At 53.6% G+C, this 461,373-nt stretch carries 407 protein-coding genes, 3 tRNA genes, 1 other RNA gene, 6 pseudogenes and 1 riboswitch (2 of these 418 running past the window's edge); of the genes and pseudogenes, 146 read left to right on the top strand and 271 right to left on the bottom strand.

Going from position 1 to position 461,373, the window contains the following annotated elements; all coding sequences use genetic code 11:
- Positions 1-55 carry the start of a glycoside hydrolase family 9 protein gene (locus BN2684_RS18815; protein ID WP_058303658.1) on the bottom strand. The gene continues 1,565 nt to the left of window position 1, outside the view, so the window shows 55 of its 1,620 coding nt (coding positions 1-55); the start codon lies at positions 53-55; the stop codon falls past the left edge of the window.
- Positions 56-355: 300 nt separating this feature from the next.
- On the opposite strand from BN2684_RS18815, the gene BN2684_RS18810 reads away from it, so the two are divergent.
- Positions 356-1,273, top strand: a complete 918-nt coding sequence (locus BN2684_RS18810; RefSeq protein ID WP_392389036.1) for a glycoside hydrolase family 113 — start codon at positions 356-358, stop codon at positions 1,271-1,273.
- Positions 1,270-2,478, top strand: a complete 1,209-nt coding sequence (locus BN2684_RS18805) for an AGE family epimerase/isomerase (protein ID WP_058303657.1) — start codon at positions 1,270-1,272, stop codon at positions 2,476-2,478. The genes BN2684_RS18810 and BN2684_RS18805 overlap by 4 nt, the downstream gene beginning before the upstream one ends.
- 195 nt (positions 2,479-2,673) lie before the next feature.
- On the opposite strand, the gene BN2684_RS18800 is transcribed toward BN2684_RS18805, so the two are convergent.
- The 6 genes from BN2684_RS18800 to BN2684_RS18775 form a co-directional block, all read right to left on the bottom strand.
- Entirely contained in the window at positions 2,674-3,753 is a 1,080-nt protein-coding gene (locus tag BN2684_RS18800; RefSeq protein WP_058303656.1) for a LacI family DNA-binding transcriptional regulator, read from the bottom strand.
- 63 nt (positions 3,754-3,816) lie between these two features.
- Positions 3,817-5,058: an ABC transporter substrate-binding protein gene (locus BN2684_RS18795; protein ID WP_058303655.1), complete on the bottom strand. Its 1,242-nt coding sequence runs from the start codon at positions 5,056-5,058 to the stop codon at positions 3,817-3,819.
- Positions 5,055-7,664 (bottom strand): EAL domain-containing protein, encoded by a 2,610-nt coding sequence (locus tag BN2684_RS18790; protein WP_159065817.1) that lies wholly within the window; start codon positions 7,662-7,664, stop codon positions 5,055-5,057. The genes BN2684_RS18795 and BN2684_RS18790 overlap by 4 nt, the downstream gene beginning before the upstream one ends.
- Positions 7,665-7,839: 175 nt before the next feature.
- Positions 7,840-8,865, bottom strand: a complete 1,026-nt coding sequence (locus BN2684_RS18785) for a cytochrome d ubiquinol oxidase subunit II (RefSeq protein WP_058303653.1) — start codon at positions 8,863-8,865, stop codon at positions 7,840-7,842.
- Positions 8,862-10,205 (bottom strand): cytochrome ubiquinol oxidase subunit I, encoded by a 1,344-nt coding sequence (locus BN2684_RS18780; RefSeq protein ID WP_058303652.1) that lies wholly within the window; start codon positions 10,203-10,205, stop codon positions 8,862-8,864. The genes BN2684_RS18785 and BN2684_RS18780 overlap by 4 nt, the downstream gene beginning before the upstream one ends.
- Before the next feature lie 254 nt (positions 10,206-10,459).
- The gene (locus tag BN2684_RS18775) at positions 10,460-11,077 is read right to left on the bottom strand and encodes a hypothetical protein (RefSeq protein ID WP_058303651.1); all 618 of its coding nucleotides are present in this window, start codon (positions 11,075-11,077) and stop codon (positions 10,460-10,462) included.
- Between the two features lie 224 nt (positions 11,078-11,301).
- Between BN2684_RS18775 and BN2684_RS18770 the strand changes: the two genes are divergently transcribed.
- Both BN2684_RS18770 and BN2684_RS18765 read left to right on the top strand, forming a co-directional pair.
- Positions 11,302-11,817 (top strand): hypothetical protein, encoded by a 516-nt coding sequence (locus BN2684_RS18770; protein WP_058303650.1) that lies wholly within the window; start codon positions 11,302-11,304, stop codon positions 11,815-11,817.
- 268 nt (positions 11,818-12,085) lie between these two features.
- Positions 12,086-12,505, top strand: a complete 420-nt coding sequence (locus tag BN2684_RS18765; protein ID WP_058303649.1) for a hypothetical protein — start codon at positions 12,086-12,088, stop codon at positions 12,503-12,505.
- 130 nt (positions 12,506-12,635) lie between these two features.
- On the opposite strand, the gene BN2684_RS18760 is transcribed toward BN2684_RS18765, so the two are convergent.
- From BN2684_RS18760 to ybaK, 4 genes are all read right to left on the bottom strand, one after another.
- Positions 12,636-13,220: a class I SAM-dependent methyltransferase gene (locus BN2684_RS18760; RefSeq protein WP_058303648.1), complete on the bottom strand. Its 585-nt coding sequence runs from the start codon at positions 13,218-13,220 to the stop codon at positions 12,636-12,638.
- A gap of 33 nt (positions 13,221-13,253) precedes the next feature.
- Positions 13,254-13,766, bottom strand: a complete 513-nt coding sequence (locus BN2684_RS18755) for a GNAT family N-acetyltransferase (protein ID WP_058303647.1) — start codon at positions 13,764-13,766, stop codon at positions 13,254-13,256.
- A 115-nt stretch (positions 13,767-13,881) separates the two neighbouring features.
- A complete protein-coding gene (locus BN2684_RS18750) occupies positions 13,882-14,352 on the bottom strand; it encodes an 8-oxo-dGTP diphosphatase (protein ID WP_058303646.1) in 471 nt (156 codons plus the stop codon).
- 3 nt (positions 14,353-14,355) lie between these two features.
- Positions 14,356-14,838 carry a Cys-tRNA(Pro) deacylase gene (gene ybaK, locus BN2684_RS18745; RefSeq protein ID WP_058303645.1) on the bottom strand — a complete coding sequence of 161 codons (483 nt, stop codon included), beginning with the start codon at positions 14,836-14,838 and terminating at the stop codon, positions 14,356-14,358.
- A 175-nt stretch (positions 14,839-15,013) separates the two neighbouring features.
- Here ybaK and BN2684_RS18740 point away from each other — a divergent pair, with 175 nt between their 5' ends.
- A complete protein-coding gene (locus tag BN2684_RS18740; protein ID WP_058303644.1) occupies positions 15,014-15,910 on the top strand; it encodes a DUF1848 domain-containing protein in 897 nt (298 codons plus the stop codon).
- On the opposite strand, the gene BN2684_RS18735 is transcribed toward BN2684_RS18740, so the two are convergent.
- Positions 15,894-16,313, bottom strand: a complete 420-nt coding sequence (locus tag BN2684_RS18735; RefSeq protein ID WP_058303643.1) for a hypothetical protein — start codon at positions 16,311-16,313, stop codon at positions 15,894-15,896. The two genes, BN2684_RS18740 and BN2684_RS18735, sit on opposite strands and share 17 nt — an antisense overlap.
- A gap of 101 nt (positions 16,314-16,414) precedes the next feature.
- Here BN2684_RS18735 and BN2684_RS18730 point away from each other — a divergent pair, with 101 nt between their 5' ends.
- Complete coding sequence (locus tag BN2684_RS18730; protein ID WP_058303642.1) at positions 16,415-16,876, top strand: GNAT family N-acetyltransferase; 462 nt, start codon at positions 16,415-16,417, stop codon at positions 16,874-16,876.
- 8 nt (positions 16,877-16,884) lie between these two features.
- Here BN2684_RS18730 and BN2684_RS25080 read toward each other — a convergent pair whose 3' ends face one another.
- The 4 genes and pseudogenes from BN2684_RS25080 to BN2684_RS18710 form a co-directional block, all read right to left on the bottom strand.
- Complete coding sequence (locus tag BN2684_RS25080; RefSeq protein ID WP_058303641.1) at positions 16,885-17,082, bottom strand: hypothetical protein; 198 nt, start codon at positions 17,080-17,082, stop codon at positions 16,885-16,887.
- A 107-nt stretch (positions 17,083-17,189) separates the two neighbouring features.
- Positions 17,190-17,477, bottom strand: a pseudogene (locus BN2684_RS25420) (histidine phosphatase family protein); the annotation flags it as partial.
- Positions 17,474-18,232: a metallophosphoesterase family protein gene (locus tag BN2684_RS18715; protein ID WP_058303639.1), complete on the bottom strand. Its 759-nt coding sequence runs from the start codon at positions 18,230-18,232 to the stop codon at positions 17,474-17,476. The pseudogene BN2684_RS25420 and the gene BN2684_RS18715, both read right to left, overlap by 4 nt.
- A 66-nt stretch (positions 18,233-18,298) precedes the next feature.
- Positions 18,299-18,742, bottom strand: coding sequence for an aminoacyl-tRNA deacylase (locus tag BN2684_RS18710; protein ID WP_058303638.1), 444 nt, complete (start codon positions 18,740-18,742; stop codon positions 18,299-18,301).
- A 230-nt stretch (positions 18,743-18,972) separates the two neighbouring features.
- Between BN2684_RS18710 and BN2684_RS18705 the strand changes: the two genes are divergently transcribed.
- The 6 genes from BN2684_RS18705 to BN2684_RS18680 all read left to right on the top strand — a co-directional run bounded on the left by BN2684_RS18705 (position 18,973) and on the right by BN2684_RS18680 (position 28,183).
- Entirely contained in the window at positions 18,973-20,718 is a 1,746-nt protein-coding gene (locus BN2684_RS18705) for a sensor histidine kinase (RefSeq protein WP_058303637.1), read from the top strand.
- A 50-nt stretch (positions 20,719-20,768) separates the two neighbouring features.
- Positions 20,769-22,346, top strand: coding sequence for a response regulator (locus BN2684_RS18700; RefSeq protein WP_058303636.1), 1,578 nt, complete (start codon positions 20,769-20,771; stop codon positions 22,344-22,346).
- Between the two features lie 175 nt (positions 22,347-22,521).
- Complete coding sequence (locus tag BN2684_RS18695; protein WP_058303635.1) at positions 22,522-23,442, top strand: ABC transporter permease; 921 nt, start codon at positions 22,522-22,524, stop codon at positions 23,440-23,442.
- A 17-nt stretch (positions 23,443-23,459) separates the two neighbouring features.
- A complete protein-coding gene (locus tag BN2684_RS18690; protein ID WP_058303634.1) occupies positions 23,460-24,392 on the top strand; it encodes a carbohydrate ABC transporter permease in 933 nt (310 codons plus the stop codon).
- Positions 24,393-24,453: 61 nt separating this feature from the next.
- Positions 24,454-26,022: an ABC transporter substrate-binding protein gene (locus BN2684_RS18685; protein WP_058303633.1), complete on the top strand. Its 1,569-nt coding sequence runs from the start codon at positions 24,454-24,456 to the stop codon at positions 26,020-26,022.
- Positions 26,023-26,107: 85 nt separating this feature from the next.
- A complete protein-coding gene (locus tag BN2684_RS18680) occupies positions 26,108-28,183 on the top strand; it encodes a beta-galactosidase (RefSeq protein WP_058303632.1) in 2,076 nt (691 codons plus the stop codon).
- A 64-nt stretch (positions 28,184-28,247) separates the two neighbouring features.
- Here the strand turns inward: BN2684_RS18680 and BN2684_RS18675 are convergent, their stop codons facing one another.
- From BN2684_RS18675 to BN2684_RS18660, 4 genes are all read right to left on the bottom strand, one after another.
- Complete coding sequence (locus tag BN2684_RS18675) at positions 28,248-30,236, bottom strand: glycoside hydrolase family 127 protein (RefSeq protein WP_058303631.1); 1,989 nt, start codon at positions 30,234-30,236, stop codon at positions 28,248-28,250.
- A 29-nt stretch (positions 30,237-30,265) separates the two neighbouring features.
- Entirely contained in the window at positions 30,266-31,123 is an 858-nt protein-coding gene (locus tag BN2684_RS18670; RefSeq protein ID WP_058303630.1) for a carbohydrate ABC transporter permease, read from the bottom strand.
- Between the two features lie 3 nt (positions 31,124-31,126).
- Positions 31,127-32,050, bottom strand: coding sequence for a carbohydrate ABC transporter permease (locus tag BN2684_RS18665; protein ID WP_058303629.1), 924 nt, complete (start codon positions 32,048-32,050; stop codon positions 31,127-31,129).
- 120 nt (positions 32,051-32,170) lie between these two features.
- Positions 32,171-33,523 carry an ABC transporter substrate-binding protein gene (locus tag BN2684_RS18660; RefSeq protein WP_058303628.1) on the bottom strand — a complete coding sequence of 451 codons (1,353 nt, stop codon included), beginning with the start codon at positions 33,521-33,523 and terminating at the stop codon, positions 32,171-32,173.
- Positions 33,524-33,750: 227 nt separating this feature from the next.
- On the opposite strand from BN2684_RS18660, the gene BN2684_RS18655 reads away from it, so the two are divergent.
- Positions 33,751-34,641, top strand: a complete 891-nt coding sequence (locus BN2684_RS18655) for a helix-turn-helix transcriptional regulator (RefSeq protein WP_058303627.1) — start codon at positions 33,751-33,753, stop codon at positions 34,639-34,641.
- A gap of 5 nt (positions 34,642-34,646) precedes the next feature.
- On the opposite strand, the gene arfA is transcribed toward BN2684_RS18655, so the two are convergent.
- The 3 genes from arfA to BN2684_RS18640 all read right to left on the bottom strand — a co-directional run bounded on the left by arfA (position 34,647) and on the right by BN2684_RS18640 (position 38,413).
- Positions 34,647-36,167 (bottom strand): arabinosylfuranosidase ArfA, encoded by a 1,521-nt coding sequence (gene arfA / locus BN2684_RS18650; RefSeq protein WP_058304625.1) that lies wholly within the window; start codon positions 36,165-36,167, stop codon positions 34,647-34,649.
- Positions 36,168-36,451: 284 nt separating this feature from the next.
- Positions 36,452-37,471, bottom strand: a complete 1,020-nt coding sequence (gene spoVAD, locus BN2684_RS18645; protein ID WP_058303626.1) for a stage V sporulation protein AD — start codon at positions 37,469-37,471, stop codon at positions 36,452-36,454.
- A gap of 81 nt (positions 37,472-37,552) precedes the next feature.
- Complete coding sequence (locus tag BN2684_RS18640) at positions 37,553-38,413, bottom strand: DUF421 domain-containing protein (protein ID WP_058303625.1); 861 nt, start codon at positions 38,411-38,413, stop codon at positions 37,553-37,555.
- 196 nt (positions 38,414-38,609) lie between these two features.
- On the opposite strand from BN2684_RS18640, the gene BN2684_RS18635 reads away from it, so the two are divergent.
- On the top strand, positions 38,610-38,816 hold the full coding sequence (locus BN2684_RS18635; RefSeq protein WP_058303624.1) for a DUF1657 domain-containing protein: 207 nt from the start codon (positions 38,610-38,612) through the stop codon (positions 38,814-38,816).
- 136 nt (positions 38,817-38,952) lie between these two features.
- On the top strand, positions 38,953-39,630 hold the full coding sequence (locus BN2684_RS18630) for a L,D-transpeptidase family protein (protein WP_234340270.1): 678 nt from the start codon (positions 38,953-38,955) through the stop codon (positions 39,628-39,630).
- 2 nt (positions 39,631-39,632) lie between these two features.
- Here the strand turns inward: BN2684_RS18630 and BN2684_RS18625 are convergent, their stop codons facing one another.
- The 4 genes from BN2684_RS18625 to BN2684_RS18610 form a co-directional block, all read right to left on the bottom strand.
- Positions 39,633-39,995 (bottom strand): VOC family protein, encoded by a 363-nt coding sequence (locus BN2684_RS18625; protein WP_058303623.1) that lies wholly within the window; start codon positions 39,993-39,995, stop codon positions 39,633-39,635.
- 52 nt (positions 39,996-40,047) lie between these two features.
- A complete protein-coding gene (locus BN2684_RS18620; RefSeq protein WP_058303622.1) occupies positions 40,048-40,806 on the bottom strand; it encodes a class I SAM-dependent methyltransferase in 759 nt (252 codons plus the stop codon).
- Positions 40,807-40,936: 130 nt separating this feature from the next.
- A complete protein-coding gene (locus BN2684_RS18615) occupies positions 40,937-43,495 on the bottom strand; it encodes a DsrE/DsrF/DrsH-like family protein (RefSeq protein WP_058303621.1) in 2,559 nt (852 codons plus the stop codon).
- Positions 43,488-43,790: an ArsR/SmtB family transcription factor gene (locus tag BN2684_RS18610; protein WP_058303620.1), complete on the bottom strand. Its 303-nt coding sequence runs from the start codon at positions 43,788-43,790 to the stop codon at positions 43,488-43,490. The genes BN2684_RS18615 and BN2684_RS18610 overlap by 8 nt, the downstream gene beginning before the upstream one ends.
- 311 nt (positions 43,791-44,101) lie before the next feature.
- On the opposite strand from BN2684_RS18610, the gene BN2684_RS18605 reads away from it, so the two are divergent.
- From BN2684_RS18605 to BN2684_RS18580, 6 genes are all read left to right on the top strand, one after another.
- A complete protein-coding gene (locus BN2684_RS18605) occupies positions 44,102-44,926 on the top strand; it encodes a MerR family transcriptional regulator (RefSeq protein WP_058303619.1) in 825 nt (274 codons plus the stop codon).
- 242 nt (positions 44,927-45,168) lie between these two features.
- Positions 45,169-45,663 carry a DUF6803 family protein gene (locus BN2684_RS18600; RefSeq protein ID WP_058303618.1) on the top strand — a complete coding sequence of 165 codons (495 nt, stop codon included), beginning with the start codon at positions 45,169-45,171 and terminating at the stop codon, positions 45,661-45,663.
- A 148-nt stretch (positions 45,664-45,811) separates the two neighbouring features.
- Complete coding sequence (locus BN2684_RS18595; RefSeq protein WP_058303617.1) at positions 45,812-46,903, top strand: LacI family DNA-binding transcriptional regulator; 1,092 nt, start codon at positions 45,812-45,814, stop codon at positions 46,901-46,903.
- Between the two features lie 200 nt (positions 46,904-47,103).
- Complete coding sequence (locus BN2684_RS18590) at positions 47,104-49,413, top strand: GH36-type glycosyl hydrolase domain-containing protein (RefSeq protein WP_058303616.1); 2,310 nt, start codon at positions 47,104-47,106, stop codon at positions 49,411-49,413.
- A gap of 17 nt (positions 49,414-49,430) precedes the next feature.
- Entirely contained in the window at positions 49,431-50,135 is a 705-nt protein-coding gene (locus tag BN2684_RS18585) for a glycoside hydrolase family 16 protein (protein ID WP_058303615.1), read from the top strand.
- A 227-nt stretch (positions 50,136-50,362) separates the two neighbouring features.
- Positions 50,363-50,566 carry a hypothetical protein gene (locus BN2684_RS18580; protein WP_058303614.1) on the top strand — a complete coding sequence of 68 codons (204 nt, stop codon included), beginning with the start codon at positions 50,363-50,365 and terminating at the stop codon, positions 50,564-50,566.
- 102 nt (positions 50,567-50,668) lie between these two features.
- On the opposite strand, the gene BN2684_RS25285 is transcribed toward BN2684_RS18580, so the two are convergent.
- On the bottom strand, positions 50,669-51,490 hold the full coding sequence (locus tag BN2684_RS25285; RefSeq protein WP_058303613.1) for a methyl-accepting chemotaxis protein: 822 nt from the start codon (positions 51,488-51,490) through the stop codon (positions 50,669-50,671).
- Positions 51,491-51,840: 350 nt separating this feature from the next.
- Here BN2684_RS25285 and BN2684_RS24585 point away from each other — a divergent pair, with 350 nt between their 5' ends.
- A complete protein-coding gene (locus BN2684_RS24585; protein WP_148450015.1) occupies positions 51,841-52,023 on the top strand; it encodes a hypothetical protein in 183 nt (60 codons plus the stop codon).
- A gap of 108 nt (positions 52,024-52,131) precedes the next feature.
- Here BN2684_RS24585 and BN2684_RS18565 read toward each other — a convergent pair whose 3' ends face one another.
- Positions 52,132-52,668 carry an NADPH-dependent FMN reductase gene (locus BN2684_RS18565; RefSeq protein ID WP_058304623.1) on the bottom strand — a complete coding sequence of 179 codons (537 nt, stop codon included), beginning with the start codon at positions 52,666-52,668 and terminating at the stop codon, positions 52,132-52,134.
- Positions 52,669-53,249: 581 nt separating this feature from the next.
- On the opposite strand from BN2684_RS18565, the gene BN2684_RS18560 reads away from it, so the two are divergent.
- From BN2684_RS18560 to BN2684_RS18535, 6 genes are all read left to right on the top strand, one after another.
- The gene (locus BN2684_RS18560) at positions 53,250-54,854 is read left to right on the top strand and encodes an ABC transporter substrate-binding protein (RefSeq protein WP_058303611.1); all 1,605 of its coding nucleotides are present in this window, start codon (positions 53,250-53,252) and stop codon (positions 54,852-54,854) included.
- Positions 54,855-54,935: 81 nt separating this feature from the next.
- On the top strand, positions 54,936-55,886 hold the full coding sequence (locus tag BN2684_RS18555) for an ABC transporter permease (protein WP_058303610.1): 951 nt from the start codon (positions 54,936-54,938) through the stop codon (positions 55,884-55,886).
- A 15-nt stretch (positions 55,887-55,901) separates the two neighbouring features.
- Positions 55,902-56,828 (top strand): ABC transporter permease, encoded by a 927-nt coding sequence (locus BN2684_RS18550; protein WP_058303609.1) that lies wholly within the window; start codon positions 55,902-55,904, stop codon positions 56,826-56,828.
- A gap of 55 nt (positions 56,829-56,883) precedes the next feature.
- A complete protein-coding gene (locus BN2684_RS18545; RefSeq protein ID WP_058303608.1) occupies positions 56,884-57,891 on the top strand; it encodes an ABC transporter ATP-binding protein in 1,008 nt (335 codons plus the stop codon).
- On the top strand, positions 57,888-58,904 hold the full coding sequence (locus BN2684_RS18540; RefSeq protein WP_392389018.1) for an ABC transporter ATP-binding protein: 1,017 nt from the start codon (positions 57,888-57,890) through the stop codon (positions 58,902-58,904). Before BN2684_RS18545 ends, BN2684_RS18540 begins: the two co-directional genes overlap by 4 nt.
- A 22-nt stretch (positions 58,905-58,926) precedes the next feature.
- Positions 58,927-59,313 (top strand): OsmC family protein, encoded by a 387-nt coding sequence (locus tag BN2684_RS18535; RefSeq protein WP_058303607.1) that lies wholly within the window; start codon positions 58,927-58,929, stop codon positions 59,311-59,313.
- A 269-nt stretch (positions 59,314-59,582) separates the two neighbouring features.
- Here BN2684_RS18535 and BN2684_RS18530 read toward each other — a convergent pair whose 3' ends face one another.
- Complete coding sequence (locus tag BN2684_RS18530) at positions 59,583-60,488, bottom strand: ArsR/SmtB family transcription factor (protein WP_058303606.1); 906 nt, start codon at positions 60,486-60,488, stop codon at positions 59,583-59,585.
- A gap of 163 nt (positions 60,489-60,651) precedes the next feature.
- Here BN2684_RS18530 and BN2684_RS18525 point away from each other — a divergent pair, with 163 nt between their 5' ends.
- The 6 genes from BN2684_RS18525 to BN2684_RS18500 all read left to right on the top strand — a co-directional run bounded on the left by BN2684_RS18525 (position 60,652) and on the right by BN2684_RS18500 (position 69,515).
- Positions 60,652-62,142, top strand: a complete 1,491-nt coding sequence (locus BN2684_RS18525; protein ID WP_058303605.1) for a glycoside hydrolase family 43 protein — start codon at positions 60,652-60,654, stop codon at positions 62,140-62,142.
- Positions 62,143-62,364: 222 nt separating this feature from the next.
- Positions 62,365-64,149, top strand: coding sequence for a sensor histidine kinase (locus BN2684_RS18520; protein WP_058303604.1), 1,785 nt, complete (start codon positions 62,365-62,367; stop codon positions 64,147-64,149).
- Position 64,150: 1 nt separating this feature from the next.
- Positions 64,151-65,713, top strand: a complete 1,563-nt coding sequence (locus BN2684_RS18515; RefSeq protein ID WP_058303603.1) for a response regulator — start codon at positions 64,151-64,153, stop codon at positions 65,711-65,713.
- 125 nt (positions 65,714-65,838) lie between these two features.
- Positions 65,839-66,795 (top strand): ABC transporter permease, encoded by a 957-nt coding sequence (locus tag BN2684_RS18510; RefSeq protein WP_058303602.1) that lies wholly within the window; start codon positions 65,839-65,841, stop codon positions 66,793-66,795.
- Positions 66,796-66,807: 12 nt separating this feature from the next.
- Entirely contained in the window at positions 66,808-67,710 is a 903-nt protein-coding gene (locus BN2684_RS18505; RefSeq protein WP_058303601.1) for a carbohydrate ABC transporter permease, read from the top strand.
- A 74-nt stretch (positions 67,711-67,784) separates the two neighbouring features.
- Positions 67,785-69,515, top strand: coding sequence for an ABC transporter substrate-binding protein (locus BN2684_RS18500; protein ID WP_058303600.1), 1,731 nt, complete (start codon positions 67,785-67,787; stop codon positions 69,513-69,515).
- A 63-nt stretch (positions 69,516-69,578) separates the two neighbouring features.
- Here BN2684_RS18500 and BN2684_RS18495 read toward each other — a convergent pair whose 3' ends face one another.
- Complete coding sequence (locus tag BN2684_RS18495) at positions 69,579-71,018, bottom strand: helix-turn-helix domain-containing protein (protein ID WP_058303599.1); 1,440 nt, start codon at positions 71,016-71,018, stop codon at positions 69,579-69,581.
- Positions 71,019-71,492: 474 nt separating this feature from the next.
- On the opposite strand from BN2684_RS18495, the gene BN2684_RS18490 reads away from it, so the two are divergent.
- Both BN2684_RS18490 and BN2684_RS18485 read left to right on the top strand, forming a co-directional pair.
- Positions 71,493-72,005, top strand: a complete 513-nt coding sequence (locus BN2684_RS18490) for an RNA polymerase sigma factor (RefSeq protein WP_058303598.1) — start codon at positions 71,493-71,495, stop codon at positions 72,003-72,005.
- On the top strand, positions 71,995-72,831 hold the full coding sequence (locus BN2684_RS18485; RefSeq protein ID WP_058303597.1) for a zf-HC2 domain-containing protein: 837 nt from the start codon (positions 71,995-71,997) through the stop codon (positions 72,829-72,831). Before BN2684_RS18490 ends, BN2684_RS18485 begins: the two co-directional genes overlap by 11 nt.
- A 239-nt stretch (positions 72,832-73,070) precedes the next feature.
- Here the strand turns inward: BN2684_RS18485 and BN2684_RS18480 are convergent, their stop codons facing one another.
- Both BN2684_RS18480 and BN2684_RS18475 read right to left on the bottom strand, forming a co-directional pair.
- Complete coding sequence (locus BN2684_RS18480; RefSeq protein WP_058303596.1) at positions 73,071-73,724, bottom strand: hypothetical protein; 654 nt, start codon at positions 73,722-73,724, stop codon at positions 73,071-73,073.
- A gap of 5 nt (positions 73,725-73,729) precedes the next feature.
- Positions 73,730-74,335, bottom strand: a complete 606-nt coding sequence (locus BN2684_RS18475; RefSeq protein WP_058303595.1) for an MFS transporter — start codon at positions 74,333-74,335, stop codon at positions 73,730-73,732.
- A 34-nt stretch (positions 74,336-74,369) separates the two neighbouring features.
- Between BN2684_RS18475 and BN2684_RS18470 the strand changes: the two genes are divergently transcribed.
- The gene (locus tag BN2684_RS18470) at positions 74,370-74,612 is read left to right on the top strand and encodes a hypothetical protein (protein WP_148450013.1); all 243 of its coding nucleotides are present in this window, start codon (positions 74,370-74,372) and stop codon (positions 74,610-74,612) included.
- A gap of 413 nt (positions 74,613-75,025) precedes the next feature.
- Here BN2684_RS18470 and BN2684_RS18465 read toward each other — a convergent pair whose 3' ends face one another.
- Entirely contained in the window at positions 75,026-77,698 is a 2,673-nt protein-coding gene (locus tag BN2684_RS18465) for an adenosylcobalamin-dependent ribonucleoside-diphosphate reductase (protein WP_058303593.1), read from the bottom strand.
- Between the two features lie 399 nt (positions 77,699-78,097).
- On the opposite strand from BN2684_RS18465, the gene BN2684_RS18460 reads away from it, so the two are divergent.
- The 4 genes from BN2684_RS18460 (at position 78,098) to BN2684_RS18445 (ending at position 82,323) form a co-directional block, all read left to right on the top strand.
- Complete coding sequence (locus tag BN2684_RS18460; RefSeq protein ID WP_058303592.1) at positions 78,098-78,583, top strand: DinB family protein; 486 nt, start codon at positions 78,098-78,100, stop codon at positions 78,581-78,583.
- Complete coding sequence (locus tag BN2684_RS18455; RefSeq protein ID WP_058303591.1) at positions 78,570-80,420, top strand: copper amine oxidase N-terminal domain-containing protein; 1,851 nt, start codon at positions 78,570-78,572, stop codon at positions 80,418-80,420. The genes BN2684_RS18460 and BN2684_RS18455 overlap by 14 nt, the downstream gene beginning before the upstream one ends.
- A 329-nt stretch (positions 80,421-80,749) precedes the next feature.
- A complete protein-coding gene (locus BN2684_RS18450) occupies positions 80,750-81,238 on the top strand; it encodes an RNA polymerase sigma factor (protein ID WP_058303590.1) in 489 nt (162 codons plus the stop codon).
- Entirely contained in the window at positions 81,235-82,323 is a 1,089-nt protein-coding gene (locus tag BN2684_RS18445) for a hypothetical protein (RefSeq protein ID WP_058303589.1), read from the top strand. Before BN2684_RS18450 ends, BN2684_RS18445 begins: the two co-directional genes overlap by 4 nt.
- A 240-nt stretch (positions 82,324-82,563) precedes the next feature.
- Here BN2684_RS18445 and larB read toward each other — a convergent pair whose 3' ends face one another.
- The 8 genes from larB to BN2684_RS18405 all read right to left on the bottom strand — a co-directional run bounded on the left by larB (position 82,564) and on the right by BN2684_RS18405 (position 89,874).
- Positions 82,564-83,310 (bottom strand): nickel pincer cofactor biosynthesis protein LarB, encoded by a 747-nt coding sequence (gene larB, locus BN2684_RS18440; protein ID WP_058303588.1) that lies wholly within the window; start codon positions 83,308-83,310, stop codon positions 82,564-82,566.
- Positions 83,311-83,316: 6 nt separating this feature from the next.
- The gene (gene larE / locus BN2684_RS18435) at positions 83,317-84,132 is read right to left on the bottom strand and encodes an ATP-dependent sacrificial sulfur transferase LarE (RefSeq protein WP_058303587.1); all 816 of its coding nucleotides are present in this window, start codon (positions 84,130-84,132) and stop codon (positions 83,317-83,319) included.
- Positions 84,110-85,486 carry a nickel pincer cofactor biosynthesis protein LarC gene (gene larC, locus BN2684_RS18430; protein ID WP_058303586.1) on the bottom strand — a complete coding sequence of 459 codons (1,377 nt, stop codon included), beginning with the start codon at positions 85,484-85,486 and terminating at the stop codon, positions 84,110-84,112. Before larC ends, larE begins: the two co-directional genes overlap by 23 nt.
- 150 nt (positions 85,487-85,636) lie before the next feature.
- The gene (locus BN2684_RS18425) at positions 85,637-86,362 is read right to left on the bottom strand and encodes an energy-coupling factor ABC transporter ATP-binding protein (RefSeq protein WP_058303585.1); all 726 of its coding nucleotides are present in this window, start codon (positions 86,360-86,362) and stop codon (positions 85,637-85,639) included.
- A gap of 12 nt (positions 86,363-86,374) precedes the next feature.
- Positions 86,375-87,232 carry an energy-coupling factor transporter transmembrane component T family protein gene (locus BN2684_RS18420; protein ID WP_058303584.1) on the bottom strand — a complete coding sequence of 286 codons (858 nt, stop codon included), beginning with the start codon at positions 87,230-87,232 and terminating at the stop codon, positions 86,375-86,377.
- A complete protein-coding gene (cbiM, locus tag BN2684_RS18415) occupies positions 87,225-88,208 on the bottom strand; it encodes a cobalt transporter CbiM (RefSeq protein WP_058303583.1) in 984 nt (327 codons plus the stop codon). Before cbiM ends, BN2684_RS18420 begins: the two co-directional genes overlap by 8 nt.
- A gap of 22 nt (positions 88,209-88,230) precedes the next feature.
- Positions 88,231-89,388 carry an aldo/keto reductase gene (locus BN2684_RS18410; protein ID WP_058303582.1) on the bottom strand — a complete coding sequence of 386 codons (1,158 nt, stop codon included), beginning with the start codon at positions 89,386-89,388 and terminating at the stop codon, positions 88,231-88,233.
- A gap of 93 nt (positions 89,389-89,481) precedes the next feature.
- The gene (locus tag BN2684_RS18405; RefSeq protein ID WP_058303581.1) at positions 89,482-89,874 is read right to left on the bottom strand and encodes a MerR family transcriptional regulator; all 393 of its coding nucleotides are present in this window, start codon (positions 89,872-89,874) and stop codon (positions 89,482-89,484) included.
- 167 nt (positions 89,875-90,041) lie between these two features.
- Between BN2684_RS18405 and BN2684_RS18400 the strand changes: the two genes are divergently transcribed.
- From BN2684_RS18400 to BN2684_RS18390, 3 genes are all read left to right on the top strand, one after another.
- Positions 90,042-91,970 carry a DEAD/DEAH box helicase gene (locus BN2684_RS18400; protein ID WP_082652068.1) on the top strand — a complete coding sequence of 643 codons (1,929 nt, stop codon included), beginning with the start codon at positions 90,042-90,044 and terminating at the stop codon, positions 91,968-91,970.
- Entirely contained in the window at positions 91,967-92,938 is a 972-nt protein-coding gene (locus BN2684_RS18395; protein ID WP_058303580.1) for a YqhG family protein, read from the top strand. Before BN2684_RS18400 ends, BN2684_RS18395 begins: the two co-directional genes overlap by 4 nt.
- A gap of 161 nt (positions 92,939-93,099) precedes the next feature.
- Positions 93,100-94,107 (top strand): hypothetical protein, encoded by a 1,008-nt coding sequence (locus tag BN2684_RS18390; RefSeq protein ID WP_058303579.1) that lies wholly within the window; start codon positions 93,100-93,102, stop codon positions 94,105-94,107.
- 204 nt (positions 94,108-94,311) lie between these two features.
- Here BN2684_RS18390 and BN2684_RS18385 read toward each other — a convergent pair whose 3' ends face one another.
- Positions 94,312-96,012 carry a molecular chaperone HscC gene (locus BN2684_RS18385; protein WP_058303578.1) on the bottom strand — a complete coding sequence of 567 codons (1,701 nt, stop codon included), beginning with the start codon at positions 96,010-96,012 and terminating at the stop codon, positions 94,312-94,314.
- A gap of 224 nt (positions 96,013-96,236) precedes the next feature.
- Between BN2684_RS18385 and BN2684_RS18380 the strand changes: the two genes are divergently transcribed.
- Both BN2684_RS18380 and BN2684_RS18375 read left to right on the top strand, forming a co-directional pair.
- Positions 96,237-98,126 (top strand): J domain-containing protein, encoded by a 1,890-nt coding sequence (locus BN2684_RS18380; RefSeq protein WP_058303577.1) that lies wholly within the window; start codon positions 96,237-96,239, stop codon positions 98,124-98,126.
- A gap of 21 nt (positions 98,127-98,147) precedes the next feature.
- Positions 98,148-98,816, top strand: coding sequence for a DUF1266 domain-containing protein (locus BN2684_RS18375; protein WP_058303576.1), 669 nt, complete (start codon positions 98,148-98,150; stop codon positions 98,814-98,816).
- 134 nt (positions 98,817-98,950) lie between these two features.
- Here the strand turns inward: BN2684_RS18375 and BN2684_RS18370 are convergent, their stop codons facing one another.
- Both BN2684_RS18370 and argS read right to left on the bottom strand, forming a co-directional pair.
- A complete protein-coding gene (locus tag BN2684_RS18370; RefSeq protein ID WP_058303575.1) occupies positions 98,951-99,136 on the bottom strand; it encodes a YqzE family protein in 186 nt (61 codons plus the stop codon).
- 161 nt (positions 99,137-99,297) lie between these two features.
- A complete protein-coding gene (argS, locus tag BN2684_RS18365) occupies positions 99,298-101,010 on the bottom strand; it encodes an arginine--tRNA ligase (RefSeq protein WP_058304621.1) in 1,713 nt (570 codons plus the stop codon).
- 282 nt (positions 101,011-101,292) lie between these two features.
- Between argS and BN2684_RS18360 the strand changes: the two genes are divergently transcribed.
- On the top strand, positions 101,293-101,805 hold the full coding sequence (locus BN2684_RS18360) for a PH domain-containing protein (protein ID WP_058303574.1): 513 nt from the start codon (positions 101,293-101,295) through the stop codon (positions 101,803-101,805).
- A gap of 129 nt (positions 101,806-101,934) precedes the next feature.
- Here BN2684_RS18360 and BN2684_RS18355 read toward each other — a convergent pair whose 3' ends face one another.
- On the bottom strand, positions 101,935-102,831 hold the full coding sequence (locus BN2684_RS18355) for an Rgg family transcriptional regulator (protein WP_058303573.1): 897 nt from the start codon (positions 102,829-102,831) through the stop codon (positions 101,935-101,937).
- A gap of 170 nt (positions 102,832-103,001) precedes the next feature.
- Between BN2684_RS18355 and BN2684_RS18350 the strand changes: the two genes are divergently transcribed.
- The gene (locus BN2684_RS18350) at positions 103,002-104,276 is read left to right on the top strand and encodes an MFS transporter (protein ID WP_058303572.1); all 1,275 of its coding nucleotides are present in this window, start codon (positions 103,002-103,004) and stop codon (positions 104,274-104,276) included.
- 194 nt (positions 104,277-104,470) lie between these two features.
- Here BN2684_RS18350 and BN2684_RS18345 read toward each other — a convergent pair whose 3' ends face one another.
- Genes BN2684_RS18345 through BN2684_RS18325 form a run of 5 tightly spaced genes read right to left on the bottom strand, consistent with a single transcriptional unit; the run spans position 104,471 to position 109,637 of the window.
- A complete protein-coding gene (locus BN2684_RS18345; protein WP_058303571.1) occupies positions 104,471-105,832 on the bottom strand; it encodes an FAD-binding oxidoreductase in 1,362 nt (453 codons plus the stop codon).
- Between the two features lie 11 nt (positions 105,833-105,843).
- Positions 105,844-106,506: a methionine ABC transporter permease gene (locus BN2684_RS18340; protein WP_058303570.1), complete on the bottom strand. Its 663-nt coding sequence runs from the start codon at positions 106,504-106,506 to the stop codon at positions 105,844-105,846.
- Positions 106,499-107,533: a methionine ABC transporter ATP-binding protein gene (locus BN2684_RS18335; protein WP_058303569.1), complete on the bottom strand. Its 1,035-nt coding sequence runs from the start codon at positions 107,531-107,533 to the stop codon at positions 106,499-106,501. The genes BN2684_RS18340 and BN2684_RS18335 overlap by 8 nt, the downstream gene beginning before the upstream one ends.
- Positions 107,534-107,581: 48 nt before the next feature.
- Complete coding sequence (locus BN2684_RS18330; protein WP_108722259.1) at positions 107,582-108,430, bottom strand: MetQ/NlpA family ABC transporter substrate-binding protein; 849 nt, start codon at positions 108,428-108,430, stop codon at positions 107,582-107,584.
- A gap of 10 nt (positions 108,431-108,440) precedes the next feature.
- Complete coding sequence (locus BN2684_RS18325) at positions 108,441-109,637, bottom strand: pyridoxal phosphate-dependent aminotransferase (RefSeq protein ID WP_058303567.1); 1,197 nt, start codon at positions 109,635-109,637, stop codon at positions 108,441-108,443.
- 335 nt (positions 109,638-109,972) lie between these two features.
- On the opposite strand from BN2684_RS18325, the gene gpmA reads away from it, so the two are divergent.
- Complete coding sequence (gpmA, locus tag BN2684_RS18320) at positions 109,973-110,722, top strand: 2,3-diphosphoglycerate-dependent phosphoglycerate mutase (protein ID WP_058303566.1); 750 nt, start codon at positions 109,973-109,975, stop codon at positions 110,720-110,722.
- Positions 110,723-110,851: 129 nt separating this feature from the next.
- Here gpmA and BN2684_RS18315 read toward each other — a convergent pair whose 3' ends face one another.
- The 22 genes from BN2684_RS18315 to BN2684_RS18210 all read right to left on the bottom strand — a co-directional run bounded on the left by BN2684_RS18315 (position 110,852) and on the right by BN2684_RS18210 (position 161,095).
- On the bottom strand, positions 110,852-111,583 hold the full coding sequence (locus tag BN2684_RS18315) for a 4'-phosphopantetheinyl transferase family protein (RefSeq protein WP_058303565.1): 732 nt from the start codon (positions 111,581-111,583) through the stop codon (positions 110,852-110,854).
- A 26-nt stretch (positions 111,584-111,609) separates the two neighbouring features.
- Positions 111,610-112,314 (bottom strand): ATP-binding cassette domain-containing protein, encoded by a 705-nt coding sequence (locus BN2684_RS18310; protein ID WP_058303564.1) that lies wholly within the window; start codon positions 112,312-112,314, stop codon positions 111,610-111,612.
- Between the two features lie 20 nt (positions 112,315-112,334).
- Positions 112,335-113,096 carry a hypothetical protein gene (locus BN2684_RS18305; protein WP_058303563.1) on the bottom strand — a complete coding sequence of 254 codons (762 nt, stop codon included), beginning with the start codon at positions 113,094-113,096 and terminating at the stop codon, positions 112,335-112,337.
- An 85-nt stretch (positions 113,097-113,181) separates the two neighbouring features.
- On the bottom strand, positions 113,182-123,051 hold the full coding sequence (locus tag BN2684_RS18300; protein ID WP_058303562.1) for a non-ribosomal peptide synthetase: 9,870 nt from the start codon (positions 123,049-123,051) through the stop codon (positions 113,182-113,184).
- Between the two features lie 25 nt (positions 123,052-123,076).
- Positions 123,077-130,678 carry a non-ribosomal peptide synthetase gene (locus BN2684_RS18295; protein ID WP_082652066.1) on the bottom strand — a complete coding sequence of 2,534 codons (7,602 nt, stop codon included), beginning with the start codon at positions 130,676-130,678 and terminating at the stop codon, positions 123,077-123,079.
- 21 nt (positions 130,679-130,699) lie between these two features.
- A complete protein-coding gene (locus BN2684_RS18290) occupies positions 130,700-131,716 on the bottom strand; it encodes a cysteine peptidase family C39 domain-containing protein (RefSeq protein WP_108722231.1) in 1,017 nt (338 codons plus the stop codon).
- Between the two features lie 13 nt (positions 131,717-131,729).
- On the bottom strand, positions 131,730-131,999 hold the full coding sequence (locus BN2684_RS18285; protein WP_058303559.1) for a phosphopantetheine-binding protein: 270 nt from the start codon (positions 131,997-131,999) through the stop codon (positions 131,730-131,732).
- Positions 131,980-132,837 (bottom strand): hypothetical protein, encoded by an 858-nt coding sequence (locus BN2684_RS18280; RefSeq protein ID WP_058303558.1) that lies wholly within the window; start codon positions 132,835-132,837, stop codon positions 131,980-131,982. Before BN2684_RS18280 ends, BN2684_RS18285 begins: the two co-directional genes overlap by 20 nt.
- Positions 132,838-132,871: 34 nt before the next feature.
- Positions 132,872-134,161 carry a radical SAM/SPASM domain-containing protein gene (locus BN2684_RS18275; protein ID WP_058303557.1) on the bottom strand — a complete coding sequence of 430 codons (1,290 nt, stop codon included), beginning with the start codon at positions 134,159-134,161 and terminating at the stop codon, positions 132,872-132,874.
- 15 nt (positions 134,162-134,176) lie between these two features.
- The gene (locus tag BN2684_RS18270; RefSeq protein ID WP_148450011.1) at positions 134,177-135,625 is read right to left on the bottom strand and encodes a radical SAM protein; all 1,449 of its coding nucleotides are present in this window, start codon (positions 135,623-135,625) and stop codon (positions 134,177-134,179) included.
- 251 nt (positions 135,626-135,876) lie between these two features.
- Positions 135,877-136,878 (bottom strand): BtrH N-terminal domain-containing protein, encoded by a 1,002-nt coding sequence (locus BN2684_RS18265; protein ID WP_058303555.1) that lies wholly within the window; start codon positions 136,876-136,878, stop codon positions 135,877-135,879.
- Positions 136,869-138,659, bottom strand: coding sequence for an ABC transporter ATP-binding protein (locus BN2684_RS18260; protein WP_058303554.1), 1,791 nt, complete (start codon positions 138,657-138,659; stop codon positions 136,869-136,871). The genes BN2684_RS18265 and BN2684_RS18260 overlap by 10 nt, the downstream gene beginning before the upstream one ends.
- Before the next feature lie 12 nt (positions 138,660-138,671).
- On the bottom strand, positions 138,672-140,432 hold the full coding sequence (locus BN2684_RS18255) for an ABC transporter ATP-binding protein (RefSeq protein WP_058303553.1): 1,761 nt from the start codon (positions 140,430-140,432) through the stop codon (positions 138,672-138,674).
- An 18-nt stretch (positions 140,433-140,450) separates the two neighbouring features.
- Positions 140,451-141,542, bottom strand: a complete 1,092-nt coding sequence (locus BN2684_RS18250) for a glycosyltransferase family 4 protein (RefSeq protein WP_058303552.1) — start codon at positions 141,540-141,542, stop codon at positions 140,451-140,453.
- 12 nt (positions 141,543-141,554) lie between these two features.
- A complete protein-coding gene (locus BN2684_RS18245; protein WP_159065815.1) occupies positions 141,555-142,661 on the bottom strand; it encodes a cysteine peptidase family C39 domain-containing protein in 1,107 nt (368 codons plus the stop codon).
- Complete coding sequence (locus BN2684_RS18240) at positions 142,658-144,826, bottom strand: beta-ketoacyl synthase N-terminal-like domain-containing protein (RefSeq protein WP_058303550.1); 2,169 nt, start codon at positions 144,824-144,826, stop codon at positions 142,658-142,660. The genes BN2684_RS18245 and BN2684_RS18240 overlap by 4 nt, the downstream gene beginning before the upstream one ends.
- Positions 144,827-144,855: 29 nt before the next feature.
- Positions 144,856-149,478, bottom strand: a complete 4,623-nt coding sequence (locus BN2684_RS18235; protein WP_058303549.1) for a type I polyketide synthase — start codon at positions 149,476-149,478, stop codon at positions 144,856-144,858.
- Positions 149,475-156,350 (bottom strand): SDR family NAD(P)-dependent oxidoreductase, encoded by a 6,876-nt coding sequence (locus BN2684_RS18230; RefSeq protein ID WP_058303548.1) that lies wholly within the window; start codon positions 156,348-156,350, stop codon positions 149,475-149,477. The genes BN2684_RS18235 and BN2684_RS18230 overlap by 4 nt, the downstream gene beginning before the upstream one ends.
- A gap of 44 nt (positions 156,351-156,394) precedes the next feature.
- Positions 156,395-157,669, bottom strand: a complete 1,275-nt coding sequence (fabD, locus tag BN2684_RS18225) for an ACP S-malonyltransferase (protein WP_058303547.1) — start codon at positions 157,667-157,669, stop codon at positions 156,395-156,397.
- Positions 157,666-159,957: a non-ribosomal peptide synthetase gene (locus tag BN2684_RS18220; protein WP_159065814.1), complete on the bottom strand. Its 2,292-nt coding sequence runs from the start codon at positions 159,955-159,957 to the stop codon at positions 157,666-157,668. Before BN2684_RS18220 ends, fabD begins: the two co-directional genes overlap by 4 nt.
- 19 nt (positions 159,958-159,976) lie before the next feature.
- Positions 159,977-160,690 (bottom strand): thioesterase II family protein, encoded by a 714-nt coding sequence (locus BN2684_RS18215; RefSeq protein WP_159065813.1) that lies wholly within the window; start codon positions 160,688-160,690, stop codon positions 159,977-159,979.
- Positions 160,691-161,011: 321 nt separating this feature from the next.
- A tRNA-Leu gene (locus tag BN2684_RS18210) sits at positions 161,012-161,095 on the bottom strand.
- 246 nt (positions 161,096-161,341) lie between these two features.
- On the opposite strand from BN2684_RS18210, the gene BN2684_RS18205 reads away from it, so the two are divergent.
- Entirely contained in the window at positions 161,342-161,743 is a 402-nt protein-coding gene (locus BN2684_RS18205) for a YhjD family protein (RefSeq protein WP_058303544.1), read from the top strand.
- Here the strand turns inward: BN2684_RS18205 and BN2684_RS18200 are convergent.
- Complete coding sequence (locus BN2684_RS18200; RefSeq protein ID WP_058303543.1) at positions 161,707-161,916, bottom strand: hypothetical protein; 210 nt, start codon at positions 161,914-161,916, stop codon at positions 161,707-161,709. The genes BN2684_RS18205 and BN2684_RS18200 overlap by 37 nt on opposite strands.
- 653 nt (positions 161,917-162,569) lie before the next feature.
- Here BN2684_RS18200 and BN2684_RS18195 point away from each other — a divergent pair.
- Both BN2684_RS18195 and BN2684_RS18190 read left to right on the top strand, forming a co-directional pair.
- Positions 162,570-164,609 (top strand): endonuclease MutS2, encoded by a 2,040-nt coding sequence (locus BN2684_RS18195; RefSeq protein WP_108722230.1) that lies wholly within the window; start codon positions 162,570-162,572, stop codon positions 164,607-164,609.
- A gap of 14 nt (positions 164,610-164,623) precedes the next feature.
- The gene (locus BN2684_RS18190) at positions 164,624-165,610 is read left to right on the top strand and encodes a GNAT family N-acetyltransferase (RefSeq protein WP_058303541.1); all 987 of its coding nucleotides are present in this window, start codon (positions 164,624-164,626) and stop codon (positions 165,608-165,610) included.
- A 165-nt stretch (positions 165,611-165,775) separates the two neighbouring features.
- Here the strand turns inward: BN2684_RS18190 and BN2684_RS18185 are convergent, their stop codons facing one another.
- Together BN2684_RS18185 and BN2684_RS18180 are read right to left on the bottom strand one after the other, a co-directional pair.
- The gene (locus tag BN2684_RS18185) at positions 165,776-166,102 is read right to left on the bottom strand and encodes a hypothetical protein (RefSeq protein ID WP_058303540.1); all 327 of its coding nucleotides are present in this window, start codon (positions 166,100-166,102) and stop codon (positions 165,776-165,778) included.
- A gap of 83 nt (positions 166,103-166,185) precedes the next feature.
- Positions 166,186-166,758 carry a xanthine phosphoribosyltransferase gene (locus BN2684_RS18180; RefSeq protein ID WP_058303539.1) on the bottom strand — a complete coding sequence of 191 codons (573 nt, stop codon included), beginning with the start codon at positions 166,756-166,758 and terminating at the stop codon, positions 166,186-166,188.
- Between the two features lie 483 nt (positions 166,759-167,241).
- On the opposite strand from BN2684_RS18180, the gene BN2684_RS18175 reads away from it, so the two are divergent.
- Both BN2684_RS18175 and BN2684_RS18170 read left to right on the top strand, forming a co-directional pair.
- Entirely contained in the window at positions 167,242-167,850 is a 609-nt protein-coding gene (locus BN2684_RS18175) for a hypothetical protein (protein ID WP_148450009.1), read from the top strand.
- 170 nt (positions 167,851-168,020) lie between these two features.
- Positions 168,021-169,058 (top strand): YkvI family membrane protein, encoded by a 1,038-nt coding sequence (locus tag BN2684_RS18170; protein ID WP_058303537.1) that lies wholly within the window; start codon positions 168,021-168,023, stop codon positions 169,056-169,058.
- Here BN2684_RS18170 and BN2684_RS18165 read toward each other — a convergent pair.
- On the bottom strand, positions 168,993-169,412 hold the full coding sequence (locus BN2684_RS18165) for a hypothetical protein (RefSeq protein ID WP_058303536.1): 420 nt from the start codon (positions 169,410-169,412) through the stop codon (positions 168,993-168,995). The two genes, BN2684_RS18170 and BN2684_RS18165, sit on opposite strands and share 66 nt — an antisense overlap.
- Positions 169,413-169,433: 21 nt before the next feature.
- The gene (locus tag BN2684_RS18160; protein WP_058303535.1) at positions 169,434-169,730 is read right to left on the bottom strand and encodes a hypothetical protein; all 297 of its coding nucleotides are present in this window, start codon (positions 169,728-169,730) and stop codon (positions 169,434-169,436) included.
- Positions 169,731-169,910: 180 nt separating this feature from the next.
- Between BN2684_RS18160 and BN2684_RS18155 the strand changes: the two genes are divergently transcribed.
- Positions 169,911-170,672, top strand: coding sequence for a glucose 1-dehydrogenase (locus BN2684_RS18155; RefSeq protein WP_058303534.1), 762 nt, complete (start codon positions 169,911-169,913; stop codon positions 170,670-170,672).
- 133 nt (positions 170,673-170,805) lie between these two features.
- Here the strand turns inward: BN2684_RS18155 and BN2684_RS18150 are convergent, their stop codons facing one another.
- Complete coding sequence (locus BN2684_RS18150) at positions 170,806-172,002, bottom strand: glycosyltransferase family 4 protein (protein ID WP_058304620.1); 1,197 nt, start codon at positions 172,000-172,002, stop codon at positions 170,806-170,808.
- A gap of 720 nt (positions 172,003-172,722) precedes the next feature.
- Between BN2684_RS18150 and metG the strand changes: the two genes are divergently transcribed.
- The gene (gene metG / locus BN2684_RS18145; protein ID WP_058303533.1) at positions 172,723-174,414 is read left to right on the top strand and encodes a methionine--tRNA ligase; all 1,692 of its coding nucleotides are present in this window, start codon (positions 172,723-172,725) and stop codon (positions 174,412-174,414) included.
- A 152-nt stretch (positions 174,415-174,566) separates the two neighbouring features.
- Here the strand turns inward: metG and BN2684_RS18140 are convergent, their stop codons facing one another.
- Both BN2684_RS18140 and BN2684_RS18135 read right to left on the bottom strand, forming a co-directional pair.
- Positions 174,567-175,274 carry an AIM24 family protein gene (locus BN2684_RS18140; protein ID WP_058303532.1) on the bottom strand — a complete coding sequence of 236 codons (708 nt, stop codon included), beginning with the start codon at positions 175,272-175,274 and terminating at the stop codon, positions 174,567-174,569.
- Positions 175,275-175,397: 123 nt separating this feature from the next.
- On the bottom strand, positions 175,398-175,880 hold the full coding sequence (locus BN2684_RS18135) for a hypothetical protein (protein WP_058303531.1): 483 nt from the start codon (positions 175,878-175,880) through the stop codon (positions 175,398-175,400).
- Between the two features lie 203 nt (positions 175,881-176,083).
- Here BN2684_RS18135 and BN2684_RS18130 point away from each other — a divergent pair, with 203 nt between their 5' ends.
- Both BN2684_RS18130 and BN2684_RS24015 read left to right on the top strand, forming a co-directional pair.
- Complete coding sequence (locus BN2684_RS18130) at positions 176,084-177,538, top strand: RsmF rRNA methyltransferase first C-terminal domain-containing protein (RefSeq protein WP_058303530.1); 1,455 nt, start codon at positions 176,084-176,086, stop codon at positions 177,536-177,538.
- Between the two features lie 266 nt (positions 177,539-177,804).
- Positions 177,805-177,894, top strand: coding sequence for a YjcZ family sporulation protein (locus BN2684_RS24015; RefSeq protein WP_082652063.1), 90 nt, complete (start codon positions 177,805-177,807; stop codon positions 177,892-177,894).
- A 227-nt stretch (positions 177,895-178,121) separates the two neighbouring features.
- On the opposite strand, the gene BN2684_RS18125 is transcribed toward BN2684_RS24015, so the two are convergent.
- The 5 genes from BN2684_RS18125 to BN2684_RS18105 are packed head-to-tail and all read right to left on the bottom strand — an operon-like array spanning position 178,122 to position 182,040.
- A complete protein-coding gene (locus BN2684_RS18125; protein ID WP_058303529.1) occupies positions 178,122-178,919 on the bottom strand; it encodes a Cof-type HAD-IIB family hydrolase in 798 nt (265 codons plus the stop codon).
- Positions 178,916-179,653 carry a pseudouridine synthase gene (locus tag BN2684_RS18120; RefSeq protein WP_058303528.1) on the bottom strand — a complete coding sequence of 246 codons (738 nt, stop codon included), beginning with the start codon at positions 179,651-179,653 and terminating at the stop codon, positions 178,916-178,918. The genes BN2684_RS18125 and BN2684_RS18120 overlap by 4 nt, the downstream gene beginning before the upstream one ends.
- Positions 179,654-179,673: 20 nt before the next feature.
- The gene (locus tag BN2684_RS18115; RefSeq protein WP_058303527.1) at positions 179,674-180,105 is read right to left on the bottom strand and encodes a DUF309 domain-containing protein; all 432 of its coding nucleotides are present in this window, start codon (positions 180,103-180,105) and stop codon (positions 179,674-179,676) included.
- A 5-nt stretch (positions 180,106-180,110) separates the two neighbouring features.
- Positions 180,111-180,917 carry a GTP diphosphokinase gene (locus tag BN2684_RS18110; RefSeq protein WP_058303526.1) on the bottom strand — a complete coding sequence of 269 codons (807 nt, stop codon included), beginning with the start codon at positions 180,915-180,917 and terminating at the stop codon, positions 180,111-180,113.
- Positions 180,918-180,942: 25 nt separating this feature from the next.
- On the bottom strand, positions 180,943-182,040 hold the full coding sequence (locus tag BN2684_RS18105; protein WP_058303525.1) for a quinone-dependent dihydroorotate dehydrogenase: 1,098 nt from the start codon (positions 182,038-182,040) through the stop codon (positions 180,943-180,945).
- Between the two features lie 253 nt (positions 182,041-182,293).
- Here BN2684_RS18105 and BN2684_RS25195 point away from each other — a divergent pair, with 253 nt between their 5' ends.
- The gene (locus BN2684_RS25195) at positions 182,294-182,422 is read left to right on the top strand and encodes a hypothetical protein (protein ID WP_262360927.1); all 129 of its coding nucleotides are present in this window, start codon (positions 182,294-182,296) and stop codon (positions 182,420-182,422) included.
- An 8-nt stretch (positions 182,423-182,430) separates the two neighbouring features.
- On the opposite strand, the gene BN2684_RS18100 is transcribed toward BN2684_RS25195, so the two are convergent.
- From BN2684_RS18100 to BN2684_RS18085, 4 genes are all read right to left on the bottom strand, one after another.
- The gene (locus BN2684_RS18100) at positions 182,431-183,945 is read right to left on the bottom strand and encodes a L,D-transpeptidase (protein ID WP_234340324.1); all 1,515 of its coding nucleotides are present in this window, start codon (positions 183,943-183,945) and stop codon (positions 182,431-182,433) included.
- A 202-nt stretch (positions 183,946-184,147) separates the two neighbouring features.
- A complete protein-coding gene (locus tag BN2684_RS18095; RefSeq protein ID WP_058303523.1) occupies positions 184,148-184,384 on the bottom strand; it encodes a ferredoxin in 237 nt (78 codons plus the stop codon).
- Between the two features lie 99 nt (positions 184,385-184,483).
- Positions 184,484-185,269, bottom strand: coding sequence for a class I SAM-dependent methyltransferase (locus tag BN2684_RS18090; protein ID WP_058303522.1), 786 nt, complete (start codon positions 185,267-185,269; stop codon positions 184,484-184,486).
- 28 nt (positions 185,270-185,297) lie between these two features.
- Positions 185,298-186,596 carry a DNA polymerase IV gene (locus BN2684_RS18085; protein ID WP_082652060.1) on the bottom strand — a complete coding sequence of 433 codons (1,299 nt, stop codon included), beginning with the start codon at positions 186,594-186,596 and terminating at the stop codon, positions 185,298-185,300.
- A gap of 184 nt (positions 186,597-186,780) precedes the next feature.
- On the opposite strand from BN2684_RS18085, the gene cimA reads away from it, so the two are divergent.
- Positions 186,781-188,394 carry a citramalate synthase gene (gene cimA / locus BN2684_RS18080; protein ID WP_058303520.1) on the top strand — a complete coding sequence of 538 codons (1,614 nt, stop codon included), beginning with the start codon at positions 186,781-186,783 and terminating at the stop codon, positions 188,392-188,394.
- Positions 188,395-188,641: 247 nt separating this feature from the next.
- The gene (locus BN2684_RS18075) at positions 188,642-189,331 is read left to right on the top strand and encodes a DUF2271 domain-containing protein (protein WP_058303519.1); all 690 of its coding nucleotides are present in this window, start codon (positions 188,642-188,644) and stop codon (positions 189,329-189,331) included.
- A gap of 10 nt (positions 189,332-189,341) precedes the next feature.
- Here the strand turns inward: BN2684_RS18075 and BN2684_RS18070 are convergent, their stop codons facing one another.
- Complete coding sequence (locus BN2684_RS18070; protein ID WP_058303518.1) at positions 189,342-189,938, bottom strand: TlpA family protein disulfide reductase; 597 nt, start codon at positions 189,936-189,938, stop codon at positions 189,342-189,344.
- Positions 189,939-190,101: 163 nt separating this feature from the next.
- On the opposite strand from BN2684_RS18070, the gene BN2684_RS18065 reads away from it, so the two are divergent.
- Entirely contained in the window at positions 190,102-191,445 is a 1,344-nt protein-coding gene (locus tag BN2684_RS18065) for an MFS transporter (protein WP_058303517.1), read from the top strand.
- Between the two features lie 181 nt (positions 191,446-191,626).
- Here the strand turns inward: BN2684_RS18065 and BN2684_RS18060 are convergent, their stop codons facing one another.
- The 3 genes from BN2684_RS18060 to BN2684_RS18050 all read right to left on the bottom strand — a co-directional run bounded on the left by BN2684_RS18060 (position 191,627) and on the right by BN2684_RS18050 (position 194,959).
- Positions 191,627-192,367 carry an exonuclease domain-containing protein gene (locus tag BN2684_RS18060; RefSeq protein ID WP_058303516.1) on the bottom strand — a complete coding sequence of 247 codons (741 nt, stop codon included), beginning with the start codon at positions 192,365-192,367 and terminating at the stop codon, positions 191,627-191,629.
- 87 nt (positions 192,368-192,454) lie between these two features.
- Positions 192,455-193,519: a DUF294 nucleotidyltransferase-like domain-containing protein gene (locus tag BN2684_RS18055; RefSeq protein WP_058303515.1), complete on the bottom strand. Its 1,065-nt coding sequence runs from the start codon at positions 193,517-193,519 to the stop codon at positions 192,455-192,457.
- Between the two features lie 78 nt (positions 193,520-193,597).
- Positions 193,598-194,959: an ammonium transporter gene (locus BN2684_RS18050; protein ID WP_058303514.1), complete on the bottom strand. Its 1,362-nt coding sequence runs from the start codon at positions 194,957-194,959 to the stop codon at positions 193,598-193,600.
- A gap of 348 nt (positions 194,960-195,307) precedes the next feature.
- On the opposite strand from BN2684_RS18050, the gene BN2684_RS18045 reads away from it, so the two are divergent.
- Positions 195,308-196,024: a zinc metallopeptidase gene (locus BN2684_RS18045; RefSeq protein WP_234340269.1), complete on the top strand. Its 717-nt coding sequence runs from the start codon at positions 195,308-195,310 to the stop codon at positions 196,022-196,024.
- 126 nt (positions 196,025-196,150) lie between these two features.
- Here BN2684_RS18045 and BN2684_RS18040 read toward each other — a convergent pair whose 3' ends face one another.
- Positions 196,151-197,053, bottom strand: a complete 903-nt coding sequence (locus tag BN2684_RS18040; RefSeq protein ID WP_058303513.1) for a LysR family transcriptional regulator — start codon at positions 197,051-197,053, stop codon at positions 196,151-196,153.
- Positions 197,054-197,175: 122 nt separating this feature from the next.
- On the opposite strand from BN2684_RS18040, the gene tpx reads away from it, so the two are divergent.
- On the top strand, positions 197,176-197,694 hold the full coding sequence (tpx, locus tag BN2684_RS18035; protein ID WP_058303512.1) for a thiol peroxidase: 519 nt from the start codon (positions 197,176-197,178) through the stop codon (positions 197,692-197,694).
- Positions 197,695-197,817: 123 nt separating this feature from the next.
- Here tpx and BN2684_RS18030 read toward each other — a convergent pair whose 3' ends face one another.
- The 5 genes from BN2684_RS18030 to BN2684_RS18010 form a co-directional block, all read right to left on the bottom strand.
- On the bottom strand, positions 197,818-198,201 hold the full coding sequence (locus tag BN2684_RS18030; protein WP_058303511.1) for a DUF1499 domain-containing protein: 384 nt from the start codon (positions 198,199-198,201) through the stop codon (positions 197,818-197,820).
- Between the two features lie 126 nt (positions 198,202-198,327).
- Entirely contained in the window at positions 198,328-199,881 is a 1,554-nt protein-coding gene (locus tag BN2684_RS18025; RefSeq protein ID WP_058303510.1) for a UDP-glucose--hexose-1-phosphate uridylyltransferase, read from the bottom strand.
- Positions 199,882-199,999: 118 nt separating this feature from the next.
- The gene (gene galE, locus BN2684_RS18020) at positions 200,000-200,986 is read right to left on the bottom strand and encodes a UDP-glucose 4-epimerase GalE (protein ID WP_058303509.1); all 987 of its coding nucleotides are present in this window, start codon (positions 200,984-200,986) and stop codon (positions 200,000-200,002) included.
- Positions 200,987-201,090: 104 nt separating this feature from the next.
- The gene (locus BN2684_RS18015; RefSeq protein WP_058303508.1) at positions 201,091-202,257 is read right to left on the bottom strand and encodes a galactokinase; all 1,167 of its coding nucleotides are present in this window, start codon (positions 202,255-202,257) and stop codon (positions 201,091-201,093) included.
- A 217-nt stretch (positions 202,258-202,474) separates the two neighbouring features.
- The gene (locus BN2684_RS18010) at positions 202,475-203,251 is read right to left on the bottom strand and encodes a DeoR/GlpR family DNA-binding transcription regulator (RefSeq protein WP_058303507.1); all 777 of its coding nucleotides are present in this window, start codon (positions 203,249-203,251) and stop codon (positions 202,475-202,477) included.
- 296 nt (positions 203,252-203,547) lie between these two features.
- On the opposite strand from BN2684_RS18010, the gene xylB reads away from it, so the two are divergent.
- Positions 203,548-205,077 carry a xylulokinase gene (gene xylB, locus BN2684_RS18005; protein WP_058303506.1) on the top strand — a complete coding sequence of 510 codons (1,530 nt, stop codon included), beginning with the start codon at positions 203,548-203,550 and terminating at the stop codon, positions 205,075-205,077.
- A 97-nt stretch (positions 205,078-205,174) separates the two neighbouring features.
- Here the strand turns inward: xylB and ssrS are convergent.
- The 3 genes from ssrS to BN2684_RS17995 form a co-directional block, all read right to left on the bottom strand.
- A non-coding RNA gene (ssrS, locus tag BN2684_RS24010) (6S RNA) lies at positions 205,175-205,358 on the bottom strand.
- A 155-nt stretch (positions 205,359-205,513) separates the two neighbouring features.
- Positions 205,514-206,431 carry a YesL family protein gene (locus BN2684_RS18000; protein ID WP_082652059.1) on the bottom strand — a complete coding sequence of 306 codons (918 nt, stop codon included), beginning with the start codon at positions 206,429-206,431 and terminating at the stop codon, positions 205,514-205,516.
- Positions 206,432-206,707: 276 nt separating this feature from the next.
- Positions 206,708-208,321 (bottom strand): degradosome RNA helicase CshA, encoded by a 1,614-nt coding sequence (locus BN2684_RS17995; RefSeq protein WP_058303505.1) that lies wholly within the window; start codon positions 208,319-208,321, stop codon positions 206,708-206,710.
- A gap of 438 nt (positions 208,322-208,759) precedes the next feature.
- On the opposite strand from BN2684_RS17995, the gene BN2684_RS17990 reads away from it, so the two are divergent.
- The 5 genes from BN2684_RS17990 (at position 208,760) to BN2684_RS17970 (ending at position 212,880) form a co-directional block, all read left to right on the top strand.
- Positions 208,760-209,299, top strand: a complete 540-nt coding sequence (locus tag BN2684_RS17990) for a DUF4178 domain-containing protein (protein WP_058303504.1) — start codon at positions 208,760-208,762, stop codon at positions 209,297-209,299.
- A 36-nt stretch (positions 209,300-209,335) separates the two neighbouring features.
- Positions 209,336-210,073 (top strand): DUF4247 domain-containing protein, encoded by a 738-nt coding sequence (locus BN2684_RS17985; RefSeq protein ID WP_058303503.1) that lies wholly within the window; start codon positions 209,336-209,338, stop codon positions 210,071-210,073.
- A gap of 201 nt (positions 210,074-210,274) precedes the next feature.
- A complete protein-coding gene (locus BN2684_RS17980; protein WP_058303502.1) occupies positions 210,275-211,093 on the top strand; it encodes a YitT family protein in 819 nt (272 codons plus the stop codon).
- A gap of 138 nt (positions 211,094-211,231) precedes the next feature.
- Complete coding sequence (locus BN2684_RS17975; protein WP_058304618.1) at positions 211,232-211,426, top strand: hypothetical protein; 195 nt, start codon at positions 211,232-211,234, stop codon at positions 211,424-211,426.
- Between the two features lie 275 nt (positions 211,427-211,701).
- Complete coding sequence (locus tag BN2684_RS17970) at positions 211,702-212,880, top strand: putative glycoside hydrolase (RefSeq protein WP_058303501.1); 1,179 nt, start codon at positions 211,702-211,704, stop codon at positions 212,878-212,880.
- Between the two features lie 99 nt (positions 212,881-212,979).
- Here BN2684_RS17970 and BN2684_RS17965 read toward each other — a convergent pair whose 3' ends face one another.
- A complete protein-coding gene (locus BN2684_RS17965) occupies positions 212,980-213,192 on the bottom strand; it encodes a DUF3906 family protein (protein ID WP_058303500.1) in 213 nt (70 codons plus the stop codon).
- A 91-nt stretch (positions 213,193-213,283) separates the two neighbouring features.
- On the opposite strand from BN2684_RS17965, the gene BN2684_RS17960 reads away from it, so the two are divergent.
- The gene (locus BN2684_RS17960) at positions 213,284-213,742 is read left to right on the top strand and encodes a peroxiredoxin (protein ID WP_058303499.1); all 459 of its coding nucleotides are present in this window, start codon (positions 213,284-213,286) and stop codon (positions 213,740-213,742) included.
- A 97-nt stretch (positions 213,743-213,839) separates the two neighbouring features.
- Here the strand turns inward: BN2684_RS17960 and pfkA are convergent, their stop codons facing one another.
- The 10 genes and pseudogenes from pfkA to BN2684_RS17910 form a co-directional block, all read right to left on the bottom strand.
- Positions 213,840-214,805, bottom strand: coding sequence for a 6-phosphofructokinase (gene pfkA / locus BN2684_RS17955; RefSeq protein WP_058303498.1), 966 nt, complete (start codon positions 214,803-214,805; stop codon positions 213,840-213,842).
- Positions 214,806-214,824: 19 nt separating this feature from the next.
- Positions 214,825-215,868 carry a tetraprenyl-beta-curcumene synthase family protein gene (locus BN2684_RS17950; protein WP_058304617.1) on the bottom strand — a complete coding sequence of 348 codons (1,044 nt, stop codon included), beginning with the start codon at positions 215,866-215,868 and terminating at the stop codon, positions 214,825-214,827.
- 419 nt (positions 215,869-216,287) lie between these two features.
- Positions 216,288-216,638: a hypothetical protein gene (locus BN2684_RS17945; protein ID WP_058303497.1), complete on the bottom strand. Its 351-nt coding sequence runs from the start codon at positions 216,636-216,638 to the stop codon at positions 216,288-216,290.
- A 54-nt stretch (positions 216,639-216,692) separates the two neighbouring features.
- Positions 216,693-217,652, bottom strand: a complete 960-nt coding sequence (locus tag BN2684_RS17940) for an ABC transporter ATP-binding protein (RefSeq protein ID WP_058303496.1) — start codon at positions 217,650-217,652, stop codon at positions 216,693-216,695.
- The gene (locus tag BN2684_RS17935; RefSeq protein WP_058303495.1) at positions 217,645-218,673 is read right to left on the bottom strand and encodes an ABC transporter ATP-binding protein; all 1,029 of its coding nucleotides are present in this window, start codon (positions 218,671-218,673) and stop codon (positions 217,645-217,647) included. Before BN2684_RS17935 ends, BN2684_RS17940 begins: the two co-directional genes overlap by 8 nt.
- A 12-nt stretch (positions 218,674-218,685) precedes the next feature.
- A complete protein-coding gene (locus BN2684_RS17930; RefSeq protein ID WP_058303494.1) occupies positions 218,686-219,600 on the bottom strand; it encodes an ABC transporter permease in 915 nt (304 codons plus the stop codon).
- A 10-nt stretch (positions 219,601-219,610) separates the two neighbouring features.
- Positions 219,611-220,564 (bottom strand): ABC transporter permease, encoded by a 954-nt coding sequence (locus BN2684_RS17925; protein ID WP_058303493.1) that lies wholly within the window; start codon positions 220,562-220,564, stop codon positions 219,611-219,613.
- Positions 220,565-220,709: 145 nt separating this feature from the next.
- A complete protein-coding gene (locus tag BN2684_RS17920) occupies positions 220,710-222,482 on the bottom strand; it encodes a peptide ABC transporter substrate-binding protein (RefSeq protein WP_058303492.1) in 1,773 nt (590 codons plus the stop codon).
- Positions 222,483-222,837: 355 nt separating this feature from the next.
- Positions 222,838-223,170: pseudogene (locus tag BN2684_RS17915) on the bottom strand (PAS domain-containing protein); the annotation flags it as partial.
- A 296-nt stretch (positions 223,171-223,466) separates the two neighbouring features.
- Complete coding sequence (locus BN2684_RS17910) at positions 223,467-223,664, bottom strand: cold shock domain-containing protein (protein ID WP_058303490.1); 198 nt, start codon at positions 223,662-223,664, stop codon at positions 223,467-223,469.
- Between the two features lie 228 nt (positions 223,665-223,892).
- On the opposite strand from BN2684_RS17910, the gene BN2684_RS17905 reads away from it, so the two are divergent.
- The 3 genes from BN2684_RS17905 (at position 223,893) to pepF (ending at position 226,635) form a co-directional block, all read left to right on the top strand.
- Positions 223,893-224,126: a hypothetical protein gene (locus BN2684_RS17905; RefSeq protein WP_058303489.1), complete on the top strand. Its 234-nt coding sequence runs from the start codon at positions 223,893-223,895 to the stop codon at positions 224,124-224,126.
- A 118-nt stretch (positions 224,127-224,244) separates the two neighbouring features.
- Positions 224,245-224,430, top strand: a complete 186-nt coding sequence (locus BN2684_RS17900; RefSeq protein ID WP_058303488.1) for a hypothetical protein — start codon at positions 224,245-224,247, stop codon at positions 224,428-224,430.
- 414 nt (positions 224,431-224,844) lie between these two features.
- Positions 224,845-226,635, top strand: coding sequence for an oligoendopeptidase F (gene pepF, locus BN2684_RS17890; protein WP_058303486.1), 1,791 nt, complete (start codon positions 224,845-224,847; stop codon positions 226,633-226,635).
- Positions 226,636-226,752: 117 nt separating this feature from the next.
- On the opposite strand, the gene BN2684_RS17885 is transcribed toward pepF, so the two are convergent.
- From BN2684_RS17885 to BN2684_RS17870, 4 genes are read right to left on the bottom strand one after another with little or no spacing between them, the layout of a single operon-like run.
- Complete coding sequence (locus tag BN2684_RS17885; protein ID WP_058303485.1) at positions 226,753-227,328, bottom strand: GNAT family N-acetyltransferase; 576 nt, start codon at positions 227,326-227,328, stop codon at positions 226,753-226,755.
- A 40-nt stretch (positions 227,329-227,368) separates the two neighbouring features.
- Positions 227,369-228,280, bottom strand: coding sequence for a DUF92 domain-containing protein (locus BN2684_RS17880; RefSeq protein WP_082652057.1), 912 nt, complete (start codon positions 228,278-228,280; stop codon positions 227,369-227,371).
- Positions 228,277-228,942 (bottom strand): fumarylacetoacetate hydrolase family protein, encoded by a 666-nt coding sequence (locus BN2684_RS17875; protein WP_058303484.1) that lies wholly within the window; start codon positions 228,940-228,942, stop codon positions 228,277-228,279. Before BN2684_RS17875 ends, BN2684_RS17880 begins: the two co-directional genes overlap by 4 nt.
- A 22-nt stretch (positions 228,943-228,964) precedes the next feature.
- Positions 228,965-230,329 carry a CapA family protein gene (locus BN2684_RS17870; protein ID WP_058303483.1) on the bottom strand — a complete coding sequence of 455 codons (1,365 nt, stop codon included), beginning with the start codon at positions 230,327-230,329 and terminating at the stop codon, positions 228,965-228,967.
- 198 nt (positions 230,330-230,527) lie between these two features.
- Here BN2684_RS17870 and BN2684_RS17865 point away from each other — a divergent pair, with 198 nt between their 5' ends.
- Together BN2684_RS17865 and BN2684_RS17860 are read left to right on the top strand one after the other, a co-directional pair.
- A complete protein-coding gene (locus BN2684_RS17865; RefSeq protein ID WP_058303482.1) occupies positions 230,528-231,742 on the top strand; it encodes an MFS transporter in 1,215 nt (404 codons plus the stop codon).
- Positions 231,743-231,867: 125 nt separating this feature from the next.
- Positions 231,868-233,880, top strand: a complete 2,013-nt coding sequence (locus BN2684_RS17860) for a methyl-accepting chemotaxis protein (RefSeq protein WP_058303481.1) — start codon at positions 231,868-231,870, stop codon at positions 233,878-233,880.
- A 139-nt stretch (positions 233,881-234,019) separates the two neighbouring features.
- Here BN2684_RS17860 and BN2684_RS17855 read toward each other — a convergent pair whose 3' ends face one another.
- Positions 234,020-234,655, bottom strand: a complete 636-nt coding sequence (locus BN2684_RS17855; protein ID WP_058303480.1) for an O-methyltransferase — start codon at positions 234,653-234,655, stop codon at positions 234,020-234,022.
- 174 nt (positions 234,656-234,829) lie between these two features.
- Between BN2684_RS17855 and BN2684_RS17850 the strand changes: the two genes are divergently transcribed.
- From BN2684_RS17850 to BN2684_RS17840, 3 genes are all read left to right on the top strand, one after another.
- Complete coding sequence (locus BN2684_RS17850; protein ID WP_058303479.1) at positions 234,830-235,975, top strand: THUMP domain-containing class I SAM-dependent RNA methyltransferase; 1,146 nt, start codon at positions 234,830-234,832, stop codon at positions 235,973-235,975.
- 67 nt (positions 235,976-236,042) lie between these two features.
- Positions 236,043-237,275 (top strand): DUF116 domain-containing protein, encoded by a 1,233-nt coding sequence (locus BN2684_RS17845; RefSeq protein WP_058303478.1) that lies wholly within the window; start codon positions 236,043-236,045, stop codon positions 237,273-237,275.
- 108 nt (positions 237,276-237,383) lie between these two features.
- Complete coding sequence (locus BN2684_RS17840; protein WP_058303477.1) at positions 237,384-239,540, top strand: DNA topoisomerase III; 2,157 nt, start codon at positions 237,384-237,386, stop codon at positions 239,538-239,540.
- A gap of 80 nt (positions 239,541-239,620) precedes the next feature.
- On the opposite strand, the gene BN2684_RS17835 is transcribed toward BN2684_RS17840, so the two are convergent.
- The 5 genes from BN2684_RS17835 to nfsA all read right to left on the bottom strand — a co-directional run bounded on the left by BN2684_RS17835 (position 239,621) and on the right by nfsA (position 243,275).
- A complete protein-coding gene (locus BN2684_RS17835) occupies positions 239,621-240,892 on the bottom strand; it encodes an MDR family MFS transporter (protein WP_392389034.1) in 1,272 nt (423 codons plus the stop codon).
- 56 nt (positions 240,893-240,948) lie between these two features.
- Positions 240,949-241,800 (bottom strand): FTR1 family protein, encoded by an 852-nt coding sequence (locus BN2684_RS17830; RefSeq protein WP_058303476.1) that lies wholly within the window; start codon positions 241,798-241,800, stop codon positions 240,949-240,951.
- Positions 241,801-241,912: 112 nt separating this feature from the next.
- A complete protein-coding gene (locus tag BN2684_RS17825; RefSeq protein ID WP_058303475.1) occupies positions 241,913-242,140 on the bottom strand; it encodes a DUF1450 domain-containing protein in 228 nt (75 codons plus the stop codon).
- Complete coding sequence (locus BN2684_RS17820; protein WP_058303474.1) at positions 242,140-242,442, bottom strand: HesB/IscA family protein; 303 nt, start codon at positions 242,440-242,442, stop codon at positions 242,140-242,142. The genes BN2684_RS17825 and BN2684_RS17820 overlap by 1 nt, the downstream gene beginning before the upstream one ends.
- Positions 242,439-243,275 (bottom strand): oxygen-insensitive NADPH nitroreductase, encoded by an 837-nt coding sequence (gene nfsA / locus BN2684_RS17815; protein ID WP_082652054.1) that lies wholly within the window; start codon positions 243,273-243,275, stop codon positions 242,439-242,441. The genes BN2684_RS17820 and nfsA overlap by 4 nt, the downstream gene beginning before the upstream one ends.
- Positions 243,276-243,510: 235 nt before the next feature.
- Between nfsA and ytvI (BN2684_RS17810) the strand changes: the two genes are divergently transcribed.
- The gene (gene ytvI / locus BN2684_RS17810; protein ID WP_058303473.1) at positions 243,511-244,617 is read left to right on the top strand and encodes a sporulation integral membrane protein YtvI; all 1,107 of its coding nucleotides are present in this window, start codon (positions 243,511-243,513) and stop codon (positions 244,615-244,617) included.
- A 15-nt stretch (positions 244,618-244,632) separates the two neighbouring features.
- Here ytvI (BN2684_RS17810) and BN2684_RS17805 read toward each other — a convergent pair whose 3' ends face one another.
- From BN2684_RS17805 to BN2684_RS17795, 3 genes are all read right to left on the bottom strand, one after another.
- Entirely contained in the window at positions 244,633-245,859 is a 1,227-nt protein-coding gene (locus tag BN2684_RS17805) for a M14 family metallopeptidase (RefSeq protein ID WP_058303472.1), read from the bottom strand.
- Positions 245,860-245,994: 135 nt separating this feature from the next.
- Positions 245,995-246,807 carry a glutamate racemase gene (gene racE / locus BN2684_RS17800; RefSeq protein WP_058303471.1) on the bottom strand — a complete coding sequence of 271 codons (813 nt, stop codon included), beginning with the start codon at positions 246,805-246,807 and terminating at the stop codon, positions 245,995-245,997.
- Between the two features lie 111 nt (positions 246,808-246,918).
- Positions 246,919-247,986, bottom strand: a complete 1,068-nt coding sequence (locus tag BN2684_RS17795; RefSeq protein WP_058303470.1) for a polysaccharide deacetylase family protein — start codon at positions 247,984-247,986, stop codon at positions 246,919-246,921.
- A gap of 204 nt (positions 247,987-248,190) precedes the next feature.
- Between BN2684_RS17795 and BN2684_RS17790 the strand changes: the two genes are divergently transcribed.
- The gene (locus tag BN2684_RS17790; RefSeq protein ID WP_058303469.1) at positions 248,191-249,219 is read left to right on the top strand and encodes a Gfo/Idh/MocA family protein; all 1,029 of its coding nucleotides are present in this window, start codon (positions 248,191-248,193) and stop codon (positions 249,217-249,219) included.
- A 79-nt stretch (positions 249,220-249,298) separates the two neighbouring features.
- Here the strand turns inward: BN2684_RS17790 and BN2684_RS17785 are convergent, their stop codons facing one another.
- From BN2684_RS17785 to BN2684_RS17775, 3 genes are all read right to left on the bottom strand, one after another.
- A complete protein-coding gene (locus BN2684_RS17785; protein ID WP_058303468.1) occupies positions 249,299-249,646 on the bottom strand; it encodes a YtxH domain-containing protein in 348 nt (115 codons plus the stop codon).
- Positions 249,647-249,739: 93 nt separating this feature from the next.
- Positions 249,740-250,405: a tetratricopeptide repeat protein gene (locus tag BN2684_RS17780; RefSeq protein ID WP_082652053.1), complete on the bottom strand. Its 666-nt coding sequence runs from the start codon at positions 250,403-250,405 to the stop codon at positions 249,740-249,742.
- Positions 250,406-250,586: 181 nt separating this feature from the next.
- Complete coding sequence (locus tag BN2684_RS17775; RefSeq protein ID WP_058303466.1) at positions 250,587-250,781, bottom strand: hypothetical protein; 195 nt, start codon at positions 250,779-250,781, stop codon at positions 250,587-250,589.
- A gap of 155 nt (positions 250,782-250,936) precedes the next feature.
- On the opposite strand from BN2684_RS17775, the gene BN2684_RS24580 reads away from it, so the two are divergent.
- Both BN2684_RS24580 and BN2684_RS17770 read left to right on the top strand, forming a co-directional pair.
- Entirely contained in the window at positions 250,937-251,113 is a 177-nt protein-coding gene (locus BN2684_RS24580) for a hypothetical protein (protein WP_159065812.1), read from the top strand.
- Positions 251,114-251,265: 152 nt separating this feature from the next.
- Positions 251,266-253,032: an alpha-glycosidase gene (locus BN2684_RS17770; RefSeq protein ID WP_058303465.1), complete on the top strand. Its 1,767-nt coding sequence runs from the start codon at positions 251,266-251,268 to the stop codon at positions 253,030-253,032.
- A 150-nt stretch (positions 253,033-253,182) separates the two neighbouring features.
- Here BN2684_RS17770 and BN2684_RS17765 read toward each other — a convergent pair whose 3' ends face one another.
- From BN2684_RS17765 to BN2684_RS17750, 4 genes are all read right to left on the bottom strand, one after another.
- Complete coding sequence (locus BN2684_RS17765; protein ID WP_082652052.1) at positions 253,183-254,910, bottom strand: alpha-amylase family glycosyl hydrolase; 1,728 nt, start codon at positions 254,908-254,910, stop codon at positions 253,183-253,185.
- Positions 254,907-255,743: a sugar ABC transporter permease gene (locus tag BN2684_RS17760; RefSeq protein ID WP_058303464.1), complete on the bottom strand. Its 837-nt coding sequence runs from the start codon at positions 255,741-255,743 to the stop codon at positions 254,907-254,909. Before BN2684_RS17760 ends, BN2684_RS17765 begins: the two co-directional genes overlap by 4 nt.
- A complete protein-coding gene (locus tag BN2684_RS17755) occupies positions 255,740-257,053 on the bottom strand; it encodes a carbohydrate ABC transporter permease (protein ID WP_058303463.1) in 1,314 nt (437 codons plus the stop codon). Before BN2684_RS17755 ends, BN2684_RS17760 begins: the two co-directional genes overlap by 4 nt.
- Before the next feature lie 78 nt (positions 257,054-257,131).
- A complete protein-coding gene (locus BN2684_RS17750) occupies positions 257,132-258,454 on the bottom strand; it encodes a sugar ABC transporter substrate-binding protein (protein ID WP_316245524.1) in 1,323 nt (440 codons plus the stop codon).
- Positions 258,455-258,837: 383 nt separating this feature from the next.
- On the opposite strand from BN2684_RS17750, the gene BN2684_RS17745 reads away from it, so the two are divergent.
- Entirely contained in the window at positions 258,838-259,860 is a 1,023-nt protein-coding gene (locus BN2684_RS17745; protein ID WP_058303462.1) for a LacI family DNA-binding transcriptional regulator, read from the top strand.
- A gap of 196 nt (positions 259,861-260,056) precedes the next feature.
- On the opposite strand, the gene BN2684_RS17740 is transcribed toward BN2684_RS17745, so the two are convergent.
- The 22 genes from BN2684_RS17740 to BN2684_RS17640 all read right to left on the bottom strand — a co-directional run bounded on the left by BN2684_RS17740 (position 260,057) and on the right by BN2684_RS17640 (position 278,561).
- Positions 260,057-261,154 carry a GntR family transcriptional regulator gene (locus BN2684_RS17740; protein ID WP_058303461.1) on the bottom strand — a complete coding sequence of 366 codons (1,098 nt, stop codon included), beginning with the start codon at positions 261,152-261,154 and terminating at the stop codon, positions 260,057-260,059.
- Between the two features lie 228 nt (positions 261,155-261,382).
- Positions 261,383-261,676 (bottom strand): DUF6171 family protein, encoded by a 294-nt coding sequence (locus tag BN2684_RS25415; protein ID WP_082652051.1) that lies wholly within the window; start codon positions 261,674-261,676, stop codon positions 261,383-261,385.
- The gene (locus BN2684_RS17730) at positions 261,676-263,178 is read right to left on the bottom strand and encodes an alpha-N-arabinofuranosidase (protein ID WP_082652050.1); all 1,503 of its coding nucleotides are present in this window, start codon (positions 263,176-263,178) and stop codon (positions 261,676-261,678) included. The genes BN2684_RS25415 and BN2684_RS17730 overlap by 1 nt, the downstream gene beginning before the upstream one ends.
- Positions 263,179-263,365: 187 nt before the next feature.
- Positions 263,366-263,722 (bottom strand): phage holin, LLH family, encoded by a 357-nt coding sequence (locus BN2684_RS17725; protein WP_058303459.1) that lies wholly within the window; start codon positions 263,720-263,722, stop codon positions 263,366-263,368.
- Positions 263,723-263,828: 106 nt separating this feature from the next.
- A complete protein-coding gene (locus BN2684_RS17720) occupies positions 263,829-264,791 on the bottom strand; it encodes an N-acetylmuramoyl-L-alanine amidase (RefSeq protein WP_058303458.1) in 963 nt (320 codons plus the stop codon).
- Positions 264,788-265,177: a hypothetical protein gene (locus tag BN2684_RS17715; RefSeq protein ID WP_058303457.1), complete on the bottom strand. Its 390-nt coding sequence runs from the start codon at positions 265,175-265,177 to the stop codon at positions 264,788-264,790. Before BN2684_RS17715 ends, BN2684_RS17720 begins: the two co-directional genes overlap by 4 nt.
- A gap of 90 nt (positions 265,178-265,267) precedes the next feature.
- Positions 265,268-265,396, bottom strand: a complete 129-nt coding sequence (locus BN2684_RS25190; protein ID WP_262360926.1) for a hypothetical protein — start codon at positions 265,394-265,396, stop codon at positions 265,268-265,270.
- Positions 265,397-265,471: 75 nt separating this feature from the next.
- Complete coding sequence (locus BN2684_RS17710) at positions 265,472-265,876, bottom strand: hypothetical protein (protein ID WP_058303456.1); 405 nt, start codon at positions 265,874-265,876, stop codon at positions 265,472-265,474.
- A gap of 22 nt (positions 265,877-265,898) precedes the next feature.
- A complete protein-coding gene (locus BN2684_RS17705; RefSeq protein ID WP_148450007.1) occupies positions 265,899-268,184 on the bottom strand; it encodes a pyocin knob domain-containing protein in 2,286 nt (761 codons plus the stop codon).
- A 5-nt stretch (positions 268,185-268,189) separates the two neighbouring features.
- The gene (locus tag BN2684_RS17700) at positions 268,190-268,798 is read right to left on the bottom strand and encodes a putative phage tail protein (protein WP_082652049.1); all 609 of its coding nucleotides are present in this window, start codon (positions 268,796-268,798) and stop codon (positions 268,190-268,192) included.
- Positions 268,791-269,852, bottom strand: a complete 1,062-nt coding sequence (locus tag BN2684_RS17695; RefSeq protein WP_058303454.1) for a baseplate J/gp47 family protein — start codon at positions 269,850-269,852, stop codon at positions 268,791-268,793. The genes BN2684_RS17700 and BN2684_RS17695 overlap by 8 nt, the downstream gene beginning before the upstream one ends.
- Positions 269,845-270,255, bottom strand: a complete 411-nt coding sequence (locus BN2684_RS17690) for a DUF2634 domain-containing protein (RefSeq protein WP_058303453.1) — start codon at positions 270,253-270,255, stop codon at positions 269,845-269,847. Before BN2684_RS17690 ends, BN2684_RS17695 begins: the two co-directional genes overlap by 8 nt.
- Positions 270,252-270,551, bottom strand: a complete 300-nt coding sequence (locus BN2684_RS17685; RefSeq protein WP_234340268.1) for a DUF2577 domain-containing protein — start codon at positions 270,549-270,551, stop codon at positions 270,252-270,254. Before BN2684_RS17685 ends, BN2684_RS17690 begins: the two co-directional genes overlap by 4 nt.
- Entirely contained in the window at positions 270,551-271,519 is a 969-nt protein-coding gene (locus BN2684_RS17680) for an XkdQ/YqbQ family protein (RefSeq protein ID WP_058303452.1), read from the bottom strand. The genes BN2684_RS17685 and BN2684_RS17680 overlap by 1 nt, the downstream gene beginning before the upstream one ends.
- Before the next feature lie 15 nt (positions 271,520-271,534).
- Positions 271,535-272,287, bottom strand: a complete 753-nt coding sequence (locus BN2684_RS17675) for a LysM peptidoglycan-binding domain-containing protein (RefSeq protein ID WP_058303451.1) — start codon at positions 272,285-272,287, stop codon at positions 271,535-271,537.
- Positions 272,287-274,509 carry a hypothetical protein gene (locus BN2684_RS17670; RefSeq protein WP_058303450.1) on the bottom strand — a complete coding sequence of 741 codons (2,223 nt, stop codon included), beginning with the start codon at positions 274,507-274,509 and terminating at the stop codon, positions 272,287-272,289. Before BN2684_RS17670 ends, BN2684_RS17675 begins: the two co-directional genes overlap by 1 nt.
- 216 nt (positions 274,510-274,725) lie before the next feature.
- Positions 274,726-275,145 (bottom strand): phage tail assembly chaperone, encoded by a 420-nt coding sequence (locus tag BN2684_RS17665; protein ID WP_058303449.1) that lies wholly within the window; start codon positions 275,143-275,145, stop codon positions 274,726-274,728.
- 21 nt (positions 275,146-275,166) lie between these two features.
- The gene (locus tag BN2684_RS17660) at positions 275,167-275,631 is read right to left on the bottom strand and encodes a phage tail tube protein (RefSeq protein ID WP_058303448.1); all 465 of its coding nucleotides are present in this window, start codon (positions 275,629-275,631) and stop codon (positions 275,167-275,169) included.
- Between the two features lies 1 nt (position 275,632).
- Complete coding sequence (locus BN2684_RS17655; protein ID WP_058303447.1) at positions 275,633-276,949, bottom strand: phage tail sheath family protein; 1,317 nt, start codon at positions 276,947-276,949, stop codon at positions 275,633-275,635.
- A 3-nt stretch (positions 276,950-276,952) separates the two neighbouring features.
- Positions 276,953-277,168: a hypothetical protein gene (locus BN2684_RS17650; protein ID WP_058303446.1), complete on the bottom strand. Its 216-nt coding sequence runs from the start codon at positions 277,166-277,168 to the stop codon at positions 276,953-276,955.
- Complete coding sequence (locus tag BN2684_RS17645; protein ID WP_058303445.1) at positions 277,155-277,580, bottom strand: phage tail terminator family protein; 426 nt, start codon at positions 277,578-277,580, stop codon at positions 277,155-277,157. Before BN2684_RS17645 ends, BN2684_RS17650 begins: the two co-directional genes overlap by 14 nt.
- A 369-nt stretch (positions 277,581-277,949) precedes the next feature.
- The gene (locus BN2684_RS17640) at positions 277,950-278,561 is read right to left on the bottom strand and encodes a DUF1492 domain-containing protein (RefSeq protein ID WP_058304609.1); all 612 of its coding nucleotides are present in this window, start codon (positions 278,559-278,561) and stop codon (positions 277,950-277,952) included.
- Positions 278,562-278,778: 217 nt separating this feature from the next.
- On the opposite strand from BN2684_RS17640, the gene BN2684_RS17635 reads away from it, so the two are divergent.
- Entirely contained in the window at positions 278,779-279,216 is a 438-nt protein-coding gene (locus BN2684_RS17635) for a helix-turn-helix domain-containing protein (protein ID WP_058303444.1), read from the top strand.
- A 21-nt stretch (positions 279,217-279,237) separates the two neighbouring features.
- Entirely contained in the window at positions 279,238-279,660 is a 423-nt protein-coding gene (locus BN2684_RS17630) for an ImmA/IrrE family metallo-endopeptidase (RefSeq protein ID WP_058303443.1), read from the top strand.
- On the opposite strand, the gene BN2684_RS17625 is transcribed toward BN2684_RS17630, so the two are convergent.
- Complete coding sequence (locus BN2684_RS17625; RefSeq protein WP_058303442.1) at positions 279,645-280,595, bottom strand: radical SAM protein; 951 nt, start codon at positions 280,593-280,595, stop codon at positions 279,645-279,647. The genes BN2684_RS17630 and BN2684_RS17625 overlap by 16 nt on opposite strands.
- Before the next feature lie 108 nt (positions 280,596-280,703).
- On the opposite strand from BN2684_RS17625, the gene BN2684_RS17620 reads away from it, so the two are divergent.
- Entirely contained in the window at positions 280,704-281,297 is a 594-nt protein-coding gene (locus tag BN2684_RS17620; RefSeq protein ID WP_058303441.1) for a DNA-3-methyladenine glycosylase I, read from the top strand.
- A 137-nt stretch (positions 281,298-281,434) separates the two neighbouring features.
- Here BN2684_RS17620 and BN2684_RS17615 read toward each other — a convergent pair whose 3' ends face one another.
- The 4 genes from BN2684_RS17615 to BN2684_RS17600 form a co-directional block, all read right to left on the bottom strand.
- Entirely contained in the window at positions 281,435-281,896 is a 462-nt protein-coding gene (locus tag BN2684_RS17615) for a 2-thiouracil desulfurase family protein (protein ID WP_058303440.1), read from the bottom strand.
- Between the two features lie 41 nt (positions 281,897-281,937).
- Complete coding sequence (locus tag BN2684_RS17610) at positions 281,938-282,699, bottom strand: SagB/ThcOx family dehydrogenase (RefSeq protein WP_082652048.1); 762 nt, start codon at positions 282,697-282,699, stop codon at positions 281,938-281,940.
- A gap of 275 nt (positions 282,700-282,974) precedes the next feature.
- Positions 282,975-284,291 (bottom strand): APC family permease, encoded by a 1,317-nt coding sequence (locus BN2684_RS17605; RefSeq protein ID WP_058303439.1) that lies wholly within the window; start codon positions 284,289-284,291, stop codon positions 282,975-282,977.
- Positions 284,292-284,490: 199 nt separating this feature from the next.
- Entirely contained in the window at positions 284,491-284,967 is a 477-nt protein-coding gene (locus BN2684_RS17600) for a YbaK/EbsC family protein (RefSeq protein ID WP_058303438.1), read from the bottom strand.
- A gap of 191 nt (positions 284,968-285,158) precedes the next feature.
- Between BN2684_RS17600 and BN2684_RS17595 the strand changes: the two genes are divergently transcribed.
- The 4 genes from BN2684_RS17595 (at position 285,159) to BN2684_RS17580 (ending at position 289,550) form a co-directional block, all read left to right on the top strand.
- Positions 285,159-286,118 carry an iron-hydroxamate ABC transporter substrate-binding protein gene (locus BN2684_RS17595; RefSeq protein WP_058303437.1) on the top strand — a complete coding sequence of 320 codons (960 nt, stop codon included), beginning with the start codon at positions 285,159-285,161 and terminating at the stop codon, positions 286,116-286,118.
- Between the two features lie 81 nt (positions 286,119-286,199).
- On the top strand, positions 286,200-287,207 hold the full coding sequence (locus tag BN2684_RS17590) for a FecCD family ABC transporter permease (RefSeq protein ID WP_058303436.1): 1,008 nt from the start codon (positions 286,200-286,202) through the stop codon (positions 287,205-287,207).
- The gene (locus tag BN2684_RS17585) at positions 287,204-288,217 is read left to right on the top strand and encodes a FecCD family ABC transporter permease (protein ID WP_058303435.1); all 1,014 of its coding nucleotides are present in this window, start codon (positions 287,204-287,206) and stop codon (positions 288,215-288,217) included. Before BN2684_RS17590 ends, BN2684_RS17585 begins: the two co-directional genes overlap by 4 nt.
- A 136-nt stretch (positions 288,218-288,353) precedes the next feature.
- Positions 288,354-289,550, top strand: coding sequence for an oxalate decarboxylase family bicupin (locus BN2684_RS17580; RefSeq protein WP_058303434.1), 1,197 nt, complete (start codon positions 288,354-288,356; stop codon positions 289,548-289,550).
- A 125-nt stretch (positions 289,551-289,675) separates the two neighbouring features.
- On the opposite strand, the gene BN2684_RS17575 is transcribed toward BN2684_RS17580, so the two are convergent.
- From BN2684_RS17575 to BN2684_RS17515, 13 genes are all read right to left on the bottom strand, one after another.
- On the bottom strand, positions 289,676-290,605 hold the full coding sequence (locus BN2684_RS17575; RefSeq protein WP_058303433.1) for a DUF5692 family protein: 930 nt from the start codon (positions 290,603-290,605) through the stop codon (positions 289,676-289,678).
- Between the two features lie 260 nt (positions 290,606-290,865).
- Positions 290,866-292,131, bottom strand: a complete 1,266-nt coding sequence (locus tag BN2684_RS17570) for an FAD-dependent oxidoreductase (RefSeq protein ID WP_058303432.1) — start codon at positions 292,129-292,131, stop codon at positions 290,866-290,868.
- Between the two features lie 5 nt (positions 292,132-292,136).
- The gene (locus tag BN2684_RS17565) at positions 292,137-293,177 is read right to left on the bottom strand and encodes a helix-turn-helix domain-containing protein (RefSeq protein WP_058303431.1); all 1,041 of its coding nucleotides are present in this window, start codon (positions 293,175-293,177) and stop codon (positions 292,137-292,139) included.
- 234 nt (positions 293,178-293,411) lie between these two features.
- Positions 293,412-293,867, bottom strand: coding sequence for a hypothetical protein (locus BN2684_RS17560; protein ID WP_058303430.1), 456 nt, complete (start codon positions 293,865-293,867; stop codon positions 293,412-293,414).
- Positions 293,868-293,882: 15 nt separating this feature from the next.
- On the bottom strand, positions 293,883-294,806 hold the full coding sequence (locus BN2684_RS17555; protein ID WP_058303429.1) for an ABC transporter ATP-binding protein: 924 nt from the start codon (positions 294,804-294,806) through the stop codon (positions 293,883-293,885).
- A complete protein-coding gene (locus BN2684_RS17550) occupies positions 294,799-295,839 on the bottom strand; it encodes an ABC transporter ATP-binding protein (protein WP_058303428.1) in 1,041 nt (346 codons plus the stop codon). The genes BN2684_RS17555 and BN2684_RS17550 overlap by 8 nt, the downstream gene beginning before the upstream one ends.
- A gap of 13 nt (positions 295,840-295,852) precedes the next feature.
- On the bottom strand, positions 295,853-296,698 hold the full coding sequence (locus BN2684_RS17545) for an ABC transporter permease (protein ID WP_058303427.1): 846 nt from the start codon (positions 296,696-296,698) through the stop codon (positions 295,853-295,855).
- 5 nt (positions 296,699-296,703) lie between these two features.
- Positions 296,704-297,654 (bottom strand): ABC transporter permease, encoded by a 951-nt coding sequence (locus tag BN2684_RS17540; RefSeq protein WP_058303426.1) that lies wholly within the window; start codon positions 297,652-297,654, stop codon positions 296,704-296,706.
- Between the two features lie 137 nt (positions 297,655-297,791).
- Entirely contained in the window at positions 297,792-299,414 is a 1,623-nt protein-coding gene (locus tag BN2684_RS17535; protein WP_058303425.1) for an ABC transporter substrate-binding protein, read from the bottom strand.
- Between the two features lie 235 nt (positions 299,415-299,649).
- Positions 299,650-300,504, bottom strand: a complete 855-nt coding sequence (locus BN2684_RS17530) for a MarR family winged helix-turn-helix transcriptional regulator (RefSeq protein ID WP_058303424.1) — start codon at positions 300,502-300,504, stop codon at positions 299,650-299,652.
- 388 nt (positions 300,505-300,892) lie between these two features.
- Positions 300,893-301,933 (bottom strand): epoxyqueuosine reductase, encoded by a 1,041-nt coding sequence (locus BN2684_RS17525; protein ID WP_058303423.1) that lies wholly within the window; start codon positions 301,931-301,933, stop codon positions 300,893-300,895.
- Positions 301,930-302,475: an NAD(P)H-dependent oxidoreductase gene (locus BN2684_RS17520; protein ID WP_058303422.1), complete on the bottom strand. Its 546-nt coding sequence runs from the start codon at positions 302,473-302,475 to the stop codon at positions 301,930-301,932. Before BN2684_RS17520 ends, BN2684_RS17525 begins: the two co-directional genes overlap by 4 nt.
- A gap of 12 nt (positions 302,476-302,487) precedes the next feature.
- Positions 302,488-303,303: an SDR family NAD(P)-dependent oxidoreductase gene (locus BN2684_RS17515; RefSeq protein WP_058303421.1), complete on the bottom strand. Its 816-nt coding sequence runs from the start codon at positions 303,301-303,303 to the stop codon at positions 302,488-302,490.
- A gap of 176 nt (positions 303,304-303,479) precedes the next feature.
- On the opposite strand from BN2684_RS17515, the gene BN2684_RS17510 reads away from it, so the two are divergent.
- Entirely contained in the window at positions 303,480-304,070 is a 591-nt protein-coding gene (locus tag BN2684_RS17510) for a TetR/AcrR family transcriptional regulator (protein WP_058303420.1), read from the top strand.
- A 149-nt stretch (positions 304,071-304,219) separates the two neighbouring features.
- Here BN2684_RS17510 and BN2684_RS17505 read toward each other — a convergent pair whose 3' ends face one another.
- The 3 genes from BN2684_RS17505 to BN2684_RS17495 are packed head-to-tail and all read right to left on the bottom strand — an operon-like array spanning position 304,220 to position 309,119.
- A complete protein-coding gene (locus BN2684_RS17505) occupies positions 304,220-305,275 on the bottom strand; it encodes an alpha/beta fold hydrolase (protein ID WP_058303419.1) in 1,056 nt (351 codons plus the stop codon).
- 36 nt (positions 305,276-305,311) lie between these two features.
- The gene (uvrA, locus tag BN2684_RS17500) at positions 305,312-308,182 is read right to left on the bottom strand and encodes an excinuclease ABC subunit UvrA (protein ID WP_058303418.1); all 2,871 of its coding nucleotides are present in this window, start codon (positions 308,180-308,182) and stop codon (positions 305,312-305,314) included.
- Positions 308,183-308,204: 22 nt separating this feature from the next.
- A complete protein-coding gene (locus BN2684_RS17495; protein WP_058303417.1) occupies positions 308,205-309,119 on the bottom strand; it encodes a hypothetical protein in 915 nt (304 codons plus the stop codon).
- Between the two features lie 124 nt (positions 309,120-309,243).
- Between BN2684_RS17495 and BN2684_RS17490 the strand changes: the two genes are divergently transcribed.
- The 4 genes from BN2684_RS17490 to BN2684_RS25280 all read left to right on the top strand — a co-directional run bounded on the left by BN2684_RS17490 (position 309,244) and on the right by BN2684_RS25280 (position 312,433).
- A complete protein-coding gene (locus BN2684_RS17490; RefSeq protein WP_058303416.1) occupies positions 309,244-310,134 on the top strand; it encodes an AraC family transcriptional regulator in 891 nt (296 codons plus the stop codon).
- A gap of 205 nt (positions 310,135-310,339) precedes the next feature.
- Positions 310,340-311,227 carry a fructose bisphosphate aldolase gene (locus BN2684_RS17485; RefSeq protein WP_058303415.1) on the top strand — a complete coding sequence of 296 codons (888 nt, stop codon included), beginning with the start codon at positions 310,340-310,342 and terminating at the stop codon, positions 311,225-311,227.
- A 193-nt stretch (positions 311,228-311,420) separates the two neighbouring features.
- On the top strand, positions 311,421-311,867 hold the full coding sequence (locus BN2684_RS17480; RefSeq protein ID WP_058303414.1) for a MarR family winged helix-turn-helix transcriptional regulator: 447 nt from the start codon (positions 311,421-311,423) through the stop codon (positions 311,865-311,867).
- A gap of 62 nt (positions 311,868-311,929) precedes the next feature.
- Positions 311,930-312,433, top strand: coding sequence for an NAD(P)H-binding protein (locus BN2684_RS25280; protein WP_316245523.1), 504 nt, complete (start codon positions 311,930-311,932; stop codon positions 312,431-312,433).
- 367 nt (positions 312,434-312,800) lie between these two features.
- Here BN2684_RS25280 and BN2684_RS17470 read toward each other — a convergent pair whose 3' ends face one another.
- From BN2684_RS17470 to nrdR, 4 genes are all read right to left on the bottom strand, one after another.
- Positions 312,801-313,682, bottom strand: coding sequence for a PhzF family phenazine biosynthesis protein (locus tag BN2684_RS17470; RefSeq protein WP_058303413.1), 882 nt, complete (start codon positions 313,680-313,682; stop codon positions 312,801-312,803).
- Positions 313,683-314,023: 341 nt separating this feature from the next.
- Positions 314,024-314,096, bottom strand: a tRNA-Lys gene (locus BN2684_RS17465).
- A 7-nt stretch (positions 314,097-314,103) separates the two neighbouring features.
- Positions 314,104-314,179 (bottom strand) — tRNA-Ala (locus BN2684_RS17460).
- Positions 314,180-314,296: 117 nt separating this feature from the next.
- Complete coding sequence (nrdR, locus tag BN2684_RS17455) at positions 314,297-314,779, bottom strand: transcriptional regulator NrdR (RefSeq protein ID WP_058303412.1); 483 nt, start codon at positions 314,777-314,779, stop codon at positions 314,297-314,299.
- Between the two features lie 162 nt (positions 314,780-314,941).
- Here nrdR and BN2684_RS17450 point away from each other — a divergent pair, with 162 nt between their 5' ends.
- The gene (locus BN2684_RS17450) at positions 314,942-315,160 is read left to right on the top strand and encodes an alpha/beta-type small acid-soluble spore protein (protein WP_058303411.1); all 219 of its coding nucleotides are present in this window, start codon (positions 314,942-314,944) and stop codon (positions 315,158-315,160) included.
- A gap of 71 nt (positions 315,161-315,231) precedes the next feature.
- Here BN2684_RS17450 and BN2684_RS17445 read toward each other — a convergent pair whose 3' ends face one another.
- The 5 genes and pseudogenes from BN2684_RS17445 to polA form a co-directional block, all read right to left on the bottom strand.
- Positions 315,232-315,792 carry a lytic transglycosylase domain-containing protein gene (locus tag BN2684_RS17445; RefSeq protein WP_058303410.1) on the bottom strand — a complete coding sequence of 187 codons (561 nt, stop codon included), beginning with the start codon at positions 315,790-315,792 and terminating at the stop codon, positions 315,232-315,234.
- Positions 315,789-316,385 (bottom strand): dephospho-CoA kinase, encoded by a 597-nt coding sequence (coaE, locus tag BN2684_RS17440; protein ID WP_058303409.1) that lies wholly within the window; start codon positions 316,383-316,385, stop codon positions 315,789-315,791. The genes BN2684_RS17445 and coaE overlap by 4 nt, the downstream gene beginning before the upstream one ends.
- Positions 316,386-316,398: 13 nt before the next feature.
- Positions 316,399-317,103 carry a sporulation membrane protein YtaF gene (gene ytaF / locus BN2684_RS17435; protein ID WP_058303408.1) on the bottom strand — a complete coding sequence of 235 codons (705 nt, stop codon included), beginning with the start codon at positions 317,101-317,103 and terminating at the stop codon, positions 316,399-316,401.
- Between the two features lie 101 nt (positions 317,104-317,204).
- Positions 317,205-318,044: pseudogene (gene mutM / locus BN2684_RS17430) on the bottom strand (DNA-formamidopyrimidine glycosylase).
- A gap of 220 nt (positions 318,045-318,264) precedes the next feature.
- Positions 318,265-320,973 carry a DNA polymerase I gene (polA, locus tag BN2684_RS17425; RefSeq protein WP_058303407.1) on the bottom strand — a complete coding sequence of 903 codons (2,709 nt, stop codon included), beginning with the start codon at positions 320,971-320,973 and terminating at the stop codon, positions 318,265-318,267.
- A 285-nt stretch (positions 320,974-321,258) separates the two neighbouring features.
- Between polA and BN2684_RS17420 the strand changes: the two genes are divergently transcribed.
- Positions 321,259-322,011, top strand: coding sequence for an HAD family hydrolase (locus tag BN2684_RS17420; RefSeq protein WP_058303406.1), 753 nt, complete (start codon positions 321,259-321,261; stop codon positions 322,009-322,011).
- 148 nt (positions 322,012-322,159) lie between these two features.
- Here the strand turns inward: BN2684_RS17420 and phoU are convergent, their stop codons facing one another.
- From phoU to BN2684_RS17395, 5 genes are all read right to left on the bottom strand, one after another.
- Positions 322,160-322,819: a phosphate signaling complex protein PhoU gene (phoU, locus tag BN2684_RS17415; protein ID WP_058303405.1), complete on the bottom strand. Its 660-nt coding sequence runs from the start codon at positions 322,817-322,819 to the stop codon at positions 322,160-322,162.
- 12 nt (positions 322,820-322,831) lie between these two features.
- Positions 322,832-323,593 (bottom strand): phosphate ABC transporter ATP-binding protein PstB, encoded by a 762-nt coding sequence (pstB, locus tag BN2684_RS17410; protein ID WP_058303404.1) that lies wholly within the window; start codon positions 323,591-323,593, stop codon positions 322,832-322,834.
- A 3-nt stretch (positions 323,594-323,596) separates the two neighbouring features.
- Positions 323,597-324,463 carry a phosphate ABC transporter permease PstA gene (pstA, locus tag BN2684_RS17405; RefSeq protein WP_058303403.1) on the bottom strand — a complete coding sequence of 289 codons (867 nt, stop codon included), beginning with the start codon at positions 324,461-324,463 and terminating at the stop codon, positions 323,597-323,599.
- Positions 324,460-325,311 (bottom strand): phosphate ABC transporter permease subunit PstC, encoded by an 852-nt coding sequence (gene pstC, locus BN2684_RS17400; RefSeq protein ID WP_316245532.1) that lies wholly within the window; start codon positions 325,309-325,311, stop codon positions 324,460-324,462. Before pstC ends, pstA begins: the two co-directional genes overlap by 4 nt.
- A gap of 525 nt (positions 325,312-325,836) precedes the next feature.
- Positions 325,837-326,739, bottom strand: coding sequence for a phosphate ABC transporter substrate-binding protein (locus BN2684_RS17395; RefSeq protein ID WP_058303401.1), 903 nt, complete (start codon positions 326,737-326,739; stop codon positions 325,837-325,839).
- Between the two features lie 240 nt (positions 326,740-326,979).
- On the opposite strand from BN2684_RS17395, the gene BN2684_RS17390 reads away from it, so the two are divergent.
- From BN2684_RS17390 to BN2684_RS17375, 4 genes are read left to right on the top strand one after another with little or no spacing between them, the layout of a single operon-like run.
- A complete protein-coding gene (locus tag BN2684_RS17390) occupies positions 326,980-328,743 on the top strand; it encodes a methyl-accepting chemotaxis protein (RefSeq protein ID WP_058303400.1) in 1,764 nt (587 codons plus the stop codon).
- A 31-nt stretch (positions 328,744-328,774) separates the two neighbouring features.
- The gene (locus tag BN2684_RS17385; RefSeq protein ID WP_058303399.1) at positions 328,775-330,268 is read left to right on the top strand and encodes a spore germination protein; all 1,494 of its coding nucleotides are present in this window, start codon (positions 328,775-328,777) and stop codon (positions 330,266-330,268) included.
- Positions 330,269-330,271: 3 nt separating this feature from the next.
- On the top strand, positions 330,272-331,375 hold the full coding sequence (locus tag BN2684_RS17380) for a GerAB/ArcD/ProY family transporter (RefSeq protein ID WP_058303398.1): 1,104 nt from the start codon (positions 330,272-330,274) through the stop codon (positions 331,373-331,375).
- Positions 331,372-332,559 (top strand): Ger(x)C family spore germination protein, encoded by a 1,188-nt coding sequence (locus BN2684_RS17375; RefSeq protein WP_058303397.1) that lies wholly within the window; start codon positions 331,372-331,374, stop codon positions 332,557-332,559. The genes BN2684_RS17380 and BN2684_RS17375 overlap by 4 nt, the downstream gene beginning before the upstream one ends.
- Before the next feature lie 13 nt (positions 332,560-332,572).
- Here the strand turns inward: BN2684_RS17375 and BN2684_RS17370 are convergent, their stop codons facing one another.
- The 4 genes from BN2684_RS17370 to BN2684_RS17355 form a co-directional block, all read right to left on the bottom strand.
- Positions 332,573-334,285, bottom strand: coding sequence for an ABC transporter ATP-binding protein (locus tag BN2684_RS17370; RefSeq protein WP_058303396.1), 1,713 nt, complete (start codon positions 334,283-334,285; stop codon positions 332,573-332,575).
- Between the two features lie 27 nt (positions 334,286-334,312).
- Positions 334,313-334,906, bottom strand: coding sequence for a nitroreductase family protein (locus BN2684_RS17365; protein WP_058303395.1), 594 nt, complete (start codon positions 334,904-334,906; stop codon positions 334,313-334,315).
- A 31-nt stretch (positions 334,907-334,937) separates the two neighbouring features.
- Positions 334,938-336,008 (bottom strand): undecaprenyldiphospho-muramoylpentapeptide beta-N-acetylglucosaminyltransferase, encoded by a 1,071-nt coding sequence (locus BN2684_RS17360; protein ID WP_058303394.1) that lies wholly within the window; start codon positions 336,006-336,008, stop codon positions 334,938-334,940.
- Positions 336,009-336,229: 221 nt separating this feature from the next.
- A complete protein-coding gene (locus BN2684_RS17355) occupies positions 336,230-337,318 on the bottom strand; it encodes a Gfo/Idh/MocA family protein (RefSeq protein ID WP_058303393.1) in 1,089 nt (362 codons plus the stop codon).
- A 141-nt stretch (positions 337,319-337,459) separates the two neighbouring features.
- Between BN2684_RS17355 and BN2684_RS17350 the strand changes: the two genes are divergently transcribed.
- The 3 genes from BN2684_RS17350 (at position 337,460) to BN2684_RS17340 (ending at position 340,502) form a co-directional block, all read left to right on the top strand.
- Positions 337,460-338,326 (top strand): helix-turn-helix domain-containing protein, encoded by an 867-nt coding sequence (locus BN2684_RS17350; protein ID WP_058303392.1) that lies wholly within the window; start codon positions 337,460-337,462, stop codon positions 338,324-338,326.
- A 293-nt stretch (positions 338,327-338,619) separates the two neighbouring features.
- Entirely contained in the window at positions 338,620-339,294 is a 675-nt protein-coding gene (locus tag BN2684_RS17345) for a TetR/AcrR family transcriptional regulator (RefSeq protein ID WP_058303391.1), read from the top strand.
- A 35-nt stretch (positions 339,295-339,329) separates the two neighbouring features.
- Entirely contained in the window at positions 339,330-340,502 is a 1,173-nt protein-coding gene (locus BN2684_RS17340) for an Acg family FMN-binding oxidoreductase (RefSeq protein WP_234340267.1), read from the top strand.
- Positions 340,503-340,588: 86 nt separating this feature from the next.
- Here BN2684_RS17340 and BN2684_RS17335 read toward each other — a convergent pair whose 3' ends face one another.
- Positions 340,589-341,482 (bottom strand): LysR family transcriptional regulator, encoded by an 894-nt coding sequence (locus BN2684_RS17335; protein ID WP_058303389.1) that lies wholly within the window; start codon positions 341,480-341,482, stop codon positions 340,589-340,591.
- 144 nt (positions 341,483-341,626) lie between these two features.
- On the opposite strand from BN2684_RS17335, the gene BN2684_RS17330 reads away from it, so the two are divergent.
- Positions 341,627-342,859, top strand: coding sequence for an MFS transporter (locus tag BN2684_RS17330; protein ID WP_058303388.1), 1,233 nt, complete (start codon positions 341,627-341,629; stop codon positions 342,857-342,859).
- A gap of 117 nt (positions 342,860-342,976) precedes the next feature.
- On the opposite strand, the gene BN2684_RS17325 is transcribed toward BN2684_RS17330, so the two are convergent.
- Together BN2684_RS17325 and pnpS are read right to left on the bottom strand one after the other, a co-directional pair.
- Positions 342,977-343,687: a response regulator transcription factor gene (locus BN2684_RS17325; RefSeq protein ID WP_058303387.1), complete on the bottom strand. Its 711-nt coding sequence runs from the start codon at positions 343,685-343,687 to the stop codon at positions 342,977-342,979.
- A 199-nt stretch (positions 343,688-343,886) separates the two neighbouring features.
- Positions 343,887-345,683 (bottom strand): two-component system histidine kinase PnpS, encoded by a 1,797-nt coding sequence (gene pnpS, locus BN2684_RS17320; RefSeq protein ID WP_058303386.1) that lies wholly within the window; start codon positions 345,681-345,683, stop codon positions 343,887-343,889.
- 192 nt (positions 345,684-345,875) lie between these two features.
- On the opposite strand from pnpS, the gene BN2684_RS17315 reads away from it, so the two are divergent.
- Complete coding sequence (locus BN2684_RS17315; protein WP_058303385.1) at positions 345,876-346,736, top strand: polysaccharide deacetylase family protein; 861 nt, start codon at positions 345,876-345,878, stop codon at positions 346,734-346,736.
- A gap of 162 nt (positions 346,737-346,898) precedes the next feature.
- Here BN2684_RS17315 and BN2684_RS17310 read toward each other — a convergent pair whose 3' ends face one another.
- The 4 genes from BN2684_RS17310 to BN2684_RS17295 form a co-directional block, all read right to left on the bottom strand.
- On the bottom strand, positions 346,899-347,696 hold the full coding sequence (locus BN2684_RS17310; RefSeq protein WP_058303384.1) for an ABC transporter permease: 798 nt from the start codon (positions 347,694-347,696) through the stop codon (positions 346,899-346,901).
- Positions 347,680-348,489: an ABC transporter permease gene (locus BN2684_RS17305; RefSeq protein WP_108722229.1), complete on the bottom strand. Its 810-nt coding sequence runs from the start codon at positions 348,487-348,489 to the stop codon at positions 347,680-347,682. Before BN2684_RS17305 ends, BN2684_RS17310 begins: the two co-directional genes overlap by 17 nt.
- A complete protein-coding gene (locus BN2684_RS17300; RefSeq protein ID WP_058303382.1) occupies positions 348,486-349,511 on the bottom strand; it encodes an ABC transporter ATP-binding protein in 1,026 nt (341 codons plus the stop codon). The genes BN2684_RS17305 and BN2684_RS17300 overlap by 4 nt, the downstream gene beginning before the upstream one ends.
- A 333-nt stretch (positions 349,512-349,844) precedes the next feature.
- Entirely contained in the window at positions 349,845-350,813 is a 969-nt protein-coding gene (locus tag BN2684_RS17295; RefSeq protein WP_082652041.1) for a polysaccharide deacetylase family protein, read from the bottom strand.
- Positions 350,814-350,958: 145 nt separating this feature from the next.
- Here BN2684_RS17295 and BN2684_RS17290 point away from each other — a divergent pair, with 145 nt between their 5' ends.
- Positions 350,959-351,876, top strand: a complete 918-nt coding sequence (locus tag BN2684_RS17290; protein ID WP_058303381.1) for a MerR family transcriptional regulator — start codon at positions 350,959-350,961, stop codon at positions 351,874-351,876.
- 280 nt (positions 351,877-352,156) lie between these two features.
- Here the strand turns inward: BN2684_RS17290 and icd are convergent, their stop codons facing one another.
- From icd to BN2684_RS17245, 9 genes are all read right to left on the bottom strand, one after another.
- Positions 352,157-353,455: an NADP-dependent isocitrate dehydrogenase gene (icd, locus tag BN2684_RS17285; protein WP_058303380.1), complete on the bottom strand. Its 1,299-nt coding sequence runs from the start codon at positions 353,453-353,455 to the stop codon at positions 352,157-352,159.
- Positions 353,456-353,528: 73 nt separating this feature from the next.
- Complete coding sequence (gene citZ, locus BN2684_RS17280; protein ID WP_058303379.1) at positions 353,529-354,641, bottom strand: citrate synthase; 1,113 nt, start codon at positions 354,639-354,641, stop codon at positions 353,529-353,531.
- A 260-nt stretch (positions 354,642-354,901) separates the two neighbouring features.
- Complete coding sequence (locus BN2684_RS17275) at positions 354,902-355,198, bottom strand: hypothetical protein (protein ID WP_058303378.1); 297 nt, start codon at positions 355,196-355,198, stop codon at positions 354,902-354,904.
- Positions 355,199-355,246: 48 nt separating this feature from the next.
- Positions 355,247-355,636, bottom strand: a complete 390-nt coding sequence (locus BN2684_RS17270; RefSeq protein ID WP_058303377.1) for an FxsA family protein — start codon at positions 355,634-355,636, stop codon at positions 355,247-355,249.
- Between the two features lie 101 nt (positions 355,637-355,737).
- Positions 355,738-357,492, bottom strand: coding sequence for a pyruvate kinase (gene pyk / locus BN2684_RS17265; protein WP_058303376.1), 1,755 nt, complete (start codon positions 357,490-357,492; stop codon positions 355,738-355,740).
- Positions 357,493-357,671: 179 nt separating this feature from the next.
- Positions 357,672-358,640, bottom strand: a complete 969-nt coding sequence (locus BN2684_RS17260; RefSeq protein WP_058303375.1) for an acetyl-CoA carboxylase carboxyltransferase subunit alpha — start codon at positions 358,638-358,640, stop codon at positions 357,672-357,674.
- Entirely contained in the window at positions 358,630-359,502 is an 873-nt protein-coding gene (accD, locus tag BN2684_RS17255; RefSeq protein WP_058303374.1) for an acetyl-CoA carboxylase, carboxyltransferase subunit beta, read from the bottom strand. The genes BN2684_RS17260 and accD overlap by 11 nt, the downstream gene beginning before the upstream one ends.
- Before the next feature lie 37 nt (positions 359,503-359,539).
- On the bottom strand, positions 359,540-359,728 hold the full coding sequence (locus BN2684_RS17250; RefSeq protein ID WP_058303373.1) for a hypothetical protein: 189 nt from the start codon (positions 359,726-359,728) through the stop codon (positions 359,540-359,542).
- Positions 359,729-359,910: 182 nt separating this feature from the next.
- A complete protein-coding gene (locus tag BN2684_RS17245) occupies positions 359,911-363,684 on the bottom strand; it encodes a DNA polymerase III subunit alpha (RefSeq protein ID WP_058303372.1) in 3,774 nt (1,257 codons plus the stop codon).
- Between the two features lie 256 nt (positions 363,685-363,940).
- On the opposite strand from BN2684_RS17245, the gene BN2684_RS17240 reads away from it, so the two are divergent.
- Genes BN2684_RS17240 through BN2684_RS17230 form a run of 3 tightly spaced genes read left to right on the top strand, consistent with a single transcriptional unit; the run spans position 363,941 to position 365,830 of the window.
- On the top strand, positions 363,941-364,945 hold the full coding sequence (locus BN2684_RS17240; RefSeq protein ID WP_058303371.1) for an EFR1 family ferrodoxin: 1,005 nt from the start codon (positions 363,941-363,943) through the stop codon (positions 364,943-364,945).
- 55 nt (positions 364,946-365,000) lie between these two features.
- A complete protein-coding gene (locus tag BN2684_RS17235) occupies positions 365,001-365,333 on the top strand; it encodes a YtrH family sporulation protein (protein ID WP_058303370.1) in 333 nt (110 codons plus the stop codon).
- Positions 365,330-365,830: a sporulation membrane protein YtrI gene (locus tag BN2684_RS17230; protein WP_058303369.1), complete on the top strand. Its 501-nt coding sequence runs from the start codon at positions 365,330-365,332 to the stop codon at positions 365,828-365,830. The genes BN2684_RS17235 and BN2684_RS17230 overlap by 4 nt, the downstream gene beginning before the upstream one ends.
- A gap of 192 nt (positions 365,831-366,022) precedes the next feature.
- On the opposite strand, the gene BN2684_RS17225 is transcribed toward BN2684_RS17230, so the two are convergent.
- Entirely contained in the window at positions 366,023-367,354 is a 1,332-nt protein-coding gene (locus BN2684_RS17225; protein WP_058303368.1) for a DRTGG domain-containing protein, read from the bottom strand.
- A 224-nt stretch (positions 367,355-367,578) separates the two neighbouring features.
- A complete protein-coding gene (locus tag BN2684_RS17220) occupies positions 367,579-368,058 on the bottom strand; it encodes a GNAT family N-acetyltransferase (protein ID WP_058303367.1) in 480 nt (159 codons plus the stop codon).
- 188 nt (positions 368,059-368,246) lie between these two features.
- On the opposite strand from BN2684_RS17220, the gene BN2684_RS17215 reads away from it, so the two are divergent.
- Positions 368,247-368,543, top strand: coding sequence for a hypothetical protein (locus BN2684_RS17215; protein ID WP_058303366.1), 297 nt, complete (start codon positions 368,247-368,249; stop codon positions 368,541-368,543).
- Positions 368,544-368,627: 84 nt separating this feature from the next.
- Here BN2684_RS17215 and BN2684_RS25410 read toward each other — a convergent pair whose 3' ends face one another.
- Positions 368,628-368,783, bottom strand: a complete 156-nt coding sequence (locus BN2684_RS25410; RefSeq protein ID WP_222860874.1) for a DUF3953 domain-containing protein — start codon at positions 368,781-368,783, stop codon at positions 368,628-368,630.
- 192 nt (positions 368,784-368,975) lie between these two features.
- Here BN2684_RS25410 and BN2684_RS17210 point away from each other — a divergent pair, with 192 nt between their 5' ends.
- The 3 genes from BN2684_RS17210 to BN2684_RS17200 are packed head-to-tail and all read left to right on the top strand — an operon-like array spanning position 368,976 to position 371,441.
- Positions 368,976-369,791, top strand: coding sequence for an ABC transporter ATP-binding protein (locus tag BN2684_RS17210; protein WP_058303365.1), 816 nt, complete (start codon positions 368,976-368,978; stop codon positions 369,789-369,791).
- A 17-nt stretch (positions 369,792-369,808) separates the two neighbouring features.
- The gene (locus BN2684_RS17205) at positions 369,809-370,639 is read left to right on the top strand and encodes an ABC transporter permease (RefSeq protein WP_058303364.1); all 831 of its coding nucleotides are present in this window, start codon (positions 369,809-369,811) and stop codon (positions 370,637-370,639) included.
- A 1-nt stretch (position 370,640) separates the two neighbouring features.
- Complete coding sequence (locus BN2684_RS17200; protein WP_058303363.1) at positions 370,641-371,441, top strand: ABC transporter permease; 801 nt, start codon at positions 370,641-370,643, stop codon at positions 371,439-371,441.
- Between the two features lie 71 nt (positions 371,442-371,512).
- Here the strand turns inward: BN2684_RS17200 and BN2684_RS17195 are convergent, their stop codons facing one another.
- The 7 genes from BN2684_RS17195 to BN2684_RS17165 are packed head-to-tail and all read right to left on the bottom strand — an operon-like array spanning position 371,513 to position 373,892.
- Complete coding sequence (locus BN2684_RS17195; protein ID WP_187385782.1) at positions 371,513-371,902, bottom strand: hypothetical protein; 390 nt, start codon at positions 371,900-371,902, stop codon at positions 371,513-371,515.
- Between the two features lie 12 nt (positions 371,903-371,914).
- A complete protein-coding gene (locus tag BN2684_RS17190; protein ID WP_058303362.1) occupies positions 371,915-372,328 on the bottom strand; it encodes a hypothetical protein in 414 nt (137 codons plus the stop codon).
- Between the two features lie 12 nt (positions 372,329-372,340).
- Positions 372,341-372,790: an Hsp20/alpha crystallin family protein gene (locus BN2684_RS17185; RefSeq protein WP_058303361.1), complete on the bottom strand. Its 450-nt coding sequence runs from the start codon at positions 372,788-372,790 to the stop codon at positions 372,341-372,343.
- Positions 372,787-373,047, bottom strand: a complete 261-nt coding sequence (locus BN2684_RS17180; protein WP_058303360.1) for a hypothetical protein — start codon at positions 373,045-373,047, stop codon at positions 372,787-372,789. The genes BN2684_RS17185 and BN2684_RS17180 overlap by 4 nt, the downstream gene beginning before the upstream one ends.
- The gene (locus BN2684_RS17175; RefSeq protein WP_058303359.1) at positions 373,040-373,246 is read right to left on the bottom strand and encodes a hypothetical protein; all 207 of its coding nucleotides are present in this window, start codon (positions 373,244-373,246) and stop codon (positions 373,040-373,042) included. Before BN2684_RS17175 ends, BN2684_RS17180 begins: the two co-directional genes overlap by 8 nt.
- Before the next feature lie 52 nt (positions 373,247-373,298).
- The gene (locus tag BN2684_RS17170) at positions 373,299-373,550 is read right to left on the bottom strand and encodes a hypothetical protein (RefSeq protein ID WP_058303358.1); all 252 of its coding nucleotides are present in this window, start codon (positions 373,548-373,550) and stop codon (positions 373,299-373,301) included.
- Positions 373,551-373,601: 51 nt separating this feature from the next.
- Positions 373,602-373,892, bottom strand: a complete 291-nt coding sequence (locus BN2684_RS17165; protein ID WP_058303357.1) for a hypothetical protein — start codon at positions 373,890-373,892, stop codon at positions 373,602-373,604.
- Between the two features lie 161 nt (positions 373,893-374,053).
- On the opposite strand from BN2684_RS17165, the gene BN2684_RS17160 reads away from it, so the two are divergent.
- Both BN2684_RS17160 and BN2684_RS17155 read left to right on the top strand, forming a co-directional pair.
- Entirely contained in the window at positions 374,054-374,629 is a 576-nt protein-coding gene (locus BN2684_RS17160; RefSeq protein WP_058303356.1) for an Hsp20/alpha crystallin family protein, read from the top strand.
- An 81-nt stretch (positions 374,630-374,710) separates the two neighbouring features.
- Positions 374,711-375,145, top strand: coding sequence for a universal stress protein (locus BN2684_RS17155; RefSeq protein ID WP_058303355.1), 435 nt, complete (start codon positions 374,711-374,713; stop codon positions 375,143-375,145).
- A 148-nt stretch (positions 375,146-375,293) separates the two neighbouring features.
- Here the strand turns inward: BN2684_RS17155 and BN2684_RS17150 are convergent, their stop codons facing one another.
- A complete protein-coding gene (locus BN2684_RS17150) occupies positions 375,294-376,091 on the bottom strand; it encodes a hypothetical protein (RefSeq protein ID WP_058303354.1) in 798 nt (265 codons plus the stop codon).
- A 150-nt stretch (positions 376,092-376,241) separates the two neighbouring features.
- Here BN2684_RS17150 and BN2684_RS17145 point away from each other — a divergent pair, with 150 nt between their 5' ends.
- On the top strand, positions 376,242-376,805 hold the full coding sequence (locus tag BN2684_RS17145) for a TetR/AcrR family transcriptional regulator (RefSeq protein WP_058303353.1): 564 nt from the start codon (positions 376,242-376,244) through the stop codon (positions 376,803-376,805).
- A 134-nt stretch (positions 376,806-376,939) separates the two neighbouring features.
- On the opposite strand, the gene BN2684_RS17140 is transcribed toward BN2684_RS17145, so the two are convergent.
- On the bottom strand, positions 376,940-377,218 hold the full coding sequence (locus BN2684_RS17140) for a hypothetical protein (protein ID WP_058304607.1): 279 nt from the start codon (positions 377,216-377,218) through the stop codon (positions 376,940-376,942).
- Positions 377,219-377,424: 206 nt separating this feature from the next.
- Between BN2684_RS17140 and BN2684_RS17135 the strand changes: the two genes are divergently transcribed.
- The 4 genes from BN2684_RS17135 to BN2684_RS17120 all read left to right on the top strand — a co-directional run bounded on the left by BN2684_RS17135 (position 377,425) and on the right by BN2684_RS17120 (position 382,279).
- On the top strand, positions 377,425-378,576 hold the full coding sequence (locus BN2684_RS17135; protein ID WP_058303352.1) for a YheC/YheD family endospore coat-associated protein: 1,152 nt from the start codon (positions 377,425-377,427) through the stop codon (positions 378,574-378,576).
- A gap of 85 nt (positions 378,577-378,661) precedes the next feature.
- On the top strand, positions 378,662-380,029 hold the full coding sequence (locus tag BN2684_RS17130) for a YheC/YheD family endospore coat-associated protein (RefSeq protein WP_058303351.1): 1,368 nt from the start codon (positions 378,662-378,664) through the stop codon (positions 380,027-380,029).
- A gap of 1 nt (position 380,030) precedes the next feature.
- Positions 380,031-381,173 (top strand): YheC/YheD family endospore coat-associated protein, encoded by a 1,143-nt coding sequence (locus BN2684_RS17125; protein ID WP_234340266.1) that lies wholly within the window; start codon positions 380,031-380,033, stop codon positions 381,171-381,173.
- The gene (locus BN2684_RS17120; protein WP_082652039.1) at positions 381,170-382,279 is read left to right on the top strand and encodes a YheC/YheD family endospore coat-associated protein; all 1,110 of its coding nucleotides are present in this window, start codon (positions 381,170-381,172) and stop codon (positions 382,277-382,279) included. Before BN2684_RS17125 ends, BN2684_RS17120 begins: the two co-directional genes overlap by 4 nt.
- Before the next feature lie 106 nt (positions 382,280-382,385).
- Here BN2684_RS17120 and BN2684_RS17115 read toward each other — a convergent pair whose 3' ends face one another.
- From BN2684_RS17115 to BN2684_RS17060, 12 genes and pseudogenes are all read right to left on the bottom strand, one after another.
- Entirely contained in the window at positions 382,386-382,580 is a 195-nt protein-coding gene (locus tag BN2684_RS17115; protein ID WP_058303350.1) for a hypothetical protein, read from the bottom strand.
- A gap of 125 nt (positions 382,581-382,705) precedes the next feature.
- Positions 382,706-383,398, bottom strand: a complete 693-nt coding sequence (locus BN2684_RS17110; RefSeq protein ID WP_058303349.1) for an HAD family hydrolase — start codon at positions 383,396-383,398, stop codon at positions 382,706-382,708.
- Between the two features lie 282 nt (positions 383,399-383,680).
- Positions 383,681-384,250, bottom strand: coding sequence for a manganese catalase family protein (locus tag BN2684_RS17105; RefSeq protein WP_058303348.1), 570 nt, complete (start codon positions 384,248-384,250; stop codon positions 383,681-383,683).
- Positions 384,251-384,287: 37 nt separating this feature from the next.
- A complete protein-coding gene (locus tag BN2684_RS17100; RefSeq protein ID WP_058303347.1) occupies positions 384,288-384,551 on the bottom strand; it encodes a spore coat protein CotJB in 264 nt (87 codons plus the stop codon).
- An 18-nt stretch (positions 384,552-384,569) separates the two neighbouring features.
- On the bottom strand, positions 384,570-384,773 hold the full coding sequence (locus BN2684_RS17095) for a spore coat associated protein CotJA (RefSeq protein ID WP_058303346.1): 204 nt from the start codon (positions 384,771-384,773) through the stop codon (positions 384,570-384,572).
- A gap of 224 nt (positions 384,774-384,997) precedes the next feature.
- On the bottom strand, positions 384,998-386,236 hold the full coding sequence (locus tag BN2684_RS17090) for an MFS transporter (RefSeq protein ID WP_058303345.1): 1,239 nt from the start codon (positions 386,234-386,236) through the stop codon (positions 384,998-385,000).
- Between the two features lie 169 nt (positions 386,237-386,405).
- Entirely contained in the window at positions 386,406-387,425 is a 1,020-nt protein-coding gene (ytvI, locus tag BN2684_RS17085; RefSeq protein ID WP_058303344.1) for a sporulation integral membrane protein YtvI, read from the bottom strand.
- Positions 387,426-387,495: 70 nt separating this feature from the next.
- Entirely contained in the window at positions 387,496-388,842 is a 1,347-nt protein-coding gene (locus BN2684_RS17080) for a hemolysin family protein (protein WP_058303343.1), read from the bottom strand.
- A gap of 43 nt (positions 388,843-388,885) precedes the next feature.
- Positions 388,886-390,022, bottom strand: coding sequence for a radical SAM/CxCxxxxC motif protein YfkAB (gene yfkAB / locus BN2684_RS17075; RefSeq protein WP_058303342.1), 1,137 nt, complete (start codon positions 390,020-390,022; stop codon positions 388,886-388,888).
- A 131-nt stretch (positions 390,023-390,153) separates the two neighbouring features.
- Complete coding sequence (locus tag BN2684_RS17070) at positions 390,154-391,269, bottom strand: HD-GYP domain-containing protein (RefSeq protein ID WP_058303341.1); 1,116 nt, start codon at positions 391,267-391,269, stop codon at positions 390,154-390,156.
- 64 nt (positions 391,270-391,333) lie between these two features.
- Entirely contained in the window at positions 391,334-392,152 is an 819-nt protein-coding gene (locus tag BN2684_RS17065) for an undecaprenyl-diphosphate phosphatase (RefSeq protein ID WP_058303340.1), read from the bottom strand.
- Between the two features lie 234 nt (positions 392,153-392,386).
- Positions 392,387-393,652: pseudogene (locus BN2684_RS17060) on the bottom strand (bifunctional metallophosphatase/5'-nucleotidase); the annotation flags it as partial.
- Positions 393,653-393,834: 182 nt separating this feature from the next.
- Between BN2684_RS17060 and BN2684_RS17055 the strand changes: the two are divergent.
- Complete coding sequence (locus tag BN2684_RS17055) at positions 393,835-394,890, top strand: HD-GYP domain-containing protein (protein ID WP_058303338.1); 1,056 nt, start codon at positions 393,835-393,837, stop codon at positions 394,888-394,890.
- Positions 394,891-395,342: 452 nt separating this feature from the next.
- Here BN2684_RS17055 and sufB read toward each other — a convergent pair whose 3' ends face one another.
- From sufB to BN2684_RS17025, 6 genes are all read right to left on the bottom strand, one after another.
- Complete coding sequence (sufB, locus tag BN2684_RS17050; RefSeq protein ID WP_058303337.1) at positions 395,343-396,740, bottom strand: Fe-S cluster assembly protein SufB; 1,398 nt, start codon at positions 396,738-396,740, stop codon at positions 395,343-395,345.
- Between the two features lie 14 nt (positions 396,741-396,754).
- Positions 396,755-397,183 carry a Fe-S cluster assembly sulfur transfer protein SufU gene (gene sufU / locus BN2684_RS17045; protein ID WP_058303336.1) on the bottom strand — a complete coding sequence of 143 codons (429 nt, stop codon included), beginning with the start codon at positions 397,181-397,183 and terminating at the stop codon, positions 396,755-396,757.
- Positions 397,170-398,396: a cysteine desulfurase gene (locus BN2684_RS17040; protein ID WP_058303335.1), complete on the bottom strand. Its 1,227-nt coding sequence runs from the start codon at positions 398,394-398,396 to the stop codon at positions 397,170-397,172. Before BN2684_RS17040 ends, sufU begins: the two co-directional genes overlap by 14 nt.
- Positions 398,393-399,691 carry a Fe-S cluster assembly protein SufD gene (gene sufD / locus BN2684_RS17035; protein WP_082652036.1) on the bottom strand — a complete coding sequence of 433 codons (1,299 nt, stop codon included), beginning with the start codon at positions 399,689-399,691 and terminating at the stop codon, positions 398,393-398,395. The genes BN2684_RS17040 and sufD overlap by 4 nt, the downstream gene beginning before the upstream one ends.
- A 23-nt stretch (positions 399,692-399,714) precedes the next feature.
- Positions 399,715-400,488, bottom strand: a complete 774-nt coding sequence (gene sufC / locus BN2684_RS17030) for a Fe-S cluster assembly ATPase SufC (RefSeq protein WP_058304604.1) — start codon at positions 400,486-400,488, stop codon at positions 399,715-399,717.
- Between the two features lie 222 nt (positions 400,489-400,710).
- Positions 400,711-401,283: a DUF1802 family protein gene (locus tag BN2684_RS17025; RefSeq protein ID WP_058303333.1), complete on the bottom strand. Its 573-nt coding sequence runs from the start codon at positions 401,281-401,283 to the stop codon at positions 400,711-400,713.
- A gap of 165 nt (positions 401,284-401,448) precedes the next feature.
- Between BN2684_RS17025 and BN2684_RS17020 the strand changes: the two genes are divergently transcribed.
- Both BN2684_RS17020 and BN2684_RS17015 read left to right on the top strand, forming a co-directional pair.
- Complete coding sequence (locus tag BN2684_RS17020; RefSeq protein ID WP_058303332.1) at positions 401,449-401,616, top strand: hypothetical protein; 168 nt, start codon at positions 401,449-401,451, stop codon at positions 401,614-401,616.
- A 179-nt stretch (positions 401,617-401,795) separates the two neighbouring features.
- Positions 401,796-402,842, top strand: a complete 1,047-nt coding sequence (locus BN2684_RS17015; protein WP_058303331.1) for a hypothetical protein — start codon at positions 401,796-401,798, stop codon at positions 402,840-402,842.
- A gap of 123 nt (positions 402,843-402,965) precedes the next feature.
- Here BN2684_RS17015 and BN2684_RS17010 read toward each other — a convergent pair whose 3' ends face one another.
- The 4 genes from BN2684_RS17010 to BN2684_RS16995 all read right to left on the bottom strand — a co-directional run bounded on the left by BN2684_RS17010 (position 402,966) and on the right by BN2684_RS16995 (position 406,624).
- Positions 402,966-403,928: an alpha/beta fold hydrolase gene (locus BN2684_RS17010; RefSeq protein ID WP_058303330.1), complete on the bottom strand. Its 963-nt coding sequence runs from the start codon at positions 403,926-403,928 to the stop codon at positions 402,966-402,968.
- A gap of 157 nt (positions 403,929-404,085) precedes the next feature.
- On the bottom strand, positions 404,086-404,310 hold the full coding sequence (locus BN2684_RS17005; protein ID WP_058303329.1) for a hypothetical protein: 225 nt from the start codon (positions 404,308-404,310) through the stop codon (positions 404,086-404,088).
- Positions 404,311-404,436: 126 nt separating this feature from the next.
- On the bottom strand, positions 404,437-405,627 hold the full coding sequence (locus tag BN2684_RS17000) for an MFS transporter (RefSeq protein WP_234340265.1): 1,191 nt from the start codon (positions 405,625-405,627) through the stop codon (positions 404,437-404,439).
- A gap of 202 nt (positions 405,628-405,829) precedes the next feature.
- Positions 405,830-406,624 carry an SDR family oxidoreductase gene (locus BN2684_RS16995; protein WP_058303327.1) on the bottom strand — a complete coding sequence of 265 codons (795 nt, stop codon included), beginning with the start codon at positions 406,622-406,624 and terminating at the stop codon, positions 405,830-405,832.
- Positions 406,625-406,854: 230 nt separating this feature from the next.
- Between BN2684_RS16995 and BN2684_RS16990 the strand changes: the two genes are divergently transcribed.
- Genes BN2684_RS16990 through BN2684_RS16975 form a run of 4 tightly spaced genes read left to right on the top strand, consistent with a single transcriptional unit; the run spans position 406,855 to position 412,696 of the window.
- On the top strand, positions 406,855-408,606 hold the full coding sequence (locus tag BN2684_RS16990; RefSeq protein WP_058303326.1) for an efflux RND transporter periplasmic adaptor subunit: 1,752 nt from the start codon (positions 406,855-406,857) through the stop codon (positions 408,604-408,606).
- Between the two features lie 36 nt (positions 408,607-408,642).
- Positions 408,643-409,353 (top strand): ABC transporter ATP-binding protein, encoded by a 711-nt coding sequence (locus BN2684_RS16985; protein ID WP_392389033.1) that lies wholly within the window; start codon positions 408,643-408,645, stop codon positions 409,351-409,353.
- On the top strand, positions 409,350-410,528 hold the full coding sequence (locus BN2684_RS16980) for an ABC transporter permease (protein WP_058303324.1): 1,179 nt from the start codon (positions 409,350-409,352) through the stop codon (positions 410,526-410,528). Before BN2684_RS16985 ends, BN2684_RS16980 begins: the two co-directional genes overlap by 4 nt.
- Positions 410,529-410,560: 32 nt before the next feature.
- A complete protein-coding gene (locus BN2684_RS16975; RefSeq protein WP_058303323.1) occupies positions 410,561-412,696 on the top strand; it encodes a hypothetical protein in 2,136 nt (711 codons plus the stop codon).
- A 39-nt stretch (positions 412,697-412,735) separates the two neighbouring features.
- Here BN2684_RS16975 and BN2684_RS16970 read toward each other — a convergent pair whose 3' ends face one another.
- On the bottom strand, positions 412,736-413,530 hold the full coding sequence (locus BN2684_RS16970) for an SDR family NAD(P)-dependent oxidoreductase (protein WP_082652035.1): 795 nt from the start codon (positions 413,528-413,530) through the stop codon (positions 412,736-412,738).
- A gap of 74 nt (positions 413,531-413,604) precedes the next feature.
- The gene (locus BN2684_RS16965; RefSeq protein WP_058303321.1) at positions 413,605-413,916 is read right to left on the bottom strand and encodes a YunC family protein; all 312 of its coding nucleotides are present in this window, start codon (positions 413,914-413,916) and stop codon (positions 413,605-413,607) included.
- Between the two features lie 201 nt (positions 413,917-414,117).
- On the opposite strand from BN2684_RS16965, the gene BN2684_RS16960 reads away from it, so the two are divergent.
- Positions 414,118-414,714 carry a hypothetical protein gene (locus BN2684_RS16960; protein WP_058303320.1) on the top strand — a complete coding sequence of 199 codons (597 nt, stop codon included), beginning with the start codon at positions 414,118-414,120 and terminating at the stop codon, positions 414,712-414,714.
- Positions 414,715-414,796: 82 nt separating this feature from the next.
- On the opposite strand, the gene BN2684_RS25065 is transcribed toward BN2684_RS16960, so the two are convergent.
- The 3 genes and pseudogenes from BN2684_RS25065 to BN2684_RS16940 all read right to left on the bottom strand — a co-directional run bounded on the left by BN2684_RS25065 (position 414,797) and on the right by BN2684_RS16940 (position 419,695).
- Entirely contained in the window at positions 414,797-417,979 is a 3,183-nt protein-coding gene (locus BN2684_RS25065) for an Lhr family ATP-dependent helicase (RefSeq protein WP_449404110.1), read from the bottom strand.
- Between the two features lie 58 nt (positions 417,980-418,037).
- A pseudogene (locus tag BN2684_RS25060) lies at positions 418,038-419,255 on the bottom strand (DEAD/DEAH box helicase); the annotation flags it as partial.
- 50 nt (positions 419,256-419,305) lie between these two features.
- Positions 419,306-419,695, bottom strand: coding sequence for a DUF423 domain-containing protein (locus BN2684_RS16940; protein WP_058303316.1), 390 nt, complete (start codon positions 419,693-419,695; stop codon positions 419,306-419,308).
- A gap of 147 nt (positions 419,696-419,842) precedes the next feature.
- Here BN2684_RS16940 and BN2684_RS16935 point away from each other — a divergent pair, with 147 nt between their 5' ends.
- On the top strand, positions 419,843-420,337 hold the full coding sequence (locus BN2684_RS16935) for a hypothetical protein (protein WP_058303315.1): 495 nt from the start codon (positions 419,843-419,845) through the stop codon (positions 420,335-420,337).
- A gap of 216 nt (positions 420,338-420,553) precedes the next feature.
- Here the strand turns inward: BN2684_RS16935 and BN2684_RS16930 are convergent, their stop codons facing one another.
- From BN2684_RS16930 to BN2684_RS16915, 4 genes are all read right to left on the bottom strand, one after another.
- On the bottom strand, positions 420,554-421,537 hold the full coding sequence (locus tag BN2684_RS16930; RefSeq protein WP_058303314.1) for an SDR family NAD(P)-dependent oxidoreductase: 984 nt from the start codon (positions 421,535-421,537) through the stop codon (positions 420,554-420,556).
- Between the two features lie 64 nt (positions 421,538-421,601).
- The gene (locus BN2684_RS16925; protein WP_058303313.1) at positions 421,602-422,018 is read right to left on the bottom strand and encodes a MerR family transcriptional regulator; all 417 of its coding nucleotides are present in this window, start codon (positions 422,016-422,018) and stop codon (positions 421,602-421,604) included.
- A 278-nt stretch (positions 422,019-422,296) separates the two neighbouring features.
- Entirely contained in the window at positions 422,297-422,884 is a 588-nt protein-coding gene (locus BN2684_RS16920; protein ID WP_058303312.1) for a P-loop nucleotide/nucleoside kinase family protein, read from the bottom strand.
- A gap of 129 nt (positions 422,885-423,013) precedes the next feature.
- Entirely contained in the window at positions 423,014-423,526 is a 513-nt protein-coding gene (locus tag BN2684_RS16915; protein ID WP_058303311.1) for a mismatch-specific DNA-glycosylase, read from the bottom strand.
- Positions 423,527-423,773: 247 nt separating this feature from the next.
- On the opposite strand from BN2684_RS16915, the gene yhbH reads away from it, so the two are divergent.
- Positions 423,774-424,922 carry a sporulation protein YhbH gene (yhbH, locus tag BN2684_RS16910; RefSeq protein ID WP_058303310.1) on the top strand — a complete coding sequence of 383 codons (1,149 nt, stop codon included), beginning with the start codon at positions 423,774-423,776 and terminating at the stop codon, positions 424,920-424,922.
- Positions 424,923-425,012: 90 nt separating this feature from the next.
- On the opposite strand, the gene BN2684_RS16905 is transcribed toward yhbH, so the two are convergent.
- The gene (locus tag BN2684_RS16905; RefSeq protein ID WP_058303309.1) at positions 425,013-426,785 is read right to left on the bottom strand and encodes a methyl-accepting chemotaxis protein; all 1,773 of its coding nucleotides are present in this window, start codon (positions 426,783-426,785) and stop codon (positions 425,013-425,015) included.
- Positions 426,786-427,037: 252 nt separating this feature from the next.
- On the opposite strand from BN2684_RS16905, the gene BN2684_RS16900 reads away from it, so the two are divergent.
- A complete protein-coding gene (locus tag BN2684_RS16900; protein WP_058303308.1) occupies positions 427,038-427,697 on the top strand; it encodes a 3'-5' exonuclease in 660 nt (219 codons plus the stop codon).
- An 89-nt stretch (positions 427,698-427,786) separates the two neighbouring features.
- Here the strand turns inward: BN2684_RS16900 and BN2684_RS16895 are convergent, their stop codons facing one another.
- Together BN2684_RS16895 and BN2684_RS16890 are read right to left on the bottom strand one after the other, a co-directional pair.
- A complete protein-coding gene (locus tag BN2684_RS16895) occupies positions 427,787-428,125 on the bottom strand; it encodes a hypothetical protein (protein ID WP_058303307.1) in 339 nt (112 codons plus the stop codon).
- 152 nt (positions 428,126-428,277) lie between these two features.
- Entirely contained in the window at positions 428,278-428,838 is a 561-nt protein-coding gene (locus BN2684_RS16890; protein WP_058303306.1) for a TetR/AcrR family transcriptional regulator, read from the bottom strand.
- Between the two features lie 169 nt (positions 428,839-429,007).
- On the opposite strand from BN2684_RS16890, the gene BN2684_RS16885 reads away from it, so the two are divergent.
- The 6 genes from BN2684_RS16885 (at position 429,008) to BN2684_RS16860 (ending at position 436,910) form a co-directional block, all read left to right on the top strand.
- On the top strand, positions 429,008-430,327 hold the full coding sequence (locus BN2684_RS16885; protein WP_058303305.1) for a condensation domain-containing protein: 1,320 nt from the start codon (positions 429,008-429,010) through the stop codon (positions 430,325-430,327).
- 105 nt (positions 430,328-430,432) lie between these two features.
- Positions 430,433-431,857 carry a SpoVR family protein gene (locus BN2684_RS16880; protein WP_058303304.1) on the top strand — a complete coding sequence of 475 codons (1,425 nt, stop codon included), beginning with the start codon at positions 430,433-430,435 and terminating at the stop codon, positions 431,855-431,857.
- 363 nt (positions 431,858-432,220) lie between these two features.
- Positions 432,221-433,204 carry a class II fructose-bisphosphatase gene (glpX, locus tag BN2684_RS16875; protein WP_058303303.1) on the top strand — a complete coding sequence of 328 codons (984 nt, stop codon included), beginning with the start codon at positions 432,221-432,223 and terminating at the stop codon, positions 433,202-433,204.
- A 141-nt stretch (positions 433,205-433,345) separates the two neighbouring features.
- Complete coding sequence (locus tag BN2684_RS16870; RefSeq protein ID WP_058303302.1) at positions 433,346-434,137, top strand: DeoR/GlpR family DNA-binding transcription regulator; 792 nt, start codon at positions 433,346-433,348, stop codon at positions 434,135-434,137.
- Positions 434,134-434,583: an RpiB/LacA/LacB family sugar-phosphate isomerase gene (locus tag BN2684_RS16865; protein ID WP_058303301.1), complete on the top strand. Its 450-nt coding sequence runs from the start codon at positions 434,134-434,136 to the stop codon at positions 434,581-434,583. The genes BN2684_RS16870 and BN2684_RS16865 overlap by 4 nt, the downstream gene beginning before the upstream one ends.
- Positions 434,584-434,873: 290 nt before the next feature.
- Positions 434,874-436,910, top strand: a complete 2,037-nt coding sequence (locus tag BN2684_RS16860; protein ID WP_058303300.1) for an S-layer homology domain-containing protein — start codon at positions 434,874-434,876, stop codon at positions 436,908-436,910.
- A gap of 147 nt (positions 436,911-437,057) precedes the next feature.
- On the opposite strand, the gene BN2684_RS16855 is transcribed toward BN2684_RS16860, so the two are convergent.
- Positions 437,058-438,023: a quinone oxidoreductase family protein gene (locus BN2684_RS16855; RefSeq protein WP_058303299.1), complete on the bottom strand. Its 966-nt coding sequence runs from the start codon at positions 438,021-438,023 to the stop codon at positions 437,058-437,060.
- Between the two features lie 134 nt (positions 438,024-438,157).
- On the opposite strand from BN2684_RS16855, the gene BN2684_RS16850 reads away from it, so the two are divergent.
- On the top strand, positions 438,158-438,604 hold the full coding sequence (locus BN2684_RS16850; RefSeq protein ID WP_234340264.1) for a MarR family winged helix-turn-helix transcriptional regulator: 447 nt from the start codon (positions 438,158-438,160) through the stop codon (positions 438,602-438,604).
- Between the two features lie 331 nt (positions 438,605-438,935).
- Here BN2684_RS16850 and BN2684_RS16845 read toward each other — a convergent pair whose 3' ends face one another.
- Positions 438,936-441,233 (bottom strand): S-layer homology domain-containing protein, encoded by a 2,298-nt coding sequence (locus BN2684_RS16845; RefSeq protein WP_058303297.1) that lies wholly within the window; start codon positions 441,231-441,233, stop codon positions 438,936-438,938.
- A 336-nt stretch (positions 441,234-441,569) separates the two neighbouring features.
- Positions 441,570-442,418, bottom strand: a complete 849-nt coding sequence (locus BN2684_RS16840) for a 3D domain-containing protein (RefSeq protein WP_058303296.1) — start codon at positions 442,416-442,418, stop codon at positions 441,570-441,572.
- Positions 442,419-442,422: 4 nt separating this feature from the next.
- Positions 442,423-442,577: riboswitch (cyclic di-AMP (ydaO/yuaA leader) on the bottom strand.
- A gap of 254 nt (positions 442,578-442,831) precedes the next feature.
- Between BN2684_RS16840 and BN2684_RS16835 the strand changes: the two genes are divergently transcribed.
- The gene (locus BN2684_RS16835) at positions 442,832-443,317 is read left to right on the top strand and encodes a DinB family protein (protein WP_058303295.1); all 486 of its coding nucleotides are present in this window, start codon (positions 442,832-442,834) and stop codon (positions 443,315-443,317) included.
- Positions 443,318-443,403: 86 nt separating this feature from the next.
- On the opposite strand, the gene BN2684_RS16830 is transcribed toward BN2684_RS16835, so the two are convergent.
- From BN2684_RS16830 to BN2684_RS25055, 4 genes and pseudogenes are all read right to left on the bottom strand, one after another.
- Positions 443,404-443,919 (bottom strand): GtrA family protein, encoded by a 516-nt coding sequence (locus BN2684_RS16830; protein WP_058303294.1) that lies wholly within the window; start codon positions 443,917-443,919, stop codon positions 443,404-443,406.
- Between the two features lie 350 nt (positions 443,920-444,269).
- Positions 444,270-445,223 (bottom strand): annotated as a pseudogene (locus BN2684_RS16825) (glycosyltransferase family 2 protein); the annotation flags it as partial.
- Between the two features lie 29 nt (positions 445,224-445,252).
- Positions 445,253-449,047: a glycosyltransferase family 39 protein gene (locus BN2684_RS16820; protein WP_058303293.1), complete on the bottom strand. Its 3,795-nt coding sequence runs from the start codon at positions 449,045-449,047 to the stop codon at positions 445,253-445,255.
- A gap of 269 nt (positions 449,048-449,316) precedes the next feature.
- Positions 449,317-449,703 (bottom strand): hypothetical protein, encoded by a 387-nt coding sequence (locus tag BN2684_RS25055; protein WP_234340339.1) that lies wholly within the window; start codon positions 449,701-449,703, stop codon positions 449,317-449,319.
- Here BN2684_RS25055 and BN2684_RS25050 point away from each other — a divergent pair.
- Positions 449,696-450,259, top strand: coding sequence for a M15 family metallopeptidase (locus BN2684_RS25050; RefSeq protein WP_392389017.1), 564 nt, complete (start codon positions 449,696-449,698; stop codon positions 450,257-450,259). The two genes, BN2684_RS25055 and BN2684_RS25050, sit on opposite strands and share 8 nt — an antisense overlap.
- Before the next feature lie 891 nt (positions 450,260-451,150).
- Here BN2684_RS25050 and BN2684_RS16810 read toward each other — a convergent pair.
- Positions 451,151-451,774: a glucosaminidase domain-containing protein gene (locus tag BN2684_RS16810; protein ID WP_058303292.1), complete on the bottom strand. Its 624-nt coding sequence runs from the start codon at positions 451,772-451,774 to the stop codon at positions 451,151-451,153.
- 290 nt (positions 451,775-452,064) lie between these two features.
- Between BN2684_RS16810 and BN2684_RS16805 the strand changes: the two genes are divergently transcribed.
- Positions 452,065-452,724, top strand: a complete 660-nt coding sequence (locus BN2684_RS16805) for a hypothetical protein (RefSeq protein WP_058303291.1) — start codon at positions 452,065-452,067, stop codon at positions 452,722-452,724.
- A gap of 59 nt (positions 452,725-452,783) precedes the next feature.
- Here the strand turns inward: BN2684_RS16805 and BN2684_RS16800 are convergent, their stop codons facing one another.
- Complete coding sequence (locus BN2684_RS16800; protein ID WP_082652031.1) at positions 452,784-453,695, bottom strand: AraC family transcriptional regulator; 912 nt, start codon at positions 453,693-453,695, stop codon at positions 452,784-452,786.
- Positions 453,696-453,830: 135 nt separating this feature from the next.
- Between BN2684_RS16800 and melA the strand changes: the two genes are divergently transcribed.
- Entirely contained in the window at positions 453,831-455,129 is a 1,299-nt protein-coding gene (melA, locus tag BN2684_RS16795; protein WP_058303290.1) for an alpha-glucosidase/alpha-galactosidase, read from the top strand.
- A 129-nt stretch (positions 455,130-455,258) separates the two neighbouring features.
- Here melA and BN2684_RS16790 read toward each other — a convergent pair whose 3' ends face one another.
- The 5 genes from BN2684_RS16790 to BN2684_RS16770 all read right to left on the bottom strand — a co-directional run bounded on the left by BN2684_RS16790 (position 455,259) and on the right by BN2684_RS16770 (position 460,459).
- Complete coding sequence (locus BN2684_RS16790; protein ID WP_058303289.1) at positions 455,259-456,416, bottom strand: acyltransferase; 1,158 nt, start codon at positions 456,414-456,416, stop codon at positions 455,259-455,261.
- A gap of 238 nt (positions 456,417-456,654) precedes the next feature.
- Positions 456,655-457,281, bottom strand: coding sequence for an SGNH/GDSL hydrolase family protein (locus BN2684_RS16785; protein WP_058303288.1), 627 nt, complete (start codon positions 457,279-457,281; stop codon positions 456,655-456,657).
- A 131-nt stretch (positions 457,282-457,412) separates the two neighbouring features.
- Positions 457,413-458,039 (bottom strand): DedA family protein, encoded by a 627-nt coding sequence (locus tag BN2684_RS16780; protein ID WP_058303287.1) that lies wholly within the window; start codon positions 458,037-458,039, stop codon positions 457,413-457,415.
- 22 nt (positions 458,040-458,061) lie between these two features.
- A complete protein-coding gene (locus BN2684_RS16775) occupies positions 458,062-459,291 on the bottom strand; it encodes an MFS transporter (RefSeq protein ID WP_108722226.1) in 1,230 nt (409 codons plus the stop codon).
- Positions 459,275-460,459, bottom strand: a complete 1,185-nt coding sequence (locus BN2684_RS16770) for an MGDG synthase family glycosyltransferase (protein ID WP_058303286.1) — start codon at positions 460,457-460,459, stop codon at positions 459,275-459,277. Before BN2684_RS16770 ends, BN2684_RS16775 begins: the two co-directional genes overlap by 17 nt.
- A gap of 247 nt (positions 460,460-460,706) precedes the next feature.
- Here BN2684_RS16770 and BN2684_RS24575 point away from each other — a divergent pair, with 247 nt between their 5' ends.
- Both BN2684_RS24575 and BN2684_RS16760 read left to right on the top strand, forming a co-directional pair.
- Positions 460,707-460,907: a hypothetical protein gene (locus BN2684_RS24575; protein ID WP_058303285.1), complete on the top strand. Its 201-nt coding sequence runs from the start codon at positions 460,707-460,709 to the stop codon at positions 460,905-460,907.
- Positions 460,888-461,373, top strand: partial view of a phosphatase PAP2 family protein gene (locus BN2684_RS16760; RefSeq protein ID WP_058303284.1) — the 5' portion only. It continues 90 nt past the right edge of the window; only the first 486 of its 576 coding nucleotides appear in the window; the start codon lies at positions 460,888-460,890; its stop codon lies off the right edge, out of view. The genes BN2684_RS24575 and BN2684_RS16760 overlap by 20 nt, the downstream gene beginning before the upstream one ends.

Raw genomic sequence — 461,373 nt, 5'->3', positions numbered from 1 at the left:
GCTTTCGTTCTGTCGGTAAATAACCGACTTGATTCCATTCCGGCCACTTCTTCATGTGTCTGTCCTCTCCCTGTTGGTTGAATGAAAGGGTAACATCCTTGTAAGAATAACCATATTGAATTGCAAAAAACAAGAGGAAATCGTCGAAAGAAGAACCGATGCTGTTATTCTTTCAAGGCTAACAAAAATAAGCAGAAAATGCGCTGTCTTTTCACTATTATCAGGCGCAATCCGTCGTTGTTATATTATTTGTATTCTGTTATGCTAACTTCAATGGCGGCTCAGAGAAGGAAGGGATACCATGAACGAAGCCATGCAGACCTACAAGGCCGGAATGACCTGGGGATAGACCGGCATCCGCGACACCTGGAATACCGAGCAAGCTATGCGCTCCATGGAGATCATGGCCGATAAGCTTGAGGTGAATTGGGTCACCGTCGCTTTTGCAGCACTGCAGGATCATCCTCAGTCGACACGCATCGATTATGAGAGCGCTCCCACCGTAACCGACGAAGAGATCCGGCTTGCCATCAAGAAGGCCAAGCAGCTCGGCCTTAAGGTTTGCCTGAAACCGGTCGTCAACGTGCGGAACGGAACTTGGCGTGCCCATATCCATTTTTTCGAGATGGATGTACCTTGCGAACCGAAATGGTCTGACTGGTTCCACTCGTACTCCCGCTATATTCTCCACCATGCCCGGCTGGCCGAGGAAACCGGCTGCGATCTGTTCTGCATCGGCTGTGAGATGGTCTCCACCGACCATCGGGAACAGGAATGGCGGCAGCTCATTGCGGAGGTTCGCAAGGTATATTCCGGACCGATCACCTACAATTGCGACAAATATCAGGAGAACCATGTCAAGTGGTGGGACGCCGTCGACTACATCTCCTCAAGCGGGTATTATCCCGTCGATGCCTGGGAGGAAAATCTCGACCGGATCGAACCGGTTGTCCGTTCCTTTGGCAAGCCGTTCTTCTTCATGGAAGCGGGCTGCATGAGCCAGGAAGGCTCCGACTATTTGCCCAACGATTGGGCGATGGATGGTGCCCCCTCCGAGGAAGCTCAGGATGCGTTTTACCGTGCGATGTTCACTTCCTGCGAGAAACGTCCTTGGGTGGAGGGCTTCATGCTCTGGGATTGGCCGGTTAAGCTTCCCTCTCTTGAAGTTGCTCCCCGAACAGGCGGCTACTCGGTGTACGGCAAGAAGGCGGAAGCGACGATCCGCTCCTATTATCATGACAAAACGAAGATGTTCAAGGAGGAAACCCGATGACGAATTTAAACGAAACCTTGCTTCCCCAAGTGGAAAAGGAACTGAAGGACAACATTCTGGCATTCTGGATGAACCATGCGCTGGATGAGGAGAACGGCGGCTTTCGCGGCGAAATCCGCAACGATCTGTCCGTCGTGGCTGATGCGCATAAAAGCCTCGTCTTGAATGCTCGCATTCTGTGGACGTTCTCTTCCGCTTACCGCCTGTTCCCGGATCCCGCTTACCGCCAAATGGCGGAACGGGCGCTTGGCTACTTGAAGGAACGTTTCCAGGATCCCGTTCACGGTGGCTTCTATTGGGGCGTCGATGCCAAGGGCAACCCCGCCGAAACGAAGAAGCAAGTGTACGGCCAATCCTTTGTGATCTATGCCCTCTCCGAATGGTACCGGGCTACAAAAGATCAAGCTGCGCTCGATGAGGCGGTCAAGCTGTTCGAACTTCTGGAAAAATACGCTTACGATCCCGTTAACAAAGGGTATGTCGAAGCGCTGAACCGCGATTGGTCTCCGACGGAAGAGCTCAGTCTGAGCGGCAAGGATCTGAATGAACCGAAATCGATGAACACCCACCTCCATGTGCTGGAAGGCTACACCAACCTGTACCGCGTCTGGCCTTCGGCTGCTCTGCAGAAAACGCTGAAAGAGCTCATCGAAGTGACGATCCAGTATATCGTTGATCCGAAGACGGCTCACTTCCTGCTGTTCTTCGATGAAGAATGGGCGATCAAGTCGCATCATATCTCCTACGGCCATGACATCGAAGGAAGCTGGCTGCTCGTGGAAGCCGCCGAGGTGCTTGGCAACGACGAACTGACCGAACGCGTCAAGGAAGTTGCGATCCGAATGGCAGAAGCTACTCTGCAAGAAGGAGTGGACAAAGACGGTGGAATTTGGAACGAAGCGTCGGCGGATGGAACGCTGTTGGACCCCAACAAGGATTGGTGGCCGCAGGCGGAAGCGATGGTCGGCTTCTACAATGCGTACCAGATGACCGAAGACACCCGCTTTGAAGATGCCGCCGTGCGTTCCTGGTCCTTCATCGATCAGTATATCGCGGACCGCACGAATGGAGAGTGGTATTGGGGTGTGACCGCGGATGGGAAGCCGGTCATCGACCAATCCAAGGTCAGCGCATGGAAATGCCCGTATCACAATGGCCGGGCCTGCATGGAAATGATTGAGCGCTTGGAGAAGAAGCATTCGTAACCCTCCAACCTTACCATAACGCAGTAACGAACCTGGCTTCCCTATCGACGTTTTCAGATAGGGAAGCCTTTTTTTCCATAGCTCGCTAACAAAAAGGCGCATCTCATCTCCCCTGTCACGGTGGTGATGGATGCGTCTATTCGATCGATATTCATTTGTCCTGGAATTGAGCAACCTATAAGAATAAGTCCGCCGTTAATTATCGTTATCGGGCATAGGGTTTCCCCACTCGCGAATCGAACCGCGATAGACGATTTCGCCTGCGAGCAGAATTTTCTCGTAGGGATCTTTCCCCGCGTGAATGCGATCCATCAGCTGTCGCACCGCTCTGCGACCCAACGCTTCCTTTGGTACGTGGACGGTCGTAAGCGGAGGAGAAGACCAGACGGAATCCTCAATATTGTCAAACCCGGTGACCGATACATCATCGGGAACGGATAACCCAAGCCTCGTCAGCGCTTCGATCGCACCCAAGGCGATGGAATCATTCGCACAGACGAGCGCGGTTGGCAAGCGACCTTCCTCCTTCTTGCTCGAAAGCCATGGAACCAGCTGATCCTCATAGTGATCGAGGCCATCCAGACTGAGATAGCCGTGAGCTTCGCCGCCAAGAGTCAGACCGGCCTCTTCCATCGCCGCCCGATATCCTGCAAATCGGTCCTGAAAGCTGCGCGAGAACCCGACATTGCCGATAAATTGCAGGTTCCGGTGACCGATCGCAAGGAGGTGACGGGTTAACCGATTCATGCTGTCGATGTTGTTGAGGAATAACGTGTCAGCTGGAATCAGCGAATCCTCATGATCGACGAGCACCATCGGCAGACCCAGCCGGTGAATCTCCAGGAGGATAGCAGAGGAGATGACCCCTACCCCAATCATTCCGAGAATGCCGTCCAAATTGAGGATATTGCGCAGGTTCTCTACTTTTTGCTCCGATAGTATGACCATCCCGCAGCCGTATTCGCTCAAATTGGCCGAAATGCCGTCAATGATCTTGCCCCAATAGGTCGAATCCATCGTCTGGTAGCGGACATTCGGCATTAGAACAAGAATGGAGTGCTTGGGAGTCGGCAGCTTCGGCGCTTTCTCTTCCCGCTTGCCGCGAAGGCGGTTTCCGTTGTGCTGAGTGAAATAGCCGAGCTGAGCGGCTGCTTCAAGAACCCGTTCCTTCGCCGCTGTGCTGACTCCACCCTTTCCCGACAATGCCTTTGACACAACGAACTTCGACACGCCCAAATGGTCGGCGATTTGCTGCATGGTAACTTTCTTTGTCATCGAACCACTCCAACCGTTATCGCTAAAAAAGCTATTGCTCTATTATAGCATGTTATGAAAGGCTTATCTTGACGACCTGGCGACTTCTTCAAATAAGATGCGATAATCAGCCCCAAGGCCGGGGATGGTCCTCGCATAAGCCGTTGCTACCGCTTGGGTCGGTGTCTTGCTGTCGTTGAACAGGTATTCTGTCAAGGTAGCCCGCCATAGCTTATCGGCTCTCTTATCGAGCGGGGTCGGCCATGAATTCGGGAACCGGGAATACCATTTTCGGGCTTGAGTCGCCTCTCCCTTCGCCTTTTCATCTTCGAGCCAGGCTTTTGCGAATGCCCATGCCTTCTCCGGATTGCTCCCTTCGCTCGGAATTGCGAACAGCAGCTCTTCGCTTGGTCCATACGCGTTGAAGGGAAGCCGGGTGAGTCGCCACTCCTCCGCTTTTTCTGGATCGGCCTCTCGCAAAGCGTCGAGCCTCCATTCCGCCCCGTACAGCATGGCGTATTTTCCGGCCTTTAACGTCTCATAGCCTGTCCTCGAATCCAAGTTGATCTGAGCGGCCATGCTGGCTCGGGCTGCCCGCTGAACGGCGTCAAGCTTCTTCACCAGTTCGCCGGTGCTCCTCACGAAGGAGCCGTCCTCGTTAAAGTAGCTCTGTCCTGCAACGGCAATGTCTATCCCGTCCGTTATCTGCTCTTGAATCCACAGCCCTTCGGACTTGAGCTTCATCCCGAGCTGGAGCCACTGCTTGGGGTCTTCCAGCAGCTTGCCCAGCTCATCGGGGTCTGCAGGATAACCAGCAGCGGAGATCAGATCCGCTCGGTAGAAGGTCACTTGCGCGTATAGGCTGAGCGGAAAGGCAACAAGTCGGTGCCCGTCCAGCGATTTGTAAGCATCGAGACGGAGTCCCGGGAACACGGTATTATACGAAAAAGCTCCATAGGCACTGCTGGCCAAATCCTCAAACACATCGTTCCCGCGAAGTTCTCCCAGCAGGGAGGCATCGAACAGGATCAGATCAGGCGGCTGCTTCTTGGATAGCGCATCCAAATAAGCGCCTGAATCGGTCTTGCTCGCGTTGATCCAGGTGATGGGAATGAACGATTCAAGCTTGCGGCATTCCGCCTGCCATGCCGGAGGCATATCGCTCGGAGCGAGGATGACCAGCTTCTGCTCCGAAGAAGGCGTATCGGAATGAACAGGAGCCTCTGCAGGAACCGGTATAGGGTTGGCAACCTGAAGGGTGCGGGAACAACCGGACATCATCATAAGCCCGAACAGCAGTGCGATCCGAACAACCCGACGGTTCATGCTTCTTCCTCCTTCCGGGAGCAGCAAAAGGGAATGACGTACTCCTCTTGAATCTGGTCAGCCGATATTGGATAGCTGAAATAATAGCCTTGCTGCTCCAGGCAGCCGAGAGCGACAAGCGTCTCCGATTCCCGCTCGGTTTCGACTCCTTCCGCAATCACGCTCCACTGCCGGGATTCAGCCAAGGAGACGATCGTTCGGACGATGGATAGATTGTCGCGGTCAACCGGTATTCCCCGGACGAACGATTGGTCGATTTTGAAGCCGTCCACAGGCAAAGTCTTCAGCATCCCGAGAGAGGAATAGCCGGTTCCAAAATCGTCGATCCAGATGCGTACCCCGAGCTTCTTAAGCTTATGAAGCTCCTCCATAACCTTACCGACATGATTCACGACGACGGCCTCGGTGATTTCAAGCTCGAGCAGCTCTGCGGGCAGCCCGGTCTCCTTCAAGACATGTTCAACCAGTTCGAAGACAGAGCCCTGCCGAAACTGGCTTGGCGATAGATTGACGGCAACGCGGAATGGCTTGGAGGACATTTGCGCCCAGACTTGATTTTGCCTACATGCCTCCCGGAGCGTCCACTCTCCGATCGCCTTGATGAGACCGCTGCTCTCGGCGACGGGGATGAATTTTGCCGGCTGAATGGCTCCGAGCTCCGGATGGTTCCAGCGAAGAAGCGCTTCCACCGCATTCACAACTCCGCTGTCTGCATCTACGATCGGTTGATAGAAGAGGGTCAGCTGATGATGAACCAGCGCCTTCCTCAACTCGAATTCGAGCTTCATCTGCTCGGACATCGTTTGGGAATGGCCGCTTGCATAATAACAATAGGCGTTTCCTCCACTTCCCTTAGCGTCGTACATGGCAGAATCGGCTTTCTTCAGCAGATCGTCCAGCTCCCACTCTTCTCGGATCTCGGTGCGGCTGATGCCGATGCTGGCCGAAACGTACAGTTCATTATCCCCGACTTGGAAGGAGCGGTTCAGCTCGCCTAGCAGCCGCTCTGCAATCTCCGCCGGCATCGATTCCTCCTCGTATTCCATGACGATGACGAACTCGTCTCCCCCAAGGCGGGCGATAAACGCTTCGTCACTCAGGAAGGAGGATAACCGTCCGCCTACCTGGCGCAGCAGCTCGTCTCCGATCCCGTGCCCCAAGGTATCATTGATCTGTTTAAACCGGTCCAGGTCGATGAACAGAACGGCGAGCTTCGTCGTTCGGACCTCATCCGATTTCAAGGTCATGCGCAAATGCTCGGTAAAATGACGGCGGTTGGGAAGCCCCGTCAATGTATCGTAATAGGCCATCTGCCATGAATCGTTCAGCATATCGGCCAGCTTGTCGGTTACAGAGCGAATATTCCCGATGAGCGAATGGACCTCTTCTATCCGGGAATGAGGCCAATCGATCTTCGTCCGCGACTTCAGCCTTCGTGGAATGTTCTCGGTGCTGGACGCGAGCTGGCGAATCGTCTTCAAGAAGAAATTCTGGATCAGATACGCGAACAAGGTCAGCATCAAAATGAGGATCAGCAAGTTTTTGAATTGAGCGGCGTAGATTCCAAAGACATCCGATCGGAACTTGGATAAGGGGATTTTGACATATAAGGTATTCGCCCCCATCTCCGATGAATAGATAAAGCCGTTTCGTTTCCAGTCATTCTCGCCCAGTCTCAGCACGGACAGCTCCGGCTTCCACTCGAAGATGATCGGTGACAGCCGACTCCAGCGTCCGGAATGCACCCATTCAGGGTCAACGTCTTTGGAGGGATAGGATAGCAAGCATTCTCCCTTTTGATCGATTACCGCCCACTCATAGTCAGCCGACAAAGAGGAGTTTTGGACCAGCTCCCGCATATGGCCATAGGTGAGTAGGCTCCGCAGCGGAATTCCCCGCTTTTCCTCCGCCGTCCAGGTGTTAAAGTTCTCCTCAATCATCCGGCTCGAACCGGCCGCTTCTCCGTTCACCTGATTCATGATATTGCTTTCGAGTGTGCGGCTGCTATTCAGCAAATAGAAAAAACTGGACGCGAAGATACAAGCGAAGGTAATCTGCTTCAGCAGCCTTGCGAGTCGAATCTTACCGGACGAGCTTCTGCGGACGCGGATGCGCCACCGCGAGATGGTGAGATAGGTGATGAGCAGCTCCGCGATCAGCGCATTCATGAGTCCGCCCAGCACCGGTACGAGAACGTACAAAGTCGATTCCATGGAAAAAATCTGGCCGCTCTTAAGGATCCCGAAGGTCAGAATAGGGCCGCCAAGCACGAGCCAAAAGAGGAGATCACCGAAAAAAAAGTCCTTTCGTCTGGACTTTCCGCAGAGGAGGATGACGAGAAGAATCTCCGTCCCATGCAAAAAAAGGCCGATCGACGGACCGAACAGGAAGAAGCCGGTAATATGGACGACAGCAACTTGCAGCAGTGACCAAGTGAGCCCGTATAACCGTCCCGTTATATAGAGAAACAGAGCAGCAAAGATAAATTCCGAGCCAAACAAAAGCCGGACCGGAAACGCATAGCCAAGCAAAGCAGCCGCTCCGAGAAGAACATAAAGCACCATCCCGCGAAGCTGCAGCGTCGTTCGAAAAGTAGACTGGTTCATGAGCATCCATCAGTTCCCGATCAAGAATAGGTCGAACGATAATCTATTCGACAAATGGGATGTTTTTCCTTCTTGGTACGCTATCAGCCCTAATCGTGTGGATATGAATCGGCGTCAATTGGTATGGGAAGTTGTGCGGAGATCACGGTTTTTAAGCGGACAGCGTACTGAATGCTCACTCCTTGGCCAGGTAAGTCGGATCGCGAAAGAACAACCGCCAAAACCAGACAAAGATGGGAACCAAAAGCAGCGTACTGACGCCATAGCCGATGAGCAGCTGCCGGAACATGATTTCGTTGGTGAACCCTTGCTCTATGGAAAGATAAGGATATACGATATAGGGCATATGGGCTGCGCCATAAGAGAAGACCGCCAATCCGTATTGAACGGCGATGAGGATGACGGCCGCTTTCGGCCGGCCCATTCTCCCCTGCCTTCCCTTCCACCAAAGCGCACTATACCCTATTGCAAAGGCAGCCAGCGACAAGCTGAAGAAAGGAGCCGTTCTGCGCATGTTCGGCACGATCCAGGAGGCTTCCGGCGCAAAAGTCAAAGCCGTGAGCATAGCCATGATCAGGGTGACCGGACCAAGCCAGAGCGACGCCTTCCGATAGAAGCGGTAAGCCCCCTCGCGCCCGCTCTCCTCTGCATAAGAAGCGAGAAAGAGCGCGGACAGAAACAGCTCCGTCGCGAGGCCGAAGGCGAGATGCGCGTACTCGGTACCGCTCAGCAGGAGACGACCGAAATGAAGCTGCGGATAGCCGCTGTCCATGGAGACGAAGCCGCCGAGGGATATCGGCAGGACACTGAGCAGGAGCGCAGGAATCAACAGCCCGGTCACTCCCGATACGACTCTTAAGATGGCGGCGTAGCGACCGGAGACCGAATAGGAGAACACCATAAAGGAGCTGCGGATCGTGAGCAGAATCAACACGAGACCTGCTGGCAGCAGCAGGATGGTTCCCAGCATATAAGCGGCGTGAGGGAAAAATCCGACCAACGCTACCACAAGCAGGACAAGAAAGACGTTCGTCACCTTCCAGGAGGGAGACAGGAAGCGATTGGCGACAAGCGATGCCTCGGAGTCGGGACGGCCGTAGACCATCGCCCAAAATCCTGAGCCGAAATCGATGGAGCCAAGAATGGAATAGGTGAACAGAATCACCCAAATGACGGTGATGGCGAGCTGTGACCCGTTCATGACTGAACCCCCGTTTCTGGGGCGGAGTTCCATTCCCGCGCGACCGGATGGGTTCGAAAGTAGAAGTACATCACAAATCCGGTCGCAACAAACAGGAAGAGATAGAGCCCGGCGAACAAGAGAAACAAGGTTCCGATATTCCCGGTTTTCGTCGCGGCTTCCGTCGTCCTTTGAATATGGTAGATCGTCCAAGGCTGGCGCCCGGAGCAGCTGAAGATCCAACCAAACTCCGTGCCCAGCATCGCAAGCGGTCCCGATACCGCGCATACATAGAGGAGCCAGCGCGGCAGTTCCTTCCGGCGGAAGCGTCTGAACGCCCATACCGCAAGGGGGACGAGGATGAGGAAGAACCCGATCCCCACCATTCCGTTAAAGAGGGTATGGGTATAGAGCGGCGGCCAGTCCTCACGGGGAACCTGATCAAGCCCTTTGACGACGCCGTCGAAGCGGTTGGTGGCAAGGAAGCTGAGTCCACCGGGAATCTCAATCGCATACTTGAGCGTCCGCGTGTCGGGATCTGCGATGCCCAGTAGGGAGAGCGGAGCGTGAGTCCGGGTTTCGAAGAGGGCTTCCGCCGCCGCCAGCTTCTCCGGGTTATGGCGGGCGAGAGCTTGTGCGACGGCATGTCCGTTCACTGCTGTAAGGATGGCAAAAACCCCTCCGACCGTCAGCGCGAGCCGCAGCCCTTTGCCGTGGTAGGCCCTCTCCCGCTCCGTCCGGTTCGGCTTCAGGAGCATCCAGGCCCCAGCGGATACGGCGGCGAACGACCCGGTCAGGAACGCTGATATTCCGACATGCGAAGCCGAGAAGGGAAACGCCGGGTTGAAGAACGCGGCCCACGGATCGACATCCGTCACCTGCCCATTCACCATGCGGAAGCCGGTCGGCGTGTTCATCCAAGCCTGCGCGTCGGTGATCAATACAGCCGACATGAGCGCCCCGAAGGCGACGAGCGCCAAGCTTGTGATTCGGAGAGCCGGACTTAACCGAGCGGCGGCATAGACATAGATGGTCATGAAGAGGGCTTCCAGGAAGAACGCCCAAATCTCGATTTGAAAAGGCAGGGCGATGACTTGGCCGACAATCTGCATAAAGCCCGGAAACAAAAGCGAAATCAACACCCCTACGATGGTGCCGGAAGGGATGCCGACCCCGAGCAGAATTCCGAAGGCTTTGGTCCAGCGCCTCGCCATGAGCTCATAATCCGCATCCTTCGTTTTCTGGAACATGAGCTCAGCGAGCAGAATCATCAGCGGCAACCCGACGCCGAGAGTCGCAAAAATGATATGGAAGGCCATGGAAGTCCCGAACAACGCCCGGGACAGAGTCACCGAATCCATTCGTGAAACACCCTCTCCAAGCAATTTTTGATTGCTGCAGAAGTAGTATGGTCGTTGGGTGCTATTCTGATTCCACGTTCTTCCAAGCCGGGTGGTGACGCCGCCTTTGATTGCATCGATAACAAAGGAAAGGGACCCTCTCCACCACCGTTCGAATCGGCAGCAGGAAGGATCCCGTTTGGTTGTGTGTTGTTTTTAGTGACGCTAAACCATATCCACACGATAAGGATTGGAAGCGTGCTGTGTGGATCGGATCAATGGGCTTCTACCGCTTCTTGCTCCGAGAGAACTCGGTAGAGGGCCTCGATAACAGGCTCCGCAGGATCGCGGTTCAACAGGTACAGGGTGAACAGAAAATGAATCGGAAGCCCTGCCGTATTGGAGCCATCCTTGTATTCCGGGAAGCCCGCTTCCAGGATGGGGCCGTATTCCGGGTGCATCACGACTTCCAGATGGACGGACCGATCGGTAAATTCCTCCCGGATTCCGTTAGCGCAAGCAGGCAGCACCTTTTGCTCTACAAAGGCTTTGCTCTCTTCCTCAGAGCTCGGCTGGCTCGGCAGCGGACGGCTTGTCCCTTCCCGAACCATATCCACAAAGAAGGAGGAGATCCAGACTTCTGGATGAGGATTATTTTGCATCGTGCGCGCCACTTCTCCAACGAGAAAACCGCAAGAGTAGGCTTGCTGATTCAGTTTAAGCGTAAAGATGAACAGCGGCCCGAAAAGCGGATGCTCGCCGACCTGTCCTTCCACATCCGATCCGTCAAAGCTTTGAAGAAGCATGTTTCTGCAATGCGTGAACAAGGCTCCGATGGCCTCCGCCTTTTCCTGCTCGGTGGCCTGTGCCGTTTCGTTTTCCTTTTGCGACATGAATGAATTCCTCCTCGTCCCTATTCTACCACGAATCCGGTTTCAAGAAGAACCTTAATTCCTGAGCGTTCCGCGGATCATTTTTTCTAAAAAAATCGAAAATCGATGAAACATTTTGTCTTCCCGATCCGTTTTATACATAGAATAACGGTTAGAGCGGCTTCCGCCGGGGTAAGAAGAAGCAAGACCCGAATGATGGAGCGGGCTCAAAGGGGAGAAGCAAGATGAAGATTCACGGACAGGCCAAGCGTATTCTGTACGGAAGTCTGACAGCGGTTTTGTTATTATCGATGGTATCCACGGCGAATGCTGTGGGCAAACGATCGTCAGTCGGTGCGACTCCTGAGACCACCGTAACCGTCCTCATCTCCTCCCTGGAGAACAAGAACGGCCAATTGATCTTGACGGCCGATCCGATTGAATGGTATCAAGGAGCAGAAGCCGACAAAGTGTTTGCGGAACGGGATCCTGAAGGGGCTGCCGAAATCGGCCGTGTACCGGACGGTTACTATATCGTCAATGACGAGAAGACATTGGAAACCTTCGACGTGAGCGCCCAAGCGCAAGTGCTGATGCAGCTCTATGATCCCTATACCATCAAGTGGAACGAAGAGATCACCTTGAATCAATTTATCGAGGCCTTGGATGGCAAAGGAACTCCCGACCAAAAGGCGTTTCCTTACCACCTCACCTTAAAAGACGGAAAAGTCGTGAAGATCGTACAGCAATACACCCCTTGAATAAAGTTTGCTCTCAAAAAAAATACACCCTCTACCTGCAAGGGGGTGCATCCAAAGGAAATGTATTTCCTTTTGGGTGCACCTCTTTTTTGATGGTCTGAGCGATGGATGTTGCGAGCGGATTTCTGCAAGGATTGGGTTGGTCACGAGCAAATGTATATTATGCCCTATTAAAACTAATATTTTACAGTTACCGATAAATCTATTATACTAAATAATAGAAACGCTTGTTATACATCCCATATCCCATGAGAAGGAGGAAAAGAAGATGCGTTCTATGAAAGCGCTTTTTTGTGCCATTCTCGCTTTTGGGCTTTTCTTCGTCGCTGCCCGTCCCGCTCATGCTCTATCCGTCGTCCATGCCTACAATTCCCCCATCGAGTTGACCATCCAGCCGAATGAGGTGCGCCCCGTGCTGTTTGTACCACCGGGCGGGCATCCACTTGCCGTCACCGTCACGATCTCGCAGATCGGGACAGTCAGCACCGGCCTTGGCGGGTATGCGGCTCTTCTTCGAGATGGCAAAGAGCTCGCGCAGATGAAGACGGTTACCGGAGTGGCATCCCAATCGATCAATTACGCTTATTGGTATGTCGATCCCGCATTGACCGACCTGCTCATTCTCCGCAATGACGGTACGACTCCGATCAAGGTGCGCGTCACCTTCACCGGTCACTTCTCTTCTTAATGCGTTTGGTAGAAACCAACAGGGCACACAGAAAGCCGTAAGCTCGGCTTTTCGCGCGCCCTGTTATTCGTTAAGAGTCAATCGGATCCGATTATCGCAGGCATCGATAAAGTGGTTTACGGTTTCAGGTTTACGGTTTACGGAACGTCAGCGAATAGTAAGTATCCGCCCACTCCTCCCTGCTCACGTTCTCCGCACCAGCCGCAAGCAAGAGCCGAAGCATCTCCTCTTCATAGATGCGATGCCCCGCTCTTCCGTCCGGTCGAGGCTTCGCCCATTCGATGATCAGCCCGCTTCCTCCGGGCTTGATTACCCGAAGAAGCTCGTTCACTCCCTCGCTCGGATCATCCAAAATATGAAAGATTAATGAGGCCATGCCCTTGTCGACCGATGAATCCGGGAGTGGAATCTGTTCCACTCGCCCTTCTATAACCTTTACGTTTGCAGCACCGTATTCGATAGAACGGTATTCCAGAACCTTGCGTATATTCGGATCGGCATCCATCGCGTACACGGTCCCGGTCGTCCGTCTAGCTGCCGGGAAGGTCAAGTATCCGCCGCCCGCTCCCACATCGAGAACGGAATCGGCGCCTACCGGTTCCAACCGATCAAGCAGCCGCTCCGGCGGAAGCTGTGCCAACCGCTCGGCCGATTCCAATGGGCGGAGCCGTTCCAGGGTCGCCGGATCTCCTTCGAAATCCTTGCCGTCATTCATGATGCCAAGCCTCCTCTGCTTCATCGAGACGGATTAGTTGAGCTCCTTGTAGTAAAAGATCGTATCGTGCAGCATCCCGTTAGCCGATCTTGCATAGTGAGGAATCCGTCCCGCCTCCAAGTATCCAAGAGAACGGTACAAGGCATTTGACGGGTCTCCCGCACGCGTATCGAGCACCAAAAGCGACCTCTCCTCTTCGAGCGCGGCCTTTTCTATAGTCTGCATAAGCTTGCGGCCCGTGCCTTCTCCCCGCCCGATCGGATGGACCATCAGTTTCGCGACCTCCGCCCGATGACGGCCGTTTTCTTTCAAAGCCAGGTGCAGCTGAACGGTGCCAATGACCCGATTGTTCTTCTTAGCGATCCATAGTCGAACGCCTTTCTGGAGCACTCCCTTCCAATACGCAGCAGCTTCCTCCCGAGCAAGAGGAGGGAGAAAACCAATTGAGGCTCCATCTCCGACGACATCGATCAATAGCTCGCTTAAGCTTTTTTCAAGTATCGTATCCAGCTTCTTCACTTCGAGGATTTCGACTTCATGAGTCATGATGACATCTCCTTCGGCTGCATGGTTGTTGTTCCGGGCTTATCATTCCAATCTATGATATTTTCGAGCCATCCCGCTTCGACCAGCCGAAACGAGGGTTCTGCATTCTCGCTGCTTATAGCTGGCGCACCTTCTCGTAGACTCCTTCCGGGTTTAAGCGATTCATATGAGTTTCGAACGTCCCCTCCGCAAAAAACAGCGGCACCCTCCGGCGGAAATTGTCCTGCATGTTCACCTGTCCAAGAGTCGCGAGCGGCACCCATTCCGGTACTCCTTCCCGACTTTCGGTCACGAGTTCCCCCTCATAATCGCGGCTCAAATAATTAAAGATCATGTACCGTTCCCCGCCTGGATTTATGTATTCCGATAGCCCCTTGAAGACGAGATTTCGAACCGTCAGTCCGGTCTCCTCCTTCACCTCGCGGATGGCGCCTTCAAGCGGGCTTTCCGGATAATCTACACGACCGCCTGGAGCAATGTATCCCTTAAAGGAATCGTGCTGCCGGTTCAGCAGCAGAACCCGCTCCCCGTCCGCAATCATGCATACGGTATACAGCTTGATGATCTCCTCCGGCTTCTCCCCCATCCTTCAGCCTTCCTCTCGCGTCAAGTCCACAAATTTCGCTGATACCTGCTCCGCCAGCACCTGCGGAGCAAGCTCAAGCTGGAATCCAATCTTCCCTGCGCTGACGGCGATCTTCTCCTGCTCGTCCGCGCTGCTATCGAGATAGGTGGGATAAAGCTTCTTCATCCCGACCGGAGAGCAGCCGCCTCGAATATAGCCCGTCCACTTTTGCAGGTCCTTTACAGGCAGCATTTCGATATTCTTGACACCGGCGGCTTTGGCTGCCTTCTTCAAATCCAGCTCCAGCGCAACCGGAATGACAAACACAAACAAGCTGTTCCCGTGATGAGCAACTAATGTCTTGAACACTTGCTCTGGAGGAAGTCCAATCTTCTGCGCAACAGCGGTTCCATGGATTTGGCCATCCTCGGGGTCGTACGAATGCAGCTGATAAGCCACCTCTGCTTTATCCAGCATGCGCATGGCATTGGTTTTACCTGCACTCACCCCTATCACTTCCTTCCGTTTTCTTTCCTTGCATTATACCCTCCCGGCAAGAAGATGTTAATATGGAAGGAACGGGAAAGCCACTCGAGGACGGCCGTTTGTTGATTCCGATATATTTCTGAAGAAACAAGTGACAACTCATCTCAAAAAAGCTATGAAGCGAGGAGAAGCGCACATGATCATCAGCGTCAGCCGGAGAACCGACATCCCCGCCCTATACGGGGATTGGTTGCTGAATAGGATACGTGAGGGATACGCACTGGTGCGGAATCCGATGAACCGCCATCAGGTCGGCCGCGTTCGACTCACTCCTGAGGCCGTTGATGCCTTCGTCTTCTGGACCAAAAATCCCCGTCCGTTCCTGCATGCGGTGCCTCAATTGGAAGCCTACCCCTCTTATTACCAAGTCACCTTGACTCCATATGGCCCCGAAGTGGAACAGAATCTTCCCGATAAGGAGATGCTCACGGACACCTTCATTCAATTGTCCAAGCTGGTCGGGGCCCATCGAGTCGTCTGGCGGTACGATCCGATTCTCTTTACAGACCAATATACCGCGGAGTTCCATGTCCAAGCCTTCACCAAGCTGATCCAGCAGCTTCATCCGTACACCGAGAAGGTCGTGATCAGTTTCCTGGACGAATATGCGAAAACCAAGCGAAACACGAAGGACCTCGGCATCCTTTCTCCGAACTTGGAGGAACGGAGGGAACTTGCTTCCCGGCTCGCGGAAATCTCCCGGAGACATGGCTTACGGATCGAAGCCTGCACGGAGCCCGAAGACTACAACAACTGCGGCGTAGCTCCAGGAAGCTGCATCGATCCTCAGATGCTGTTCCGCATCTTGGGCCGTGAGATTTCGGCCCACTCGGATAAAAATCAACGGACGGGCTGTCACTGCCTCCCGTCCATTGATCTCGGCGCGTACAACACCTGTACGCACCAATGCCTGTACTGTTATGCCAATGCAAGCCTTGGAGTCGCACTCGCGAACCGCGCCGCTCATGATCCGACTTCCCCCTTTCTCCTCGGTATTCATGAGGAAGGAGATCGGATCACCGATCGCAAGTAGTATCCCGTTTCGCATCTGTTCCTTCCATCAGATCCGACTGCTGGTTCGCGTAGTCTTCCAGCTCTCTTTCGATCTCTTGATTGATCCGACGGAGCCTTTCCGTTTCAGGGTCTGCAAGCGGAAAATCATCCCCACAATCTTCGGGATGCTCCTCCTCCTCAGCCTCCTGCCAAACCCCTGCCTTCTCCGCCGCATCTACATCCTCCAGCGGATAGTCGGACTCGGGATCGGTAATCCCCAGCTTGCGTTTGATCACCTTCAAATCCTCACGGGTTTGTCCCGCTCTTACGAAGAAACCTACCAGTAAGCCGAACGCGAGGCAAGCGAGCACAATCACTCCAAAATTGCCGAGGAAGAGGATCAGACAAAAGGCAAAAACAACCGCAATCACAACTTCAAGCATCGCCAATTCTCCTATTCGAGTGTTTTCACTTGGCAAACGACCCTTCATCAGGTATCGTTAGGTCAATTATCTACGACGCCCAACCTGGAGGGAAGATCCTTATGACAGAAGCCATTCAATGGAAGCAAGTCTCCGCACGCGACGAAGACCTGCACCGCCTGATTGCTATGCTCGACCACTACCTACAGCAGATCTACCCTCCCGATGAAATCTTCTTACTCGACTTTTCGGATCCGCATATTGAGGATGTGACCTTCCTGGTCGCCTATCTCGAAGAGACGCCTGTTGGCTGCGGTGCTTTCAAACCGCTTGATCACGAATCGGCGGAAATCAAGCGGGTCTTCGTCGATCCGGAATACCGCAATCGCGGCATAGCTTCCGGACTCATCGGAGAGCTGGAGCAATCGGCCCTTCAACAGGGATACAAGCTCATGCGCCTCGAAACCGGAGAGCCACAGCTGGAAGCCGTCCGCCTCTATCAAAAGCTCGGATACGCCTTCATCCCTCGATACGGAGAGTATCAATGCTGTGAGTCCAGCATCTGCATGGAAAAGCAGCTCTGATCCGACAATTAGGCCTGTGCAGGGCTGCCGCCAATCCGGCTGTCCCATTCGATTTCAGCTACATCCAGAAAGGTTGATCCCTCAAACCGCATGCGAAGCACATAGGGCATCCGGTTGACGATGCGGCAGAAGCCTTGCCAGCCGAAGGATGGGTCGTAGTGGTGAATGATTGTACCGAGCGCCGTGCCATGCGTTCCGATCGCCACCGTGCTTCCTTCGTTGTCGTTAAGGATGGCATGAAGTGCACGCAGTTGCGCTCCTGCACCTCTTGAAGACATTCGCCTCCTTCGAGCTTGAAGGTGAAGTCGCTCCACTGCTCCTGTGCATACGCGAGGAAGTCCTCTACCCAACCGCCTACCCGCCGCTCGCGGAGACCCTCGACTTCGCGGATCTCAAGTCCGCATTCATCGGCCAAGCCTTGAACGGTATCCACGGTCCGGCGATAAGGGCTGGAATAGACTCGCCTGATGCCCCTTCCCTTGAAGACTCGAGCAAGTTCAACCGAGTCTTCTTGTCCTCGTTCCGTTAAAGGTCTTATGGCATCCTCCCGAACGGTGGAATCCGATTGCGCATGACGGATAAAGTATATCGTCGTTGTCACGGATGGTAGTCCTCCTGCAGTTTTGGCTTCAAACCCCGGTACTTCGCGGTACGAAGCTCATTTATGTACGCTTCCGCTTCCGGCATTGCCGATCTTACCGCCAGCTGCACCGCTCGCTCAATGTCGTAGGGCACGCGGACGAACTGAAGCCCGAATGGTCCAGGCGTTTTACTGCCGCATACCCCCTCCAGGATGACATAGGAGGCTTGGGTCAGATCGAGCGGATTTCCTACGCTCCCTGTGTTGAACAATGTTTTGCCCTCCGGCAAATGCTGAAGATAAGCTTGATGAATGTCTCCATACCCGACGACATCCGCCGTTACTTGTTCCATCATCCATTCGGAAGCCGCAAAGAGAGACATCCTCTTCTCTTCCTCATCCCAAGGCTGAATCCGCTCATAGAGGCTGCGGGGGGAAGCGTGAAACAACCGGACATAACGACCGCTTATGTACTCTTCAATCACGAACGGCAGCGTGTGCAGGAAAGCAAGCCGTTCTTTGCCAAGCACTTGCTGATGCCAATTTATCGTCTTGCTATCGGTCACATTCGGAACGAAATCATCCCAATTCCCTCGCACAATCCGTTCGCATCGGTCCCGGACGAGATCGACCGTCAAGTCGGATTCAGGCCCTTTCCCCACCAAATCCCCCAAGCAATAAATACGGGTAACGTCCCGCATGCGGATATCCTCAAGCACCGCTTCGAGAGCCGGAACATTTCCATGGATGTCCGAAAGAATAGCTATCCGGTCCATCAAAGCCCTCCCTCCCATTTCCTATGTTACTCCCTTTGTGAATTCCCTTTGTTAGGGATACCCAAGTTAGAGATACCCAACAACCGTATGCAGGCGCTCCACATCCTTGGGCGAAATCTTCAAGGTGGTCCGCGGACTGCCCGTTCCTCCGTAGATCAGGTCATACCGGAATAACCTCCGGTCGATTACAACTGGGAGCTCCGGTTGGATCAAAGCGACATCTCCGACCGAGCTTCCCGTCACTTGCTCGACTTCCTTCGGCTTCGCCAGCTTTACCCCTTCAACCCCCAGCACCAGCTTGAGCTCATCCCAGTTCACCGGCCCGCGGTCGCCCGATAGGATCAAGCAAGCATACCCCTTCTCCGACTTCACCAACAAGGCTGGCGCGGTCTGACCGAGAGATATACCGAAATAATCGGCTCCCTCCTGAGCCGAATGGAGGGTCCGTTCTTGCGTGATGATTTCAAACAGCACTTCCTTGCTATCCAGAAACTGGACCACTTTATTCATAGGGTAGGCCCTCCAGAGATGGTTGCCAAATTTCGATAGCAGTCCCTGATCTGCAACGTCCAAGCATCAAGCGAACTCGGAGGCTGAATCGTTCGGCAATAACTTTCCTCATTTTACCTGAAAATCCTTCGGCTCGGAATGGAAATTTGCGGTAAGGCGATCCGGCTCGTTTTCTGTGCATTTTCTGATATAGTAAAGGAAGTTCATGTCGAATCGAGGGGAAGATGAACATGCGCCCTTTCTGGACCAAAAAGAGATTCATTCCCTTTACGTACAAGATCATGATTCCCTACCTGATTCTCGTTCTGCTAACCGACCTTCTCATCGGATACATCTCCTATACCATGCTCGTGGAATCTCGGACGGAAATGGCGGAGACCAACATCCGCACGCTCGTTAAGCAGACCCGCAACAACATGACGTATCAAATGGACGAGATTCAGCGCATGTCCGACACCCTCTTCAGCAGCTTGTCGCTGCAGACGGCTCTGCAATTTACGGGCAACCAACGCGATGTCATGCTGAACATTAGGGACAACATCGTTCCTCAGATGAAGGGACCTCTGCTCCTCTACGGCAACAACCTGCGGCTCGCCCTCTATACCGTGAATGAGGAGATCCTTGAAGTTCCCGGTGACGATATGGCCGCACCGATTCAACGAAGGGATTATTACGTCTTGAATTTCTCGCGGATCGTGGACACCGATTGGTTCCGCTATTTGCAGGGAGCGTACGCTGACAATCTGTGGATTCAGCTCGGCACCGACAAGGAGCTCGGCAATCTATCGCACTTCCGCAAGCTGGTTACATCGGGGGCAGGACCTACCGTTATCGGCTACGTGCAGATAACTGCCCGTTTGGATGATCTGCTCAGCACAACAAACAATACCTTTCCATTCGAACAGGGGATGCGTCTCCGTTTATTCGACAACCAAGGCCGCATCCTGTATGAGAAGGGCCATTCTCTTGAAGGAACTTCAAAGGATCAATCGGATTATTTGAGCATTGAAGAAGATATGCCGGACACCGGCTTCGTCATGGAAGCTCAAGTGCCTCACACGTACCTGAATAAGGATGCGAGCCGGCTGCAACGCGTCATCGTCGCCATTTGCGGAATCAGCTTCGTCGTGATGGCGGGCATCGGGTTCGTTGTGGCGCGCGTATCGGGCAAGAAGATGAAACGAATTCTGAAGCTCGTTCGCTCCTTCAAGGACGGCAACCTGGAGAAGCGCATCGAATTCACCGGCAACGACGAGTTCGTTCACATCGCGAACTCCTTTAACCAGATGGCGACCAGCATCGAGCTCTTGATCCACGATGTCTACGAACAGGGCCAGCAGAAGAAGCAGGCGGAGCTCGATGCGCTCCAAGCCCAAATCAGTCCTCATTTTCTGTACAATACCTTGTCTGCCATCGGCAGCTTGTCCAATCTCGGTGAGGTACAGAAGGTGACGCAGATGGTACAAGCGTTATCCCGTTTTTACCGGTTGACCTTGAGCGAGGGACAAAGCGTCATTCCACTGGAGAAGGAATTGGAGCAGGTGGAAGCTTATCTGGAAATTCAACGAGTGAAGTACGCTGACGCGTTTACGGTTACGATCGACATCGAACCGGAGATCAGGCCGCTGCCGATCATCAAGCTGATTTTACAGCCCTTCGTTGAAAATGTGTTCAAGCATGCGTGGTTTGGAGAGACGATCGCCATCCGCATCACGGGCAAGCGTCTTGGAGAACTGCTGGAGCTGAAGGTGATCGACAATGGGATCGGCATGCAGCCCGAAGCCTTGCAAAGCTTGCTGAAGAGCACCGTGCAGGCCAGCGGCTACGGCCTCAAAAACGTAGAAGACCGGATCAAGCTGCGGTACGGACCCGAATACGGGATCAAAGTCCGAAGCTTGTATGGGGCGGGAACGACCATTCGCATCCTCCTGCCGGTTCAGGATCAGCAATTGTCCCTCGATGAGAGCGATCCGTGATACCCGGTATTGACCGATCTGCCCGATGACCTACATGGAGCGTGAAGTGTATGCATAACCTAACCGTCTTGCTTGTGGACGATGAATTCGTCGACTTGGAATGGCTGAGACGCCGCGTAACGGGCAACCCGCAATTAACCGATGCTAACGTAGTAACTGCATCAAGCGGCTTTGCCGCCCTCAAGATCATGGAGGAGAAGCAAATCGACTTACTTTTCTCCGATATTCGCATGCCGATCATGTCGGGGATGGAATTTGCCCGCAAAGCCAAGGAGATCAATCCCCGCATTCATCTTGTGTTCATCAGCGGGCATCAGGACTTCGCCTACGCGAAGGAAGCCATCCAAATGAATGCGGATGGGTATCTCTTGAAGCCGGTGGACGATGGCGAGCTGAATGCCAAGATTGCCGAGCTGATCGCCCGAATCGCTCATGAGCGGGCCCAAGACAAGGCACTCTCCGACACTTTATCCTTGGTTAACCAGGAGCTGATCTTCCGTTGGCTTAACGAAGAGACTCCCGCACAGGCCGAAGCTCATGTTCACGGCTTCCTCGAGCCGATGCTGAACGGCGGTCTCACGGTGGCCTTGATCGAAATCGACGATCTCACCTGGCGGATGAAGGAGCTCCCCGAGGATGAACAACGATCGCTGAAGGCCTCGATGGCGGAGTTTATCCGCAGCTTCTCCGCTACGTATCATTTAGGCACCGTCATCAAGGGGTACGATTTTCATTTCGTGCTGCTCGTCGCCGAACACAAGGAGCGGATCTCGATCCCGCTGCAGGAGCTGATCGGAGAATTCGGCAAACGGTTTCCCTATACGATCACCATCGGAACCGGCATGCCCACCATCGAGCTGTCCAAGCTGCGCGATTCGTATCGGCAGGCACAGGCCGCGCTCAGCATCAAATGGATCGTAGGCAAAAATCGGTTGATCGAGGATGCTACCGAATGGATCCCGAAGGAGCGAATCGCTCCAAATCTGGAGGACAAGGTCGACCAGATGCTGAAAGCCATGCTCGAGTATGATCTGGTGGCGATCGACGACTGCCTTCACGAGCTGTTCGGGGGAGACAATCCGTTGACCCGCAAGAACGATATCTACGACCTCATCATCCGCATAACTTCCAAGCTGCACGCCGACTTGCTGCAAATGAACGAGCATTTGTACGACATCCTAAATTGGGATGCCCGGCAATCATCCGTGCTCTTTCAATTCGAAACCGTACAGGACGTTGTCTCCTGGCTGAGGAGAAGATTTTTTGAGCTCTCTGAGCTGCTTTACCTGAAGAAACAGCGACAGAAGCGCAAGCTGATCGACAACATCACCCATTTCGTGGAGGAGCGGCTGGATACCAAGATCACGCTCAACGAAGTAGCGGCCCACTTCAGCTTTACGCCCAACTACCTCGGCCAGCTCTTCAAGCTGGAGACGGGCATCCTCTTCAGCGACTATCTCAATGAGCTGCGCATGAAGAGAGCCTGCGAACTGCTTGCCGACCCTTCCCTCAAGATTTATGAAATCGCTGAGCAAGTCGGCTATAAGAATATCATCTACTTCAATCGGCAATTCAAGCAGACCCTGTCCATGACACCAGGTGAATACCGAAAGAAGCAGCGAATCTAATCTCTCTTCGGAAGCCCGGTCAAATGGACCGAGCTTTTTTTCTTAACCTGAGCTTAATAAAGACCATTGAAAACGTAACCATTTTCGTTGTTCCCCTGAATTTTCTCGGTTTCCTCCGCTCTCTATAATGAAATCAGATAGACAGACTCTGATTCACCGAGAGGAGAGAGTGTTCATGAAACGGCATGGCTTCTTCCGAGACGTCGTGAAATACCGGACGATCCTGCTCATGCTCGCGCCGGCAGTGCTGTTTTACCTCTTGTTCGCCTACTTGCCGATGGCGGGGATTGTCATGGCGTTCAAGCGGTACGATTACGCGGGAGGCGTCTTTGGAAGTCCGTGGAATGGGTGGGACAACTTCCGATTCTTTTTCGAATCGGGAGACGGGTGGCGGGTAACCCGCAACACCGCTCTGTATAACCTGGTTTTCATCGTCATCAACAACGCGCTTCAAATCGTCACGGCGATTTTCCTGTTCGAGGTTGGAGGCAAATGGTTCCGCAAGATTGCCCAATCCGCCATGTTCCTGCCCTACTTCATCTCGTGGGTTGTCGTGGGAGCGATTGCCTATAACTTCTTGAACTTCGATATCGGAACGATTAACTCCATGCTGCGAAGCTTCGGCCTTGCGCCAATCGACATCTACAACAGCCCCCAGTACTGGCCTTACATTCTCGTCATCGTCTCCGCCTGGAAGGGGCTCGGGTACGGCACGATCATGTACCTGGCTGCCATTACCAGCATCGACACCGAGATGTACGAGGCTGCTGAGATCGACGGCGCCAACATTTTTCAACGTGTACGCAAGATCACGATTCCTTGCTTGTACCCGACGATGATTATTCTCATCCTGCTTGCAGTCGGCAACATCTTCCGCGGAGACTTCGGGATGTTTTACAACATGGTCGGCAGCAACGGGGTCCTGTTCTCCGCCACCGACGTCATCGACACCTATGTCTTCCGCTCGCTTCTGACCACGAATGATGTGGGCATGTCCGCCGCAGCCGGCTTTTACCAATCTGTACTTGGCTTTGTCACGATCACCCTGGTGAACTATGCCGTTCGCCGCTATGACAAAGACCGGGCACTCTATTAATAAAGGAGGGCACCATCATGAGTGCACATGCTCCAGCAGCTGCAACGGGTACCGGCCGGCCGAAGAAGATCCGCCATCTCGACCGCACCCTCTTCTCGGCGATCGGTTACGTGTCGTTGATCTTTCTCTCCGTCGCATGCGTCCTGCCGTTCATCCTGATCCTGTCTTCATCGCTCACCAAAGAGAGTGTCATCGTATTGAAGGGGTTCCAGTTCTGGCCTTCCGTCTTCTCCACCGAGGCTTATCGGATTCTGTTCAAATACCCGGATCAGATCATCAACGCTTACCTCGTAACCATCGCGGTTACCGCCATCGGCACCTTATTCGGCCTGTTTCTCAACTCGATGACTGCCTATTGCCTGTCCCGCAAAGACTTTAAATGGCGCAATCAGTTCTCCTTCTTCTTCTTCTTCACAACCCTGTTCAACGGGGGGCTCGTTCCGTGGTATCTGCTCATGACGAATTACCTTCACCTGAAGGATCGAATGATCGTCCTCATTGTGCCGCTGCTCCTGAACGTCTTCTACATCATCGTGCTCAAGTCATTCATGAACGGCATCCCAGAGGCCATCACCGAATCCGCCAAGATCGACGGAGCCGGCGATTTCCTGATCTACCGCAAGCTGATTCTTCCGCTCGCGAAGCCGGCCCTCGCCACCATCGGCCTCTTGCTCGCACTTGCATACTGGAATGATTGGTACAACGCGCTTCTGTTCGTCTCGAACGACAAGCTCATGCCTCTCCAATATTACCTGTACAAGATGCTCGGCAACATGGACGGCATGCGCAAGGCCATGATGGGTTCAGGTGCTGTCGTTACGACAAGCCTGCCGACTGAAGGGCTGAAGATGGCCATGACCATCGTAGCATGCGGACCGATTCTTCTCGCTTATCCGTTCGTCCAAAAGTACTTCGTCACCGGTCTCACGATCGGCGCTGTCAAGGGATGATCCCGGTTCGCCGGATTATCATAGAACCACTTACCATTATTCTCTAGGGGGAAATGGAAACATGTTAAAACGAAAAGGGATGGCAGCGCTCGCGTTCGTACTGTCCACAACCATGGTTCTCGGAGCCTGCAGCAGCTCCAAGTCGTCTGACTCAAGCTCTCCTGAAGCGAGCAAAGCGCCGGCAGCTTCCTCTGCAACGGGTGAAACGGGAGCGATTGATACCTCCAAGCCCGTGTCGCTTAAGATGGTGTTCGTCGGACCGAAGCCGGTTGACTACGATACGGTATTTGCCGAAGTCAACAAAAAGCTCCGGGAGAAGATCAACACGACGATTGATGGCGAATTCCTCGACTGGTCCGACTGGGCGCAGAAGTATCCGCTCAAGCTGGCCGCCAACGAAAATTTCGATATGATTTACGCGGCGAACTGGGCCAGCTACAATGACCAAGCGCTGAAGGGCGGCTTCCTTGAACTGACCGATGATCTGCTGCAGAAGTACATGCCGCAAACCTGGAAGAACATGCCGCAGGTCAACTGGGATCAAGCCAAAGTCAACGGCAAGCTCTACATGGTTCCGCAAAACCGCGGAGAATCGGTCGAGAAGCTGATCGTGTATCGCGAGGACCTGCGCAAAAAGTACAACCTCCCGGAAATCAACAGCCCGGAAGCTTATGCCACTTATTTGAAAACGATTGCAGCGAGTGAAAAGGGAGTCACTCCCTTCACCCCGGAGACCGGCGATTGGAAGCTCCACAACCTGGACCGTATCCTGCTCAAGCAGAAAAACAATTGGAACATGCTTGATTTCGATCTCCCAGTCGGCTTTAAGATTGACGATCCGACAGGCAAGATCTTCAATGTCTATGAAACACCCGAATTCAAGGAGCTCGTTCTCTACTACAAAGACTTGGCCGACAACAACGCTTGGTCGAAGAACGTCCTGAACAACAAAAACGACCATCAGCAGGATTTCAAGGAAGGCAAGACGGCCTCCATCACGCACAACCTCGGTACGCTCGGTTCCATCGTCACGGAAATGAGACGGAACAACTCTCCGTTTGAGGTAGCGCTGGCCGATATCACACCCGACAAGAAAAAATCACAAGCCGTCGCCACCCAAAACGGCGTCGCCATCCACGCGACCTCGAAGAATGGGGAACGCGCTCTGATGGCCCTCGACCTCCTGCAGAACGACAAGGAAATTCATGACCTGATCATGTATGGCATTGCCGGAACCCACTACGAAGCCGTTGGCGACGACAAGTACAAGACCTTGGAGAAGGGCACCAACTATACCGGCTTCTCCAACTGGGGCTTCAACTCCCCGCTGAACCGCGACGATTCGGCATTCCCAGCGGAAGGAACAGCTTTGACGGATAAATGGAACAGTGAAATCTACCATTACCCGCTTGAAACCTTCGTCTTCGACAACAGCAAGGTGAAAACCCAAGTCGCCAACGTCAGCAACGTCATGCTGCGCTATGGCATCCCGCTCGAATACGGAGCCGTTCAGGATGTAGATAAGGGCTTGGCCGACCTGCAAAAGCAAGTGAAGGCCGCAGGAATCGACGCCATCATCGCCGAAATTCAAAAACAGGTTGACGAATTCCTGGCGAAGCAGGCCAAGTAACGCCAACAGGTATCGGGGAGACACCTGTCTCCCCTTTTCTCTTCCACCGCTGCTCCCTATTCCCTACAACAAAGGAGAATGGCTCATGACGACTCTCTATCCCCCGATCAGCTTCAAGCTGCCGGTCTTCATGCACGGCGCCGATTATAACCCGGACCAATGGCTGCACGATCCGGCCGTCCTAGAGGAAGACATTCGACTCATGAAGTTGGCCGGCTGCAATGTGGTTTCCATCGGTATTTTTGCCTGGTCGGCGTTGGAGCCCGAGGAAGGCGTCTTCACCTTCGAATGGATGGACCGCTTGCTGGACCGTTTGGCCGATAACGGCATTTTCGCTTGGCTTGCGACCCCGAGCGGCGCCCGCCCCGCATGGATGTCCGAGAAGTATCCGGAGGTTCTGCGCGTCGAAAGCAATCGCCGGCGCAACCTGCACGGCATGCGGCATAATCATTGCTTCACCTCGCCGGTCTACCGGGAGAAAACCGCCATTCTGAACGCGAAGCTGGCCGAGCGCTACTCTCGGCATCCCGCCGTCGTGGGCTGGCACATCTCCAATGAATTCGGCGGTGAATGCCATTGCGACTACTGCCAAGAAGCGTTCCGAGCCTGGCTGAAGCAAAAGTACGGCAGCCTGGACAACCTCAATGCGGCCTGGTGGGCAGCCTTCTGGAGCCACACTTATACCTCTTGGACCCAGGTGGAATCCCCCGCTCCGCACGGAGAAAGCATGGTCCACGGCCAAAATCTCGATTGGCGGAGATTCGTCACGGATCAGACGATCGACTTTTACAAGCATGAGATCGCGCCTTTGAAGGCCGTCAATCCGGAGCTGCCCTGCACGACCAATTTCATGGACTGGTTCGAGGGCTTGGACTACCGCCGATTCGCGGAAGCGGTCGATGTCATCTCGTGGGATGCCTATCCCACTTGGCACAAACCCGCCTCAGAGGGCGATATCGCCGCCTGGTTCGCCTTCAATCACGATCTGTTCCGCTCGCTCAAGAAGAAGCCCTTCATGCTCATGGAAAGCACGCCCAGCCTGACCAACTGGCAGCCGATCAGCAAGCTGAAGAAGCCGGGCATGCACCGCTTGTCTTCCTTGCAAGCGGTCGCTCACGGCTCGGATACGGTCCAATACTTCCAGTGGCGCAAGAGCCGCGGCTCCAGCGAGAAATTCCACGGAGCTGTCGTCGATCATGCCGGGCATGAACACACCCGCGTCTTCTCCGATGTCGCCCGGCTGGGAGCCACCCTCAAGGGGCTGACGGAGCTGATCGGAACCGTTCCGGTTGTGGAGACCGCCATCCTCTGCGACTGGGACAACCGCTGGGCGGTCAAGGATGCACAAGGCCCGCGCAACAGCGGCCTCCATTATGAAGAGACCGTTCTGCAGCAGTACCGGGCACTCTGGGAAATGGGCGTTCCAACCGATATCGTCGGCTCTCAGGACGACTTCTCCGCCTACAAGCTACTCATTCTGCCGATGGCTTATCTGCTCCGTGAAGAAACCGGAGCCGCCATTGATCGGTTCGTCCAAGGCGGCGGCACGCTAGTGACCACTTATTGGTCGGGCATTGTCGGAGACAGCGACCTGTGCCATCTCGGCGGCTTCCCCGGCCCGCTGCGAAACACACTCGGCATTTGGGCGGAGGAAATCGAGGGGCTGTACGATGACGAAAGCAACCGGCTGATCATGTTCGGAAACGGCAAGGACTCTTCCTGGTTCCCGGGCAGCTACGAAATCCGCGAGCTGTGCGAACGTATCCACTCGGAAGGCGCGGAAGTCATCGCCGTATATGGGGATGACTTCTACCGAGGCGAGCCTGCTCTGACCGAGCACCGGCACGGGAACGGCAAAGCCTATTACTTGGCGGCGCGCGTCAGCGATCCCTCCTTTTATCGTGCCTTTTACGGCAAGTTGATCCGGGATGCCGGTATTTGCCGCACCCTCGAGACCGAGCTTCCCGAGGGCGTAACCGCCCAGCTCCGCAGCGACGGCGAATCCGATTATGTCTTTGTGCTCAACTTCTCCGGACAGGAAGAAGGGATTACGCTCGACGCGGAGCCTTACGTCGATCTGGAGAGCGGCGAAGCCATCACCGGTGCGCTTGCGCTTCCCCGATATGGCGTACGCATCCTTAAGCGGAAAACGAGAGCATAATCCTTCGAGCAAAAAGAACCTTCCAACCCGTGGCTTCAACGGGATGGAAGGTTCTTTTGCAAGATCAAGGCGATAGGATTTTCTCGGTTGGATCAAGCCTTGTATCCTCGAAGATCCACACCGACATTTCTCCAATCCCCCGATTCGCCCAAGCAAAGTACGGGATGAGCTTCAAATCGACAGGCTCGCAGACATAGCCCGTATCGCTCTGGTATAGACGGTTCGTCCACTTTCCTTCCGACGATACCCGATAGCCGGCCGTCTGAAGCGTCTTGACTCCTTTGGGAAACTCTTCTTCTTCTCCGAGGGTATATTCCCCGTCTTCCTTGAGGCGAAGCTGGTAAAGCCGCTTCCCATTATCCGCCTCTTCCAGGCAATACACGAACGGACCGCGCTGAAGCGCCACTTTGGAATAGGTTTGCCTGACGAGCGGGTGGCTCTTCATCCGTCTAACCGGCATGGAGAATGTCAGCTCCACCGTATCTCCCGGGTGCCATTTTCGAGTCAAGCGGATGTACCCGTCCTCTCCTGCGCAGGTCACACTCTCCGTCTCCCCCCCTGCGAGGATATCCACACGGTCGGTCCACTCCGGCATACGCAGCGCCAGCGTGAATTCTCCGTTCCGTTCCGGATTAACCACGAGGCGCACTTTGCCCTCTGACACATAGTCAGAATGAAGCTCTACATCAACCATTTGGCCGCCAAGCTCCACTCGGGTACGAGCGCCGATATAGAGTTCGACATATAAGGCATCATCTTGCAAGGTGAAGATATATTCACCGAGCGACGCCAGGAGTCGGGCGACATTAGGCGGGCAGCAAGCGCAGCTGAACCAGCCTTGACGCTCCGCTTTGATATGATCATAATTCTTGTTCTTGCCGATCACATCGGGATAGACCTCCAACGGATTCACGTAGAAAAACCGGGTTCCATCGAGCGACATTCCGCCGATCACCGTATTATACAGCGCCCGCTCCATCACATCGGCATAGCGGCTGCTACGGTGCAGCTTGAGCATTCTCCTTGCGAAAAACATCAAGCCAACCGATGCGCAGGTCTCCGCATAAGCCAAATCTCCCGGGAGGTCGTAATCCGCGCTGAACGATTCCCCTTGCTCCATGGAGCCGATGCTGCCGGTGATGTACATCCGTTTGCCGGTGATGCTGTCCCACAGCTTCTTGCAGGCGGAGAGCATCTGCGCGTCCCCCGTCTCGGCAGCGATATCAGCCATCGCCGTGCACATGTAGACGAGGCGGACGGCATGCCCTTCCGCATCCATCTGCTCGCGGACAGGCAGATACGACTGGCTGTACGAATGATCGTGAACCATGGATAGCTGTGGAAAATGGACGGTTCTTCCCCGCTTCTCCCACTCTTCTTCGAAATAATGCGGCATCGTTCCCCGCTGGTCCAGGAAAAAGCGGCTTAGGTTCAAATACTTCTCGTTGCCGGTTGTTCGGTACAGCTTGACGAGCGCCAGCTCGATCTCCTGGTGGCCATCGTATCCGTGAAGCTTACCGGGCTCTCGGCCAAATACGGAATCGATATAGTCCGCAAATCGGCTGACCGCGTCCAGCAGCTTCCGCTTGCCGGTCGCCCGGAAGTAGGCTGTGCCTGCCTCGATGAAATGACCGGCGCAGTAAAGCTCATGACATTCCGCGAGGTTGCTCCATTCCTTGCCCGGTTCCTTGAGCGTGAAGTACGTATTGAGATAGCCGTCTTCTCGCTGCGCTCCCACGACAATATCGATGACACCGTCAGCGATCTCTTCTAATGCGGAATCTCGGCGAGTCTCCAGAAGATAAGCTGCCGCTTCCAGCCATTTTGCCACGTCGCTGTCCTGAAACACCATGCCATGAAACTCGCCGGCTTCCAGGCCTGCGGCAATCTTGAAGTTGCGAATGGCATGACTTGGCTCGGCGTCTTGAACCCGATCGTTCAAGGCTTCCCATTGATAAGGAACCATGACCTCCCGCACCAAGCGAATGTAATCGGACCAGAAGGGATCCTCGATCTGAATATTGTGGGTCGGACTCGTCTGTGCTGCTTTCATGGATGAAACTCTCCTCTCTCCTCTGGGTCTTACCCCTTGACTCCCCCGACTGTCAATCCTTCAATAAAATAACGCTGGAAGAACAAGAACAGGAGCAGAATCGGCAAGATGGCCAGTACCGAGCCTGCGATTAGGGCTTCATAATTGCTGCTGAGCGGGGACACAAACGAAGCGAGCCCGATCGGCAGAGTGAATTGGTCGGTGGTCCGAAGCACGATGAGCGGCCAGAGGAAGTTGTTCCAGCTGTTCATCGCTTGCAGGATGGTGATCGCTCCAAACGCCGGTGCCATCAGCGGAACCATGATTCGGAAGAAGATCCCGTATTCCGTGCAGCCGTCGATGCGGCCGGCATCCATGAAATCCTTCGGCAGCCCGAGCGCAAACTGACGGAAGAAAAAGATCGGCAGCGGAGCGACGGCAAAGGGCAAAATAACACCCCAAATCGAATTGATCAACTTCAACGTGATCATCAGCTTGTAGAGCGGCAGCAGGATGATCTCCACCGGAATCATCATCACGACCAGCACCAGGGTAAAGATCAGATCCCGGCCCTTGAATCGATACATCCCGAGTCCGTAGCCGACCATCGAGGACAGCAGCAGGCTGAGTAAGGTAAAGATCATGGTGATGACGACGCTGTTTTTGTACCATTCAAAATAATGGCTCGCCGCGCCTTTGCCCAGGAACACAATTTTGTAATTTTCGAAGCTCATCAAATGAAAATCAAGACGAACGTTCAGCCCGTAGCGGAACAATTCGGTCGCGGGCTTCAAGGAAGCCAGGAACAGCGCGTAGAGCGGAAACAGCATGATGGCGCCAAGAAGAACAAAGAGAACGAGCAGCAGAATGGATGTGGGAGTGAATGAGAATGGCTTTTTTTCCTTCATCGTCTAGTCCTCCCTCTTGAACAAGCCGGTCAATGTGAGCTGCACCAGACTGACCACTAGCGTGATGGCCAAAAGGGTTAGTCCGATTGCGGAGCCAAAGCCGAGGTTAAAGTATTGGAAGCCCTGCTGATAGATGTAACCGACCAAGGTAAGGCCGATATTTTGCGGGGAGGGCTTGCCGGCCCACAGCATGTAGCTCTCGGTGAACATGGAGAAGCCGCCGTATATGGTAATCGTCACGACATAGACCGTGATCGGTTTAAGCATCGGAACGGTGATGGAACAAAATCTTCGCAGCCTGCCCGCTCCATCGATTTCGGCAGCCTCGTACAACTCGACGGGAATGCTCTGCAGGGCGGACAGAAAATAGAGCAGATTGATGCCAATCCACCGCCATCCGGCCAAGATGACGAGGGCGAGCATCGACAGATGGGAGCTGTACAACCAGCGCTGGCTGGGGATGCCAAACGTATGAAGTACGGTGTTCATCAAGGCTCCGTCCAGCTCTCCGAAGATCAGACGGAAGATGACGCCGGCGACCACAACGGATGTCAAGGCGGGTATAAACAAGGTGGAGCGGAAGAAATTGCTGGCGATCATCTTCTTGGAGTTTAAGAAGACAGCGAGCACCATCGGAACCGGAATCAACAAGAGCAAGGTCCAAACGGTATACCGGCTGCTGTTGAGCAACGCCGATCCAAAGTCATCGTTCCACAAGTGTCTGTAATTGTCCCAACCGACAAAGGTGGTCTCCCCTGGAACGATCTGTTGAAAGCTCATCACCCCCGCGCTGATCAACGGATAGGCGAAGAAGATGAGAAACGATAATAGAAAGGGCATAACGAACACGTAAGGCGCTATCTTTTGCGAGCTTACCAAATGCCTTCGCTGCTTGCTCGGACGCATAGGCTCTCTTTCTATCTGCATGTTAATGCCTCCACTCGAGTCATGTAGAAGGGCTCCTCCCGATTAGACAAAGGAACCCGAACGAAGGACGGGGAAGAAAGGCACCTCCCCTCCCCGTTCCGTTCAAGGACAAGCACGACCTCATTTCAGACTTGCTTGGACATCCTTCAGAACCTGGGCCGGGTCCTTCATATTAATGAAGATTTCCGGCATCGCCTTGTTGCGGACAGCGTCGAATACTTCCGGCGACTTCTCGCGAATATTCACCGGAGCGATCTGATCCTTCACGCTGAGCAGCGTATCGAAGATGTCCGTTCCGAAGTACTCGGTATATTTGTTGGATTCCTTCATGGCCGGATCGGTCCAAACGTCCGTACGAATCGGGTCGAAGCCGAGCTGCTTCCAAACCTGGATATTGCCTTCCTTGGACAGCTTCGCATAAGCCAGGAATTCCTTGATTAACTCCGGATTCTTCGCTTGGTTCGTGATGGAAGTCGCCGTTCCTCCCATGCCCGCCGAGCGGTTGCCACCTTCGCTCCAAGCTGGCATCGGGCGGATGATGATCTTCCCCTTGAGATCCGGCATATGGTCCGTGAAACGGTTCATGAACCAGAAGGGCATGAAGACGGATGCGGCGCTCTGCGAATCCATATAGCCGAAGTATTCTTCGGTGTCATGACCGGCTCCGGGAGCAACCGCCGCTACGCCTTCCTTGACGAGCTTCTGGAAGAACTCCATCGTCTTCACATTGACCGGAGTGTCCACGGTTACATGACCGTCCTTGTCTACCTGATCGGAACCCTGTTGGCTGATGGCCGGCCACCAGGACCAGTTGCCGTTCCCCTCGAATGTGATCATCGGCTTGCCGGTCTTCTCCAGCATCTGCTTGCCGGCTGCTTCGAAATCGGCCCAGGTCTTGATGTCGTCCGCTTTTAAACCGGCTTTGTCGAGCATTTCCTTGTTGTAATACATGACCGTCGCGCCGACGTGATAATCGATGCCGTAGTACGTGCTATCTTTGCTGTAAATGTCCACGCGCGACTTGACGATGTTAGTCAGCTCCGGTTCCACGATGTCATTCAAGGAGACGAGCTGTGGAGTTCCCTTCATGAAATTAGGAAATTTGCTCTGCTCGATATCGACCAAATCCGGAGCTCCGACTCCCGATTGCAGGGCAACCAGGAGTTTGGTATGCATGTCATCGTAAGGAATGGTCGTCGCATCGAGCTTGATTGTCTTGTCGGGATGGCTTTGATTCCAGCTCTCCGCCATGCTTTCATAAAACTTCTGATGAGCGTCCACAAACGTCCAGAACACGACCTTCTGCGCTTCGCCGGATGCCTTCGCCGTTTCTTTTGCGGAGTTGTCGGTTGCGCTTTGTGCCGATGGGCTGTTGGAGGTTTTCTCTGTAGATTGCTTTCCTCCGCTGCAGCCGGAGAGCCCCATTGCCATTGCTAATGTAAAGACGGTGGCCTTAAGCAGTGCCTTTTTCATTCAACTTCCTCCTTGAATGATTTATACTTAGCCCGATTAAGGGGATAAGCCAGCCCGGAAACTGATTTTCGAAAGCGTTATCAATTAAAAGAAAAACGGATCGTGAGTTATAGGATTACAACTTGTAAGTAAGCGCTTTATTTATTATATTACATGGAGTATCATGAATGATAAACGGGAGATTCCAACCTGATTTTATAGATTTACAACCTATAGGAGGGAATTCAATGTCCTCGCCCATTCTGCATTTTATTTCGCCACCTATTCCCTATTTCGTGGATTGCGGGCATGCCGCTTACAGCGCCGGAGATACGCATATCAGCCGCAATTGCATCGGGGTATTCGATCTCATCGTTGTCGAGAAAGGAGTGTTGCCGATCGGTGAGGATCATCTGAACTGGGAATTGAAGGAGGGAGAGAGCCTCATCCTCCGGCCGGACGGCCATCATTACGGTTCGGCCCCTTGTACAACAGACACAGAAATCATCTGGATTCATTTTCAGACCTTCGGCTCCTGGAAGGAATGCAGCGATATGAACGAATGCTTGGATAATCAGGCGCAATTGATCGAGAACCACAAGCAGAAAGCGTACCTGAATCACGCCGATGTCTGCTCCATCTTCATCCCCAAGCACATGAGGATATCCGGCCGCGCCAAAGAGGTGTTGGACCTCTTCTTCCAGCAAGAGCACGAGCCTCAGTCGATGCGTAATTGGAAAAGGCAGGCTTCCTTCCAGCTCTTCCTGCAGCACCTGGACCGCGATCTCGCATCCCCCTCCGACGCCACCGCCATCCATATCGCAGAACAGATCGAGCTGTTTATCCGCCAGAATTATGCGGGTGATATAACCAATCCCCTGCTTCAGAAGGAATTGAATTACCATTCGAATTATTTGGCCAAGTGCATGCTCAAAGCATATGGAATGACCCCAATGGCCTACCTGAAGCATTACCGGCTGGAGCAGTCCAAGCGGCTGCTGCTCCAGACCGGTTGGCCGGTTGTCCGCATTGCGGAAGAGGTGGGTTTCCGTCATGTCTCGCACTATTCAGCATGCTTTTCCAAGAAGGAGGGAATCTCTCCTACCGCCTTCCGCAGCAAATTCACCCGCGACAGGTAGGCTTGTTAGAGAGACGAACGCCGCGCAAGACGGATCACATTCCAGGACAGCTTTGGCAGAGAGGCGGTCAGTCGGCCGTCCGCGACCGCGGCATCTCCTCGATTGTGCGGACGAACCTTATCCGGCTCTTCGGCGGTATTCACAGCCGATACGTCTTTGTTTTCCAGGACGATATGCTCCTGCACCCGGTAATCCTGGAACCCGCGGACGTCGCAATCCAGCAGGAGGGCGGAATCCAGGCTCTTGTTTACGGCAAATACGACGAGCTCTTCCGCTTCTTCCCGGAAGACGACAGCCGAATCGAGCATCGGCACGTCCGTATAGTCCTTGCTGTCATAGAGAGGGGAAGAGATAACCGGCAGCAAAACGGTTCCCCTGCCGTATAGCGAAGCATGAAGATAAGGATAGAAGATGGTCTGCTTCCAAGCCCTCCCCCCCGTTTCCGTCATGATTGGCGCAATGACATTAACCAATTGGGCGAGACAGGCGATCTTGACCCGATCGGCATGGTTGAGCAGGGTGATCAGCAAGCTTCCGACAAGCAGAGCGTCCTCGAAGGTGTAGCAATCTTCCAACTGAGAAGGGGCTACCTGCCAAGGCTCTATCGCTTTGTCGGATTCGAGGGTATGGAACCAGATGTTCCATTCGTCGAAGGACAAGTGCAGCGTCTTCTTGCTGCGCTTCTTCGCTTTGATATAATCGCAGACGGCAACGATCTCGCAGATAAAATGGTCCATATCGAGCGATTTGGCCAAGTAATTGGCCGTATTTCCCTCCGGATTGCCGTAATAGGAATGCAGGGACAAGTAATCCACCTGCTCATACGTGTGGTCGAGCACCGTCGCTTCCCACTGGGCATAGGTCGGCATCGAGCGGAACGAGCTGCCGCAGGCGACCAGCTCGATGGTCGGATCGACCAGTCTCATGGCCTTTGCCGTCTCAGCGGCGAGCCTTCCATATTCGTCAGCCGTCTTCTGACCGATCTGCCAAGGGCCGTCCATCTCGTTGCCGAGACACCAGGTTTTGATCTTATGTGGCTCCGTGAACCCGTGCGAGATTCGCAGGTCGCTGTAAGTAGAACCGGAGGGATGGTTGCAATACTCGACCAGATTGCGCGCCGCGTCCACTCCGCGCGTCCCCAGGTTGACCGCCATCATGACATCGGAGGACAGTCCTTTTGCCCAGCGGATGAATTCGTTCGTCCCCACTTCATTCGGTTCGATCGTCCGCCACGCAAGCTCCAGCCTGCGTGGGCGAGATTCAACCGGACCGACTCCGTCCTCCCAATTGTAACCGGATACAAAATTCCCGCCGGGATAACGGATGAGCGGGACGCCAACCTCCTGAATCATAGCAGCAACATCCTTGCGAAAGCCGTATTCATCCGACTCCGGATGATCCGGTTCATAAATGCCTCCATATACGGCACGCCCCAAATGTTCAATGAAGGAGCTGTACAGGCGGGGGTCCGCCTCCGCCAGCTTGTACTCCTTGTCTACGATCATCCTCGCCTTTTGAACGTTCATCATCGGCACTCTCCTTCTGACTGGTTTCAAATTTTCAACCAAGTAAACGTGAAACTAATCTAATCATACTATGGAGAACCTAAAGTGCCAGACGATTTTTAAGTCCGTTTTTATAGATTTTCAACCTAAAGAAACTCCTGATTCCGCTTGTTGAGCCACAAGCAAGAACAGGAGCTGCTTCTAGTACGCCGTCAGCTCTAATCGAGTGGATAAGAATCGGCGTCAATGGGTATGGGAAGTTCTGCGGAGAGGACGGTTTTAAGCTGACTGCGTTTTAGGTTGAGTTACGCTTTCTTCGGTTCACGTTCGATGGATACGGCATGGGCGATGCAAGGGATGCTCTCTCCCTGTTGATAAGAAAGCGGCGAAAGCAGCGCCCCGGTAGCCACGACCAGAATTCGGTTCCACTCCTGATCACGCATGCGCCGGAGCAGGTGGCCGTAGGTCACAACCGCGGAGCAGCCGCAGCCGCTTGCCCCGGCCTGCACCGATTGCTTCTCGTAATCGAAGATCATCATGCCGCAATCGCGGAAATCCGTTTGCCGAATCGGCACCTTATGCTCATCGAAGAGCTCGCAGGCGATTTCATACCCCACCTTGGCAAGGTCACCCGTGACGATCAGGTCGTAGTGGCCGGGCTCGATCTCGAAATCGCGGAAATGGGCTTGCATGGTATCCACTGCGGCGGGAGCCATCGCAGCGCCCATATTGAACGGATCGGTGATGCCCATGTCGATCACCCGACCAATTGTCGCAGAAGTGACATAAGGACCTTGTCCCTCCTGAGCAACAACGCTGGCACCCGCTCCGGTCACCGTATACTGAGCCGTAGGAGGCTTTTGCGATCCGTATTCGGTCGGGTAGCGGAATTGCTTCTCCGCTGTCGCGTTATGACTGCACGCGCTGGACAAGGCGAACTTCGCCGAACGCGAATTGATCAGATTGGCTGCCACCGCCAAGCTTTCCATGGAAGTCGAGCAAGCTCCGAACACACCCAGGTAAGGGATCATCAAGCTCCGCGCGGCAAAGCTCGTGCTGATGATTTGATTCATCAAATCACCGCCGACGAAGAAATTGATCTGCTCCTTCGTGAGTCCGGCATTCTCGATCGCAAGCTTGGCCGCTTCCTCCAGGAACGTTTTTTCAGCCTTCTCCCAGCTGTCCTGTCCGAGCCGGATATCCCCATGCACGATGTCAAAATCTGCGGAAAGCGGTCCATCTCCTTCGAACGGACCGACGACGGTTGCCGTGCCGATGATGGAGGGAAGATGTTCGAATACCCAGCTTTGATGACCCTTCAGCATGATTCAGCCCCCCTTATGTGATTCAAACTGCTCGTCAAATTGTCGGACCCTTGGTCCCCTTCTACATGCATGCATTCATTCTTAATGATGCAGGAGCGGCTTAACCTCGGCGAGAATTTCCCGCATGCCGGCAGCACTTTGCTCATAGAGGGTTTTCGCTTCCGGGTTGTCCGTCGACAAACCGAACATCTCCAGATCCGCTTCGCATTTTTTCAAGGTAGCATACACCTGCGCCTTGATCTGCGGCTCGGGAACCTTGAGCTGGTCATCGAATAAATCTGCGTAAAACTGTCCATATCCATCCACTTGCCCAAGAAAAACATTTTCGAGGATTACGCCCATTTTTTCGAGCTCGGTGTTCAACCATCCCCGGCTCAAACCGAGGGTTGCCAAAGGCTCATTCAGAATTTTGCCGTCCATAATGACCGTTTGCGGCTCTTGCTCCGGCCCGACCTTGATGCCCAGATGCTTAGGCGTTAATGGCTGATTCTCTCGAGTGAGCAGCACATTGATGTCTCCATTCGGTTCCATCACCGCAAATTCGACATCCGCCACCTTAAAAACGTCCTTCGCCCGCAGTTGCTCGAGCAGCTCGTCGGTCGTGAGGCGTTCTTTCTTCAAGTTGTCATCCAGCACCTTCCCGTCCTTGATGAGGACCGTCGGTTTGCTGTCGATGAAGTCCCGTGCATTCTTACTCTTCATCTGCAAAAATTCGATGCCGATCGATACGAGAACCCATACGCCCAGAGAGATCAGCCCGAGGTACCAGTCCATTTGGATGTCGAGCGATACATAGGCGGCCAAGCTGCCGATGGTAATCCCGGTGATGTACTCGAAAAAGGAGAGCTGGGACACTTGTCTCTTGCCGAGCAATTTCGTCATGGTAAAGAGCACCAGGATGGCCGCCAGCGTTCGCAGAGATACCTCTACCCATAACGGCACAATCATAACCTCCTTCGTTAAGCGCGATATACCGCACGATCGATTAGGGTTGTAAGCGTACTAGTCCCATTATTTGATCAAATGGCCGTCATCAATCCCATAATCATTTGCTAGCAATTGAACTTATTTCCATGAATGATTCCGGAGGAAGTGAGGGACATTAACCTTCGTTACTTACTCAAAGGAGGTGTTTGCGATGACGGTCGCATCCCAAGTGAAAACCTGCGTTTCTTCCCTGAAAAGCGCGCAAGCCAGTCTAGAGCAATTCGCTTTGTCCACCCAGAATCAAGAAGCCAAAACGCTGTTCACGAATGCTGCTTCACAAACGCAGCAAATCGTCCAACAGGTGGAAAGCCGCGTACAACAGCTGGAAAACGAGGAACCTCAATATAAAGGGTTTTAAGCTCTCTATACAAAATCAAGCCGGACTCTCCTTCCAAAAGAAAGGGGAGTCCGGCTTGTTGTGACATACCTGATCGGGGATTGAGCGGGTAAGCTACCTTTACCTGCGAATGGCGGATAACGGAGGATTTCTTGGCATGCTTTTCGCGAAACGGGCAATGGCCCTCATCCTATTCCTCGCTTTTCTTCATTCCCCTGCGGAGGCGGCGCCGTCCCATACCCAGGCAGCCGTTCCAGGCTACATCTCCATTCAGATCGATCCACTTAAAAACAAGCTCTTGATTGTAGACGCGCAGGGAAACGCTCTGAAAAGCTATCCCATCGCCCTCGGAACACCCAAAACGCCGACCCCTACAGGGGATTATGTTGTGATCAACAAATACAAAAATTGGGGATCGGGTTTTGGAACGCGCTGGATCGGTCTGAATGTCCCTTGGGGAACCTACGGCATTCATGGAACCAATCGTCCCCATTCCATCGGCCATGATGCGAGCCATGGCTGTATCCGGATGCTCAACAAGCATGTGGAAGCCCTCTATGAGCTGGTGGAGATCGGAACGAAGGTAACGATTCGTGGACATGTCCTCGGCGAACCCCATTTGAACCCGCGCCCTCTAGCCAAAGGCGACTCGGGAGGAGAAGTGCTTTTGCTGCAAAACCGTCTGCGCGGAGGAGCCTATTACAAAGGGGTATGCAACGGCAAATTTGACTCTTCGACGGAATACGCCATGAAGCTGTATGAGAAAGCAAACGACCTGCCCATCGACGGTGTCGTAAGCTTCCAGGATTATGTATCGCTCGGATTAGTGGAATAAGCTTACCTATTGGAAAAGAAGTTCAAGACATTGCCATCCGGATCGCGGAACCAGACCGAACGCCTGCCCCAAGGATAAGTCTGCGGCGGCTTAACGAGGACTGCCTTATCCTTCAGCCGTTCATATACCGCGTCCGTGTCGACGACCTCCAGCTCGATCGAAAACCCGCCTCGGCCGATTCCCTCGGTGCTTCCCGGCGCCAAGCTTTCCATCGCCGAGCGGGAGCAGAGATCAAGGATCGCCCCTTCCACATGGATACGGGCTGTCGTCTCGTCCCCCTCCGCTTCAACCTGAAGCGTGTCCTTGTAAAACGCAGCCATCCCGGGTACATCATCGGTAATCAAGCAAATCCCGTTGAATTTCATGCTATCCTTCCTTTCGATCCTTGGATTTATTTCATCAGCTTGTTCCATCCGATCACCCTCGCTTTCTTGCGATCAAGTGAGTGAATACCGAAACGTCTCTGAACGGGCTGCGTTCCCCAAGCGCAAGCTCCATGGCCGTCGCCTTTTCGTGCCAAGCCTCATCACGCTTGATTTCGTTATCCGCAATATAACCGTACAGATTATGAATTCCATAGTACTCGACAAGCTCATAGCCTTCCCCCTCCAGCCATTCCGTCAAGCGTTCGCGGGGATAGGTGGTGATAGCCGTCCGAATGATCCCACTGTACTCCTGGTCTTGATCCAAGCCAACAAGCGCAGCCTCCGGGTCTTTCAGGATGATCGCTTTCTTCATGACCTTCCCCGCAGGGTTGTGGGCGATGAGGGAGAGATAACCCCCCGGGTTCTGACAGCGGCCGAGTCGGGATAAAAAGGCCTGAGGGCTCTCCACATATTCCAAGACGTTATGGCAAAAAATCCAATCGAACGGACGCTCAAGGTCATCCATCTCCTCAAAGCTCCGGCAGATGAAATGCACCGAGGAATTCCGTTCGGCGGCCTTCGCCAATAAGGCTGCGGATGGCTCAATTCCGGTCACATCGTTTCCTTTGGCCGCATAATGCTCCGTCGTTAATCCGAATCCGCTGCCGACATCCAGTACGGTCTGCCCGTTACGGATAAAATGGTGATCGATCTGATGCCAAGCGGTCTGGTAAAATAACCGTCCCCACGGCATCTCGGTGTATTGCAGATAGGCGTCCGCTGATTGCGCAAACGGGTCCGACTTGTTCATTTCACTTCATCCTTATCTGTCCGATTTCCATGATTATACACCTGATTGCGGATTTGAGCAGTAATCAACCGGGCTCATGGCGTTACCCATAAACCCGGACGTTGATCCTGCATGACCTGCTGACAGCTTACTAGATAAACAAGTTCACGGACGAACGGTCTGCTTTCCCGAGATAATATCCGACGCCGGCAACTTGAACACCGTCGAGCAGTTCTTCCTGTTGAATTCCCATGACGTCCATCGACATTTGACAGGCAACGAGCTCCACGCCTTGCTTGATCGCCGTATCGATGAGTTCCTCTAAGGACGAAACATTCCTGCTCTTCATGACCCCGCGGATCATCTTCGGCCCCATTCCCAGCAGGTTCATCCGAGACAGGCCGAGCTTGCGGCTGCCTCTCGGCATCATTTGGCCGAACATGCGGCCGATGAAGGATTTAGAGACGCGCACCTTGCCCGTCTTGCGGATGATGTTGAGCCCCCAGAAGGTGAAGAACAGGGTCACCTTCTTACCGCTCGCCGCTGCGCCGTTCGCGATGATGAAGGAGGCGATGGCTTTGTCCAGATCGCCGCTGAAGACAACCATCGTGCTTCCTTCCGGAGTGGCTTCGCTTACGGCCGGTACAGCCGAAGCGGGAGCAGCATCCAATCCCCGCTTGCGAAGGTAAGCTTCGATCACGCCATCCGGATTTTTGCTCACGCGAAGAAGCTCCTGCCGGGCCATCCCGGCCCAAGCTTCGATATCCCGATAGAAGCCGGGGTCAGAGGCGGTCACGCGCAGCACCTGCCCCGCCTTCATCTCTTCCATCCGTTGCTTCACCTGCACGAGTGGTCCCGGGCAGCAGAGGCCGCAAGCGTCCAGCTCGAAATCGGCGGCAATCTCGCCGGTCAGTCCTTGCGCAGCGGAGGCATCAGCCAACGAGCAGACCGTTGCGGTCTCTCTGCTCGAGCCCGATTCCACCGCCGCCACGATTTGCCGCTCTGCCCCTGCGGAGAAGACGGAGCTTCCCAACTGCAAGCTGCCCTCATCCCCTTGTCCCGGCTGATAAACGGCCATTTGATAGGTCCGATAGCCACCGGTGAGGTTGCGAACGCGGAAGCCCTTTTGCTGAAGGATACGAGAAGCGGTGTAGCCTCTCAGCCCCACCTGACAGTAGACCCAGATTTCCTTGGTGGAATCGAGCTCGTTCAAGCGACCCCGGAGATCATCTACGGGTATGTTGATGGAATTCGGGATGTGGCCGTTCGCATGCTCCAGCTCGCTGCGCACATCCACAAGCAGGGTCGTCTGCGGGTCCCGCTCCTTCAAATCGACAGGAAGATACACCGATGTCCGTCCATATAAAATATTTTCAGCCGCATAACCAGCCATATTGACCGGATCCTTCGCGGAGGAAAAAGGTGGGGCATAAGCAAGCTCGAGCTCCGTAAGGTCAGAGACCGCGCCTCGAAAGCGAATGACCGTTGCCAAGTCGTCGATCCGTTTGTCGACTCCCTTCACCCCTATCCCTTGAGCGCCGAGCGCCTTCCCGTCATTCCCGAATAGCAGCTTCAAGGTCATGGGAGAAGATCCTGGATAGTAGGACGCATGAGAGCTCGGATGAACGATCGATACCCGATAAGGAATTCCAAGCCTCTGCAGCGTCTTCTCATTGTTCCCCGTTGCTGCCCCAGTCAAGCTGAACACTTTGATGATAGAGGTTCCTTGAGAGCCTTTGTAAGCCGTACGTAGCCCACATACGTTGTCAGCCGCGATTCTCCCCTGCTTGTTCGCAGGGCCTGCCAACGGTATAGCCGCCTTGCTCCCGTTCACGAAGTCGGTGATTTCCACCGCGTCCCCGACCGCATACACGTCCTCCAGATTCGTCATCAAATAGTCATCCACCTGGATATGCCCGCGCGGTCCGAGCAACAGGCCACTGTCCTTGAGGAAAGAAGTATCCGGAGCAACCCCGATGGCCAGGATCGCGATGTCGCTGACCAAAGACAGCCCGCTGCCAAGCTGAACGGTGATCTGTCCGCCCGCGTTCTCTTGAAATGCCGTCACCGTTTGGGCTAGAAGCACCTTCACTCCATTTTCCTCCAGCTCCTTGGTGAGAGCGCCAGCCATATCGGCATCGAACGGCGCGAGAATCTGGGATCCGCCTTCCACGAGGGTAACGTTTATGCCGATCTCTCGCAAATTCTCGGCCATCTCTACTCCGATGAAGCCTCCACCGATCACGACAGCCGATTGGGTCCCCTGCTCCATTACCTTTTGTTTGATGCGGTCTGTATCGGGAATGTTTCGGAGGGAATGGATGAGAGGACTACCGATTCCGGGAAGGTTCGGCCGAACGGGCTTGGCTCCGGGAGACAGGATCAAAGCGTCGTAGCTTTCGGTGTAGTCGCCTCTCTCCCTGCTGCGGACCTTGACGGTTTTGCCAACCGGATCGATCGAGACAACTTCGCTCTCTGTTCTTACATCGAGACGAAACCGGCTGCGCATGGCCTCCGGCGTTTGAACGAGCAGCTTCGAGCGGTCCTTGATGGCATCGCCGATATAGTAGGGAAGCCCGCAGTTGGCAAATGAAATATAAGCGTCCCGCTCGAACAAGACGATCTCCGCATCTTCATCGAGGCGGCGCAGCCGTGCTGCCGCCGAAGCTCCTCCCGCTACTCCTCCCACGATCAGAACCTTTTTACTCATAGATCGCATCCTCCTTCGGCAGCAATAAGACGATCAGCTGCTTCACGCGTTCATCCGCTATGGTGTATTTGATTTCCAGCCCGCTCCGCTCCGTCTCCACGATTCCTGCGCTTCGCAGCTTCTGCAGATGCTGGGACACGGTGGATTGGGGGAGGTTCAGGCATTCCTGCATATAGCTGACGTTGCATTGCTTCTTCTGAAGCAGACCCCGCACGATGCAGAGCCGCACCGGGTGGGCCAAAGCTTTCAGCATTTCGGCTGCAGCTGTGTAGGATTTGAAATCGGGTTCATTCATTTGCCTTGCACCTCTTCTTTATCGTTATATCGTAATATTACGATATAACGTTTTTAAGTGCAACCTTTCTCTCCGCAGCTTCTCTCTACACGTTCCCAAACCCGTTCATCACATCACATTAGTTACCTATTCGTCTCATCCTGAAACTCATCTCTAGTTTCATCCTGCTTCTTGTCCGGGCCAATGGGTAGTTTACAGCAGAATTAGGGTGAATCCATATGTTTTTCTTGACACTTCCCTTACGTAAGATTGTATAGTAGGGCCGAATCCATCGAGAGTATGGTATATTCTAGGAAGGACGGAGGGATTTCTTGAAAATAAAGGAAGTGTGCGCGCGTACCGGTTTAACGGAACGGACGGTCCGCTTTTATGGAGAACAAGGGCTTATTCATCCGCATACAACTATCTCGGGCGGCCGGGAATACCGCGATTATTCAGAGCAGGATGTAGCAGAGCTGGAAACCGTGGCCGAACTCCGTAAGCTGTTCTTCACTATTGAAGAAATCCGAATCATGCGGGAGACGCCAGATCGGATTGAAGAAGTCATAGAAACATACAGAAGGAAATTGGACGCGGATGTGACGGCTAAGGATGCGATTCTCAAGAGGCTGAACACCGTCCAGGTGGACCAGCTTACGGATGCGGCCATGCTGGCCGCCAGCCTCCGCGACTTGTCGGAGACTCTCGCGCTTCCGGCTCGGGATATCGAGCCTGACTTTGGACGACTGGACGGCATCAGCAAGGAAGAACGCGAAGAAGAATACCGACAATATCTCAAACGCCAGGAAAGGCAATTCCTGCGAGGCAAGGTGACGGTGATCGCCATCGCAGCGATCAATGTACTGCTAGCTCTGTTGTCCTCCTTTTATCACTTTCGTCTGTTTTCGCTGCTGATCAGCATCGCCTTGTCTCTCGCTTTGTTTGCGGGCGTCGTTTGGGTTCGCTACCTGTTTGCCGCAGGGCTCGCGCTAAATGCCTTGTCAGGCATCTATGTGTTGGCTTCCAGTCCGGTTCCGCTGCCAGGCTGGTTCATAGCGGTCATGCTAGCGGAAATCGTTTATGCCTGCTTCGCCTGCATCACCCTGCTGCGCAGCCAGGCGGTGAGCGAATTCCTCTATTCTCAGAAGCACGGATAAAGCGGCAGCGAACATCGAACCAGGTAAATGCAAAGAGGCTGTTCCAAGTGGCATCCCACAAAGAACAACCTCTTTTTCTACATCGTATGGCTATCATCTACCCATGCTGATCTCGTGAAAGTGCCTCGGCTACCTTGGTACAAGTCAGTACCCCGGAAGCCGGTTCCATCTTCATCCTTTCCACACATTTTTCCCGTATTCTTATCGATGTCTGTATTTCACTTATTGGGGGAAGCTCGTCTATGAACATGACGCATTACATGTCACTGCTAGCGGACAATCAGCCGTGGAATCTCATTCTGTTCATGGCTATTCCGGTCATCTTCGCCGAAACGATCACGGTCACCGAATTTTTCATCCTGTTCGGCAAAAAGCTAGATGGCAAATTGAGAGCGTTTAATCGGATTTGCAGTATCGCAGCCGGCTTGTACTTCACGGGAATCTTTCTGTACCTCTTCCCAACCGCATTCGTTCCGCTCACCATCAATGGAGAATGGCATACGTGGGTTGATGTCGTTGCCGTAGGCTTTTACCTCAGCGGAGTCCTCTTCCTCTTGCCGCTCGCTTTCCTGGATCTCGGCCTCATCGGGCGAAAGCGTTCCGAAGAGGAGAGAATGAAGCTGCATTTTATTCTTGTCAGCGGTTTTTTGGTGGTGGCGCACATCGCCATGATCTTCGGAATGATCAATCCCGAAATCGTCGGCGATATGGCTGGAATGCCGGGAATGAATCATTGACCCGGTTCGAAGAGAGCTTGCCGGTCCTTACTCGGTAAGCTCTCTTTCTTTGGCCATCAAGAAGCTCTCGCTGTTCAAGTGGCGATTATTCTCTTTGGATCGTTGAATTTCTTTCTTGTGCTTTAGATGGAAATGGGATAGGATCATCTTGGGGAACGTTCCCTATCTAGCCTTACACCTCATATCGGAAGGAGGACCCGCCATCGCAAGCATTCTGGATATTGCCAAAAAAGCCGGCGTCTCCAAGACGACGGTATCCAAGGTGCTGAATCGGCAGTACGGAGTCCATGCCGAAACTCGCAAGCGGGTGCTGGAGGCGGCAGAAGCCCTGCATTACACCCCCAACATCGCGGCACGCAGCCTCGTCATGAGCAAGTCCGGCGTCATCGGAGTCGTCTACGACTCCTTCCGTTCCCCGCTCTACATGGAACTGGCGACGCAGCTGGAGCATCATGCAATGGTGAGCGGTTACCGTTTGGTGTTCTGCAGCTGCAACGAAGACCCGGATGCGAAAAGCGGCTATATCCGCTATTTCATGGGAGGCGCGGCAGACGGCATCATTCTATTCGGAAGTGCCGAGGGCGACGAAGCCATCCTCGACCAGGTAACGGCGGTGGATTATCCTTGTGCCGTCATCGAGAATCACGTGGAGCATCTCTCCATACCCAATGTGCTGATCGACAATCTCTCGGGAGCGGCTCAAGCGGTCGACTACCTCTATGAGCGTGGACACCGCGCCATCGCTCATGTAACGGGCAACCTTCTGCACAAGGTCGCGGTTGACCGCAGAGACGGCTTTGTCAAGGCGATGGAAGAACACGGCCTCTCGGCTCCACCGGAAAGACTCCTGTCAACGGAAGGCACAATTGGCTGCGGGACGAAAGCGGCGGCGCAGCTTCTCGCCATGAAAGAGCGGCCGACGGCCGTCTTTGTCTTCAACGATCTGATTGCTTATGAAATGATGGATGCTCTCCACCAGGCCAGATGCCGTATTCCCGAAGACTTGTCCGTCGTTGGCTTCGACCATCTGGTCGGTCTGCTAAGCTTCAAGCCGGGGCCGCTTGAGCTCACCTCTCTCTCACAGCCTCTGTCCGATGTGGCGGCAGCCGCTATCGACCTGGTGGCTGCGTTGGTTGCGGGTAATGCCCCGCAAGAGAAGGTGCGTCTCTTCTGGCCGGAGCTGAAGGAAGGCAATACCTGCCGGACGTTGCCTCCCGAGCGCGCATCCGATCCGGAATAGGAAGGCATACCGGGACGAATGGCATTGAATTCTCATCTAGTGGCACTGTGGCACCTGTAGCATTCAAACGATCACGACGTGCTGCATGATAGCGCGCAGCTTATCGCATCGATAGACGTCCGGCTTCCGCGTGGAAGCCGAGGCGTTTCCTTTTACCCCAAATAGGGAACGTTCCCTACCAAAAACAGGAGGATGATTACATGAGTAGCTTTGGCCATTTTTCGCAGGACGGCACTGAATTTCACTTCACCACACCCCGCACTCCGCGCCCGATGATGAATTACCTGTGGAACCCGCTGCTGCTGTCGGGTGTCAACCAGCTTGGAGGCGGCACAGGCGCATACGGCGACCGGGCGGCCGCATACATCGACCCGGAGGGAAAAGGCAGAGCCGTTATTCTCAAGAACGGCAACCGGTATTTCTACATCCGCGACGAAGAAACCGGAGAGTTCTGGAACCCGGGCTGGTATCCGGTCAATCGCGAGCTCGATGCCTATCGGTGTACCCATGGGCTCGGCTATACCAAGCTGTCGGGAACGTACGGCGGGATCGAAACCGATGCCCGCGTCTTCATCAATCAGGAGGACCCGGCGGAGATCTGGACGCTCACCCTCGCCAATCTCAGCGACCGGGAGCGCAAGCTCCGCGTCTATTCCTTCGCGGAATTTTCATTGATCGGCTACAAGATCTACAGCAATTATTATTCCAACCTCTTTGGCGAATACCATCCCTCGCACCGGATGATCTTCGCCCACAATACAACTCAGGACCGTACCCACTCCTGGTTCAACGGCTTTATCGCCTCCTCCGCTCCGGTCAGCGGCTTCGAGACGGGAAGGAAGGCATTTATCGGCAGCTACGGCCAGATCAGCGCTCCGGAAACCGTTGTTCGCGGAACTTGTTCCAATAGCTTGGCCTCCAACGAGGACATGGTGGGTGTCCTGGAAAACACCATCTCTCTTAAGCCTGGTGAGACGTACAGTTACTCCGTTCTGATCGGCGCTGCCGACACGCCAGAAACCGCTTGCGGAATCGTCGATAAGCTGTTTACCGCGGGACGTATCGAACGGGATTACACGGAGCTGCTGGAGTCCCGTAGAATCATGCGCGAAACCATCGAGATTGAAACGCCCGATGAGAAAGTCAATCATCTCGTCAATAGCTGGATCAAGCAGCAGGTTCAGCTGTGCGCCGAGGCTGGACGCGATACCGGCAAAGGGTTCCGCGATCAGCTTCAAGACGCATGGGCCATCGCCTCCTTCAATCCGGAGCTTGCCAAAGAGAAAATCGTCGAAACCTTGCGCTATCAGTATCGGGACGGCCGTTGCGTGCGCGGTTGGCTTCCTTTGGACCCGCATATCTACTCAGATGGGCCGACCTGGATCGCTCCTACCATTAATGCGTATCTCAAAGAAACGGGAGACTTCGGCTTCCTCAACCTGTTGGTTCCTTATCTGGACGAAGGCGTAGGTACCGTATGGGAGCATATCGTCACGGCGGTGCGCTATTCCTCAGAGGATATCGGTGAACGGAATCTCGTACTCGCTCATGATGGCGACTGGAACGATTCGCTCAATGGCATCGGCATCGGAGGCAAAGGCGAGAGCGTCTGGACCTCCATCGCTCTCTTCTATGCGCTCAACCAGGCCGCCGAGATCGCCCGAAGCATTCGCAAAGATCAAGAAATGAGCGACGAATTTCAACGACGAGCGGCCAGGATCAAGCAGGCAGTCAACGATACAGGCTGGGATGGAGAGTGGTATCTGGCCGGTTACAATGATGCGGGTGAGAAAGTCGGTACCCATGCTGAGCAGGAAGGAAGCATCTACCTGAACAGCCAAACGTGGGCGCTAATGGCGGGAATCGTCGAGGGCGACCGCATAGATAAATGCTTGAAGGCCGTCGATGAAAGGCTTGATTCTCCTTATGGTCCGCTCACCCTGTATCCGACCTACACAAGCTACAAACCGGAAATCGGACGCTTGACCGGCTTCGTTCCCGGCATTTGGGAGAACGGCACTCCCTACTGTCACGGCGGCACGTTCAAAATTGTTGCGGATTGCTGCTTAAATCGGGGAAATTCGGCTTATGAAACGATGCTCAAGATCATGCCGGACAGCGAATCGAACCCATCTGAGCATTCGGGCTGCGAGCCCTACGCCTTGACCAACATGTATTTTGGACCGGATAATCCGCGCGCCGGACAGACGATGTTCGCCTGGGTGACGGGCACGGCCGGCTGGATGTTCCGCTCCGCCGCCCAATACATGCTCGGCTTCCACCCTGGCTATGACTCCTTCACGCTTCATCCCGTCATTCCCGAACACTGGGAGGAATGCCGCATCAAGCGAAATTTCCGCGGAGATATCTATGATGTGCGCATTCTGAATCCGCATCGCGTTCAATCCGGTGTGAAGAGCATTTTGATCGACGGAGACCTCGTCTCCGGCACCACGATTCCAGTCCGGGGAGACGGTCGGGTTCATCAAATCACCGTCGAGCTCGGCTGAAGAGGAGGAAGTTCGAAATGACGACGAAACAGGGGAAGGTCAGCGAAAAATCGGGTTGGACGCTCACCTTCGAGGATACCTTCGAAGGGCGGGAGCTGGACGGATCGAAATGGTCCCACTGCCCGGAAGAGGTGCGCAAGGATGGCCTTTGGTCGGATCAAGACTCCTTTGTGGACGGAGACGGCCATCTGGTCATTCAGATCAGTGAACGGAATGGTACCTATTATTCCGGTGCAATCCGCTCCAAAGGCAAATTCGAGCAGGCTTACGGCTATTATGAAATCCGCTGCCAGCTTCCATCGGAGGAGGGCTTCTGGACCGCCTTCTGGCTCATGTCCGACACGGTCTTTCAGGTCGGAGACGACGGCCGCGACGGAACGGAAATTGACATTTATGAATCTCCCTATTTGCGCGACAGCCGGATCAACCACGCCCTCCACTGGGACGGCTATGGCGAGCATCACCGCACGGAGGAACTAGCCGTGCATGTGCCCGGAATCTACGAAGGCTTTCACACCTTCGCGCTGGAATGGAACGAGAACGAATACATCTTCTCGATCGATGGCCAAGAGACTTGGCGGACCTCGGCGGGCGGGGTTTCACAAGCCCCTTCCTACCTCAAGGTGACCGCTGAGGTTGGTGAATGGGGCGGGAACATCGCCAATGCGAAGCTCCCCACAAAGATGCTGGTGGATTATGTCCGGGTGTATAAGCGATCGTGATGACATAGAAACGAAAGGAATCCCTCCTGCGGAGCGCCGGTCCGTGGGAGGGATTTCTTTCATTTTCAAGAGAAATGTGCCCAATCCTCATCAAACCGACCCTTTCACTCCTCTTGGAAAAAGATAGTTCTGTACGATTCGCATTCCTGTTATCATAAGCAGTAGATTTATGGAGTACGACAGACTGCTGACGATTCCTCATCCATCCTCAAGGAGAACGATATCCCATGATTCGTGTTGCCATCTGTGACGACGAACCGGCGCAAGTGGAGCTGCTCGCTGCCATGACCGCATTGTGGTCGGATCGTGCCGGCATCTCAGCCGCTGTTTCCTCCTATTCCTCAGCGGAGAGCTTCTTCTTTGCCTGGAGCGAAGACCGCAGCTTCGATGCCCAGGCGCAGTACTATACGGACGAAGCGCGAACAGCCTAAGCCATCGGCATAGGGAATGAAGCATGATTTTTGGGTAATCAGACACAACAAAGCGGCCGTCGCAGGGCGGCCGCTTGTTTATTCGAGTACTTCTAGCCGATTCTAGTGCAGAACAGAGGAAATGAACCGCGCCATCTCGCTGCTCGTCTCGTTCAAGCGCTCGATGACATTGCTGAATTCAGTGACAAGCTCGGCCTGCGCGTAGGATGAGGCGGCTATGGCTTCGATTTCCTGCTCCATCTGCCGAATGGAGCGCTGAACCAAGCTCAGCGATTCATCGATTGTCTTCGTCGCTTCCTTCGTATTGACCGACAGCTTGCGTACTTCGGCCGCCACTACACCGAAGCCGGCGCCCTGCTCTCCAACGCGGGCCGCTTCAATTGCGGCATTGAGGCCAAGCAGGTTCGTCTGGTCCGAGATTTCCCGGATAAAACCGGCCACCTTGTTCACCTGCTTCGATTCTTCCACCGTCTTGCGCGAATTCTCCAGGATTTGGGCTGTCGTAGCCGAAAGCTCTTCGGACTGGGCTGCTACGTTTTGAACCATGTCGACCAGTTGACCGCTGATGTGGTTAATGCTATCCGTTAGCTGCTCCATTTTATCTTCGTTCTCCAGAGTATAGGCGAGCGCAAAAGCGCCGATGACCTCTCCCTCCTCACCGAAAATCGGAACCGCAGAGGAGATCACGGAGGTTCCGTATAGCTCTGGGGATAGACGATTTGTCGTGGCGTTTCCCGCGAGGGCATTCGCCAGTGTGGGATCTTCTGAAGGAATGGGGCTCCCCTTCGTAAGCCCGAAGTTCAAGATTTTGCTAGGCTCATAATAATGAAAGACCTCTTTGTCCGTAATGCCAATCATAATATCCTGGGAATGAATCTGTTTAAACAGGGGTGCAGCCAATATCAACGCGGTCAATTTGTCCATGCGGCATCTCCTAGATGTGAGGGTTATTGTGAATGTTTATAATGATTATCGTCATAATTCCTACTTCTCTAAAGAGGAAATTTCAAGAAGGGCAGCAAAGGAAAAGCGTGCCTCCGGATTCCGGCTGGCACGCTCTCTCGCTTGTTAGGATTTGTCCTATCATTAGGATTGCGGGGTTGCGAGGAGTTCATTCAGAATGGCATGAGCATTCGCGTTTTTGGGAGATGTTTTCTCGTCGGCTGGCTTTCGGATGTCGGAATCATAATCATCCGCGGGGAATCCATATTTCTGAACATGGAAATTGTTTTCAGCGGTATGGCATAAATATGAGCCCCGTTGGAATCCTCGATTTGAACCTTGACCGATGGGTTCGGACCCAGGTCGATCTGATTCTGAAGGACGGCATCATCAAGCGGCTTCAACAGTCCGAATTCGACGTATTTGGTGAACGTTCCGCCATCCATGAGTATGATTTGAGAACTTCCCGCCACAAACTCAAGATCAACCTTTGGTCCCATCAGGGAATCGAATGAGTTCGGCTTCTTTATATGGGAAAATAATGATCAAAATAAAGAAACCGATCCGGCTCAGGTTCGAGACCTGAGCCGGATCGGCGGTTGCCGATCATTGAGGATCGAGGATCATTGGCGAATCGTCTTCAAAGCGCCGCCCCAAGCGAGCACCTGATCCAGCATGCCGTTTACGTTCGTCAGATGCAGATCCGCAGGCTTGAACGTTCCGTTGTCAAAGTCCGTAAAGAGCGACAGTGCCGGATGAACGCGAACGTCTGCAACCGATAGTTCGCCGAGAATGCCGCGCAGATGTTCGGCTGCGCGAGCGCCGCCGACCGAGCCATAGCTGACGATGCCGGCAGACTTGTTATTCCAGGCTTCGCGAGCATAATCGAGAGCATTCTTCAAAGAGGCGGAAATGCTGTGGTTATACTCCTGTACGATGAAGACAAAGCCGTCCAGGCTCGCCAGCTTCTCATTCCAGGCTCCAGCTTGAGGAGCATCAGCTTCTCCTAGCAGCGGAAGCTTGTAGTCCGCGATATCCACGATCTCATAGTTCGCATCCCCGCGCTTATCGGCAATGCTCTTCACCCATGCTCCCACTTGCGGGCTTACCCGACCTTCCCGTGTGCTTCCCAAAATAATACCAATGTTCAATTTCGTCATCGTCGTTTCCTCCTTGGCGGTTTTTCCGCCGAATAATGTGTTCAACCAACCCATGAAAATCACCCTTATTTTTGATTTCTTAATGATGCCTTGTGATAATTATATGTAATTTGATAATTTTAGTCAAGCAACTTACTAAATTAAAGTTATTTCCGAGTTCCTGACTTGAATTGCGGTGAACACTTCGGGGCACAGCATGATGCTTGTGGATGGTTTTGAAGCAATTAGCCCTTCACCTATCGTTAGCGAGATCCCGGGAAGTTATTCAGCGAATATGGATAGCATTCACATGCCATACCACTACAATTCGTAACCCTTTTGATTCGACATATTGAAGCCGCCCATTACATGATTATTGGGGTACGTCATCAACTTAAAAACCCGGCGATCTTATCAGTAATCAAGATCAAGCGGGAAACCAATTGAGAACATTTGGGTCTATCAGCGATAAGAATCACGCAGATAGACTCTTTTTAAATTTTTATGTGGCTTTTTATTGACATATTCCGACTCTATCGACTATCATCGTTAATAATTCATATAAGAAAACTATGAATTAATCGAGATCAGGGGGTTCTGTCATGAAATTCAAGAAAATGGGATTATGGGCTGCCGTGCTGGCACTGGCAACAGCTCTTAGCGCTTGCAGCTCCGGCGGTAAGGACGCCGCCACCAACTCTCCGGCTGGCAACAGCACCGCACCATCAGAAGCTACACAATCGCAAACCTTCAAAAATGAATTGAATATTGCGGTCACCGCTCAGCCTCCCACGCTGGACACGGCCATAACCGTATCGGCGATCACATTCGATATCTCCGGCAACATCTTCGAGCAGCTGTATACGCTGAACGCAAACTATGAGCCGGTACCGCAGCTTGCCGAATCGGTTGAGACGAGTACCGACGGTTTAACCTATACGTTCGCCCTTCGTCATGGAGTGAAGTTCCATAATGGCAAAGAAATGACCGCCGAAGATGTCGTCGCCTCCATGAATCGCTGGTTGACGACCAACTCCCGGGCAAAGCTGCTGCTCCCGAACGCCAAGTTCGAGCAAGTTGATCCATACTCTGTCAAACTGACAGTGGAAAAGGCAACCTCCGATGTGCTGCTCTTGCTCTCATCTCACGCACAGTTCCCGTCGATCATGCCCAAGGAGGCAGTAGAATCCGCCACAGCAGACGGAATTAAGGAATACATCGGAACGGGTCCTTACAAATTCAAGGAATGGAAACAGGACCAGTACATCTCGCTGGAGAAGTTCGACGACTATCAAGGCGTAACAGCCGAAGCAAGCGGCTATTCAGGGGCCAAGGAAGCGCCGACCAAGACCTTAACCTTTCACTTCGTCTCCGATGCGTCAACTCGAATCGCTGGAATCAAGACGGGCAAATACGATGTAGCGGCCAGCATACCGAGCGAAAGCTATGACGAATTGGCCGCGAATACCAAAATTGAGCTGCATACGTATCCTGGCGGTGCGCTAACCGCGTTTCTCAATACCAGCAACGGTCTCCTCGCCTCGAACGACAAATACCGTCAAGCGATTCTGGCGGCTCTGAACGACGAAGAAATATCGCTCGCAAGCTATGTGAAACCGGAGCTGTATTCATTGGCGCCGGGCTTCATGAACCCGAAACAAGCGCAATGGTCGACCGACGCAGGCGGTGAATTGTACAACCAGGCGAACACAGATAAGGCGAAGCAGCTTCTTAAGGAAGCCGGCTACAACGGGCAGGAAATCACCCTGCTCACCACCAAGGACTATGCGGAGATGTACACGGCCACCCTTGTCATTCAAGAGCAATTAACCAAGATCGGCATGAAGGTCAAGGTGGACAATTATGACTTCCCAACCTTCCTGGAGACGAAGGGCGATCGCAGCAAGTGGGACTTGTTCGTCGCCAGCACCGGTTACCAATTGACTCCTCCGCAAATTCTCGCTGTCAATCCGGACTGGGCAGGTCTCAACAATGAAACGGTGAAGAATTCGGTCGTCGCCATTCGTGAGGCAGCTACTCCTGAGGATGCCAAGAAGCAGTGGGAGAACGTTCAGAAAACCCTTTACGAATACGGCGCCGCAACGGTACTGAGCCACTACAACGGCGTAATCGCTACAGTGAAATCGATTGAAGGGTTCCAGATTCAAGACAGCCTGATCGTCTGGAATGCCAAAGTACCTGAATAATCCAGCACATCAGGGTGTTCCTTGCGAATGACAAGGAAACACCCTGATTGTTTCCAGAACTTAGATGAATGAGGGATTCCCATGCTCGCTTATGTGGCAAAACGGCTCCTGTCGTTGATACCTGTCTTGTTTGTTGTGACGCTGGTGATATTTTTGATCATTCACATCACCCCAGGCGATCCGGCCGCGACCATTCTCGGACTCGAAGCTTCACCAGAGGAGATTCGCCAGCTCAGCCATGAATTGGGGCTGGACCGGCCCATTCAGGAGCAGTATGTACACTGGATCTCCAATGTGGTAAGAGGAGACTTAGGTGATTCGATCTTCATGAAGCAGCCTGTCTTGCAAGCGATCCGAGAGCATATAGGTCCTACCTTCTCACTTGCCGTATTGGCTCAGCTGTTCGCGCTGATTCTGTCCATCCCCTTTGGCATCATTGCCGCCTACAAGCGAGGCACTTTCACAGATGTGACTCTGATGGGCCTATCGCTGGTCGGAACGGCCATCCCCAGCTTTTTGCTGGCACTTTTTTTTATGCTGGTGATCGGAGTGAGGCTGGAATGGCTCCCCGTTGCCGGTTATGAGCCCCTATCTGCAGGGTTCTGGATTCATCTGCACTATTTGATCCTGCCGGCATTGTCGCTTGGAATCATTCAAGCTGCGCTTATCACCCGAATGACTCGCTCCTCCATGCTGGAGGTCTTGAACCTAAATTTCATCAAAACAGCTAGAGCCAAAGGGCTTAAGGAGCAAAAGGTACTGCTCAAGCATGCCTTCCGCAATGCCTTCCTCCCCATCCTCACCATCGTTGGTCAGACCTTCGGTTCTCTGGTTACCGGAGCGGTCGTGGTGGAATCGATCTTTACGATTCCCGGGCTAGGCCAGCTCATCCTGAATTCCATCGTTCGCCGGGATTTCGCCGTCATTCAGGGGGTTGTTCTGGTCGTAACGCTGATCGTCATCGGCATCAATCTGATCATCGATCTGTTATATGGGGCGGTTGACCCGCGCGTTCGGCTGGACCGGAAATAGAAAGGAATGCATGCCATGAGCACTCTCCATTCGCATGAGGACATTGCGGAAATGCGCAAAAAATTAGTGAAGGAACAGCGAGGGCTGCGGAATCAGAAGCTTCGAACCAACTATGCTCTGGTGATCGGAGCCGGGTTGCTCATTCTCCTGCTGGCACTCGCGCTTCTCGGACCTTTTCTCACCTCCTATTCACCAAACGAAATGAAGATCGTCGAGCGACTGAAGCCTCCAGGAGCGGAGCATCTGCTCGGGACGGATGAGTTTGGGCGCGATCTGCTGACTCGGCTTGTCTACGGCGCCCAGGTCTCGATGAGCGTCGGCTTGGCGGTTGCGCTGATCTCCTCTACGCTCGGCTTGATTATCGGCTTGTATGCCAGCTACTATCGCGCACTCGATCACATCCTGATGCGCATTTGTGACGGCCTGGTCGCCATTCCGGCCATTCTGCTGGCTATCGCCTTAATGTCTGCGCTGGGAGCATCGGCCCTGAACGTCATCATCGCTCTGACGGTGGTATTCACCCCCAACATTGCCAGGGTCGTTCGCTCTCGAGCGCTCGTCGTCCGGGAGCAAACCTATATCGAAGCGATCAAGTCCCAAGGAGCGGGAGCAAGCCGGATCATCTGGGGGCATATCGCCCCCAACACCTTGTCCATCCTGCTCGTCCAGGCCACCTTCGTCTTTGCGGAAGCGATTATCTCGGAAGCCGCACTCAGCTTTCTCGGAGTCGGCATTCCCGCCCCTGCCGCAAGCTGGGGCAATATCCTCCAGGCTGGCAAGCTGGTCATCTACAAGGCTTGGTGGATGGTCGTCTTTCCCGGCACAGCGCTGATTCTGTCCGTGCTTGCACTCAACCTTCTGGGGGATGGCCTCCGGGATTATTGGGATCCCCACATCAAGCCGCAGCGCCCTAGGAAATGGAGCTTGCGCAAGAAAGGTTGAAGCTCGCCTGCCCCTCGACCAAATCGCTAGTTTGCTAGATACTGGAGGAAGTTCCATGCCGATAGAACCCCTGTTGGAAATCAAGGATTTACGTACTCATTTTTATACGGATCGCGGAAGAGTCACTGCCGTCGACGGAGTCAGCTTCACCGTCCATCCCGGAGAAATTGTCGGGGTAGTGGGTGAATCGGGTTCGGGGAAAAGCGTGATGGCCCAGTCGCTGATGCGGCTCTTGGATCATACCGATGCCATCGAGTATGAGGGCGAGGTTCGCTTTCAAGGACGGAATCTGTTGGAGCTTCCGCTCTCTCGCATGCGAGAAATCCGCGGCAATGAGCTGTCGATGATCTTTCAAGACCCGTTAACCTCACTGAACCCGGTCTACACCATCGGCAATCAGATTGCGGAAGGATTAATCCAGCATCAAGGCTTGTCCCGCAAGGAAGCCCGGAAGAGAAGCATCGAGATTCTACGGTTGACGGGCATTTCATCTCCGGAGACTCGGGTGGACAGCTACCCTCATGAGCTGTCCGGAGGCATGCAGCAGCGGGCGATGATCGCGATAGCCCTTGCCTGTCAGCCCAAGCTGCTGATTGCAGATGAGCCGACCACAGCGCTCGATGTAACCATCCAAGCCCAGATCCTCGACCTCATCCTCAGCTTGAATGAACAGCTGCACATGGGCGTCGTCTTTATCACCCATGACCTCGGTGTCGTTTCGGAGATTTGCACTACCGTGAAGGTCATGTATTTGGGCCAGATCATCGAGGATGCACCCGTCCGTGAACTCTTCCGTTCACCGCTTCACCCGTACACGCAAGGCCTCCTTCAATCGCTTCCGCGCCTGGACACCAACCGAGACGAGCCGCTGAGCGTCATTACCGGTACGGTTCCGTCCCTGCACCATATCCCGAAGGGATGCCGCTTCTCCACACGCTGTCCCTTTGCCGATGACAAATGCCGGCAGGAGGAGCCGCCTCTCGAGAATGCTACAGAGAATCACAAGGTGAAATGCTGGCATTATGCGAATCTTCAGCAGGAGGGAGAAGGTGTTAGCCCATGACGACCGTCCATGATAGGGGAACCGTAAAGGAAGTCATGTCGAAGCCAGCCCCTCTGTTGAATGTGAGCCAATTGAGCAAGCACTATCCGGTCCATAGCCCGTTCGGCAAGCTATTGGGCCCGCGCAAGAGCGTCCAGGCGGTTGCGGATGTGTCCTTCCAGCTCTATGAAGGCGAGACCTATGGTCTCGTAGGAGAATCCGGCTCAGGCAAAAGCACAACCGGGCGCACCTTGCTTGGTCTGACTTCCGCAACCTCGGGCGAGGTTTGGTATGAGGAGCGCGATCTGACCAAGCTGTCGAACCGAGAGCTTCAGCAGATGCGGAAAGAGCTCCAGCTCGTCTTCCAGGACCCCTTCTCTTCTCTCAATCCGCGCAAGCGAATTGGCTCTATCTTAGAAGAACCGCTGATCATTCACGGGATCGGCAGCAAGCGGGAACGTCAAGAGATGGCATTCGAGATCCTCGAAGCGGTTGGCCTTCAACCCGAGCACTATTTCCGTTATCCGCATGAGTTCTCTGGTGGACAGCGGCAGCGCCTCGGGCTCGCGAGGGCGCTGATCCTCAACCCGAAAATTCTGGTGCTGGATGAGCCGGTATCGGCCCTCGATGTGTCGATCCAATCGCAGATGCTTAATAGGCTGAGACAGCTGCAGCGGGAACGAAAGCTGACCATGCTGTTTATCACCCATGACATCAGCGTAGTCCGGTACATCTCGGACCGGATCGGTATTATGTACCTCGGGCGAATCGTGGAAGAAGCCCCCACCGATGCATTATTCCGTGATCAGCTCCATCCGTATACTCGCGCTCTGTTCTCGGCGGTACCGGATGCCGCGCGTGTTGGCCGAAGAGAACGGATCGTCCTGAAGGGCGAAATCCCCTCTCCTCTCTCTCCTCCTTCCGGCTGCGCCTTCCATACGCGTTGCCCGCTCGCTACCGAACGATGCAAGCGAGAGACTCCGGAATTGAGAGAAATCCGACCCGGCCATAAAGCAGCCTGCCTGTTGATTTAAACCTTGGAAAGGAATGATTCGCATGACGACTATTCGCTATAACGACGGCCAAAATGAAATTTACAACGAACAAGGCTTTCAGCTGATCGGAACGACAGCTCCCAACTTGGAAGGACTCAATCCCAAGGAATTGCTGGAGGCGTCTTTAGGGCTGTGCATCTCCATAACCCTGCAAAAGCAGCTGGAGCTGAACGGAATCCAGGCCGACCCGTCGGAGATTGTGGTGAAAGTAGCCGCGTCAAAGAGAAGCGGGGTCAACAGCCGCTTCTCCGATTTCAATCTGGAGGTCTCTCTACCGAAGTCAATCAGCCCGGAAGTTAAGGAAAAGCTGCTCAAAAAGGTGGAGCTGTTGTGCACGATCAGCAACACGCTTCGCATCAGTCCGGAGATTCAATTGACGGAAGTCTGAGCTGCAACACGGCAGACCCCTGTCCACGTCAAAAAGGCCCAAGCGTCATTGCTTGGGCCTCTTTCATTTTATTATGTAACGGCGGGGTTGATTAGTAGCCTTTAAAGGGTGTTAAAAGGTACTCGCTCATTACTGGTCCTATCGCCAATCAGAGGCAAGCGTGACAACATGTTTTTAAGGAAGTAGGCATTACTTCAACGATCAATACACGATAAATCCTAGCTATATGGGCAATGAGAAGCCACCATAAACTTGAAGGATATTGAAGGTCATGACAGGTGCACCCGAATCACAATGTCCTGATCATGATTACCAAACCCTGCTCCATAGAGTGTCAAACCACCTATGTGAACCGCTTGTTCGTCTACTGTGAAACGAAGTGTCCAAAAGGGTTCCTCCAGCTTGATATCTCCCACGGTCACATCCGACATCCATTCCCCATCTATAAAAGTACCTAAGGCGTCGACACGGATCGTCTTCAATAGCCCATATTGATTTACATTTCGATGCCACCACTTCGGCGTATATCTCCCACGAGCCGCTCTTCCAAAATCAGCAGGACTTGTCCACGTTCCAAGAGAAACTCCATTAAATATGAATCTTATATCAGATGGCCAATGATCCCTCAAGCCAGGTGCTTCCGAAGCCAATTCCATTGATATTTCAAGAAAATCGGCAGTTTGATCGGGAAGCAGATAGTTAGGTGTTTTGTATTCCACATAACCCCTGCCAAACCACAGAATGGCTGCATTCACCCTTTCAGGATCCATAAAATAGCGCGGATCATCCCAAACCCCGATTTCCTTTTCGAGCGTGCCTAGACCACACGTCGGATAGATTTCAAATGCGGTATAATGGCCGACGGATATGGTCTGTTCTTTGAACTTCTCCTCCTTTTTGGCTAATGGCAACTCAACTTCAACTGTTTGTAGTTTGAGTGTACACAGCTTGTGCGTTCCTCCATTAAGTCTCACTCTGCGACTTTCGATTAAACCGGCTCGTTCAAGTTTTCGAATGTGCATCGTAACAATGGACGGGCTCAGCTCTAACGCGACAGCTATATCTTTCACGTTCATTTCTTTGTCAGCAATCAATTTCATGATCTTCCATCTCACTTCGCTAGCAAGCGCCTCATACAAGGGCAAATACTTGGCTTCTCCATTCGCCTTTATCATGCTTATGATCTCCTAACCAACAAGACTAAATTCACATTTTTATTATTTTAATAGATTTAACAAGCGCTTTCAATCTAACTACATTGTAAGTTACCGAATGATGTTGTTTAATTTTTTTAGCAGCGTGATTCATATTCATGTGATTTTATGATGAGGTGATGAAATGAGATATTCCAATCCGGTCATCAAGGGGTTTTATCCGGATCCTAGCGTATGCAAAGTAGAAGACACTTATTATCTCGTGTGTAGTTCAATGCAGTATTTCCCGGGTGTTCCTCTTTTTGAAAGCAAAGATTTAATCAATTGGAAGCAAATCGGTCATTGCTTAACAAGAGCTAGTCAGATCCAACTTGATCAGGTGAACAGCTCGGGCGGTGTATTTGCTCCTACAATCCGACATGATAACGGTCGATTTTATATGACCACGACCAATGACACTACTCGTCAAAATTTTTATGTTTGGACCGATGATATATACGGCGAGTGGTCTGAACCTATTTTTGTCGATCAACAAGGCATCGACCCGGATTTGTATTTCGAAAATGGAAAAACCTTCTTTATGAGTAATGGAAAAGATGATTTTAATATTGATGGCATCGTTCAGTGTGAAATTGACATTAGAACGGGACGAAAGATAACGCCAAGTCGCACGATTTGGACTGGAACAGGCGGACGTTTTCTTGAAGCTCCCCATATGTACAAGATTAACAACAAGTATTATCTTGTAGCGGCTGAAGGCGGTACTGAATTTGGCCATATGGTCACCTATGCATGCGGCGATTCTATCCATGGGCCTTTCAAATCTTACCCTCATAATCCGGTATTAACAAACCGGAACATGGGCGGTTATCACATACAGGCTGTTGGCCATGGCGATCTTATTGAAGATAATAATGGTCATTGGTGGATGCTCCATTTGGGGTTCCGACAAAGCGGTCAATGGCTTCCCTACCATCACCTTGGCCGAGAGGTATTCCTTACGCCAGTTACTTTTGGTGATGATGGGTGGTTTACCGCAGGAGATAACGGTGTTACGAGAACGTTTTTTGAAACCGATCGCATTCCAACTGCTGTTGTACAACAAGATAAGCAAAGATATACATTTGAGAATACCAATTGGGACAAAGATTGGTGCTTCCTTCGTCTGCCACATAAGCAAAATTACAGTCTCGAGCAAAACCAAATCACGCTAAAAGGAACCGAAATCAGCCTTGATCAAGCCGACTCCCCAACCTTCATCGGTATCCGCCAAAAGGATTTCAATGTTTCGATATCTTGCAACGTTAATCTAACAATTGGAGAGTCGGGTATCACGATCTATATGGATGAACATCATCATTATGATCTAGCTATCCGCTATGACGGAGGCGTCTATAAGCTCATCGAGCGTATAAATATTGGGGATGTAAAAACCATTATGAATGAAATTGCCCTGGAAGGAAGCAATCATGCAACACTTATTATTCGGTCCAGCAATGAACGCTATACGTTCCTCGCTCACACAAATGACAAAGAAATTCTCTTGGGAACAGCACAGACAAAATACCTTTCTTCTGAAGTCGCAGGAGGTTTTACAGGCGTTATCATTGGGTTATACGCATATGGAAAAGACTCTTTAGCAGAGTTCACAAAATTCAATTTGGAATACCTATAAGATTCTTAACACATTCATATGACTTCATCATTACGTCCTCCGTTCCATCCTTCTCAGATATACCGTGTTGTCTGCCTGTTCCTTAATGCTGCAGTCAGACAACACTTCAACAAGACCCCCCATTGATTCGACCAATCCTATTGAAAAGCTTGAGCTGCGGATTTCGTTTCACATAACCGTGATTTATTAATGTTGTATCCGATGATGGAGGTTGTCATTTCTATGTGGTCTCGTATCATCAACTGGATTAACAATTTAAAGCTTCGAACAAAGCTTTTTGTTTCATTTGCCTGCGCAGCCTTGATCCCTGTTCTACTTGTTGGAATGTTTCTGACAAGGGAACTTCATGAGATGGCTATGGACAACACATTGAAGCAAATTACAGCCAATGTTGACCGTGTTAAGAAGCGAACGGGTGAAATGCTAAACATTCCTCTAGACATTGCATACCGTCTATCCAACGACAGCCGTCTTGAGGAAGCTGCCAATCACCAATATGAATCTGTCTACGATGTTGTGAAGGGATACTGGGATTATCCCGATTTTCGAGAGTTTGTATCTCTTTACAACAAAGAGATCTCAAGTATCCGATTGTATATAAACAATCCAACAATTATAAACAATTGGGAATTTATTCAGATCGATGAGCAGCTCACACAAGAGCCGTGGTATCAAACCGCTATGGCTCAAAAGAATCAGGTTGCCTGGAAATACCTACAGGATAGCCGCAACGATCGCTACTATCTAAGCCTGATCCGCAGAGTAGATTTTGCAAAACAGAGAACAACCGGTGTACTTGTTATCAATTTAAATACGAATAAGCTTAACACGATTCTGAACCAGGAGACCTTTGAGACCATCATTGTGGACGAGAGTGATCATATTGTCGCCTCGAACTTTAGCAATATTCTGGGAAAATCACTGAATGAGATTAATTGGAAGCCAGATACGATCGCTTCCAAACAAGGTCTTTTCAATGTAACCATTGATGGTAAGCCTTTTAAAATGATGATTGACAACTGGTATCCCGGCGGAAGTCTTAACAGTCTTCGCATTATTTCCATCTTTTCAGTTGCTAGTACTGTCCAAGAACCTAACCGGATCATGTTCATGGCCTTCACTGTCATCCTGTCCGCTTTCATTTTGGCTATTCTGCTCATCACCTTTTTTTCGCGGCTGCTTACCGGACGAATTCTCTTATTAAGCAAGCATTTCACCAAAGTCGCCTCCGGTAATTTAGCGGCAACGATCGTGATTGACGGAAAAGATGAAATCGGCCACCTTGCCAGACAATTCAACAACATGGTGCGGAACATTAACAGCCTGATGAGCGAGGTACAGGAAACCAACCGGCAAAAAAATGCGATTGAGGCGAAGCAAAACGAAATCAAATTTAAAATGATGGCGAACCAGATAAACCCCCATTTCTTGTTTAACGCCTTAGAAGCCATCCGAATGAAAGCTCATGTGCGGGGCCAGTCCGATATATCGCAAGTCGTCCGCCTGCTTGGAAAAATGATGCGCAAAAACCTGGAGGTCGGAAACAGTTTGATCAGCCTGCAAAGCGAGCTGGAGACGGTTGAATGCTATCTCATGATTCAAAAATTCCGGTATGACGATAGGCTTGCTTATGAGTTGCAGGTTGACCCGCTGGCTAATCCAATTCTCGTTCCTCCTCTCATCATTCAGCCGCTTATTGAAAACTGCGTCATTCATGGGCTGGAGAACCAGATTGATGGGGGAGTGGTCCGGGTAGACATCCGCATCGAGCATAAGCTGCTTTTTGTGCAGGTATACGATAACGGAGTCGGCATCAAAAAAACGCGAATGGACGAAATCCAACAACTATTGGCGAATAAGGATGATGATGAATCCCCTCATATCGGTCTGAGGAACATTCATATGCGACTCCAGCTAACGTATGGTCCAGAATATGGGCTGACCATTGCAAGTCAATACGGGTACGGAACTCAAGTCAGCTTCGAGATTCCAATAAGGGGAGATTGATATGTACAGTGTATTGATTGTTGATGATGAACTAGGGATCCGCGAAGGGCTGACCACTTTACTTGATTGGGCCTCCCTTGGATTTCGGGTTCCAGAGACGGCAGCCAATGCTATAGAAGCTCACTATAAATATAAACTCTATTCCCCTGACTTGATGATCATTGACATCCGGATGCCTGGACAAAGCGGACTTGAGTTAATTCGGGAACTGCGAGAATTGGACTCACAGCTGTCTATCATTATCCTCAGTGGCTACGCCGACTTTAGCTATGCCAAATCCGCTATGGCATATGGGATTCATAACTACCTGCTTAAACCCGTAGATGAAGGCGAATTGCATCAATGCTTAGTTAATATATGTGCCAGGTTGGACGCAAGAACATTAGATCGCCAAAAGCATGCCGCCGTCAAAGGCTGGAGTCGTGAAATGTTGGTTCAATCGCTGCTGTTGGAGAATGACCGGGCAGCTATGCCCGTTGCGCAAAGGTTATTCGTAGAGGCGGGGATAAGGGGAGATACCTACCAAATCATATTGATTCGACTGCTTCTTCAGGACCAAACGGATAATGGGCCTTCCACAGCCGTGAAGACAGAGCTTGCAACGAGCTTCGAAGAACATGAATGGGGTATCGTTTTCTCAATTGACTCCTATGTAGGAGTTCTGATTCAGTTCTCATTTCAGAAAGAGCTGGAACGAAAAGCGCTGGTGCAATCAATACGTGAAACGGTTACCGCTCACGGCCTGGCCTGTATGATCACTGCAGGTGATATGGTCGAAACCTTGGAGGAAATTCCACTATCGCATCAAACAGCTTTGACACGAATGAGAGATCATTTCTTCTATGACGACACCGGCATGATTGGACCCGATTCCGTTAGACTTAAGCTGGAGAATCAAGTTGGAATAGAAGAATTGGAGAGAAAGCTTGATTCTGTCGTGGAACGATTGTATTTTGCTATGGATACCGGAAGCAAGGGTGTCATCCAACGATTGATCCAAGAAGCCGGCGAACTGATGATCGGCGCTCGTTATTCCGAGATGGCCGTGAAATCACGATTTGTGCGTATCGTTACATTCCTCCTCAACAAGCTTTCCCCTCATTACAGAGAGACTGAGTTCTTTCATACCCGTATGGATGAACAAATCCAGCATATCTACAGACACACCTCTCTATTAAGCCTTCAGCGTTATATGGTATCTCTACTGGAGCAATACAGCAGCGTCATTGTTCGTGACAATATGGATGTTCTAATGAAACGGATGGTGGATCTTATTCATCGTCGTTATAGCGAAAATTTGAAACTCGAAACGCTTGCGGATGTGTTTGCCTACAGCAGCGCCTATCTAGGCAAGCTTTTCAAGAACAACATGGGTCACTCCTTCAACAGCTATTTGGATAGAGTTCGCATTGAAAAAGCTAAGGAGTTGCTTGATCAGGGATACAAGATTCATCAAGCCGCCAATGAAGTCGGTTTCAGTGACGTCGATTATTTCCGTGATAAATTCAAGAAGTTTGAAGGTATTTCTCCCTCCGATTACCGTAGAAAAAATCGAGATGAATAGATATCGTTTTTTCAGAAAGCGCTTACGAAAAATGACAGGTTTTTCCCTGTTTTCCTTCGAAAATGTTCAGGTGTTTCCTGCTCTCTACGGATACTATGATTATTACTATCGAAGGGGGAATCAAAATGAAAGCGATTACCGACATAAAACAAGCGGAGCTTAAGAAACCGCAATCCCACTTTTGGGCCAAATTCCTACAGCAGAAATACCTTTACATGATGTCCATTCCATTTGTTCTCTGGGCTTTTGTGTTCAACTATTTGCCCCTTTGGGGATGGACCATGGCATTTCAAAAATATAAGGCGGGCAAACCCTTTTTTGATCAGACCTGGGTAGGGCTGCAGTATTTCAGAGAGCTATTTCATGATGAGCAATTCTATCAAGCACTACGGAACACGTTGGCTATGAGCTTCATGGGTTTGATCGCCGGATTTACCATTCCCATCATCTTCGCCGTTCTTTTGAATGAGCTGCGGATCCAGGTGTTAAAACGGTTTGTGCAGACGGTTTCTTATCTTCCTCACTTCGTGTCCTGGGTTGTTGCCGCTGGCATTATTACAAAAATGCTTTCTACCGACAACGGAGCAGTTAATGATCTCCTGCTCTCTCTTCATCTCATCCATGAACCCATTCAATTCATGGCGAAAGGCCACTTGTTCTGGGGTATTGTCACAGCTTCCGATGTATGGAAGGAGACAGGCTGGAATGCGATTATTTACCTTGCAGCGATAGCGGGTATCGGTCCAGAGCTGTATGAAGCGGCAAAAGTGGATGGAGCCAGCCGATTGAAGCAAGTGTGGCATATCACTTTACCAGGTATTCGAACGACGATTATTATTCTGCTTATTATGTCCATGGGGCATTTAATCAGCATCGGATTTGAAAAGCAGTTTCTTCTTGGGAACAACCTGGTGCGTGATTACTCCCAAACCCTGGATCTATATGCCCTTAATTACGGTTTGGGTATGGGACGGTTCTCGTTCGGGACAGCTATCAATATCTTCAATTCTGTGGTTAGTGTTATCTTGCTCTTTTTAACCAATGGTATTTTCAAAAAAATCACGAAGGAAAGTATTATTTAGGAGGCCTCTTTTATGAAAATGAAAAGACTGGCCGCCACGAGCTGGTCAGACCGCATCTTCGATTTGGCTGTCTATCTGGTAATTACCGTCGTGACGATTGCCACCCTGTATCCCTTCCTCAACGTACTCGCGATCTCTTTCAACGACTCCACGGACAGCATAAAAGGCGGGATAACCGTATTCCCTCGTATGTTCACGCTGAAAAACTATGAAACCATATTTGCATACTCCGGGCTGCTGACGGGCTTTAAAATATCTGTCCTGCGTACTTTGATCGGCACCCTGCTCGGGTTGATCAGCGCATCCATGCTGGCCTTCACCTTGAGTCGAACTGATTATCAAGCACGCAAGTTCATCTCTACCTTTCTCGCCTTGACGATGTACGTCTCGGGAGGTTTGATTCCCTTCTACATTCTAGTCAAAAATTTAAACATGATCGGAACATTCTCTGTATACGTCCTCCCTTCTCTCGTAAGTGCATTCAATGTATTCGTTATCCGCTCTTTTATCGATGGTCTCCCTTATGCGCTACAAGAATCCGCCAAACTGGATGGGGCCAATGACTTTACGATTTTCTGGAGAGTCATCCTCCCGTTGACAAAACCCGCGCTTGCAACCATCGCCTTGTTCTTGGCTGTCGGTCAGTGGAACTCTTGGATCGATACCTATCTCTATAACGGATCCAAGCAACACTTGACCACCTTGCAGTTTGAGCTAATGAAGGTTATTCAAAGCACAACGACCAACGCGGATAATTTCCGCGGACGCAACATGACGGAGGTTATGGCTCAAATTTCCCCGGAATCAATCAAAATGGCAATCACCATCGTCGTCACGGTTCCTATCTTGGTCGTCTACCCCTTTTTACAGCGCTACTTCGTCAAGGGCATGACACTCGGTTCCGTGAAAAGCTAGTCCACCTTTGGTACGTTCAGGCTCTGCCTGTTTGTACAATATCGCTTTCATCATAAAAGGGAGGAATTTTATCCATGTCGAGAAAGAAAACCAACTCGTATGCGATGGTAATGGCCATGACGCTGCTGATCAGTATGCTGGCAGGCTGCTCAGGAAGCTCCAAGAGCACAGCAGACAACACAGGATCCAACACCGATAGCCCAAAGCCGACCACGGCAGCTACGAAATCCGAAGATCTAAGTCCGCTGAAGCTTACCTTCTTTGCGGAAGATCCGAATCCGAACTGGAACAACATGCAGGATGATATCAGCAAAGTCATTACGGAGAAGACGGGTGTTACGCTTGATGCCGAATTCGCTGTCGGCGATCCACAGCAAAAAATTGCCCTTATCGCTGCTGGCGGGGATTACCCGGACATCATCTCGGCAAAAGGGGATATTGGAAAACTGGTGGATGCCGGAGCGGTAATTGATCTGACTGACTTGATCGACAAGTATGCCCCCAACATAAAACGAGTGCTCGGCGATAATCTTGCTCGTGCTAAATATACCAATGAAGACCAGTCCATCTATGCGATCCCAACATGGTCGGCAGTCGATGAGAAGAAATTTGTCGCTGGCGGTGGATTTGAACTGCAGCATCGTGTAGTCAAAGAAGCGGGCTATCCGGAAATTCGTACGCTGACAGATTATGAAAACGCAATCAAAGCTTACTTGGAAAAGCATCCTACCGATGAGAATGGCAATAAAAACATCGGGCTTTCCCTTAATGCGGATGATTGGCACATGTATATTTCTGTCACCAATCCAGCTGTTGCCACAACGGGCGGATCGGATGACGGGGAATATTACATTGATCAGAAGACGCATGAAGCGATTTATCATTTCCGCCGTCCGGAAGAGAAAGAGTATTTCCGCTGGTTGAACCACATGAATGATATTGGCCTCTTGGATAAAGAGAGCTTCGTGCAAAAGTACGATCAGTATAAAGCGAAAGTCGCCACGGGACGTGTGCTTGGGCTTATCGATCAGGACTGGGATTATAATGATGCTCAGCAAGCTTTGAAAACAGCGGGAAAATTCGATCAAACGTATGGTCACTATCCGGTAACCTTATCGAAGGATTTTAAAGAAACGAGTTTTTGGCCGACTGGCTTTATGGGTGGATATGGTATTTCAATCTCGTCCAAGAATCCCGATCCTATCCGGACGATCAAGTTCCTTGATTTCCTCGCTTCCGACGAAGGACAAATTTTGAACAACTGGGGAGTCGAAGGCAAACACTATGTAGTGGAGAACGGCAAACGCGTTGTTCCCGCGGAAGTGCAGGAACGAATCAATAACGACAACACCGCATTTACCAAAGAATCCGGGATCGGCTTCTATTGGAATGTGATGGTTCACTACGGCGACGGTGCGAAGGATTCTACGGGTAATTACTATACCAAGAATTTCCCGGAGCAACTGGTGCTCGGATACAGCGATGCTGAAAAAGAAACCTTGACGGCATACAAATCCACCACCTGGAAAGACCTGTTCCCGAAGGAAGAGGAATTCTCGGAAAAAGCCTATGGCGCCGCATGGAACATTACCATTCCTGGCGAGGATGAAGTCATGATTTTGGGGAACAAGATGAAGGACATTACTTGGAAACGCATTCCTGAAGCGATTTTGGCAAAACCAGCTGATTTCGATAAGATCTGGGATGCGTACATGGCTGAATTGGATAAAGCCGGAGTAAAGAAAATGGAGCAAGGCTTCACCAAGTATGTCAAGGATCGTGTATCGTTGTGGAGCAGTAAATAGTCAACCAAAGAACGAGAGAAATCAAGGAGTCAAGCGAAGATAGACCGCTTGGCTCCTTGGTTTTTAATGTTCCTTCAAATTGTCATTTAAAATCCGCACAACTTCACCCATGCAATCTGCAAATCTGCGTATTTGTTTGACGATGAGGTCGCGTTTTTCTTTATCTTGTAAGGTTTCATTTTTACAACCAAAAGCACCACCAAGCGCTTCAAGATTATCATCACCATATACTTGTTTCATTTCTTCGCGTTCTTCGGGCGAGTGAACATCCTTTATCCAATGACCGCCATTCCACAAATAGTTCATCATTCGATACTGCTTACGCACGTCCTCCAAGAATGTGAAATCCGGGTTCAGTTCTTGGGCTTTATCAAGAAACTCTTGACTCCCTCCGCTGTTGGTCGCCAAATTCAAAACATAGACTTCATAGGTGAAAAAATCCACGTTTACTTTGTCAAATTTACCATCTTCAATGTCATTTGCCCACATACGAAACGCTTCTGCGCCGAATACATAATCATCCGTTCTCAGGGTTAGCAATTTGGGCAACTGGATGACAGCTTCACGGTAGATTTGTTTTAGCGGCACCTCGCGGTTTTTATTGCCTGTCACTACCCATCCCTTTGTGTCATAATCTTCATTTTCAAAACATTTGTCATCAAGAACCAACTGTTTCGGCTCTGTCATGTTTTCGCGCAAATACAGGAGTGTAGCGCCATCACCTTCATAACCAACAATAACTCCTGGAGGGCCACCGTGATATAAGATAACAGGCACCCCCTTGTCGATGCTTGCCGTAATCCTTTTTATACATTTTTCTTTCTCTGATTGAAGTTCACGAATGGATATGGATTCGGCGGTGTAACCTAACTTATCAAAAACACTTGGGAGTTTACGTAATCCTAAATAATAATCGGATGCGCTGTCACCTTTAAAGCTCTTTAGGGAATAGAATTGAACGAAACTGTCACCCGTTATACCGGCAATCAGCGAATAATCCGCAAATTTCATTTCGCCAATGCAATCCATGACATACCGTGCCGCACTGTTGAAATGGTAGTTCTCCCCGCCCCTATTGAAAAAAACTCGGGGAATGTGCGGAATCATTTTTGTGTTCATATTAAGGCCTCCTCGTACTTCGATTCTTAGAAAGATGGGGGCAAAGCATTTCAGATTGTTCGAACTGCGTTTTGCTTCAGACGGTGTAATGCCGTGGAACCGAGCAAATGCTTTGGAGAAACTTTCCGGTGAATCATACCGGTATTTCAACGCAGCATCTATGACCTTTGAATCAGTTTTCGCTAATTCTTCGCCTGCCAGCGTCAATCTGCGGCAACGGATGTAATCCGCAATCGTCACCCCTGTAACGATGCTGAATGTGCGTTGAAAATTTGCGTTTGACGAGTAGGAATGTTTTGCGACGCTGTTGTTGTCTAATTCTTCGTCTAATAAGTGATTCTCGATATAGTTCAATGCATGTTGAATGCTCTGGATCCAATCCATAGGTTCCACACCCTCCTGAGAGTTAGGGTAGCATGAAGGCTTCTATTTATCCTGTCATAGAATGCTCGTTTGTGTCCAATGTCCAAATAAGAATAAATTTCCCACTTCACAACCATAACCAATTGTGAAGCTCAACTCGGCTTTGCCCAGCTCGATCAAGGCATGTCTGCCGATTTCTTGCTGCGAAAGTTGAATTATCAAGTATTATGGTTTTAGGATACTAATGATTTATGTGGGGTTGTAACTTTAGTAGGATTTTTGTTACTCAGTATATAGAACAATAAAAGTTGTATTTGCTCAAAACAGGTTCCATGAAATGTAAAAAAGAGACCCATTTGATCTCCGCGAAAAAAAAAGTACCACCAACGACCCTATGCAGGAGAGAACAAGACATGTCTCATACATATACGTTAACACGTTAGAACCATCGGAACATCTTTGATTATTGGCAAGTGCAGGAAAAGGAGGAAACGTATGAGCCAATTTGAATGTTTATATGACGAATATAGGCAAGACGTTTTCCGCTTCCTTTTTCGGCTTACGGGATATCAGCGGCAGCTTGCTGAGGAAATGATGCAAGAAACTTTCTATCAAGCTATGATATCTTTTCACAGGTATAGAGGAGAATGTCAGATAAAAACCTGGCTGTGTCAAATAGCTAAAAATATCTATTTCAATACAATTCGTAAAGATAAGAAAGTTAGACTGGTTTCTCATGAAGAATATGTTGATCACGCGGCGCTTGCTTTCGATTCCGTTGCTACTGATTATGAAACAAAAGAATTGATTGACCACGCAATAAAAGTGATTATACAGCTCGATGACACAACGAGGGATGTTTTGATTTACCGCATATTTTCAGAACTCACCTATGCACAAATAAGTGCCCTGCTTAAAATAAACGAAAGCTCAGCAAAAGTTATTTTCATGCGTGGCAAGTGTAAGTTGCAGAATAAGCTTCGGGAGGAGTATGGATATGAAATATGATTGCGATCTGATTAAAGATTTATTGCCGTTATACCATGACAAAGCAACCAGTGATTATAGTTCAAAGATTGTTGACGAACATTTGAATGAATGTGACGAATGCTGCCGCTATTATGACGAAGTGAAGAAAGCTACCGATATCCAATTCAAGTCTCCACCTAAATCAGATAACGCAGGCGGTTATCTCTCTCTTGCCAAAAGGATTCGCAGAGCAAAATGGTATTGGAGGCTTTGTATCGGACTTCTCCTTGGCTGCATGATTTCTGTATCCCTGATGTATGCGGATGGTAACCGTTTTGACCCTATAAGCGCTGCGCATGCCGGCAATGTCATTGATAAGAATGCGCGATTGCTGGCCACAGTACCTATGGGCAAGGAACGCATATTATATATCTATGATGATGATGGGCTGTACCGCGATATTGATGTGATTTATCATTTCCCTTTCTGGACGTATAGTTATAAATGGCCAAACCGAACTATCGCGGACCCAAACTCAGGGGTACAGTTGATTACAAGAGGGGGCTATGCCAATTCAATTAATAAATCGTTATACATCCTATTTGCTGTAGCGGTTAATGACGCGCGTGTAGCTTATATGGAGCTTGGTAAAGAGGGCAAGATGCAGCGGCAGAATGTTGATTCTCCAATATCGGTTTTCTTCTGGGATGAGACAGGAAAATGGGATGGTACCGGCACTTGGAACGGGATGATTAAAGATTCGGAATTACGAGGCACGGCCTACGCTAGTGATGGAACCGTACTGTATAATTTGGCGCATGAGACGAATGGACAGGATACGATTAAATGGATTCCCGTAGACTGACTGCAAACCGTTAACCAATGGTCAAACAAGGGTCGCATCCGACAATTGCTAATAGTTTAGTGGTTACCATGCCGGATTCCTCGTATCCGCCATCGTCCTAGCGGGAATCATCAACCCGAGTCAATTTCTCATAAATAAATGGATTGCATACGAAAGAACCTGCGCTTGAGCATTCGAAGCAGGTTCTTTTCCGCCTTTCTTTATAATGCCACCCTTACCATTCGTCAGTAATCCTCACACTACCGGAGATTCACATACTGCTCGCTTTTATCGACTCGCCTGCTCTTGATTTGATAGGTCATCAAGGCCAGGGAGCTGACGAATAAAATCGCTATGGTCAAATTTGGAGAGACCGCAGCGGATAGCGTCACGAATAAAAAGGTGGTTAGCGGTGCGAGGCCTACCAAAAGTGTATTTATGATACCAATCGTCGTTGCCAGCCTGTTCCCTTCTACAACGGACACGATCCAGCCGGATAGCTTGGGTATGATCGCTCCGACCAGGAAACAAACAGGCACCAGCATCGGCAGAATGATCAGTATCTTTTTTAGAAGTAGCGCAGGGTAAAAGATTGTAGTAAACCCTAAGCAGATCATTACTACTTGCTGCAAATGCATGTGCTTGAGTAGTTTCGTTCCGAGCAGTCCGCCAGCAGCCAGTGAAAGTGAAATTACCGTGCTAAGTACAGCTATTGTGAAGGGATAGAAATAAATCACCATCTCCTTTTTAGCCGACACAATGATCATTTGAATGAGGGGTGTGAGCGACGAAAGCATGGCATTAAGCACGATAATGGCAAGAATTACGCCGAAAAGCTTGGTTTCCTTTGTTAAGACTGTAAAGCTCGCCTTCAGGTTTTTGAAATAGCCGTCTCCTTTATGCCCTTGCTGCACTTCGGTTACAGCCTTTGTTGTGAACTGTGGGCTTCTTCTAAAAAACTCAGCATAATCAAGCAAGAAAATAGAAAGTTGGCAGCATTCGTCCAGGCTAAAAAGGAGTAGGACACAACGAGCAGCAAGGAGGCGGTTACGATTTGGGAAATCATTCCGACGATTTGGGAAATGCCCTGATTGAAGCCGCTGGCTTGAGGATAATCCTCTTGTCCAGTAACTTTCACGATAAGCGGCAGCCACAAGCCACATGCGTACGATCCTGTGAAATCGGAGAGGAAATTCAATAGGACGATGCCTAGTAACACCATCCATTTCTCAAGGGTTGAACAAAATAACAAGCCGACGATGAAATACAAGATGACTCGGATGAGATCAGCCCAAATTAGATTTCTAGCTACCTTGTGCGTTTGGTCTGCGCGATCCCCCGTGTACGAGGAGAATAGCTGCGGAATTAATTCAGATGCTGTCACGAGGCCAATTGCTAACTGCGCGTTAAGAAGTGTACTGACAAAAGTCAGCATGGCCAGATCATACATTTTGTCCCCGATCGTTGAGAAAATGGTTGCCGTCGCGATTTGCCGAAAGGGTCTGTTCGAAAAGTAAACGTGCATGGTCATTCTCCTTTTATCGCTTCTGGAGGGGCAAATGTATCAACTCTTTTATGACAACAAAATTGCTGAGCTCGCACAACTGGAGCATATAGCACGAAATCACAAGGGGCTGTCTGACTCTGAAAAGAAAGTTTTTATTACCTTGCTGGAGGTTTTAAAGGAGATTACCGATCATTCTGGGGAGATTTCCGAAGCGGACCGAACTTTTTTGAAGTCCCGAATTTTAAGTGATTCAGACTGGACCACTCGCTCGCTTATGCTTTTATCGAATGTATAACTGAACTCCGAACCTTTGACCCGAATATGACGCACATCATTCAAAGCTTCTATTTGATGGGTAGAGAGCCTTTTGCCGAGGCTCTAATCGAGTTTGCAGAATTGAATATCCCGAATTTCAAATACACAAGCAGAGTTGAGTGATACCCGCCACCAGATCAATTGCCACCTGACGGCATTCTATTCGTTACTCTTTTTCATCTATTAAAAACAGCTTGAAGCGGCAATGGTTGCCGCTTCAAGCTGTTTTTTGTTTGCATTATTTATGCGCCGAAATGCATTTGTAAATATTTATACATATTCTTGCATGCGATCGTTTTTCTCATTATTGATGACGAATTTTTCACACATTGTGCGCAACAATTCTCACCTTATATCCATGAACACATTCCGTCTGCATTCAACAATGCTGCCTCAACCGCACTTGCTATAACCGCAGTTGACGCAGGATTTGCAGCCCTCGGTGTTGATCAGCGAGATCGAACCGCAGGCGGGGCAGATATCCTTGTTGCCATCGTCGTAGGTGCCTGCGTGTGCATGTCCGGCATGCGCATCCTCCTCCGATGCCGAATCCGCGGGTTCAGCTGCAGGAGCTGGCTCAGCAGGTGCAGCGCTGACGGCGTAGCCGTGCGACAAATGCACTGCAGCAGGAGCCGCCAAATCGGAATCGCTGATGTGGATTTCCAGCGCCTTCGCGACCGCGTCGGCGATGGACTCCACGCGGTTCGCGCCGAAGCCGATCGCGCCGGAGCCGCCGATGCCCTTCAGGTGCTTGATCAAAAGGCTCACTTTGTTGCCATGGTCGCCGTAGCGTAGGAACAGCGAGCACACGCGGCCGAGCGCTTCCGCCATGGCGAAGACGTCAGAGCCGGCCTTGCCGACGTTCAGGAAGATTTCGCTCGGCGCACCGTTCAGGTCGTTGATCGTGATGTAAGCCATGCCGAACGGTGTGTTGATCTTATACGTCGCACCCTTCAGAATTTGCGGGCGGCGCTTGTATTCCTTGTCGATGACCTTGGTCCCGCCGTTTGAATTTGAAGACGCAGCAAGCGCCGTGATCGCGGTATCGGTGATGGCTGCAGCAGCTTCATTCACAGGCGCAGCAGGATGTGCCTCTTCCACTGCTTCGGGTTTCGCAGCTTCTTCCTTCTTGTCCTCCTTCTTCTCGGTGGACAAGACCTGCTCATTGCGGCTGCCGTCGCGGTAGATCGTGACGCCTTTGCAGCCGAGATCGAAGGCCAGCTCGTACAGCTTCTTCGTGTCTTCGACTGTGAAGTCGTTCGGAGCGTTCGCCGTCTTCGATATCGAGCTGTCTACCCAGCGCTGGATCGCCGCTTGAGCGCGGATGTGATCCTCAGCGGACAGCGTCATGGCCGTTACGAAATGCTCTGGTAGCTCTTTGCCGGGATGCTTCTCTAGCCATTCCTGAGCGATCGGAACGTATTGCTTGTCGAAGCCGAGGCGGCTCTGACGATAGTATTCGAAGGCGAAATACGGTTCGATTCCGGTCGAGGTGCCGACCATCGTGCCCGTGCTTCCGGTTGGAGCCTGGGTGATGACCGTCACGTTCCGCATGCCTTGCTCGCGGATCGCTTCCGCCACTTCCGGGTAAACTTCGATCAGGTTCTTCATGAAGCCGCTTTGCAGATAGAGCTCCGTATCGAAATGCTTGAACGAGCCCTTCTCCCCTGCGATTTCAGAAGAGGACAGATAGGCTTCCTTCGCCATGAAGCCGTACAGCTTGTCGAGGAATTCCAGGGATTCCGGGCTGCCATAGCGGATCTCCAGCTTGATCATCAGCTCGGCGAGTCCCATCGTGCCGAGACCGACGCGGCGTTCGCCCTGCTGGTTGATGCGGTTTTCCTCAAAGTGATACGGAGTTGTGTCAATGACGTTATCCAGGAATCGGGTGGACCAGCGAACAACCTTGCCGAGCTCGTCCCAAGCGACATCCTTCGTATCGGCGTCATAGAACTTCGACAGGTTCACCGCCGACAGGTTGCAGACGCCCCAAGCCGGAAGCCCCTGCTCGCCGCATGGATTGGTGCAGATGATCGGATTGAAGTACCAGCTGTTCGACATCTGGTTGTAGTATTCCATGAACACGACGCCGGGCTCGGCGGATTTCCAAGCCGATTCGATGATCGTGTGCCATACCTCACGCGCTTTGACCGTGCGGTAGACTTTGACCGGCTTGCCGGCTTTGCGCCACTTGTCCAGGTCGCCGTCCCAGGTCGCGTTGTAATCCTCGACCGAAGTGTCCGGGAAGACGAGATCCCAATCCAGGTCCTCTTTCACGGCTTTCATGAATCCGTTGCTCACGCATACGGACAGATTGGCGTTCGTCACCTGACCCATCGTCTGCTTGACCGTGATGAAATCGAGCAGATCCGGATGCCAGTCGTTCAGCATCAGCATGAGCGCGCCTCGACGGCTGCCGCCCTGCTCAATGAGTCCGGTCGTATAGCTGAACAGGCCGCCCCAGGATACCGCGCCGGAGGATGAACCGTTCACACCCTTGACGATTGCCCGACGAGGACGAAGCGAGGACAGGTTGATGCCCACGCCGCCGCCGCGAGACATAATCTCCGTCATTTCACTCAAGGTTGCCATGATGCCACCGCGGCTGTCGGCGGGAGACGGAATGACGTAGCAGTTGAACAGGGTAAGCTCGTCGCTGGCGCCTGCGCCCGCAGCGATCCGACCACCGGGTACAAGCTTCCAGTCATCGAGGATGTAGCGAAACTTCTCGGTCCATTCCTTTCGCTTCTCAGGGGTTTCAACGGAAGCCATCGCGGCAGCAAGTCGATCCCACAGCTCCTCGGGGGATTTCTCCAGGGTGAGCGTCAATTTATCGATATCCGAATGAACGACATCTCCATTCCGCAGGCGCACTTTCACCTCGCGGCCTGTCCGTTCGATGACTTCGCCTACTTCTTTTGCCGGAAATTTCGGATCATCCTTGGTGAGTACCAGGACGACATCTCCGGGCTTCGTATGATTCGTGTCCGCATCCTTGCGGGCGTAACGGTCCAGAAAAATCTTCTCGCTGAGTCCTTCCAAACGATTTGGCGTGAGCGTGCTCATTCGACAATCTCCTCCTATACATGCGCTGCTTGTCCATGGACAGAGGCAGCCTTTTTCTTCCACAAAAAAACGCCACTTGCTCCGAAACAGGATATCCTAACTAGCGAACGGTTGGTCCCCTCCAGATGTAGTGACAAAATCCATTATACCTCACAACATTTTGTGTTACGAGTGGGCAAGGAATCATTTTTCCGGCAAAAACCGTCAGAAGCGGCTCCTGTTTGTCCCTTTCTCTTCCACTCTCGCATTTTTTCAATTTTCGTGAAAAAGTCAGTTCTCTTATCTTACCGCAACCGGCAGATCGATTTCCATCCCCTCACAACAAGGAATTTCTGGTTGACGGCGCGAATAGTTCCAAGAAGCAAATCGACATCAACTATGGGAGGATCAGCATAATCAATGAATAAATCCAAACAAGAATTGATTGAAACGATGAACGTATGGCCCCGACGAGCTGAAGAATGGAAGCAGGTTAGCGAGGACAAGTGGAGAAAACCCCTGGAACCCGGCAAATGGTCCGCTGCCGAAGCGGTGGCTCATCTCTTAAAATGGGACGAATATTTCCTGGAACGGGCAGTTCGTCCGGCGGTAGAGCAAGGTCTCATCACGCTGGAAAACACCGACTTTAACGATTTCAACCAGAAAGCCGCTGCATACGGCACGACAACCGAGCCGCGAAAGCTGCTGGAGGAAGCGATCGCTGCCCGCGAGGGTATTCTCACCCTTCTCGACCGCCTGCCGGACGAGCTGTTCCTGCCGGAGCAAGGGTACTTGGACGAAGCTGGACACCGCTTTGATATCGAAGAATACATCGTGGATTTTGCTTCGCATGACCACCACCACATGAGCCAAATAGAGGCGAGTCTGAACCGTGCCGAGGAATAAAAGCAAGAAGAAACCCCTGCTGCTTGCGCTGCTCGCCATCACGCTCCTCGTTCCCGCACCCTATTCGTACGGTGCCGCCGCCTACACAAACACCGAAATTACGGTTACGCAGGGTGGCATTGCGATCCAGATTGACGGGAAGGCTTTGAAGCTGAGCGATTCAGCCCGCCTTCCTTTTGTCTACCAAGGAACCACCTATCTGCCTGTCCGTTCGATAGCGGAAGCATTTGGCAAGAACGTTGCATGGGATGCCAAAACCTCCACCTTGTCGCTCTCGGGGAACAAGACGTTATCGGAGTCAGACGATTGGTATGATTACTATTATCGGGAAACCAAGAAATTGTCGGTCTCCTTCCTCCCTCTGTCGGTCCAAATTGATGGCAAGCTGGCCGCTTCCTCGCTACCTGCCATTCTCACGAACGGTACGACTTATTTGCCAATGCGGGCGATGGCGGGGCTGCTTGGGGTAGAGCTGGAATGGGATGCGGCGAACTCCACGGTCTATCTGTACAATCCGATCGCGCATGTCCAAACCGTTCGGATGGCAGCTCCCGCTTCCCTGTTGAGCACCATTGACAGAGGATCAGACTTTCTCTCCTCCTACAGCAACCTGACGCCATCCGTCGCTTCAGTTGTGGATGCTGCGGGAGCCGTTCATGTCGCATGGGTGGATAGCGACAAGCTGCCTCGGCTTCATCTTGATACCTACGACTCCACTTTGCGGAAACTGTCCTCCTTCAGCCTGGCGATGGAAATGCCGCTCTTCGGCTCCTTCACGCTGGATGAGCAGGGGAATGTCTATGTCCTCTGTGGCAAAAGGATGGAGGAAAACGAATCCGCCCTGCCGAGCGTGAAGATCAGCAAATATTCACCAGAGGGGACCAAGCTTGGGGAGACCGCTTTTGAGGCGGGCAAGCAAAGCGCCAAGGGAACCAAAGAACCGTTCAACTTCGCGAATGCCAAGCTTCGCTGCCAGAACGGACTGGTCGTCGCCTTTTTCGGTCGCGTGATGTTCCAGTCTGGAGATGGATTGAACCATCAATCCTCTACGGCCTTATATGTGAACGCAGCAACGATGCAGGAGGTCACCCTGCCGATTCCCTATTCCAGTCATTCGTTCGATCAGGATATTCTGTTCGACGGAGACAACCTGATTTTTGCAGAACGCGGCGATGTGTACGACCGGGGATTCACCCTGACCAAGGTCAATCGGCTCCTGAACAAGCTGGACAGCGTCACTCCCTTTTCCTTCAAGAATGGAACCGCCGCTTATCAGTTGACCTTCTCCGAGCTCGGAGGAATCGCTTCGGCGAGCAACGGTTACGTGCTCGTAGGCTCTTCGGAAAAGACGATGAGTGCCAGCAAGGCGGGCAGCCATCACAACGAATCGCGGAACCTGTTCCTGCAGCTCGTCTCCAAGCAATTCGAGAACGGCAGCGAGCCGGTTCTATCCAAGGGAGACACTCAGGAGTTCCATGTGTCCGTTCACGGATGGGACTATACGGCTTCGAACAAGGGCGTTGTTTGGCTGACTGATTACAAAGAGAAGGCGTTCGAAAATGCGGCGCATCCGAAAGTGACCGCTCTGGGCGGAGACCGCTTCTTGATCCTCTGGGAGAAGATGGGGGCGACCAAAGCGAACCCCGAACTCTTGACCTATCTCACGACCTTTTACATGATCGTCTCCTCGGACGGATCGGTGATTAGTCCCGCCAAGGAAATTCGCGGAGCGCGGCTCAACATGGGCGATTCGGTTACATACCGGGACGGTAGCGTCTACTGGGCGTCAACCAACGACCGTGGGTTAGTCGTCTATAAGCTTACAGATGTGGATTGAGATAGGAAGCCCGGGTTCATAAGAGTAAAGGGAGCTTGTCTTCCTTCTATAATCCGATTAAGGACTGAATCGGCTGGGGACGAGCTTTGAGTGAAGTTCAAACGAATCAATCCACACATTCCACCATCAACACCAACAGCCAAGACATAACGCTAAGTTGTGGGAAGTTCAAACGAGTCCCTCTAACTGGTGTTTCGCACTAGGTATGTTTGCATGACGGGTCAGCCGGTTTCCGGTTGGCCTTTTTCATGTGATAATTTTTCTTATGGTAAAATGTGACCAAATGAGCCTCCCGTTCGTGTTCAGGTTGTAAAGGAGGGCAACGCGCGATGCATGTTGAGACGTCCCGGCCGGACGAGCGCTTTTCCGAGAAATATGAAGCTTACGGCACCATGCTCTTCAGGATCGCCATGGTCTATCTGGGGAATCGGGCCGATGCGGAGGAAGCGGTGCAGGACACGTTCCTGAAGCTGCTGTACAAAGCTCCCGCCTTTCACGATCCCGGTCACGAGAAGGCCTGGTTGATTCGCGTCATCACGAACCACTGTAAAACCTTGCGGAGCAGCCTGTGGAGCCGCCGCGTAGACAAACGGGAGAACCTTGACCATTACGAAGGCAGCGCTGCCGACCGGCAGGTGCTGGAGCAGGTGATGCAGCTGCCGTTTCGTTATAAAACGGTCGTCTATCTGCATTACTACGAGGATTATCCGGTAAAGGAGATCGCCGATATGCTGAAGATCGGAGTCTCCGCTGTCAAAATGCGGCTTAAGCGCGGAAGAGAGCTGCTCCGGCTCGAACTGGAGGAGGAAGACCTATGAAAAAAGAAGACTTGAAACACTCCATAACCGGCATTCAACCATCTGTAGATTTGAAAGCTCGAATCGAACGCTCCGTGATGAATGTGGCAGACGGCACGCTGCAGGGAGATCGTTCACAAACTAGGGTCAGCCCACCTAAGGGCCGCGCACCGCTTGAGGGCAAAAGCCGTGCTCCCTTCGCCGCAGCGGCTGCCGGCATTGTGCTCGTTGCAGCCGTCGGCATCGGCTTCTCCGCCTGGGATTCGAAGAAGAGTGCCGAAGGGAATCCGCCAGTTGCGGCTGTTTCTCCCTCCGCTGTAGGCACCATAGGGCCGGGAGCATCCACACCTGCAAATAGTCTAGACAGCTCCCAAACGGCTCCGGTATCGGGAGCTGTCACCCTGCCCAAGATCAAGCTTCCCGAAAACAGCGGGGTCTTGATGGACATGATCGGCCTATTCGTCTACAAAGGGCACATTTATACCCAAGCGGGTACGAAAATCGCCCCCGAGCTGGCAGAAACGCTTCGCGGGGAGAAGCTTGGCCGAACCAAAGGCGGCATCGACGAATGGAGCAAGCAGGAGGACTACGCGACCGAGTTCGCAGCGACGATCGGCGAGACGGACATCTACACCGTCAAGGGCTATGATCCCGGCTTCCGGCTGATGGGTTATCAGATGCTGGACGGTCAAGTCTATGCGGAGCTGTATGAGAATCTGAATGACCGGGTGATTTCGTCCGGAGCTGACCTGTTCGATCTGCTGCAAGTGAAAGGCCGGGTGGCTTCCGCGGACTATCTGCCTTTTGACAGCTGGAACAACGGCATCGAGAAGCTGATCCCTTTGACGAACCAATCCGGCGTCGATGCGTTCGTAGATGCCTTGTATTCGGCGAAGCCTCTTGAGAAAATGCCGCTCGTGGAGGCAGGACTCTACGACAACGAAGCCGATCAGGCTTTCCTGCGGCTGCACATGAAGGACGGCTCCGAGGTTGAGCTGCGCTTGTTTAAGCCGGGATATGTCTCCTACGGTATGGCAGACGTTATCTTTCAAGTGGATGCGTCCGTATTCGATAAAGTGTGGAATGAGCTTCAAGCTCTGAATTGATACTTGGGCTGGGAACAAAAAGGAGCGAATGAAGCGCAGCAATTCCGTCTGCATGATTCGTTCCCTTGCTACCGTCCAGCCAATCAAAAGGGGCAGTTAAAAGCAGGCGAAATCTGCTTTTGAACTGCCCCTTTTGTTATCCGGAATAGATCTTTGATCCTTCCTAGCTACGGATGGCATAGGCTCCAATTGACCATCTCGCCGAAACCGAAGCCGAGAAGTTCCTCCCTGCTCGCTTCCTTACAGCTTGTTGATCATGCTTGCGCAGCAGGCGGCGCCGTACCCGTTGTCGATGTTGACCACGCTCACGCCGCTCGCGCAGCTGTTGAGCATGGACAGCAAGGCGGACAAGCCGCCGAAATTCGCGCCATAACCTACGCTGGTCGGAACGGCGATTACGGGTTTCTCGACCAGCCCGCCCATGACGCTGGCGAGAGCGCCTTCCATCCCGGCGACGACCACGACGACCTTGGCGCCACGGATGACGTCGAGACGAGCGAACAGCCGATGGATGCCAGCCACGCCGACATCTGTGATCTTCTCGACGCGGTTGCCGAGTATGCGGGCCGTCTCGACCGCCTCCTCGACGACCGGCAGGTCGGAGGTGCCCGCCGAGACGACGACGATATAGCTTTCCGTCAACTCCTGCGGCTTGCGCCAGATCGTGATCGTCCGACCGAGCGTGTTGTACGCGGCCTCCGGGCAGACCTCTCTCACCGCTTCATACATCTCGATGCTCGCCCGGGTAACGAGGATGTTATTGTCGCGCGTGAGCATGTAACGAACGATCTCCTTCACCTGCTCGACTGTCTTCCCCGCGCCATAGACAACCTCGGGCGCTCCGGTCCGCACCTCCCGATGATTGTCGATGAGCGCCATGCCGAGATCCTTGAACGGCAGGTCCTCCAGATCGCCCAAGGCGTCCTCAATCTCGACCTCGCCTGTGCGGACGGACGTCAACAGCTTGCGGAGCGCTTCCTTATCCATTGTGCGTCACCCTGTTACCCCGACGCCGATCGCAGCGTTCAGGCTGCCCGTCTTGTAGCCCGCCAGATCGAGGGAAACGTAGCGGAAGCCGAACTCCTTCAATTTCTCCGAGATCTGGTCCATAAGCTCCTCGTCGAACAGACGGCTGCGGTCGCTCCGTCCTACTTCGATGCGAGCCAGATCTCCGTGGCAGCGAACGCGGATGGCCCGGAAGCCGAGGTCCATCATGTATGTTTCCGCCCGCTCAATCTTCTCGAAGTCTTCGACCTTCAGCTCGTTACCGTACGGAATGCGAGTCAACAGACAGGCATACGGCGGCTTATCCCAGGTAGGAAGTCCAAGCTCCTTGGACAGGCTGCGAATCTCAGCCTTAGTCAGCTCACAGTCTCGCAGCGGGCTCTTCACGCCTAATTCGCCTAGCGCCTTTAGCCCTGGCCGGTAATCTTGAATGTCGTCGAAGTTGGTTCCATCGATGACATACTTGTAGCCGCCTCTTGCCGCATTTTCCTTGATCATGCTGAACACAGCGGTTTTGCACAGATAGCAGCGATCCTCCGGGTTGAACTTGATCGAATCGATCAAGGGAGCTTCGATGATCTCATAATCTACCCCGAGCTCACCGACAAGCTCCTTCGCCTCTTCGATCTCCCATTTGGGAATGTAGGGGGACAGGATCGTGACTGCCTTCAGGTTGTCTCCGAGCGCTTCCTTCGCTGCCCGCAGCAAGAAGGTGCTGTCCACCCCTCCGGAAAAAGCCAGTACGACCCGGTCAAGCTGCTTCAAATACGTCAACAACGCCTCATACTTCGGGTTCGGATTCATCCAGGTTCACCTCGTAGCTCGTATAGATTTCCCGATAGATCTTGGAGATCGGGACTCCGTTCTCTTGAGCCAGACGCTTGCAATCTTCATACTCCGGCTTGTACTTGACGAGCTTGCCTTCATAATAAGAATTCTTGATCGTCACCTCGCCGTAACGGGTGTTGTGCTTAACGAAGCGACGGTCCAGCATCGCCTTGCCTACCGGGAACTTCCGAACGCCCAGAGAAGTGGTTTCCCGGAAAATCACCTCCAAGACCTCCTTCTCCCGCTTCGAGCTTACGAGCACGCTCAGCTTGACGGCGGGGCGGCCCTTTTTCATGATGATTGGAGTTTTAAATACATCCGATGCCCCGTGGGCAAAAAGCTGTTCCTCCACATACCCGTATAGTTCCGGGTTCATATCGTCGATGTTCGTCTCGAGCAGGATCGGCCCGGGTGCAGACTCCCTCTTCTCTTCTATACGGCCCAAGAATACGCGAAGGACATTGGGGATTTCCAGCTCCCGTGTGCCAAGACCGTAACCCACCGCTTCCATGACAAAATCGGTTTTATCGGTAAATTCGTCTACAACGGCGGCAAGAATGGCTGCGCCTGTCGGCGTCGTCGTCTCGAAGGGAACGAGGCCCGCTTTCACCGGGATGCCCTTAAGAATTTCAACCGTAGCGGGAGCGGGAACCGGAATCAAACCGTGGGCGCAGCGCACGAAACCGCCGCCGACTTGAACGGGAGAAGCCAACACCTTGTCCACTTGGAGATAATCGAGGCAGATCGCCGCGCCGACGATATCGACGATGGAATCGATAGCGCCGACCTCGTGGAAATGAACCTCCTCCAGCGGCTTGCCATGCACCTTCGCCTCCGCGAGCGCCACCTGCATGAAGATCTTCATACTAACTTCCTTGACCGAATCCGAAAGGGAGCTCGCTGCGATAATCCGCTCAATGTCACGCACGTTGCGGTGATGGTGATCGTGGCTGTGATCATGTGTGTGGGAATGGGCATTCAAGTGGTCATGGTCATGCTCATGGGCGTGTGTATGACTGTGCTCATGCTCGTGAGAATGCGCCGATACCATCTTGAAGCGGCTTCCCGCCTGCAGAGGCTTCACGGCTATCGGCTTCACACGTTCATGGGAAGCTTCCGTGTGACCGCCGCCCGTCAGCAGGACATCGACTTTGGTGCCGCTGATTCCCTTTTTCAAGGCCTTGGCAATGCGGACTTCGAACTCTCCCTGCAGATTGAGCTTGGCAATCTCCCGTAGGAAGTAGTCGGGATCGACTCCGGCGTCGATGAGCGCACCCAGGTTCATATCCCCGCTGATGCCTGCGAAGCAATCATAATAGAGAATCTTCATTGGTTATCTCCTATCGTTCAAACTTAGCCCACGCTGCCGATCCGTATCGATCAGAGCGTATCTTCGAACCTATGATTTGATCGAATCATGGATGAGCATGGCCTGAACCGATATCGTAAATCGGCATGAAATCGGGTTCGAAGATACGCTCTACATGATATTGTGCTGCTTCAAGAAAACCGAGTCGCTCATAACCCGTTCCGCTTCATCGTCTCTCACCAGCCGGTGATCCTCGGTTAGGACGACCGCACGCCGGAAGATCCCCTCCACATAAGCAAAATCATGAGTAGCAGCAACAATGGTCTTGCCGCTGGCATGCAAACGCAGCAAAAGCTCTCTCAAGAAGGCTTTCCCCTTCGGATCGATCCCGTTCATCGGTTCGTCCAAGACCAGCACATCTGGGTTCATGGCCAGGACGGCCGCGATCGCTACCCGCTTTTTCTCACCGCCGCTCAAGTTCCAGGGATGTTCACCGCGAAGCTTCTTTATCTGCAAAAGCTCCAGGCAATCCTCGACTCTCCGATTCACGTCCGACTCCGCCAGTCCCATCTGATGTGGTCCGAACGCGATCTCTTCCTGAACGCTGGAGCAGAACAGCTGGGTATCCGGGTTTTGAAAAACAAAGCCGATCCGCTGATGAAATCTCCGAGAGAACGCGACATCCTTGAGCTTGTCTTCCGTGATCTCCTCGGAATCAAATCGGTAACGGCCTCGGCTCGGAAAAAGCAGCCCGTTCATGAGCTTAAAGAGAGTCGATTTCCCGCTGCCGTTCGGACCGATGAAGGCCACGGCCCCGCCTTGCTCAATCCTCAAAGTAATCCCATCGAGCGCGAACTTACCCCGATACTGATAGGAAACGTCTTGCAAATCCAGCATCCTTTTTCTCCTTCACCAAACCCAATAGAGGACGGCGATGCCAAAGAGACTCGCCATGTAGATCCCTTCGACTAAACGGAATTTGCTTCCCCCCGAATCCGCCCGATAAACTCCAACAAAGCCGCGGCATTCCATCGCATCCGCCATCTCCTCGCTCATCCGCGCACTGTTCAGGAACAAGCTCCCCATGATTCCGGTCAGCGACCGATATGTTCCGCGAGGTGTTCCAACCCTTCTCAGCTTCAACGCCTGCAGAAGAGCGAAGCCGAGTTCCCCGAGCAGCAGGATCGAACGGAATGCCATCTCAAGAATCCAGATCAGCATGTCGGGCAAGTACAACCCTTTCAAACCTCGGATCAGCTCGCTCCAGCTGCCATCCATGAGAAGAAGCCTTACCGCGAGGAGGCTTGTCGCCATTTTCAGCACGAGGAGAAGGCTGTTCATCCCGTTTCCGTGGAGGATAGCCGGAACGAGCGCTACGAGCATCGCCAATGGAAAAAGGAGACAGAGCGCCAGCTCCCGACCCCCTTTCCGGAGCCGTTTGCTCATTCGTTCCCCATACCCAGGTGAACCGCTGCTTTCTTCTTCTCCATTCTCGAACCTTCCGCTTTTCCACCAAAGCATCCAGAGTCCAATTCCATCCAGAACCAGCAGGAAGGGAAATTGCCTTGTTAAAGCGATCAGGATCAAAAGAATCAGAGCTCCCAGAATTCGCAACGAAGGCCGAACTTCAAAGAAGGCTCGCCGTTCCCCCCGGCTGCGAATAACGGTGAGCCCCCGAAGAAACGAAAGCAGGCTCTTGTCAAGGAACTTGTCCCGTTCCTTAGGCGGGTTGTAATTCTCGGGGACGTACAGCCAATCCTCACTCACGCGATTCATCCGTCTTCGCGGTGGACAGCTTGCCCGCGAGCCAAATCATCAAGCCGATCAACAGGACGCCGATCACACCGGACATCAGGTACCCCGCAATTTGATGGATCCCCGTCAAGGAATAATCGGTGAAGGGTGCCCTCCAATTCATGCCACTCTTCATCCCTTGAGGGATAAAACCGAGCAGGCTCCGGATTTCATCCGTCCCCCATTCTCCCCAAGCCGTTCCTGCAGCCAGGAGGCCAAGCGGGGTAAGCGCGAGGAGACCGCCGAGGTAGAGATACGCTGTTTTAAGCGACTTACGGCTGCCTTCATAGAGAAAATCGGGAGATGCCTTGCTCACGTACCGGTACACGCCCGCCGTTACCAGCCCCTCCACGATTCCGATGACCAGCAGATGTGGGATCATCATGGCCGGGATGGCGACATCCAAGCCGTAAGGTCCGTACAGCGGCAACCCCGCCTTGTCCGTAAAGAGCAAGGGTTGAATGCCGAACTCCAATGAAGTCAGGAAAGCTGCGGCGTTGAGAGAGACGTAACCGGCAATAAAAGCTGCGATTGACTTGCGTTTTGGCCCAGCATTCCGTCCGCCAATCAGCTTGAACAGCCCGTATGCGATCAGCGGCATCGCGAACGCCATGTTGAAGCAGTTGGCTCCGAAGGCGAGAATTCCGCCGTCTCCGAACACGAGCGCTTGGATGGCCAGCGCGACCGAGGTGGAGATGACCGCGAAGGCGGGTCCCCACAGAATCGCAGCTAGAGCGGCTCCTACTGCATGTCCGCTTGTTCCGCCGGGCAGAGGCAAGTTCACCATCATGATCAGAAAAGAAAAGGCGGCCCCGACTCCGATATAAGGAATCTTCTTACGTGACAGCTCTCGCTTCACTCGTCCGCCTGCCCAGCCCCAGACAGGCAGCATCGCGGCGGCTAGAACCGCGCAAGTGGACGGGCTCAAGTAATGATCGGGAATATGCATGAAGCCCTCCTCTAATTCGCGCTTAAGCGAATACTTCGACTACATGCTTTAGCTCCTCGATAATCGAGAGATTTTGCGGGCAGTGCTCCTCGCAGGTGCCGCATTCCACGCACATCGAAGCGCTGTGTTCTTCCTCCATGCGGGACGTATAGGCACTCTTGAGCCCCTGCTTCTGTCTATCGTTGTCGAGGAAGTAATATTCGTTGATGAGAGAAAAGTTGCCGGGAATGTTGACGCCGGCCGGACAAGGCATGCAGTAGGCGCAAGCGGTGCAGTTGACCTTCATCCGGCGGAAAGCGTCTCTGGCTTCGCCGACGATCTCCAGCTCTTGCTGGTTCAGCGAGTTCGGCTCGGCAACGCTAGCGATCTTCAGGTTTTCGACGACCTGCTCCATCGTGCTCATGCCGCTGAGGGTGACGGCCACATTCGGGTTGTTCCACACCCAGCGAAGTGCCCATTCGGCGGGAGTCCGCTTCGGCTCCGCCTTATCAAAGGCGGCTTGAACGCCGTTAGGGACGTCGCGCACAAGCTTCCCTCCGCGCAGCGGCTCCATGACTGCGATGCCGATGCCTTTGGCTGCCGCGTATTCCAAGCCTTCAATCCCCGCTTGATAGTACTCGTCCAGGTAGTTGTACTGCACCTGACAGAAGCTCCAGTCGTAGGCATCGACGATCTCCTTGAACAGGGGGAGCTCATCATGGAAGGAGAATCCCGCATGACGAATACGGCCGTCCTCCATCGCGCGATCGAGGAATTCGCCGACATTCAGCTCCTTCATCGTTTTCCAAGTGCCTGCGTTGAGAGCATGAACCAGATAGAAATCGATGTGATCCGTTTCCAGACGCTCCAGCTGCTCGTTCAGATAACGATCCATATCCTCTCTCGTCTTGATGAGCCATGAAGGAAGCTTCGTGGCGATCATCACCTTGTCCCGATAGCCGTCCTTTAACGCTCGGGCGACGAACGGCTCGCTTGCTCCGCCCCCTCCCATTCCGTCTCCATGGTAGGGATAAGCCGTATCCACATAGTTGACGCCATTGTCAATGGCATGCCGCAGCATGGCGATCGCTTTCTCGTCGTCGATATTGCGGGCAATGCCGTCCAGCACCGGAAGCCTCATACAGCCGAAGCCGAGAACGGACACCTGTTCGTTGGTTTTACCATACGTACGATATAACATCGATGATTCCCCCTGATAAAATTTGTGACATTTTTCACATTGAAAGGCGTGATCTAGTACGAAGTTGATCTCTCGATCGATCGGCGCTTGGTCTCAACCGAGCTTTTTCACAGCAGCTGCTTCCGTCTCTCGAACGAGTCTCTCGTACCATTCCGTTTTATGCGTGATTTTTTGCAGGAATCCGTCCATTTCCTCCATTTTCTTCTCGGTCAGCTGCTTGTGCTCCTGAAGGATCTGCAGGCGCTCTCTCATGGTGTGGTCTCCGAGAAAGGCAAGCTCGGCAAAATGCTTCACCTGAGCCACCGGCATTCCGGTATCCCGCAAGCAGCAGATAAAATGCAGCCACTCCATATCTCCCGCCTCAAACATCCGGTTTCCCCGCTCATCCCGCGCAACGGCGGGCATTAGCCCTTCCTGCTCATAATAGCGCAGCGTGTGAACAGTAAGCCCGGACTGCTCGGCAGCTTCTTTGATGGTATAAGCCATCCTTGCTTCCTCCTCTTCGCTTCGGGACATCGAACTCGCCTTCATCTTACACCCTCAAGTGCACTCGAAGTCAACAGGGATTTGATCACACTGGCCAGGCTTTTTGGTTATGAAAATCCTTTCCTTCGACCATACTAATCTCACAAAGCGAAAACGGAGGAACCCCGATGCGCCAACCGGAATCAAGCGCCGTCAGCAAAACCTTGGGCCACGGGCTACCGATCCATTTCGAACGCGATTGGCTCGGCGATCTTCAGAACCGTATGGACCACAATGGCCCCTGGGACAACGCCGCGCTGTTTCAGCTCGCTCTGGAATCCGAGGAAGCTCGTCTCGTGAAATCGTTCGATGATCTGCAATGCCTCTCCCATCTTCCCGGCTTCGCTCCCCTTCCCCATCAAGTCGAAACTGCCCGCAAAGTGCTGTTCGGCATGTGCGGACGCGCCATTCTCGCTGACGAGGTCGGACTCGGCAAAACCATCGAAGCCGGGCTCGTTCTCAAGGAGTATATGATTCGAGGCCTAGTCAAAAAAGCTCTCATTCTCGTCCCTGCCTCTCTCGTGCTGCAATGGGTGCGCGAGCTGAATCAGAAGTTCGGAATCACAGCCAGCGCTCAAAAGAAAGAATACATGTGGGCTACGACCGATGTCATCGTTGCCTCTATGGATACCGCCAAGCGTTCTCCGCACCGGGACGTTGTGTTGGGGTTGGATTACGACATGTTGATCATCGACGAAGCGCACAAGCTGAAGAACAAGAAGACGACAAACTATCAATTTGTCAACGGACTTCGCCGCAAATACTGCCTACTGCTCACCGCTACCCCGGTTCAGAACGACATGGATGAGCTGTACAATCTGATCAATGTCTTGAAGCCGGGCCAGCTTGGGGGCCAAGGAAGCTTTCAGGATAAATTCGTCGTCGAGAAACGTACGCCTAAGAACGAAGGGCTTCTGCAAACGGAGCTGTCCAAAGTTATGATCCGCAACCGGCGCTCGGATGGCGGCGTGGACTTCACGAAGCGGTTGGTGCGGAACATCCCGCTGACACTGACTTCGGATGAACAGGCACTGTATGACGGCGTCACCCGGTTCGTCAAAGAACGTTATGACGAGATGGGTCGTCAGACGGCGAGCGCCTTTACATTGGTCACCCTGCAGCGAGAAGTGTGCAGCAGCCGGGATGCTGTGTTCGTCACCCTCGTTAACCTGTTCAAGAAGCTTCCCGAGGATTCGCCTATGCGGCCGAAGGTGTGGGAGCTTGTCGAGCTGATCCGCGGCATTCAATCGAACAGCAAGGCCGAGAAGGTGATGGAGCTCGTGCAAGCCATTCAAGACAAGGTGATCATCTTCACCGAATATCGCGCTTCTCAAGAATATTTGCTCAAATTTCTCAAGGATCACGGACTGTCCGCCGTTCCCTACCGGGGCGGGATGAACCGGGGCAAGAAGGATTGGATGATGGATCTTTTTCGCGGGCGCGCCCAGGTGCTCGTCGCCACGGAGGCGGGAGGCGAAGGAATCAACCTGCAGTTTTGCCATCACATGATCAACTTCGACCTGCCGTGGAATCCGATGCGGCTGGAGCAGAGAATCGGACGCGTCCACCGGCTCGGCCAGGAGCATGACGTCTGCATCTATAACCTGTCTACCCGAGGAACGATCGAAGAGCATATCCTGAACCTCCTACATGAGAAGATCAACATGTTCGAGCTGGTCATCGGCGGGCTGGATCAAATCCTCGAATCGATGGAAAAGAAAACGGCGCTCGAAAGCGATCTGATGAAGCTCGTCATGGAGGCGGACGGAGAGCAGGATTTGAAAAACCGGTTGAGCCGGTTCGGGGACGGTGTGCTCGCCGTGAGCGGGGCTGAACCCGCTGGCGAAGGGGCAGGCGGAACGAGGAGCAAGGACAAGACCTCTGCATCCAGTCGTAATTCTGCGCTTCGTCGGGAGCGAGAAGCAGCTCCCTCCCGTTCCGCTCCGGTCAAGAGCGGGCTTACATCCTACGGGTTCCTGCCTGACAGCGGCACCGTTGCCGCAGCCGCCATTGACGAAGAGACAACCGTGAGTTCAGCCAAGGAGGTGGATTCATGAACAGCAAGCAAGTGGAGCGCTACATGATTCGCTTCCTTGAAGCCATGAACTGCGTGATTCAGGAGAAGACATCCTCCTCGCTTCTGGTCAAGCTCTCTCCGGAGGCAGACAAGGAGCTCACCGGCCGCTCCTATTATTGGAGCTTCGTCGAGAAGACCGGCGTTCCCGCCGAAACGATGACGATGCGCTTCGTCTTTGATCCGGCAGCGGAAGCGCGGATCGGAACCGTAGCCGCACCAGGTACGAGCGGACTGCCACCGATGGCTGCTCCGCCGGGGATGACATCCCCGCCGACAGCAGCTTCGTCAGCATCCGCGCCGGATTCCATCCTGGGCCGGTATTTCGGAGTCAATCTGCCCCCCATCAGCCGGATTCCAACCGACTCTGTTGTCTTCGGCAGCAGGAGACTGAATCAGATTTTCCAAGTGGCTCAGCAGAAGGGAAGCTGCATCCGCCTGTTCGAGGATACGGGCAAGCCTGCCGCAACGCCCGTTTCCGCTCATCCATGGCTATGCGTCCATTACCGCATCGAGCTGATCTCCGATATGAAGCGGGAAGAACTCCATTCCTTGGGACTTCATCTCGGGACGGGCCAAGTGGTCGAACGGTTCTGGGATATCGCCAAAAAGCGCAAGCTGACTACCCGCATTCCAGCCGGTATTCATCTGCTGCCCGCTAAGTTCACCTTGAACCGTGCCTCAACTCTGCTTGAAGCCTACCTTGAAAAGAAACTGAAAGCTTACGATTATCGCTGGGCGGAGGAAGCTCGCGACAGGTTATCCGAAGAACTGGCGCGGATCGACGGCTTTTATGAGGACTCCTTAAAAGGGCTGGAAGAGGATCAATTGGCCGAAGGGCAGCAGCAGCACACGCTTCGCCGGGAGGAGGCTGAATGGCAGTATGCGCCGCGCATTCACGTATCCGCCGTGAACTGCGCGATATTGCATCTCGTAAGCTTTCAACCCTAATCGTGTGGATACGAGTCGGAGGAGGCGACGAAAGCCGCTAAACCCCGGCATAATCCCGGAAAGAAAACGGCTCTTCGCCACCCACGAATAAACAAACTTCTCCCGGCATAGCTTGTACAATGACAGCATATACAGGAACCTTATGAAATGGCGGTGAACGCTTGAACCGAATCGCAACGGCGGTGTCCCGCACCGCACTCCTCTTAACAGCTGCTCTTATGATCGCAGCCGCTTCGGGAACGGTATCCGTTCCAGGGGCCGCAGCTGCGGCTCCGGACCCAACCGGTTCCTCCGGAGCCGAATCTCCCGTTCCGATCCACGGAGCGACGGTTGACGCCAGAGCATCCTCTACTGCTACGCTGGAACCCTTCCCTTCCGAGTCGGAAAGGAAACGAGAGGAGCGGATCTCCGCTTGGATCGAAGAGCTATCGCGGCAGCCTGGATTTGAAAGCTGGAAGAACGCCGATCACCGGACGGAAGTCCTTGGTCCCGGCACCCATTCCTGGCTTGTCACCATTATCCAGGACAACAAAGAGACCGGATATCTGGTCGCAACATACTCACCCGATGGGGAGCTTGGTTTGGCCGAATATGGCAACGGTCCCTATCCTTTGTTCAGTATGACTACGCTGCACCGCATTCTGGCGCAGCGCGGACTTGTTCTTTTATCCGATTCCTCCGACGTTCTGCATAAGAACTATCTCGGACCTCTCGAAAGCTACTGGATCGTCGAAACAGGCGAAGAGCCGCTATACCTGGATGCCAAATCCGGAGAACGGCTGCCGGAACTGACCGCTCCCTTGCTCCCGCTTCTCTCTCAAGCCGATGATGAGGCGAGCTTATCCTTGCTCAGCGGAGCGAAGCTGATCAAGACCGAATGGCATTCCTCAGAAAGCCCCTCCGATCCTCTCGATGATAGCGGCTGGATGAAGCCAGATGCTCATGCCAAGCATTTTGCCAACGCAGAGGCTCTTCTTCCGATTCTGAGCAAGCAGCCGGTCAACCTGTCCTTCGTCCTGTACGGCGGGCAATGCATCTATCCCTTTGCCGTTAGCGGCTTGCACCTTTGGACGGATGGCACCGCTTATGTCTCCGTTGATCAGGATGGAAGCCGGTTTATCCCTTGGACGGCGGCGGCCCAAGGTAGCTTCTCCCTTCCTTCCCTATAACCCACCATCCGGGTTGTTGGAGACGAAAGGCCTATCGAGAAGACCGCCGTTCCCGTGAAGCCCAATTTGAAGGATGTTTACCTCCACCGCTTCGAATAAACCGACACCCCGGTACTTGAGTTCTCGGCTCAAGTATCGGGGTGTTTGGTTTTGGAACTCAATTTATATTCCGCTGAACAAGAGCCGCTGTGAAGTCGCACCTGATCAGAAATCAGACCATCGGTCCAGCGAATCCAGCTTTTGCTTGAATAGCACGGCCTGCTTCTTGATCTCCTGTTCATTCTGGGAGGCGAGCACGCGTTCAAATTCCAGGATCAAGCTTCCGATGTAATCCCTTTTCTCTCTCAGCGATTCTTCATACAATCGCTCACCGCGCGCCAACAGCAGGCGATTTTCGTTGCGGTCACGCGGATGGATCTTCAGATGCTGCAGCTCCTCCAGACGGGCTTTGATCTGCTCAGGCGTTGACTGACCCGGATTTTTCTCGATGATGACCGTCTTCTTCTCTCCGGTTTTGACCGTTGTCACTTCAACCTCCAGCACGCCGTTGATGTCGTAGGTATACCGGACATCAATGCTCTGTTCCCCGGCCGGTGATGCCGCTACATGGATATCCAAATCCCCGAGATGGATATTATTTTCCACTCTGCGGCTTTCGCCCTGATAAATATCAACCACCAACTGGGTCTGGTTGTCCCGGAGTGTGTAAAAGCGTTCCACCTTGCTTACGGGAATCGGTGTATTTCGTTCGATGATGGGGAGATAATGCCCGCCTTCGTAGTGGTCAGGCCGAATTTGCTTGGATACGCTCGTTCCAAGAGAAAAGGGGCACACATCCGTCAGGATCAATTCCTTTAAGCTCTCCTTGCGTTCCTTGAGAGCCACCTGGACGGCGGCCCCCAATGCGACGGCCTCATCGGGATTGATCTGGGTATAGGGAAGCTTGCCGAACATGCGGCTCACGACGGATTTGATGATCGGCATACGGGTAGCCCCGCCGATGAGAATAACGGCGTCCAAATCCTGCGGAGCGTAAGACGCGTCGCGGAGCGCTCGTTCGATAGGCGTTCGCAGACGCAGGAGCAGCTGGGAAGCCAATTGCTCGTATTGCGTCCGGCTGACAGCCAGCTGCAGGGTCTCTCCCTGGTGCGTCAACATCATTTCTCCCGCAGGCTCCTGCCCCAAAACCAGCTTGCACAGCTCCGCCTGCTTCTTGAGCGCGGACTTTTCTTTGCTGGGCAAGTGCACGTAATCTAATCCGTGTGTCTCGACAAAATGAGCCGTCAGCACCTCCGTGAAATCCTCTCCGCCAAGGTAGTTGTCTCCAGCAATGGACTGCACCTGCATGACGCCTTCAAAAAGCTCCAGGACAGACACATCAAAGGTCCCGCCACCGAGATCGAAGACGAGGAAGCGGGTATCGGATTCTTCCTGATGCAAGCCGTAGGCGATCGCCGCAGCAGTAGGCTCACTGATGAGCCGCTCCACATGAAGGCCGGCGATCGCAGCTGCCCGCAAGGTCGCCTTACGCTGCGCGTCGTTAAAATAGGCCGGCACGCTGATGACCGCCTCATCAACAGGCTCATTCAGATAAGCTTCCGCATCTTCCTTCAAGGAGCGCAGAACGAAGGAAGACAGGTCCTCCGGCGAGAAGGTATGCTCTCCGAGCGAATAATGCTTATCGGTGCCCATAAACCGTTTGAAGGCGGAAGCCGTCAGATGAGGGTGAGTGATCATCCGCTCCTTGGCGATCTGTCCGACGAGAATGTCCTGATTGTCATCGATGCTGATCACGGATGGGGTCAACCGCATCCCCAAGGAATTGGGGATGATGACAGGACCTTCATCGGTCCAATAAGCGACCAGGCTGTTCGAGGTTCCTAAATCGATCCCAATTTTGGCCATATGTTCCCTCTCATTTGAATGGTTGTAGGAGCGTGTTTGCATACACGCTCTAGAAAATATCGGCAAGTTCGCACAATTTTTTGACAGCTTTCACAGAATTCTCATAGCCTTCCGATAAAACTTGGAGAGAGTTCTGTCGATCATGATCATCGTACCACGTTTACATAAAGGCATCAGAGGAATGGAAGCGACAAACCTATCGGGAAAAGTGGAGGGAGCACCTGTTGAGAATTTGGGAAATCCTCGAGATCCATCCTACGGAGGATACGACACAAATACGCAAAGCCTACGCTCGCCTGTTAAAAATCCATCATCCTGAGGATGATCCGGAAGGCTATCAGCAGCTTCGGGAAGCCTTTGACATGGCGATGCGCTTGGCCAAGCAACGATTTCTAACCGATGAGGAGGAAGAAACAGAGAAAGCTGAGATGGAATTCGCAGAAACGGAGAGCGAGGCGACAGAATCGGTGCCTTCTTGGACCCAGCCGCCCAAGCTGCCCCTGCATCTGGAGCCGCAACGACTGTCACCGATCCAACAGGTCGATGCGTTTATGGAGCTGGTTGTTCTTTTGTATGCAGATGTCTCATCTCGAATATCGATCAGCTCATGGACTACGCTGTTAAACCATGAAATCATGTGGGTATTGGAGTGTCAGCGCAGCCTGACTAAGCGGATGCTGTCCTTTCTGAACGAGCATTACTTCCTTCCCGACGAAGTCTGGGTTCTCTTGGATCATGCCTTCGGCATCAAGGAGCTCTTCTCCTCCGATTCGGCATCCTTCCGCAGGGATTACCCCAAAGTGATCGAAGGCCTATCGCGGAACTCCTGGGCGGCCCGATTGAGCGACAAGGAGATCCTTACCATCAGGGGGATCGATCCTGAAGCGCATCTCCGAAACTGCGAGAGCTTTGCATTAGCTTTGTCTGTCCGCGATCTGGAAGCAGCCGAGCGAGCTCTCGCCAATCTGCTCCCCGTTCCGGATAAGAATCCTTCCCTTCTCCGCATGATCATCCTCTTTTACCGTGAGAATGTCGAATGGGAAAAGGCTCTTCAGCTGTGCCGGGAATACATCGATCTCTATCCGGATGATGAGGAAATCCCGCTTTGGCAGGCGGGTCTGCTGCTCGATCTGAGCCGTCCGCAGGAGGCTCTGGATTTGCTCCAGTCGCTTCAACGCACACAGACTGATCCCCCCCTGCTGCTGTCCTTGCTCGGACAATGTTATCTCCGGCTGGAGCAAATCGAGTCTGCCCGCGAGGTATACAGCCGAATGCTCGTGCTGCATCCGGGTGACGCCGATGCCTTTGCCGGGCTGGCCAAGACGGATGCGCTCATTCTGAAGGGGAGGAAGCGCCTGACATCCAAGCGAAAGCTAGCCAGGCAAATCCGAAAGGAATGGGGCAGGCAGTCGCTTGCTGTAACGGTTAAGAACAGTGTGACCTTCTTGGTAAAAAGCGGAGTCCTTCTCTCGCTGATCATCCTGCTGCACATCCTGTTCGCCCTGTCGATCCGTAACAACCTCGATCTATCTGTCAGCGAATATCTCAAGAATACCATTACGAAACCGCAGATCCCGCTCGTTCTAACAGGCGAAGAGCTGAAAGCCGCTCCTCCCGGCACTGCCGTTCGCTTAAAGCTGACAAGCGGTGACTATACGGGCATTATTCGATTGAAGGATAAACTCGAGTTCGGGGTCAAACGACCCTCGTTTATTCTGCAGAATGAAGCAGAAGCAAACGGGACTATAAACGACTTGGAGGGTTTCATTGGGCAGACCAAGATGGACATGACCTCCGTGATCCTGCTGACCAATTACACACAAGCCCTAACTCTGTATGAAACGAAATTCCCTTATGAGGTTGTGGGTGTCGTGCAGGACCCTTCGTCTCCGGAATGGAGAGAGTTCAGGACCTATCAGGATGACCATCTCCAGTTCAGCTATGCTCTCCTCAAAAATACGGTGTTCCTCAACATCCGGGACGAGCTGGAGGGCAGCCAATTTGAGTTGGAACTTCCCGCATCTGCGCAGATTTATATGATCCTTCTCCTCTTTATGTACCTGCTTCTGATCGTGTATTTCAAGAAAAACTGGCGGTTTATCCGTTACAGATAACGAGGATGGAGGGATCATCCCATGTCCCAATCGGTTCCTGGACATAAGATGAATGAGAAGACTTCCGCACATGCTTTACTGGCTTTTATCCCGCAGGGGCCCCTCTCCGATTTCGATAGCTATCATCCCAGACAACTGTTCAGAGACAAGCGTCAACTCGAAAAGGAATTGGAGGCTCTGGCAAAAGTAACCTCTTCCCATGAGCTTAGGGAGCACTTGAAATGGAGAGTTTCGAATGGAATCCGCCGCGAATTCAATACGATCCGTCAGGATCTCGAGCTGCTGACGACTACGGAACGAACGCAAAGGATCGCAGCAGAAACCTCTGAGCCGCTTAGAAGCAAACTGGCCGTTGCCGAATCCTATTTGTGGCGGCTGACTGGTGGAGTGGCGGCGTTTGATGCGAGCTTTATCGTCTATTTCAGTAAGGCCGGCGAGAGGCTCGGCTGGCTGGCAAAGGAAGAAGCTTCGGCAATCATCGAGCAAGCGATCAAGCTTGCCCGCCGTCAATACAACAACTGGTTTGATTATTGTGCCGGCTTTATCGCCGGCATGGAATTTCAAGGTTCACCCCACCCGGCTGACAAAAACGAGCGCGAGCACCGCCTGCGAAGATTGCTGAGCATGTCCGGCAGCCCGTTGAAGGAGGCGTTTTTCCTCGGAGCATACCAGAGGAACGGGCGGCCTTGAAATAATCCCATGCATGAATCCGGACAGCTTGCGTTACGGTGAATCCTATGGTGGAATCCTTCTTCCTGCTCAAATAAACGTACAACCCGGCACTTGAGCTTTCGGCTCGAATGTTGGGTTGTTTTGGTTATCGGCTATTTTCGTTTTCCGCCAAACAAGAGTCGGAGCGAATCCGGAATCATCCCGAACCAACGCACCTTCCAAGGTTCTTTCGGCTTCACCGCTTCCCGTGCGGCCCTCCGTTGTTCTTTCGGCGTATCGATATAGATCACAACTCGCTCCGTAATGTACTTCACGAGATCGTCGCGCTTGGATGCCATCCGCCCACCTCCGTATGCTACCAGTTTTCCCGGACCGCGGAGATTTTATGCCGGATTCTCGCCGTCAGTCCTTTTTAGCAGTAACCAAAAAAGCCTGCCCGATCACGCAGAAGACTGCGTATCTCGGACAGGCTTATTCATTGTCAACATAACCGCGAAGGTTAAATCTTCTCCGGTGTTTCCAACCCGATGAGGCCGAGGCCTGTCGAGAGCGTGATCTGCACGCATTTGACGAGGGCGAGGCGCGAAGCGCGCACAGCCGGATCGTCCACGAGGATCGGGCATTCATGATAGAAGCGGTTGAAGCTCTGTGCGACATCGATCAGATAGCGGCTGATCATGGACGGCTCCAGCTTCACCATCGCTTGCTCGACGCGTTCCCCAAAGCGGGACAGCTCGCGGAGAACACCGATCGCCTCAACATTGAGCAGTTTCGACGCATCGAGGGCACCGCCAACCGGCAGTTCGATTGACTCCCCGCCGTTCGCTTTGCGAAGTACGCTGCAGACGCGAGCGTGCGTGTACTGGACGTAAGGGCCGGATTCGCCTTCGAAGTTGAGCGCCTCTTCCCAGGAGAAGACGACGTCTTTGATCCGGTTTGCATACAGATCGTTGAACACAATCGCGCCGACGCCGACTTGACGGGCGACTTCGTCCTTGTTCGGCATGTTCGGATTCTTGCTCTCAATAATCTCGCGGGTCTTGTCAATGGCTTGCAGAAGCAGATCCTCCAGCTTGATGACGTTGCCTTTGCGCGTGGACAGGCTCATGCCTTCCAGGCTCACACGGCCGAACGGCACATGGGCCATATCCTTCGCCCAATCGTAGCCCATCAGCTCGACGATCTTGAACAGCTGCTGAAAATGTAGATTTTGCGCATAGTCGGTTACGTAGAGAGATTTGACGAAGTCATAGGTTTTCTTCCGGTACAGAGCCGCCGCTACATCGCGGGTATGGTAGAGCGAGCTTCCATCCTTCTTCAGCATGAGGGCGGGAGACATGTTGTACTCCTCCAGACGGACGAGCTTGGCCCCGTCATCCTCTTCGAGAAGGTTTTTCGCGCTCAACTCTTCAATAACGGCTGCCATCTTGTCGTTATAGAAGCTTTCTCCAGCAAAGGATTCGAAGTCCACTCCAAGAAGGTCATAGATCTTCTTAAATTCCTTGAGGCTGATGGAGACGAACCACTTCCACAGGCGGATCGCTTCTTCATCCCCGTTCTCAATGCGGACAAACCAGGAACGCGCTTCTTCTTCGAGATAAGGTTCCTTCTCCGCCTCGTCATGGAACTTCACGTACAGGCGAAGAAGCTCGTCGATGCCGTCGGATTCGACCTTGGCTTCCTCTCCCCAACGGGTATAAGCCACGATCAGCTTGCCGAACTGTGTACCCCAGTCGCCCAGGTGATTGACCCCCACCACGTTGAAGCCGAGAAACCGGTGAATTTTCTTAAGCGAGTTGCCGATGACGGTGGAACGAAGATGACCGATGTGGAACGGCTTGGCGATATTCGGCGACGAGTAGTCGATGACGACCGTCCCGCCCTTGCCGATGTCGCGCGAGCCATAAACCGGACCCGCAGTCAGAATCTCCGCAATCTGCTCGGAGATAAAGCGCGATTTGTCCAGAAAGATATTCAGGTAGCCCGAAACCGAATCGACCCGTTCGAGGGCATCATGCTGAAGCGAATCCTTCAGCCCGTCCGCAATGGCCTGCGGCGATTTACGCAGAGCCTTGCTCAGCTTGAAGCAGGGCAGCGAGAGGTCGCCCATCTCCGGGTTCGGAGGGTATTCAAGCAGTTCCAGAATCGTGTTATCATCCATTCCGTCGAATTGAGCGGCGACCAGGCTGCTCACCAGTTGCTTGTAGCGCATCATCGGTCATTTCTTCCTTTCAATCGTCCTTATAAAATAAAGCACCCCACAGGGGTGCTTAGACGTATGTATGGCACCATGAGACTCCAAATCTCTTTGAAAGCTTACTTCATTCGCCGGTAAAAGTCAAGAATGACGCGGCTTATTTGTGCCCCGACGCTCACACAGGTGTTTGACGTCCGTGTATTCAAGCCCGCGCTTTTTCGTTATAATGGCGGTAGAGTTCGGTGAATACATCAGGAACGGGACGAACAGACCAGAGATCTCGAAGGAGGAATTCAAGTGGCCTTTTGTTCGAATTGCGGGCAAGAGCTTCTGCCCGAAGTCAAATTTTGCTCCAGTTGCGGGACTCAAGTAGGCGGCAAGGAAGCGCAGAGCGACGAGCGCGATACCCCCTCATATTCTTCGGCACCGGCACCGGGATCGGACGAGGAAGCGGTATTGTGGGAAGGCAAGCCTGCCGATTTCGAGGACCGGTTGAAGAATATGGCGCATTTGAACACAACGGACTATACGATCACCAATCAGCGCGTCATCCGTAAGTCGGGCCTTATCGGCAAAAAGGTCGAAGAGATTGAGCTGCTGCGAGTGAAGGACTTGTCGATTCAGCAGTCGGTCCGCGAACGCCTCTTCGGTGTTGGGAACATTACCATCCTATCGGAAGACCCGCGTACTCCGGAGCTTATACTGGAGGATGTCAAGGATGTGCATGAGGTCAAGGACATCATCCGCAAAGCCGTCCGCGAGGAAAAGGCTAGACATCGCATCGTCTATCGAGACGATGTGAATTTCTAACGATATCTCATTTTGAAAAAGAAGAATTGAGCGTCCTTATGAAATCGAGAGATCGAACGGTTCGCTAAGCCGTTCGATCTCTTTTTCGTGCTGCTTCTGCGATCTATCACTGACCCGATAGAATCCTGCTCAACCACGCTTCTCTCGGTGTTCGTTCCCTCGATAGAGAGCAAGAATCTCTTCAAACTCTTCCAGAGCGGCCTTCGCCTCCTGCGGAAATCCGAGCACTTGGAATACCGTGGAGCACTCTTCGGCTGTTTTCCGTCCCTCTTCTTCCCGACCATGGGCTGCACAGTGAATGGCTTCGCAAAGTCGGGCATTCGTCGCTTGATGAAGATAAGCTTTCGAACGAGGTATTTCGCGCAGCCGATTCAGCCATTCATCCCCCTCACTCCTTCTGAGAGTCTCATAGCAATGCGCTATGTAATTGGTAAGCAGGTTGTACATCCTCTCGGGATAACCCGGATACTCCCGATAGCGCTGCAGGCTGCGATAACAGATTCGAATCAACACCTCTTGAGTGCGCTCCTCGAACAGGTAGTAGAACGAGGTGAACAGGTTCGTTTCATCCAGCGTCCAGGATTCTTTATCGATCAAATAGTGAATGAGAAACTGGGTTTCTTTATCGGTGCAAGGTTCGGAAGGCGGAACGGATTCGGGCATCATGTTGTGAAGGAAGGCGCGAGACAAATACGCGACCACCTTGCCGAAATCGGATTTGTCTGCTTGATGAACGCGGTAGATGTCCTCCAGCTGCACCCGGTTTTTCGTATTGGCTGCTTCCGCGAACTGCCGCCACAGAGAAACATTCTCCGGGTTCTGATAACCCCCGCGGATGAATTCAAACTCGTTCCAGCTCAGGCTGAGCCGATCTAGAACCTGGATGAAATCGAAATAATTCAGCATCACCTTGCCTTGCTCAAATGAGATGGCGAAGCTTTTGGAGATGATGCCTGTATAGATTTCTTTTTGTGAAAACCCTTTAGACAAGCGTATGGTGCGAGCCGTTATTCCCGGATGATCCATCCTGCCCCCCCTCTCGGCCTCTATCCTCATCAGCTCCATCGAGTCAATGGCTTCAAATTCACCCTCATTTTGGTCAACGATACTATACTTTTCGCTGTAAGCCAATGATTCGAATCTATACTTGGGAATCGAAAGAAAGATAGATTCACATCCAGAGAGGACGGATATCGATGAACTTGTTTCGCAAAAACCTGCTCTACCGCAGGGTGCTCGCAGCCGATGCTCTATCCGTAGCAGGAGATGCCATTTATTACATCGCTTTAATGACGTATGCAAGTCAGCTTCCCAACAGCTCGCAGGCGATATGGTGGATCTCGCTGTCCGAAATGCTGCCGGGTATGCTTTATGCCTTTTTCGGGGTGCTTGCGGATCGGTCGACGAATAGAACGAACCGTCTTCTTCGTACATACGGGTATCGGACTCTCTGCTATTTGGCTGTCGGCATTCTCATCGGCTACGCTCCGTCGCTCCCCTTGATTGCGGTCATTGCGCTGCTCAATTTCGGATCGGATCTCTTCGGCAAGCTTGCCTCCAGCTTGATGACGCCCTTCTTCGTTCAGATTGTACAAGACAACGAATTGGAAGAAGCAAACGGCTGGAAGTCCGCCGTTGAAAGAATCATGGGCGTCTCCGCTCAATTTACGGGAACCTTCCTTATTCTTTGGTTCAGTTATCGATCGTTGGCTTGGTTTAACGGCGCGACATTCGCCATAGGCGGGCTCCTCCTTCTAAGCATTTCCAAAAGACTCGTTCATATCGAGAATGCGAAGCTCCAGAAAACGAAAAAGCCGGAGGAAGGGGAAGCCGCTCCCTCCTATTGGAGTGATCTCAAGCAGTCCATAAAGCTGTTGTACCGGAACAAGCCTGTGTTTTTCCTTGTGGTGCAGGTCACCCTGATCAACGCAGCTCTGTTTCCACTCACCGCGCTCTTTACCATGTATGCTGCCGCCGGCGACGGGTTTATCATCCGAAGCTTCTCATTCACGCTTGCTCTTTTTTCGAGTCTGGGCTCGGCAGGAGTCGTTCTGGGGAATGTGCTGACGGGAAAATGGCTCCGAACCGTCCCTCTAACCGGAATTATCGGTAGCAATTATATCGCGGTATTCGGATTTTGCTTGGGGTTATGGACCGGACAGTTGGGTTTGACCCTGCTTATGTACATGCTCGCTTGCGCCTGTGTGGGAGCGTTGTCCCCCAAATACGGGGCCATGTTCGCTCGCGAGGTCGAACGGGAGCATCTCGCCTCGATCTCGGGAGTATCGAATACTCTCGGCAACATCGGAGGACCGCTCAGCCAGGTTTTGGTCGGAGGAGCCGCGTCATGCCTATCCTTGGCAGGAGGAACGACGGCCTTATCGGGGCTTGTGATCGGGGGATTCGGTTTGCTCGTTGTGGGAGTCAGGAAGAATCACAAAGCTCAACTGGTCAGAGAATCGGATCAGTAAGCAGTGGGAACCCATTTCTGATTCCGCATGAGGCGCTGAATGGCCCGCACCCCCCAACCGTTACCTTGCGTATTCATTGATTATGTAAGCTGCACTCGTTTCCGTACGAAACTCAAGAGTGCCTCTAATCATCACTATGCATGTCATAAAAAAGAAGCACCTCGCCTGAGATGCCTCTTCTCCACGTGTCTTTCTTAGAAAATTTTGCCCGCATTCAAGATATTCCGATCATCAAGAGAAGCTTTGACACTTCGCATGGCCGCGAGTACTACCGGATCGGTCGCTTTGGCAAAATAGGGCTTCTTGGTGAGACCGATGCCGTGCTCGCCCGAGGTTAAGCCGCCAAGCTCCTGGCTTTTTCCATAAATACGGCTCATAACCTCCTTGAGATCGCGCTGCCAAGCTTCCGTATCGCGTTCTCCGCGCACGACGCACAGATGCACGTTGCCGTCACCGGCATGGCCGAAGCTGATCAATTGAACGCCCGTTTCCCGCTCCACCTCATTGGCGTACGCGATGAACTCCGCCGTCTTGTCGATCGGCACGACGATGTCCACCGGCTCCTGCTCGGAAACGGCCTCCACCGCTTTCACCAGAGAGCCTCGCACCTTCCAAACCTGATCCAATACCGCCGGATCGTCCAGCGGTAGAAAGTCAAGCGCCCCGCTCTGTAGTACGGATTGCCGGGCATTGTCCGCATGCGCGCGCACTTCGCTGTCGCTGTTCCCGTCGAAGGACAGCAAAATGTAAGCCGCCGCATCAGGAAACGGAAAGAATGTGCCCATGTATTGCTCGCCAAGGGCAACCACCTTGCGTTCCATGAATTCAATCGCGGTCGGGGATGCCTTCTCATGGATCAACCGGATGACCGCATCGATCCCCGTCTTCAAATCCGCAAACGGCACAAGTGCCCCCAACACAAAGGTCGGCTTCGGAATGAGCTTCAAGACGCATTCGGTGATGACGCCAAGCGTCCCTTCCGAACCGATCAAGAGATGCTTGAGCGACAACCCCGAGCTATCCTTCACCACCTTGCCTCCGGTACGAATGACTTCGCCGTTTGGCAGAACGGCGGTCAATCCACGCACGTAATCACGGGTCACGCCGTATTTGACGGCACGCATGCCGCCGGCATTGGTGCTGATGTTGCCTCCGATCGTCGCCTGTTTCTCTCCGGGATCAGGCGGATAGAACAGCCCTCGCTCCTCCACATAGGCCTGCAGATCGGCGAGAACGACGCCGGGCTCGACCGTCACAGTCAATGTTTGCTCATCAAGTTCCAGAATGCGGTTCATCCGGGACAGGTCCAGCACGATGCCGCCTCGCTCCGGAACTGTAGAGCCAACCAGGTTCGTACCCGCTCCGCGCGGAGTCACCGGAATGGAACGGTCATACGCCCATTTCAGGACCGCGCTGACCTCCTCCGAGCGGATCGGAAACACCAGGGCGTCGCAGGTTCCGCGGAGGCGGCCCAAGTGGTCCGACACATACTTTTCCTCGATCCCGCTCAGCTTGACCCTCGATGGATCAGCCACCATGCGGTACAGTTCTTCCATTCCATCCACCTCTATCTTCTCGTAAAGCGCCGCGCCAGCCAATCGCCAATAAATTGCGCGCCTTGCACAATCACGATCAACAGCAAGACAGTCGCGATCATGACACCCGTCTCATAGCGATAATACCCGTACTGGATCGCCAGGTCGCCGATTCCCCCGCCTCCTACGAGACCCGCCATGGCGGAATACCCGATGAGGCTGATGACGGTGACGGTGGTTGCCCGGATCAAGCCTGGCATCGCCTCCACGAACAGAACCTTCCGCAGGATCAAGCCGAGGCCCGCGCCAGTCGCGATCGCCGCTTCCAGAACACCCTTGTCCACCTCGCTGAACGCCCCCTCGACCAGCCGGGCAAAGAAAGCCACGGAAGCGAAAGCGAGAGGAACCGAAGCAGCGATCGGGCCGATAGTGGTACCGACAATCAAATCCGTCACGGGGATGAGAAGCACCAGCAGAATGACAAACGGGACGGAACGAATGATATTCACGACCACGCCCATCACCGTATTCAGGAAGCGATTGGGGAAAAACAACGGGCTTGCGGTCAAATAAAGCACCAGCCCGATGAGCAGACCGAACACCAAGGAAGCGCCCGTGGCGATGGCTACCATGATGGTTGTTTCCCAAACGGCGGGGAAGAGTTCCAGGCGAAGGATATCCGTTGTGCTATCCAATCCGCTCCTCCCCCTTTCCTCCGGCGGATAGCCGTTCGAGTTTGAATACCTGTCCGGCGATGTAGCTGCGAGCATTGACAATTTCAGCTTCAGGACCGTTCAGCTTAATCAGCAGAACACCGAGCGGCTTGCCCTGAATGTACTCGATCTTGCCATGCAGAATGTCAACCAAGACATCAAATTCCTTGGACACCTTGCTGATGAGAGGCTCATAGGCCTTCTCGCCGGTGTACGTAATCTTCAACAATTCTTCACTCGCCTCTAGCTCAAGATGCTCGGGAACCTCTATATTCAGCACCCGGGAAACAAGAGCTTGGCTCATCGGATGGCGGGGCTCCGTAAAGATCTGATAGGTGTCCCCTGCCTCCACGATTTCGCCATCGGCCATCACCGCGATGCGGTCGAACAGCTTGCGCGCCACATCCATCTCATGGGTGATAAAGACGATGGTGATTGAGGTTTCCTTGTTGATCCGTCGTAGGATGCGGATGATCTCTTCCGTATTCTCCAAATCGAGAGCCGATGTCGCCTCATCGCACAGCAAGATCTCGGGATCGTTAGCGAGCGCCCGAGCGATGGCTACCCGCTGCTTCTGGCCGCCGCTTAGGCTGGCCGGGTAAACTTGAGCCTTGTCCGTCAGGTTAACCTGCTCAAGAAGTGCATGGACCTTGCCGGCTATCGCCGCTTCGGGGCAGCAGTTCGCCTTAAGCGCGAAAGCGATGTTGTCATAGACCGTCGCTCCGCTGATCAGATTGAAATGTTGAAAGATCATTCCCATCTTCAGCCGCATGTTACGCAAGGACGCGCCCTTGAACGCAGTAATGTCCTCTCCGCCGATCAGCACCCTCCCGGAGCCGGGGGGCTGGAGCAGGTTGATCACCCGCACCAGCGTACTTTTCCCCGCCCCGCTCGTTCCGACGATTCCGAAAATTTCGCCTTTGGCCACGGTGAGAGAGGCTTCCTTGACGGCGGATATGATCCGGCCCTTCTGTTTGAAACTCACGCTGACTTTATCGAGGACAATCACCTTGAGCTCTCCTTCCGGTTCAGCCGTATATCGTAACGATATCGCCGATTACTTGGCGTATTTCGTTGTGTACCATTCCGGCTTGTCGAAAGCTTTGAATATCCCGTTCTCGTCTTCGATCGCCTGATGGAATTCATCGGATTCCACCGCCGCCTTCAAATCCTTGCCCAACTTCCCGTCGATATCGGCCGTGCGCACGGCAACGACATTCTTGTAATCCTCGGACAGCTTCTCAATGCCAAGCGCATCCGCCAGGTTCAGTTTGGCCGCAATGGCGAAGTTACCGGGAATGAGCCCGATCTCTATGCTGTCCAAGCTGCGGGAGATCTGAGCGGCATCAAGAGTCTGGAATTTCAGGTTGTGCGGATTGTCGGATACATCGTGCACAGTCGCCTTGGTGGCGTCGATATCTGCCTTCAGATCAATCAGCCCGAGCGCCTTCAAGAAGCGCAGCGAGCGGGCCAGGTTGGAGGCATCCGCAGCGATTGCGACCTGTGCGCCGTCCGGCAGCTCCTTCAAGTCTTTAAGCTTGTTGGAATAGACGCCCATTCCTGCTGTCGGTACGGATATGATCTTGCCGATGTCCAGCTTGTTGTCTTTAGCGAATTTCTCCAGATAGACGGTATGCTGCATCAGATTGGCATCGATATCTCCGCTTGCGAGCGCCTTGTCAGGCTGCACATAATCGGAGAACTGCACGACCTCGATGGTATACCCCTGCTTTTCCATGTAAGGGGCGATCGCTTGCTTGATCATGTCGCCGTAAGGACCTGGCGATATCCCGATCTTGATGTTTTTGTTGGTGTTCGCAGAAGCGCCGCTCTCGCTTTTACTGCCGCATGCGGCCAGCAGCCCCACAAGAGCGATAACCAGAGTTAGAACGAGCCATCTTTTCATTACTTTCACGTTAGACACCCCTTCGATTTACATGAGTAGGAAGACCGGTCTTGCGATAAGGAACAAGCTTCTCCAGCCGTTTTAGCGCCTCGAGCAGCGTTTCTTCTTTCTTGGCAAAATGGAACCGGATGTACTGGCGCACATCCTCCCGGAAAAAGCTGGACCCCGGAACTGCGGCAACCCCGATCTCCTCAGCCAGCCATTCGCAGAACCGATAATCGTCCGGTTCGCCGAATTCGCTGATATCCACCAGCACGTAATAAGCGCCTTGGGGCTTGTAATACTTGAGGCCGAGTCGGTCCAGCCCATCCAGGAACAGCGTGCGCTTCCGCTCGTACAAATCAGTGAGCTCTCGGTAATAAGATTCCTCCATCTCGAGCCCTTTTAGAGCCGCCTTCTGAAGCGGAGCCGCTGCTCCGACAGTGAGGAAATCATGCACCTTGCGACAGACCTCGATAACCTCCGCCGGTCCGATGATATAGCCCAGTCTCCATCCTGTGATCGAATAGGTCTTCGACAGCGAGCTGCAGGAGAGCGTCCGCTCGAACATCCCGGGCAGGGACGCCATGTAGGTATGCTCATGGGGCGCAAAGACGATATGCTCGTACACTTCATCTGTGATCACGAAGGTGTCGAACTCTACGGCAAGACTTGCGATCTCTTCGAGCTCGGTTCGAGTGAACACCTTGCCGGTCGGGTTCGAGGGATTGCAGAGCACGATCGCTTTGACTCCCTGTTCGAAAGCTCGACGCAATTCCGCGAGGTCAAATTGAAATTCCGGTGGAACGAGCGGCACGTAGATCGGGGTAACCCCCGTTAAGATCGCATCCGCCGTATAGTTCTCATAAAAGGGTGAGAACACGATCACCTTGTCACCCGGGTTGCATACCGTCATCATCGCGGCCATCATCGCTTCGGTGCTCCCGCAGGTGACCACGATATTCGAAGCCGGATCAATCGGAATCCCCATCCATTTGCTTTGTTTTATCGCAAGCTTTTCACGAAAAAGCTCGGACCCCCACGTGATCTCGTATTGATGAGGACCTTCCTCAGCCACTTTGCGGAGCTCGTCCGTCAATTCATGGGGAGGGTCGAAATCGGGATAGCCTTGAGACAAATTAATAGCGCCGAACTGATTGGCTACGCGGGTCATCTTGCGAATAATCGATTCGGTAAATCCATCCAGTCGATTGCTTAGTTGCGGCATAGCTTCTTCTCCTTCGGAACGCCGATTTATTCACACCTTTTACGTCGGATTAATGTAGTAAAGTATAGTGTTCCCATCGGATTCTGTCAACGACTTTTCATAACCATTTTCATAGCATTTCGGATGCTTGTTTCCTATCCGCTGCGGGATGAATCAAAAGCGCCTTATCCTTCAACTGCCTGATAAAATAAGGTTCTCATAGCTATGCAAAGGTTCTATCTTGAGCGTCTCCTCTTCGACTCCGCACCCTTCATCTGCACGACTTGCCCTCGCTCTTGAAAAAGATCAAAATAGAGGTGTCCCGTTACAAACGGATTCGGAAAGGAGAGCCGCGTATGTATCAAATCGTGTTAATCCGGCATGGAGAAAGCGAGTACAACCGGCAAAATTTGTTTACCGGCTGGAGCGATCCCGATCTGACGGAGAAAGGATTTCACGAGGCCCAAAGTGCGGGCAAGCTGTTAAAGGAAGCCGGTTATACGTTCGATCTGGCCTTCGCATCGGTTTTGAAGCGCTCCATCAAAACGCTTCAGCTGGTGCTGGAAGAGCTGGATCTGCTGTGGATTCCCGTGGAGAAATCGTGGAAGCTGAACGAGCGTCACTATGGGGCGCTGCAAGGACTCAGCAAGTCGGAGACGGCGGAGAAATACGGCGAGGAGCAATTGCTCCTCTGGCGACGCAGCTTGTCCGTTCGGCCTCCGCTGCTCACGCCAGACGATCCGCGATATGCCTTGAACGATAGACGATATCACGAAATCGCCAAGGAAGATCTACCTCGCGGAGAGAGTCTGGAGGACACCGTTCGCCGGGTCGGGAGCTTCTGGAGGGAACGAATTGTCCCCCTCGTCATCAAGAAGGAACGGGTGCTGATATCCGCGCATGGCAACACCTTGCGAGCGCTTATCAAATACATGGAGGACACAGAGGAGAAAGAGCTTCTCGGCCTCAACATTCCGACAGGCATTCCGCTCGTGTATGAGTTGGACGATGAAATGAAGCCGATCCGCCGCTTCTATCTCGGCGACCCCGAGCAGGTAGCAGCGAAGTCACATGAGGTAGCCAGCCAAGCTAAGATCCACGAATAAGGATGCGATGCACGCAATTACGAGGATCGTTGCAGGTTGAGGATAGCCCTGAGCCGTAAACGCCAAACAACAAAAAGGTTTCGCCTATCGGCGGAACCTTTTTGCTGTTTGGGATGGAAGGTCACGATTCTATTGATCGTCCTGTTGAAGGAGATCGTTGCATTCTGCGATTAAGGTATCCATTGTCATAAGTTTATCGAGAACGGGTTCCTTAAGCAGCTCTTCAGGGATGCAAACAGCCATACGGTGTTGTTCGTCGAGCGTCCTCGATAGAAAGCAAACATGTCCCTCCAGGTTTTCGGCTGGAATAAAAGCATCTTCTGCCTTCTCGATCCTACTCATCGCGAAAGAATCCAGAGGGATCGACAACCCTAACCCGCGTTGCTTAATGTAACTCTCCTTCCGAGTCCACAGCGAATAAAAATAGTCCAATTGCTTGTTGGCAGGTTGCTCTAAAAGATCGTTGTACTCATCGATGGCAAAGAAACTGCGCGCTATCGAATGGTAATCCATTTCCTTCATTTGCTCCACGTCGATCCCAACCGGCTGGCTGCCCATCACGGCCACCACCCAATCCCCTGAATGGGACAAGTTAAAGTGAATGGAGCGTTCATTCTCAAAAAACGGCTTCCCATACTCGTTTTTGCCGAACCGAAGCATCGTCGGAGTCCGTCCTGTTATGTCGCGAAAGGTGATGAGAAGCAGCAGCTCGGCAAAAAGGGAGCGATAGGCATCTGCGGCGAAACGGAATTGATTCAGCCGATTCCTTCTTTCCTCCGAAATGAGGATACTTAACTGTGCGAATAGAGTGGGTTCCACATGCGGGGGGATTCGTAAGCCGCTTATGTGAAGAGAAGGCATGATTCCTCACTCCCCTTTCCAATCCTTCAACATGTAATAAAAGCTTCAAAAGCCCGGTCGGGGGAATCTGACCCACCCTGGTTAAGAAATTGATCGTAGGAGCCGTGGAAAATGATCTTGCCTTCGTGCAGAAGAGAGATCAAGCAATCAATATCTTGAAGCTCATGAAGCTGATGAGTGGAGATCAACACCAGCTTCGATTGCTTGACCAGACTGTCCATCCTTCGCATGATTTTGATGCGGGAGGAAGGATCGACCGCAGTCGTTGGCTCGTCAAAGATATACATCTCGCGGTCCAGCCACCCTACCGCTGTAACAAATAACCATCTTCGCTCCCCTACCGAAAGCGCCCCTAGCTTCATTTTCCAAATCTTGCTGATCAGCTTCTGTTCCACCGGCTCGAGCGCGGAGTAATGGTCCAACCCTTCCGGCTGCTTGGCAATCGTCAAGCCCCCGATTCCGCAGATCAGTCGAACAAAATCGCTTGCTCGGATCACAGGAGAGATATATGTCCCTTGGGTCTGGTACACGATTTGCTCGGTGGTGACATTTAGATACGTCCTTTTCGACGGAAGGACGCCCGTAATCAAATCGAACAAAGTGGTTTTCCCTGCTCCATTCATTCCGAGCAGCACATTGACTTTCTTCTCACAGAGAGGCAGCGTTACATGATCGAGTGTATTGGCCGTTGCTTTAGGGTATCGGAAAATCAAGTTTTCAAGGGTGAGCATAGCCAACGCCTCCGCATTCCTTAAGTTCGGGTAGTGGTGGAAAGTGACCGGAATCTTCTCCAGAAGCCCCTTCCGATCACAAGATAGACAACAAAAACGATCAATAACGGAAGGAGGCGAGCGGCAGACGCACCTGTGTCATACCCCACCCATTGGGATAACAAGGAAGACCAGCCCGCAGTGAACGCAAACGGATTGAGATCTCGCAACAACACCGCCCAAAACCCAAGTTCGCTTCCACGCTCTCCGGATATATAGATCAGAGCAATGATGACGATGTTCATCAACACGGCAGCGGATGCCGATTTTTTAACCAAAACCGGAATGGTGATAACCAGAAAGCCGATGGGGATTACGACGGCCAGAAGAGTAAGGGAGGCCAATAGGATGAGCTGTGGCCATGCCAATCCGAAGACAACGCTGCTTGCAGTCGTGAATACGATCAGACAAAACCAAGCCTGCAGTGTATAGGTCATAGCAAGACCCAGCACTATGGGCAGTTTGGATCCGGCAAGGAATTGATAGGTTTTTAGAAAGCCGGAATCTTTTTGATACACAAGCGAAATACTCAACCCGTTAACGAGTACCGTGATGATGATATAGCTCCAATAGAAGCCCATTTGCCTCAGTACATCTGCATCGCCGGGAGGCTGCTCTTTCCACTCCCATTTATTGTAAATGAAAAAGAGTACAGGAGCCAACAACGTCCATAGATACGGCAGTTTCTCATGCAGCATCATTTTGAAGAAAACAAGGGTGAAATTCCAGCTTTTTCTCATCATCCGGTTTGCTCTCCCCTTCGTTATCCTGTCTTGCTCTCTAGAACGATCCTTCTTATTCGCGAATTGATGATCCGAACGGGACCCCTCACAGCTTGGAGAGCATTTGGGCTATCGTTTGTGTATCGTCTGTGCCAACAATTCGTTCACAAATAGCCGTCAGTTCAACTAGGATCCGCTCCGCCTCAAAAGCATTGAATCGCATGGCTTTGCAATCCGCAAATAAGGTGATTTGATTTCCCTTCCGTTCGCCTTCAATGAGAAGGTCCACCTTAGAAGCATGGGGCGGATCAAACTCGTTGTTCTCGATCACGAGGCCGTTTTCGTTCGCATCCTCCTCTTCGTGGAAATCGACCATAGCATGGAACAAGGGATTTTCCCCGAAGGTTCTGGAAACCCCAAGCCGTTCGACAAGCTGATCAAAGGGATAGCTTTGATTTTCAAGCGCGTGATAGACGCTCTCCTTCACTTCATCCACGAATTGGGTTACGGTTTTCTCCGAAGATGGACGATTCCGCAGAGCTATCGTATTGATAAAGACTCCGACAACGTCCTCGAACTCCGGCTGATTTCTCCCGGTGACCGGAATTCCGACGATAATGTCATCCTGCTTCAAGATCTTGACAAGGAGCAGATTCGCAGCCGCGGTTAGGATGACAAACAAAGTCGTCTTCATGTCCCGGGAATAGTCGATCAGACGCTGAGAGAGTTCGAGGCTTAGAGGAAGCTTTCTCCCGATACTGGAAGCCGGATCGATTTCGGTTCTCGTTGCTTCAACAGGGAAGTCCATCTCCGGCAAAGGAGCTTCTAAGGCTTTGAGCCAATATTCCTTTTGCCTCTCCATCCATGGGGATTGTTCCTGCCGCTTCTCCCAGATGGCATAATCCTTGTATTGAAAATGAGGGGCCGGGAGTTCTTGCCCATGATAGAGCTCCTTCCATTCCCGGAATAAAACGGTGTTGGAGATATGATCCGTAACGATATGATGCATGTCGAGTAGAATCAAATGCTCATCCTGGTTTAGTTTTATCAAGAATCCTCGCAGCAACGGGACCTCGGAGAGATCAAACGTCTGTACGAATCCGCTCATGAGCGCAGTCAGCTCTTTCTCGGATAGCGGCATATGGGACAGGTCTCTGTACTCTACAGAAAACAGCATCGGGGGATGAACTCTTTGAACGACCTCATCTCCAAAAAGATCAAATGATGTTCGCAGCGCTTCATGCCTGTGGATCAATCGGGTCCATGCTTGTTCGAATTTGGTTCTGTCCAGAGGACCGCGAATTCTTCGAACCTCAGGGACGTTGTAATTCGCGGCTCCCTCCGAAAACTGTTCAAGAATATACATTCGAAGCTGGGCCGATGAGACCGGGTAACAGTCAGGAGCCTCATCATAATAGCATTCTGTATAAGGAGCGGGAGGGCTCGGCAAATAAGAGCAACGATGCAGAAAAATGGAGTGAGCCTGATCGGAAACCGTTGCTGAGCGAAAGATTTCCTTGACGGGGAGGCGAACCTGAAATCCTTGTTGGATCAAATGCTGGAGTCTTACCGCCTTCAAGGAGTTGCCGCCGAGGTCGAAGAAGCTGTCATGGATGCCGATCGGAGACACGCCCAGCACCTCTTCCCAGATCCGAACCAGCTTCGCTTCCCTCTCATTGCTCGGCCCCTCGAATGCCGTCTCCCTTCCCGTCGCAAACTCCGGCTTCGGCAACGCCTTCCGGTCGATCTTCCCGTTTGGTGTGAGCGGCAGCTTGTCCAGCTCCATGATGCACTGCGGCAGCATGTATCCTGGCAGCTCCCGCGCCAGCTCGCTTCTCGCCCGCTTGGCTCCGCCCTCTCCTTCGCATTCGATATAGGCGCACAGGTAGGTGTCGCCTCCGTTGTTCCCGTTGTTCCCGTTGTTCTCGTTGTTCCCGTTGTTCCCGTTGCCCTCGTCCCCCCCATTGCCTCCGTTATCCTCGTTGTCCTCGTTATCTCCGTTGTTCCCGTTGCCAACGTTGTCGATGTGATGCCCATAATCTCGCTCTACCGTGACAACCGCTTCCCTGATGAAGGCCAGCCGGTTCAGCCGCGCTTCGATCTCTCCCAGCTCGATCCGGTAACCCCGAATCTTCACCTGGCTGTCCGCTCGACCCAGGTACTCCACATTCCCGTCCGCTTGCCATCTTCCCAGGTCCCCCGTCCGGTACACCCGCGCCTCCGGCAGACCTTCCACATGGACGAATTTCTCCCTTGTCAGTTCCTCCCGCTCGTAATAGCCGAGCCCTACGCCCGCTCCGCCGATCCAGATCTCCCCCGGCACCCCTACGGGCGTCACCTGCCGGTTCGCGTCCAGGATATACACCCGGACATTGTCCACCGGCCTGCCGATGGGCACGCTCTCTAGATCGATCAGCTCCTGCTTCCCCACCCGGCAGAAGGTGGCGATATCCGTGCATTCCGTCGGTCCGTAGGTATTGACGATTTCGCCCCGCCACGCTTCCGACGCCGTCCACGGCCTCAGCTTCTTCAGGTTGATCGGCTCGCCTCCTAGGAAAACGCAGCGCAGGCTCTCCAGTCGGCGGTACCCGCTCTCTCGGTTGACTTCCACCAGCGGATACACCGCGCTCGGCGTCGCGTTCAACAGCGTGATCCCTTCCCGGCGGATCACCTCCGCCATCTCCTCGTAGTCGTACAACCCCGGACGGAACAACACGAGCCGCCCTCCCGTAATGAGTGGGCTGTACAGATTCTTCTGAGCCAGGTCGAAGCTCGCCGGTGCGATCAGCAGCGTCCGGTCGTCCACTCCGATCGCGAACTCCCGCGTATACCAGCTCAGCAGGTTCACGAACGCGTGACACGCGATCATCGCCCCCTTCGGCTGGCCCGTCGACCCCGAGGTGTACAGCAGGTACATCAGGCGCTCCGGATCGTAGGGCACATCCGGGTTCTCGGTCGAATAGCCGTCTGCCGCCAGTACGTCCTCGCAATAGACCGTCTCTGCGGACAGCTCCCCGCTTGAGCCTGCGAATTTCCGCTGGCTGAGCACCAGGGCCGCCCGCGAGTTCTCGGCAATATAGCGGATCCGCTCCGCCGGATACTCCGGATCGATGCTGACATAGGCTCCGCCTGCCTTCAGAATCCCCAACAGGCTGATCAGCAGCTCAAACGACCGTTCCACCATGACGCCTACGACGAGGTTCGCCCCGATCCCCCGCTCCCGGAGATACCACGCCAGCCGGTTGCTCCGTTCGTTCAGCTCCCGGTAGGTCAGCGTCTTTTCAACGCTCGCCTGAGCGGTCCCTTCCGATGCGTGGAGTATCCGCTCCTCACCCGCCTGGGCGATCCCATCTGACGTGCGGAGTATCCGCTCCTCACGCACCAGGGCGATCGCTTCCGGCGTACGGCGCACCTGTTCTTCGAATAGGCGAATGAGCGACACCTCCTTCGGATACGCAGTCGCCGTCTGGTTGAACGCTTCGAGCAGCTGCCGCTTTTCCGCTTCCTCCGCCAGCTCGATCTCCGACAGACGGATGCCCGGATTGTGCACCGTCTGCCTCAGAATGTGGACGTAGTGCCGCGCCATTCGCTCGATCGTCTCCTGGCGGAACAGCCGTGTCCCATACTCCCAGCCCAGCTCCAGTCCGTCCTCCGTCTCCCGTACCTCCAGCGTCAGATCGAACTTAGACGTCTTCGAATTGTAGAGCCGGGGCGTAACCCGCAGCCCCTCAAGCTCCAGCTCTTCGTCTTCCTTGTTCTGCAGGACGAGCATCACATCAAACAACGGGTTGCGGCTCGGATCCTTCTTTAGGCCCAGCTTCTTGATCAGCTCTTCCAGCTCGTACTCTTCGTTCTCATAGGCCTTCAATGCATCCGCCCGAACCTTCGCCAGAAACGCCTCGAAGCTTTCGCCGGTTTCACAGCGGTTCCTCATCGCCAGCGTATTGGCAAACATGCCCACGACCGCGTTCAGATCCTCCCGTCCTCTTGCTGCTGCCGGCGAGCCAATGACGATGTCGCTCTGTCCCGTATATTTGTGCAGCAGCACATGGAAGGCCGCTAACAGCATCATGTACAGGGTCGCTTGCCGATCCGCCGCCAAGGTGCCAAGCGACCTTGCCAGATCCCCGTCTATCCGCGCTCGGATGGTTTCCCCCTCGAAGCCTTGCAGCGCCGGTCTCGGGAAATCCCCGGCTAGGTGCAGGACGGGAAGCTCTCCCCGCTCTGCGGAGAAGACCTCGAGCCAGTGAGCTTCCTGCTTCGCATGCTCGGCCGAGCCGACTCGCTTTTCTCGCCAGACGCAGTAGTCCTTGTACTGGAGACGCGGAGGCGGCAAGGCTTCTGCCGTCCGGTAGATCGCCGCCACTTCCTTCATCACGATGGAGCAGGCAATGCCATCTGCCGCGATATGATGGAGATCCGTCACAAGCAGATGCCGATCCGCTCCCAGGCGCTTCACGCCTGCTCGCAGGAAAGGCGGCTTCTCCCAATCGAAGGGACGGATGAAGGCGACGACGGTATCTTCCGGCGAATCCTCTCCTTCCAGCCTCTCCAGCTCGAAGGAAACCTCTCGATGGATCTTCTGCCTCACCCCCCCGTCGATGACAAGATACGAGGTTCGCAGAATCTCATGGCGTTCCACCACTTGGCGAAACGCTTTCTCCATTCTCGAAATATCCAGGTTCCCCTCGATCACGAACGCAGACGGAATGTGATAGCTTGCATCTGCCTCTTCCATTTGACATAAGGCGTACAACCGCCTCTGCACCGGCGATGGAGCATAGTCCTCCGCTTCTTCCGCGGGGGCGATCCTCTCTTCCACGGTTTCCGTCGCGGTTTTCGTTGCTTCCCCGATGTGCTCAGCTTGCTCCAAAACCGAAGCCAGAAAAACCGCTGCCATCGGGAGTCGGACAGCAAATGTTCGCTTGATCCGGTCCTGAAGGGTGACCGCCTTCAAGGAGTTGCCGCCGAGGTCGAAGAAGCTATTATGGATGCCGATCGGAGACACGCCCAGCACCTCTTCCCAGATCCGAACCAGCTTCGCTTCCCTCTCATTGCGCGGACCCTCGAATGCCGTCTCCCTTCCCGTCGCAAACTCCGGCTTCGGCAGCGCCTTCCGGTCGATCTTCCCGTTTGGTGTGAGCGGCAGCTTGTCCATCTCCATGATGCACTGCGGTAGCATGTATCCTGGCAGCTCCCGCGCCAGCTCGCTTCTCGCCCGCTTGGCTCCGCCCTCTCCTTCGCATTCGATATAGGCGCACAAGTAAGCGTCGCCTCTGTTGTTCTCGGTACCCTCGTTGCCTCCGTCATCCTCGTTGTCCTCATTATCCACGTTGTCTCCGTTGTTCCGGTTGCCCACGTTGTCCCTGTAATCTCGCTCCACCGTGACAACCGCTTCCCGGATGAAGGCCAGCCGGTTCAGCCGCGCTTCGATCTCTCCCAGCTCGATCCGATAGCCTCGAATCTTCACCTGGCTGTCCGCTCGGCCCAGGTACTCCACATTCCCGTCCGCTTGCCATCTTCCCAGGTCTCCCGTCCGGTACACTCGCGCCTCCGGCAGGCCTTCCACATGGACGAATTTCTCCTGTGTCAGTTCCTCCCGCTCGTAATAGCCGAGCCCTACGCCCGCTCCACCGATCCAGATCTCCCCCGGCACCCCTACGGGCGTCACCTGCCGGTTCGCGTCCAGGATATACACCCGGACATTGTCCACCGGCCTGCCGATGGGCACGCTCTCTAGATCGGCCAGCTCCTGCTTCCCCACCCGGCAGAAGGTGGCGATATCCGTGCATTCCGTCGGTCCGTAGGTATTGACGATTTCGCCACGCCACGCTTCCGATGCCGTCCATGGTCTCAGCTTCTTCAGGTTGATCGGCTCGCCTCCCAGGAAGACGCAGCGCAGGCTCTCCAGTCGGCGGTATCCGCTCTCCCGGTTGACTTCCACCAGCGGATACACCGCGCTCGGCGTCGCGTTCAACAGCGTGATCCCTTCCCGGCGAATTACCTCCGCCATCTCCTCGTAGTCGTACAGCCCCGGACGGAACAGCACCAGCCGCCCTCCTGTAATGAGCGGACTGTACAGATTCTTCTGGGCCAGGTCAAAGCTTGCCGGTGCGATCAGCAGCGTCCGGTCGTCCGCTCCGATCGCGAATTCCCGCGTATACCAGCTCAGCAGGTTCACGAACGCGTGACACGCGATCATCGCCCCCTTCGGCTGGCCCGTCGAGCCCGAGGTGTACAGCAGGTACATTAAGCGCTCCGGATCGTAGGGCACATCCGGATTCTCGGTTGAATAGCCGTCTGCGGCGAGAACGTCTTCGCAATAGACCGTCTCTCCGGACAGCTCCCCGCATGAGCCTGCGAATTTCCGCTGGCTGAGCACCAGGGCCGCCCGCGAGTTCTCGGCAATATAGCGGATCCGCTCCGCCGGATACTCCGGATCGATGCTGACATAGGCTCCGCCTGCCTTCAGAATCCCCAACAGGCTGATCAGCAGCTCAAACGACCGTTCCACCATGACGCCTACGACGAGGTTCGCCCCGATCCCCCGCTCCCGGAGATACCACGCCAGCCGGTTGCTCCGCTCGTTCAGCTCCCGGTAGGTCAGCGTCTTTTCAACGCTCGCCTGAGCGGTCCTATCCGATGCGTGGAGTATCCGCTCCTCACCCGCCTGAGCGGTCCCATCTGACGTGCGGAGTACCCGCTCCTCACGCACCAAAGCGATCGCTTCCGGCGTACGGAGCACCTGTTCTTCGAACAGGCGAACGAGCGACACCTCCTTCGGATACGCAGTCGCCGTCCGGTTGAACGCTTCGAGCAGCTGCCGCTTCTCCGCTTCCTCCGCCAGCTCGATCTCCGACAGATGGATGCCCGGATTGTGCACCGTCTGCCTCAGGATGTGGACGAAGTGCCGCGCCATTCGCTCGATCGTCTCCCGGCGGAACAGCCGTGTCCCATACTCCCAGCCCAGCTCCAGTCCGTCCTCCGTCTCCCGTACCTCCAGCGTTAGGTCGAACTTGGACGTCTTCGAGCTGTAGGGCTGGGGCGTAACCCGCAGCCCCTCAAGCTCCAGCTCTTCGTCTTCCTTGTTCTGCAGGACGAGCATCACATCAAACAACGGGTTGCGGCTCGGATCCTTCTTTAGGCCCAGCTTCTTGATCAGCTCTTCCAGCTCGTACTCTTCGTTCTCATAGGCCTTCAATGCATCCGCCCGAACCTTCGCCAGAAACGCCTCGAAGCTTTCGCCGGTTTCACAGCGGTTCCTCATCGCCAGCGTATTGGCAAACATGCCCACGACCGCGTTCAGATCCTCCCGTCCTCTTGCCGCTGCCGGCGAGCCAATGACGATGTCGCTCTGTCCCGTATATTTGTGCAGCAGCACATGGAAGGCCGCTAACAGCACCATGTACAGGGTCGCTTGCCGCTCTGCCGCCAAGGTGCCAAGCGACCTTGCCAGATCCCCGTCTATCCGCGCTCGGATGGTTTCCCCCTCGAAGCCTTGCAGCGCCGGTCTCGGGAAATCCCCGGCAAGGTGCAGGACAGGAAGCTCTCCCCGCTCTGCGGAGAAGACCTCGAGCCAGTGAGCTTCCTGCTTCGCATGCTCGGCCGAGCCGACTCGCTTTTCTCGCCAGACGCAGTAGTCCTTGTACTGGAGACGCGGAGGTGGTAAAGCTTCTGCCGTCCGGTAGATCGCCGCCACTTCCTTCATCACGATGGAGCAGGCAATGCCATCCACCGCGATATGATGGAGATCCGTCACAAGCAGATGCCGATCCGCTCCCAGGCGCTTCACGCCTGCTCGCAGGAAAGGCGGCTTCTCCCAATCGAAGGGTCGGATGAAAGCGACGACGGTATCTTCCGGCGAATCCTCTCCTTCCAGCCTCTCCAGCTCGAAGGAAACCTCTCGATGGACCTTCTGCCTCACCCCCCCGTCGATGACAAGATACGAGGTTCGCAGAATCTCATGGCGTTCCACCACTTGGCGGAACGCTTTCTCCATTCTCGAAATATCCAGGTTCCCCTCGATCACGAACGCAGACGGAATGTGATAGCTTGCATCTGCCTCTTCCATTTGACATAAGGCGTACAACCGCCTCTGCACCGGCGATGCAATGTAGTCCTCCGCTTCTACCGCGGGGGCGATCCTCTCTTCCACGGACTTCACTGCTGCCCGGATAAACTCCGCTTGCAATAGAATGGTCGGCCTCTCAAATACTTGGCGGATTCGAATATCAACCTGGAACTTCAGTCGGATCGCCGACGCCAATGCGGCGCATCTTAAGGAATGGCCGCCGACATGAAAGAAGCTGTGATCGATCCCAAAGCGACGATGCCCCAATAGCTCCGCCCACGTCTCCCACAAGCCTTGTTCCAGCGAATTTTGCGGCATCGCTTCGTCCTCGTATGAGATATGAACCTGATTAGGCTCAGGTAAGGCGCTTCGATCGAGTTTGCCATGGACGGTGACCGGAATTTTTTCCAACGGAATAAAGAAGGAGGGAACCATATAAGCCGGCAGAACTTTCGACGAAAAGTCATGAAGGGCTGCGGAATCGACAGCGCGTTCACTCTCAAAGTACGCACATAGATAAGGATCTCCTGCTAGGTCTACCCGGTCGATCACCACCGCTTCTGTCACATCGGGATGCTTCAGCAAGCCATTCTCGATTTCGCTTAGCTCGATACGATGCCCTCTTATTTTCACTTGGCGGTCGGCCCGCCCGATAAAAACGATGCTGCCGTCAGGGAGCCATTTCCCAAGATCCCCTGTCCTGTACATCCGGTGCTGAGGCCGAAAGGGATCCGGAATAAAGCAGGCTTCGCTCGATTCCGGCCGGTTCAAATAGCCTAGGCTTACTCCTTCTCCCGAAATGCAAATTTCTCCGACTTCGCCTATGCTTGCCAATTCCATCGAATGATCCAAGATGTAAACGAAAGAATTGAGGATGGGTCGCCCGATAGGGACAATCCCGTCCTCATCCGCTTGGCAGCGATGGTAAGTCGCGCAAACCGTCGTCTCGGAGGGGCCATAGGTGTTATACACCCTTGCTTGGTGAAGCAGATGGGTGAAATGCTCTCTCTTGAGAACATCTCCTCCGCTGATATAGGTATGGACACTGGGAACGAGAGGCAAGCGGTTCAATTCCCGAAGCAGTTGAGGGGTGCAGCTCACAAGCGTGACCCCATGAGTGGTCATCAAGCGGACAAGGTTCTCCCCATCCAAAATATCTTCTTTATCGGCTATGACGAGGCTGCTTCCGTGAAAGAGAGCCGGAAACACTTCCTCTACAAAAATATCAAAGGAAATAGCTGCTTGCTGCAAAACGACATCCTTTTCCCCAATTGCGAATTCATGCGAAAACGCCTGGATATAAGCCAATACGTTTCGATGCGTGACCCGGATCCCTTTCGGCATCCCTGTTGTTCCGGATGTGTAAATGACATAAGCTTCGGAATCGATCGTGGTATTCTTGGCGAGATTGGAAGCATCCAGATGAAAGTAATCCTTCTCCGAATATTCCAAGAGAATAGGAGCCAGACTTGTTTGAAGCTTCTCGCGCAGAGAAGGCTTTGTAGGCAAATGGATCAAAAGCTTGCGAGGCTGACTGTCCGAAACCATATGGGCGATGCGTTCCGCCGGATAGTCCGGGTCAATAGGGATATAAGCCGCTCCGGCTTTGAGCACGGCCATGATCATCACAAGTGTGACCTCGGATCGTTCGGTGAGCATGCCCACTCGATCCCCCTTGACGATTCCCTGATTCGCTAAGAAACGGGCTAATCGGTTGGCCTTCCGATTCAAATCCTCATAAGTTAAGATCTGCTCCCGGTGAGTAATGGCCCTTCTATGCGGGAATCGCTCGGCGCTTCTTTCAAGCCCTTCGTTCAGGGCGATGCTTTCAAAGGGAATGCCCTCCCGGTTAAATGCATGAAGAATCTGTTCTCTTTGCATCTCTACGGATAAAAGGGGATTCATCGTCAAATCAAGGCTCCTTTGCCGATCAATTTATTGGCTCGCACTCCAGGTTGCGCAGTACATTCTCGAAATGAGAGATCCACTCCGAACGGTAGGGATGGTGAAACATGGAATAGTGATTGCCGGAACACGGATAACAGCGGGGAGGCTTGCTGCAATGCGCACTCCACAATTTCCAGTCCGTATCGACGGACATTACCGCGTGAAAATAATACAGATTCGCCTGCAGCATACCGGAGGGCATGTAATTCGCCCTCGCGGCATCGAAGCTTCGAATGATGTTGATGTAGGCGAGGAGTATGGCGGGATGAGTCCGGGCATATTCCGGAATCGACGGCATCCATGGCAAGGTCTGCATTTGGTCCATAAATTGGCGATTGAGACCTTTGGCCTCGACATAGTCGGATAGCCATCGATACAGAGCGTCACTGGATGTGAAGGCGTTGATTTGGGATATGACCTCCTCATCCTTGCCCAGAAACTCCTTAATCCGGTTCTTTTCCTCTTGAAGGCTTCCGAAATCCGATTGTTCGCCCCATGTTTCGATTGGAGGAGCGGAATCGAACAAGGCGAGGAATCCAATCTCTTCACCCATGCTCTCCAACTGCAGCGCCATCTCAAAAGCAAGAGTCCCACCTAGGCTCCACCCGGCCAAATAATAAGGGCCTTCCGGTTGAAGCTCGCGGATTAACTCAACATAGAAGCGGGCAACCTCGCGGATGGATAGGCTTTGAGGTCCGATCTGACCGTTACGAGCCGCGCGGATTCCCCAGTAGTTTCCTTCCTCATGCAAATCATTGACGAAACCGACGTAGCCATCAATCTCACCGCTGCCTTCATGAATGAAAAAGACATGCTTGTCTTTCGACTGACCTGATCTGAGCAGAACCAACTGATCATCCTCGAGCCCTACCGCACGATTCGAATCCACTGCTGCTGCGCTTTCCAAGTACACCGCCATGTCCGCTATCACAGGCTTCTGATAAACTCGACCTGCCGCAATCTGCACTCCGAATTGCTTGCGGGTTCGGTGAACCATATCGATGATCTTGAGGGAGTTGCCGCCGAGGTCGAAGAAGCTGTCATGAATGCCGATCGGGGACACGCCCAGCACCTCTTCCCAGATCCGAACCAGCTTCGCTTCCCGCTCATTGCTCGGCCCCTCGTACGCCGTCTCCCTTCCCACCGCAAACTCCGGCTTCGGCAGCGCCTTCCGGTCGATCTTCCCGTTTGGCGTGAGCGGCAGCTTATCCAGCTCCATGATGCACTGCGGCAGCATGTATCCTGGCAGCTCTCGCGCCAGCTCGCTTCTCGCCCGCTTGGCTCCGCCCTCTCCCTCGCATTCGATATAGGCGCACAAGTAAGCGTCGCCTACGTTGTTCTCGGTAGCCTCGTTGCCTCCGTCATCCTCGTTGTCCTCATTATCCACGTTGTCACCGTTGTTCAGGTTGCCCTCGTTACCCCCATTGCCCACGTTGTCCCTGTAATCTCGCTCTACCGTGACAACCGCTTCCCGGATGAAGGCCAGCCGGTTCAGCCGCGCTTCGATCTCTCCCAGCTCGATCCGATAGCCTCGAATCTTCACCTGGCTGTCCGCTCGGCCCAGGTACTCCACATTCCCGTCCGCTTGCCATCTTCCCAGGTCTCCCGTCCGGTACATCCGCGCCTCCGGCAGGCCTTCCACATGGACGAATTTCTCCTGTGTCAGTTTCTCCCGCTCGTAATAGCCGAGCCCTACGCCCGCTCCGCCGATCCAGATTTCCCCCGGCACCCCTACGGGCGTCACCTGCCGGTTCGCGTCCAGGATATACACCCGGACATTGTCCACCGGCCTGCCGATGGGCACGCTCTCTAGATCGGCCATTTCCTGCTTTCCCACCCGGCAGAAGGTGGCGATATCCGTGCATTCCGTCGGTCCGTAGGTATTGACGATCTCGCCACCCCACGCCTCCGACGCCGTCCATGGTCTCAGCTTCTTCAGATTGATCGGCTCGCCTCCCAGGAAGACGCAGCGCAGGCTCTCCAGTCGACGGTATCCGCTCTCCCGGTTGACTTCCACCAGCGGATACACCGCGCTCGGCGTCGCGTTCAGCAGCGTGATCCCTTCCCGGCGGATCACCTCCGACATCTCCTCGTAGTCGTACAGCCCCGGACGGAACAGCACGAGCCGCCCTCCCGTAATCAGCGGACTGTACAGATTCTTCTGAGCCAGGTCGAAGCTCGCCGGTGCGATCAGCAGCGTCCGATCGTCCGCTCCGATCGCGAATTCCCGCGTATACCAGCTCAGCAGGTTCACGAACGCGTGACACGCGATCATCGCCCCCTTCGGCTGGCCCGTCGAGCCCGAGGTGTACAGCAGATACATCAAGCGTTCCGGATCGTAGGGCACATCCGGGTTCTCGGTTGAATAGCCGTCTGCGGCCAGTACGTCCTCGCAATAGACTGTCTCTGCGGACAGCTCCCTGCATGAGTCTGCGAATTTCCGCTGGCTGAGCACCAGGGCCGCCCGTGAGTTCTCGGCAATATAGCGGATTCGCTCCGCCGGATACTCCGGATCGATGCTGACATAGGCTCCGCCTGCTTTCAGAATCCCCAACAGGCTGATCAGCAGCTCAAACGACCGTTCCACCATGACGCCTACGACGAGGTTCGCCCCGATCCCCCGCTCCCGGAGATACCACGCCAGCCGGTTGCTCCGCTCGTTTAGCTCCCGGTAGGTCAGCGTCTCTTCCACGCTCGCCTGAGCGGTTCCTTCCGATGCGCGGAGTACCCGCTCCCCGCTCACAATGGCGATCGCTTCCGGCGTACGGCGCACCTGTTCTTCGAACAGGCGAACGAGCGACACCTCCTTCGGATACGCAGTCGCTGTCCGGTTGAACGCTTCGAGCTGCTGCTGCTTCTCCGCTTCCTCCGCCAGCTCGATCTCCGACAGATGGATGCCCGGATTGTGCACCGTCTGCCTCAGGATGTGGACGAAGTGCCGCGCCATCCGCTCGATCGTCTCCCGACGGAACAGCCGCGTCCCATACTCCCATCCCAGTTCCAGTCCGTCCTCCGTCTCCCGCACCTCCAGCGTCAGGTCGAACTTGGACGTCTTCGGACCATCAATCTCCCGATTTAGAAATGACCGAGATGCATCCTCCACTTCTGCCTCGTAGTGGAGGAAGGAAAACATCGTATCAAAGAGCGGATTGCGGCCGGGATCTCTTGTCTGGACAACCTTTTCCACCAATTCCTCGAAGGGATAATCCTGATGATCGAAAGCCTTCAGGCATTGATCCTTAACCGTCTGCAGATATTCCTCAAATGATAGCGACCGCTTCAATACGCTGCGAATGGCAAGAGTATTGACAAACATGCCAACGACCTGAAGAAGATCGGGATGCGATCTTCCTGCAATGGGAGTCCCGACGGTGATGTCATCCTGTCCGGAATAACCGGACAGCAATAAGAAATAGACGGCTAATCCGTACATATACAGGGTTACGCCCATCCGGGCTGCATGGCTCTTCAGTTCCTGTACCAGCGGGGAACCGATCTCAGTTTGCAGAACATCTCCCTCAAAGCTCTGACTAACAGGTCTGGGATAATCCGTGGGAAGTGTAAGGACGGGACCGCTGTTGGCGAATTGCTCCAACCAATAAGCCTCCTGTTTTTTTCCATAGGCGGATTGCATCACCTTGTTTTGCCATACCGCGTAATCGGTATACCGAATTTTGATCTCCGGCAAAGCCTTCTCTTGATACAAAGCGGCCAAGTCGTTAAGCAGCAGGAAGGTGGAAATCCCATCGGCGATCAGATGGTGCATGTCCATGAGCAAGAGGTGCCGATTCTCATTCACCCGAACGAGCCCGACACGGATTAAAGGAGCTTCTCGAACGTCAAACGGGCGGACGAATTGCTCGGCAATGGACGGAGCTTCCGCTTCGGTGGCTTCCCAATATCCGCACCGGATCGTAACGCCATCATGAATCCGCTGAATCGGCTGTCCATCCCTCCATTCGAAGGAGGTTCGCAAAGCTTCGTGCCTTTCCGTCAACGCCCGTATCGCTTCCTCCAACCGCGTCCTCTCGATAGGAGCGGCGATCTCAAGGAAGAGAGGAATGTTGTAAGCCGTCCCCGACTGCTCGAATTGACTGAGGACAAACAGTCTTTTTTGCGCCGGGGAGACGGGATAGCCGTGATCTTCTGTTCGAGGAGCCGGTTCAATTGCCGCGAAGGAGGCCTCTTTCGTTTCTACTACCAAAGCCGCTAACCCGCGAATGGTCGGGTTTTCAAAGAGCTGACGAACGGTAATGTTTTTTTGAAAGGCTTTATTGATTTCCTTAACCGCGAGAATTGCCTTCAGAGAATTACCTCCCGCATCAAAGAAATCGTCCTCCACTCGGAGCACCAGTTTTTTGAGTACCCGTTTCAAGATCTCTACCAGTTGTTCTTCGACCGGACTGATAGGCCCAGACATCTCTCCTTCCGGATCGGATAACCGCGATTCTTCATGCTCTTGATCAGTCAGATTCATGAGGGCCTTTTTATCCACTTTCCCGTTATACGATAGAGGGATTTCACTGATAAATACGAATTTCTCCGGAATCATATAGGAAGGAAGGCGTTCCCCCAAGCTTTTCCTCAGCTGAGGTACCGCAAGCTTGCTGCCTGATTTGCCGACTACATAAGCGACAAGTGCGGCCATTTCATCGGATTCCTTCACGACCACGGCAACGTCGGCGATCTCAGGAAGGCCGCGGATCACCGATTCAACCTCACCCAATTCAATGCGATAGCCTCTTACCTTGACCTGGTAATCGGAGCGTCCAAAAAACTCGACATTCCCATCCGGAAGCCATCTGCCCAAATCACCTGTTCGATAAAGACGCTCATCAGGTTTGAACGGATTATTGAGAAAGCGTTCGGCTGTTCTTTCAGGCTGGCCTACGTATCCTCTGGCAACACCCGCGCCGCCGATGTACAATTCTCCCTTGATGCCGGGAGGCAGCACATTCATTTGCTCATCCAGAATATAGAAGGTCGTATTGGGCAGCGGTTTACCGATGGGGACATAGCCGGAATCAGGCACCTCTTCCGAGAGAGCTTCGTAATAGGAGGAATCGATCGTAGCTTCGGTTACGCCAAAGCTATTGATGATTCTCATCTCGTGCCCGTACCTTCTCAACAGCTCCTTATAGGGTTCAACCGGACAGCTATCCGATCCGAGCACTAGCAAACGGAGGCATTCGATAGGCAGCCGGTTGCTATAAACGTAGTCCATGAAAGGAAGGAGCAAAGAGGGAGTAGATTCGATGAAGCTGATTTGATGCGTACGGATCAGGGCATACAATTGTGGAAAATCAAGCCTCGTGTGATTCGGGCAAATCACGATCTCTCCGCCGTTCGCGAGAGCTCTCACCAGATCTCCAATAAAAACGTCAAATCCGTAATTGGCCAATTGAAGAAGCTTTGGCGGGTGATCTGCAAATTGGTATTCCTTACGCCAGCCATACGCCATATTCAGAAGGCTTCGATGCTCAACGGCAACCCCCTTCGGCTGCCCCGTAGTGCCGGATGTAAAGATGACATAAGCCAACTCTCCGGACCTCCCGCCTCCGCACACTTCCATTGAATAGTCGGATGGACCGGTTCCGGAGTCCTGAATGGATAGAATGCGAATTCCGTCGGCGACATGGAATCGCGGAGCGCTCTGAACAAGCATAATGCGGGATTCGGAGGCTTCGATCATGTACTCAAGCCGCTGAGCAGGCAGGGTGGGGTCCAGCGGCAAAAAGGCTCCTCCCGCTCTCCAAACGCCGAGAGCGGCTGCAAAGGCATCCACGGATCTCTCTGCAAGCACCGGTACAATATCATGGGGAGTTAGGCCCGATTTGCGCAATTCCTCTGCTATTCGCATAGCCCGATGGAGCAATTCTTCATAAGTGATCGAGGCATCGCCTGAATGTATGGCAATGCTGCCGGGCGATCTACGGGCCTGCTCTTCAATCAACTGAAGTACCGTAAGATCCCGGGGAAAATCGCAAATCGTGCGGTTAAAATCGCATAGAACCCGCTTCTCTTCCTGCTCGGTAAGCAAGCTGATTCTGCCTATGCGCTGATCGGGCTCTTCCGCGAACCTTGTAGCGGCATGAACAACATGTTCCGCAAAGCGCCCGACGGTATCCGGATTCAGCAAGTGCTTGTTATATTCTAACTGGCATACCAATTTGCCCGAGCTATGATTATAGACATCGAGCCCCAGATGGATGCCGGATTCATTTTTATCGAAGGAGTAGGAGGAATCAGCGTCCTCGGTAACAAGGCTCTCGGCTTGGTTGTGGTAGATCAGCATCGTATCGAATAACGGGTAAACCTTCTGCTTTCTGCTAGCCGGAAGGAGTTCCAACAATTGATCGAAAGGGTAGTATTGATGATCATAAGCGCCTAACAGAACATTCTGGGTATAGGTTAGAAACCGCGAGAAGGGCAGCTTGGAATCGATCCACATCCGGACCGGTATGACCGTGATGAACATACCGATGATGCTCTCCAGGCCCGGCAATTGTCTTCCGGCAGAGATGGACCCAACCACGATATCCTTCTGCTGGGCGTACACGGATAAGACAAGGGTATATAGAGCAAAGATCACAGTATGCAGAGTCACGTTAGCTCGGGTCGCAAGTCTGCGCAGTTTTTCAGTTGTCTCGGCTGAAAGCTCGAACGTGAGGCAATCGCCTTCATAAGGCAAGATTTGCTTTTCCGGGTGGTCATACGGAAAACTCAGAATAGGCAACTCCCCGGAGAAGCGGTTTTTCCAATATTCATCTCTCTTGGTCATGTAATCAGTATGTTCCAGCCCATTCTGCCAATAGGCAAAATCTCGATATTGAATCGATAATGGCTGCACAGCGTTCCCCCGTGACAGCTCCAATAGCTCTTTGCTCAGAATATGAATGGATGTTCCATCCGAGACAATATGGTGAATATCGATCAGAAGGATATGCTTCGTTTCTGCCAACGTGATGAGTCCGCCTCTTATGAGTGGGGCGGAGCCGAGATCGAAGGGACGGATGAACGTACGGATGATCTTTTCCGCACTCTCTTCGTCGGAATAGAACCGCTCAAGCTCAAACGAAACCGCAGGATGAACCCTTTGAACAGGAGAGCCGTCAACAAGATGAAAAGAAGTCCGCAGCGTTTCATGCTTCTCAATCAGTTTTCGAAAGCACGCTTCAAGCCCCTCGACATCGATTTCTCCATCCAAAGGCTGAATCAACGGAAGATTAAAACCGGTGGAATCACTGAGCTGCTGGGCGATCAGATAAACGGACCTTTGAATCCAGGTCAGCGGATAATCGTCCTGCTCCGGTGCCCTACAAAGGGCGGGAGAAGCTTCCGGAGAAAGCTCTGAAAGCCCTTGAATCAGTTCCGACAAGGCAGGATGACGAAAGATGAAGCCGCTGGGCAAGGAAATCGCAAACTCCGAGCTGATCTTGACTTCCAGTTCGATGGCTTTAATCGAATTTCCGCCGCAAGCATAGAAGTTGTCCTCCTCGCCTCCTTCATCCAGATTCAATACCTCCTGCCAGATCCGCTTAAGCCTTTCCTCCAGTTGCTCCATGGGTATCTTCCATCCATTCATCGCATTCAGACTCCCTCAAGGTTATGAAGTGAGATCTATCCCCAAATCGCTGTAGTATTGCTTCTCCAATCGATCCAAATCCCTTACTCTCTCAAGCAAGCTTTGAAGCGCTGTTGGCGCATAGAGGGACGTGTATTTGTACTTGAGCAATTCTTTGCGGATTCGGAACCAATGCTGAATGATGTTCCCAACGGTCTCGGATAGAACTGAATTTTCCCCTGCCAACTTATCCATCTTGTATTTCTCGCAGGTTTTCCGGTTCATGATGTTGTTGCTGGCTTGAATCAATTCGTCCGTATAGGCAAACAAGGAAGCCTCATTCGCAATGATCTCCTCGAATTGGCTGCAAAACCGCTTTAAATTCCTCAAGCTGTTCTGCAAAAACACTTTGTTTTGGTTCAGATTGTGCTTGTATACGTCCAGCAATCCGTTTGTGGGGGTTAAGGCACCGCTTGAACTCGATTCCCCTTCACGAAGAGAAAACTCATAATAGGTGCTGCTCCCTACCGCTTGATGAAAGGTTTGAAGATACCCTGCATAAGCCATCTCCACATCCTGAAAGCTAATCCACTCATGGTCATATTCGAGATTTTCGATATGCTTATGTTCGATCACACGAAATCGCTGCTGATCAAGATCATACCCATAGAAGAGCAGCGTATGGGGCCAATGCTTTTTCTGAAAGGTGTCCTTGCGAATGGATTCATAATAACAATCGATCCAGAGGATGACAGGCCGATTTAGATTGATGGCTCTCACGATCTCATCCGTTACGGACGCCACTTGATCGGAATGGCGGAGATGGATTCCTGTCTGCTCCATCATTTCTTGAACCTCGGTACAGATCACAGACCTTGCACTAAATCCAAGCAGATCCTCACTCTCTTCATAATGATAAATAAGAATGTCGTTCACCAAGAATCGAGTGATCTCCTTCTTAAAAAAGGCCACGACAGGAAAGAAAGAATTGTAGAAGCAATTCAGATAAAAGATATCGTTAAAGGGTTCCATCCCCTCGAGTATCCGTGAATTTGACATAGGGGCGGCTCCTTCAAGACGGATTTAGCTTTTGCCAAATAAAATCAGCCAAAGTGCCAAGATTCTGAAAATGCTTAATATTCAAATCGCGGTCCTCAAATTCAAGATCAAATTCCGCTTCCATGATCACAAGGGCCTTGATAAAATTTAATGAACTGATTCCCAGTTCCTCGAAATTTTCATTTGAAGCGATACTCTCGAGCCCCATCTCCTCCTTCATAACACGGATGATGATGGCTCCTGCCATGTCCTCCACTTGCTGTCTACTTAGCAGCAGCTCCACTTTCCAGCCCTCCACTTCTATTAGAAGATTTCATGTCCCGACAACGGTTAACATAATCTTCAACGCCACTCAAATCCGCGTCGCGATAAATATGATAAGCCGGGTAGTGGGTATCCACGTATAGGGTAAATCCGAGGACGACTGCCCGAATACAGAAATGCCGATCCTCTCCCCAAAAGGAGATGTTATAGATTTTGTTGAAATTCAACGGAGATTGAATGGCTTTCTTGCTTACCAGCGTGCTGGCCCCTAATCCGCCAACCCGATATACCCCAGGAGACCGGAGCTGATGAAGAAATTCCATGGACCGTAACGCTTTATGGGTTGCGGACAACCTCTCGTCTTTTCCCTGTACGTAGGTGGAGTAATTGTCGATAAGCCAAACATTGGGCATCGGCATCCGATCATTCGGGTCCCATTTGGTCCAGAAGATCTCGGATATGATATCCTTGCCGGAATCCATCAAGCTTTGTAAAGTCAAGGGATGAAACACCAGATCGGCGTCAGCCAAAAACAAGTAGTCGCAGTCTCTCTCCCTGGATAAGGAAAGGAAGCGATTTTTGTACTGGGTTACTTTCTCAACCAACCGATCCGTCCAATAATGGGTTTCATCGTCGCAAACATAGGCGTCCGCGTTCTCTCCGGGGAGAATGGTTACGCAGGGGTGGTCCTGTTGAAACTGTTTCAGGAGAAACCGGCTTGTTTCGTCATCATTATCATCTATGAAGCAATAATGAATATCCGCTTCGCGGATTTCCAAGCTCGCAAGTGAGGAAAGATAGCAAGCCAGTATTTCCGGCTTTTTCCTGACGCAGGATGCGATCATGATCTTTTTCATTAGGACTCCGGATCACTCCTTCCTTTCGACTCAGTCACACATAGCCGAATAATTTTTGGCTTTGTTTGGAGTAATAGCGAATGTACCGTGCTGCTAACGGGTTCTGCTTGATATGAGAATAGAGATAGAACGCGCTTTTCACGTATTCTTTTTGGATCTCACACTTATAGGGATTCGGTTGATTTATGTTCCCTCGATACAGGAGGGCTTCTCCCATACAATTTCCGATGCACAAATATTGAATGGGACAAGATTGGCAAGCGGGAGCATTCTCGGTGGAGTAGTTCAGGAACGCGGTTTGCAAGTCGAGATTGGTCACTCCTTCATTCAGATTCCCCAGCTTGAATTGGTCATAGCCCACAAACATATGACAAGGGTAGAGCTCCCCATCGGGTGAAATTGCGAATTGCGAACATCCGGCTAAGCACGCCCGGTTGGACAAAATATTTTTTTGCCTGCCCAAGAAAGAGATCATTCTAGTAATAGGGACGATCCTCATCCAGGAAAAGTCCTTGCGTTCGATTCGTCTTATGGACTCCTGGGTGAATTCCAAAATTCTCGCTTTCATCTGCTCCGTTTTTTCCCGGGTTAGCGCCAGCTCCGAGTCATCGGGAAGAAAGGGAATACCGACTGATATTTCGTCGAAATCCAAGCGCTCCAGCTCGTCCACAATCTCGATCAGTGAAATGTCATCGGTATAGACCGCACGGCACAGAATCCGCTGCTCCGGAAGTGCCTGCTTTAATCGCAGGATGTTCTCTACAACGGTTTGAAACGTTCCTTGCCCGTTGCGATAGACCCGATACTTGTCATGAATGGATTGACAGCAATCCATGCTGCAGATCACAACGATCTTATACGTCCTGATTAAATCGAGCGCTCTTTGATTGATGATCGTTGCATTTGTAAAGAGGTTATATTGAATTTTGGTTGATATCCCCCTCTTCTTCACTTCGCCTTCGATCAGGCGAATGGAATCCTCCAAAAAATCCAATTCGGTTAAGGGTTCCCCGCCAATAAAGCGAATGTTGAAGACCTCGGGCTGATGCTTCTCGATTAAATCAATTAACCCCCTGGTTACGCCAAGATTGCTCGTTTTGCTGCTTTTATCCTTCTCGAAGCAATACGTGCAAGCCATATTGCATTTTTCTGTAATGTGAAAGGTAACATAATTGATCACTTGATCGACCTTCCGGTCGACCTGCTCCACATATTCCCTTGCTGGCACGAGATCGCCCGTGTACAGTTCCCATGGGGTAAGGAGAGGAACGTTCATTTTTTCCCCGTTGTAATGAAACACCAGCGTGTGATCAACAATCTCCATCCGAGTTTTTCCCTTCTAGGATTTCTCCCAATAGTGATGTTGTGCTGCCGCCAATTCACAGGCAAAGGACGATATTCCGCTCATATCCCCTGTCTCTAATAACGCCAGACCGATACAATTGGTGCAATATTTTTTCATTCCACAACCGCTGCATGGCGATGCGGTTAATGACGCAAAGCGCTCCATCCATTGCTGCCTCTCGGCTGATTCCATAATATTGGAGAAAGAGTGCTCCCTCAGATTGCCGAATTCAATCGTTCTCAACATTTCACACGGGTTGATTTCTCCTTCCGGCGTAATCCGGAATCGGCTGATGCCCGCGGTGCAAATGCTTCCGCCAAGCCGAAGCTGCAAGTCCTCTATGCATTGCCTCAACCTCTCGCCAGTTAACCGATGGCCCATAGGCTCCGTACCTCCATATATGGTCGGCGTAATGAGCGGAGTATACGATGCCTCAATTCCTAGGCTGGTCAAGAACGGAATCAACCGATTCATCTCATCGACATTATCCCCTGTAAGCACAATCGCGGCGGTCCCCAATTCCCCCAACTGTTGAAGACTGTGGAGGGATTTCTCAAAAGCGCCCTTCATGCCGACAAATTCATCATGAAATTGCTCGAAACCATATATCGAAATTCGCACCTCATGAAGCTCGAGCTTTTTAAGTCTATTCGTCTCCTGCTCGGTTAGGAGGGTTCCATTGGTCAGCAACGTGACAACGAAACCTTTTCGGCTGGCATATTCCACGATGTCCAAGTAATTCGGATGAAGCGCCGCTTCGCCCCCGGTAAAGGTCAGTTCAACTACGCCGTATTCTTTCATTTGATCGAGGATCTCGATGTATTTATCCAATGACAATCCTGCTGCCGTCGAGGGTTCGCCAAGATAACAGTGCTTACAGGTCAAATTGCAGCCGTAGGTCAGCTCGACAAACAGTTTAAAGGGCTTTCTGCCCTCCATATACTTGTTGTAGATGACATCATAATTGGTGGCGGCAGGCTCTTCTCCATGTGATTCTCCACTTCCATATGCTTCTTTTGTCCAGCCTGACGCTTCTTCACAATGAATCAAACCTTGATGGATCAAGGTCAATGCGAAATCGTAAAGGTCCTGCATGACAGTTTCCCGATCCACAATAAACTCATGGGTAATCCAGTCGACCATTTTATTCCAGTCGCGATCACCTGTCAGGCTGTCCCAAATTTCCTTCCCCAAATCTTCCAGAAGGATATACTTCGATTTGGGCTTGGAGGATCGCAACGCATAGCTCTCACCGATATCAAAGCACTTCAGGTCTTCGATTATAGCCTGCTCCCAAATCGTATCCAGCCTAGCTCCCAGCATCTTGGAAATCTCCTTAACAATGGATTGGTAAGACAGGTGGTAAATACCAAAGCCACGGTCCTGTTCTATGAAGCATCGAATAGAATCCGTGGCTTTCGGTTTCCCACCTTGCAGATTCAAGCCACCCTTTTTATCGGATTGTAAAGCTCCTCTTCAAGGCGGAATGGTGATATATAATAAAGTGGTCTTTTGAAATGCGTAAATCGGCTTATTACTTATCGATTATTAGCATGCACAAGCGCAATAGCCCAAGGAAGGGTTCTTCTTGTTCACTTCTGCTTTCACAACCGGCTTTTTGTAGGTCATCCAAATCACCTCCTTTCGATGGGATCGCATTTCAAAAGAGCCACTTTATTGCGAGAGACGGGGGATTACGTGCGGCCTAAGGCGTCCAGGATATCCCGGAATACCCTTTCTTGCTGCTGTGCATATATATGGAAGTCCTGTACCGCTTTGGCTAACATCTCGCTTCTTCCCGCTAATCCGGAGCGCAAGATGACCGTTGTGTTCCTTCTCCATTTGCCGATCAACTCCGAAAGTTCCGTTCGGGCAGCCAAAGCGGACGGCTCGTTCCTTCTGCTGTCGTTATTCATATAATCATGGAGGTATTGAAGGCTGCTGATCAGGGCACCGTGCCGCAGCCGATGACATACCTCGATGCAATCCCTACGCATCAATACTTCGTCATACGTTGGTATTTCATCCAAATAATCCATAAAGCGTTGAACGGCGAAGATTCCTTTAAATTGCCTTTCTCCAAAGGAATCCCCCTTCAAATAGAGCATCAGATTGCGCTTAGCGACATAGGACGCATCCTCAAGAAGAGCATGGCTTGACCCTTCCCTTTCCTCCACCCAACCGAATCCGAATGTTCCCTTCATGAGTCCATCCAGCTTCATACTGCCTTGATAGAAGGTAATTTCCTTGTCGGCGCCTACGATATACGTGTCCGCCACATAGGCGCGATTGCTCGCTTCATCCATTCCGTAGATGACGAGAGCATGCTCCGTCTTGAATGCGGCAGAGTATTCAGGATGATAATCCAGCCCATGTGTTCCGCAGTACAACAAAACCGGATTTCCTAGATGAAGCTGGTTCTCGATTTGCAGAAAGACAGCGGACTTGTCCTCCTGATCGATGCAATAGGAAAAAACGGTCGGGATTCCAGTTGAACGAGTCAAATTCTCAAATTGCTCATGGGGAGAGAGCCCGAAAAAATGGTCTTTGGTGAAAAACACCAGATTTAAGCCCTCGCAATGGAAGAATACCTCTTCCTCCGAAACCTCAATCCCTTTATGTAGCAGGATGTTATGCAAAGCCGAGGTAAAGCAAAGTTTCCCTTTTTGAGCTTGGTAGGTCTCGATTATTGGCATATGGCAGCTTCCTCGGATCTGGTAGTGGATTCGAATTGACTTTCATATAGGCTGCGATAGATTCCGTTAAGAGCGATGAGCTGTTGATGAGTCCCCGATTCCTGAATGGTTCCATGGTCAATAACATGGATCACGTCAGCATGTTCGGTAGTGGAGAGCCGATGGGCAATCAGAATGACGGTTTTCTCTTTCATGAGCTGTTGAAGGGATTCCTGAATGATTAATTCGCTGTGCGTATCTAGAGATGCGGTAGCTTCATCCAGCAGCAGGATCGGGCTCTTCTTGAGAATGGCTCTGGCGATCGATATTCTCTGCCGCTGTCCCATAGACAGCTTAGCGCCTCTTTCCCCAAGAGCGGTTTGATACCCTTCGGGAAATTCCATGATGAAGTCATGGGCATGAGCCGCTTTCGCCGCTTCCCTCACATCCTCATTTGACGCATCCTCCCTTCCCATGCGGATGTTTTCTTCCACAGTTCCGTCAAACAAGTAAGGTTCCTGCGGAACATACGCCATCTTCTCACGGATCTGACCGAGCGTAGATCCTCGAATCGGGATTCTGCTTACCTTGATTTCTCCGCTGTCCGCCAAATAGTATCCTAATAGAAGCTTGATCAACGTGCTTTTGCCTTCACCGCTAGGGCCAACCAGGGCGACTGTTTGTCCTTTGTATACACTCATGCTGAGATTCCGGATCACAGGAGCATTCAACGCTTCGTAATGAAAGGACACGTGCTTCATCTCGATTACAGGGTCATGCTCATCATCCCGAACCATCTTTTCATCAGCAGGATCCGATGAGTCGGTTCCTTCCGGCTGTTGGTGCAGCAAGTCCAAAATACGCTTGCCACCGGCCATGGCAACTTGGATTTCTGCGGACAATCCGCTCACACTTCGGATCATCATATTGACGCCTGCCAACAAATTCAACATGGCAACGACCGTGCCGAATTGGGTGAAGCCGTTTAATACAAGCATGGCTCCGGCTGCGATGATGCCGGCGAAATTCATCCAGCCGACCAGAAAATTGAAGCTTTCCATGCTCGCGGTTATTCGGTTGTTATGCATTCGTTCCTTCATCAGATGACGATTGATCCGGTCCGTTTGCTCCAGCATCACTTCTTCCAGCTGGAACATGCGAATGACCTCGCAGCCGGCGATCTGGTCCACGATGCTCTCCGATAAGTCAGCTTCTCTTTGCTGGATTCTGTCGCTGATGTTCCGAACTTTCGTAGTGAAGACCATGTTGACAAGACCAAAGACAATCGACATCAAGAGAATAAGGCCCGCGCCCTGCCAGCTCAGAATGAACATGCCTGCAATGGAGCTCAAGCCCGTGAACAAAGCCAGCAAGAAGGCTCTCATGTTCCAACCGATCATTCCATTTACGAGATACAGATCATTCGTAAAGCTGGATGCAATGTCACCGGAATGGTTTTTGTCGAAGAAAGATGCGGGCAGCTGTCCGACGTGCTGAAACAGCCTCAACCGGATGCCTCGAATGATTTTGGCGACATTGCTTTTGTACAAGTAGCTGGTCCCGATAAAGAACACGGAGATGACGGCGAGTTGTATGCCGAACATAAGAATGGATGATGTCAGCGAACGCATGTCTTCCTGAATAGCCGCATCAATCAATCGCTTATACACGAACGGAAGTGTGACGTAGACGCTGGCCTCCATCAGGGAGGATCCGATGACCCCCATCGCATAGGGAAAGGCTCTGGGGCGGATGAGCTGAAGAATCCGAATGAATTCATTCGCTTGCTTTCTCGATAACATGACTTCACCTTCTCAATTGGCAATAGCCGAATCCATCATCGATTGCTTCAGATATAAGCGTCTGTAGACTCCGTCCAAACTCATTAACTCCTGATGGGTACCCGCTTCGACAATCCTTCCTTCGTCCAGCACCAGAATCCGGTCGCAATCCTGAATGGTGGACAAGCGGTGAGCGATCGTGAGCACGGTTTTGCCGCGCAAGGCGCTCTCCATCGCTTGCTGCACCGATTTCTCCGTCTGCAAATCCAAAGCGGACGTCGGTTCATCCAGCAGCACCAGGTCTGCCTGCTTCAAGATGGCTCTGGCTAAAGCCAAGCGCTGCCGTTGCCCTCCCGACAATCTCATTCCTCTTTCCTGAACAAGAGTGTCATACCCGTCTTGAAATTCATCGATCGTCTCCTGAAGGTCCGCCATTCCTGCCGCCTTCTCGATCTCCGTCTGCGATGCCCCTAATCGTCCATAGGAGATGTTCTCCCCGATCGTGACGGGGAACAGATAGCAATCCTGATTGATCACGGCAATTTCAGAGCGAAGCTTCTCCAACCACCACTGGTTAACATCGGTCCCGTATACGTTGACATTTCCTTGCTCTGGCGGGTAGAACCCGCAAATCAGCTTCAGAATCGTGCTTTTTCCACTGCCGCTGTAACCGGCGAGACCGATTTTCTCCCCCTTTCGCAGTTGGAAGCTGATTCCTTGGAGAACCGGCTTCTGCCCCCCATAGGAGAAGGACACGTTATGGAACTCCACAACAGGCTGATCGCTTTGAATGGTCGGCTCCAGCCCGCTGCTTCTTTCCGGGTCCAGGTTGATCAGCTCCAAGAGACGATCGGAGGCGCCGAGCATCCTTTGAACAGCTATGATCATCTCGGGAGCTCCCGCTAAAGGCCCTGTCATATAATCGAGAAGGACGACAATGGCGAGCAATTCCCCCGGTGACAAGGCTCCCTGAATGGTAAGAATGCCTCCGTAGCTGATGCAGATCAGAAAAGGTGCAGCATACAAAAGGGTGTGAAGCGGTGTCGTGTAGGAAACGAATCGAGTAATTCTCATGTTGTATCGCAGCGCCGCATCCAGCTCCGAGCTGTATTTCTGATGAAGCCGACCCGTTAATCGGTAAGCCTTTACAAGCAGCATCCCTCCCAGCATATCCTGTAAAACGGAACTGGCTCTCCCCAGATGCTCTTGCTCCTTGCGGGTGCTGTGGCGCACATCTTTGCTGAGCACATTTACCACCGCAGCAACGATCACCGGAACAAATACGCTGACCAGTATGAGCTTGAAATGAAGGGTTGACGTATACACAAAGACACCGAGGAACATCACCGCTTGGAATAGGATGTTCACAAGCTGATTGCCGATAAAGTGTTCGACTAGCTTGATATCCTCCGTCATTCGCGAGAGAACATCGCCTGTGTGCTGATCCTTTAGCACGGACACCGGCAACCTTTGAACCTTGCGCAAGACGTTCATTCGAAACCGGTAGAGGGTCCGCGAGCTATAGTACCCACTCACCACCTTCTGAAAAAAGGTAAGAAGTACGCCGGCGACAACCACGCCCAGCATGAGCGCGATCAGGCGGTACAAGTCATCCCACTTGGAGTCGAGGGAAACATCCGTCATCTTCTCGATGAAGAAGGCCTCGGATAAATTAAGCGCCATTACCGGAAAGGAAAACGCGGTACACACCATCAAAAATGTTCGATACCCCTCGATAGAGGAGAGGAACGTCCGTAAGGTTCTAACGGAGGAATCCGCTTTATTCTTGCTCATGAGTCCCTGCCCCCTTATCTAGCAAGAGTGGATGATCGATTCATAGAGATGAAGGTGCTTGCGGATAAACAAATCCAGCCGAAAGGCAGCTTCCCATTTTTGACGACCCATGTAAGCCAATCTTTCGGAAAGAGCCGGATCGAGCAAAAGGCGCTCTAGGGAATGGGCTAACGCCTCGGCATCCCCGGAAGGGAAGAGAAGTCCATTCCTCTCGGGTTCCACCGCTTCGACGATTCCCCCCGTCCTTGACGCAATGACGGGAACGCCGCAGCTCATCGCCTCCAGAATCGCGAGTCCCATTCCTTCATCCCGCGAAGGAAGCACCAGTACATCGAAGCCGGATAGCTCCTCGTGAGGCTTGCTGGAAAAGCCCTTGAAGGTGCAGCAGGAGTCCAAACCAAGAGAATGCGACTGCAACCTCAATTCCTGCTCCAGTGGCCCCTCGCCAACAATTTCGACGCGAAACTTTAAGCTTGACGCTCTGCTGCGGAGCCGTGCGATCGCTTCAAGAAGCAAATCAGGTCCTTTTTCAACGTGGAGACGTCCCAGATATCCGATGACCGGAATCGAGTTGACCGGAATCGAGTTTTTGCGAGCGGAATGGGAAATCGCCGCTGTACCGTTATAGATCGTCTCGATTCGATCAGGGGCTGTCCCCAGCTTGACAAGGGAGGCTTTTATGGCATCTGATATTGCGATGATCTTGCGTGTCTTGGCAAGTAAGGGTTGAATCAGCTGTCCGGTTTCGACGAGCGCTTCGCGAATGACCAGAGTCTCTGGTTTGAATACCGAATGGAAGGTGCATACCAGAGGAACCGACAAATCCGACAGAATAGGTGAGGCGACAGGTAATGCATCCCAACCGTGCACGTGAAACAAGTCACAATTCTTCTCACAGGCGTGTCGAATTTGCCTTGCGCATCGAAGCGTGGATCCAAGGTCCAGTGGAAGAAGCGATTCGAGTACTCCTTCTCTTCCAGGCAACTTATCGGCTTGAGGCGTCAAGAAGTGGCATTCATGGCCTTGCTCTTGAAGTCCTCTCATCAAGTTGAGAACATGGCTTTCCGTTCCTCCGAAGGTTCGGTTCAGGCTCAGCATGGTTATCTTCATGAGAACCCCATCCTACGAGACCCTTTTGAGCAAAGCCTGCTGATACCGAAGCTCATATAGTTCCAGTTGGTTCAGGTTTGCGATCCATTCAGCCTGCTTCTCGCTCGGGTAACGGAGCGTCAGCGAATATTTCATGATCACATTTCGGACGATGTCATAGGATTGAATGACTTGATCGATAAGAGGTAATAAGGCATCCTGCTCGCCGTAGAGCTCGGTGAATTTGTACTTGTCGAACCGCTTCGCATTAATGGATTCGTTGCAGTGCTTCAATAGCTTCTCCATGTTTTCACGCAAGGCGGATTCCGAGCAGAGGATGCTTTTCAGATGCCCGAGATAGTCCGGGTAGTAATCCAAGCTTTTACGGATCGTTCCCTCCATACTCCGGTAATACCGGATGTCCATCTCCCGGTAGTCGCTTAGCGGAACAGCATCTCCATCGCCAGGCTTCAGTGAATAAGAGGAGAAGGTTGGGATGATCCCGTTCACCCCCGGAACGTTCAATACTTGAGGAAGGGCACATCGTTCTTGATAACCCGGTTGCTTGCCTCTTCCGCAATACTTATCACATCCCTGCGATGCCGGATTCCCGCAATCCTTCAAATAGTTGTTGATATAGCCTTGATAGCATTCTTCCAGTTCCTCATAAGGAATCTCTTTAGGCTTGTACATAAGGGTATCGCGGTAATTATGATCCAGAATAAAGACCTTTTTCTGAAGCTCATCATAGCCATAAATCAGCCAGGCATGGGGAATATGTCTCTTCTGATAGGTATCCAAACGGGAAGCTGCGTAATAGCAATCCACCCATACAATCACCGGTCTTTGTTCCCGAATGCAATGTTTAATATCTTCGATGAGTCGTGAACTTTGAAGTTGGTCGTGACTTTCCACATGATGTTGTTGAAGCACATCAGGCAACGACAAACGAGGCATGTATTCGATAGAAAAGCTTTCGATAGGATCCTTCGAGTCGTATTCGCACACCGGGATATCATTCACGAGCACAGGCAAGGTCCCGAGGCCGAACGCATTCATAATCGGATACAGGGAATTGTAAAAGCAGTTCCTGTGAAACAATTCGTTAAATGGCTGGATGTTCGGCAATATCGTCATCATGATCGGCTCCTCCATTCATTGGCCAACTCCCGAATGGTACGATACCGATATAAATCCGAGCTTTGCATAGGCATTCCTTCCCGTTCCATCAAGACCTCGATTTTCACAGCCAGCACCGAATTTCCTCCAATTTCCAAGTAATCATCCAATACCGAGATTTCGGTTAAGCCTATCTCCTCGCCTAGCACTTCTAGCCAGATGCGATGAAGGGTACTTTCCCATAAGTCGGCGGGCATGACTGTTTCGCCTCTTGTCTGATCGGAGATCGGGTTCGCCCGATGCGAATCATTTGAAGATAAGCGTTCCGGCCAATAGCGCTTACGCCTGTATTTCTGAAGCGGCAAGCTGATGCGCTTGGTTGGCATCCCCTGGTACAACCCCATCCAATCCACGTGGCAGCCTCCGACGTAGAGCTTGGCCAATTCAGTCAGCTCTTCCTTTCCCCTTGTTTCCCGAAAGTGGCCAATATGATCTCGAGCAAGACGCTCCTTGCCCTTCGAGATCGGATCACCGGAACCGGCATAAACTCCATCGGCCAATACGCCATCTTGATACAGCTTCAATTGCTGAATGAACTCTCGTTTCTGTTCAAAGATAAAAGCAAGTCTGTATGGAAGCTGGGCTCTTCCTGCATTCGAGGTAAAACAAATGTCATCGGAATCGTAGTGCTCACCGTACCGATATTCCTCTGCGAATCTTCCGATCCACTCGATCAGATCCTCTTCCCGATAAGCGGAAAGGGTGAAGAGATGCGGTCCTCTTCTCTCTTCTATCGGCAATGAGGATTCCTCCTCTTCCTGCAGCACCATGTGGCAATTCGTGCCGGTAAAGCCAAAATTGCTGACCGTGGCGATCCTTTTCCAGTCCGGTTCCCATTTTCTAACCCGATCATTGAGATACACGGGCGAATCACAAAAGGAAATCAATTGATTAGGACCGTTAAAATTTATGCTGGGTGGAAGGATTCCCTCTTTAATCGTCATCACGGCTTTGATCAGGGAAGCCATTCCAGAAGCAGCTTGAGAGTGTCCGATATTCGCTTTGATCGCGCCGATCGCACAGAACTGCCTTTTATTCGTATGCTTCCGAAACGAGGAGGTGATTCCCTTCAATTCGATCGGGTCTCCCAATCGAGTGCCGGTTCCGTGGGCTTCCATGTATCCGATATGCTCCGGGTCGATCCCCGCTTCTTGCCAAGCTCGTTTTATCGCTTCTGTTTGGGCTTCCGGATTCGGTGCGAATATTCCGTTGGATTGTCCGTCATTGTTAAGGGCGATTCCCTTAATGACAGCTTGAATATTGTCTCCGTCCCGCAGGGCTGTCCGAAGAGGCTTTAACAAGACAAGGCCCGCTCCTTCTCCCCATACCGTACCGGTCGCTTCCCGTCCAAACGGTCTCAAAATCCCATCCGGCGACTCCACATAGTTCTCCATGGCGAGACTGGCGTTATCCGGGTAGAAGTCCAGTGAGATTCCACCGGCTAACGCCATCGAACATTGGCCGTTTCGGAGATCCCGGCAAGCAGCATATACCGAAACCAATGCGGAAGAACAAGCCGTATCCGAGACGATGGCAGGTCCCTTCAAATCGTACGTATAGGAAATTCGGCTTGCGAGAACGCCGCTCCAATTGCCCGATTCCGCGTGAAGAGTCCATTCTTGCAAAAGATCTCCGTAGGGGGAGTGATTGGTGTGATCTCTTCCGATAAAAACCCCCGTGGAGGTTCCCTTTATATCCTCCGCCAACAAGCCAGCATCTCCCAGGCACTCCCGGCTAAGCTCCAGCAATATTCGTTGATAGGGGTCCATATGAAGCGCTTCGATATCGGAAATCCCAAAGCTCTCCGCATCAAACTCATCGATCCGGTCTAGAAATCCGCCTTGCTTCACGTAGTTCCGACCCGTCTGCCCGGATAGCTGCTGCATGTCCTTCACTCTTCTTGCCGACATGGGACCGACCCGGTTTATTCCATTGACGGCTGTCCTCCACAGATCTTTCGGATTCTCAATACCCGGGAATCTGGCGGCCATGCCGATTATGGCTATATCCGTCTCCTGCTTCTCCAGCTTCAGTCTCTCAAGATGCTTCAAGAGTTCTTTCGCCGTCTGTCGGTCAATCCGGTCCTGCGCGTATTGCTTAAGAATATAGGCTTTCAGAGCCTCCACTGCCACTACCCCCAACCCTTGGCTTGTCGTCAAAAGGTGAATGTACCGCTTTTTACCTGATCCAACAGCAGATCGATTTCATCCGCTTCCGTCGAATGACTCTCCTCTTCCTGAAAGGTCTGCTCCAAATAACGGGACAACTTATTGAGAGTTGGATAGGTAAATACATCCGAGATGACGATCCTTCCGGGATATTGCTCCTCAATAAGCCGATGAAGACGCATGACCTGCAAAGAATCTCCGCCAAGGCTGTTGAAGCTCTGGTATATGTTCATTTCATCGATCGCCAACACCCTGCTCCACATCCGAGCAAGACTTACCTCCATCTCACTGTATAACCCGTCCGGTCTCCCCAATAAAGTAACCGCAGAGACGGACTCTTCCGGATCGATCAAGCGTCTCTCCTCATGAGTCTCTTTTCGTACAACTCGTGAGGTTAGCATCCCTACGGCCACGTTGCTGATTCCGAGCTGAAGCAATCGTTCAAAAGCCAGAACCGCTGATGCGGGAGTAATGGCCTGGAAGGTGTCCTCCAAGTCGTCGCGACCGTAGCGGGCAGCCATTCCAACTTCTTTCCAAGCGGGCCAGTTAACGGACTGGACCGGCTTCCCGGCTTTGGCCCGCTTGGCGGCGTAAGCATCAAGGAAGGCGTTAGCTGCGGTGTAATCTCCTTGCCCGGCCTCCGGGAAAAGAGACGCTATCGAGGAGCATAGAACAAAGAAATCCAACGGCTCTTCGCGGGTTGCAAGATCGAGATAAACGGCTCCGTAGATCTTCGGATCCATTACATTCCGGAAGACGGCTTCTTCCTTATGAATGAGAAATCCGTCGCCAGCAATGCCTGCGCTGTGAATGATACCGTGAACCGTAAGCTGCTTTTGCTTCAGATCAGCCATTACCTTATTCACATCGGCCAATCGGGTTATATCGCAGGAATAGAGGTGAACCCTCGATCCCGCTTCCTCCAAGCTCTGAAGAGAACGGATTTGCGCACAGATCCGTTCATCCTCGCCTTCCTCCAGAATCGCTTGCCATTGCCTTCTCTCCGGAAACGGAGTCCGCTGCAAAAGAATCAAGTGGACCTTCTCCATGGCGGAGAGATACCCGGCCAGCGTCAGTCCAACTCCCCCCAAGCCTCCCGAAATCAGGTAAGCTCCATCCTTCTTAAGGGTTATGTTTCTTTCCGATGAACCGCTCGGAGGAATTTCGGCAAGCTCGCTGCTATATCGGATGCCGTTTCGATAGGTGACCGAGTTCAGGGGTACCTTGGCGACAATCTCATGAACGAGAGAGGTCCATTCGGTATGATGATCCACATCGATGCTTCTGCACGGAAGGAAAGAATATTCTCTGCCAACGACCGATCCAAGTCCGAACAATGCTGCTGCGCATGGATTCAAATCGGGCTCCTCTCCCGTTACCGATTGAACGTAATCCGCCAGGAGGATGATGTCCAAGCTTTGCTTGATCCGATTGGCTAATAACGCTTTGACGATATAGAAAAGGCTGTTAACCCCTTTCGCATTACCCCGAACATAGGGAGCGTCGTCCTCCGTCTGCTGAGCTTCATAGAGGGAGAAGGCGTGAATCACCTTGGTGAAGGGCTTCCCGGCCAAATCCCGGAACAAGGCGAGATAATCCTCAGGATCAGTTCCGACGCTATAGTGATCGTCGGAGTGCTTGGCATAGCGGTCTCCATCGTGAACGACGATCAGCTGGTCCGCCTTCTCGCGAAGCCGTTCGATCCAGGGACTTGACTGCTCCCCTTGATTGGCGAATAGGATCCATCGTCCGCCGGAGACGGTCATCTCCTTCTCCAGCGAAGGAAGGACGCTCCAGCGCATAGCATGAAGCGGGATGCTCCCTCCGAATCCGGCGAGAGAATTTTGCATTGAGGCATGTACCTTTTTGACGACATAGTCCTGGATATCAACCAACACATGACCGGCCTTGTCATAGAGCGTAATATCGAAACTAGCGGTCTCTTCCTGCAGGAGCGTCGCCTCACGCCGTTGAACAAGGCTGTACATTTGCGCCGTTATCGGCCGGTAAACCTCAATGCTTCCATAAGACAGCGGCAGATACATCGCATTGGATGTGTTGGGACTGAGAAGATTTACGGCATTGTCCAACAGAGCCGGATGAAGCGGCAGCTCGGCTAGGTCAGCCTGAATTTCATCGGGCAGAACCAACTCCGCCAGCGCTATTCCATCGTGATAATAGGCATCGGACGAGAACGTCCGCCATCTGGGACCGAATGAAAATGGCTCTCCGGCCAGCGAAGCAAGATCCTCTCTCCGGTTATTCTCCTGCCGAATGGTCTCGATTCGGCCCCGGCCATCGTCGCGGGCAGCCTGTTGATTCCTGCGAATTCTACCGCTCGCGTGAACCTTCTCTTCCTCTCCTTCAAATGAAGAGGAGATGCTGGTGATGGTAAATTCCAAACCCGCTGCCGATTCGGACACCACCGTGCGAACGGTTCGGGATTCTCCAGAATTCAAGATCAACGGAGCCAGGAATATCACATCGCGAATCTGCAGGTCTCCGTTCCCGAAAAACAGTTCACCAGCGGCTCTCGCCATCTCCAGATAAGTCGTACCCGGAATGACATGCTTATCGAAGATCTTGTGATCGGCCAGCACCCAATGAGTAGTCGGTGAATAGTTCGCTTCATAGATCGTGGCGGCATCGGAACGGGAAACGCATCTCCCTAATAACGAATGCCGGTTCGCCGAACCGCGGTATTCAAGCTTTTCTATCCATAAGGGCTTCCTTTGAAAAGGATAAACCGGAAGCCGGACTCTTCTCGCGTCCGATTGAACGTACAGTCCTTCCCATTCGATTGAAGCGCCTTGAACGTACATGTCCGCCAGCTTGGACAGTTGCCGAGATCGGAGATCGGAGGAAATCATCCCCGAGGTGATCGGAGCCATCGCCATAGCCGCCTTCTGCTGCAGACGTTCAAGCTCCGCTTCGGACAACCTGTAGGTTTGAACATGTCCGCAGAAGATCCCTGGAGTCGCATCGGAGGAAAAATTTCCACTCGCAACCATTCGTTCCAGTTGGTTCGTCAACTCGTGATGGTGCTCGAAGACAAAAGCGATTCTGTGCGAGTAATGACCTCGTCCCGTATTGGCTGTATAACAGAGGTCTTCCAGTCGGAGTCGAGTGCCTTCCTTGACGAATCGATGAAACGCCTTCACCAGCATAGCCAACGATTCTTTATTCTTTGCGGAGAGAGTCAGAATTTGCGGCTCGGACGATACAGGTGCCGCTTCGTCTAGGGGTGGCGGCTCTTCCAAAACGACATGGCAATTGGTGCCGCTGAATCCAAAGGAGCTGACTCCCGCTCTTCTTATGCCCTTATCCTGCTCCCAGACTCGCCGTTTATCATTCACATAAAGCGCCGTTTCAGGAAACGAAATGTGGGGATTGGATTCTTGAAAATGGAGCAGAGGCGGGATTTCTCCCTTGTTCATGCACAAAATGACTTTTAGCAAAGAGGCCATGCCGGAAGCTCCGACAGTGTGACCGATATTCGCCTTAACCGAACCGATTCCGCAAAATTGTTTCTTGTCCGTATACAACTCGAAGGCTTTCATCAGGCCTTTGATTTCAATGGGATCTCCCAGCGGAGTCCCTGTTCCATGGGTCTCGATATAAGACAAGGTCTCGGGATGAATCCCTGACGAATTCCACGCTTGGGTTAATAATTCAGCCTGGGCATCCGCGTTGGGAGCCGTAAGTCCGTTGGAAGCTCCGTCGCAATTCACCGCACTGCCCTTGATCACCGCCAATATCGGATCCTTATCCTCTAAAGCCTTTGACAAGAGCTTAAGCACAACAACTCCTGCGCCTTCCCCCCAAACGGTTCCGCAAGCATCTCTGGCAAAGGCCCGTAAGATTCCGTCATGGGCTTCAATTTCATTGGGGTGATCGGCGGTTTGGGGAAGAACGGATAGCTGCACCCCTCCGGCAATCGCCATGTCGCATTCTCCGCTGCGGATTGCCTGGCATGCGGTATGAACGGCTACTAAACCGGAGGAACAGGCCGTATCGATCACCATATTCGGCCCCTTCAGATTCAAAATATACGAAAGCCTCCCGGACAGGACTCCAGTCACCGATCCGGACAATGCGAGAAAATCGGAGCTGTCTGCCAGGTTCAGGTATTGGGATTGCTGACTGGAATCGAGTCCAACATAGACACCGGTTCGAGTACCGGATAATTTCGTACCCCCGTAGCCTGAATCCTCAATAGCCGCGTATGCTTCCTCCAGGAAGATCCGCTGGACCGGATTCATCAGCCTGGCTTCCCCTGGAGAGATCCGGAAAAACTCCGCATCGAAATCGGAAATCGTCGGCAAATATCCGCTGAGAGCCCATTCTTCCGGATCTTTCATTTGCATAGGTAGATCACGCAGTCGCGAGACAGGAAATTCTCCGATACTGGAAGCCCCTGACTTCAACAACTGCCAGTATTGCTCCGGATCTTCTGCATCCGCGAATCGACAAGCCATTCCGATTACCGCAATCTCTTCCAGAGCGACTTCCTCGCAGGACGCGAGCAGCGTCAAAGCGGCTTGTTCCTCGATATGTCCATCTCTGAATTGCTCCAGAATCAACTTGGGCAGTTCCGCATTCCGTCTCATTCTCTGTGCCTCCCCGCTTCCATCGTTCGCAATGCATCATTGACGCTCAAGCGGCCCTTCTTGATCTTTTGCAACAGCTCCCGAAGCTCAGTGGCGGTATCTCTTCCCACTGACGTTGGCTCGTTCTTTTCGATTCCGCCCGGAATTGCCGATTGTTCTTCAAGAAAACGGTACATGTGATGAAAGGAGGGGTGGGAATACACATCCGTGATTACGACGGCATCCGGGAACACGGCATTGATCTCATCCACCAGTTTTATGGCTAGAATGGAATTGCCGCCTAGATTCTCGAAGCTGTCGTCCCGATCGAAGGCAGCCGTGCCCAACACCTCTTCATAGATGTGAAGAAGCTTGTCCTTCCGCGACCATTCCGATCTATCAGCTTCCTGGGCGCGGTTACCGGGCCAGCAGCGCCTTCTCTCAAAGGCATAAACCGGCAAATGGATTCTTCGGTTAGAAGTTCGATCCTGATAAAGACGAGACCACGGGATGTCGGCTCCCCCTGCATACCGGCTGCACAGCTCCTCTAACAGGGAAACGGAGTTCATGCCTTGACTTCGTATTTGCTCCACGAGAGCTTCCGCTTGCTGGTTGAAGCGGGCATTAGCTGGATGCTTCGCAACTTGACCGTAATAGACGGACCGATTCTGTCCAAACGTGTGCTCGCCATCATCCCAATCCTCCGACAGGAGGGTATGGATCTTACCGATTAAATCTCGGACATCACTCACCAATAATGCAAACCGATACGTGTAATGGCCCCTCCCAACCTGAGTTGTATAACAGGCGTCTCTCAAGTCGGGCTCCTGCTTGGTAAAGTAATCCGCAAAGTTGTTGAGCAAGGCTCGAAGCGAGGCTTTGGTTTTGGCGGAGATGACGAAAATACCCGGAAGTCCATTGTCGAGTACATGCTTCCGATTCAACGAAGAGGCGTCTTCCAGTACCATGTGACAGTTCGTTCCGCTAAATCCAAAGGAGCTTACCCCCGCCCTTCGCGGCCGATGATCAACCGTCCAATTCAAGATTCTATTGTTCACGAACAGAGGACTTTGCTGAAAATCAATAAAAGAGTTCGGCCGTTCATAATGAAGAGTGGTCGGAATCATTTTATGCTCCAGCGATAACACCACCTTGATCAACGAGGCGATGCCGGACGCCGCCACGGTATGTCCGATATTACCCTTAACGGAACCAACAGCGCAAAACTGCTTCTGATTCGTGAACCTGCGAAAAGCGTTCGTCAGTCCCTTGATTTCGATAGGGTCACCCAATTTCGTCCCGGTTCCATGCGCCTCCAGAAAGGAGATCGTCGTCGGATCGACGCCCGCATCCTTCCATGCCGCTACAATCACTTCTTCCTGGGCGAGTGCGTCAGGAGCGGTAATGCCGCCATGTGACGCCCCGTCGTTGTTCATTGCAGAGCCTTTGATCACGGCATAGATCGGATCTCCATCCGCAAGAGCCGCTGAGTAGGACTTGAGGATAATGGCACCCGCCCCTTCTCCCCATACCGTCCCGTTCGCTTTCTCATCGAAGGGTCTGACCTTTTCGTCTTCGGAAGTGACGCTTTCCAGAGGGTCTCCCTTGACAGATGGGGATGTTTCCAAACAGATGCCGCCGGCAATGGCTAGATCACACTCGCCGTTCAAGATCGATTTGCAGGCCAGGTGTACACTGACCAAACCAGAGGAACATGCCGTATCCACAACTACGCTGGGGCCTTTCAGATTGAAGGTATAGGAAATGCGGCTGGATAGCAGCCCCGTCCACTTACCCGGAACCGCCAAGGGGTCGTGGGTAAGCTCATCCGGGATAAAGGTCATTCGGTTCGTATGATCCATGCCGATATAGACACCGGTGCGGGACCCCACTAGTGCCGTTCCTCCGAATCCGGCATCCTCCATCGCTTCGTAGGCAACCTCCAGCATCATTCGTTGGGCAGGAGACATAAATTCGGCTTCGCGTTGAGCGATCGTGAAAAAATCGGGATCAAATAAATCGATACGGTCCAGAAACCCGCCTTTGTAAAAGGTTTCGGGATCCTTGGAGAGCCCCTCCGGAATATCCTTCACCCGTTCCTCTGGATAGTCCCGAATACAGTCCACTTCCGATATCAGGTTTTCCCAAAATTGAGAAAGGTTCGCTGCTTGCGGAAATCTCCCCGACATGCCAATGATCGCGATGTCTTTTGAATTCTCGTACGAAAGAGTCGAAGAAGTATCGGAGATTTCCGTTTGCTCCGCTACCGTAACCGCGATAAGCGTAGAGACCCCTTTCTTCTCTTTGATGAACGCCGCCATTTCCATCACCGTTGGATACGTAAAAATATCGCTAATATCCACAACGCCTGGAAAGCGTTTGTCCAGCGCCTTCAGCAAGAAGGTGGCCAAAATCGAGTCTCCGCCCATGTTGAAAAAGCTTCTGTAGGGATCGATGAAATCCATTCCCAATATCTCCGACCAGATCTCGGAAATGGACTTCTCCACATCCTCGCTCGAAAGCCCGTTAGCATCTCTCCTGATAGGAGCTTCCCTATGCGTAAGATCCTCTCGACCATCAGCGGAACGCTCTGAACGTCGGAAGGAGGACTCCAGGCTATCCGACAACCGGATCGACAAATGATCCCGCTGCTTTAAATACCTTCCTTCATGGAGGACTCCCGGAATGAAGGAGCCCGAAATGCCCAACAACCCTTCAAAGGCCCGAAGAGCATCCTTTGTCGTCATCGCTTCGAAGATCTCGCCGTTCAAATCTGTACCATATTGGACGGCCATTCCCGTTTCCGACCAAGCCGGCCATTGGATGGACAAGGTTTCCTTCCCACGGAGATTTCGATAAGAAGCATAAACCTCCTGATACTGGTTGGCTGCCGTATAATCTCCTTGTCCGGCGCCTGCCAGGAAAGAGGTAATGGACGAAAACAGAACAAAGAAATCCAACGGATCCGATTCTGTCAAATGATCCAAAACCCAGGTTCCCTGCAGCTTCGGTTTGATGACTTGATCAAATGTCGCTCTATCCTTATGGATAAGGAATCCGTTTCCCGCTACCCCCGCGCAGTGAAAAATCCCTCGAATCGAACCATATCGATTTCGCAGCTTCTCCAGAAGCGGCCTCATCGATTCCATGTCGGATACATCGCCTTGATCGTATTCCAGCTCGGAGCCGCTTCGTCTGATTTCCTCCAACGCGATCGCTCTAGGCGAAGCAGCGGATGAATCAGGATCTTGGACGCTCGACTCCAATCCAATCGGCGTCCTACCAATCACTGCGAGATGGACATGCTCTTTGGAAGCCAGGAATTTGCACAGTTCAAGACCGATTCCTCCCATTCCCCCTGTGATGACATACACCCCATCGGTATGGAATTGGACCGGCTTCGGAATCTGATGAAAACTTGCTCGCTCTATCTGCCTGACATATCTGATACCTTGCCGGAAACTTACCTCATCGCGGCCTTGTTGGGTAAACACTTCCCGTAATACCAAATCCGGTTCGGTAGCTTCATCGATATCCACGAAACGATACTTTAAGTGAGCATTCTCTTGGCCAGCCACCTTGCACAATCCGGCTATCGCAGAAGAATGCGGATGGATGCTTTCTTCCTCTCCGGTAACTTGTTGAGCGTAGCTGGACAGAACCGTCACACTCTTAACCGACTTCATTTGCGACCAAAGCAAGGCTTTGGTCAAATCAAACAGGCTGTACAGCCCGGTATGGAGTCGAACGTTCAAGGCGGACAATGAATCGATTTCGGCCTTCCCTTCTACAGATGCCAGGTGAAGGATGTGTTGATATCCCTCGGCTTTCACTTCTCGGAAGAGGCGCTCATAATCTTCTTCATTGCCTTCCATCACATAATGGTCGGCATCTATTCTTTGAAAGCCGCGGCCGAAGACGATCTCGGTCACACGATGATTCTTTCGAGCCTCCGCAATGATCCTCCGACTTTGGTCGCTCCCCGAATGGAAGACCAGAAGCGATCTTCCTGTTACCGATTCCTGGAGGGGAGACGGATCGTCGTCTACCACCCACTTAAGCCGATAAACCGGATCTCCGTTCGCAAAGCGGTTATCGTGGACCTTCTTCACCGTATAGCCTTCAATCGAAGCGCAAATGTTCCCACTCCTGTCTGACAGCGTAACTTGAAAGGTCGCTGTATCCGCATGTTTGGCAGGATTCTCTTGGAGAATAACATGGCTGTAGACGGATGCCGGAAGCGGTTGTCGAATGATCATGGATTTGTAAGAAAAGGGAAGAAATAATCCGTCACCAATGGTTCTCAGAGCAATATTAACCGCTTCATCCATCAGGGCGGGATGAAGGGTATACAGCTCTGTCTCAGCCACATAAGGTTCGGGCAACTGCAGGAAGGCAAGATACTCTCCATGCCCGGCATTGATTTCTTGAATGCTCTCCCAGCGGGGACCGGTTTCAATCTGATTTCCAAGCTCATACGAGAACTGAATGCGCTCATATCCGCTGCAGCGTCTTTTGATCTCTTCGAGATCAAGAAGGCCATCGTCCTTCGAATCCGCAAAGCTCAGTATTCCAGAAGCATGCTCCACCCAATCGGATCCCGATTTGCTGGAGATGATAAATTCCCACTGGCCGAAACGCTGCTGCAGGATGGTCTGAATGACCTTCGTCTCCTGAACCTCCACCATAAAAGGGGATAGGAACAAGAGATCTCGAATGTGCGGTGTACAGGAAGGAAACTCTCGTCGACTGATGGTTGCCACCATTTCGATCCATGCAGTTCCCGGCAGCACATGGTTTGCTCCAACAAGATGGTCGCGAAGCTCCCAATTGCGATCCAATGATAACGAGCTGGAATAAATGAAGCCGTCTTTCGTTTCAGCTCGGTTCTGAACAAGCGGGTGAAAGTCCGGTATTTCATTCGCCTGGATTCTGACAGCGTTATCCCGATTTTGTAAGGGTTCTGTCGTTTTATGAACCCAACAGCTTCTCCGCATGAGAGGAGATGAAGGTAACGACAGGGTTTGGCAGCCTCCGGTCGTATAGAGGGCTTGCCAGTCTAGATCCGCTCCTTGAACATAGCTTTGGCACAAGGAAATCAACAGAGAGGCAGACCTGTCGCCAACTTCCTTCAGCTGTGATATTCGCTTGTTAGCCTCTGCTGATAATTGGAGAAGTTCTTCCTCCGTGATTTCTCCTGCTTCACGCTCTAGCTTTTTGCTTGAAACAAGCCGATGCTCGCCAAAGAAACGATGAGTATCCTCTTGAAATCCACGCGTGATCAGAGTTTGCAGTTCATCCAACAAATCGGCTAAGCTGTCCGCAAGAATGGCAACCCGAACCGGTTGATGCTTCCTACCTACGTTTACGGTATAACAAATGTCCTCTACTCGAAGATCATTCCGCTGGTTCAGAAAGTGGTGAAACTGAGTGATCGATTCCAGCAATGTCTCCCGACTTCTTGCCGAGAGTGTAAACATACTTCCGCCCTCGGCCTTTCGGTTTCCCGGAGGTTCACATGGAGTCGGCGGTTCTTCTACGATCACATGACAGTTGGTTCCACTAAGCCCGAAGGCGCTGATTCCACCCCTTCTAGGCGAGGGGTCCGAATTCCATGGACGCAAGCAATCGTTGACATAGACCGGAGACAGCTCAAATCTGATTTTTCGATTCGGCCTTTGAAAGTGAAGTGTCGGCGGAATCTGTTGATGCTTGATAGCTAGAATCACCTTGAGCAGCCCCGCCATTCCGGCTGCATGATCCAAATGCCCCAGATTGGTCTTGACCGAACCGATGGCGCACAATTGCTTTTTGTCGGTATAAGCCTCGAACGCTTTTCGAATGCCATTCAGTTCGACGGGGTCGCCAAGATTCGTTCCGGTTCCGTGCGCTTCCATGTATGTGAGGGTTTCCGGATGGATACCGGCATTCTTCCAAGCGCTTATAATCACCTCTTGCTGCGCCTGTGCGTTTGGTGCGGTTAACCCCATCGAGCTGCCATCTTGATTCATGGAGGAGCCCTTGATCACAGCATGGATGAAATCCCGGTCTTTAAGTGCGCGATCGAGCGACTTTAGTACAAGAACTCCCGCACCTTCGCCGAGCCCCGTTCCGTCTGCTTTTTCGTCAAACGTTAAGGATTTCCCGGATCGAGATGTAATCCCTAGCTCGTCTTCTTTTTCACGGATCGTTAATAGTGGAAGGAGATCCGCCTTGACCGATCCGGCGATCGCCATATCGCATTCCCGGTTGAGAATCGCTTTGCACGCGAGATGGACAGCGGATAAAGCCGATGAGCATGCGGTATCCACCAACAGGCTGGGACCTTTCAAATCGAGAAGGTAGGCGATTCGACCGGCCATAATGGAATTGAGGTTACCCGGAATCGCCATGCCAGCCTGCTCAGGAGTAACGGCTTCAATAAATTCCTTGTAGCTGATTCCAAAGTCTGTGCTATGGCCGATGTATACGCCTGTACGTGAACCGGCTACTCGTTTCCCGGAATATCCCGCATCTTCAAGCGCCTGATAAGCCAGCTCAAGAAAAATCCGTTGATTCGGGCTCATGAGGCTCGCTTCTCTCGGGGAAATGGAGAATAATTCACAATCAAACAGATCCACCTCATCCAGGAAGCCCGCATCGAAATACTCCGTATCTCCGGGAATGCCCTTGGCTACCAGATAGGGTTGATTGATTTGTTTTCTCCTCTCGGGAAAAGGACGAACGCAATCCAAGCCTTGGGCAAGAATCTCCCAGTATTCCTTCGGGTTGTTGGCTCCCGGGAAGCGGCATGCCATGCCGATGACTGCGATTTCGTTTCCTGTCCGATCGGGCTCCGCTTGTCCCTCAATGTCATCGTGAAGCCATTTCCGAAGTTCCGTTAATTTCATCATGGTTTACTACTCTCCCATGTAGGATTTCATAACATCAAACGAGTTTAGGAAAGGATCGCTATACGGCTGTCCCGTGCGATTTCGGGAAAAAACTCCATGGTTCCCGTTTCTGACAATACCTGATGAAATCGCTCTTGCTGTTCTTGAAGCGGAGTGAATTTGGTCTCGAAAACGGACTTTAGCATGTCAATCCCAGCCCGCATTTCCTCCACTGTAGGCTCCCTGTGGGTTGCTTCAATCTCTTCCACCAATTTATCAATGCGCTGATACGGTTCCACAACACCCTTGCGATAGTCGTCGTTATTCCAATTCTGGTTTGGTGTACAAACCGCGACAGCTAGACAACGGGTTAACAGCTTGAGCTTTTGAGGACTCGGCGGAGAACTCCATCCGATTCTCTCTTTCCACCGGTACAGATCCTCCTCGTTATCATAAGAGTAGGAAACCGACGTAGAGTCGATCTTCTTGACCAAATCGGATAGAACGGTTCCCGGGCCAAGTTCGATGAAGGCATCGACCCCTTGATCGATCAAGAAGCGCATCGATTGCACCCAATTAACTGGTTTTACCATTTGTTTTACTAGACTGGTCATGATTTCAGCTTCACTTGGATAAGGGAGGGCACTCACGTTGGATAAGACCGGATATTGAAGAGGATGGAAGGGGAGATCGCTCATGTAGGCCTGGAGCTGTTCCGCAGCCGGAATCATGAGCTCGCTATGGAAAGGGGCGCTTACTTTTAAAGGGATTACGGAAGCTCCTCTTGTTTTCAACCTAGCTTCTGCAGCCCGAACGGCAAGCAGGTGGCCGGATATGACAGTTTGATCATTGGAGTTGTAATTGGATACGGAGACATAACAGTCGGGTTTGGATACCTCGATACAAACATCCTCTATTTCATTGGAGAGAACTCCGCTAATGGCCGTCATACCGCCTTCGCTTGACTTAACGGCCTCCTGCATGAGCATTCCTCTCGTTCTAACGATGGACAGAGCATGGGCAAAGGATAGGGTCCCGCTACAAACTAACGCGGAATATTCCCCCAAGCTGTGTCCGGCCATATAGGAGGGTTCCCCTCCGAATCTATCCTGAAAGGAGCGAAATGCGGCCACACTGGAAGTTAAAATGGCAGGCTGCGTATTTTCGGTTTGAGACAGCGTTTTGAGGTCGCCATAGAAGCACATTTGTTTGAGGTCAAACCCCAGCACATCACACGCTTCCTCAAAAGTCTCTTTTGCCGCGTGGGACTCGTCATATAGCTTCTTGCCCATGCCCACATACTGCGAACCTTGTCCAGGGAACAGATAAGCCCGTTTCATTGACCGTTCACCTCTCCTGTCTTTAGTAATCCTTGGGTCAAAGTAAAGTAAGAATCGAATAGGGACGAGACATCCTTGTTCTTTACGGTAGCGTAGCGAGATCTCGCATGAAGATGGAGCTTGTCATCATCTCGGCTCAAGACCAACCTGATCCATTCGTTACTCGTCATCCGGCAGGTTACGACCCACTCTCCTTCCGGCTCAGCCAACCTCTGAAGTCGTTGACGAGAAACCGATCGGAATAGCTCCTCCAGCCGCTCCATCTGATGGTTGGGCATCTGGATCGAAACTTCTTCAGCTTCCAGAAGTGCGCTTCTAACCGTGACTCTTTCCTGACCGTATCCTTCGTGAAGGACAAAGAGAAAGAGCGATAGGGCCATATCGTAAGCTGTAATCTCCGTTTCGGCAGATGTGAATAATCTCACATACTCTTCTAAAAAAAACCATTCCTGTCGTTCATATTCATCCGGTTGCGAGTTGAGGCCATCCCAAGATGAACTCATATTCGTGAGAAGCTGTGATAGTTTTGCTACCGTTGGAAAAGCAAACAAGTCCGCTATATCCAATTTCACATCGAAAGCTTGCTCCACTTGTCTATACATTTGAGCTAGCAAAATAGAATTTCCGCCCAGGTCAAAAAAATTGTCGTTCATGCCCACTTGATCCAATCGAAGAACCTGTTCCCAAATCTCCTTCAACAGGGTTTCTGTTCCATTTGCCGCCGCAGAATAGGGAACGCTCATGTACGGCCTCGTCCGATCCGGCTCCAGAAGCCGTTTCCGATCGATCTTGCCGTTTGGTGTAAGCGGCATCTCCTGCAGCTTGATATAGAATCCGGGAATCATGTAATCCGGCAACTGCCCTTTCAAATGGACGATCAATTCCGATACTACAAGAGCATGTTCCGATCGATAGTAAGCGACCAGATAGCGCTCATGATCCTGAGCTCCTTTTGCTTCAACGACGCATTCATCCACGTAAGGATGCTGCGAAAGAATGTTTTCGATCTCTCCGAGTTCGATGCGAAATCCCCGTATCTTAACCTGTTGATCCGCCCTTCCGAGAAATTGGATTTCCCCGGACGGCAGCAATTTGCCGATATCGCCAGTCTTGTACATCCGTTTTCCAGGAATAAAGGGATTGTCTACGAATCGATTCTCAGTCAATTCCCGGTTTCTATAATAACCTTGGGACAATCCATCTCCGGAAATGTAGAGATGCCCGGCTTCACCGCTAGGGGCTCTGTTCCCTTCGTCGTCCAGAATATAGAGTTGCGTATTGGCAATCGGCCTCCCAATGGTGATGATTTGAGAATCCGTAACTTCTTTAACCGATGACCATACCGTCGTCTCTGTCGGTCCGTACATGTTGAAGATTCTTGCCGAGGTGATTTCTCTAAGATCACGAAGGAGTTTCTCTGGCAAAGGCTCTCCGCCCAGCAATAGGAAATCCAGCTCCTTGATGTATGCGACGCTCTCATCGCGATCCAAAATCAGCTTCATGGTGGAAGGAGTTGTTTGCAGCGCATGAATCTTTTGCCCGTTAAGGGTGAGGGGAAATTGCCGTGGGTCCTCAATCACGATGCTCATTCCCTTGGTTAAGGGAAGCAGGGATTCAAGAACGAATATATCGAAGGAAATGGTTGTCAAGGATACGATGAAAGATCCCGGCGAGAAAGGAATCAGACGCGTCATTCCTTCAATAAAGTTATGTACGGCCTGATGATGAATCATTACTCCCTTTGGTTTCCCTGTAGATCCCGAGGTATAGATCAAGTAGATCATATCTGTAGATTCGTTCACGTGCTCCAAATTTGAATCATCCGTCTCGTACAAGCTCGGGTTGTCGATTTGGAGAACTTTTCCCGTATAGGCAAGTGAAATTTCTACGGATTGATGAGTAAGAATGACCTTCGTCTCGCTATCCTCTATCATTTGCATGATCCTGGCTTGCGGATAAGCGGGATCAAGTGGCAAATAAGCGCCTCCGGCTTTCATAACCGCGAATACGCCAACCAACATATCCAAGGACCGACCTGCCAATAAACCCACCACTGTTCCGGGGCCGACCCCTTCGCAGCGCAGTTGCCTAGCCAATTGATTGGCCTTCTTGTTCAGCTCATCGTATGACATTCGACATCGGTCATAACTAGCAGCCACTTGGTCGGGGTTACGGCAAACCTGCTCTTCAAACAATTGATGAATGGTCTTGTCGGTTTGATACTCTAGTTTCGTATTATTCAATTGCTGGAGCAGTTCCAAATGTTCTTTGGATAAAACCGTATTCATCATATTATCCCTCAATTCATTAAGAATGAGCTTTATATGATTCCAGTGTTCTCCTGATCGTATCTACGATTTCTTTTTCATAGCTTCGGATAAAAAAGTGCCCTTCGGGAAACTCCATGAACGAGCAGCTTCCGTTCGTGAAATCCTCCCATTCGGATATGCAAATGTGACGGGTAAACGGATCATGCTCTCCTGAAAAAATGGTTATATCGCATGGGAGAACGCCGAGTTCTGGCTGGTAGACATACTCGTCAATTACCTGAAAGTCCGCTCGAAGGATGGGAAGAAAGAGCTTCAGCAAATCTTTCTGTTGGAAAAGCTCAATTGGAGTTCCCCCTAGCAGCTGTATCTTCGAGACGAAATCATCATCGGGAAGGCTGCTATATGGAAACGGAGGTTTTCGATTTGGCGGGTATCCGGCTGAGAAAAACCCATGGACGGGACTCCTGCCCGTTCGTTGATGAATGGTCCGTATCAATTCAAAGGTAAGTAAACTTCCCATGCTATGTCCAAAAAAAGCAAATGGTTCTTCGAGTCTGCTCTTGACTATACAGAACAAATCGTCAACGTGTTCCTCAGCCGATTTGATCAAGGAATCTCCGAAACGAGTCCCCCGACCGGAATACTCCAGTGGAATCACTTCGATAAAATCGTCCAAAATCCCACGCCATTGTTGGTATATGTAAGATGAACCGCCGGCATAAGGGAGACAATAGAGGATAATCTTTTTCATATTTAACATTATTCCACCGAATATCCTAATATTTTTCATTTCGTACAATATAGCACAAGCCGGTTTTCGTGTAAATATATTTAACAATAAATGCAATATAACCCATCTTTCTTGCTTTTTTGACAAAATACCTAACACGGCTCATATTTGGGATTATTTTTAAATATCCTGCCGACTCATGTCGATTCACTATGAAAGCGGAAATCCAACCTAACCTTGTCGCGAAGTATCGGTACATGTCGTTTCGGTACACTATCGAGATTGCGGATGCCAAATAAAACAAAAGGCCCCTTCCGAAGAAGAGACCTTTGGTCGTTATAGTGCGGTCAAGAGGACTTGAACCTCCACGTCATTGCTGACACTAGAACCTGAATCTAGCGCGTCTGCCAATTCCGCCATGACCGCATATCCTTTGCCGCTTGAATAACCGTCATTTTCATTCAGGTGTCTCTTGCGGACAAAAAATAATATACCACGTTTCGAATATCGATGTCAAATCTTTTTTTTGATGTTTTTTCTTGCGGGGGAGAAGGATAAAATCCTCTGTGTTTCCTTTTATGAAAACGTTGAAAATCCTTTTGTAATTTTCTTGCAACTTCTGAATGATTGGGTTACAATGGAAACAACAATACGAACGGAGGTTCGCATATCATGGCGCTGAACGCAATCGATCTTTCCCGTCCCCTTGTCCCTACCGCTACGGAGAAGCAATTGGTGAAGCATTATGTGCTGCTCCCTGTCCTGCTCACCATGCTGCAGCAGGATATCGATGCGATTCGCGATTCCGCCGTTCGCATCAGCTTCCCTCATATCGTTGTGATCCAGCGAATGATGGATTCGGTCCGCGAGGACCTTTCACGAATTCGCGCTAACCTGGGTCTCGCCGGAATCCGCATTTATTCGGAGGAGCGGGATTCCGAAGGAATATCTTGCCGCTATGTATGCCGCGGCTACCGAGAGACCTTCCGCATGCCGCGCGAAGACGTGAAGACGGAGATCAGCCTGTTGGCCGGTCGTTACGTGGAAGCCCGCTCTTCATCCCACGGTTCATAAGTATAGGTCCGATCAAGCTTGAGGACGCGCCGATTTAGCTTCTTGATCATGACCGTGTGATCATCCCAAGCCATCACATACCCTTTCACATCATTTCCCGGATCAGCGTCGCGTACGACCCTTATCCGGGTGCCCTCCAGCCGATACATGTCCAGTTGCTCGTCGCTGATCATTGAATCTCTCTCCTTTGGATATTGGTCTTTCTAATCATTATCCCTCATTCCCTGCCCTCCAAGCAATTCGGGAGGGCTTTTTATCTACGCGCTATCCCGCATAACAAGCGAATTTGGTAATAGGAGTTCGCCAAGAAGTTGGAGCTCTCGCCCCCGATCCATGCAGGGAATCGATACAGAACACCTATAACCGTTTTCCCCGGGTGTCGTTTCTTGACTTTGCCGGAGAGCATCACCTATACTGGGTGTAACCTAACGTAAAGGGGAAATTTTGATGTCGGTGATTGTTCTTAACTGAGTAATTTCATAAGTCGAACGCAATGCATGTAGGCCAAGGTATTTACACTCAATGGGACGAATCGGATGTTGTATTCGGTCATAGCCCTTCTATTTGAGTCCGCCTCCTGCTGCTTCGACATCAGTTAAGAACAGCAAACCCTCACCGGCCAATATCCCGAACGGATTAACCGATGGATGGACCGTGCTGCTGCACGGTCTTTTCTTGTTTCGCTGCCTTTTGTCGGCACTCTGCTGCCGAATTGATGGCTCGCGACGGTTAATCGTCCTTGGACATGGAGTGACGCTGCTTGCGTTCTTCATGTCTTTTTTGCGTACCCGTTTGTCCGAATTTCAAATGAATGGAGAGGAACACCATGAATCCTGAAACGTTGACGAAGCTGGAATACCCCCGCGTAATCGCCGAGCTTGAGGAGCTCGCCGTTTCGTTCGCAGGGAAGGAAATTGTTCGAAAGCTTGCACCGTTGCCAACCGCTAAGCTCGCTGCTGACGCCATGTCCGAAACAGAGGAAGCGAAACGGATCGTCGAGAGGAGCTCCGGTCTCCCCTTGCCAACTCTGCAAGGAATGGAAGCTCCCCTTGCTCTCATCGGCAAAGGCTACATTCTCAGCCTGGAAGACCTCGGCCAAATCGCTCTCTTCCTGCGCGGAGTCGGCCAGTGGAAGCGTTACATGCTGCAGCGGGAGGATGTCGCACCACGGATCGGCAGCTATGCCCGCTCGCTCTATGAGCTGAAAGTTTTGCTGGAAGAGCTCGAGAGCTCGATCCAGTACGGCCAACTGATCGATTCGGCGAGTCCCGAGCTCGGGAAAATCCGACGGAAGATCCGAACCGAGGAAGAGCGGTTGAAGCGCCGAATCGATTCCTTGCTAGGCAAATACCGCTCCTATCTGCAGGAAGCTCTCGTGAGCAAGCGCGGGGACCGCTTCGTACTCCCGATCAAGAAGGAATTTCGCAAGCAGGTGCCCGGAGTCGTGCTGGATGAATCCTCGAGTGGTCAAACCGTCTTTATCGAACCGGCTGAGCTAGCCCCGATCCAAGCGGAGCTGTCTTCGCTTCACGCGGATGAATCCGTTGAAGAGGACCGAATCAGAAGCAAGCTCACCGGCTCTGTGGAAGCGGTAGAAGCAGAAATCCGCTTGAATGTAGAGGTGATTGGTCAATACGACTTCTTGTTTGCGAAGGCCAAATACGCACACCGAATCCAAGGGCGAAAGGTCACCATGAACGAGCATGGCCACATCCGCCTGATCCAAGCGACGCATCCCTTCCTTCAAGGGACTCCTGTTCCTCTTGATATCCGCGTTGGAGAGGATTATCGGGCCTTGATCATCACTGGCCCTAACACGGGAGGAAAAACCGTCTCATTGAAAACGATCGGCCTGCTTACTCTCATGGCCCAGTCGGGACTTCTCGTCCCCGCTTCCGAAGAAAGCGAGCTGTCCGTCTTCTCTCTGATCGAAGCGGATATCGGCGATAACCAAAGCTTGGATGAATCGCTCAGCACCTTTTCAGCGCATATGCGCAATATTCTCCGCATGCTTCGTACAGCCGATTCCCGCACCTTGATTTTGCTGGACGAATTGGCGGCCGGAACAGACCCGGGTGAGGGCGTCGGGTTGTCCATCGCCGTGCTGGAGGAGTTGGCGCGCAGAGGCGCCGTTATCTTGGCCAGTACCCATTTCGGTGAAATCAAAACCTTTGCCGCCGAAACGAAAGGATTCGAGAATGCCCGGATGGAATTCGACCCGGACACTCTTCGTCCTCTGTACCGCCTGACAATCGGGGAAGCAGGACACAGCTATGCTTTCCAGATCGCAGCCAAGCTTGGCATGTCCTCGGCCATCATCGAACGAGCCAAAGAGCTTTCTGCCCGAAGAAGTACAGAAAAAGCTGAATCGCATATGGCGATTCCACCCATTCCATCTAAGGATGATAGCGAAGCGAACGGCTCTCACGGAGATGAATCTCCGTACAGTGTTCAAGTAAATCTGACTCCAAACCCCCACCGGAAGAGGAAGTCGAAAAGAAAGAAGGATCGGCTCGTCCCAACAGCGACGCAAAGCGATGAGAGTGAAGGAGAGGCTCCTAAGGAGCAGAAATGGAAAATTGGAGACCGCGTGTTCATTCCCCATCTCAAACAATCCGGGGTCATCTTCCGGCTTGCGGATGAGCGCGGCAATCTCCTCTTGCTCGTCAAGAAGGAGAAGCTGCTTGTGAACGTGAAGCGGATCAAGCCGTTCATCGACCGCAAGCATCTATATCCAGAGGATTACGACATGGATATTGTCTTTGAGTCGAAGGAAAACCGCAAGAATCGCAATCAATTGCGAAAGCATCACGTTGAGGGCTTGACGATCGAAACCAAAGAAGAGCAATGGAAAAAACTACATTGAGAAGGAGCAAACCGATGACCCCAAACCTTGATCAACAGACTTCCCTTGATATTCATATCCGTTCGGAGAAACCTGAGGATTACCCTGACATCAACCAGGTGAACCTCCTGGCATTCGATTATCGACCGTATACCGGGGAAGGAATCCTGGTTTCGACTCTTCGAGCAAGGACCACCTACACCCCCGATTTGTCTCTCGTCGCCGTTCACGAAGGCCAAATCGTCGGTCATGCGCTCTTTACCCCTCTTTCCATGAGGATCGATGGCAGCGATGTTCCTGCTGTCCTGCTCGCCCCGCTTGCCGTACACCCCACTTATCAGCGGAAAGGAATCGGAAGCCGGCTCGTGAAAGAAGGACACCGGCGGGCAAGCTCTATAGGGGCCAGCTTCTCTTTTCTGCTCGGACATCCCACCTATTATCCCCGTTTGGGTTATTCGACACATATGTTTGGCAAGCAGCTCTGGAGAATCGCACGAAACGACCTTCCGATCTCCTCCTCTGTTGAACTTACCGAAAAAAAGGTTCGGGAAGTGGAATTGCCCGAACTGATGACGATGTGGGAGACCTGGTATGGTTCAGCCGACTTTGTGCGTAAACCGGAGGCTCGTCTAGCAGACTGGGTCAGCACCACTCCTCGAGTTTGTTCCGTTACCCTGTGGAAGCAAGAAGAACTTATCGGTTATCTCCGCTACCCGAAGGAGCATCCGGAGCAAGTATCCGTTTTCCTTGCCAAGGACGAGGAATGCGCTATGCAGATGCTGTCCCGTCTGACAGCCGAATTGGACCCTCAGGTTACTCACTTGGAGCTTACTCTGCCCGCAGGTGACCTGCCTCTGCTTCCCCTGCCAGGCGAGTCGGTGAATGAGCGCTGGGATGCGGCCATGATCTGCCGCTTCGACCAAGAGGATCACGCTCTCAAACGCTATATGGAAGAAGTAAAAGCAGACAGACGAAAGCCCGGTCCGGTCATTTGGCCGCCGGAATTTGATGGAGACATGTAACCCAAGCTCTGTCAACGTTCTTCGACTTCGTATCCTTGCAGCAAGCATGCTGCAGACCTTACTCATTGGATGGAGTCAGCAGTTTCAAGCTTTCAAACGAACAAGAACCCGGCACCGCTACAGCGGTCCGGGTTCTTCTCTGATGCGCACGAAGCGCAAGATTATTTAGCTGACATGCTCTTTGCTATCGTTCGTCTCGTACCAGTAGTCCAAGACTTTGCCAGACATGACCTTCTCTTGAACATACTCGGCTTGACGTGTAGAGAATTGGCTCTGCCAAGCGACTTCCAGCTCTTCGCAAAGCTTGACAATCGTCAAAAGCTCCGACCAGGCTACGTAGCGTTTGTACCAAAAAAACTGAGGGTGTTCAATCATATAGGGATACAGATCGTCAAAATCCGTGTGTTTGCAGTCAAGGGCCCTCTCGAAGTGCACTTTCGCATCAGCCAGCTTCTCCAGCATGTAGTCATCCGAAAACCGTTCGTTCCCCATCGATGGTGCCTCCTCTCTCTATGACGCTTCCCCTTATTATATAAGAAAAGTACAGCGGGGAAAAGGGTACTTTTTCCCTGAGGTCAATCCTCCATGACAATATGTCCCGGCTCCAGGCGCAAGATCTTCACCAGGGAATCCAATCGGACGCCCAGTTCGCGAATCGTTCTCGCTCCTTGCTGAAAATCCTTTTCCACCGCAACCCCGAAACCGGCGATATCCGCTCCGGATTGGGCGATGATACGGATAACGCCGCGGGCAGCGTCGCCGTTTGCAATGATATCGTCAATGACAAGCACGCGATCATTCTCGGAAAGGAATGACTTGGAGATCATGATGTCCGTGACAATCCCTTTCGTGAAGGACGGAACCCTCTCGCAATAGCAGTCCTGATCGGTGGTCAAGGTTTTCTTGCGCCTCGCGAACACCATCGGCACGCCAAGCTCACACGCCGTGGCGAATGCAATCGGAATGCCGGAAGATTCGATGGTCACCACCTTGGTTACCCGCTCTTCCCGAAACCTGCGGGCGAATTCCTTGCCCATTTCCATGATGAGGTGCGGATCCACTTGATGATTCAACACCGCATCCAGCTTGAGCACATCGTTCGACAAAACAACGCCTTCCCGGCGGATTCTTTCCTTAAGCAGCTCCATATCTCCGCATCCTCCAATTTCCCGTTTTCTTTCATCTATCATATCAAAGAATAGCCGATTCGTTTGCATTTTTTTAAACGGTTCCGAACAGATCTCGCATTCCATCATCCGGACAAGGATCGATATCCAACTGCTCGACCGGAACACCCTGCTTCATCGTAAGAAGAAAGATCCAGCCTCCTCATTGGATCTTGGCCATGACGTACTTGCTGTTTCGAACGGATGGATCTAATCAGGATTGTATAATTACGATTCCCCAATCGTTCATGCACTAATCTGCCCTTCAAACGTACGTTCGGTTCCTATCCTAAATCATGGTGAAAAGGGAGATACCCTTTTTCTATAATCGAAACCTTTCGAATTTACGAGTCAAATTCCATAAAAAGGAATAAAAATTTGTCAAAATCGCAACTTTTTCCGCTATGAAATCGTTTATAATAGAGAGTGATTTCCTAGAGAGAGAGTTTGAAAGGATTGGAACAGATGAAGCATACGATGAAACGTGCCTTGTCCGGCTTGCTGGTGGTTTCTTTGGCCATCGCCGTCGGGTTTCTAGCTGGTTATATCGCCAGTCCGGGCATCCTTCATAAGAATCGGGCAGCAACCAATACGAATAATTCGTCTGCGGAAGCTCTTCGTTCGAAGACCGGAGAACCGCAGAAGAAACCGGCTGAACAACAAGGCACCGCTGCCGCCGCATACTCTCACGAACACCCCTCCTTGATGGCCCTTACTCTCGATGACACGGAAAAGGAGGTCACCGCCCGCTACGGCAAGCCCTACAGCCAGTATGTATTGGACGATGACTCTGATCCAGTGACGGTTTATGATTATTCCCAGTTTTCCGTAGGATTTGATGCATCTGCACGCGTGCGATTCGTGGAGATCAGCGGAAACGCAGCCGATCCCGGACTTGGCGGCCTTCGGATCGGCGAATCCGGTACCAAGGTTTTGGATACCTTGGGCACTCCGGACAGCAACACGGGGTATGTGATGACTTATTGGACAGAGCAGACCGTGCTCAAGCTTGACATCGACCCGGAATCGAATACGATCGAATCCATCAAGTTGTTCGACCGCATGGATTTGTAAGACAAGCCCCCCTCCTGATACCCAAAAGCTCGACCGTATTCCAGTTCAACACTCGCTGGAGTTCGGTCGGGCTTCTTCTGCGTTAATGGCTGTCTTACCTACCAAACATAGTTTGGATCCTTCGGACATACCTTGATAGCAAGGATGGGATGGGAAGGACGTGCTGCTCCTTGCGTAAGTTCGGACAAATCCTCCAGGTAGCTTTTACCTATGTAGGCACGATCGTCGGCGCCGGTTTCGCTTCCGGCCAGGAAATTTTGCAATTCTTTACCCAATATGGCTGGCCGGCCGCGCTCTCCATTACATTGGCAGCTCTTTTGTTTGTATGGCTCGGAACCAAGCTGATGCTGCTCGCGCATGATACCGGGGCCAAATCCTATGAGGATCTCAACCGCACCCTCCTCGGCCCCCGCTTCGGCCAAGCCTTCAGCCTCTTTCAGCTCGCCGTGCTGCTCGGAACCTCGACGGTGATGATCGCGGGTGCCGGTTCGCTTTTTCAGGAGCAGCTTGGCTTCCATTACCAGACAGGGCTTCTCCTCACGTTATTTCTCGGGTTTTGGGTGCTCCGCAAGGGCATGAGCGGCATTCTCTCCATCAACACCGTAGTCGTTCCCTTCATGCTCTTGTATGTGGCGCTCATCTTTATTGGGACGCAGCAGCTGCCAACTGCCGGCAATTGGCTCATCCTACCGAATGACTATCCCATTCTCAAAACGGCAATTTCGCCGCTGCTCTACGCCGCATTTAATCTCGCGACCGCACAAGCTGTGCTTGTCCCGCTGGGGAATGCCTTTTCGGAGCGCAGAGTGCTGCTCATCGGCGGCATTGTTGGAGGAATCTTGGTCGGACTCATGCTCATGGCTGGACATATCGCCCTCTCCGCTCGAATGCCGGATATTCGCCAGTTCGAAATTCCGATGGCGCAGCTGATCGGCCAATTCGGGCCGCTGGTCCAGTTCATTTATACCTTGGTCATCTTCGGTGAAATATTTACGACCTTCGTAGCGGATGTGTTCGGTCTCGCCCTGCAATTGAAGCAGCATTCCCGATTGCCCAATGCGATCCTGATTCTCGCTCTGCTTGCCGTCTGTTACGGAGGGGCTCAGATTGGCTTCAGCTCGCTGCTCTCCCTGCTCTATCCGCTATTTGGTGCGCTCTCCCTCGGTTGGATTTGGCTCCTGATGCGAGGGCGACGGTTTATGGCTTAGGGTCATGGCTAGCAGAAGTCGAGCGTAGAGGAAACCAAAGCTGAGCAGGAAGAGAACGAAGCCGCACAGCAGATAGCCGATATGATAATCGGGGAACAAGCTTTGGTCGCGCAGAACGGCAATGACATCCACGAGCAAGAACAGAAAGGCGAAGGCAGCCGGAAATAGCAGCAAGTAATCTGCCATATTCCAGCGGAGGAGCACCTTACGGGTTTCCTCTCCGTTCCTTAGGCGCAGTCGGTGGTTACCGTTCCCCTCGGGGCTGCGAACGACAAACTGGCGAATCGTCATGACCGACAATCCGATGAAAAAAAGACCGACCATCCCGCCCAATATAGCTAACAGGGTAAACATGATTTCTCCTCCTTCAGACGATTACTTCCTCAACATATACAAAAGTGCAGCGGTGAAAGCCGCCGTAAGAACGGGAGCGGCCAGCACCAAGCCGAGCAAGAAGGTGCTGGAAGGAAGAGGAGCTTCCTTCCAGCACAACCGGGCAAAGCGAGCGATTCGCCCACCTTTCTCCCTCCCTCTTACGCTTTCATCATTTTGCTGATCCACGGCTGATATCTTGACGGAAGGGGCTTCAGACGGAACTTGAATTTTTCCGGTTTTTCGACCGATTCGATAAGTGATTTCTCGGGGAACGGGCGGTTTTTTGGGCGGTGTCATCTGCATCGCTTCTTTCTGGAAAGTGAAGGAAAACGAAGTCTACTCCTTCATACTAGCCAACGAACAGGCCTGTGGCAATGCTTCTTTTGATCAGGGGAGAAAATGCGGGTATAATCTCACCATAAGAGCATCGAGAAACCTCGGTAAGAGATTCCAAGGAAAGGGAGGGAAAGCCGAACCATGAAAAAAACAGCTCTCATCACCGGAGGCGGACAAGGGATCGGCAGAGCCCTTGCGGTCAAATTCGCCGAGAACGGGTATGCGGTTTCCCTCTGCGATGTGGACAAGGAAGCCGGGTTGGAAGTCGTCAAGCACATCCGAAGCTTTGGGGGAACGGCGCTGTTTCTACAAGTGGATGTTGCCGCGGAGGAGGATGTGCGCCGCTGGGTGAAGCTCACTGCAAACGAATTCGGCCGAATCGACGTGCTGATCAACAATGCGGGAATCAGCCGGAACGCTTCTTTTCTCGAATTAACGGCGGAAGATTTTGATCGGGTGATCGGGGTTAACCTGCGGGGCAGCTTCCTCTGTTCGCGGGAAGCTGCCCGGGTGATGAAGGAGTCCGGCGGAGGGAGTATCGTAAACCTGTCATCGACTCGGGCCCTCATGTCCGAGGCGGGCACGGAAGCGTACTCGGCCTCCAAAGGCGGCATTCTCGCCCTCACCCATGCGATGGCGGTAAGCCTCGGACCGGACGACATCCGCGTGAATGCCGTAAGTCCGGGATGGATCGAAACACGGGATTGGCAGCTCTCCTCTCGGGTAACGACACCCCATCACAGCGAGCAGGACAAGCTCCAGCATCCCGTCGGTCGGGTTGGAATCCCTTATGACATCGCAGACTTATGCGTCTACCTTTCTTCCGATCAAGCCGGATTCATCACCGGACAGAATTTCGTCGTAGACGGCGGAATGACCATCAAGATGATCTATGATGAATGAAAAGAAGACTCCCGGAACAAGCCGTCATTCGGCAGCTTGTTCCGGGAGACTTTTTGTAGTTGCAGGAAGACTCTTGAAATCAACACTTCGGCCGGGATCTCTGCTCTACCGCCAACCATACGACCTTAAGATGTTAGCTCAGCGTTACATCATCGCTCTTCTGCGGTCCGTCCGGACTTTCACCGGCCGATTCCTCAGTCGGTCTATGGGAATAGTATTCATACACCTTGACCAGCTGCTTGATGACCCGGTTGAGGGAATAGGCCCGTTTGGCCTTTTCCTGACCGGAGCGGGCCAGATTATACCGGAACGTCGGGTCGAGAATGAGCTTTTCGAGGGCAGCGGCAAGGGCGGCGGCATCATTCACAGGAACGAGCAATCCGTTCTTCCCGTTCTCGATCTGCTCTGGAATGCCGCCTACCTCCGTTCCCACGACAGCCAAGAGACAGAGAGCCGCTTCGGCATAAACATTCCCGAATGCTTCCGCTCGCGAAGGCAGGACGAAGATATCGAAGAAGGGCATAAATTCCTCGGGATGAAGCATATAGCCGTAAAAGATCGTATCCTCATACAAGTTTAAATCAGCCGCAAGCTTCTCCAAATCTTGGCGGGACGGGCCGTCCCCAATCATGTGGAGCACGAAGGGCAGCCCTTTCTTCTTGAGCAAGCCGCAAGCCTCGATCAGCACATCGAGCCCTTTCGCCGGCACAAGGCGGCAGACGGTGATGAGCTGCGGCACTTGATTCTCATGGGGAACCGGCCGGAAACGCCGTTCGTCGAAGCCGTTCGGAATGACGCCGATGCGTTCAGAATCCTGCACATATTCTCCAAGGTATTGGCGGAAGGCGCTGGAAACGGTAAGGATTTGATCCGTCCTTTCTTCCACCTCGCGATAGATCGAAGTGAGAAAGGCGTGCTCTTCTCCTCCTTCCTTAATCTTGCCGTTCAGGATAAGCTCCCGTTCATAGCTGGAGTGAATCGTCACGATCACCGGAATATCCGGAAAAGCCTCCTTCATCGCAAGAGCGGCGATCGGATGGTGGGCATGGATCAGATCGAAGGTCGGTCCCAGTCGCATGCGGGTCCACCACAGGTAGTCTTTGTACGTCTGAATATATTTTTCAATAATCGGATTTCCCGCATAGATCGTCCAATCGAAGGTGGCGAAGACAACGGGGGCGGTTCCCTTGTTGCGGATCCGCTTCGGCAGGGAGAACAGGTCCATCTCCCAGCCCTTCTTGGCCGCGAACCTCTCTTGGATGTACGGAACCATGGATGATACCCCGCCCGGCTGCTCGGGCGGAAAAAACAGAGCTTGCAAAATATTCATGTCGGTCTCCCCCATTCAACTTGCATCCTGGCCGGTTGTCTCACTTGCTGCCTCTTGGCGGGAGGGCATCGGCAACTGGGGCAGTCTGGCTATCTCGCTTTCGTTCGGGCTAGCGCCCTCTATCGCGGTTGATTGCTGTCACACGAAACCGAAGCGGAATCGATTCTTGCTCCCTCTATTGTACCTTTCATACGGCAAAGCTGAAAAGGGCAGATTACAGGGCTGTTGTGGTAATCACCTGAATAAGGCGGATTTTTGACGAGGCGGCTAGTTTTTTGAGAAAAGTGTGTTATACTAGTCAGCAATCGAATCGTTCGGCTGGAAAAAGCTGAGAAGAGAAAGAGTACCTGCATCGCATCGCTCACCAGAGAGCCCCCGTCCGCTGAGAAGGGGCAGCGAAGCCTGCGGGGAACATGGTCTCGGAGCTGCGCATCGAACCCCGCGAGGGCTGTAGGCTGCGCCGGAATCCTGCGTCCGTTATCGCGCAGCTCGTGTTATCAAACCGGGTATCATGCACGGTTTTGAAACACGAGTTGGGTATACCGCATCCATCTATGCGGCGTACCCAAAAAGGCCGGTTTCGCGAGAAACCGGTGAACATGGGTGGTAACACGCGGGTAATCCCTCGTCCCTTGGACTTCTACAAGTCCGGGTGACGAGGGATTTTTGTTTTTTTCACGCCCGATTCGACATCCCATATCCGTGAGAGGAGATTAACCCATGCCCATCTTCATCGGCGGGGCCTGGCCTTACGCCAACGGCTCCCTGCATCTCGGCCATCTGTCCAGCCTGCTCCCCGGCGATATTCTCGCCCGCTATTACCGCATGAAAGGGGAGGACGTGCTTTATGTATCCGGCAGCGACTGCCATGGCACTCCCATTGCCATTCGGGCGGAAAAGGAAGGAGTCGAACCTTCGGCCATCGCCGACTTCTATCACCAGGAGTTCACGGAGTGCTTCCGGCAGCTCGGCTTCAGCTACGACCTGTACACCCGAACGGATGCGCCGCATCATTACCATTATGTCCAAGAGCTCTTCCTCCGCTTGCTCAACAGCGGCTGTCTGGAGCTCCGCGAGGTCGGTCAAACCTATTGTCCAGCCTGCTCGAAATTCCTGCCCGACCGTTACGTGGAAGGCACATGCCCGCGCTGCGGAGCGCATGCCCGCGGGGATCAATGCGAGGCATGCCAGTCGGTGCTCGATCCGACCGATTTGACGGAGCGCCGATGTAAGCTGTGCGGAGCCGAACCGGAGACCCGCTCAACCCAGCACTATTACCTGCTGCTCTCCCGCTTTCAGGAGGAGCTCGAACGCTATGCTCGGGAAGCGGAAGGCTGGAGAGAGAACGCCGTTCACCTGACTCGGCGCTATCTGGAGGAAGGGCTGGTCGACCGGGCAGCTACCCGCGACCTGCCTTGGGGAATCGATGTTCCGGTCGAAGGCTTTGAAGGCAAGAAGATCTACGTCTGGATCGAAGCCGTCAGCGGCTATTGGACCGCCAGCCGCAAATGGGCGGAGGACACCGGTAACGACTACCTTCCCTTCTGGAGCGAAGGAGCGCTCGCTTACTACATTCATGGGAAGGATAACATTCCGTTTCACACGGTCATCCTGCCCGCTCTCCTGCTCGGTTCAGGCGGACTGCATCTACCCGACCGAATCGTATCCGGCGAATACCTGACCTTAGAGGGACAAAAGATATCCACCAGCCGAGGATGGGCAGTCTGGGTGCCGGATGTGCTGGAGCGTTATGAGCCCGACTCGCTTCGTTATTTCATTACGGTTAATTCACCGGAAAAGCATGATGGTGATTTCAGCTGGCACGAGTTCATCCGCAGCCACAACGGCGAGCTGGTCAACGCCTTCGGCAATTTTGTACATCGCTCGCTGGTCTTTATCGTGAAATCGTTCGATGGCCGGGTACCGAACGGACGATTGGATGAGAGCATCGAGCGCGAGCTAAGAGGACTGTATGACCGGATGAGCGCTCTAATCGAAAAAGCAGAGCTAAAAAAAGCGCTGGAGGAGTGCTTCGGGTTCATCCGCCGCGCCAACAAGTATTTCGACGAGCGGAAGCCCTGGAGCGAGGTGCAGACGAATCCTCCCCATGCGGCGGATACCCTCTACACCTGCGTGCAGATCATCGCCAACCTGGAGCGGCTGCTTTCTCCGTTCCTGCCTTTTGCCTGTGCGAAGCTTGCAGGCTTCCTTGGAGAACCAAGGCCCCTCAGTGAACTCAGTGAACCGGATACGGAAACGTTTCAGGCGGACGCTCTCCAGTCTCATCGATGGGCGTTCACGGAAGTCGCTTCCGGGACGGTGCTCGGCTCGATCGAGCCGTTGTTCGCCCGGATTGATCCGGCAAGAGAGGCCGAAGAGACGGAACGGCTCGCCGCAAAGTTGAAAGCCTGAATCGAGTATCAGGTATCGGGCACATACCCGCTAAAAGGACGGCATCGAGTTTGGGACCCGGCCGTGTTCGTCAGAGCTGCAGGAGTTCCGACGAAAGCTTGATCGATGAATGAGCTTACCTCAAGGGTAGGGTAAAGGATCATTCTCTCGAGTTATTTAATAATGACACCGCCGAATGGGATCACTTCGCGCAGAACCCGCTTGATAAGTCCATCGTTCGGATGCTCGGCTTCAAGCTCCGCCTCCGTCGTCCCTGTTTGCAGCAGCACGCTGCCGGTCCCGCGGATTTCCCATTGGTAATTCATATGCTGGCTGGCCAGATGATTGCCGTAGACACACAGGTCCACCTTCGCATTCTCCGGATAAGCGACCAGACAGCGGGAATCCACATATACCGGAACGTCAGGATCAAGCTTCATCTCATAGAGAGGACCGCGCGAGAGGATGCCGAGAGCGCCGGTGCCGGTAAATTTCATCTTGAGAAACTCTCGAGTGACGATCATATTTTTCACTTTCAACAGCACACTCTTCATGGAGATCCCTTCCTCAAAAAAGAGAATGCTGCGGATATCGAACAGGAGGTCGGTACCTGCCGTTAACGGAAGCAGCTTCAAGTGGTATCCGGCGGGAAGAGAAAGGATGAATTCCGAAGGACCGGACAGGTCGGAACGAATCAATTTGCGCTTGCGGTACATGCCCTTGAGATCCATGAAGCGATCCTCTCTCAGAGACGGAGCGCCACGAAAGGCGACGAGCGCTTTCGGGTTCAACAGATGAAGCAGTTCTCCATCATGAAGCATAACCCGGGCTCCGTTTGCTCCATAGCCTGCACCGCCCGAATCATCCGCCTGTAGAAGCATAGGGCCTCCCTCCTCTCTTGGAAATGTTCGTTGTTTCATGAGCCGGATCATGGGCGAACCCGACTGGATCAACCAGCGGCGGGTGCCCGGTATCATCCGCTTGTGCCCTACAAGTCGGTCTCATTATCGTCCTTTGCGCAGAGCAAACCGAGTAAAGCGACCGGCCAGGAAGGCTGCGGCGATCAAACCCGCTCCGGTATAGAGCGCTGTCCTCAGCCGCCGATTCGCTTTTTGCCGCAGCTCGTTGGTGTTCTTGAGTTCCTCCAAGGTCACAGCGAGCTGTCGGTTTTCTTCGGCCAAAAGAGCATTTTCCTTGGCGAGGCGCTCCTGCTCGGCGAGAAGCTCTTCCGCGGTCTGCTGTGCTTTCAGAGCCGTCTCCTCCGCCTGCTTGCGGGTCGATTCAAGCTCTTGTCGGGTATCCTCGTATTGGTCCTGTATTTGCTGATAATTGTCCTGAAGCTTGTCCACTTCACCGGGAAGCTGAAAAAAGCTCTTGATTCGGCTGAACGCCCCGGCATGAGCGGGAGCGGCCGTTCCGGGAAGCGGAAGCAAAGTGAATGCCAGGATTAAAGCAACCAAACTCATCCCGCGGGTAAAGGTCTTCATGAACGCGCTCCCCTCTCCTGTCTGCCAAATCGTTGCACCCATCCATCCTGATCAAGTAAGGCACACTCTCTTATATACGAAATCTTACCCGATTCGTTTCTTTGCGACAACGTCCCCTGTTGGCTTTCCCCGAAAGATGGTTTACCATGGAGAACGACAGAGACGGGATCCCCCGTAAAGACGAATGAAGGAGACTCCACCCAATGACTTCATTGCCTGAAGCCTTTATCGAACGCATCCGGGAGCAGCTTGGGGCGGAAGCCGACGCATTTCTTGCTACTTATGCCGATTCGCGGACCCAAGGCTTGCGCCGCAACTCACTTAAACTATCCGCCGATCATCCGGTTTGGCGGAGCATCGAACAGGAATTCTCGCTGGAACCGATATCCTGGTGCTCCACCGGTTCCTATTATCCCGATTCCGCCAGGCCCGGACGAAGCGTACTCCACGCGGCAGGCCTCTACTATATCCAGGAACCGTCCGCCATGTCTTCCGCTGAGCTGCTTGCTCCCGAGCCGGGTGAAACCGTCCTCGACCTCGCCGCTGCACCCGGTGGCAAATCGACGCAGATCGCCTTTCGGATGAAAGGCAGCGGGCTGCTTGTCAGCAACGAAATTCATCCCGGAAGAGCCAAGATCCTCTCGGAAAATCTGGAGCGGACCGGCGTGCGAAATGCAGTTGTCACCAGCATGAATCCGCAGGCGCTTGCCGATAAATTCCCAGCGTTCTTCGACCGGATCATGCTGGACGCTCCCTGCTCGGGAGAGGGCATGTTCCGCAAGGACCCGGAAGCGGTGGCAGAATGGACGGCGGACTCTCCGGCCTTCTGTGCGGCGCGCCAGAAGGACATCCTGAAGGATGCCGTCCGCATGCTGAAGCCGGGAGGCGTGCTCGGTTATTCGACATGCACCTTCAATCGGGAAGAGAATGAGGACATCGTCGATTGGCTGCTTGACACGTATCCGGCCTTCAAGCTCTTGCGCATGGAACGCATTTGGCCTCATCGCGAGCGAGGAGAAGGCCATTTCGTGGCGATTCTTCAATGGGCTTCCGCAGCTGCAGAAGAACTTGATGAAGCGGGTGACGAGGACACCGCAGATGCGGGATTCGGCCGATTCGCGGCGGTCAGCTCCCCTCCTGTGCGGCCTGATAAAAACAAGGCCAAGGGGCATGGAAAGAGAGCCGCCGGATCATCCGCAGCCGCCGCGAAGCAGGCCAAGGAAGCGATGGCGCTGTTCGAGGATTTCGCAGCCGCGAATCTGCCCGGCTTCGCGGCCGGAACTGGCGAGCCGCTCCTCTTCGGCGAGCAGCTGTACTGGCTGCCACATGGAGAGAGCGTTGCGTTTACCGCCGAACGCCTGGATGGCGTACGGGTGCTGCGGCCCGGCTTGCATCTTGCGGAGCTCAAGAAGGGCCGCCTCGAGCCGGCCTACGCCCTCGCCATCGCGTCGCAAAGCGGCGATGCGGCGCGGGTGTTCCCGCTTGAGGCGGACGATGCGCTCGCCTCCATGTTCCTGCGTGGCGAAGCGCTTCAAGCCGATGGCTATCCCGAGGGATGGACGCTCGTCACCGTCGCCGGCTTCCCTGTGGGATGGGGCAAAATCAGCGGCGGCCAATTGAAGAACCATTATCCGAAAGGATTGCGTCAGCAGAAGTAAAGGCACCGGCGGGAGGCGGCGGGATTTCGCCTCCTCCTCCCCAAACAGCCGTCCCTTCCCCTATTAGCCGTATTCACCAGAACCAGACGGGCATTTACCCAAATTACCGAATCGGGGCATCCGTCCATACGTTTTTTAAGCCCTCTCATATTATGAAATTAGCCGACGTCAAGCGCTAACCGCATGATTCACAGCGGCAGTCTCAAGAGACTGGAGGCTAAGCGGCCGGTTGATCGGCATACAACCACTAAAAGGAGGGCTTTTGCATGACGGCTGTTGCAGGTTACGGCAGTTCCATTGCCTTTGTTCTGGTGCTTTTCATCCTTCTGGTAATCATCCTCAAAACCTGGTACTAAGAATCACACCAGCGGTAAGCCTGTGATGCGCCTTGCGGAGATTCCTAACCGCTCTATAGGATCTGCCGGGGGCGCTTCCCGGGCTGTCCCTCGCGGATGAAGTTCCCCCATGAACGGCAATAAAGAAGCCTTTCCTCCGATCTCAAGGAGAAAAGGCTTCTTCCGTTGAACGACGAATCGAGCGTTCGAGGCCGCCCTTGAAGCGCTGCACCCGTTACCTTTTCCGGTCAGTTCTGTTCCAGCAAGTACTTGCGGATCGCCTGAGCGACTCCGCTCTCGTTGTTGCTTCCGGTGACCGTATCAGCCCGCCGGATGACCTCGTCAGGGGAATTGGCCATCGCGATCCCAAGCCCCGCCCACTCAAGCATCTCCACATCGTTATAATAATTGCCGATGGCGACGACTTGCTCCCGCGTAAAGCCGAGCTGCTCGCTCATCGCTTTCAACGCATTCCCTTTCGTGGCTTCGGGATTGATGATGTCGATAAAATAGAGACCGCTGCGGATTTTACGCAGAGGGCAGCCGATGGAATCCCAGTCCCGTTCCACGCTATCCATCTGATCTTCCGTGCCGAACAAGGTGAACTTCACCTTCGGCTCGTCCACATCAGCCACATCGCGGATAACGGTCGGCACTTGCGAATATTTCTCGTACATGGCCTTCTCTTCATCCGTCAGATGCTCGACATATAAATCGAACGGAGTGCACAAGTCGTAATGGATGGAGCGCTCCCGGCAGTAATCAACCAAGGGCTTCAGGTCGGCGAATTCGATGCGAAAATCGCTCAGCACCTTCCGTTCAGCCGCCTCCACAACCGTTGCTCCGTTGTGGGTGATCATAAAGCCGCCGGTTCCGAGCTGCTCATAGACCGGCAAGGCGCTGATCGGACCTCTTCCGGTGCACAGCACGACCGTCACTCCTTGCTCGTGAAGCTCGCGCACGGCTTTGCGGTTCTCTTCGGTCAGCTCATGATCGTCCGTAATCAAGGTTCCGTCGACATCAAGGGCAATCAATTTCCAGTTCATGAGTTTCTCAATCCTTCCGTCTCCATTTCCGTCAGCTCCCGGTACTCCCCTAATCGAAGGGTATCATCCAGGGTGAGTTGCCCCATCGATAACCGCTTCAAGTAGACCACCTGTTTGCCTACGGACTGAAACATTCTCTTTACTTGATGAAACTTACCTTCGTGGATAGTCAACCGGATGCGAGACAGCTTTCCCGTTTCAAGCTCTTCCGCATGCTCAATGACCAGCTCCGCCGGGAGTGTGACATAACCGTCGTCCAGCTCAACGCCCTTCCGGAATGCTTCACGGTCTTCCTCCGTCACAAAACCGGAGACTTCCGCGTAGTAGGTCTTCGGAACATGCTTGCGAGGGGTCAACAGCTGGTGGGCCAGTTTGCCGTCGTTCGTAAGAAGGAGAAGCCCCTCTGTATCCTTGTCCAGACGGCCTACCGGAAACAACTCGAAATGCCGGTATTCCTCACCTAGAAGCTCCAGCACCGTACGATCTCTAACATCCTCCGTCGCCGACACATAGCCCGGAGGCTTGTGCAGCATCAGGTACACAAACTCCCGGTACTCCACCCGCTCCCCGTCCGCCATAATTTCATCGGACTCCGGGTTGACCTGCATTCCGCTGTCCTTGATCGGTTTTCCGTTGACGGAGACAAGCCCCCGCTTTACGAGCTCCTTGATCTCGCGACGGGTACCGAAGCCGGTATGGGCGAGAATCTTATCCAAGCGCTCTGTCTTCTTCATCGGCCGCTCCTCTAGCTCGATTAGTGCTCCCTTTCATGCTTCTCCGGAGGAAGCAAGCGCAACCGCTCCACTTCCTCCTGAAGCTCAGGGTCGATTATGTCGATCGTCAAATCGTAAAAAGGAAAGCTCGCCGCGTCCCCCGTCTCCGTCGCTTGCCGTAAACCGATCAAATAGGCTTCGCTTTCTCGGCGCAGCCGATTCAAATCGATGCCAAGTGCATCCGGCGGATAAGGGGCTAGCTTTTGAAGAGCGCCAGTGAACAGCTTGAACGCTCCATTCAGATTGCCGTTTCGGTGATGATACAAGCCTACGGCCACCTGCAGCAACCCTTGATAGAGAAGATTGCGCCCTTCTCTCAGCCACAGCTCTTCAAGCACCTCGTGGCATTCAAAATAATCCCGTTCACGGTTAAAATAATGCAAATGCGCGATATAGAGGGGGTCATAGCTCATCCGGGCTACCTCCCTTCAAAATCCCTTTTGGCCCGCTCGATGGCGCGTTCCATGTCATCCGACAGCTCTTTGAGGCCCCAGATGTTCTCGTTCTCCCACAGTTCGTTGAAGCGAAGCTGGAATTGGGCGGCATCCCGCACCCGGCGGAAAAAATAGAGCATCTGAATTTGGTTGAGCAGAGAATTGATCAGATTCGAACGATCCTCGAACAGCTTTTGACTCTCCGTGATGTCGTCGCGGATGCTGGACATTTCCTCATCGAGCAGGTTGGCCGCTTCCGCCGCCTTGCTGAGCCGCATTTTGACATCATCGGGCAGATCGCCCTTGTATTTGTAATTGAGCGAATGCTCAATGGTCGCCCAGAAGTTCATGGCCAGCGTCCGAATTTGGATTTCAGCCAAAATCGGTTTCATCCCGAGGGCGGACTGCACCGGGTATTCGACAATGATGTGATAGCTCCGGTAACCGCTGTCCTTCTTGTTGGTGATGTAATCCTTGAAATACAGCACCTTCATGTCTTGGCGATGGCGGATCAAGTCGGCCATCCGTTCGATGTCTTCCATGAATTGGCACATGATCCGGATGCCTGCTATATCTTCAATGCCCGTCTCGAGCTGATCCATCGGGACGTTCAAGCGTTTCGCTTTGTCCAAAATGCTGGAGATCCGCTTCACGCGGCCGGTGACAAATTCAATGGGCGAATATTCTTCCCGCTTCTTCAGCTCGGAGCGGAGCAGCTTGAATTTGACCTTAAGCTCCTCCACTGCCTGCTCATAGGGAAGCAAAAATTTATTCCAGTCTCTTCCGTCCATCCGTCCTTCTCCTTCCACTAGTGACTCAAGGCTGGCCGCTTCCTACCGCCTCGCTGATATGGCGGAAGCCGTCGGCTTTAAGCCTCATCGCCAGGCCATCGTTCAGCTTCCGCAGAAGCTCCGGCCCTTCATAGATGAGCGCCGTATAGATCTCCACGAGGCTCGCTCCCGCCCGAATTCGTTCATAAGCTTCATCCGCCGTGAAGATTCCGCCCGAGCCGACAAGCGGAATCCGCCCTCCGGTCAGCTTATACAGCCGACGGATGACCTCATGCGAGCGTTTCGTGAGCGGCCGGCCGCTTAATCCTCCGGACTCCCCGGCATTCCGATGTTGGAGACCGCTTCGATCCAAGGTCGTATTGGTCGCAATCATTCCGCTTACGCCAGCGGCTAGAGCGGTCTCGGCCACCTGCTCTAGCTCCTCATCCGTGAGATCCGGAGCGATCTTAAGCAGGAATGCCTTCGCTTCGCCTCCGTGCAGCTTGCGCTCGGCGTCCATCTCTTCCCTGACGGCCCCGAGCAGCCTACGAAGCTCTTCCCCATGCTGCAAGCTCCTCAATCCGGGGGTGTTCGGCGAACTGATATTGATCGCAAACAGATCGGCCTCGGGATAGAGCTCGCGGATACAAGCCCGGTAATCCTCTTCCGCTTGTTCGTTCGGCGTATCCTTGTTCTTGCCGATATTCACGCATACGGGAACGGGGCGGGTCCGCAGGCGTCCAAGCGCTTGCTTCATCCTTCCCGCTCCTTCATTATTGAAGCCCATTCGATTGATGAGCGCACCATCCTCCGGCAGGCGGTAGAGCCGAGGCTGAGGGTTGCCAGGCTGTGGCCGTGGAGTCACCGTCCCCACTTCCAAGAAACCGAAGCCGATGGCGGCGAGTCCGGGTACGGCTACACCGTTCTTGTCGAGTCCAGCCGCTAATCCCACCGGATTCGGAAACTCGCAGCCCCACAGCTTGACCGCGAGCTCTGGCCGCTCCGGAACCCCGTACATAGCATGCATAAGCGGCAGCATTCCCGGTACGGAAGCGGCTCCTGTAAGTCCGGCGATCGTCAGATGATGGGCTTTTTCCGGGTCCATACGAAACAGCAAGGGCTTAGCCGCCCATCGGTACAACAATCGCTTCACTCTCCATCCGTTCGCAAACGCGGTCTCGTTCTCAATTTTTACTCCCTCGAAACAGTTTATTCTTTTACGCTCAAAAAGAAAAGGAGAACGAGCTTTTTTCCTAGTCCATTTAGCTGTGACACGCGTTTCGAACCCGACAAGACGGACAAAAAAACTCTGCTAAAACGCTTTCTTTATGCTAAAATGAAAGGGGTGATTCGCCTAATTTTTATCTTGAACAAAGCCGGTGAAGGATGGTGCTCCGATGAAGAAGAAGCCAAGCTATGCCAAGCGTTATCAGAAGCAGGAACCGAACAAAAAAGCGATCATCTGGGTGAGTTCGATTGCCGGAGCCGTCATCGTGCTGATGATTGCCTTGCTTCTCTTTACGTAAGCAGCTAGCTAGTCCAACCAACGATAGACCTTAGCCGGATTCGTCTCCTTCGCGTCAGCGGGCAGATGGAACCGGCTTTTTGCGCGAATGAGCTCGTTGGGCAGCTTACCATCCGTGATTGTCACCTTGGTCCCCATCGGCGTCAGATCAAATAATTCCTCCAAGTCATCCTTCCCCACACGAATGCATCCCAAGGACTCGTCTTTGCCGATGGACTCCGGTTCATTGGTTCCGTGGATGGCATAATCCGTCGCGGACAGCGTCATCCCCCGGCTGCCAAAATCACCGTCGCTGCGCCCATTGGGGTTCTTCACCTTCTCGCTGATCTCAAAAACTCCCGTCGGAGTCCGCTTGCCACCTAAGCCCACGGGATAATTACGCAGGATCACCCGACCGCTCACCACGGCAAGACGGTGATTGCGCCGGTCCACGATGATCTCTAGCGGCTGTTCCAATGGGGTATGCGGATTTACAGCTCCAGATGCCGGGGGAGCTGATCCGGCCGGAGTCTTCGATGCCTTTGGCGTGGAAAGCCCATCGGAATCGGTTTCTCCAGATGCAGGGCTGCTGGATGGAGATGGTGTGGCACCCGTTCCACCCTTTGCTGCGAGGAGCGGCCAAAGCTCCTTCATGGCGGCCGTCAACCCGGACAACCGGTTGCGGGGATAATCTCCGACAAGCGCCGCAGCCGTCGTCGGCAAGCTGCCCTTCTCCTTTTGGTACGCATCTGCCGCGCTGCGCAGAACCGCCCTCTCTTCCTCTTTCGCAAGCCAGTCCGAAGCTTTCTTATCCGCTTGAGCCCCGTCATCCGGAGTACACTGGCAGGATGCCTGATCATAATAATCAATTTCCGTCGTGCCGCCTTGGGTTTGCTTCACTTCCAAGAGGGGCCGGGGACTCGTCGTCCACAGAATCCACTTCTTGTCCGCAGAAAGCGGCGCTTCCGCCAACATCACGGATTCGCCGGAATCCGGAGGATTCAACAGGAGGCTTCCCGCCTTCTGTTTTTTCTCCTCTTCGCTCGAACCTTTGCCAATAAACACAACTCCCGTCAGCTTGGCCGGCTTGGCCGCTTGAACGGGATGAGTCCCAGACGGCTCTGTAGGAGCCGCTGTGACGGTTGGCTCCTCCTGGCTCCTCTCTCCCGCTTCCTGACCGGGAGCATGCATGCTTGGGGAATAGAGGATGCCCGCTAGCAACAGCGCAAGAATAGCCGCCAGCCGCAGCCTGCGGCTGAGCGAATGCGTCTTGACCTTATTTCCAACCGCTCTTGCTGCTTCATCCGCTTCATCCGTCGAATCGCTCTCGTGGTCCTCTACGTCAGAACGACGATCCGTCGCATCCGTATGGGAGGCGGAGGGAACCGCCGCAGCAGCCAACTGCTCCGCTTCCTTTTCCACTGTGGCCGGTAGCTTCTTCTTCTCGTAGGCTTCAAAGACTTCGCCCGCCTTGGCGTAACAGTAGAGGGCTTTTTTCTCTTTGCCCTGCTCTTCATATTGTCTGCCGAGTAAATACCAGCCCATCTTGTTGTCGGGATGATCTTTCACAAACTGTTTCAGGTGCTGAAGATCTTCCTTCACTCTCTTCATTCCCCCTGTCGTCTACCTTCATTATCGGACAGGCGATGCGAATTTTGCACCCTGAAAGCGCAACAATGTCTCCAAACTTCATCTCTCAAAGAAAAAAACCGGCTCTCTGCGGAGCCGGGCGGGGTGTCTTCACGGATTATTTATTGAAGGGGCTGTCCGCCACTTTGATGGAGTCGGTGGGGCATCCGTCTTGAGCGTCCTGAAGGTCGTCGTGAAGGTCTTCCGGGATCTCCGCCACGCCATGATTGGCGTCTCCACCGTAAATCACTTCCGCCAAACCGTCGTCATCGTAATCATAAATGTCCGGTGCGGTTGCCCCGCATGCGCCGCAAGCGATGCAGGTGTCTTTGTCCACCCAGCTATATTTAGCCATCGATCTATTCCTCCTAAATGATATCCTCATTCTTCTTCACTATAATATAATTCCGTGTGAAGTTCAATTCTTGGACACAATTGAGAAACACTCTCAATCCTAATGTTTGGTTCCTATGTAGAGGTTATGGACGCTGCTCCCCAACTGATAAGGATCGCAGCTGACGGCATATTGGTAATCCACCCATCCGGCAAACTGCTCCGCATCCATTTGATTCACGCAGTCCCAAATCAAAGGAGCAAGGCCGTCAACAGCAGCATGCTTCACATCAAGCAAATCATAAGGGGACATGAAGTGGAGCATCTCCGCTGGACTGGAATGGACGAAGCATCCATCGGGAAAAGATCCCGGCTGATCCGCGTCGAAAAAAACGAGCGGCGGGTGCTGGAGCAGCACCTCCGGTCGCCTCATGAGCTGATTCAGGTAGACCCCCGCCCGATTGATGTAGCCCGCCGCAACGGTTCCGCCCGGTTTCAAAACGCGCAGACACTCGTCTAGGCAGGCCCTTCTTCCGCCTTCATCCTGAATATGATACAGAGGACCGAGACAGAGAACGAGATCGAAGCTGCCGGCTGCATAAGCGGATAAGTCCCGTGCATCTCCCAGCTCTGCGCGCATGTTGGAAAGCTGTTTCTCTGCGATTTTTCTACGCATGATCTCCACATGCTTCGGGGTAAAGTCAACCGCCGTAACCCTATGCCCTTGCTCCGCCAACCAGCAAGAATACCTTCCCGTCCCCGCTCCGACCTCCAATATCGTCTTTGTACCGGTCAAATAGGGCTCCAGAAGCCGGATGGTCGTGACGAATTCGGTTTTGTGGTAATTGTCCTTTTCCAAGCGGCTTTCTTCATCGTAGGAATTGTAATAGTCCCATATCGCGTTCACGTTCACGCCTCCTTCATCTCACTTTTGTTCAATCGTCTTCTTCCCGCTTCGCTCCCGGTCGCAGATGATCCATCTGCAGAGAGGTTCCGCGCACCTTGTGATTGCGAATCAAGGCGGAAGGGTCCTCTCCCAGCATGCCGGCGGTGAGTATGGCGCTCTCTCCGAATTTGTCGCGAATCCGGTCCATCGCTTCATTCAACTGCTCCTTCTTCGGCTGCTGCTCGTAGTCGAACAGATCCAGCTGAAAGGCCGCTTCAGCCTTCGCTTGAAGGTGAGCGAGCGTGATTCCGAGAAGCCGCACCGGCTTTCCGGCGGGCCAATGCTTCTCGAAGAGGCGGCAAGCCTCCTTGTAGACTTCATCAAAGCTTTCGGTGGGCATATCCAAGGTGCAAGCCCGAGTGATCGTCTTCATGTTCGGGTCCCGTATCGTGATCGAGATGGTGGAGGTGACAAGACCCTGCCGGCGCATCCGCCGCGTGGTCTGATCCGCCAAATTGAGGAACACCCGGCGAATATCATCCGGTTCGGTAAAATCCATCGGCAGTGTCGTCGTGTGTCCGATCGACTTGCTCGCTTCTCTCACCGGATTCACCGGAGAATCGTCCACGCCCTGCGCCGCCCGTCTGAGCCAAACGCCCAGCACACCGAATTCGGCCGTCAGCTTCTGCACGTCCGCTCGCGCCAAATGGCCGATGGTGGGGATGCCCAGCTTGGCTAACTTCTCCGCCGTCTTTTTGCCGACCCCATAAAGCATGTCGCAAGGCTTATCCCACAGTAGCTTCGGAACATCCCGAAGCCGCAGCACCGTCAAGCCGTTCGGCTTCTTCATATCGGACGCGATCTTGGCGAGCAGCTTGTTCGGAGCTACTCCGATGGAACAGGGGAGCTGCAGGTCGCGCCGGATCTTCTCCTGAATCTCTTCCGCGATCTCAAGCGGACTTCCAAACTGCTTGGAGCCGGTGATGTCAAGGAAGCACTCGTCGATGGACATCGCTTCGAGAAGCGGGGTGTAGCCTCCAGCAATCTCCATGAAACGCCGGGAAAATCTCCGGTACAGGTGGAAATCGGGCTGGATCACGATGAGCTCCGGGCACAGCTTCAGTCCCTCCCTCACCTGCATGCCTGTTTTGACGCCCTTTGCTCTTGCCGGATAGGAGGAGGTGACAATGATGCCTCGGCGCAGCTCAACGCTGCCTGCGACCGCTACCGGCTTGCCGCGGTATTTCTCCGGCTCAACGGCTTCATGAACCGAGCAGTAAAAAGCGTTCATATCAATATGCAGGATTACTCGGCCCTGCTTCGGATAGAATTCCGCGTTCGGATTCATGCCGCCCTCCTCCTCATCTTCAGATAGATACATCCAGCATACCGCTGACGAAAAACCCGGTCAAGGAAGCTTTCCCTGCACTTTTTTTGCAGCAATGGCAGGAAAAGCGGTGATATCGCAGCCGAATGTGGTATAATAATGAGAATTTTCGAGCGAATATCAGAATGAACGGGAGGATGCGGACATGGCCGGTATCATTTCGGTTTTTGATACAACATTGCGAGACGGCACACAAGGAGAGGGCATCAGCCTGTCCGCCGAGGACAAAATCAAAATCGCGCAGAAGCTGGATGCACTTGGCGTCCATTACATTGAGGGCGGGAATCCTGGCAGCAACGGGAAGGACATGGAGTTCTTCAAACGGGCCAGAAGCCTGAAGCTGAACGCACGACTCACCGCCTTCGGCAGCACACGCCGCAAAGATTCCATAGCCGAGCATGATACGAGTCTAAAGAGCATCGTGGAAGCAGGTGTGCCGGCGGCGAGCCTGGTCGGCAAATCGTGGGATTTCCACGTGCACACAGCGCTTCAGACTTCCCTCGAGGAAAACCTGGCGATGATCGGCGACTCCATCCGATTTCTGAAACGGTCGGGCATTGAGGTCAGCTTTGATGCGGAGCATTTCTTCGACGGCTTCAAAAATAACCGCGACTACGCACTCTCCGTCCTTCGAACGATAGGAGAAGCGGGAGCGGATTGGGTCGTGCTGTGCGATACGAACGGAGGCACCCTCCCCGGGGAAATCCACCAAATCGTGTCTGAGGTGGCGGGGCTACCCTTGAACATCGGGATTCATACCCATAACGACTGCGAGCTGGCGGTTGCCAACACCCTCAGCGCGGTCCAAGCGGGTGCCCGCATGGTGCAGGGGACGATCAATGGCTATGGGGAACGGTGCGGGAATGCCAATCTCTGCTCGATCATCCCGAATTTGCAGCTGAAGCTGGGGTATCCTTGCTTGCCTGAGGGTCATTTGAAGCAGCTAACCGCTGTAGCGCGGTACATCAGTGAAATCGCCAATGTGCATATGCCGATCAATCAGCCTTATGTCGGCAATGCGGCTTTTGCCCACAAGGGAGGTATTCATGTCTCGGCCATCCTGAAGGATTCCAAAACCTATGAGCATATCGCACCGGAGAGCGTCGGCAACAAGCGGCGGGTTCTCGTCTCCGAGCTGGCCGGGCAAAGCAACTTGCTGTTCAAAGCACAGGAGCTGGGGATTTCCCTCGATCCGGAGAATGTGGAAACCCAGGAGATGATCTCGCGCATCAAGGAGATGGAGCATCAAGGCTATCAATTTGAAGGGGCGGATGCTTCTCTGGAGCTTCTGCTGCGCCAAGCTTCGGGTGAGGTAACCGAGGTCTTCTCCATCGAATCCTTTAAGCTCTTGGTTGAGAAGATCGGCGATCACTCCATCGCCTCGGAAGCGATCGTCAAGGTTAAGGTAGACGGAGAAACCGTTTATACAGCGGCGGAAGGCAACGGCCCGGTCAACGCACTCGACAATGCGCTTCGCAAAGCGTTGATCAAATCGTACCCTGCTCTCCGAGAAATGCATCTGTCCGACTATAAGGTTCGCGTCATCAATGAAAAAGACGCCACCGCCGCCAAGGTCCGCGTCCTCGTGGAATCGAGCAATTACACCCATTCCTGGAGCACGGTAGGCGTGTCGGAGAACGTCATTGAAGCGAGCTGGCAAGCCTTACTAGATTCCATCCGATTCGCCTTACTCGGCCAGGCTCCGGTTCCCGGAACGGCGGAAGATCTGCAAGAGCGCGTTGGAATCATCAATTTGTAAGAGATGGTTACCGCATAGCGAATCCAAACGAAGCGTCTAAACGGGAGAGTCTATCCGTTTGACGCTTTTTCTTCAGTTGAAGTGGAGGCTCACTTCTTCTTAAAGTTACACTTGATCTCAATAAGCTCAAAGCTAATTTACGTTATCAAACGATACGGGTGGACTGCTTGAGGAATGAACAGCTGAACAGCAGCGACTGACGGTTTAAGATCGTTGCAGGCTTATTCGCAGAAAGGAGTCGGAAAAGATGAACTTAGCAAAAACAGGACAACTCGTAATGACAGCAATCTTAATTGGAATTCTGGCAACAGCTTGTAGCGCAAAGGGCTCCGGTGAATCCGGTACTGACCAACTGGGGAATTCCCCTTCGAGTGCTGCAACCGTTCCTTCAAACGTATCTTCTCCAAGCAGCAAGCCCGCCGCACAAGCTTCCGCTGCCCCAGCCGGTTCGGTCGGATCGGTTGGAACGGTGGAGATTGCATTCCCCTTTACCCGCCAAGACGGAATCGCCACCAACCAATTCGCCGTATGGATCGAATCCGCTAAAGGTGAATTCGTGAAGACGGTATTCGCTACCCATTTTATCGCAACGGGGGGCTACAAGCTGCGGCCGGAGGCAATTCCGACATGGGTGAAACGTTCGGGTCTCGCAAGTGCTTCCTACGATGAAGTGGACGCAATCGCCGGAGCAACCTTGAAAACGGGGGACGCAACCTTTACCTGGAACTGCACGGACAGCGACGGAATACCCGTTCCGGCTGGGAGCTATCGGTTCTATGTGGAAGGGACGACGCGCTGGGAGAATCGGATTCTATACGAGGGAACCATCGAGATTGGCAGCGGACGAAAATCAGCAGAAGCCAAGGTGAGTGAATCGACCGATCAAGCCATACAGAGCGGCATGATCGGCCAGGTGTCGGCGGTCTATACGCCATAATGGGCTTCTCTTAAGATACATCAGGCGAATCGGCGGGATCGTGCTGCAAAAAGTGTGTGATTCTCTTTTCCCAATCCTCGGAAGGTAGCAGGTAAAATTGATCGTAGACGATCCCATCCTTGCCGATGAGGAAGGTGGTCGGAAGTCCACGAACGCGATACAAACGGGTTGCTTGGCCTCGTTCATCCAGAAGAACAGGGAAGGCATACCCGTTTTTTGCTGCAAACTGAGCGGCATCCTCCCGGCTGTCCTGCTGAGTCACGTTTACGGCGAGCACGTCAAGCTTGTCCTTATACTGGTTGAAAATTCTAGCAAGATCAGGAGCTTCATCGATACAAGGTGGACAGCTCGAATCCCAGAAATTGAGGAGCAACGGCTTCTCCCGCTTTCCCCCGACTCGATAGGTGCTGCCGTCAAGTCCATGTAAGGCTAGTTCAGGCGCTTTTTCACCGGGAGCCGGTTCCCTATCAAACGCAGGGCTCTGGACCGATACGAATACCGAGCCGTTCTTATGACTTGCCGCTTCACTCCATTCAGCATCCGACACACCCGCAAGAGCGAGGATCGCTCCGCACCAAATCGGCATCCAATTCCCGACTTTCTTCATGTGAACCCTCCTCTAGTTGCTTCATTGAGGCTTTTTCCGCCTCATCGGGTTACGGTTCCTTTCCGACCATTGTTCCCACATCTCTTTCCCTTATCCTCCTCGTATGCCCTTTGGCTGGGAAGGTCATAGTAAGGATACGCCTGTGTGAAGGAAGTGGAATCGCATGGAAAAAATCAAGAGGGGCAAGCTTCCGGTCGTCTTCGAAAGCACGATTGAGCTTCCAAGCTCTCGCCGTTCTTCCCGCCAAACCGAAGCTGATGATGAAAACTCGGGATCGGAAGAAGAAGGCTCGTCCAAAAAAAGGAATCCATCCAGCCGAAATCAGCTGCGTGAATTTCTAGCCATTGCTACCGTACCGCTCGTTCTGGTGCTCGGCAATTCCATACTCGTGCCGATCCTGCCTCAAATGGTGCGGGAGCTTGGGATCTCCAAAGCGCAAAGCAGCCTTGTGATCACCTTGTTTTCCGTAACTGCCGGTCTCGTCATCCCGATCGCTGGCTTCTTATCCGATCGATTCAGTCGTAAAAGCGTCATTCTCCCCGCTCTTATCCTGTTCGGAGCAGCAGGCGTGCTGGCCGGATTCGGTGCAGTTTGGAAATCGTACACGGTCATCATCATCGCTCGAGCCTTCCAAGGAGTGGGCGCGGCCGGCACCTCTTCCATCGCTATGGCGCTGGTCGGGGACATGTACAGCGGGGCAACGGAGAGCCGGGCATTGGGACTCACCGAAGCTTCCAATGGAACAGGTAAGGTGATCAGCCCGATCCTTGGGGCGGCTCTCGCACTCCTTGTCTGGTATGCACCCTTTTTTGCTTTTCCTGTCTTCTGCTTGATGTCCATTCTTGCGGTCAGCTTGCTCATCAAGGAACCCAAGAAGGAGAAAGCGCCTCCCCGGTTCCGCGATTATCTGCAAGCTAACCTGAAGATTCTGAAAAGCAAAGGCAAATGGCTGATCCCCGCCTTCTTTGCCGGTTCGCTGGGCTTGTTCATCCTCTTTGGAGTGTTGTTCTATCTCTCCAACATCTTAGAAGAGCCTCCTTACGCGATAAATGGAATCATCAAGGGGCTTGTGCTTGCGATCCCCCTTCTCGGGATGGTGGTCACCTCCTACACAACCGGCGCCAACATCAAAAAGAACGGCCTCCTCATGCGCAAGCTGATGCTCACAGCCATGTTCGGAATGGTAGTCAGCTTGGGGCTCGCCGTGTTCTTTCACAAAACTATGATCGTATTCATCGGACTTCTGACCCTCAACAGCATCGGAATCGGTCTTCTGCTCCCCTGCCTCAACACCATGATTACCGGCTCCGTGGAAAAGGAGGAGCGGGGAATGATTACGTCTCTCTACAACAGCCTTCGCTACCTTGGTGTGGCGGCGGGTCCTCCCCTGTTCAGCTGGATGATGGACAAGTCGGACCGGCTCGTGTTCATCACGGTGTCCGCCTTGGCGCTCATCGCTCTTGGCCTCGTTTTTTTCTTGATCAAGCCTTCGGCTGAAGTCGCATAACTAGTACGCTGTCAACTCAAAAACTGTGGACTCCGCACAACTTCCCATACCGATGGACGCCGATTCATATCCACACGATTAAGGTTGACAGCGTACTAGGTACACCAAAAAGAAAAACCTCTTGTCTGCACCCTTATAGGTTCAGACAAGAGGCCGCTTTTGGCAGAAAGCGAATGAAAGCTTACCCGTACACGCTGAGACGAGAATACAGATCTCCGAGGGTGTTCACACCCCGACTTAGGATCTCGTTCAGCTGCAACGACCACAGCTTGGCGGTCATGCGTGAATCGGCTAATGCGTGGTGACGATTGATGCAAGGAATTTCGTAATAGTCGAGCAGCGCATCAAGAGACAAGCTGCGGCTCCCGGGATGCAGCCATTTGGCGATCATCATCGTGTCTAGGAGGCGGTGATTCAGGCTTGTCTTCGACGTTTTCCAGAGGGCGGCATTCAAAAAATGCTTGTCGTGGCCGCTCCCGTGAGCGAGTAGGATCCGTTGGCGAATAAAATCCATAAAATCGCTGAGCGCAGGCAAAAGCTCAGTGGCACTCGCCGCAGCTTCATTGGTGAGTCCCGTAAGCTCAACCACAACCTCGGGAATTTTGCGTTTCGGATTTACAGGCGTATAAAACGTCTCGGAATCCATCACTTGCTCACCGACGACCGCTATAGCTCCGATGGAGATGATCTCATCCCCGTTATAGGGGGAAAATCCCGTCGTCTCCAAATCGAAGACGACCGCTTCCATGTCTTCAAGCCCGATCTCATACAGAGATTGCTTGCGCTGTTCCTTCATCATGGAACGGATGTATGCCATGTGCTGAGCGCTTCCGGGATTAAAGAGCGAGGTGATGGCCGGCGTGATGCCACCCTGTTTGTATAGATGCCAGATGCCTGCATTCTCCGGACGTACCGGCTTCATGCCCATCCCTCCTTTCCGGTCAGCTTGCTGACACATCCATTCTCAAATCTCTCAATAACGGCTCATTAACCTACTCGCGAATTAAGCTTAATCGCCGTTGATCCGCTTAGCGACGATTCTCTGCAGCTTCCGCACCGAGCGAAGAGCCCGCTTCAACTCCAGCTTCCTCAGCTCATCCAGCTCTCCGATGTCCAGCATGGGTGTCGAAGCTTCCTTACCTGGCTCGGGCTCTTGTGTTGCTATCGTACGGAAATAGAGCGCCGATGAAAAATTCCGCTGCCATTCCAGAAGAAGCTCTGGGGATAGGCTTCCTTTTTGCCGAAGCCCCTCAAGCCTACGGGAGGTGGAAGTCGCCCACACTCCTTCATGGATGGCCAACAGGCGGATTCCGCTGGCAAACGGAATATAGAGCCCGTATTTAACATCAAAATGCCCTGCGTTCTCTCCATAACGTTCCGTAATCAATTGACCGAATACACCGAGCGCCGGTTTTCGGCGCAAGGTATTCTCCAGCATGCGCTTCATGGCAGTGGGACTGTGCTGAGGATAGGCTGCAAACTCCGCCAGAATCCTTTTTGCGAGTTCCTTCTCTCCGTACAAATGGCGTAGATCCGCAACGATCAGGAGATAGCGCACCGCTTCCCAGGAGCCGTCCAGCTCCCAGCCTTGGAGCATTTCGATCCAGGCCGCAGCAGGTTTATTCCAGCGGGAATGGTTACAGGTTACCCCCCCTTCACAGGGAGGATAACCCGTATCCGCAAGCGAGGAGACGATCCGGTCTCCCAGCTTCATGAAATAATCCTTTGTCCGGTGAGCCATATCAGGGGTTGGATCCGCATAGATCAGCCCGTTATCCTGATCGCTCCAGAGAGTCTGCTCTCTCCTGCCCCCGCTGCCAAAGAGAATGAAGGCATAAGGAACGGGAGGCGGACCATGACCTTCTTCGATCAGCGAGCGTTCAGCGATGGAGATCGCCTTTTGCATGATCTTGTCCTGAAGCCCGTTTACGGTATCGTTATATTCTTGAGGAAAAGAACCGAGGGGGTGGTCCCGGAGCATGTCGGTCATCTGCTTGCGGAAGGCAAGCAGCTCCTCCATGCTCTCTAACCGGTTGACGTAGAATTCGGCAGATTTTAAAGATAGGGTCGTCATTAGGCCATCCCCCTTGGCAGGCGATCCTCTTAACAGGTGCCGATGAGGCACATCTGCAAGATTTCGATATCGGCAGGTTTAGATGGAAGACGTCTGATCTTGCGCCTTGTGCAGTTGTTCCGGGTACCCGTAGTTGCCGTGCTCGCTCAAGTCGAGACCGATCAACTCCTCTTCTTCGGTAACGCGGAGACCGATGGTCTTCTTGATGATATAGAGAATCACAAAGCTGAGAATGGCTACGAATGCGAAGGTTCCGACAACACCCAGCGCTTGCACGCCCAGTTGGTGCAGACCGCCGCCGTAGAACAACCCGGCTTTGTCTTCTCCGGCCAGTTCCTTCGTTGCGAAGAGACCGATGGAGATGGTGCCCCATACCCCGGACAGACCGTGGACAGAGAAGGCGTAGATCGGATCGTCAAGTCCGAGCTTTTCCAGACCGACGGAGGTGTAGAAGGTGAAGACCCCAGCTACGGCGCCGATGACGACTGCAGCCCAAGGAGTAACGAAGGCACAAGCGGCCGTGATTGCAACGAGAGCGGCCAGTACACCGTTCAGCATCGCCGGAACATCGGCTTTACCGAAGTAGATCCAGGAGATAATCAGCGTTGCTACAGCGCCTGCGGCTGCTGCGAGGTTCGTCGTTACAGCGACATAACCGAAGTCTACCAGTGCGGACACCGTAGAACCGGCGTTGAAACCAAACCAGCAGATCCAGAGGATAATGACACCGAGAACAGTAAGCACTTGGTTGTGACCAGGAATCAGGTTCGGAGAACCGTCTTTGTTGAATTTGCCGATACGCGGTTTGAGCATGATCGTACCGACGAGCGCGGCAGTAGCCCCTTGTAGATGGACGACCGTGGAGCCCGCGAAGTCCAGCATGCCGATCTTGGACAGCCAGCCACCGCCCCATACCCAGTGAGCTGCGAACGGATAGATGAGGATGATGTAGAGAACACCGAAGACGAAGTAAACGGTGAGCTTAGCGCGTTCCGCGAAGCCGCCCCAGACGATGGCGAGCGATACGCCGGCGAAAGCCAGCTGGAACAGGAAGAGCACTGAAATCGGAAGGCCCAGAGCCCCGAAGGCGGTATCGAACGGAGCCAAATTCGTTACGTTCGTGAAAAAGCCTGTCGTGCCAAGGAACCCGTTGCCGTTACCAAAGGCTAGACCAAAGCCGACAGCCCAAAATGCGATAGATGCAAGACCAAAGGTGAGGACGGTTTTCCCGGCAACGTGACCAGCGTTTTTCATTCGGGTCGAACCGGCTTCGAGAAGAGCAAAGCCGCCTTGCATAAAGATGACCAGAATTGCGCCGAGCATAACCCAGAGTGAGTTGACTGCTGTCGCCAATTGCTCGTTGGTTACCCCATCAGCAAATGCGAGCGTCGGAAACAGCAAGGTGAGTGCGCCGGCTGTGACAGCCACTTTTTTCCACATAGAAACCTCTCCCTTAATGTTATATTTCTTTACATCTCACTTACTTGTTGTAATTATATTGGCATGTGGTATAAAATGCAACATATTTTTTCGTAAATATGTTGTTATTCGAGCATGGAATCATTCGTATTTGCGCATTAATGTGATGTTTGGTTACAGATTGTATGATCAAAAGGAAAAAGAAGGGTCGAAATCGGTTCTTTTGTTCTCCGTGCGGGTAAACTAGCTTGAGAAAATCATAAAAAAAGGATCTTCCGGTTTGCGCGGGCGATGAAACCAGTCCCCGTTTTTTCCGTATAGATAAGGAAGAGAAAAAACACCCGATCTCAGAATAGGAGGATTTCGATCATGTATCCCAGTTATGGTTATGGCTACGGCTTCGGTATGGATCCCATGATGATCCTGATCCTGCTAGCCTTCGGGTTGTCCCTGTGGGCATCCTTCCGCGTCAAAGGCACCTTCAACCGATTCGCTCAGGTGAGAGCCGGCTCCGGGATGACCGGTTATGACGCCGCCCGCCGCATGCTCGATCTGAACGGCTTGTACGATGTTCCGATCGAACCTGTGCCAGGAACCTTGAGTGATCATTACGACCCGATCAAGCGCGTCGTTCGGTTGTCGGAGCCGGTCTATTATGAAAGCAGCATCTCCGCCATTTCCGTGGCCTGCCACGAAGTCGGCCATGCCATTCAGCACAAGGAGGCTTATCCGATGCTGGTCGCCCGCCACCGGATGTTCCCCTTCGTGAATTTCGCTTCCAGCGCTTCTCCGTTTCTTATGCTCGCAGGAGTATTGTTCGGTTCCATGAACCTCGTTTGGGTGGGCATCCTGTTCTTTTCGGCTGCTGTCGCGTTTCAATTGGTGACGCTGCCCGTGGAATTCAACGCAACGAACCGCGCCAAGAGATTGATGGTATCCGAAGGCTTCATCGATCTGCGGGAAAAGCCGGGAGTGGATCGGGTGCTGAATGCCGCCGCTCTCACGTATGTAGCCGCCGCCCTCATCTCGCTTTTGCAGTTGCTCCGCTTCGTGATGATCTTCGGTAACAACCGCAACAATGATTGACGGTTGACAGACAATTCGAACACCACTGCTTATCTAGCAAAAAAGTCCTCATTCCCTTCGTGATTTTGTCCGAAGGGGATGAGGACTTTTCTATTGACCGCATATTCACCATCTACTGTTCTCCATCTATTTGACAACGCTTCTGCTGCGAAAATAATCGTTCAGGTAGCGCCGGAATCCTTCCGCTACAGGCGGTAAAGCTTCTCCACTGCGGCGAATAATCCCCACCGTGCGCGTCACCGCCGGCTCCGTCACCCGGAGCTTAACGGGCTCCAGAGCGGAGGTTTCGGAGAGCGCCATCTCGGGAAGCAAGCTCACGCCCATGCCGGCAGCGACCAACCCCCGGATCGTGTCCGTCTCCTCCCCCTCAAACTCGATTCGCGGGCGGAAGCCCGCTCTCTCGCAGGCGGACAGGACGATCGAACGGAGGGAATAGGCTTCGCTGAACAGGACAAACGGTTCCTCGGACAACTCGTCCAGCCGAATTTCGCTTTGGTTCGCCAGAGGATGCCCGGCGGGCAGGATGGCAAATAACTCCTCCGTCAGCAAAAGCTCGCCGATCACGCGATCATGGCGTTCGGGAAGGGGGGAGATGAACGCTAGATCGATCTCCCGTTCGATCACATCGCGGATCAAGCTCTTGTATGTCCCTTGGCGAAAGCGGAATTTCACCTCCGGATAGATCCGACGGAAGCCGGCGACCACGGTCGGCAGCAGGCTGATTCCCAAGCTGTGCGGAAATCCGATGCGAATCTCTCCTTTGGCAGGGTCGAGGAATTCCTGCACTTCCCTTACCGCTCGTTCCAGCTCGCTCATGATCCCTTCCACCCGGCCCAGAAACAGCTTCCCGGCAGAGGTGAGCTGCAGGTTTCGTCCTCTCTGCACGAAGAGGGATACGCCGAGCTCCTCTTCGAGTTGATGAATCTGGCGGCTGACAGCCGACTGAGCGATGTGCAGCTCCTCGGAGGCTTGGGTCACATGCTGTTTTTTGGCTACCTTCAAAAAGTACTGGAGCTGTCGAAGTTCCAATCGCTACCTCTCTTTCGGATTGGACAAGTGATTTTCCAACCCTATATAATAAAGAATGCATGGAAGTTCTTGCTGCTTTCCAAACGTTAACGAGCTAACCCTTAAAGGAGGAATAGGAGAACATGACTCAAGAACGAACTGGTGTGGCAACCTTGAAAGGAAATCCCCTCACGCTCATCGGACCGGAGCTCCACGCTGGAGAATCCGCTCCCGATTTCACCGTGAGCAAGAATCTGACGGAGTCCGCGACCCTGCAGGATTTTGCCGGCAAAATCAAGCTGATCAGCGTTGTTCCCTCGCTCGACACGGGGGTATGCGACATGCAGACCCGTCGGTTTAATGAAGAAGCAGCTAACCTGGGGGATGAAGTGGTCATTCTGACGATCAGCAACGACCTCCCTCCTGCTCAAGCGCGCTGGTGTGGAGCCGCAGGGGTCGATCAAGTCGTCCTGCTCTCGGACCACAAGGACGTCTCCTTCGGGACCGCTTACGGCGTTCTCATCAAGGAGCTCCGCCTACTGATGCGTTCGATCTTTGTCCTCGACAAGGAGAACAAGATCCGTTACGTCGAGTACCTCGGTGAGATGACCGAGCATCCTGATTACGACAAAGCGATTGCCGCCGTTAAAGCCTTGCTCTAATGGGAACGGTAACCGTACAAGAGTGTTTCAGACCTCTAAGCGCTATGCGCTTGGAGGTCTTTTTGCGAAGGGATGCGTATCTGAAAAGAAAAGCCCCCAGCAATAGCCCGGGAGCAGGTTGACTTACAGCTTGTATTGGGCCAGCCTCTTGTCCAAATGCTTGTAAATCTCGGTAATGTTGCGATAGTTGGATCCGAGATCCCCCAGATTTCCCCGGGAGGCGGAATAAATGTCAATGGCCGATTCCAACGGAGTGATGCGGAATAAGGTTAGGGTGATGTCCTGCGTGCGTCCGAAAGCAGTTCTCTTCTCGACCACGATCTCGCCGACATTCTGAACCTCGTGAAGGATGGTATACCCCTTCAGCTTTTTGAGCATGCTGATGACTTCCTCCCAAAGCTTGTCCTTGGGAAGCTTGTAGTGCTTGGTCTTCAGTTCCGGCTCCTTCGCATTTTCACCGGTGCTTTCGTGGCTGCGAATCAAGCCGACCAACGTCCTTTTCAACAATGCCTTGCCCTCCTCAACCATCTTCCTGAGCCGGTGCGTGAACACCGGATGATTTCTCTATTAATTTTACCATTGTTTCGGTTAAAGCAAAAGAGGGAAGGAAGCGGTTTCTTGAGCTGCCGACTGTCAATCGGCAACCGGAGCAAAGCCCGCATGCTCCATAAAGCGAGAGAATCCGGCACGACCGCTGTTGTCGCGCTTATAGACCCCTGCGTCGAGCAAGACGCGGGCAAACTTGCTCCCGACTTCCCGCCGAACGGCTTCAAGAGCTTGCTCTTTGGTTAGAGACTTGTATTCCTTCCGCAGCTGCTCCATCCATTCCGCATGCTTCGCGAGCGGACTTCCCTCCGCTATGGCCGGAGCTGCGGAGAGTTGGGACGCTTCCACCAGCCATTCTGCGATCGCCTCGATCTCATCCTTCAAACGACCGGGCAGAACGGCCAGTCCCATCACTTCGATCAAGCCGATATTTTCTTTCTTGATATGATGCAGATCGGCATGGGGATGGAACAGCCCGAGCGGATGCTCCTCTGTCGTCCGGTTGTTGCGGAGAACCAAATCCAGCTCGTATTCTCCCTTCAGATTTCGCCGGGCGATCGGGGTGATCGTATTATGGAGAACTTCCCCTTCATCGCTTCGGCTGAAGGCGAGAACATCGGCTTGAGGATCACTGTAAGCGCGCCACAGGGTGAGGAGGGTGTCTGCCAGTTCGATCAGGTGATCCGGGTTATCACCCGAAATGCGGATGACCGACATTGGCCATTTCACGATGCCGATGCTTACGCCCGGATAATCGTTGTGCTGGAAGGAACTTTCTACCGGAGCCTTCTCCATCGGGAAGACGTGCCGCCCTCCCTGGAAGTGGTCATGGCTAAGGATGGAACCACCTACGATCGGAAGATCGGCATTGGAGCCGATGAAGTAATGCGGCATTTGCCCGACAAAGGACAAAAGGCGGACGAATGAGTTGCGGCTCACCTTCATCGGGACATGCTCCCGACTGAAGACGATACAATGCTCATTATAGTAGATGTAGGGAGAATATTGCAGAAACCATGGCTCCCCGTTAAGCCCAAGCGGAATCACCCGGTGATTTTGCCGAGCGGGATGATTGAGTCGTCCGGCGTATCCAATGTTCTCCAGGCACAGGAGACACTTCGGATAACGGCTTTGCGGCGCGTTTCGCTCCGCTGCGATTTCCTTCGGATCCTTTTCCGGCTTGGAGAGATTGACGGTGATCTCCAGATCTCCGTATTCGGTCGGAGCAAGCCACATCTCATTCTTGCGGATGCGGTCCATCCGAATGTAGTTGGAATCGGTCGATAGCTGGTAGAACCAATCGGTCGCCTTCTCAGGGGCTTGTGCGGCGAGCTGCCGGAAGGTCTTCGCGACTTCCGATTGGCGAGGCAAGAGAAGACCCATGATGCGGGCGTCCAGTAAATCCCGCTGCGTCGTGTTGTTCTCGGGAAGAATGCCCTGTTCCGCTGCATAATCAAGAATATGCTCCAGAATGGAGACCGGTGCGGTGAGCCGCTCATCCGGGATCTCTCCCGCATAAGGTTCGTCTACCTGCAGCAGATCAAGCAGAGCATTCTGGGCAACGATCTCGTCGCCTTCTCCTAAAAAACCGCGTTGAACGCCGAATTGAAGCAGGCGGGCAATCTCCAGTTTGATATCCATGCTGTTATCCTCCTCTGGATAAACCAGACGCCTATCGAATGAGGAGACCGCAGCCGATCCCGGTCTCCTCCTATACGGCGCCTGTTCGGGGATCTCCCCCATGAGCCGGTGGGTAATCTTAAGCCTGATAACCGCTCGGATGCTCGCGATGCCATTTCCAAGCCGATGCGATGATGTCCTCCAGCCGGTCCATCTTGCGGACCCAGCCGAGCTCCCGCTCCGCTTTGGCCGAGGATGCGATCAGCTCGGCCGGATCCCCGGCACGGCGGGCTTCCGCTTTGGCCGGAATCGGATGCCCCGTCACTTTGCGGGCGACCTCGATGATCTCCTTCACCGAGTATCCTCGGCCGCTGCCGAGGTTATACACCGCGCTGTCTCCACCGCTGCGGAGGCGTCCGAGCGCCAGCACGTGAGCGCTCGCCAGATCGGATACATGCAGATAATCGCGGATGCAGGTCCCGTCCGGTGTCGGGTAATCCTCGCCGTAGATGGAGATGAACTCGCGCTTGCCAAGCGGGACTTGGAGAACAAGCGGGATGAGGTGGGTTTCCGGAGCGTGATCCTCGCCGATTTTGCCGCTCTCGTGGGCTCCGCATGCGTTGAAGTAGCGCAGCGATACGTATTTGACTCCGTGAGCGGTATCGAACCACTTCATCATTTTCTCCATCGCCAGCTTGGTTTCGCCGTAGGTATTCGTCGGGAACGTGCGGTCATCCTCGGAGATCGGGGTCCGTTCCGGCTCTCCGTAGGTCGCGGCTGTCGAGGAGAAGACGATTTTGTTCACGCCGTATTGCTGCATCTTCTCAAGCAGGCACAATGTTCCGTAGACATTATTGTGATAGTATTTGCCCGGGTTGCTCATGCTTTCGCCTACAAGCGAGTTGGCCGCAAAGTGAATGACCGCCTCGATGTCATTCTCTCCAAACGCCTTATCGAGAACTTCCTTGTCGCGCAAGTCGCCGACATAAAGCTTGCCTCCTAGCACCGCATCGCGATGTCCGGTTTCCAAGCTGTCCACGATGACGACTTCTTCTCCGAGACGAAGCAATTCCGCTACCATATGTGAGCCGATATACCCGGCTCCGCCTGTCACCATAATTGCCATGATTATTCCCTCCAAGTTGTCCGGTTAGGCCGGAATGATCGAACTTGCCTCCACTATCGAATGAATGCAGCTATCCTTGCCTTTGCCGCATTCTTGTTACCCTCTTACAGAGCTTTGGCTCCGTCGCCAATCTCGCCCACATAGAAGTCAGCTTTGTAATCGGTCCGTTCTGCATAAGCCTTGCCCACCGAAGCGATAAAGGCGTCAACGGCTTCGTTCTTCACGAGAGAGACCGTGCAGCCGCCAAAGCCGGCACCGGTCATCCGGGAGCCGAGCACACCGGGAACCTTGAGCGCTTCCTCCACCATCACGTCGAGCTCCTTGCAGGTGACTTCATATTGGTCGCGCAAGGAATTGTGCGAAGCGATCATCAGCTTGCCGAAGGCTTCAAGATCGGATTCCTTGAGCGCCTTGACCGATGCCAGTACGCGATCGTTCTCTTCAATAACGTGACGGGCGCGTTTCTTCACCGTTTCGTCGGGAATGAGATGCTCGTTCTCCTTCAGTTGAACGGCATTCAGCTCTCCCAGGAACTGAAGGTCCGGGAACGCCTGCCGCATGGAAGCGACGGCTTCCTCGCATTGGGCGCGGCGGGCATTGTATTCCGAATCGACAAGTCCGCGCCGCTTGTTGGTGTTGCCGATCACAAGCTTACAGCCGTCCGCTTTGAACGGGACGAGCTCGTAATCCAGCGTATTGCATTTAAGCAGGATCGCATGATCCTTCTTGCCGTTCGCTACCGTAAACTGATCCATGATGCCACAGTTCACGCCCATGAACTGATTCTCCGACTCCTGAGCGATGAGAGCGAGCTGGACCCGGTCAACCGGATGCCCTTCCGCCGTTATGAAGCCGAACTCGGTAACCAATTGAATAGAGGCGGAGGAGGACAAGCCAGCTCCGTTCGGAATTTCGCCTAAGTAATACACATCATAGCCGCCGAAGGTATAGCCGCGCTTGGCCAGATGCACAAGCACCGCCTTCGGGTAGTTGATCCAGTCGTGCTCCTTCACGTTCTTGGCATCCTTGAGTGTTATCTCAGCCGTTGTCGAGAAGTTGCCGGAGGCGAATCGGATGATATCGTCCTCGCGTTTGCGCAGAAGCATCGTCGTTCCGAAGGTCAACGCCGCTGGGAACACATATCCTCCATTGTAATCGGTATGCTCGCCAATCAGGTTGACCCGTCCTGGGGCAAAGTAGCTTTCAATTCCTTCTTCCGTTCCGCCAAACCGCTCGACGAAAGTCCGCTTCAGCTCTTTAAGCTCTGCCATCCTTCGCACCTCTTTCGTATTTCTTCGTTTAGGGAATGATACTGCGATGATAGGTTTCTTTTGTGATAATAAATGATCATTTATGTTCGTTTTCATTGTACTACCCGCACCATTAACGGTCAATAGTCATTTCTCATCACCGAACGCAGCTCCCCGTACTTGAAACAACATCAAATGTCCGTGTCAGCCAGAAACAAGACATTCAGCCCAAGCCTGATCAGACCAGGATAAGCCGAATATCCGTCTCCCTGCGGATGAAGTCGGCATACTCATCGGCAAGCCCTTTGTCCGTCACCAGAATATCAACCGAGCTTAGCTCTGCGATGCGAGAAAAGGCGGTTTTGCCAAATTTGCTGTGGTCGGTCACCACAATCACTTGCTTGGCGAGAGAGACCATCTTGCGGTTAACACTGGCTTCCTCCAGGCTCGGCGTTGTAAGCCCGTTCTTGAAGTCCAACCCGTCGATGCCGAGAAACAGCTTGTCCGCTCGAATCTTCTCCAGGCTCTCTTCTGCGAGGGGTCCAACGAGCGCATAGGATTGCGGTCGGATCTTGCCGCCGGTGAGAATCACATTCCAATCCGTCTGACCCGCTACGCTTGAGGCGATATTCGCGGCATTGGTGACGACACTGAGCGCCTGCTTCCCCTTCAAGCGGCCTGCGAGCAGCATGTTCGTCGTTCCCGGCGTGAGCAAGAGGGAGTCTCCGTCCTGCACAAGCGCCGCCGCCGCTTCGGCGATTCGCATTTTCTCGGCGGCGAACGCTTCCTCTTTCTCGGAGAAGGAACGCTCATGCGCCGTCTCCCTCCCCCCCATTTCAAGCGACAAAGCGCCTCCGTGGGTCCGGTATAGATGCCCTTCCTCCTCCAGCCGTTCAAGATCGCGGCGGATCGTAACCGGCGACACTCCGAGGGTTTCACTCAGCTCCAAAACCGCGGCCTTCCCGTTCCGGTTTACCAATTCCAGGATTCGATTTTGCCTCTCTTCCGCAAACATTCGCTCGTCCGTCTCCTTCGTCGACGATAATAGAGTTCACTATGTACGCTGTCAGCTTAATAACCTTGGTATCCGCACAACTTCCCATACCCATTGACGCCGATTCAAATCCACATGATTAGGGCTGACAGCATACTTATTACTTTGTTCATTTAATTTACAAAGTCAGCAGGATTTTCGCCCCAACAATTCGAATATAATTATAGCAGAGTCCCTGCGCGAATACCGCTGACCTCCGATCCTCTTTTGGACTCCTGTAGGGCAATGGGCAATCGATACTATGATGAGGTGAAAGCATGGGTTACTTTTTGGGTGTCGATTTAGGCACATCCGCTGTTAAATGCATTCTTGTCGATGAAGCCGGCCAAGTAAAAGCCGGAAAAAGTGTGGAATATCCTCTCTATCAACCGCATCCGGGCTGGGCGGAGCAGAATCCCGAGGATTGGTGGAAGGGAACCGCGGAATGCGTTCGACTGCTCCTGCAAAAAGCGGAAATAACCGCGAGCGATGTACTTGGCGTAGGTCTATCCGGCCAGATGCACGGCTCCGTTTTCTTGGACAAGGATCTGCAGGTGATCCGCCCCGCCCTGCTCTGGTGCGACCAGCGTACGGCCGAGCAATGCGAATGGATCGAGAATGCCGTCGGCAAGGAGCGTCTTGGCGAATTGACCGGAAATAAAGCGCTTACTGGTTTCACGGCGCCGAAGATCGTCTGGCTGCGCCAAAATGAACCGGAGGCCTATGCCCGTATCGCTCATATCATGCTTCCGAAGGACTACGTCCGGATGATGCTGACGGACGGCTTTGGCATCGACGTTGCCGACGCGAGCGGAACTCTACTGCTCGATGTGGCCGCGCGGGATTGGTCGCAGGAAGTGCTGGACAAGCTCGGCATCGAGCGCTCCTGGCTTCCACCCCTCTATGAGAGCAATGATATCGTTGGCACCGTCACTTCCGCTGCAGCGGAAGCCACAGGCCTTGCCGTTGGAACGCCCGTCGTTGCCGGCGGCGGCGATCAAGCTTGCGGGGCGGTGGGCGTCGGCGTAGTTAAGCCGGGCATTGCGAGCGTAGCCATGGGAACCTCCGGCGTCGTGTTCGTCCATGACGAAACCTATCAGGAGGATCCGCTCCGGAGGCTTCACTCCTTCTGCCACGGCGTACCGGGCAAATGGCATCGCATGGGCGTCATGCTGGCAGCCGGCGGTTCCTTCCAATGGTGGAAGAACCATTTTGCCCACGAAGAGCTCCTGCAGGCGGAGCAGGAAGGCCGCGATGTCTACGATCTGCTGACCGAGCTTGCCGCAAAAGCCCCTATCGGCAGCGAAGGCTTGCTCTTCGCCCCTTACCTCACCGGCGAGCGGGTGCCTCATCCCGATCCGAAGGCGCGCGGTGGGTTCATTGGTTTGAATCTGCGCCACACCAAAGCGCATCTCACCCGCGCAGTCATGGAAGGCATCACATTCGGCCTCCGAGATTCCCTTGAGCTCATGAAGGAATCTTCCGTCGAGGTCAACGAGCTTCGGGTAAACGGCGGCGGAGCGCGCAGCCCGTTCTGGCGGCAGATGATCGCCGATGTCTTCGGGTATCCCGTCGTCACCGTCAATTCGACGGACGGTCCCGCCTACGGGGCAGCCGTGATGGCCGCATCCGGTGTATTGCAGAAGGATACGACCGCTCTCTGTGAGGAATGGATTCAAGTGGTCGATCGAGTGGAACCGATCGAAGAGAATCGCATCGCCTATGAGCGTTATTATGAGGTATACCGCTCCCTCTACCCGACTCTTCGGGAGACCTTCCACAAGCTGAGCGATCTCGCGCTAGGCTGAGGATAACGCCGCTTGTCCGTCATACCAGCGTCATCTCAACGTTATAACATGCGAAAAAACCGCCTTTCCTTAGAGGAGAGGCGGTTTGACTTTTCGTGAGTAGCCCGCATGTGCCGTCCGGTTTAAGTGTTTCAAACCTGCTCTCGCAGGTGGGTGTCCGCAGTCGCGCTTTTGAGATCCCTTCGAAGAGGGCTTGTCAGCTGCACCACAATATGAGGCTCCCTAGAAACATGTCATTGGTTCAAAACAACAGAAAACCATAACGAACACCGCAGGACTTTTATCAGTATCGTCATTATATACGCTTGTTAACCCTCATGCAAGACCAACTGCTGGAAACCTCTATTACTCTGTCACCTTAATCGAATGGATATAAATCGGCGTCAATCGGTATGGGAAGTCGTACGGAGTCCACGGTTTTTGAGTTGACAGCGTACTATTTGCGTTCTTCCTCAGAAGGCGTTCCGGCTTTCGGATCTCCGTCCGTCAGCAATGCCGGTTGCTCCTCGTTCTCCCTTTCGTCGTCCTCATATTCTCTTTCGTCGTCCTCATATTCTCTTTCGTCGTCCTCATAGTCTCTTTCGTCGTCCTCATATTCTCTTTCGTCGCCCTCGTCTTCGCTCTCTTCTTCCGTTTCATCCTCTTCGCTTGACTTAAAGCGCATTTGAATCTTCGTAAAACCACGGTTGAAGTTCCAGAAGGAGGCGATCGCCATGATGCTTCCCATGAAAAAGACGATCAAGAAGTTATATTTTACACTAATAAAGAGGATGGCCCCATTCATCACAAGCAGCATGATTGAGTTGATCGGTTGGCCGATCGTGATCAACAGGCTGTTCTTCACGATTTGGAACGTGCTCATGTGCAGATGGACCATAATCGAGAGAAAATTCAAGAAAGCCGCAGCAAGAAACACCATAAGTACGATGAACAGGAGCGAGAACGATTGCAGAAAGTCGGACCGGTTCAGGTAGAAGGAATAGTTGACCGACAGAATGACCGCAAGCAGCGCGAAGAGAAACCCGCCGAGCATACTTTGTTTATAATTGGCCTTATAGTTTCTCCAATAAGTCTTCCAGAGCGGAACATCTACATCGCCCGTCACCCATTTACGAGCTACCGCAAACATGGCGGCGCTTGCAGGAATGACGGTGAACGGGGAGACGATTCCGACCATGAGAAACCATTGACGAAAGTAATCAGGCGTCATATCCGCCGAAGGCGTGATCAGCAAGGTCAGGCACAGGAAAAAAAACGGTAGTGAACAAAATACCCAAAGCAGGTTGATGGCGGATAACCGCATGATCCATTCCGATATCCGGTAAAAACCGCCCATGAGACCTCTTGTTTCCAAAAAAGCTCCTCCTTCGTCGTCAGCCAACGGTAACCGCTATCAAATGACGGAAAGCCATCCGTACGGCGGCCGCTGGGAAAGTCAATCATGACCACCGGAAGGAAACCCTATCCGATGCCGCAAGAACGATATGTTCTTGTATACCATTATAGCTCATTTTCCGACAAACTCCTAGGAGCCTTTGGATTCGAAGAATCGTCCATGAAAAAGCAGGCAACCGGCGGACCGATGGTCCTGCGATTGCCTGCTCGTCAGATGCCTGAAGGCATCCCCACGTTATTCGTCTTCGCTCTTGCGGTAGCTGCTGCGGCTCTCGCTGCGGTTCTCGTCGCGCTTGTACCCGCCGCCGCTGCTGCGGTTATCCCGGTAGCTGCTGCGATTACCGCCGTCGCGGTTGTTGTCATAGCCTTCGCGGCGCGGACGGCTGCTGCTGCCGCCGCCATACCCGCCTGACGAGCTGCTGCCGTACCGGCTGCCGCTGCCTTCGCGGCGCTGGCCGCCATAACTGCCGTAACCGCCGCTGTTCGGACGGCGTCCGGCGGAGCGGATATCCGGGCGGCGCTTCTTGGCGCGGAGCGGCTCTTCCGGGGTCAGCTCGACTTCAACATCCTTGCGATCCCCGGTGAGAAGCTTCATGGCCGCGGACAAGAGGTTCACGGAGTCGTATTCTTCCAAGAGTTGGATGGCTACGCCCTTGTATTCGTTCGTGTCTTCGCTTTGCATCAGATTGATGATGCGCTCAGCGGTGATCTTCTGTTTGCCTTCGATGGCTTCCGCCAGACTCGGCACCGGTTTGCGCGTGATGCGGTGACGGGTAATCTTCTCGATGAAGTGCAGGTGGTCGATCTCGCGCGGGGTAACGAAGGTCCAAGCGGTTCCTTCCTTCCCGGCGCGGCCGGTCCGGCCGATGCGGTGAACATAGCTTTCCGGGTCCTGCGGCAGGTCAAAGTTCACGACATGCGAGACACCGGAAACGTCAAGACCGCGCGCAGCCACGTCGGTGGCAACGAGCACATCGATGCTGCCGTCGCGGAATTTGCGCATGACCGCGTCGCGCTGATTCTGCGACAGATCGCCGTGCAAGCCTTCTGCGGAGTATCCGCGCTTCTGCAGCCCTTCCGCCAGCTCATCGACACGGCGCTTCGTCCGGCCGAAGATGATGGCGAGATCCGGAGCTTCCATATCGATCAGGCGGCACAGAGAGTCGAACTTCATCTTCTCTTGGACTTCAATATAAGCCTGCTGGATCAGCGGTGCGCTGACCTGCTTCGGAATGACGGAGACATGCTCCGGATTTTTGAGGAATTGTTGAGCCAGCCGTTGAATGTTCGCCGGCATGGTTGCGGAGAAGAGCATCGTGTGGCGTTCTTCCGGAACGAGGCTGAGAATGGATTGAATGTCCTCCATGAAGCCCATGTCGAGCATTTCGTCCGCTTCGTCGAGAATGACCGTCTGAACATCGTCGAGCTTGATCGTCTTGCGGTTGATGTGATCGAGCAGCCGTCCCGGCGTTCCGATGATGATCTGCGGGCGTTTCTTAAGCGCGCGGATCTGCTTCACGATATCTTGGCCGCCGTAGATCGGCAGCGAACGGATGCCCTTGAAGCGACCGAGCTTGCTTACTTCTTCTGCTACTTGAATCGCAAGCTCGCGCGTCGGACACATGATGAGGGCGACGATGCGGTCTTCCGTCGGCTGAATCTTCTGAACGAGCGGCAGGCCGAACGCGGCGGTTTTCCCTGTCCCCGTTTGTGCCTGTCCGATCAAATCCTTGCCTTCCAGCGCAAGAGGAATCGTTTTTTCCTGAATGGGCGTAGCTTCCTCGAAGCCCATTTCAGTTACGGCTCTCAGCACCTTGGCTTCAAAACCGAATTCATTAAAATTTTTCAAATGGAATCAAACTCCTTTTCCTGGGCATTAAGCCCTCTCTACTTATCGCCATAAACGGCATCTCCAGTACGGTTTCCATATTCGGTTCATTTCGAGCACCCTTGCGGTGCATAAAAAAAGCATTTCCCTTTGAGCAGGAAAATACCGCCGTACCAAAGAACATCATTGGTTAGTATAGCACACCGTACGATGCCAATGCCAGCGGCCTTGAGAAATGCTTTCATATTCTTTTTCAAGCCGTTTGACCTAGTACGCTGTCAGCTTAAAAATCGTGGTCTCCGCACAACTTTTCATACCCATTGACGCCGATTCATACCCACACGATTAGGGCTGACAGCGGACTTGAGCGTTTCTTCCTAACAAGAACCCTGAAACCATTCCGCACATGGATCGTATGAAGGTAACATCAAATCGATTACATGGCAAGGGAGACCGCCTATGTCTATAAAGAAACGGATTGGAGCCATCATCAAGAGCCGCAAGGAAGCGCCTGCTGCTCCTCAGCAAAATTCGATTGAAGAAGCACGCATTGGAGATATCGTGTCCGTTGATCTCGAACAGTATGTCATCACAGGCAAAGTCGTTTATTTCGACCGAGGTTATGCCCCTCACCGTTATGCGTATTACCTTCGCGACGGTAAGAACATCTCTTGCCTTCTGATCGAAAAGGGGCGTCAGTACGAGTGCTTTCTCTGCGAATTCGTCGAGGGCTCGCTGGATGATCCGAGCGAAGTGCCGACCCGTCTCGATGTAGACGGCGAAGTCTTCTATGACCTTGAATGGAACCGTACGGATGTCACCCGAGCGGAAGGACAAACCGATTTCCGCAGCGGAGATGACGTCATGCTGTGGCGCTATTGCTCGGATGGAGAAGGCTACTTCTTCCTCCAATGGCAGGATGGGAAATTCGTCGCCATGCAAGGAGAGCGCCTGCCCTCCGGAGAGGTTCGCTTCCTGCGCTCCAATCAACAAGCTTAACCGACATCAGCACGAGAGCCTAAAGGAGGTTGCTTCATGAAACGCCTGACCTGGAAAGCTTGGGTCGCGCTGGCGCTTGTCTTCTCTCTTATGGCTGGCTGTTCCAACGCATCCAGCTATGTATCGGATCATTATCCGCTCGTTGATATACAAGGAAAAGGCCAAGATTCCTCCAAGGTTTACCTGGTTGAGGATCAAGACGTACCGACTACCGCAGGCAAGTTGGCTGAGGAAGAGAAGCCGCGGGAGATCAGCAAGGAAAGCAAGGATGAAATGTTCCTGGCTTACTCGGACAAAATCATCCAGGTGCAGCAGGACCCGGCTAACGCCGCCAATTCCCTCGTGGAGATCAGCACCCTTTCCTATGCGCAGAATCATTATGATTCGTCCTTCCTGCAAGGGTATCTGACAGCCTCTCTCCTCCAGTCCTTATTCGGCGGTTCTGGCGGCGGCTGGATCTCGAACGGAGGAAACACCTACAAAGGCTACTCCTCCCTGCCCGACAGCAAGACGAAGACCAGCACCTTCGAAGAGAGCTTGAAGGGCAAAGATACACCTAAGACGAAAACGGGCACCGGGCTCTTCAGCAGCAAAAATAAAAGCGACAAATCGTCAACGGAGCTCTCTGATACACCCAAAAGCTCGGGAACCTCTGGAACCTGGAACACCAAATCCTACAGCCGGAAAAGCGATGGCTCCACTCCTGTTTTCAAGAGCAAGGTTCCCACAACCAAAAAAAGCTTCGGCTCCTTCTCAACGAAACGACGACGTTGATACTCGCGAAACTCCGGTATCCGCCGCAATAGCTAACAGCCCCGACAACCCCCTGACGCTTCCTGCGATCAGGGGGTTTTGTGTGAACCGGACGAAATGAGCTTTTTATATGGACAAAACCGGCGGGTATCGTATAATGGGTTACGCGCCAACCTCGGATAATGCTCCCAGGATGGTGAAAACTAGGGTTGAGGTGGATTCATGAAACGCACGCTTTACGAAATCGGAGCCCTGCTTGTCGGAGCCTTACTGCTCGCTGTCGGCTTCAACATGCTGCTTATTCCCCATCAGCTGCTCGCCGGAGGCATGTCCGGAGTATCCATGCTGATCGGGTATTTTACAAATTGGAACATCGGAGCGATGTATTTGCTGTTTAACATCCCCATCATCCTGTGGGGGCTCTATGCCATCGGACGCCGCTTTATCTTTCTGAGCCTGCTCTCGGTCGGAGCGACAACCTGGTTCATGCAGATTGTACCGACTCATCCGATTGCGAATGAGCCGATTCTTGCCGCCGTCTTCGGAGGGGTGATTATCGGGATCGCATCGGGAATCTCGCTCCGCGCAGGCGGCTCCACGGGAGGCTTCGACATCGTCGGCTCGATCGTGACGCGCAATCGGGATTTTCCGCTCGGCAGCTTTATTTTTCTCCTGAACGGTTTGGTTATCCTCGCACTCGGGTATTATAAAGAGAATTGGGATTTGGCCCTGTATTCCATGCTGTCGATTTACGTCTCCTCCAAGCTGGTCGATTCCATTCACATCCGTCATGTGAAGGTCACGGCGTTCATCGTCACCAAGGAGAAGGAGAAGCTTGTTGAGGTTCTGCTGAAAAACCGCGGAGTGACGGTCATGAAAGCAGAAGGAGCTTATTCCAAGCAGGAGCAGGATGTTCTTATGGTAGTCACGACCCGCTATGAGCTTGCCGAGTTGAAGAAAATCATTCATGACCTCGATCCGAAAGCTTTCGTGAACATTGTAGAAACCGTAGGCGTTCTTGGGGAATTCCGCCGGCACTGAAACATCCGCATTCTCCCTGTTGTCGGGCGGTAAGGGCATGGTATACTAGTAGTGTGAATTTCATATGTGTTCTGGTGCGTCCTGCGCGCGCGCGTTCCAACTCCTTTTTCTTACCAAGAAAATCCGATTGGGATGGTGATGCCTGTGGAAACCGTAAAGCTGGCCAGTATCGTAATGAAATTTACACCGCAGATGTTCCCTTTCCTCAAGAAGATTGAATTGGATTCGGACATCGTGCTCATGAACGGCATCGAGTCCTTGGAGACCGAGGATGCCATGGAAATCATTCAATACAGCATTTCGGAACATCAAAAGGACGCCTGGCTTCAGTAAGGCGTCTTTTTCTCGTCACCCGAGGTTCTCATCTCACAAGCGAGCGTGCCCGAATGGGGTATTCAGAACTCTGCAGCTTCTGCTAGAAGACCCATCGACGATTTCCCAGCATTCTACAAGGATTCTCTTCTGTTTGAAGACCTGATAATCGACGCTAACCCACGCTAGGACAAAATACCTTTGTAGTTTTCGCCGCTTTTGTTTAGTATGAGAAGTGATTGGGGTAAGAAAAATGAGAACGCCGATAATGGTACAGATTTGGAGAGATCGCACTTATGGAAAATTTGCTTGCCGCCCTCTTGTTGATTTGGGGTAACGCTTCTGCCGCACAGAACGACATTACGCTCGACAAAGTGGTTGCCGCTTCGCTTACGCCTCCTCCCATCGTAGCCGTAGATGAGAACACACCTGCTGGAAGTGCCGACGACTACCTGCGCCCGACCAGCAAAGAGGATCCACAGCCGGATGCTCCCAAGGTTAGAGGCGTCTATTCTACGGCTTATAGTGCAGGAGGCGCTCGCTTTCAGCAGCTCGTTAAGCTGATGGACGAGACGGAGCTCAATTCGCTGGTCATCGATATCAAGGATGACAAAGGCTACATCACCTACAAGACTGGCAACCCGGAGCTGGAGAAGACCGGAGCTGAGCAGAAGTTCATCGGCGATATCTCAAGCGTCATGAATACCATGAAGGAGCACGACATTTACCCGATCGCCCGGATCGTCGTTTTTAAGGATACGATACTGGCGAACAAGCGGCCCGACCTTTCGTTCAAGAACCCGGATGGAACCCTTTGGACCAACAAGAACAATGACAGCTTCGTGAATCCTTACATGAAGGAAGTATGGGATTACAACATTGAAGTTGCCAAGGAAGCCGCCAAGCAAGGGTTCAAGGAAATTCAATTCGACTATGTCCGGTTTCCGGAGGGTTTCGAGAAACGCGCCGACATTCTCAAGTACACCCATGACAAACGTACGAGGATCAACGCCGTATCCGAATTCGTCAAGTATGCCAAGGAGCAGCTTACTCCCCTTGGAGTACGGGTATCGGTAGACATCTTCGGATATGCCGCAGCTGTGCCGGCTGCGGAAGGGATCGGCCAGGACTTCCAGAAGATTTCACAGAATGTAGACGTCATTTGCCCGATGATTTATCCGAGCCACTACAGCACCGGCTGGTATGGCTCGAATGTTCCCGATGCCCAGCCCTACAAAACCATTGACGGCGCCAGCATAGACACCGAGAAGAAGCTCGCCCCCTTGAAGGAGCTGAAGCCGATCGTCCGTCCCTGGATTCAGGACTTCACCGCCACATGGGTGTCTGGACATATTAAGTACGGCAAGGCTCAGGTGGATGCCCAAATCAAAGCCTTGAAGGATAACGGAGTCGATGAATTTCTCCTTTGGAGCTCCTCGAACAAATACACGCCCGGTGTGGATTACACCCCGTAACAGGGAGTATCGCTCGATTAGCCTTCAAATGAACAAAAATCCTCTGCCCGCGCAGAGGATTTTTGTTTTATAAAGTAGAATTCTATACTTAAATTCGCATTATTTGGCAGCGAGCGGCTCCAGCACATAGCCGGCCCCTTTCTCCGCCCTCTTCTTCTCTACGATCACCAGCTCTTCGATCACGGGAGGCGCTACGTAATGGCGAACAAGCTGAGACTCCGCCCCGGCGAATGCCTGTTCATCCGTCTCGGCCAGAATGACCACATGAAGGAGCTGATCGCTCGTCACCGCTTCCAATTTGTACAAAAACATATTTTTCACCACCGATAAATAATTTTGGTTTCCCATTTGGCAAAAGCCGTGTAAAATATCTAAAACGCTGCCCTTAAAGGAGAGGATACGCATGCTGGAAGTTGGACATAAGGCTCCGCCCTTCACGGCCCCAAGCACGCAAGGGCTGATCGATTTGCGCACCTACCTGGGCAAAAAACCGATCGTGCTGATTTTTTACCCGAAAGATCATACCCCGGTTTGCACCCGGCAGCTTTGCGCCGTACGGGATGCCATTTTGCAGTATTCGAAGCTGAATGCCTTCATCGTAGGGATCAATTCCGCCGGTTTGGAGGAACATGAAAAGTTCACCGAGAAGGAGCACTATCCGTTTCCTCTAGTTTCTGATCAGGACGGCCTGATCAATCGGTTGTATGAGGTCGGTCAATCGATCATCCCCTATGGCGGCCAGAAGAGGACCGTCTTCGTGATCGGATCGGATGGGTTAATCCATTATGCCCGGCACGGCTCCCGAACGACGGACGAGATAATGGAGGCCTTACGCAAGGCGCACAAGATCGTGCTGAACTAGAACCTTTGAAGCCACGCTCTAATTGGGGTTAAAAAAAGCAAGCTCTTGCATTCCTCACGGAAAGAGAGCTTGCTTTTTTGCTTTAATAAACCGCTGCTTATACCGACAAGCGAAGCGCGAGCTCATACAGTTCGCGGTTAAACGGCTTCTTCGTGTTAACGACGAGATCGATGTCCGTCGTCACCAACTCTCGGTTGATGACGCCGCAGGCTTTGCCGGATTCTCCTTCAAGCAGCTTGCGGACGGCGAAATCGCCCAAACGGCTTGCCAGAATGCGGTCGTTATGCGTCGGTGTGCCACCGCGTTGAACATGGCCAAGCACCGTTACACGGGTATCGAGCCCCGTCATATCGCGGATCTGTCCGCCGATTTCTTCGCCATTGCCTACACCCTCAGCCACAAGGACAATGCTGTGACGCTTGCCGGAACGGAAATTGTCCTTCATGCGTTCCGCTACTTCCTCGATCTTGAAAGGGATCTCCGGAACGAGGATCGACTCAGCACCGCTCGCAAGTCCAGCGTACAGGGCGATATCGCCGCAGTGGCGACCCATAACTTCTACGACCGAGGAGCGTTCATGAGACGTCATCGTGTCACGCAGTTTGTTGATCGCGTCGACTACGATGCTGACGGCTGTATCGAACCCGATCGTAAAGTCCGTATAAGAAATGTCATTGTCGATGGTACCTGGAAGCGCCATGGTGGCGATGCCCAGTTTGCTCAGCTTTTGAGCGCCTTGATAAGATCCGTCGCCGCCGATGACCACAAGAGCGTCGATTCCGCGCTTCTTGAGGTTGTCTGCAGCAAGCTGCTGGCCTTCGGGAGTCATCATTTCCTTACTGCGGGCAGTCTGAAGAATCGTACCGCCGCGATGAATGATATCGCCGACGCTGCGCAGATCCATTTTCCGAATATCATCATGAATGAGACCGTAATACCCGCGTTGGATACCATACACTTTCAAATTGTGATACAGACCGCTTCTGACTACCGCGCGAACAGCGGCATTCATGCCTTGAGAGTCGCCGCCGCTGGTCAATACGGCAATGGAACGAATCGTCATACCCATGTCCTCCTATATGCTAAATGGATTTGCTTAAGGGCTCTCGAAAACGGATAAAAACCGAATTGATCAGGAAAAACACACGCATCATCGGGCTGCGGAAGAGCAGCTTGCTTCTCACGTTCTTCACATCCGGTTGGCTTGCGACCTTGGGGTCCGACAGATAGAGAGCGATCAAGCCCTCGATGATCATCCGATGGAACCGGGGAGCCTTTAGCCGGGTGATCGCTTTGCGAGCTTCCGCTGCGATGAAGCCCATGCGCCGAACGGTCTCTTCTCCGCTTCCGTAGTAGAAGCAGAAGTTCAAGTCCCCGCCTTGCCGATCCTCTTCCTGATCGATCAGATAGTCGAGCTGAATGTGCAAAGCGCAAACATAAGGGAAATAAGCTCGTCCGATTACAGCTGCCACCTCAGGATCCGCTTCCGGCTCCGAGGCAGCTAGGAAGAGCATGAATACGCCAAGCGTGGAACCAGTTGCGGCAGCAAACTCATTCCAGCGAATGTCCGGGTAGTTCTTCCCCTTCTCTTCCCACCACTGCGTCAGCGCATCTTCCCGTAAATCCTTGCGGATGTGCTTATAGACCTGCAGGTCCACGTACAGAGAAACCAGCTGTTGAATCTCCCCGGCAAAATACCGATAAGAGGGAAGCTGAGCAATCTGCGTGCGGCAAGCCTCGACAAGCCGAATGAGATACCCCCCGTCCTCCCTTTCAGTTCGGAAAGCATAGTAGTCGGCTAACTCCAGCTCGGGCGTCACTGCGTCCAGCATCGATTGATGAAGCTGGCGGAAATCCACCGGATCAAGCGATGTGCTGCGGTCGCAAAGGTTGTCCAAATAGTCGCTTATGGTCTGAAAGGCGACGATGAGCGAGATCAGTTGATCCTTCTGCGGCAGGTTGGCCGCTGCGTATACAGCCCCACCCTGACAGTGAAACCGTTTGGTCTGGATGCTGGCGATGGCTTGCTTCTTCAGCTCCGGATCGGGTATGCTCCCGGCCGATTCCTCCCATTGGGCAAGCGCCTGCTTCACCCCTGGCAGGATGTGCCGATACACGATGGTCATCAGCGTCAACGGACCTTTGGGATAACGATGAGTCTTCTGGGTTGTCTTTGAGATCGAATTCACTTGTAATCCTCCGAAACGTCATGCTCCTCATCCCACTATCATACCGCTTTTCAAGGAGAGGTGCAAAACTCGGGGAAACCATCGTTACCCTCCCCCGGTCTCACTTCCGTCCACAAGAAAAGCCCCATCTAGAGCTGTGAACGTAAGCTCCCGACACGGGGACAAAACACCTTAAGTCTATTCGTTTAATTTATCACGACAAAGGATATTTGCCAATAGGCTAATCTTCAAACAAAGCGAACGCGTTCACCTTAGTGGAAGAATGCTAATGCGAGCAGGAACCGAAAATCCTCCTCCTATCCAAGCGATGGAAAACGAGCCATCTCTGTGATCAGAGGAGGATGCGTTCACTGCTGTTACCGATAAAACAATACCAGATCCCAAAGGGCTCCAGAGGAGAGGAGCCCTGCGCTTGCCAGAAGAAGAACAGGCAGGGGGCGAAGCACTTTAAATTTCGCCTGCCATTGATGTTCGAATTTCAGCCTCATTTCCTTCTGCCTTCGGATCAAGAAGAGCGAGGAAAGAAACAGCCCCAGACTGCCCGCTAGGAACAAAATCCCGCGTGCACTTTCCATCAAGCTTACGGGATCCCTTCCCTTTATGGCCAAGGTTATGACGATGGCAATCAGAGAAAGAACGCCGGCTCCAACTACCGTCACCGCCACAATCAGGAGAAGGTCATGCAAATAGTTCTTAATCTTGCTCATATAGTTCCCCTTCCATTCGAGATGCTGATACGCATCCGCACGAAGGACTCACGATTAGTTGTACAAATGGCATGCGACGGAGTGGTCAGGGGCAACTTCCTTCAGCTTTGGCGTAATCTCACTGCAGATCGGCATCGCCAGCTTGCACCGATCCCTGAAGCGGCATCCCTCCGGCGGATTGATCGGACTGGGAACTTCGCCGTCCAGAACGATAATCTCGCGGCTCTTTTCCACTTTCGGATCAGCGACGGGCACTGCAGACAGCAAGGCCTGGGTATAAGGGTGAAGCGGTTTGCGGTACAGCTCCCGAGAAGGCCCGATCTCTGCAAGGGCACCCAGATACATGACGCCGACCCGATGAGAGATGTGCTTGACCATGGACAGGTCATGCGCAATGAAGAGATAGGTGAGCCCTCTCTCCCGCTGAAGCTTGACCAGCAAGTTCACGATTTGCGCCTGGATGGACACGTCGAGTGCGGATATCGGCTCGTCGCACAGAATGAATCTCGGATCGACGGCAAGCGCTCGGGCGATCCCGATCCGCTGCCTTTGTCCCCCGGAGAATTCATGGGCAAACCGATTAGCATGCTCTTTATTTAAGCCGACTAGATTCAGCAGCTCCATGATCTGTTCCTTGCGATCTTTGGAATTCGCTGCCAATCCGTGAACGTCGATCCCTTCGGCGATAATGTCTCCGACCGTCATGCGCGGATTGAGCGAGGCATACGGGTCCTGAAAGATCATTTGGACATCCTTCGAAAGAGCGAGCGGATGTTGTTTCTTCTCGACGTGGACATCCTTGCCCTTGTACAGCACACTGCCGCCAGTCTTCTCATACATGCCGATACAGGTCCGTCCGCAGGTCGTTTTCCCGCAGCCCGATTCGCCTACCAAACCCAAGGTTTCTCCGCTTCGGATCGCAAAGGAAACATCGTCAACGGCCTTCAACTCGGCTTTTCTTCCCACTTTGAAATACTTTTTCAAATGATTGACTTCAAGGATCGGTTCATTCATGGTTTGCGCCCTCCAGCTGCGGTTTCTTCAGCAGTGCTATCACATCCGGGTGATGAAGCCAGCAGGAAGCACGATGCTCTCCTGCGAATTCAATCTGTTCCGGATCGTGGGAAACGCAAATTTCCATACAATGCTTGCAGCGGGCTGCGAAGCTGCATCCGATCGGAGGAGCAATGAGATCAGGCGGCGTGCCCGGGATCGCTTCCAGCTCCGCGATTTCATCCTCGTCCGAAATTTTCGGCACCGCATTCAAAAGGGCAACAGTATAAGGATGCTTGGGTTCGTAGAAGATATCTTCCGCCGTCCCCGCCTCCACGATTCTACCGGCGTACATGACCACAATCCGATCCGCCATATTCGCGACGACTCCGAGGTCATGCGTGATCATGATGACCGAGGAACCCAGCTCCTTTTGCAATTTCTTGATCAGCAAAAGAATTTGCGCCTGGATCGTCACATCGAGCGCAGTCGTCGGTTCGTCCGCAATCAGCAGATTGGGATTGCAGGCGAGAGCTATGGCAATCATGACACGCTGGCGCATTCCTCCGGAAAACTGATGGGGGTACTGGTTGATCCGCTTCTCAGGATTAGGAATCCCCACCTTGGACAGCAGATCAAGCGCCTTGCCGCGAGCTTCCGATCGACTGATCTTCGAATGAGCCGTCAGGCCCTCTACGATTTGTTTCCCCACCTTCATGGTCGGGTTCAGCGACGATAACGCATCCTGAAAGATAATGGCGCTCTCTTTCCCTCGGTAGCGGCGCAGTTCTCTGCGGGACATCTTCGCAATATCTTGATCTTTGTATAGAATCTGGCTCCCCGGCTTGACTTCACCCTGGGGCTTCTGGATCAATCCCATAATTGCCCTGGCAGTGACGCTTTTGCCGCAGCCGGACTCTCCGACAATCGCGACGGTTTCTCCTTTGAGCACGTCAAAGGAAATTCCTCTTACGGCTTGTACCTCACCTGCATACGTATGGTAGGACACAGCCAATTTTTTTATCTGCAGCATTTTTTCCATGCATCTTCTCTCCTAGTTGCGAAGCTTGGGGTCAAGCGCATCTCTCAAACCTTCTCCGAACAAATTGAATGCGAGGACCATGAGACATAGGATGCCCGCCGGATACAGCAACTGATAAGGATAAAAGGACATCATATCTTGTCCAAGCGAAATGAGCGTACCCAGACTGAACTTCGGTGGCTGAACCCCGATTCCGAGGAAGGACAATACCGTTTCATCGAATATGACCGCCGGTATGCTCGTCGATGCATTCAAGATCAAGAGGCCGAGGGTATTCGGCAGCAAATGCTTGCCGATGACTCTCGTATGAGAGGCTCCGAGCGTTTGCGCCGCGAGCACATATTCGCTTTCTCTCAATTGCATGACCTGGCCGCGAATCATTCGGGCGGTTCCCGTCCAGGAAGCGATGCAGAGTGCGATCAAGAGTGGAATCATCCCGTTGCCGAGCAGAATCATGATCAGAATGGTGATGATCAAGGAAGGGATGCTGTTCAGAACTTCGATAATTCGCATCATGATTTCATCGACGATACCGCCGAAATAAGCCATCACTCCGCCGTATATGCAGCCCACTACAATCTGCACTAAGCTGGCGGCAATCGCAACGGAAACAGAGATTCGTGTGCCGATCGCCACACGAGAGAACAGATCGCGCCCCAGTGAATCTGCACCGAACCAGAATGTTCCGTTGGGTTTCGTGTTCTTGTATTTGGCGGCAATCGTAATATAGTCGGCTCCTCGGATGATAGGTCCGAGAATCGCATAGCAAAGAATCAGGAACAGAACAACAAGCGAAGCCATCGCCACCGGATTTCTCCGCAGTCTTCTCCAAGCATCCTGCCAATACGAGATATTTTCCCTGACAATCTGGTCGGACATCAGGGTATTCCTATCCACTTTACGAATCATATCCTCGTTAATCGTCATGAGTTCTCTCCTATCTTTTGGTTCCAAGGATTCGGATTCTGGGATCGACTATGGTGTACAGGATGTCGGTGAAAAAGATGACGACAAGATAGATGATCGTGAGCAGCACGGTCTCTCCCATAATAATCGGCACGTCTCTGCCGGTTACGGCCCCGATGAAGTACAAACCGATGCCAGGAATCGAATACACGCGTTCAATAAAGAAAGAGCCCGTGATGACGAAGGCGATCGTCAAGGGAAGAATAGTCACAATCGGGATGAACGAGTTGCGCAGTACATGCCGGAAAACAATTTTCGTTTCAGACAAGCCCTTGGCTCTTGCCGTCAAGATATAATCCTGATTGACGGAGTCCAACATAGAGGTCTTCATCAGCCGAGAATAAGAAGCAATATACCCCAGGCATCCGGAAAGGGTGGGCAAAATCGTGTATTTCCAGCCGCCAAACCACAAATTCTGCCCCTTGGGCCAGCCGATAATCGGGAAATACGATCCGGCTAAATACTTCTGAATGAGCAATGCGCACACCAGAGTCGGGGTCGAGATCAAAACCATCGATAACGTAACGATCATATGATCCGCCCACGAGCCGCGTTTCATAGCAGCGATAATGCCTAGCAACAAGCCTACCGTTACTCCGACCAGCGCCTGTTGAATACCCAAACGTGCGGATACCGGCAGCTTTTCCTTGATGATGCTTTGCATCGTCTGTCCGGGATAGACAACGGATTGGCCGAAGTCTCCTCGGGTGATGATGCCCTTCATCGCTTTGTAGTACCGTTCGACGACAGGGCGATCGTATCCATACTTCTTATACATTTCCGCCTTGATGTTAGGCGGCAGCTTCGCTACCTTTTCTGTCAACGGATCACCGGGTATAGCAGACAGTAAAAAGAATGTGGCCGTCGTAATAATGAACAAGGTCAGTATCATTTGCAATAATCGGCGGGTTAGATATCGGGCCATAAGTTATCCTCCATCGAAGCTCCATACACGATGCAGGTATGCGCGTCAGAGAACGACACGCATACCTGCTGTGTAAGGCTTATACGTTCATGCAATGTTGAAAAGTTCTTGCTTTGAAGAGGCTGAATTTCGTTTCCCTAATCGATTAATTGCGTTTCGCGATGTAAGCCTTCGTCCAGTCGTAGACCGGCCCGAAAATCGGGAAGTAGAAGTCCTTCACGTAATTCTGTACGAAGCGTTGAGTATCTCCGTAGTAGGTCGGGGTGATACCGAAGTCTTCCGCAACGAGCTTTTGTTCCAGCTTCTTGTAAATATCGAGACGTTGCGCTTCATCCGTGACCGTGCTCAGATCCTTGAGCAGCTTGTCATATTCGGGGTTGCTGTAGCTCGAATAGTTATTGCCGCCGTCCGTAACCCACATGTCAAGGAAGGTCAGCGGATCATTGTAGTCGCCGATCCAGCCAGAAGTCATGATGTCAAATTCCCAAGCGTTCTTGGCTTGGTTGTACAGCTTGGTGTCGCCGAATACTTTCATGTCAACCGTGATTCCGAGGTTCTTCTCGAATTGTTGTTTCCACCATTCTTGTCTTTGCTTGTCGGTAGCACCCGTTCCGGTCGTAATGAAGGTCAGCTTGATGTCCTTCAGGTTGGCCGTGTCTTTACCGAGTTCCTTCAGACCTTCATGGAACAGCTTTTGCAGTTCTTCCGGTTTGTTCTCGTATTGGTCGGCAAGCGCTTTGAGAGGCTCCGGTACGGTCGTCCGATAGTCAACCGAGCCGCTTGCCAAGGTTTTAGGTACAAAGCCATAAGCAGGGCTGTAACGTCCGTAGATAGCGGTGACCAGCTCGTTGCGATCGAAAGCGAGCGAGAGGGCTTCGCGAATCTTGACGTTCTTGAGGATGCCGCTCGGTCCGCCGGTCTTCTGGTTGAAGGCCATGAACCCGGTAAGCGGGGTGTCTCCGCTGATGCCGACAAACTTGCCGTTAGCCGCATCTTGTTTCCACTTGGCTACATATTCTTGCAAGGAACCCGTTACGTCCAACTGTTGGGATTCAAACAATTGAGCTTGGGTAGCGAACTCAGGAATGTCATTCATAACAACCGAGGTGATCGAGGTGTTATCTGCATCCCAGTACTTCGGATTCTTGTCCAGGGTGATGCTGTTGTTCTTCACCCATTCTTTGATGGTGTAAGGACCACTGTAGACTTGCTTAGCAGGATCGCTGGCCCAGTTTTCTCCACCGGCTTGGATGACATCAAGACGAACCGGATAGAAAACAGGGTATTCGAGCTTGGAAAGGAAAAACGGTACGGGTCTTTCCAAAGTAAATTGCAGGGTCTTGTCGTCAAGGGCCTTAACGCCTACGTCTTCAGCCTTGGCATTGCCCAGGTTGAAGGCTTCGCCGTTCTTGATATCGTAGCCGAAGTACGCATAAGGGAAGGCGTTGTCTTTCGTCAAGAGACGAATGACCGAGTCGACGTAGTGCTGAGCCGTAACCGGCTTGCCGTCAGTCCAGTTGAAGTCTCTCAGGTGGAAGGTCCATGTGAGACCATCAGCAGAGGTCTCCCATTTTTCCGCGCCGGCCGGAACGATTTCGTCGGCACCGCCGGTGTTCTTCGCCCGAACGAGCCCTTCTTGGGTGGCGTTCAGAATGGAGAACGTTCCGGTATCATAAGCAGCGTTCGGATCCAGAGATTCCGGTTCCAGGAAAACAAGGCGAAGCGTTTGATCGGGGTCTTTCTCAACGGTTGCGGCGGTTGCTGACGGTGCTGCTGATGCCGAAGCGGAAGGCGCGGTGCTAGCCTCAGGTGATCCGCTGGCCGATTCCGACGGCTTCGAGCTGTTGCTGTTGCAAGCTGTGAACAGCATAGTAGCGGCAATTATCAAACTTACGATTCCAAGCGACTTCCTTTTCATCTTACCCCTCCACAAATTCGTAATAGTTTTGTATCTCTCTCTTTGATACAAAGATCACGACAGGTTTTCTTACAATACCAATCCTGTCGGATTTAAATTTAAACTTATGGGATAATCTAGATGTTGTCAAGATTATTTTTTCACATGGAGATATTGACAAGGTATTCATCAGGAAAACTAACGAGAACTTGGAAGGATAAATCGCGATGAAAATCGGCTTGTGCTTGTCCGACTATCACAAACTCTCTTTTCTCATTTTGAATAAAAAACGCTGTCGTCTCGGAATGACGACAGCGTTCAGGTGTCTTGTTGACGATAAATTAGATCTGGTCATGGCAAAGAACGGATAGGTCCATCATTCAGACAGAATACGTTTCTGCCCTTCCAAGGCGCGGATCGGGGTGATATTCTGTGTAAATTCCAGAGTTCCCCGATAATGCCCCTCCTCATCGCGGACGGCAAAATACCGGATATATACCATCTTTTCACCGAGAGCGATCCAAAAATCCTCTGCATCCTTGCGACCAGACTTGAAATCCTCGAGTAGCTTTTCCACTACGTGAACGCTTTGAGGCGGGTGACAGTTCTGCACTGTCCGGCCAATGACCGCCTTCGTGCGTGCAAAGATTCTTTCCTTGCCGTGTGAGAAATATCGGACCACATTGTTCTCGTCAATGAATGTCAAATCGTTTCCTTCATGCTCACATACCGATCCATCGCAGTCTCTCCCCGCAATCTTCCATTAATACCGCTTAACGAGAACCATTCTCAATATCAAGGTAGCATGAGCCATACCGCATCTTTGTGATCCTGATCACAATAGATATAATAAAAATGCTCTTCCATTCGAGCTTAGCCTCGAAACGGAAGAGCCGATTACCTGAATGGATGGAAAATTTCCCCATTCCCATCCCCATATAAAAAGCGGTATCCACTAGAGGATACCGCCAAACACGCTAGCACACAAATTTATAAGAGGAAATCTTACAATTTGATGACGTTAGCTGCTTGAGGACCACGGTTGCCTTCGACAATATCGAATTCAACTTCTTGTCCTTCGTCGAGGGTTTTGAAACCTTCGGATTGGATTGCGGAGAAGTGTACGAATACGTCTTCGCCACCTTCAACTTGAAGGAAACCGTAACCTTTTTCTGCGTTGAACCATTTAACGATACCTTTCAAACTAACTACCTCCTAAAATTCCGCCATTCTTGGCGAATGCACTTATTATACCATCTGCGCCCACCTGTTACAAGCAATAACATTGAAAAAAAACCTGACATCTACCCGTCGTCTTGGATTGCCTTCTTCCCGTTTTCCGACGATTGCGTTTCGGCCAGGCATCAGGTATCATTCAAGCGAGGATCCCTTCGATCTTCGTTATGCTCACAAGGAAATGGAGAATGCCCCGTGCAAAAAAAACACTTGATCTATAAGAAAGACAAATGGAACATGCTGACCGTTGAAGAGAATGGAAAATCCCTCATCGTCCGCGAGATTTCGGACCAATGGGGAGAGGACTGCCACACCTTTCTCAGCCGGCCGGCCTTGATGAACTGGGTGGAGGAACGCTTTGCCCGCGACCGTTTCGACGGAACCGACGAAGAGTATGAAGCGCTTATTCAATCCTTCAAGCAAATTTGAGGGAGCCGAACCGATCGACAAGACTGAAGCCTTTTCTTCGGAAAGGGCTTTTCCTGCTCTTCCTTCCTCATCTCTGCTTTGTTCCCAGCTATAGTTCGGTCCCTGGAGGTGAAACCTGTTGAACGATACCGGAACGACTGCCGCATTTATCATATCGTGCTTTTGCTTTGCGGGGGTGCTGATCCTGTCCAAGAATAAGATCCAACCTCCAATGCGACGTTACCTAGCGATTACAGCGATTGTGATGATTGTCATTGCTTTTGCTTTTCTCATCTACCTGATCACTCAAGGAGCTTATTTCTAGGTGATCTAACCTTGCTCTTCCTTCATCTTTCCCGGGTTTTCCTCATTTTGCTTTTCTGGTTTCCATCATTTCTGCTATGATTAGGGGTAACCGCAATCGAGATAAACGCCGATCTGTGAACGAGTAGCAGGCTGTTATCCGATACGGAACCCAGAGCTCTCTCCGGACCCGATAATAATCGCATTCCAGGACAAACTATCGAGAGAGAAACGGACTGCTTGTTCTCTTGCCAAAAGGAGGCATCCGTTTCCCTTAAACCGTCCGGAGGAGCACGCTATGCTTTCATACAAAACCATGCTGTGCTCGGTCCTCGCCGTTTCTTTGGCTGTCTTCAGTTGGCCGCCTTCGGCCGCACCCAAGAAGGAAAGCCCGAGGAATTGGACCGAGCCCGCACCAACCATGAGGAGGGATCCTGTGAAACAAACGGTGAAACGCAAAGATGTCGCGGTAGAGAACACATGGAAGCTGGAGGACCTGGTGGCCGATCAGGCTGCATGGGACAAAGAATATCAAGAAGTGAAGGTTCTCCTTGGCAAGGTACCCCCTTATCAAGGCAAATTAAACACCCCTGCGGCTGTAAAAGAATGCTTCCAGCTGGAAGACGAGATCTCCTTACATACCGAACGACTCTATGTTTACTCCAGTATGCTGCATCATGGCGACACCGCCGAACCCGGACCTCAAGCGCTTTTGGACAAAGCCCAGAAGCTGAGCGTCGAAGTCGGAGAAGCGCTGTCCTTCATCACCCCGGAGATTTTGGCTTTGTCGGAGGAGCAGCTGCAAACGCTCGTCAGCGCCCCCGAACTCGCCAAATTCAAGCATACGTTGGATGAGATGGTCCGGCAAAAGCCTCACGTCCTCTCCAAGGAGCAGGAAGCGCTAATCGCCCAAGTCGGAAACGTGTCGCAAGCTCCCGGGAAAATCTTTAGCCTCCTCAACAACGCTGATCTGAAATTTCCGAAGATCAAGGACGAGGACGGAGACGAGGTCGAGCTTACGCACGGCAACTACATTCAGTTCCTGGAAAGCGATAACCAGGAGGTGCGCAAAGCAGCCTTTGACGCCATGTATGACACCTACGCCAAGCTGAAGAATACGCTCGGGGCCACCCTTGGTGCCAACATCACGAAGAACATCTTCTATGCCAAAGCACGCAAATATCCGTCCGTTCTGGAAATGTCCCTGTACGGCGACAAGATCCCGACCGAGGTATACACCAACCTGATCGATACCATTCACGAGTCCCTGCCCCTCTTGCAGCGCTACATGAAGCTTCGTGCCAAGCTGCTGAAGGTGGACCAGCTCCATATGTACGACTTGTTCGCTCCGCTTGTTGAAGAATTCAAATGGGATATCACTTATCAAGAAGCCCAGAAGATGGTCGCAGAAGCGCTCAAGCCGCTTGGCGACGATTATCTGACCGTTCTGAACAAGGGCTTCCAAGATCGCTGGATCGACATCTATGAGAATGAAGGCAAGCGCAGCGGCGCCTACAGCTGGGGAGCCTTCGGCACCCACCCCTATGTCCTGCTGAACCACAACGATAACCTGAACAGCATGTTCACCCTCGCCCACGAAATGGGCCACGCCATGCACTCGTATCTGTCGGACACGAGCCAAGACTATCGGGACGCACAGTATACGATTTTCCTGGCGGAGGTTGCTTCCACCACCAACGAAGCTCTGCTGATGGACTATCTGCTCAAGAAGACGGATGATCCAAAGGCGAAGTTGTACCTGCTTACCTATTACGCCGATCAGTTCCGCACGACCGTATTCCGTCAAACGATGTTCGCGGAATTTGAGAAGATCACTCACGAGAAGAGCGAAGCGGGAGAATCCCTTACCCCGCAAGAATTCAGCAAGATTTATTACGATCTGAACAAGTTGTATCACGGCAATGACATGACGGTGGATCAAGCCATCGAAATGGAATGGGCACGGATTCCCCACTTCTATAACAGCTTCTACGTGTACAAATACGCGACGGGCTTCTCCGCCGCTACCAGCTTCTCCAAGCAGATTCTGGAGGAAGGGGCCCCTGCAGTCGAACGGTACCTCGGCTTCCTGAAGAGCGGCGGCAGCGACTATTCGATCAACATTCTGAAGAAAGCCGGCGTCGACATGTCTACTCCGGAGCCGATCAAGCAAGCGATGGATGTATTCAAGACCCTGATCGAGCAAATGGAAGAGCTCACGAAATAACTTCTCCGTTCAAACGGAACATGCAAAAGAGCTGTCCTCCTGCAGAGAACCAATCTGCGAGGGCAGCTCTTCTTTGTTGGAATGGGTAATACCTTTCCGTTAATCCGGTTATCCCGGTCACTGGTATTCTTCCGCTGTCATGGCGAAGAGGACATGGTCCTCCCATACCCCATTGATGTTCAGATACCGTACCGCCAGCCCCTCGCGACGGAAACCGGCCTTCTCCATGACGCGCAGGGACGCGGCATTCCAAGGCATAACTGCCGCTTGCAGCCGGTGAAGGCCTGCCTCCCGGAACGCGAAGGCAGCCGCTAGCCGGACTGCTTCCGTAGCATAGCCCTGCCCCGCATAAGGAGTACCGACAAAATAACCGACGTTCGCGTTCAGCCAAACACCTCGGTGAACGGCGGACAGCCGAATCCGGCCGACCAGCTCTTCTTGCGGACCACGGAAGATGCCGAAGGTATAATCCATTCCCCGCTCCTCTGCGAACAGTCCTTCCTCGATCTCTTCTCTTTGCGCAGAGAGGGTGTAATAAGAATCGTCTCGAGCCGGTTGAAAGGCTTCATATTGGGTGCGGCTGGCGATTCGAAGCTTCAACAACTCCTCTGCATCCTCCCGCTTGAACGGGCGAAGATGGACGCTGTTGGAAGGTGCAGGCTGCGGGACTTCATGACTGTGATGTTCGTACATAATCGGTGCCTCTTTTCCACATGGTGTGCAAAGATTCTGGTTAGGGAAGCAAAAGGAAACCAACCAGGGCCGCGACCGCGCCGCCGACCATGGAGCTGATGATATTCACGGCATCGTTGTTCATCCAAACAATGCCCCTAGCCAATACCGCGGGCTGGTTGCAATGCGTTATGCGTTCCACGGATCGGCCGCAGACTGTGCAGCGGTACATACGCTGCACAGTCGCCCCAAGCAGAGAATCGGTGAAAGACCCGACAAGCCCTCCTGCAAAAGCGGCAGCCGCTAGCCCGACGAGTTCGACCGCTTCGGTCCGCATACCCGATTCTGGGACCAGATACAAGCAGACAGCGGCGCAACCGCCGATAAAGAGCGCTCCGGCTGCGCTCGCAGCCGAGCCGAGCGCGGTGATGCCTCCCGACGTTCCAGCCGGAACGGGCTTTCCGGTCAGGATGAAGCGCGGCCCGCGGCGGCTGAGGCCGCCGATCTCCGTCGCCCATGTATCGGCGTTGACCGCCGCCATGACGCCGAGAAATCCGGCCAGAAGGATCGGATGGGGCCAAATGCTGTACAGGACGCATAGGACGGACCCTGGCAGACCATTTGCGGCTACCTGCCAAGCGTCGCGGGTACCGTTCTTCTCATAGCTTTCTTCCGCAGCCTTGCGCAAGTGCTTCTTCCATAAGGAGAACGTCGTCGACGACGCGAAGAAGGCGATGAGCGCCGCAAACCATACCAAAGAGCCGACTGCGTAAAGCAGTGCCCCGAGAACGGCTGCCGCCGCTGCTCCCGACCCCGTTAGCGCCCGCTTGCGATAAGCCGCAATGCCAATGAATAAGCCGCCAGCGATACCGATTAGCCACGGCAGAAGACCCGTCCGGCCAGGCACGAGCAGCTCATAGAGCCAAGTATCCCGGATTGGAGAAGCGAAGACCCACTCCTGCAAGGCGATCATGCCCGACTGTCCTCGCTTGCATGCGTAAGGCGGACGACAAAGCTTCCAGCAATCTCCCCGTTCCACTTGAGCTCGAAACGGTCACCCTCGTCCGCTTTTCCCACACCAGCCGGCGTTCCCGTGAAGATCAGGTCTCCCGGTCCAAGCCCGTACCGCTCTCCTGTGAAATCCACGATTTGCTGAAGGGAAAAGATCATGTCGCGAATCTGCCCGCTCTGAACGATATGGCCGTTTTTCTCCAGCGAAAAGGGAATGTCCGCAGCTGCCTCCGCTCCAGGAAAAGGCCGAAATACACCGATCGGAGCGGAACGGAGGAATCCTTTGGCCGGCAGCCACGGCTGCCCTTTCGCCTTTAGCGTGGACTGAACGTCCCTCAGGGTGAAGTCGATGCCGAGCGCGAAGCCGTCGGCCAGCTCATCCACCGACATTCCCCGTTCAAATCGGCGGCCTATGCGCAGAACGACCTCCGCCTCATAATGAAGCTCTCCCCGGTCACCGGGAAGCTCGATAACCCGGCCATCCGCCGGGATGACCGCATGAGAAGGCTTCAAGAACAGCATCGGTTCCGTCGGTACGGCGTTGCCAAGCTCTTCCGCATGAAGCCGGTAATTCCGGCCTACACAGTACAGGTTTTGGATACTCTGATCGAATCCATTCTCCATAGAAGCACATCCTTCCTTGTTGTCAGCGAATAGGGACGATATTTCCACTATCCAGAATGCGAGCGCCAAACGATACCAGATTCAGCCTCCGGTAAAGCGCAAGCGCGGCATCGGGCAGCATGACGGCTGGTTGAGCCGCCTTGGTCAGCACGGGAACGGCATTGAGCGCGCAATCTCCTTCTTGCGTGCAGGAAGCCTCGAGAACCATGCTGTCCCAAGTCTTCACCACCGAATTGGTGGTAAAGATGAAATTGCCCAAGCTGTAAGCAATCCACTTGCCCTTATAGGTCTCGAAGCCTTGCAGAACGTGGGGATGGCTCGCTACGATGAGATCCGCCCCCGCATCGATGAAGCGGTGGGCCAAATCCTTTTGATAGGGCTCAGGCGTATCCTGTCTCTCCACTCCCCAATGCGCGATCACCACGACGAGATCCGCTCGTTCTTTGGCCTTGCGGATCGCCTCAACCGGCAAGGTGTAATTGTAGGTGTCGGCTACGCCTGGGCTCGATGCGCCTGCCTTCCACGATTGATCCGGGACGACGCGGCTGAAGCCGAGAAAGGCGATCTTGATGCCCTTCTTCTCCACAAAAACCGGCTCGAAGGCTTCCTTCGCGTTGCGCCCTGCGCCGACATATGGAATTCCGTTGTCGTTCAGATGGTCGAAGGTTTCAAGCAAGCCGTCCACCCCATAATCCATCACATGGTTATTGGCCAAGTTGACGAGATCGAACCCGGCCTCCTTGAATGCAGGCAGTGCCTTCGGAGAGCTGGTGTAGACGTATTCCTTCGTTTGCTTAGTCCCGCCTCCGTTCGTAACGGGCGTCTCCAGATCGGCCACCGTTAAGTCGGGTCTTTGCAGGTAAGGAAACATGTTCCGATAGGGATAGTCATACCCGTTTTTGGTTAACAGCGTATCCACCTTGCTGCCGAGCAGCACATCTCCGACGAAGCTCAACTGTACGCGCTGCGGATCCGTAAACACGCCGGGCTCATATGGGATGGGCGAAGCCGCGTTGACTTGGGTTCCATCCGTTTGGGCGGGATTTGAGGACGGCACGGCCGATGCCGCCGTCTCAGCAGGCTCCGCTTCCGGGGAAGAAGACGAAACGGAAGGTTCCGGTGTGACAATGAGTTCGGATGATGTAGGAGAAGCGATTGCAGATGGAAGCGTGTCGGGAGAAGACGTCACCATCGATGGTACCGGAGAGGCGCTTGCCAGAGGAGTCACTCCGGGTTCGGCGGACTTGCTGCCGTGGCTCTGGTTCCAATACCCGTAGCCGCCCCATACGATCAGGACGACGGCTGCGGCCAGGAATAGCTGACCAGCTTGCCTGCGACGCCGTTTCTTTCGGTTTGCGGCGGCGCGGCTCGGACGATTCGCGTTCATCGGGTTTACTCCTTTTCGAATACAAGAAAATAGACTCGTCTATTATAACAAAGAAATTCCGGAAAAAGTCCGCTTTGTGGAAAATCCCATCCGATTGAGGTAAAGTAAAACCATGCACCATGATCCGCAATCTTCTGGATGGATTGGCCGCATGGCGACCACTACACGAACTACACCTACAAAGGGGCGCCGACAACGATGGAACGATGGAAGATCAACCTGGTGGTCCTATGGATCGGCCAGTTTTTTGTTATGGCGGGAACCACAATGATCACTCCCTTTCTCCCCCTCTATCTTCAGGAGATGGGCATGCATAATCCGCATCAGGTGGCGATCTGGTCTGGACTCATTTTTTCCGCCAATTTTGTTACCTCCTTCCTCTTTCAACCCTTATGGGGAGGACTCGCCGACCGGTATGGCCGCAAAATGATGCTGATGCGCTCCGGCTATGGGATGGCTGTCGTCATGACGCTCATGGGCTTTGCCGGTAGCGCCTGGATGCTCTTGGCGCTGCGCCTTCTGAACGGCACCATATCCGGCTTCAATCCAGCCTCGGTGACCCTTCTCTCTGCCAATACCCCCAAGAACAAGGTCGGCTTTGCGATGGGCATTCTCCAGTCAGGCGGAGTGGCCGGAACCATCCTCGGTCCACTGATCGGCGGACTCTTGGCTGACTCCATCGGATTCCGCAGCATCTTTTTCCTGACCGGTGGAATGCTGCTGATGGCTTCCCTGCTCGTCACGTTCCTCGTCCACGAAAGCTTCGACCGGAAGGCGGCGCTCGCCGCGCCTAAGACCACCTTGCGAGAAAGCGTTCGAGAGCTGTCTCATGTGAGAGAACTCCCCGCTTTGTTCACCGTTTCTTTCCTGTTTCAATTCGCTCTGCTCGGCCCCTCTCAACTGCTGCCGTTGTTCGTCCAGGAGCTGCACGGACCGAATGTCGCTAACCTTGCCTTTTTCGCTGGTCTGGTGAATTCTGCCAACGGGATTTCCAATATGATGGTTTCGCCGGTGCTCGGCAAGCTCGGTGACCGCTTCGGATCGGAACGGGTTCTCAACATCTGTCTGCTCGGAGTAGCCATGTCCTTTATTCCCCAAGCGTTCGTCAACTCCGTCTGGCAGCTGTTTGCGATGCGCTTTTTACAAGGAGTATTCATGGGCGGCTTGCTGCCTTCGGTGTATTCCCTGATTCGCAAATTCACTCCGGACGGGATGGAAAGCCGCTCCTACAGCCTCAATACGAGCACCATCGCCCTCGGCAACGTTCTCGGCCCCATCACCGGCGGCCTGCTGTCACCCTTTTTCGGTATCGAGGGTGTCTTCCTTGTCTCAGCCGCCCTTCTCCTCCTGAACGCGTATTGGGTGAGAAGATCGATCAACCGCCGCCCAGCGCGTCAATCAGAAGCTTCCTGACGAAGCCAACCAGGCGGATTGGCCCGGTTCGAATTTCATATTCCTTTAAGCTTCTCTTCATCTGGGATTAGGTATAAGGAAGTATGCTGGTTCAAGACGATCATACTCGACTTGGAGGCTTGCTTATGACCCGATCCATTCGTACCAAATTGCTAACCGGTATTGCCCTCATTATGCTGATGTTCATCTTGGCCATTACAGGCAGCACTTATCTGCAGGTGAAATCATCCGCCCTGAACAAAGAGACGATGCTCAAGAAGGATGCGCTGACGAACATTGAAAAGCTCAACTACCTCGCCCGCTCAACCGATGCTCAAGCATCGCGCTACCTTCTCGATGCGGACAGCTCCGCCTTCACAGGCGCTCCCGCCGGAGAAGCGGCAGCCGGACAGCCTTCGGGGACCAGCACCGCGGATGATAAATCATCCGGAGCTTTAACCCCCTCTACCGCTGAAGGTGCCTCAGCCGGAAACTCTTCAGGCGCACCCAACGGCAACAATTCCACCGATAAAACGAACGGCGATGCTCCGCCCGCCGTCCCTCAAGGAGACGATGAAGGAGCGGCTGGGGAGCCGCAAGGAAACGATCCGGTCTCCCGCTATCAATTCGCCACCCAGCAGGTGGATGAGCAGGTCAAGACGATGCTTGCCGACAAGGACGATGAAGCGGCGACGCAGGCGCTCACGACCTTTCAAACCGGGTGGGCGGCTTACGTGAAGGCCAATGAATCCGCGTTTTCTCTTTATGAAGCAGGTGACAAGGACAAGGCAGCCGAATCCTTCGGCAGCAATCCTCTCGATGCCTCGCTGAACTCGCTCATCAACTACCGCATGAAGCTCTTGCAGGACGTCAGCGACAGTGAACAAACTTCTGCGATGTACGACGCTTGGGTGATGCGAATCAGCTTCGGCATCACAGCCGTCGCCATTCTGCTCGGCGCGATCACTGCGTTTGTGCTGGCTTCGCGGATCGCAAAGCCAGTCCAGCAGGTGACCGCACAGTTGAAGGACATTGCTGAAGGAGACGCCGACCTCACGAAGCGGCTGACCATTAACACGAATGATGAGATCGGCGATCTGTCCGTCCACTTCAACCGGATGCTGGGCAATCTGGCTGAAATGGTCAAGCACATCCGCGAATCCGCTTCTCTTGTCGCCGAGTCGGGTGAAGAGATGCTGACAACCTCCGAGAACAGCCGCAAAGCGACCGGACAGATCAGCGAGTCCTTGCGTCATTTTGCCGAGTCAGCTGAAGGTCAGGTCAAAGAGCTCCGAAACAACGAGCTGACCATTCAGGAGATGTCCATCGGCATCTCGCAAATCGCCGATCATGTACAGGAAGTGACGAATGCATCAATGGATTCCTCGGAGCTTGCGGAATCCGGCAATGTCGTCATCCATACGGCCATCCGGCAGATGGAAGCGATCGGCCATTCCATACATAACCTGTCCACTGTGTTGGATGGTCTTGCCGTCCGTTCTTCTCAGATCGAGCAATTCGTCGGAACCATCACCGAAATCGCCGCTCAAACCAATCTGCTCGCCTTGAATGCTTCGATCGAAGCGGCGCGGGCAGGCGAGCATGGGAAAGGCTTCACCGTCGTCGCTCAGGAAGTCAAGAAGCTCGCGCTGCAGTCGGGCGAATCGGCTAGCCATGTCATTCAAGTGGTACAAGGCATCCGCTCTGATACCGACAGCGCTCTGAAATCCATGAGGGCGAGCACCCTTGAGGTCCAGACCGGATCGGAGCAGTTAAGTCAAGCGGGCTCCGCGTTCCGCAAAATCAGCGAATCGATCAGCGGGGTATCCGGTCAGGTACAGGATGTATCGGCCGCCGTGGAACAGCTTGCCGCAAGCTCCGGGGAAATCGTTCATTCCATGACCCGTCTGGCAAAAACGTCTGTTGCTTCCGTCGCAGAGAACCATCAACTTCTTGAGATTTCTGCTGCTCAGCTTGCCGACATGGAGGAGATTGCCGCGAATTCGCAGGAGCTTGCCCAATTGTCGCATAACCTGCAGAGCGTGATATCGCGCTTTAAGGTCCAGGAGATTGGCCCAGCCGCCGAAGCCGATTCTACCACCGACGCTGCTCCCGCCGTGACATCCGCCGCCATGCAGCCAGCTCAGGCGATCGAATAAGCGAGATCGGTCTACCAATAGCGAACAGAAGAAGACGCCTCCAATCCCGCTAGGTGGGGATGGAGGCGTCTCCCTTTCCATTCGCTCCCGATTGCGCATGTCTCTGGCAATCGGTGGTTCTGAACACACAAGTCGCTTACTACTTGACGCGCGCGATTGTCATTCCATCATAGGCGGGCAGGAGCGTGCTCTCCAGACGGGGATCCGATGCCATCCTCTCGTTAAAGCGGCGGATGCCGATCGCGCCCGGCCCGTTGTTCTCTGGATTGTAGGCCTTGCCGTGATAGAACGCATTGTCTCCGACGATGATCGTTCCGGGCTTCGCCAACAGGAGCGCCCTCTCCAAATACTCTGGAGCGTGGACCTTGTCCGCATCGATGAAGAAGAAATCAAAGCGTTCACCCGCCTCCAAGAGCGAATCCAGGCTCTTCAAAGCGTCTCCTACGCGCACTTCCGCGCGATCTGCGAAGCCCGCCTGTTGCAGATTTTCCCGTGCAAGCCCCGCATAATCCTCTCTTAACTCAAGGGAGAGCAGCCTTCCCTCTCCCGTTAGTCCTCTCGCGAGACAAATGCCGCTATACCCGCCGAGCGCTCCGATTTCAAGTACGGAACGTGCTCCCGTCATTTGGACAAGAAGTGTGAGCAGCCGTCCGTACCCGGGAGATACCGAAATCTCCGGCATTCCACTCTCTCTTATCGAATTCAATACCCTCTGCAGCTGCTCGTCCGGCGGATAGAGAGATTCCGCATACCAGACGCCATTATCGCTATCCATGGTGAGTCGTCATCCTTTCCTTGCGCCGCCGAATTCGATTCCCGCATTCTGGAATCCCCATTTGTCATTCAGCGGCCATTTCCCTATACTTAATCTATTGTAGGGGTTTGCGCCCGGCGAAACAATCCGGACCGGACCTCTGCTTCACGAATGATATAGAAACGGAGTTGTACCATGGCTAGCATTCAATTGATCGCGACCTGCCCGATGGGGCTGGAAGCCATCGTTGCACGTGAAATCAAAGAACTCGGATACGAAGACATGCAGGTCGAGAACGGGCGGATTACTTTTAAAGGAGACGAGCTGGCGATCTGCCGGGCCAACCTGTGGCTGCGCACCGCCGATCGCGTGCTCGTCAAGATGGGCGAGTTCAAAGCCCGCACCTTCGATGAACTGTTTGAAGGCACGAAGGCTCTCCCTTGGCCGGATTGGATTCCCGAATCGGGAGAATTTCCGGTAGAGGGCCGTTCGCACAAATCCCAGCTATCCAGCGTCCCGGCCTGCCAAGGCATTGTCAAAAAGGCTATCGTGGAGAAAATGAAGCAGAGCTACAAGCGGGAATGGTTCCCGGAGAACGGCGCCCGTTATGTGATCGAAGTTGCTTTGATGAACGATATCGCTCTTCTCACCTTGGATACGACCGGAGCGAGCCTGCACAAACGGGGCTACCGTAAGCTGATCACAGAAGCGCCGCTCAAGGAGACGATGGCCGCCGCTCTCATTCTGCTTAGCCGTTGGCGTCCGGAGCGACCGCTATATGATCCCTTCTGCGGATCGGGCACCATTCCCGTCGAAGCGGCGATGATCGGCTGGAATATCGCTCCAGGACTCAGGCGGCATTTCTCAGCCGAGCATTGGCCGATCATTTCCGAGGATCTCTGGGAGCAGGCGCGGGAAGAAGCTTTCGATGCCGTGAAGGATGACTTCCCGCTGCAGATTGCCGGCTCCGATATCGATCCAAAAGCCATTGAGGTGGCTCAAGCGGCCGCTAAGAGCGCCGGTCTAGCCAGAGAATTGAAGTTTTCCGTTCTCCCTGTGGCGAAAGCCCGTCCCGAGGGTGATTCCGGCTGTCTGATCACCAATCCTCCGTATGGAGAACGCCTTGGAGATAAGGATGAAGCGACGGCTGCCCTGCGGGATCTCGGATCTGTTACGCTTCATCTAGACTCATGGTCGATCTTCGTCTTGACGCCCAGCAAGCAGATGGAGCACTATATCGGACGGCCAGCGAACAAGAAGCGTAAGCTGTACAACGGCCGTATCGAATGCGCCTACTATCAATTTTTCGGAAAAAGTCCGTTATACGGTCCGCGCGATTAATTCGATGAAACCCAAGAGCGTTTCTCTAGTAGAATAGAGTATCAAGAGTTGTTGGAGGAATCACGTAATGACTCTCATGCCCTATTCGCTCCGGTTGGGGCGAGAAAATTCAAACGAGTTCTACGGGGCGACTGCCCGCTTGGCTGAAGAGACCGCGAAGCATATTCGAGAACAGAACAGCCGGTTGCTCGCATTCTATACTAAAGAGAAAGCGGGCACAGAATCGGCGGAGGCTTCCGAATACCCGCAAGAGCTTTACGAGCTCTTGGCGCTGAGTGTCCTGTGGCGGGAATACGGTCGGGAAGCTCAGCGCATTCGCAGGTCCGTCAAGCTTGCTCGCAGAGGGCTATTCCGGCTGCTCCGTGCGGGTATACTGCCGCGGCGTCTTCTTGACCCTCTGTGTGCGCAGACAGCGGAATCGATGCTCCCTACTCCGAGCAAAGCCGCAGCCGCTAGCTCAACGTCCAAGCCGGGCAAGCTGAAAAAGCCCGATGCCCTGCCTCCTGTACCGACCCCGGTTAGCTGGAGGCGGTTTACGGAATGGCTGCGAGCCTCCGGCGAATATGACCAGGAAGCGGTGCATGCCGCTAGGTTCCTACAGAACGGGTTACAAGCCTTGGGGAAGGAGCAGATCCAAGCTTTCTCCGCAATGGAACATGCCTTCCGTGAGCTCGAGGAATTAGGCGATTGGTTCTCCGCAAGAAGCTTGGAGGCTCTCGGAGAATTTACCGAGGGCGTGGAAGCTTTTCGCACAAGGGAGCTTCACGCTTCCCAGCACCGAGAAGACCGCCTTCTGCGGACGAAGCCGCGATCCGTCTATCACCTGCAGATGACCGGAGCCGAGCTGCTAAGCAGGGCTTACCGGCCCGACTATAATGCTTCCGCCTGCAAGCTGACACTCGTTCCCCGCTGCTTGGCTCGCCGTGGAAACGACTGCCGCGCCAAGGCGGATGAGTACGGGTTTGTCTGCAGCGGATGCGATCCTCAATGCCCCATCAAGCAATTGACCGCGCTCGGCAAGAAGGAAGGCTTCCGCGTCCGCATCATGCCTCACCAATCCGACATCTTCAAACCGTCGGCGCTTGCCGATCTGAGAGCAGAGCGTACCGGCGTGATCGGGGTGGCCTGCGCGGCAACCTTGATCGACGGAGGCTTAAAGCTGAAGGCGGCCGGAATCCCTTCTCAATGCGTGCTGCTCGATTCCTGCGGCTGTCGCGAGCATTGGCATCCGAGCGGAATCCCAACGGATCTCAACCTGCACCGCTTTTGCGAAGTGCTGGCAACGAACCCGGACCCGTAATTCTATAACGGCCTGCAAGGCTTGCATCCTATTGAGACGATCTTCATTGGATCAATTGATTTCGAATATCATCATGACCCTATCCTCCCGAATCAGAAGGAGTTTGCAATGAAAACACTAGTACTCGCCGAGAAGCCGAGCGTGGCGAAGGAAATCGCCCGGGTGCTTGGCGCAACTCAGAAACAGAAGCACTCCTATGAAGGACCTCGCTATGTCGTGACCTGGGCGCTCGGCCATCTCGTTACCCTATCGGAACCGGAAGATTACGATACCAAATGGAAGACCTGGGAGCTGGATACTCTCCCTATTCTTCCTGATAGCTTAAAACTCAAAGTAATCCGCGAAACCGGTCATCAATTCCGGGCGATCCAGGAGCTCGGCAGGCGTTCGGATCTGTCGGACTTGGTCATCGCAACCGATGCTGGCCGCGAGGGTGAATTAGTCGCCCGCTGGATCATGGAGCTGATTCACTGGAAGAAGCCGTTCAAGCGGCTCTGGATCTCCTCCCAAACCGATCGCGCCATTCGGGACGGCTTTGCCGCCCTGAAGCCGGGACGGGATTACGACCGGTTATATCGATCCGCTGTCTGCCGGGCGGAGGCCGACTGGCTGATCGGGCTCAACATCACCCGCGCACTGACGACCAAGCATCAAGCTCAATTGGCGGCGGGACGGGTGCAAACCCCTACCCTCGGGCTGCTGGTTCGTCGCGAACAGGAGATCAAGAGCTTTCAGCCGAAGGAATATTGGACCGTTGCAGGCGATATCGGCACGTTCAAAGCCTATTGGCGGCATCCGGGAAGCGGCGACGGCCGCATCTATGAGCAAGCTTCAGCTGAGCGCATCGCCGCAGCCATCGGAGGAAAGCAGGCTCAGGTCGTAACCGTGGCGAAGCAGGAGAAGAGCGTTCCTCAGCCGCTTGCCTACGATTTGACCGAGCTTCAGCGGGATGCCAACAAACGGTACGGCTTTAGCGCCAAACAAACTTCCACCGTGCTGCAGCGCCTCTACGAGCAGCACAAGCTCGTCACTTATCCGCGTACAGATTCTCGCTATTTAACGCAGGATATGGTCCCAACCTTAAAGGGGCGGCTGGAACGAGTAGCAGTCGGCCCTTATGCTCCTCTCGCTCGCCCACTGCTCATGAAGCCGCTGCCGATTACGAAGCGCATTGTGGACGATAGCAAGGTCAGCGATCATCATGCCATCATTCCGACCGACGAATATGTCAATCTCGGAGCCTTATCCGCAGAGGAACGCAAGCTCTACGACCTCATCGTTCGACGTTTCCTATCGCTGTTCTATCCCCCCAGCCGCTTCGAAGAAACCACGCTCGTCTTGGAGGCAGGCGGTGAAAAGCTTCATGCCGTCGGGAGAATGATGAGGGAGTCCGGATGGAGAGCGGTTTATGAGAACACGGGAATAACGGAATCCGATGAAGACGAGCAGAGCGATGAGGAGGAAGCAGAGCGGAATGCCTTCTCTCGCAAACAGCCGCTGCCCGATGTGAAGAAAGGCGACAGACTTCCTGTGAAGCGCGGTGTTCTCGAGAAGGGATTCACCCAGCCCCCTGCCCGCTATACCGAAGCAGCTCTGCTCGGAGCCATGGAAAAGAACGGGCTCGGAACTCCGGCCACCCGTGCCGATCTTATTGAGAAGCTCGTCGGAACGGATACCATCGAGCGGCTTGGCCCACGACTGGTGCCGACAGGCAAAGGCCAGCAGCTGATGGAGCTCGCCGCTCCCGAGCTGAGAACGCCAGAGCTGACCGCCAAGTGGGAGAAGGAGCTGGAGGATATCGCCAAGGGCCGCGGCGATGCCTCGCGGTTCATGCGGCAAATCCGAGAGCAGACCGAGCGGATGGTCGCGGACGTGAAGCGCAGCAGCGCCGAGTACAAACCGCACAACCTGACGGCAAGCCGCTGCCCGGAATGCGGGGAACGCTTGCAGGAGATCAAGACGAAGCGCGGCAAAAGCCTCGTCTGCTCCAGCCGAGAATGCGGCTACCGGCGCTCAGCCGAACCGAATCTGTCGAACAAGCGCTGCCCGCAATGCGGCAAACGCATGGAGATTCGAACCGGCAAGGCCGGTAAGTTTGCTCAATGCCGCCCATGCAACTTGGTGGAGGTATTGGATGGCGAAAACGGCGGAGTCCGCAAGGGGGCCAGGGAAAACCGTGCTCTTCTAAACCAATATTCCGAGAAGCAGCCGGTAGGCAACTCTCTTGCAGAAGCCTTGAAGGCTGCGATGGAGAAAAAAGACTGATTCGCATAACCAAAGAGAAGGACCCGTTCGAAGCCTTCACCGGCTCGTCGGGTCCTTCTTTGTCTTGATCATCTGATCATTTACGTACTCGAGCTGGGGCTCCTTGCCCCGGATGCGGATAAGGCAACTGCCGGCTTTAATCGGTCGCCTTGCACATAGAACCAGGTTCCGCTTAAGGTCAAGACCGCCATGATCGAGAAGAGAATCGTCCCGTTCGCTTGCTCCAGCAAGATTCCTCCGAGCAGCGGGCCAAGGAATTGTCCGATGTTTTGCAGGGATTGTGCTCCGAAGTAGGTGCCTCTCATCCCTTCTGGAGCGATTCCGTCGATCAGCAGATTGCCTGCCGGGAAGCAGAGAATTTCGCCCAAGGTGAACACGACCATGGAAGCCATGAAAGCCACTTCATGATGCGAGAAGGCATACCCGAGATTCCCGAGCGCAAACATGACATTTCCCATGGCTATGGACGTAATCGGCGTCTTTTTGCTGCTTAACGAAGTGAGCGGAAGCTGGAAGAGGATAACCGTTATCGCGTTTAAGCTGATTAGCGTTCCGAACAGCCCGATGCCGTTTGTGAAGCTGTGGTCAAGATATTGCGATAGCGTGACATTCATCTGGGAGTAGCTGATCGAGCCGATCATGGCTCCCACCAGGAAATATCGGAACTTCACATCCCGTCGAATGACGCCGACGGCGCGCCGGAACGTCGCTTCCTTCTTCGTATCGCCCTCGATGCGGCGGATGCCGAAATGGGCCAGCAGGAACTGTAGAACGACTGCGTAGAGGAAATAGATAACCCCTGTGAGGATAAAAGCCAGTGAAGCGTTCCGCGTGCTGAAATAAGCTCCGGCGAGCGGGCCGACCGCTACCCCGACATTAATGGCAAAGTACCGCATGGAAAAGACCTTGAAGCGCTTCTCCTTTGGAGTTAGATCCGCCATGAGCGCTTGCGAGACAGGCTCGTAAAACGAACGGCAGAGACCGTTCAGCAGGTTCAGAAGAACGAAAGCGAGCGGCTCCCGGGCAAGTCCAAATCCGACGAATACGAGACTCCAGCAAAATAAAGCCGATAACATGACTGTCTTGCGCCCGATTCGATCGGAAATGGTTCCCCCGATAAACCCGCCTACCGTTCCGGCTAGTGAAGAGGCTCCTATGATCAGGCTGTTCGCTACTATCCCTGCATCGCTGTAACGGGCCAAATAAATGGCCAGAAAGGGTATGCTCATGCTGGAGGCCGCCCGCGCCAGCACGGTTCCCAAGACAAGCGTATGGACAACCGGATGAAAATCGCGGAGATACGCTTGAGCCCGGGCAGGACTTGAACGCAAACTGGAGGTGATCGATTTCACATTCACAAAAAAAGCTCCTTCACGGCGAATCGCTTTTCGATACGAAAGCCTGTCGTTTATAAATTAATCTGTCGGATAAACTCATTGCTGCGCTTGCGAAAGCGAAAGGCGGCTCCTCCAGCAGCTAATAGGAGTAATAGCTGGGTGGCCAGCCATTCCCAAGTCGTCGGAAACAACCATCCGCCGAGTGGAGTCGCATCCATCAGCCCTTCCCTTTGGAGGAAGATGACGCCTTCCCCCATCAGTCGGATGCCGAGAAACAAAGTGAGAGCAGGCATCAGACAGGACAAGCGCCTGAACGGTCGCCGTCCGGGTAGCCGCGGAAAGATCCGCGCCGAAACGGCGACAAGCGCCGCTCCGCTGATCAAGCCGATCTCGAGATGAATAGGTTTACTGTACAAGAGAAGGGCCGGAATGTACAGCACAGATTCAAGCCCATCGCGTAGAACGATGCCGGCAGCTAGGAATGGGATCAACGACTGGCGGTTCATCCTTTCAGCGGAGCGTTCCGCTGAATTCGCCGCAGCGAAGCTCACCCTTTGGCGCCAGGCGGCCGTGGAATCGCTGCTGTGCAGCTTCATTCCAAACGACAGCATCAAGCTAGCCGAGACGATGGGAAGCCATCCGGTCCCCCATGCATCGCGAAGCGGCTGTATCCAGTATGCTAGAAGCCCCGCGACAATCACGATTCCAGCGATTCCGAAACCGGCTCCCCGCCGAGCCTGACTTACACTCTCCGGACGTCCGGATGCTGCTTCAGACCGGATAAGCGCAAGAAGGGTTAGGCATGCGGCGAAGCTTCCCCGGAAGAGGAGCAGGGCCAAATCCATTCCCGACAAGCCGGGAGGAAGAACGACCGCGCCAAGCACGATCGCAAAACTCCAGATCGGATATTCGAGCTTGCTCATGCTCCGCCTCCCGATTGACAGGTTTATCCGATAAAGACCCTACCTTGTATCGAAGCGAGTCCGCAGGTTATCTCTGTTCACAGAGAAGAGCGCCCGTGAGGCGCCCTTCGATTTACTTTAGAAATGGTTTTGCCTTCTCCAGCAGTTCCTCCTGAGTCGGGGCGGTCACATAGCGCCCGTTCACGCAGAGAAGTGCCGATCGTTTGCAGGGCTCGCAATAAGACATGCATCCGATCTTGACCTTGGCATCCGGGTCCAGCTCCTTCAACTCTGAAGCTAGCTTTTTGTGCTTGATGCTCTTGCATTTGGGACAGATGTGGAACTGGTTCTTCTTCCCCATTAATGATCTCCGTGATTGCCTTTACTCGGGTTGGTCACCACGAAGCCTTCTTGCGGAAAATAGAGATAATCGACTTTGACACCGTCCAGAAGCGGTTCGCGTCGATCCAAGATCAGAGTGATGCCTTTATCGGTTTCGACGACATCATCATGCTCGCCGGGCTTGTCCAAATCCATGGCGTAGTGGGCATGGTCGCCATGCTTGTGAGTGACCATGATCCGGAGCTTCAATTCCTTGTTTTCTTCCTTGTCGAGCTCTTGTTGAATGATTTTGGCCGCATTGCGGGTAATTTTCGCGTTCATCGCGTTCTCTCCTTGCTGCTGCAATTTGTTTCTATTGTAAAAGAAAGCTTAGTTCGAAGCAACCGATTCCGTCTCTGCTCATTCAAAGCGAAAGCCTTGCTGCTCCAAATACGCTTGAGATGTGTTCGAGCCGGGACCGGGATCTTCGCCGCCATCGCTTCCGACCAAGATCCGTTCATCCGGCCGCCTGAGCGTGCGCTCATGTACTCCCGGTAGATCCGATCATATTCGGCAATGCCCTCTTCTTGTCCCGATTCCTCGTAGCGCTCCTGGTGAAGGACGGTTGAGAGCGGCAGGCGCGGTCTTGGCAGCGGGTCTTGAGCGGGATAACCCACGCACATCCCAAAGACGGGATAGACCAGCTCCGGGAGACTGAGCATTCCGCTAACCTCTTCAATGTGGTTGCGAATCCCGCCGATGTACACCACGCCAAGTCCCATGGATTCCGCCGCGATGGCCGCGTTCTGAGCTGCCAGCGCGGTATCGACCGTCGCGATGAGGAACTGCTCCGTGTTGCGCGCAGCGCGCACCGCTTCTCCTCCGCTCATCTGACCGGCTATCTCCAGCCGGTGCATGTCCGCACACCACACGAGAAAGAGTGGACATTCCTCCACATACGCTTGATTGCCGCTTAGCTCGGCAAGCTTGTGTTTTCTCTCTTTATTCTTCACTACAATGACGCTGAATGCTTGTACCCCGCTGGAAGTCGAAGCCATCTGGGCGGCTCGAACGATGGTCTCCAGTTCCTCTTCTCCAATCGGGTCCGCCTTGAACTGGCGAATGGAGCGGTGGCCCATCAGCACTCGGAGCGTCTCTTGATCAGCTGCTGTCATCCGATTTCCTCCTTGTTTGTATGAACACGGCCAAGCCGCATTAACAGATAGTTCCGGGCAAATGAAGCGGGTCCGGTATCTCTATTATAGCTCAGTACGCTGTCAGTCCAAATCGGATGGATATGAACCAGCTACTCCGTGACACAACTCTTCTCCATGCGGTACAATATCGATAGATTCTCTTCGAAATCCATCATTCATGCCACTATTAACCCAAGAGGTGATCTTTCGCTCCATGATGTCCTTTTACCGAAAATATTACAAGACGGTTTTCGATATCGCTCTGATCGCGCTCACCGTTTATCTGTTCATGCTCTTGTTCAGTTTTCTTTACAAAATTGCTACGCCGATCTTCCTCTCTCTCGTCATCTTCGCGATCATCGAGCCCTTGGCAAAACGGCTCCATAAGCTTGGCATGAAGAAGTCGCTCGCCTCTGCGATCTCCACGCTGCTCTTCGTCCTCATCCTGTTGGGTATTCTATTTGGGCTTGGAGCCGTGATCACCTTGCAATTCCACAACATCTCCACCAAGGTGACCCTCTACGCCAGTCAAGTTCAGTCGCTTGTCGAGGGACAATCCAGCACATGGCAGCATCAGCTGGAGGACATCGTCCCCCCCGATGTGCTCGCCAAGATTCAGGAATACAGCGGAACTGCTCTCGCCCGACTCTCGGACTGGACCACTTCCTTTTTCACGGTATTGATCGCTTGGCTGACCTCCTTCTCGTCCTTTATGGTCAATTTTGTCGTCGCCATCATTCTGGCTTACTTCCTCAGCATCGAGATCGATGTTTGGAAGAGGCTTGCAGGCGAGAAGACACCGAAAACCTTCAAAACGGCCTTCACATTCTTACGGGTGAATGTCCTCGCCGGGATTGCCGGTTATCTGAAAGCCCAGCTCAAGCTGATTACGGTCACGTTTGTCGTCATCTTCATCGCCCTTCTGCTGCTAAGGGTTGATAACGCCTTGTCCATCTCCTTGCTCGCTGCCGTTTTCGATCTGCTGCCACTGCTTGGCGTCTCCACGGTGTTCATTCCCTGGATCGTCTATTTGTTCTTGGTAGGCCAAACCTCATTAGCCATCTGGCTGACCGTTCTGCTCGCTGTCGTTCTTCTTGTCCGACAAATTCTCGAGCCGAAGATTACCGGCGATACCCTCGGTGTATCGGCGTTCACCATGCTGGCGTTCATGATCGTCTCCCTGTCGCTGTTCGGAGTGGCCGGCCTCATTCTCTCTCCGGTTCTCATCATCACGTTGAAGGCTTTGTACGAGCAGGGCTACCTGCAGCGATGGATTCGATTGCCCGAGGACGAATACGAATCTCCTCCTTGGACCCGCTAACCTAGCATAGACCTTCTACTCCCCGGCAGGCTCCACATCGGGTGCTGCGGCAAGAGCTTCCAGCAGGATGCCAGTCACTTCCCTCTTGATCGCGGGAAACTGGTCCGTCGGAAGCGGATTCGTTCCTTTGCCCGATTCGATTGTAAAGCCGGGAAGCCGATATTCCTGAATGAACCAATCTTTGTAGCCCGCATCGCTCTCGATGTTCGCTACGGGCGTATATCCGCTCACGCGGGCGAAATTCGCTGCAATCTCTGCGGAAACGGGCGGTTCCAATCCTCGATAGGTATAGTAGATTTCTTGTCCCTGCGTATGCAGTGCCAACACCAGGCGGAAATCGTTGTTTCGGGTAAAATCCGCGACTGCAATGGCTTCCGGTTCTGTGAGCGGAGCAGTTCCCGTCCAGTCTCGCGGGCCGGGACCGGCAACCGCACGCCGGTTTCGCTCGATCTCCCACCCCGCTGGGAACTGGTCATTCAGATCGACACCGCGAATATTCGCCTTCCAGCCGGAAAAGTCATACGACCCGCCGTTCCATTCCAGGAGCTGGCGGTAATACGGATGGCCGGCGGACAACCCCTCCTGAACCAGCTCGACCCCATCGGGATTCAACATCGGCGCAATCCATAAGGTAACCTTCGAAAGCAAGGCTCTCACATCTCGCCCTTGCAGCGGAACGCCGTTTCGGTAAGCTTCGCTCAAGTCCTCTGCAATCTTCATGACCACGGCTGCCGTTATCCACTCATTGGCATGGATAGCGGCATTTACATGGACTTGAACCGGCCCGTCTCCAACCTTGAAGGCGGGAATCGGCTTGCCGAGGACGCTCTCCCCGATGTCGATGTACTCTAGGAAAGGGTATCGGATTTGAAGCAGTTGCAAATCCTCCAGAAGCTCCGGGTATCCATACGGGAAAGCCGGACCGACGATGGACATGCCCCGGCTTGGCGGAAGAATCAGCCGGGTTCCGATCGCCATTCGAGCCGGGTCAACCCCTGGGTTAGCACGCAGAAGATCATCGAGTGCGATATTAAACCTTCTTGCTATCTCATAGAAGGTATCGCCCCGCTGCACGACATAATGTCTTGGAATGGGGTCCGGAACGGTCAAAACCTGCCCCGGGTACAGAATCGATCCCTGGATTTGCGGGTTTGCCCCGGCCAGTTCGCCGACAGTGATGCCGGTCCGCCGCGCAATCCGAAACAGCGTATCTCCTTTTACGACCGTATATTCGTATGCCATCCGAAACGCCTCCTCCACACCGCCGTTGATGAGCGGCTTTTCCCGCTGCTACTATATGCTCTTCACCCTTCGTTCAGTCCGCCCGAACGCCAAACACCCGTCCAGCTCAGTGGCCTGACGGGTGTTTGGCTACGGTCAGCAGGTCGTCTGCACTTGCCAGACTATCGAGCTCGCCTCCACCTGCTTTTCCAGCCAGGCCGAAGTGATTCTTCGGAATAAGACGGGGTCCCCGCTGCAAAAGAAGCGGTGAAGAGGCGATTCCGATTTCGGTTTGGCAAGCTTCCCATTGTAGGAAAGGATCGTCCCAATTTCCCGGACGGTTTCTTCCGCCGAGCTGATCAGTTCGACCTTGTGACCTACTGTCTCCGCAATGGACGCGGTCAGGAAGGGATAATGGGTGCAGCCCATAATCAAGCTGTCCAGCTCTCTGCCCACTAAGGGGGCAAGGGATCTGCGGACCGTTTCCCAAGCGTGCGGAGAGTCAAAATCGCCCGCTTCGACTAAGGGAACGAGATCCGGACACGCCAGGCTAACGATCTCCAATTGAGAGGAAATCTCTCGAAGCGCTTCGTCATAGGCTCCGCTTCGAATCGTCCCTTCTGTTCCGATGACCCCAATTCGGCCGCTTCTGCTCGCTTTGACTGCGGCACGCGCTCCTGGCTTGATGACTCCGACTACCGGAATATCAACCCGGGAACGAATATCGTCAAGAGCCACCGCCGTCGCCGTGTTGCAGGCGAGCACGATCATTTTCGGCTGGTAGCGGCTCAGGTACTCTGCGATCTCACGGGTAAACCGTACGACCTCTTCCGGATCGCGCGGACCGTAGGGGGCTCTTGCGGTATCCCCGAAATAAAGGACTTGCTCCTGGGGAAGCTGCTTCAGCACCTCTTTGACAACCGTCAATCCTCCGACACCTGAATCCATAACGGCAATGGCTTGATTCACTTAGGCTTTCGCTTCCTTTATTCCCGGATGATAAAGCTCACAATTTCAAGATATGTCGGCACTGCCGGAAACGTACAATAGCAAAAGCCCGTCTATTCATCCTTCTGAGACTCATTCCTTCGTTGAAAGAAAGTCCGTCAAAAGAGCAAACTCATACCCTTCCGCTTTAATTCCCTTAATAATGCGGTCCAGTGCGTTGATGTTATCCTCAGAGCCTTGATGCATCAAGATGATATTCCCGTCGTGAAGCCCGTTCATCACATCCCGATAGGCATCGTCCGCGCCATTTTTCCTCGGCTCCCAATCCCGCATGGCCGTTGACCAAAAAACCGAGGTATACCCCATATCGGTCAGCTCTTCCAGCAGATGCATGCTGTATTTTCCGTAGGGGAAGCGGAAAATTTTCGTGATCGGTTCTCCTGTTGTCTCCTGAAACAGCTTTTCGTAATCCCGAACCTCTTTCTCCACTTCAGCGTCGGTCTGCTTCGTCATATCCGTATGGGTCATGGTGTGATTCGCCACGAGATGGCCGTCGGCCACGAGCTTCTTCACAAAGTCCCCGTATTTCTTCACATTATAGCCAGCCAGAAAGAAATTCGCCTTGACCTCATTATCCTTCAATGCTGCGAGCAGCTTCTCGGTATCTCCCATGGGACCGCCAGTATCAAAGGTAAGATAAACCTTATGCCCTGTTCCTACGTACACGGCTTTTCGTGTCGGCCCATATTGCTCCACTTCCTTGGGGAAGCCCGGGACCTTGCCCTGTCCTTTCTTCATGTAATACCAGGAAAGAACCGCTCGATCACCAGTTAGGGCTGGTTTGGTGGTTGAAGCAGGTGAAGCGGTTTGAGGGGTTGTGGCGGCAGGCTTAGGCGATCCAGCTTCCCCTGTCGTTTCGCTGGTCGGAGTCGATGTGGGCTTTTGCGTTGGATCAGCTTTCGTCTCGGATGGACTCGGCACAGGCGTGCGTACGATCGTCGACGTAGGCTTCGGTTTGGCAGTCGGAGCAGGAGAAGCAGGGGAATCCGGAGAAGGCGACGGGCTCTTCGACGGAGACACAGTGGAAGCTGACGATTCCGAAGGCGAAGGTTCGGCGTCCCATGCCGTACGAACCGAGCACCCCGCTAATAGACTGATCAGTGCCGCTGCTGCAATAAGGCGCTTTCCGAATCGATTCATCTTGCTCCCCCTTTAAGAGCCAACCGATGGTCTTATCTGATTGGCCATTATGTTCTCTTTTTCGACATCAACTACTTCGACATCGCACTCTCCATTCCCTGTTTCTAAGCGAATGATAGATTTTTGGCAGCGAGAGAGTTACAATTTGATCGAGTCTTACGCCTTGCGCATTTCTTGACAACAAGTGAAAAGGAGTTCCTCTCCATGGATTTGCTAAAAGCAGGAATCGTTGGATGCGGTGCGATCTTTCCGATGCATGCCGTTTCCATCGCTCAATCAGGCGCTGCGAAGCTTGTCGCCGTCTGCGATACGAAGCCAGAACGGGCGATTCAAGCTTCGAAAGATTACGGATGTTCGTGGCATACCGATCTCGAAGGGATGCTGGAACGGGAAAAGTTGGATGTGCTGCACATCTGTACCCCTCATTACCTTCATCCTCCGCAAACCCTTCTCGCGGCAAACCGAAACGTGCATGTGCTGACCGAAAAGCCGATGAGTATCACTTCCGCTGACGGCCGCTCAATGATCGAGGCTTGTGAAAGGAATGGCACCAAGCTCGGCGTTATCTTTCAGAACCGCTACAACCCGGGAGCTCTGCTGATTCGCGAAGCGCTCGATGACGGCAGCTTGGGAGATGTTTTGGGGGCAAGAGCTTCCGTCCTGTGGACCCGTTCCGACGAATACTACGCTTCGAGCGATTGGCGCGGCACGTGGGCGAAGGAAGGCGGCGGCGTGCTCATCAACCAGTCGATCCACACCCTCGATCTGCTTCGCTGGTATATGGATTCGACGGTTACCCAGGTCGAGGCAAAGCTCTCGAATCGAACGCATACCGGAATCGAGGTGGAGGATACCGCAGAAGGAGCCTTGACCTTCCAGAATGGCAAAAGAGCCTTGTTTTATGTCACCACCTCGTACAGCTATGACGCGCCCGTGGAGGTTGAGCTTCACTGCGAGCGAGGAATTGCCAAGCTGACGGCGGACCAAGCAGTCATCACCTATCGAGATGGCACGACCATCAGCCGCGACCGGCAGCCGCAGGAAGCCGTGAGTTATGGCGGAGGCGTCAAAACGTATTGGGGCGTCAGCCATTCGAAGCAAATCCGCGATTATTATCGCTCCTTGCTCCGCGGCGAAGCTCCCGCAATCGACGGCCGGGAGGCGCTCAAGACGCAGACCATGATCGAAGCCATCTATCAATCGGGCCGAACCGGACTGCCCGTTATCCTATAAACCGCCCTCTTCCCCTGCAAGAAGAAAGCCTCTCCCTCCCGCTTGTTCGTTGCGGGAGGGAGAGGCTTTCTTGCAAGGGTTAAATGCTGTCCCCATCTTGCACAAATTCTCCCTCTTCATCGGGAAGGGACGAAACCGCGGCCAGTTCTTCCGAAACGGCCTCTTCTTTTTTGCACGGCTTCAGGCTGCGCAGTTCATCCACAATGAAGCTGCCGGCATCCTTAACCTTCCCAGCCCATTCCGTCGTGTGCTCGCTCACCGTCTTGGCGATTTCCTGCGATTTTTCACCGACCGCCTTCGCTTGATTCGCAATATCGCTCCGCAGCTCTTTTCCCGGCTTCGGGGCAAACAACAGTGCGCTGAACGCTCCGAGTGTTCCCCCTACAACGGCTCCGACCAGAAAATCCTTGCCTCTCGTTTTGGCCATTCTTCCCATTCCCCTTCCCGTTATAGACGAATGCCTATTGGATACTACAGTATAGCGAGCCACATAGGATTTGACACAACTTTTTTCGAGTTTTTATCTCCGAAACGACGCAAGCAATGCGAATCGCCTCTCGGAGCGCCGTTTGTACTTGGGCAAGGAACGGTAAACCTCCACGGTCTCCCGATACGCTTCCTTTGCTTCTACCTGCTTGCCCATGCGGGCATAGATTTGACCCAGCCGATAGTATGCTTCGCAGGATGAGCTGTTCAGCTCACGAAATTTCTGCAGATAATGAACCGCGTTCTCCGGTTCTTTCTCGGCGAATGCTTCTCCGAGCCTCAGGTACGGGTCCCCGTAAGCGACCCGGGGATTCATCTCAAGCCCGCGCTCGATCCATTCTTTTCCGTCCGGCAGGTCCCCCTGCTTCAAGCGGCAGAGACCGAGCTCGTACAGAACTTCGGCCGAATCCTCCATGATCGGTTGAACCTGGCGCAGGTATTGCTCCGCTTCTCGGAATTTCTTCTTCGCGATGAGTAGACGCGCGGTTTCGAGTTTGGCGGCCGTATCGTGAACATGCGTGCGCAGATGGTTGCGCAGCTCCCGCAAGCGGCTGTTCCGCTTCAGCGGAGCCGTCATGCTGGGCAAGATTCCGATGAACCGACGATCAAGAATATAATAAAGGATGATGAGTACGAGTAATGCCATCAGCGGGCTGCCGGTCAGCCAGGTGATGATGCCGAAAAGAAAAAATTTGCTCACGGGACTCCTCCACCACATTTTTCCTTCCAGTATAACACAAAACTGCGCAAAAAACGGGATTCTTCGGTTGAAGAATCCCAATAGCACAGATACCCGCGTTATGCGATGTTCCCCAATAGATAAACACAGCTTAGAGCTTTTCATTGGGAAACAGGAACTTGATTTGAGGATACACAGCTTATTAATAATACGAATTTTCAGAGGGTTCCAGGGAATCCTCATTCAACATCTCCAGGTAGTTCTTCGCTCTCTGTGAATGGAATAGCCCCTCGTTTCCCGGTTCCGTAGCCAAGGCTTGATGCCACTCCGCCATCTCTTGTAGATACTGTGCCCGGTCATGCCGAAACAGAGGCATTTGCCGTCTTTGTTCGTCCATATCCGCACCCCTTCCCTAGGTCCATGGTTTCATCTTATTCAGATTTCCCTACCGTTAGAAGAAACATGCGGCCCCTGCGTATATTCGGCATGAATGAAGGAAATACTGAAAAAGATGAATTCGCTTATCTTGCCCCATAAAGGAGGAATTGATCCATGCTGCCCTACCATTACACGAATTTGAAAGATCATGCCGAATGGCTTGAGGAATTGAACCGACTCGAATCCCGCATGACTGACTCGCTCGGAGAGGAAGTTCGCCTGGTCGCGTATTCACCGAGCGCGGAACGCCCTTCTGCGGAAGCCGCTTACCGTGTTGGTTTGGATGGGTGATTTTCCCTTGATCTGCCGCTGGACGTTCTGCTATAATAAGTGCAAATTCAAAGGCAATGTTACCGATAAGGTACAACCTCGCAGAGCATGCAGAGGGGGTACCTTTTTTGCATGCTCTCATCCATCACAAACCGACAAGAGGAGAGGATTTTATGCTGCTTGAAGCCGTGTTTCACCGGCCGAAAATGAATTGGGCATATGCGACGGACACCCATGCGGTTCATATCCGCATTCAAACGAAAAAGGGAGATATGAACCAGGTCAGCCTTCTTCACGGAGACAAGTACATCTGGGAGAAAAGCAGCAAGGTTGAGCCTATGGAATGCTTGGTGTCCGATGCTTTGTTCGACTATTGGGAAGCCTCGGTGAAGCTTCCCCTTCGCCGCATGCGCTATGGGTTCAAGCTGGAGTCCGAGGGAAAGACGATGTGGTTCACCGAAAAGGGCTTTTTCGAGGAAATGCCAGCGGATTCCTGGGGCCTCTTTGAATACCCGTTTCTCCACGCCGGTGAAATCTTCTCCGCACCGTCCTGGGTGAAGGATGCCGTGTTCTATCAGATCTTCCCCGAGCGGTTCGCAAACGGCAACGTGTTGAACGATCCTACCGAAGTCGAAGAATGGGGCGGTAAGCCGGGTCGTTCGAACTTTTTCGGCGGAGACCTTCAGGGCGTCATGGATCACCTGGATCACCTGCAGGAGCTTGGCGTTACGGCGGTCTACTTCACACCCATCTTCGAGGCAACGACCAATCACAAATATGACACCACCGATTACTTGAAGATCGATCCGCATTTTGGCAATAACGAGCTGATGAAAGAGCTGGTCAAGGCCTTCCACGAGCGGGGCATCAAGGTCGTACTGGACGCCGTCTTCAATCATTGCGGAAACAGCTTTAAGCCGTTCGTGGATGTTCTCGAGAAGGGTAAAGATTCCGCTTATGCCGACTGGTTCCATGTTCGGGAATGGCCGCTATCGGTCAAGGAAGGCGTTCCTACCTACGACACGTTTGCCTTCGAGCCAATTATGCCGAAGATGAACACGGAGAATCCGGAGGTCAAGCAATATTTGCTTGAGGTCGCCCGTTATTGGGTGGAAGACATCGGAACCGACGGCTGGCGCCTGGATGTTGCGGACGAAGTCGATCATGCATTCTGGCGCGAATTCCGCACCACCGTCAAGAAAGCAAACCCGGAAGCCTATATCCTTGGGGAAATCTGGCACGATTCCCTGCCGTGGCTGCAGGGAGATCAATTCGATTCGGCCATGAACTATCCGTTCACCGATGCAGTGATCAACTTTATCGCCAAAGGAAAGCTTGACGCGGCGGGCTATTCCGCCGAAATCGGCCACCAGATCGCTTCTCATACCAAATCGGTGACAGACGCCGCCTTCAATGTGCTGGACAGCCATGATACCGCCCGGTTATTGTTCCGCTGCGGCGAAAACAAGGACATGATGAAGGCGGCTGTTGTGCTCCAATTCACGTATCCCGGTGTTCCCTGCGTCTACTACGGAGACGAAATTGGGCTCACCGGTGGAGATGACCCGGGCTGCCGTCCTTGTATGGAATGGGACAAAACCAAACAGGATCTCACCCTATTTCGGTTCTATCAGGACATCATTCGCTTCCGCAAGGAACAACCCGCCCTCCGCACCGGTAAGCTGCGCTTTCTTCTGAATGAGGCGGGGAGCCAAATCATCGCTTTCGAGCGCGAGCTGGACGGCGACCGAATCGCAATCGCCGTGAATGCGTCCGAAGAAGCTGTAACGGTCCAACTGCCGCTCGCCCAAGGAGAGTGGGTGGATTGGCAATCCGCCGACAAGATCGCGCATGTCTCCGCCAAGGGAAATGCGAAAGCCACCCTAGAACTGCCCGCCTACGGGTTCGCCATTCTGGCGCGCAAGAAAGAAATGGTATAAGCTAGGACTGTTTTTCCTGACGAACCGTCTTACAAACGAACCTTGCTTAGCAAAAAGCCTTCTTTCCTGAGCGCAGTAAATAGCCTTCTATCCCACGTCTTGCGGGGGGTAGAAGGCTTTCTTCGTTGAATTTTCTAAAGTCGACAGCTCCTATTTGAGAACTAACGTGGTATAAGGAGGAATCGTGACGGTCTTCGCCTCCAGCTTAGCCGCATCCGAGGTGGAATACTCAATTGCCGCGGGCATTGGATTGAGCCCATCGAGAGAAACCGTCTGCTCTTTTCCGGATAGGTTGTGAAGCACCAGTACACTTATCTCCGGTGTCGTTCGCAGATAGCCGGACACCGCCTTCACGTCGGTATCGAACTTGGCGATCCCCCCGTTCTTCAAAGCCGGCTCCTCCATTCTCCACTTGAGGAGAGTTTTATACCGGTTCAGAATGGAATTTGGATCGGTAAGCTGCTCCTCCACGGATACGGGGTCATCGGCATTGTCCCGTATGGGCTCCCAAGCGGTTTGCCCATTTCCAGGCTTTCCTCCCGCGTTCCAGAGCATCGGTTCGCGAATCTGCTCGTCGGGCTTCGCCCCCTTCATGCCGATTTCCTCACCGTAATAGATGAAGGGGTTTCCCGGCATGGTGAGCAGCATCCCCGCCGCCATCTTGGCACGATCGACATTCATCCCCACCTCATTCATGACTCGGTTCTGGTCATGGTTGGTCAAGAACGGGGCATCGATGAATGTACCTTCCGAGGTTTTATCAAAAAAAGTGTAGATCGTGTCCAGCTTGCCAGCGATATCGGAGGCGGTTCCCGATCGGGCAGACCCGAGCAGAATCTTGGCCAAATCGAAATTCAAGGTCCCATTCAGCGCATGGTTCAACAGCGGACCGGACGCTGCAGCGGAATCCCATACTTCGCCGACCAAATAAGCGTCTGGATTCACTTCGTCGATCCCCTTGCGGAAGACTTGCCACCACTCGGCGTTCTTGGCGAAGATCTCTGCCTTTCCTTTCTGGCTCGTAAAGTCCTCGTAAATGTGCTTCGCTGCATCCAGGCGGAAGCCGTCCACGCCTTGCTTCAGCCAGAATTGGCCGGCTTTGATCAATTCGGTACGGACCTCCGGGTTATCCAGGTTCAGATCGGGCATCCCTTCCCAGAAAATGCCGAGATAGTGGGAACCATTGATCTCGAACCACGGATTGCCGGAGCTGGCCGAGCTCGTTCCTGCTGGCTGGACACCTTCATCCTCCGCCCAATGATACCAATTGCGGTAGTTGCTCGTCTTTCCCTTAGCTGCATCGACGAACCAAGGACTCTCGATGCTTGTGTGGTTGGCAATGAAATCCATGATGACCTTGATGCCGCGCTTATGCGCTTCTTCGGTCAACCGCTTCAAGTCATCAATCGTACCGTAATCTGGATTGACTGCGTAATAATCGGACGTATCGTAACCGTGATAGCTCGGCGATTTCATGATCGGCATCAGCCAGATGCCGCCGATTCCCAAGTCCTTGAGGTAATCCAGCTTCTCCGTCACCCCGTTCAAATCACCGATTCCGTCCCCGTTGCTGTCATAGAACGAGCGGACGAATATTTGGTAATAAGGAGTAGAAGGCTGCTGATGGGTCGCGGCAGCCGATGGAGCCGAGTTTGCGGAAGGCGCCTTGGTAGCTGCCGGAGCAGAAGCGACCGCGGTGGCGGACGGCTCGAGGCTGACTGCTGGATCTGCGTTATCTTCGCTCTTGGTGCAGCCCGACAGGAGTCCTGTTCCGACAATCAGCAGAACGAGCGCAATGGCCGAAATTTTCCTTCGCCATTTGAAAGAGGGAACCGAAGATCGGTTCCCGTCCTGATGATTGAAATTAGCTTGGCTCATCCTTTGTTTGCTCCCGACGTCAGACCTTGTACCAGGAACTTCTGCAGGAAGAAGAACAGCAGGGTGATCGGAATGGCAATCAACACCGCACCGGCCGCAAACAGCGTGAAGTTACTGTCTTGATACCGGCTGACCAAATCCCACATCCCTACGGCAACCGTCCACTTTTCCTTCGTGCGAAGAACCAGTCTCGCAAAGATGAAATCCATCCACGGTCCAACGAAACTCGTCAATGCGACATAAGTCAGCATAGGTCGGGACAAAGGCAGAATGATTCGGGTGAAGACCTTCATGTGACTCGCCCCGTCGATTCGAGCGGCTTCATCCAAACTGCGCGGAATGGTGTCAAAGAACCCTTTGACGATGAACCCTCCAAGCACCGCTCCACACGAATAGACAAGAACGATTGCCGTATGAGTGTCCAGCAGGTTTAGCTGCATCAGGATGATATAGATCGCGGTGAGACTCATAAAGCTCGGAAACATGCCCAACACCAGCATTAACGTCAATGCCGTCTGCCGACCCTTGAAGCGGAATCGAGACAGCGAGTACATGCCAAGCGTCTCCAGAAAGGTCGATAGGATCATCGTTAACGTAGCGATTTTCAAGGTGTTCAGGTACCAGGTGCCATACATAAAGGACTTACTGGTGAACAGCTCCTTGTAGTGTATCAGTGTAGCGTTTTTTGGGAAAAAATGCTGACTGTATAAAGCCGTACCCGGACGCAGAGAGGACAAGACAATCCACAGCACGGGATAGATCGCGACAACGGCAATCACAATTAGAATCAGATAGCTGATCGTTAGCCAAAGAACATTTTGTTTTATCCTCATTGGATCATATCCTCCTCTTTAAACGACCGCGAACGCCGGAAATTCCAAATGGAGAACGAAGCGATAATAAGGAAGATAATAATTCCGATTGCTGCAGCCATATTGAATTTGCTGTTGTCCAGCGTCAGTTTGTACAGCCAGGTAACAAGCAAGTCCGTGGCTCCCGCGTATTGATAGTCGCCCTTCATCGGATTCCCGTTGGTCAATAGGAAGATGACGTTGAAGTTGTTGATATTGCCCGCGAACTGCATGATGAGCACCGGCACCGTCGTGAACAGGATGAACGGCAGCGTAATGATCCGGAATTTCTGGAAGGGAGTAGCACCGTCCACTTCAGCCGCCTCATACAGATCCTTCGGAATTGAAGTCAGCACACCGAGAATCAACACCATGCTGACCGGAATTCCGACCCACATGTTGACGATGATGACCGTCACTTTTGCCCAGAAAGGATCGGTCAGCCAAGGCAGGCCATCGAGTCCGAAAGCTTTGAAATATTGATTAATGGGCCCGAATTGACCATTAAAAAGGTTTCTCATAATCAGCAAGGAGATAACTTGAGGAATAGCGTACGGGAGAATCAAGATCGTGCGCCAAAGCTTCTTGAACCGGATACCCTTTTGTTCGATGAGAAGGGCGACCAGCATGCCGCCGAAATAAGTGGTAATCGTCGCTGTAATGGCCCAAACGATCGTCCACGTAAGAACACCATAAAAGGTGCGACTCCATGATTTCAATTGAACCAGATCGGTAAATGTGCGAAAGCCGACCCAATCGACCAGCTTAGCCGGCGGAATATGGTCAGGCGCCGAGTAGTTGGTGAAGGCCAAGAGGATTGTAAACAAGATCGGCATGATCGTGAAAAACAGAACACCCAATGCCGGCAAGGAAAGCATTAAATGGGGAAAGTAATTGTCCTTCAAGTTGCTGACCGACTTGGAAAAGCTGGACGATCGCTTGCCCTCATCCCGAAGTTTTCCCGTTTGATACGCATCGTGGATATTCAGAGCGTAAATAAGCGCAAATATGACAAACACAAGCAAGACAATCATGCCATCGAGCAGCAGAAAGATGGAGTGATCGCCTTTTTGCAGAACGACTGAATTTTTGACCTTTACGAATTTTTGAGTCTTCTCGCCTAACGTTACAAGGCCCCACATCGCGTGGCTGAACCTAGGAATCAAATAGACGAGACCCAACGCCTCGATTGCAGCGAGCAAGATCCCTTTTAATCGCTGCCCGTTATAGAATTGGCCTAACCCTTGCACCAATACAGACAATATCGCAGCCGTTTTACGGTGCTGTTTCATGGCGTATGGCTCCTCTCCACTGTAAGTCTGAATCACCCGCCGACTGCTGCGACGGGTGATTCACTGAATCGGCTGTTTTTATTTGGAGGACTTGATGGAATCCTTGATCTGTTGGACAGCTGTATCCAAGGAGGTCTTTATATCCTTTCCTCCATCCCAGATGTCGCTGATCGCGGAGGTGATAGGTCCCCAAATACTATTCATTTCAGGGAGAGAAGGCATCGGAATCGAATTATCGAATTGCTTCAGGAAGGCTTGGTTGGTCGGATCCCCGGTCACCTTCGGATCGCTCGCCACTTCTTTGTTGGCCGGCAAAGTGCCGTTCATTTCGAAGTTCTTCATTTGCGAATCCTTGTTAGAAAGGAATTCAGCCAACAATTTGGAAGCGTTCGGGTATTTCGTAAAGGCGTTGACGTAGTAGCCTTTTACCCCGGAGAAAGATTTCATCGGCTTGCCGTTAAAGGATGGCAGTGGAGCTACGCCGAAATCGACGCCCGCTTCCTTGAATTCGCTGATTCTCCACGGGCCGTTAATATCCAAAGCCAGTGTGCCGTCTGCGAACAGACCGTTCTTGATATCGCCGCTGACATCACCGGTTTTGACCGGCAGGACCGTATCCTTAAGGGATTTCATGAACTTGACGCCTTCAACGGCTCCCTCATTGTTCAGCCCGATGTCCTCTTTATTGGTGTTGTCGTCGCCAAAGATATAACCGCCGGTCGTGGCCATGAAGCCGAAGTCGTAATAGAACTGCTGCAGTTCCCACATGAGCGTATATTTGTTGTTCTTGGGATCGTTGTAGGTTTTTGCAAAATTGACGATTTCTTCAAAGGTTGTAGGAGGCGTCGGGAACAGCTTTTTGTTGTAGAACAGCGCATAGGTTTCAATGCTGTATGGATAGCCGTACAAGACATCCTCGAATGTGACAGCCTTGACGGCATTCTCGGAATTCGCAGCCGTTACTTCGTCGGCGAAGACGTCGTTGGGCAGGATCAGACCTGCTTGAACAGCACCGCCAACCTTATCATGGGGAAATACGACAACATCTGCGCCAAGTCCCGCGGGACCATCCGTCGTCAGCTTCGTGACCTGATCCGTAGGAGGCAATTCCTCGAACGTTACCGTCACACCGTATTTTTCCTGGAAGTCCTTGATGCGTGCTTCAACGAAAGTTTGTTGAGGCTTATCTTCCCAAATTTTCAACGTTGCGCCTGGTTCAGGCTCAAGCGCCGCCGTTTGCTCTGTCGGAGCTTCGGAAGCAGAAGGCGCCGTAGAAGAGGAAGGCACTTGGGATGCCTCCGGTGAAGCGCTTTCTCCGGAGTCGCTCTTACCGCCGCATGCCGACAAGCTTGCGACAAGCGATGCTGCCAAAAGAATTGTTGCTGCTTTTTTCATTGCCATTTTCGATAGACCCACCTTTCTTGTTATAAAAAGTCGACTTGCCGGTGAACCTCATGCCTTTTTTGCGAAAACGTTTGTGCAAACAACTGCGCAACCGCTGGCTTTATCATGCTTTCCTTTATGTATCGCCATTATTTGCGCAACTGTAAGCGCTTAATGCTGTGCAAATGAATCATACACCAAAGCGCATTTGCATAAAACTGAAGTGTTAAGCCGAAATCGCTGGAAAACCCGATGTATCCTTCCGAATTCGCCGTTTTTCTCTCTCAATCTTATTATTTCGTTTTTTCGTAATCCCGCGATTTTCCCGGCCAGTTTACATGTTGATCAAATTAAGTTAGAGTATCAGGGAGGACAAACGTTTGTACAATGGAGGAACCAATATGGCCGTGACCATAATCGATGTCGCCAAAAAAGCCGGTGTCTCTCCCTCAACCGTCTCGCGCGTCATAACGGGCAGCTCCCGGATCAGCACGGAAACGACGGAGCGAATCCGTGCCATCATGAATGAACTGGGCTATGTGCCCAATAGCATAGCCAAGAGTTTGGTGTCCAAGACAACGAACTCCATCGGGCTCGTTCTGCCCAAGCCTGCGGAGGAGCTGTTTCTCAACCACTTTTTCTCGGAATTGATCCGGGGGATTCTCACCCAATGCTCCCGCTCGGAGATCGATCTGATGATGACCACCGGGGCAACGGAGCGGGAAGAAGTGGACGCCGTCTCCCGACTTGTCCGCGGACGCAAGGTTGACGGGATTTTGCTGCTCTATTCTCGTAAGGAAGACCCCACCATCGAATTTTTGCAAAAGCAGGATTTCCCGTTCGTGCTCGTCGGGCGGAGCAACTATGAAACGCCGATCTATACCGTCGATACGGACAATCGGCAAGCCGCTTACGATGCTACCCGCCATTTGATCGATCAAGGGCATCAACGAATCGGCTTTGTCAGCGGACCGCCGAATCTCGTCATCTCCGAAGACCGCAGCAAAGGATACATGCAAGCGCTGGAAAGCGCCGGGATCTCTCTTCGGCCGGAATGGATCGTGGAAGGGGATTTCCTTCAAGAGAGTGGATATCGCGCGATGTCCCTCATCATGAGCCAACCCGAGAGACCTACTGCTTTTGTCGTCATCGACGACATGGTTGCGTTCGGCGTTCTACGCGGACTCACGGAGCTTGGCTTCAAAGTCCCCCAGGACATCAGCCTGGTCGGCTTCAACAACATCGCTGTGACCGAGCTGACTTCACCGCCGCTCACCAGCATCGACATCGGAATCTACGAGCTTGGCTATACGGCTTCTCAACTGCTGCATAAGATCGTCAAGGGAGAGCCGACTCCGCAGAATCGCCTGATCATTCCCCATCGGCTCGTCGTCAGAGAATCGTCCTTGTTCCGCGCCGGATAAACAGGACTAACCGCGAATACCGGGAAGGTTGCAAAAAAACAACGCCCGATCAACTTCTTGTGGAGGTTGATCGGGCGTTGTTTGCTATTCCAATGCTATCTTACTATGGCTTCGATCGCGGACAAACCGCTTCCTAGCGTCATTCGCTTGCAAGCTCATCGAAATTGCGGTGTTTGAGGAAACGAGTAAATCGCACTTATCCTAAGGTTGGAGGCGGACAGGTGGATTCTCTCAGGATCAGCTCAGGCTTGTAAACGAGAGTTGAAGCTCCGGAATAGGAGCCGGATTCAATCATCGCAAGAAGAGTCTCCGCTGCCATGACTCCCATTGAGAGCTTCGGGTGGGAGAGGGTCGTTAGCTTCACTTCCGTTGCCATAGCCAGTGAGGAATCATCAAAGCCCACAAAGGACAAATCAGCCGGAACACACAAATTCATTTGACGGGTGGCTTCCAGCAGACGAATGGCCAACTCGTCATTGTAGCAGACAAAGGCGGTGGGTCGCGCGTCCCCCTCCTTCAGCATTGCCAGCGCCTGAGCAAACGGCTTTTCACCTTTTTCCTCCGTGGTATACTGAACGACGAACCGGGAAGCAAGCTCCGCTTGATTCTCCCGATGAGCGCGGATAAAGCCCTTCAACCGATTGAGCCCTTGCAGATCATCCGTCTTGAAGAAGCCCGCAATCCGACGGTGGCCGAGCTTCAGCAGATGATCCGCCGCCAGAAAACCTCCCTCCTCATCGTCCACCTTGATCACGGGACATTGCAGCTCGCTGTACCGTTCGTTGATCATCAGATACGGAATTCCGCGGTTGTCCAGATCAAGATAATACGCGAGATTAGGGTTCCCCCCGGCGCTTTTCGTCGGTTCGATGATGAGTCCCTTAAGCGGATGGCTCACCATCATCTCCAGGCATTCTCGTTCCTTCTCTTTGTCGTTATCCGTACTCGACAAGAGTAGTCGATACCCATTTGCCCGGAGAGTCGCCTCCGCCCCTCGTACAATCAGGGGAAAGATATAATCCGATATGTAGGTGGTAACCACCCCAATGGTCTGAAAATCCGTAGGTACTGCTTTGCTTTCCGTGACAAAGGTTCCCTTCCCTTGAACACGGCGAAGCTTGCCTTCCTGTACCAGTTCACCGATAGCCTGCCGGACAGTCTGGCGGCTGAATGCAAACTGATCGGCCAGTTCAAACTCCGAGGGAAGCATGTCTCCCGGCTTCCTCTGCCCTTCATTGATCTGAGTTAGCAGTACTTTTTTGAGCTGTTTGTACTTGGGTTCTTCCTTCTTCATAGTTCCTCCGCAACACCTGCTTGTCTATTCTCTCATTGTACAAAGGTTCCCTTGTCCGTACAAGAACGGTTTAGTTGAGACAAAACATTCGAATAGGTTGAGCGAAGTTCAACATGGCATACGTGGAGACTCTCTATTTTTGAAAAAGGGATAAGGCACTTCTATGAACGGAAATCAAAAAACGGGTCATAAAGTCTCCAACGACTTTATGACCCGATTCACATGACATTATGCTCCTTCATGCATCCTCCACTTTGATGCGAAAGGGTAAGGACAATCCGACTCCTGCTGGAGCGAGCGAATCTCAACCAAGCAGCCGCAATGCTTGCATGTCGAGTCGTATTGCAAGCTTTCGCAGCTACGGCAGAGAGCGAGCCGTTTGTTGTATTCCTCCTCCGTCACGAGAACGCGGTCGCTCTGCTTGCGGATTTTCTCCACAAGGGCCGCTATTCGCTCGGAGGATGGCCGTACGGTTTCTCGACAGCCTTTGCAAGGATCTGCGGAATGGATTCCCGTCGTCATTAGACCAGCTCGATGACAGCGACGGATGCTGCTGGAAGTGTCACGCGAAGAATGCCTTCCTCCATAACGATTCCCTCCAGCTTCACCGGCAAGATCGCTTCAGGGTTGGAAAAGTCGTTATGGGCATCCAGCTTCGGATCGTTCAAGATCGTACCCGTGCCGATGGATACGTTTAAACCGCTGATGTCCACTGCGAGGCGCAGCTCTTCCTCATGGTGAAGATTGCACAGGGATAAATGAACACGGCCCTGTTTGTCCCGAGAAGCCGAAGCGCTAAGCTGCGGAATCCGTGCGGCTCCGTAAGCGTACGAAGGGGACTCGAATTCAAGCGGAAGCAGCTCGGCATCCTGGTGAACTTTGTACATGTTGAACACATGATAGGTCGGAGTTAGGATCATTTTCTCGCCTTCGGTCAAGATAAGCGCCTGCAGCACGTTGATCATCTGTGCAATGTTGGCCATATGAACCCGATCCGCGTGCTTGTGGAACAGATTCAAATTGATCCCTGCCACGAGCGCATCGCGAAGTGAATTCTGCTGATACAGGAACCCAGGATTCGTACCCGGCTCCACGTTATACCAAGTTCCCCATTCGTCAATGATCAGGCCTACACGTTTTTGCGGGTCATATTTGTCCATGATCGCTGTGTGCTTGGTGATTAATTCATCCATGTAAAGCGTCCGTCTCAGCGTTTCGTACCACTCTTCCGTTCCAAAGCCGGTCGCATCTCCTTTATTGTCCCAGATCCCGGTCGGTACGGTGTAATAATGCAAGCTGAGCCCCTGCATATGGCCGGCTGCTTCCCGCATCAGAACCTCGGTCCAGCGGTAATCGTCGACATTGGGGCCGCAAGCGATCTTGTAGATACGATTGTCCGAATAGTTCCGGACGTAAGTGCCGTATCTCCGGTATTCATCCGCATAATACTCCGGACGCATGTTGCCTCCGCAGCCCCAATTCTCGTTGCCGACGCCAAAGTAGGTCAGCTTCCAAGGCTTTTCCTGCCCATTCTGTTTGCGCAGATTCGCCATTGGCGACTCACCGTCAAGCGTCATGTATTCGACCCATTGCTGCATTTCCTGAACGGTACCGCTTCCAACATTTCCACTTATATAAGGCTCTGCTCCGATAAGCTCACAGAATCGCAAAAATTCATGCGTACCGAAATGGTTATTCTCTTCGACTCCGCCCCAATGGCTGTTGACCATGCGCGCCCGCTTCTCATACGGACCGATGCCATCCATCCAATGATATTCATCCGCGAAGCAGCCACCTGGCCAGCGAAGCACCGGCACTTGCACTTGCTTCAAGGCTTCCAGTACATCATCGCGATAACCTTCGGTATTCGGAATCAGTGAATCCTTCCCTACCCAGATTCCTTCGTAGATACATCTTCCCAGATGTTCGGAAAAGTGCCCATACAGATGACGGCTTATCGTGACGGGTCGATCGGATTTGCGGATGGTAACCGCGGTGGTCTTGCTGGATTGAGACGCAGTCATGTCAATAGCTCCTTTGACAGTTGGATTAATTATTTTATTAATTACTTAGTAATAACCTTACGTGTATAGTAAACAACAAACCCGGTCGAATGGCAAGCATTTTTCTCAGGAGTTGGAGGGAAATAAAAAAGGCCCTTGTTGTCCAGTTGGACAACAAGGGTCATGAAATGCAGGGAGCTCCAGTCGATTACTTGGTGGTGCGAGTTGGAGCCCTTGTCTGAAAATCCAGCCAAGCTGCTTCAATCGCAGCTTCGAGCTTTACTGGGCTGACGGCAATCCCTTTCCTCTGAAGCTCCTCTGCTGCATATGCGATGGCCTGCTTCATTTTCTCGGGACCGCTTCGTTCGATGTAAAGCCGTTCTGCAAGAGCATAGGCTTCCTTGGCGACAAGATGCAGCACCTGCTGCTCCGCTGCGGTTGTTCGTGCAGCCAGCCAAAGCTGGATTTTTCCACGGAGCGCAGCAATAGCTGCCAACAGCAATGTGGTCAGCAAGCCGACCAAAGCCGTTACGATTGTTTCCAGATAGGGTTCGATGAGCTTCATGATATCACCTCATTCGTTTAATTCATAGATTCGTCTTAATCCTTAGTGAAGATTGGTTGGATGGTAATAATTCGGGTTCTCGGGTTTTCGGGAATAACCGATTGAACTATTTCGACGTTTGTACCACACTTGCTATCCGGGCTCGGTACATGATGGTGAGCAGCCTCCAAAATTCCGTTGTCCCAGAAGGTTCATGAATGAAATCCGAGTAAAAAGAAAAAGCTTCTTCCGCCCAAGCCGGGACGGAGGAAGCTTCGAGTTTTAACACCAATTGGTGGAGTTGATTGGATAGCAGCTGGTTCGTTTTTCGAAGTTCATTCCATTGCGCTTCCGCTTGATGAACCCTTCCTTCCAGTAGCTTTATTCGTTCTGCGGTTGTTTGTGCTGCCTCTTCCAACTTGATCATTCGAGCGGATAGAGTCGCATTTTCGGTCGTCATGTTGGCAGCCTCCTCTCGGTTTCCATCAGATCCCCTTGGTATGGGCCGTTCTCCCATCTCTTCTTTTACATCGGGAACATTCTCTATCCGCACACTCTCCGAGCTTGATAACGCTTGGTACAACCTGCTCCATGGAAATTTCGGCCCTGGACAATTCGGCTTGCGAGCTGGGTCAACCTGAAAATGACCGATGACATGCTGCTCATCCAACAACAGCGCTTGGCCGTACAACCACTTGACCTCAGCCGCGATGAACCGATGCAGTTCGACTGTTGCGGCGAATTGCGCTTCTGTCAGATTCCCGTCTGTTCCTTCGTGTTCAATGCTGACGGTATACTTGTTCGGATTCACGGGCGCGTTTTGTCGGACCAGAGATGCAGCGGCCTTCGGGATCGCATCGGTTGTCAGTCCGTTTGCCCAAGCCATGCGGGTGATCGGAACGTATTGATGAATCTTACCTGATTTCGACACTCCGAAATGAGCGCTGCTCACTGTATTCGAAGGTGATGTAAACCAGGAATCCATGCTGCTCATGGAGCCTGCGCTGATATGGTCGACAATGATAAATGGAACATGACCTTCCCGGCTACTGCTGTTCGTGTGGGCATTGCCCTTTTGGATGATGTTCATGAGTGGCCTCCCAGCTTGAGCGCAGCCCAGATGATGGTGATGAGAGAGCCCACAATCGCCGTTATGGTTGCACCATAGAATGTCCGCTTAAACCATTTTTGGTCGTCGGCTTCTGCCTTGAGCTGTGTCAGAGCTTCTGTAGCTTTGCGATTGGAGTCTTCAGCGACCTCGCGAGCTTTACGGGCTACTTCCTCGGCAGCCTCATGCGATGTGTACAATGCATCCAGCCGATTATGGGCGGATTTGGTCGATTGCAGAGCTTCATTCGCGATCTTGTACGCGTCCGCTGCAACCCGGTCCAGGTTGGTCAAACTCTCAATCTTCGTTTCAATCTTCGTGATGCGCTGCAGGATTTCCATTAACACGGCTTGGTCCGTCTCCGGCATGACCGCCTCCCTCCTTCGCTATAGAATGGTAGCCCCCGGATCTTTCCAGGGGCATAAAAAATACGCCTCAGTGGGCGCCTCAATTGAAGATTAATTAACCGCGATCGGCTGGCCTTTCTCGTCGTAACCCAATTCCGCCAAACGAACTTTTACCCCAGCTTTCATTTTCAGCGGAACCTGGGCAAATGTAATGTCGCCATAAATGATGAGTGATGCCATAACAATAACCACTTACAATCTCACCTCACTTTGTAAACTTCAGAAGGAACTTTAACTGAAGAGCACCATACTAAGTCAAGTCGGCTCGCTTCCTAAGAGCATTGTATAGATCTCAAACAGCGCGTTTTTGTTCTCGCGGTCGCTTTCCTGCAGCTTCTGCTCCAGTTCGGCCACCTTTGTGGTGAGCGGTTTTTGCAGAGGGTACAATTCTCCCGGTTGATCAGGATCGGGATAACTGAATAACAGCTCCAACGTTTCCAAGTCGATCCGATCTAGCTTCCCTTCGATAAAGTCTTGCATGTATTGTCCGTATTCCATTTGAATAAGTCCGACCGTCTCCGGTACCCGCTCTACAAGCGAGGCATAGGTGGTAAAGTCCTGCTCGATGCTTGTTTCAATCACGTCACCCGAGCGTTCGCTCGTGTCTTGAATGATGTTACCCGTTGTCTTATCGTAATAAATTCTTCTACCAATTTGCATAAGAGTTCCCCCCTCGCCGAGATTACCACGAATAAGCTGTCCAGTGGTAGACAACCCCAACCATGGCATAAACCATCAAGGAAAAACCGTCCGGATATAGAGTAATGTCCACCTGTCCCCAATCGTTCAACCCGTTGCTATAATAGCGAGATTTCGTAGCATTTAATCGAGAGTCATATATTGCGTTACTATAAGAGCTGTCAAACGCAACAATGAGCTTAGGTTGGAACGCTAGTCCGTTTACAGTGATGCGGTATCCATTGGTAGTTGCACTACCACTCGCCATCTGGACGCTCGTAAGCGCTCCTGTCACGCCGAATAAGTTTACTCCACTACGTATGTTGGATGCGATGAAATCACTGTCATATGCTTTGGCTTCCCAAACAAGACTCCCTTCCCGAACATCCGTGTTAACGTATGCTCCAGGAAGCATTCTCAAGTAAATGTTTCCGTCTCCTCCCCCGACAGCGGTTACTGCGTTATTTATAAACGGTTTAACCGGCATAGTCCCCTGAATCCCGTTGGGTCCTCCAATACGTACGTCAGACCGAATATTCCATGGTAGTAGGTCTTTGATGTGCAAACCAATCCCTCCGGGATAGTACCCAGTAGGGAGATTAACATCCAGCCTCCCTACAGCCGAATTGCTAGCAGACCCGAATACGAGCGATTCTGCGTCAGAACCATCACCTGAACCTACACCTTGATTTACTTGTTTTACTGGAATACTTCCCTGGATTCCGAAAATAGTTTTGTCAGCACGCCAATTTTGGGACAAAAGATCCGGCTCTGGGATCTTTGCCCATGAAGTTAATCCGTCATAATATCCTTTTGCCGGCATAATATAGGCACCGTTTACGCCGTCTCCGCTAAGCACTCCGGCGGTACGTTGAGTGCCCACAATATGTCCAGCTCCGTAATTCGGTATTGTACCGCTCTTCTTCCCCCCACCTTGATAAAACGTCTTCCCGACCAGCACATCACCAGCTCCAGCATTTGCATCCTTGGAGATATTCCCCACCTTAGTCGCAAGTTGTGCGAAGGTATCTGCTGCAGTCGCCGCTTGTCCCATGCCAGTGATCGCGGCGGCGACTGCCGTTTTTCCGTCACTGGCACTTTGAAAAAGCTCGTTGATCGCAGCAACTGCTGATGTTTTAGCGGTAGTTGTTAGGGTGGTTAGATCCCCCACTTTACTGGAAACGGTATCGAGGCGTGCGATATCATCTACAGCTATGGGAGCCGATACCTTTGCCCTTCCGTTGGCATCTCGCTGAACGAGGGTGTTTGCTGTGGCTCCCGTTGCTGAATCGTACTCCGTCATGATGCGTTTCCACGCGCTCCAAGTACCGGAATAAAGGTTCCGGTACCAGATTCGAGGCGTTCCAGAGGCCAAATACTCTGTAATCGTTTGTTTGACCCCAGCATGCTTTTCAACGAGCATAGAAAAGGCTACAGCGGTTGGGCAATTTAGAAGAGTAGCAGCGGTAGAAGTCCCCGCACAGTAATAGTTTCCTGGAGTTAGGAGTGTATTGAGGTCCGTCCCATTCGTCGTAATGGAGATGACCTTCATAACATCAGCAGAACTGATATCGCCCCATTTGTCGGCTGCGGCTTGCCATGCTGTGCGTTCCGACGCTGTAATATGCTTTATCATATCGTTAGCGTGTGTATCTACGGTATCTTTACGGGCGATATCCTCTGCTGCAGAGGGAGCCACAACTTGAGCCCGGCCATTGGCATCCCGCTGAATGAGACGATTCGCCGTTGCCGTTGAAACAGCACCATGAACTCCCGTCGTCGCATCCACATGCGCCTTCGTCGTCTCCAGCGTGATCGCCGGGGCGGTGCGCCAGCTTGCTTTGCCGGTGATCTGCTTGATCATATTCGCGAGCCAGCCGAACAGCGTGGTCGGCGTGCCTGCATCACCACTTGGCGCGGTCGCATCGGATACCGTCCGGCTACCGATCACCGTATCGGTCGCCGCGCCGTCTACCAGCTGAGCGGATCCGACCGCTTTTGCAGCAAGCTGTGTCGTCCCGACCGCTTGGTCTGCAAGCTTGGCTTGCGTCACGCCCTTGGCCGCCAATGCAGCGGTTCCCACCGCTCCATCGGCGAGTGCCGCACTGCCAAGCTTTGGCCCGTTGCCTGCTGTGCCGTCATGCTTATGGCCGTCCGTGCTGATGCCGAACTTTCCATCAAGAATATCCGCGTTGTCGTCAAGAAGCGTCTTCGTATTAAACGTTGTCGTCGTCGGAGACGACCGGTCTACTTTATTCAATCCCAGATTGGTTGTCTTCGGAGTTGCCACTCCCATCACCCCCATGCAAATTTGTCTAGCGTCGTTGCTTCCAGTCGAGCCAGGGTTAACTGCTCCACTTCCGACAGCATCAGATAGCGGAATTGATAGGTGACCTGCAGGTGCGCAGGCACAACCTCGTCCACCGCTGCCTTCAAGTCAGCCAGATTGGGCGGATAGCCAGCCGTGTCCACGAATATGACGGTCAGTTGCCGAAGGGCCGGCTGAACGGTAACACTCACGCGGCCGCGCTCATAGGCCTCGGCCACTCGCTTGATTAAAGAAGCGCTGACCTTGCCTACCCCACGGCGCTTCGAATTGATTACGCTTCGGCGCTGCTCCACCGGCTTGGCGATATCCGTCGGGATGCCCAACTCTTCTTCCCACAGGGCAAGGCCCCAATCTGAGGTCCCGACGAAGAATTGATCCAGCGTGTCATCCGCTGCCAGATACAGGCTGTCCATTTCCAAGCCTTCCGTGCCGAGCAGCACCTCCATCTCGCGAATGCCCCTATAAAAGTCCGGCAGATAACTCTTCATCTCCTCCGCTTTCGGGCTTTCATCCAAGAGCTTCCCCGCCACCTCATATTCGCTCAGAAGAGAATCCGATCCCCTCGCTTCACCCATTGACGTTCACCGTCCCAGCGATGGCTACCTGGCCAACCGAGATTGGAACATTGGATGCCGCGCCCGCCACTTTCAACGTCGAATAATCCTGCACACCCGGAATATCCAGCAGCAAGGCCCCGATTTTCGCATATTTGGGGGACGGGTCCGTACCGAAGGCAATTCCCTTCAGGTAATCCGCGAATGCCTTTTCGAGCTCCGCCTTCACTTGAGCCAAGGTACGGCTCCCATTAAGAGAGACAGTCGCTTCCAGATTCACGACAACCGGAGCAGCCGCCGTAACCGTCACGACCGCTCCGAGCGGAGCGGCTCCTTCACCCACGCCAGGCGTCGGGTCGAGATAAGCCTGCAAGTCCGCAACGAGTGCAGCGGAAGCCGGGCGGGCGGTGGCATCCAGGATGACCACCTTCACTGTTCCGGGTCCAGCCCACAGCGGAAGCACCTGCGCGCCCCCCACCCCGGGATAATCCAATGCCCAGGCTCGGTATTGTGCCTTATTCCCGCTAGTGGCGGGATTCCGGTTCCGGTCCAGGTAACGCTGCCGGAGCGAGTCATCGGCCTCCTCATCCTCGCCGGGAACGAGAAGCTCTCCGAGCTCAGCGCGGGCAAGGCCGGGCACGTACTCAATCGGTAGCATCGTTCCCGTGACGATATTCCCCGTCGTTCCCACGGTTTCGCATTCCATGACATACTCGCCCGGGGCAAGCTTGGCTTCGGTCATGAAGGTTGTCTCTTCAACGGAAAACCGCTTGCCGAGGGGCAGATCGAACGGCTGGCCGCTTCCATCCACGAACCTCCCGCGCCGCTTGGTTGGACTCGCCGCCTTCCGGTCGATCCCATCGTCCGCAGCCCTTCTCGTCAAATACTCCCCGCTTGCTGTGCTCGCAGAGAACAAGCGAAGCATCTCATCCAGTTGGGAGTAGGCTTCTGCGAGTTCCGCAGCCGCCGGTGCCAATGCATCGAAGAGGATGCTTCCCTGCCGCTTGTCTACCTCTGTCGGAACCCGCTCCATCATCCTCTGCAGAATCGCTTCATATGTCTGATCCTCATACAAGTTCGTTCACCTCCTTCTCCATCAAAAAACTGCCTGCCGTAGAGATCACATCGAAGCGGACCAACGTTTCGTCGACTTCATGCTCCACTTGAATATTTTGCACATCCGAAATCCGATCGTCAGTAAGCAACGCTTCGCGGATCAGCCTTTCCAGCTCGGAGGCCGCAATCACCCCAGGCAGTCCGATCAAGCCCCGGAACTCACTGCCGTAAGCTTGATCGTAGATGAGGAAATCAAACCGTTCCGTCTGTAAAAGCTTGAAAGCCGCCTGCTTCACCGCCTCCAATCCGTCGATCATCCCGGCAATGCGGCCGTTCACCGGGTCGAGGCGATAGGTGCGGCTTGTCTCCTCCACACTCTCCTCCACAACCCCCACGGTCAGATTTCCACCTTCCGGAATCATGGCTGCACCACCTTATCCAGCACCAAAAAACGGTCGCCTCCTTGAATCTGCAGAATGATGACGCGGTCTCCCGCCTGAAGCCCTTTCCGGAGCGGGTAGATCGTTCCTCCAATCGTCAGCTCCGCTGAAGTCATCGACTCCGGAACGATCAGAAAAGACTCGTTCAACACAAATCGCTGCCCAACTGTTAACTCCAACGGCTTCGTGCTCGTCACCGTTGCGAATAGCAACTCTACCGGATTAGCAGAAGCGACGGCGTCTTTTCCGGCTTTCTTGATTGTCTCGAGCAATCCCATCAGATCACCTTCAATTCCAATTTCATGATCGATACATCCTCCTCCAACTGCTCATGGGAGCACTCCTCTACCAAAAAGGGTTGGTTGATCGCAACCTCCTCCAGATAAACCCTGAGATAGCAGCCGGCTCGCACCCGCAGATCCCCGAGAGCCTCGAGTGTCAGCTTCTTGCGCTCCCGATTATGAAGAGCCAGCAGATTCTTGCCGAGCTCATTGATTTGAGCGTTATTCATGTTTTGATCGATCTGCTTAAAAAGCTGCAATCGCCCCCACTTGGAGATTGTCGAGCTATCCTTCCAGACAATAGGCGGATTTTCTTTGGATTCGCTATCCCGCTTCATCAAGATGTAGTTGTACGTTTCGTCGTCGATAGAGCGCGAATACTCATAGCCCGTCATGAGGCTGCCATCTCCGATCCACATCTCTAGCAGCATCTCCTCCGAATTGCGCAGGGCTAGCTCGCCGTAATCATCGAAAAAGGTATAGATTTTCTTCTCACCAACGACCGTGTGTTGCAGCGCCGTGCAAATCGTGTCAATCAGTTTCTTGTCCTTCATCGCCAGATTCGGAATGGTGTAGACAGTTTGGGCAAGAGACCCCGCTTTCAGTTTATAATCGTTGATAATCCGGCGGATGATCGCAGTCGCAGTCGTGTTGGTGAACGTGTAGGAATCATTCGCCTGGAGATAGCGGATTTGATCGTATGCGGTTACCGTTGCCTTCTCTTCCATCCCATTGTCGATTGTGAACACATAGCCAAAGAAGATTCCCTTGCCATCCTTGCGCACACTTATGATGTCGCCGGGCTCCAGCTTGAAGCGGCTGTCCTCGAAGGGGCTTCCCTTGACATAAGAAAAGCCGAACGTCGACGGTTTGCCGATTCGGCTTGTTTTCCAGCTTGCATCCGTAACGATGGACGAGATATCCCACAGGTTGCCGTTGCGATTATCCAACATGACTTCAAGCATGGCTTCGACTTCCTCCTACTGCAATTTGATTTCTCGCCCGATCGCAAGCTTCCGAGTCTCGGCATCGCTGATTTTGTTAAGCTTTTGCAGGACAGCGACAGTAAGTCCGTAGGTCTGGGCGATTTTCCAGAGGGTATCTCCTGCCTTCAGCTTGTACGTCTTCGGAGTTTCCTTCGCCGGTCTTGGGTTTGTCTTGCTTACCCCCGCTGGCGTTACCATCGTCTTGCCTGTCTTGTCTGTCTTGCTTGTCTTCGCTGCAAGCCTTGCTCCATAGAAAACATAGCGCTTCAACGAAAGGTCGTACTCGATATCCCCGGGAGATCCCGCCACCTCTTTCCAGTTGAAGGAAGTGATACTGACCGTCTCGTTGATGGAATAGCCGGTTCCGGTGTAGACGAAACGGATCGGTTTCTTGGAACGCATCCATTTTTCCAAATACGCGACATACTCCATTGGGGTATAAACAACGGGCTCTCCAGCATATTGAAAAGCGGTGATGAACGGATACTCCTGATAGGGAAACAAGCTTTCGAGCTTGTATTCCGGCAGCTTGGGATTCTTGATGACTTGAATTTCCCCGACAGATGTTTCATAGGTCGAATCATTTCCGCCGTTGCTGATCTCAAGGGATGCAGGCAGAACCGGCAGCATAAAGCCATCCTCCTGATTGTTGAAGGACAGGTAGATGGCCACCGGATTGTCATTGATCATCTTCTTCTGAACATAGGGAGCTGCTTTCGTTTTCGCTTTTACCACTTGGTTCGCCATCAGCCATACACCCCCTGAGCTGAAGAAGCAATTTCATTCTCCAGGTTCACTTGAATACGGTTGATGATGGTGTCAATGTCATAACCATTCTTGATATCCCCGGTAGTGACATTCACCGTCGGAGTCAAGGACACGAAGTTCTGAATGCTGCTCATCTCGGCGATATCGTGCATCATCTCCAGATCGTCGCTGGATACATCCACCGTGTCGTCAACCTTTCCTATACTGCCGACATGACCGACATTGTCGATATTAGGGGAAAGTGCCGGTGAAGCCGCTCCGACTTTGCTCAGGCTGTCCACAGCCGGGCTTGCCCCTGCACCCGCCCCGAATTTCTTCATATTATCCGTTGGGTCCAGCTGCTTGTCCCAGCCCTTGCCGAAGCTCTTCAGCTTGTCGGTACCGGCGGACAAGTTGTCGGTAAAACCACTTCCCACTTTTGCACCTTGTTCAGCCGTTAGTCCAATATCCTTGGACATCATCCTGTACTTGTCCAGGCTGACGACGTTCTTGTCGGATACCGGTTTGGTGCCCGCCATCTTTTCAGCAAGATTTATGCTTCCTTTTATTTCCATATCTTTACCCGTAACCTTGCTAATCTTAGAGAGGATCCAATTGAGTCCGTCGATCAGTCCGTTGATCATTCCATTGAAAAATTCAACAACATTGAGAACGAGGTCATAGAACAGCTTTTGTATCGCATAAACCGGATCGATAAAGATGTTGATGAGAAATTCCGCCACAGCCAACACACTATTGTAAAGAGCGGCAAACCTGTCCCACAGGAATGCGAACAATCCATACAAGATCCCCATGATAAAACTGACAACGTCGCTTACGGACACTCCCATTTCATTTAATCCGAACAAAAGTCCTGCGACTAATCCGATCAAGAGGATAATAGGTGTGATCGACGATAGCCACGAAATGAACATGATAGCTCCAACGGCCGCAGCCACGATGCCAATCGCGAGCAGGATGAGTTTCACCGTATCCAGATGAGCAAGAATGAATGAGGCGACATCCGTCGCAATCCCCCCGATAAATTGAAAGCCGATTGCCAGTGCATCAAAGAAGGGCTGGAACTTGCCTTCCTGAAAGGCGTCGTTAATCATCGTGAAGAACGGCTGCAGGGCGGCCAGCGCCCCCTGTCCGGCGTCTTGAAGTGCGGCGGTCGCATTGGTTTTGACCGCATTCCACTGTTGACCGGGCTCTTGCTGCAAAACCTTATAATGCTCCTCACTCATACCCTTGTTGCTAAGAAGCCGATCCACAGTTTTACTTAACCCATCCCAATCTTTCCCCTTTGCCATACCTTCCAGATTCATCTCTTTGAACACATCTTTAGGGATTTGCAAGCGCGCTGCGAGTGAGTCCATGTTTCCTGCCATGGCATCATTCATCACGGACATCGCATCCGCGATCCCACCGCCGTTAGGGTCGAAAGCAGCCATACGTTGGGCCAATCCTGTCAGCTTGGCGATCTGACCGGCATCCTGGGTTTGGTTTAGCATTTGCAGAGAGCCCTTTAGTGAATCGTTCACGTTCCCTCCGGAACGAACCGCCTGCTTGCGAAGCTCGTCATACATCGACCCGCCTTCTTGATTGCTGCCCGTTCGGATTATGAACTGATCCCGCATTCTCTGATTGTCCATGGCTCCGCCAATCGAATTCATGGCTAGCTGCTTAGCATCAATCATGGAGAAAGCCGTGCCCGCCATACCTTTGAGCGAGCTGGCCATTCGGTTGAAAAATCCCGGGCCTTTTTCTTTGCGCTTGCTATTGCCATCTTCTTTCCCTGTGTCTTTGACTTCGCTCTCGTCTTTGGAAGATCCGGACTTCTTATCATCCGTTCCCGAAGAAGCAGCACCATCCTTCGTTACATCGAACGTATCGCTCGCGGTCGCCGTTTTTTGAAGCTGATCCTGCATCTGCTTGATTCCTTCGGTCATATCCTTGGCCGTATTCAGATTTTCCTTCTGTGCTGTGGCCAACTCTTCGACAGAGGTGACCAGCTCATTCTGAGCGGCAATCGCTTTCGCCATCGCATTCGATGTCTTCGTCATCTTCTCGGCAAACTCGTCCATTCGACTTGCCGCTTGATTGAACTGCTGGACCATGCCGCTCAGACGAGCTGACAGCCTATCGAAAGCCGCCAGTGCCTTCGTCGTCGACCCGGTCATTCCAATAAGAAACGTTCCGCTATCTGCTGCACCTGCCATATCCTTCCCTCCTTTCTATGCAGGGACGCCGACTCGACCGGCCGGCGCCTGCCCGTTATTTCTTTTTGCGCCGCTTCTCCTGCTCGATACGAATGTCGATCATCGCATAGAGAGCAGCTTTTTCCCGGCGGGAAAGCCGGACGAGCTCATGCGGAAGCAGATGAAACTCATGGAGGGCGTAGTAGGCGTAATTCGCCTCCCCGTCGCCCTCCCGGATCAGTTTTTTACCTCATCGACAAGCTCGCTCATGTCTCTGTCAAAACCATTCAGCTCTTGAACCTTTTGAACGAGCGAAGCATATTCGCCCGGCAGCAGCATTTTGCGCAGCAGAACCTCGGCCCCGAGCACCCCATAAGAACGCTGGAGCTCAGCATTTTTCAAATCCGGGAAAACAATGCTCGCCGCCGCAAGCCGCGCCAAATATTCCTCCGGATTGGTTTCCGGAACCATCGCTCCTCCCTTGGCCTTCACCCGGCGGGTCGCCGCCTTGCGGCACTCCTCGTTTTCTTCCTCTGTCATGCTGCGAAGCTTCCAGGCCACCGGAACCCCGTTCTCCTGAAAGCGATCGGACACGATAAAGTCCTCCATCACCCCCGCCTCCGCATTTTGCGCGAAAAAGATACTCAAATCACTCATGTTCTTCACTCCCCCAATAAATTATCCGATGACCGGATCGTTGAAATGCTGCACGAACGCGACGCCTTCAAAGGTGAATTCCGTTTCCTCCTCCAACGCGTCGGATTCCACATCCAGCTTGGCCAGAATGACGCTGTTGAGGTTGACATTCTGCAGCATGATTTTCTGGCTGCCGACCGATGAAGAGGGATCTTCGTTAACGACCATGATATCGAAATAAGTATCGCGGCCGGTCTCCAGGTACTCCTGCATCAGCTTGCGGAACTTCGATGTCATGTAGTAAATCGTCATGCTGCCGGTTCCCGACCACCCGGTGGTCTTGTGCTGGGTTCTGCGGCTGCCAATCGTCTTGATCTCCGCCTTTTGCTTTTCGATCTTCGCTTCCAGAGATTTCACGAAGAACATTTCCTCCGAAACCCCGTTGATGACGGCAAATGCCCGGCCTTCTTTACCGGAAATGATATCGCCTGCGTTCAAATAAGCCATTTTACTTCACCTGAACTTTCATGTAGATTTTTTCGATGGCATCCACCGGCTGAAGGGCCGCTTCCACGGCGACTGAATCGGCTTCCGCCCCCGGAAACACGCGGATATCATCAGCAGCCTTCAGGTTTTGCAGTGCGCCCATATTCTGATACTGCTCGGCGAGCTTGACGCATTCGTTGCGGAACAGGCTGCGGCCGTCGTCGTTGTTGTCGACTTTGCCGATGTAATAAGCCTCATAGATCTTCTTCCAATCGTTCGCAAGACCGTCGAGCACCCGAAGAGTTCGGTTTTTGGAAAAAGCTTTGCCTTTCTCGGGCGTGTAGCTCTTGAAGGTGTTGATGTCCTGCTCGACAACGGCTTGCCCGTTCAAGCTCGTGAACACCCACTCCCCGTTTTTCAAAGCGAGCTCCGTCTGCGAGTTGGTCAGGCGCGGCACGGCATCGGCGGCATCATCATACGCCGTATAGGTGAGCGATTGATTTGCCCCAGCCATGGCGGTCGCACCGGCGACCCATGCCGTGGCTTGCGCCGGAGTGAGCACCCTTCCGTCGGTGAGCTGAACCCCATTTTTCACGCTGATGATCCCTTCCGCGTCCGCCGCCGGATAATTCTCCAGCACGGCCTGGATTTTGCGGCCTTCCACATCACGCAGGCGCTTGACGAACGAGACGAAGAGGCTCTTCAGCGTCGTATCGGTAGAGGGCAACGCGATGGTTTGAAAGTCATGGAGCTCGATTGCCGAGAGGTAATCCACATAATCCTGGTTAACCACCGTTCCGTCCAAGCCTCCGGTAAGAGCCGCTCCTGCCGTAACCGCCAGATCACCGGTTCCACCGAATGCGACCCAGTCATTGGCGGCGAGGTCCGCGATCGTCGCCACCGTTTGCTTGTCAGCCAGCTTTCCATCCACATAGGTCTGGACGTCGAATTTCTCGGAATCGTCGAGATTGGCTTCGATAACGATCTTGACGGCATTCCCTTTCGTCCCGCCGAATTTGGCCGTCGCGGTCAAAGTTCCCGCCGTAATAGCCGCCTTCACGCCGGTGTTCAAGCGATAAAGAAGCAGCGTACCCGCGTGCTTCAACGCTTCCCGGACCAGCACAAGCTGCGGAGCCGAGAGCTCGTAGCCCAGTACCTTGGTCACATCGTCGCCTGCTTGAATGGTTAGAATCTTCTTGGCTTCTCCCCACGGCAGGGAGAGCGGCAGGGTCACGGTTCCGCGATTGCCGACGGAGCCGAGGCTTCCGGCTGCACTGGCGAAATTGATATACACACCGGGTCTTACCTTGTTTTGAGTTGTAAACGTTCCACCTGCCATCGCTTATAACGCCTCCTTGGTCAAAAATGCTTGAATTCGTTTGTCCGCCTGAGCGGATGTAAGCCGTTCTTCCGGATTGACTAGAGCATCCAGCACATCGCGGACCCCCGCATACTTTTCCGAACCAATAAACTGAGCCTTCGAATATTGGGCCTCTTGCTCTTCCGGCTTGGCTGCCTCCGAGACAATCCCTTTAGCCGGTTCTTCACGCTTCGCCATCCTTGATCGTTCCTTTCTGTGTGAGAGTGTTCATTTTGCCGCCGGTCGGCGCGGCTTTCAGCAGGTGATAAACATAGCGGACCCGAATGAGAAGTCCTTCTTCCGTCCTTTCCGCTGCGATGCCGGTCCCGGCAAGCGTTCTACCCGGGATGGGCAAATACTCCATCTGCTCAAAGAGATAGGAGACAGCGGCCATTCCTTCATCCTCGCTTGCTCCGGCGAATCGGAGCTGGAAGGCATCCGTCTGCCGATAGCGCTGGCCGGTCTCCCGCTGCGTCTCGCTCAACTGCAGCGTGATGTCCCAATAGGGCTCCGGCGGAGCCGGATTCTCAGCGCTCCGTATCGGGATCGCTGGATCGTACTCCCGAAGCGCCGCCGCAAGGCTTGCCCGAATCTCGCTGGCCTTAGTCATGGGTGAAAGCTCCTTTCTTGTCGCCTCAAACTTTCATGTGCAAGGAACTTCGGCAGCAGCCAAGCCATCTGCTCCTCCTTTCACGCCGGTATAACGAAAAAGCGGCCCCGTCTATGGGCCGCTTCTCGTATTCCCTATCTCTTGCACGATATCATCTTACCACGGTGATGGAGGGGCTGTGGTGCCAATCCGGTCTCTCGATCGTCTGCAAAATCGCTCACAAAAGTATCATGCCGAAAAAGAGCATAAAATCGATTCCTTGCTCCCCTATCATCTTAAAGAAAGGGAAAAAAAACCGGGGCACCAAAGTGTCCCGGCTTGTTCATGCGGCATGTGTTGCGACATGCTTTTTCACTTGCGTCCGCGATGCTAATCGATCCCCGCTACGTTCGCGTATTCCTCCAAGGATTTCGTCTTCCAGCGAAAGAAGGTCACCCGGGAGATGGCTAGATCATCCGCCACCTGATCCACCGCTTTGCCTTCAATGTAACGCAGCCTGAGAAGATCCGCATAATGCGGCTTGTACTCTCCAAGAGCTTCCAGTGCGTTGTCGATCTGCTCCTTCTCCTGCTCCAGGTCTTGGATCTCGCTGAGCCGCTCCAGAACACCGTGATAACCTTCCGATTGACCGGTGCGCGTCTCCAGAACCTTGCGAATCTTCTGTTCGACCTCGCGGAGCTTGCGCTCGTCCTCTCGATCATCTGAGTAAAGCCCCTGCACCTCTCGAAGCTGAGCCTTCGTTCCCGCCGGATAACGGGTCAAATAAGCGTGAGCAGTCGTTTCCAGCTCCTGCTCCCTCTTGTTTAAATAGAGATAGGTGGGCATTCCCCTTAACTGCCGGTGAAGGGTCTGGAGATTGTCATCCTGGCTAATGCTGCTGAGGCGAATTCCTCCGCCAACGGGGTATTTTTCCAGATATTTAATGCGGCCGACGATGCGTTTATATCCTTTCAGCTGACTGATAACTTGATCGTGGTTCATCCCGGTTCGCTCCTTCGAATAGATAATAGTTTTATCTTCATTCACCAATGATAATAATATTATCAACGCGATCATAAAAAAGAGTCTCCACCCTTCCTAATGGAAAATGTTGACTTATCCTCTAGTATAGTTGATAATAGTTTTATCGTCAACCGGGAATGTGATAATATTATTATCAAATCCGAGGCAGGAATATCCTCAGCAAAGGAGTCCCCCTATGAAAATCGGCAAAACCTTAACTGACCTGCGGGCCCGTATGCATATCACCCAAGATGAAATGGCAGATAGGCTCGGGGTCAAGCGCGCCCGCTATAACGCATGGGAGAATAACATCGCTAAGCCCGATCTCGACATGATCGGAAGATTGGCGGAAGCCCATGGCGTAAGCGTGGATTACCTGCTCGGCCGCAGCAGCGAAGCGGCCCCCTATCCCCAAGCGGAGAAGCATCCGATCTCCGCCAAGGAAGAAAGGGACATCGCCAGAGATCTCGAGAAGATGATGAATGACCTGGAGAGCAACGAAGCGCTAGCCTTCCACGGAGAAGCGATGGATGAACAGACGAAAGAGCTGCTGCGCCTCTCGCTGGAAAATTCCATGAGACTTGCCAAGCAGCTCTCCAAACAAAAGTTCACACCCCATAAATACCGCCAATAGAGACCCGGAGGGGATCGCTTCATGAGCACGATCAAGGAAGTGGCCGCGGGACTCATACGTCGATATGGCACCAACAACCCATTTACCCTTGCGGAAGCCCGTAAGATTCCGGTGCTCTTCGAGCCGCTTGGAGCGACGCTCGGCTACTTCAGCACGTATAAACGCATACCGATTATCCATATCAATCAGAAGCTAGACGAGGAGTGGCAGCGCTTCGTCTGCTCCCATGAGCTGGGCCATGGCATCATCCATCCCAAGATCAACACACCGTTTTTGCGCAGCAATACCTTATACCCCATCGACCGAATCGAACGGGAAGCCAATGAATTCGCCGTCCACTTATTGACCGGCCTCGATAAGCCCGGGCCGGAGGATACCCTCGAACAGCTGTTTCGCCGGAATGGAATCCCGGCGGAGATGATCAAGTATTACCGTTCTCCCTGAGGAAATAGCGCGTCGAACGCAGGACAGGGGAGTTTCGTCAGATAGTCGTCAAGTGCGCTCGGCCGATCGCGATAGATCGTATTCAGATCGGTACCCTTGTAAATATTCCCGATGATTACGGGATGGCACAGCTCGCAGATGAGCACATCCCCATTCCCGTGAAGGTGCAGCTGCGTCTTCCCGTCAATGCAATGCGAATAGTGGACGCCTTCCGGCTGAGGCAATCCCAGCTCATCTACGAAACGATCCATGCAGGTGAAGTACAGAATCATGTCTTCCTTCTTGGCCCGCACCAACTCTTCCACCGCCTGTTTGAGCTGATCCCTTGCAGCAATGGAGGACCATCCGGTATGATTCATGCGGATCGCGTTCTGGATTTCATGGGTGCGAATCCCCAACTCGTAGGCTGACTCATGGATTTCGGGAAGCCGATTCTGAGTCCCTTCGAACAAAAGCGTCTCCACGACCGTATCAAACGAGGATTGCGCAGCGAGCCGAAGGTTCTCCAGAATCTTTCGATGAACGGATTCCGGCAAGCGATAATAGCGAGACCATTCCGAGGCATCCCTATAATTGTAAGATACATGCAGCGTCGTCAGCCCGGCTTTGGCCAGCCTGTCAATCCGGGAAGCGCTCAAGAGGCTTGCGTTGGAATTCAATTGCGTGGCGATCCCGCGGGAAGCGCAGTAAGCCACGACTTCCTCACAATCCTGAAACTTCAAGGTCACTTCTCCGCCGGACAAGCGGACCCGCTTCAGATCCGGCATGCCTTCCAGAATCCGGATGATCTCTCGGCTGTCCAGGGCTTGACCATCATCCCGGTTATAGGCGCAGCAGTAGTCGCATTTAAAATTACAGTTGGAGGTTACTCCAATCTCCAAGCCTTCTAGGGTATATTGTTCGGGTTTGACTAACTCTAGTGATTTATACGTCATTTGCGTCCTCCTGCTTCTTTCATGCCTTTAGCCTTTCGATTATAACGTAACCGCGATTGCCTCAGTGTGATGTTTTTAACAGATTGATATCGGGAAGGAGAATACAACTTGCAGACCGATACGAGAACCGAAGAGAAGTCCGTTTCAGGTAACCGCTGCCCTTGGGCTCGTTCCGAACTGGATATAGTCTATCACGACACCGTATGGGGCAAGCCCGAGCATGACGATAGCCGCTTGTTCGAAATGCTGATCCTGGAGGGCATGCAGGCCGGGCTCAGCTGGTCGACCATCCTGAAGAAAAGAGAAGCCATGACCGAGGCATTCGACGGATTCGACGCCCGGATCATAGCGGAATACGGGGAAGCGAAGCAGCAGGAGCTTCTCATGAATCCCAGCATCATCCGCAACCGGGCGAAGATCGCGGCTCTCGCTGTGAACGCCCGCGCCTTCCTACGCGTGCAGGAGGAGTTCGGTTCCTTTGACCGGTACCTATGGGCATGGGTCCAGCATCAGCCTATCGTTAACGCTTGGACGGATGCAGCTCAGGTCCCTGCCAAGACCGCGCTCTCCGATGCGCTCAGCAAGGACCTGCTTAAGCGCGGCTTCAAATTCGTCGGCAGCACGATCTGCTACGCTTACATGCAAGCGGTCGGCTTGATCAATGATCATTTGGTTTTGTGCGATCAGCACGACAATTGTTGAACACAGCAAAAGCAGCAGGCCTCCCCTAATCCAAAACCGGCGGAAGGTCTGCTGCTTTTTATGAGCGATACAGGTTAACCTGTTGTGGAGCAAAAGCGACTCATCATGAGGCCATTCTAACCCATGTTCCGGTCCAGCTACGCTTTGAATACACGCTCCAGTTGATTTTCTGACAGTACCGTGATTCCTTCCCTGTGAAGTAGAGCTGCCGTCACTCCCATGCCGGGAATCTTCCTTCCGGAATGCGTCCCATCATAAATCCGCGAGCTTCCACAGGAGGGGCTTGACTCCTTCAGTACGACGATGGTTGCTCCCGCCTCCCGTGCGATTCTCAGCGTTTCCATCGCCCCTTGAACGAACTTATCGGTGACATCGCTCCCTGTCGTATCGATAATCCTTGCTATGCCATTGAGGACATCTTCTCCGCTTCCTCCGACGATCTCTGCTGGTTCGCGCGGAGTAGAACAGCCCCCCAACACTTCCGGGCAGACCGGAATGGCGCGGCCCTCCTCCACCAGTCTGCCGATGGTCTCATCCAAGCTATCCAGCCCGTTATACCGAACCTTCAAGCCTGCGAGGCAGGAACTGACCAAGATCATGAGTGAACTCCTCTCCCATCCTGTTCATTCTTTGATGGCGATCATATGCGTCCCACCGGCGCTGCGTATACGACGAATTCTTCTTGCCCGTCCACCTGCAGCAGCCGGTCCGCAACCTCTTGATTGAACGCTGCAATCGCACAAGCCCCACAGCCGATTGCATGGCTCGACAAATATAAGTTCTGCATGACATGGCCCGCGTCGAGAAGCATGACGCGATGCGAACGAACCGAGTATCTCCATTCGCTGCGATATGGAACAGCGGTATAGAAGAAGGTTGCCGCCCCCTTAGCGGCCCACTCCTGATCACACAAGCTGATCGATACAAGCTCCTCCAGATCAAAGGGAGTAGAGATCCATTCGAGCGAATGCTCCAAAGGCAAATAATGATAGATTCCCTTCTCCAGCCCTTCGACATGGAAAATCGCCAAATACGTCTCAAACGGATGACGGGCCCCTGCCGAGGGTACCGGGCGAATCGCGGCGTATCCTTTTCCACGGATTCCAGTTACGCCCTGCGTGCTCCATAAGAGGAAGGACAGCTCGTCCAAGGTCAGGCTTCCCTCCTTGAACACCCGGCTGCTCTTTCGCTGCTCAAGCAGCGTCAAATAATTAACTTCCTTCAACACGCCTGTAAAATCTTTGGTCAGCAAAAGGGTCTCTTCCCGAACGGCAGGCTTCGCCAAAGGCGGCTGCGGCAGCTTCTTCTGCTGATCCGATTCCACCTCCATATCGGCGAAATCACTCTTCATAAATTTGCGATTGCTTTCCGTCCAACTGCGGATGATTTCCTCTTGACTCATAGTTTCGGCCCCCTGCCATGAACGATCGATTGATTATCTAATCATTATACCGCAGGATTCGCCTATGAAAGGTGACAACTTTCTGCGGCAAGTTCGCTTGCCAGCTTCGCCGCCTGTTTCCTCCGCCCGTTCAAGCCCAAGCTCGAAACCAAGAGGATATATTGCATAGCAGACCAATGGTCCAATTTAAAGGAAGCAACGATCCAGCGGTTTGGTTGGAATCAAGAAAAAACCGCCCTCGCGGTTGGCGCAAAAGGCGGAAATCCAGCATCTGATCAATCCCCCGACTGAGAAGCTTGCTTTTTCATCCCATAATAAACAGGCAGACCGATCAGCGTAATGCCAATGCCGATGAGGGAACGAACCGGATCTCCCGCGATGGTGCTGTACAGAATGTAGACGCCGCCTACGACACCTACTAGCGGAGTTAACGGATACAACGGGACACGGTAGCGGCCGTCTTCCTTCGGGTACTTCCGGCGAAGCAGGAACACGCCGAAGACTCCCATCGTGAAGAAGATCCAGAGTACGAATACGAGAAGATCCGTCAGCGTGTTGAAGCTACCCGATAAGATGTAGAGGACAGCCAGTACCGCTTGCAGCAGAAGAGCATTCGTCGGCGTTTTGAAGCGGGGATGAATGCCGCCGAGAACACGGCCGAACGGAAGCTTGCCCTCCTGCCCCATCGCTTGGGGAACGCGAGCCGCCGTCATCAAATAGCCGTTTAACGCTCCGAGCACCGAGATCATGATCCCCGCTGTAATGAAGGCCGCGCCGCCGCTTCCGAACAGCGCTTCCGCCGCATCGGCTCCCGGCGTTTTAGATGCGAGTATGGTTTCATAGGGCAGGACTTGAAAGATGGCCAGATTGAACAGGACATAGACCACGATGACGAAGAGAACCCCAAACGTGATGACCTTGGGCAGTGTTTTGGAAGGATTCTTCATCTCGCCCGCCATATTCGTAACGCCGATCCAGCCGTCGTACGCCCACAACGTACCGAGAATCGCCACACCGAAACCCGCGGGCGAGACGGATGCGGATACACCGCTAAAGCCGGGAGCAAGGTTCGAGAACAATCCGAATGCAATAATACCGATGATAGGAATCAACTTCCCGACGGTAGCCGCCGTCTGAATGACGCCGCCGTACTTGGTCGAGAGCACGTTCATCGCGAGAATGAACGCGAGGATGCCGAGCGCGAGCAGCTTCTGCTGCCACCCGTTCATGGGGAGGAAATAACCCGAATACGTGGCAAATGCGATGGCGAGCGCGGCAACCGATGCGGGATAGGAGATGATCGTCTGCACCCAGCCGAGCAAAAATCCGAAGACACCTCCATAAAGCTCTTCTAGATAAACATAGAGACCCCCAGGCTTGGGGATTGCGGCCGCGATCTCCGAAACGGATAAAGCGGACGCAAGGGTTATAATCCCTCCGACCGTCCAAGCAAGCAGGCTCATCGTAGGTGTTCCGGCATGGCTCAAAACAATCGTCGGCTTTAGGAAAATACCCGAACCGATAATCATACCGACAACGATGGCAAGAGCCTCCACAAAGGTAACCGACTTCTTAAGCGACGAATCCGACATATTGGTCACTTTTTCCCTTCCGTGGTGATGGTTTTGCATGATTATACGTGACAACGGATGACCTTTCCAATGATATTTTTGTGAAAACAAGCACAATCACAAAAAACAGAGCGATTTCCTTCCGCTAGTCGGATGAGAATCACTCTGCCTATGTATAAAAACTCGTATTCAGCGTATGGCCCGACATTCGATCTCGTATCTATTTGATTCGGATCACCTCTCCACCGGTCATCTCCAACAATTCCTCCGGTGTCAGCTCAAAGACCGCCTTCGGATGACCGGCCGCCGCCCAGATGGTCTTGAATTGGTACAGATCTTCATCGATAAAGGTGATCGACTCGGTCAGATGGCCGACAGGCGCCACGCCTCCGATCACGAATCCGGTTCGCTCGCGGACGAAGTCCGCATCCGCCTTGAGCAGCTTATCGTTCAATCGGATGGAAAGCTCCTTCTCGTTCACCCGGTTGCTTCCACATGCGACAACAAGCAGCGGAGCATCCGCATCCTGAAGCCGGAAAATAATCGATTTGGCAATTTGCGCCACCTCGCATCCGATCGCATCGGCCGCTTCCTGAGCCGTTCTTGCGCTGTCTGGCAGTTCGACGATCCGGTTGGAATACCCCAGCTCCACAAGCTTATCCTGTACTTTCTGCGCGCTTGCCAACAAGCTGCCCACTTTCAAACCCTCCCTTTTCTTGGCTGACTCGACTGATTTTACCAAATCATAATGGATTTCGGAGTAGATGTCCAAGCATTTCCAACGACATCGGAGGGTAAACCCCATTGACAAAATCGTCCATCCTGCGTATCATTCAATCTTGAATGAAATTGATAATCATTATCAATTACCAAAGGAGACCTCTATCCATGAAAAAGCTTGTCCTCCCCTTGACTCTCATCTTCCTGCTCGTGCTTTCAGCATGTGGAAGCTCCAAATCATCCGGTTCGGAAACGAGCGCAAGTCCCAGCTCCAGCACCGCTCCAACCGCCAGTGCCGCCGCTCAGCCCGAATCCGGCACGATCACTTATCAGTCGGAGAATGGTCCCGTTGAAGTGCCGGCTCATCCGCAGCGGGTTGTCGTGCTCTCTTCTTTTGCCGGAAATGTGATGGCGCTTGACGTTAACCTGGTCGGGGTGGACAGCTGGTCGAAGATGAATCCCCGCTATCAGGACAAGCTGAAGGATGTAGCCGAGGTCTCGGACGAGAATCTGGAGAAGATCCTCGAGCTGAACCCTGATCTCATCATCGGGCTATCCACCATCAAGAACATCGACAAGCTCAAGGAAATCGCTCCGACCGTTACGTATACGTACGGGAAAGTCGATTATCTGACTCAACATCTAGAGATCGGCAAGCTTCTTAATAAGGAAAAGGAAGCAAGCGCATGGGTGGACGATTTCAAGAAGCGCGCACAAGCGGCCGGAGACGAAATTCGCGCCAAAATCGGTCAAGACGCTACGGTCTCCGTCATTGAGAATTTCGACAAACAGATCTACGTCTTCGGCGACCACTGGGGCCGCGGCACGGAAATTCTCTATCAGGAAATGAAGCTCGGCATGCCGGAGAAGGTAAAGGAAACGACGACGAAGGATGGCTATTACGCGCTGTCCATCGAAGTTCTGCCCGAATATGCGGGAGATTACCTGATCGTCAGCAAGAACCCGGACACCGATAACTCCTATCAGGACACCGAAACCTATAAGAATATCCCCGCTGTCAAGAACAACCATGTCTTTGAAGCCAACGCGAAGGAATTCTACTTCAACGATCCGATCACGCTGGACTTCCAGCTCGAATTCTTCAAACAGCATTTCCTGGGCAATTGACAAAGGCTGCGGAGAGAACCCTTCCCTCCCGGGAAGGGTTCTTCTTTTCGTAAGAAGCTAGAAAAAGGAGGTTGATGACCCATGCATGCGGAAAAACGAAGGCTCCCTTTTGGTTATCTGCTCACAATCGGTTTTCTTGCTTTGATCGGGATGTTTGCCCTCTCGCTGCTGTACGGCGCGGCTGACAGCACCTTCCGAGATGTATGGCTGGCGCTTACAACAAAGCCCACGGAAAAGACCAGCCTGCTCATCCGGGAATTCCGCCTGCCTCGGGAGCTCGCCGCTTTAGCCGTCGGATCGGCTTTGGCGGTTTCGGGAGCGATCATGCAGGGGATGACTCGCAACCCCCTCGCCGATCCCGGGCTGCTCGGCTTGACTGCGGGAGCAAACGCCATGCTGGCCGTCGTTCTCGCCTTCTATCCGGGTGCCGGGACGCTCGGGATCATGCTGGCCTGCTTCTTGGGCGCCGGCATCGGCACGCTGCTTGTCTTCGGAATCAGCGCCATGAACAAGGGAGGCTTCTCCCCTCTACGAATCGTTCTCGCCGGAGCGGCGGTCTCGGCATTGTTGACAGCCATATCCGAAGCGATCGGCATCACCTTCAAGATCTCGCAGGAAATCTCCCTCTGGAACGCTGGCGGGGTGATCGGGACCACTTGGAAGCAGTTGGCTGTCATCACCCCGTTCATCGCCGTCGGGATTCTCGTTGCCCTTTTGCTGTCTCGGCAGCTCACCGTCCTCAGCCTTAGCGAGGAGGTCGCTTCCGGACTCGGACAGAACACCGCCCGTATCAAAATCATCCTCTTCGTCGTCATCATCATTCTCGCCGGAGCATCCGTCGCCCTTGTCGGCAATCTCGCCTTCATCGGACTGATGGTGCCGCATATGGTTCGCGCCGTCACGGGACCGGATTACCGCAAGGTGGTTCCCATCTCCGCGCTCACCGGGGCCGTCTTCATGCTGCTGGCGGATACAGTCGGACGAACGATTAACGCTCCTTATGAAACCTCCGTTACGGCCATCGTCGCTATGCTGGGACTTCCCTTCTTCCTATGGATCGTCAACAAGAAAGGAGGCGGCGCATCGTGATTCAACCTCATCTCATCCGCAGGCAAAGACTCATCCTGCTCGCACTACTTGCGCTCATCCTTGTTACGCTGTGGATCGCCGCCGGATGGGGATATTCTTCGCTGTCCTATAATCGGCTGCTGCCCGTTTTATTCGGGTATGGGACCAAGAAGGAGGAATTTGTCCTCTTCTCCATTCGGCTCCCCCGCATCTTCATCACCCTACTTGCCGGGATGGGGTTGGCTTTGTCCGGCGCAATCCTGCAGCGGCTGACGAAGAACGACCTCGCCGATCCCGGCATCATCGGCATCAACTCCGGCGCCGGCCTTGGCGTCGCAATCTTCTTCCTGTATATGCCGATCGATCCGGGGTCTTTCGTCTACGCGCTGCCTTTCGCTGCATTTGCCGGTGCCTTCCTTACGGCAGTCCTGCTCTATGCCTTCTCCTACCGCAAGGGAGAAGGCATGCAGCCCATCCGGCTCGTACTCGTGGGCATCGGCTTTTCTCTCGCTCTGTCCGGCGTCATGATCGTACTGATCTCGTCCTCCGAGCGGCAAAAAGTCGATTTCATCGCCAAATGGCTCGCGGGCAGCATCTGGGGGACCGATTCCGTCTTCATCTGGGCGCTCTTGCCTTGGCTGCTCCTTCTAGTTCCCTTCACTCTATTGAAGGCGAATTCCTTGAATCTGCTGGAGCTCAGCGATACGGTCAGCATCGGCGTCGGCCTGCCGATTCACCGGGAACGGATGCTGCTCCTCCTTGCCGCCGTCGCCTTGGCAGCGTCCTCCGTCTCCGTTACCGGCGGCATCAGCTTCATCGGGCTGATGGCTCCGCATATCGCGCGGGCGCTTGTGGGGCCGCGCAACCAGCTGTCTCTGCCGGTCGCTCTGCTGACCGGCGGCTGGCTGCTTCTCGTCGCGGACACCATCGGCCGCAATCTGGCCGATCCGAACGGGATTCCCGCCGGTATCGTCGCCGCCTTCATCGGTGCGCCCTATTTCCTGTATCTCCTGATCAGACAAAAGGCGTAATCAGTTTGTCGTATATCCCTATATCCGTATAATCGAAGATTCGCCGCCCTGAAAGCATCTCGATCGAATAGGATTGCATAAGGCCCATATAATGATAGAAATCTCATCTCTATCGTTCTATGGAGGGAATTTAGACATGAATAAGCCTCACGAAGCGGGCTCGGCCCCAAGTCCGATCCCGCAGCCGATTCGAGCGGATGGAGCCGGAGGCCCGGATTACGGACCACGGGACATTCTTCGGGACTTCGAAAATCCCGATATGCTGGTCCCCCCTGTCACCGATTCGGGCTTATTGCCGAATCTGAAGTTTTCCTTCTCGGACGCCCATATGCAGCTGAACCAGGGAGGCTGGTCGCGGGAGATCACGGTCCGTGATCTTCCGATCGCGACAACACTTGCGGGTGTGAACATGTACCTCACCCCAGGAGGAGTCCGCGAGCTTCACTGGCATCAGCAGGCCGAATGGGCGTACATGATCTGGGGAACCGCGCGGGTAACCGCGATCGATTCGAACGGGCGCAATTTTCTAGCGGACATCGGACCGGGGGATCTTTGGTATTTTCCAGCAGGTCTGCCGCATTCCATTCAGGGACTCGCCGACGGCTGCGAATTTCTGCTCGTTTTCGATGACGGGCATTTTTCCGACTTGAACACGCTGTCGATCTCCGATTGGTTCGCTCATACCCCAAAGGATGTGCTATCTGTCAACTTTGGAGTCCCGACTCAGGCGTTCGCGCGCATTCCGGACGATCAGGTCTACATCTATCAAGGTGAAGTACCTGGCTCGTTGGAAAGCCAAGCCGTCTCTTCCCCTTATGGGACGGTTCCGCTCAGCTTCAAGCATCGGCTGCTTGCCCAACCTCCCCTCAAGACTCCCGGCGGCAGCGTGCGGATTGTGGATTCCTCCAACTTTCCGATTGCGAAGACGATCGCCGCCGCACTGGTTGAGATCGAGCCGGGAGCGATGCGTGAGCTTCATTGGCATCCGAATAATGATGAGTGGCAGTACTACCTGACCGGTCAAGGGCGCATGACGGTTTTTGGCGGGAACGGAGTGGCAAGAACCTTTGATTACCGTGCGGGCGACGTCGGATACGTGCCCTTCGCCTTCGGGCATTACATTCAGAACACCGGCAGCGAAATCTTGTGGTTTCTGGAAATGTTCAAGAGCGACCGGTTCGCCGATCTCTCGCTTAACCAATGGATGGCACTCACCCCGCCCGCGCTCGTCAGCAGCAACCTCCAGGTGGGTCCCGATCTGCTCTCCGCTCTGCGCAAAGAAAAGTGGCCCGTCGTCAAGTACCCCGGTTTCTCTTATTATCCGAAGAAATGAAATTCTTCATAACCGCAAAAGCCTCCATCCCGTCGACTGGCGGGAGTGGAGGCTTCCTTTTGCACGACCGAAATCATCTTCTCACAGCAGCAGTACTGTCTATGCTCGCATGGCATGCCAAGCTTTTATCCGGCAATCGTGCGGCTTGCGTCCGCTACCTTCCGATAGACGGCCAAATCGGTATAGATTTCTTCCTTCAGCGGATTGCGCTTGTGCTTAGCGATTTTGTAGATGTGGTAGATAAGTACAGCTACGTTCGCGGCAAGAGACAAGCCGCTCACCGTCCAAAGGGCGGCCTCGCTGTGAGAGGACTCGACAGCGAACTTAGAGGTGCTGACGAACGCCGGAAACGACATCGTAAACATCATCCAAATGGCAAGCGTCTGCGCTCGGTGTTGCAACCAAGCCCCTTTCTTGAAGAAAAACGCCGGAATGGTGCAGGAGATCAAGAGTGCGGCGCCCGCATAGAAGGAGTGGTCCGATACGCAATTGTAAACATAGGCGAAGTTCCAGATATCATAGGCGATGATCCAGAACCAGAGCTGATCCGGCCAGATCATATCCTGCGAACGGTCCTTGCTGATGTAGATGCCCATCCAGCCCGAGATCGTGATGATATTCAGAATCCCGGCGATGCCGTTCATAATGTTCCAAGGACCGCCGTTCATCGTGACACCGTCAACGATTCCGTCCAGACCGTAGACTTGGAAATCGCGGATGACTGCCTCCAGAATGTTAAGCGCCAGAATAGCGGGCGGGAACATCAGAGCATATTTGTTCGTACTCCAGCCTTTGACGAAGCGGATAGCCAAAAAGCCCAAACAGCCCGCGAGAGCAGAATACACCTTAACCCAGTGGAACCAGGTCCCTACGCTGGAGCCTTCTCCGGCCGTATTCGGCCAAACCGTCACCGTCAGAACCACCGGCACGACCAGGAACAGCACGAGGGAAACCCATTTGCTAAGCCGCGCCAATTCATTGACAAACATAAGTCCAGCAAGAACAAGGAACCACATGAGCACCGAATACCACGGCATCGCTTCGAATAGAAACATCGCCAACTCCCCTAACCTTGTGTAGTCAATCCTTCTCTTCGACTATATCGCAAGGTCGAAAGACTCAGCAAATCCGAGAAAATCTTGATAGGACGCGGGTTTTCAAGATCACTTTGAAGTTCGGTTTACAGTTTGGATTTTGCAAAAAGCTATCGCCATCGATCACATGATAACTTTTTGCCTGTGTACAGAAACCTCCTGATTGCCCTGTTTGTAAGCGCATTCTTCAACGGGTATGCAAACTCAACTCCAAAGTAAAATTATTCAGAAAAGAAGCGTTCCACCAGATGCTTTGAATAGGCCGCACAACGTTCCAGAGTAGGAAAATTGAACAGCTCACCCGCGTAATAGATCCCCCTTTGGCCCTGAAGTCGATCCAAGCGCTCATAAAAACCGGAGCGAAGAGCTTCAGCTCCCACATGAGGAAAATGCAGCCAGGACTTCATCATAAACAGACGAATGCTTGTTCCGCCGAGCCGCTTCAGCGTGGCTTCGATGTTCTCCCGAATCTCGGCATCGCTCAACTTCTCGTTCTCCATCACGTAGATGGTGACGAGATCATTTGCCTCCCGACTCTTCCAGCGATAATACCAGGCCATCATATCGCCATTCCGGCCGGGTTGAAGGTTTTCCGGCAAATAGCCGGAATGAGGCGGCAGATCACGAACACTGTACGCATAGACGCGAAACCGCTCGTGCCGAATCAAGGACAAAAGCTCTACGTCCTCTGGCGGAAGGTCGAGCAGGCGGCCAAGCTGATGCATCGGTCCCGTATAAATGACTTTGTCGAAGGTGAAGGCTTCATGATCCGTCTCGACTCGGATTTCACCGCTGCTCTGCGGTTCCATTCTTCGAACTTCACAAGTGAGCCGGAGGTCCTCGATGCGATCCGCCATCCGCCGAATCAATTCGCGCACTCCAGACGGCCAAGTGATCATATGCGTGATCTCGATGAAGGACAGCAGGTTCTCATAACTGAGAAATTTCAATACATAAGCGGCAGGGGTGTTCTCCACGCTGCCGAACCCGAAGGTGCTGAAGTAGTGCCGGAACACCTCCATCGTGACCGGGAGTCCGTTTTCATCGCACCATTCAGCAAATGGCCGGCACAGCTCGGGGGGCAGCCCCAGAAAGCCTGGCTCCTGCAGCTTTTGATAGCGGCCAAGCAGCTGCGGCAGTCTTTTGAATTCTTTGGCGAACTCCTGCACCAATCCTACCGGAATCTGTGAGATTTTACGGCCCTCGTTGTCAAAAAATCCGCGTTCAAGCAGCGGGCCCTTCTCTTCCAGTCCGTATTCCTTCATCAGTTCGATGGTATGGCGGGACGTGGGAAGCCCGATCAGCGCTCCCATCTCATAGGTTCTTCCCCGGTAGTGAATCGAATGGCATTTCCCGCCGGCGCTGTCGTCCTTTTCTAGGAGCGTGATCCTTGTGTAGCCCTTTTGTTTCAAATAGTGAGCGGCCGAGGCTCCGGACATTCCGGCTCCGATAATTCCGATTCTCATGTGGCGGTCCAGCTTATGCATGCCGACTATCTCCTCGTAAATACCCATAAGGGCAATGGTTCCTGATGACCCAAGTAATCCAGGACGACATCCGCGGGAGTCCGACCTTGATGAGGCCCGTCCATGATCGCCCGAGTGAAATTGTACTCCACCAAAAATGCTTTCAGCCCCACATCCAATTTGTCGAAGCTGTCGATCGTCTCATCTGCCCACGCCTGCTGAAAAAACTCTTTGGATACCCGCGAGACGAAGGAATGGATCGGCCGGAAGATGTCTTCCTTGCCGGCAGAAACGCTGACCTGCTGAATCCCTTGACCAAGCAGATAGTCGGAGTAAGAGTGCGATCCGCGCTCCCAATGGGTGGTGAAATCCCGGCTCTTGTTCGTGACCAAATGCTCGATCCGGAACCGGAAGGTTTTGAGGAGCGGCATGATCTTCGTCTCCATGAATTCGATGATCTGAATGGAATCCTTGCGGTTGTAGAGCTTGACGAGCGCAAGGCGGGAATAGGCATCATAGATCGTGTAGAGATAGACGACGCCGATCTTCGGGAAGCGTCCCATGTTCTGAATGCTTTGCAGGCAGAGGTAGCCAGGCCTCGCGTTCTGCGGGTTCTTCATGGTCAGGTCAAGCCGCTGGATCTTGCCGGATCCCGATCGTGCGGTCACTCCACCGGATTCTTGGGTCCGGTGCTTCTCTTTCACCTGCCGCGCATAGGCTTCGCGCTGCTTTCTCGTGCTCAGCCCGTTCCGCTTCAGCACGTTGTAGATGCCTGATTCACCCAAGCGAACCCCTTCATCCTGCAGCTCATAAGAGATCCGTTTCGGTCCGTCCTCGGGATACTTAACGGCATGCTGTAAGATCCGCTTTTCCGTTCGTTTGTCCGTTTGATTCGGCATCTTCGGCTTGCGCTCCTTCGCGGCAAGCCCCTTCATGCCCTGCTCCCGGTACGCCTTGTTCCAACGATAGTACAAGGTTCGGGATATTCCGTATTCCCTGCAGATCTTGGACACATTCTTGCCCGTGATCCCTTGCATGATGATCTGGTATTTGATTTTCTCATTCATGCTTGAAGGGAACCTCCCGTATGACAGGCTTCTTTTCCTCTATTTTGCTGTATTTTCTTCCTCTTGACCAGTATCTATCTGAATGGATACCGAAATATCGCATTCCATGCATCTATCGTTCTAAAATAGAAAAACCCCCGCGCAGAAAAAACGGGGGGCTGCTAGCAATATTGGATAGCTCTGCTGTGCACACAACGATTTCCGTTAAAGAAGCTTCTCTCAAGAAAGCATCAATCAGGAATGCTGGATCGGTTTAACCTTTACATACCATTCTTCGCCATTCTCTTCGGGGGTTGCTTCGGCGATCTGCCAGCCGTAGGACAGAACCGACTCCAACAAGGCTCTCTCCCCAGCAGTCAAACGGACTTCAACCGCTTCCTTGCCCTTACCCAGCTCCAGCAGAGCCTCTTTGTCCAAGGCCACTTCAATCCAGCTCCGAATTCCGCCGATTGTATTAAACTTGATCTGATAACCCTTCTTCACGGCTTGCTCGAAGACATCCGGATTCTCCGCCTGAAGCTCGGTCAGCCGGTGATAGTCAAATTCGAATCTGCTCTCATCCTTCGGCAAAGCTCCGGTCTTCACCCGGTCCAGGAGCTCGTCATCCGACAAGCCCTTCCCGCGCAGCGATTCGACCAGCAGCGCGTCCCATTGGGACAGCTTGACGGTTTCATTCGATTTCTCAGACATGGTTCCATTCCCCTCTCAGTTTGATATCCATTGATAATCGGCAACGAAATGCCCATGGCTTACTTCCCTCAGCTCGCTCGTCTCCAAGCTGGAGAAGCGCCCGGCATTGCGGTCGAACAGGATTCGCTCCCGGCTGCCCCGCGGATCGGGCTCCAGGATCGAAGACAGAAGCGCCTGCGTATACGGATGCAGCGGATTCTCATACAGCTCATCGCTGTCGGCCACCTCGACGAGACGGCCTCCGTACATGACGCCGATGCGGTCGGAGATATGGCGGACCATCGACAGGTCATGGGCGATGAACAGGTAGGTGAGTCCGAATTCCGCTTGCAGATCTTCCAGCATATTGACGACCTGCGCCTGCACCGAGACATCGAGTGCCGAGACCGGCTCGTCACAGACGACGAATTCGGGCCGTACCGACAAGGCTCGCGCGATGGAGATCCGCTGGCGCTGCCCGCCGCTGAATTCATGCGGATACCGGTAAAGCTGCTCCCGCTTCAATCCAACCTTCTCCAAAAGGGAGGCGATTTCCTCCTTGCTGGCAGCTCCCTTGTAAATTCCGTGAATTTTCATCGGCTCACTGATTAGCTCAAGCACGTTCAAGCTTGGATTGAGCGACGAATAGGGATCCTGAAAAATCGATTGAATGCGTCTGCGGAACGGCTTCAACCGCTTCTCCTTCAGCTTGCTGATCGGCTGTCCGTCAAACCGAACTTCTCCCTCGGTATAATCGTACAGCCGGAGAAGACAGCGCCCGACCGTCGATTTGCCGCTTCCGGATTCTCCGACCAGGCCAAAGGTTTCTCCCTTGCGAATCTGGAAGCTGACGCCGTCTACCGCCTTCAGCACGTCCGAGTCCCTACCGAAGATCGTTTTTTCTTTGGTAAAATGCTTCTTGAGTCCGCGGACATCCACCAGAACCTGCGAATCAGCCATGCGTCACACCTCCCTCAGCACCGGAACTGGATACGGATTCCTCGCGCTCCTTGCCGAGAAGCGACTCCGATTCCGCCAGCCAGCACATCGAATGATGCCCGGGAGAAAGATCGAAAGCCGGAGGCCGCTCGGTGCATCGCTCAAAGGCGTGAGGGCAGCGATCCCGGAACGGGCAGCCACTAGGCGGATTCAGCAGATCGGGCGGAGAGCCCTCGATCGGTGTGAGCCTCTCGCGGGACTTCTCGCCGCGTCTTGGCAGAGAGCGAAGCAGCCCGAGAGTATAAGGATGCTGAGGTCGGTAGAAGATGTCCTCCACGCTGCCTTCCTCCATGATCAGCCCGCCGTACATGACGATAACCCGGGTGCACACCTGTGCCACAACTCCGAGATCATGCGTGATCAGAGCTACTGCCGTCTTCGAATCGGCCTTCAATTGCTTGAACAGATCAAGAATCTGCGCTTGGATCGTCACATCGAGCGCTGTTGTCGGCTCGTCCGCGATGAGCAGCTCCGGTGCGCAGGACAGCGCCATGGCGATCATCACCCGCTGCCGCATGCCTCCGCTGAACTCATGCGGATATTGGGCGAGGCGCTCGCGCGGATTCGGAATGCCGACCTGCGCGAGCAGCTTGGCCGCTTCTTCATTCGCCTCGCCCTTGGACAATCCGCGATGCCTGCGGATGACCTCGGTCATCTGATCCCCGATTCGCTTGACCGGATTGAGTGAGGTCATCGGGTCTTGAAAGACCATGGAGATCCGGTTGCCGCGCAGCTTCCGCCATTCTTTCTCCGACAAATTCAAAAGATCAGCGCCGTGATACGTAATTTGGCCTGAGCTGATTCGCCCGGGCGGCGCGATCAGCGCCATGATCGCTTTTGCCGTCACGCTCTTGCCGCTGCCGGATTCGCCCACGATTCCGAGGGTTTCACCCGCATCAATATGAAAGCTGACTCCTCGTACCGCCTGATTCTCTCCGTCCCTTGTCTGAAACGAGACATGCAGATCCTCGACGGATAACAACGGTTCAGTCATGTTTCGTCTCCCCCTATCGTTTGATCAGCTTCGGTTCAAAGCCCACCCGCAAGATATCGCCTAGCACATTGAACGAAAGCACCGTGAGCAGGATGAGAAGGCCGGGAAAGACCGCCAAATAAGGCGCTTGGGCCATCGCTCCCTGCGCGCTGTTCAGCATGCTGCCCCAGGTGGCGTTCGGCGGCTGCACCCCAAAGCCTAGAAAGCTCAGCGAGGACTCCATCATGATCGCCGACGCGATGCTGTTCGTAGCCCCCACGATGATGACGGGGACAAGCCCAGGCAGGATATGCTTCTGGATGATGCCGAACGTGCTCTGTCCCGATGCCTTGGCATAGAGAACAAACTCCCGTTCTTTAATGGTCATCGTTTCCGCTCGGACCACGCGGGAAATGTTCATCCACATGAGAAAGGCAATGATGAGAATGATATTGCCAACACTCGGCTTCAGGAACACACTGAGCAGAAGCAGAATGAGGAAGGATGGAATCGACAGGATGATATCGAGCATCCGCATCAAGAGGCTGTCCACCCAACCGCCATAATACCCGCTCACCACTCCCACGGTTACCCCAATGAAGGTCGCGACGAGCATCGACGAAAATCCGACGAGCAGCGAGATTCGTCCGCCATATAAAGCGCGGGTCAAATAATCTCGCCCGTATTCGTCTGTTCCGAACCAATGGCCCGCGCCAGGTCCCTTCAGCCGCTCCATCACGTTCATTTCATTGGGGTCATGGGGAGAGAGGAAGGCGAATATGGCCCCTAGGATAAGAATAATCAAAAGAACGAGCGCCGCCAAACCCCATCGGTTATCCAGCAGCTCGCTGCCGACATTTTTCCATGTTCTGCGGTTCATCCCCGTCACCTCGCTCCTTTAATGCGCGGGTCTACGATGCCGTAGAGGATATCCGCGGCCAAATTCCCGAGAATAAGCAGCACGGAAGACAGCAAGGTGATACCCATGATCAGAGGATAGTCCATCCCCCGCACCGCCGTCATTCCGAGCGAGCCGATTCCCGGCCAGGAGAATACGGTCTCCGTTACGATCGCGCCCGCGACCAGATCGCCCATCGACATGCCGAGCAGCGTGATAACCGGGAGCAGCACATGCTTCATCACATGCCGGAACAGCACGGTCGTCTTGGAGGAGCCGAACGCGTATTGAATCTGAACATAGTCCTCCTTCAACTGCCCGATCGTACTCGAACGGATGTACCGCACATATACAGCGAGAAAGCCGAAAGCGAGTGAGATGCAGGGCAGAATTCCGTGGCGAATCACATCGGCTGCCGATTGGACTCCGATGGTGCGCATGCCCATGCTGGGCAGCCAATGCAGATGGATCGCGAACAGATAGATCAGCAGGATCGCCAGCCAGAAGACCGGAACCGATATGCCCAAATAGGAAAAGAAATTGATCGTTTTATCGATCCATCGGTTGCGGTTTGCTCCGGCCCAGAGGCCAAGAGGAATCGCCAGCAGGACGGCAAGCCCGATGGCACTCCCCATGAGTCCGGCGGTTGCCGGCAGCCGGTCGAGGATCTGCTGCAGCACAGGCTGATGATTCACAAGCGAATACCCGAAATTCCCCTGAAGCACTTCCTTCAGCCAGATCCCGTATTGGACGTAAGCCGGCTTATCGAGTCCCAGGTTGTGGCGGATTCGCTCGATATCCTCCGCATGCATATTCGGCGTTACAAAAGACAGCACCGGATCTCCCGGCGCAAGCTTGATCATAGCAAAACAAACCACCGATACAAAGAAGAGCATCGGGATGGTTTGCAGCAATCTTCGGATGATGAATCGTCTCATCTCGTCTCCTCCGCCCCATACAAAAAAATAAGCCGGCATCACCCGCTAGAACGTGTCTTCAACCCTCTGTTCCTTTTGAACTGCAACGAAGGTTTGATGACACTCTCTTGGAAGCACCGGCTTATTGGTTGAACCCGTTATTTCTTATAAATCTTCGACAGGTCCTCAAAGATGACAACCGGCTTCAGAACCGCATCTTCGATCCCTCCGTAGGTTTTGGATATGGCCACGATGGTCTTGGTGTACGCGATCGGATAGATCGGTGCATCGTCGGCAATGATCTGTTGAACTTTCTTGTAGAGATCACCGCGTTTGGTCGTATCCGCTTCTCCGGCTCCTTCGTTCAACAGCTTGTCAACCTCTGCGTTCTTATAATGCGCATAGTTGGAGCTGCCGGTCGACGTATACAGGATGCGGTAGGCATCCGGGTCATACCCCATGATATACCCGGTCATGGCTAGCTCAAAATCCGTTGCCTTCAGGTCAATGAACTTTTGCACCCAAGCGCTGGAATCCATGCTCTTCAGTTCCACATCGACGCCAACGGCTTTCAGCTTTTGCTGAACATACAGGGAAACGGCTTCCTGCACCTTGTTACCGCTCTGTACGATGAAGCGGAGCTTCAAGTTGCTGACACCTGCTGCTTGCAGCATTTCTTTGGCTTTGGCCGCATCGTTGTCGAAGGTCGTAACGTCATTGGTGAAGTACAGGGCATCCGGCGTCAAGAACGACTTGGCCGGGTCGGCGTAATCTTTGGACGTATAAGCGGTCTGAATGATTTCATCGCGGCTGAGCGCGAGCGACAAGGCTTGACGGACTTCCTTCTTGGCAAGTGCACCGGTATCGCTGTCCGCATTGAACATGAGGTAAGCCAAGCGGCCTTCGCTGTAAGGAAGAATGTCAAAGTTGTTCGTAGCCTGAATCGTAGAGACATCCTGCGGGTCGAGGTACTTCACGTTGATCTCCCCGTTTTGCAGAGCCAGATTTGCGGCGTTCGTATCCTTCGCGACCCGATAGGTGACCGAATCCAGATGGGGCTTCCCGCCGAAATAGTTGTCGAAGCGTTCCAGCGTCACATATTCGCCGGTTTTGTATTCCTTGAATTTGAACGGGCCTGAGCCAACGGGTGCAGCATTCTTGTCACTCTTCTCAATATTCGCTTCGTTCTCGAAGATGTGCTTCGGAATCGGAGAAACTTGAACCAGGGTTGCTTCGAAGGCCGGACTCACCTGGGGAAGCTTGAATTCGACCGTAAGGTCATCTACCTTCGTCGCCGTAATCGGCTTGCCGCCGACAATGAAGTTTTCCCGCAGGAAGCTGTTCTGCTTCTCGTCGAGGATGCTGTTGATGGTGAAGACGACATCGTCCGCCGTCAGCTTTTGCCCGTCATGCCAGGTTAGGCCGTCTCTCAGCTTCAGCGTATACGTCAGGTTATCAGCAGACGGCGTTAAGCTTTCCGCCAGATAAAAGGTTTTCTTGCCGTTATTGACCTGGAACAGAGGAGCGAACAAGGCCTGGTCGATGGTCAGGCTGACGCGGTCCCCTGCATAATTCGGATTGAGAATGACCGGATCGGAAGCTACGCCGATAATCAAGCTGCCGCCGTCTTTTGGTGTCCCACCCTCGGCAGGAGCTTGAGTTGCAGCTGCCGTACCGCTCGCGGATGGCGAAGGCGAGGCTGTATGATTTCCTCCCGAACAAGCACTCACCAGGAAGGTTAACAAGAGTAAAGCCATGAAGCCAGAAGTCCGTTTGCGCATGTTGTTTCTCCCCCTAAGTGTTAGGTTTCTTTGTGATGTTTGTCATTATATATCGGAATACTCGGAATTACAAGCGAGTTTAGCTTTTGATTCCTATCCATAGTATCCCATCTGATTTCCGCTCCATTCGCGCTTTTGCATCTTGTCTCCATCGGCTTCTGATCTTGCGTTTTCTCCCAACTGAAAAAGCCCCGGAGTCTTCTCCAGAGCTTTCGTCGTTCCCATATTGATTCCTTTATTGACCGTCATTCTTCTTCGATTCCGGAGCTTCGGGAGGCTCAGGAGTATCCGGTGGACCCTGATACTCGTCTCGAGAGTCGGGCCGATCGCTGATTCCGTAAGGATACGGCTGCCCGAAAGCACTCTCCGGTCCGAAGTCGGGATCATGCGGCCCTCTGTGCCTGTATCCCCCTCTATGGCGATGTTCACCGTCATGCTCGGCATGAGTGAAATCGTGGACATGACGGCCGCCGTGACCGAACGGCCCTCTTCTCGGTCCATGTCCGCCCTCATGCGGACCGCCAAAGCCGCGGGGATCGAACGGCGTGGGTGGCACAGGCGGACGCATTCCACGCGGGCCGCGGAAGCCCCAGGCTCCAGCTTCGCCGAAATCCTCGGGTCGACCCTGGAATGGATCATGGTCCTCTGCCTGACTCGCTTCAAGCGAATCGATCAGCTTGCCGAGCAGTCCCGACAATTGAAGCTTCTCATCCTCGTTCAAGGCGGCGAACAAGGGGTCGATCATGGCGCTTCTGGAATCAACGACACCGCTGATCGCTGCGCGCCCCTTTTCCGTCAGGAATACATTGATGACGCGCTTGTCTTCCTCGTTGGTCCGCCGCTCCACGAGTCCATTAAGCTCCAGCTTGCTCACGAGCTCTCCGAGTGAAGCAGGCCTAACCTGAAGCAGATTGCTTAGCTCTTTCTGGGTCATGCCGTCCCGGGCGAGTAGCACACCGAGCAGATGGCCTTGCCCGCGAGCGATTGTAAAGTCATGGTGGTGGTGGCGCTGCCGAGCGCGTTCCCGGTGAATCAATTTTTGAAAAAGGTGAAACTGATGCAACAGCATTTCGGATAGTGTGCGTTCCATCACATGTTTCCTCCTCATCGAATTTTATTAAGGTACCTTATGTAATTACAATACTTCAACGCAAAGTTGAAGTCAATGATTATTTTTAGGTACCTTACTATTTAGAAAATGAGTGTCACCGTCAACCTCACTCCTGAATGAAAATTGAGCTCTTCAAACGAAAATCTCCCTTTCACAGATGCCTAATTTCAAGAACAGCCTTTCGAATTGTCAATTCGCCCGATCATTCACTCTATCGAACCACCTGATCGCACGCCAAGCTCACACTCTCGATTCCCTCTCTCTCCCTACACACCTGCTATCGCGGCAAGCCAAAAAAACCGAAAAACCGCCTCTCGGCGGAATCCGGTTTCGGAGATAAATAAGCACATCCGTTGATCATTTCCTTCTACCGTTCATGCGCGAATAACTCGTTCCAAATCGAATCCGCCATCTCTCGGACTTTTTCGTGTTCGTTTCGACGAGCATGGCTAATCTGTGCTTCATGGCTTTTCGGATCGTTGTTGCGCATGTAAGAGAGAACGTTGACCTTCCATTTCCACAGCTCTTCGCCGTTCAGATAGAAAAATTTCGGCTGAACCTTCACTCGGTAGAATTCCTCGGACATCGACAGAATGTTCTCTGGCGACAGCTCGGGAGCCAAATCAGACAAGCCGGGAAACTCGCTCGTCTCCTCCCATTTGCCACGGTTCATCGGACAAGCATCCTGGCACAGATCGCAGCCGTAGATGCATTCGCCGAATTTTCGACTGAGTGGTTCATTCGGCAAATCCCTCCCTCCGAAGGTAGTCAAGAAGGAGATGCAACTCAGCGGCTGCATCGTGTACGGTTCGGATAACGAACCGGTCGGACAGGCCTGGGTGCAGCGGGAACAGCCCTTCGGACAAGGAGCCAGCCGCGTCTCATCGCGAAGCTCCACCTCTTCATCGGTCAGCCATGCTTCCAGATGAACCCAGGAGCCGTTCTCGGTATAAAAGAAATTGTTGCGGCGAATGATCCCAAGCCCCGCCTGCATAGCGGCCCACCGCAGCCCCACGATGCCGAACTTCCGGTTGGTAGCCGTCTTCAGACCGAGTTCTTCTTGCATATAGCGCTCAAGTTCTACGCCGTTCTGGTATTCTCGCGAGCGAGGATCGACGCGGATATCGTATAGATACGATTTCCCGATATGCCCCTTCACGTTGTCCGGCACCTTGTATTTACCGTACCGGGAGATCAGCACAACGACGGATTTAGCCCACGGGTAATCCGCGAGAGGAGAGATCAGCCGGCGCTGCTGCCGATAAAACGGCTCGGATGCCGGTACCCTTTGCAGGCGTTCCTCGAACTTGTCGCCATATTCCTCCAACGCTTCAACCGGAATGATGCCGCATTTTTCGTACCCCAGCTCATTCGCTTTATCTCGGATCAAGCGTGCGACGGCGCTCATGGAACCAGCTCTTCAGGAAGCCGGGCAGCTGTCAGATACCGCAGATAAGCTGCAGCGCTTGCGACCAGTTGTTCATCGGTTACGTTTCTTGAATCGTGGAGAAGAAACGGAGGCAAGTATACCGCGTCGACATGGACAACCAGCGCTTCCATAGGCTTTAGGAGATCGCGGATGAGGAATCGGTTGTAGCCCTCAGGGCGGTAAGACTCCTCTGTTCCGGCCGTGGATACGGCGACGCCGATTTCCTTGTTCTTCAAATGCTCTCCACCTGGACCAAACGCCCAGCCCCTCTCCAGCACATCATCGAACCACTGCTTCAGAAGCGGCGGTGTGCTGTACCAAAATAGCGGATATTGAAAAACGATTCGGTCGTGGCCGTCCAACAGCTGCTGTTCGCGTTCGACATCGATCCAGTGGTCCGGATACGCTTCATACAGGTTGTGTACGGTGACGGAAGCCTCCTGCTTCAATCCGTTCACCCAAGCCAGATTAATCCGTGAAGCCGACAAATCGGGATGTGCGACGATGACCAAGGTTTTCATCCTTCATCCTCCTCAGGAGACGACAGGAAAAGCGGAAAGCTTCTCCACGCTGCCGAGTTCATCCAACCGTGCTTGCAGATCCGCCCGGATCGTGGCATAAGCCGGAGCGCCAAGCGGAAAATGCAGCGGCGGATTCTCCATAGCGGTCAGTTCCAGGATTGCTTTCACGGCAAGAGCGGGATCGCCATGCGGGAAGGAGGCGAACTGCTTGCTCACCGCCTCGTATATGCTTTTATATTCAGGCAGCCCTGCCACTCTCGGAGACTTCCGATTGATCTCCGTCTTGTAGACAGCCGGTTCCACGACAGTTGTCTTGATACCGAAGCCGGCAAGCTCCTGGGATAAGGAATCGGACAAGCCTTCTATTGCATATTTGGTCGCCGAATAGATGCTCTGGAGCGGGAAGGAGACCTTCCCAAGCACCGAGGAAAAGTTGATATAATGACCGGCCCCCTGCGTTTTAAAGATCGGCAATGTGGCGCGGATCACGTTGATGACTCCGAATACGTTCGTCTCGAACTGATCGCGGATTTGTTGGTCTGTCATGCCTTCAAAGGCTCCCGTGAGATCATAGCCGGCGTTATTGACGACCACATCGATTCGCCCAAATACCTTGACCGCTTCCTCAGCCACCCGCTTCGCTTGTGCGGCGTCGGTCACGTCCAACTCGGCCAGGAGCACCCGGTCCATCCCTTTCTCCGCGTAATCTGCAATCGTCTCCAGCCTGCGGGCCGTCGCTACGATCCGGTCGCCGGTCGGCAGCAATTGCTCGACAAGCTGGCGACCAAATCCCGACGAAGTACCGGTAATCAACCAAACCTTTTCCATACGTCCATCCCCTTCGCGGCTTGAATGAGGCCTGTCATTCCTCGCCTTGATTTATGAACGACCGTTCGTTTTTCATTATAACCCCCTTTTCTTGGATGTCAATTCCCTTGTGCTCGATTCCAAGGTCCCGTTATAATAAAAATGAACAACCGGTCTGGAAAGGAGTTGTAATCGTAATGAAAAAAGGAGAGGTGACCAAACAGAGGATCATTGAACAGTCCGCTTATCTGATGAACCGCAAAGGCTTCATCGCTACCTCGCTCGCCGATATCATGGACGCCACCGGTCTGCAAAAGGGCGGTTTCTATAACCATTTCAAGAACAAAGAAGACCTCTCGCTGCAAGCGTTCGACTATTGCTGTTCCGTTCAGTCAGAAATCTTGATGGAAGCGACCTCGAAGACGGATCGGTCTATCGATAAGCTAAAGGCCTTCATCGACGCCTTCTTCCACTTCCCCATTCCGGGAGGCTGTCCCATCATCCATGTCACGGTCGAAACGGAGGACAACCCGCATATCTTGAAGGACTCCGCCCGCGCCAGAATGGACGATCGGATCACGATGCTAGCCAAGCTGATCCAGGCAGGTCAACAGGCGGGAGAGCTTCAATCCGAACTCGATCCGTGTGAAGAAGCTGCCAATCTGATGACCACCATCGAAGGGGGCATCCTGCTGTACAGCTTGTACGAGGATCGCTCGCATATCGACCGGGCCAAGCGCAGCTTGTATCGGGAGCTGGAGGGCCGATTTATCAGCCGGCTTCCGTGATGAGCCGGAGGCTGCCTATTTATTGCTCTAAGCTTCCGATTAACCAATAAAAAGACGGCATCGCTCCGCCCTTCCATGGCGCTGCGATGCCGTCTTGCTATGTGGAAACCTATTGGATTCCACGGTGTGATTTCGCTCAAGCGCAGCCGCTAAGTCCTGTCGCGAAGCTCCTCCCACGTTTCATTCAGCCATTCCGCAAACGTTTCCTTTTCCTCAAACTGGGGGTAGTGAGCGGATTGATCGAACAGGATAAACTCTTTCTCCGGAGCGGTCAACGTGTCATAATAGGCGCGAGCGACCTTGGCAGAGGTCATATGGTCATACTTTCCCATAACGAAATAGACGGGAATGTCCAACTGCTTCACAAGTCCGGGAAGATTGTGGTGCGCCTCCTCCTCCAATAAGCGGTCCGACGTTGCGGCAACTCCTCTTGCGAACCGCAGAGTATCCATCAGGTTGTACTCCGGTGAGAACAGGAAGCCTTTGACGTAATCCATCTGATCCTTGATTAGTCTGGACGCACCTCCATACTTCCGCACCTTATCCCTGGGCGCGATTACTCCCTCCGTCCGGATCGGATCCCGCAATCGCTCCAGCTTCTCCGCTTCCTTCTCATGCCCGGCCTTCTTGGCCTCTTCGATCACAAAATCCAGATTGTCCAGCTCGCTCTCGATCGTGTCGGCCACCTGCCCGATCCCGATATAAGCGTAAAACCGTTCGGGGGCTTTGGCTGCCGCCTTCATGGCGATGTAGGTCCCGAACGAATGCCCGACGAGAAGCACCTTTGGTTGGTTCAATTCTATTTTTACATAATCAGTCAGCGTTAGCAGGTCGTCCACAAGCTCATCCGTCGTGACGGAGGAGTAATCCTCAAAAAAGTGATAGGATTTGCCGCTCCCCCGTTGATCGTAATGAACAATGGTAAAGTTCTGCTCAAGAAGATCCTGATATTTACGGACGTAGGGGATCTCCGAACAGGCCGGACCTCCATGAACGAAGAGAAGGACCGGGTTGCGGCGGTTCTTTCCCCTTATCATGACCTCCTGCTGATCACCGTTGATCTTCACTTTCTTCAATTCGCTGATGCTGTTCTCCCCTTGAATCCGAGGAGTCCAGGTCGGGAATACCAGCCCTGCGAGGATCAACAGAGCAAGGCCGGCCACTCCCCCCTTCACCCACTTGAATTTGAGCTTTCTTCTTCTCATGATGCCGTTCTCCCTTGCTATGCATGTGAAGTTGTCCTATGCGAGAACCGTGCGAAGATATCGCCCTGTGTGAGAAGCCTCCACCTTGGCGACCTGCTCAGGCGTTCCTTCCGCGACCACATATCCGCCCTGATGGCCGCCTTCCGGTCCCATGTCGATGATGTAATCGGCTGATTTCATCACGTCGAGGTGATGCTCGATAACGATGACGGAATGCCCTTTGTCCACCAGTTTGTTCAGAGAGAACAGCAGCTTCTGGATATCCGAGAGATGGAGCCCGGTCGTCGGTTCGTCGAGAATGTATAGATTATGAGCGCCTTTCTTGATCTTGGCAAGCTCATACGACAGCTTGACCCGCTGCGCCTCTCCTCCGGACAGCGTCGTCGAGCTCTGTCCGAGCCCCATATAGCCGAGGCCTAGCTCCTCCATGATCTCTAATTTGTGACGCAGGTACTTGTGGTCCGCGAAGAATTTGCTTGCCTCTTCCACGGTCATCTCCAGCACGTCGGCGATGCTCTTCCCTTTGTATTTGATTTCGAGCCCTTCCTCCGAGAAGCGCATGCCCTTGCAGACGGGACAGATGGTTTCAATATCGGCCATAAACTGCAGGTTGGTTACGATGATTCCGTCACCGGCGCAGTGCTCGCAGCGAGTTCCGTTCGCATGAGTCAGGCTGAAATCGATCGCCGTATACCCCCGGTCGAGCGCTTCCGGCTGCATGGCGAACAAGTCGCGAATCTTGTCATAAATTCCGATGTAGGTGGCGGGATTCGATTTGCTGTTTCGCCCGATTGGCGTCTGATCGATATTGATGACATTGTTGATCAGATCGGCTCCGAAGAGAAAGTCGTGCTCGCCCGCCACGATCCGGGCTCCGGACTTGTTGATCTTGAGCTGCTTGAACAGGATTTCATTGATGAGCGAGCTCTTCCCCGAGCCCGACACCCCCGTGATGCAGATGAAAACTCCGAGCGGAATATCGAGATCCACATTCTTCAGGTTGTTCTCGCGAGCGCCTTGAATCGACAGAAAGGTATCCCCGAGGTTTCTCCGCTTGCGGGGGACCGGAATCGATGCTCGGCCCGATAGAAACTGCCCTGTCACGGAATTTGGCTCGTTCATGAGATCGGTAAGTGAGCCGGAAGCAACGATGTTGCCCCCGTGGATGCCAGGCCCGGGACCGATCTCGATGATATAGTCTGCACTCTCGATCGTTTCCATGTCATGCTCGACGACGATCAAGGTATTGCCGATATCCCGCAGCTTCTTCATCGTCTCGATAACCCGACCGGAATCGCGCGGATGAAGGCCGATGCTGGGCTCGTCCATGACATAGAGCATCCCCATGAGCTCGCTGCTGATCTGCGTGGACATCTTGATTCTCTGCATCTCTCCACCGGAGATGCTGTCGCTTCTGCGGCCCAAGCTGATGTAATGCAGCCCGATCTCAGCCAGCAGCGTGATTCGTGTCTGAATCTCGCGAATAACCGACTCCGCAACTTCCCGAATATCCTCGTCGAAGGTGAGCGAGTCGAGATAGCTGTGAAGCTCCGGCAGCTGCATGCGGCTCAGCTGATCGATGCTCATATCCCCTACCGTTACCTTAAGGCGCTGTTTTTTGAGCCGCGCTCCTTGGCATTCGGGGCAAATCTTCTCGATCATGCAGTCCTTTATGAAATTCGGCTCGAAGGCTTCGGTGGTTGCTGACTTTCGGATGTAATGCTTGTACCAGCCTTCCATCTCGTTGACGAATCCCCAGAACGGGCGGTCGCGTCCAATCAGCCAGTTCTTCTTGGTCGAATTCGGGGGCTGCAGCATGGGGACTACTTCTCCCTTCGTCCCGAAGAACAGGATGTCATGGATAGGCTTCGGCAGATCGCAGAAGGGAGTGTCCAGGCTGAACCCGTACTTCTGGGACAAGCTGTACATCAGCACGGATCGGTAGCTGTCTTTGCCCGAGGTGTTGTAGATGGTGTTTTTCAGCGCTCCCTTGCTGATGCTCTTCTCCGGGGCGACGACGAGAAAGCGCGGCTCCACCACATAGGACATCCCTACGCCCAGGCAAGTGTGGCAAGCGCTCGCGGGAGTGTTGAACGAGAAGTGAAAGGGCTGAAGGTCGCACAGGAAGACATGATGCTCCGGACAGCCGAAATGACGGTAAAATGCCTTGTCCACCCCACCGACGACTTCGACCTTGATCATAATGTCTTCATCCAGGGCCACCATCGCAGCTTCAATGGATTTCGTCAACTGGATGTAGATGTCCGGCTTTAAGGTGAAGCGTTCGATCACCAAATCGATCGTATAATCCTTCGACTCATCCAGCTCCCGCTTCTCCGCCAGCGAAAAGGGCTCGCCGTCGACAAGCAGGTTTTTGAAGCCCTTATCCCGCAAGAGCTGGAAGGTTCTGTCGTAATCCTCACCGTATAGCTTGTATACCGGAGCGCGCAGCTCGATGACCGTCCCGGCGGGCAGCGAAGAGATATACTCAGCGATCTGGGCCGCGGACAGCTGCTTGAGAGGCTGGCTGCATTCGGGGCACCGACCGACCCCCGCAGTCGAATAAAGCAGACGCAAGTAATCGTTTATATCCGTAACGGTACCGACGGTGGAACGTGGATTGTTGTTGCTTTTCTTTTGCTCGATCGCGATGACGGGAGAGAGGCCGCGCACCGATTCGACCTTGGCCTTCTTCAATTGGCTGATGCGGCTCTTGGCGAAGGTGGAGATCGAGTCGAGGAACCGCCGCTGGCCTTCGCCATAGATCACATCAAAGGCGAGAGATGATTTCCCGGAGCCGGATACCCCTGTGATGACCGTAAACTTGTCCCGCGGAATCTCGACCGAGATATTTTTCAGGTTGTTCTGCTTGGCGTTGGTGATTTCAATCGTTGTTCGAACAGACATGCCGGATTTCCTCGCTTTCGATTCAAGGTATGTACAGGAAGCCGATTTCTTCGACAGCCAGCTTGCTTTTCGGCGTGATGCGAATCGTTTGGGCAACCTTGTCGATCACACCTTTTTCCGCCAGATAGTCGAAGATACCGATGATGTAGTGACCGTCCGTGTGAAAATGCTTCGCGATCATCGTCACGGTCTTGATCTCCTGATCCGCCATGAACTGGGTAACAGGCTGCTTGATGAAGTCGAGATGCCGCTCCAGATACCGGTCGATACGCGCTAGCCCCTCCCAAATCTCCTCTTCTGTGAAGAGATGGGACATGGCATCCCCGTAAAAAGGACCGATCAAATCCGGATTGATGTCCAACGCCTTCTGGATCGATTCGCGAGAGGCGGGGATGCCTGCCAGACAAAGCTCCATATGGGACAAGGTTTCCGCTGCTTTGAGCAAGTAGTACTGCGCATACAGCGGGTCTTTTCGTGCGGTCAACCACTTTTCACATTTATCCTTAAGAGAGATCAGTTCATTCGCAAGAAACAACGCAGACAACGCTTGATCATCTCTGCCTACGATCTTCAGCTCCTCGAAAAACTCAGCCAGGCTGTCGTCAGCGGTATAGACCATTTTGCCCTTGGAAATGTAAGAATGAAAGAAAGAGCCTCCAATGTTCCGCTCCATCCCTCTTCGAAAGGTACTTCTAACCGTCAGAAAGACATTGATCGTAATTCCGTCCTCGATGATGCAATAGGAATCTCGCTTCAAGATCTGATCGCGAACGATGAGGGTCATATCGACATCGCTCTTTTCCCAGACGACATCATACGCCACGCTGCCGCTCACGATCACGGCGATCACATTCGGATCATCCTTGACCTTCTCGATAAAGCTGTCGATCGCTTCGATATACCGCTGCTTCAGCTCCGCTTGCTCTCGCTCATCCATGCCTGCCTGTTCTCCTCCTGCTCTTCTCTTCGAATGGAATCTATTCACTTCTCTGCAATATGGTAGAATTATACTATACGCATTCCCCTAGAACCGGACAAAAATTGCTGACCTGGGAGCTGTTATGGACCATCAACTCTTGGAAACGATCAACGAAACGACCGATTTCATCGAAACCCATCTGCTGGAAGATTTAAATTTGGATCGGATCGCCGATCATGTGAGCCTGTCCAAGTTTCATCTGCTTCGCATCTGGAAAGGCGCCACCTCGACCGGCCTCATGGAATACGTGCGGAGGCGAAGAATTGCCCAATCGCTTGGGGATCTGATCCATGATCGGACTAGCATTGATTTCATCTCCTCCAAATATTCGTTCGGCTGCGAACGGACCTACACGCGTGCCTTCAAGGACGAATTCAACACCAGTCCGTCCAAATGGCGAAGGAATCCCATCCCCCTGCAAATTCTTGACCGTTTCAACGCTAATTTCTTGCAAATCGCCGGAGACGGCCTCATCTTCTTCCGCTCCATCACCGTCAGACCGCCTTTCTCAATCGCAGGGTTGGAATTCACCGTCGACGAGAGAGACAACCGGGAGAACCAGACCGCCAACCGGCTAGGCGTCGACTTCTTCTACAACAGCCGGCCCCGAATTATCAACCCGGTGGATAAGGATACCTATATCGGCTATACGACCGTGCCTAGTCCCTTTGAAGGCTTTACCTTCTATCAGCCCTCCGTCCAAGTCAATGCAGCCAGCATCATCCCGCCGGATATGAACAAGAAGCAGCTCCGCGCCTATAAATACGGAGTCTTCACCTACATGGGCTCCCATCGCCCGGAGGACATCACCTCTCGATCGCTTGAGGGGATATGGGCTTATGTCTCTGATGTCTGGATGCCGACCGTGGAGATCGACCTAAAGGAATGCTTCCACTTCGAATCCATCAACTACGCCAAATGTAGCAAGCACTATTGCGAATGCGACCTCTACTACCCGATCACGGCGTTGTGAACGGGATATCCTTTTGATCGGCAGCCATCAATTGATTTTAATTCATTCCTGTATGTCTCGCGTAAAGTACCGTCGACAACTGTCGAGATCATTAAGGCTGACAACGGACCTGCAGCCCGTCCGAGTGTATGTACGAATGAAAAAGTGCTATACTAATGAGATTCAAGACGTCATTCCAATACCTACAAGGAAAGGGGAACCATCCATGAACACGAAGCAACTGGATCGAATCCATACAGGAAAGGGCTTTATCGCGGCCCTGGACCAAAGCGGAGGCAGCACCCCTAAGGCTCTGCTCGAGTACGGGGTTAAGGAAAATCGTTATTCCAATGACGAAGAGATGTTCGAATTAGTTCACGAAATGAGAACGCGCATCATCAAGACGCCCGCGTTCGATTCCGAGTATATCCTGGGGGCCATCCTGTTCGAGAACACGATGGATCGCTCCATCGACGGTCAACTCACAGCCGATTATCTGTGGGAAAAGAAAGGAATTGTTCCGTTTCTGAAAGTTGACCAAGGGCTCGCCGCACTTGACGGCGGAGTTCAGGTCATGAAGCCGATTCCCGGTCTGGACGACCTGCTGAAGCGCGCCGTTGAAAGGAACATCTTCGGGACGAAAATGCGCTCGGTCATCAAAGAAGCGAATCCGGAAGGCATCCGCAAGGTGGTGGAGCAGCAGTTCGAGGTGGGCAAGCAAATCTTCGCAGCGGGATTGGTTCCGATTATCGAGCCTGAAGTCGATATCAACAGCGCGGATAAAGCCGAATCCGAAAAGCTGCTGAAAGAGGAAATCAAGAAACAGCTGTCCGTCCTGGACAAAGACGTGAAGATCATGCTGAAGCTCTCGATCCCGACCGTGAACAATTTCTATAGCGACTTGATGGAAGATCCGCATGTGGTCCGGGTTGTGGCCCTCTCCGGCGGCTACTCGCAGAAGGACGCCAACGAAAAGCTGAAGCACAATCATGGCCTGATCGCCAGCTTCTCGCGCGCCTTGTCCCAAGGCCTGTCCGACGGACAGACGAACGAAGACTTCAATGCAACGCTGGCAGAATCCATTCAGGCGATCTACGAAGCTTCCATCGCGTAACTCGCCCTTCAGCTTATATCGATTACCCCCCGAGTTGGGGATCAAAAAGCAGTCCGTCCGACCTGGATGGGCTGCTTTTTTCATACTCGGATCGACTCCATGATAACCCGACCGATTGATTGACAAACCTAGGCAATCTTAGGTATTCTTTATTTAGTTAAGCTATTAACCACCTACTTAGGATGTGACTCTCATGAAGGACCTGCAAGCTTATGTTTCCGATCTGCCGCTGCCCATGCAAACCTTCTTCGCCTTGGTGGAAGCAACAGCCAAGCTCGTTCAAGTATCCGATAAGTACTGGCAAACCAAGGGAATCAATGGCGCGAGAATCCGGATCCTGGTCGAGCTCATGAAGGAAGGCGGCACTCTGCTTCCCTCAAGGCTAGCCCAGAAGATCGGGGTAACCAAGGCGAATATCAGCCTCCTGCTCATTCCTCTGGAAAACGACGGACTCATCCTCCGCGATTCCCACCCCGAGGACGGTCGGAAGTCGGTTATTACCATTACTAGCGAAGGGCAAAGGCTTTTGCTCGATCATTTACCGGAAAATCGGCAGCAGGTTGCGGATAAGCTGCAAGCGTTGAGCGAGCAGGAGATGACACAGCTTATCGGTTTGCTGCAAAAGCTTGGTAAGACATAATTTTTTTGTGGATTTAGTTAAGCGTTTAACTAACTTGATAAATTGAAAGGAGTATGTTCGCCATGTCCATCACCATAACCGGAGCCAACGGAAAATTGGGCAGCCTCATCATACAGCACCTTCTCAACCGCATCCCGGCCGAGAGGATCGTCGCTTGCGTCCGCCATGTCGAGTCCGGAACCGCCTACGCGGAGCTGGGCGTAGAAGTCCGCCATTGTGACTACGACCAGCCCGATTCCTTGGAACAAGCCTTTGCCGGAGCATCCCAACTGCTCTTGATCTCGAGCCCTCACCCCGATGATACCATTCGGATGCGCCAGCATGCCCATGCGATCGAAGCCGCCAAGAAAGCGAAGGTCGGCCATCTCCTCTATACCAGCTTCGCTTTTGCCGACAAAGGACAGGTTTCGCTCACCCATCTGCATACCGCTACCGAGCATGCTATTCGCACCACCGGCATTGCTTATACCTTTCTTCGCAGCGGTTTGTATGTCGATTTCGTAGACGCTCTCGATCTGAACGCGGCTATTGCCCATGGAAGCCTGACTGTTCCCCCGGGGGACTGAGCTTTCAACTCCGTAACGCGCCGCGATCTCGCTGAAGCCATCGCAATCGTCCTATCTGAGCAAGGACAAGAACATATCGGTAAAACCTATGAGCTCGTTGCGCCGTCCGCATGGACCTTTCACGATCTTGTTGGAGCACTCTCTGAGCTTACAGGCAAACTCGTTGGGATACGCGAAGAGCCCGTTCAACACTGGATCTATGGATTCTTGAGCCGGATCGACACCTCCTCCACCTCGAACGATTTGGAGCAGCTTGTGGGTCGTCCGGTCCTGACTTTGAAGGAAAGCATTGAGCCCTTTATCCCCAAGCTGTCCTAGGGTTCCTAGAGGTTCTTTACGATCGTCCAGCGAGAGGTATATATAGCCCTTACTCTACAAAGTACTCTCCCGCAATACGAACGGTTGCACCTCCGCCAAAAAGGATATCCCCGTCTTGCCGGATCAAGTGGACAGAATTGTATACGAGGTTGTCCCCGCCCTGCTCCGCCTTTGTGGCTCTGCCGTCCCACAGTTCATTTTTGAGCATGTAGTTGGCGAACGCGCTGTTGCCGGACCCGGTGGCCGGGTCCTCCAGATAGCCAAATCTGGGCGCAAACACCCTTGTATGGGCGATAGAGTCGGGAGTGCTTGTGTACATGCAAAATAGCAGGATGATATCGATGCCGAATTGAATACAGAAGTCCTTCAGCTTGCTCTGCTCAGGATAAACGGACACTTCAACATCGAAATCAGGAACAGGGACGATCAGCGTCCTTAGTCCAGCATCGATCAGGTCGAAAGGAAGCTCGGACGAAAGCTGGACGGCGGATACGCCCAATGCATCGGCGATCTCTTCCTTGGTGACGGGAAGCGGCAGCCACTCTGCTTGCGGTGCGGTGATAAAAACAGAATCTTGCTCACTCAGGCGATTGTAAATCGTCAGGATTCCCTTTTTGTTCGTCTCGATGGTAATTTCGCTTTTTGCGCGCAGCGCTTCGTCGTTTTGGATATAATCATACATCGCGGCTACCGTTCCATGACCGCAGAAATCCACTTCGCATTCGGAGGAATAGTAGGTAAGCTTCACGTCCGCAACGGTCGAAGAAGAGCAGAATACGACCTCACTGACAAAACCGCGATGATCCTGCCCGATTGCCAGCATTTCCTCATCGGTCAATTGGGTGTCGCCTGTCATCAGATAGGCGGCCGGATTTCCTTTGGAGCTGCCGGAAGTAAAGGCATCCACTTTTCGATAGGCAAATGTTCTCATGTCTTTGTCCCCTACTGGTCGATTTAAGTAGACTACCTCGTTAAGGTAACAGGAACTCGATTCTAGTTGCAAGTCCATATGTCACAACGGACCCAAGTGAGACAAATTGACAAGGAACACGAAAAGAACAGCATTTCCGCTGTTCTTTTGGCGATTTTATACCTATTACGTTTTCTATTACGCTAATTTTTGTACAAATTCATTTGTGTAAGTCGGAGGCTTAATAACTTGAAATATTCTCTGTTGTTTGAACTAACTCCGAATTTGGGAAATGCTCAATAAATAGGCATCTGTAGAAAACAGAAAAGAACGGCACGAATGCCGTCCTTTTCCTCTTGTAGTGGGTTCTCAGGGGCTCGAACCCTGGACCGATTGATTAAGAGTCAATTGCTCTACCAACTGAGCTAAGAACCCACATATTTGGTGGAGCCTAGGGGGATCGAACCCCTGACCTCATCGCTGCCAGCGATGCGCTCTCCCAGCTGAGCTAAGGCCCCTTGTTTCTTGTGGCTACCAAGCAAGCTTTTCGTCGGCCACAAGAACAGATTATACAGGACAATCCCGAAGTGCGCAAGTCTTTTTTTGAAAAAACTTTATTAGCGCTCGAAACTCATTCATTCCTTCTCTTCCGTTACAACGCCCTGGTTTTTGGTCAGAAGCGAGGACAGCTCCTTCATAAACACATTGATGTCCTTGAACTGGCGATACACGGATGCGAAACGGACGAAGGCGACTTCATCGACGGGATACAGCTCATCCATGAGCAGCTCGCCGATATCGCGACTCTCGACTTCGGAGAGGGCTGTTTCGCGGATCTTCCGCTCCACCTCAGACACGATGGCTTCCATCTGTTCGACCGATACCGGACGCTTCTCGCAAGCCCTCATCAACCCGCGCAAAATTTTGTCGCGGCTGAACTCCTCCCGGCTTCCGTCCTTTTTGACGACCATGAGCGGGGTCTCTTCCACCATTTCAAAGGTCGTGAAGCGGCGCAGGCAGTTTTCGCACTCACGCCGTCGGCGAATGGATTTGTTTTCGTTGGCAGCACGGGAGTCCAGCACTTTGGTTCCCACGTGATCACAATAGGGGCATTTCATTAAGGGCACCTTCCCTCGCGGTAATTAGTGAGTTGTGAAAGAATGTCCAAGCCTCGCGGGACGTAAGCCCGAAGGCGGTGGTTGAAATTGCCATCCTCATCCTGAATGAAGTCCTCGCTACGGCACATAATACAGGTACCAACTGACGAGGAGGTGACACACATGGGAGCAGGACAATCTCGCAGCAGCAACGTTTTGGTTGTTCCCCAAGCCAATCAGGCTTTGGATCAACTGAAATATGAAGTTGCCCAAGAGCTTGGCATTCAAATTCCGCAAGACGGTTACTACGGCTATATGGCATCCCGCGATACGGGTGCAATCGGAGGCCACATCACCCGCCGTCTTGTCGAAATCGCCGAGCAGCAGCTGGCCGGCAAATAATGATTCATTCTTAACCCGAAAGTAAAGCGAAGTGTCGGACAAGCAGGATAGCTTGTCCGGCGCTTCTTTCTTTAGCGGTAGACCTGAACGTATTTGGAGTAATAATACTCCACGGACTTCACATATTTGCGGGTTTCATTGATGGGAATCCGATCCGCTTGTTCAAGCGTTCCATCCCATGTTTTATCTTCCAGCCAGCGTGCCACCTTGCCGTGTCCGGCATTGTATGCAGCGGAGATGGCCGTCCGATTGCCGCCAAAGCGGTCGTTTAAGTAATTCAGATAACGGGCGCCTAACTGAATGTTTACCTTCGGGTCCTTTAGATCTCGGTTTCGAAGCGAAGCGAGCGAGCTGTCCCGCTCAATCAGCCAGTTCGCCGTATCCGGCATCAACTGCATGATGCCGAGTGCACCCTTGTGGGATTCCGAGGAGGTCCGATAGTTGCTCTCTACCCGGATGATGGCCGCGATGAGCAACGGATCTACCTGATTGGCCGCCGCAGCCGCTTCAATATCCTCTCGGTACTGAATGGGATAGATCAGACGGCCTATCCACGTATTATTGTAAAAAAGCACAAGCATCATCGCAAGAAAAAGAAGGGCGTAAAATCGCTTTTTACGGATTCTTTTCATGACAGCCCCTTCTGCCGCCAGAAATCCGCTATCTGACGTTCGGTTTGTTCCAAGGTTCCGTCATTATGGATGAGGATGTCAGCCCGTTTCGCTTTCTCCCCAATCGACATCTGCGAAGTTATCCGCTGCTCCGCTTCTTCGCGGGTAAGACCGTTTCGCTCCATCAACCGTTCCGTTTGCAGAGACGGAGGTGCATATACGACCATCACTTCCTCAAAAAGCTCTTCCATTCCGCTTTCATACAAGAGTGGAACATCTGCAACGACCAGCTTGTCCGGATGATCCGCGGCAAAATGATCCATTCGTCTGGAGATTTCCGCTATGATAAGGGGATGAAGAATGCCATCCAGCACCTCGCGTTCCTTGGGATCGGCAAAGATTCGCTTCCCCAGCTCCTGCCGATGAAGGGAACCGTCCGGCAGCAGCATGTCCCGGCCAAAATGCTGAACAATCCGTTCCAGGCCAACACTCCCCGGCTCCACAACCTCCCGGGCAATGAGATCCGCATCGACGATAAATGCACCGCGGTCGGCCAACATGGCCGCCACGATGCTCTTGCCGCAAGCGATTCCTCCGGTAAGACCGATATTCAAGGCTGATCACTCCTTACAACATCTTCATGATCCCCATTAAGATCAAGATACAGCCCGGCAGCGCCGATACTCTTCGAATCCAATCGAGTCCGGAAAAGCGATAGCCGACCCGAAGTCCGCTCGCAAGGAAAAGCCCGCTTGTTCCTGCAATAATAGCCGCCGTCATCAGGGGCGGGTATCCAATGAGGGCTGCCCCGATTCCTGCTCCGAAAGCATCAAAAGATAATGCGATTCCGAGAAGTCCCGCTTCCGCCGGCGAAATGATGCCGGATCGGTCCATGTCGGCGGCCGATGGGGTACGCAGAATTTGAATGACAATCCCCATCCGCTTCCACTCAAAGGTAAACAGCGGCTTCGTTGTTTCTGGGTCCTGTAATTCCGAGTCCTGTACGGAAGAGTCGGCCCGCTTCTCCTTTCGACGATCCGATGCTTCGCTCTCCGGTTCGTCCTTCTGCATGCTGACTTGGTAAACCGTCCAAATCCCGATCCCAATCAAGATCATAGCCCCAATATCCTTGGCCATGACCGCTGGAATAAAGCGCAGCAGCCAAACTCCAAGCTTCATGGACAACAGAATCACGAGCGCGGAACACAGGGAGATGATCACGAGCGATAGGAACGGAATGCGAATCTTGCGCAGGCCATACATCGCTCCGACTCCAAAACCGTCCAAGCTTACGGCAAACGCTAATAGCAACAGGGACACGATCGACGACAACGCGTTGCCCTCCCTTGTGCCGACTGGGAAGTCGGCAGATTAGGTCCGCCTTCAGAAGCGACCCAATCTCAAGATATGGCGGCGCGAGCCGAATCGTGCACTCATTTTTGGGCGGGGATTCGCTGGCACTTCGGACAATAATGGGTCCCGCGTCCGGCGAGCCGGGTCTTCTCGATGAGCTGCCCGCAAGTTCGGCACGGCTTACCCGTCTGCCCGTATGCGTGGAGCTGCTGTTGGAACATGCCCATCTCGCCCTGCCCGTTGACATAGGATTTAATCGAGGAGCCGCCCGCTTCCACCGCCTCCTGAAGGACGGTCGTAATCGCATCATGCAGCTTCTTCATTTCTTTGGCGGATAGGGAATTAGCCGGCCTTTCAGGATGAAGGCCGGCCCGGTGGAGCGCTTCGTCGACGTAGATGTTGCCGAGACCCGCAACTGCTTCCTGATTGAGAAGCAGCGGCTTAAGCTTGGTCGGCTTGTCCCCAATCCGATTCTTAAGTGCCATCGGGGTAAAAGCTGGATCGAGCGGTTCCAATCCCAGTTTATGCAAGGGCGGAAGGTTCCATTCTTCCCCCGCCTTGAAGATATGCATGGTACCAAATTGACGGACGTCCCGGTAACGCAGCTCGGTTCCGTCTGTCAGATGAAAGATGACATGGGTATGCTTCTCAATAGGCTCATCCGTCGGGTACACGCCATAACGGCCTTCCATCCTCAGGTGGGAGACGAGCGTCAGATCGTCTAGAAGAAAACGAATGAATTAGCCTCGGCGTTCAATGCCTTGGATGGTTTGCCCGGCTAGTGCCGCTGCAAAGGCATCCGGTTCGGCGGGCCGCTGAATAATCCGGGGGAGCATGACGCTGACCCGCTCTATGGTTTTCCCGGCTACAAGCCGGTTTAACGTACGGACGACGGTTTCCACTTCGGGTAGTTCCGGCATGGCCTTATTCCTCTCTTGCTCTAAGATGATGCCATGGTTCCAGTTGCTTATTAGGCTTATGGGCTGCCTATTTCAAGGTGCTGGACATGACTCCCTTAAGCATACCGCATCCTAAGCAAGGTGACCACCTTTTCCGCTCATTTCCTGCGGGCAGCTCGCTGCCTTCTCGACCATGAATAGCTCGTACACGTGGGTTAAAAGATGAACCCGTGCGGAATCCTCATTTTGCCTCGTACCAGTCCGCTCCGTATTCCACTTCTACCTTCAGCGGGACATCGAGAGCGAGAGCGCCCTCCATGACTTCAGGCACCAGCTGTTTCATCCGTTCGACTTCTTCCTCCGGTACTTCGAAGACCAGTTCGTCATGCACCTGAAGCAGCATGCGGCTGTTCAGCTTCTCGTCCTGCAGGCGTTTCGCCATCTGCACCATCGCGAGCTTGATGATGTCGGCCGCTGTTCCTTGAATCGGCGTGTTCATCGCCGTCCGCTCTGCAAAGGACCGCAGGTTGTAGTTGGAAGCATTGATCTCCGGAAGGTAGCGGCGCCGGTTCAGCAGAGTCGTTACATAGCCATCGCGACGGGCGGTTTGGACGATATCGTCCATGTATTTGCGCACGCCCTGGAAGATGGCGAAATACTGTTCGATGAATTTGGCCGCTTCCGCCCGGGAAATATCGAGGTTTTGGGACAGGCCGTAATCGCTGATTCCATAAACGATACCGAAATTGACGGCCTTCGCCGAGCGGCGCATGTTGCGGTCAACCTGATCCTCCGTGACGCCAAAGACGTCCATGGCGGTCTTGGTATGAATATCCATGTTGTGATGGAAGGCATCGATCAGCCGCTCATCCTTGGAGATGTGGGCAAGCACGCGCAGCTCAATCTGCGAGTAATCCGCAGATATAATCTTCCAGCCTGGTTCAGACGGAACGAAGGCTTTGCGGATCTTACGCCCTTCCTCCAGGCGGATCGGGATATTTTGCAGATTGGGATATTGGCTGCTGAGCCTTCCGGTCGCCGTGATCGTCTGACGGTAAAAGGTATGGATCTTCCCGGTTTCGGGACGAACTTCTTTCAGCAATCCTTCAATATAGGTGGACTGAAGCTTGGCCAGCGTCCGGTAATCGAGGATATGCGCGACTACCTCATGGCGGCTGCGCAAGCGTTCCAATACCTCCACATCGGTAGAGGGACCGGTCTTTGTCTTCTTGATCACGGGCAGCCCGAGCTTATTGAACAGGATCTCGCCCAACTGTTTGGGAGAGTTCAGATTGAACTCCGTCCCGGCATGGCGATAGATATCGGCCACAAGCGCTTCGATTCGCTGCTTGAGCTCGTCGCCGATCGCGTTCAGCACCTCCGGAGCGATCTTCATGCCTTGGAGCTCCATATCGGCGAGAACGCCGGCAAGAGGGAGCTCCAGGTCGAAGAATAAGCCAGACATCTCCTTCTCATCCAGCTCCTTCTTCTGAACGGCTGCAATCTTGGCGATTGCAGCCGCTTTCCGCTTCAGATGGCTGCTGAGTATTTCAGCCTCCGGCAGCTTGAACTTGGCACCTTTGCCATACACTTCGGTGTCATCGGCGATTCCAGGCAGACCGTACTTGTTCACCATAGCGTGCAGGGTGAGCGTCGATTCCGTCGGATCGAGCAGATAAGCGGCGAGGACCACATCGAAATCGCAGCCGTTCAACGGAATGCCGCGCCAGGCAAGCGCCACCTTCGCCCGGTGAACGTCGCAGACCGTTTTCGGAATAGCCGGATCGCTCAGCCATTCCCGGATCGATGCCGCTTCCGGCAGCGCGAGCAGATCCTCTGTCATGAAATAACCGGATTCCCCTGCCAGAAAACCAAGTCCAGCCAAGTCGGCCACATGAGGGTTATCGCCGATCGTCTCGATGTGAACAGCTTGAACATGGGGAAGCTGCTCGATCAAGGCTCCCAGAGTGTCTGACGTAAGAAGAATTGTCTCCATGATATCCTGATCCTGGGCCGTGGCGGAAGAACTCGTCTCGCCTTCTCCGTTCTCCGCAGGTCCTCCCGCATCCGCTCCAACCGGATGCGTTCCTCCGGAGAAGTCCATCTTTTCCAGCAGTGACTTAAACTCCAGCTTGCGGAACAGTCCGCCGAGGGACGGTCCGTCATAACCGGCATACTGCTTGTCCTCCCAAGCAACGTCCATCGGAACCTCGCGGAAGATGGTCGCGAGCTCCTTGCTCATCCGCGCGTCGTCTGCGTGAGCCCGCACCTTTTCCCCGAGCTTGCCTTTGATGCCGTCTGCTGCTTCGAGCACTTCCTCTACGGTCGGATGCTCATGGAGCAGCTTGAGCGCCGTCTTCTCACCGACGCCGGGAATCCCGGGAATGTTGTCCGAGGTATCGCCCATCAGTCCCTTCAGATCGCGGATCTGGTCGGGGACGAGGTCATAGACTTCCTTGATATGGGCCGGATCGAAGCGCTCCGTTTCGCTGATCCCTTTGCGAGTCAGTGCGATGGTGACCCGGTCGGATGCAAGCTGCAGCATATCCTTGTCACCGGAGACGATGACCACTTCCATCCCCGCCTCTTCGCCTACACGGCTCATCGTTCCGATGATATCGTCGGCTTCATAGCCTTCCAGCTCAAACTGGGCGATGCCGAAGGCCCGTACGAGCTCCTTGATAAGGGGGTACTGCTCGGACAACTCCGGCGGGGTCTTGGCCCGGCCGCCTTTGTATTCCTGATAGCCGGAATGGCGGAAGGTGATCTTGCCCGCGTCGAAGGCTACGAGAAAATGAGTCGGCTTCTCCTCTTCGATCAGTCGGAGCAGCATGGTAGTGAAGCCGTATGCGGCATTCGTATGTAATCCGGAGGAATTGCTTAACAAGGGGAGCGCGTAGAACGCCCGGCTGGCAATGCTGTTTCCGTCGATCAGTACAAGTTTGCTCATGACACACCTCTTCGTTAACGAGTTCTAGTGTCATCATAGCATAACGGGTCTGCTGGATAAAATGATTCCCTGCGGCATACGCATGAAGCAGAGGGTATGCCGTCGGAGGTTGGTGCTGCGCACCGGAAGCTACCGCTGCACACCGGTGGCTCCAGCTACAAAACGGAGGTTGCCGCTGCACACCGGCGGCTGCCGAAGCATCATTGACGATCAGTTGCCCTTATTCGGCGGATCGGGAAGCTCCCCCAGGCGCGCACCAAACCGGCTTTTAGAAGGAGGCCGACTATGGACAAATGGACGGAAGGCGCGGGTAAAAAAGCCGTGTTCTTCGATTTGAACGGTACCCTGATTGACTCGAAGGCCAGCTTCGACAGCGCATTCCTAACTGTATTCGAGGATATGACAGGACGCTGGGCTGTGGATAAGGCTGACTTCTGCCAGAGCGCACTCGATCTCTTCCATAAGGAGCAGGAGCGATTGTCGGGGCGATCGGCCAAGGACAAGTTAAATCCTGCAATCATCCGCTTTGCCTGCTTAGCAAAGGCGCTGGAGGGCCTTCCATTCGGCAAAGATCAGGCGCTTATCCACCGCCTGGACCGAACCATCCGCGAGCGGCAGGAACAACACCCGATCCTGTACCCGGGTGCAAAGGACATTCTTGCCGAGCTGTCGAGCGAGCGAAAGCTTGCCCTCATCAGCAACGGCAGCCGAGAACGGTTATTGCGGCGGGTCAGCCATTCGGGGCTTGACGCCTTTTTCCCCCCGCACCGCATCTTCACATCCATGCCCGGTAAGCGAGGAAAACCGCATCCGGAAGTGTTTCGTCAAGCCATGCAAGCGCTCGGCGTCCGGCCCGGCGAGTCCTTGATGATAGGCGATTCGAAGATCAAGGATGTGGCAGGGGCTCTCCGTGTCGGCATGGACGTCTGCTGGTTCCGACCGGAAAAAGAGAATGCAGCGCCTGTCATGCAAAAAAAAGACCAGGGCTGGCTTCTTCAAGCGACTACCCTTCAAGAGGTGGCCTCGCTGTTTCGCTAAACGGGATTAGAATCTCCAGCATATAGGCAAGAATGGATCCGAATTCGACATTAAGGAAACTTGGCTGTAAAAAAATGACCTCGTCTTCCACTTCACCGTGGACAATGAGGTCATTTTGGGCTTCTCTCCTATTCTTGCTCGGCATCGACTAGACGTTCAAATCTTTGCGCTTGCCGGTCACCATGTAGATGACGCCTTCGCCGATATTCGTCGTGTGATCTGCTACCCGCTCGATGTAATGCGAGACGAGCATCAAGTGCGTAAGCTGGCGGTTCACCCGCAGATCATTGCCCATCATCCCCGTCAGCTCGGTGAGAACCTTGCTGTACAGGCTATCCACCTGGTCGTCCTTCTCGGCCAAAGCGGCCGCGCGCTGAATGTCGCGTTCCGTGTAGGAGCGAATGCATTCGCGCAGCATTTCGATGGCGAGCTCCGCCATATAAGGGATATCAACCAGCGGCTTGACCAGCGAGTCTCCCGCCATTCGGAGCGTCACCTTGGCGATATCCACCGCATGGTCGGCAATCCGTTCCAGATCAACGGCGATCTTCATCGCCATGCCGATGATGCGCAGATCGCTTGCGAGCGGCTGCTGCAGAGCAATTAGCTTCAAGCTGCGCTCTTCGATCTTCATCAGCATCGCATCAATCGTGTCGTCCACCTCGACGATCTCCCGTGCCATCTTGTCGTCGATCGTCTTGAGCGATTCGACCGACTGGCGGATTTGCTCTTCGACGAGCCGACCCATGGCGAGCAGCTCAAGCTGCAGCTCATCCAAGGATTGGTGGTAGTTTGATCTCGTATCCATGGAAATACCTCCTTAGCCGAATCGTCCGGTAATATAATCTTCCGTGCGCTTGTCGCTCGGAGTCTGGAACATCTTCTCCGTGTTGCTCGACTCGATCAGATAGCCATTGAGGAAGAATGCCGTGGTGTCGGAAATCCGCGCCGCCTGCTGCATGTTGTGGGTGACGATGATGATGGTATATCGATCCTTAAGCTGTCCGGTCAGTTCTTCCACCTTAAGGGTGGAAATCGGATCGAGTGCGGAGGTCGGTTCGTCCATGAGCAGGACGTCCGGCTCCACCGCCAGGAGACGGGCGATGCATAGCCGCTGCTGCTGACCGCCGGACAGACCGAGTGCAGATTTGTTCAAGCGGTCCTTGGCTTCGTCCCAGAGTGCCGCTTGCTTCAGGCTGCGTTCCACAATCGCGTCCAGATCGGCTTTCTTTTTGATTCCATGAATCCGCGGGCCGTAAGCAATGTTATCGTAGATCGACATTGGGAAGGGGTTGGGCCGTTGGAACACCATGCCCACCCGTTTGCGGAGCGATACGACGTCCGTGTCCGGTGCGTAGATATCTTCGCCTTCCACCACAACTCTGCCGGTGATCCGTACATTGTCGATGAGGTCGTTCATCCGGTTGAGCGTGCGTAAAAAGGTCGATTTGCCGCAGCCAGAAGGTCCGATCAGCGCGGTGATGGAATTGCTTTCTATGCCTAGATTGATATCGTATAACGCCTGGTTGTCGCCGTAATGCAGATTCAAGCTCTCAACTTGGATTTTATGCGATTCGTTCACGGTTTATTTCCCTCCGGTCAGTCTTTTTTGAATAATCCGGCCCGGAATGGCGATGGCCAGATTGAAGATCAGCACGATCAAGATGAGCAGAGCAGCGCTTCCCTTGGCGATCTGATCCGCATCGGGGGCAAGCGACGAAGAACCCGAGTACCAGAGGTGAACGGCGAGCGTACCTCCCATTTCCTTAAGCCCAAAGTTCGGGAACGTCCGGGAAGCGGCCGTACCGGCGGTATAGATCAGAACGGCCGTTTCGCCGAGCGCGCGTCCGGCTACGAGAGTGATCCCGGTGATCAGCCCCGGTAAGGCAGAGGGAAGCAGCACCTTACGGATTGCCTGCCAGCGGCTTGAACCAAGCGCGAGAGACGCCTCCCAATATGAGCCGGGAACGGTGCGAAGCGTTTCCTCCGTCACCCGGACAAGGACCGGCAGATTGAGCAGCGAAAGCGTTGCGGCACCGCTGATGATGGAGATTTTCCAGCCGAACCAGCTCACGAAGAGCAGCGCTCCGAACAGGCCGAAGACGATAGAGGGCACAGATGCCAGCGCTTCAACCGAAAGCCGAATCAAGTTAGTGAACCAGTTTTTCTTGGCGTAAACCGCGAGGTAGATACCGGCACCGATCCCGATCGGCAAAGATACCAGAAGCGAGAGAAAGAGAATGTAGAACGAGTTGAACAGCATCGGGCCGACGCCGCCGCCTGCGGATACTTCAGACGGACGCCCCGTGATGAAGTTCCACGATAGATGCGGCAAGCCTTTCCCTAGAATATCGACGAGAAACCAAGCGAGAATCCCAATGATGACGATGCCGGACACCCAGAAGTAGAGGGTTGCCACGCGGTCTGTGGTCTTGGAATGAGTCTTATTCATTTCACTTCACTCCTTCCGGCCACAAAACGAATCAGGAGAATAAGCGACATCGACAAGAGAAGAAGCATAAGCGCCATCAGGTAGAGCGAATTATTCCAAGTCGTATTAAAGAACGTATTGGCCATGTCTTTGACGATCGCTGTAGTCAATACGGTTGTCGAATCGAGCAGAGACTTCGGGACAACCGGCGCGTTCCCGATGACCATGAAGACCGCCATCGTTTCGCCGATGGCACGTCCCATTCCGAGGATGACCCCCGTCAGGATCCCTGGACGGGCAGCGGGAAGAAGAACCCGCCAGATCGTCTGCCAACGGGTAGCCCCGAGGGCGAGCGACGCTTCTTCGAGACGACCGGGCAGCGAACGGAGCGCATCCTCGGACACCGAGAGAATGGTCGGCATGATCATGATCGCCAGCACAATGGCCGCCGGCAATATTCCGTAGCCCGCACTGCTGGAACCGTTGAAATGCTTACCGAGAAAGGGAACAATGACAGTCAACCCGATAAGTCCATAGACAACGGACGGAATTCCGACAAACAGATCAGCAGCCGGACGCATAATCTCCCTCATCCATTTCGGAGCGATCTTTGCCATGAACACAGCGCCAGACAAAGCGAGCGGAACGGCTAACAGGATCGACAGCCCTGCTAACAGCAAGGTGCTATACAAGAACGGGAGCGCGCCAAAAGACGGATTATCCGACGAGGGGCTCCATTTGGTGCTGAAGAAGAATTCGGCAACGGATACATCACGAAACGTCTTGCTCCCCTGGATCCCGACGAACACGATGATGGAAAAGATGACGGCCGAAACCAGGACGGCGCTTCCGATAAACAGATTGCGCATGAGGCGGTCCTTGCGGGCTTGTCTTTTGGACCAGGGTGTTGCCAGATCCTTCCCGCCCCGCTTCGCATTGCTGTTGTTCCGCTCCGAAATGACGGACATGTTAAAACCTCCGAATCAAGAATAGCGCCCGTTGGCGCCTCCCCCATCCCCTGCCAGTTTGCCCAGAGGAATCAGGAAGAATGTCTCACTGCCCCTTTATCATAAGAAATGAGTGTTAATTGAAAAGCAGGCATTTGTTAACTCCGTGTAAACATTAAGCAATTGTAAAGGGCTGTGCCGAATGCAAAACAGGTGAGAACACTCGCGCTCAACAGCAAGATAATGCTTGGTATGACGGAGGGCGGTCTTCCCCTTTCATCCCCTAACGAAAGTTCACATCCTGGTACGCAGTCAACCCAAGCCGTGTGGATTAGAGCAGCGTCGATATACCATGGTTTTTGAAGACACGCTTTAGTAAAAAAGAGCCTCCGAAGAGGCTCTGGAAAGGGAGCTGCGATTCAGCGCACCTCGCCTCTCTCCGATGATTTATTGCTTAACCAGATCGGCAGGCAGGAAGCCCATTTTTTCAACTTCTGCGCTCTCGATGAAATCTTTGCTCATGATGTACTCGAGGAATGCCTTGACGGCTCCTTGCGGTTCGCCTTTGGTGTACATATGCTCAATGCCGTACAGGATGTACTTACCGCTTGCAATGTTTTCTTTCGTGTACTCGGCACCGTCAAGCTTCAAGCCTTTCACTTGATCCGATACGTACGGAGCGTCGACATAACCGATTGCGCCCGTTCCTTGAGAAACTGCTTGAGCTACCGTCTTGCTGGATTCTTGCGTTACGCCACCGGTTGCGAATTCGCCGCCGTCGAGAATGATCTTCTTAACCAGCTTGCGGGAGCCGGAGCTCTCTTGACGGTGGATCAGGTTGATGGCCTTGTCTTCTCCGCCGACTTCTTTCCAATTCGTGATTTTACCGGAGAAAATATCAGCTGCTTGCTGCTTGGTGAGGTCGTCCACCGTAACATCCTTGCTCACGATGAGAACGAAAGGAGCAACCGCAACCACGTGGTCCACCAATTGATCTTTGTATTGATCATCTGCCGTTACGTCTGAGTTGCCGATATCCGATACGCCGCCAGCTACGTTCTTCACGCCCGTGCCGGAGCCGCCGCCCGTTACTTTAACATCTACTTCGGAATGAATCCCCATGAATTTGTCGCCTGCGAGCGTGACGAGCGGCTGCAGAGCAGTCGAACCGGAAGCTGTTACAGAGCCTTCAACTTTCTCAGCAGCAGGAGATTCGGAAGCTGCAGCCGACGGTGCTTCACTAGCGGACGGTGCCGTCGATGCGGCTCCTTCTTTCTTTTCCCCGCAGCCTGCGAGCAACCCCATGACCAAGACAAATACAATCGTAAGACTCCACCATTTTTTCGACATGAATCCATGTCCTCCTTCTCGCTATTCGTATGTGCTCTCTATCTTGCCTACGAATCCATCATACCGGGGCTATGTTAACGAAAAACATGCGCAAGGTTAAGCGAATGTAAATTTTGCAGCGGCTATTGCGTTTACACAATCTTTACAAGAAGCGCAACTTGCATTAATTCTCCCTCCTTATACTGAGAGCAAGGTTGCCAATGATTTCTAGCGGTTATTATCCACACGGAGGAGATTCCCTTGAAGCTGTCCGCACGGTTCGGCAAGTTACGCCATTCACTAATGGTACGGTACGCACTCGGTTTTTTTGCAGTCATCGTCATTTTTTGCGCTTCATCCACCTTCACCCTCATTCAAGTGAGAACGGCTAACGGCTATTACGAAGAACGGGCCGACAAGACTGCACTCAAGCAATCCGCCTTGGAGGTCAAGGTTCTGATTCAGCAGATGAAGGATCTCTCTTCCGGGTACATGCTGTCCAGAGAAGAACAGTATGCGGATGCCTTTAATGAAAAAAGACCGGAGCTCGATGCCCTTGTCAAGCGGATCGGCACATCGGCGGAGTCGGAGGACGGCCGTAAAAGGCGAGGCAAATTCAACTCATCTGTCGACACCTTCATCGATACGTTCGACAGAGCCCTCTTCGTCGTAAAAGAAAGCGGCATGCAAGAAAGCGACATCGCTCGCAATTTGCAGATGGTCTACTCCGAATCGCAGGAAGCCCGGGATGCTGTGTTCGAATACGTAGATGCTTATTATGCGGAATATACTTCGGCCGAGAAGACCGCAATCGCTGAATCGGAGAAGCGGATGGGCACGACGGCTGAAGTCATGGCAGCGGCTCCCGTTCTTACAGCTCTTGTTTCGATTTTGATAGCCTTCCTGCTCATCCGTTCCTTTATACGGCCTGTCCGAAGATTGGAGCTGGCTGTGAAATCTGTGGCGGACGGCGATCTGAATCATCTCATTGAATCCAAAGCCAAGAACGAGCTGGGACGTTTAAGCGGAAGCTTCGATTCGATGACCCTTCAGATGAAGGAGATGGTGTTGTCTTCGAATCGGATCTCCAACAAGCTGACGGGCTACTCCTATGAGCTCAAGCAGTTTTCACAGATCACTGCCTCGGAAAGTGAGGAGATGGCTCAGAACATCTCCGGGATCGCCGAAGCGGCAGGTAAACAAGCGGCTGGAGCGGAAAGCATCGTCCGCGCCATCTCTGAGCTGAAGAAGGACATGCATCGGATCGGAGAAGCGACGGAGATCATGGAACGGGCAGGCACTCGGGCCGAGCAGGTTACAGAGCAATCCGGGGAAGCATCCCGATCGCTGCAGGTGGCTTCGCAGCAGTCCGATGCTTCTATCCGTACGGCCGTCACTTCCATGAAAGAGCTATCCGCTGGGTCCGGTCGGATCGGAGAGATGATTCGGTTCATCGGAGAGATCGCCAAGCAAACGCAAATCCTGTCCTTGAATGCGGCCATTGAAGCGGCGCGCGCCGGCGAGCACGGCAAAGGCTTTCTCGTCATTGCGGACGAAGTGCGCAAGCTGTCCGTAGAGACAAGCCAATCTGCGAGCCATATCGCAGAGCTTGCGGAGGGATTGCTTCGTCAAACCGAACAAACCGAGATCAACCTGCTGCAAGCGAGAGACCGCCTGCACTCGCAAAACAACCGGGCCGAAGAGGCCATCCGCGATTTCCTCTCCATTGGAAACGAAGTGGCGGAGATCAGCGGGATGATTCGACAAATTCGGAAGCAGGTTCAGAGTGCGGAGCAGGAGACCATTCTCATGTCTGGTATCGTGGAAGATACCGCAGCAGCGGCGGAACAGACGGCGGCGGGAGCCGAAGAGACGAACGCCGTGGTCGTCCGTCAGAATGAAGCGGTCTTGCAGGTGGCCGGGCAAGCCGAGGAGCTTCACGACCTCGCGAGCGAGCTTCGCCGTGAAATCGGAAGGTTCCAGGTGGAAGATCTTCATAAAGATTCCAAGGAATGCACACAATAAGACAATCATTCCCTGCATCTCTGGAGGACATATGGATACATCCGAACTTTCCAACGACATATCAGTCAGCGTGCAAACCCTGGAAGCCCTGTTTACGGGCAGCTCCGATATTGTTTTTCATCGGCTCCTGATTGAAAACTCGCTTGAAGCCGAGCTGATCTATGTCGAGAACATGTGTGACATGCAGCGGGTGGAGCGCGGAGTATTGATCCCCCTTCAGAAGATCACCCGGGACCATGCGCTTTCCCCTGGCCATCTCGAAAAGGTTCTTCCCATCGGCAAAGTCCAGATCATTACGAAACGGGACGAAGCGGTCCATCACATTTTGAGTGGCAATCCCGTTCTGCTGGTGGATAAGCTGCCTCATGCCTTCGCGCTCGGCCTCGCAACCTGGAATCAGCGCTCCATCGAACAGCCATCCGGAGAAAATGTCGTTCGCGGTCCTCACGAATCCTTCAATGAGACGATGGCAACGAATCTATCCATTCTGCGCCGCCGCTTGCGGACGCCGGATTTGAAGACCAAGACCGTCTCGACCGGTCTCATCTCCGATACACCGCTTACGGTCGCCTATCTGCAGAATATGGCCTCTCCCGAGCTTCTCGATGAAGTCATGAGGCGGTTGGAGGCCGTTCGTCGTGACTCGATCCTGGAGAGCGGTATGCTGGAGGAGTTGATTCAAGACAATCCCTACTCTCCTTTTCCCCAACTGCTCTCGACGGAACGACCCGACGTCGTCACCTCCCAACTTCTGGAAGGGAGAGTTGCAATCTTTACGGAGGGAACCCCCTTTGTTCTTATCGCTCCGGGTAATTTCTTCAGCTTCATCCAGTCGCCCGAGGATTATGACAATGCCTGGAAGGGCTCGATCACCCGGTTACTGCGTTACCTCTACCTGATCATCGCGCTGCTGCTACCGGCCGCCTATGTCGCCATCGTCACCTACCATCAGGAAATGATTCCGACCAACCTGCTCCTCACCATCGCCAATACACGAGAGCAGGTCCCCTTTCCCGTCTTGGTCGAGACATTGCTGATGGAGCTTATGTTTGAAGCACTGAGGGAGGCCGGTTTGCGCCTGCCCAAGCAGATCGGCTCCGCCGTTAGCATTGTCGGAGCACTTGTCATTGGGCAGGCGGCCATCTCCGCAGGCCTCGTTTCCCCCCCGATGGTGATGGTTGTTGCGATCACCGGGATCGCTTCCTTCATGGTGCCGCATTACGCGATCAGCATCCCGCTGCGTATGCTAAGGTTCCCGATCATGATCATCTCGGGGATGCTCGGGCTAGTCGGGTTCGTCCTCAGTTTTGTCACGGTGATCATTCATATGGCCGGGCTTACCTCCTTCGGAGTGCCCTATTTCAGCTTGCAGCGGGCGAGTGAAGTGAAAGACACACTCATTCGAGCACCTTTTCGACAACTGGAAAACCGTCCGTTCATGAGTTCCTACTCAGAGAATATACCCGGATATCCTCAAGGGCCGTCATCGAAGGGAAACAGCGGCTCGGGAGGAAAGGAGAGCTAATCGGTGGTAAAGAGCAAACTGTCCGTCATGCAGCTCATGCTGCTCATGTACCTCACGATCATCACCACCGCTATACTAGTCGTGCCCGCTAATACGTCCATTGTGGCGAGAACGGATATGTGGTTCACCCCGCTTTGGTCTCTGCCGGTCGGGCTTCTCGCCTTTTGGGTCGCTTATCGGCTGCACCAGTATTATCCGGGAGATACTCCGATTCAATATTTCCCGAAGCTGCTGGGCAAGATTCCGGGAAAGGCTCTCGGCTTCCTCTACGTCCTGCTGCACATCTTCATGGCCGCCTTGGTCTTGAGAGAATACTCCGAATTTATTATGGGCCCTTTCCTGGATCAAACCCCGATCCTTGCTGTAATGGGCTCCGTTCTCGCCGTCTGTGCTTATGCGGTTCACAAGGGAATCGAGGTCCTCGCTCGGATTTCGGTGCTATTCGTCATGCCCTTCATGGCATTGATCGTGTTTACAATGGTTCTTTTGTATCCCGTGCTGGAGCCAAGAAACGCTTTGCCCTTTCTTGAGTTCGGGATCGTCCCCTCCTTGAAGGGCTCTTATGTAGCTCAGGGCTGGATGTCCGAATTTTCGCTGGTTGCCTACTTCATGCCGTTTTTACCGGTCGGAGCTAAGCCGGTGAAGGCCATGACCCGAGCGGTGCTGCTGGTGATCGCTACGCTTGTTACAGTAAACTCGACCGCTCTACTCTTGTTCGGCATTCTCACGCAAAACCTCAGCTACCCGTTTCTTGTTGCGGTGAGATTTATCAGCTATGCCAACTTCTTCGAGCACCTGGAGGCTGCCGCGATGGTCATCTGGGTAGCCACCCTGATCGTGAAGCTGTCGGTATTCTATTACATCTCGGTGAGCAATATCGCTCAATGGATCCAAATGCCGGATTATCGGCCGCTTGTCGTGCCGATCGGAGGAATTATCCTGGTAACCGGGGTTGTGATGGTACCTAATCAGGAAACCTTATCTTTATTCCTGAACATGGCCGCACCGGCCCTCTTTCTGTTGTTTCTGCTGATCATCCCCTTGCTATTATGGGCGTTGGCCTCCATCCGTTTTCGTCATTCCTCCAAAGGAGCGACTGCTTCATGAACGGGCGTTTGATCCGCATTCTTCTTGTCCTCCTCGCGGCCATTCTGGCAATGGGACTGAGCGGCTGTTGGAATCGGAAGGAGGTCAATAACATCCTGATCGTGCTCGGAGCAGGAATCGACAGTTTGCCGGACGGCAAAATCGAGCTGACCGCCCAGTTCTTTAATTCAGCCGGCAAAAGCTCAGGAGGAGGCGGTGGCGGAAGTGAGGGAAAGCTAGCGGAAGCCTCTCCAGGACAGACGCTTGTGCTCAGCGCCTCGGGGAAAACATTGTTCGATGCGGTTCACAATCTGCAGCGGAAGCTTCCCCGAACTCTCTTTTGGGGACATAACAAGACGGTCATCTTCGGCGAAAAAGCGGCGGAACGGGGACTCAAGAATGATATGGATTTCTTTCTACGCTATTCCCAGACGCGCGAGAGAACGCGGGTTCTCGTCTGCGAGGGCACAGCTAAGAAGCTGCTTGGCGTAAAGCCTGCGGTTGAAATCAGCTCCTCCATCAGCCTTATGTTTCTTATTGAACAGCAGTACGGCATCGACCGTAATTTGAAGGATCTCGCGGAGGGCATTCTCGGGGAATCCCATGCGATCGCTCTGCCCTATGTGAAGGTGGGGATGAACAATATCGGCTCCGAGAATATCAAAACGCTGCGGGGTTGCGCTTTACTGCAGGATGGTAGGATGAAAGGCTATTTAAATTCGAATAAAACACGGGGCATGCTTTGGGCGGAAGACCACAGCCGCTGGATCAAGCTGTCGGTTCCCATTGGAGAAGGAGCAGCGGAAGGCGAAAAAGAAGGGGAAAACGTCAACTTGCAAGTCGTAAGAAGCAAGTCGAGCTTCAAGCCGAAGATTGAAAAAGGGGTATGGAAGTTAGAAATCTCCGTGAACGCCCAGCTGTATGTTATCCAAAATTCATCTGATCTAAAGATATCCACTCCTGAGGCAATCCGCATGGTCGAACAGGGAAACAATCGGTTGATTGTCCGCGATATCGAAGAAACGATGGAAGACCTGCAGAAGAGCAACATCGATGTCCTGCAGGTCGCCCAAATGTTTCATCGCAAATATCCGAAGGAATGGAATAAAGTAAAGGATCGTTGGTCCGAGCAGTTCCCGAAGGTGGAGATCACCGCCAAGGCGGAGAGCCACATCTTGAGGACCGGGATGTACAGTCGTCCCTAAAAACCCGGAAGGTTCACCCGTATTGAGCGGTGTGCAGCCTGGAGTAAATCCCTCCGGCTGTCACCAACTCTTCATGAGAGCCTTCCTCCGCGATCCCGTCTTCGGTGACCACCACGATCCGGTCCGCATTCTTGATCGTCGCGAGCCGGTGGGCAATGACAAGCGTCGTCCGTCCGACCGCCAGCTCGCTGAGAGACTGTTGGATGGCGGCTTCCGTCTCAGTATCTAGCGCTGAAGTCGCCTCATCCAAAATCAAGATCGGCGGGTTCTTCAGGAACATGCGGGCGATGGCGAGCCGCTGTTTCTGGCCTCCGGACAACTTCACTCCCCGCTCTCCGATCACCGTGTTCATCCCTTCCGGAAGCTGGCGGATCATCTCGGCCAGCTTGGCTCTTCCCGCCGCTTGCCAGATCTCCTCCTCCGAAGCGTCCAGCTTGCCGTAAGCGATGTTCTCGCGGATGGTGCCGGAGAAGAGGAACACATCCTGCTGCACAACCCCGATCTGCCTGCGAAGAGAATGCAGGGAATACCTGCGGATGTCCACACCGTCGATGGTAATGCTTCCGTCCGTCACATCGTAGAAACGCGGAAGCAGGCTGCACAGGGTGGTCTTGCCCGCGCCTGACGGCCCTACGAACGCAACGGTTTCACCGGCACGGATGGACAGATGGATGTTGTGAAGCGTCTTTTTGTCCTCTTCGTATCCGAAGGAAACCGCTTCATATCGAATGTCGCCCTTCAGTTCGGACGCCTCCCTCGCATCGGGAGCGTCAGCTACATCCGGTTCGGTATCGAGCACTTCCAGGTAACGTTTAAATCCTGCTATCCCCTTCGGGTAGCTTTCAATGACGTTGTTGATCTTCTCGATCGGTCGGAAGAAGACATTGGTCAACAGAAGGAATCCGACGAACTGGCCGTTGGTAAGCTCACCCTGGAGAACGAACCAGGTTCCGGCAATCATCACGAACATGGAGACCAGACGCATCATCATATAGGTGATGGAGGAGCTCTTCGCCATGATTTTGTAGGCGAGCAGCTTCGTCAACCGGTATTGGCCATTGTTCACCGCGAACAGCTTTTTCTCATGTTCTTCATTGGCGAATGCCTGAACGACTCGAATGCCGCCGATATTATCCTCGACGCGAGCATTGAAATCGCCGACCTTGTTGAACAAGCTGCGGAAGGTGCCGGTCATTTTGCGGCTGAAGTGATAGGCAACCCATACCATGACTGGAATCACGAGAAAGGTGAGCAAGGTCAAGGTCGGATGGATCGAGAACATCAGAATGAAGGAGCCGATCAGCGTCATGATCGCGATGAAGACATCCTCCGGCCCGTGATGGGCCATCTCTCCGATATCGTTCAGATCATTCGTAATCCGCCCGATCAAATGCCCTGTTTTGGTGTTGTCAAAATAGCGGAAGGACAGCCGTTGAATCTGCTCGAACAGCTTCTTGCGCATGTCCGTTTCGATGTTGACGCCTAACATGTGACCCCAGTAAGTCACGATGAACTGCAAGACCGTATTCAACAGGTAAACCCCGAGCAAAGCCAAGCACGCGATCAAAATGAGCGACCAATCGCCGCTCGGAAGCAGCTTGTCCACAAATTCGTTGACGGCGATCGGAAAAGCCAGCTCAAGCAGCCCGGCGATCACCGCACAGGAAAAATCCAAAGCAAACAGCCCTTTGTAAGGCCGGTAATACGTAAAAAAACGGCGAAGCACTCCTATCACGCTCTCTCTGTATCATTTTCAGTTCGGTCCAGGCGCCTCGTCCAGCCAGCGGATCTTCTCGCTGACAGGGCGGCGGCGTCCGGTCGGCGCTTCGCGATCCGGCGCACCGATGTACACGAGGGCGACGAGTTCTTCCGTTTCGGACAGCTCAAAAGCGGCTTTCATCCTCGGATGAACCATCGGAGCTCCGCTGCGCCAAATGGCTCCGAGACCGAGCGCATGGGCCGCGAGCAAAAGGTTTTGAACTGCTGCATGCGCCGCAGCAAACTCTTCCGCCCTCTGAACGTGCGGGTCCGCGGAGGGAGAGACCGAAACCGCAATCACGACGGGAGCCCGGAACGCCTTGGCCGCCTGCTTGCGGCGCAGTTCCTCCAGATTCTCCGTCTGCCCGGTCCGTTTCGCTTCCTCCTCCGCGATTGCGGCATAAGCATCGCTGAGCAGTTGCCTTCCGCCACCGGTCAATACCGTAAAGCGCCACGGCTCAGTCGCATGGTGACTCGGCGCCCAATTGGCCGCTTCCAGAAGCCGTTCGATCTGTTCACGCGAAACCGGAAGTTCGGCGGCAAATTTCCCGATGCTTCTTCGGCCGCGGATCGCTTCAAAGAGTTCCATCTCCCTCGCATCCTTTCGCTTTCGCTGGCTTCTATTTATGAGCCGCTTCCATGATGAGCTCCCGCACTTGATCCAGCGCGGAATCCGCATGATAGCTTTCCATGTTTGCCCGATAAGTATCCCGCTCGTTCCACACCGACTCCACTCGGGCTTGCAGAGCTTCGGGAGTCAGGTCCTCTTCGGGAAGAACGGACGCATAGCCGGACTTCTCAAACGACTGCGCGTTCAGAATCTGATCTCCCCGGCTTGCCCCTTTTGGCAGCGGGATCAGAACCATCGGCTTGCGCAGCGCCAGAAATTCAAAGATGGAATTCGAGCCAGCGCGCGACACCACAAGATCGGCCATCGCCAGCAGATCGGGCAGCTCCTCGTTCACATATTCGAATTGAACGTATCCGTACCGGTGAAGCGAATGGTCCACTTGCCCCTTTCCGGTGAGGTGGACGATCTGAAAGCCGGACAACAGCGGAGTCAGCGCTCCTCGAACCGCATCATTGATTTTCTTCGCGCCGAGACTTCCTCCCATGATCAGCAGCACGGGAAGCCCCGGTTCAAGACCGCTGAACCGATAGCCCCGTTCGATCCGTCCTTTCAACAATTCGGGCCGCACGATCGCGCCGACGCATCGGCTTTTGGCTGCCGGTAGCTGCTCAAGCGTCTCGGGAAAGGTCGTACAGACCCGGTTCGCGAACGGGATCGAGATGCGGTTGGCGAGCCCCGGCGTCAAATCGGATTCATGAATGACGACAGGCACCCCCTTCAACCGGCCAGCAATGACGACGGGTACGGAAACAAAGCCGCCTTTGGAGAAGATGACCGCGGGTTTGATTCTCCGAATGAGATGATAAGCCTGCCCGATCCCTTTCAAGGTGCGAAAGGGGTCCTTCACATTTTCCATCGAGCGGTATCGGCGAAGCTTTCCCGTCGAGATCGGGTGGTAATGGACCTCCGGGAGCCGAGCGATCAAGTCTTTTTCAATTCCGGTGTGAGAGCCGATGTAGTGAACCTCCCATCCCTCCCGAAGAAAATGGGGGATGAGGGCAAGGTTGACGGAGACATGGCCTGCCGATCCGCCACCGGTAAATACAATCCGATCCTTCATAACGACTATCCCTCTTTTAGGAAGCGCAAAAATGGTCGATCGCCTTTGGCCCTATAAGGGGAACCAAAAGGATCGCACTTCTGTGATTTTAACATAAATCGGCTTCCGGCGGTTTGGCTTTTGCAGCCGAGATGCCGAAAAATCAAAAAAAGGACTGTTCCATCCCCCATACAATGGGATGGAACAGTCGCAATCGGTCAATCGCCCGAAGGATCAGCTTCTTATTGATTCAGATAAACGGTCTTGCCTGTCTTGGCGGACTCGTAGATCGCTTCGAGAATCTCGGAGACAACAAGCGCTTGCTCCGGCAGAACAACCGGGTCCTTGTCTTCGAGGATCGCTTCCGTCCACAGACGCGCTTCCAGATCGGCATCAGACTCCGCTTGGCCCGAGTAGAAGGCGACGCCTCCCGCTTTGGTATCGACCTTGGTTTCCCACAGACGGCCGAACTCTTCACCGTTCAGACGGAGGCCGTCTTCCATATCGGCGCCGCCCTCGGTGCCGCACAGGGTTACGCGCGCTTCTTTGACATCGAGGGTGTTAAGAGCCCAGGAGGCTTCCAAGACGACGCTTGCACCATTCTCAAAGGTGATCATGCCAAAGGCGGAATCCTCAACGGTGAATTGCTTCGGATCCCAAGGCCCGAAGGCATTGGCGGCATTCTCGCGGCCGGACAGCTTGTGGAACACGGAGCCGAGCACAGCAACCGGCTTGTAGTTGTTCATCGTCCACAGCGTGAGGTCAAGAGCATGCGTTCCGATATCGATGAGCGGTCCTCCGCCTTGCTTTTCCTCGTCGAGGAACACCCCCCAAGTCGGAACCGCACGGCGGCGGATTGCATGCGCTTTCGCATAATACACTTCACCAAGCTTGCCGGATTCGGATACCTTCTTGAGGTGCAGGCTGTCCGGACGGAAGCGGTTGTTGTAGCCGATGGTCAGCTTCTTGCCGGTGCGCTTAACTGCTTCGAGCATGAGGCGGGCGTCCGCAGCCGTCTTGGCCATCGGTTTTTCGCACATGACATGCTTGTCTGCTTCCAGAGCGGCGATGGTGATCGGAGCATGGGAATCGTTCGGGGTACAGACATGAACGACATCGAGGGTTGCGTCCTTCAGCAGTTCTTTGTAATCGGTATAGACGATGGCATCCGGGGTGCCGTATTGTTCTTTCGCCTTTTCGGCGCGCTCCACAACGATATCGCAAAAAGCTACCAGTTCGACGGTTTCCGTCAATTTGGACAAACTCGGCAGATGCTTTCCGTTCGCGATTCCACCGCAGCCGACGATGGCGACACGCAATTTCTTCGACATGGAATAATGTCCTCCTTTGAGTGAAAAACAGCTTTAAATTATCAGCCGTTCATACTACAATAAAGTATAGCAAGCGCTTTTCTAAAACGAAATGTTTGATCTGGTCGATCTTCTATGTAATTTTGGCATCCGGGGGTCCGTATGGAAATCACAAAGGAGAACATTCAATACGAGAATCCGTTTCTCTGTATGAAAATCTTCGAAGCAGACCGAGGGATCAGCACTCTCGGCAATTGGCATTATCATAAGGAAATGGAGATCCTCTTCGTAGTGAAGGGAGAGTTTGAAATCCATACCGAGGAAGGCTTTTATCATATGACAGATGGGGACATCCTCGTCATCGGTTCCTCTCAGCTTCACCGCGATCGCGTGCTTACGGAGGAATCCCGCTATTATGTTTTCCAGTTCGACATGCAATATTACATGGAGCCGAGTATCCTGCCCTATCACCGCTTTTTCCTGGAGGAAGACTTTCCGTTCAGCCGCCTGAATTATATCTTTCAAGAGAACGCGGAAGCCCGAGAGATCGTCCAGGCCTGCGTGCGGGAGATTCATCACGAATCTCAGCATAAGGAGTCCGGCTACGAGATCGCCGTCAGTCTCTTGATCAAGAAAATTTTGCTGACGATCCTGCGCAACGATACCCGCAAGCTGCTGAATCATCCCGATAGCGCCGAAGTTCTTCGCCTGAAGCCAGTCCTTACCTATATTGAGGAGCACATCGAGGATAAGATTCATGTCGAGGAAGCAAGCCGCATCGCTAACATCAGCTATTACTATTTCGTCAAATACTTTAAGAAAGTGCTCGGCATGTCCTTCCTGGAATATGTGAATTTCAAAAAGATCAAGCGGGCCGAACGCTACCTGCTGACGAAGGATATGAGCATCGCGGAAGTTGGCGAAACGATCGGCATGCCCAATATGGCCCACTTCTACAAGTTGTTCAAAAAGTATAACGGCTGCTCTCCGAACGAGTACCGCAAGAAAATGCTCGAATGGTCGAGATAACTCGGCAGCGAGCTGAATAGAGTCCTAGTACGCTGTCAGCTTAAAAACCGTGGTCTCCGCACAACCTCCTCTACCAATTGCCGCTTCAATCCACACGATTAGGGCTGACAGCGTATTAAAAGCCTCCTGAACGGCTCGTGATCGAGCTGCTGCGGGGGCTTTTTGGCATTTGGTTATGTGACAGGGCGAAAGTTCATTTGTGTATTGACAGCAAGCCCGATCTGGCTTAAAAATGGAGTATACTAATAGTTTACTTTCATGCACAATCAGTTTACTTTGAAAGGAGTGTCTGTGTGGGAACGAAGGATCGCAAGGAATCGGAACGGGAGATTCGCCGCACGGCGATATTGGATGCGGCGGGAATGGTGTTTGCACGCAAAGGGTATACGAATGCGACGATGGACGACGTGTCTCGAGAAGCGGAATACAGCAAACGCACCGTATACGTCTATTACTCAAGCAAAGAGCAGATCTATCTCGAGCTGATGATTCGGGGGTATCGCCGGATGCTCGGCCTTCTCTCTCAGGAAGTGACGCCCGTGGCAGAAAATTCGTTCGATGCGCTTATGGAGCTTCGTCATATCGCCCGGACCCTATACCGCTTCAGCACGGAATATCCGTTTGATTTCCAGGCCATTGTCGAGTACGAAACCGGTGAGAGGGATTTTGCAGGAGAAGGTACCGATAAGCCGCGGGAAGATCTGTACGCCTTAGGAGAAACGGCTCTTGTCCGGGTGCAGGATACGCTCGAACGAGGCGTCCGCGAGAAGCAGCTCCGCTCCGATCTGCACGTTCCCACCGCCTCTCTTCTTCTCTGGTCTTCCCTGTTCGGCGTGCTCAGTACAGCATCTCGCAAAGGAAATTACCTTCGACACTATTACAGCCTTACGCCGGAGGATTTCGTGGAGGAAGCCTGCCGTCTGCTCACGGATGCTCTCCTGCCCGCAAGAGGAGCTGATCAAGCATGACACGAAGGTGGAAGAAAAGGAGTTGGCGAAAAATTATGGGAGTCGCTGCAGCCTGCTTGCTCGGCTTGTTCGTTCTGTGTGTCGCCGTCCTGTTCACGGCAAGCGGCATCTGGCAGGAGCCTCGTTACCTGGAGCCCTGGAAGAAGACTTATGCGGATGCTTATCCGGATCCAAGGCTGCACATCGCCGCTCAAGCTCTGCTAGCGCCCAATAATCACAACATGCAGCCTTGGAAGCTCAAGCTTGATCCGGATAATCCGCTCGTCTACGAGCTGTTTGCCGATCCCGCCCGAATGACGAAGGAGGCGGATCCGGCCTCCCGTCAAATGATGATCACAGTTGGAGCTTTTTTGGAATATGCGAGAATCGCAGGGGAGCAGCTCGGTTACGCGAGCCGCATCGAGTTTATGCCGGACGGAGCCTATGAGGAGAACGCACTGGACGCCAGTATGGCAGCCAAGCCCGCCGCACGAGTGACTCTTACCAAGACAGCTCCTGCTGATAGCCCGCTTTATCCCCTGCTTTTTCAACCGGACACGAACCGGCTTCCTTATAAGGCTCAGCCTCTCTCTGATGAGCAAGCCAAGCAGCTTAGCCAAGTGGAATCGGAAGCTCAAGGGCTCCATGTAACGCTTGTCCGAGATGCCCTTCAAGTGAATGCCATCAGCCAGTATGCTCAGGATGCCGCTGCCGTCGAAGCGGCTAACGAGCGAGTCATGGCCGAATCGGCCGCCCTCTTCCGCGCAAACGAACGGCAAAAGAACAAATACCGGTATGGCTTCTCCGTGGAGGGACAAGGCACAACCGGTATCCTGAAGCATGTGTTGCAGGGCCTGGTAACCCTCTTCCCCGGTATGAACAGCGGGAAAGGGGCGGAAGAGCGATACGTGAAGTCCGCCAATGAATCTGCGGAGCACACTCCCGCCTACGCGCTGATCGAAAGTGCCGCCAATGACCGCATCAGCCAGATTCAAAGCGGTATGCTGTACGCCAGATGGGCGCTGACGGCGGAATCCCTGGGCCTCGCCGTTCAGCCCATGAGCCAAGTGCTGGAGGAATACGAGGAAATGGCCAAGTTACGCGAGAAATTCCACGCGGAGTATGCCCAGCATGGCGGAACGATCCAGATGCTGATCCGGGTCGGTGTTCCAACGGGCGAAGTTCCCCGGAGCATGCGGCGCGACGTAAGCGACCTTCTTCTTCCCTAACAAGACCGCTTGTTTCCTTCGAATGTAACGAGGACCATAACCGATGACTGCTTGTGTCCTTCGAAAGAATTGCGAACCGCTACTGATTACCCGCGCGCAGACCTTTCCCGGAATCTCTCAATCATAAACTGGCGGAACTTCTGCGCGGCCGGAGAGAGGTACCGGCCCTCGACCCACGCCATTCCGATCAAGCGGCGGCAGATCGGGGCGCGGACCGAGAGAACCGCTACCGCATCCCGATTCAGGCTCTTCTGATTGGGGACGATCGCCACTCCGAGTCCGGCCGCGACAAAGCCTTCGATGGTCGTCACTTCATCACCCTGAAAGGCAATCGTCGGCTCAAACCCTGCTATCCGGCATAACTCATCCGTAATGTGGCGCATGCCAAAGCCTTTCTTGAACGGAATGAACGGTTCGTCGCGGATCTCATTCAGCAGAATGCTCCCGGAATCCGCCAAGCGATGCTGCTTGGGAACGATGACGCAGAGCTCGTCATACCATAGATTCTCCCATTGAACGCGCAAGGCCGTCTCGCGAGGGGATGCCATACACAAATCGATATCTCCGGCCTCCAACTGCTGTAGAAGCCGAGGCGTGCTGTGCTCGTGAAGCTGAAACTGGATATTCGGATTCTTCTGCTGAAATTCCGCGATGAGCCAAGGAATGTGCTCGTAGCCGAGAGTATGCAGGAATCCGAGGGACACCTCCCCGTGATCCGGGTGGAGCAGGTCCTCCAGCTCCTTCCTCCCCTCTTGATACTCTCGCAGAATGCGGTTGACCCGCTCCAAGAAGAGCTTCCCGTATCGGCTCAAGGCGATCGAACGGCCGCTGCGCTCAAAGAGCGGCACGCCCAGCTCCTTTTCTAACCGGGCGATGGAGCGGCTGAGCGCGGGCTGAGATACGGACAAAGCTTCCGCTGCCATCGTCATATGCTGCATACGAGCAACGGTTTGAAAATATTCAAGCTGCTGCCACTCCATGTCCTTATCCCCCATTCATAACGTTACGGTTATGGATTTCATGTAAACAATGCATTGGACGTATTCATTATAGCGGTTTTATACTGAATTTTGTCAAACCAAACTCATCCAGTTTTTGCTTGTTACTCGAAGGGGATATGAACGATGGATTACGTGGAAATCGGCAGTCGGACTCACCGGCGCGCAGCGATCGGCATGCTGCTAGGCAGCATCGTCAGCTTTGCGATTATGTACAGCCCTCAGCCTCTCATCAGTCTTTTCTCTAAGGAATACGGTATTTCCGCAGGCACAGCCGGACTCGCTGTTTCCGTGACCACCATGGCTTTGTCCGTCAGCCTGTTGTTCGTCTCCATTCTATCGAATCGCTGGGGCCGCAAGCTGATCATGAGCGTGTCGCTTCTCTCCACCTCCATCCTGGCAATCGCTTCTGCCTTCGTCCACGATTTTCAGCTCTTTCTCGTCATTCGTTTCCTGGAAGGCATCAGCGTAGCCGGATTTCCTTCGGTCGCCATGGCTTATCTCAATGAAGAATTCTCTCCAAAATCCATCGGCAAGATCATGGGCATCTATGTCGCGGGAACTTCCATCGGCGGCTTTGTCGGCCGAATCGTCATCGGGGCTCTCACCGACTTGTTTTCCTGGCAGATTTCACTCGTCATGTTAGGAAGCATCAGCCTCTTGTGCAGCCTCTGGTTTTGGCTCTATCTGCCGGCTTCCCGCAATTTTGCCGCCAAGAAAACATCCCTCTCCGTATGGTCGAAGGAAATGCTCGTCAACCTGCGCAACCGCGATTTGCTCCGGCTGTTCGCCATCGGCTTCCTGCTGATGGGGATCTACATCTCGGTTCTTAACTATATCGGTTATCCCCTCACGCATGCGCCTTACAACTTGAGCCAAACCGTCTTCGGCTTCCTGTTCGTCGTCAACCTGGCCGGCACCTACAGCTCCCTCCTGTTCGGACGGCTTGCCGATCGGTTTCCGCGCTCTCATGTTCTCGGGTTCGCCATGGCCATCTTCACCGCAGGTGTGCTGCTCACGCTGAATCACCTGCTCGTGTTGAAGATTATCGGCGTCGCGCTCGTCGCCTTCGGCTTCTTCGCCGCCCATTCCGTCGCGAGCGGCTGGGTGGGGATTCTCGCAAGCCGCGAGCATAAGGCACATGCCTCTTCCTGCTACCTGCTGTTCTATTACGCCGGCTCCAGCCTGATCGGTTGGTCCGGAGGCACCTTCCTCACCCATTACAGCTGGAACGGCCTCGTCTACTACTTGTGTGCGCTCATCGCCATTGTCTTCCTGCTCGCTTATCGTTCCGGCGGAACTACTCTCCCGGTCTCGAAGAGAGTCGCGGGCAATCCCCGAAAAGTCGGACACGCTTAATCGCCTGCACGTCAGCGATAGGATCGTTTGCTCGATCCATACACGAACCGTTCATAGAAAAGCCGGCGCCCCAAGGGATGCCGGCTTTTCTCATAGATGGTGATGCAGGATGTCGAGCTACTTCTTGACCGTACCAATCAGCTTGTAGCCGACCCCGCGGATCGAATCGATCTGAACGGATTCCTGATTCATCTCCAGCTTCTTGCGCAGGGAGCTGACATGGACGTCGACGGTCCTCTGTCCTCCGATGTAATCAAAGCCCCATACGACGTTCATCAGATCGTCGCGGGTGATGACGACGCCGGGTCTTTGCACCAGGTACAACAGAACCTCAAATTCCTTCGGCCGGAGCGGAATCGATTCACCGTGCAGATGCACCTCGTACTTTTCCGGATAGATGCGAAGGTCGCCTACTTGAATGACCTTCTCATCCTTCTCTCCCATTGCGGGAGCTTCGTCCGGATGCACCCGCCGGAGAACGGCCGCCACTCGGGCTAGCAGCTCGGCAACCCCGAACGGCTTCGTGATATAGTCATCAGCTCCGTACCTCAAGCCCTGCACGACTTCCTCCTCCGCGTTGCGGGCGGTCAAAATAATGACCGGCGTCGTGCAATTCTGACGGCGCAGTTGGCTGAGCACTTCAAATCCGTTCATCCCCGGAAGCATGATATCGAGAATGATCAAGTCGAAGGGATGCCGAAGGGCAAGCTGCAGGCCTTCTCCTCCATGATCGACCGCTTGAACCTGATAGCCTTCTTGTCCCAAATTGTACGTGAGAAGCCGGGATAGTGTTGGCTCGTCCTCCACAACCAAAATTTCATGAGTCATGATCGATCCCCCGAATCCCTAGAACTTGTCCTCAATCCGAACCGCGCATAGGTGGACATGTTGAGTTCGCTTGTTAAGAGCGCAAAGGCTTGTTTAAGCGGTTAGCATCGTCCACTTCGCGTCGATCCCGATTGGCAACTCGCTCCAGCAGAATAATCGCTATATACGATCTATTGTAGCACAGCTGAATGATTTCTCCTCATTGGTGAATGACAGGCAGCTCGATGATAAACGACGAGCCGACTCCAACCGTGCTCTCCACACGAATCGTGCCGCGATGAAGCTCGACCAGATGCTTGACGATGGACAAGCCGAGGCCGGTTCCGCCTGAGCTGCGGGAACGGGCTTTGTCCACCCGGTAGAACCGCTCAAAGATTCGCGGCAAGTCCTTCTTGGGGATTCCAATTCCCGTGTCCGTAACCGAAATCCGCACCCGATCGTCTTGATCGTCTGTTGCTCCCGGCACATGCTCGGCGCGCACATGGATTTCACCGCCCTCCGGCGTGTAGCTGATGCTGTTGGACAGCAGATTCAACAGGATCTGCCGGAGCCGGTCTTCATCCGCTTCCAGATAGAGCGGAGCGGCAGGCAGCAGATCGAGCCGGATATGTTTCTTATCGGCTTCGGTCTGAACCATGCGCAGCGAGGCCTTCAGGAACTCGTTCAGATCGATCGGAGAGAAGTCGAGCGGCACCCGGCGGGATTCGATCTTGGACAGCGCGAGGATATCGCCGATCAGTCGGTTCAGCCGCTCGCTTTCGTCATAGATGATCTTGACGAAAGCATGTGCCGCTTCCTCGTCGTCAAGTGCTCCGTTCAGCAAAGTCTCCGCAAAGCCTTTGACCGCCGCAATTGGCGTCTTCAACTCATGAGAGACGTTCGCCACGAATTCGCTGCGCATCTTCTCCAGGCGGCGAACAGCCGTCATGTCATGCAGCACGACCAAGGCTGCAGCCATCCCGCCTTGTCCGTCCATCACCGGAGTGGAGCTGACCTCCATGATCCGTTCCTCGGGGAAGTAGAAGACCATCTCGTCCCGAAGGGTCTCTCCCGTTGCCAAACAGGTTTGAATGAGCTGGGAAAATTCATACTGCTGATTAGCGGCTGTATACGCATGGTTCAACAGCTCTTCCGCCGTGAAGCCGAGGAACTCCTCCGCTTTCCGGTTGAGCAACATGATCCGCTCTTCTCGGTCGATCATGATGATCCCGCTCTGCATGCTGTCCATCACGCTCTGCAGGCGGCTCTCGTTCTCCACGATTCGCCCGAGCTGAGTCTGCAGGCTTTCCGCCATCGTGTTGATGGCGAGGCCCAACTGCCCGATCTCATCCTTGCTGTGAATCTCCACCCGGGACCGGTAATCGAGGTTGGTGATCTGCTGGGCGACGCGGGTGATCTTTTCCAACGGGCGGGTCATGCTCCGGGCGATCCGGTAGCTGATTACTCCCGCGATTAAGACAAGCGCGGCGAGCCCTGCCAGCAGGAACAGCCAAAACCTCCGGAGCGAATCCTCGACGTCGCTAAGACTCATAGCCAGCCGGATATACCCGACGACTTTTCCCGATGAATCCGCTACCGCTTCCGCCGCATACATCATGTTCTGATTCAGCGTCTCGCTGTGGCGCACCGCATACCCGGTCTTGCCGACACCCGATTCCTTAACTTCTTCCCGGTCCAAATGGTTGCCCATTCCCTGAATGTCGTGATCCGAGTCTCCGAGCACCTTGCCGTCCGCCCGGATGTAGGTCACGCGGGAACCGGCCGATTCCCGAAGCTCGCGAATCATCGAGGTGTAATACGCTTCCGTGTCCTTCTCACTGCCGGTCCGCGACCAGTCGGAGGTAGCAAGGAGAACCCGAATCTCCCGGTCCATATTGGTCTCCAGGGAAGACATGTAGCTGTTGCGCAGCAGCTGCGCCGAGAACAGTCCGGCTGTCAGCACGGATATTCCGATCAACAGCAGGAACACCACGGTCAATCTCGTACGGTAACGCATTCGGCGCCCACCTTTTTTTCGTATGCTTGCCCGTTCGACTGCAGGGCTCTTCGTACCAGTATAACGGACTGCGATTCCGGCATTGTTAAGGCATTGTAAACGCCACGTAAAATGAGAGCTAGCCGATGCCGAATTTGTCATTACTCCGCCTGTCTTTTATAATGATGGAAGTCTATCGGAAGGAGCCTTCCCATGAAACGAGCGACAGGGGGAATCCTCGCGGTTCTCCTCATCCTGAGCTTTCTCCTCTCCCATCCCGATCTCATTCGGGCCAAAAGCACTTACAGCGGCCAGGTCGCCGTTCTGATGTATCACCATATCGCCGACGACAACACCAGCTCCTCGACCATCACGACCCGGTTGTTCCGCGAACAGATCGCCTACTTGAAGAAGCAAGGCTACCGGTTTATCTCCATCGAAGAGTTCAAGGCGTTCCTTGGAGGGGCTTCCGTTCCGGATAAAGCCGTTCTCGTGACCTTCGACGACGGTTATGAAAGCTATTACCGGCTCGGCCTCCCGATCATGAAGGAATACGAGGTTCCTTCCATTAACTTTATCATCACTTCCCATTTGCGGCAAAAGCGTACGACCGGCATCCCCGCGCTCAGCGCCGAGACGATCCGAACGATGCTTGCGGAGACTCTTCTCGCCAAAGTGGGCAGCCACAGCGACGATCTGCATCGACAGGCTGACAACGGCACCGGAAAGCCGCTTCTAGTCGCCCGATTGACTGTCGACGGGCACACGGAAACCGATAGCGAATATGAAGCCCGCATCCGAAACGATCTGACCACAAGCCGAGATACGCTGAAGGAGCTTTCCCCGGAAACTTCCGATGTCATGGCTTATCCCTATGGCGTGTACGACAAAAAATCGCTCAAGTTGATCAAGGAGAGCGGAATCCGGTACGGCTTCACCATCGCTCCGGGGATGGTCACCGCTTCAAGCAACCCGCTTACCCTCCCCCGCATCAATGCGGGAAGCCCGGACATCTCCCCGGATAAGCTCGACAAGCTGATCCGCAACCGGGTCGTGTTCACAGCCGTACCTTAGCCCCCGAGTTTGCGGTCAGCTCCGAAACCGCGGTATTCACACCCTCTCTCAGCCTTTTTGGCGCAGGATCATCTACGCGATAGGGGATGCCAGCGTTCAAGCCTGCGGCCTCACTTCATCGTGCTGGTTGGGAGGGTGTTGATGGGGATGAATCCGATACGGTTACATCCTCATTCCGGTCATGTTCCCCGACGTATACCGCCGAAGTCCTCTCCCGAAGAACCAAACCGCGAAGAGAGACAAGCCGATGGAGAATCCGAGCGCCGCGAGAAGAAACGGGACATCCACAGCCGCTTTCAAGACCTTGATCGGCATGTAGCTGATGAAGCCGGCGGGGATCAGGGTGAAGAGAAGCACTTTGCCGAGACCTTTGAAGATGTCCGTCGGATACACCGTAAACGTCACGAGACTGTCGAACAGTTGACTGCTCAGCCCCTCCGTGTTGCCAAAATAGAAGGCAAGCGACCCTACGATGATCGCTACACCGAGGAAGATGAGAAAACCGATGAAGAGCGCGAGCAGGAATTTGGCCAGTCCCAAGAAGCTGACATCCCCGACCCATAAATAGACGAGGATAGCGAAGACCAGATCGCCGATGGCGCTCACCGACATGCGGGAGACCAGAACGTGCAGCAGGATCGGCTTCGGTTGGGTGAGGTACGCATCCAGTTGGCCGGTTGCGATCAGTCCGGGCAGCCGGAACGCATTGCCGAAAAGGGTTGCGACCAGACCAAAGGCGCCTGCACTGATTCCCCACATCAGCATGACATCGTTCAAGTCCCACCCGTTCACGACCTGGAAGCGGTCGAAATAGATCCACCAGAAGAACAACCACACCGCATTGTTGATCAGCATCGTTCCTGCGGTGATCAGGAAGCTGAAGCGAAATTCCATGGCTCCGGCCAGGTTCAGCTTCCAGCACATTTTGATAAACGAAGTCAGTTTAGCCGCCGTTGACATGAAGCTTTTTCACTCCTTTCCGATACAGCAGCACCGCGCAGACACCGAGTACAAGGACCCACCCCAACTGAACAGCCAGCATCTTTGGAAGCTCCGACGCATCGAACGCGACAGCCATCTTCGCCGGAAAATACAGCACCGTTTGAAACGGCAGCCATTCACTCAGCTTGCGAAAGAAGGTCGGGAAGATCTCCAGCGGCATCATCATGCCTCCGATGGTAAACAGCAGCTTGCGGTAGACGAATTCCAGCCCGCGAGTTTCCTCGATCCAGAAGGCGGCCAGCGCCAGCATCAGGTTCAGCAGAAAATTCACGGTGAATGCACCGAGCGATACCGCAAGGAATCCGAGCCAGCCGAAGCCGAACGAAGGTGCGCCGAGCACGAGGAGACCGAGCACAAGTCCTACCGCCAAATTGACGACAAGTCGGAAATAGACTTCCCCGAGATAAGCGGCATAATGATAGCCGATGTAATGGACAGGCCGGATCAGCCGGTAGCCGACATCGCCGGATTTCACCTCTTCTTCGATCCGTCCTGAGAGACTTGGCGTCGCGAGCGTCATCGATTCGGAGATGATGAGGTACCAGATCATCTGCTTGAAGGTGTAGCCGGCGATCGTCGTGCTGCCTTCTCCCCCGTAGGTGGCTCCCCACAACTGCATGAACACATAGATGATGATGATCAGAAACAGCGTCCGCATCAGAAAATCCATCACATACGCCAGTTGATTCTTGATGGTGACCTTGCCGATCGCCGTGTATTTGCCGATTCCCGAGACGAATGCCGTTCTCATGGACATCCCCCCTCTTCTGCGCTGCTACATCGTTCATTGGTTTCTTGCTCCCGTGAATAGATGTGCGTGATGATCTCCTCCATTGCGGGATCTTCAATGGTGATGTCTATGATTCGCCAATCTTGAACCATGCGTCCGAGCAGCTCATCCATCGAGATCTGCGTGGTATCCACCGCCAAGCGGATCCCCGTCCCTTTGCGTTTGACCACCTCGACTCCGGGCAGCTTGAGGTCAGGCGCTTCCTCTCTCAGCTTCAGGTGCAGCGTCTTCTTCCCCAAGAAATCCCGCTTCATGTTGGAGACGGAGTCGTCAAGGATGACCGTGCCATGATTGATAACGATCACCCGCTTGCACAGCTGTTCGACATCTCCGGGGTCATGGGAGGTCAAGAAGACAGTCGTTCCTTCCTCCCGATTCAGCTCGCGAATGAGCTCTCGGATCTTCTGCTTGACGACAACGTCAAGACCGATGGTCGGCTCATCGAGGAACAGTACCTCCGGGCGGTGCAGCAGTGCCGAAGCGATCTCGCAGCGCATCCGCTCTCCGAGCGACAGCTTGCGGACAGGAGTCTGCAAGTAGGGCTCCAGCTCGAAGCGCTGGATGAGCAGATCACGGCGGCTGAGGAAATCGCTTCGGGGCAAATCGTAGATGCGCCCCATCAGCTCAAACGTATCCATCGGCGGCAGGTGGTACCACAGCTGCGATTTCTGTCCGAAGACGCAACCGATCCGATAGGCCAGCTGCTTGCGGTCCTGCCAGGGACATAACCCCAGAACATCCGCCGAGCCAGCCGTCGGATGGAGAATCCCCGACAGCATCTTGATGGTGGTCGATTTCCCGGCTCCATTCGGGCCAAGAAAGGCAAGCGTCTCTCCTCGGTCTACGTCGAAGTCGATGGAATGCACCGCCTGCTTCTCCCGAAAGCGAGGATGAAACAGCGACCGTACACTCCCGGATAACCCCGGTTCTTTCTCTTTGACGGCAAACGTCTTCGTCAGTCCTTGCACCTTGATGACAGCCATGCGACTTCCCCCTTTTTATCGCTTTCTCATGGTAAAGCCAAAAAGACCTTCGGCTTTTCCGCCCGTATAGGCGGAACTTGCCGAAGGTCTTTTATCCCTTACGGTGTAGCGCCAGCGTATCGCGTCGGCGCCCGGCTTCGCTTGGACCCTGCGCCTTCGCGCTAGCCCTAGAAGCCCTTCCCCATGTGATTAGTTCAAAATATTACCACGGCCTTTTGCAAAGAGCAACGATTTTTTACATGTCTTGTCAGGTTTAACTTGTGTCCATTCCGGATGAACATTCCATCGCGAAATGGTCTTGATCCCTGGCGGATTAATGCCTAGATCAGTGCATTACTTACGTTCAAGGAGACTACTAGAGACAACGAGTCCTTCCATACCGGTAAAACCTCTTCTGTCAGGAGCGCTGGACCTCCCGCAAATCCATCCAACGATCATGTGAATGCCCTCCTCCTTCAACACATTCTGAATGAAAGGATCACGAAAGATTTGCCACTCCATCCCCCGTCTTTCGTATTCCGAATGAATCGCCGTCAGCTCATCCGTAACCCGCGACGGGTGGATGATGATCTCGCTGACGCCCGGTCGCATCGAGCGCAGGAGGTCGGCCATATGGCCGCGAAATTCCTCATAGCTCTCCTTGGGCACAGTGGAGAACGGCAGCCCGAGCAGGTAATCCAGGATGACGACACCCCTCGCGTCCGCTAAGGCGGCAAGCTCGGCCGTGCGCTTCGCCACTTCCTCCGGAATGTCCTCGCCAAAGGGAATTCGCGGCTGGCGCGGCATCCGGAAGGGCAATCCATATTCCGCACAGATATCAAACACAACATTCAGGAAATGCCTCCCGGTGGCAAGCCCATAGACGCTTCCCATGTGGCTGTCCAAATGAGTTGGGTCCATTCCCATCGCGATCGCCAGCTTCACTTGATTCTTGAGCTCGCGTTCCACCTGCTCATCCTCCGCCTGCAGCTCCACGGTCAGGACATCCTCAGGAAAATACCCTTCGTTCGTAACAAGAGTCGCGGTGCTCTCCTCACGGGTCACCGGTCCCCATTTGTAAGTATCCCACTCGCTGGTCAGCGTCAAATGCACCCCGACGTCATACTCGGGATGAGCCGCGCTCCACTTGGCCGCATCCTTGGCCCAAGCGCAGGGCATCATCAGTGTGGAAGAGGAAACGGCCCCTTCCTCCAGCAGCTGCCGAATCCCTTCGTTCGCCGAACGGCACATGCCAAAATCGTCGGCATTCACGATCAGGAGCCGATCCTCCATGCTATATCCCAAGGCTTCCACCAAACTCATCTGCAATTCCTCCCTTTGGTCGAAATTCCTCGTCTCATTACGGGTGAGCTCAATTCCGCTATAAAGTCTACCACACCCGCAGAAGTCCGTATAGGCGACCCCTTGACTGGCCCCTTGGGGATCGGCCTACAATGGGAGAGAGGTGATGAGCTTGTTGATCCATGAACTATGCAAGGAATGCGGCCTGACCAAGAAAGCGGTCAATTATTATGTGGAGCAGGGCTTGCTTGAGCCAGTTAAGGGAGAGAACGGCTATCGGCATTTCACTCCGGAGGATGCCGCATGGTTGAAGGAAGTCACTTTACTGAGAAAGCTCGGAGCGGGTATTCCTGCGATCAAGCAGGTACGGGAAGCGGTCGACCGACATGGCGCGTTGGCCGCTTACCAACGGCAGCTGCGTGAGGAACTGGAGCAAATGATCGCAAAAGAGGAAGTGCTCGCTTACTGGATTCTGCATCCGAACGAAACGGAAGCTGCCCTTTGCTTCGCCGCCCGCAAGCTGGATGGAGCCATGAGCTTGAAAGATAAGCTGGAGCTTGCCTTTCCCGGGAATTACGGAGTTTATCTCTCCCTACATTTCGGTCCATTCCTGAATGAGCCCATTCGTACAAAGGAACAAGAACAAGCTTATTCGGCCATTCTGGTTTTCCTCGATGAAGTGGAGGCCGACGGATTACCGGAGGAGCTTGCCCAGGACATGGAGGATGCCTTTGCAGGCTTTGACGGCGACAAGCTTGCTCAGATGAACGAGGGAATGAAAAAGAATCTGGACCAGATCGATCGGTTCCTACAGGAGAATCGCGATTTTCTTCAGGAGTATATCCGCTATCGCCAGTCAGAGGAGTACTTAACGAGCCCGGTCTATCAGCTCCAACAGCGTATGGAAGCCTTTCAACAAGCAAGCGGCTACTTCGAACGCTTTATCCCGAATCTGAAAATTCTCAGCCCCTCCTACCGAGCGTATACGGAACACCTCGCCGCCGCCAACGAGCGTTTGCTAACCGCGTACCCGGAAGCTGGACAGCTTAGCCGCCGCAATCCGGCAACCGATCAAGCTCAATAAGCTCGATAACCAACATAACGCCCCGTCCTCTGGTCATAACCCGGATAACGGGGCGTCTTCCTTATGCCTGTGCCAAACCGATGACGCTTATCGCCAATTCATGATCGGAATGATTCGCTCATGAGAGAAAGAAAAGAGACGCCATCAGCGTCCCTTCCAGTGGGTATGTCCGTATGACCCTGCCCGGACCGCTCCCCCAGCTTACCCGGTCGGAGTCTGCGACCTCTGATTCCTCCATCTCTATCGCTTCTGCTCAGGAACGTCTATACGCAGGTACCGTTTACTTCATGTGCTTGATGATTTCATCCGCGAATTCGGACGTTTTCACTTTCGTAGCGCCTTCCATCAGCCGGGCAAAGTCATAAGTGACCGTCTTTGCATCGATGGAGTGCTCAAGCCCCTTGTAGATCAGGTCCGCCGCTTCCTGCCAGCCCAGATGCTCCAGCATCATGACGCCGGACAAGATTACGGAGCCCGGATTCACCACATCCTGATCCGCATACTTCGGTGCGGTCCCGTGTGTCGCTTCAAAGATCGCGTGGCCCGTCACATAGTTGATGTTGGCTCCGGGAGCGATCCCGATGCCTCCGACTTGGGCTGCCAGCGCATCGGATAGGTAATCGCCGTTAAGATTCAGGGTGGCGATCACGTCGAAGTCCTTCGGCCGCGTCAGCACCTGTTGCAGCGTAATGTCGGCGATGGCATCTTTCACGATGATCTTGCCGGCTTCCTCCGCTTCCCGCTGTGCTTGATCCGCAGCTTCAACGCCTTCCGCCGCCTTAATCCGGTCATACTCATCCCAGGTGAAGGTTTTGTCGCCAAACTCCCGTTCCGCAAGCTCATAGCCCCAGTTCTTGAAGGCTCCTTCGGTAAACTTCATGATGTTGCCCTTGTGCACGAGAGTAACGCTCTTGCGGCCGTGCTGTACCGCGTATTCGATCGCAGCGCGGACGAGCCGCTCCGAGCCTTCGCGGGATACCGGCTTGATGCCGATTCCCGACGTTTCGGGAAACCGGATCTTGTTTACGCCCATCTCTTCCTGCAGGAAGGCGATCAGCTTCTTCACTTCCGCGGAGCCTTCCTTGTATTCGATCCCTGCGTAGATGTCCTCCGTGTTCTCCCGGAAGATCACCATGTCCACATGCTCCGGATGCTTCACCGGAGAAGGCACACCGTCAAAATACCTGACCGGCCGCAAGCAGACATACAAATCAAGCTCTTGGCGAAGAGCGACGTTCAGTGAACGAATGCCGCCTCCGATCGGCGTCGTCAAGGGACCCTTGATCGCGACGATATACTCCCGGACAGCCGTTAAGGTATCCTTCGGAAGCCATTCGCCATACTGGTTGAAGGCTTTCTCCCCAGCGTAAACTTCATACCAGGCGATCTTCTTCTCGCCGCCATACGCGATCTCTACGGCAGCGTCGAGCACCCGCTTAGACGCCCGCCAAATGTCCCGTCCCGTTCCATCGCCTTCGATGAACGGAATGATCGGATGATTCGGCACAGTCAGTTTTCCTGACTCGATGGTGATGCGTTCGCCTTCCGTCGGAAGGGCATAGGTTTCAAATTGCGACATGACAGCAAATCCTCCTTGGTATCGGCAGGCTCCGCCTTATGTACATAAGGCAGGGGCTTGAATGGCTGGAGCCTTACCGGAAATCGACTGGAATGTATTTCTGATCAGCTTGCCCGACATACTCGGCGCGGGGGCGGATGATCCGATTGTTCTCATATTGCTCCAGAATATGCGCCGTCCACCCCGAACAGCGGCTGATGGCAAAGATCGGCGTGAAGAGATCGCGGGGAATTCCCAGCGTCGTATAGACCGAAGCGGAGTAAAAATCCACGTTGGGCCGAAGGCCTTTGAGTCCCGTAACTAATCCTTCGATCTTGACGGACATGTCGTACCATTTCAGGTTGCCGGTCGATTTGCCAAGCTCGTAGGACATTTTCTGCAGGTGCTTGGCCCGCGGGTCTCCGCCCTTGTAGACGCGATGTCCGAAGCCCATCAGCTTCTCCCTGCGGTCCAGCTTGCCTCGAATGTAATCATCGATATGGTCAATGGAGCCGATCTCTTCCAGCATGTTCATCACGGCCTCGTTCGCGCCTCCGTGCAAAGGACCCTTCAGAGCTCCGACGGCGGATGTCACGCCCGAGTATATGTCCGATAGAGTCGCAACCGTAACGCGTCCGGCGAACGTCGAGGCATTCAGCTCGTGGTCGGCGTGCAGCACCAGGGCTTTATCAAGCGCCTTGACGGCAACGGGATCCGGGTCGACTCCTGTGAGCATATAGAGGAAATTTTCCGCGATGGAAGCGCCTTCTTTTGGTGATACAGGGGCATTGCCTTCCCGGAGCCGGGTAAAAGCGGCGATGATGGTCGGAATTTGCGCTTGCAGGCGGATGGCCTTGTGTAGGTTCGCTTCCTTGCTCATATCCTCCGCTTCGGGGTCATAAAGCGCGAGAGAAGACACCGCCGTGCGCAGAACGGCCATAGTAGGGGTGTTCGCAGGGAATAAGCGCAGGATGTCGATGACGGGTGCAGGGACGGCTGCACTGGCGCTGAGCTCTGCTTTCAGCTGAGCCAGCTCGGAATGACTCGGCAGACTCCCGTACCAGAGGAGGTAAACCACTTCTTCAAAGGTTGCATTATCCGCCAAGTCATCGATATCGTAACCGCGGTACGTCAACACTCCATCCACGATTGAACTCACCGATGTGGTTGCGGCAACGATTCCTTCCAAACCTTTTGTGGCTGTCATCCATCTCACTCCTTTATCCCAAAATCAAGCATTCGGTGAAGCAACGAAATGTAGCTCACCTCTTCATCATAAAGGATTTTTACAAACTTGTGAATGAAAGCAACATAAAACTTCATTATCGCGTGATAAAAGAATATTGTTTCAAAAATGTGAACATTACTCATTAACCCATTTTTACTGAGTTGGGGATTTGCGGAAATCCGTGTGCGTATGACCCGAAATGGAAAGTAATCCCCGTTAATCTTCCCCTTGCTTGTTTCTTACCTTCTTACCGGATTGTTCCCTCTCCTCTGAGCGATATCCTCTGCTGTCATCCATTTCGTAAGCTTGTCCAACTCCGGGGAAGGAAACCAATCCTTTTGAACCACGTACCATTCCGTGACTTCCTTGTGATAATGACTGTTCTGCCAACCGGAGTGCCGCGAGGCTTCGGTTCGAATATACGAGCTTCCATCCGCACTGACCAATCGAAACCTTCTCTCTCCATTCTCCATTTTGTGATGAATGGTTCTAACTCCTAGCGTTTCAGCTTCTTCGACTGATATCTCTTTTGGCATAACAGCGGGTCCTCCTTAACGGATTGCATACAAAAAAAACCGCTGTTATCAGCGGTCGAATTTGATGCGGCCCTTGCGAATTTGATCCTGAAGGATTCGCAAAAACAGTCGTTTGGCCAGCGGCCGCGTCAAGGGAAGCAGCAGGATCAAGCCGATCAGGTCGGTTAGAAAGCCGGGTACGACTAGCAGGATTCCCCCGATGACCACACAGAGCCCATCCAAAAGCTTATCGGCAGGAATGCGACCTTGGGACAAATCCGCTGACAACTCTCGCCAAACGAAGGAGCCTTCTCGCTTGGCGATGTAGATGCCCGCTATCGCCATCAGCAAGAGCAGAAGCAGCGTCTGCCATCCACCAAACCAGCGGCTTGCCGTCACAAGCCCCCATACCTCAACGGCCGGAACGACGATGAGAAAGATCGTTAGGGTACGAAGCATGCCAGTCCTCCTTAACCGTTAAGGTTGACCTGACAGAAAAGCCGACCGGCAGCAAGAGCAACTACCGGTCGGCCCTTCAATCAGATAGGGTTGAGCTAAGCTTACAGAACTTCCGCTTTGCCGGAGTAGATGAAGCCTTGCTCCGCGTAAAGGGAAACTTCTTGTCCGTCTTTGAACAGCGACAGCGCGTTTTCGACGCCGATGATAACCGGCTTGCTGAGGTTCAGACCAACGACAGCCGCATGGGAGGTGATGCCTCCAGCAACCGTGATAACGCCGGCTGCTTTTTCAAATGCGGGCATATAGTCCTTGTCCGTACCCGGAGCGACGAGAATGGAGCCTTCGGTTACTTTCTCGAGAGCTTCCTTGGCGTTGTTCGCGATCACGATCTTGCCGGTTGCGGATTGGCTGCCGATGCCTTGGGCCTTGGCAATCAATTCGCCGACATGGTTGATCTTGATCAGGTTCGTGGAGCCGGAGCCCCCAACCGGAACGCCTGCAGCCACGATGACCAGATCGCCCAGGTTCACATGTCCTTGCTTACGAGCAGCGTCCAAAGCGGTTTCGACCATCTCGTCGGTGGAGCCGGCCAGTTCGCCGAGAACCGGGAACACGCCCCATACGAGGTTCAGGCGGCGGAAGATCTTATCGTTCGTGGTGTAAGCGATGACCGGAGCAGCCGGACGGTATTTGGATACCATGCGAGCCGTATAGCCGGTTTCCGTAATCGTCACGATGGCTTTCGCGTTCAGGTCAAGGGCGGAGTTGGCAACCGCTTGGCTGATCGCTTCCGTCACCGTGGTTTGTTGTTGACCGGCACGTTTCAGGAAGATTTCACGATGCTCCAGGGCTTGCTCTGCACGTTCTGCAATGCGGGCCATGGTGGCAACGGATTCGGTCGGATATTTCCCTGCAGCGGATTCGCCAGACAGCATAACAGCATCGGTTCCGTCGAGGATGGCATTTGCCACGTCGTTGGCTTCAGCGCGAGTCGGGCGCGGGTTGCGCTGCATCGAGTCGAGCATTTGGGTAGCGGTGATGACCGGTTTGCCAAGGGCGTTACATTTGCGGATGATTTCTTTTTGCACATGCGGAACTTCTTCGGCCGGAATTTCAACGCCGAGGTCGCCGCGGGCAACCATGATGCCGTCGGACACTTCGATGATTTCATCGAGGTTGTCTACGCCTTCTTGGCTTTCGATCTTGGAGATGATTTGAATATGAGTAGCATTGTGTTTTTCGAGCAGCTCGCGAATTTCCAGAACGTCGCTGGCTTTGCGAACGAAAGAAGCGGCGATGAAGTCGATTCCTTGTTCAATTCCGAAAATGATGTCGTTTGCATCCTTCTCGGTGATGCCAGGCAGGGAGATCTTCACGTTCGGAACGTTAACGCCCTTCTTGCTCTTAATTGTACCGCCGTTCACAATGCGGCAGATGATCTCGGTACCTTGAACGCCGGTGACTTCAAGACCGATCAAGCCGTCATCGATGAGGATGGTGGAACCAACTTCAACATCTTTAGGGAGATCCGTGTACGTTACCGAAATACGGTTTTTGTCGCCGAGAATTTCTTCAGTGGTGAGGGTAAGCGTTTCGTCCGTAACGAGTTCGATCGGCTCTTCCTTCAGCTTGCCGGTCCGGATTTCCGGGCCTTTCGTGTCGAGCAGGATGGAGACGCTCTTGTTCAGCTTTTTGCAAGCGTTGCGCAGGTTGATGATCCGGTTGCCGTGCTCTTCAAAATCTCCGTGGGAGAAGTTGAGGCGCATGACGTTCATTCCTGCTCCAATCAGTTTGGACAGCATTTCTTCGGATTCGCTGGACGGACCAATGGTGCAGACAATCTTTGTTTTTCGCATGTAGGTTTCCTCCTAATGTTTGCACAAGCTCTGGCATAATATATATTTTACGCTTGGGGGAGCGAAAATATCGATAGGCTTACCGCAGAACAAACGGTACGCGTCCCGTCTTACCCGGGACTCGTCCGTTCTACGCTTGTCAAGTAAGAACGTCGGGTTCGGATGAGGTTTCAGAGCCGTTACATCGGCGTTTGCAGGAAGGCGTAAGCGCCAATCTGCCGGAACTTTCGGTAGCGGTCTTCCCGCAGTTCCTCGGGGTTCAGGGTGGCAAGCTCCTGGAGATGCTCAAGCAATTTGCCGCGCAAGAGTTCCGCCTGCTTCTTGGGATCGCGGTGAGCACCGCCCCAAGGTTCCGGGACGATGTCGTCGATCACGCCAAGCGCCAGAATATCCTGCGCCGTAATCTTCATGGATTCCGCAGCCTCCATCGCTCGTCCTGCATCTTTGTAGAGGATGGATGCAGCCCCTTCCGGGGAGATTACCGAGTAGATGGCATGCTCCAGCATGAGCACCCGATTACCGACGCCAAGCGCTAAAGCGCCGCCGCTGCCGCCCTCACCGATCACAACGCAGATGACGGGAACGCGCAGCATGGACATCTCCTGCAGATTACGGGCAATCGCTTCCGATTGGCCGCGTTCTTCTGCCGAAGAACCGGGATAAGCGCCTGTTACATCGATGAAGGTGATGATCGGCCGATGGAATTTGTCGGCCTGCTTCATGAGCCGAAGCGCCTTGCGAAAGCCTTCCGGATGAGGCATTCCGAAGTTGCGGGCAAGATTTTCCTTCGTGTCTCTGCCCTTCTGATGCCCCATAACCGTGACAGGTATATCGCCAAGCTTAGCGATTCCGCCGACAATGGCCTGATCGTCTCCGAACAGGCGGTCGCCGTGAAGCTCAAGAAAATCTGCAAAAACCGAATGAATATAGTCAAGCGTCGTGGGACGCTGTGGACTCTTAACAATCTGAACCTTTTGACGAACGCTCAGGTTGGAGTAGATTTCTTCCTCCAAAGCCTTGTATCGCTCTTCAAGGCGGGCAATTTCATCGGAAAAGTCGATCTGCTTCTCGGCTCCGAACTTGATCAGCTCGTCAATCTTGCCGCGAAGCTCCGCAATCGGCTGCTCAAAAGGCAACTCACCGGCCATCGATCGGAACCTCCTTCACCGTATGTATGTCGAGGAGCTTGATCAGCGTGGCTCGCAAATCCTTGCGGTGCACGACCTTGTCCAAGTGACCATGCTGCAGGTTGAACTCGGATGTCTGGAAGTTGTCGGGCAGCTTCTGACGGATCGTCTGTTCGATGACTCGACGGCCGGCGAAGCCGATGACGGCGCCTGGCTCCGCGAGAATGATATCTCCGAGTGTGGCGAAGCTGGCGCTCACGCCGCCCAAGGTCGGATCGGTCAAGATGGAGATATATAGACCTCCGGACTCGCTAAAGCGGCCAAGCGCCGCACTGGTCTTGGCCATCTGCATGAGGGACAGAATACTTTCCTGCATCCGCGCTCCTCCGGAGGTGGAGAAGATAATCAAGGGGTATCTCTTCTGCATGGCCGCTTCCGCAGCTCGGACGATTTTCTCGCCGACCACGCTGCCGAGCGTTCCGCTAAAAAATTCGAAGCTCATGATGCAGACCACGACCGGAAATCCGCCGATGGTCCCTTCCCCGGTGACGACCGCGTCTAGCAATCCGGTCTTCTCGATCATCTGTTTCGTCTTCTGCGGATATCCCGGAAACGATAGCGGGTCCTCGGAGACCATGTCTTCGTCATATTCAAAGATCCTGCCGCCGTCCAGAAGCATATCGACCCGCTCGGTGGCATTCAGGATGAAATGATAACCGCAGCCACTGCAAACCTTGAAGTTCTTCATGAGCTCCATGTTGAATTGAATGGCCCCACACTTGGGGCATTTATTCATGAGCCCCTCAGGAATCTCGCGTTTGGTCTTCTCTGAAGGGACTGTCGCGTACTTGCGTTTTTTTTGGAACAAATCCTTTAGTTGCACAAAGACACCTCGCAAGGCTTATTTCAACCGCAAGAAATCAGCGGTGCAGAATAGTGCCGAGCACTTCCTGTACCTCCAAGACTTCTCCTTCGGGCACGAGAATCTCAAACTGTGTCTTGGTCAGGTTGATCGCGCTAACTTTGACCAAGAATCCTTCTTCTGTCAATTTGGTTTTGATACGCTCGGCAATCTTGGCGGTCTGAGCGATATAAATGACCGTCCACATGCGTATATAACCTCCCCGAACCCTGCTTCGTAAGCCTGTACAATAGAGTTATCATAGCACAACCGCTATTTCAGCCGCAACAAAACAAACGTACGGTTCTGGCTCTCCTCGCCGATCTTAAGACGACTTTTCCCGATGTACACAAGGATTTCCGTTCTTTTCTCAGGCGGAGAAGGAGCCCGCTAATTCACTCTCGCGGATTCGTCGCCCATCAGGCTCTCAATCGAGCGAATCAGTTCGGGGGAAGGCTTGACCTTGTACTTGTCGCTTAATGCCATCGGTTTCTGCAGCCGCTCATAGAAAAGGACTACCGGCAGCGGACCGGAGTTGGCCTGCAGCAGCTCCTGCAGCTTCACAAGCCGCTCCGGCTGCTCCCGGTCCGCTGCGATCTTGATGTACACCTTCTGGACTCGCGTTCTCGACGGCACCGAATGATTCGGAGCGGGCGTCTTCGATTCGGGTATCATCGGTTCAGGCACTTTCGTTGCAGTTGCCTTCGGTGCGGGTGTTTTCGCGGTAGGACGCGAACTTCCAAACCCGGATTGCTTTCGGCCGGGAGCACTGGCTTGGAACGCCGATCCGGGCGCGCCAAAGCCACTTCGTCCGCCGCCACGCCGAAGCAGGCGCAGCTCCCTGTCTCCTTCCGAGCCGTCCAAGGCCACAATCTGCTCAGCAAGCAGCTTGACTGCCTCCTCCTCTTGCTGAACCTTAGCGCGGACCGCGAGCAGCTTCCCTTTCTCGACGCGGCTGCGGATCTCCTTCCACAACCCCGAGAATATGACGACCTCCACCCGGTCAATCCGATCCTCCAGCTCGATGAAAGCCATCTGCTGCCCCTTCTTGCTGACAATCTCTTTTAGGGCGACGACCATTCCGGCGACGACCGCCTCTCGCCCGTCCGCCAGCTCGCCGAGATACGAGATCGGATCAGGATCGGCCTCCTTAAGAATCTCCTCGTAATCGTCGAGGGGGTGTCCGGAGAGAAATAACCCGAGCAGCTCCCGCTCCATGTCAAGCTGCTGGGTTTTCGTGTACGGGCGAATCTCCGGGTATTCCATCTCCCAGTTGACTTCTTCCGTCAAGCCGAAGAGATGAAGCTGGAGATCGTCCCGTTCCTTCTTCCACTTCAAGGCGGTCTCTACGGTTTCGTCCAGCATGGCGATCGCTTGCGCCCGATGCGCCGGAAAGCCGTCCAATGCCCCGCCTTGAATAAGGGATTCGATCACCCGCTTGTTGCATACCCGCAGATCGACGCGGCGGCAGAAATCGAGCAGATCCGCATACGGTCCCTCCTTGCGAGCAGCGAGAATCGCTTCGATCGCCTGGGTGCCGACGTTTTTGACGGCGGCAAGCCCAAAACGGACTCGGCCCCCGGCGAAGGAGTCCGCCTCTTCTGCTGCGGGCAGTCCCTCGCCAGCCGCTTCACTCCGTACCGACGCTTCTCTCTGCTCAGGGGATTCCTTCTTCGGCTCCTCGTTCCCGCCAACCGCTTCTCGAACTGCCGCAACAGGCGTAAAGGTAATGCCGCTCTCGTTCACATCCGGCGGTAAAACCGCGATGCCCATCCGTCTGCATTCGTCTACGTATTCCGCCACCTTGCGGTGATTGCCCATATTCGCCGTCAGCATGGAGGCCATGAATGGCGTCGGATAATGCGCCTTCAGATAAGCGGTCTGATAGGCGAGTACCCCGTAGGCGGTGGCATGAGCTCGGGGGAATCCGTAATCGGCGAAGCGGAGGATCATCTCATACACTTTATACGCATCCTCGTCCGAATATCCCTGTTTTCGGCAGCCCGAGGCAAAATGTTCCCGTTCCTTGTCAAGCACTTCTCGCTTCTTCTTGCTCACGGCCCGGCGCAGAAGATCCGCTTCTCCGAGCGAAAAGCCCGCCATGAGCGAGGCGATCTGCATGATCTGTTCCTGATAGACGATGATGCCGTACGTATCCTCCAGGATCGGTTGAAGATCCTCATGCGGATAGATCACCTCCGCTTGACCGTGCTTGCATTCGATATAGCGGGGAATGAACTCCATAGGGCCCGGGCGGTAGAGCGCCAAGACAGAGACGATATCCGCAAAGCTGGACGGCTTCATCTCCTTCAGCACCCTCCGCATGCCCGGAGATTCGAGCTGGAAAATCCCCGTCGTCTCTCCGCGGCCAAGCAGCTCGAACGTGGCGGGATCGTCAAACCCCAGCTTCGAAAAATCGAGTGATCTGCCGGTCTCCTCCCGGATCCACTCCAGAGTCCGCTCGATGATCGAGAGGGTGCGCAGACCGAGAAAATCCATCTTCAGGAGTCCGATGGCTTCCAGGTTTTCCATCGTGTACTGCGTGAGCGCCGTCTTCTCCGAGCCTTCCTGCAAAGGAACGTAATGCGTCAGTGGCTCGCGGGAGATCACCACCCCGGCCGCATGGGTCGAGGCGTGGCGCGGCATGCCCTCTACCTTCATGGCGAGGTCGATCAGCCGGCGGGTAGAAGCCTGCCGGGTGCACAGCGCTTGAAGGTCGGGGTTCAGCTCAAGCGCCTGCTTCAAGGTGACGCCGAGCCGCTGGGGAATCATCTTGGCCGCGCGGTCCACCTCCGCATACGGCAGGTTCATCACGCGGCCGACATCCCGAACCGCTCCTTTGGCCGCCATGGTGCCGAAGGTGATGATCTGGGCGACATGCTCATGGCCGTACTTGGCGACGACATAATCAATGACCTCGTCCCGCCGCTCGTCGCTGAAATCGACGTCGATATCGGGCATGCTCACTCGCTCGGGATTGAGGAACCGTTCGAACAGCAGATTGTGGCGAATCGGGTCCACATCCGTGATCCTCAGGGAATACGCCACGAGGCTGCCCGCGGAGGAGCCCCTTCCCGGCCCCACGGCGATCCCTTGCTCGCGCGCGTAGCGGATGAAGTCCCAAACGATGAGAAAATAGTCGGCAAAGCCCATCGATTCGATGACTCCGAGCTCATAGGCGAGCCGCTCTTCCCGGATGCGGGCGAATTCGGGTTCCGTCTCCGCTTGCTCTGGAAAGCGCTCGGCAAGTCCCTCTCGGCATAGACGGCGCAAGTAAGTCCGCGCGTCCAGCCCGTCTGGAATCGGGCGGAATTCCGGCAGGATGGACCGACCGAACTCCAGCTGCAGGTTGCATTTCTCTGCGATGCGAACGGTGTTCTCCAACGCTTCCGGAAGATGGGGAAACAGCCTCGCCATCTCATCCGGACTTTTCATATAAAGCTCCTGAACCGTCATCTTGAAGCGGTCAGGATCATCCAGCGTTTTCCCTGTACCAATGGCGAGCAGGATGTCCTGAACCTCGTGATCCTCTTGGATCAGGTAGTGCACGTCATTGGTCGCAACGAGCGGAATGCCGGTTTCCCGAGACAGAGCGGTCATGCCTTGAACGATTTTCTTTTGCTCCAGCATGCCGTGATCTTGTATTTCCAAATAGAAATCGTCACCAAACAAGCCCCTATACCAGCTCGCCGCCGCCTTCGCTTCCTCCGTCTTGTCCCGCAGCAGAAGCTGAGGGATTTCTCCCTTCAGGCAGGAGCTGAGGCAGATCAGCCCTTCCGCATGAATCGCCAGATGCTCCTTGTCAATCCGGGGCCGATAATGGAAGCCCTCCAAATGAGCGACCGAGACGAGCTCCATCAGGTTTCGGTAGCCCGTCTCGTCCTTGGCGAGAAGGATCAGGTGGCTCACTGGCTGTTCATGGCGTGGTGCCCGTTCCTCCAATCGTCCGCTAGCCACATACACCTCGCAGCCGATGATCGGCTTCACTCCGGCTTCCCGGCATGCTTTATAGAAAGGGACCGCTCCGTACATGACGCCGTGATCGGTCAACGCCAAAGCGGGCATGCCGAGCTCGGCTGCCCGTCCGGCCAGATCGCGAATGCGCGCCGCTCCGTCCAAGAGGCTGTATTCACTGTGAACGTGAAGATGTACGAATCCGCTCATGGCTTGTTCCCACCCAACTCAATGTTCTCTCTAGTGTATCACATAGCTACCCGATAGGCGAACCCACATTCGCATTCTTTCGTTAGAAATGTCATAGAGGATTCACATTTCGCCTTGTTATGATCGCATCAAAGACAACTTCATCCATCATATCGACGAAGACGGTTCATACGATGTTGATCGATTAGCGTGCAGTGCGGAGAACATCATTTCCGAACTGTTTACGCGCAGGAAGCGAAGGAGGAATCACGCAAGCATGTCCTTGATGAAAGCACGCATTCACCTGTTCAGCGGAACCGGCAATACGAAGAGAGCGGCGGCTCTGGCAGAGGAAAGGCTTCGCTTGGCCGGCTGGGAAACCACCGTGTCCAATATGGAAAAAGTGTCTCCCGATGCGGCGGATGCCGCGCTTCATCTGGTCCTGTATCCGATGTACGGCTTCGGCGCCCCGGCTCTCGTAACCAAATACGTCAAGCGATTGATCGCACCGGAGGGAGCTCGTGCCGCTGTCATCGCGATCGGGGGCTCCGAAAACGGAGCGTCCGGAGATGAGGGGATCTCTCTTTATCGAATGACAGCGCTCTTGAAAAAACGCGGCTTCTCCGTTTCCTTTACCACCCTCGCCTCCTATCCGAACAATTGGACGCAGTTCTTCAATCCCCCCAGCCCGGAGGTTGTCGCCCAGATCTGCGAACAGGCGGATCGGCAAATTCAGGAGGCTGCAGACCGCATTGCGCGGGGAACCGTGTGCTTGAAAAAGAAGAGCGTCCCAACACGCCTGCTTCTCGGTTTCCTCTATCTCGGGTATCATCATATCGGCCGGAGGATTCTGGGCAAGCTGTTCATCGCAGACAGCCGGTGCAGCGGCTGCTCCCGCTGCGCGCGAACATGTCCAGCCTCCGCCATCGCCATGAAGCGGGGCAAGCCGGTCTGGAATTGGAGCTGCGAGGGCTGTCAGCGCTGCATCAACACTTGCCCCGAAGAAGCCATCCAGTCCTCTTCCGGCAAGCTAGCCGTCCTAACGGCAGCCAGCTTGATTCCGCTATGGCCCGCTATCGTGCTCGGCCGTTCGTTGGCTTGGCCGGCGCTGCCCTCCTTCCTCGCGGGCACGATCGGCTACATCGCCCTCACGTTCCTCTTCCTCTGGGTAGCCGATCGGCTGCTTAGAGCCGGGGAAGCCTGCTCCCCGGTCCGCCGTCTGCTGACGGCGGGGCCAAGCCGCCGCTATCGCCGCTATCGCGGACCAGGGCCGTCCGCATAATCTTGTCCGCTGCGGCATATTCATTAGCATTCCGGCAGACGGGATGGTGCCGCCAGTGAACTCCTTTGTCGTCAAGTGGATTCTCGATTTCTTCATCGCCTTCGGCATTGTGACCGGCGGGAGCTTGCTCGCCGGAATCGGATCGGTGCTCATGCTTCAGCCGCCCTCTTCCGTCATGGAAAATGTGGCCTCCAACATCAAGATCTGGGCCATGGTCGCGGCAGCGGGCGGAACGATCGATCCGATCCGCATCATCGAGACCAACTTCCAGGAAGGGTATCTGTCTCCCGCCATCAAGCAAATCATGCTGTTCGCCAGCTCCTTCATCGGAGCGCAACTGGGGTATACGCTCATCCACTGGATCTGCGGCGGAGGCAGCCGGTCATGAGGGTGCCTCCGTTCGAGAGGCATCCGAAGCTCATCGTCGCCTTTGCGATCTTTTGCACCGGATTCATTTGCGGCTGCGCCGTCTACATGAGTCTTCACCAGCATCACTTCAACCTGCTAGTGGTGCGCAACGCCAATCTCCAGAGCGAGCTTGACGAAACCCGCGAGGACCTGCGCTCGCAGGCGAATCTCCGCAGCAAGCAGTCCACCGTCGCGCAAGTGAAGGTCCTGTTCGATCTCCAACAGAGCGACGATTTGGACGAATGGACGCAAAGTGCGCTGCGCAAGGCGGTCCACCAGGACCTGCAAACGGCCGTTGGCAGCGCGGCCAGCTCCATCCGCTTAAACCCGCAGGTTTTTCTCAAGCTGGCGGACGGCAAGCTCTATTCCGGTATCCGCGGCAAAGAGTACCGGGTGCGGGTGCAGACGCTGATCGTCGTTCAAACCGAGCTGTCCGTCTGGATCACGGCGAAGGAGTACGTAAAGCCGTCTTCGTAAAGGGATGAACGCCTGCTCGGAGGATAAAACCGACTCATTCGAGAGGCAACGAATCCTCTTCGAAGCTTTCCAACACAATAAGCGCCTCCAAACCATGAGTAACGTGGTTATGGAAGCGCCCTTTGGCGTAAGCATTTTTCGATTGTGGACGTCCGTTAAGAAGTGATTCTATCGAGCACATAACGAAATCGCTTATAGATCATCGAATACGTGAGCGGTGACCAGCGCTTTGGCGACCAGCCTGTCCTCCGAAATCACGTCGACTTCAATCTTGGCGAACTTCCGGCTCACCTCAAGAATCTCCGGCTTGATCACGATCTCGCTCTCCATCTGGACCGGATGCAGGAAATAGGTCGAGATGTTATCAATGACAAGATCCCCCTTTTTGCTGCGCTCGGCTACCCGGTATGCCGCTTGGGTGATCAGGGTCGTGAGCACGCCCGAGGATACGGTTCCGAGCTGGCTGGTCATCTGCGGTGACATCTGCCCCCGGTACACGACCCGATCCTCGCCCGCAATCTCCGTGAAGGGCTCCCACATCTGATCGTCGAAGGTTTCCCCCATCTGCGGCTGCCGCTGAATGTACTGCAGGACGCCCATGACCTCCGTACGGCTGACGGTGCCGAGGAGCTTCCTCCCGTTATCCACAACCGGCAGCAGATCGATGCCCTCCCACATCATCAGGTGGGCCGCAGACGCTACCGAGGTCCGCAGATTGATCGTGACCGGATTGCGGGTCATGAGCTTCTCCATCTGCTGCTCATTAGCCGCGCCCTCGACATCCTTCGCGGTCACCATTCCGATGACGCGATTCCATTCATCGACGACCGGAAACCGGTCATAGCCGGCGGTCTCCGACAGCTTACGCCAATCGGCGACCGTGCTCGATGCCTTCAGCGCGTAGATGCGGGAGCGGGTGATCACATCCTCGACCAGCATGATCTTTTTCTTGATCATGCGGTCGTAGAGAGCCCGGTTGATCATCGACGCTACGGTGAACGTATCGAAGGAACTGGAAATGATCGGAAGCGCCAAGCTATCGGCCAAGCGCTTGACCTCCAGGCTCGTGTCAAACCCCCCGGTGATCAGCACGGCCGCTCCGTTTTGCAGCGCTCCCTTGTGCGCTTCCTCCCGGTTGCCGACGATGAGGAGGCTACCCGCATCGATGTAGCGCAGCATAGCGGCCTGCTCCATCGCGCCGATAACAAACTTGTTCAAAGATTTGTTCAACCCGCGAGCACCGCCCAGCACTTCGCCGTTCACGATATGAGCGACCTCGAAGAAGGTCAGCTTATCGATGTTCTTTTGCTTCTTCTCGATGCGCACCGTTCCGATCCGTTCCTTGGTGCTGACGATGCCTTTGTTCTCCGCCTCCTTGATGGCGCGATAAGCGGTGCCCTCGCTCACATCGAGGTCTTTGGCGATCTGGCGGACCGAGATGTGGCTGCCTACCCGAAGGCTTTCAATATGGCGTAAAATTTGTTCATGCTTCGTAAGCGTTTGCTCCGAATTCTCATCAGGCATCACTGTTATACCTCCGCCGGTTTACCCTGTATTACTCTGTATTATAAACCAGCCGAATGAGCTCTACAATGCTCACGTGCCAAACGGAATAGCAAAGATTTGATATTCCTCGGACAGAACCCATTTTTCCACCCTGTTCTCGTCCCCATGAGCAAAAAAATGCCCCTTCCAGAGCTAGAGTGGTTTTGCAAACCCGCTCTCGAAGGAGGCATTCCGAGAATGAATTATACGGACAAGTGAGAAGCCGATCTGGCTGCTGTCAGTTCTCTCGTCATCTGATAGCAATTGACTTCCTGAATATAGCGGGTCATCATGTACCCTTTCTTGGCGTAAAACAGTTGAGCCCGCCTGTTCACCCGGTCGACGAACAGCTGAGCGTGATCGCAGCCCTTGCGCCGTCCAACATCCTCCGCTTTCTTAAGCAGCTCCGCTCCAAGGCCTTTGCCTTGGTGGTCCTTCCCGACCGCCAGCATATCGATCCACAGGTCCTGCGATGCGTTCACGGCGATCACGAAGCCGATGACTTTCCGTTTTCCTTTCGTCTCCTCTTCCATGACATAGACGCTTCCCCGCTTCATCCGTTCCCGCAGCTCTTTCAAGGTCACCTTCAGGTTCGGAAAAGCCTGACGTGCAAGGGGCATCAGCTCTTGCTCGACCAGTCGCAGAATCTGACGATCATCCTCCGCTGTTCGCTTGCGTATCATTGCGCCGCCTCCTCGTACCGCGAACAAGCCGCATCACGTTCGCGGTCACTCGCTTCTACATCATATCCCCGCCATTCTCCTACGGATTTCCACGAATGCACATTTTACATGAAATATGCCGGTATCCAAACGACGTCGGACTTCCGTCCATACAATAGGGTATGACTAAGGAGGAGGTGCTAGCATTCATGCAGTCTATGGTAACGAAAGAAGAAGCCCGTAAACTTGTCGGTCAAACCGTCTACGCCTTGAAGAAGGATGGAGCCGTTGTCTCCGGCAAGCTCTTGAAGGTAAAAGGAGATCAGCTTTACCTGAGCTCCACGAACGGGAAAAAGGCCTCCACCAAAGCTGTTATTCCGCTTGTGCTGTTCGATCTACTCGCCATCGGAACGAATCCTTGGGGATGGGGCGGCGGCTTTGGCGGTTGGGGACCCGGCTGGGGAGGTTGGGGACCTGGCCTGGGGGGATGGGGCGGTTTCTGGTAAAGGCGGTCTAGCACCACTCGGCCAACAAGCCTGGCATTCGAGTGAGCGGGAATGATCCCCTCACCGAACGCCAGGCTTGTTCCATTATGCCGCCAGGTTGTGAGCGTTCATTTTGAAGCATCTTTCCTCTATAGAAAAGGAGATTGAGATGGAGGGCAAGCCTGCCAAACAACTAAAAAAACCGGTGAAAGGATCACCGGTTCGCTTGATATTCTCGAAAAAGATACTAATTAATAACACTCCAGTATTCCTAACTGAATTATGAATATACTGTAGCACGCAAATGTCAAGAAAGCAAGGATTTCTATGAAATATTTAGCAAGGAAGCGTATCCCCCGTTTCCATCTGCTGCCTAGAATCAAGAGGAGAGCGAACCCGAATTTACATCCTTTTGTCCAATGCGGTAGGGTTGCTAAGCGGAGGAGGGAAAAGATGCAGATCGAACTGAACGATATCCGAAAAAGCTTTACAATTTACGAACGACCAGAAGGAAGATGGGGGATGTTGAGAGGAGCGTTCACACGGAGCGTACGCAAGGTGAAGGCGCTGGACGGCATCGGATTCACCATCTCCGAAGGAGAGCTCGTGGGCTACATTGGTCCGAACGGTGCAGGTAAATCCACCACCGTCAAGGTGATGAGCGGCATCCTCACCCCGGACGACGGCGAATGCCGGATCATGGGCAAGATTCCATGGAAAAACCGGGTGGAGCATGTTTCGCAAATCGGCGTCGTGTTCGGACAGCGCTCCCAGCTGTGGTGGGATGTGCCCGTGGCCGATTCCTTCGACGTGCTGAAGGACATCTACGCCATCCCCGCTGCGGATTACCGGGTCAGACTTCGCGAACTAACCGGAGCCCTCGGTGTGGACGGGCTGTTGAAAACACCGGTTCGGCAGCTGTCACTCGGCCAGCGAATGCGCTGCGAGCTGGCCGCCGCGCTTCTCCACCGACCGCGAATTCTGTTTCTTGATGAACCGACCATCGGCTTGGATGCGGTATCCAAGCTTTCTTTAAGAGCCTTTCTCAAGGAAGAAAACCACCAGCATGGCGTCACGATGGTGTTGACCACCCATGACATGGACGATATCGAAGCGCTCTGCGAGCGGGTCATGGTAATCGGCCATGGCCGACTCTTGTATGACGGGAACTTGTCCGGCCTGCAGGACAAGTATGCTCCGGAGGTCATCGCCAAGGTGAATACCGATCAGATGATCGCCGCTATGTATGAAGATCTCTCGCTAACCTAAGATGAGGAGGCGCCGCTTTGAAAATCGTTCATACCGCAAGAGCTTGTGCTTCCCTCTTTCGAATCCGAATGGCCGAAGGGTTGCAATATCGAATCGCCGCCGCATCCGGGATTGCGGTAAGCGTGTTTTGGGCCTTGATCGAGTGCATTCTCCTTACGGTATTCTATACATACGGCGACAAAGGCACATGGAACAATAACGGCTTCGGACTTTCCCAAGCCATCTCTTATATTTGGCTCGCCCAAGGGCTGTTTGTGCTTCAATTCATGAGCATCGACGGCGAGATCATGGCCAAAATTCGCAACGGCGATGTGGGAATCGAGCTGTGCCGGCCGCTCGACCTCTATATGCATTGGTTTGCAAAAGGTGCAGCGGGCAAGCTCGGCACCTCCTGGATACGCTCTCTCGCCACCCTCCTGATCGGGCTCTTGATGCCCGCCGGATACGCGCTCGGCAAGCCTGCCTCCTTTGAGGGATTCCTCTTCTTTGTTCTCTCGGTGGCGATGGCCTTTCTTCTCTGCTCGGCCTATGCCATGCTCGTGACCGCCATCCGCATGAGCATCACGTGGGGCGATGGACCGACTTATATGCTCCTATTGGTGAGCGGAATTCTGTCCGGCAGCTATTTGCCGCTTCGGCTATGGCCAGATTTCATGCAGCCCTTCCTGCGCCTGCAGCCCTTCGGAGGGTTCACCGATATACCAGCCCAATTATATGTCGGCAGCCTGTCTTCTTCTAGCGCCTTTCCCATGATCGCGATTCAGCTGGCTTGGAGCGTGATCTTTATTGCCGCCGGCCGGCTGATCATGAAACGCAAACTGTCCGGAATCATCATTCAGGGAGGGTAAGATGGAACGGATTCTTATGGAAGGCAAAATCTACTTGAAGCTGCTGCGGATGCACCTCTTGTCGGGAATGGAATACAAGGGCTGGTGGCTCATGCTGCTTCAGGTCCTACTCGTCGTCGTCAGCGACCCCATCTCCACCATCCTGCTGTTCTCCCGTTTCGGCAGCATCGGAGACTGGACGATGGAGCGCGTGATCCTCATCTATGCGCTCGCGGTCGCCTCCTTCGGACTTGCAGAGAGCCTCTGCCGGGGCTTCGATTATTTTCCTTGGCAGATGCTTCGTTCCGGAGATTTCGATCGACTTCTGCTGCGCCCGCGTTCCTTGTTTACCCAAGTTGCGGCATCGACCTTTCATCTGCACCGCATCGTCCGACCGCTGACGGCTCTATCCGCCGTGATCTGGGCGCTGTCCGAGCTGGACGTTCCGCTGACGATGCGGGCTTTCGTCATCTTGGCATTAGCGCTCGCCGGAGGCTTTCTGATGTACAGCGGCGTATTCGTGCTAACCTCGGGCCTCGCGTTCTTTACCATCAAGGGGTTGGATTGGATCTTCATCCTGACCAACGCAAGCTACCAGATCACCCGCTGCCCGGAGCCCTACATGCCAAGGGTGCTGAAAAACCTGTTCAGCTTTCTACTGCCGGTATTGTTCATCAGCTTTTATCCGGCTTCCGCCGTATGCGGCTGGAATTATCCCGTTGTTCTCGGGTACCTGTCATTGCCTTTCGGAGCGGCGTTCCTCGGGTTATCCCTGATCATCTGGCGCATAGGCGTCCGTCATTATAAGAGCACAGGAAGCTGAGGAGAAGACCGTGTTTGTTGGAACATTTGATCGAATTCTTGACAGACTTCGGTTGAAGCAGGAGGCCCCGGTTATCTTGGAGCTTCATCAGCTCCTCCATTCTCCAGATCGCCGGGCTCCTCCTTCCCCTCGTCGCCTGGAGCCGCTTCTTCTCCCATATCCAAATCGAGGTCCATGCTGTTCGTCATCCACTCCTTGATCCAATCCGGCACTTCATAGGGAGACGCTTCCCCTGCCTCTTCATCGGTTGCTCCGAATGCCGGAGATTCATGGAGGAAGGACCGGATGCCGCTCAAGTGGTTGTCATCTCCCTCAATGGACCCAAATCCTTGATTGTGCACCTTGCGGCTCGAAAATCCGCTTGGCACGTTATTCCCGAAATTCAAGCAGGAGGCTCCCTCGACGGTACCGATCTTGATCTGCCCGATCACGAATGTCGGCGACAACCAGCCGCTGGGCATTCCCATCCCTCCTCATTCCAAGGTGTAACGAATTCCCGAGCCCGTCCGCCGAAGCTTTGGCGCATGAGCGGGTTCGGTCGAGCCGTCCGCGGAATTCGGTGCCGCTTCCTCTTTCCTCTCGGCTTGAACTCCATCGCCTGGCGTCTCCTTCTCCGCTTCCCTTCTTCCCAAGCTCCGAAGGGAAGCGAAGTTGTTGCCCAGGTTGAGCGAACCGCTCAGCTCGCGAACCGTGAGGCTGTCCAACCGATAGCTGGGCTGATCCAAATGGAGCGTATCGACATGAAGCTCATCCACATGAAGCTGCTGTACCGTGATCGGCCGTCCGCTGAGCCGGACCAAGCGGGCCAGATCCCGTTCCAGCCGGGCGATGCGGGCAAGGAGGTCGGCCTCCTTGTCCTCTTCTCGCTGTGCTTCTCGTTCCGTCATATGCGTCACCTCTCAATCCGGGATATCTTCCCCGAATTCCACCGCAACCGTACGGCTGTCCGTCTCCGGCAATAGCCTCATCCTCAAGGTGAGAAGTCCTTGCCGGTAGCTCGCTTGCACCGCATCCGGATTCACCGGCTCCGGGAGCGCCACCCGGCGTGAAAACCGGCCGATCGCGCGCTCTGAGCGAAGCAATTCGTCTTCCAGAACCGGATAAGGGTAAGGCGTCTCTCCGCTGACCGTCAGCCAGCGGGTCGCGAGGGCGACCGTGATCGCTTCCGGTCCGGCGATTCCCGGCAGCTCGAATACAGCTACCAGCTCTTGGCCATCCCGGTAAAGGTCCATGCGCGGTCCGGCATCCGGCCACAAACCAGCTAGATCATCCCAGAAGTCCTCGCCAAGCACCTGTACCGCCTGCTGTTTCCAACGTCGTTTGGCCTCTCGGGAAAGTCCTTCGCTCATGATGGTTCTCCCTTGTGTTCGACTCGAACGGCAGTTCCGGAGAGGAGCCCCTCTCGATGAAAGATCGTCGGAGCTCCGCAGCCCGAACAATAGGCGGCGTCTTCCCGGTTAACCTTGGTGCATTTTTTCGTAAACATATCCCCCACGTTGGTGCAACTGTTGACGAGCGGAGCCCCGCAGCCGACACAATATTTATCTCCGTCCTCCGCTTTACGGCTGCACCTCACGCAATATTTATCCTTCTTTTTGTCAGCCATTCTTCCTCGCCTCTTCCGTCAGATCCGCACATGCTCCGAACCGGCTCTCCGAGATCAGGTTGCGATTTCCGCTCACTTCTCCAAACCCTTCTCTGATTTCTTGTTTCGATGTGTGCTGACCAGGAAGATTCGTTCCCGTGAGGAGGGCGGAGCTTTCCGCCAACCGCTCGATTTGATGATTCCATATGGTGATGCGCATCGCTTCGTTCCTCCTCAACAGGTAAGAACCTTCATTTCGGAAGATGGCACTCTTAAGGACCAACTACACTCTCGTTGCTTGTATTCAGATCGTTGTCGTTGATCATCGTATCGAATAAGCTGTTATTGTTGATCAGAAGATAGGGATTCGAGATGAGATTGTACTGGCCGAATACTTCTCCGACTCCATTAAAGCGTTTGGAGTGGGCATCCCAGCCGATCATTTGGTTGTCTCCAATAAACACGCCGGAGGTCGTATTCATCGAGTTGGTGACTATGCTGTTGAAATTGATGCTTGTCGCCACTTATTCCCACCTGCCGTTCTCTCCAGCGTAAGCGGTCGCTTATTCACCAGCCTATTCGTTTGTCGGTGGTTGTGTGCGTTTGGCCTCCTTCTCCGGATAGGGAGCCGCCAGCACATCCCGGTCATCGATCGGCGTGTCGATCAAGTCATTGTCGTATACCACGCTCACATTGGCGGAAAGTCGATTCAGCATGCCGGTCACGGAGCCGAAGCCGGAGATGCTCTTGCCATGGCTGCTCCAGCCCCATTGAGCATTCGTGCCGACGAAGATGCCTGACGCCGAATCGATGCGGTTGACGTTGATATTTCCCAGTTCAATGCGTATCCCGCGCGGTCGAACCATGCCTCCTCCCTCCCGCCAGCTGTCGTGAAGAGCGGTCACCTGCCATTCTATGCGGCGATAAGCAGGTTCAGAACCGGAGGAAAGCACGCACCATTCGAGCACCCGCCCAGATCCGGCCGCATAGGATAAAACAGGGATGAATGAAGAAGGCGGTGACCTGTATGGCCGATCAGAACGAGCAAGACCCTTGGAAAAGCATCCATCAGCTCCTTGGAGGCAAAACGCCGTTCATCCGCATACCGGAAAGCATGCAGGGAGGGGAATGGGTCCAATCAATGATCAATGACATCGTCAAGCGGACCATGGATTCCGTCGCCGGCTCCGCCGGCTATTCGCCAACGGAGAACCCGCCCAGGCAGACCGATCCGCGCACGCGAAAGACGGCTTCTCCTCCTGATTCCGAGAGAGCCCGCAGCTCCGCCAATACCCGGAGCTCCAGTACGCCTGTCCGACCGGCCCCCTATGCGGGGGGCAATCCGGCGATTTCTACGACGGACAAAGCGGTCATCGTTCGTTATCGCCTCCCGGACAAAACCGAAGCGGAGAAGCTGCGCCTTTTTGCCGATGTGTACACGCTGCGTCTGGAAGGATTGCCGGGTGGCCGCAAACCGTCGATTCCTCTGCCCTGTCCGGTCAAGATCCAAGGCGCGAGTGCTCGGCTGAACGGTGAAAACTTGACGATCCGCTTGCCGCGCTCCTCACGGATACGCGAGCAAGAAATCTTCATCCACTATTGAGAAGAGACTCGCGTTTTTGGTTCTCAGCCCCAAGTGGTATAATGAGAGTGGCAAGCCAATCTAGTACCCGGGGTGATTCTGATGATTTTCCGTACCATTCTCGTTCCGTTCGACGGATCCAAAGCTTCTCGCAAGGCTCTGGACAAAGCCATTCAAATCGCTTCCTCCGATCCGGCCATCCGACTGGATGTCATCAATGTCCTGCAATTTCCTACGCTGGTGGTAGGCGAAGCCATGATCGCGGCTCCCGCTTCCATGCAAAAGGAATATTACGACGCCTCCGAAGAGCTGCTGCAGGAAGCCAAGGCACTCCTTGATCCTCTTCCCAATCCGACAAAAACGATTCTGGAGGACGGTCAACCAGCCGAAACCATCCTGAGCTACGCTGAGCAAAATGGTGTCGATCTGATCGTGATCGGCAGTCGAGGACTCGGCAATATCCGCAGCTTCGTCCTCGGCAGCGTGAGCCACAATGTAGTCCAGCATGCGAAAGTTCCCGTGCTGGTTGTTAAGTAAGGTTCAATCCCGAAAGCAATTCAAGAATAAGAGGCTGACATTCAAGCAGATTTCTCCTGCTTGAATGTCAGCCTCTGGCTTTTATATGGACTCCGGTTTTAAAGTTCGGGTCATGGATCTCAATCCCCTTTTTTATCCGGATCCTGTATTACCATACCGTCTTGATTCCATTTTCCAAAACTTTCGGCTTTCTCTGCATGCGTTTTAGGACGATCAGGTTCCGAACCGCAAATCCGGTGCTGATGACCCCCAGAATGTAAAACCATGGATTGTTCGACATGGTGAAATAATCGCTGGTCAACGCCCACATATTCGAAGGCACGAAGGAGTTAATCGTACCGATCAGGATGACGATCGCGAGCTTGTAGGAGGCGCCGATCTGAGTTCCTCTTTTCTCCCAGTACAGCCCAGGGACAATGGCGATCAAGACGTTTGTAAAGATAAACCACTTGAACATATACGGATCATACATGAAGACCCGGAACAAGTTCACGACACCCACGAAGATCAAGATCTGGCCGATCACCCGCAGCCAAGCTTCCTTAACCGTAACCGGCTCCTGATGCAGATGTCCCCATATTTCTTGCCGTTCTACATAAATACATTTGTACAGGTTATACACTTCAAAGAGGTTCCAGATCACCAAGGCGATCGAAGCGGCGGTAAAGAACCAAAAGCCTCCAGTCGCTTTCGCAGCCATGGCAAAGACAATCGCTCCCATGCTGTCGTGGGCAAAATAAAAGGTGTGCATCCATACCGGATAAGGAGCGCTCTTTTCTCTGCGAACGAGTTGAAAGCTGTACACATACTCCATGTACCCGATGAAAAAGGTAAAGGCCGCAACAATGAGCAAAAAGGCAAACTGGGGATTGTCGGGGCTGAAAGCCGTACGAAAGTCATCTAGCGAATAGGTCGTTGGGTAAAACGTGAACAATTGGTCAAGCATAAACCTCTCCCTCTCTTTTAATGGATATCATGTTGAATATTCCACATGTGTACATTATATTACCTAGTAGGAGAAGATCAATTGCCAATCATCTTGAGAATGCGGAATAATCAACAAAGCGCCTGGATCTGTGGAAAAGAGGAATGAGGAATGGCCAAGAATAAGCTCGACCGACGGGTTGTGAAGACGAAATCGAGCATACGAAAAGCCTTTTGCCAGCTTATTAAGCAAAAGGAGTTCTCCTCGATTACCATAACCGAAATTGCCGGACTCGCGGACATCGACCGCAAAACCTTTTATTTGCACTACAGCACGGTCGAGGATATCTTGCGGGAAATGGAGAATGAGTTAGCGGAGAAGGTTTCATGGCTTCTGGAAAAAAACGAGAGGATCAACATCTCGACCTTCTTTAAGGGCTTGAATGATATCCTGACGGAAGATATGGAGCTGTACCGCAGATTTGCGGAAGCGACCTCCTATTCGTTCTTTCTAAAAAGATGCAAGAACATCCTGAAGGCTTCGATCATCCGATCCCTTTATCCGAAATCGAACTTGCCTCTCGCATCCTTTCAGGTCTATGCGGAATATATCTCGTCCGGCATCATCAGCATCTATACGGATTGGCTGAGCTCCAACAGACCGATGACTTTGGATGAGCTGACGGAGATCGCGGAAGACGCGGTTTATCATGGCTGGGAAAAGATCATGGGGTAAGCAATCGCCAAGTATATAAGCTGGAAACAGCTTCGTGATCGCAAAAAAAGGGAAGCAGAGGTCTAAAACCTTACCTGCTTCCCTTTTCCCTTTGCCCAAGAAACGCCGGACATGCACCCATCAGCATGGCCCGCCTATTTTTTCGCTGCCAGCATTCGTCGCGTTCCGCGCAGCCGCTCTTCCATCTGCCATTTCCTCATCCGTCCCACACGTCGCTGCTCTTCCCGAACCGCCTCATCCACTCCGATCACATCATACAGATGAGCGGCGACGAGAATCAGAGCGAACACAAGCCATGAGACGGCGAATAGGGTAGGAAGCGTAAATCCTTTCCCAATCGGCAGTTGCGGCACCGCATAGAGCAGCATGCCCAAAATCAAGCTGAGTCTGATGAAGCTCCTTGTCCCCTTCATAGGCGTCACCCCTTTCCCGGCTTGTACCGTACGGTACATCCTATGCAGCAGCGGCCTATTCTATGCCTCCATCGGCCTCACTCCCCCCTTAAACTGGGTTTCTGTCAAGCACCAAGGAAAATCTGTCCTCATATGATGAAGGAGTTAACGGCGGGTTCCCTAGATTTCGGAATACTGCCGCAAGTAAGGAGCAGGGAGGTAGTGCCGTGGCCGGAGTGCACCCGCTCATCGGAATCATGGCTTGCAGAAGTGCCGGTGATCCTCCCTTCCGGGAATACACGACCTATGCGGCCATGAGCCGTGCGGCGAAACGGATGGGAGCGACGCTTGCCGTATTCTCGCCCGATGCCGTAGCCGCAGGCAAGCCACAGCTTGACGCCTGTCTGCTGCAGCCAAATGGTAGGTGGGAAAGCCGCTTGATCCCTTATCCGGATGTCGTCTTGGAGAGAGCCTTCTACAGCGATCTGGACGAGAGCCAGCGGGTTCGCTCTGCTCGAGCTTGCCTTGAGCAGAATGGCGTCCTCCTGCTTGCGGGCAAACTCGGCGGCAAGCTGGCCGTCTCCCGCATCCTCTCTGAACACGAGCAGGTGCGCTCCCTTCTTCCGGCAACGGAGCTCATTGGCCTGCCGGCCCTGTTTCACCGTTTGGAGGAACACGGAACCGCGTTTCTCAAGCTCGATCTCGGGTCCAAAGGCTTAGGCTGTGTCCGCTTAGTGAGGGAGAACACATCCCAGCCGGGAAGCCTGGTCGATTTATCGGCGCAGCCCTTCCTTGCGGAAGGGCGTGATTTCGAAAATCGGCCATTCCGCCTCCGATTCGCCAGTCGAAAAGAGCTTGCGTGCTGGGTCAATCGCTTTACGGCGGGAAGACGTTATCTCGTTCAGGATTACCTGCGGCTGATGGACGATGAAGACCGCCCGTACGACCTGCGCTCTCTCGTGCAGAAGGAAGCGTCAGGCGCATGGGCCATAACCGGCATTGCCGTCAGGCAAGGAGCACGGGACGGCATGACGGCCAATCTTCATGGCGGCGGCAAAGCCTTATCCTCGTCTGTGCGCCTGAAGGAGATTGTCGGCCCGCACCGAGCCGCGGAGCTGCTTCAGGAAATCGAAGAGCTGTCACTGATCATCGCCGGTCTGCTAGAAGAACGGTTCGGCCGCTTCGTCGAGCTCGGGCTTGACTTCGGAGTCGAGCCGCATGGCCGCCTCTGGTTCCTGGAAGCCAATTCCCGGCCGGGGAGGTCTGCCTTTCGCGAGTGCGGCGATCAAGCTGCGGCAGAACTCTCGGTCAGTCGCCCCGTCGCTTATGCGGTACGGCTCGCTTCCAGGCGTATGCCCGCTTTCCTTCAGTCCGTATGACGTCTCCCCTTTCGTCAGCTTGCGCCGGTCCGGACCGGCTTCCTTGCAACCGGAATAATGGTGTTTCGTTTAGGAGGATATCGTGATGAGTTTGACCTCATGCACCCTGCTGGTTACTCGGCAGGAAACCCGAAGTCTTGCGCTAAGCCCCTCTCTTCGGGAGCAGTTGGAGCTGGATAACGTCCGAAGTGTCGTCCTGCGAGTCGGATCGCTCAACGCGACCGTTCCGCTCAGAACCTTTAACCGCAAGGGAGAATACGCCGTACTTTCCTCTTCGCTTGCTTCGACCCTCAAACTGCCGTCATCCGGCAAATGCATGATCCGCTCGAGTGGAACGCGGGAACTCCAGGTCGGACCGCTCATCGGAGTCCTCACCGCGGTCAGCAACCATCCGACTCAGCCCTTCGGTCCTCGTACCGCTTATATCCGAGAACTGATGGAAGCGGGGAAAAACCGCAGCTTCTTCTTTGCCTTTTCTCCGCAAAGCGTCAACTGGGAGACTGAAACGGTTACGGGCTATTTTCCATCTCCAGGAGGGAGCTGGGTCCGCAAAACCATTCCGCTTCCGGATGTCGTATATAACCGCCTCCCGAACCGAACCGCAGAGAAAACGGCCGCGCTCCGCGAATTCAAGGAGAAGTTCGTTCAGCGCAAAATCCCGATCTTCAATTGGAGCTTTTTTGATAAATGGGAAGTCTACCGCCTCCTGGATGGGGATCGGGACGCCTCACAGCATGTTCCGGATTCGCAGATTAATCCATCGTCAGAGGACATTCGCAAGATGCTGGATCGTCACCGATTTATCTATCTCAAACCAACCGCCGGAAGCCTCGGCTACGGCATCTTCCGCCTGACGTTAAATCCGGGAAAAGGTTATTTTCTCCGTTACCGCAAAGACGGCAGCAACGTGCTGCTGCGCTTTCCCAAGTTCGATGGACTCTTCAACATGCTTCGCAAGCTAAAGCTGAAGATGTCGCAGTATGTGGCTCAACAAGGAATCCGCCTGATCGAGATCGACGGCTGCCCGATCGACTTCCGCTTCCATCTCACCAAGAATGGCAGGAACGAATGGGTCGTTGCGGGAGTCGGAGCCAAGAAAGCCGGGAAAGGCAGCGTCACCACCCACGTGCGCACAGGTGGCCAGCTGATGGTTCCGGAGTACGCGCTTAGCGCCACCCAAGGAGAGTTGGCCGACTCCACCTTCCAGAAGGCGAAGGATGTTGCCATCAAACTCGCCAAGGCTATTGAGCGGGAATATCCTCACCGGCTTGGGGAGCTGGGGCTTGATCTCGGGATCGACCAATCCGACAACGTATGGATGTTCGAAGCCAATTCAAAGCCCGGGCGAACCATCTTCAAGCATCCGCAGCTCAAACAGCAGGGAAAGGACGCCTCCGCCAATCTGTTCGAGCATTTTCTCTATTTAAGCCGGTTCTCCGATAGGAGGGAATGAAGTGAGCGTAATCGCCAATACTCTGTCCACGCGAACCTCTCTCGCCATTCTCACCATGCCGGACCCCGAGCAGGGCTTTCGGGGCAACCGGGCAAACTTCATCGATCTGATCCAAACCGGCAAAAAGCTCGGAGCGTTCGTCTATGTCCTCACCACCGATGATCTCCGGGCGGGAGACAAGCGGGTGTACGGATATGTCTACAACGTCGAGAACGGGATCTGGACGCGCCAGCTGCTGCCCATGCCGCATGTCATCTATAACCGGTTACCCACCCGGACGGATGAACAGCTTCCCGAGGTGCAGAATGTCATTAAGGATTGTCTGAAGAAAAAAAACGTCCGGCTGTTTAATCCTTATTTCTTCAACAAATGGGCGCTGTTCGAATGGTTAAACTCCGACAAGGAAACCCAGCGTTTTATTCCCGCTACCCGAAGGCTGTCTTCACCGCAGGAGCTAGCCTCCTTTATGCAATCGCATCCGATGGTGTATCTGAAGCCGATACGCGGCAAAGCCGGAAAAGGCATCATGAGGCTGGAGACCAACACGCCCGGACGCAAGTATTGGTGCAAGCTGATCATCCAAAATCATAAGAAGAGCATCGTGACGAATCATTTAAATTTCGCCAAGCTCTGGACCCGGATCAAGCAGGAAATAACGGATGAGGATTATATCATCCAACAGGGCATTTTGCTTGCCGAAAGTGAAGGACGTCCCTTCGATCTTCGCGTACTGGTTCAGAAGAGCGGCACCGGCAAATGGTTTATCACCGGCATCGGTGCCCGCGTCGCAGGCGTGAAGAGCATCACGACCCATGTTCCCCGCGGCGGCCATATCGATAATCCGCACAATGCCCTGATTTCATCCTTCGGCGAGACAAGAACGCCCATCATTCTCCGAAAGGTCAACAACGCCGCGCTCACCATCGCGAGGCGGATTGAGAAAGCTTCCGGATACAAGCTCGGTGAAATGTCGCTTGATCTCGGAGTAGACCGGAACGGACGGATCTGGTTCTTCGAAGCCAATTCCCGTCCGATGAAGTTCGACGAACCGGATATCCGAGAGACCTCTCTCGCGCGGATTATCGAATACACTCAATTTCTGAGCCGTCCCCGTCCAGCCCGGACCGGGAAGAAAAGCGGGTGAGCTCATTGGCAAGTCCAACGCTCGGCATCATGACTTTATACAGCGGGAAGGGGACCCTGGATGCGGAAGAACGGGTCTTCTTCCGCTCTCTTGTCCTTCAAGGCATGGAGATCGGATTGGATGTCTTCGTTTTCACGCCGGAGGATGCCTCTACGGACGGCCATCGGGTTCATGCCCATGTCTACGATCGTTCAAGAAGCCTTTGGAAAAGGGAGTGGCGGAAGTGGCCGGATGCGGTCTACGATCGCTGCCGGGCTCAGCGGTCTCCGAAATTCGGGCAGATGAGAAGATTCCGCGCCCGCTATCCCAAGCTCCGTTATTTGAACCACCCGTTATCCAGCAAGTGGGGCAATCATCTCGTTCTGCAGAAGCATAACGGTATTCGGCCTCATCTGCCTCAGACGCAGATCTACCGAAATGTCCAGGATCTGATCGAATTCAGCGCCAAATACCCCCTCGTTTACGTAAAGCCGGTTGACGGATCAGGAGGACGTGGGATCGCCCGCTTCGCTCGGGCGGAGGACGGGCGGCTTGCCATGAGCGGACGAAGCCCCTCCCGAAAGATCATCGCCCCTGTTCGCGGCACGCCTGCCTCTCTCATGGGCAAATGGTCAAGCTGGCGAATCGGGAGACGCTATCTCATCCAGCAAGGCATCCCCATCGAGCTTAAGGGTGGCCGTGTACACGACTTCCGGTTGTTGATCCAGAAGAACGACCGCGGGAGCTGGCAGGTTACCGGCATCGCCGGGAGAGTCGGGGGAAGCGGGAGCGCAACCTCCAATCTTCACGGAGGAGGAGAAGCTGTCGCCTTCGAGAAGCTCCTTGCCCGCCGAGGCTGGAGGGAAGGAAAGATCGAAGCGATCCGCAGTGATATGGAGCGTCTCGCTCTGAATACCGCTGCGGTTCTGGAGCGGAGATTCGGACGTTTATGCGAACTGGCACTCGACTTGGCTGTCGACCCACAGGGTCATGTTTGGCTGCTGGAGGTCAATCCGAAGCCATCACGCGAGGTGTTCAAGCGAATCGGCGATAGGGCCTCTTATCACCTCGCCTTGCGGCGGCCTTTGGAATACGCCCTGCACTTGGCCGAACAGAACCGTTCATAATTCGCTTCTGCCTGAGCCAAATAGACGAAAAACGGCACCGACCTCAAGGAACGATGAGGTCACGTGCCGTTTTTCACATAGACTTCCAAAAGTTAGCTACTCCCTTCTAGCGCACCCAAAATTCGTAAGCGCTTTTAAAATAAGCGCTTCCATTTATCCGAACCCAAAAGGCCGTGTTATATTCCGCGATACCTCCAGCATGCACGAGCTCGCCCTGCTGCCACAATTCCAGGTGTTGCCCGAGCCATACGGCATTGTCGAAGTCCGCATCGGTCTTTAACAGAAATCCGGTTTGCTTCATCCTGTTCACCCCTCTGCTTATCAAATTCGACGCTTCATAACTCATTCCTTCTGGGATTCGCCCAACTTTGTGAAAAAAATAACTTATCAAGCGGGAAGAAAGCGGAGAAGCTCTCTCCTCCGCGTTCAGGCTTCCAGCAGCTCAAGCAGCTCGGGGAAGGAAGCGATGACAGCATCGGCCTCTGCCAGCTCTTCGCCGGCTCCAAAATCGGCATAATCACAGCCAATGACAGGCAATCCATTCTTCTTACCCGCTTCCACATCGGAGGAGCGGTCTCCAACCATCCAAGCGCTCTTCACCCCATGTGTATGCAGGAGGAGCTTGACAAGTTCCACCTTGGACTGCGTTTGGTATTCTCCTGCGCTGTACAGCCCATCGAACAGCTCGGCGATCTGCTTGTGCTTCGCAACGAGCTTAACATAATCCTCCAAGCCGTTGCTGGCAACAAAGAGGCGAATTCCAGCTTCCTTCAGCTTGGTCAAGGTCTCCGCTACTCCCGGGTACAACTCTCCTTCGTCGTTTTCCAAGCAAGCGATCTGATGCTTGAGCAGAAGAACGTCCGCTCGCTCACGCAGCTTGGCTGGGCTTCCCGGAAAGACACGCTTCCAGATCTCCTCAAGGAGCATTCCAAGTCCGCTTAGGATGCGTTCATCCGGCGGATTCTCACCCTCAAACAGCCCTTCCGCGCGCAGGTCGTCGCATACCCGATGATAGGCCTCCACTACGATGGATTCCGTGCGAAACAAGGTGCCGTCCATGTCAAAAATCATCGCCTCCGGCCGGGGCAGCATCCCGGTTTGGGGACTCCTTCCAGACATCTCTCGATCCATCCCTTCTCTAAGCGTATGCCGGCAAATGTTCGGCTTATACCGCTGTAATCCTGTTAATGGTGACAAAGTCAGCGGTAAAAGTCAACCCTGATCCCTTTAAACAACGAGTGCCTCCCCCGCACCTTCTGCCCATAAGTAGTTCAGTTCGGTAAACAGGCTCTACCGCAGAAGCGGTAGAGCCTGTTTACCGGTTTGCAGTTGCTAACTGACCGTTTCCATCCGTATATCCAGCTTCCTGAGGCAAGACATACGAACCTACATCGGATCTCACTAAAATACTTTTTGCGCCGCCTGTTCGGATTTCAGAATCTCCACCGCTTCCCGGAACCGCTGGGAATGGACGATCTCCCGCTCGCGCAGGAAGATCAGGCTGTCCTTCAGATCCACATCATCGGTCAGATCGATCAGCCACTGGTAGGTGGCACGCGCTTTCTCCTCGGCTGCTATGTCTTCATAGAGATCTGCGATCGGATCGCCCTTGGTCGCAATGTAGGAGGCTGTCCATGGAACGCCTCCGGCATTCTGATAGAAGAGCGCCGTATCATGGTTGACGAAATACGTATCCAGTCCGGCAGCCGTAACCTGCTCGGCATTTAAGTCTTTCATCAATTTATAGACCATTGTTGCAATCATTTCCAGGTGAGCAAGCTCTTCCGTAGCGATGTCGTTCAAGACTCCGATCACCTTGGTCGGAATGGTGTACCGCTGATTCATGTACCGCAGCGCCGCAGCTAATTCACCGTCCGCTCCCCCGTATTGCTCCAGCAGCAATCGGGCCATTCGCGGATCGCATTTGCTGACCCGAACCGGATATTGCAGCTTTTTCTCATAGATCCACATCGTCCCCGCATCCTCCTCACTTCGGTATCGGCTGGTATTAGACCTGCCAGGGCCAAGGCGCATCCGCCCAGTCCCACGGCTCGCGGCTCATGCTGAGCCCAAACTGCAGCAAAGGGCCATACTGCATTTCATAGGCTTGCGCGAGCGCCCAGCGCTCCTTGCTGAGTTGATTGAATTGCCGCACCGCCGCGAGATCGAGCGGATGGGTATCCAAATACAACGTCAGTTCAACCAGAACGAAGTCGATCGCTTGAAGCTGCTCCAGAAGGGCATAGTACTGCGCATCCAGCTGTTTTTGCATACGAATCGCCTCCTCGTACTAATGGCGGGGTGAATACGGGCTGAACAGGCACGGCCATAAAGTGCCTTTTCGAAGTGCCGTGCAAGGATCGAATTGCGGTAAATTCATCGGCTGAAAACCCAAATAGAGCTGCGGCGGAGTGTCAAAGTACTTGACGAGAATCGGCGGACAGGGGTCATGCGGCCCGACAAACGGTTCATACATACGCACCTGGGCAATCATCCGTTCATTCCTCCTCAACGATTGGGCGGACCCATGATCAGTTAGAACAAGTGTATGCGTTCATCAGTCTGGTAAGAACCGTTAATCCATACTGCGCTACGGCATTCGGCAAGACGGCATGATCGAGCAGCCGACAAAAAGAGCCGCCCCCTTTGTCACGGGCTGTGACAGAAGGGACGGCCATTGCCATTCGATTATGCTGAAGGGAACGATGCAAAATGAAATCAGGCGATCTCTTGAATGGAGCCGCCCTCCTGCTTTTGACGGAACAGCGGAACGAGGATGAGCGCTGAGATGAGGAGCAGGACGGATGAGAGCAAGTAAACCGGCATGAGATCGAGAAGACCCGCCAGCCAGCCGCCAAGCGTCATGGTGATGACCATCGCCCCCATGAAGAGGGGGTTCAAGATCCCGTTTACCCGTCCCACGAACGCTTCCTCGGTGTTCCGAAGCACCATCGTGTTGATTCCAATCTGGATGAACGGACCTACCAGTCCGCTGAAAAACTGGGCAACTAGCGTCACCGTGAATACGGTGGAAATACCGCAAACGGCGATCGCCACGGCGCTCACGATGGTGCCAAGCGCCAGCAGCTTCTGCGGGGAAATCTTGCTGGCAAAGGCGATCGCAAGAGCGCCTCCGATCAGCATGGCGATCCCGTTCACGGTTAGCAGCCAGGATAAGCGCTCTTTGGGCAGCCCGAGATGATCGGTGATCAGGAAGATCGCGAGCGGTTGAATCAAGCCGATCCCGAGTCCGGCAAAGAAGAAGCAGTTGCCGAGCCGCGAAAGCATCTTGCTCGCCAACACGTAACGAAAGCCCGCTTTCATTTCTTCCCAGACGGCCTTTCCTCCTTCCGTCTGCTCGCTTACGCGGTCATTCGGCAAGAAGAACAGCACACCCGCAGATAGTAAGAACGCAACACCTGTGATGCCAATGGCCCACTCGATACCGAGGTTTCCGTATACCACTGTGCCGAGCCCAGGCCCGAGCACCATAAAGATCGCAAACAAGGTCTGATACGCGGACATCCCGGTCTGCATCAATTCCTCTGGCACATGCAGCTTAAATAGCTTTAATCCGGACGGCTGAGAGAATTGCGACAGGATAGACGAGACGAAGGTGACGAAGAAGACCGCTTTCCAGCTTCCGAAGTGGATCGCCAGAAGCACGGCAAAGATCGATACCGCGCTGAGAAAATCACACCAGATCATGGTGCGTTTGGGACGCCAGCGATCGGCGAAGGTTCCTCCAATAAAGGAAAAGACGAAGATCGGCAGGAATTCCGCCACCGAGATCAGGGATACGGCGACCTTGCTGCCGTCCGTCATGTCCGTGACATACAGCAGAATGGAGTAGTTGCGCACCCATATTCCGATTTGCAGGAGCAATCCCGACATCAGAATGACTTGAACGAAGCGGTTCCGGAATAATCCGAGAGCGGAAGCTTTTTGATTTGTCATGGTTTACCCCCTCCATGTGCGTACTTGCAGCTTTTCCATAATAACCGGAAGTCTCGGGATAAATCAACGGGCTTGAGGATGGGACCGGGAGGAAAAAACGGCTATAAAAAAATCGTCCTCTCGCCACAGGAGGCGGAGGACGTTGCAATTACTCGAATAGCTGCAACCATTAACCCAATTTAATTTTGATCTCCAGAAGTCCGACGGAGCGCATCGCCTTGTAGATGATCACGACGAGCGGCCCGAGAAACAGCCCCGCCACCCCGATGAGCTTGAATCCGATGAAGAGGCTGACGAGAGCGGGAAGTGCACCAATTCCTATGGCATTCCCCAGCACCTTCGGCTCCACCACCCGTCGAACGACGAGCGTGACCACGTACAACACCAATAACCCGATGCCCAGAAAGCTGTTGCCAGTCGCGATTTCGTAGATCCCCCACGGAATAAGCACAGAACCCGTTCCAAACACAGGCAAAATATCCACAGCGGTAACCAGAAATGCAAGAGCAAGCGCATAGCCAGAGTCCAGAATCAACAGACCGGTCAACATGATTAGGAAGGTGATCAAGCTCAGAATCAATTGAGCGACGATAAACCCGTTGATGGCCTTTTTGAGAGTCACGAGAACCGAATCCATCTTCCGGGACGTGTTGGCCTCAAAGATGGATAGAAAGGATTCGCGAAGCAGCGGAAGGTTCATGGAGATCAAGTAAAGTCCCAACAAGAAAACCACAAAGCCCAGAAAGAAATTCGGAATCGTCGCCGCCAGCGTCAACAGGTATCCGGATAAGCCGGACAAAGCCCCACTGAGCGAACTCAACGCGGAGCTGAGCCCCTCCTTCAGTGTGTCGGCCAAACCTGGCGAGATGGAGTTGAAGAGGTTCTGCGTTGTCTCCGTAACCTGGCTGATGATCTGATCGGCATCCAAGGTCTTGACGAACTCCGTTGTCTCCTTCACCAGCTTATTGCCGAGTCCGTAGGATAACAGAAACAGCAGCAGTGTGAATAGCGTACAGACCAGGATCGAGGCGAGCCTGCGGGACACCCGATTGGCTTTCATCACCAGCCGGACGACCGGATCAAGCAGAATGGCGATGACCAGCGCAAACAGAAAAGGCGCCCCGTAATGAAACAAGCCGTACAGCAGCAGAGACAAAATCAGCAGTGACACCAAATTACGAATCGACATGGCAGCACTTCCTTCGCCCGGATAGTTGGTAGGCGTACTTTCAAACCGCTGAAATGGTATAGCGTACGTACTAGTCCATCGTTTCGGGAAGCTCGCTCTCCGGTTCTCCCAACACCTTCGTGATCGACACACGGATGATCCGGAAGCGGTCCATCTCGGCGACCTCGAACAGCCTGTCCCGGTACTCGACCTTGGAGCCTTCTACCGGCACGCCTTCCAGCTTCTTGAACAGCCAGCCGCCGATGGAGTCGACCTCGTCATCGTCCATGGCGAAGCCGAGCAGCGGGGCGAGCTCTTCAAGCAGCACTCGTCCATCCGCAGAGATGGTATCTCCCTTCAGTTCGATCTCCGGCCGTTCATCGTTATCGAACTCGTCATGAAGATCCCCGACGATCTCCTCCAAAATATCTTCGATGGTCAATATCCCTGCCGTACCGCCGTATTCGTCCACGACGATAACGAGCTGGGAATGCTTCTTCTGCATCAGCTTGAGCGCCTGGCTGACCTCAATGGATTCCGGAATCGTCAGGATCGGACGGAGGACATTACGGAGATCGGTCAGCTTCTCGGGCGTTGCGGTCAGGATGTCGGTGATGTGCACAAACCCGATGATGCGGTCCTTCTCCTCCACGGCGACCGGATAACGGGTATGCTTCGTTTCGTAGATGATCTTGAGGTTCTCCTCCATCGGAAGATCGGTGTAGAGGCATACCATGTCCGTTCGGGGAAGCATCACTTCCCGGGCGAGCCGATCGGAGAATTCAAAGATGTTATCGAATAAGGCCAATTCATCCTTGTTGATATGCCCGCTCTTCGCGCTTTGGCCGAGCATGATCCGGATTTCCTCTTCGGTATGGGCTTCATGCTCGCTGGCGGGATCGACCTTCAGCAGCTTCAAAACTCCATTAGAGGCCGCATTCAGCCCCCAGATGATCGGCCGGAATAGCTTGTTGAAGACGATCAGCGGCCCGGATACGAACAAGGAGGTCCCTTCCGCCCGCTGGATCGCCAAGTACTTCGGTGCCTGCTCACCTAGAACAATATGCAGAGTGGTGATCGTTGAGAACGTCGCCAAGAAAGACAGGACGTGACTGAGCGTCGAATTGTTCACATGGAGGGCTGCCAGAATCGGATCGAAGATCAGTTCGGCGATGGCCGGTTCCCCCACATACCCGATCCCAAGGGAAGCCAGCGTGATCCCGAGCTGGGAGGCCGACAAATACGTGTCCAATTTATTGGTGACCGCGATTGCATACTTGGCTTTGCCGCTTCCCTGGTTTACCAGTTCTTGAAGCCGCGTTCGACGCATCTTTACTAGTGCGAACTCCGCCGAGACGAAAAAGGCGTTAATGCCGACCAACACCAACACGAGAGCAAGATTCCATGCAATTTTTCCCCAATCCAAATGTAAGTCCATGTGACAATCTCCTCAGCTCGTCAAATAAGTAGAATGGAGTGATTTACCCCAATAAGGCCTTTGCCGAATCCTCGGCTTCCACTCTTGCGTTTCTCTTGGTAAAATCCGTTCCCTTGTAATACATGTCCGCGACTAACAGGTTCGGACCGCAGCAAGCCGCCGCAGGGCAATGGCAGCTGACCGACCGAGCAAGCTCATGCTGAAGCCATAGGTCAAATACCTCATTCAGGCGATGGGTTTGAATGTTGCCCAGTGGAGGCACCGTAGCGAAATCCGTCACCCGAATGTCTCCCGTGAACAAACTGACATTCAGCCGGTTGCGGCCGTCGGGATCGTTCCGAACGGTAACGTTCGGAGCCTTTCTCAGCTCGCCCAGCAGCACGAGATCATCGTCATCCGAGCTGCACGCAAAGAAAGGGAGAGTCCCGAACAGGAGCCAAACCGCAGGGTTGCGGTCCGCAAGCAACTGGCGGATAGCCTCCTTCATCCTTTCGAGAGGTAGTGCAGGTAAAGACGCGGCGAAGGCACTCGGGTACATTGGATGAACCTCATGCCGCTTGCAGCCGAGCTCCGCAACCGATCGGTGAATCGCGGACAGTTGATTCCAGGTTCGGTAATTGATCATGGTCTCCGCCGATACAAATACGCCTCCGTCGGAGAGCGCACGAGCATTGCGAAGCAAGTTGCCGTACAGCTTATCGGAAGCGGCCCGGCTCACTTCTCGGCCGCTGTGTCCGAAGCCGATGCTATGGAAATCGTCCGGTCCGGAATAATTAAACGTGATATGAAGAACATCCAGATAAGGAGCCATGAGCTCGTACCGTTCGAGATCCAGGGTCAGATTCGAATTAATCTGGGTCTTCAACCCGCGCTCCTTGGCGTACCGGAGCAGAGGCAGGAGAGTGGTGTCGATGGTTTCCCGGCTGAAAGACGGCTCTCCGCCCGTCAGGCTCAAGGAGGTCAGCCCGTCAACCTCCTCCAGGCGTTTTAGCACGAGCGTAAGAGGCAGCTTGTCTCCATCGCGGTTGACCAAGGCATCCCCCACCGCACAGTGCTCGCAGCGCATGTTGCAGAGATTGGTCACCGTTAGCTCAACAGAAGTCAGTTTATGGCGTCCGTAGCTCTCTAAAGAATGGATCGGATCCCATGGATCTGGATGTTTGGCGGTTGATGTTGACACGAAATCCCTCCCGTCCGGTGTTCCCTTTCCCGAAGGGAACGCCAGGTTCTTATCATTGTAGCTCAATTTACCAAAAAATAAAAACGGTCATTCGCGCTCCAATGAACGGCGAAAGACCGTTGCGGGTGTTGTTACCTCCGCTGATTCCCCAAAAGCTTACTGCGATTCACATCCGTAATCATCACGGACAGCTTCTTTGACAAATCCACTTCATAGGGAACGGCTATCGGTCCGCTCTCCTCCAATTCCACAATCCGAACGATCGGGCGATGCGGAATGTTGGCGTTCAGATCGACGACAACCCCAATCTCACCGGTGCTCAACGTAACCTCGATACCCAGCGGGTAGATGGCGATTTTATCGCGAAACCAAGAGAGCTTATCCCGGTCGAAGTGGTCCATCGATCCCGCATACAGGATATCGACCGCTTCGTGGGGCAGCATCGCTTTGCGGTAAACCCGGTGGGTCGTCATAGCGTCAAACACATCGACGATTCCGACCCAGCGGGCAAAGTCGTGGATATCTTCGCCTTTTAGCCCACGCGGATAGCCCGACCCATCCAGCCTCTCGTGATGCTGGAAGGCGCAATGCGCCGAGAGCAGCGGGATATTCGGCATGCCGCGGAGAATATCGAAGCCGATCTCGGCATGCTTCTTAACCTCTTCGTATTCATCAGCCGTGAGCTTGCCGGGCTTAAGCAGCAGCTCCCGCGAGATTTTCGTTTTGCCGATGTCGTGCATGAGCGCTCCGAGACTCAGCATATAGAGATCATTGCGATTGTATCCATAGCTCATTCCGAGCTGAGTCGCATACAGGCACACATTCAGAGAATGCTGATAGAGATAGTGGTCCGTCACATGCATATCGGTCAGCATGATCATCGCCTGGGAGGTCTGCGTCAGTTCGTCGATCACCGAATGGATCAGCGGCCGAAACGAGTTAGCCAGGTCGGGAGGATTCACGGACTTTGTCGTCTTGAGCGTATCGTTCATCAGCTTGCGGAATTCACTGCGAACCGTTTGCGTCGCTTCCCGCCGCAAGTCGTCGCTCAAGACACCCTCGATCACCACATCCTCGGTCAGGGGGTCTTCGATATAAAAATAGTGAACGCCGTATTCCTCTAGTCGATGGAGAAGCCTTTCCGTAAGTTCGACGTCCTTACCAAGAAGAACCTGTCCGACTTCATTGTAGATGGGCTTTCCAAGCTTTGCCCCCGGCTTGCATGACCGAGTTGAGACCAAACGCATCTGTCTTCCACGTTCTTTCCGAATAAAGTAAATTGAACTCGAACCTCAGGTATCAGTGCGAGTTTTACAGACGGCCGGCCATCATGAAGATCACGACAACGGCGGCCAATACGAACCGGTAGTAAGAGAAGTAAGTCAGCTTTAGCCGGGATACCAGCTTGATGAAGGTTGCCACGGCAAGGAGCGCAACGATGAACGAAACGACAAACCCGACGGCAAAGGGAAGCAAATCCCCCGACGTGAATTGATCGAGGTTTTTAAGCAGGTCATATCCCGTCGCCGCTACCATAAGCGGAATGGCCATGAGGAAGGTAAAGTCAGCTGAGGCTCCGCGGCTTGCGCCGGTCATCATCCCCGCCGCGATTGTGGAACCCGAACGCGAGAAGCCCGGCCAGAGCGAAAGGATCTGGGCAAATCCGATGTACAAGCATTGGCGGTACGTAAGATCATCCATCGTCGGAGCATTGAGCTTCGGCATCGCCTTTTCACCAACGATCATAAAGATGCCCCCCGCGATGAGGCCGATCACCACGGTCTCCGGTTTAAACAACATCTTTACGTAATCGTGGAACAAGAAGCCGATCAGACCGGCAGGCACGATACCGATGAAGATGTGCAGCAGGTTCAAGTTGCGTCCGTTCGGGGAAACCGGAGCGTTCTTGTCTTTATACCCAATGAGTCGGAGACATCTCTTCCAATAGAGCACCACAACAGATAAAATAGCGCCCAGTTGAATGACGATCTCAAAGGTGTCCGCCTTCTCGCCGGTAAAACCGATCATGTTGCCGACGAGAATCATATGCCCCGTCGAAGAGACGGGGAGAAACTCCGTCAATCCTTCCACAATCCCGATGACTATCGCTTTCCATAATTCCAGCAGCATAGGCTCCTCCTCTAGTCTATTTCTCTGTGTCTGCCATCTCAATCTCTTCGTGCCTGGCTTCCATTATACCGGAATCCAACATTTCTGCCATACGTCTTCCGAACCTTCCGTATATCTTTTCAGCTCCGCCGCAAGCAAATCTCTTAGAAACAAAGGCAGTTGATGGCGGGTTTCGGTTCCGTTCGCTAGAGTAGGATAGCCTAATCCGAACAAGAACATCCCAATCGTTCCGACACGGTAGATCCGATCATGCACAAGCGGCTCGCCGTTCAGATCAACCCGGAAGATCTTCCGATACGACGGGGCCTCCGCATCATAATGAATCGTCATATTCGACACGTTCAACATCCCGAGTGCAGTTCCGCGAAAGCCGTAACCATAGATGTTCCTTGTTGTATTCTCCGGAAGCAAGGATTCCTCGAGCGCCTGCAGCAAATCCGTTCCGGTTAAGTGGGTTACGCACGCGTGGATGGATGACGGACAGATCCGATGCAGCATCCCTTCCGTGACGGTTCCCTTGGATAGGCCCTCCACAAGTTGCCCGGCGTTCACCAAGGCAACGTCTGTTCCGGTAGCGCGGCGGATTGCATTTGCGAGCAAATCTCCAAGCCGGGTCTCTTCCGCAAGCTGGGCTGGCATGTCTTCGCGAAGCGTGGTCACTGGCACAGAAAGGCGCCGTTCGCTTTCAATTCGGCACTTCGCCAAAGCGCTGGCCAATTCGGGATCCCCCTCTTCGTTGTCAACCAGCAGGCAACCGCCCGAGAGCTGGCAGATCTTACGCTTGTCATGATCGTAGACGAGCTCCACCCGACCGACATGGGTTCCGAACTTCCCGGCGCCGCAAATCAGGGTGCCGTTCTCCAACAGGGGGGTCTCCAAGAGGTGATGAGTATGACCTCCTAGAAGAATATCAATTCCCGGTACCTTTTGCACGAGCTGGCGGTCCTGACTGAGACCGAGGTGAGACAGCAGGATCACCACATCGGCAGCACCGCGTACAATGGGGACAATGCGGGAGACGGTCTCTATGGGATCTAAGGCATCCCATCCGAGCTGCTGATAAAAATCGGCAAAGGCGGCTGTAACCCCGATGATCGCAACGGTGAGGCGTCCCGCCTGCAGCAATTGGTAAGGGTGCATCCAGTCCGGAGGCGTCCCTTTCATGCTATCCAGCAAATTCGCGCAGATCACAGGCAACTCGGCTTTTTGATAGACGGCTCCAAGCTCGGACAGGGTGAAGGTCAGCCCTTCATTGTTGCCGGGAAGAGCCGCATCGAGCTTCATCCGGTTCATCACCGCGACATTTGCCCATCCCCGCGTGGCTTCCGTCTCGATAAAAGCCCGATCCATGTGATCCCCGCAATCGACAGCGAGAACGTGAGCCGTTCCGTCTTTCTCCCTCCGAATTCGGTTCAGCATGCTTGCAATCTTGGGCATCTGCTCGAAGCGGCTATGAAGGTCGTTCGTATGCAGAATGACGAGCTTCGTCTGATCCGCCACAGCCTTCCCTCCCTTTTATCTCAGCACACAGAACCTATTATATAAAGTTGCGGAGAAAAGGGCAAAAATGCCGGTAAAACCTTATCCTCCGCCGCTTTCGCCCCCTACGATTCCAATTGCCAAGAGGGAGAACGCTTGCTATGATAAGACTACGAGAATATCTTGGAAAATAGGTGATTTATTTGAAAGTCCACGTGATGGATGTTGAAACCGGAGACGTGATCCTTGCTGACGTCTTTAACCGGTACGGTTTGCTTGTCCTATCTTCCGGCACGATTCTGGATGGTGACGCAGTTTCGAGACTGCTGCAGCATCAACTGGAGTATGTTGATGTTCTCCCTAAAAAATCTGCCGCCACTGCGCCGCAGACAACGCTTCCCTACAATCCGCAGAAGACGCGAGAAACGATGCAGGTTGCCGTCCATTCTGCAAAAGCGCTTTATGATACGGCCCAGGATACGGGGCTTATTGATGCGGATTTGGCGGAGGGTGGATTTTTAAGCATGGCGGAATCGGTACGGGGCAATCACGACGTCGCTTCCATGCTGCTTGTGCTGAACCAGAAGGATGATTATGCCTATCGGCACTGTGTTCAGGTGGGGCTAATCTCCTATCATTTGGCCAAATGGCTCGGCAAGCCTGAAGCGGAATGCTGCTCGATCGGTACAGCCGGGTATTTACATGATATCGGTAAAACCAAGATTCCGAAAGAGATACTCGGCAAGCCGGGTCCGCTGACTCTGGAAGAATTCGAGACGATCAAGAAGCATACCGTCTATGGCTTCAGCATGATCGCTGATTCCATCGGCAATCCGGATTGGGCGCTTCCCGCCCTCCAGCACCATGAGAGACTGGACGGCTCTGGCTATCCCCACGGCATTCGCGGCTCGGAGATTCATCCCGCCTCCAAAGTCGTGGCGATCGCCGACATCTACAGCGCCATGATCTCGACGACTCCTTACCGCAAAGGCAAGGACTTGATGAACGTGCTCTGTGAGCTTCACTCTCTCAGCTTCGGCAAGCTTGATCCTCATATGACCCAGGTGTTTATCCGAAATATGCTGCCCAATCTGATCGGAAAATCGGTTGTGCTCTCCAGCGGAGAGACAGGAACGATTGTCATGACGAATCCATCGGATTTTTTCCGGCCCTTGGTTAAGGTAGACGATCAATTCCTGGATCTCGCCCAAATGCCCCTCGTGAGTATTTCCCGGTTTGTCGAAGAAGCCACCGCCTAAATCCAGCTTACATAACGAAAACCTTCCCGATCATTCCGGGAAGGTTTTCTTGCCTTTAGGGGGCTGGTGTGGATACGAGCTTCGACTTCAAGCACGCACAAGGAGACTCGTGCGGATTACTCGTGCGGATTCGATTGATTATTAGCCCTGCCAAGAACGAAGGAAGGAGAGATCTGTTCCGCACCACCCGCGCACCCAGAGGCCATGTCCACAACCCTGCTCAGCCTTCGTCCATCTCGACACTAGCACAGTCATTGCCCAGGAAATGAAGAACGGGACGAGGAGCATGAAGCCGATCTACAGCGCAAAGCCGGCCATAATCCATAAGAAAGCAGCGGTACACCCCCGCCGTCATCTCCTCGAATCTAGAGCAAAAAAAACGTGCCCGAGCGCCTTAGACACAAGAGTGTCAAGATCGCTGCGGACACGTATTTGCATGTGACAGATATACGTTACCCGATGCTGCCTTCCATTTCGAATTTGATGAGACGATTCATCTCGACGGCGTATTCCATCGGGAGCTCCTTGGTGAACGGCTCGATGAAGCCCATGACGATCATCTGGGTCGCTTCCGCTTCCGTGAGGCCGCGGCTCATCAGGTAGAACAGCTGATCCTCGGATACCTTGGATACGGTCGCTTCATGCTCGAGGGTTACATTGTCGTTCATGATCTCATTGTAAGGGATGGTATCGGACGTCGATTGCTTATCCATGATCAGCGTATCGCATTTGATGTTCGCTTTGGAGCCCTGCGAATTGCGGCCGAAGGAAGCCAACCCGCGATAGGTCACCTTGCCTCCGTGCTTGCTGATCGATTTTGATACGATCGTCGACGTCGTCTCCGGCGCAAGATGGATCATCTTCGCACCGGCATCCTGATGCTGGCCCTTGCCCGCAACGGCGATGGAGAGCACGCTGCCTTTGGCTCCGCGGCCTTTCAGGACCACTGCCGGATATTTCATCGTCAGCTTCGAGCCGATGTTGCCGTCCACCCATTCCATCGTGGCGTTTTCTTCGGCAACGGCGCGCTTCGTGACGAGGTTGTAGATATTCGGCGCCCAGTTCTGGATCGTCGTATACCGCGCGCGGGAATTCTTGAGACAGATGATCTCAACGACGGCGCTGTGGAGCGAATTGGTGCTATAGATCGGAGCCGTGCAGCCTTCGACATAGTGAACGAAGCTGTCTTCATCGGTGACGATTAGCGTCCGTTCGAATTGTCCCATGTTCTCGGAGTTGATCCGGAAATAGGCCTGCAGCGGAATATCGCATTTCACGCCTTTCGGCACGTAAATGAAGCTGCCTCCTGACCAAACCGCGCTGTTCAAAGCCGCAAATTTGTTATCCGTCGGAGGAACGATCGTGCCGAAGTACTTCTTGAACAGCTCGGGATACTCACGGAGAGCCGTATCCGTATCCGTGAAGATGACGCCTTGCTTTTGCAGATCCTCCTGCATGCTGTGATAGACGACTTCCGATTCGTATTGAGCGGAGACGCCGGCGAGGAATTTCTGCTCGGCTTCCGGGATGCCCAGCTTGTCGAAGGTTTCCTTGATTTCCGAAGGAACTTCCTCCCACGTCTTCCCTTGCTTCTCGGCAGGCTTGACGTAATATTGGATGTCGTTGAAATCGAGATCATCCAAGTTACCGCCCCACTTGGGCAAGGGCATCCGGTAGAAATGCTCAAGAGATTTCAACCGGAATTCCAGCATCCAGTCCGGCTCGCCTTTCATTCGGGATATTTCCGTCACGATTTCCGGAGTAAGCCCCTTGCCAGACTGAAATACGGCTTTGTGCTCATCGCGGAACCCGTATTTGTATTCTTCCATTTCGGGCATTTGCTTGGCCATCGTGGTTTCCTCCTTTATTCGTTCGATTCCGGTTTTTCCAATCCTTTGCGCATCGCATTCCAGGCGAGAGTGGCACATTTGATCCGGGCGGGGAACTTATTGACCCCCGAGAGAGCCTCCAAGTCGTCATAATCGAAATCGACGTCCTGACCGCGCATCATGCAGGAGAAGTTCTCCGCCATCTTCATGGCATCCTCCATCGACTTGCCTTTGACGGCATCCGTCATCATCGAGGCAGAGGACAGGCTGATGGAGCAGCCCTCACCTTGAAATTTGGCGTCCTTCACCACTCCGTCCTCCACCTTCATCTGAAGGGTGATGCGGTCTCCGCAGGACGGATTATTCAGATTAACCGTCACCGCGTCTCCTTCAAAGGTTCCGCGGTTCCGGGGATTTTTATAATGGTCCATAATGACTCTGCGGTACAGATCATCCAATTCCATAGCCGAAGTACTCCTTTGTCTTGACTAATGCGGCTGTAAGACGGTCAACATCCTCTTCGGTGTTGTAGAGGTAAAAGCTGGCCCGTGCCGTCGCCGTTACCTCCAGCCATCTCATCAGCGGCTGGCAGCAGTGGTGACCGGCACGAACCGCTACCCCTTCCGCATCCAACACAGTCGCTACGTCGTGGGGATGAATGTCTCCGAGATTAAAGGTGATGAGTCCGCTGCGGCCCTCGCGCGGACCGTACACGGCGAGTCCGTCGATGGCTGAGAGCCGGTCATACGCATAACCCGCAAGTGCATGCTCATGGCGTTCGATCTCGTCCATACCGATGTCCTTGAGGAAATCGATGGCCGCTCCGAGGCCGATCGCCCCGGCGATGATCGGCGTTCCGCCTTCGAAACGCCACGGAAGTTCCTTCCACGTGGAGTCATACAAGCCCACATGGTCAATCATCTCTCCGCCAAACTCGACGGGCTCCATCCGTTCCAGAAGCTCCTTCTTCCCGTAGAGACATCCGATCCCGGTCGGCGCGCACATTTTATGCCCGGAGAAGGCATAGAAGTCACAATCGAGCTCCTGTACATCCACCTTCATATGCGGAGTGCTTTGAGCTCCGTCTACGAGAATCTTCGCTCCGTTCTTGTGAGCGATGGCGGCGATTTCCTTCACCGGGTTGATGGCGGCCATCACGTTGGAGACGTAGGTGACCGCGACCATCTTGGTGTTCGGGGTAATCGTCGCTTCGACATCCTCCAGCCGGATGGTGCCGTCCGGTTGAAGCGGAATATATTTCAGTGTGGCACCGGTCGCTTTGGCGGCCTGCTGCCAAGGAATCAGGTTGCTGTGATGCTCCAGAGGCGTGATGACGATCTCATCGCCCTCCCGGCAGACGGAGCGAGCGTAGCTTGCAGCCACCAGATTGATGGCCGTCGTCGTCCCGCGGGTAAAGATGATCTCTTCCGTATGCCTCGCATTCAGAAAAGCGGCAACCTTCTCCCGAGCGCCTTCGTAAGCATCTGTTGCCCGCGACCCCAAGGTATGGACCCCCCGGTGAACGTTGGCGTTGTCATGCTCGTAATAAGCTTTCATCGCTTCCAGCACGGGAATCGGCTTCTGAGAGGTCGCCGCGCTGTCCAGGTAGACGAGCGGGTGACCGTTTATTTCTTGATCGAGGATCGGGAACAGCTTACGAAGCTCGCTTGCATTCATTGCCCCAACTTCCTTTCCACCAGCTCACGGAGCTGTTGCTCGAGCTCCGGCAGCGGAATTTCAGCGACAACCGGCGCCAGGAAGCCATAGATGACCAGCCGTTCCGCTTCCTCACGAGTGAGTCCGCGCGACATTAAATAGAAGATTTGCTCCGGGTTGACCTGCCCAACGCTAGCGGCGTGGCCGGCTTGAACATCGTCCTCGTCGATCAGCAGGATCGGGTTGGCGTCGCCGCGAGCAGCCGAGCTCAGCATCAGCACTTTCTCCGATTGCTGGCCGTTCGCGCCGGTCGCCCCTTTCTCGATCTTGGTGATGCCGTTGATGATGGCCGTAGCCGCTTCTCTCATAACGGCGCGTGTCGACATATCCGATTCGGTCGCCCGGCCCACATGGACGTTCCGAGTCGTCAGATTGAGGCGTTGTTCGCCGTCTCCGACACAGATCACTTTGGCATCCGCCGAAGAACCGTTGCCGTTCAGATAGGAGGTCGTATCAGAAATGCCGTAGCCGGCGTTCAGCTCTCCGATCACCCATTCCACCCGGGCATCCTTCTCGAGAACGGCCCGCCGGTAAGCGACGTCGATCACCGATGACCCCAGGTTGTGAATGCTGGCGAATCGCACTTGCGCCCCGGCAGCCGCATAGACCTCTGCGAAAGCAGGCACGACTTGCGAAGCTTCCGCTCCTTCGCTGCGGAACTGCTCGACATAGGAGACCGAGCTGCCTTCTTCCGCTACGATCAAGATATGGGGGGCGAGGACTTCCGTACCGTTGCTGACAAAGGCGGCATAGAGCGGGAGCTCAACCTTAACGTTCTTCGGAACGTACAGGAAGACGCCGCCGTTCCATAGGGCTGAATGCAGAGCCGTTAACCGGTGCTCATCCACCGCAACGGCCTTCATCAAATACGGGCGAATCCGATCCGCATGTTCACTCGCCGCCGTCTGCAAATCCGTGAAGATGACACCTTGTGCAACTAGCTCCTCGGCAAGCTCGCGGTAGACGACCTTCGCTCCGAGCTGAACCAACGCGTTTGAGGCATGCTTATCAGAGGGAGTCCATCCAGCCAGGTCCGGCTTTGCCGCATCCGAAGCGGCTTCACTGCCGGAAGCGAGACCGAGGGAATCCCAATTCCACCGGTCAATCCTTGTTTTCTCCAATTGGGGCAGCTCCAGCTCGCCCGCAAGCTCCAAGCCCTTCAGCCGCAACTCGGTGAGCCATTCCGGCTCTCCAGCGCTGCGGGAACGGTCTGCCACCGCTTGACGGTCGAAAGGAAGCAAGGTATTTGATGTCATGTCCATTTCCTCCTGTTCGACGTTTACGCTTCTTGACCTACCTCATCGACAATGCCAAGCTCTTCCTTCAACCATTCGTACCCTTCGTTCTCCAGTCGCTCCGCCAGCTCCGGTCCGCCGGAACGAACGATGCGGCCTTGCATCATGACGTGAACGAAATCTGGCTTGATGTAATTCAGCAGGCGCTGATAGTGGGTGATGATCAGGAAGCTGCGGTCTTCGCCGCGCATGGAGTTGACGCCGTCCGCGACGATGCGCAGAGCGTCGATATCGAGACCGGAGTCGATTTCGTCAAGAATCGTCAGACGCGGCTCCAAAAGCAGCATTTGCAAAATTTCGTTGCGTTTCTTTTCGCCGCCGGAGAATCCTTCATTCAGGTAACGGTGCGCAAACTGCGGATTCATCTCCAGCTCTTTCATCTTGGCTTCCAATTGGCGGATGAACTTCATAAGCGAAATCTCATTGCCTTCCTCGCGACGGGCATTGATGGCGCTGCGCAGGAAATCGGAATTCGTCACGCCCGGAATCTCGCTCGGATACTGCATGCCAAGGAAGAGTCCTGCACGTGCGCGCTCGTCGACGGACATCTCCAGAAGGTCTTCTCCGTCCAGGGAGATCGCTCCCGCCGTCACTTCATACTTGGGATGGCCCATCAGCACGGAAGCCAAGGTACTCTTGCCCGTTCCGTTCGGTCCCATGATCGCATGGACTTCGCCATTTTTGATCGTCAGGTCAAATCCCTTCAAAATCTCTTTATTTTCGACATTCGCTCTCAGACCCTCAATTTGAAAATGCATCGTTCCTGCCACTGTCATCCACTCCTTCGAGATATCCTGTAGCTATGAATCAAGGGACGGATTCCAACTGGAAAATCCGCCAGCCAAAATGAGTTATCGCAATTGATTCTCATTGATTATCAATGATTCTCAGTGCTAATTTTATTACATGCGATGCCAAAAATCAATTGATCTTTCCTTTCATGCCGATGCTTATGCGCTTATCCCCACGGATCGTTTTACCTATTCCAGCGCCTTTTGCACAGCATGGACGGCACGAGCGAACTCCTCGTCGCCAAGAACGGGAACCCCAGATTGCAGGCTGCAGTCCGATGCATCCAAATTTACCCAGGATTTACATCCCCCATATTCTTCGCGAAGAGGGAGCAAAAATGGTTCATCCAACCGCCTTACCCGCAGCAATAGGATATGGAGAGGATGGCTTCGTTTCCAACGTAAGCGTTCGTCCGCGAACGAGTCTGTCCAGATATGAAGATTCCTTAGCCTCTCTAATTCTTCGCTGCTAGAAATCTCCAGATCGGCGACCGCTTCGGCGCTGTGAGCGATTTGAACGGTCCGCTCCTCCGGCTTCCACCCGGCCATGACCGCGCCGAGCATAGGCTTATACTCGTCTTTAAGAAGAGCTTCCTTCTGATGCTCATAGCTGGGAAACAAGTAAAACCTCTTTTCTGTCAAACGAAAATCACGCGTCTCTTCGGCGATTCCTCCCTTGCGCATCAGAAGAATCTGCCTGCCTTCGGACAACGCTTGAATGGTAACCGCCCACTCCTTGAGGGCGACGGCAGAAGTTGTCATCGATCTTCCTCCCTGTCATGTCCTTCCTTCTATTATAAAAGCCCGCAAATGCCAATAGCAAACTTGTGAGGCATGGAACCGCATCGAATTCATCATGCATAACCAAGCCTTCACGGGAGAAGATAAGGGTGCTCGACCAAACCAACGAATGGAGAGTGAAATCCGATGCGCGAGGGATTAGTCCCTGCAATCCTGGGCACGGCTGTCACAGCAACGGGCGCGGCACTGCGCACGAGGTATCCGATGGTTGGTACAGCAGTCTTGGGCTTCGGAGCGGCGCATATCGTCCTCGGAGCCATTGACCTGGTAGAGCACCGCAGGAGCATGTCGTAACCAACGCCAATCGGCAGTGGAGCTAGACAGCCTAGGGGCGGCATTTGCCGCCCTCCTGTTTTTTCTATTTTTTTCCTCTCACCACTTATTGCCATAAGTCAAAAAGCCCTTTCCCTTTTCTCGTTTCTATGTTAGGTTTGGAGAACGAGAGTGTATGATTATGGAAAAGGAGTGGGCGAATGGTCAAGAAGTGGTTGATTCCCTTATTCGCATTGATTCTTCTCTTGTCTATGACCGCTTGCGGACAAAACAAGACGGCTTACGAGAGCCTTAAACAAGGGAGCGCTAAATTAGCGGAAGCCGATTCGTTCGAATACTCAGGAGCCTTGGCTCTTCAACTAGACACGAAGAGCGCCGCAGAGGCGGAAGAAACGCAAGTGATGCAGATGCTGAGCAATGTAGAAGTGAAGTTCTCCGGCGTTCAGTACAAGAAGGCCAAAAAGGCTTCCGTGAACCTGGAGCTGAATCTGAAAGGCGACATGTCATTCTCCCTGGCCATCCCGGTCGTCGTGGATAACGAGAACATCTATGTGAAGATCCCGCAAATCCCGATGCTCCCCCTTCCGGAAGAAATAACAGGCAAGTACGTCCATTTGACGAAAGAAGACATCGAGAAGCTGTCCGCAGAAGCGGCTCAATCGAAACCGGATCTCGACCCGGATAAGGAAAAGCAGCTGAGCAAGGAACTCGGAGATGTCTTCGCGAAGCATTTCAAAGAAGATGACCAGCTCGTGAAGGTGAGCCGCAAGAAATCAAGCGCGGATGTTCCGGATCATGTGAAGCAGGTGATCGAATACAGCATCACAAACGACAGCTTCCCGTTACTTGTAGAGAAGGTGGTTAAGAACCTGATTCCAGATATCATCACGGTTCTGAACAAGCCGGAGTACCAAGAGATGACCGGAGTTCAAGCGGACACGCTGGAAAACTACCAGAAATCTCTGGACGGCTTTACGACCGATGAACTGAAAAAACAGTTGACCGTAAATGAAGCGATCGCACAATTCGGCTTGGACGGTTCCGGCTATCTCTCCTATCTGCGCGATAAATTTGACTTTACCTCGACAGAAGAGAACGGCGATAAAGCCAACACCGCATTTGATCTGAGCTTTAACGCCACCAATATCAACAAAACCAAGGCGGAGGTCGTCATTCCCAAAAAGGAAGAAACGATCAGCCTGACGGAGCTGCAGGAGCAGTTCGGCACCTCCTTCCTTTCTCCGTAATGACCTAACAAGATCTCTACCATACAAAAAAGGGGCATTCCATCAGCAGACAGTGTTCTGCCGGGAATGCCCCTTTTGTTGCGGTGGATAAGACACGAATTCAGTAGGGTTGATCAGCTTCTCTTATTCGGCCAGCAAGAAACCTACGATCTTGTCATGCAGCCCAGGCAAGCCTTCGTGCCCGAAGTCAGGGAATACCTCCAAACGCTTGGTCGACACGATCTTGTTATAAGCAGCCATCTGGGTAGAAGGCGGACAAATGGTGTCCATCAGGCCGATTCCCATCAACACCTCGGCGCGGATGCGATTCGCCAGATTCTGAATATCGATATAACCGAGCTTATGGAACATGCTCTCTTCCCGCTCATGCTGGGGGTCGAACAAGCGGAAATACGTGCGCAGCTCGTCATAAGCATCCTTTGCCAGATCCATCTCCCAAACACGACGGTAATCGCTCAGGAACGGGTAAACCGGAGCGGCCTTCCAAATCCTCGGCTCAAGTGCCGCGCAGGCGATGGTCAGTGCGCCGCCTTGGGACCAGCCAGTCGCTGCAACCCGGGTTTCGTCAACCTCTGGAAGCCCCATGACGATCCCCGCCAGTTGAGCCGTATCGAGGAAGATGTGGCGGAACAACAAGTGTTGAGGATCTTCGCTATCCAGACCGCGAATGATGTGTCCATTTAGCGTATTGCCTTTTACACCGCCTGTATCCTCGGATTTACCACCCTGACCGCGCGCGTCCATGGAGATCACGCTGAAGCCGAGTGCGGCAAGCCCCAGCTTGTCGGTCCAATCTCCGGAATGGCCGGAATAGCCGTGAAATTGAATCACAGCCGGGTGCGGCTCCTGGACATGGCGAGGACGAACATATTTCGCATGAATCCGGGCTCCGTGAACGCCGGTGAAATACAGGTCGAAGCATTCGGCAAATGGAACCTGGAACTTGGAGGGAACGAGTTCTAACGCGGGATCGGTGTCCCTCATCTCCTGAAGGGCTTTCTCCCAGTAAGCATCAAAATCATCCGGGCGCGGACTGATTCCTGGATACGTCTTTAATTGGTCGAGCGGCATATCGATGAGCGGCATGGATGGTCATCCTCTTTTCCGTATGAGTAAAAGTTGTCCGTTCCAGTGTAGCGAAATCCGCCGATTCTGCCAAGCTTCGAGGAGAAACTTCTCTTCTCGCAAAAAAAGCAAGCTAGCGGTTCGTTACGCACCGCCTGCTTGCTTGTTCACGTAGGGCTCAGATTCCTTTTGTCTGTGGGTCCATGGGATTAAAGTCGGTCATTTTGCGAAGATAGAGCAGCTGCATGGCTACCTTCACATGCATTTCACTCAGATGGGTGATCTCTGCGATCCGGGCAATGCTGTAGTCGGCAACCTGTCCGCTCCTCATCACGTCGTAGACGGATTTCTCGGGTGAACTCAGCTTCTCGTACTCCGGCAGATTGGCGTCTTTCTTGTTCAAGTCATCTCCCGCCCTTGTATCAGGTTCGCTGTTCATTACCCGTTCTGATCTGGATCGAACCATGAAATGGGAAGTTTGAGAAACTCGTACGCTATCAGCTCTAATCGTGTTGGAGTGGAAGGCGGACTAGCGCAAGGCTTTCCGGGCGAGCGTAATTGTCAGCGCGAGGAGAATGGCTCCGGCAGCTACAGCGACTCCATAGGATTGCAGCCAGAAGGGACTTCCCTCCAATTGCTTCAAGATCCATCCTCCCAGGATGGGACCGATGAAGCCGGTAACTCCCGTGATCGCGGAATACACTGCAATGAACATCGGACGTTCGCTCTTCGGGGTATCGCCGATGATGAAATTAAAGACAAGCTGCCCATAGCCACCAGTACCGAAGCCGATCAGAATATGCACGACTCCGAGCACGAGCATCGTCGGAAGAATCGCCAGCAGCCCCCAGCTTAAGCAGCTCGCCGCAATGATCGGCAAAGTCCAGAACAGAAGCGTTTTATTCGAATGGCGCATATTCCATCGTCCCCAAGCATAGAAGCTGACGACCATAGACAGCGTTTGCAAAATCGTCATAACCGATACTTGCCCTTGCGACAGCTTCAAATAGTTGAGCATGATGAAGGAATAAAGCGGTACCACAATCCCCTGCAGGAGGACCCATAAGCTCAGGAACAGCGTAGCTTTCATGAAGGAACGATCCTTGAGCGGCAGCTTCACCATCGACTTCAGCCCCCGCTCCGCCGACTGCTCAAGGGGGAGGTTGGGGTACGTAGTGAACATGAAGATGTTAATCACCGCCATGATCCCGATGATCGCAAAAAGGATGTGGTATCCTTGCCCGCCGGGATAACGGTCAAGGATCTGTCCGCCGGCAAACAGCGTCAAGCTTCCGAGGGCATTCAAGACCATGTTGCGGAAGCCCATATACCTCGCCCGAACCTGAGGAAGAACCATATCGCCAACAAGGGAAGTCCACATCATCGCGGATGTCGCATTGGCAATAAACGCAAGCGAATAAAGCGGGATATAGACGGCTAACCATAGCTCTTGCGGAAATAGAAACGGGATGAGTCCGGTTGCCGCCCAGCAGATGCGGTGCAGGGAAGCGAGCGTGACAAATCCCCACTTGCGATGCAGCTTGTGGCTGAACGAAGCAAACGGGATTTGCAAGACATTGGCGAGCGTCGGGATGGCCAGCACCAACCCGATCTGACTGGATGTCGCCCCCAGGTACATCAGGTAGCCGGTGAGAAACTGTCCCCCCAGCAGCGTCTGAAAGATGATCGCAGGAATTCCTTCCAAGGTCAGAATGTGCAAATTGCGGCGATTCTCCGATTCTTTCTTGGAGAGGGGTAGCTTGAGCTTGGATTCGATCGGGATTATGACGCTCTACTCCTTCATATGGATTGCCTCTATGATAGCACAGAGCCTATACGTGATCGAGATGAAAATAAGTGGAGATGGAATGAAAAGAAACCGTTTCCGCAAAAGCCGCGAAAACGGTTACCTTTTCCTTGATTTATCCGTGCAAAAGCGATTCGGCACCATCGATATAGATCGCCGTTCCGGTAATATGGGACGATTCATCCGAAGCCAAAAACAGGACCAGATCCGCCACCTGCTCCGCGGAGCCCGGCCCCCGCTCAAGCGGCTGAGCCCCTTCCGGGTAATGAACCGGAATTTCAATTTTTTTGAGCATCGGGTCCTTCGAGGTGGTCTGATCGATATTCGTGGCAATGGCTCCGGGACAGATCGCGTTCACCCGAATTTTGTAGCGGGCCAGCTCCAGCGCCGCCATCTGCATGAACGCGACCTGTCCCGCCTTGCTCGTGCTGTATGCGGACGCGCCGAACATGGAGAAGGTACGATTCCCGTTGATGGAGCTGGTGATGGTGATGCTTCCGCCCTCTTGCCTCAAATGGGGAATCGCATACTTCACCGCTAGAAACGTCCCTTTCAAGTTCGTCGTGATCGTATTGTCCCAGTCATCCGGGCTTAAGTCCTCGATCGGAGCCAGCTTGCCGTTAATTCCGGCATTGGCAAAGACGAAGTCCAAGCGGCCATAGCGCTTCACCGCCTCTCCAATCCCTCCCTCCACGCGTGCCGGGTCGGAAACATCCACATCCACCACAAAAGCGTCTCCTCCCGCCGCACGGATTTCCTCCTCCGCTTCGGCCGCTCTCTTTTCCCCGAGGTCCAGGATACAGACCCTCGCCCCATGCTGCGCAAGCCTTACCGCAGCCGCACGGCCGATCCCGGAGCCGCCGCCCGTCACCACGGCAACCTTGCCTTCCATTCTCCGATTGCTGTCCATGCTGTTCGCTCCTTCCAATTCGACCCAGGTCTGCGCCTGCGATAGCCGCAGAATAGGTCGTCACCTTCAGTGTAACCACGCCCGTCCGGCAGCAAACCGGCAGCCCTCCGCCGCTTCCGCAAATTTTATCTTCTTTTAAGCTTGGCTTAAGCCCGCTCTCATTTGGCTTTCATATCCGGCTTCTACAGTGAAAAGGAAGATTTTATGGATTACGAGAGGAGAAGCGATTCATGCGGCGCGGTTACAAATGGTTGGCATTAACGCTCGTGCTTGTACTCGTGGCGACGGGGAGCATCCTGTATTGGAAAACCCCTGCGGCTAAAGGAGCAGACGAGTCTACAGAAAGTACGGTTCAGGTTCAGAAGGGCGCGATCCGTTTCACGGTATCGGGGACCTCCCAGCTGGCAGCAAAAAATGTGCAGACGATCAGCGCACCGGCGGACGGCACCGTCCAGACCATGAACCTGGAAAAAGGCAAGGAGGTGAAGAAGGGGGCTGTCTTGTTCGTTCTCTCCGATCCCTCCTTATCTTTGTCTCTTAAGGAAAGTGAAGAGTCCCTTACCCAAATGGAGAAGGAGCTGACGAAGCTGAAAGCGCAAGCCGGGCATCTTCAGGTGACGGCTTCAGCAGCCGGATTGCTGACCTTGGCCGGCAATGTCGACCTCGGCTCGAATCTCAATGCTTCCTCCAAAATCGGGACGCTTGCGGACAATTCGGTCTTCACCGCTACCGTGCCTTTTGCGGCGGAGGAAGCTGCCGATCTGCGCAAGGGAGACTCCGTCGAGGTAGCCGTTGAGAACTTCGCGCTGACCAAGCCGGGAACGATCACGAAGATCGACTCTACCCTGTACGCCGACGCTGCCGGCAACCGGATCGTACAGGTAACGATTCGGGTTCCCAACGACGGCTCACTCTCCGCCGGATTGAATGTAACCGCGTCCGTCGAACGCGGAGGGACCGTCCGAGCTTCGACAGGGAAAGGAACGCTCGATTACCTCTCCGTGGTCCCGGTCATGAGCGAAGCCGGGGGGACCATCAGCGAGCTGAACGTGAAATCGGGTGGAGTTGTAAAGGCGGGCGACGTGATCGCCGTGCTGGCGAACGATTCGCTCCCCGATGACATCGCGGCCAAGGAATCCTCGGTCGAACGGCAGAAGCTTCTCGTCGAGAACAACCGCAAGAAGGTAGCGACGCTTACGGTAACCGCTCCGTTCGACGGAGTGTTCTCCACGGATTTTGCGGACAGTAAAGCGAATGTTCTCGCCAACTATCCCGTAGGCGCTCAGATCGCAGCCAACACGCAGCTCGGCGCTGTATCCAGCCCTGCGGTCATGCAGCTAGCCATTCAGGTGGATGAGCTCGATCTTCCCGACATCAAGCTGGAGCAGAAGGTGTCGGTCACCGTGGATGCTCTGCCCACCTTGTCGCTGGAAGGAACCGTCAGCCAAATCTCCAGCGTAGGCACGACTACCAACGGCGTCACCTCCTATGATGTCGTCCTCGATGTGACCAATCCGGGAGACGGACAACTGAAGAGCGGAATGACGGCGACGGCTGAGATCCTCATTCAGGAGAAAAAAGACATTTTGGTTCTTCCCAGCAATGCCCTGCAATCCTTCCGCGGAAAACGGTACGTCACCTTGAAGAACGCCGACGGATCGCTGGAGGAGCAGCACGAAGTGACGGTAGGCATTCGCAGCGAGACGAGCGTGGAGATTACAGACGGCTTGTCCGAAGGAGATACCGTCGTGGTCCCAACCGCCGAAAAATCCACTCAGTTGACCGAGCAGCAGATCAGTCAGATGCGGCAGATGTTCCAGAATGGAGCCGGTCAAGGCGGCAACACTGGCGGCTTCGGAGGAGGCGGAATGAACGGCGGGGGCTTTACCGGAGGCGCAGGCACCGGTAGCGGAACGAACGGCGGAGGATTCAGCGGAGGCGGAGGGTCCGGCGGTGGCAGCGGCACCCGTGGAGGCAATTGAGCGGAGGCTGTGGAAAGGAGTGCGGAAGCGTTGGCCATCATTGAGCTGAATCAGATTTGCAAGACCTATTATCAGGGTGAAGAAGAACTGAACGTCCTCAGATCCGTTTCGCTGCAAGTGGAGCAGGGCGATTTCGTCGCGATCGTGGGACCGAGCGGCTCGGGAAAATCGACTTTGATGAATACCATCGGCCTTCTCGATGCCCCCACTTCAGGAACGTACATTTTGGACGGAGTCGATACCGAGTCCCTGACGGACAACCGCCTTGCCGAGCTAAGAAATCGCAAAATCGGCTTTATTTTTCAACAATTTAATCTTCTGCCCCGTTTGACTGCGCTGGAAAATGTGGAACTGCCGCTCATCTACTCCGGAATGGACAAGAAGACGCGCAAGGAGCGAGCCGCTTCCCTGCTCGCCTCCCTCGGGATGCAAAGACATATCCAGCATAAGCCGAGCCAGTTGTCCGGCGGGCAGCAGCAGCGGGTTGCCATCGCAAGAGCGCTCGCCGTCTCCCCTTCGCTCATCCTGGCGGATGAGCCGACCGGAGCGCTCGATTCTCGGACCGGGCATGAGGTACTTGACTTGATCTGGGAGCTGAACGACCGAGGCAATACCATCGTCATGATCACCCATGATCCCGGAATTGCCAAGACCGCGCGAAGAACGATTTCTCTACATGACGGAGAGATCATAGGCGATGAACGGCAGGCTCCGGTACCGTCCGCTGTCGGGGAGGTGGTTTCATGAAGGCTTGGGAACTGATCGTCATGGCATTTCGGACCATCATCGGAAATCCGATGCGGACGTTCTTGACGATGCTCGGCGTCGTGATCGGGGTCAGCTCGGTATTAACCCTGGTCTCCCTTGGTCGGGGGACTTCGGAAGCCATTGAGAAGCAGTATGAAAGCCTCGGCACCAACCTGCTTGTCGTCAACGTCATGGGCAACGGCCGCGCTCAGCAGCTGGATTATTCGGAGCTGATGGATATCGAGCAGTTTCCCGAATTCGCGACGATCGCCCCCACTGTCACCCAATCGGGGGCCAACCTCAAGTACGATCGCACCAAGGAATCCTACTCCCTCATCGGGACCAATGACCGCTATCTGAATATCGTGAAGACGCAGGTGGATAAGGGCCGCTTTCTCTCTCCTGCGGATCTTGATTTTCGCAATCATGTCGTGGTTCTCGGCTCCGAGGTAGCGGAGAAGTTCTTCGGCACCTCTGATCCGGTCGGGGAGGTCATGAACATCGACGGGTTCAATTACACGGTGATCGGAAAACTGAAGGCGCAAGGGTCGAATATCAGCGGCACATCGGCGGACAGCACGGTGTTCGTTCCGCTTGAGACGGCCCGCCGCGACTTCAAGCTCGGCAATATCCGCACCACGTATATTGAAGCGGCCTCCAAGGAAGACGTCACGAAAGCCCAAGAAACCATCGAGCAATACTTGACCTACAAATTCAAAAGCTCAACCGGCTACCGGGTCATGAACTCGGACCAACTGCTGACGGCACGCGTCGCCGCCTCCAGCACGCTGACCCGGCAGCTCGTCAGCATTGCCTGCATCTCTCTATTAGTCGGCGGAATCGGAATCATGAACATCATGCTGGTGACCGTATCCGAACGGACGCGAGAGATTGGCATCCGCAAATCCATCGGAGCGAAGCGCCACAATATTCTGTTTCAGTTCCTGGTAGAGGCGGGTGTTATCAGCGGACTCGGAGGATTGATCGGGCTTATCGTCGGCATCGTCCTCTCGCTGGTTTGGCCTTTGTTCAACCCCGAACAGTCGACCAGTCTGTCGCTCGATATCGGGCTGTATGCCTTCGCCTTTTCGGTGCTGGTAGGCGTGATCTTCGGGCTGTATCCCGCCAACAAAGCTTCGCGGCTGAAGCCGATCGATGCGCTTCGCACGGAATAATCCACTGGACTGACCCTTAAGGAGGTTATCCCTTGACCAATCGTTTGTCCCGCAGGTTATCATCCTGCTTCATTCTCTTTCTCTGCCTTACGCTCATCGGAAGCCCGCTGCTATCGATCCCGATATCCGAAGCGGCAGGAACCGCTATTCGAGATGGCAGCGTCACCTTCTCGGTTGACGATGCCGTTCTCTCGGCGGATGCAAGCACGGTCACCTTACAGTTTCAGCTCAAGGTGACCAACGGCGGGAAGAGCGCCGTACGCATGAACGATTACGGCGTGCGCGTCGTGCGGTCGGGGAGCGGATCGCTGGCAGCGAAGCTGCTGACCAAACAGACCGGCAAGCTGGAAGCTGGGAAGATGGCTTCCTCCCGGTATGCCGCTACCGTTCCCGCCGGAAGCAAGCTGACCGAATTCTCCATCGTCGTCTTCAAATGGAACTCCGGCAGCGGCAAGTACATGACGGATATCGGCCAAGTGAATGCGGCCAAAGCGGTCACTTCGGTCACAAGCCTTCGTTCTCTTGCTCTCTCTCAAGCCGATTCCAGTCTATCCGATCAGCTGAGCGTCCAATGGAAGACGGCCCGAACCTACCGAATGGTCCAGGACGACCAAGTGTATTTGTATGCCGATCTTTGGCTGACCAATAAGAGTCAAGCCCAGATCGCTCTTCCCTCCTCGCTCGCTTACCGGATTCAAACTGCAGGCAGCAGCTCCGGGCTGTCTTATGATGCCGAGGTTGTTTCTGGAAACGATCGGAATCTTCAACCGGGAGAAGTCCGCAAAGTAACGATGCGCGCACCGATCCCTTCAACCGTTCTCACGGCAAAGGGTCTGAACCTTCAGTTCTATGCGAACTCTCAGGGAATCCCGCTGATTCTTGGCTCGGTTTTGTTAGCGGATGCGGAATCCGTTGGCGCGATCGGGGAAGCTCAGCCGTATCTCGCGTCCGCAGCTGTATCGCCTCTTGTCTTCACGGTCAAGAAAACAACCCTCTCTGCCTTATCCGTTGGCGTTCAATTTGTCAGCACGGTGGAAGTCCGGAATACAGGGAACACTCCGGTAACCGTCCCCACACTCAGTGCCAGCTATCAGTATCAAGGGTTAGGCGCCACCGAAGCAGCCCCCGATACAGGGAGCCATCCCGCCTATTTGACGGCCGGCAGCTCCTCCACCTACACGTTTACTGCGACTCTGCCGGCTGATGTTCGTCCCAGCGATGCCCGGCTCGTTCTGATGGAGAACAAAGCTGCCAAGACAAGCGCCGCTGCCGCAACCGGTTCCAGCACCGCCGCCGCGGTTGCTCTGCCGGCTGCGATCATTGCCCTTGACACAGCATCCGAACCGAAGGATGCGCTGACGGCGGCAAAAGCCTATTCGCTTGGCTCCGTTCTCAAGCTGGATGATGCAGCGCTTCCGAGCGGCCTGAAAGCGTCCCTGCTCGAGCTGAAGGAATACACCAATCCGGATACGGGGTATCGGACGGCAGTCGGCAAATACCGACTGACCAATACCGGTTCCGCGCCGATCGCTCTTCCGGCATTCGCAAACGAGCTGATTACCAAAAACGGCGTTTATCCCGGTACGCGTCAAAGCGGGACCGTCCAGACGATTTTGCCCGGAACGAGCTACTTGACCGCGTATTCCTACATCCTGCCTGACAGCGAGGAAGGAACGGATTTCGCTCTGAACGTCTATGACGGCTCCAGCTCCAGCACGTCCGGCGATAAAAGCTCCTTCGGCTCCTTCAAAGTTAAGCTTCAGTCCGATTCGATGGACAGCTCGCTTCCGTACACCATGAGCTTCTATCCCTATGAGCTGAATGTTTTATCAAAGTACGGTCTGAATTGGAGCTACGATACGAGCTCCGGCACCTATACCGGCCAAGTGAGGATCGACGTCAGTTCCTCTCGCGTGGATAATGTGACTGTGGAGCAGAGCTTTACCGGCATCGAGTTTGATCTGATCGACAGGAAGACGGGGATATCCCTCGGTGCAGTCAGTTACTCCTTATCCGGCACCTCGAAGCTGAAGGATGGCCAGATTACATTGAAATTCAGCGGAGTCACGAGCGGACAAATCGGATGGAACGCCCTGCAAATCTACGAGACCATTCCCACACCTAACGGAACAGTCAAGCGCTTGATGCTGGAATTGCCCTCGCAATAAAGAGGGAAGAAGCCCATGCTCGACAGCATGGGCTTCTACTTACTTACGGATGATGACCCGTTCCTGAAGCTTGGCCACCAGCCTCGCCAAGAGCGGCCCGGGCAGCGCGCAGCTCATAGCAACGGCCATTTTGTTCGTCAGCCCCGGAACGATGACCGCCTTCCCCTTGTGAAAACCTGAGTACCCGATTCGCGCCGCCTGCTCGGCGGACATGGCTCCCGGCTGATCCCGCTTCCCGGCTCTTTCGGAGAAGGCCGTTCGGGTTGCGCCCGGGCAAAAGGCGGACACTTGGATGCCATCCGGCTTAAGCTCGTGCCGTAAAGCTTGCGTAAACGAGAGAACATATGCCTTTGAAGCATAATAGACCGCGGTGAACGGGCCCGGTTGATAAGCCCCCGTGGAAGCGACGTTTAGAATTCCTCCTGCTCGCTTCTCGCGCATATGCGGAAGCACGGCCTTGGTTAATTGGGTTAGCGAGGCCATATTGAGCTGGATCACCTGTTCGTCCTCTTGCCAAGGAATGTCCTGAAATAGCCCGCTTCGTCCGGAGCCCGCATTGTTCACGAGGACATCGATGTTGATGTTCTGGTCCTCCAGGGTCTGTATCAGTTCCTTGACAGCAGCAGGAATCGACAAATCCGCTTCCGCTACGAAAACATCAGCCTGATGCTCTTGGCGAAGACCCTTCGCCAGCCGGTCAAGTGCGGCGCGGTTGCGGGAAACGAGAACGAGCCGGTACCCGTCCCGTGCAAACAGCTTGGCCATTTCTAATCCGATCCCCGAGGACGCCCCGGTTACCAATACGGTTTGTCCAGCATAACGACGTGATTTCATCATGATCCTCCTATGTAGGATGAGCAACGGGGAACCGATCGTCCCCCGGCTCATCGCGCGCTCTTGCTGAACCGTCAATCCTCGCGGAACATTCTCGCCACGGCTTCCCTGCCCTTCATGCCGGGAGTAATTCCTAATCGTTCGGCTTCATGGGTGACCGATTCAAGCGGAGCCTCCAGAAGCTCCTCCAGCGTCCGGACCCCGACTGCTCTTCCCGCCAAAATCTTCCGGTCGCTCAAACGTTCGTTCAAAAGTCCGATATCCAGCGCCCCGCACATGATATATCCTTGATCTGTCGAGACGGCGAGCAAGGTAGTCTTGGGCAGCTTCACTTCAATCCCAAGCGCGATCCGCTCTCCGACTTGAACGGGAATCATCGTAATCATCAGCAAACGCCTCCTTCCGATGAGGATACCTCACCATATGAAGTTCCGGGCGCATGCGTAATAGGTATTTGCCGGGGTTCCCAAAATCGTACAGCATTGCTAGGAAAAAATAATTTTTATTCAGGTGAAAAGCCCTATTTTCAGCGATTTATCCGTGCTATAGTAGGAGTACATTAGGCGGAGGGTTGGGCGACATACAGCATGGACAAAGCAAGAGAAGATAAAAATAAGTATGTGTTTACAGTCGATATTCTCATTGAAGGCTACAACAATGGCATCGCCCTCGAAACCCTGCTTCACATCCTTAATCAGGACAAGATTGCAGACTACGACATCCGCAAAGGCATTGCGATTGGCAAGACGGTTCAGGCAGCAGCCAAACAAGGAGGAACCGAAATCCGCATTCCCGAAAAAGCAGCGCCTCTGATACCCGACAAAGGGGACAAGAACGCACCTGCGAAAGCGGAACGGACAAAAGCGGAAACCGCTAAAGCAGAAGCAGAAGCGGCAAAACCCGAACCCGGCAAAGCGGAGCCAGGCAAAGCCGACACAGCCAAACCGGTAGCGGCACAAGCTTCCCACCAAACGGAGCCAACCTTGATCGAGCTTCTTGAGAAGCACAAGCAAAGCAATGCACTCGTGCGGTTGACCGTTTTGAAGGGCAAGGGAGTCCGACTCAATCTCCCCTGCCGCATCCTGAGCTTCGACCAGCTGACGGATACCTTGACCGTCTATCATGTGGATGAGAAAAAGGTTTATCAATTCCGGATGACGGAAGTCGAAGATTTTACCACCTGAAGCTCGTCTTCCCGCTTGACGAAAGCCTCCTCCCGGCGATGCCGGAGATGGAGGCTTTCTTATTCGGAAGGAAACCTCTCTCTTACCGCCCTTGCGAAAAGCTGCTGGGCCAAAAGACGAAAGCCTCGCGGTCGCGCTCCGCGCCAAGACCGGTCAACACCTCTGCTGCAGGGCTGCCCGAGACAGGCTCCCCGTTCCAGCGGTCGATCTGAACCTTCTTGAGCTTGGCGCATTTCATGACCGCCTTCAAGGCGTAGGTGAGGCTTGTCCTTCGCCGCTCCGGATCGGCGGACAACTCCATGTCCGTCAAACGCTTGCCCCCATTCTCCAGCCACAGCTCCCAGGTCGTACCGCGCAGCAGCAAGTAGTGACCAGGCTTGCGGGCAAACGTCGTATTCGAGCGTTCTGGCCAGGGAAGCAGAATTCCGTACGGATTGGCAGGGTCCGCTGCCGACAAGAGGGAATAGCTGTTTCCGCCGGTCAAAGGCTGGAAGGCGCGGAGCGCTTCGACGGTTTCTCTTGAGGCAAACTGCATGACTGGAATGCCCGACACAAAGAAACCTCTCGTCAAAAGCCCCCAATCCTCGAGCTGCTTCAAAATTCCGTATAACCGATCCCACGCATAGGGTGAATATTCCGCGACGAGATTACGGGTGAGAATTCCGAAGCAAGCCAGCAGGTGTCGCACCCAAGCCGTTGCCGAACGCTCCTCCGCTTCTCTCTTATCTCGATCCGAATTGGCAGACGATTCGGATGAGGAGCCTGACTCCTGGTCAATCGCGTACCAGCGACCGAGTCCCGACTGAAAGGCGCCGGCTCGTCCCGGTTTCGCTTTGGCCGATGCTCCCGAGGCGGCCTTACGCAGAGGAGCGAACTGGTCATTCGCAACCCGTCCCTCCCACACGAGCTGAAGCAGATTCTCCAGCATCGCCGACGGCACTTCCCCGAAATCGCGGGCAATCTGGGTCAGGAAGCACGCCCCCTTGGCTTGCAGATAGCGCAAAAGCTCCGGGTAACGGGTCTCTCCCTCCGGTTCCGCAAAGGGGGCGAGCAACTCCTTGGATTCCGTCCGAAAGAACGCGATTCGCCCTTCCTTCTCCCCTTCCCGCCGCTTGCCTACCCAGCAGATGTCCCCCGAAGCACACAAGAGATCGAGATCCTCCTTGCGATAGCCCGGCAGCCTGGCCGGGAACAGATGGGATTCATAATGAGAGACTGGCAGGAACAAGCCCTCGAGCCTCGTAATCACCTTCAGCAACGCATCCGGGCCTCCGGCTGGCGAAACTGCGGAGCCCGTGATTCCCGGCTCCTCGACCAGCTCCTGCAGGCTGCACAGATAAGCCGCATACCGCGCCGGTTCCACCGGCTCCGCCTGCTTGCGGAATTCCAGGAGCGAGAACCGAACGATGCGCTCCGCTACCTTCGTGCTGGTCCACAGGCCCGTTTCGGTCGGTTCCGCGAACGGAGCCGGCTTGATCAGAGCCTTCTCTCCCCATTCCTCCATCAGCTGGCGGCAGCGCTCGATCGGCAAAGCGTATCGATGGGCAACTTCCTCCGCCGTGAAGGAAATCCGGTGATCCATGTATCGGCGGAGAATGAAGAGAAGCGATTCCTCCGAATCGGGAAACGCCTCATACAGCTCGACTTCATCGGAGCAAATGAACCGTTCCTCTCCGGCGATCCGAACCGACGCAACCTTCCCAGCATCCGTCAAAGCTTCAAGATAAGCCGCCGCCTCTTTCCCTGCCAGCTTGTTCCACTCGGCGAGGCTGCGGTCTCCGCGTTCCTTCAGCAGCCGATAAGCTTCCTCCTGCGTTACCGTTTCCTTCGGAGCTTCTTCGAGTCGTTCTTTCTCTTTGTGAAGGACGGCAGGGGAGATGGCTTTCCGGGCGCTCTCCTCTCCGAACAGCTCAGATGCTAGCTCCCGGCTTACCCCCAGAACCTGCTGCTGCAGATCGTGGCTGACCGCATCGGATTCATAGAAGTTTTCCATGACATATTCTTGAACGAACTCCGCTGCGAACGGAGAGGGAAAGCGATTCTCGCGGTAGACGACTTCGATTTCGCCAGCCGAAACCGCCTCAAGCACCCGCTTCACTTCCGGGACGGACAGAGACTCGTTCATGGCCTCCTCGATCGCTTCCCGCACGTAAGGAAACCGCTCCATGTACGGCAGGGCTTCGCGTAGAAGCTCTTCCCCGCGCATGCGCTGCTTCCAGGACGGCACTCTCGTATACCCTCGGGTCAGCAGCAGAGAGACTTCAACGATTCGGCGAAAATGGGTCCCGAACAGCGGAGATCCGGGCAGTGCATCGAGCAGCAGCTCCTCCACCCGCTTGGCGTCCACCCGGGCGATCGCCTGCAGCCATACCGGGTTCCACAGCGGGAAAACAAATTCGATCCCGTTGTCGCGGACACCGGAATAGAAGCGTTCGGGCACGATCTTCTCCAGCTCCACCCGCAGTGCGAGCTGCCAGGTGTAGTTGAAGCGTCGGCCGAACAAGCTGTGGATCACCAGATGATGGCGGCCGACATCGTCGGGGTAATGCTCCATGATGATGCGACGGTCGGTCGGGACCTCGCACGAGGCGGTCTGAGCTTTGATCAGCCCGATTAGCGAGAGCGAGGCCGGCTCGTCCAGCATGCATTCCTGCTTCAGCCAATCCTGCACCGGTTCGGCTCGGCTGAGGTCGCATAGCGAGAGTTCTTCCAGAAATCGGCCGATTCCTTGGCCGAGCTCGAAGCTGCGGCTGATCGGCAGAGCCTTCCAGAACGGGATCTCGCTGAAGCGGTTCACCGCTTCCGTCACGTAGATTCGGTCCGCGCGGATTTCCCGGATCGTCCAGGAGGAGGCGCCGAGCTGGAAGACGTCGCCCACGCGCGATTCGTAGACATACTCCTCGTCGAGCTCGCCGACATGGACCCGGCTCTCGGCGTGATGCACGGGATAGCCGCTGCTCGGCGGGATGGTGCCCGCGCCGAGAATGGCCGCCATGGGCGTGCCGGGGCGGCGGCTCACCCGCTCCTTCTCCCGGTCCCATTCCAGGAGGGGCCGGGAGAAGGGGAAGAGCCCGCCCAGCACGTCGAGCGCGGCCCGCAGCCGGGACAGCGGCAGGCCGTGGAAGCAGTAGCTGCGCGCCAGCACGGCGGCCAACCGCCCGATCTCCCAGTCGTCCGTGGCCGCCATGGCCACGACCTGCTGGGAGAGGACATCGAGACTGTGCCGCGGAACGCGGATCGGCTCGATGTCCCGGGCCGACGGCATGCCCGGCGCGGCCGAAGCGCTGGATCGCGGCGGCCGCCGACTTCGGCGAGTCGATCTGGATCACCAGATCGACCGAGCCGACGTCGATGCCGAGCTCCAGCGAGGAGGTCGCCACGAGGCAGCGGAGCTCGCCTGCCTTCAGCAGGCGCTCCACCTCGTGCCGCTTCTCCCGCGAGACGCTGCCGTGGTGGGAGCGGGCGATCTCTCCGCCCGCGTGCTCATTCAAGCGGAGCGTCAGCCGTTCGCAGAGCCTGCGGCTGTTCGTGAACAGGATGCAGGTGGCGGAGCCCTCCATCAGAAGGAAGAGCTTGTCGAGGATCGGCTGCCAGATGCGCTCCTCGCCGCGTCCCATCCCCGCCCGTTCGGCAACGGTAACGGCGAGAGATAGCTTTCGCTCCATCGGGCTTTCGATAATCGTAACCGGACGGAGGGAATACCCCTCTCCAACCAGCTCCTCTCCTCCGTCCGCTTCATCCGCTTCATCCGCTTCATCCGATCCATCCCGCACGTTCAGCAGTTCCGCCGCATCTGCCGCTATTGACTCTGTCGCCGCTGCCCTTTTCCCCGCCCCCGCAGCCTTCACGCTTCCTGCGCTTCCGGGCTCCCAGCCGCCAAGAAACTGCGCCATGCGCTCGATCGGCTTCTGTGTGGCGGATACACCGATCCGCTGAACCGGCCTGCCACACAGTTCCTCCAGCCTCTCCAAGGAGACGCTGAGGTGCATCCCGCGCTTGTCCGCAGCCAAATCATGAATCTCGTCCACAATGACCTGCTCCACCGTACGGAGAATCTCGCGAGCACGCTCCGAGGTGAGCAGGATGTAGAACGATTCGGGAGTGGTCACGAGAAGATCCGGAGGCTTCCTCAGCATGGAGGCGCGCGTGCTTTGCGAAGTATCTCCGGTGCGGACTCCGACCGTAAGCTCCGGCCAAGGCTGTTCCATGGCTTTCGCCGTATCCGCAAGCTCGCGCGCAAAACCGGTCAGATGATGATGGATGTCATTGTTGAGCGCCTTGAGCGGTGTTACGTACAGAATACGAACCCCGCGGGTATGCGATTCCACCGCCAGCTTCTCGACGGCGACCCGGTCCAGGCATGGCAAAACCGCCGCCAGCGTCTTCCCCGAGCCGGTCGGAGCAGCGATGAGCGTATGGGCCTTGCTCCGAATCGCCGGCCAAGCCCGGCGCTGTACATCTGTCGCCTCCCCGATCCGTTCTCGGAACCATTCCTCCGTCACCGGGTGAAACCCGAATCCACCTTTTCCAACTGCCCCCATACGATCTCTCCTCACTAGCTTACTCGAACCTATCCTGCTTGCTTGGCACCCTACTGGTTATCCGCTCGATTCGGCTCTTTCCATGCGGCCCAGGCCAAACAGCACCAGCCGGCGAGGAACGCCACTCCACCGAAGGGCGTGATGATGCCAAGGATCTTGATTCCGCTCACCGCGAGAACATACAGGCTGCCGGAGAAGAGCAGCGTTCCGATCAGAATGAGCCAGCCTGCAGCCTTCACTCTCTTCTTGTCGGCAAGACGCTCTGCAGCGAGACCGATAAGAATCAAGCCGATCGCATGGATGAGATGATAGTGCACCCCTGTGGTATAGACTTCTAGCCTATCGTCCGGAATCTGTCCCTTAAGTCCATGCGAGCCAAAGGCTCCGAGCGCAACGCCCAAAAAAGCAAGCATGCTGCCGATTCCGACAAACTTCCGCATATGCAGACCTCCGTACCCTTTTCATCCCATGATAGCACAACAAGCCGCAGCACCAAAAAGACAATCTGGAAATAGGATTCCATCCGGAAGAAAAAAACGGTAATATAGAATAGGAAAAGGTTTAACCCATTTTATTGAGGTGAATTCATGGACAATCGCAACGAAGACATGGTACCTGAATGGCAAGTGAAAAAAGAAACAAATGAGCCAGAACCCGCACCCCCGCTTCAACCGTTTCAACCGGCAGCTCCTTACTTTGGCATGTCTCCCCTGTCGGAATCCGCTCCTCCTGCTCCGGTCCACTCCGGACTCGGCATTGCGTCCTTCATCATGAGCATTCTCGGCATCATCGGCTTCGTGGCTTCTTTTGCAATCATCATATCCGTTGTGCTCAATAGCGCAGACTTCGAAGCAGATCTGGACAATCCCGAACTGGTAACGCAGCTCGGCCTCGGGGGGATCGGGTTCCTCTTGGCGGGACTTATCATGTTTGTCGGCCTCATTCTGGGCATTGTTGGATTGGTGCAAAAAAACCGTAAAAAGGGATTTGCCATCACCGGGACCATTCTGAATGGCATCGTGGTAGGGATCACCGCGATTTTGATGATCATCGGCTTAATCAATTACGCAGCGGCGGCGTAATCGTTCGCCCGCCATGTGCTCAAGAGAGCAGCGGTAGAACTCAAAAAGGGAGAGAAACAAGCGAGGAGCACCTACCCCGCTTGTTTCTCTCCCTTTCCTTTCGCAATCAATCATCAGAAGCTGTTCTGCAACGGGCAGAGCCTACCCTCATCCTGTCTCTCTGTCGAAATCCGCTCTGCTTGCTGCGATCCATTCCGGGCTCCGCTGCCAGCGCCCTTAAGCAGACGGAATGCGGTCAACCCCGGTAAGCTCGGCGGTTAGCCTCCATAGGCGAGCGGCCTGTTCAGGGTCGATGGCATAGGGTTTGACTCCACTTAGGCTGTTGCCGTCCACCGCCATTTCGGCGATGTCGCAGTCTTCGCAGTAGACCCCGCCTATGCCGGTAAGCTGCGGGGAAGTAGCCGCCCATACCTGGGTCGAAGCCCCCTGCTCCGGCGTCTTGAAAGCCGGATTCACCACTTCTCCGGTCTCATCGAACCAGCCTCGCGCGATCATCTCTTCCTTCGGCAAATAGCGCTGCAGAGGTGTCATGATGCCGCCAGGATGGACCGAGAAGCTGCGTACGCCGTGCTTCTCTCCCCGTCGATCCAGCTCAACGGTAAACAGGCTGACAGCCGTCTTCGATTGCCCGTAGGCTTTGAATTTCTCGTAGCCCTCCGTAAGCTGGATATCGTCCCACAGGATCGGCGAGCGATGATGGCCGATCGAAGAGACGGCTACGACACGCGCTCCGCCGCCCGAAATGAAAGCGGGCCAAAGCAATTGGATTAGAACATAATGGCCGATGTAATTGGTCGCGAATTGACTCTCCCAGCCGGGGCCAACCCGGGTCTCCGGGCAAGCCATAATGGCGGCGTTCAAGATGGCGATGTCAATGCTGAGCCCTCTGGCTAGTATTCGAGAGGCTAAAGCTTGGACACTGGCGAGATCCGACAGGTCCAGCTCTTCGACCTCGACTCCGCTCAAACCGGCGAGAGCTTCCTCCGCAAGAGCGGGGCGGCGGGCCGGTACAATGACGCGGGCACCGGCACGAACAAGCGCTCGAGTCGTCTCCAATCCTAGGCCGGAGTAACCCCCTGTGACGAGGGCGAGTTTCCCCGAGAGATCGATGCCGCTCAGGACTTCCTCCGCTGTGCTGCGGTAACCGAAGCCGGAGCCGAGCTTGTGTTGCTTATTCGTTGCAAGCTTATGCTCTTCCATGATACCTTCAACTCCCTCATCCGTAGTTGGAGACTTCACTATACAACTTAGAGTAAGCTCAAAGTCAAGGGCCCACCCGTTCCTGAGTGGCTTCCGTGGTTTTGCGTGCAAGGCTCTCCTCATACCTATCGGCCTTCCGGCTGATCAGATCGAGGCATTCGTTCAACTGCGCGATCTGCGAGAGTGTCTGCTGCTGGTGATTGCGGAGGAGGGCAAGCCGTTCCTGCTCGTTACCCGTGCCTTGTCGAACCAATTCGGCATATCGCTTGATCTGGGCAAGCGGCATCCCGGATTCACGGAGCTTTATACAAAATCCAAGCCACTCGATATCGACCTCTTTGTACCGCCTTCGGCCTCCCTGGTCTCTCGCTATGCGAGGAGATAGCATGAGGCCTTCTCTCTCGTAATAACGTAGAGAATGTGCGCTTAAGCCCGTACGTTCCGCAACCTGGCTGATGCTGAGTTCCTGTTCGGGTTTCACGTTGGTTTCCGTCCTTTACATTCGTATGTAGGGCAAGACTGCTTGTTCCATTGATTGTCTTGAATTTCATGTCCTCTATTCATCGATTAAGTTTACCACGTTTTGGGCTCAACCATTACGCGGCCAACGTGTGATCGAAGATGCTAAAGCATTCCTTCCGCCGCCTTCAGAGCGACCGAATTCGCACGAAGTAGATAGAAATACGGGCTCCCGTGCGCACGACATGCGCGCGGGAGCCCGCTCTTTAAGCAATCTTATCAGGCAACTGGAACATTCGATCAAAACCCCAGAAAGGCTTTAATTCCAGCCAGCTTATCGGCGGTCAGCTCGCCGCTGTTGTCATAGATCAAGCGAGAGCGGTCATCCAACTCCCAGTTGATCTCGGGAACAAACTTGATGTTGCTCCAATACTCATCCCAATGCTCGAGCTTCCACTCGTCGCGGGTCGTTCCTCTTGCCAGAATCCGTTCTTTTTGCTCGGCCGAATCGGACAGGATGACCACAACTACCTTCAGGTCGATTTCGCTGCGCGTCCGTCCCGCTTTACGCAGAAGTTCCTCGATCCATTCGCGGTCTTTCAGCTCCTGGGTGAACGGGGAAATCATGAAGACGCTCTGGCCCAGCTTCAGGTTCTCAATACAGACATCCTCCGTCGTCTTGTATTCCAGATCTCGCAGGTTTTTCTTATAGAATTCCGAATCCCGGTCATCCGGGTCCAAGCCCTCCGCAACCAGCAGCGCTTCCACAAAGCGGCCGCCGACCGTATCCCGGTCGAGGAACACGACGGACGATTCCGCGGCAAGCTTCGCCGCCACTGTCGATTTGCCCGTACCGGCCACTCCCACGAAGAAAACCAGCTTTTGCATCTCCCTACCCCTCTCGATAAACGTCCGTACAATCCATTCCAGTATAGCGGATACATCGAAAAAGAGGAAATGTTTATCGGTAACATTACCGCGAATAAATCTTCATCAAATCTTCATTGTACGTACAAGCTAGCATTCTCCTGCTAGAAAGTCGGCCAGTTGTCGATAGATGGCCACAATGGCTGGCATCGACATTCGGACCAAGCCGCTCGAGGAGGGAGCGACAAATTCCTGCATGCCGGCGATCACTGGCTCCTGCTGGAAGCCCCATCCGGCGGAACGGTTGCGGCTGTATTCGGCATAAACTCCCTTGCCGACAAAGCAGGCAACCCTGGGATGAAATCGTTCCAGCTTCTCTCGCAGAAGCTCCCGGCCGATCCGATATTCCTCACGGGTGATATCTTCCACTCCGCGCGTTGGCCTTGCCACGATATTGGTGAAGCCGATTCCGAGCTTCAGCAATTGCCCATCCTCGGATGGATCGTACAGCCTCGGCGTTAAGCCGGCTTCATGCAGAATGCGCCAAAAATGATTGCGCGGATTCGCATAATGATGTCCGCTCTCGGCGGATAAGGGACTTGGATTGAACCCGATGAAGACAATCGACAGCCCCTTTTCCAAATGATCCGGTACTCCTGCCATGCTCCACTCTCTCCTTCCGCTCAAGGAATCCGCCTGCCACAGAAACAAACCGACCTCTCGCACTCGCTCTCTCCCGGATAGAATAGCATGTCCCGCCGTCGGATTCCATTAACGCGACCGACTTCCCCCTCCACTCCGAAGAAGAATACGGGTCACTATGCACCTGTCCCCGCAAAGCCATTCTCTTCATCCTTCTTCTTCCTCTTGAATAGACTGTAACGATAGCATTCGCGAAGGGGGTGCGCTCATGGCTGAGCCGCAGTTTATCGTGTCCCGGGAAGACTGGTCTCTGCACCGGAAGGGATTCCAGGATCAAACCCGCCATCAGGAGAAGGTCCGGGAAGCCGTCAAGCATAATCTCCCCGATCTCATCGCCGACGAAAGCATCGTGATGCAGCGCGGCAAGCAGGTGATTCGCATTCCGATCAAGAGTCTGGACGAATACCGCTTCCGGTACAACTACAAGAAATCCAAGCACGTCGGGCAAGGAGACGGAGACTCTCAGGTCGGGGATGTCCTCGGCAGCGATCCACAGCAGGCGAACGGTCCCGGCAAGGGGCAAGGCGCAGGCGATCAGCCCGGCGACGATTATTACGATTCCGAAGTGACACTGGATGAAGTCGAAGCCATGCTGTTCGAGGAGCTGGAGCTGCCTCATTTGGAGCAAAAGGAAAAGAAACACCTGCAGGCGAGCGAGATCGTCTTTCACGACGTCCGCAAGAAAGGCCTCATGTCCAACATCGACAAAAAGCGGACCATTCTGGAAAACCTGAAGCGCAACGCGGGCTCGGGGCAGCCAGGAATTCACGGCATCTCACCGGACGACCTTCGCTTCAAAACCTGGGAGGAGGTCAACAAGCCGCAATCGAGCGCCGTCATCGTCGCGATGATGGACACCTCCGGCTCCATGGGCAGCTTCGAGAAATACATTGCCCGCAGCTTCTTCTACTGGATGACCCGTTTTCTCCGCACCAAATATGAGAATGTCGAGATTGTCTTCATCGCCCATCACACGGAAGCGAAGGAAGTATCTGAGGAGGATTTCTTTACGAAGGGGGAAAGCGGGGGGACGATCTGCTCTTCCGCCTACGTGAAAGCTCTTGAAATCATCGATGCCCGCTACCCGAGCTCGCAATACAACCTGTATCCGTTCCATTTCTCCGATGGCGACAACCTGACCTCCGACAACGACAAATGCGTGAAGCTGATCGAGCAGCTGCTTGAGCGCTGCAACATGTTCGGCTACGGAGAAGTGAATCAATACAATCGCAGCAGCACGCTGATGTCCGCCTATAAGCAAATCCGCCATCCGAAATTCCAATATTCCATCATCAAGGAAAAAGGAGAGGTATACGGCGCGTTGAAAACCTTTTTCAACAAGCCGGTCGCCACTTGAACTTACTTTGAAAGGGTCCCATCACGGGATGAAAAGGAGGAGGCGCCATACCCTGACGGGCCGGCGCCTCCTCCTCTTTACTTCATGCTCTTACACCTCGAACTTGCCCATCTCCTCGGCAAGCTGCTCTGCCATGACGGCGAGCTGGCCTGCCGCGTTGACCAGGTTTTCATGCGAAGCGGCCTGCTCCTCCGCGGATGCGGAGATCTCCTGCATCGCAGCGGCGGATTCTTCGGCAGCGGCAGCCTGGTTTTGCGACCGTTCCAATATCCCTTGGGCGATCTCCCGGAGATTCTCCAGCGACTCGGAGATTTGCACCGAGGAGTGAACGATCTCGTCGGCCGAATGGAAGATCTCACCGAACTTCTCATCCGTCGCCTTCAAGCTCTCCGCCTGCTCGATCACGAAACGATGGGCTTGACGAATGCGGCCCGATGTCGTTCCCGCACGCTCTATCGTGGAGCGGATATGGCCGCTGATTTCGTCTGTCGCTTTAGAGGCATTCTCAGCCAGCTTGCGGATCTCATGCGACACCACCGCGAAGCCTCTCCCCTCGCTTCCGGCGCGAGCCGCTTCAATCGCCGCGTTCAGGGACAAGAGATGCGTCTGATCGGCGATCGATCGGATGAGCCCGATGATCTCCTCCACCTGATGCATCATCTCCGCAAGCTCGTTCATCGATTCATCCGCCTCGCGGGTGATGATGAGGTTCTCTCGAGCCTGCTCGTTCTGCTTCTCGAGCAGCTGGCGGCCTTCCTTAACCGCCGCCAGCGTGCCTTTGGCAAAGGAAGCTCCATCCGAGGTCTGCTGGTAAATCTGCTCCACATGCCCGCCGAATTCGTGCAGCACCTCATTGGTTCTGGAGGCGTCTGCCGCCTGATGCTCATTGCCTTCCGCCATTTCATTGATGGTGGTCGCCACTTGGCCGACAGCCTGTTTGTTCTCAGATGCGGATGCGCTGAGCTCCTCGGCATTGGCGCTGAGCTCCATCGTGACATTGTTGATCTTCCGAACCATATTCCCGAGGCTTGTGCTCATGTCCTCCAGGCTTCCCGCCATCGTCCCGGTTTCATCCCGGTAGCGGCGCAAGGCAGTTAAGCTGGCAAGGCTGTGGAATTTCAGCTTGCCCATGTCCTGAATGGCAGCCGTCATCACCTTGATCGGCTTCACGATGCGTCCGCCAATGAGATAAGCGACGAAACCGGCGATCATCAAGATAAGCAAGCTGGCTCCGCTGAGGAGAAGCTCATCATGCAGGAGCTTTTGATTTAACTCTTGACGCTTGGCATCGAGAATGGAATTTATATCATCCACATAGTTGCCCGTTCCAATTACCCAACCGAGCGGAGCGAAGACTTGACTGTAGGCTCGTTTCTGCTTGGCTTCCGTTTCTCCGGGCTTCGGAAACCAATAATCGGAATACCCGCCGCCGTTGATGGCCGCCTCCAAAATCGCTTGAATGTACTTGCCGCCCTTCGTATCCGCGGCGTCCCAACGGTTCTTGCCTTCGGTATCGGTTCCGCGGAGAACGACGTTAACCCCCGTCGTCGTGTCCGCCCAAAAATATCCGTTGGCACCGTACGTCAGCTTCCGCAGCAGCTCCGCGGCATCCTTGCTGGCTTCTTCCTTGGAGAGTCCTTTCTTGACGGAAACGTCATAGGAGGTCTGCAGCATGCTGATTGCCGTTTCCACTTGTCCGCGGATCATCTCATCATAATCGTCCGTTAAGGTTTTCGACAGCTCCTGAAGAGAACGCTCGTTACCCGCCCGAATTTGTAACATGGACAGGGAAGTAAGGAGCAAAGTGGTCGACAAAACGACCAAGCAAGTCAAGGTGAAAATTTTGGTTCGAATGGAACGCATAAGCCCCCTCCTATCAGTACGTGAGTCAATAATTGCCGGCACACGCTGCGACTAATTAACCAATCGTTCGACTGTACTCGACACGGTTATATGGACGATATCGGCACGAAGAAGAGTTTTAATTAGATTCATTGTGATAAAAGAATGGTATCAATTTTTTCCAATGACTACTTTTCGTTTTTCCCGACTTAGCAGGAGATTCCCCGTGCAATCCCGAATAGAGGTACAATCTCGACAGGTGAAGGTGAACTTATGAATTTTACGGCAATCGATTTTGAAACGGCTACCTCTCATCGCGGCAGCGCCTGCTCGGTCGGGCTTGTTGTGGTAGAAAACGGGCAGATCACGCAAAAAGTGCATCAGCTGATTCAACCGCCTGGGAACCGGTACGACCGATTTAATATCTCGATTCACGGAATCACGCCCGCCATGACGCAGAGCGCTCCCCCCTTCTCCGAAGTGTGGAAGGAGCTTTCCCTTTTCCTATCCCAGCAATCGGTCATCGCGCACAACGCCAGCTTTGACATGAGCGTACTGAGGTATTGCCTGGATCATACTGACATGGAATACCCGACCCTCTCCTACTACTGCACGTACCTTCTCTCCAAGAGCCTGTGGCCGGAACGCAAAAGCTATGTGCTGTCCGACTTGTCTACCTCATTTGGTATAGAATTCGAGCATCACCGAGCGGATGAGGATGCGTACGCCTGCGCGAGAATCGCTCTGGCCATGCTAGAGCAGGAAGGCGTCCGCAGCTTGGACGAACTGGCGAGGAAGAACGGATTTCAGCCGGGACTGCATCATCCTGGCGGCTATTCCGCTTTCAGCAAGATCAAGGCCCCGAAGACCCCGAAGCGTCAAACCAAAGCAGCCAAGCTCATTGCCGCAGCACTTGATGCGAAGGAAGGCTAAACGCACATTCCAAATAGAGGGGAACGCTGCCGAATGGCGGGGTTCCCTCTTTTTTATGGACCCGATTCTCTCTTTCTTCGGATGATCCCTTAAGAAAAAGTAGTCACTCCTTCGTAAAAAGCGTTCAGCGATTGCTTCACCTCTTCCGTAACATCCTTGCCGCCTCTGCTGTTGCTAATAACAGTCGATACCGTATAGATCGGACCCCACGGAATTCCCCACCAGCCCAAAAGAAGAGTCGGGAGCGTATAAAGCAGTCCCTTGGCGAAGGAGCTTTCTCCGTATTTGATCAAGTGCACGTTTGAGCTTCGCTTGAAGCTCATGATGATAACGGAGAAGCTATATTGATAGATTACGAATTTCCCCCCTCTCTGCAGCTCACTTTTCAATTGTTCGACCGATAGATTCTTTATTCCCACAATTTTCATTTCATCCCTCCATGGGATATCGTACCAGCTTTCTCAACAAATTTCGCTATTTATTTCAAATGCTCCTTCCCGCGTCAGGAAAGCACCTGTTGCCATTCATCCAGCACCCCTCGGCGCAGGCCTTGTCCGTCCACAACCGGGAAATGGATCGGTTAGAATCCACACTCCGACATGCCATGTACAATTTTACAGACGATGTTAGCCATCTCCTCTGGAGTCTGAATAGAACCATTTCGAATCCATTGGATGGACATATTCCAAAAGCCGCCATTGTTAAAGGCATATAGATACGAAATGTCCTCGCCATAATAGTGTTTCAAATCCTGTGATAGATTTTGCTGCTGTAAGCTTGGCATAAACTCATCAAATTTCAATAGAAGAAATCCCAACAACCCTTGCTTAAGGAGGAGATTGAAAAACTCAAGATGCTTTCGGCATATGGAAAAATAGGTTTTGGCTGCTAGAAATGTAGATGGATTCTGCTCATGCGATAGAGCTTCGATATATTCATCGCACATCCCCCGAATATAAAAACAGAGGACATCTTCTTTCGATTGGAAGTTTCGATAAAAGGTTCTTCTATCTAAATCGGCGTGCTTTGCAAGATCCTTAATGGTTATTTTCGAGTAATTTTGTGTGTTCATTAAATCTAGCAAGGATGAGACAAGCCATTTTTGGGATTGCACTGCGATAGGATTTTCAGTCGTTTTCATATCGGCACCTTCTTCTCAAATGAACGGAGGAACAAAGTGCCACATTTTGGATAGAATGGCGCACCTGTCCGCATTTCATTGACGATTTTCTTCCTCCTCATTATGGTATAGCTAGATGAGTGCCACAAGTGTGACTTTTCATTTTATAAAGAAGTAAGGAGGATATCAAATGATGGATGACATACGGAACGGCAATAACATACCAAACCAATTTCCTACAAACGGGCAGGACTGGGCCAATTACATTGGTCATCTATGGAATGCAAATAGGCAGATCCAACTTATCTTGGAATTTGAGGATAGGCTGAATATTCCTCGTATGAGAAAGGCTGTCAGGCTCTCTATCGATGCCGAACCTATCTTGGGCTGTACATTTGTGGAGAATGAGCAACTGCCGTTCTGGGAAAGGCTTGAACATCTAGATGCAAGGAACTGCTTTCGTTGGGAAGAGGTGCAGGACAGGGATGAAGCTCTGACAATAACACTCACCCAGCCCTTTGATTCCGAAGAACAACAACTGCAAGTGAAGCTGATCCGTTCAAACAATGCCGACACCCTGTGCATCAAACTGAATCATGCTTGTTGTGACGGCGGAGGGGCAAAGGAATATTTGCAGCTCTTGCTGAAAATTTATAATCATTTAGGCGAAGATGAAACCTATCGTCCAGAATCCAACGTTGCGGGTCAAAGAGATGCAGCAAGACTTTTCCAAACACTCGGGATAAAGGACCCCCTTCTGGCATTTAATCCACAACTAGCTGCCTTAAAGCCGACTTGGTCGTTTCCCTATAAGGAGGTAGAGGCAAAAAGCTTCCACTTCTCCACTCTGAGATTGGATAAAAGTCAAACCGGTACCCTTCATTCCTACGCCAAAGTAAACGGTGCGACACTGAACGATTTGATTTTGACTGCCTTTTACAGAGCCCTGTTCGTGATCGTTCAACCCGAAGAAGCAGAACCAATGGAAATTTGTGTTACTTATGATCTGCGCAACTATCTGCCTGACAAAAAAGCGGATGCCATTTGTAATCTATCCAGCGTTGTCAATCACAGAATAGCAAAAAGGGAAGGAGAAAGCCCCCTTGCGACACTAAAGCGAGTTTCGCTTGTCATGAATGAAATTAAGAATAATAAACCTGGTATTCACAGCGCAGCAACACTGGAGATGTTAATGGGAATCGGGTTTAAACATGCGGTTGCTTCGATAAAAGCCGCATGGGAAGAAGCCGTAAAAAGCAGAATGTCTACGATCAATCTATCCAATATGGGAATCGTTGCCAAGTATCCTTTGAATTTTGGGGGTCTCATAGCCAAGCAAGCTTATTTGGTAACGCCTGTCTTTCGGTCACCAAGCTTTATGCTGGGAGTAAGCAGCTATGATCAAAGGCTAACTTTTACAGTAGGCTATTGTGAGCCGGAAATGGCTAGAAGTGATGTTGATGCCTTTTTCTCTATTCTACAAAAGGAACTCCTTTCATTTCAGGGATAATGACACGATTGAAATGATGCATGAGCTGAGCCCGCCGAATCATCCCTTGGCTTTTTCCATATATATGATACGAAGCATGATCAACCGGCTGGGGGAGGGAACGGCTTGAACCACGAAGAGGAAGCGGCTTTGCAGAGGGCCATTGCGGAAATTACTGAGATCGCGGAGGGCTTCGGCCTTGATTTCTACCCGATGCGTTATGAGATTTGCCCGGCGGATATCATCTACACGTTCGGGGCTTATGGAATGCCGACGAGATTTAGCCACTGGAGCTTTGGAAAAAGCTTTAACAAGATGAAAATGCAATACGACTTCGGTCTGAGCAAAATCTATGAGCTCGTCATCAACTCCAACCCGTGCTACGCGTTCCTGCTCGACGGCAACTCGCTCATCCAGAACAAGCTGATTGTCGCCCATGTGCTCGCCCACTGCGACTTCTTCAAGAACAACACTCGCTTCAGCAAGACGAACCGTGACATGGTGGAGAGCATGTCCGCCACCGCCGAGCGCATCCGACAGTACGAGATTGAATACGGCGCCGATAAGGTCGAGCGTTTTCTCGATGCGGTGCTGGCGATTCAGGAGCATATCGATCCGGATTTGGTCCGCCCCTATTCACCCAATCGGTACGGGGTTGTGGAAGCGGCGGAAGCGGATAACGACATTCCGCAAACCGGGTATGAAGATCTGTGGAATCTCGAAGCCGACCCAGCCGCCTCCAACGTTCCAGCCAAGGAGCCCACCAAACGGTTCCCACCGCGCCCTGAAAAGGATCTGCTGTGGTTCATTCAGCAGTACGCCGCCGATCTGGAGCCGTGGCAGCGGGATATTCTGACGATGCTGCGGGATGAGATGCTCTATTTTTGGCCCCAGATGGAGACGAAGATCATGAACGAGGGCTGGGCTTCGTATTGGCACATCCGCATCCTACGCGAGCTCGATCTTACTCCCGAGGAGACGATCGAGTTCTCCAAGCTCAATTCCTCCGTCGTCGTCCCGTCGACGCACAGCCTGAATCCCTACTACCTCGGCTACAAAATCTACGAAGACATCGAGAAGCGCTGGGACTCTCCGACGGAGGAAGAGCGCGAACGCTTCGGCCGAAAGCCAGGCAAAGGCCGGGAGAAGCTGTTCGAGGTGCGCGAGTTCGATTCGGATACGTCCTTCCTGCGCAATTACTTGACCAAAGAGCTGGTCGATGACCTGGACCTGTACATTTTCGAGAAGAAGGGCAGCGACTGGAAGATCACCGATAAAACGTGGCACCGGGTCCGGGATCAGCTGGTCTATACACGGGTGAACGGCGGCTTTCCCTACCTGACCGTCGAGAACGGCGATTATGGCAAGCGCGGAGAGTTGTACTTGAAGCACGGCTATGAGGGGATGGAGCTGGATCTCAAATACATCGAAAAGACCCTGCCCTATGTCCAACAGCTTTGGGGTAAACCCGTCTACCTGGAAACGATCGTGGAAGACAAACCTGTCCTGTTCAGCTACGACGGCCACAAGCACCAACGGCAGTTTCTTTAAGAGCTTCTTGTAGAGCCGATTGGTCGCTTGGTTGCTAATCAGTCAGCCAGGTTTATTCGCTGCTCGGTCCGCTCAGGTCCATTGACGTGCTCAGCCGCTAGACTTTCGGTCTGCTCACGATCCATTTGGGTGCTCGAATCCGCTAGTCTTTCGGTCTGCTCACGATCCATTTGGGTGCTTGGCTGACCAATCGGGCCCTACTCCTCTACCTTTTTCCCGCCACTCGGCGGGTTTTTTGTTACGATTTTTCAACAATAGACGAAAATCATACGAAAATGATTCGATAGATATCGATAATAAACGAAAAATCATTTAAGATAAATGCGGATAAAGTAACGGAGTTCGAAAAAGGGGATAACGAACATGAACGGATTTACTGAGCCGGTGCATCACCTGGGTCTCTCACTTGCAGCCGTATGCGAACAAGCTGCGATCGCTTCCGCCGAATGGATCGGCTGCGGGAACAAGAATGAAGCGGACGGGGCAGCCACAGAAGCCATGCGGTCGCTGCTGAATCGGATGCCGATGCAAGGCACGGTCGTTATCGGAGAAGGCGAGCTTGATGAAGCGCCGATGCTCTACATCGGCGAGAAGCTCGGGACGGGACAAGGGCCGCGAGTCGATATCGCAGTCGACCCTTTGGAAGGCACCGCTCTGGTTGCGGACGGACTCGACAACTCCCTGTCGGTCATCGCCATCGCGCCCGAAGGCTGCCTGCTGCACGCCCCCGACACCTACATGGAAAAGCTTGCCGTCGGTCCGGCCGCTGCCGGGCAGATTGATATCACGGCTCCTCTCCTCTACAATCTGCAGCAGACGGCAAAAGCGCTCGGCAAGGACATGCGCGAAATGACCGTGTCCATTCAGAATCGCCCCCGTCACCGAGAAGCCATCGAGACGGTCCGCCGCGCGGGAGCGAAGGTGGCCTTATTTCAAGAGGGCGATGTCTCCTGCTCGATCGCGACGGCCTTGTCGGATACGGCGGCTGACCTTTTCTACAGCATCGGAGGAGCACCCGAAGGAGTCGTATCGGCTGTGGCTCTACACTGCCTGGGAGGCGAGCTGCAGGGTCGCCTGAAGCCAGAGAACGAGGAGCAGGCGCTGCGCTGCCGGCTCATGGGTGTTCTGCCGGACACCCCTCTCTTCATGCAGGATTTTCTCCGTTCCGATGATTGTCTGTTCGCAGCGACCGGGATCACCGACAGCATGCTGCTGTCCGGTGTACGGCGGAACTCCGGCGGCAATTGGGCGGTTCATACGATGCTGGGGATCGGACAAGGGCGTCAGGTTTATTTTATGAAGAGTGAGAAGGCAGGAATCCGGCTCCCCGTTGCCGAACTGTGCTAAGGAGCGTATTAAAAGCGCTGAGAAGGACGAATCGGATGAGCCTAACAGCTTAAATAATGAGCTTAAGGGGCTCATACCAGGCAGATACTTCTGCCCGTGCTTTCGAAACCTGACATCTCATGAACGATGGAGTTGATCGTCTTGTTTGCCGATGAGCGGCGCACTTTGCTGATTGATTATTTGACTGAGAACCAGCGGGCATCCGTCAAAGAGCTGTCCGTCCGGTTGAACGTGTCGGAAGCGACCCTGCGCACCGACCTGAACCTGCTCGAAGAGGAGGGCCTTGTCCGCCGAATCCATGGCGGAGCCGTCCTGGTCGAGCAAGCACGACCGGAATATGCTTATGCCGAACGCGAGAGGCGTCACCAGCCCGAGAAGGCCGCCATCGGCCGAAAAGCCGCCGAGCTCGTTCAAGACGGCCAATGCATTCTGGTCGATGCCAGCACGACCGCCCTGGAGTTAGCCAAGCATCTCCGCAAGCTCCCCTATCGGTTGACGGTCGTGACGAGCGGAATCTACACGGCGCTGGAGCTGAAGGAAAACCCCAACATGCACGTCATCTTGATCGGAGGCGTACTCCGCGTAGGTTCAGGCGCTGTGGAAGGTACGCTCGGCGAAGATATTTTGAATAAGATTAAAGTGGATTGCCTCTTTACCTCTCCGGCAGGCTTTCAGATCGACGGCGGCCTCATGGACTTCAATCTCTATGAGGTGGAGCTCAAGCGCAGAATGGTCCAAGCGTCATCCAAGGTCATCGCGCTGATGGACAGCTCGAAGATAAATGTCAATTCCATCGCCAGCTATGCCGACACGAGCCGGATTCACACGTTCATCACCGACGACGGAGCTCCTTCCGACGTATTGGATGATCTTCGAAGTCGGAACATCCGCGTGAATACGGTCAGCATCGAGAAAGCCGGACGAAGCGTATGAGGCTTGTGCTTGGCTGCGATCATAACGGCTTTGTCTTAAAGGAGCAGATAAAAGCCTACTTACGAGAGCAAGGGATAGATGTCCGGGATCTCGGCTGCCATTCGGATCAGCCTGCGGATTACCCGGACATCGCCTTTGCCGCCGCCGATCTCATTGCGCGAGAAGAGGAATCCCGAGCAATCCTGGTCTGCGGCACAGGCAACGGCATGGCGATCTCCGCCAACAAGGTGGCGGGGGTACGGGCTGCCCTATGCCACGACCCCATCTCAGCAGAACGGGCGCGCAAGAGCAACGACGCGCAGATTCTCACCATGGGCGCCTGGATCATCGACTGGCAGGAAGCCAAGCTCGTCATCGACATTTGGCTTGCCTCGGAATTTGGCGGAGGCGAATCCGCCAGGAAGGTCGGCAAGATTATTGAGCACGAACGCAACCGTCTCGGCTGAACCGCGGATGGCCCGGGCAAGCGAGTGAGCACCGCCTTCATCCGATAAGCCAATGTCGGAGAAAGTTCGTAGCGAATTCCTCACCCGGTATCCGTTCCCTTCCTTACTAGAATCGGACGAATCATAGCCGCAATCCCTAGCAACAGCCGTTTGCCAAGCTTCAGGCAAGCGGCTTTTCTCGTCTTGGCAGACCGGACTGCGCTCTCTTTTTCCAATAAAACTCACTAGGTCTCGGAAGCTTCCTTTTTTACAATAGAGAAGACTCTCTCTATTTTGGAAGGATTGATCAAGTGCCAGTATTTCATTTCTCGAAGACTCTCAAACGGAGCATGCTGTCCCTTCTTCTCTTGTCTCTCGCCGTCCCGCCTACCGCCTTCCCTGCTACAAAGGGGGAGGAGGCTTATGCTGCTTCACAAGAAGAGGCGACACATGCTGTAACAGCTGCCGCAGCATTCACAGCATCCGCATCGGCCTCCGCTGCCACGGCCATTGCAGCAACCTCCGTTGCCACCGTTGCCACTGCAGCTACAGCGACTTCTGTTGCCAAAGCTGTCGAAGTCAGCCTCCCGGCCATCCCCGAGGTGATGCCCTACTTGGCTGCCGCCGCGAGAGCCTCTCACACCCCCGTCTACTCTGACCGAGAGCGCACTCGCCTGCTTGCCAATCTCACAGCTGGTGAGGAATACCCTGTCCTCTCGCAAGATTCCAGCTCCATTAAGCTGCAGCTTTTGGACGGGAAAACCGGATACGTCGATAAAGCTCTAATGACCTTGAGACCGGTGAAACGGTATGTCCTGGGGTGGAATGCGTTTGCTGACCGCGAAACCTATCATCAACAAAATCGGGTGTCCGATCAACTGAACGTCGTCTCACCGCGCTGGTATTTCCTAGAAAAGGAGGACGGTCCTCTCTCCGTGAGCGATGATGCTGCTTATGTCGCCTCCAGTCATACCCTCGGCCAAGAGGTTTGGCCGCTGTTCGGGAATCGCTTCGATTCGGACATGACCGACCGTTTTCTCAAATCCGCCGATTCACGTAAAGCTGCCATAGCCGCCATCACTGCATCCTTAAAGCGAACAATGGCCGACGGCATCAACCTCGATTTCGAGAACATTCAACCGGATAACAAGGCTCTCTTCGTCACCTTCGTGCAAGAGCTTGCAGATGCCCTTCATCCTCTAGGCAAAAAAATATCGGTCGATGTCAGCCGCACGAACCCCGATCCCTATTGGTCCGGATCCTTCGACCGCAGGAAGCTTGGGGAGATTGCCGATTTTATCATCCTGATGGGCTACGACGAGCACTGGGAGGGATCGCCTACAGCCGGCTCCGTCAGCTCGCTCCCTTGGCTGAGAGAGGGCGTCCGCCTGCTCTTGAATGACGTTCCCGGCCAGAAAGTGATTCTCGGTTTACCTTTCTACACCCGCGACTGGGCCATCCCGTCTTCGGGAAGTGTCAGCAGCGAATACATGCCGATCACTCAAGCTGCTGAGCTAGTTAAACGCCTGGGTCTGCGCAAAGCTTGGGACTCCGCCACGGAGCAAAATCGAGTCAGCTACACGTCCTCCGGTGTGGCGCACCAGATTTGGCTCGAAGATCTCGACTCCATGAAGAGAAGAACCGCTTTGATCCAAGACTATGCTTTGCGCGGGGCGGCTGCCTGGTACATGGGGGAAGAAACGGCCGATATCTGGTCCGCCTTTCAACGGATCAGTCCGGCTAAGCCTTTGACTTCTACGGTCTCCTTCTCCGATCTTAAGGGGCACCCGGCCATGGACAGCGTACTCGCCTTAGCAAGAGATCGCGTGATCACAGGGACGGCTCCGAACCGGTTCGAGCCGGATCGCCCCGTTTCAAGAGCCGAATTCGCCGTGCTGCTGTCGCGCCTGTATATCGGAGGAACTCCCGCCGGTACGAATGCGGCATCTGGCTTCAGCGATGTCCGTTCCGGCAGCTGGTACGCCTCCAGCGCCCGCTTTCTCACCGACCTCGGCGTGACAACCGGGTATCCGGGCAGAAGGTTCCTCCCGGATGCTCCGATCAGCCGGGAGGAGATGGCGGTCATGATTAGCCGTTTGATGACGCTGACGGCTTCGTTTGCTCCACCTAGTACCGCCAAGCAGGAGGAGCTGCTGCGTCCGTTCCTCGATCAAGGCTCCCTTACTTGGTCGAGGCGCTCTGTCGCCATCGCATTGGATCAAGGGATCGTCAAGGGACAAACCTCCTCCCACTTTGGCGCGGAACGGTCCGCAACCCGCGCAGAGGCCGCCGTTATGCTGGCGAGGCTGCAAAGCTGGCTTGAGATCCACACCGACAGCGACTATTAAGACGCTTTCCGGCATTCACTACGAAGGCCAAACCCATTCATCTTCTCGCAGCCAAGCTTCGGCAGTAACCAAAACGCAAAGCGTCAAGGACGTGGAAACCGTTCCTTGACGCTTTGCTTTATTCGGGAGAATTCATCGCCCGCCTGTCTATCCCTGCGGAGAAAATACAATCCGTTGCCCCGGATCGGATGGTGCCTTCCACACTTCCTCCACTTGCGAGAGTGGAAATGCCACCGCGTTTACCTTCAGCTTGCCAGCCGTAATCGCGTCGATGAGCGATGGGAATTCGGCGACATACCCGGCGGTCGAGACCGACCCCTGGCCGCTGCCGAGCAAGCGGAAATTGGCGGAGCGAAGTGCGATTGAAGGCACAGCCGCGGAGGGTCCAGCCACGGAGCCGATCTGAATCCAAGTCAACGCCCGGCCCCGGTCCGATCTCCGAGTGAGCAAGGGAAGCATGGCTAACTCCGCAGGCTTCCCCCACAGGTAGTCGATTACGACGTCAACCTCTGCAGCTGCCTCGCCCAACCGGTCTGCCGCCTCCTTCGGATCGCCTTCCAGGGAGACGGTCTCATCAGCGCCTAACTCCATAAGCGCATGGAGGCGCTCCGGATCGCGTCCCGCGCCGATGACTTGGCTCGCGCCCAAGAGCTTGGCGATCTGGATAGCCATCTGCCCCGAGTTACCGGTCGCGCCTAACACCAGCACCCGCTGCCCTGGCTGAAAATCCGCACGGCGCCGCAGCGCCACCCACGACGACATTGCCGGGTTCATGGCGGCAGCGATCCGAACCGGATCAGCCCCTTCAGGTAAAGATACGCTGCGGCGCAGGTCAATCACAGCCTTTTCCGCCAGTGTCCCATACGGGGTACTCGGTGCGACGAAATAGACCTGTCGACCGTCTGGCAGTCGACCCACCCCGTCGATGCCTGGGATGATCGGCAGTTCCTTGCCACTGGTGTAGTGAGAACCGTCCGCCTGGGACCGGACACGGGGGTGCAGGCCCGCAGCTAGAACCTCGGCAAGGACTTCTGACGGCCCGGCCAATTGAGGCAGGTCAAACCATTCATACCGGGGAGCAGAATCGAACGAACGTACAACTGCTGCACGCATAAGAAAACCTCCATTTGCGACTTTGCTTTATATTAGTTTGTGATACAAACAATATAGTTTGTGTCACATACAAAGTCAATGGAAATTATGGTACAATGGAAAAACCAATAAACCCCATGCTTGGAGGCCAGACCTTGAACCACGAATCACCTTCCCGTCAAAACGAGCTATCTCTCGTGGACAGCGCTGTTCAGTTTTCTTTCCTGATTCACTCCATCCTCGGCCGGGTCGGCGCCTCCCACGATTTGTCGATCATCCAGATTCGGCTGCTCGGCATCCTGCAGGACCGAGAACCCGGCATGCTCCAGCTCGCCCGCTACCTGGGACTCGACAAGTCGAGCATTACCGGACTCGTCAGCCGCGCTGAAGGCCGTGGCCTTGTCGAACGCACGGTCTCCCAGCATGACCGACGCGGGTTTACGGTCCGCCTGACGCCGGACGGGCGGGACCTGGTTCTAGCGGCGAGCGGCGAGATCGAGCGACAAATCCTGGCCACCCTCGAAGGCTTAACAGAGGCCGAACGCGCCCAGCTTATCGGGATCGCGGGAAAGGTGTTAGCCTCTTCTCTCGCTGAGGCCTGATCACTTGACCACCGGTCTCTGCCCATGCGGCGGCCACCACCGGAACTATCGCTTCTCTCGATCATACGGGAATGACATTCCTCAACCTACACACGATTTCCGGTGCATTATATAATTGGGGACCGAAATGGACAATCGTTCGTTTGAGAAAACTCTTATACGACGAATAGGTCGCTGAGAACACCCTCGTGAAACTCCCTATCCGCACGTATTATTTTCGTCTCCAATTGAAATGAGAACAGCGAAAAGCTCTTCGATACGCGCCGTTAGGCGCGAGTTCGAAGAGCTTTTCTGTCGATTCGGGGCCGCTTGCTATCCTACATCGTTACTCTCAATAATAGATATTCCGAAGCGGAGAAGACTGCATCGCTGGGCGGGCTTGTAAGAACTTGTAGAAGGTGACCGCTGCTGTCGCGCGGGTAACTTCTCCTGCCGGAAGGAAGTTTCCATCGGCTGTCTTCTCCATAATGCCAAGGGAGAGAACGATCGCGGCTTGCCCTTTCAGCTTAATCTGATCGCTATCCTTGACGTTCAAGTTGAACAAGTCGCTCTTGGCCGCCAACTTATCGAAGCCGAGTGCGCGAACCAACAGCTGGGCCATCTCTTCACGGGTCATCTTCCCATCCGGGTTCAAGCTCTCCGAAGAGCGGTCAAGAATACCGGCGTCAACAGCCGCTTCTACATAAGCGAAGTAGGCAGAGGTGTTCAGAACATCCTTGTAGGTGTTTGCGCGGCTCGATGAATACTGAGGATAATAATTGCCCCCGTTAAGCGCGATCACCAGGATCTTGATAAATTCTCCGCGAGTGACGATCTGCTCCGGATTCACCTTGCCGTCCTTAACGTCCAGAGCCTTGTAATCGATCAGAAGCTGCAGCTCTTTTTGAGCGGGATGCCCACTGATATCCGTCGCGGTCGATTTACCGAGTTGGGTTTCTTCGCCGGTCTCCCGTTTGATCCATTTCCCCGACTCAGCATCCAAATAGACGTTGTCATAATTCGTCATAAGCGGCATATAGACGAGCTTCGCCGGCTGACGATCCTTCCAGGCGATCGAGGAATCGGTGGTCGCCACATCCATGTACTGCAAGTCCAGATGATAGGGGGTCAGCAGCAGATCAAGCGCTTTGCCCGCATCAATCGTCGTCGGCTTAGCAGACGGATATTCGAGTGGGTTGATATTGGCATACAGGTTTAAGATCTTTCCGCTGGTTCGGTCGATGCCCACGGATACATTGTCCATCTCTGTCGGAATTCCATTGATCAGCCGGTACAGATTGTAGTAAGTAATCCGGTTTGTGCCCTCGTTCGCCTTAGCCAAATAGGTGGCATTCATGCTCTTTTCAAGAGCGAGCTGATGAGAGTACTGCGGCAGCGCCTTTTTCACGAAATCCTCAACGGCTTTCGTCAGCTTGGCATCATCCAACGCTTTGGCGGCTTCCTCCTTGGAGAGAGGCAGGTAGATCCCGTAGGAGTCCTCGTTATAGTTGGTGATCGTTCCGTTATCCGCATTAACGGAGGCGTTGTAACGGGTGATGTCCTTGTCTTTGCCATTCGTCCAACTCATCTGCCAAACCTTGCGCACTCCGTCTCCCATGTACATGTCCTGGTATTCACTGTAATTGGCGGACTCCAATACAGCGGTAGCCGGAAGTGGTAGCAGCTTTTTGGCGGCGGCGATGGCTTCCGCTTCGGTGAGATTTTGACCTTTGGCCGGCATCGCTGCGAGCGGCTTCTCCGTAAGCGGTTTCCACTCACTGGGATTCCAGGCCCAATCCGTGACGAGCGAACCGGTCACCGCATCCAATGGATACGTATAAAGGGTGTAAGAAAGAGCGATCTTCGCCTTGTGATCCTTGGTAGTCGTTTGAATGTACTGCAAATAGGGCTTGCTCACTTTTTTATAGGTTGCGAGTGCATTCTCGGGAGTTATGCTTGTTTTCAACGGCTCAAACTTGGAACTGGTATGCCATCCATAGTAATATCCGATGAGCGCTCCGTTGCTGTCGATTTGAAAGGAAATGCTGTCGGTAGGATAACGAACTCCGTTTACCGCCCGGTCAAAGCGGAAGTTGTAGCTGAAGTCCCCTTGCAGCGGCTGGATGAAGTTCTCATCCTGGGTGCTGTCATACAGAGTTGAAGCGGCTTCCTCCGGATTCATCTTATTCAAGAGAGAATAGGCAAGTTCTTTTGCGGCAGAATAATCGACTTTTGGAGGATAAACGACCTGCTTGTCGGGATCATTGTTGAAACGGTTGAAGGTGATTAGCTTGCCGGTCTCCGCGTCGATTACGACATTGATGTTCCCGTAAGTACGATTGTTCAAGGTTTTCTCGAAATTGAACTGCCAGCTGCCATTCTCCGTGGACCACGCATCCGAATTGAAGTTTGTGTTTGTCAGTTTGTAGTCAGTGGGGATGGTTACCATCGCTTTGGCCTTCTTGAGCGCCTCTTCTTTGCTGATCTTCGCCTTCGCCGGGGTGGTGTCCTTTTGCCCCGAACCCTCTACTACGGTGTTGCTCGCTCCCGTTGGTTGAGCTGGACTGGCATCCGCCCAAACGGGAAGCGCTCCCGTAAATAGAAGGACAGCGGACATGCCGATTGCCCCTACCGTTCTTCTTGCCTTCATCCGATCGACTCCCTTGTCACGAATAAGATGGTGGGTCCTTCCAAACTTATGCACCTATACAACGATTGAAGGAAAAAAAAGGTTGCGGGGAATTAAAAAAATCTTTACAAGCAGGTTTGTGTAACCATTGCCATAGACAGAAACGAACCTCATTTTTTAGAATGGGGATGCATGGTAGCCCTGAACGATACGAGGTCGGATACGGACGAGGATAAACATATGCACAGACCGATCGAATGGCTGAATCTCCCCCAAAAAAAGAAGACAGCAGCTATTCTCTACGGAATAGTGCTGTCATTTGAGTTTCTCTGAAGCAGGCGATTCGATGAACGAGCGTTACTCCAGTATGTATACTTTGATAGACTGGATTCCAAATGCAAGCGCCGTTTCTTTGCCGCCGGGGATGAAGATGTCGATCTTCGCACCCTTGATGGCACTTCCCTGGTCCCGGGCATAGGCGATCATGCCTTTTCCCGGTAAGCCCGAACTGGAATAGCCAGTTACGTACACCTTGCTGCCCATCGGGATGACGTTCGGGTCGACGGCGATGGTGCCGAGCTTCAGCTCGTTGCCGTAATAATCGACCGCTCCCCACCCGTTCTCATCCGGTGCGGATGAATAGCCCGTTGCCGTCACGCTCAGTGCCCGCTTGAAGGAAAGCATCTCACCCCAAGCGGTCGCCACCTGTCCTTTGCCTTGAGTCCCGGACCCGGAGGCTTTCTGGCTTGAGGTTTGGCTGGAAGCCGATTGCGTCTTCTGCGAAGCAGCCGTCGCTTTCGCTTTCGCAGGCTTCGGAGACGACTTCGCGACCGCTTTGGATGCGGCTGTTGGAGCAGGTGTCCGAGCCGCCAATTTCTTCGTTTGAACCTTGGCGGTAGGGGCTGCCGTCGCCTTCGGTTTTGCCGTCGGCTTGGTGGTCGGCTTTACCTCCGGTGTCGACGTTGGTGTAGCTGCCAGTGCGGACGCTTCAGGCGAAGGAGTTTGCTGCGCAATCTGCATGGACAAGCTCGATGCCTCGAGAAGAGCATCCGGTGTTGCCCAGGCAAGAGGCTCAACCGATGATGAGACCGTTATTGGCTCCGTCCCGGAAGCAAGCGAAGCGCCCGTCGAATGGACGCCTTCCGTTGCGGCGATTGTGAGTCCGCACAGAAGTAGAAAGATGATACCCGGTAAGCAATTTCTCACGTAAACCTCCCGATAGCTCGGCCTACGGGGTTAGTTGTCGGGTTGAGGAAGGGGAGCCCTCCTCTTGCATCGCTGCGATTCACCCCAAAGCAAGCCATACCGGCTTGCAGAAAATCGTCCCCCGCGTTTCCATTATGGAAACCTCGGCCTTTCTTGTTGCTCAACTGGAGCGCGTTTTCAAACCGGCTTCACCTGATCGGAGCTTCTTTGGCTCCTATTCATGCGGCTGGGATCATCCGCTTCGATTCTCTCAGGGGTTTGAAAAACACGCTCAAACTGGTATTCTCTTTGCTAGAGTCTACCACAGCAAATGAAGCAAACCTACCGGGTATTGTTGGAAGTACTCTATTGTGGATTGCTATTATTCCATAATGTACTATACTGAAAAAAACCATCCAGCAGGAGTGTGTACGATGAATCATGAGCAATGGCTCGGACAAATTCGATTGGTGCGCACCATAACCATGAAAGCGATGGACGGATTGACGGAGGAAATGGCGGACATCCAGCCCCCTGGATTTTCCAATACCATTCGTTGGCAGTTCGGACATATCCTCACCGTCCAAGAAACCATCTTCACCCATTTTGCTGGAGAAGCTTCTCAATTGGACGAATCGATCTTTCAGCTGTTCTCGAACGGGACAACCCCAAGCAATTGGACCTCTCCTCCTCCAACCTTGCCTGAGCTGCGTGATCTTCTGGAGGGACAAAGCCAACATCTGTGCACGCATTACGCCAACCGAATGGACGAGCTCGCGCTCAAGCCGTTCAAACGGCTCGGCTACCAAATGAATACCATCGGAGAGATGCTCCTGTTCAGTCTCCATCATGAAGGGATCCATCACGGCTGCATCATGAGTCTTCGCAAAGCAGTTGAACACAACATGAAGCAGGCTTGATGACTAACAATGAAAAAACAGACCGGCGCCCGGTCTGTTTTTTGCTTCTTACACTTATAGGGTTAAATCATGAGTTTAAACATCTGTTAAACAAGGGAACCATCGGAGGAGCCGGGCTTGTTCGCTGCCCCGCTAACCGGTTTACGAAATACCCAAAGCTTGCTACCGACGAAATTTAAGAGGGTCGTCACCACTGTGACCAGCAGCTTGGCTGCTATCGCGTGCAGGCCGAGCTGCTCCTTCAAGAAGCCCAGCAGTACAAGCGAGACTCCGAGGGAGATGAGATTCACGATCAGAAAACGGATGGCTTGCGGATAATCGATCCGGCGGACCGAGCCCGCTTCTCCCGACCCAGGAGTGCTACCGGTTTGAACGGATTGATCGCTGTCTTTGGCTTTGGCTGCAAAGGTCCACTTCTTGTTCAGAATATAGCTGTTCAAGGTTCCCGCCGCATAAGAGAAGCATTGGGCTACCCGATAAGGAACTCCGAAGTAATAGAGGATTGTGTATACGGCGAAATCAACGAACGTGTTCGCTACACCCACAATGCCGAATTTCAGCAAGTCTTCGAACTTCTTCACGAGACGTTGGAGGCGATTCACTCGGAAGACCCCGTTTCGCCGGGACCTGGTTTCGTCCCCCTCATCTCGCTTGATTCCGATCGATATCCGTTCTGATCCGGCCATTCTTCGTCGAGCGCAGCTGCTTCCAACCCCGTCCCCGCTCCATAGTTCAAGAGACGCTCCTGAGGCAGCTTGCCCACGAGCGATTCCATCCGCGCGCGGCGTTCCGCTTCGGGATCCAACCGGGGGATGACCGGCTGAGCGCTCGAAGCTCCGACGGCGCCCCCTTCCTCGCCGGAACGAGACTGCTCAGCCTGGTCGAGCTCCTCCCGCTCTTCGGTCTCACGGCGAGGTTGAACTCCACTCCCTACCCGGATGTCGGTGCGAGCCTCGCTCCGATGGTCCGCCGGGTATCCGCTCGCCTCGCGTACGATGTAGAGCGGGCGATCCTTCGTCTCGTCGTAGATCCGGCCGATATACTCGCCGATAATCCCCATCAGCATGAGCATGATGCCGTTGAAGAAGAGCAGGATCGCAACGGTCGATGCCCACCCCTCCTGGGTGCTGTTCGTGAACAGCTTTTGGGCGATGACGATGATCAGATAGAGGAAGCTGCCGACCGAAACCGTCATACCGAGATAAGTCGCGAGCCTGAGCGGCTTGTAAGAGAACGACGTGATGCCGTCCGCCGCGAAGCGAAGCATCTTCTTAAGCGGGTATTTGGTTTCCCCGGCAAAGCGTTCCTCCCGGACGTATTCAACGGCGGTCTGCTTGAAGCCGGCCCAGCTGACCAAACCGCGCACGTAGCGGTTTTTCTCCTTCAGGCTGCGCAGCACATCGCACACCTTGCGATCGATGAGCCGGAAGTCGCCGGTATCGACCGGAATATCCACCGTCGTCATGCTCTTCAGCAGCCGATAAAACATCTTCGCTGTCGTTTTCTTGAATAACGTCTCGCCTTTGCGCTTCAAGCGCCGTCCGTATACGACATCATAGCCTTCCTTCCACTTCTCGATCATCTGGAGGATGACCGACGGCGGATCCTGAAGATCGGCATCGATTACGACCACGGCATCGCCCAAGGCATAGTCCATTCCGGCGCTGATGGCAACTTGATGTCCGAAGTTGCGAGAAAAATCGATCAGTCGAACCGTCCGATCGAAGCTCGCAATCTCACGGATAATCTCCGCCGTCCGATCGCGGCTTCCGTCATTGACGAAAACCAGCTCGAACGGTTCCGGCTGCTGCAGCATCACTTCCCGGAGCCTGCGATACGTCTCTGCGATGACTTCCTCTTCGTTGTACATGGGAATGACAATGGATATTCGAATACGTTCAGGCATGGGAATCCCCTTTCTTATAGACAAAACCGTCAACCGGTGTAGAAATACCAGGTTCCGAACCAGCGCAGGAAGTGATCGACGTACCATTTGGATACGGTCATCCCCGACAAGACGGGATAGAACATAATGAACAGCACAATGGCAACACCTGCGTAAGCCCATACGGCTCGCCGAAACTTCGGCCACTTCTCAACCGCCCTTTTGCATATATAGACGATGGAGAAGATCAGGAACGGCACCATGGCGAAGTAGTGATAGATAAAGGTCAGCCGCGTGACGAGCACCCAAGGCAGGAATTGCGAGAAAAAAGCCACCGCTACCACGAACATTCCGCGATGTTTGTTCTTCTTCAGCAGGAACAGCATGGCGATGAAGGCGGCGAGACCGAGCCACCAAACCGCCGGGTTGCCGAAGGACCAGATGCTCGATACTTGGTCGGCGGCAACGGCGGGCTTCCCGCTGTAATACCAGATCGGCCGGACCATGAGCGGCCATTCGTACCAAGGAGAGCCGAAGCCGTGAGTCGCTTTCAGCTTGCTGTGATAGTTATACATGTTTTCCTGGTACTGTACAAGCTGATGGAACGACTTTTCTTCTCCTGGCACATTCATGATGGGCAGGAACGATAAGGAATAGATCACCACCGGAATGATGACGAAGAACAAGGTGCACCAGGCGACGGTCTTCGCCGCATAACGCCCGAAGAGCCGACGGATTGACAAGAGCTCGGCCCGGACCTCCGGCTGTTCGGCGGTCTCCGGCAGCTTCAGCAGCTTGCCTGCCGTCCTCCACTCTCGGTATCGCTCGAACAGCGACAGGAAGAAGATCAGCGCAAGGCCTGCTCCGCCGTAGATAACGATCCACTTGCTCGCCGCACCGATCCCGAAGAACAGACCGGAGAGGAAGAGCGGGAGGAGCGTCTTGCGGAGCGGAACCTTATAGAAGCTCATGCTGTAATACCGATACATGAAATAATACATCAGCATGATAAAGAATACACCGTAGGAGTCGATCGTCGCAATGCGCGTCTGAGCAAAGTGCATGAAATCGACCGCCATGAGGAGCGCCGCAAGGGACGCATATTCCGTACGTCCGAAGAGCTGCTTGGCAAACACGTACATGAGCGGAATCATCAGGATGCCGACCAAGGTTCCCGCGATTCTCCAGCCGAACGGATTCATGCCGAACAGCCAAATGCCGACCGCCATGATCAATTTGCCGAGCGGCGGATGGGTATTTTCATAAGGCTTCATCATATGGAGATGCTCATAAGCGGTCCGCGCATGATAAATTTCGTCGAAATACGTTTGATTCATAAATGTCGGCTGATAGACCGCATCCTTCTGTTCGTCGAAGAGGAAGGAAGCATTGCCCCGGGTGGCAGGATGCTCGGCATCCTCTTGAACGGAGGCGATCTTAAGCGGGGTGTGATTGTCCTTTTGATAGAAGGCCATCTCGTTCAGCGCAAAGCCCGATTCTTCCACTGACACCTTCACATAACGAGCCTTTACGTTCAGCTCTTGAACGTTCCACCAGAAGATCTTGGTGTAGGTGTTCTCGACTGTAACTGCATTGCCGAAGCTGCCCGGCTCCTGTGCAAATTCAAGGCGGAATTTGCCCGTTCCGATCTCACCGAAGGTATTAACCCGGTCGATCTGCTGGACTTCGCCAAGGTCCACAACTGCGGAGCCGGCATACGATGGCTGCCAGGTCGTCACCGGCGAATGGAAGGACCCGAGATTGATGAACGCTACGATCGCATAGGCCAAGGTAATGACGCCCATCCAGAGCCAGTCGCGACGTGCAAACCGCATCATGTTTGCCCCGCTGTCCGGCGAATGCAGCAAGGCAGTTCCGGTCAGTTCGGCGGGAAGCTTGTCGTATTCCGGGTACGGCTCCACTGGAACCTTGCGCCCGGTTATATAGAGGTCGTAACCGATCTTGATCATCCAGAGAAGAAGAAGGACGGATGTGAAGGAGATGGCAAGGAGGATGCCATCATGCTTCGCCATATGCGGCTGGCCGATCGCCGCGCTCTTCAGGACGTAATGCACATTGAAGTACTGCGTCACGCTGAGGCCCGCGAACAGATGCAGGAGCCGCCGATCCCGGGAAAAGAGGAAAGCGAACAGCACGAGCGCGAGCGCCGGAAAGAGGTACCGTTCGTGCATCTTGGCCGAGAGCATGAAGACCATGAAGATGAGGAAGAACGCGGTATAGAACAGCTTGTCCGCTCCCTCCGTCTTTTTCCGGAAGAAGAAGTAGGCCGACATCAGCACGGTCAACACGATCGCCCCGTTCCCGACCATCTGGTAGGTCAAGGGAGAGCCGGTATCGGCCGAAACCATGTTCGCTCCGAACAAGGCATAAACGTTGAAGGCATTCAACGTGGCGTAAGCATATTGGCCGAGCGTCGATTTGTAGAGATCGACAATCCACAGCGGACTGCTCTGATTCAAGGAATACGGGGCGACAAGCACGAGGAACACGCCAATCCCGATGGCGATGCAGGCGCCTAGCCGCGTCCATTTCCGCTTGCGAATGGCCTGGTACAGAAAAACAGGCGTGAAGATCAATGCCTGCGGTTTGATCAGAATGGAGATGGCGAAGAAAACCGCAGAGCCCTCCCATTTGTCAGTTGCGAGCAGCAGCAGGGCGATGAGCAGAGCGAGCGTAAAGAAGGAATCGATCTGACCCCAGCCTGCCGAATTGACGAGAACCGCCGGATTAAACAGGAAGAGCAGGGCAAGACCGAAGCCTGCAGATGAACTAAGCCGCTTCGCCCCTTCGCGGTACAGCAAATACCCGATAGCTACATCGGCGATGAGAGCCGGAAGCTTGATTAAGAGCAGAGCCGATTTGGATGCCCAATCGATGTGGAAGGCTTGCTGTAAAGTACCAAGCACCCACAGCACATAGATATAGCCTGGCGGATAATCGGCAAACTGCCCGTCGTAAAAATGAGCGAGTCCTCCGCTGGCCGCTTTGTTGGCCCAGGCTTTGAACGTATTGACGTCGACCTCGTATCCCGGCGATTTCACAGCCAGATAAAACCGGAGGACGAGTGCCGTCACCGCTGCCGCGGCGAACAAGAGGCCGAAATGGCGCTTTTCCCGGCTGCCGCCGATGGGTTGTGGTCGAACCCAGCGCTGATAGACAAAGAAATAGAGCAAGGCGAACAACGCCGATACTCCGGCGATCCCCATAGCGGAGACGGCATCAGGAATATCCGAGCCTTTGGGTGCCAGATCGATGACGGACGCTCCAGCCGGAGCGGCGCTCAGCTTGGTCAAGCTGGCGTCGTCAAAATAAGCCTTCCCTTTGGTCAGGCTGCCGTAACCGCCCAGGCGAACCGCCACTTGCAGCTCTTTCTGGCTCTTGCCTGTCTTTCCGTACAGCTCGATCAGCTGCCAGGTGCCGTTCGTCGATTTCAGGTCCACCGAGGTATCGCCGATCCCGAGCACGGAGATATTCGCGCCTTTCGTCTCGGCGTCCGCTTGATCTACGCGCACATAGGCGGACAGCTTGTACACGGAATTGGCGTCCACCGCTACCTTTTGCACGTATTTGGCATCATTGGGTTGAATATTCTCGATGAGTGCCGCATGAGTTCCGGTATGTACGACATCTTGTTGAATGGTCAGACGGGAATAGTCCTCTCCCGCAGACCAGACATCGAGGGTCCAGGCGCTCGGCTGTCCGGCCCCTACACTCTCGAATCCGCCGTTTTGCAGCAAATTATTCTCGGCGTGAGCCGCACTTCCTGGAAAAGCTGCCGCCAAAAGGACAGCGGCCATCAGCATTCCGAGTGCTTTCTTGAACAAGAAAACTTCCCCTTCCGTTCGATCGTTCTCCGTCCATTATGCCAAATTGCGGCGGGAAAAGGTAGTCAGTCTCCCGAATTCGTTCCCATGTGTAACCTTTGCCCGGTTTCATCCGTCTTTAAGTACGTGGCAAGATCCTTGCTCATTCCCTGCACATGCACCGATTAGAAAACCTGAAGGTCAATCATGGAGGTGTTCCCCATTTCTTATAAAACAACTTACCAACTCAGTTTGCTCGCCTGCGCTCTTCTGTTGACCGCAGGCTGCTCTCACCCTAAGAATGCAGTGAGTCTTACTCCGGATGAAATCGTATCTGGAACGCCCATCACAGCAAGCGTGTCTCCGTCCGCAATTCCTTCCGCATCAGCTTCGGATTCATCGAAAGGCCCAGCCGCAACTCCATCCACACAACCGGTAAAATCCGGCGTTGCGGCTTCTTCGAAGCCTTCTGTGGGAACGTCCACTGCCAAACCTACAGCTAAACCAACGGCGAAACCTACGGCGAAGCCGACGGCAAAGCCAACGGTTACTCCTTCTGCCAAGCCGACGGCGAAACCGACGACTAAGCCTGCCGCTTCGCCAAAGCCGACTGCCAAGCCCGGCGATGCCGTCACGACCATTGCCAAACCCGCCGAGATTGCCGTCTGGGTGAACAAAACGCGGAAGCTTCCTGCGGATTATGTTCCGGCCGATCTGGTGGAGCCGAACGTCCGCTTCTCTTTCAGCGAAAAGCTGGAGAAGCGGAAGATGCGCAAGGAAGCGGCCGGCGCCCTTGAGAAGTTGTTCGCCGGAGCCAAGAAGGACGGCGTGATCCTGTATGCCGTCTCCGGCTATCGTTCCTATAAGACGCAGGAATCCCTGTTCAACGCTTATGTCAAGCGGGATGGGGAAGCGGAAGCTTCCCGCTACAGCGCGAGGGCAGGCACAAGCGAGCATCAGACGGGACTCGCCATGGACGTATCGAGCAAGAGTGTCAATTACCAGCTAAGCGAGAAATTCGGCGAGACGGCGGAAGGCAAATGGCTCGCCAAGCATGCCTCTGAATATGGCTTCATCATCCGTTATCCGAAAGGTACGGAGAAGATCACGGGGTACATGTATGAGCCTTGGCATATCCGTTATCTGGGTAAAGAGCTCGCCCAGGAGGTTGTCAAGCAAGGCGTAACCCTGGACGAATACTTCAATCAGGCCATCCCGGTAACCGCTCCTTGAGTTCCCAGCAGACGATCCTCCTTCATCCGGGTTCTGGGTGGATCGTCACCCTCATAAAAGCAACATTTTCCAATAATGTCAAGATGCAGGATGGTCAATTGTGGGTTAGGAGAGCCACTTCAGCTTAGCAGGAGGGATCGATGAAAAAAAGATGGTTAGTCCTCCAAGAAGACGATTCATCGGCTCAACGAAAGGGTTACGCGCATTCATATCGATTAGGAAGAACCGCATGCTTTTCTCCCTCACATTGCTCTGTAACAACTCGGAAGCCGATTGCTTTCTTGTGCCTCCTTACTCGACGTCAACTTCCTCGGCTCTAGCCTTCTTGCGCACCCTTACTCGTCGTCAACCTCCTCGGCTCTAGCCTTCTTGCGTCCACTTACTTGCGCCTGCTCGCTTGTCACTGGCCTTCTTGTGCCCGGTTACTTGTTGACGTTGATTAGCGACGAAGCTCCTTTTTCGCTAACGGCGGCTATCACCGCTATTTTATCGATTAATAGAGAATATAAATTCTAGCGGAAATACACGCAGCTAATCGGGGTCAATCGCCGATATTCACTCGGATACGAATGAAATAACTGCATCCATTTCCGTAAGATTTTAAATACGCCTTTTTGAGCTTATTAACAGCTGCTGCTTCCATTAAATTTTTGGGAGTGTTTTTCGTGCTGTACAACCGTTGTTTCCGTCAGATTTCTAGGAGCGCCTTTCGAGCTTGCAGCGCCAGCTTCGCCAAACAGGCTTCGATGAACTCACAAAAGAAGGGGGCGTTCCCCAAGCAGGTGAGAACCCGCTTTTGGAACTTCCCCTTCTCGTATGATGATTCGTTCATCAAATGGGTCGCAACATCTCGCGAACGGACGAATCCGTCAGTCCGCTTGTTTGTGTTGCTTACGTTTCCGGCGGAAAATCGCAGCAGGACGGGACCGTATTCGAACCGATCGTCGTATCTGCAATCTTGCCTTTCAGATAAAGGTCATACCAGCGCATGAGAATATTGCCGGCGGTCTTCGGAACATTGGTGGAACCGGAGTTGTAATAGTAGCTTTCAGCCCAGCCCATCGCCCCCATTGCCGCACACGCTGCCTGAAACCCGGCGGCCAGCTTGGTGCCCGCTCCCGGGACCGAGCCATACCGATTGGTGGCAGGAACGGTGTACCCATTTTTGTAGGCATCCAAGACGTACTTCGCTGCCGTTCTGTCGCTTCCATCCACCGCATTCACCTTAAATTTGCTGGTCGAGGTCATGGGGACGATGTACCCGCTGCTTGTCCCGAAGCAGATATTGCTATAAGGATTATTGGGTCCGCTTACCCCGTAATTAGCGGGGTTGTTGTAGGGAGTGCCAATATTTGCCTTGCCCCAATTGCTCTCATGGGCAAATTGAATAAGGATTAATGCGTACGGAAGCTTGGTTGCCCCGCTGGCCCAGCTCGCGTATTTGCCATAAACATTGATGAAGGTATCCACATCCAACTGCGAACCATTTGCTTTCGTGGCACAACTAAAAGCCATAAGAAAATCCCTCCTCTATAGTGGTTGAGATTGAGTCGCGTGTGGCATTCGTCCGGAGCCCTCAACGAACGTTTGCTACGCTCTCTCGTTCTCATGCCCTTTATAGTGTAAAAAAGGAGGAAAAGGACAACCTTATCGTCAAATTTTTGTGAAAGGGTATGTGGCAGGGTGAAAGTTTCCATGCTAAGTTTCCCATACTATTAGTAATCCAATATCGCCCAATGGTGGTTACCCGATGTCAGAGTTTCCTTGTACGGAGAATCCAACTCTATCCGAAGTGGAGCGCGAATATGACCCCTACATACAAGCACCGATTCCTTTTACATTCACTCCAACACCTTAGGAAAGAAGGCGCAGCCGCAAGGAGGCAGGCCCGATATGTATCAGCGATATCGGACAGGTCCGTTCATCGAAGCCGATTCTCCGCTCGCAACCCGCATCTCCTTACCCTCTTGACCGGCATCCTCACCGTCTTGATCATCACCATGGGAATCCCTTCGACTGGATTCTGTGCCGGCCGTATCATCGGTGTCGGAGCCGAATCCGTTCCATCGCCGGCTCCGGCCCCCTCCGCTTCGGCAACACCAATGACGATCCCTGATGCTGAGCTGTTCGATGTGAAGATGGAGCAGGTCATCCGGCTCATCCCCGTTACCGACAGCCTGCGCCAGGAAGCGATCCGCTGGCTGGACGCCGGTTCGGGCAAGGCTGGAGAGCTGGCCTTTGAGCCGCATAGCGGAATCGGTCTGCGTATCGCCTTGATTCCCCCCGTCCAAGTGAACAAGCCCTGGTACCAGGGACAGGTTCGGGAGCTGTTCTTGTTTGCGGAATCAACTGGCGGGCCGCATCGGCTGTTGTTCATTGATGATCAGTCCCGCATGCATCTCATCGTGCTTCCTTATGACCTAACCAAGTTTCTAGCGGACAACCGAATCGATATCCCTAAATGAATCGGCTGTGTTCAAGCAGTGGGACTGGAATTGCGACTCCTTGACGATTCAAGCTGCATTCATGCTGTTGAACCGGAACTTCGGTCCCGCGATGAGGCTGGATTCACCCTTGGAGCGACAGAAGCCTGCGAGCTTCTATAATCCGTGGGGGACTTCCCTGCCCAGCGATGGAATTGCTTGGAGAAATACAGGGGGTCCGCATAACCCACCGATGCTGCGACCTCCGTGATGGTCAATGCGGTGCTAAGAAGCTGCTTCGCCTTCTCCATTCGTACTTTCAAGAGAAATCGGGCCGGAGATAATCCGGTCTTTTCCTTGAAGATCCTTGACAGATGAGTCCTGTGATAGCCGAACGTATCGGCAATCTGCTGAATGGAGATCGGCTGGGCATATTGCAGCAGCAGCCAGCTGATGATCCGGTCCAGCCTGCGGTCCGATTCAGCCAACGGCCGTTCCGGTACCGGAGTCGCCGCAAGACTCGCCTCGCCGAAGCGGGTGAGCAGAAGCCGTAGAATTCCCGACGCTTCCAGGTCGGCAAGCGCGTCGGAGTCTTCCCGCTTCAAGCTGCTCCGCAATTGCTTATAGAGAGCGCGTACGAGCGGACCGCCGGAATGGCGGATGACCGGATTCTCCGGAATGATGCCGAGCTCGTCCAGAATCGAGCGGGAGCGGCTCCCCTTGAAGGCGACCCAGCAGTACTGCCAAGGTTCCTCCTGTCCCGCCTCATAGCGGAAAAGAACGCCCGGAAAGATCACGAACGTATCTCCCTCGGAGCACGGGTACCTTCTCCCCCCTGTCTCGAACACCCCTTCTCCCCTCAAAACGGTATGGATCAGGAAATAATCGTGAATGGCGGGACCAATGGAATGGCCGGGCTGTGGCTCCGCCATGCCGCTGAACAGGACGGACATCTCTCCGCTGCTCGCCCCTGAATGGATACTAATCTGAAATCGTTTATGCTCGGCAACCATGGCACGCCCTCCTCATCTCCTCAAGTTTTCGCTACATTCCTCCATATTCCTGCTTGTTCTTCCCATACCTTGAGAGAACGGTTTGGAGTACATTGAAAGAGGAATGAAGAAGACAAACTAACGGAGGTAGATCCGATGAACAAAATCGTCTTTCTCGGAGCGGGCAGTACCGTATTTGCCAAAAACGTCCTAGGCGACTGCATGAGGACACCGGCGCTGCAGGACTTCGAGCTCGCCTTATTCGACATCGATCACGAGCGGCTGTCCGACTCGGAGGCGATGCTCAAGAACATTCGCAAATCCTCGAAGAGCACTTGTTCCATCAAGGCATACCACGATCGGAAGGAGGCGCTGCGCGGCGCCAAGTACGTCATCAACGCCATCCAAGTAGGCGGGTATGATCCATGCACCATCACCGATTTTGAAATCCCCAAGAAGTATGGACTTCGTCAAACCATCGCCGACACCGTAGGCATCGGAGGGATTTTCCGCAACCTGCGAACCATCCCCGTGATGCTCGGCTTCGCGGAGGATATCCGGGAGGTTTGCCCGGATGCACTCTTCCTGAATTACACCAACCCGATGGCGGTTCTCACAAATGTCATGAATACATATGGCCATGTCCGCACAGTTGGGCTATGCCATAGCGTACAGGTGTGCGTCCCTTCCCTGTTCGAGCTGCTCGACATGGATCCCACAGGCGTGGAAGCAAAGATCGCCGGAATCAACCACATGGCTTGGCTCCTGGAGGCGAAGAAAGACGGCGTCGATCTCTATCCCGAAATCAAGCGACGTGCCGTGGAGAAGCAGAAGGAAAAGCATCCTGACATGGTCCGTCTGGAGATGATGCTCAAATTCGGGTACTACATTACGGAATCCTCGGAACACAATGCCGAATACCATCCGTATTTTATCAAGAAGAGCTATCCCGAGCTGATCGACCGCTTCAACATTCCGCTCGACGAATACCCGCGCCGCTGCGCGAAACAGATCGAGAACTGGAAGGACATGCGCGAACAGCTTGTGCATGATCAAGACTTAACCCACACGCGCAGCCATGAGTATGCCTCCTATATCCTCGAAGCCATCGAAACAGGCGTCCCGTATAAGATCGGCGGCAACGTCATGAACACCGGCCTCATTCCGAATCTCCCGAAGGAAGCCTGCGTCGAGGTTCCTTGCCTTGTGGACCGAAGCGGTGTAATGCCGACCTATGTGGGCGATTTACCGCCGCAATGCGCCGCTCTGAACCGCACCAACATCAATACGCAGCTCTTGACCATCGAAGCCGCTATCACTCGCAAGAGGGAGCATATCTATCACGCAGCCATGCTCGACCCGCATACCTCAGCGGAATTGTCGCTCGACGACATCGTTTCCCTGTGCGACGATCTGATTGAAGCGCACGGCGATTGGCTTCCTTCATTCCGGTAAAAATCCGAATCAAAGGCTAACCCCAGAATAACCCAAAGTCAGACGAAGACGCCTCCAAATCCGCGATATCCGTGGGCTTGGAGGCGTTTTTTTACGCATTGTCAAATGCCGCCATTCGCTTTCATTCGGTCATCCCACCTGGCTTCCGCCAACTGGAGCATGGAGACCCGTCGTACTCGCAAGAGGCGCCTTTTTCCTCCGATCAGACACTCCGATGAGCTTCGCTCCTCCCCGCACCTTTCCCGCGATCAGCCCTGTCAATCCCCAAGAGACGGCGAGCGCACAGCCAAACTGAAAGAAATAATACAGATGATAACCGATCATCGATTCGGGCAACGGAATTTTACGATAGAGGAGCAGCACTAGCGGATGAACGTAATAAATCCCCAGAGAACAAACCCCTAGGGAGGTTAGCAGCTTCGCCATGAGCTCCGTTCGATTCAGAACAAGCCGAGACAGCAGCAGGAGCTCGAAAGCGGACAGCAAGCTAAACAGAACTTGCACAGACTCGTAGACAGCGGAATCCAGCCAATGGTGACGAACCTGCCCCACATAGTAGAGCCACACGAGGATACTTCCAGCCGCCAGCCAAAGCGCGAATAAGACGAACTTGCGAGAAAGCCGCTTACCTGCCGCAAGTATCCGTTCATAATGAAGAGCTACATAACCTCCGATACAAAAATAAGCGATGTACGAAACGAAGATGCTACCTGTCCGATGAAAGAGATTCGGCAGAAAAGAGAGATGGGCGATATAGAATTTGTTGATGAGGAAATACCCCGCCTTCAGCAGAAGCCCGGTTACCCACAGATAGCGGCTGAAAGCTTTTGTCTTCAGCAGGCGAATCAAGAGCGGGAAGATGAGGTAAAACTGAACGATGACGAAGATGAAGTAGAGCGGCGTATAGGTTCGACCGGTCAGAAATTGATAGGCAAACGTAATGAGGGTTTTGGGAAAGGTATAGTCTCTGCAAAGGATCACAAAGTACAGCACCGCGAAGATCGAATAAGGCCAAGCGATCGCCGTCAGTCTCTTCTTGTAAAAGAGTTTCGCCGCCGCTCCAGTCATCTCCGTATCCTGATAGGTATAGTAGAAAGAAAAACCACTGATGAAAATAAAGACGGGAACGGCAAAGGACGAAAAGATATTCAAAAAGAAATACACCGGGTACGAGCTCACCTCGGCGGGAAGCTGACTGAATACAAGGCCCGTGGCATGGATCAGGATCACCGCCACGATGGCAAATGCCCGCATGAATTCGATTTCCATCCGGTATGGCTTTCCCATCGGCTTCCTCTTTTCCGATTCTACCAAGATGCTCACACCATACCATATCATGTATATTTTGTCAGTTCATAAATAACCATCCATACCAAAAAAAAGCCTGCTGCAAAGGCAACTTGCACCCTCCGCCAGCAGACTCTAGAGCAACGCTCTACTTCTATTCATCGGCTCACAACTCGGTAAGAAGCATAGCTCCCCGTCGTGGTGCTCGGCGTCACATGACGGTAGTCAACCACATGAATCAGGCCTTCATCGCTTCCAACCAAGCCTCTGCGATGATCGCGTGGCCCGCCGGACTCGGATGCACGCCGTCTCCCGCCCAGAAGGCCGGATCGGTCTCGGTGCTGACCGCCGCAAACCGTCCGTCCAGCGCAACATAAGGGGTATGGAATTCCCTCGCCAGCTCACGGACAGCTTGAATCTTCGGGTCAAGATCCTCTCTCCAGGTTTTGCGGTCTTCCGGCACCGGCAGAACAAAAGGCTCGACGAGAATGATCCCGGCTTCCGTGTTCTCCTGTGTCCGCAGAAGCAGCCTCCGGTATCCTTCGTAATACTCGTCCGCCGTTGTCGGATCGTTATTGTCAAAACGACGCCACGTATCGTTGATCCCGATGTAGATGGACACCCAATCCGGCTTTAGCAGGGTGCAATCTCGTTCCCAGCGCTCATACAGATCGGTTACACGGTTGCCGTTCACTCCCCGGTTTAAGAACCGCACGTTCTTCTCCGGATATTTCCGGCCGAATGCCGCTGCGATCAGGAGGGCATAGCCGTAGCCCAAGCTGTTCGGATCCTGATAATTCCGCCCGCAATCCGTGATGCTATCCCCCTGGAACAATACTAGCGCGTTATCCTTGATGCGTGTCATGTCCATTCTCTCCTTCACCTGATTCCGACTGCTTTAGGACAGGGGCTCCCGTGATCAGCCCGTCCTGTCTGCTCGTCCATTCCTACCTTACTCCAAATGAAAAAGCCCGACAACCAGAATTCGGCAATTACTTATGAGATTCCCTTCTCCTTGCGCTGCCGATAAGCTTGGAACAAGAAGCGCAGCACCGCCAGGACAAACAGAAGCAAAAGAGCGTAGCTAATCGGATGGAGGTAAGCCTCGACCTTTTTCCAATTCGCCCCGAGGCCATATCCCAGATACGCGAGAGCGATGTTCCAGGGGATGCACCCGAGGAAGGTATACAAGCAAAATTTCGAAAAGTTCATTCGAGCGATTCCCGCTGGAAGCGAGATAAAGGTGCGAATGAAGGGCAGAATGCGCCCGATGAAAGCCGCCCAGTCGCCATACCGGCTAAACCAGGCATCGGCTTTGTCCAAATGCTTTTGACTGAGGAGGACGTACCTGCCGTACTTCTCCAAAAACGTCCTGGCCCTTTTCGCCCCCACCCAATAGATCAAGACGGAGCCGATCAGATTGCCGATCACTCCCGCTGCGATGACTCCCCATAAGGGAAAGGTTCCATTCGCTGCAAAAAAGCCGCCGGTCAGCAGGATGACTTCACTGGGCAAGGGAATGCAGGCACTTTCCAAAATCATTCCGATAAAAATGCCGAGGAGGCCAAACGTGTCAATCAGAGAAGTCGCAAGCGATCCAATCCATTCCAATAGTTGCTGCATAGATGCACCTCGATTCGATTGTTCAATGGGATTTAAGCGGCGTCCCTTGTCCTCGTGATGAAGCATCCGTCTCGACTTCTGCAAGGCGGGAGGAGGGCAGCCGGAAATAAAACAGCGCAAGACCAGCTAGCAGCAGGGCGCTTATCCAGATGGCGATGGATTCGTTGTACCGGCCAGCCAGCCAGCCGCCTAGAATCGGCCCGATGATGACGCCGAGCCCCTCCAGGCTGGAGAAGACGCCCCAGTTGACTCCCTGCTGCTCCTGTGGAATGAACTGGCCCAGCATTGCATTCCAGGCTGGAAGCACAGCCGCGTAGCCTATGCCGAGAGAAACCGCCAGAAGCAGCGCCCAACCGAGGGTGTTCACCATTGTCAGGCCGCAGAGAGCGGCAGCGAAGAAGGCGAACCCGCCAGCGAGGAGCTGCTTTGAGCCTTTGCGGTCCCAAAGTCTCCCCATGGGGATGAGGAAGATCGCTGTGCTCACCCCTCCGACAATCAGCACAAGGGAATACTCCGAGTGACTCATTCCGAATTGCTTAGCAGCAAAGCTCGAAAGAATAGGCACGAGCATGCCGGCGGCCATCGTCTGCACAATCATGCCCGGTACCAAGGGACCGAGCTTTCTGAGCCGCTTGGCCATCATGGAGGCTTGCTCTCGAATGGAAACCTGGGCGTAGGGCTGTGTGTTCGTCGGTTGCAGCCGGGTGGAGAGCAGCATGGCGGTCCCCCACATCGCCATCAACAGCCAGAAGGAAAGCCGGTAGCTTTGGTCCATCAGCAGGTTGATGAGCACTGGACCGAGACCGAGCCCCCCCAGCCAAGCCGTGTATAGAAAGCCCATCTGCGAGGCTCTCTTGGCGGCATCCACTCGACTTAGGCAGACTAGCCAAACGGGTGAACCTCCGATTCCAAGAAGAGCAGCGGCCGTAAGGATCATCCATTCGCTCTGGCCGGCCACCAGAAGCCCGAGCCCCGCGAAGGCAAGCAGCAGACCGGAGTTCACGATCAAGCGCCAGGAGAAGCGATCCAGCAAGTAACCCGCGATCGATTTGACCAGATTGTCCGCCAAGTAGTGGATGGACACAGCAAGGCCGACAAGGGAAACGCTGAACCCCAATTCCTCGGTCGCGTAGATGGGCAAATACGAAATCAGATAAGCTCCCCGAACGAACTCCACGAGGAACAGAATGACCGCATAACGGAACAGCGAATCAGACACCCCCGGTTTGAGCTTTTCAATTGAGATTGCCATGCAGAGCCTTCCTCCTCTTCGGTTTTGCCGGCAGGAGCAGAGGCTGGCTGTGTGCCGCACGGTCCATCAGCTCCATCACGTCGGATACGATCAGGGCCGCTGCATCCATGCTTCGATCTTCCGCCCCGGCACTCGCCATTTCATCTCGAGGCGGGAGTGCTAGAATCCGTTCAAGCTGCCGCCGAATGGCTTCGACGTCATTCGCAATGCAGCCGAATCCGCTCTCGGCCAAGAAACGCGCGTTTCCTTGCTCCTGTCCGGGCAGCGGGCGGTAGACAATGAACGGAAGCCCGATAGCCAGCGCCTCCGACAACGTGACTCCCCCGGCTTTGGTCACCATGCAGGACGCCACTTTCATCAGTTCCTCCACATGATCCACATAACCAAACAGAGCAAGCCGGGGTTCATCCGGGAATAACGCCTGCATCTTATGGAGCAGCGGTTCATTCTTCCCGCAAACCAGCATCACTTGAATGTTGTCCATTTGGAGCAGGCTTCGAACGATATCGTCGATATCGGACAAAACCCCGTATGCACCTGCCATAAGCAGGACAAGCTTTCGGCCGGGAGCGAGGCCGTATCGGCTGACGATCTCATCGGCGTCCAGCGAGCGCTGGAACGCATTCCGAATCGGAATGCCGGTTACCCGGACCCGTTCTTTCGCAATCCCTTGTGCGAGCAATTCGGTTTGCAGCTCATCGGTCGCGACATAGTACTGATCCGTCTCGGGATGAACCCACCTCTGGTGCAGCACATAATCCGTCAGCACCGTCACAGCCGGGAGAGCCCAGCCTTTCTTCTTGCGAAGCTCCAAGAGAGGCAGAATCGGAAAGGTATGAATGATCGCATCCGGCTGTTCTGCCTGAATCAGCTCCTTCAGCCTGCGGCTGCCCAAGGAATTCAGCCACTTGACCAAGAACCGATCATACTGCAGATGCTCCGTGAACCGGTAACTCCAGCCGTACAGGGCTGGGCTGTACTGAGAGCTTCTGGTATACATAGTCCGCGTGACTGCATTCATCCAGGGATGAGCCTCCGCCAGCAAATCCACCGTCATGACATCCGTTCCGCCTTCACGAAGGAACGATTCTTCCAAGGCGCGGGTTACTTGCCGATGACCGTCTCCGAAGCTCGCATAGATGATGAGGACCTTTCTGTTGGTTTTCATAGAGAAACCACACCCCTGCTAACAGGATTAAAGCTGCTCCCTTGAAGTCCAGGGAAAGCTCCTCTTCATTCTAGGAAAAACGCATTAATAGGAGATAAACAAATTCTTATGTTTTGATTAAATTCCGGGGGGCTTGGGAGACGTTCGCAGGCTTGTTTTTTTAATGTTTTGCAAAGAAACGCTTAATCTTTTGTTTATAACTTTGCGCTAGGATGGAGGCATGTGAAATCCAAGGAGGTCTTAGAGAATGCTGCATCTCAATGAAAAAGGACAGGACCAGCTGATCCTTGAGCTACATCGCCTTGCATGTACGATCGAGCAGCAACGAAAAAGAAAGCTCGGGGGCGTGCATCACATGATCGAAGAGCTTCGTCTATCCTTCCAAAATGAACAGGCTGATGAACAATCGACGGAAAGGAGGGAAGTGCGTGAACGATCAGCTTTTTGAATGGATTCATCGGTTCGCCGGACACAGCCATGGACTCGACTCGCTCATGATCATGCTTGCGAACGACATCGTCTGGGTTCTGCTCGCTTGGTTGGTCCTGCTCTGGTTGACCGGACGCGAAGTCAATCAGCGGCTCGTCATTTGTGCGGGCTTGACAACGGCTGCTGCTCTCCTCGGAGACATGTTGTTGGCTCCGCTCATCAACCATCCGCGGCCCTTTGTGGCCCTTGCCTTTCGTCCATTGATCCCGCATGCCGCTGATCCGTCTTTTCCGAGCAGCCATGCGACCTTTGCCTTCGCCATCGCCTTCGCGGTTTGGTTCGTCAGCCGAAGGCGCGGAACCGTCATGCTCGCCTTGGCTCTCTTGACCGGTGCGGCGCGAGTCTATGTCGGCGTTCATTATCCGGCGGATATCCTGGGAGCCGCCGCTCTTGCTCTTGTATGCGGCATTGCTGTCCATCTGGGA

This window comes from Gorillibacterium timonense (genome assembly GCF_001457415.1).
GTDB classification, from domain to species: Bacteria; Bacillota; Bacilli; order Paenibacillales; family NBRC-103111; genus Gorillibacterium; species Gorillibacterium timonense.
This window is presented reverse-complemented; position numbering and strand designations above follow the sequence as displayed.

What these genes read in the sequence shown, in the direction of transcription:
- BN2684_RS17210 (WP_058303365.1), top strand. Translation starts at nt 368,976, where the DNA reads ATGCAGATCGAACTGAACGATATCCGAAAAAGCTTTACAATTTACGAA.
- BN2684_RS18280 (WP_058303558.1), bottom strand. Translation starts at nt 132,837, where the DNA reads ATGAAAAAGATCATGATCGCATCCTGCGTCAGGAAAAAGCCGGAAATA.
- BN2684_RS25285 (WP_058303613.1), bottom strand. Translation starts at nt 51,490, where the DNA reads ATGGACAAATTGACCGCGTTGATATTGGCTGCACCCCTGTTTAAACAG.
- larE (WP_058303587.1), bottom strand. Translation starts at nt 84,132, where the DNA reads ATGAATCCGAACCCGAAGTATGAGGCGTTGTTGACGTATTTGAAGCAG.
- pyk (WP_058303376.1), bottom strand. Translation starts at nt 357,492, where the DNA reads ATGCGAAAAACAAAGATTGTCTGCACCATTGGTCCGTCCAGCGAATCC.
- BN2684_RS17105 (WP_058303348.1), bottom strand. Translation starts at nt 384,250, where the DNA reads ATGTGGATCTATGAGAAAAAGCTGCAATATCCGGTTCGGGTCAGCAAA.
- BN2684_RS18345 (WP_058303571.1), bottom strand. Translation starts at nt 105,832, where the DNA reads ATGGAAGAACTGTACCGCATGGTGGCTGATCCATCGAGGGTCAAGCTG.
- BN2684_RS17545 (WP_058303427.1), bottom strand. Translation starts at nt 296,698, where the DNA reads ATGAACCGCAGAACATGGAAAAATGTCGGCAGCGAGCTGCTGGATAAC.
- BN2684_RS24575 (WP_058303285.1), top strand. Translation starts at nt 460,707, where the DNA reads ATGCTGCATCTCAATGAAAAAGGACAGGACCAGCTGATCCTTGAGCTA.
- BN2684_RS16790 (WP_058303289.1), bottom strand. Translation starts at nt 456,416, where the DNA reads ATGGGAAAGCCATACCGGATGGAAATCGAATTCATGCGGGCATTTGCC.
- BN2684_RS16810 (WP_058303292.1), bottom strand. Translation starts at nt 451,774, where the DNA reads ATGGCTTTTAGTTGTGCCACGAAAGCAAATGGTTCGCAGTTGGATGTG.
- BN2684_RS18485 (WP_058303597.1), top strand. Translation starts at nt 71,995, where the DNA reads ATGAAATATGATTGCGATCTGATTAAAGATTTATTGCCGTTATACCAT.
- BN2684_RS16770 (WP_058303286.1), bottom strand. Translation starts at nt 460,459, where the DNA reads ATGAAAACCAACAGAAAGGTCCTCATCATCTATGCGAGCTTCGGAGAC.
- BN2684_RS18600 (WP_058303618.1), top strand. Translation starts at nt 45,169, where the DNA reads ATGAACATGACGCATTACATGTCACTGCTAGCGGACAATCAGCCGTGG.
- BN2684_RS18770 (WP_058303650.1), top strand. Translation starts at nt 11,302, where the DNA reads ATGAAGATTCACGGACAGGCCAAGCGTATTCTGTACGGAAGTCTGACA.
- BN2684_RS17965 (WP_058303500.1), bottom strand. Translation starts at nt 213,192, where the DNA reads ATGTTTTTGTACAAATTGGAAGCGGTGACGAGCGATCAGCTCCTTCAT.
- BN2684_RS17740 (WP_058303461.1), bottom strand. Translation starts at nt 261,154, where the DNA reads ATGAAGAAGGAAGAACCCAAGTACAAACAGCTCAAAAAAGTACTGCTA.
- BN2684_RS18495 (WP_058303599.1), bottom strand. Translation starts at nt 71,018, where the DNA reads ATGGATTGGATCCAGAGCATTCAACATGCATTGAACTATATCGAGAAT.
- BN2684_RS17155 (WP_058303355.1), top strand. Translation starts at nt 374,711, where the DNA reads ATGATTTTCCGTACCATTCTCGTTCCGTTCGACGGATCCAAAGCTTCT.
- BN2684_RS17180 (WP_058303360.1), bottom strand. Translation starts at nt 373,047, where the DNA reads ATGGCTGACAAAAAGAAGGATAAATATTGCGTGAGGTGCAGCCGTAAA.
- BN2684_RS18010 (WP_058303507.1), bottom strand. Translation starts at nt 203,251, where the DNA reads ATGTTTGCGGAAGAGAGGCAAAATCGAATCCTGGAATTGGTAAACCGG.
- BN2684_RS18565 (WP_058304623.1), bottom strand. Translation starts at nt 52,668, where the DNA reads ATGACGAAATTGAACATTGGTATTATTTTGGGAAGCACACGGGAAGGT.
- BN2684_RS18370 (WP_058303575.1), bottom strand. Translation starts at nt 99,136, where the DNA reads ATGGCATCCAAGCGCGACGATCTCGTGAAGTACATTACGGAGCGAGTT.
- BN2684_RS18385 (WP_058303578.1), bottom strand. Translation starts at nt 96,012, where the DNA reads ATGGCCAAAATTGGGATCGATTTAGGAACCTCGAACAGCCTGGTCGCT.
- BN2684_RS18260 (WP_058303554.1), bottom strand. Translation starts at nt 138,659, where the DNA reads ATGTTATCGAGAAAGCAAGCGAATGAATTCATTCGGATTCTTCAGCTC.
- BN2684_RS18250 (WP_058303552.1), bottom strand. Translation starts at nt 141,542, where the DNA reads ATGAAGATAACCATGCTGAGCCTGAACCGAACCTTCGGAGGAACGGAA.
- spoVAD (WP_058303626.1), bottom strand. Translation starts at nt 37,471, where the DNA reads ATGCTGAAGGGTCATCAAAGCTGGGTATTCGAACATCTTCCCTCCATC.
- BN2684_RS16905 (WP_058303309.1), bottom strand. Translation starts at nt 426,785, where the DNA reads ATGCGTTCCATTCGAACCAAAATTTTCACCTTGACTTGCTTGGTCGTT.
- BN2684_RS18760 (WP_058303648.1), bottom strand. Translation starts at nt 13,220, where the DNA reads ATGAATGACGGCAAGGATTTCGAAGGAGATCCGGCGACCCTGGAACGG.
- BN2684_RS17925 (WP_058303493.1), bottom strand. Translation starts at nt 220,564, where the DNA reads ATGGCCCGATATCTAACCCGCCGATTATTGCAAATGATACTGACCTTG.
- BN2684_RS18660 (WP_058303628.1), bottom strand. Translation starts at nt 33,523, where the DNA reads ATGAAAAAGGCACTGCTTAAGGCCACCGTCTTTACATTAGCAATGGCA.
- BN2684_RS17385 (WP_058303399.1), top strand. Translation starts at nt 328,775, where the DNA reads ATGGATACATCCGAACTTTCCAACGACATATCAGTCAGCGTGCAAACC.
- BN2684_RS17185 (WP_058303361.1), bottom strand. Translation starts at nt 372,790, where the DNA reads ATGAGCGAAGGACTTTCCCGAGAGGCCAAACGACGTTGGAAACAGCAG.
- BN2684_RS18775 (WP_058303651.1), bottom strand. Translation starts at nt 11,077, where the DNA reads ATGTCGCAAAAGGAAAACGAAACGGCACAGGCCACCGAGCAGGAAAAG.
- sufC (WP_058304604.1), bottom strand. Translation starts at nt 400,488, where the DNA reads ATGCATTTTCAAATTGAGGGTCTGAGAGCGAATGTCGAAAATAAAGAG.
- BN2684_RS18135 (WP_058303531.1), bottom strand. Translation starts at nt 175,880, where the DNA reads ATGAAGACCTTTACCCGCGGGATGAGTTTGGTTGCTTTAATCCTGGCA.
- BN2684_RS18710 (WP_058303638.1), bottom strand. Translation starts at nt 18,742, where the DNA reads ATGAATAAAGTGGTCCAGTTTCTGGATAGCAAGGAAGTGCTGTTTGAA.
- BN2684_RS17375 (WP_058303397.1), top strand. Translation starts at nt 331,372, where the DNA reads ATGAACGGGCGTTTGATCCGCATTCTTCTTGTCCTCCTCGCGGCCATT.
- nrdR (WP_058303412.1), bottom strand. Translation starts at nt 314,779, where the DNA reads ATGAAATGCCCCTATTGTGATCACGTGGGAACCAAAGTGCTGGACTCC.
- BN2684_RS18330 (WP_108722259.1), bottom strand. Translation starts at nt 108,430, where the DNA reads ATGAAAAGATGGCTCGTTCTAACTCTGGTTATCGCTCTTGTGGGGCTG.
- BN2684_RS16835 (WP_058303295.1), top strand. Translation starts at nt 442,832, where the DNA reads ATGAATCATGAGCAATGGCTCGGACAAATTCGATTGGTGCGCACCATA.
- BN2684_RS17010 (WP_058303330.1), bottom strand. Translation starts at nt 403,928, where the DNA reads ATGCCGCTCATCGATATGCCGCTCGACCAATTAAAGACGTATCCAGGA.
- BN2684_RS17715 (WP_058303457.1), bottom strand. Translation starts at nt 265,177, where the DNA reads ATGCCGGAGACGGACCAAGCCGTGTTAATGGAAATCCTGCAGCGCATC.
- BN2684_RS17750 (WP_316245524.1), bottom strand. Translation starts at nt 258,454, where the DNA reads ATGGCAATGAAAAAAGCAGCAACAATTCTTTTGGCAGCATCGCTTGTC.
- BN2684_RS17245 (WP_058303372.1), bottom strand. Translation starts at nt 363,684, where the DNA reads ATGAGCGGATTCGTACATCTTCACGTTCACAGTGAATACAGCCTCTTG.
- BN2684_RS16940 (WP_058303316.1), bottom strand. Translation starts at nt 419,695, where the DNA reads ATGCGGAAGTTTGTCGGAATCGGCAGCATGCTTGCTTTTTTGGGCGTT.
- BN2684_RS17765 (WP_082652052.1), bottom strand. Translation starts at nt 254,910, where the DNA reads ATGAGCCAAGCTAATTTCAATCATCAGGACGGGAACCGATCTTCGGTT.
- BN2684_RS17855 (WP_058303480.1), bottom strand. Translation starts at nt 234,655, where the DNA reads ATGGATAGCGATAATGGCGTCTGGTATGCGGAATCTCTCTATCCGCCG.
- BN2684_RS18540 (WP_392389018.1), top strand. Translation starts at nt 57,888, where the DNA reads ATGACGACCGTCCATGATAGGGGAACCGTAAAGGAAGTCATGTCGAAG.
- BN2684_RS18790 (WP_159065817.1), bottom strand. Translation starts at nt 7,664, where the DNA reads ATGAACCAGTCTACTTTTCGAACGACGCTGCAGCTTCGCGGGATGGTG.
- larB (WP_058303588.1), bottom strand. Translation starts at nt 83,310, where the DNA reads ATGGATAAGGAAGCGCTCCGCAAGCTGTTGACGTCCGTCCGCACAGGC.
- ytvI (WP_058303473.1), top strand. Translation starts at nt 243,511, where the DNA reads ATGATGTCCTTTTACCGAAAATATTACAAGACGGTTTTCGATATCGCT.
- BN2684_RS17775 (WP_058303466.1), bottom strand. Translation starts at nt 250,781, where the DNA reads ATGGACGAACAAAGACGGCAAATGCCTCTGTTTCGGCATGACCGGGCA.
- BN2684_RS18195 (WP_108722230.1), top strand. Translation starts at nt 162,570, where the DNA reads ATGAATCCTGAAACGTTGACGAAGCTGGAATACCCCCGCGTAATCGCC.
- BN2684_RS18475 (WP_058303595.1), bottom strand. Translation starts at nt 74,335, where the DNA reads ATGCACGTTTACTTTTCGAACAGACCCTTTCGGCAAATCGCGACGGCA.
- BN2684_RS17555 (WP_058303429.1), bottom strand. Translation starts at nt 294,806, where the DNA reads ATGGCTGATTCGCAGGTTCTGGTGGATGTCCGCGGACTCAAGAAGCAT.
- BN2684_RS17825 (WP_058303475.1), bottom strand. Translation starts at nt 242,140, where the DNA reads ATGGGGAAGAAGAACCAGTTCCACATCTGTCCCAAATGCAAGAGCATC.
- argS (WP_058304621.1), bottom strand. Translation starts at nt 101,010, where the DNA reads ATGCGCTACAAGCAACTGGTGAGCAGCCTGGTCGCCGCTCAATTCGAC.
- BN2684_RS18690 (WP_058303634.1), top strand. Translation starts at nt 23,460, where the DNA reads ATGAGTGCACATGCTCCAGCAGCTGCAACGGGTACCGGCCGGCCGAAG.
- sufD (WP_082652036.1), bottom strand. Translation starts at nt 399,691, where the DNA reads ATGACATCAAATACCTTGCTTCCTTTCGACCGTCAAGCGGTGGCAGAC.
- larC (WP_058303586.1), bottom strand. Translation starts at nt 85,486, where the DNA reads ATGAAGATTCTCTATTATGATTGCTTCGCAGGCATCAGCGGGGATATG.
- BN2684_RS18165 (WP_058303536.1), bottom strand. Translation starts at nt 169,412, where the DNA reads ATGTTTACCCTGTTAGCTATATTGGGCGGGATGGTCGGTCTTTTTTTC.
- BN2684_RS18175 (WP_148450009.1), top strand. Translation starts at nt 167,242, where the DNA reads ATGAAGCATACGATGAAACGTGCCTTGTCCGGCTTGCTGGTGGTTTCT.
- BN2684_RS17640 (WP_058304609.1), bottom strand. Translation starts at nt 278,561, where the DNA reads ATGAACCACGATCAAGTTATCAGTCAGCTGAAAGGATATAAACGCATC.
- BN2684_RS17795 (WP_058303470.1), bottom strand. Translation starts at nt 247,986, where the DNA reads ATGAATCGATTCGGAAAGCGCCTTATTGCAGCAGCGGCACTGATCAGT.
- BN2684_RS16980 (WP_058303324.1), top strand. Translation starts at nt 409,350, where the DNA reads ATGAAGGCTTGGGAACTGATCGTCATGGCATTTCGGACCATCATCGGA.
- BN2684_RS17580 (WP_058303434.1), top strand. Translation starts at nt 288,354, where the DNA reads ATGAATAAGCCTCACGAAGCGGGCTCGGCCCCAAGTCCGATCCCGCAG.
- metG (WP_058303533.1), top strand. Translation starts at nt 172,723, where the DNA reads ATGCCCATCTTCATCGGCGGGGCCTGGCCTTACGCCAACGGCTCCCTG.
- BN2684_RS17700 (WP_082652049.1), bottom strand. Translation starts at nt 268,798, where the DNA reads ATGGGTGAAGCGAGGGGATCGGATTCTCTTCTGAGCGAATATGAGGTG.
- BN2684_RS17420 (WP_058303406.1), top strand. Translation starts at nt 321,259, where the DNA reads ATGGACAAATGGACGGAAGGCGCGGGTAAAAAAGCCGTGTTCTTCGAT.
- BN2684_RS17625 (WP_058303442.1), bottom strand. Translation starts at nt 280,595, where the DNA reads ATGACGTATAAATCACTAGAGTTAGTCAAACCCGAACAATATACCCTA.
- BN2684_RS17665 (WP_058303449.1), bottom strand. Translation starts at nt 275,145, where the DNA reads ATGAGTGATTTGAGTATCTTTTTCGCGCAAAATGCGGAGGCGGGGGTG.
- BN2684_RS16965 (WP_058303321.1), bottom strand. Translation starts at nt 413,916, where the DNA reads ATGATTACGATGATTCCCGTTCAAGTCGGAGAGCGGATCGCGCTTGGG.
- BN2684_RS18635 (WP_058303624.1), top strand. Translation starts at nt 38,610, where the DNA reads ATGACGGTCGCATCCCAAGTGAAAACCTGCGTTTCTTCCCTGAAAAGC.
- BN2684_RS17515 (WP_058303421.1), bottom strand. Translation starts at nt 303,303, where the DNA reads ATGGAAAAGGTTTGGTTGATTACCGGTACTTCGTCGGGATTTGGTCGC.
- BN2684_RS17350 (WP_058303392.1), top strand. Translation starts at nt 337,460, where the DNA reads ATGGAAATCACAAAGGAGAACATTCAATACGAGAATCCGTTTCTCTGT.
- BN2684_RS18780 (WP_058303652.1), bottom strand. Translation starts at nt 10,205, where the DNA reads ATGGATTCGGTGACTCTGTCCCGGGCGTTGTTCGGGACTTCCATGGCC.
- BN2684_RS17975 (WP_058304618.1), top strand. Translation starts at nt 211,232, where the DNA reads ATGCCTGTGGAAACCGTAAAGCTGGCCAGTATCGTAATGAAATTTACA.
- BN2684_RS17525 (WP_058303423.1), bottom strand. Translation starts at nt 301,933, where the DNA reads ATGAGCGCCGTCGCACGCTTGATCCGAGATAAAGCGAATGAGCTGGGG.
- BN2684_RS17305 (WP_108722229.1), bottom strand. Translation starts at nt 348,489, where the DNA reads ATGAGAACGGCATTCGTCTCGGGAATCGGCAAATACACGGCGATCGGC.
- BN2684_RS17940 (WP_058303496.1), bottom strand. Translation starts at nt 217,652, where the DNA reads ATGAATGAACCGATCCTTGAAGTCAATCATTTGAAAAAGTATTTCAAA.
- BN2684_RS17945 (WP_058303497.1), bottom strand. Translation starts at nt 216,638, where the DNA reads ATGAGCAAGATTAAGAACTATTTGCATGACCTTCTCCTGATTGTGGCG.
- BN2684_RS18290 (WP_108722231.1), bottom strand. Translation starts at nt 131,716, where the DNA reads ATGTCAAATTCACGGATACTCGAGGGGATGGAACCCTTTAACGATATC.
- tpx (WP_058303512.1), top strand. Translation starts at nt 197,176, where the DNA reads ATGACTCAAGAACGAACTGGTGTGGCAACCTTGAAAGGAAATCCCCTC.
- BN2684_RS18555 (WP_058303610.1), top strand. Translation starts at nt 54,936, where the DNA reads ATGCTCGCTTATGTGGCAAAACGGCTCCTGTCGTTGATACCTGTCTTG.
- BN2684_RS16935 (WP_058303315.1), top strand. Translation starts at nt 419,843, where the DNA reads ATGGACAATCGCAACGAAGACATGGTACCTGAATGGCAAGTGAAAAAA.
- BN2684_RS18735 (WP_058303643.1), bottom strand. Translation starts at nt 16,313, where the DNA reads ATGCTTGAAGTTGTGATTGCGGTTGTTTTTGCCTTTTGTCTGATCCTC.
- arfA (WP_058304625.1), bottom strand. Translation starts at nt 36,167, where the DNA reads ATGAACGTTCAAAAGGCGAGGATGATCGTAGACAAGGAGTACAAGCTG.
- BN2684_RS17175 (WP_058303359.1), bottom strand. Translation starts at nt 373,246, where the DNA reads ATGCGCATCACCATATGGAATCATCAAATCGAGCGGTTGGCGGAAAGC.
- BN2684_RS18620 (WP_058303622.1), bottom strand. Translation starts at nt 40,806, where the DNA reads ATGAACAAGTCGGACCCGTTTGCGCAATCAGCGGACGCCTATCTGCAA.
- BN2684_RS17960 (WP_058303499.1), top strand. Translation starts at nt 213,284, where the DNA reads ATGCTGGAAGTTGGACATAAGGCTCCGCCCTTCACGGCCCCAAGCACG.
- BN2684_RS17295 (WP_082652041.1), bottom strand. Translation starts at nt 350,813, where the DNA reads ATGAGTTTGGTGGAAGCCTTGGGATATAGCATGGAGGATCGGCTCCTG.
- BN2684_RS18560 (WP_058303611.1), top strand. Translation starts at nt 53,250, where the DNA reads ATGAAATTCAAGAAAATGGGATTATGGGCTGCCGTGCTGGCACTGGCA.
- BN2684_RS18410 (WP_058303582.1), bottom strand. Translation starts at nt 89,388, where the DNA reads ATGTTATATCGTACGTATGGTAAAACCAACGAACAGGTGTCCGTTCTC.
- BN2684_RS17275 (WP_058303378.1), bottom strand. Translation starts at nt 355,198, where the DNA reads ATGCCAAAAGAGATATCAGTCGAAGAAGCTGAAACGCTAGGAGTTAGA.
- BN2684_RS17270 (WP_058303377.1), bottom strand. Translation starts at nt 355,636, where the DNA reads ATGCTTCGTACCCTAACGATCTTTCTCATCGTCGTTCCGGCCGTTGAG.
- BN2684_RS18675 (WP_058303631.1), bottom strand. Translation starts at nt 30,236, where the DNA reads ATGAAAGCAGCACAGACGAGTCCGACCCACAATATTCAGATCGAGGAT.
- BN2684_RS18315 (WP_058303565.1), bottom strand. Translation starts at nt 111,583, where the DNA reads ATGCCTTCTCTTCACATAAGCGGCTTACGAATCCCCCCGCATGTGGAA.
- BN2684_RS18235 (WP_058303549.1), bottom strand. Translation starts at nt 149,478, where the DNA reads ATGAGACGGAATGCGGAACTGCCCAAGTTGATTCTGGAGCAATTCAGA.
- BN2684_RS17870 (WP_058303483.1), bottom strand. Translation starts at nt 230,329, where the DNA reads ATGAACGCGAATCGTCCGAGCCGCGCCGCCGCAAACCGAAAGAAACGG.
- pstA (WP_058303403.1), bottom strand. Translation starts at nt 324,463, where the DNA reads ATGAATAAGACTCATTCCAAGACCACAGACCGCGTGGCAACCCTCTAC.
- BN2684_RS17685 (WP_234340268.1), bottom strand. Translation starts at nt 270,551, where the DNA reads ATGGGATTGCTCGAGACAATCAAGAAAGCCGGAAAAGACGCCGTCGCT.
- BN2684_RS17570 (WP_058303432.1), bottom strand. Translation starts at nt 292,131, where the DNA reads ATGCATAAGCTGGACCGCCACATGAGAATCGGAATTATCGGAGCCGGA.
- BN2684_RS17195 (WP_187385782.1), bottom strand. Translation starts at nt 371,902, where the DNA reads ATGCCCAGCGGCTGGTTGTCGCCGACATTCGTGATCGGGCAGATCAAG.
- BN2684_RS16785 (WP_058303288.1), bottom strand. Translation starts at nt 457,281, where the DNA reads ATGACACGCATCAAGGATAACGCGCTAGTATTGTTCCAGGGGGATAGC.
- BN2684_RS18510 (WP_058303602.1), top strand. Translation starts at nt 65,839, where the DNA reads ATGAAAGCGATTACCGACATAAAACAAGCGGAGCTTAAGAAACCGCAA.
- BN2684_RS25065 (WP_449404110.1), bottom strand. Translation starts at nt 417,979, where the DNA reads ATGCCGTCGGCCCGGGACATCGAGCCGATCCGCGTTCCGCGGCACAGT.
- BN2684_RS18615 (WP_058303621.1), bottom strand. Translation starts at nt 43,495, where the DNA reads ATGAGTAAAAAGGTTCTGATCGTGGGAGGAGTAGCGGGAGGAGCTTCG.
- BN2684_RS18460 (WP_058303592.1), top strand. Translation starts at nt 78,098, where the DNA reads ATGAATAAATCCAAACAAGAATTGATTGAAACGATGAACGTATGGCCC.
- BN2684_RS16780 (WP_058303287.1), bottom strand. Translation starts at nt 458,039, where the DNA reads ATGCAGCAACTATTGGAATGGATTGGATCGCTTGCGACTTCTCTGATT.
- BN2684_RS17930 (WP_058303494.1), bottom strand. Translation starts at nt 219,600, where the DNA reads ATGACGATTAACGAGGATATGATTCGTAAAGTGGATAGGAATACCCTG.
- BN2684_RS18590 (WP_058303616.1), top strand. Translation starts at nt 47,104, where the DNA reads ATGAGTAGCTTTGGCCATTTTTCGCAGGACGGCACTGAATTTCACTTC.
- uvrA (WP_058303418.1), bottom strand. Translation starts at nt 308,182, where the DNA reads ATGTCTGTTCGAACAACGATTGAAATCACCAACGCCAAGCAGAACAAC.
- BN2684_RS17540 (WP_058303426.1), bottom strand. Translation starts at nt 297,654, where the DNA reads ATGAGACGATTCATCATCCGAAGATTGCTGCAAACCATCCCGATGCTC.
- BN2684_RS18705 (WP_058303637.1), top strand. Translation starts at nt 18,973, where the DNA reads ATGCGCCCTTTCTGGACCAAAAAGAGATTCATTCCCTTTACGTACAAG.
- BN2684_RS18160 (WP_058303535.1), bottom strand. Translation starts at nt 169,730, where the DNA reads ATGACACCGCCCAAAAAACCGCCCGTTCCCCGAGAAATCACTTATCGA.
- BN2684_RS17250 (WP_058303373.1), bottom strand. Translation starts at nt 359,728, where the DNA reads ATGTGGACGGTCATTTATATCGCTCAGACCGCCAAGATTGCCGAGCGT.
- BN2684_RS17635 (WP_058303444.1), top strand. Translation starts at nt 278,779, where the DNA reads ATGAAAATCGGCAAAACCTTAACTGACCTGCGGGCCCGTATGCATATC.
- BN2684_RS18350 (WP_058303572.1), top strand. Translation starts at nt 103,002, where the DNA reads ATGAACTTGTTTCGCAAAAACCTGCTCTACCGCAGGGTGCTCGCAGCC.
- BN2684_RS18065 (WP_058303517.1), top strand. Translation starts at nt 190,102, where the DNA reads ATGGAAAAAATCAAGAGGGGCAAGCTTCCGGTCGTCTTCGAAAGCACG.
- BN2684_RS16855 (WP_058303299.1), bottom strand. Translation starts at nt 438,023, where the DNA reads ATGCGTGCAGCAGTTGTACGTTCGTTCGATTCTGCTCCCCGGTATGAA.
- BN2684_RS16930 (WP_058303314.1), bottom strand. Translation starts at nt 421,537, where the DNA reads ATGGAAGAGCATAAGCTTGCAACGAATAAGCAACACAAGCTCGGCTCC.
- BN2684_RS18805 (WP_058303657.1), top strand. Translation starts at nt 1,270, where the DNA reads ATGACGAATTTAAACGAAACCTTGCTTCCCCAAGTGGAAAAGGAACTG.
- BN2684_RS18180 (WP_058303539.1), bottom strand. Translation starts at nt 166,758, where the DNA reads ATGGAGCTGCTTAAGGAAAGAATCCGCCGGGAAGGCGTTGTTTTGTCG.
- BN2684_RS17710 (WP_058303456.1), bottom strand. Translation starts at nt 265,876, where the DNA reads ATGCAAATTGGTAGAAGAATTTATTACGATAAGACAACGGGTAACATC.
- BN2684_RS18060 (WP_058303516.1), bottom strand. Translation starts at nt 192,367, where the DNA reads ATGAAGCCGGTACGTCCGGAGAATGCAGGCATCTGGCATCTATACAAA.
- citZ (WP_058303379.1), bottom strand. Translation starts at nt 354,641, where the DNA reads ATGACAGCCACAAAAGGTTTGGAAGGAATCGTTGCCGCAACCACATCG.
- BN2684_RS18585 (WP_058303615.1), top strand. Translation starts at nt 49,431, where the DNA reads ATGACGACGAAACAGGGGAAGGTCAGCGAAAAATCGGGTTGGACGCTC.
- BN2684_RS17860 (WP_058303481.1), top strand. Translation starts at nt 231,868, where the DNA reads ATGACCCGATCCATTCGTACCAAATTGCTAACCGGTATTGCCCTCATT.
- BN2684_RS17505 (WP_058303419.1), bottom strand. Translation starts at nt 305,275, where the DNA reads ATGAGAAGAAGAAAGCTCAAATTCAAGTGGGTGAAGGGGGGAGTGGCC.
- BN2684_RS18520 (WP_058303604.1), top strand. Translation starts at nt 62,365, where the DNA reads ATGTGGTCTCGTATCATCAACTGGATTAACAATTTAAAGCTTCGAACA.
- BN2684_RS17095 (WP_058303346.1), bottom strand. Translation starts at nt 384,773, where the DNA reads ATGATTGCCCAGGTGCGTATGTATGAACCGTTTGTCGGGCCGCATGAC.
- BN2684_RS18755 (WP_058303647.1), bottom strand. Translation starts at nt 13,766, where the DNA reads ATGACTCATGAAGTCGAAATCCTCGAAGTGAAGAAGCTGGATACGATA.
- BN2684_RS18045 (WP_234340269.1), top strand. Translation starts at nt 195,308, where the DNA reads ATGTATCCCAGTTATGGTTATGGCTACGGCTTCGGTATGGATCCCATG.
- BN2684_RS17615 (WP_058303440.1), bottom strand. Translation starts at nt 281,896, where the DNA reads ATGATCTTGGTCAGTTCCTGCCTCGCAGGCTTGAAGGTTCGGTATAAC.
- pfkA (WP_058303498.1), bottom strand. Translation starts at nt 214,805, where the DNA reads ATGACGATTCGTTCCATTGCCGTATTGACCAGCGGCGGCGACTCTCAA.
- BN2684_RS17670 (WP_058303450.1), bottom strand. Translation starts at nt 274,509, where the DNA reads ATGGCAGGTGCAGCAGATAGCGGAACGTTTCTTATTGGAATGACCGGG.
- BN2684_RS18625 (WP_058303623.1), bottom strand. Translation starts at nt 39,995, where the DNA reads ATGAAATTCAACGGGATTTGCTTGATTACCGATGATGTACCCGGGATG.
- BN2684_RS17115 (WP_058303350.1), bottom strand. Translation starts at nt 382,580, where the DNA reads ATGAAGCAAACCGGATTTCTGTTAAAGACCGATGCGGACTTCGACAAT.
- melA (WP_058303290.1), top strand. Translation starts at nt 453,831, where the DNA reads ATGAACAAAATCGTCTTTCTCGGAGCGGGCAGTACCGTATTTGCCAAA.
- BN2684_RS17655 (WP_058303447.1), bottom strand. Translation starts at nt 276,949, where the DNA reads ATGGCAGGTGGAACGTTTACAACTCAAAACAAGGTAAGACCCGGTGTG.
- BN2684_RS17355 (WP_058303393.1), bottom strand. Translation starts at nt 337,318, where the DNA reads ATGTCGAAGAAATTGCGTGTCGCCATCGTCGGCTGCGGTGGAATCGCG.
- pnpS (WP_058303386.1), bottom strand. Translation starts at nt 345,683, where the DNA reads ATGCGTTACCGTACGAGATTGACCGTGGTGTTCCTGCTGTTGATCGGA.
- BN2684_RS17550 (WP_058303428.1), bottom strand. Translation starts at nt 295,839, where the DNA reads ATGACTGAACCGTTGTTATCCGTCGAGGATCTGCATGTCTCGTTTCAG.
- BN2684_RS18120 (WP_058303528.1), bottom strand. Translation starts at nt 179,653, where the DNA reads ATGAAGAAGACAGAGCGCTTGGATAAGATTCTCGCCCATACCGGCTTC.
- BN2684_RS18465 (WP_058303593.1), bottom strand. Translation starts at nt 77,698, where the DNA reads ATGAGCACGCTCACGCCAAATCGTTTGGAAGGACTCAGCGAGAAGATT.
- sufU (WP_058303336.1), bottom strand. Translation starts at nt 397,183, where the DNA reads ATGGAATTGGATGATCTGTACCGCAGAGTCATTATGGACCATTATAAA.
- glpX (WP_058303303.1), top strand. Translation starts at nt 432,221, where the DNA reads ATGAACGGATTTACTGAGCCGGTGCATCACCTGGGTCTCTCACTTGCA.
- BN2684_RS17880 (WP_082652057.1), bottom strand. Translation starts at nt 228,280, where the DNA reads ATGATCGCCTTGCAGGAGTGGGTCTTCGCTTCTCCAATCCGGGATACT.
- BN2684_RS17325 (WP_058303387.1), bottom strand. Translation starts at nt 343,687, where the DNA reads ATGACTCATGAAATTTTGGTTGTGGAGGACGAGCCAACACTATCCCGG.
- BN2684_RS17830 (WP_058303476.1), bottom strand. Translation starts at nt 241,800, where the DNA reads ATGAGCAAGCTCGAATATCCGATCTGGAGTTTTGCGATCGTGCTTGGC.
- BN2684_RS18680 (WP_058303632.1), top strand. Translation starts at nt 26,108, where the DNA reads ATGACGACTCTCTATCCCCCGATCAGCTTCAAGCTGCCGGTCTTCATG.
- BN2684_RS18405 (WP_058303581.1), bottom strand. Translation starts at nt 89,874, where the DNA reads ATGGCTTATACCATCAAAGAAGCTGCCGAGCAGTCCGGGCTTACTGTT.
- BN2684_RS17190 (WP_058303362.1), bottom strand. Translation starts at nt 372,328, where the DNA reads ATGACGGAACGAGAAGCACAGCGAGAAGAGGACAAGGAGGCCGACCTC.
- BN2684_RS16895 (WP_058303307.1), bottom strand. Translation starts at nt 428,125, where the DNA reads ATGAAAATTGTGGGAATAAAGAATCTATCGGTCGAACAATTGAAAAGT.
- BN2684_RS16890 (WP_058303306.1), bottom strand. Translation starts at nt 428,838, where the DNA reads ATGAAAACGACTGAAAATCCTATCGCAGTGCAATCCCAAAAATGGCTT.
- BN2684_RS17845 (WP_058303478.1), top strand. Translation starts at nt 236,043, where the DNA reads ATGACTCTCATGCCCTATTCGCTCCGGTTGGGGCGAGAAAATTCAAAC.
- BN2684_RS17145 (WP_058303353.1), top strand. Translation starts at nt 376,242, where the DNA reads ATGGCCAAGAATAAGCTCGACCGACGGGTTGTGAAGACGAAATCGAGC.
- BN2684_RS17365 (WP_058303395.1), bottom strand. Translation starts at nt 334,906, where the DNA reads ATGGAACTCTTTGAAGCGATCCGCGGCCGAAGAAGCATCGGGAAATTT.
- cbiM (WP_058303583.1), bottom strand. Translation starts at nt 88,208, where the DNA reads ATGCATATTCCCGATCATTACTTGAGCCCGTCCACTTGCGCGGTTCTA.
- BN2684_RS17315 (WP_058303385.1), top strand. Translation starts at nt 345,876, where the DNA reads ATGAAACGAGCGACAGGGGGAATCCTCGCGGTTCTCCTCATCCTGAGC.
- yhbH (WP_058303310.1), top strand. Translation starts at nt 423,774, where the DNA reads ATGGCTGAGCCGCAGTTTATCGTGTCCCGGGAAGACTGGTCTCTGCAC.
- BN2684_RS18785 (WP_058303653.1), bottom strand. Translation starts at nt 8,865, where the DNA reads ATGAACGGGTCACAGCTCGCCATCACCGTCATTTGGGTGATTCTGTTC.
- BN2684_RS17645 (WP_058303445.1), bottom strand. Translation starts at nt 277,580, where the DNA reads ATGACTAAGGCCAGCGAGATTCGGGCAAGCCTTGCGGCGGCGCTTCGG.
- BN2684_RS17630 (WP_058303443.1), top strand. Translation starts at nt 279,238, where the DNA reads ATGAGCACGATCAAGGAAGTGGCCGCGGGACTCATACGTCGATATGGC.
- cimA (WP_058303520.1), top strand. Translation starts at nt 186,781, where the DNA reads ATGGCCGGTATCATTTCGGTTTTTGATACAACATTGCGAGACGGCACA.
- BN2684_RS17480 (WP_058303414.1), top strand. Translation starts at nt 311,421, where the DNA reads ATGAAGGACCTGCAAGCTTATGTTTCCGATCTGCCGCTGCCCATGCAA.
- BN2684_RS18140 (WP_058303532.1), bottom strand. Translation starts at nt 175,274, where the DNA reads ATGCTTCTACAGGCGGATGATTCGGGCGGTGCAGGCTATGGAGCAAAC.
- BN2684_RS18155 (WP_058303534.1), top strand. Translation starts at nt 169,911, where the DNA reads ATGAAAAAAACAGCTCTCATCACCGGAGGCGGACAAGGGATCGGCAGA.
- BN2684_RS18665 (WP_058303629.1), bottom strand. Translation starts at nt 32,050, where the DNA reads ATGCAGATAGAAAGAGAGCCTATGCGTCCGAGCAAGCAGCGAAGGCAT.
- BN2684_RS17080 (WP_058303343.1), bottom strand. Translation starts at nt 388,842, where the DNA reads ATGGACTTACATTTGGATTGGGGAAAAATTGCATGGAATCTTGCTCTC.
- BN2684_RS17110 (WP_058303349.1), bottom strand. Translation starts at nt 383,398, where the DNA reads ATGTCTGGAAGGAGTCCCCAAACCGGGATGCTGCCCCGGCCGGAGGCG.
- BN2684_RS17875 (WP_058303484.1), bottom strand. Translation starts at nt 228,942, where the DNA reads ATGGAGAATGGATTCGATCAGAGTATCCAAAACCTGTACTGTGTAGGC.
- BN2684_RS17535 (WP_058303425.1), bottom strand. Translation starts at nt 299,414, where the DNA reads ATGCGCAAACGGACTTCTGGCTTCATGGCTTTACTCTTGTTAACCTTC.
- BN2684_RS18450 (WP_058303590.1), top strand. Translation starts at nt 80,750, where the DNA reads ATGCATGTTGAGACGTCCCGGCCGGACGAGCGCTTTTCCGAGAAATAT.
- BN2684_RS18740 (WP_058303644.1), top strand. Translation starts at nt 15,014, where the DNA reads ATGATCATCAGCGTCAGCCGGAGAACCGACATCCCCGCCCTATACGGG.
- BN2684_RS17950 (WP_058304617.1), bottom strand. Translation starts at nt 215,868, where the DNA reads ATGACCATCGTGTATCGGCACATCCTGCCAGGGGTGAAGCAGGCGCTT.
- BN2684_RS17520 (WP_058303422.1), bottom strand. Translation starts at nt 302,475, where the DNA reads ATGAAAACCTTGGTCATCGTCGCACATCCCGATTTGTCGGCTTCACGG.
- BN2684_RS18200 (WP_058303543.1), bottom strand. Translation starts at nt 161,916, where the DNA reads ATGATCAGCGACGAGCAACTGGACATGTATCGGCTGGAGGGCACCCGG.
- BN2684_RS18245 (WP_159065815.1), bottom strand. Translation starts at nt 142,661, where the DNA reads ATGATGACGATATTGCCGAACATCCAGCCATTTAACGAATTGTTTCAC.
- BN2684_RS17065 (WP_058303340.1), bottom strand. Translation starts at nt 392,152, where the DNA reads ATGCTGCTGGAATTATGGAAAGCGATAGTCATCGGGATTGTGGAAGGA.
- BN2684_RS18630 (WP_234340270.1), top strand. Translation starts at nt 38,953, where the DNA reads ATGCTTTTCGCGAAACGGGCAATGGCCCTCATCCTATTCCTCGCTTTT.
- BN2684_RS17985 (WP_058303503.1), top strand. Translation starts at nt 209,336, where the DNA reads ATGAAACGCCTGACCTGGAAAGCTTGGGTCGCGCTGGCGCTTGTCTTC.
- BN2684_RS17360 (WP_058303394.1), bottom strand. Translation starts at nt 336,008, where the DNA reads ATGAAGGATCGGATTGTATTTACCGGTGGCGGATCGGCAGGCCATGTC.
- BN2684_RS17395 (WP_058303401.1), bottom strand. Translation starts at nt 326,739, where the DNA reads ATGTCGAAAAAATGGTGGAGTCTTACGATTGTATTTGTCTTGGTCATG.
- BN2684_RS18095 (WP_058303523.1), bottom strand. Translation starts at nt 184,384, where the DNA reads ATGGCTAAATATAGCTGGGTGGACAAAGACACCTGCATCGCTTGCGGC.
- BN2684_RS17140 (WP_058304607.1), bottom strand. Translation starts at nt 377,218, where the DNA reads ATGAAGGGGACAAGGAGCTTCATCAGACTCAGCTTGATTTTGGGCATG.
- BN2684_RS18025 (WP_058303510.1), bottom strand. Translation starts at nt 199,881, where the DNA reads ATGGATATCAAACTGGAGATTGCCCGCCTGCTTCAATTCGGCGTTCAA.
- BN2684_RS18190 (WP_058303541.1), top strand. Translation starts at nt 164,624, where the DNA reads ATGACCCCAAACCTTGATCAACAGACTTCCCTTGATATTCATATCCGT.
- BN2684_RS18505 (WP_058303601.1), top strand. Translation starts at nt 66,808, where the DNA reads ATGAAAATGAAAAGACTGGCCGCCACGAGCTGGTCAGACCGCATCTTC.
- BN2684_RS17590 (WP_058303436.1), top strand. Translation starts at nt 286,200, where the DNA reads ATGCATGCGGAAAAACGAAGGCTCCCTTTTGGTTATCTGCTCACAATC.
- BN2684_RS17575 (WP_058303433.1), bottom strand. Translation starts at nt 290,605, where the DNA reads ATGTTTCTATTCGAAGCGATGCCGTGGTATTCGGTGCTCATGTGGTTC.
- BN2684_RS17970 (WP_058303501.1), top strand. Translation starts at nt 211,702, where the DNA reads ATGGAAAATTTGCTTGCCGCCCTCTTGTTGATTTGGGGTAACGCTTCT.
- BN2684_RS25280 (WP_316245523.1), top strand. Translation starts at nt 311,930, where the DNA reads ATGTCCATCACCATAACCGGAGCCAACGGAAAATTGGGCAGCCTCATC.
- BN2684_RS16845 (WP_058303297.1), bottom strand. Translation starts at nt 441,233, where the DNA reads ATGAAGGCAAGAAGAACGGTAGGGGCAATCGGCATGTCCGCTGTCCTT.
- BN2684_RS17310 (WP_058303384.1), bottom strand. Translation starts at nt 347,696, where the DNA reads ATGTCAACGGCGGCTAAACTGACTTCGTTTATCAAAATGTGCTGGAAG.
- BN2684_RS16900 (WP_058303308.1), top strand. Translation starts at nt 427,038, where the DNA reads ATGAATTTTACGGCAATCGATTTTGAAACGGCTACCTCTCATCGCGGC.
- BN2684_RS17730 (WP_082652050.1), bottom strand. Translation starts at nt 263,178, where the DNA reads ATGACTGCGTCTCAATCCAGCAAGACCACCGCGGTTACCATCCGCAAA.
- BN2684_RS17885 (WP_058303485.1), bottom strand. Translation starts at nt 227,328, where the DNA reads ATGTACGAACATCACAGTCATGAAGTCCCGCAGCCTGCACCTTCCAAC.
- pstC (WP_316245532.1), bottom strand. Translation starts at nt 325,311, where the DNA reads ATGCGCAATCTGTTTATCGGAAGCGCCGTCCTGGTTTCGGCCGTCATC.
- BN2684_RS17485 (WP_058303415.1), top strand. Translation starts at nt 310,340, where the DNA reads ATGAACACGAAGCAACTGGATCGAATCCATACAGGAAAGGGCTTTATC.
- BN2684_RS17565 (WP_058303431.1), bottom strand. Translation starts at nt 293,177, where the DNA reads ATGAATGAGAAAATCAAATACCAGATCATCATGCAAGGGATCACGGGC.
- BN2684_RS17990 (WP_058303504.1), top strand. Translation starts at nt 208,760, where the DNA reads ATGTCTATAAAGAAACGGATTGGAGCCATCATCAAGAGCCGCAAGGAA.
- BN2684_RS17300 (WP_058303382.1), bottom strand. Translation starts at nt 349,511, where the DNA reads ATGGCTGTCATCAAGGTGCAAGGACTGACGAAGACGTTTGCCGTCAAA.
- xylB (WP_058303506.1), top strand. Translation starts at nt 203,548, where the DNA reads ATGGGTTACTTTTTGGGTGTCGATTTAGGCACATCCGCTGTTAAATGC.
- BN2684_RS17510 (WP_058303420.1), top strand. Translation starts at nt 303,480, where the DNA reads ATGAAAAAAGGAGAGGTGACCAAACAGAGGATCATTGAACAGTCCGCT.
- BN2684_RS18700 (WP_058303636.1), top strand. Translation starts at nt 20,769, where the DNA reads ATGCATAACCTAACCGTCTTGCTTGTGGACGATGAATTCGTCGACTTG.
- BN2684_RS17225 (WP_058303368.1), bottom strand. Translation starts at nt 367,354, where the DNA reads ATGCCTGATGAGAATTCGGAGCAAACGCTTACGAAGCATGAACAAATT.
- BN2684_RS18100 (WP_234340324.1), bottom strand. Translation starts at nt 183,945, where the DNA reads ATGGGCTGGTATTTACTCGGCAGACAATATGAAGAGCAGGGCAAAGAG.
- BN2684_RS18055 (WP_058303515.1), bottom strand. Translation starts at nt 193,519, where the DNA reads ATGACGACCCTATCTTTAAAATCTGCCGAATTCTACGTCAACCGGTTA.
- BN2684_RS18015 (WP_058303508.1), bottom strand. Translation starts at nt 202,257, where the DNA reads ATGGCAGAGCTTAAAGAGCTGAAGCGGACTTTCGTCGAGCGGTTTGGC.
- BN2684_RS17260 (WP_058303375.1), bottom strand. Translation starts at nt 358,640, where the DNA reads ATGGCCGGTGAGTTGCCTTTTGAGCAGCCGATTGCGGAGCTTCGCGGC.
- BN2684_RS25190 (WP_262360926.1), bottom strand. Translation starts at nt 265,396, where the DNA reads ATGGCATCACTCATCATTTATGGCGACATTACATTTGCCCAGGTTCCG.
- BN2684_RS18655 (WP_058303627.1), top strand. Translation starts at nt 33,751, where the DNA reads ATGTCCTCGCCCATTCTGCATTTTATTTCGCCACCTATTCCCTATTTC.
- BN2684_RS18215 (WP_159065813.1), bottom strand. Translation starts at nt 160,690, where the DNA reads ATGAAAAAGATTATCCTCTATTGTCTCCCTTATGCCGGCGGTTCATCT.
- BN2684_RS18470 (WP_148450013.1), top strand. Translation starts at nt 74,370, where the DNA reads ATGTATCAACTCTTTTATGACAACAAAATTGCTGAGCTCGCACAACTG.
- BN2684_RS18265 (WP_058303555.1), bottom strand. Translation starts at nt 136,878, where the DNA reads ATGCCAATAATCGAGACCTACCAAGCTCAAAAAGGGAAACTTTGCTTT.
- BN2684_RS17230 (WP_058303369.1), top strand. Translation starts at nt 365,330, where the DNA reads ATGAGGGTGCCTCCGTTCGAGAGGCATCCGAAGCTCATCGTCGCCTTT.
- BN2684_RS18070 (WP_058303518.1), bottom strand. Translation starts at nt 189,938, where the DNA reads ATGAAGAAAGTCGGGAATTGGATGCCGATTTGGTGCGGAGCGATCCTC.
- BN2684_RS18530 (WP_058303606.1), bottom strand. Translation starts at nt 60,488, where the DNA reads ATGATAAAGGCGAATGGAGAAGCCAAGTATTTGCCCTTGTATGAGGCG.
- BN2684_RS17720 (WP_058303458.1), bottom strand. Translation starts at nt 264,791, where the DNA reads ATGAACATCATCCAAAAGGGCAATGCCCACACGAACAGCAGTAGCCGG.
- BN2684_RS17680 (WP_058303452.1), bottom strand. Translation starts at nt 271,519, where the DNA reads ATGCTTGAAGTCATGTTGGATAATCGCAACGGCAACCTGTGGGATATC.
- galE (WP_058303509.1), bottom strand. Translation starts at nt 200,986, where the DNA reads ATGGCAATTATGGTGACAGGCGGAGCCGGGTATATCGGCTCACATATG.
- BN2684_RS17820 (WP_058303474.1), bottom strand. Translation starts at nt 242,442, where the DNA reads ATGAACGCGAAAATTACCCGCAATGCGGCCAAAATCATTCAACAAGAG.
- BN2684_RS17330 (WP_058303388.1), top strand. Translation starts at nt 341,627, where the DNA reads ATGGATTACGTGGAAATCGGCAGTCGGACTCACCGGCGCGCAGCGATC.
- icd (WP_058303380.1), bottom strand. Translation starts at nt 353,455, where the DNA reads ATGTCGCAATTTGAAACCTATGCCCTTCCGACGGAAGGCGAACGCATC.
- BN2684_RS17025 (WP_058303333.1), bottom strand. Translation starts at nt 401,283, where the DNA reads ATGACAACTTCTGCCGTCGCCCTCAAGGAGTGGGCGGTTACCATTCAA.
- gpmA (WP_058303566.1), top strand. Translation starts at nt 109,973, where the DNA reads ATGTATCAAATCGTGTTAATCCGGCATGGAGAAAGCGAGTACAACCGG.
- BN2684_RS18255 (WP_058303553.1), bottom strand. Translation starts at nt 140,432, where the DNA reads ATGAGCAAGAATAAAGCGGATTCCTCCGTTAGAACCTTACGGACGTTC.
- BN2684_RS18550 (WP_058303609.1), top strand. Translation starts at nt 55,902, where the DNA reads ATGAGCACTCTCCATTCGCATGAGGACATTGCGGAAATGCGCAAAAAA.
- BN2684_RS18375 (WP_058303576.1), top strand. Translation starts at nt 98,148, where the DNA reads ATGTCCCAATCGGTTCCTGGACATAAGATGAATGAGAAGACTTCCGCA.
- BN2684_RS17840 (WP_058303477.1), top strand. Translation starts at nt 237,384, where the DNA reads ATGAAAACACTAGTACTCGCCGAGAAGCCGAGCGTGGCGAAGGAAATC.
- BN2684_RS18545 (WP_058303608.1), top strand. Translation starts at nt 56,884, where the DNA reads ATGCCGATAGAACCCCTGTTGGAAATCAAGGATTTACGTACTCATTTT.
- BN2684_RS17560 (WP_058303430.1), bottom strand. Translation starts at nt 293,867, where the DNA reads ATGTCTGAGAAATCGAATGAAACCGTCAAGCTGTCCCAATGGGACGCG.
- BN2684_RS17610 (WP_082652048.1), bottom strand. Translation starts at nt 282,699, where the DNA reads ATGAGTCAAGAGGAAATCATCCGCAGTTGGACGGAAAGCAATCGCAAA.
- BN2684_RS18750 (WP_058303646.1), bottom strand. Translation starts at nt 14,352, where the DNA reads ATGGGGGAGAAGCCGGAGGAGATCATCAAGCTGTATACCGTATGCATG.
- BN2684_RS17040 (WP_058303335.1), bottom strand. Translation starts at nt 398,396, where the DNA reads ATGAATGCAAGCGAGCTTCGTAAGCTGTTCCCGATCCTCGATCAAGAA.
- BN2684_RS18150 (WP_058304620.1), bottom strand. Translation starts at nt 172,002, where the DNA reads ATGAATATTTTGCAAGCTCTGTTTTTTCCGCCCGAGCAGCCGGGCGGG.
- BN2684_RS17335 (WP_058303389.1), bottom strand. Translation starts at nt 341,482, where the DNA reads ATGGAGTGGCAGCAGCTTGAATATTTTCAAACCGTTGCTCGTATGCAG.
- BN2684_RS17790 (WP_058303469.1), top strand. Translation starts at nt 248,191, where the DNA reads ATGGATTTGCTAAAAGCAGGAATCGTTGGATGCGGTGCGATCTTTCCG.
- BN2684_RS17200 (WP_058303363.1), top strand. Translation starts at nt 370,641, where the DNA reads ATGGAACGGATTCTTATGGAAGGCAAAATCTACTTGAAGCTGCTGCGG.
- phoU (WP_058303405.1), bottom strand. Translation starts at nt 322,819, where the DNA reads ATGGATACGAGATCAAACTACCACCAATCCTTGGATGAGCTGCAGCTT.
- BN2684_RS18310 (WP_058303564.1), bottom strand. Translation starts at nt 112,314, where the DNA reads ATGCTCACCCTTGAAAACTTGATTTTCCGATACCCTAAAGCAACGGCC.
- BN2684_RS25415 (WP_082652051.1), bottom strand. Translation starts at nt 261,676, where the DNA reads ATGACGACGGGAATCCATTCCGCAGATCCTTGCAAAGGCTGTCGAGAA.
- polA (WP_058303407.1), bottom strand. Translation starts at nt 320,973, where the DNA reads ATGAGCAAACTTGTACTGATCGACGGAAACAGCATTGCCAGCCGGGCG.
- BN2684_RS18695 (WP_058303635.1), top strand. Translation starts at nt 22,522, where the DNA reads ATGAAACGGCATGGCTTCTTCCGAGACGTCGTGAAATACCGGACGATC.
- BN2684_RS17605 (WP_058303439.1), bottom strand. Translation starts at nt 284,291, where the DNA reads ATGTCGGATTCGTCGCTTAAGAAGTCGGTTACCTTTGTGGAGGCTCTT.
- BN2684_RS18685 (WP_058303633.1), top strand. Translation starts at nt 24,454, where the DNA reads ATGTTAAAACGAAAAGGGATGGCAGCGCTCGCGTTCGTACTGTCCACA.
- BN2684_RS17070 (WP_058303341.1), bottom strand. Translation starts at nt 391,269, where the DNA reads ATGCGTTTGGTCTCAACTCGGTCATGCAAGCCGGGGGCAAAGCTTGGA.
- BN2684_RS17150 (WP_058303354.1), bottom strand. Translation starts at nt 376,091, where the DNA reads ATGCTTGACCAATTGTTCACGTTTTACCCAACGACCTATTCGCTAGAT.
- BN2684_RS17015 (WP_058303331.1), top strand. Translation starts at nt 401,796, where the DNA reads ATGGTCAAGAAGTGGTTGATTCCCTTATTCGCATTGATTCTTCTCTTG.
- BN2684_RS25195 (WP_262360927.1), top strand. Translation starts at nt 182,294, where the DNA reads ATGAAGAAGAAGCCAAGCTATGCCAAGCGTTATCAGAAGCAGGAACCG.
- BN2684_RS17920 (WP_058303492.1), bottom strand. Translation starts at nt 222,482, where the DNA reads ATGAAAAGGAAGTCGCTTGGAATCGTAAGTTTGATAATTGCCGCTACT.
- BN2684_RS17450 (WP_058303411.1), top strand. Translation starts at nt 314,942, where the DNA reads ATGGGAGCAGGACAATCTCGCAGCAGCAACGTTTTGGTTGTTCCCCAA.
- BN2684_RS18400 (WP_082652068.1), top strand. Translation starts at nt 90,042, where the DNA reads ATGCGCCAACCGGAATCAAGCGCCGTCAGCAAAACCTTGGGCCACGGG.
- BN2684_RS18275 (WP_058303557.1), bottom strand. Translation starts at nt 134,161, where the DNA reads ATGGAGATTGTTGATCACACGCTGGTGTTTCATTACAACGGGGAAAAA.
- BN2684_RS18425 (WP_058303585.1), bottom strand. Translation starts at nt 86,362, where the DNA reads ATGCTGGATTTGCAAGACGTTTCCTATCAGTATCGGGGTAAGTTCGCG.
- BN2684_RS18580 (WP_058303614.1), top strand. Translation starts at nt 50,363, where the DNA reads ATGATTCGTGTTGCCATCTGTGACGACGAACCGGCGCAAGTGGAGCTG.
- BN2684_RS24580 (WP_159065812.1), top strand. Translation starts at nt 250,937, where the DNA reads ATGCTGCCCTACCATTACACGAATTTGAAAGATCATGCCGAATGGCTT.
- BN2684_RS17745 (WP_058303462.1), top strand. Translation starts at nt 258,838, where the DNA reads ATGGCCGTGACCATAATCGATGTCGCCAAAAAAGCCGGTGTCTCTCCC.
- BN2684_RS24015 (WP_082652063.1), top strand. Translation starts at nt 177,805, where the DNA reads ATGACGGCTGTTGCAGGTTACGGCAGTTCCATTGCCTTTGTTCTGGTG.
- BN2684_RS18110 (WP_058303526.1), bottom strand. Translation starts at nt 180,917, where the DNA reads ATGGACGGAAGAGACTGGAATAAATTTTTGCTTCCCTATGAGCAGGCA.
- BN2684_RS18670 (WP_058303630.1), bottom strand. Translation starts at nt 31,123, where the DNA reads ATGAAGGAAAAAAAGCCATTCTCATTCACTCCCACATCCATTCTGCTG.
- BN2684_RS18715 (WP_058303639.1), bottom strand. Translation starts at nt 18,232, where the DNA reads ATGGACCGGATAGCTATTCTTTCGGACATCCATGGAAATGTTCCGGCT.
- BN2684_RS18445 (WP_058303589.1), top strand. Translation starts at nt 81,235, where the DNA reads ATGAAAAAAGAAGACTTGAAACACTCCATAACCGGCATTCAACCATCT.
- BN2684_RS18075 (WP_058303519.1), top strand. Translation starts at nt 188,642, where the DNA reads ATGAACTTAGCAAAAACAGGACAACTCGTAATGACAGCAATCTTAATT.
- sufB (WP_058303337.1), bottom strand. Translation starts at nt 396,740, where the DNA reads ATGGCCAAGCAAATGCCCGAAATGGAAGAATACAAATACGGGTTCCGC.
- BN2684_RS18115 (WP_058303527.1), bottom strand. Translation starts at nt 180,105, where the DNA reads ATGAGCTATGACCCCCTCTATATCGCGCATTTGCATTATTTTAACCGT.
- BN2684_RS16885 (WP_058303305.1), top strand. Translation starts at nt 429,008, where the DNA reads ATGATGGATGACATACGGAACGGCAATAACATACCAAACCAATTTCCT.
- BN2684_RS18085 (WP_082652060.1), bottom strand. Translation starts at nt 186,596, where the DNA reads ATGAATCCGAACGCGGAATTCTATCCGAAGCAGGGCCGAGTAATCCTG.
- BN2684_RS18050 (WP_058303514.1), bottom strand. Translation starts at nt 194,959, where the DNA reads ATGTGGAAAAAAGTGGCTGTCACAGCCGGCGCACTCACCTTGCTGTTT.
- BN2684_RS16865 (WP_058303301.1), top strand. Translation starts at nt 434,134, where the DNA reads ATGAGGCTTGTGCTTGGCTGCGATCATAACGGCTTTGTCTTAAAGGAG.
- BN2684_RS18300 (WP_058303562.1), bottom strand. Translation starts at nt 123,051, where the DNA reads ATGAATCCCCTTTTATCCGTAGAGATGCAAAGAGAACAGATTCTTCAT.
- BN2684_RS17340 (WP_234340267.1), top strand. Translation starts at nt 339,330, where the DNA reads ATGGGAGTCGCTGCAGCCTGCTTGCTCGGCTTGTTCGTTCTGTGTGTC.
- BN2684_RS16990 (WP_058303326.1), top strand. Translation starts at nt 406,855, where the DNA reads ATGCGGCGCGGTTACAAATGGTTGGCATTAACGCTCGTGCTTGTACTC.
- BN2684_RS18205 (WP_058303544.1), top strand. Translation starts at nt 161,342, where the DNA reads ATGGCGCTGAACGCAATCGATCTTTCCCGTCCCCTTGTCCCTACCGCT.
- BN2684_RS16915 (WP_058303311.1), bottom strand. Translation starts at nt 423,526, where the DNA reads ATGGCAGGAGTACCGGATCATTTGGAAAAGGGGCTGTCGATTGTCTTC.
- BN2684_RS16800 (WP_082652031.1), bottom strand. Translation starts at nt 453,695, where the DNA reads ATGGTTGCCGAGCATAAACGATTTCAGATTAGTATCCATTCAGGGGCG.
- BN2684_RS17130 (WP_058303351.1), top strand. Translation starts at nt 378,662, where the DNA reads ATGAGTTTGACCTCATGCACCCTGCTGGTTACTCGGCAGGAAACCCGA.
- BN2684_RS17240 (WP_058303371.1), top strand. Translation starts at nt 363,941, where the DNA reads ATGTCCTTGATGAAAGCACGCATTCACCTGTTCAGCGGAACCGGCAAT.
- BN2684_RS17660 (WP_058303448.1), bottom strand. Translation starts at nt 275,631, where the DNA reads ATGGCTTATTTGAACGCAGGCGATATCATTTCCGGTAAAGAAGGCCGG.
- BN2684_RS17090 (WP_058303345.1), bottom strand. Translation starts at nt 386,236, where the DNA reads ATGACAAATCAAAAAGCTTCCGCTCTCGGATTATTCCGGAACCGCTTC.
- BN2684_RS17290 (WP_058303381.1), top strand. Translation starts at nt 350,959, where the DNA reads ATGAGCTTGTTGATCCATGAACTATGCAAGGAATGCGGCCTGACCAAG.
- fabD (WP_058303547.1), bottom strand. Translation starts at nt 157,669, where the DNA reads ATGAAACGGGCTTATCTGTTCCCTGGACAAGGTTCGCAGTATGTGGGC.
- BN2684_RS18305 (WP_058303563.1), bottom strand. Translation starts at nt 113,096, where the DNA reads ATGATGAGAAAAAGCTGGAATTTCACCCTTGTTTTCTTCAAAATGATG.
- BN2684_RS17650 (WP_058303446.1), bottom strand. Translation starts at nt 277,168, where the DNA reads ATGGCGAAGCGTGAAGAACCGGCTAAAGGGATTGTCTCGGAGGCAGCC.
- BN2684_RS18515 (WP_058303603.1), top strand. Translation starts at nt 64,151, where the DNA reads ATGTACAGTGTATTGATTGTTGATGATGAACTAGGGATCCGCGAAGGG.
- BN2684_RS16805 (WP_058303291.1), top strand. Translation starts at nt 452,065, where the DNA reads ATGACCCCTACATACAAGCACCGATTCCTTTTACATTCACTCCAACAC.
- BN2684_RS18355 (WP_058303573.1), bottom strand. Translation starts at nt 102,831, where the DNA reads ATGGATCATCCGGGAATAACGGCTCGCACCATACGCTTGTCTAAAGGG.
- BN2684_RS18795 (WP_058303655.1), bottom strand. Translation starts at nt 5,058, where the DNA reads ATGAACCGTCGGGTTGTTCGGATCGCACTGCTGTTCGGGCTTATGATG.
- BN2684_RS17675 (WP_058303451.1), bottom strand. Translation starts at nt 272,287, where the DNA reads ATGGCGAACCAAGTGGTAAAAGCGAAAACGAAAGCAGCTCCCTATGTT.
- BN2684_RS17785 (WP_058303468.1), bottom strand. Translation starts at nt 249,646, where the DNA reads ATGGCCAAAACGAGAGGCAAGGATTTTCTGGTCGGAGCCGTTGTAGGG.
- BN2684_RS18230 (WP_058303548.1), bottom strand. Translation starts at nt 156,350, where the DNA reads ATGATGAAATTAACGGAACTTCGGAAATGGCTTCACGATGACATTGAG.
- BN2684_RS17865 (WP_058303482.1), top strand. Translation starts at nt 230,528, where the DNA reads ATGGAACGATGGAAGATCAACCTGGTGGTCCTATGGATCGGCCAGTTT.
- BN2684_RS18610 (WP_058303620.1), bottom strand. Translation starts at nt 43,790, where the DNA reads ATGAATGAACCCGATTTCAAATCCTACACAGCTGCAGCCGAAATGCTG.
- BN2684_RS18295 (WP_082652066.1), bottom strand. Translation starts at nt 130,678, where the DNA reads ATGAATGGATGGAAGATACCCATGGAGCAACTGGAGGAAAGGCTTAAG.
- BN2684_RS17530 (WP_058303424.1), bottom strand. Translation starts at nt 300,504, where the DNA reads ATGGAACGCACACTATCCGAAATGCTGTTGCATCAGTTTCACCTTTTT.
- BN2684_RS16775 (WP_108722226.1), bottom strand. Translation starts at nt 459,291, where the DNA reads ATGGCAATCTCAATTGAAAAGCTCAAACCGGGGGTGTCTGATTCGCTG.
- BN2684_RS17215 (WP_058303366.1), top strand. Translation starts at nt 368,247, where the DNA reads ATGCAGTCTATGGTAACGAAAGAAGAAGCCCGTAAACTTGTCGGTCAA.
- BN2684_RS17760 (WP_058303464.1), bottom strand. Translation starts at nt 255,743, where the DNA reads ATGAGGATAAAACAAAATGTTCTTTGGCTAACGATCAGCTATCTGATT.
- BN2684_RS16995 (WP_058303327.1), bottom strand. Translation starts at nt 406,624, where the DNA reads ATGGACAGCAATCGGAGAATGGAAGGCAAGGTTGCCGTGGTGACGGGC.
- BN2684_RS18185 (WP_058303540.1), bottom strand. Translation starts at nt 166,102, where the DNA reads ATGGGGAACGAACGGTTTTCGGATGACTACATGCTGGAGAAGCTGGCT.
- BN2684_RS17100 (WP_058303347.1), bottom strand. Translation starts at nt 384,551, where the DNA reads ATGCAAAAACAGCTGGATGCGCAGTACTATGCCCTTCTGGAGCAGCTT.
- BN2684_RS17755 (WP_058303463.1), bottom strand. Translation starts at nt 257,053, where the DNA reads ATGAAACAGCACCGTAAAACGGCTGCGATATTGTCTGTATTGGTGCAA.
- BN2684_RS18535 (WP_058303607.1), top strand. Translation starts at nt 58,927, where the DNA reads ATGACGACTATTCGCTATAACGACGGCCAAAATGAAATTTACAACGAA.
- BN2684_RS17495 (WP_058303417.1), bottom strand. Translation starts at nt 309,119, where the DNA reads ATGGATGAGCGAGAGCAAGCGGAGCTGAAGCAGCGGTATATCGAAGCG.
- BN2684_RS18525 (WP_058303605.1), top strand. Translation starts at nt 60,652, where the DNA reads ATGAGATATTCCAATCCGGTCATCAAGGGGTTTTATCCGGATCCTAGC.
- BN2684_RS17850 (WP_058303479.1), top strand. Translation starts at nt 234,830, where the DNA reads ATGGCTAGCATTCAATTGATCGCGACCTGCCCGATGGGGCTGGAAGCC.
- BN2684_RS17160 (WP_058303356.1), top strand. Translation starts at nt 374,054, where the DNA reads ATGGCCGATCAGAACGAGCAAGACCCTTGGAAAAGCATCCATCAGCTC.
- BN2684_RS18130 (WP_058303530.1), top strand. Translation starts at nt 176,084, where the DNA reads ATGACTTCATTGCCTGAAGCCTTTATCGAACGCATCCGGGAGCAGCTT.
- BN2684_RS17805 (WP_058303472.1), bottom strand. Translation starts at nt 245,859, where the DNA reads ATGGCATACGAATATACGGTCGTAAAAGGAGATACGCTGTTTCGGATT.
- BN2684_RS17020 (WP_058303332.1), top strand. Translation starts at nt 401,449, where the DNA reads ATGCGCGAGGGATTAGTCCCTGCAATCCTGGGCACGGCTGTCACAGCA.
- BN2684_RS18800 (WP_058303656.1), bottom strand. Translation starts at nt 3,753, where the DNA reads ATGACAAAGAAAGTTACCATGCAGCAAATCGCCGACCATTTGGGCGTG.
- nfsA (WP_082652054.1), bottom strand. Translation starts at nt 243,275, where the DNA reads ATGACAGCAGCTGATCAAGAGACGCTCCGAGTGCTGATGGGCCACCGC.
- BN2684_RS18395 (WP_058303580.1), top strand. Translation starts at nt 91,967, where the DNA reads ATGAACAGCAAGCAAGTGGAGCGCTACATGATTCGCTTCCTTGAAGCC.
- BN2684_RS18125 (WP_058303529.1), bottom strand. Translation starts at nt 178,919, where the DNA reads ATGAACTGGAAATTGATTGCCCTTGATGTCGACGGAACCTTGATTACG.
- BN2684_RS16970 (WP_082652035.1), bottom strand. Translation starts at nt 413,530, where the DNA reads ATGAAATCACGTCGTTATGCTGGACAAACCGTATTGGTAACCGGGGCG.
- BN2684_RS18490 (WP_058303598.1), top strand. Translation starts at nt 71,493, where the DNA reads ATGAGCCAATTTGAATGTTTATATGACGAATATAGGCAAGACGTTTTC.
- BN2684_RS17935 (WP_058303495.1), bottom strand. Translation starts at nt 218,673, where the DNA reads ATGGAAAAAATGCTGCAGATAAAAAAATTGGCTGTGTCCTACCATACG.
- BN2684_RS16920 (WP_058303312.1), bottom strand. Translation starts at nt 422,884, where the DNA reads ATGCAAAAGCTGGTTTTCTTCGTGGGAGTGGCCGGTACGGGCAAATCG.
- BN2684_RS16960 (WP_058303320.1), top strand. Translation starts at nt 414,118, where the DNA reads ATGGACAAAGCAAGAGAAGATAAAAATAAGTATGTGTTTACAGTCGAT.
- BN2684_RS17690 (WP_058303453.1), bottom strand. Translation starts at nt 270,255, where the DNA reads ATGATTCCGGAAGGTGGAAATCTGACCGTGGGGGTTGTGGAGGAGAGT.
- BN2684_RS17980 (WP_058303502.1), top strand. Translation starts at nt 210,275, where the DNA reads ATGAAACGCACGCTTTACGAAATCGGAGCCCTGCTTGTCGGAGCCTTA.
- ytvI (WP_058303344.1), bottom strand. Translation starts at nt 387,425, where the DNA reads ATGTCGATTCGTAATTTGGTGTCACTGCTGATTTTGTCTCTGCTGCTG.
- BN2684_RS17770 (WP_058303465.1), top strand. Translation starts at nt 251,266, where the DNA reads ATGCTGCTTGAAGCCGTGTTTCACCGGCCGAAAATGAATTGGGCATAT.
- BN2684_RS18220 (WP_159065814.1), bottom strand. Translation starts at nt 159,957, where the DNA reads ATGAATACGGTTTTATCCAAAGAACATTTGGAACTGCTCCAGCAATTG.
- BN2684_RS18325 (WP_058303567.1), bottom strand. Translation starts at nt 109,637, where the DNA reads ATGCCGCAACTAAGCAATCGACTGGATGGATTTACCGAATCGATTATT.
- BN2684_RS18765 (WP_058303649.1), top strand. Translation starts at nt 12,086, where the DNA reads ATGCGTTCTATGAAAGCGCTTTTTTGTGCCATTCTCGCTTTTGGGCTT.
- BN2684_RS18500 (WP_058303600.1), top strand. Translation starts at nt 67,785, where the DNA reads ATGTCGAGAAAGAAAACCAACTCGTATGCGATGGTAATGGCCATGACG.
- BN2684_RS18730 (WP_058303642.1), top strand. Translation starts at nt 16,415, where the DNA reads ATGACAGAAGCCATTCAATGGAAGCAAGTCTCCGCACGCGACGAAGAC.
- BN2684_RS17445 (WP_058303410.1), bottom strand. Translation starts at nt 315,792, where the DNA reads ATGAAAAGAATCCGTAAAAAGCGATTTTACGCCCTTCTTTTTCTTGCG.
- BN2684_RS17220 (WP_058303367.1), bottom strand. Translation starts at nt 368,058, where the DNA reads ATGATACGCAAGCGAACAGCGGAGGATGATCGTCAGATTCTGCGACTG.
- BN2684_RS17470 (WP_058303413.1), bottom strand. Translation starts at nt 313,682, where the DNA reads ATGAGAACATTTGCCTATCGAAAAGTGGATGCCTTTACTTCCGGCAGC.
- BN2684_RS17490 (WP_058303416.1), top strand. Translation starts at nt 309,244, where the DNA reads ATGGACCATCAACTCTTGGAAACGATCAACGAAACGACCGATTTCATC.
- BN2684_RS17725 (WP_058303459.1), bottom strand. Translation starts at nt 263,722, where the DNA reads ATGAAGCTCATCGAACCCTATCTGGAAACAATCGTAACGGCTTTGGTC.
- BN2684_RS17595 (WP_058303437.1), top strand. Translation starts at nt 285,159, where the DNA reads ATGAAAAAGCTTGTCCTCCCCTTGACTCTCATCTTCCTGCTCGTGCTT.
- BN2684_RS17165 (WP_058303357.1), bottom strand. Translation starts at nt 373,892, where the DNA reads ATGGTTCGACCGCGCGGGATACGCATTGAACTGGGAAATATCAACGTC.